Below are 411,806 nucleotides of genomic sequence, written 5' to 3' on the forward strand. Positions count from 1 at the left end.
ACTGGCCCATCTGCTTCACTGCCATCGCGATTCCCTCCGAGCTTCGTCTCAGAGAATCACAATCAGCGAATTACGCAACAGGCCCCTCAAGGGGAGGGTGGCCCGAAGGGCCGGGAGGGGTCCTGGGTGCAGTGCGCTGACGCCCATTCTGACGATGCGCCTCGGGAAGAGCACGGCAACGCTCCGCACGCGGATCGGTTTCGAAATACAGCAAGGCCGAGGGTCCCACCACTGACCCCACCCGGCCGCTTCGCGGCCACCCTCCCCTCAAGGGGGAGGGGAGCGTCCCTCACGCCGCTTGTGCCATCCGCTCCGAACTCATGCGGTAGGAAATCGCCTCGGCCAGATGGATGCGGCCGACCGTCTCGCTGGCCTCAAGATCGGCCAGTGTCCGCGCCACCTTCAAGACGCGGTGGTAGGCTCGTGCGGAAAAGCCGAGCTTTTCGCTGGCATCCCTCAGCAGCGACAGGCCGGCGGCATCCGGCATGGCGATCTCCTCGATGACCGACGGCGAGCAATGCGCGTTGGTGGTGGCGGAGGTCGCGCCGAGCCGTTCGAAACGCTCACGCTGGATCGTACGGGCGCGGGCGACGCGTAGTGCCACAGCTGCGCTCTTCTCCGCCCGGTCCGGCCGGATCAGATCGCTGGCCGAGACCGCCGGCACCTCGATCCTGAGATCGATGCGATCGAGCAGCGGGCCGGAAATGCGCGCCTGGTAGTCGGTGCGGCAGCGGTCGCCGCGCAGGCAGCGATAGCCCGGCTCGCCGGCCATGCCGCAGCGGCACGGGTTCATCGCCGCGACCAGCTGGATGCGCGCCGGATAGGTGACGCGATGATTGGCGCGCGCGATCATGCAGTCGCCGGTCTCCAGCGGCTGGCGCAGCGCATCGAGCGCCTGCGGCGAGAATTCGGGAAACTCGTCGAGGAACAGCACGCCGTGATGGGCGAGCGAGGCCTCGCCCGGCCGCACGCGCAACCCGCCACCGACCATCGCCGCCATCGAAGCCGAATGATGTGGCGCGCGGAACGGCCGCCGGTCGGTGAGCTTTCCTTCCCCGAGCTCGCCGGCCACCGAGGCGATCATCGAGACTTCGAGCAATTCCCTGGGCGCCAGCGGCGGCAGGATCGACGGCAGCCGCTGCGCCAGCATCGACTTTCCCGACCCCGGCGGCCCGACCATCAAAAGATTGTGGCCGCCGGCGGCCGCCACCTCCAGCGCCCGCTTGGCGGTCTCCTGGCCCTTGATGTCGGCAAGGTCGGGCAGGTCGCGCGCCGCGGCATGGATGCCGGCTTCCGGCCGTGACAGAACCTGCGTGCCGCGAAAATGATTGGCGATGGCAATCAGGCTGCGCGGCGCCAATATGTCGAAATCCTTGCCGGCCCAGGCCGCTTCCGGCCCGCAGGCGAACGGGCAGATCAGGCCCTTGCCTTCGGCATTGGCGCCTATCGCCGCCGGCAGCGCGCCGGCCACCGCGGCAATGGTGCCGTCGAGCGATAATTCACCAAGCACGACATAGCCGGCCAGCATGTCGCCCGGAATGGCGCCGAGCGCCGCCATCAGCCCGAGCGCGATCGGCAAATCGTAGTGGCTGCCTTCCTTCGGCAGGTCGGCGGGTGCCAGATTGACGGTGACCTTCTTCGACGGCATCGACAGGCCGGATGCATGAAGTGCTGCCTGCACCCGCTCGCGGCTTTCGGCTACAGCCTTGTCGGCCAGCCCGACGATGTGCATGTTGACCTTGCCCGGCGCGATCATCACCTGCACGTCGACCGGCACGGCCTCGATGCCTTGGAAAGCAACCGTGCGAACCCGCGCCACCATGTCTTCACCCCGGATGCAGGCTTTTGCCCCAAGCCTTTGCGATCATGCCGCGAACGGCGTCACCGGAGACAACCACAGATTTCCGGCGAAGGCAAGAACATTTGGGGAACGGCTGAACGCAACGGCTGCGATGGTTTGCAACGCGGCCGCTCGCGAAGCGAGGCTAGCTCCGCTTCTCCTCCACCGCATTCCAGAACAGGCTGGCGATGTCGGCGCCGCCGAAGCGCTGCACTTCGCGTATGCCGGTCGGTGAGGTCACGTTGATCTCGGTCATGTAGTCGCCGATGACGTCGATGCCGACGAGGATGAAGCCGCGCTCCTTCAGCGAGGGGCCGATGCGGGCGCAGATCTCGCGTTCGCGTTCCGTCAGCTCGGTCTTTTCGGCGCGGCCGCCGACATGCATGTTGGAGCGCGAATCGTGCTCGGCCGGCACGCGGTTGATGGCGCCGACAGGCTCGCCGTCGATCAGGATGATGCGCTTGTCGCCAGCCCGCACCTCCTTGAGGTAGCGCTGCACGATGTAGGGTTCGCGGAACATCTGGCCGAACATTTCGAGCAGCGAGGCGAGGTTGCGGTCGGCCTCATGCAGGTGGAAAATGCCGGCGCCGCCATTGCCGTAGAGCGGCTTGACGATGATATCGCCGAACTCCTTGCGGAAGGCGGCGACCTCGAACGGATCCTTGGTGATCAGCGTATCCGGCATCAGGTCGGGAAATTCGGTGACGAAGATTTTTTCCGGGCTGTTGCGCACCCAGGCCGGGTCGTTGACCACCAGCGTCTTCGGATGGATGCGCTCGAGGATATGCGTGGTGGTGATGTAGTTCATGTCGAAGGGTGGATCCTGCCGCAAAAGGATGACGTCCATCTCCGAAAGATCGGTGCGGACTTCTTCGCCCAGCGAATAATGGTTGCCCTTCTCGTCGCGGACCTGCATCGCCTCGATACGGGCAAACACCTTGCCGTCGCGCAGCGACAGCCGGTCGGGCGTGTAGTGGAACAACTGGTGCCCGCGCCGCTGCGCTTCCAGCGACAGCGCAAACGACGTATCGCCGGCAATCGACACGGTGGAGATGTGGTCCATCTGGACGGCGACTTTCAGGGGCATGGGTGCTCTCCGGCGCACTTGGAGCGACGTACGTCCACCTGGACGCACATACGCTCCAACATTCTTGAATCCATGCATCGTGCTTTCCGAAAATCGATTCCGATTTTTCGGGCCGATGCATCGACGACAGCGATATAGGGAAATCGGCGGCCTCTGCCAATCGGCCAAGGTCATGATGAGGCTGCGCTTCGCGTGGCGCAGACCCCAATGCGATGTGCGTTCAGCGGTCGAAGACCAGCTTGGAATAGCCGAGGAAGGACAGCGCCATGGCAACCAGTGAGGCGACCGCAAGGGCGACGAGCGGTGGCACCATCGGCAGCGCGAACAGCATGGCGCAATAGACGAGATAATTGACGAGGCTGGTGGCAATGCCGACGCCGCCATAGCGTGCGCCCTCTTGCGCGACGCCGCGGCTGGAAGGCGAGAAGGTCAGATGGCGGTTGATCAGCCAGGTGACGGACAGGGCAAAACCGATCGAGATGATGCGAGCCGCGAAGGGGCCAAGCGGCGCTATCGCCAACACCAGCCAAAGCGCCGCCGCGTCGGCGACCAAGCCGATGCCGCCGGCGACAATGAAGCGGGCGAGGCGTCCCATTTAGAGATCTAAGCCGCCCGCGGGGTCTTGCGCGGTCCGGCCTTCAAAGTCGCGAGCGCGCTTGCGCGTTCACGTTCGACGCGGCCGGAAGGCATCGACAGATAGAAGATGCGCTTCTGCTCGGCCCGGCCGCGCGACACCGAATCGAGGATTACCCCGGTCACCGCCGCCAGCATCGACAGCAGCAGCAGCCCGACCGACAGCACCCACGTCGGCATGCGCGGCACAAGCCCGGTTTCGGCGAACTCGATCAGCACCGGCGCCATCAGAAACAGGCTTGATGCCAGGAAGAACACTGAAAAAGCGCCGAAGAAACGCAGCGGCTGCGTCTCCTTCATCAGCATGGCGAACATCCACAGGATCTTCGCGCCGTCGCGAAAGGTCGATAGCTTCGACGAGGAGCCTTCCGGCCGTCGGCCATAGTCGAGCCCGATCTCGCTGACCGGCAGTTTGAGTTGTGAGGCGTGCACCGACATTTCCGTCTCGATCTCGAAGCCGCCGGAAACCGCAGGAAAGCTCTTGACGAAGCGCCGAGTGAAGGCGCGGTAGCCGGAGAAGATATCGGTGAAGTCGGAGCCGAACAGCCGCTTGTAGAGGCTGTTGAAGATGCGGTTGCCGAAGGCATGACCGGTCCTGCCGCCATCGTCGGTGACGCCGCGCCTTGTGCCCACCACCATGTCGGAGCGCTCGGTCAGCAGCGTGTTGATCAGTTGCGGCGCGTCCTCCGGCGCATAGGTGCCGTCGCCGTCGGCCATCAGGTAGATGTCGGCCTCGATGTCGGCGAACATGCGGCGCACGACATTGCCTTTGCCCTGGCGCGGCTCGCGCACCACGATGGCGCCGGCGGCGCGGGCTCGGAGCGCCGTCAGGTCGCGCGAATTGTTGTCGTAGACATAGATCGCGGCGGAAGGCAGCGTTTCGCGAAAGCGCCGCACCACTTCGCCGATCGTCAGCTCCTCATTGTAGCAGGGCAGCAGCACGGCGATGCTCGGCTCATGGCGCACGTCTTGTGGCATTTTCGTCTCCGGATGCCCCGTGAGGCCCTGACCGCTCAAACGCTGGCCTCGCTCGGGCGGCTTTACTATTTATTGAAGCTGTTAAGGCTAGGTTTAAGCCGCCCCGTATTCCTCCAAAGGTCCTGATATGAGCACAGCCGACGATGGCGCCTTCATTTGGAGGTCCGATATCGCGCTGGCGCTGCTTGCCACGGTGCTGGCAACTGCCGTCAATGCCTTTGCCGGCTTCCCGGCACTGACCAATGCCGGCGGCGACAACGACAATCTGCTGCGCCTCGTCGAAGTTCGCGACATGCTCGCCGGCCAAAGCTGGTTCGATCTCCACCAGTACAGGATGGGCCTGCAAGGCGGCTTCGTCATGCACTGGTCGCGCCTGGTCGATGCGCCGATCGCCGCCATCATCATCGCCGTATCGGCCCTGACCGGCAGCGCGGCGCTTGCCGAGAATGTCGCGCAAGTGCTGTGGCCGGCGCTGCTCTTCTGCCTGACCGTATTTTTCACGGCTCGCGCCGCGCGCAGCTTTGCCGGGTGCGGCGCTGTGCTGCCGGCTGTCATCGTCGGCGCTGCCGCACTGCATTTCCTCGGCATTTTTTCGCCTGGCGCGCTCGATCACCACAATATCCAGCTGATGCTGAGCATGGCCAGCCTGAGCTTGTTGCTTGAAGCGCCATTGCGCAAGGCGGCGGCATTGCTCTCCGGCCTATGCGCCGGGCTGATGCTGGCCATCGGTATGGAAACCGCGCCCTACGTTGCCACCATCGGCGCCTATGTCGCCATGCTGTTTGCCCTCGACGCCAATGGCGAGAGGCTGATCGCCAAGGATTTCGGCCTCGGCTTTGCCGGCGTTTCCGCTCTCGTCTTTGTCGCGACCATTGCGCCATCCGCCTGGGACCAGGCGCAATGCGACGCATTCTCAACCGTGCAGTTCGTCGTCGCAGCGATTGCCGGAACCGGCCTTGCGGCGACAGCGTCGATCGAGCCGGCCGGCCGCACGCGCCAACGGCGCATCGCCTCACTTGGCCTGCTCGCCATGCTATTGGGCGCTGTCGTCGTCTTGTTGTTCCCACAATGCCTGGCAGCGCCCTATGCCAATCTCGATCCGCGCCTCAAGGAGCTATGGCTTGATCACATCGACGAGGCGCAGTCGCTGTTCAAGCTGCTCGCTGAAGATCCGGCCGGGGTGGTGGCGCGCTATGCCACGCCGCTCATTGCGCTCGTGCTGATGGCGCTTCGCCTTGGCCGCGGTGGCTGGCGGCGGCAGGACAGCCTTGTCGGCGCGCTGCTTGTCGTGGCCTTCATCGTCAGCGCCTGGCAGGTACGCGGTTCGACATTCTCGATCGCCTTCGCCGTCATTCCGCTTGCCGCCTGGATTGCCAAATGGCGTCAACGGGCCGAGGCCAGCGCGTCGCGCGGTGTGGCGCTGCGCATGGCTGCCGTCTGGCTGGTTTCGGTGAATGCGGTCTGGACTGGGGCTGCCGCGGCGACCTCGGTAGCCTTCGACCACAGCAACACCACGGCGGATAATGGCGACGGCACCGACGTCGCTTGCCAGCGCAAGGCCTCCTTTGCGGCACTCGGCCGCCTGCCCGGCACCACCGTGCTGGCAATTTCCAATCTCGGATCGCCTATCCTGGCCTATTCCGGACATCGCGTCTTCGCCGGGCCTTATCATCGCAATGTCGCCGGCAACCTGCTGGCGCTCGATGCCTTCCTTGGGTCCGATGCCGATGCCAGGACGGTCGTCGCGGATCATAACGTCGGCCTCGTCGCGCTGTGCCCCGGCAGCGCCGAAAGCAAGCTCCTCGCAGCCAAGGCGCCGGCAGGCTTTCTTGCCGGGCTGATGCGCGGCAGCGTGCCGGAATGGCTTGCGCCGGTTGCCGGGACCAGCGGAGCCGCCGTCGAATTGTACCGCGTCCGGGTGGGCGGCTGATCGATCGGCGGCGCGTGCGGCCTTTTGTCGGACATAAGTCGCGCCAATCCACTCTTTCGCCCTTGCCCGCCCGACACGGCTGGATAGGATGCGCGCCGGCCGACCGAGATCATTGGACCGGGAGAGAATTTCATGATGCCATCGGCACGCTTTGCCGACCTCGAAGGCGCTTCGGTGCTGATCACCGGCGGCGGCTCCGGCATTGGTGCTGCCTTGACCGAAGGTTTTGTCCGCCAGGGGGCAAAGGTCGCCTTTATCGATATCGCCGACCGTCCGAGCCTGGCGCTGGCCGATCGGTTGGACAAGGAACTCGGCCGGCGGCCGTTCTATCTCAAGACCGACATACGCGACATCGAGGCATTGCGGGTATCAATCGCCAAAGCCGCCGAGGCGCATGGCGACGTGACCGTGCTGGTCAACAATGCCGCTCAGGATGACCGTCATGCCGTCGAAGACGTCACGGTCGAGTTCTGGGACAACAACCATGCCATCAACCTGCGCCCGCATTTCTTCAGCGCACAGGCGGTGGCGCCGGGCATGAAGCGGGCCGGTGGCGGCTCGATAATCAATTTCACCTCGACCTCGTTTCTCATCAACCATCCCGATATGCCGGCCTATACCGCCGCCAAGGCCGGCATCGTCGGCCTTACCAAGGGTCTCGCCGGCAAGCTCGGTGCCGACGGCATTCGCGTCAACGCGATCGCGCCCGGCTGGGTAATCACCGAGCGGCAGAGAAAGCTCTGGGTCACCGAACAGGCGCTCGCCGCTCACGTCGCCAAGCAGTGCATCAAGCGTGTGATGCAGCCGGAAGACATTGTCGGCACCGTGCTGTTCCTGGCGTCGGATGCTTCACGCATGCTGACCGCGCAGATGCTGATCGTCGACGGGGGGTTCCTGTGATCTCACCGAGCAAGGCAGCTTCCGTCGCAGCCGTCGACTGGGGCACCACCCGCATGAGGGTATGGCTGCTCGACGGCACCGGCGACGTTCTCGCCGAGCGGCGCGGCGATGACGGACTGATCACCGCTCAGGCTAAAGGGTTTTCGTCCATTCTCGAAGGCATCTGGCCGCCATGGGCGCACCCGAAAACCTGCCGGTCATCATTTGCGGCATGGCCGGCTCGCGCCAGGGCTGGCTGGAGGCGCCCTATGTCAGCGTTCCCACGCCAATCGGCGCTATCCTGGCCGAAGCTGCCCGCATTCCCGGCCAGCGCCGCGATATCCGCATTGTGCCCGGCCTTGCCCAGCGCCTCGCCGATGCACCTGACGTCATGCGCGGTGAGGAAACGCAGCTTGCCGGAGCCGGTTTGCCGGCAAAGGGACGTCACCTCGTCTGCATGCCCGGCACCCATTCGAAATGGGTGCTGGTCGAGGACGGCTCTGTTGCCGGGTTCGGCACCTGGCCGACCGGCGAGCTGTTTTCGGTGCTGGCCGCGCACTCGATCCTGCGCCATTCGCTGGGCGAGCCGCCGCAGCCGGTTGCCGCCGAAAGTCCGTTTTTTCGGGACTGGTGCCTGAAGGCGTTGGCCGAAGGCGGTGACGTCGTTTCAAGTTTGTTCTCGATCCGCGCTGCTAGCCTGTTGCAGGACCTGAAGCCCGAAGATGCCGCCGCCTGCCTGTCCGGCCTGCTGATCGGCGGCGAGATCGCTTCGGCAAATCGCCGTTATGAAGCAAGCGCTGTGCCCGTCGTGCTGATCGCGTCGGGCGCACTCGGCACGCTCTATGCCGAGGCGCTCGGCCTTGCCGGGCTCGCTTTCAGGGCCGTCGACGCCGACGAGGCGGTGCGTGCCGGCCTTGCCGAAGCCGCGCGCGAGAATGGCATGATCGCCAAAAATGGAGTTGCCGCATGACCGAAACCGCACCTTTTCCAAAGCTCGAGCGGGGTCTGGTCGCGATCCTGCGCGGCCTGAAGCCAAGCGAGGCGGTGGCGATCGGCCAGGCGATCTTCGGCGCCGGCATCGAAGCGATCGAGGTGCCGCTCAACTCGCCCGAGCCCTTTGCCTCCCTAGCCAGCATTGTCGAAGCGCTTCCTCCAACAGCTCTGGTCGGCGCCGGCACGGTGCTCACCGCCGCCGATGTCGACGGTCTGCACAAGGCCGGCGGGCGGCTGCTGGTCAGCCCCAATATCGATGCCGAGGTCATGGGCCGTGCCATGCAGTACGGTATGGTGACAATGCCCGGCGTGTTCACGCCGACCGAGGCATTCCAGGCCATCCGGCTCGGTGCTTCGGCACTGAAATTCTTCCCGGCGAGCGTGCTTGGCGCGGCAGGCATTTCGGCGATGCGCGCGGTGCTGCCGGCCAATGTGCTGGTCGGCGCCGTCGGCGGCGTTTCAGACAAGGATTTTGCCGGCTATAAGGCAGCCGGCGTCAGCGTCTTCGGTCTTGGCTCCAGCCTGTTCAAGCCGGGCATGAGCGTCGACGAAGTGGCAGCACGGGCGAAAGCCGCAGTTCAGGCCTGGGACGCGGCGTTTGGAGTGGCATGATGAGCGAGACAATCGTTTCGGTTTTTTCCGACCATGTCTGCCAATTGGGCGAGGGACCAAGCTATGACCCTGCGACCGACACGCTCTACTGGTTCGACATCGTCAACGGCCAGCTCCTGGAAAAGCGTTTGTCCGGCGGTGCGGTCAAGATCCACGAGCTCCGCCAGATGGCCAGTGCCATTGCCGTCATCGACGACCAGCGTCAGCTGATCGCCACCGAGACCGGCCTGCATGTCCGCGACGTCGCGACCGGCAAGCTGACGCTGCACACCCCGATCGAGGCCGATAATACGGTCACCCGCTCGAACGATTCGCGCGTTCATCCTTGCGGCGCCCTCTGGGTCGGCACAATGGGCAAGGGCGAGGAGAAGGCCGCCGGTTCGATCTACTGGTTCTTCAAGGGCGAGCTGCGCCGGCTCTATGCGGATATCACGGTGCCCAATTCTATCTGCTTTTCCGAGGATGGGTCGATCGCCTACTACACCGATACCAGCACCGGCCTGTTGATGCGCGTCGGCTGCGATCCGGCGACCGGCCTCCCGGTTGGCGAACCGAAGGTCTTCGTCGATCACCGTTCGGCCAAGGGCTATATCGATGGTTCGGTGCTCGACCGCGACGGGATATTGTGGAACGCTTGCTGGGGCGGCAGCGTCGTCGAAGCCTATGGACCCGACGGCAAGCTTGTCCGTTCGGTGGCGATGCCGACGACGCAGCCGTCCTGTCCGGCTTTCCTCGGCAGGAATGCCGACCGGATCGCGGTCACCTCCGCCTGGTCGGGCAAGAGCGAGAAGCAGCGCCTGCTCGACCCGCAAGCCGGCATGACGTTTATGCTCGACATTCCGGTCAATGGTCGCTTCGAGCCGCGCGTGCTGATCGCCTGAGGACAGTTGCTGTCGTGCAGGCGTCCGGCTGACGTCGGTTGCGCGCAAGCCGAATACGTTCGCCGTGCGATGGTAGGCAATCGTGCTGCCAGGAGCCGTTCCACCCATGTCAAGCCGCAAGCCGAAGCTGATCCTTGTCTACGAGCCGGAACAGGCCTGCTTCGATCGGCTGGTCGCCGATAACCACGTGCCGGAGCGTGCCGCCGAAATCGCCTCCTACCTAGCGCAATCGACCGACATCGCTGCTGAATTCGACGCACTTGCCGCCGCTTGCCAAACGCGCGGCTTGTCGTTTGCGCCGGTGGCGCTCGACGACGCCGCAAGCGTTCTCGCCGGCGAAGTTCCGAAGACCTCGCTTGTCTGGACGTTGACCGATGGCATTGCCTATTTCCGCGGCGGCGCGGCACCGGCTCTGGCACGGCTGAATGGCTTCGACGCGATCGGCGCCGACGATGCGTTGTTCGCGCTCTGCCAAGACAAGTTCCGGTCCGGCGCCGTGCTCGGCGCGCTTGGCCTGCCGGTGCCGCAGGCGGGCCTTGCCCGTGACGGGGCGTGGCTGGTCGCGCCGCCGGCCTCGCCCGCCGGCTGGTTCGTCAAGCCGAACCGGCTCGGCGCCAAGATCGGCATCTGGCCGGATTCGCGCTGCCACGATCTCGGCCATGCGCTGAAGCTTAGCCGGCGCGTATTCGCCGCCTATCGCGACGATGTCGTCGTCCAGCCCTATGTCGCCGGACGCAATGTGCGGGCGAGCTTTCTCGGCCTGAAGCCGGATACCGGCATTGAGGCGCTCGGCGTCGCCTTTGTCGATTCCGGCGGCGATTTCCAAACCATGCAGGACAGCCTGGCGCTTTACGGCAATACCGGCGAAGCGGCCAAAGCCACCGGAAATTACGCCGAGCCGTTGCTGCTTCCCGTTGACGCCAGCCAGCCTCGAGCCGATGCAAGAATCCGTCGCATCGCCGAAAGCCTGATGGTCGGGCTTGGCCTGCGGGACGTCTTTTCCATCGACTTCCGGGTCGAAGCCGACGATAGCGTGCATCTCATCGAGTTCGAGGTCTGCCCCGGCCTGCCTTGCTTCGATTTTCGCGATTACTGTCGCAAGCAATGGGGCCTGAGCCTCGCCGATGCGATGGCGGAGGCAGCGGCGAACCGGCTTCGCGCCTAAATCCCCTCGACCAGGACGATCTCGCCATCGGCCACCTTCTGGCGGATCGCGACGGCGCGCTGGTATTCAGGCGAGTGGTAGCAGTCATGCGCCACCGCAAGCGACGGAAACTCGATGATCACGTTGCGGTCGCGGCCCGGTCCCTCTGCCTTCTCATGCGCGCCGCCGCGCGCCAGGAACTTGGCGCCGAAGCGGTCGAAGGCCAGCTTGGCGGCTGCGACATAGTCCTTGTAGCCTTCCGCATCGCGCACATCGACGCGAGCGATCCAGTATCCCTTGGGCATGGTATTTCTCCGGGTTAATTCCTGGCATCAGGCCGAGCGCATTTCATCGAGAATGGCTTCCGCCGCCGCCCGCCTGTCGGTGGCGCCGACGATCGGCCGGCCAACGACGAGATGGCTGGAGCCGTTGCGGATCGCCTGCGCCGGCGTCACCACGCGTTTCTGGTCGCCATGGTCGCTGCCCTTCGGTCGGATTCCCGGCGTCACTACCGCCAGATCGGGGCCGACGATGCGGCGTACCGCCTCCGCTTCCTCGGCCGAACAGACGATGCCGCCCATGCCGGCATGCAGCGCCTGCTCGGAGCGCCTCAGCACCAGCCTATGCGGGTCATATTCATAGCCGGCGTCGATCACGTCTTGCTCGTCCATCGAGGTCAGCACGGTAACCCCGAGCAGGCAAAGGTCGCTGCCCCTGGCAGCCTCGACCGCCGCCTTCATCGTCTTCGGATAGGCGTGGATGGTCAGCATGCTCATGCCCATCCTGACGATGTTGTCGACCCCCTTGGCAACGGTGTTATCGATGTCGAGCAGCTTCATGTCGAGAAAGATCCTGGTGCCGCCGCTGGCCAGCTCGCGGGCGAAGTCGAGCCCGCCGGCAAAGGCGAGCTGGTAGCCGATCTTGTAGAAGGAGACGATCCCGTCGAGCTCGCGCACCGCCTTCTCGGCTTCCCTCAGCGTCGGCAGGTCGAGGCCGACGATCAGCCTTTCCTGAATTGTGTCGGCACGCGCGGCGTCCGGGATCATGCCTCGATCCGCGTCGACAGCATGCGCGAGGTTTCGATCAGCGTTCGGCATAGGTGCTCCATCGATTGGCGTAGTCTTTCGTCCCGGAAGTTGCCTTCGTCGTCGAAGGCGCTACCGCCCTCCGGCACCGAACACTCCGGTGTCACCACCTCCATCCGGCAGCGCACCAGCACGGCGCGCAGATGGTTGATGCAACGTATCCCTGCAAAGGGTCCGCTGGAAGACGAGCAGAGGCCGGCGACCTTGCCGGCAAGCGGCCTGAACGTCCGGCCCCCATCCTTGCGCAGTTGGCTCACCCAGTCGATGGTGTTCTTGAGCAGCGGCGGAATGGAGCCGTTATATTCGGGCGTCGCGATCAGCAGGCCGTCATGGGCGGCGATCATCCGGCCGAGCCTGACGGCGTTTTCGGGAATGCCTTCGTCCTTTTCCAGATCCTGGTCGAGGATTGGCAACGGATAGTCGGCGAGCGAGATGCGGGTCACCTCCGCGCCCTGCATGGCAAGTTCCTTCTGCGCCACGTCGGCAGTCCTGCCGCTATAGGCGCCGCTGCGCACCGAACCGGCGACGACGAGAATTTTCGGGATGATCGGCATCGCAATCCCTTGCTGTGGCGGCAGCTATAGGCGATGCGTGGGACGAATCAATAGCCGAGATTGCGGCACGCATTTAGAGCTGGCCGTTTTGGCGACCGGCGCCAGCGGATAGGGCGGACCTCGTGGGATTGAAATGGGTAGGCTATGGTCTTGTCGCTCTCGCGGTGGCTGCTGCCGCCGGCTACGCCGCTTTCGTCCTCAGCCCGTGGCCTTCGGTCCTTCTGATCCGTTACGCTTTTCACAAGGATGCAGTGGCAAAGAACCGCGCGCTTGAAAAGCACGTGCCCGCCAATGTCGGCGAACTGCGCGACGAGCGCTATGGCGAGGACCCCGACGAGACCCTTGACGTCTTCTTTCCCGTGGACGCTCAGGCAAAGGCGTTGCCTACGGTGGTCTGGGTGCATGGCGGCGGCTTCGTTGCCGGAAACAAGGCCGACATCTCGGCATATATGAAAATACTGGCCGGTCGGGGCTACGTCACTGTCTCGGTCGGCTATTCCGTCGCCCCCGGCGCCCGCTATCCGACGCCAGTCCTCCAGGCCAACAAGGCGCTTGCCTTTCTTTCCGGTAATGCCGGCCGCTACCACATCGATCGCAACAGGCTTTTTCTTGCCGGCGACTCCGCCGGCTCGCAGATCGTCGCTCAACTGGCTGCCACAATCAGCAATCCCACCTATGCCGCCATGATGGACGTTGGTCCGGGCATAGAGCGCGCGCAACTGAAAGGCGTTGCACTGTTCTGCGGCATTTACGATCCCGCGATGATCTCGCCCGAAGGGCCTTTCGCCGGCTTCAACAGGACCGTTATGTGGTCGTATCTCGGCGTGAAGCGGCTGGACGATGACCCGCGCATTGCCGAATTTTCAGTCGACAGACACCTGACGCCGCAATTTCCGCCGGCATTCGTCTCGGTCGGCAATGCCGATCCGCTGGCGCCGCAGTCGCGTCAGATCGCGCGCGCGATCACGGCGCAAGGCGTCGCGGTCGACACGCTGTTCTTTCCGGACGACTACAGTCCGGCCCTGCCGCATGAATATCAGTTCGATCTCGACGGCAAGGCGGGAGAACAGGCGTTCGAAAGGCTGACGGCATTCCTGGACCGATTGGCCAACCAGCCGCAATGACCGGCATCCGGAACTCCGACATGTGTTCAGCCGCGCCGATAGATCCAAAGCTGCGTCGGCGGAATGTTGCGGATGACGAAATGGAAATGCTCGACCGTATAGTCGCCGCGGCCGGGCGGGATCGGCGACAGCGGCCCGTAAGTCAGTTGCACGATCGGCCGGCCCGCCGGGATGCGGTCGAGCAGGCTCTCGACATAGGCGATGCGCTGGGCGACCGGGAAATTGAGCAGAGGCACGCCCGATATCACAGAATCGAAGATCAGGTCGCACCTGTCGCCAAGCGTCGCGTCGAGATTGAAGGCGTCGCCCTCGATGACGTTGACGCCTGGATAAAGCTGACGCAGATGGCGCACGAAATCAGTGGCATATTCGACTGCGTAGAGATTCTCAGGCTTTATGCCCTGCGCGAGAATGGCGCGTGTGATGACGCCTGTGCCGGGCCCGACCTCGAGCACCGGCAGGCCGGATTTCGGATCGACGATCGAGGCCATCTTGCGCGCGGTGACGGAACTGGTCGGGACGATCGAACCGACCGCCTTCGGCTTGTCGATCCAGCCCTTGAAGAACTTCAACTCGTCGTCGAACTTTTCCGCCAGCGTCTTTCGCAGTCCGGGACTACGCGTCATCGAAAGTCCTCCTCAACGCTCCCTCGCATGCTACTTAACAGCTACGAGGTGCAAGACAAGGCGAATCCCCGGATAAGGTGTTGATGACGCTCGGGAAGCGTTTTCCAGGGATCAGCTTCGGTGCTCGCCGAACGTTTCGAAAAAGTCCTTCATGCGGGCGAAAAATCCGCTCGACTGAGGCGAATTGTCCTTTGAGGAAAGCTGCTCGAATTCTTCCAGCAATTCGCGCTGGCGGCGCGAAAGGTTCTGCGGCGTCTCAACCACGGTCTGGATGTAGAGGTCGCCAATATTGGGCTGGCGCAGCACCGGCATGCCCTTGCCCTTGAGGCGGAACTGGCGACCGTTCTGGGTGCCTTCCGGCACCTTCACCTTCGTCTGGGTACCGTCCAGTGTCGTCACCTCGAACGAGCCGCCAAGCGCTGCCGTTGTCATCGAGATCGGCACCTTGCAATAAAGATCGGCGCCGTCGCGCTGGAAGAATTCGTGCGGCTTGACCGCGAGGAATATGTAGAGATCGCCGGACGGGCCGCCGCGTAGGCCGGCCTCGCCCTCATTGGCCAGCCGGATGCGGGTGCCGTCCTCGATGCCGGCAGGGATGTTTACCGACAGCGAGCGCTCCTCGGTGACACGGCCCTGGCCGGCGCATTTCGGGCACGGATCCTTGATGGTCTGGCCGCGCCCCTGGCATTGCGGGCAGGTGCGCTCGATCGAGAAGAAGCCTTGCGTGGCGCGCACCTTGCCGTGGCCGTTGCACATCGAGCAGGTGACGGGCTGGGTGCCGGGCTTGGCGCCGCTGCCGGAGCATTCCGAGCACGAGATCGAGGCCGGCACGCGAATCTGCGCGGTCTTGCCGGAAAATGCCTCCTCCAGCGTGATTTCCATATTGTAGCGCAGGTCGGCGCCGCGCTCGCGGCCGCCGGACGAGCGGCGCTGGCGCCCGCCCATCATGTCGCCGAAAATGTCTTCGAAAATGTCGGCGAAGCCGCCGGCGCCAAAGCCCTGCGCCCCGCCATTCATGCCGCCGTGCTCGAAGGCCGCGTGGCCGAAGCGATCATAGGCGGCACGCTTTTGCGGGTCCTTCAGCGTTTCGTAGGCTTCGTTGATTTCCTTGAACTTGTGCTCGCAGGCATGGTCGCCTGGGTTGCGGTCGGGATGGAACTGCATGGCCAACTTGCGGAAAGCGCTCTTGAGCTCCTTCTCGTCGGCGCCCTTTTGCACGCCCAGCGTTTCGTAAAAATCAGCTTTCATGTTTTCCCGCAGTCCGGATAGTCAACGTCTTGAAGCATCGTTGCGTCGTTTGCCGGCACGCTGTTCCGATTTAGGTGTGATGGAGCCGCGATGCCAGTGTCTACGAGGCTTTGTCCGCATTTTTTCGGGGAGCTCCGCGTTTTTCTGGCAAAGGGTTGCAAAAAAGCCCGGCTGCGCGCCGGGCTTTTTGCTTACCTTTACCGTCAGGCGGTTCAGGCCGACTTCTTCTTCTCGTCGTCCTCGTCGATTTCCTCGAAATCGGCATCGACGACGTCGCTGTCCTTGGCGGCGTCAGCCTTGGCGTCGGCCTCGGCGGCTTCCTTCTGCGAAGCCTCGTACATGGCCTGGCCGAGTTTCATCGAGACTTCGGCGAGCGTCTGCGTCTTGGCCTCGATCTCGGTCACATCGTCGCCTTCGGCAGCGGTCTTCAATGCCGCGATCGCATCGGCAATCGCCGTGCGGTCGGCCTCGGAAACCTTCTCGCCATATTCCTTCAGCGACTTCTCCGAGGAATGCACCAGCGCCTCGGCCTGGTTGCGGGCCTCGACCAGCGCGCGCCGCTTCTTGTCCGCTTCGGCATTAGCCTCGGCGTCCTTGACCATCTTCTCGATGTCGGCGTCCGAAAGGCCGCCAGACGCCTGGATGCGGATCTGGTGCTCCTTGCCGGTGCCCTTGTCCTTGGCCGAGACGTTGACGATGCCGTTGGCGTCGATGTCGAAGGTGACCTCGATCTGCGGCACACCGCGCGGCGCAGGCGGGATGCCGACCAGATCGAACTGGCCGAGCGCCTTGTTGTCGGCGGCCATTTCACGCTCGCCCTGGAAGACGCGGATGGTCACCGCCGACTGCGAATCCTCGGCCGTGGAAAACACCTGGCTCTTCTTCGTCGGGATCGTCGTGTTGCGTTCGATCAGCCGCGTAAACACGCCGCCCAGCGTCTCGATGCCGAGCGACAGCGGCGTCACGTCGAGCAACAGCACGTCCTTGACGTCGCCCTGCAGCACGCCGGCCTGGATGGCGGCGCCCAATGCAACAACTTCATCCGGGTTGACGCCCTTGTGCGGCTCCTTGCCGAAGAACTGCTTCACGATCTCCTGGATCTTGGGCATGCGGGTCATGCCGCCGACCAGGACGACTTCGTCGATTTCGCCGGCCTTCAGGCCGGCATCCTTGAGCGCCGCCTTGCAGGGATCGATCGTGCGCTGGACGAGATCCTCGACCAGGCTCTCGAACTTCGCCCGCGTCAGCTTCAGCGTCAGGTGCTTGGGGCCGGTGGCATCGGCGGTGATGAAGGGCAGGTTGATTTCGGTCTGCGTGGTGGAGGACAGCTCGATCTTGGCCTTTTCAGCCGCTTCCTTGAGGCGCTGCAGGGCGAGCTTGTCGTTCCGCAGGTCGATGCCCTGTTCCTTCTTGAACTCGGCCGCCAGATATTCGACCAGGCGCATGTCGAAATCCTCGCCGCCGAGGAAGGTGTCGCCATTGGTCGACTTCACCTCGAACACGCCGTCGCCGATTTCGAGCACCGAAATGTCGAACGTGCCGCCGCCAAGGTCATAGACGGCAATCGTCTTGCCTTCCTTCTTGTCCAGTCCATAGGCAAGTGCGGCCGCCGTCGGCTCGTTGATGATGCGCAGCACTTCGAGGCCGGCGATCTTGCCGGCATCCTTGGTCGCCTGGCGCTGGGCGTCGTTGAAATAGGCCGGAACGGTGATGACCGCCTTCTCGACCTTCTCGCCGAGATAGGCCTCCGCCGTTTCCTTCATCTTCTGCAGGATCATCGCCGAGATCTGGCTGGGCGACTGCTTCTTGCCGCCGGCCTCGACCCAGGCATCGCCATTGTCGCCCTTGACGATCTTGTAGGGGACAAGCTTCTTGTCCTTCTCCGTCACCGGATCGTCGTAGCGGCGGCCGATCAGGCGCTTGACCGCGAAAATGGTGTTTTCAGGATTGGTGACCGCCTGGCGCTTGGCCGGCTGGCCGACGAGGCGCTCGCCGTCGCTGTTGATGGCGACGATGGAAGGGGTCGTACGGGCGCCTTCCGCATTCTCGATGACCTTGGATTCCTTGCCATCCATGATGGCGACACAGGAGTTGGTTGTTCCCAGATCGATACCGATTACTTTTGCCATTGTTCTAATCTCTCCGCTAAGCAGGCTCTCAGGACCCGTACAGGCGTTCCGACGAAAGCCCCTGTTCACAAGAAATTCCGCTCCGGCAACCGGCATTCGGCGCTGGACGGCTTGGCGCGTATATAAGAACAGGCTGCGTGGCGCGCAAGCATTCTGCGCAAGGCTTTCACCATTCATCGCGGTTGATCGGATCCGGGACCGGCAGGCCCGTATTTTCCGGCGGTGATCCAGCCGGCCCGGCCCCGGCCCATGAACCTTTCTGCCTCGCCCCGCGACAGACGCTCAGGTGCCGCGCGGTGCGGCCCCGGAAAGTAAAGCCCCATGACCACAGATCCAGAGGCTCCATGGTCTCAGGGAACAGCAGGAGCTCAGCGCGACCTTCGCCTTCCCATGACCTGTGGGGGGAGATCCATGTCTTGCGGCCACGGGGCGTTCGTGCGCTCTCGTGGCGGCCGTTTGCGCCGCGCCATCCAGGCTGCCAGCGGATTGTCGATCTTGGCGCTCGCCGCTGGGCTGAAGAAGCCCGATCTGCAGAAGGTGAAACAAGGCAACCGCAAGCTCTTCCTGCCACGGACGGCCAGGCCGCGGCGCCATTCGAACTGAACTCCAAGGCCGTGCACTGGAAAGGCCTTGGAGGAAAGGTCTGCACCAGAAGAGAAGTGGCTCGCACCGCTTCTCGCCTTCTGCGCGGACGCCGGATTCCTGTCGACAAGCGGCGCCGAGATGATTACGCCGAAGGGGTCTCAACAACGGGAAGCGGACATGGCTCAAAAAACCCTGATCGCGCCATCGGTGCTGGCGTCCGATTTCTCGAAGCTCGGCGACGAGGTCGAGGCGGTGACGGCCGCCGGCGCCGACTGGATCCACCTCGACGTCATGGACGGGCATTTCGTCCCGAACATCACCTTCGGGCCACCGGTGATCAAGGCGATCCGCAACCGCACCAAGGCCTTCTTCGACTGCCATCTGATGATCGCCCCGGCCGATCCTTATCTGGCCGCCTTCGCCGACGCCGGCTGCGACGGCATCACGGTGCACGCCGAAGCCGGGCCACATCTCGACCGGTCGCTGCAAACGATCAAAAACCTTGGCAAGAAGGCCGGTGTGTCACTCAACCCCGCGACACCGGAGACGATGATCGAATACGTGCTTGACCGGCTTGATCTGATCCTGATCATGACGGTCAATCCGGGGTTCGGCGGCCAGGCCTTCATTCCGGCGATCGTCGACAAGGTGAAGCGGGTGAAGGCGCTGATCGGCGGCAGGCCGATCAGGATCGAGATCGACGGCGGCATCTCGCCCGAAACTGCGCCCCTGGTCACTGCCGCCGGCGCCAGCGTGCTGGTCGCCGGTGCGGCCATCTTCAAGGGCGGCAGCGTCGAGGCCTACCGGGCAAACATCGAGGCAATCAGGATAGCGGCGGACAAGGCGGCCGGCTGACCGCCGCCGTCCGGCCGGAGACGCCGCTCGGGCTAAACATGAGCAACCATCTGTTTGATGCTTTCCGTGCCCGGATGCCCGCGCGCGGACGCCTTTTGATGGAGGCAGAGGACGGGCGCTCGATCAGCTATGGCGATATGCTGGCGCGCTCCGCTCAACTGGCGCATGCGCTGTCGCGGCTGGGCGTCGAAGCCGGCGACCGCGTCGCCGTTCAGGTCGAGAAGAGCCCGCAGGCCATTTTCCTCTACCTCGCCTGCCTGCGTGCCGGCGCGATCTTCCTGCCGCTCAACACCGCCTATACGCTGACCGAGCTCGATTATTTTTTCAGGGATGCCGAGCCGCGACTGGTCGTCTGCGAGCCGGCGCGAGTGACCGAGATCGGCGCTTTGGCGCAGGCCTCGGGCGCTGCGGTCGCGACACTCGGCAGCCAGGGCGAGGGTTCGTTGACCGATCGCGCCTCTGAGGCGGCCGTGGACTTTCACGATGTGGCGCGCGGGCCGGACGACCTTGCTGCGATCCTCTACACGTCCGGCACCACCGGCCGTTCGAAAGGCGCCATGCTCAGCCACGAAAACCTCGCCTCGAATGCGCGGGTGCTGGTCGACCTCTGGCGCTTCACCGCCGCAGACGTGCTGGTTCACGCGCTGCCGGTTTTCCACACGCATGGCCTTTTCGTCGCCACCAATGTCGTCCTGATGGCCGGCGCCTCGATGCTGTTCGAAACCAAATTCGACCCGGCCCGCATCGTCTCGCTGCTGCCGCGCGCCACCGTCCTGATGGGCGTGCCGACCTTCTACGTCCGCCTGCTGCAGCAGGACGGTTTGAACCGGCAAGCGGCGAAAAACATCCGCTTGTTCATTTCCGGATCGGCGCCGCTTTTGGCCGAGACGCACAGAGCCTGGCGAGAGCGCACCGGCCACGCCATCCTCGAGCGCTACGGCATGACCGAGACCAACATGAACACGTCGAACCCTTACGAGGGCGAGCGGCGTGCCGGCACGGTTGGCTTCCCGTTGCCCGGCGTCTCCCTGCGCATCGCCGATCCCGACGGCGGCGAAACACTTGCCCGGGGCGAGGTCGGCATGATCGAGGTCAAGGGCCCGAACGTCTTTTGCGGCTACTGGCGCATGCCGGAAAAGACCAGGGCCGAATTCCGTGACGATGGTTTCTTCATCACCGGCGATCTGGGGCTGATCGATGCCGACGGCTATGTCCACATCGTCGGTCGCGGCAAGGACCTGATCATTTCGGGCGGCTACAATATCTATCCAAAGGAAGTCGAGAGCGAGATCGACGCGCTGCCTGGTGTTGCCGAAAGCGCTGTCATCGGCGTCGCCCATCCGGATTTCGGCGAAGGCGTCACCGCGGTCGTGGTGCGGGCGCCGGGCTCGACCATCAGCGCCGCGGGGCTCATCGAGGCCATCGCCGGGCGCCTCGCCAGGTACAAGCATCCGAAACGGGTGATCTTCGTCGACGAGCTGCCACGCAACACGATGGGCAAGGTGCAGAAGAACCTGCTGCGCGAAACCTACAAGGACCTCTATACGTCCAAAGCCGGCTAACCCTAACGAGCAGGGCTGGTTGCAAAAACCCTGGCGCCATCGATCCACACGCTTTTAATGTCCACATCGTCCGACAGCGAAACGATGTTGGCGGCGGTGCCTTTGGCGAAACGCCCGAGCCAGTGCGACTGGCCGATCGCTTGCGCCGGATAGAGCGAGGCCATGCGCAAGGCCTCGTCGAGGTCGAGACCGACGACGCGGTGCATGAAGCGCACCGCGGAAATCATGTCGAGATCGGCGCCCGCCAGCGTGCCGTCGGCAAGTGTCAGCCTGCCATCCTTGCGGTGGATGGTGCGGCCGTTCAGCGTGAACGAGGTCATGTCGGTGCCGATCGTCGCCATGGCGTCGGTGACGAGCAGGATCTTGCCCGGCCCCTGCTTGGCACGCAAGGCGATGGCCATGGTGGCCGGATCGACATGGATACCGTCGGCGATGATGCCGGCATAGAATGTGCCGGTATCGATTGCCGCGCCCGCCAGCCCTGGCTCGCGATTGCCGATCTGGCTCATCGCATTGAACAGATGGGTGACCACCGTTGCGCCGGCCTCGGCAAAGGCGCGAGCCGTGGCATAGCCGGTATCGGAATGGCCGATGCTGACGACAATGCCGGCTTTGCTAAGTGCCGACACCTGGCCGGGCTCGACGGATTCGGGCGCCACCGTCGTCAGCAGCACGGGCAGGTTTTTCCGTGCGGCGATCAGCATCGCCTGGTCGGGGCCTAGCATCGGCCGGATCAGGGCCGGGTCATGCGCGCCCTTGCGGGCGATCGAAAGATGCGGCCCTTCAAGATGCAGGCCCAGGAACCCTGGCATCTTCCTCCGTGCCGCCTCGGCTCCGGCCGCAACCGCGGCGGCGGTGATCTCGGACGTGTCGGTGATCAGCGTCGGCAACAGCGCCGCCGTGCCGAAGGGTGCGTGCGCCCGGCAGATGGTCTCGATCGTGGCGACGTCGGGATGGTCGTTGAGCATGACGCCGCCGCCACCATTGACCTGTAAATCGACGAAGCCAGGCGCCAGCATGCCGCCACCAGTCTCGATACGCGCAACACCGGGTGGAATAGCCCCGGCGGCAACGATGGCCTCGACGAGGCCGTCGCGCACGACAAGCGCCGCATTGTCGTGCCAGTCGTCGCCATCGAAAATCCGGGCGCCGGTCAGGGCAAAGCGATCGCTCATAGCGTTTCCGTCACCTTGCGCAGATTGGGCGGCGTGTCGGGGTCGAGGCCGCGATGGCGGGCAAAAGCCTCGACGAAACCATAGAACGACACGATCAGCGTCAGTGGATCGGTCAGCGGATGACCGGTTGCGACATGCGGCAGCGGCTGTGCGCTCCTTGCCTTGTTCGACGTCACAAAGACGGCGGCGCCCTTGCCGGCCAGGCTGTCGGCGGCATCAGCCACCGACGGTTCGGACGCATCGCGAGCAGCCAGAGCCAGCACCGGGAAGCCGGGACCGACCAGCGCCAGCGGGCCGTGCATGACCTCGGCGGCACTATAGGCTTCCGCGTGCATGGCGCAGGTTTCCTTGAATTTCAGCGCCGCCTCGTTGGCGATCGCCGCCGACGGGCCACGGCCAAGGATGAACAGCGATTTCGGCGTCTCGAGTGCCGCAGCCAGCGCCATCCAGTCGCACGCGATCGCCTTGCGAAAATGCTCCGGCAGGCGGGCAAGTGCTGCCAGAAGTTTGTCGTCGCCGGTGCAATGCGCCATCAAGGCGAGCCCTGCGACGGCCGAATTGACGAAGGTCTTCGTCGCCGCAACGCTGCGCTCCGGTCCGGCCAGGATGTCGATCGCGTAATCCGAGGCTCGCGCGAGCGGCGAATCGGCAGTGTTGGTGATGGCGACGGTCAGCGACCCGCCGGCCCGCGCCGCCTGCGCCATTGCGACGATGTCCGGGCTCTTGCCGGACTGCGAGATCGCCAGGCAGGCCGAGCCGCCCAGCTTCAGCTTGGCGCCATAGATCGAGGCGATCGACGGGCCGACCGATGCAACCGCCAGCCCGGCGGTCAGCTCCACGGCATATTTCATGAAGGTCGCGGCATGGTCGGACGAACCGCGCGCCACGGTGACGACGAAATTCGGGTCGCGCTCGCGAATGTCGCGCCCGGCCTCGGTCAGCACCGCGGCCGAGCCGTCGAGCAGGCGCGCGGTGGCCTCCGGGATCTCGTCGATCTCGCGCCGCATATGGGTAATTGTTGCGCTCATGACCGGCCCTCTTCGCCCGGCCCGCTTAGCCGGAGTTCGGCGACAAAATCATAGGCGTCGCCTCTGTAGATGGAGCGGGTGAACTCGATCACCTTGCCGCTCGCCAGATAGGAGATACGCTCGATATGCAGCCCGGCAATGCCTGGCGGCACTTCGAGCAGATGCGCATCGCCATCGCCGAGATTGGTGGCGGAAATGCGCTGCACCGCCCGCACCGGTCTGTTGCCGGTCTGTTCCAGCGCCGCGTAGAGCGACGAACCGATCGCCGCCGGATCGGGCAGCACGCTTGTTGATAGCGAGGCGCGCTCGATCGCCAGCGGCGTGTCGTTGGCAATGCGCAGGCGCGCCACGCGCGCCACCAATTCGTTCGATGCCAGGCCGAGCACCATCATCTCGTCGGGCGACGGCGGATAGAGGCCGCGGTCGAGCCAGGCTGAACGCACCGCCATGCCGCGCCGCGCCATGTCTTCGGTAAACGAGGTCAGCATCGACAGCGACTGCTCGACGCGCTCCATGCGCGGCGCAACGAAGGTGCCGGAACCATGGCGCTGGACGAGGATGCCGCCCTTGACCAGGTCCTGCACCGCCTTGCGCACGGTGACGCGCGAAATGTCGGCCTTGCTGGCGATGTCGCGCTCGGAAGGCAGCGCATCGCCCGGTCCGATCAGCCCGCGTTTGACCGCATCCTCGATGCTCTTCCTCAGCTGCAGATAGAGCGGCGCGCCGCTTTGCGACGATTGTTTCAGCGCCGTGAATATCTGGTCGGCGGCCTCGCTCATCGCGCTGTCTCCGCCGTGTTTGCGAAAATCCGAACCGCCATCTGCACCGCGCCGCCCAGCGCGTCGTCGAGCGGCGGTTTCAGCAGCGCCCGGTAGCGGGCCGACAGGCGCGGCGCGTAAAGCGGCGCCAGCCCGCCGAGCAGGCAGAGCGGATCGTCGCCGCCCAGGTCGAGTACGCCAAGCGCTGCCTCGACATCGGCGACCGCCTTGTCGAGGATCCAGATAGCGACGACGTCGCCTTTTTCGGCGTGTTCGAACACCTTGGGCGCGAAGCCGCCGAAATCGCCGGGCTTGGCGTTGGTGGTGAATTCGACCACATCCTCGGGATTGTTGCGGAAGATGGCGAGCATGGCCTGCGTCAGCGGCGAGCCTTCGCGGATGCCGTCATAGGCGAGCAGCGTCTGCTCGAGCAGGTCGCGGCCGATGCGGGCGCCGCTGCCCTGGTCGCCGACCTGGAACCCCCAGCCGCCGATGGCGCGCGACTTGCCTTGTCTGCGCGCCATATAGGCGGTGCCGGTGCCGAGGATGGCCATGGCGCCGTCGCCGGAGCCGACCGCACCTTCCAGCGCGATTTCGGCGTCGGTCTCGACACGGCTGATGCGGAACGGCAGGATCGCTTCGAGCTGCTGCCTATAGGTGCCGACATTGGCGCCGGCCAGGCCGAGAACGGCCGGCGTTTGCGGGATCAGTGCGGGATCCCTGCCCGCGGCGACAAAGGCCTGCTGCGCCGCATCGACGATGTTCGTCCTGGCGCCGGTGAGATCGGTGCGGATGTTGGCGGCGCCGCTTTTGGCGCGGCCGAGGACGCTGCCGTCGGCCGTTGCAAGGGCCGCCCTGCAGCTGGTGCCGCCGCCATCGATGCCGAGCACGAATTTCACGCGATTTCTCCTCGGGGCGGATAATACCAATAAAATACCAATAGCCAAGGGTTAATTTCCATTTCAAAAAAGTTAAGGCCTAGTTTGTTGAGAAATCAGCGGATTTCGTCTGCAGGCCTATCCCGACGCAGGGATTTCATTAATGCGTGTGGACAAGTGGTATTTTTTTGGTATTGTTTTCTGGATTGGAGGACAGCGGATGGCCGAAACGCGCACCGAAGCGCTTCACCGCAATGCCGAGGGACTGGACATCCAGGCCCCGGACGCCATCCTTTCCTCTTTGGCCAACGCACAGATCGAGGCCGCCAAGGCCGTACGCGGCGCCATTCCTGCCATTGCCGCGGCCGCCGAAATTATCGCAACCCGGCTGAAAAGCGGCGGCAAGCTCGCCTATGCGGCCGCCGGCAGCTCGGGCCTGATGGCATTGGCCGATGCGCTGGAACTGCCGGGCACTTTCGGTATCCAGCGCGACCGCATCGCCATCCTGATCGCCGGCGGCGACGAAGCTTTCAGGACACTGGCCGGCGGGCCTGAGGATGACCTTGACGAAGCTTCGGCAGCGGTCGCCGCCGCCGGCATCGGCAGTAGCGATTGCCTGATCGCCGTCTCGGCCAGCGGCTCGACACCTTACGCTGTCCGGGCGATCGAGGAAGCCAGGCGCCGCGGTGCGGCGACGATTGCCGTCGCCAACAACAGGGATGCGCCGCTGCTGCGGCTGGCCGACATCGCCATCCTGCTCGAAACGCCGCCGGAGCTGATTGCCGGCTCGACGCGCATGGGCGCCGGCACCGCCCAGAAGATCGCGCTCAACATGCTGTCGACGCTGGCCGCCATCCATCTCGGCCATGTCCATGACGGCTACATGGTCAACCTCATGGCCGACAACATCAAGCTGCGCGACCGCGCCGCACGCATCGTCGCCGCCGTCAGCGGGCGCGACAAGGACGAGGCGGCGCGCCTGCTCGAAAAGAGCGGCGGCGTCGTCAAGACCGCCATTCTGCTCGCCGCCGGCGCCACCAGCGCCGACGCGGCCGAGAAGATACTGGAAGGGACCGGCCACAAGCTGCGGCCAGCCCTTTCCGCGATCGAGGGGAGCAAGGGGCGCAATGCCTCTGTTCTCATCAAAACCGAACCTGAAAAAGGTCAACAGGGAGACTGAGCATGACAACGAAGCTACTGACGGCACTTCTTCTCGGCACCAGCATTCTCGGCTCCGCCGGGGTGGCTTACGCCGACGACGTAACGCTCAACATCGAGAGCTGGCGCGGCGACGACCTTGCCATCTGGAAGGACAAGCTGATCCCGGCCTTCGAAGCCAAGAACCCGGGCATCAAGGTGGTGTTCGCGCCGTCGGCGCCAACCGAATATGACGCCGCCCTCGGCGCCAAACTCGCCGCCGGCTCGGCCGGCGACCTGATCACCTGCCGCCCGTTCGACAAGTCGCTGGAGCTCTTCAAGAAGGGCAACCTCGCCGACATCTCGACCCTGCCCGGCATGGATAACTTTTCCGACGTCGCCAAGGCCGCCTGGCAGACCGACGACGGCAAGTCGAGTTTCTGCGTGCCGATGGCCTCCGTCATCCATGGCTTCATCTACAACAAGGACGCCTTCGACAAGCTCGGCATCAAGGTGCCGGAGACGCGCGACGAATTCTTCGCCGCGCTCGACAAGATCAAGGCCGACGGCACCTACATCCCGATGGCGATGGGCACCAAGGACCTCTGGGAAGCGGCGACCATGGGCTACCAGAACATCGGCCCGAACTACTGGAAGGGCGAGGAAGGCCGCCTGGCGCTGATCAAGGGCGAGCAGAAGCTGACTGATCCGCAGTGGGTCGAGCCCTTCAAGGAACTGGCCAGGTGGAAGGACTATCTCGGCGACGGCTTCGAGGCGCAGACCTATCCGGACAGCCAGAACCTGTTCACGCTCGGCCGCGCCGCCATCTACCCGGCCGGCTCGTGGGAGATCGGCCTGTTCAACACGCAGGCGCAGTTCAAGATGGGCGCCTTCCCGCCGCCGGTGCAGAAGGCCGGCGACACCTGCTACATCTCCGACCACACCGACATCGGCATGGGCCTCAATGCGGCCTCGAAGAATGCGGATGCGGCCAAGACCTTCCTGTCCTGGGTGGCCTCGCCGGATTTCGCCACCATCTACGCCAACGCGCTGCCGGGCTTCTTCAGCCTGAACAACACCCCGGTGAAGATGGAAGACCCGCTGGCCCAGGAATTCGTCTCCTGGCGCGGCAAGTGCAAGTCGACGATCCGCTCGACCTACCAGATCCTGTCGCGCGGCACGCCGAACCTCGAAAACGAGACGTGGGTTGAATCGGCCAACGTCATCAACGGCACCGACACGCCGGAAGCTGCCGCCAAGAAGCTGCAGGACGGCCTCGACAGCTGGTATAAGCCGGCGAAGTAAGAGCGCGGCGAAGCGTTGTCTCCCCCCTCGATGGGGAGATGTCGCCGAAGGCGACAGAGAGGGTCGGTCGAGGCAGGCTGCGGCTTGATCGCTGCTGGAAAGCACGGTCGAAACCACGATGGCGGGCCGCATCGGCCGACCCCACCCGCCTCGCTGTGCGAGGCACCCTCCCCTCGAGGGAGAGGAGGCGCCGCGCCCTTTGACGGCAATTGCAAGACCTGATCCGGGGACCGAATGCATGGCCGCAGCACCGAAAAGACCGTTCCGTTGGCATATCGGCGTTTTCCTGGCGCCGGCGTTGCTGGTCTATACGGCGATCATGATCCTGCCTCTGGCCGGCACGCTGCAGCTTTCCTTGTTCCGCAACATCAATCAGTCGCAGGTCTTCGTCGGACTGGAAAATTTCCGCATGCTGTTCGGTGATCCCAACTGGTCGGTCAATTTCTGGAACGCCCTCAGGAACAATGTCTGGTTCTTCGTCATCCATATGCTGGTGCAGAACCCGATCGGCGTCCTATTGGCCGCACTTCTGTCCAGCCCCAGGCTGCGGTTTTCCGCCTTCTACCGCACGGCGATCTTCGTGCCGACGATCCTGTCCTTCGTCATTGTCGGCTTCGCCTGGAAGCTGATCCTGTCGCCGCTATGGGGCGTGGCGCCGCATATGATGGACCTTGTCGGCCTGAAAAGCCTGTTCACGCCCTGGCTCGGCAAGGCACAATATGCGCTGACCGCGCTCAGCCTGATCTCGGTGTGGCAGTTCGTCGGCATCCCGATGATGCTGATCTATGCGGCACTGCTGTCCATTCCCGAAGAGGTGATCGAAGCGGCCGAATGCGACGGCATTACCGGGATGGCGCAGTTCTGGAAGATCAAGCTGCCGCTTATCCTGCCGTCGATCGGCATCATCTCGATCCTGACCTTCGTCGGCAATTTCAACGCTTTCGACCTGATCTACACCGCGCAAGGCGCGCTGGCCGGGCCGAACTATTCAACGGATATTCTCGGCACCTTCCTCTACCGCGCCTTCTTCGGTTTCCAGCTGCAGGTCGGCGATCCCAACATGGGCGCGGCGATCGCCACGATGATGTTCCTGATCATCCTCGGCGGCGTCTGCGTCTACCTGTTCCTCGTGCAGACGCGCTTGCGTCGCTACCAGTTCTGAGGCGCGACATGAGCACCGCAACCCGCTCGCTGCCCCGCATCATTGGCGCCCACGCGATCCTGTTGACCTACACCGCCATCGCGCTGTTTCCGGTCATCCTCGTCATCATGAATTCGTTCAAATCGCGCGCAGGGATTTTCGGCGCGCCGCTGACGCCGCCAACGCCAGGGACCTTCGACCTGATCGGCTACGCCACGGTGATCGGCCAGGGCGACTTCATCCACTATTTCCAGAACAGCCTAGTCGTCACCGTCGCCTCGCTGTTCTTCGTGCTTCTGTTCGGCGCCATGGCTGCGTTCGCACTGTCGGAATACCGCTTCCGCGGCAATTCGCTGATGGGGCTCTATCTGGCGCTCGGCATCATGATCCCGATCCGCCTCGGCACCGTCGCCATCCTGCAGCTGATGGTGGCGAGCGGGCTGGTTAACACGCTGACGGCGCTGATCCTGGTCTACACGGCGCAGGGCCTGCCGCTTGCCGTCTTCATCCTGTCGGAATTCATGAAGCAGGTCTCGGACGATCTGAAGAATGCGGGCAGGATCGACGGCCTGTCTGAATACACCATCTTTTTCCGGCTGGTGCTGCCGCTGGTGCGCCCATCGATGGCGACGGTCGCGGTCTTCACCATGATCCCGATCTGGAACGATCTGTGGTTCCCGCTGATCCTGGCGCCGTCGGAGGAGACCAAGACAGTGACGCTCGGCGCCCAGCTGTTCCTCGGCCAGTTCGTCACCAACTGGAACGCCATTCTGGCGGCACTGTCGCTGGCGATCATGCCGGTGCTGATCCTCTACGTCATCTTCTCGCGGCAGCTGATCCGCGGCATCACTTCGGGAGCGGTCAAGTGAGTTCGCAACAACCTCTGCGCGTCGTCGTCGCCGGTCTCGGCAATATGGGCCGCAGCCATGCGCTGGCCTACCATACCAATCCGGGCTTCGAGATCGCAGCACTGGTCAATCGCTCCGACGTGCCGTTGCCGGGCGGGCTCGCCAGTTATGGCATCAGGCGCTCCTTTGACCAGGCGTTGCGCGACGAGAGTCCTGACGTCGCCTGCATCGCCACCTATTCCGACAGCCATGCCGACTATGCGGTGAGGGCGTTCGAGGCCGGCTGCCATGTCTTCGTCGAAAAGCCGCTGGCAACCACCGTCGCCGATGCAAAGCGCGTGGTCGCGGCAGCCAAGGCCAACGGCAAAAAACTGGTGATCGGCTACATCCTGCGCCATCACCCGTCCTGGATCCGGCTGATCGCCGAGGCGCGCAAGCTCGGCGGCCCTTACGTGTTCCGAATGAACCTCAACCAGCAATCCTCCGGCCATAGCTGGGAGACGCACAAGCAGCTGATGCAGACGACGTCGCCGATCGTCGATTGCGGCGTGCATTATCTCGACGTGATGCTGCAGATCACCGACGCCAGGCCGGTCGAGGTGCGCGGCATGGGGCTGCGGCTGACCGACGAGATTGCGCCCACGATGTATAATTACGGCCACCTGCAGGTGCTGTTCGACGATGGTTCGGTCGGCTGGTACGAGGCCGGCTGGGGGCCGATGATCTCGGAGACGGCCTTCTTCGTGAAGGACGTGATCTCGCCCAATGGCTGCGTGTCGATCGTCATGAAGGAGGGCGTCAGGTCCGACGACATCGACACCCACACCAAGACCTCGACCATCCGCCTGCACAGTGCGGCGACCGGCGCGGACGGCAAGTTCGCCAAACCGGACGAGATGCTGTCGATGGAGGGCGAGCCTGGCCATCAGGATCTCTGCGATCTCGAACAGGCATTTGTGCTCAAGGCGATCCGCGAGGATCTCGACTTGACCCGCCATATGGACGACGCGGTGAAGTCGCTCGCCGTCTGCCTTGCCGCCGACGAGAGCGTACGCAGCGGCCTCGCCGTGAAACTCTAGAACAGGGACGAAGCCGTGGGCTCGCTGAACATCGAGAATGTCAAAAAGGCCTTCGGGCCGGTAGAGGTGCTGAAGGGCATCAACCTCGAGGTGACGGATGGCGAGTTCGTCGTCTTCGTCGGTCCATCCGGCTGCGGAAAGTCGACGCTGCTCAGGGTCATTGCCGGGCTGGAGGACTCGACCTCGGGCCGCGTGGTGATCGACGGGGCGGACGTCTCCGCCACCCCGCCGGCCAAACGCGGCATCGCCATGGTGTTCCAGACCTATGCGCTCTATCCGCATCTGACGGTGAAGAACAACATGGGCCTCGGCCTCAAGCAGGCGGGCACACCGGCGGCCGAGATCGACCGCCGCATCGGCATCGCCTCGTCGATGCTGTCGCTGGAGCCCTACCTCGAGAGGCGGCCGGCCGAGCTTTCCGGTGGTCAGCGCCAGCGCGTCGCCATCGGCCGCGCCGTGGTGCGCGAGCCCAAGCTTTTTCTGTTCGACGAGCCGCTGTCCAACCTCGATGCCGCGCTGCGCGTCAACACCAGGCTGGAGATCGCCCAGCTGCACCGTCGGCTGAAGGCCACGATGATCTATGTCACCCACGACCAGGTCGAGGCGATGACACTGGCCGACAAGATCGTCGTGCTGAACGCGGGAAAGATCGAGCAGATCGGCGGACCGATGGAGCTTTACAATTCGCCGGCAAATGAATTCGTCGCCGGCTTCATCGGCTCACCGAAGATGAACTTCGTCGACGGGGCCAGGCTTGGCGAGACGGCCAAGACCATCGGTGTCCGTCCCGAGCACCTGACCGTCGATGCGAAATCCGGTGCCTGGAAAGGCACGGTTGTCCATGCCGAACATCTTGGCGCCGACACCAATCTCTATCTCGACTGCGAGAAGGCTGGCTTGATCACCGTGCGCATTTTTGGCGTCTATAACGCCGAACCTGGCGCCACGCTGTACGCGACGCCGGATCCGGCGAAGACGTACCGGTTTGGGGCCGATGGGAGGGTGCTGAAGTAGCCCTCTTTTCCTTCTCCCACAAGGAGAGAAGGGAGGGTGCGCTACACGTCAGCCCTGAACGTCTGCTTCTGGATGCCCAGCCCTTCGATGCCGAGCTCGACGACGTCGCCGGGCTTCAGGAACACCGGCGGCTTCATGCCGAGGCCGACGCCGGGCGGCGTGCCGGTCGAGATGATGTCGCCGGGGTGCAGCGACATGAACTGGCTGAGATAGGACACGAGATAAGCGACGCCGAAGACCATGGTCTTGGTCGAGCCGTTTTGCATCGTCTTGCCGTTGACCGTCAGCCACATCGGAATGTTCTGCGGGTCATTGACCTCGTCCTTGGTCACCAGCCACGGACCGATCGGCCCGAACGTGTCGCAGCTCTTGCCCTTGGTCCACTGGCCCTGGCGCTCAGCCTGGAAGGCGCGCTCGGAGACGTCATGCGCGACGCAATAGCCGGCGACATAATCCAGCGCCTCGGCCTCGGTGACATACTTCGCTTTTCTGCCGATGACCACGCCGAGCTCGACCTCCCAGTCGGTCTTGACCGAGCCGCGCGGGATCAGCACGTCGTCATTCGGCCCGACAATAGCCGAGCTTGCCTTCATGAAGATGATCGGTTCCGGCGGCACGGTAGCGCCGGTTTCGGCGGCGTGGTCGGAATAGTTGAGACCGATGCAGATGAATTTGCCGGTGCCGGCGACGCAGGCGCCGATCCGCGGCTTGCCGGAAACTGCCGGCAGCGATTTCGGATCGAGCTTCGACAATGTCTCGAGCGATGCCGGGTCAAGCGTCTTGCCGGCAATGTCGGTGACATAGGCGGAGAGGTCGCGGATCGTTCCATCGGCATCGAGCAGGCCGGGGCGTTCGTTCCCCGCCTCGCCATAGCGCAGCAGTTTCATAGAATTCCTCTCCTTGATTTGAGATGAGCTTAGATCGACCAGCCACCGTCGATATTATAAGCCTGCCCCGACGTATAGGTGGCGCCGGCCAGATAGACGGCGAGATCGGCGATTTCCTCGGGCGTGCCGAGGCGGCCCATCGGCTGGCGGGCGATGAAGGCGGCGCGAGCTGCTTCGTAGTCGCCCTGCGCATGCATGCGATCCTGCAGCGACGGGCTTTCGACCGTGCCCGGACAGATCGCATTGCAGCGTATGCCCTTGCCGACATAGTCGGCGGCGACCGATTTGGTCAGACCGATGACGGCTGCCTTGGTCAGCCCGTAAACGAAGCGGTTCGGCACGCCCTTGGTCGAACTGGCCAGCGACGCCATGTTGATGATCGAGCCGTCGCCGCGTTCCAGCATGCCGGGCAGCACGGCGCGGATGGTGCGGATCATCGAGCGGACATTGAGATCATAGGCGAAGTCGAGATCGCCGTCCTTCATCTCGAGGATTGAGCCGGAATGGACGAAGCCGGCGCAATTGAACAGCACGTCGACGGTGCCGATCTCGGCAAAAGCGGCATTCACCGCCTCGTCGTTCAGCACGTCGAGCTTGCGGGTCTTGATACCGGGCGTCTTGCCGAGATCAGCGAGCACCACCTCGTTGATGTCGGTGGCATGGACGATGGCGCCGGCCTTGGCGAACGCCAGCGCACTTGCCCGGCCGATGCCTTGCGCCGCCGCCGTGACGACAACGATCTTGCCAGTCAGATCTGCCATGCTTTTCTCCTCGCCCGTCTTTAATCGTTCGGCTTTTTACCGGCACAAGGCCGGGCGCAATGTGCCAGGCGGACAGTACCATCCCGCCTGTTTCGGTATTCGCCTGCCGCCCAAATGTTTTTTCTCGGTAAAGAACATCTGTTGGCCCGTCAAGCCCGGACGTCCCCTCCGGGACACTCAGTCGCCGTAGGGCACCCAGACGTTCTTGACCTCGATCGCACGGCGCAGCAAGGCATCGCCGGCTGCTTCGCTCGATGCCCAGTCGAGGCTGTGGCCGTTGCCGGTCCAGACACGCTTGAGATTGCCGATGGACTCGGCCTCCGCCTTGGCACAGGTCTCGGCATCGGCGAACATCCAGAGCCCGTCGACATCGTCGTGCTTGGCCAGCACGCCGGCCAGCTCGGCGCTACGGCCGGTGACGATGTTGATGGCGCCCGCCGGAACGTCGGAATATTCGATGACCTGGTAGAGGTCGGTGGCAAGCAGCGGGTATTTTTCGGACGGCACGGCGACCACGGTGTTTCCCATGGCGAGCGCCGGTGCCATCAGCGAGATCAGGCCAAGCAGAGGCGCATTGTCCGGTGCGATGATGCCGACGACGCCGACTGGCTCGTGCAGCGCCAGCGTGACGGCGCGGGCCGGCGGCTGGTGGACGCGGGCCTCGAATTTGTCGGCCAGGCCGGCGTAGAGGAACAGGCGCTCGATCGACAGCTCGACCTCTTCGCGCGCCGCCTTGGCGGTCGCGCCGGTGAGCTGGGTCAAACGGGCGGCAAACTCGTCGGCGCGGCCGGAAAGATTTTCGGCCACGTAGTAGAGTACCTGGCTGCGGTTGTAGGCGGTCGCCTCCGGCCAGGCCTTGCAGGCGCGCGCGGCCGCGACGGCGTCGCGGATATCCTTGCGGTTGCCGAGACCGACCTCGCCGGCAAGCTTGCCCTTGGCGCTGGCGATGGCCAAGGAATAATTGCCGTCCGGCCGGACCTGCTTGCCGCCGATGAACAGTTTTGCCGTGCGGTCGATGGCGCCACCTTCCGCCTGCTCGACAGGTTGGGCAGAAGACGTTGCCGGTTTGATGATCGGGCCAAGCGGCAGTTTTGCCGAGAGATATTCGAACATGCCCTCGCGCCCGCCTTCGCGGCCAAAGCCGCTCTCGCGATAGCCGCCGAAACCGCAGGAGGCGTCGAACATATTGGTGCCGTTGATCCAGACGACGCCGGCCTCCAATTGCGGCGCGATGTGCAGGGCAAGATTGATGTTCTCGCTCCACACCGAAGCGGCCAGGCCATAGCGTGTGTTGTTGGCGAGCTCGATCGCTTCCTCGGTGTTGCGGAAGGTCATAGTGGCGAGCACCGGCCCGAACACCTCTTCCTGTGTCAAGATGTTAGCCGGCGAAACACCGGTCGCCAGCGTTGGCAGATGGTAATAGCCCGCGGCGGGCAGTGCCGAGTCCGGCTGCCAGCAGATCGCGCCCTGCTTGGCACCTTCGGCAATCAGGCCCTTGACGCGATCGAGCTGAGTCAAATCGACCAGCGGGCCGATATCGGTGTTCTTGTCGAGCGGGCTGCCGACGCGCAGCCGGCTCATCCGCGTCTTGACCTTGGCGATGAAGGCGTCGGCGATCCCTTCCTGCACCAGAAGGCGCGAGCCGGCACAGCACACCTGGCCCTGGTTGAACCAGATACCATCGACTAGACCCTCGACGGCGCTGTCGAGGTCGGCATCCTCGAAAACGACGAATGCCGACTTGCCGCCAAGCTCCAGCGACAGTTTCTTGCCCGAGCCGGCAGTGGCCTTGCGGATGATCTTGCCGACCTCGGACGAACCGGTGAAGGCTATCTTCTGGACGCCGGGATGGTTGACGATTGCCGCGCCCGCCTCCGGCCCGCCCTGGACGATGTTGACGACGCCCTTCGGCACGCCGGCGCGTGCGCAGATCTCGGCAAACAGGATCGCGGTGAGTGGCGTGAATTCCGCGGGTTTGAGCACCACGGTGCAGCCCGCGGCGAGCGCCGGCGCGATCTTCCAGGCGAGCATCAAGAGTGGGAAGTTCCACGGGATAATCTGGCCGACGACGCCGACACCCTTGTGGCCGGGAAAATCCCTGTCCAGCGCCTGCGCCCAGCCGGCATGATGGATAAAATGGCGGATCGCCAGCGGCACGTCGATGTCGCGGCTCTCGCGGATCGGCTTGCCATTGTCGATTGTCTCAAGCACCGCGAACAGCCGTTGGTGGCGCTGCATGGCGCGGCCGATGGCATAGAGCACTTTGGCTCGGCTGTAGCCGGTGCTGGCGCTCCATTTCGGCAGCGCTTTTGTGGCGGCCGACACCGCCGCGTCGATGTCGGCGGCACCAGCGTCCGACACCTTGGCCAGCAGCTTTCCCGAGGACGGATCGCTGGTGTCGAAGGTTTTGCCTTCGCTGGCTGCCTTCCAGTCGCCGCCGATGAACAGCGCCTTGCCGAAATCCCGCGCGGCCAGCCAGGCATCGGCCTCGTTGCGGGCTTCCGGCGCCAGCCCGTAATCCATGGCGTGATAGCGTTCGAGGATGTTCATGAAGCGCTCCGAATCACGCCATCGCGTGGCGATGATTGGCCGAGTAGTGGCCGGTCAGATGATGCTCGAGCTGGCGCTCGATATCGGTCAAAAGGCTCGATGCTCCGAAGCGGAACAGCTCCGGCTCCAGCCACGGACGGCCCAGTTCTTCCTTCATCAGCACCAGCCAATCGAGCGAGGCTTTTGCCGTGGAAATGCCACCGGCCGGCTTGAAGCCGATGAGATAGCCGGTTTCCTCGAAATAGGCGCGGATCGCGCGCACCATGGCAAGGCCGACCGGCAGCGTCGCGTTGACACTTTCCTTGCCGGTCGAGGTCTTGATGAAATCTGCACCCCCCATCATCGCCACCATCGAGGCGAGCATGACGTTGCGCAGCGTGGCGAGGTCGCCGGTACCGAGGATCACCTTCAGATGCGCCTCGCCGCAAGCGGCGCGCATCGAGACGATCTCGTTATAGAACTCCTGCCATTTCGCCCCGAATACCAAACCGCGCGGGATGACGACGTCGATCTCGTCGGCGCCGTCGCGGACCGATGCTTCGATCTCTTGCAGGCGCGTCGAAAGCGGTGCAAGTCCATGCGGGAAGGCGGTCGAAACGGCGGCGACATGGACGCCGCTGCCGCGCAGCGCTTCGACGGCGGTGGCGACGAAGGGATGATAGACGCAGACCGCCGCGGGGCGGATCTTTTCACCAGTAATGCCGAGCCCTTCGACGATGTCGCGACGGAACGGGTTGACCGCCTTGGCACAGAGCCGGCGCACGCGCTCTTCCGTGTCATTCGAGTTCAGCGTCGTCAGGTCCATGCAGGCGACGGCGCGCAGCAGCCAGGCCGCCTGGTTATCGGCCTTGATCGAGCGTCTTTTGGTCAGGCTGGCGACGCGGCGTTCCAGCGCCGAGCGGTTGACGCTGCGCATCGATTCCATGAAGCCGAGATCGAGCCTCATGCCGGGATTGCGGGCAATGCCATGGGCTTGCGGCATCGGCGCATTGGCGGCGGCGCGCGCCGGCAGCGGCGTGATCTTGGACGTGCCGAGATCGGTTTCGCGGATTGTGCTGCTCATCTCCTGCCCCTTGTTCAGCGAGTTATGCCGAAGATAGACCGTGAAGCAGCGCTTCACGAGTCCTTCAAGCGGTCATAGCGGAAAAAGACGGTCGAGGCAGCCGACTTTTGACCGTATGGTCAAAATCAGGGTCGCAAACCAGTAGACTCTGAACTGCCGCGTCTCAGCCGACGAAGGCGCGCTCGACGACGAAGCTTGCCGGATGATGCAGCGAGCCTTCCTGGAAGCCGTGGCTTTCAGCCAGCTCCTTGACGTCCTTGAGCATATGCATCGAGCCGCAGATCATGATGCGGTCGGTCTCGGGATTGAGCCTGTCGATGCCGAGATCGGTGTAGAATTTGCCCGAGCCGATCAGCGCGGTGATGCGGCCCATGCGCTCGGAGGTCTCGCGCGTCGTCGAATTATACAGCGTGACGCGGCCGCCGGTAAGCTCGCCGATCAGCGGATCGTTCTCCAGTGCGGCCACCAGTTCCTGGCCGTAGGTGAGCTCGGCATTGTAGCGGCAGGTATGGGTCAGGATAACCTGCTCGAACTTCTCATAAGTATCGGGATCGCGCAGCAGGCTGGCGAAGGGAGCAATGCCGGTGCCGGTCGAGATCATGAACAGGCGCTTGGCCGGCGTCAGCGCGTCGACCACCAGCGTGCCCGTCGACTTCTGCCGCATGATGACGGTATCGCCGATCTCGATTTTCTGCAGCTCCGAGGTAAGCGGGCCGTCCGGCACCTTGATCGAGAAGAACTCGAGTTCGTCGTCCCAGGACGGGCTGGCGATCGAATAGGCGCGGAACACTGGCTTCTCGGCATTGGGCAGGCCGATCATGACGAATTCGCCGGAGCGAAAGCGCAGCGACTGCGGCCGGGTGATGCGGAACGAAAACAGCCGGTCGGTATAATGCTTCACCGAGACCACGGTTTCGGCATAGACATTGGCCGGTATCGGGAACTGCAACGGCCGGGCGCCGGCTGCGTTGAACGCGGATGTGGTGTTCATCAAACCTAACCTTCTGGGCCGGCTCAGCGCCGGCGCCAAATCTCCACCTGCGCGCCCGAACCGGTCAGGTTCCAGCGTGCCGTTTGCACACTCCGAAGCGGTAAGCTCTTGTGTCCGGAATTTATTAGTATACAAACGATATTTGCGTCAAGACGCCGCCGTAAAACAGCTTTCCAAACTAAGGCATGTAGGCAGTTCGGGCATTTCGGGTTTCGACAATGGGACAGAATTTTTCGACGCAAGCGCTGGATTCGACTGGCAGCGTCGTCGCCGGCATCGATGTCGGCGGAACTTTTACCGACCTCCTTCTGATCGATGGCCGTGACGGTGGCCGGGTGCACATCGCCAAGACCCCGACGACAGTCGACAACCAGGCGTTCGGCGTCGTTTCGGCACTTGGCGCCACCGGATTTCCGGTCGACGGCATCGCCCTCATCGTGCACGGCACGACGACGACCACCAACGCGGTCCTGGAGCGCCGGCTGGCCAAGACCGGCATGATCACCACGCGCGGCTTTCGCGACGTCATCGAGCTTGGCCGGCGGACACGGCCGCAGGCCTATGGCATGACGGGCACCTTCGTCCCGATCATTCCGCGCAATCTGCGGCTCGAAGTGTCGGAGCGGGTCGAGGCCTCGGGCGCGGTGCGCATCCCGCTCGACGAGGCCGAAATGCGGACAGCGGTTTCACAACTGATCGCAGCCGGCTGCGAATCCCTGGTCATCCATTTCCTGCATTCCTATGCCAACCCGGCGCATGAGCGGCGCGCCGCCGAGATAGCGGCCGAGCTTTGGCCGAACGGCTACATCACGACAGGCCACGCCCTGCTTTCGGAAGCGCGCGAATTCGAACGCGGCGTGACCGCTTCGGTCAACGCTTCGGTGCAACCGATCCTCGAACGCTATGTCGAGCGGCTGCGCAAGGAGCTGGCGTCAAAAGGCTACGCCCGCGACTTCCTGATCATGAACGGCAATGGCGGCATGATCTCGGCCCGCTTTGTCACACGTGAGTCGGCCAAGACCGTCATGTCCGGCCCCGCTTCCGGCGTCATTGCTGCCGCCTATACCGGCAAACGCGCCGGCTTCGAAAACCTGGTCACCTACGACATGGGCGGCACCTCGACCGACGTGGCGCTGATCCGCAACGCCGAGCCGGCAGTGTCGAACGAGATCGAGATCGAATATGCGATGCCCATCTACGTGCCGATGGTGGCGGTGCATGCGGTCGGCGCCGGCGGCGGCTCGATCGCCCGCGTCGATGCGGCCGGCCTGATCCAGATCGGCCCGGAAAGCGCCGGCGCCAATCCCGGGCCAATCTGCTACGGACGCGGCGGCTTGGAGCCGACCATCACCGACGCCAATCTGGTGCTCGGCAGGCTGGCGCCGAAGAAGCTGCTCGCGGTGGAAAACCCGGTCACCGTCGAACGGGTCACCGGCATATTCGAGGACAGGATCGGCCGCGCCACAGGCTTGTCCGGCGTCGAAGCGGCGGGTGCGGTGCTGCGGCTCGGCAACGTGAAGATGGCCGGCGCCATCCGCATGGTCTCGGTGTCGCGCGGCCACGACCCGCGCGATTTCGCGCTGTTCGCCTTCGGCGGCGCCGGTCCGCTGCATGCGACGGCATTGGCGCGCGAACTAGGCCTGCCGAAAGTGCTGGTGCCGGCGCGGCCGGGCATCACCAATGCTCTCGGCTGCGTCGTCGCCGATCTGCGCCATGATTTCGTCAACACGGTCAACCAGCCGGTGGCCGGTCTCGATGAAACCCAACTCTACGAGATATTGGAACGGCACCGAAACGAAGGCGAGGAGCTGATCGGCAAGGAAGCGGTGAAGCCGGAAGCAATCCGTGTCACGCATTCCGCCGACATGCAGTTCATCGGCCAGACGCATATCATCAACGTGCCGCTGCCCTCGTCTGCGGTGACACGCCAGGTACTGCAGCAACTGTTCGAGAGTGCCTATTTCGCCCGCTTCAAGGTCGAGCTACCGGAAATCCGCGCCAATCTGGTCAACCTCAACACGTCGGTCACCGGCGTGCGGCCGACGATCGATCTGTCCCGGCTGATCGACCCGGCTGGGCGCGCCAAAACGCTCGAAGAGGCGCGGCGCGAGATCCGGCCGGTCTGGTATGGCGGGCGCTGGTACGATACGCCGGTCTACAGCAGGGAAAAGCTGCCGCTCGACGCAGTCATCATGGGGCCGGCGATCCTCGAACAGATGGACGCTACTACCGTGCTCGAGCCCGGCGACCGGGCGCGGTCGGATGCCGACGGCAACATCATCATCGATATCGGTGAGGCCTGAGATGGCGCAGCTCGACACTATTACGCTTTCGGTCCTCCAGGCGGCCCTGCAGCAGGTCTGCGACGAAATGGACCTGACGTTTTCGCGCGCCGCGTTCTCGCCTGTTATCGCCGAGGCCAATGACCGTTCGGATGGCATCTATTCGGCGCTCGATGGTTCGCTGATCGCGCAAGGCAGCCAGGGTCTGCCGGTGTTCGTCGGCGTCATGCAGTATTCGACCAAAACGGTGATCGAGATGATCGCCGACGGACGCTGCCTGCCGCCCGAGCCGGGCGATATCTACATCGTCAACGATCCCTATCTCGGCGGCACCCATCTGATGGATGTGCGCTTCGCCATGCCGGTCTACCGGGACGGGAAGATCTTCTGCTGGCTGTCGAACACCGGCCATTGGCCCGACATTGGCGGTTCGGTGCCGGGCGGCTTCTCCGCCTCGGCAACAGCGGTCGAGCAGGAAGGCTTGCGGTTGCCGCCGGTGAAACTGTTCAAGAAGGGCGTGCTCGACCCGGAGATCTACGCCATCATCTGCTCGAACATCCGTGTCGCCGACCAGCGCATTGGCGATATCCGCGCACAGGCGGCGGCACTACTGATCGGTCAGGACAGGCTCAACGGAATGCTGGATCGTTACGGAGATGAAACGGTTGTCGAAGCGATCGCCGAATTGCGGCGCCGCGCCGCTGAACAGATGCGCGTCAACATATCGGCCATTCCCGACGGGATCTATCGTTCGCAGGCCTTCGTCGATTCAGACGGCGTGGTAAACGAGCCGCTGATCATCGCGCTGGCAGTCGAGAAAAAAGGCGACACGCTCAGCTTCGACTTCTCGGGCTCATCAAAACCCTGCGCCGGGCCGATGAACAGCGTTTTGGCGACGACGTTGTCCTCGGTCTATCTCGCTATGCGCCATATTTTCCCAGATGTGCCGATCAGCGCCGGCGCCTTCGAACCGCTGATCGTCAAGCGGCCGGAAGGCACCTTCCTCGACGCCAAATATCCACGCCCTGTGTCGGGCTGCGCAGCCGAGGTTTCGCAGCGCATCGCCGAGGCGGTGTTCGCAGCGATGGTGCAGGCGCTGCCGGACCGGGTGACGGCGGCTCCGGCCGGCTCCAGCGGCAATTTCGCGCTCGGCGGCAACGATCCGGCGCGCGGCCGCGACTACGTCATGTACCAGATTTCCGGCGGCGGCTATGGCGGCAACGCCGATCACGACGGCCTGACCAATGGCTGCTCGACCATAGGCATCTCCAAGTCGCCGCCGGTCGAAATCATGGAGCAGGCCTTCCCGGTGCTCTACCGCCACTATGCGCTGCGGGAAGGCTCCGGTGGCGCCGGCAAGCATCGCGGCGGTTTCGGGCTCGCCTATGAGGTGGAAATCCTGCGCGGCGATGCACGTGCCTCTTTCGTCATGGACCACGGCCGCTTCGGCCCGCAAGGCGCGCTCGGCGGCAAGGACGGCGCGGTCAACACGGTCGCCGTGTTCCGCGACGGCAAGGAACATGTGCCGCCGCACCTGTCCAAGGAGCAGGACATCGCGTTGAAAGCCGGCGACCGCGTGCGCGTCGGCACGCCGGGCGGCGGCGGCTATGGCGATCCGTTGCAGCGGGACGCCGATCTGGTGGCGAGGGATGTCGCGCTGGGCTATTACACGCCCGCAGAAGCCGCCGAAAGGTTCGGGGTCGCTCTCTCGGCGGATGGATTGGGGATCGACCGGGCAGCCACGGAAAAGAGGCGCGCCGGATGACGGCGCGGCATCGGATTCCCTCATTTGCGGCCAACGATCAGTTGCGGTGATCCAGCCTCGCGACCAGCCGGTCGCCGGCCCACTGGATGCCGCAGACCAGGACGACCAGGACGATGACCACGGCGATCATGACTGACGTTTCGAAGCGCTGGTAACCGTAGCGGATGGCGAGGTCGCCGAGCCCGCCGGCGCCGATGGCGCCGGCCATCGCCGAGGCGCCGATCAGCGTCACCAGCGTCACCGTGAAGCCGGCGACGATGCCGGGCAGCGCTTCCGGCACCAGCACCTCGCGAATGATCGTCCAGCGGTTGCCGCCCATGGCGCGCGCCGCTTCGATCAGCCCGTGGTCGACCTCACGCAGCGACACTTCGGCGATCCGGGCATAGTAGGGCGTCGCCGCGATCGACAGCGGAACGATCGCTGCCCAGGTGCCGATCGAGGTGCCGACGATCAGCCGCGTCACCGGGATCAGCGCAACCAGCAGGATGATGAAAGGCACAGAGCGGAAGCCGTTGATGACAGCGCCAAGCGCGCGGTTCACCCACAGGTTTTCGGCGATGCCGCCGCGGTCGGTGGCGACCAGCGCCAGGCCGAGCGGCAGCCCGAAAACCAGCGAGATGAGGCCGGAGGCGGCCGTCATCAGGATCGTTTCCCAGATCGAACGGACGAGAAGCTCAAACAGAACCGGCGACATGGCCAAGCACCTCCACCCGCGCTTGGCGGGCTTTCAAGAACGCGATCACCTCTGCCAGGTGAGCTTCATTGCTGCCGGCGACCGCAACGAACAGTGTCCCGACCGGCTGCTGCTGGACGTGATCGATGCCGCCATGCACGAGGCGGAACGAGCCGGGAACTGCCGAGGCAAGATCGGACAAAAGCGGGCTTCGCGCGGCCTCACCGGCCACGTCGATCCTGAGGATCGCCTCCACGCCGGCGTTCCGCGTTAGCCGGCTTGCGATCTCTGCCGGCAATTGCGGCCGGATGCCGCCGAGCAGGCTCTGCGTGATCGCCGACTTGGGGTCCGCAAAAACCGACCAGACCGGGCCTTGCTCGACGATCCGCCCAGTGTCGATCACCGCGACACGATCGGCGATCGAACGGATCACCTCCATCTCGTGCGTGATGAGCAGGATGGTCAGGCCGAGCTGCCGGTTGATGTCTCTGAGCAAGGCAAGGATGGAGCGCGTCGTCTCCGGGTCCAACGCCGAGGTCGCTTCGTCCGACAGCAGCAGCGCCGGGCGCGCCGCAAGCGCCCGGGCAATGCCGACGCGCTGCTTCTGCCCGCCCGACAGCGACGCCGGATAGGCTTTCGCCTTCTCTGACAGGCCGACAAGCTCGAGCAGCTCGGCGGCGCGCGCCAGGCGTTCGGCCCTGGGCCGGCCTTCGATCTTGAGCGGCAGCGCTACATTGTCTTCGACCGTCTTGGCGGACAGCAGGTTGAAATGCTGGAAGATCATGCCGATGCGCCGGCGCAGCGGCTGCAATTCGCGCTCGCCGAGCCGGCTGATGTCGCGGCCTTCGATGAAGACCTGTCCTGAATCCGGCCGCTCCAGGCCGTTCAGGCAGCGTATCAGCGTCGACTTACCGGCGCCGCTACGGCCAATGATGCCGAGGATCTCGCCCTGGCGCACGCTGAGCGACACGCCGTCCAGCGCCGCTGTCGCGCCGAAACGGCGCTTCAGCTCGATGAGGCGCACGACATCGTTCGATCCCGCGGAGCGGCCGCCGACGGGATGCGTGACTTCGGTGACCGAGGCGAAATGCTGGTTCATAAAAGTTCCTGTATTGGTGTCCCGCAAACGCGATCGCGGTCCGCGTTGAAGCGCGGACCGCTTTATCATGCCGGGCTTCAGCGCCCAGTTGAGCTCGGCATCAATAGGCGCTGATGCCGGTTCCCTTGTAGACCCGGTCGAATTCGGCCTTCACCTTTTCGTTCTGATAGGAAGCGACCAATGTCTTTACCCAGGGCTGGTTTTCATTGCCGGCCTTGACCGCGATGAAATTGCGATAGGGATTGTCGGCCACCGCCTCCTGGGCGATGCGGTTCTCCGGTGTGAGGCCGCTTTTAAGCGCCCAATCCGTGTTGACTACGGCCCCGTCGAGGTCTTCCACCGAGCGCCCGACGATGCCTGCGTCCAGCTCCTTGATGACCAAGTGCTTCGGGTTTTCGGCGATGTCGGTGGTCGTCGCCAGAATGCCGGTGCCTTCCCTGAGCTTGATCAGATGTTCGCTCTGCAGGACGCGCAGTGCGCGGCCCTCATTGGACGGGTCGTTCGGCACGCCAATGACCGCGTCTTCGGGCAGGTCGGCAATATTCGCGTACTTCTTGGAATAAAGGCCGATCGGCCAGACCCCGGTATAGCCGACCGGGACGATGTGATAGCCCTGCGTCTTGATCTGGTTGTCGAGATAGGGCTTGTGCTGGAAGGCGTTGGCGTCGATTTCGCCACGCTCGAGCGCTTCATTCGGCTGGGTATAGTCGTTGAACACCACGGTCTCGATCGTCAGGCCCCTCTCCGCCGCCTGGGCGGTGACGACGCGCCAGACGTCCTCGTCCTCGCCGCTCATGATGCCGACCTTGACCGCCGTCTTGTCCTCGGCGAACGACGGCGCAGCAAGGCTGACAATCGCAACCGCTGATGCAAGAAGTACAGCGAAGCCGGCGCGCCGGCTTATAGTTGCCGAGAAGAATTGAAGCGAAGTGTTGGTGTTCCCAGGCATGGTCAATCTCATCGGTTTTGCAATCGTTGCGGCCAGGCGGAATGCGAAGCCTTGCGGGCATCATCGGAAATGCTGATCGCCAGATCAAAGAACAGTATTTCACACCAGATGAGGAGCCGGGAATATTCTCTCAAAGTTTCTGGCCTGGCGAGCACAGGACCCTGCCGCCTGGCGTGGTGACTCGCTATGTGGCCCGCCGTGCGTCGGAACGGCGGGCCTTTCTGCGTCGGAATGCCCAACAAGTGCAGCAGTCTGTCGACAATGCTGGACGCGCCGCATGTCCCTTCAAAGCGACGCGCTTGTTCACTCGATGACCTTCACGATCCTGCGCGTGCCAGGATCGACCAGGACGGTCCGATTGTCGACGACGACGTAGCGGTATTTGACGCTGGGAACTTCATGAAGCTCGACGGTATCGGGCAGTGTCGAGCCGACATTGAGCTCCACGCCGGGAAGCTGGACGGACGCCAGAGGCTGCTTTTTCACATACTCGCGTACGATCGTCTCCTGCTGCGGTTCGATGACCACGTCCTGGGCCGCAGCGGCGCCAACACCCGCAAGCAGCAAGAACCCAGCCGCAGCCGCGGAAAGATGCATTCTCATGATCGTCTCCTTTCGTCGTGAGCCACCTCTGCGCTGCGCCGCGTCATGCCGTTCGCAGCGGGGTCGCTAGGTCGGTAACGTCACCGGGCAAAGCTTGTTCCGCCGCTCGGATCGCTTGCCGTTTCGCTCGGTTAATTTGGAACAAAGTTTTTTAGCCGCAGTTTTACGCGGTGAAGGGACGCATTTTCCAAGGAGATCTCTCATGAAAGGCGTTCTGATTACCAGCATGCTAGCAATCAGCGTCAGCTGCGGAGCGGCACTTGCCCAGACGCAGCAGTCGACCGACGACCAGTCCGGCGCCAATTGCGCAGCCGGCACTGCCAACTGTCCAAATGGCGCAAAGATGGGCGAGCAGGCCCAGGGCAAGGCCGGCGCTACGACTGAACAACAGGCGCAGGGCAACAAAAAGCTGAAGACCGACGAGCAAGCCCAGGGCAAGGCTGGCGCTACGACTGACCAGCAGGCTCAGGGCAAGCCGAAAATGAAGACCGACGAGCAAGCTCAGGGCAACGCTGGCGCCACGACTGACCAGCAGGCCACGGGCAACACCAAAATGAAAACCGACGAGCAGGCCCAGGGCAAAACCGGAACCACCACTACCGAGCAGGCCCAAGGCAACACGAAAATGAAGACCGAGGAGCAGGCTCAGAGCAAGACTGGGACCACGACCAGCGAGCAGACTCAGGGCAACGCCTCTACGCAGACGCAGGACCAGAGTTCGACCGCTTCCATCAGCAATGTGACCGTTGAACAGAAGACAGAAATTACCCAGGTCATCAAGGAAACGAATGTCCAACCGGTTTCCAATGTCGATTTCGACATCTCTGTCGGCGTCGAGGTTCCGCGAAAGAAGGTCCGGCTGCATCGTCTGCCGGCGCGCATCGTCAAGATCGTTCCGGCTTACGAATCCTATGAATATTTCGTGCTGGCCGATGGCCGGATCGTCATCGTCGATCCGAATACCTACAAGATCGTGCTTATCCTGACCTAGTTGTAGCCGGACGGTTTGCAAGACCGTTTGATTGCACCGGTAAGCCCGCGGCGCGACTTGCGCGGCGGGCCTTACCGCATCCCGCTCCACAGCGTTGCAGCGTCTGCAAATCGCAGATCACGGTCCGTCCTCGGGGCGAGGAGCCAGCATGGTCTGATCGATGGTGTCGGGCAGGCATGGACTTGGAGCGCACCTTGTTCGGAATGACGCGGTGGCCATGGCATCAATATTCGGGACCAGCACCATTCTCGCGTAGTGCCGCGGCCACAGCGGTTCTCCAAACAAGATGAAGATGCCGCCAACCATCAGCGCCAGCAACAAGAGCGCCGTTGCGTTTGCAAATATCTCGCCGTAGCGCATGGTAACCTGTCCCGGCCGGAAATCGATTCAGCCTGTGACAGCGGCAATCGGAACGGCGCCGAAACCCAGCTCTACTGCCCTCGGCGCCTCGCGAATGCCGCCTCCCATTGGATCCTCCCGGGAATAGGCCAAGTGAATAACGGCACTCTCGGTACTTTGTTCCCGGGGCCGACGACAGCCGCTCCCTTCAAGCCCGGCGTCTCCGTTGGCGAAACCGCTGGCGGTCGTCGCCCTCATTGATGCGCGGCAGCGAGATCCTTCACGTGACGTTCGTGCATTTGCAGCACCGGCAGCGTCTTTTTGGCAAATTCCTTCATCGCCGGATCGTCGCCGGAATTTGCGTAAGCGGAAAACAGCGCCACCGCTTCCTTATGCGCCTGGGTCTGCATGTCGATGTATTTCGATTGGAAGCTGTCCCCGCTGGCCTCCTTGAGTTGGTCGAGCAGCGCCTGGTGCTTGGTGTCCAGCGGCGGGCCGGCTGGCGCGGTGGCCGAAGTCGTCTGACCCTTGCTGAGCGCCGCCTTGAACTCCTCGTCGGCCTTGGTGTGGTCCGTGACCATTTGCGCCGCGAAGGCTTTTACGTCGTCGGCCTTCGCCTGCGTCTGCGCAAGTCGGCTCGATTCGATTTCGAATGTATTGGCGATGGGCACCGTCTTGACGAACGTCGCAGTGTCAACCTTGCTCATGGTGTCGGTCGTTAGAGGCGTCAGCGTCGCCGATTGGGCAAAAGCAACCAAAGGCGCGCCGGCCATCATCGCTGCCGCAGTGATGGATAGAAGTGTTTTCATGGGAGCTCTCCGAGGCTGATGTCATCCCTCGATGGCTCAACGCGGAAGCTGCAGCGAGGTTGCCTGGTCGTGGCGCCAGAGCCGCCGCGACGCCAGACAATAGTTTGGAAACGCAAAACAAAGGACGCCGGCTGCGTCCCGCAAATTGCAACGCACGCGGCGAGATCGTACGCAATCGTACAAGCTCTTTCGCTTTGCCGCGGTCTTGCTATCGTTGGCCGGGAGAGATGGGTGGAGGCTTCCGTGGGGCAGATCAAGTCGCCGCTTGGTATGGATACCGACAAAGCCATTCATACCGTCATGGCCGACTACCATTCCGGCGATATTCTCTCGACCACCGTCGTCATAGCCGATTTGCGCAGACGCTTTCCCTGGTTCCGGCAAACCGACGAGGAGCTGGTTGGCTTCATCGTTCGCGCGTTGGACGGTCGGGAGATCGCGGTCAGTTTTGACCACCGCGGCCGTTAGGCGCTAATTTGCGGCAAAAACCAACAGGCCGCGGAGCCTATGCTCCGCGGCCTGGTGCTGTGATCACCGGGCGCTTACTTGCCGCAGTGGTTGTCGTTCAGCGTCGGGGCCATCGTGCCAGGAGCCTTGCCGGTCGCATCGGGCAGAGCCCCCTGCGGGCCTGGCGGGCAATTCCGGTCGGCATTCGAATTCGTCGTTGAGAAATCGCGAATGCTGTTGGTGATGGTCGAATCCGTGCCGCTGTCAGGGCCGCCATTATCCGGGACCACGATCGTCCGCCCGCTGCCGTCGGTAGCGTCTCCGGAGGGATCGCCGACGTTCTGGGCCATCGCTGACGTGGCCAGACCGATCGTAAGCGCGGAAGCTGCGAGAATTTTCGTGAACATGATGCTTCTCCTTTTTACGAGGGTCGTCGCGTTGCGACTAAGAAAACAACCGTTCGGGCGGGCGAAGGTTCCGACAAATTCCCCATGAATTTCAGCATGTTCTCAGGTGTTCAAGGCGGCCGCCATGCCATTCTCTGCAGGCATGCATCTGTGGACTTTTCTGACGGCACGGCCCGGCATTTTGCTTGCCGCATGAGTGTACGCCCTACCGTCCCGCCGGAACAGGAATGCTCCTTGCGAGTTCATACCTTTGTACAATGCGACGCGCTGATGCGAATGGCGGCAGCGCAAACAAGGAGAGCAGACATCATGGGCCTTGGAACCATTCTCATCATCATCTTGGTCCTTGCCTTGCTTGGCGGCTTCAGCGGCTTGGGCGGCGGACCGTTCTATGGCACCGGCTATTACGGTGGTGGCGGCCTCGGCCTGGTGCTGCTTATCGTCATTATCCTGGTCCTGCTTGGGCGCATTTGAGGCATGTCGCGCAAAAGCATGCCCCCGGGCTTGACCCGAGGGTGTGCAGCGGTTTTGTGATAACGACATGCATAAAACAGGAACCTAAAGTGCATCGCATGAGGCCGGTCAAGCGCGACACGCGTTAGTGTCACGCTCGCGACAAAAACGCCTGCCGCCTGGTAATAAGCGCCGGGCGTTTTGTCGTGAAAAGACAAGATTCCAAGTATCCTTGGCAAACCGGGGCCCTGGCCAGAAAGGGCGACTCGGTGCCGAACCTTTCGGCGCCGAGGACGCCACCATAGCAGCAGCTTAGTGTTGGCGATCGGCGGCCAGCGCTTCTTTCAGATCGGCGCTGAGCACACCCTCGTTGAACAGCGACATGATACGGGCTGCCAACCGCTCGCGGACAGGACTGTCGTCCGCAACACCCAACTCGCGGCAGCAGTCGTCGAGCGCTTTTCTCAGCACGCTCAGTTCGGCTGGAGTTGCTGCACCTTGCATCGACATGCCATCCTCCCTTGAAAAGGGCGAAAGCGCGAAGCGTCTTTCTAGCGTCCACTCGCCATGCCTGTGTGGACGACTCCAATTCAATTAGCGCCGCTCTCGTCCAAACTCAATGTACAGAAATTACCAAGCAGACAGTTTGGGAACGACTGTCTCGCACCTGCATTGTTGCTGCGATCCAACCCACCCTCATTTGGATCACTGGGCGTAGCCCACGACGCCCGAATGGAGCCCGTTGCATCCCTCGCGACGGGCTCTTTTGCGCCCGGCGATCTCAATTGTCGTTTTCGTACCAAACCGTCTTTGGTACGTTTCCGACTCTAACTTTCAGTCGGATGTTTTCGTAGGCAAGCGGCAGGAGAACTGCCGTGCATCGATTCATTTTTTTATTTAGTAGGCTCCATACCTTTCAGTGCTTATATAAGCGCTATCGTTCGCAGGTTATACCGGGCGCGGACGGCTGGGAGATAAAAAAGCTCTTGCCCTGTTTTGGGCCCAGCTATGTCTGATCCAGCAACTTCCAATAAGAATCCATATTCCAATAGAAATCCATACAAAAACAAGCTGTTGCGCCGAATGAGCGCCGGCGATTTCGCATCTCTCGAGCCGCACATCGAGCGCTGTTCGCTGGAGTTACGGCAATCGCTCGAAGTGTCCGGATCGCCGATCGAGGCCATCTATTTCCTCGAGGAGGGTATCGGTTCCGTGGTTGCGAAAATGCCGAACGGCAGCGATGCGGAAGTTGGCCTTGTCGGCTTGGAAGGTATGACCGGCTCGGCCCTGATAATGGGCGACGACCGTACGGTCCATGATTGCTATGTGCAGCTGGCGGGAGAAGCCGCCAAGATCGACGCCGAGCCGTTCAAAGCGGCGCTGACACAAAGCCCGACGCTGCGGCTGTTCTTGCTGCGCTACGTGCAATATCTGCATGTACAGACTGGCTTTACCGCGCTGGTCAACGCGCGATCGAAACTTGAAGACCGGCTGGCGCGCTGGCTGCTCATGTGTGACGATCGGGTGGACGGCGGCCGGCTGACGATCACTCACGAATTCCTGTCGATCATGCTTGGCGTAAGGCGCCCGGGTGTCACGGTCGCGCTGCAGCTGCTTGAGGGGCGAGGGCTCATCCGGTCCCGCCGCGGCGAAATTATCATCCGCGACCGCGATGGTCTCGTCGCACTGGCAGATGGCGGCTACGGCTTGGCCGAGGCCGAATACACCCGCCTGTTCGAGCATATCGGCGAGCGCTGACGGCGCTTTCCTGGCCGATTGCTGCCGCAGGTCGAGCCCTTGCGACACCACACGCGGGTCGGAAAAATTTTCAAAGCTCCCGTCGCTTCAGGGAACTTGTTTCCCGTCGGAGGGTTATCGGACGCCTCCACTTTGCGAGGCGGCACCAACCATTCGGGAGAGGATCATGGCGACCACGAAAAAGGCCGCGAAGGCGGCAAGCAAGGGCCTTGAGGATCTGTTCCTCGACGGGCTCAAAGACCTCTACTACGCCGAGAAGAAGATACTGAAAGCGCTGCCCAAAATGGCCAAGGGCGCGGAGTTGGAAGAAGTGACCGCCGCTTTCGAGAAACACCGCATGGAAACCGAAGGACATGTCGACCGCCTCGAGGAGGTGTTCGAGAAATTCGGCAAGCCGGCCCGCGGCAAAACCTGTCCGGCGATTGACGGCATCATCGAAGAGGGCTCGGAAATGCTCGAGGAGTATAATGGTGCTCCCGCGCTCGACGCCGGGCTTGTCGGTGCGGCGCAAGCTGTCGAACATTACGAGATCGCTCGCTACGGCACTTTGATCGCGTGGGCGGAAGAACTTGGCAAGAGCGACGTTGTCGAGCTGCTCAGGGCAACTCTCAAGGAAGAGGTCGCGACCGACGAAGCGCTTTCCAAGCTCGGCGAAAGCGGTGTCAACGAACGCGCAATGCAAGAAGCCGCTTGATTTCAAAACCGCAACCGAGCCTCGGAAATGTTGCCAAGGCTCGGTTGGCCGCGGCGAACCGGTGAATTTTGCATTGGTCCGTCATGAACGATAGAGCGGGCAGCTAGAGCCTTGAAGCGGTGCCTCGGAGCGGACTTACTCGATCTGCTCGAACGTGCATTGCCGGGGCTCCTTGTCCGGCCGCCAGCGCAACAGCTTTGTCCCGTGCCGGAACCGGTCCCCTGTCACATGGTCGAACCGAACCTCGACCACCAGTTCAGGCTTTATCGGTTCCCATTGTCCGCTCCGCTCCGTGCTCCAGCGGCTTGGTCCGCCCGGCGCCTTGCCGGTGAAACCCGGTTTGGCCCGCAGTTTTTCCAGCCGTCTGGTCAATGCTGCCCTGTCGTCCTTGCCGATGGTCGAGGTGAACCCGACATGGTCCAGCCTGCCTTCGTTATTGTAGAGGCCAAGCAGCAGGGATCCGACTTCGTTGCTGCCGGCGAGATAGCGAAAGCCGCCGACCACGCAATCCGCAGTGCGCAGTCGCTTGACCTTGACCATGGCGCGCTCGCCGGGCCGGTATGGCCCGGCTATCAGTTTTGTAACAACACCGTCGGTGGAGCCGTGGCCGGCGCCCTGCAGCCAGCGCTCGGCGGTGGCGGCGTCGTGCGTATATTTGGACAGGTGCAGTTCGGGCCGTGCCGCCGTCGCGACAAAGGCCTCAATCGCCTGCCTCCTGGTGGTGAGAGGCTCTTCGATGATGATCCTGCCGCCGGGTTCGGCCAGCATATCGAACAGGACCAGCCTGGCGGGCGTCTCAAGGCTCAACTTGCGGATCCTGCTTTCGGCGGGATGAAGGCGCATTTGCAGGGCCTCGAACGAGGACGATCCGTCGACCTCGATGACGATCTCGCCGTCGGCAACAAACCGTCGCGAGCGCACATCGCGCAGCACCCCGACGAGCTCGGGAAAATAGCGGCCGAGCGGCTTGCCCGATTTTGCACGCAGATCGACGGCATCGTCGCCCTTGAACACGAGGCAGCGAAACCCGTCCCATTTCGGCTCGTATTGCCAAAGCCCGTCGTCGCCAGGAATTGCATCGGCGGCTTTGGCTTCCATCGGACGAAGGTCGAGCGGCAACGGAAATGCGGTCATGGCTGGCCCGCGCCGCCGCTACGGCATTCGCTACCGCCGTCGGCCATTCCTCTGTGCCCCGCTTTGCTGCCTCGGCGCCTTGCGGCCGGCTTGGTCGGCTGAAGGCGACAGCGGATCGACCTCGCCAGACCCACCGATCTCCTTGGTGATGCGATAGGCCAGATAAGCGACGGCTCCAGCAAGCAGCAAGCGGACCATGACTGCAAATCCTTCGTTGGCGTGAACCCACCAACCCGCAGGCCGAAGGTTTTGTTCCGCCGCTGCCCATCGCCGGGTGAATCGTCGGCGGCGCAACCAAAATCCAGGCGCATCGTTTGTTGCTTATCGACAAAAAGAATTTGCGATGAAGACGCTCTTGCCCTTGTTCGCTTTGACCATGGCGCTATTCCTGGCCAGCAGCGCCTGGCCCGACGGGTGACCGCGATGCTCCTCGTTGTTCCGGTTTGGCAGGACATCGCGGCACGACTGCTTCTGACCGCACTCGCCGGCCTGTTGATAGGCCTCAACCGGGAGGCGCGCGGGCACGCGGCGGGGCTACGCACCACCGTGCTGGTAGGGTTGGCGGCTGCCATCGCAATGGTCCAGGCCAGCATTCTGCTGGGAACCGTTGGCAAGCACCCGGATTCGTTTGCATCGATGGACGTCTTGCGCTTTCCGCTGGGCGTGCTGACCGGGGTCGGCTTTATCGGCGGTGGCGCCATTCTTCGCCGTGGCAGTCTTGTCAGCGGCGTCACCACGGCGGCCACATTGTGGGTGATGACGGCGATCGGATTGGCTTTCGGTGGTGGCCAATACGGCTTGGGCGCGGCCGGCACGGCACTGACGCTGGCCACCTTGCTCGTCCTGAAATGGGTGGATCTTCGAATTTCGCGCGAACACCACGCCCAGTTGGCAGTGACCTGGAAGGCCGCAGCCCGACAGGAACTCGATACGATGATCGGGCCGCTTGGTTACCGGGCACGCCTCGTCGCGATAGAGAGGCGCCCGGATATCAAAGACCCTGTTTTCTCGTTCGAGATCAGTTGGAGGCGGCCGGACACTGGCGCACCGCCAATAGATCTGCTGGAATCGGTGGGCGAGCATTGCGAGATCCAGAAGTTTGATCTCCTCAGCGAACCTGCCCGGTAGCTGGCGGCTTGCAACGATCGCGGCCTGAATCAGGCCATAGCTTCTCCACACCCCTTTCGATACCTATCTGTCGAGGCAGGACTCAAGGAGCAAGCAAAAGACCGTGGCACAGCGATCGGGAAGTGCTGATCTCCCACTTCACGGCGGGCGCGTACCGAAATGGCTTGGCGACCGCATGACGCGGCTTGGCGCGGTCATGTGCGAGGCGATCATCCACCATTACGGCCGCGATGAATTGCTGCGCCGGCTGGCGCATCCGTTCTGGTTCCAGTCTTTTGGCGCCGTGATGGGGATGGACTGGCATTCCTCCGGCATCACCACCAGCGTCGTCGGAGCGTTGAAGCGCGGTCTGTCGCCGCTTTCCGGCGAACTCGGCATCCACGTTTGCGGCGGCCGCGGCGCGCATTCGCGCAAGACCCCGCATGAGCTCGCCCTGATCGGCGAGCGTGTCGGTCTCGACGGGCAAGGCCTCGCGACTGCCAGCCGGCTTGTCGCCAAGGTGGACAGCGCCGCGGTCCAGGACGGTTTCGATCTCTATCTGCACGGCTTTATCGTCACCGACGACGGCAAGTGGGTGGTGGTGCAGCAAGGCATGAACGGCGACAGCAAGGTGGCGCGCCGCTATCACTGGCTGTCCGAGGGCCTGAAGAGCTTTGTCGACCAGCCGCATGCTGCCATCGAGGGCGCCAATCAGGGCGAGATCGTCAACCTGACCGACCGCCGCGCCGAAGCGTCGCGCCAGGGACAACTGGACCTTCTGCACGACCTTGGACCGGATCGCATCGTGAGGGAACTTGCCGCTTTGGAGCGGGGTTCGGCGCCAGCGCCGGACCCGGCACAAAAGCTGCTGCCGCATCTGGTCATGCCGGCGCACCACGATGTGCGCGAAAGTGATGTCGTCATGCGCCGCCTGCACGGCAATATCGCCGCGGCGGCTGAGCGCGGTCCGACGGATTTCGCCGAGCTTCTCCTCGTGCCCAATGTCGGCGCGCGCACGGTGCGGGCGCTGGCGTTGGTCGCCGAAGTCGTGCATGGCGCGCCGTGCCGTTTTTCCGATCCAGGACGCTTCTCGCTGGCGCATGGCGGCAAGGACAGGCACCCGTTCCCTGTGCCGCTGAAAGTCTATGACGAGACGATCGGCGTGCTGAAGTCGGCTGTCCACAAGGCCAGGCTCGGCCGTGACGAAGAGATCGGCGCCTTGCGGCGGCTGGACGACCAGTCGCGGCAGGTCGAGCGCTATGTCACCGGCCCAAGCCTGAAGGAAATCGTCGCCGGGGAGTTCGAGCAATCGCATCTGCTCGGCGGCCGCAGCGCCTTCGGTTGGGAGGGTGTACCCGAAACGGCCGCAGTCAAATCAACGAAGTGATCGGCTCGGATCAAGGCTCCAGGTCGATCAGGGCGACGCCGAGTTCGGGATGATGCCTGCGGCGCAGATGGCCAGGCGTCTCCACCAATGTGACCTCGAGCGTCGGCCGCACGATTCCGTCCAGCAGATGACCACCCCTCGTGGTGCCGTCACTCAATCCAAGGACTGCGTGGACGTGCAGGCTGGGCCTGCCGTCGTCGCCGATGGCAACATCGCCGATCGCGCTCAGCACTTCACACTGTTCTCGAACGGGGATCTTCCGGTAGGTTCTTTCTCCAGGGTCGAACCAGCCGACGGTTGCCCTTTCGAAAGCGCCGAGCGCAGTCAGCGACGCGCCGCCGACGCCACGCTCGACCGCAAACGACGTCAGCTGCGCAAACGCCTCTTCGCCGGGATTAAGCACAACCACAAACGTTCTCTGCCCGGCGCTTTCGGCAACAAGTTGTGATTTCATGATTTCGCTCCAGCCGTCAGGAATTCAAACCCACCACACCAGCAATGCCAGAAAGACGAGACCCACCAGGCCGGCGATGAAAATGATCCGGCGCGCCCGCGTCCGCAGGATGATCTCGCCCTGCCGCGCCTGCTCCGCCGAAAAGACAGGACCATTCTTGTCCGGGTCGCTGCTCATCCATCGTCTCTTTCCGGGGCAATTATTCGGCATTGATTGGATCTGGCGCCCGATAGAACACAATTTCGTTTGGCGGATGAGGTTCCACGGCTGGGCGCCGTTTGCATCTATTCCTTTGGCGCGGTGGCGGGCGCGGTATAGCGGCGGCGCACTGCGTCCAGGATGTGGTTGCGGCTCTCCTGCGCCGAAAGTGTGCCGTCTTTCTCCGCCTCCGCGGTCTCGCGCGCCAGTTCCTTGTCCCTGATCTGGTGGCGAAACCATTCGGAATAGTCGCCGGCGCGCAGATGATGTTCCCAGGTCCTGTCGTCGATGCCCTCGGCGATCTGGGCGAAAATCATCAGATTATGGGCGCGGAGATTCATTGCATTGTCGGGACCGCGGAAATAGAAGCTGCCCTTCTCGTCGAGCTGGCCCTCGGCATATTTGCGGCTGTGGCGCTTGAGCGACTGCCGCGGCTCGATTGGCTCGACCATGGCGGGTTTCTTGTGCGCCTGCGGCCGCCAGAACAGCACGCGCTGGTCTTTTGGAGAGCTCAGATCCTTGTCCTTTGGCGGTTCGGTGCCGGTCTCGCGGCAGAACGTCTTGATGACCTTTTTCGCCTTGGGGCCGAGTGCGATGACGGCGGTGACCAGCCGCAATGCCTCGGTTGAGATCGCGTCCGGATGAACCGTGATCAGGATCGTGCCCGGCAATTCCATCGCCAGCACCATTGGAGTATCGTCGCGCCGCTTCGGCAGGAGGTGATGCGCCTCGTCGATGATCAGCCAGTGCGGTCGTGCCGTACGGAAACGAAGACTGCCGAGGCCCGGCAGCAGGTCGGCAAAGAAGTCCGGCCGCTCGTTGACGCGCAGCGCCAGGCCATTCACGACAAGATTGTTGTCAGGCTTCTCCAGGAGATCGAGCAATTGCGTTTTCGTCGGCGCGTTCGAGCCGTCGCCCAGCCGGACTGCGCCTTCGAGGCCATCGTAGTCGCCTTCCGGATCGAAGATGCAGAACTGGAACTTTCTCTCGACGAAGCGCTCCGTCAGTGCGGTCGCCAGGGTCGATTTGCCGATGCCGGAGCTCCCGGCGATCAGCACCGTATCGGTTGGCGACAGATACACCTCCTTGCCGTCCTCCGAGCCAAGCACAATGCCGTCGCGGCTCGGCACAAGCTCGCGATCGCGCTCCACCACCTTGGCGATCAGTTCCTCGACGCCCTTTCCGCGCGCGCCGCGTGTCACGAGATCCGCCGTTTCCTTGACTGCCGGCAGTGCGTTGTCGACGGCGACGCTGAAGCCGCAGGCGCGCAGGAAGGCGTGGTCGTTTTCGGCGTCGCCGACGCCGACGACGTTGTGCGGCGACAATCTGAGGTCCTGAAGCGCGGCTGTCAGGCCGGTCGCCTTGTTGATGCCGCTGGGCAGGATCATCACCGCGCCCTTGTTGAAGATGATTTCCAGCTCCAGCCCCAATTTCTTGATGACCTCGAGCGCGGTAGCCTGATGCGGTTCCCAGGTTGCGACGATCGAGCGTCCGACCGAAAGCGGTTTGACACCGCGTTTCCTGAGTTTGGCGATGAGCTCGGGGGCGGGCGGCGGAGATATCGTCCGCTCCTCCTCGCTGGCCGGCGTGTAGATCAACGCGCCGTTTTCGGCGACGACCTTGTCGAAGATCGCGACTTCGGGAAAGACGCGTTTGAGGTCGGGCAGCTCGCGCCCGGTGACGAGAATGAGTTTGCGGCCGCTCTTCTTGAAGCGTTCAAGCGCCGCAAGCGTCTTCTCGGCAACGATCCCCTCATGCGCCAGCGTGCCGTCATAGTCAGTGGCCAGGGCAATGAAATACATGCCGTCAGTAGCCGCCCACGATCGGCAATATCTCGCCGGTGATATAGCTCGAGCAGTGCGGCGAGGCGAGGAACACGTAGGCCGGCGCGATCTCCTCCGGCTGGGCGGGCCGTTTCATCGGCGTATCGGCGCCAAATTTCGAAACATCGCCGGCTTCCTTGTCCGAGGGGTTGAGCGGCGTCCAAACCGGCCCCGGCGCCACGGCGTTGACCCTTATGCCCTTGTCGACAAGGTTGCCCGAGAGCGCGCGGGTGAAGGCATGAATGCCGCCCTTGGTCATGGAGTAGTCGACCAGTTGCTTCGAGCCCTCGATGCCGGTCACTGAACCGGTATTGATGATTGCCGAACCGGGCTTCATGTGCGGTACCGCTTCCTGCGCCATGTGGAAATAGCCGTAGAGGTTGGTCTTCAGCGTCGTGTCGAAATGCTCCTCGGTCAGCTCGCTGAAATCGCTGGAGTGGATCTGGAAAGCGGCGTTGTTGACCAGCACGTCGATGCGCCCAAACTCCTGCACGATCTCAGCCACCGCGTTGTGGCAGTGGTCGCGTTCGCTGACATCGGCCTTGATCAGGATGCAGCGCCGGCCTTCGGCTTCGACGGCCCTTTTGGTCTCTTCGGCGTCCTTGTCCTCCGAGAGATAGACGATCGCCACATCGGCGCCTTCACGCGCATAGAGCACGGCCACCGCACGGCCGATGCCTGAATCGCCGCCGGTAATGACGGCCACTTTGCCGTCGAGCTTTTTCGATCCGATATAAAATGGCGCATCATAAAGCGGCGCCGGCTCGATCGCCCATTCATGCCCCGGCTTGGGCTGGTGCTGCTCGGGGAAGGGCGGCTCGGGATATTTGCGGGCGCCGGCCTGCATAGCGCCTTTTTGCTTGCCATTGGATTTGGACTTGTCCTTCTCGTCGATACGGCGCTGGATATGCCGCTGCTTGGCGGCCTCGCCGGCGATTTCCGATTTCATCTGCATGGTCATCTCCCTGGCTTGAAACCCAACAACGCATGTCCGGCGAAAAGGTTTATGCCATGGCGTCATTCCTTCAGTCCGGAGCGGATCGTGCGAAGTCTGAGCCACGGCAACCCGCTGCAGTACGAACCCGCTGAAAATGCCCAGGAGATTGCGGCGTCCTCAGCGGCGCATTTGTTCGGCCCGCCCTGAATCACAGATTGTTCTGCAGTGTCGCCCGACCGCTGGCTTCAGCCGTTCTATTCATGTCGCTGCCCTTGCCATTGAGTTGCCTGGCCTCGTCCTCGGCTGCGTCTTCGAGCTTGGCGACGAGCAGATCCTTGAGGTCGCCAACCTCTTCCTCGATGTCTTCGATGGGTACCCCGGCGTTGGCCGCCTCTTGCTTGCATTCCTTGGCGAGGATTTCCGCCTCCTTTTCAAGCCTGATCGGAGGCGGCGGCACATGAACGTTTTCGTGAATCCAGTCCTGCAAGAATTCTATCGCATTAGCACTCATGGTGCTCACCTGTAACGGCAAACTGTAGTGTCATTAACGTACGTGCTGCAAAATGGATGCTTGGCAACGCCGAATTTCAAACAGCGATACTTAACGATAGCGTGATCGCCAAAGAGCTAGAGCTTTGCAGTCAAGCGAAATCATTTGGCGTCGCAGAATGTCGCTAACCAGACATTTGGGGCGGGGTGTAATTTGCAGGCATCCCGCCCTAAGACGCGTTGCGCCGTCGCGCCGGTGTTGCGCGGTTCGGGTCGCCTGACGGCCGAACATCGTCACCTGCGGCAGATCGTGTCGGCCGCTCAGCGACACGGTCGGCGCGCATTTTGCGTTTATGCGCCATCCAGAACGGCAAGAGCTCAGCAAGAAAACTGTATAGCGTGGTCTTCATCGGCATGCTCCGGACCGGATTACAACTCGTGATCCCGCATTTCCGTTCCGACAAAGAGTCGCGTTCCGACAAATCCGTCGCTTCTACAATTGCGATTCGATCGGCAGGCACCCAACCAGCGCTGCAACGATGCGCCGATAGAGACTGGCCTCCGGTTCACGCGAATATTGCCGCATCTCGCCATCCGCCAAGCCGAGCCACCGCAAGGCGCCTTTGTCCAGGACCAGCTGGTAGCTCGTCTGCGGTGACTTTTCGTGCTCGAACAGCCGGCGCAACTCCATCACCAGATTGATATCGTGGAAAAGCACGCCCATTTCCGCATTCAACGACACCGAACGCGGATCGAAATTGAAGGAACCGACAAACCCCAGCGTGTCGTCGACCGTAAAGGCCTTGGTATGCAGGCTGGCTCCCTTTGAGCCGAAAACGGAGATGTTGGCCTGGCGGTCGAAGGGCTGCAATTCGAAAAGCTGGATACCTTTTTTAAGCAGCTTGCGGCGGTATTTGGCATAGGCGCCGTGCACGGCGGCGACGTCCGTCGCGGCGAGCGAGTTGGTCAGGATTGCAACCTCGGCGCCACGGTCCACCAACTTCGACAGGATGGCCAACCCGGTGCGGCTGGGGATGAAATAGGGCGAGACAATTTCGAGGCGCTGCCTGGTCGCCGCGATAGCGGGAAGCAGCTCCTTTGTCAGCCAATTCCTGCGCCTCTTGCCGCGCACCTTTTCCGGCGGATCGGAAATGACGCGAACGCCTTTCGTCCAGCAGACGTCGCTGTGCGCTACAATGAACTCCGTGATCGTGCGCCAGGCACGGAGGCTGTTCAAAAGCTGGCCGTCCGCGGTCGCATCGAGATTGTCGAGGAAATCGGCGCGCGAGCCCGCTGTAGCCGGGTTGAGCAGTTCGATAGGCTTTGCCGCCTCGCAACTCCAGAACGCCTCGAAGATCTGCATCGTCTGCCCTACGGCAGGACCGAGAAGCAACAGGTCGAGATCGCGAAAATTCGTCTCCGCAGCGTCGAAATAGGCATCGCCGATGTTCCTTCCGCCGACGATGGCCAGGCTCCCGTCGGCGATCCAGGCCTTGTTGTGCATGCGGCGGGTCATCGCAAACAGCCGGGCGACCATCTCCAGCGAGCGAAAGATGCTGCCGTTCCTCATGCCGCTGGGGTTGAACAGCCTCAGCTCGATGTTCTTGTAGCTGTTGAGCGCCAGGTAAGCGGCGTCGCTGTTGCGCGGATTGATGTCGTCCAGCAGCATGCGGACGCGAACACCGCGCTCCGCCGCCTTGACGACCTCCTGCATCAGCAGCCGGCCGCTATGGTCGTCGTGCCAGAGATAGTACATCAGGTCGAGGCTGCTGGTGGCACTGCGCGCCGCAAGGATTCGCGCGGCAAACGCGTCATAATTGTCGGCGATCAGCAGCAACCCGCTATTGCCGGCCGCGATCTTGTCCCGGGCAAACCGCGAAATGGCTGTATCCATGAAGTGCACCGACAAACATCAGCGAAGCAAACCGTCTGAAATCTGACTAACAACCCTTCAGGTTCATTCTGGTTGCAGTCGCGGCTGCCGTATCGCGTCCAGGTTCAGCCGGGCCTTGATCGGCAGATGATCGGAAGCGCGCTGCGCCAGCGGCGTCTTGTGCACCTCGATGCTGGAAATCAGGTGCGGCGGCCTGGCCAGGATGCGGTCGAGCGCAAACAGCGGAAAGCGCGACGGAAAGCTCGGCAGAACCGCATCGATCGGACCGAAATGCGGCAGCAGGGCCAGCAGCGAAGACCTGTTGCGGACGCGCCATTCGTTGAGGTCGCCAAGCAGGATTGTCGGCCGCAGAACCGGGTGCGTGGCTTCGACCAGCGCGTTGGCCTGCTGCGAGCGCGACCGCCGCAGCAGGCCAAAATGTGCGGCTATGATCCTGAGCGAGACGCCCTTCAGCTCCAGATCCGCGATGACCGCACCGCGCGGCTCAAGGCCGGGCAGCCGGATCTGGTTCACGCTTTCGACCACGCCGCGGCGCGCCAGGATCAGATTTCCGTGCCAGCCATGGCTGCGGCGGTTTTCCGGGACATGTGTGGGGACGAGGTCGCTGTCCCGCTCGAGCGCTGCGAGATCGAGCAAACCCTGCCTGCTTCCGGTCCTTTCGTCGGCCTCCTGCAAGGCAATGATATCGGCGTCGAGTTCCTTGACCACGGCTGCGACCCGCTCCGGATCGAACCTGCCGTCGGTGCCGACGCATTTATGCACATTGTAGGATGCAACCGTGGTGCACGAAATTTCATTGCCGGGCGCCGTAAACCGCGGCACTTCCCTTCGCAGCGCAGCGCCAAGCGACCTTGGAAGGGTAGGCGATCGATCCAGCATGTGATCCATTTGCTGTTGAGTCGGCGAGTGGCGGCCATTGCGATTATGGCGCGTGCGGAGGTCTGAAACAACGACGACCTTGCAAAACCGTTCCACCACCGGCCTCGGCGCGCGGTCTGGAACCCTGACGGGCAACAACACGTTTCGGGAGGGCAGCGCAGTCAACGGAGAAGTCGAATGCAGCCCTTAGCCGCAAATTCCGCCCCCCGCTCAGGCCCGCTCAGGATCGTCCCGTTCGATGGAACCGTAACCGTTCGGTTCTCCGACGCCATTATTGCGTCGAGCGCGCGGGCAAAGCTGCTCTACGAAGACGGTCATGATCCTGTCTTCTACATACCCTTCGAGGACATCTATTTCGACCTTCTGGAGAAGACGAACACAACGAGCCACAGCCCGCTGAAGGGCACGGCAAGTTATTGGCGTGTTCATGCGGTCGGCTCGTCGGCAGAAGACTTCATGTGGGCCTACGAGACGCCCGACACCCCGGCACTGGCGATCGCCCGCCACGGCGCGTTCGATCCCGGCCGGGCGCGGATTGAGGCCGATCCCGCGGAGGACAAGCGGCATACGCCGCACGTCACCGAATAGACTCACATTGGCAACGGCGCCAGCTTTCCGTCAGAACTCTTCAAGGATGCGCAGGCTGTCTTCGTATTTCTCTGTCGAGGCACCGATCTGCCGTGCCTGCCATAGATTGTCGACAAGATCGGCGCGCTTGACCGGCAACGCCAGCGGATTGGCCGCAGCCCTACGAACGAACACGGAATCGTCCTCGTTCGGCCGCCGCGTCAGTGCGTCGACGGCCGATACGATGGACGGCCCGAACCCGGCCGCCTCAAGCCGGTCGCGATTCCAACCGTCGCCTTTTTCGATGACGTCGTGAAGATAGGCGATGGCTTTCTGATCGAGCGTTTCGACGGCATCGACGACCCGGCGGCAATGTTCGATATAAGGCCGCCCTGTCTTGTCCGTCTGCCCGGCATGGGCCTGTTCGGCGATTTTCGCTGCGCGATAAAGCACGCTCATTGGGTCGATCCCGTAACGAACAGCACATGTCCTGGCGCACCAACGCGCCATTGTCAGTGCGAGTTCCTACGCGCCGCGGGACCCTGCTGCCTCGCTTGCGAGCTGAATGCCGCGGTGGCGGGCGGAATAGTCAGGAGACGCGTTCAAAACTGTCGAGGCTGGTTCCAAAGGCACGCCAGGCGGGGAGTTTCCTGGCTCGGGCCGGCGCCCCTTCCTTTTCCGCCGACAAAGCGGCATCCGCAACGGTGTGCCACAGCATCTCCAGCTTCCCGTTCCTGAGGATGCCGGTATAGCTCACCGCCGCGGCTCCGACCCGCCCTTCGGCCGCGCAGGTGAATCCGATGACATCTCCATGGCAGGCTCCGAACAGCGGCACCGTCGTGCCGAAGAAGGCGCTGTCCTCCAGCGCCGTCCTGAAGGTTCCGCTGATCCGTCCGCCCTCTTCGCTGGTCAGTTCGACGACCGACCCGTACTGGTTCCGCCAGGTGCCCAGCCAACTCATCGCTGCTCCTCCTGATTGCTGCCATAGGGATTGCGTTGGCACACGGCCTCCAAGCCGCGGCCGAGGTAGCGGCCTTCAATCAGCCGCAATGCCAGCCATCGACATCTGAACGAAGCGCAGCGGCGCTTCCAGCGTCCAGGTGATGCCGTGCCTCTCAAATTCCAGGCGGCCGGTGCCGCTGAGCGCCTGCGGGGTGACGCGTTTGAGCACGACCGTTCCGAAACCGCGTCGCGTGTTTTCATCGACCAATGGTCCGTCCAGTTCCCGCCAGACAAGGCGGAAGCCGTCGCTGCCATCGGCGGCTGGCGTCACGGTCCATTCGACCTCGACCCGCCCGTCAAGGCGCGACAGCGCTCCGTGCTTTACCGAATTGGTGGCCAGCTCGTGAAAGGCAATGCCGAGATATTGCACCGCATTCGGCTGCAGCATGATCATCGGCCCGCTCATCGATAGCCTGGCCTGTGTCGCGAAGGCCTTAGTCTGGGCATGGATTAGTTCGCCGATGGTCGCGCCACGCCATTCGGCATCGACCAGCAGATCGTGTGATTCCGAAAGTGCCATGATGCGTTCCCGGACTTGGGAAAGGAAAGCCTCTGGCGTACCCGCCAGCTTGCTGGTCTCGCGGATCATCGAGACGATCACCGAATACTGGTTTTTAACGCCATGGTTGACTTCGCGCATGAGTGTGCGGATACGCCGTTCGCTGTCCTTATGCGGGCTGATGTCGCGCGCGATCTTGGAAGCGCCGACGATACGCCCAATGCCGTCGCGTATCGGCGAGATGGTGAGCGAAACCGGAACCAGGGTGCCGTCCTTGCGCTGCCGGATAGTCTCATATGAAGGAATCCGTTCGCCGGCGCGAATGCGGCTGATGATCATGGCTTCCTCATCCAGGTGGTCGGGCGGGATGAGCATCGTCACCGGGCGACCGATCGCCTCCGCGGGCGTGTAGCCGAACAGGCGTTGTGCCGCGTCGTTCCAGCTGGTGATAATGCCGTTCAGGTCTTTCGACACGATCGCGTCCATCGAAGATTCGACGATGGCAGCGAGCCTTATGCTGGCGTCGTCAGCCAGCGCCTGGGTGCGCAGGTCGAGCAAGGTGTTGATGGCGCCGACGACCTCGCCGTTCGCATCGCGAAGCAGGACCGGATACGCGCTGAACGGGATGAACTGGCCGTCCGGCCGCTCGGCGATCGCCCGGCCCCCAGGAACGTCCCGCTCCTCCAGCAAGGCAACGGCCATCGGACATTCGTCGTGCGCCATCGGCCGTCCGTCGAGGTGGCGAAGCTTCCATGATCCGCACCAGCGGTCCTGGCCGATAACCGGACGATATCCCCAGAGATCGGCAGCGGCTTCATTGAAGAACGAGATGTAGCCTTGTCTGTCGGTGGTGTAGACAGCCACAGGCAACGCCTGCATCAGATCGGCGGAGGAAACTTGCGGGATTCCGCCAGTCTTTAGTTCAACGACGTCCACCAGTCCCCCGCTCCGCTTGGCTTGGCGACGGATTGCTACGTCATCTAAATGCGCGCGAGCGTTTTCGGTTCCGTTCGATCCGCTTTCGGACATTCAGGCTGATCTGCGTTTCGCGGCCGTTCCCCGACCTTTGTTAGGAGCCTTGCCGCCTTCCTGCGCCAGGCTTCTGCGCAGAATATCGGCGAGGTTGACGACATTCGTCCTCGGCGCAGGTGCCGGCTTGGGCGGTTTCTTGCCCTTGCGCTTGGCTTCGATCATCGCAACCAGCGCCTGTTCATAAGTGTCTTCGAACTTTGACGGGTCGAATTTGGCGGGCTTCTTGTCGATCAGCAATTGCGCGATTTCCAGCATCTCGGGATCGACCTTGCGAGCCTTCAGTCCTTCGAACACCGCGTCCGTTGCGACCACTTCATTGTGGTTGCGTAATTCCGTCATCACCATGCCCTTGCCCAGCGGCTGGATCAGCACCTCTCGGCCTCGCTGGTACAGCACGACGCAGGAGCGGGCTGCCACTTTCTTCCTGGCCATGGCGTCCCGGATCACCGCGAAGGCCTCAGTGGAGGGCGCGTCGGCCGGAACCAGATAATAGGGCTTTTCGAGGTAGCGTGCGTCGATTTCGGCGGTGGGCACAAACTCGCCGATCTCGAGCGTGTGCTGCGATACCATCTTTAGTTTCTTGATTTCGTCCGGCTCTATGCGGATGAATTCGCCCTTCTCGACTTCATAGCCCTTTACCTGGTCGGCAGCCTCCACCGTATCGCCGGTCTCCTCGTCGATATAAGCGCTCTTGACCGGGAGACCGTCCTTGCGGTTCAGGATCCTGAAATGCACTTTCTCGGCCTCGCTGACGGCGCCGATGATCTTGACGCCACAGGAAACCGATCCGACTTTCATAAAGCCCTTCCAGGCAGCTCGCGGCGTCGCCATGTCAATCACTCATTTGCCGAACGGACGGAACGGCTGCGAGCCGAAATCGTTCCGCCGTGGCAGGCTGGTCCATACGCCGGCCCGGACGAGAACATTCGGTTCATTTTCGTCAGGGGAATAGCGGAATGGCCAAACGCAGCGCAGGGTTGCTCATTTATCGCCAAAGCCGAGGTTCACTTCAGGTGCTGCTGGTGCATCCCGGCGGCCCATTCTGGGCGAAGAAGGACGACGGCGCATGGTCGATCCCGAAGGGCCTGGTCGACGAGAACGAAGACGAACTGACGGCGGCAAAACGCGAAGCCGAAGAGGAGCTCGGGGTCGCCATCGATGGAGTTTTCGAACACCTTGGCAGCTACCGGCAGCCGGGCGGCAAGCTCGTCGTCGCGTGGTGCGTCGAAGCGGACTTCGACAGCGACGCCATAAGCAGCAACACCTTCGTCATGGAATGGCCGCCAAGGTCCGGCTCGATGAAGGAATTTGCCGAAGTCGACAGAGCGGGCTGGTTCTCCCTGCCTGAAGCCAACGTCAAGATACTGAAAGGCCAGCGCGCCATGCTGGCGGATTTGGCCGGTCGGCATGGCGACCCATGAAATCGTATCGGCTCAGTACTTCAGGGCGGCGCCTGGCTTGCCTTACGGCGCTATCCCAAGCGAATTTTGCGCGCGCAGCGTGCGTAATGTGATCGAATAGCGGTGCTCGGCGACCGGCGGAACGCTGTGCTCCCATTCGTTGCGCGCAGCACCCGTCATCAAATAGGCTGATCTTGGCTCGACGGTGACCGTCTTGCGATCCCATCGCGTGCCGTTTTTCCGGCGCAGGCGGAAGCTGCAGGCGGCCAGCAGCGAAACGCCGGCGACCAATTCGAAATGAGGCTTGTCGCGGTGCCAGCCGATACCGGCGCCCGGCCGGTACTCGTTGATCAGCACCTGCACGAAGGTTTCGGCCGGCAGGCGGGCAAAGGCTGCAACTTTGTCCCTGAGCGGCAGCAGAAAGCCGGGTATCGGCGGTGCTTCGACGACTTCGCGCCGGTCGTAGTCGTAACGCAGCCCGAAGCCGACCACCCGCCGGTTTGCCAGATGGCCGTGAAAGTCGAAGGGCTGAAAAGGCAGGCCGTCGAGCTGGCTTGCCAACGCTGCTTCCTCGTCCGGCGTGATCAGTTCGGGCCGGTAGCGGAATCCTTCCGGCAGGTCGTCGGTGGCGGCAAAGAGATCGCCCTGACGGGCTGCAGCCGATGTCTTGAGCGGTGGCATCAACTGTACTTGGTGAAGCCGGCCCGTAGCGGCAAGGCTGCTTCGGCAGCAAGGAACCTCGCTCTCCGTGCAGGGTTATTCACACGATGGCGTGGATTGGAGCACTGCCGAGCATTGGAGCTGTCGAGATGCCTTCAACTGCGATCAGAAACATCGACTACCAGCCGGCGACGAGGGTACTCTCGGTGTGGTTCGTCCCGAGCGGAAACCGCTATGATTACGAGGACGTTCCGCCGCAGGTCCACGCCGCGTTCCGCAAGGCTTCGTCGAAGGGCCGGTTCTTCAACGAACATATTCGCGACCGGTATAAATACCATCTGGTCGAGCAGAGCCATTCGAGCTGAGTCTTCCGACGCTTCTCAACCATGATCTCGGCTCTCCGCCATTCGTAGCCGCGCGGCAATGAGCGGACTTCGCAGTTGGTGAGCGACCTGATATTGATCATGGTTTCACCGGAAACATCGAAAGCCTGGAATGCCCGCCGAAGTCGAAACAACCGAGCAGCTCCAGCAATTGCTCGATACCCCGCATCTGGCGGGCGTGCTGGATAGCGAACAATTCAAGAGATTTCTCGACCAGCTGCCGATCGCGATCGCAATTTCCGATCTCAGCGGCGATGAACGTGTCGTCTATGTCAATTCCGAGTTCCAGAAATTGTCAGGCGTATCCGTCGCCGAGCTCGAGCGCTGGAACTGGGCCGCACTGAGCGGAGAAGGCTTGAGCGAATACAAGGACCGGCCGCTGGCCCGGGCCATCGTCGAGGATATCGATCGCGCGGGAACATTCAGGATACAACGTGCCGCCGCAGCGCCAGCCATCGTCGATGTCTATTCGAACCTGATCGAGGACGAGCGCGGGCGACGGTCCTTTCGACTGGTCGCCCTTGTCGACGTTACCGCGCACAAGGCAAGCGACAGCGAGGCCATCGAACAACGCATTCGGGAAAAGGACATGCTGCTGCGCGAGTTGCAGCATCGGATGAAGAACAATCTCCAAATGATCACGGCTCTCATCAGATTGGAGGCCCGCAGTGCGGCATCGCCTGATCAGAAAGGTTTCGAGCGCCTCGCCGGCCGCGTCGATGCGCTCGCAATCCTCTACCAGACGCTGTCGGCCGACGAACAGAAGGCCGAAGTGGACCTTGGCGTCTATCTCAGCCAGATCGCTTCCGCCGTGATGACGTCGCACGCCATGCAGGGCATCCGGCTCGATATGAAGGTCGACACTTATCCGGTGTCCATCAACGTGGCGATGCCGACGGGACTGGTGGTCAATGAGCTTTTGACAAACGCGCTGAAACACGCCTTTCTGGGTCGCGAAGGCGGGACGATCACGCTGCGCAGCGTCGTCGACGGAGACGGTTTTCGCATCGTAGTCGCCGATGACGGCATCGGCCTGCCCGAAGGCGAGACCTGGCCGAAACCCGGCAAGCTCGGAGCGTTGATCGCTCAATCGCTGATTGAAAATGCCAAAGCCCGGTTCGAGGTGGATTCTGCCCCCGGCAAAGGAACGCGGGTGACCATCGTGTTCAACAGATCGGCCGCCGTCGCGACGTAGCCGGTCGAGCAAGCGCCATCAAGGCCATCCGCATCAGCCAGGCCCGTCGATCACCTTGCGCGTGTGGCGGGCGATGACACCTTCTTCGTCGGTCGCGATGACGCGGACTTCGACCTTGCCATCCGCCTGGCTTATGAGCGCTTCATGGGAGTTGTTGTCGGCTTCGTCGATCGCCACGCCGAGCCAGCCAAGCCTGCCGCAAATCGCTTTGCGGGCCGCGGCAGAGTGCTCGCCGATGCCGCCGGTGAACACCAGGCATTCCAGCCCGCCCAGCGTATTGGCGAGGGCGGCAACTTCCCTGGCGGCGCGGAAGGCGAAAAGCTCCACCGCTTCGCGCGCCCGGCGGTCATCGCTGGCCTCCAGCGTTCGCATGTCGCCGGAAATGCCGGACACGCCGAGCAGGCCGGATTCCTCGTAGAGCATGTCTTGCAGCGCCTCTCCCGAAACCCCTCTTTCCAGCAGGAGGTACAAAAGCACGCCCGGATCGATGGCGCCGCAGCGTGTGCCCATGACCAGGCCGTCAAGCGCCGAAAAGCCCATCGTCGTATCGACGCTTCTCCCGTCGCGCATGGCGCACAGGCTCGCCCCGTTACCGAGATGGGCGACGATGGTTCTTTTCGCCGCCAGATCGGGCGATCTCTGCTTGAGCCGGCCCGCGACATATTCGTAGGAAAGCCCGTGAAAGCCGTAGCGGTGGATGCCGTCTGCCTCATAGCGACGCGGCAGCGCAAAACGGCTGACCAGAGGCTCGATGGTCCTATGGAAGGCCGTGTCGAAACATCCGACCTGCGGCAGGTCGGGCCGCAACGCGGCAAGCGCCCGGATCGGCGCGAGGCTGCGCGGCTGGTGCAGTGGCGCAAGCGGCGTCAGCCTGTCGAGAGCCTCGATAATTGTCGGTGTCAGGCGGACAGGTTCGACGAACTCGCGTCCGCCATGAACGATGCGATGGCCGGCGGCGATCAGTTTCCTTCCGCCAAGTTCGTTCTCGATCCATTGCAGCATCTGGCCGAGGCCCATGTCGGGCGATGCGTCCGCGGCAAGTGGCCGATCGCACTGCAGCTCCCCATCGGCGGCTTTCGCGGTCAGCCTTGGCGCATCGCCCAGATCCAGCGAACCGCGCGAGGCAAGATCCAGCTCGGCGGATGCTGCAAGGTCGTAAAGTCCGAACTTGATGCTCGACGAGCCGGCATTCAACGCAAGGATCGATCGTCGCATCAATCGCCGGCCCTTGTCGCGCCGTCCTGCGGCCAGGACCATTTCTGGATCTCGGGCATGTCCTCGCCATGTTCGCGGACATAGGCTTTGTGCTCAGCCAATTTCCCATGCAGCGCCGCGGCAAGCTCCTTCGCCCGCTCGGCCAGCCCCGGCACACGCGCGATCGCGGCGAGCGCCAGATGATAGCGGTCGAGCTGGTTGAGCACGACCATATCGAACGGCGTCGTCGTCGTGCCTTCCTCGCGAAAGCCATGCACATGCATGTTGTCGTGGTTGGCGCGCCGGTAGGTCAGACGGTGAATGAGATAGGGGTAGCCGTGATAGGCGAAGATGACCGGCTTGGCCTTGGTGAACAGCGCGTCGAATCTGTCGTCGGCAAAGCCATGCGGATGTTCGGAATTCGACTGCAAAATCATCAGGTCGACGACATTGACGACGCGGATCTTCAGGTCCGGAATGCCCGAGCGCAGGATGTCGGCTGCGGCAAGCGTCTCCAGCGTCGGCACGTCGCCGGCGCAAGCCAGGACCACATCCGGATCTTCGCCCTTGGCAACCGTCCCGGCCCATTCCCAGATGCCCGCGCCGGCCTTGCAGTGCGCTTCCGCGTCCTCGGCGGACAGCCATTGCGGCGCCGGCTGCTTGCCGGCGACGATGACGTTGATGCGGTTGTAGGTTTTCAGGCAATGGTCGGTGATCCACAGCAGCGTGTTTGCATCCGGCGGGAAATAGAGCCTTACCGTGTCGGCCTTCTTGTTGGCGACGAAATCGGCAAAGCCCGGATCCTGATGGCTGAAGCCGTTGTGATCCTGCCGCCAGACATGCGAGGTCAGCAGGTAGTTTAGCGAGGCGATCGGCTTGCGCCAGGCAAGTTCGCCGGAGGTCTTCAGCCATTTGGCATGCTGGTTGACCATGGAATCGACGATGTGGACGAACGCCTCGTAGCACGAGAACAGGCCGTGGCGGCCGGTCAGCAGATAGCCCTCCAGCCAGCCTTGGCAAAGGTGCTCGCTGAGCACTTCCATGACGCGGCCGCCGCGGGAAAGATGAACGTCGTAAGGCTCGATCCGCTCCATCCAGACCCGGTCCGTAACCTCGAACACGTCGTCGAGGCGGTTGGAGGACGTCTCGTCGGGTCCCATCAGCCGGAAATTCCTGGCCTCGGCGTTCAAGCGGATCACGTCGCGAAGATAGCTCCCCACGGTCCGCGTTGCCTCCCCAACAGTGCCGCCCGGACGCGGTACCTCGAGCGCCAGGCCTTTCCAGTCGGGAAGCACGAGGTCTTGCTTCAGCAGGCCGCCATTGGCGTAGGGGATTGCGCCCATGCGTCTGGGCCCTGTGGGCGCCAGCGCCGCGAGCTCCGCCAGGAGATGCCCGCCTTCATCGAACAGCGTCTTCGGTTCGTAGCTGCGCATCCAGTCTTCGAGGATCTGGCGGTGCGCCGCGTCGCCGCGCGCGTTAGACACCGGCACCTGGTGCGAACGCCAGAAATCCTCGACTCGTCTGCCGTCGACCTCTTTCGGCCCGGTCCAGCCCTTTGGGCTGCGCAGCACGATCATCGGCCACAGCGGCCGCTCTCCCTTCCAGCCCGCGGCTCGTGCAGGCTCCTGGATGGAGTGGATCCGGTCGAGCACGGTATCGAGCGTGCGGGCCATCTCCCGATGCATCGGGGCAGGCTCGTGGCCTTCCACGAAAAAGGTTTCGTAGCCATAGCCGAGGAACAGGCTGCGCAACGCCTCGTCTTCCATACGGCCGAGGATCGTCGGGCTGGCGATCTTGTAGCCGTTGAGATGCAGGATCGGCAGGACGGCACCGTCGGATGCCGGGTTCAGGAACTTGTTGGAATGCCAGGCCGCGGCGAGCGGGCCGGTCTCGGCTTCGCCGTCGCCGACGACGCAGGCAACCACAAGGTTCGGATTGTCGAAGGCGGCGCCGAAGGCATGGACCAGCGCATAGCCGAGCTCTCCGCCTTCGTGGATCGAGCCGGGTGTCTCCGGGGCCGCGTGGCTCGGCACTCCGCCGGGGAACGAGAACTGCCGGAACAGCTTTCGCAGGCCGTCTTCGTCCCTGCCGATCTCGGGATAAATCTCGCTGTAGGTGCCCTCGAGCCAGGTGTTCGCGACCATTGCCGGGCCGCCGTGACCCGGCCCGCAGATGAACAGAACATCGAGACCACGTTCACGGATGATCCGGTTCAGATGCACATAGATGAAATTGAGGCCGGGCGTTGTGCCCCAATGGCCGAGCAGCCGTGGCTTGATGTGCTCGGGCCGCATGGGCTCGCGCAAGAGCGGATTGTCGAGCAGATAGATCTGGCCAACCGAAATGTAGTTCGCGGCGCGCCAGTAGCGGTCCATCAGATCCATCTGGTCAAGGCCGGTTGTTTGCGCAGTCGTGCGGGCCTCGTCGTTCATGGAAATGCCTCCGGAATACCCTCGTCCGTCGTTATCTGGAGTGGCGCCGCCTCGGAGAAAGGATTTGCCTCGAAATAAGTTTGGGCGGGCGCGGCCAGTTCCGCTTGCCGATCCTGCAATCCGCCTCGCCCGACAAAAGCGGGTCGGTCTTTTGAGGAACCTCGGGGCTTGCCAACGGTTAGGAAGATGTACCGCATTGCATGAATGCAAGGGGACTGCCGAGGCCCCGGGGACATCGACTGGCCAAAGTGCCGTTTGAGCAGCTTGGGCGATTGTGGCGGAGGCCCGTAGGAGGAGCAAAAAATGCTCGATCTCTCCCATGCCCGCAACCAAATGGTCGACATTCACCTAAGCCGCCGTGGCGTTCGCGACCGCAATGTCCTTCAGGCGATGCGCGAGGTCCCGCGCGAGGCTTTCGTCGAGCCTGGTTTTGAAGAATTTGCCTATGAGGACGGGCCGCTGCCGATCGCCGAAGGTCAGACGATATCGCAGCCCTATATCGTTGCGTTGATGATCGAAATGGCCGAGGTCGGAGCCGGTGACCATGTTCTCGAGGTCGGCACCGGCTCGGGCTATGCGGCTGCCGTAATGAGCCGGATCGTCGAACGTGTCTACACCATCGAGCGCCACGCCGCGTTGGCTGAAACGGCAAGGCAGCGGTTTAAAAAGCTTGGCTACGACAATATCGAAGTCCGCACTGGCGACGGCACCAGGGGCTGGCCAGAGGCTGCACCCTTCGATGCGATCCTGGTTGCCGCCGCTGGACCCGGCGCACCGCTCGCGCTGCAGGAACAGCTCGACGTCGCCGGCCGGCTTATCATCCCGGTCGGCGACGAATTCGACGCGCAGCGCCTGCTCAAGGTCACCCGGACCGGCGCAGCAACTTACACCGAGGAGGATTTCGGCGGCGTGCGGTTTGTTCCGCTGATCGGCGAGCAAGGCTGGGGCGAGCCAGGCAGCGACAGCCAGATAGCGGCCGATCTTCCGCACCGGCATCAGCGCAGGAGCAGCCTGCCGCAGATGATAGCGGCCGCCGCCGAACCGCTTCCGGATTTCGACGATCCGGCCTTCGGTGCGCTGTTCGACCGGTTTGCCGACCGCCGCGTCGTCTTGCTCGGCGAAGCCAGCCACGGCACGTCGGAGTTCTATCGTGCGCGCGCCGCGATCACGCGCAGGCTGATCGAGAAGCATGGCTTCACCATCGTCGCGGTCGAGGCCGACTGGCCCGATGCGGCGGCGATCGACCGTTACATCCGCCACCGGCCACCACGGCCGGGCGCCGATCCGCCGTTCCAGCGCTTTCCCACCTGGATGTGGCGCAACACCGACGTCGCTGCGTTCGTCGACTGGATGCGAGAGCATAACGAGCGGATCAGGATATCCTCCCGGCGGGCCGGGTTCTATGGCCTCGACATCTACAATATGGGCGGGTCGATCGCGGCGGTCCTGCAATATCTCGACCGGGTCGATCCGCAGGCGGCGAGGATCGCACGCGAACGCTACGGCTGCCTGACTCCGTGGCAGAACGACCCGGCCACTTATGGCCGTGTCGCACTCACCTCCGGCTACCAGAAATGCGAGAAGGCCGTGCTCGAGCAATGCCGGGAACTGCTCGCCAGAGAGCTCGACTATGCGCAGCAGGACGGGTTCGATTTCCTCGACGCCACCCAGAACGCCCGCCTGGTCGCCTCCGCCGAGCGCTATTACCGCACCATGTATTATGGCGGCGCGCAATCCTGGAACCTGCGCGACACCCACATGTTCGAAACGCTGGAGCACCTGCTGCAGGCCCGCGGCCCGAACGCCAAGGCGGTGGTGTGGGCGCATAATTCCCATATTGGCGATGCCCGCTATACCGAGATGGGGATCGTCAGGGACGAATTGAACATCGGCCAGCTCTGCCGCCAGCGTCTTGGCGACGAGGTTGCCTTGATTGGTCTCAGTACGCATTCCGGGACGGTGGCCGCTGCCACCGACTGGGACGGCGACATGGAAGTGAAACCGGTTCGGCCTTCCCACAACGACAGCTATGAGCGGCTTTGCCACGACAGCGGCGTCTCGCCTTTCCTGCTCGATTTCGAGCGCGACGACACGCTGCGCCAACGGCTTCTGGAGCGCCGGCTGGAACGCTTTATCGGTGTCATCTATCGGCCCGAGACCGAGCTGCACAGCCACTATGCGGACGCCTCGCTCGCCCGCCAGTTCGATGCTTTCGTCTGGTTCGATGAGACCAATGCCGTGACGCCGCTTGGGCCGGAGCATGCGGGGACAGGCCTTCCCGAGACTTATCCTTTCGGGCTGTAGCGAATCTGGACCTTGGGAAAGCGGAAAATCGAAAGGAAGGAGGTCACCAATGGCCGGAAAGAAGACTCATGAGCAGCAATTGCGCATCATCGAAGAGCGCGAGAACACGAAAAACGCCGGCAAGGATTTCGACGCGGAAGCGGATTTGAACAAGACCAGGCAAGAGCGCGAGGCGTTCCGGCGCGGTGCCGAGCTCAGATCGGACCCGAAGGATATTGCCGATCCCGACGATCGCAACATCATCCGCGGCGAGCACCAGGAAAGCGCCCACAACAAGCATCGCGCCGACCGCTGAACGGCCGGATCGCTTGACGTTAAGACAATACGGCGCCGGGTCCGTCCCCTGACCTTAATCCCTGGGGCTATTCGGCAAAAAATGTCGCGGCGACAGCAATTGAGACGAGGCTCAGCACTGCCAGGCCTGCCCTGGCGACATGCGAAGCCTCCCAGACGTTGCGCAAATCTCTCCAGTCGCCGGTCTGCTTTCGAGAGAACATTGAAAAAAACGTCGCGGCGGATTTCGGCAGGGCAGTGTCTTGCACCCAGAAATTATTGACGGGGTGCGTGACCGACCAATAGGTCGCGTGCTCCGCCAGCAGCGAGACAAGCGCCGCCAAGGTCCACCAGAATCGGGCGCTTGGATAGGGCGTCAGGTAAAGCAGGACGGCGAGCGCAATGATGCCGCCGATCTCGGCGAACCCGCCGATCGTGAAGCCGGGATAGTAGATCGCCTGCACTGATCTGTAGGTGGCCTCCTTGAGGCGCAACTTGCCGGGCAATTCCAAAGCGTGCGCGAGCGAGAGCGCCATCGAGACGGCGACCAACAGAAGCGTGGCGATCGTCAATGCGCGCATGTTTCCTGCTCCCGACCATGCCCTCGTGGTGCGCGCGTAGATAGGGTGGTTGGTGATCCTGAAAAGGCGCCCGACTTCGCCGGCAGGCTGTTCGGTCATTCCCCGATCTGGCTGGTCGAGCGTTCGTGGAGCCTGGCGCCGGTCTGCGCGTCGACCGCGACCATGCTGACCTCGTAGCCCCAGAGCTTGCGGATGTGGCGCAGCGTGGCGTCGCGGCTGCCGCCTTCCAGCACGATGCCGTCCTTGACCTTGTGCTGCAGGCGCAGATGCCGGTCGCCGAGCAGGTCCACATCCACCACCTGGATGTCCGGCCGGCTGGCGCCGATGTCGTAGCTGTGGGCGAGTGCGCTGCGGATACTCTCGTAGCCGCGCTCATTGTGTATCGAGGCGACTTCGTAATGGGGGTCGTTGGCAGCGTCGGCAAGCACAAAGAACCGCCATTTCCGTATCAGGGTAGGGCTCAGATATTGGCGGATGAAGGACTCGTCGCGATGGTTGGCCCAGGCGTCCAGCAAGGTCTGGCGCCAGTCGCCGTTACCGGCGATATCGGGGAACCAGTCGCGGTCCTCGGCCGTCGGCGCGGTCGAGATGCGCTGGATGTCCTGCATCATGTCAAGCCCCAGCGCGTAAGGGTTGATACCGGAAAAGCGCGGATCGTCGAAGCCCGGCTGGAAGATCACGTTCGAATGGTTGCGCAGGATCTCCAGCATGGCACCTTCGCCGATCAGCCCGCGGTCGAACAAAAGGTTCATCAGCGTGTAATGCACGAAGGTGGCGCAGCCCTCGTTCATCACCTGCGTTTGGCGCTGTGGATAGAAATACTGCGCGATAACGCGGACAATCCGGATAACCTCACGCTGCCACGGTTCCAGGATCAGGCTGTTCTTCTCCAGGAAATAAAGCAGGTTCTCCTCGGGCAGGTTGAGCGATTTCTTGCGCTCCGCCATGGTGTCCGTCTCGCGAACCTTGGTGCCGTCCTTGGACGGCGGCAGCGTGCGCCACAGATCGTTGTAGGAGCGCTCCTCGTATTCCAGGCGCTCGCGAAGGCCCTCGCGCTGCTTTTCCGACGACAGCTTCGGCGGCCGGTGATATCTGAACACGCCCTGTTCCATCAGCGCGTGTGCGGCATCGAGGATCTCTTCCACCGCATCGACGCCATGCCGCTCTTCGCAGCGGGCAATATAGCCCTTGGCGAAGTCGAGATAGCTGAGGATGGCGCCGGCGTCCGTCCACTGCCGGAAAAGATAATTGTTCTTGAAGAAATGGTTATGCCCGAGTGCTGCGTGCGCCGTCACCAGGGCCTGGAGGGCCATGGTGTTTTCCTCCATCAGATAGACGATGCAGGGATTCGAATTGATGACGAGTTCATAGGCGAGCCCTCGCCCGCCTTTGCGATAGAGCAGTTCCTGGTAGAGGTAGTGCTTGCCGAAGGACCAGTGCCGGTACATCAGCGGCATGCCGACCGAGGAATAGGCGTCGAGCATCTGTTCGGACGAGATGATCTCCATCTGTACCGGATAGGTGTCGAGGTGGAGCTCTTCGGTGGCGATCGCCTCGATGGTCTCGTAGGCGCGCGACAGCGTCCTGAAATCCCAGTCGGAACCGGAAAACAGCAGCCCGGATCTGCTCGCCATCAGCCCCCTCTTTCACCGCTCTTTTGATAGCCCGGCTGTCTGGCGAAGAGCTGGCGGAAAACCGGGTAGATGTCGGCCGCGGTGGCGATGCGGCTCATCTGGAAGTTCGACCATCTCAGCTTGACCGCACTGTAGGCACGCCATAGCGACGTGCCGTTGTCGGTAGCGCCGAAGATGTGGCTCTCGCGCTCGTCGAGGATCTCGACATAGGCGAAATACTGGCACAGCCGCATGATCTGTTCGTCGAGCAGGGCGATGCAGCGCTCGGAATCGGTGACGAAATTGTCACCGTCCGAGGCCTGGGCGACATAGATGTTCCATTCGCGGCTGGGATAGCGTTGCTCGACGATGCGGTGCATCTCCTCGAGCGCGGTGGAAACCACCGTACCGCCGCTCTGGGTGTTGTAGAAGAAGGTTTCCTCGTCGACCTCCTGCGCCTCGTGGGTGTGGCGGATGAAGACCACCTCGGTCCGGTCGTAGCGCCGCTTCAGGAACAGGTGCAGCAGCACGAAGAAGCGCTTGGCCAGATCCTTCTCGCGTTCGCCCATCGAACCGGACACGTCCATGAGGCAGAACATCACCGCGTTGGCGTTCGGCACCGGCTGCGCGTCGAAGCGGTTGAAGCGGATATCGACCGGGTCGACATAGGCGATCCGCTTGCGGCGACGCTCCAGTCGATCGAACTCTTCCTGCAGCGCCACGATGCGCTGGCGCATCTCGACGTTTTGCGGCTTCGCCTCCAGCGACGCAATCTCCTGCGCGATCGCATCGAGGTCCTCCTGCTTGGGACGCCTGAGCGCTATGCGGCGGCCATGGCTGTTGCGCATCGTGCGCCCGACATTGATGTTGGTCGGCGAGCCGGTCGCGGCGAAGCCGGCCCGGCGCGGCTTGAAGGCGAGGATCTCCTTGAGGTTGAGCTTGACCATGTCAGGCAGTTCGAGGTCTTCGAAAAAGAGGTCGAGCACCTCTTCGCGCGACAGCACGAAACGGAAATCGTCCTCCGATTCGGTTCTCCCCGGGGCGGACCCCATGCCGCCGCCCTGGCCGGGCTTGGGCAGCCGGTCGCCTGGGGAGAAATGCTTGTTGCCGGGCAGGACGTGCTGGCGGCTGCCGCTGTTCCTGGCATCGTTGAAGCTCGGCTCGCCGGTGCCCCGCGCCGGCATCGAAACGGCATGCTCGGCGTCCACGTCGGCGATCTTGCCGGTGCGGATCTGATCGCGGATCGTGCGCTTCAACTCTTCGCGCGCCCGCCGCAGAAAACGCTGCCGATTGCCGAGGCTTTTGTCCTTCGGGTTCAGTCGGCGATCGATGAAGATCGGCATATGTTACCCCGGGCTGGCTTCAACCCGCCTTGTTCACCCGCATGTACCAGTCCACCAGCCGGCGAACCTGGCGTTCGGTGTAACCGCGCTGGATCATCCGCTGCACGAATTCGGTATGCCGCTTCTCCGTCACGCTGTCCTGCTTGGAGCCGAAGCTGATCACCGGCAGCAGGTCCTCGACCTGCCCGAACATCCGCTTCTCGATGACTTCGCGCAGCTTTTCGTAGCTCGTCCATGACGGGTTGCGGCCATGGTTTCTGGCCCGCGCGCGCAGCGTGAACTTCACCACTTCATTGCGGAAGTCCTTGGGATTGGCGATGCCGGCCGGCTTTTCGACCTGCGACAGTTCGTTGTCCAAAACCTCGCGATTGAGGATCTGGCCGGTATCGGTATCCTTGTAGTCCTGATCCTCGATCCAGGCATCGGCATAGGCGATGTAGCGGTCGAACAGGTTCTGGCCGTATTCGCTGTAGGATTCCAGATAGGCCTTCTGGATCTCGTGGCCGATGAACTCGGCATAACGGGTGGCCAGCTCCGACTTTATGAAATCGAGATAGTCCGCCTCTGTTTCCTTCGGGAACTGCTCGCGCTTGATCGCCTCTTCCAGGATGTACATCAGATGCACCGGATCGGCGGCCACCTCTTCGGTGTCGTAGTTGAAGGTCTGCGACAGGATTTTGAAGGCGAAGCGGGTGCTGACGCCGGTCATGCCTTCATCGACACCGGCGGCGTTTCGGTACTCCTGGACCGACTTCGCCTTGGGATCGGTTTCCTTGAGGTTCTCGCCGTCATAGACGCGCATCTTGGTGTAGAGCGGCGAATTGTCGTGTTCGGCCAGGCGGGTCGAGACGGTGAACCGGCTGAGGATGTCGAGCACTTCCGGAGCGCAGGGGCTGTTAGCCAGTTCGCTTTCGCGCAACAGCTTCTCGTAGATCTGCCGCTCTTCGGTGACGCGCAGGCAATACGGCACCTTGACCACCAGGATGCGGTCGAGGAACGCCTCGTTGTTTTTGTTGTTCTTGAACTGCAGCCATTCCGATTCGTTGGAATGGGCAACGATGATGCCCTGATAGGGGAAAGCGCCGAAATTCTCGGTGCCGTTGTAGCTGCCTTCCTGGGTGGCGGTCAGCAGCGGATGCAGCACCTTGATCGGCGCCTTGAACATCTCGACGAATTCGAGCAGTCCTTGCGTCGTCCGGTTCAGCCCGCCGCTATAGGAATAGGCGTCCGGATCGGACTGGCTGAAGTTTTCCAGCTGCCTGATGTCGACCTTGCCGACCAGGGCCGAAACGTCCTGATTGTTCTCGTCGCCCGGCTCGGTCTTGGCGATGCCGATCTGGCGAAGCCTGGACGGCATCAGCTTGACGACGCTGAATTTGGAGATGTCGCCGGACAATTCGTCGAGACGCTTGGCCGCCCAGGGCGAGATCAGGCCGGTCAGCCGCCGCCGGGCGATGCCGTATTTGTCCTCCAAAAGGTCGCCCATGCGGTCGGGATCGAACAGCCCGAGCGGCGATTCGAAGACCGGGCTGACCTGGCCGCCGACCTTCAGCGTATAGATCGGACGCTGCTCCATCAGCCTTTTCAACTGCTCCGCAAGCGAGGACTTGCCGCCGCCGACCGGGCCGAGGAGATAGAGGATCTGCTTGCGTTCCTCGAGGCCTTGCGAGGCATAGCGGAAATAACCGGCGATACGCTCGATCGTATCCTCCATGCCGTAAAAGTCGGCGAAGGTCGGATAGATCTTGATCGTCCGGTTCGAAAAAATACGGCCGAGCCGCTCGTCCTTGCTGGTATCGACAAAAGTCGGCTCGCCGATCGCCTCGACCATCCGCTCGGGCGCTGAGGCGTACATCGACTTGTCCTCGCGGCAGGCAAGCAGATATTGCTGGAGGCTTATCTCCTCCTGCGCCGCATTCTTGTAAACCTCGGAAAACAGATCGAAGACGTCGGATTGATTCTCACGCATGGTATTCCTAGCCCCGGAGCCGATGTGGCTGCATGTTTATCTCTTGAACAACCAAATGTTGGAAAGCCCTTGTGGTTCCCTTCACTTCGCAGAGAGTGCATGTGACCGAACGATAAGAGTCTAGATAAGGGCATCCTGAGTGCAGACAAGGCGTGGAACGTCCTGCTCGCGGCACAAAATCCTGAATCGCACCACGTCCTGCGGGCGACATCCAACAAGACGGAGGAACGGTTCGGGTCCTTTCCGGTTGTGAGGGAAAGGAGACGGTCGATGTCTGGGAATAGTTTGTGGTTGCTCGTTGTTGCAGGAGGTCCACTGCTGCTGGCAGTCCTGATCGCCTACGCCCTGCTCACGCAGCGCCGTCGCGGCCCGGCGGAGCGCAGGGAAAGCGAGCGTGCGACCGAGCGCCTGTATCAGGAAAAGAAGGATTGACCGACGGGATCGCAGCTCAGCTGCCGGCAACCGCCAGCCCGGTCGCTTTTTCGGCGCGCAGCAGCATGCCAAACAGGTCGCGCGGCTCATCGGGATCGGCCAGAAGGTCTAGTTCCTCGTAAAGGCCGGTCCGCTGCAGCTGATCGCGGACGTAGCGCAGCGCGGAAAAATCCTCGATCGCAAAGCCGACGGAGTCAAACAATGTGATCTGTCGGGCATCCGTCCGGCCTGCTGCCTTTCCTGTCATCACCTGCCACAATTCGGTGAGCGGGTGATCCGCATCGAGCTGCTGGCTCTCGCCTTCGATGCGCGTCTGCGGCGGATATTCTACGAAGATGTCCGAGCGCAGCAGAATGTCGCGATGCAGCTCGGTCTTGCCCGGGCAGTCGCCGCCAACCGCGTTGATGTGCACGCCGGATCCAACCATGTTGTCGGTCAGGATTGTTGCCGACCGCTTGTCGGCGGTGACCGTGGTGATGATCTCTGCACCTTCAACGGCTTCCTGTGCCGACGCGCAGAGCTTGATGTCGAAACCCATGCCGGCAAGGTTCTTCCTGCATTTCGCCGAGGCCGCCGGGTCGATATCGTAGAGACGCAGCCTGTCGACGCCAAGCAGCGCCTTGAAGGCAATGGCCTGGAATTCCGATTGCGCGCCATTGCCGATGATCGCCATGCACCTGGCGGCCTCTGGAGCGAGGTATTTCGCCGCGACCGCCGAGCTTGCGGCGGTTCTGAGCGCCGTCAGGATGGTCATTTCCGAAAGCAGCATCGGATAGCCATTGCCGACATCGGCAAGCACGCCGAAAGCGGTCACGGTCTGGCGGCCGTCACGCGTATTCTTCGGATGGCCGTTGACGTATTTGAACCCATAGAGCTGCCCGTCGCTGGTCGGCATCAGCTCGATCACGCCGTCAACGCTGTGCGAGGCGATGCGCGGCGTCTTGTCGAACAGCTCCCAGCGCCTGAAATCCTCTTCGATATAGGCGGCAAGCTCAAGCAGGAAGCGCTCGATGCCGATGGCAAGCACCAGCTTCATCATGCGGTCGACGCTGACGAACGGGACGATGTTCAAATTGACGGTCATGGCTCAGAACCCCCTCGTCGGACGGTCCATGATCCGCCGGCCCATCAGGCTCGCGGTCAGGTCGACCAGAAGCGTGGCGGTGCGGCCGCGTTCGTCGAGAAAAGGGTTGAGCTCGACTAGGTCGAGACTGGTGACGAGGCCGCTGTCATGCAGCATTTCCATTGCCAGATGCGCCTCGCGGAAGGTGGCGCCACCTGGAACGGTGGTGCCGACCGCCGGGGCGATCGACGGGTCGAGAAAATCGACGTCGAGGCTGACGTGCAGCATGCCGTTGGCGGCGCTCACCCGCTCGAGAAAGGCGCGAAGCAGTTGCGCAATGCCGTGCTCGTCGATCGAACGCATGTCATGGACCGTCACGCCGGCTCTGCGCAACGCTTCCCTTTCCGCCAGGTCCACGCTGCGGATCCCCAGCGCGCATATGCGAGCCGGGTCCACCTGCGCTGCAAGGCGGGGGAAATAGCCCTCGAAGCCGGGCTGCCCGCTGGCATAGGCCAGCGGCACACCATGCAAATTGCCGCTGGTGGTCGTGTCGAGCGTATGAAAATCGGGGTGCGCATCGAGCCACAGCACGAAGAGCGGCCGGCCGGCATTCGCGGCCCGGCGGGCAATGCCGGCGAGCGTACCGGCCGAAATGCTGTGGTCGCCGCCGAGAAAGATCGGCATCGCATCGGCGCTCGCGGCATAGGCCGTTTCGCTGATTGCTGCCGTCCAGGCGGCAATTTCCGGCAGCGCCTTCACCGCCGCGTTGCCGTGTACGACAGGACGCATGTCGGCCGGGACGATCGTTCCGAGGTCGGTCAGCGTATGGCCGAGCTCGGTCAGTGCGGTGGCCAGGCCGGCCGTGCGCAGCGCACTCGGCCCCATCTCGCAGCCCATGCGGCCTGAGCCGGCCTGGATCGGTGCGCCCACGATCGTGCAATGCATTCTCATACCCCGCCAATTACGATGCCTTTATTGAAGCCCGCATCGCTGGCAGAATGAACATGTCAAATTGGCAAATTTGTCGAAATGCCTTACCATAGTGACATCATCTACTTCCGTTGTGAGCAATCATGGACCAGCTCGACGAGCAGATCATCACCTCTCTGCGGCACGACGCCCGGCGCAGCATTTCCGATCTTGCCGTCGGCCTGGGTGTCTCCCGGGCAACGGTAAGGTCCCGGATCGAGCGACTTGAGAGGGACGGCGTCATCGTCGGCTACACCGTCATTCTGCGCGCCGACGCGGTCGATCAGCGCGTGCGTGGCATCATGATGATCGAGATCGAAGGCCACGCCGCCGATCGCGTCATCCGGGCGCTGGGCGGCTTCTCCGAGGTCTCGACCATCCACACCACCAATGGCCGCTGGGATCTGGTGATAGAACTCGGAACCCAGACCCTGAGCGAGTTCGACGCCGTGCTGAGACGTATCCGCCTGATCCCCGGAATTACCGGCAGCGAAACAAGCCTGCTCCTGGCAACGCCACGCACCACCAAGGCTCGGCTGTGACTTCGAGGAACTGCGCTTGACCTGCAGCGGTAACGAAATCCGCCAAGGAACCTTCAATTGCCGCCGCGGTTAGAGCAGTTCCAGTAAAAGTGTGGAACGGTTTTCCGTTCGGAATTGCATCGGAACGAAAAGATAGAGCGGGTCAGCGTTTCCGGGAAACGACGAACCGTTCTGGGCCGGACAGGCCTCCTTCGAGGGAGAACAATCATGGCTCACGCCCAGCAGGAACTGGTCGAATTCGTTATCAGCAAAGCCTTCAACCCGGTCATGCGGGCCAAACCGGACGGAAAATCCGATGCCGAGCGCAAGACGCTCGAACACGTCCAGCAGGCCACGAAGACCGAGATTGAGCGCTATCGCCGTTACGGCTCGGCCGAGGAGGTCGCGACCAACTTCAGGCGCGACCTGAATTCCGACGCTGCCAAGAAGTTGCACGCCCAGCTGCGCCGACTGCATCTGCCGACGATTGAGGACATTCGTGACGACTTCGAGGACAAGGCCCGCAAGCTCGGGGTCAAGGCCTCGCCGTAGATCCGCGACCAATCGCCTGGTGACGTCCGTCAGGCCGTCATCACAATCCACCCTTGGTCGGAGGCCACCCTGACCGAGCTGTCTCGGGGATGTTGTCCGACGTCAGCTCGCCGCGATTGAGCTTTTCAATCGCTTCATCGGCTTCGCTTTCGTCGAGACCGGAAAGCGGCAAGCCATCGACCACGACGGCTTCGTCGCTCTCGCTGTCATAGACCTCCCAGAGGCCTTCCGGATCCTGTCGTTTGTCGTAAACGGTTGGCATGGCCATTTCTGTAACCACTCCTGCAGGCAACGCCGCTATTGCACGCCTGCCACCCATTTCAGGGCCTGGGCCTTTTCTGACTTGCTGCCTTGCTCGAAACAAACTCGGGCCATTGGTGGATGTTCCCTGCCGGAGGCGTGCTTAACTTCAACCTGACATGGCTAGAATCGGCCGGCTTCTCCGATCGGCCCTCGGATCGCCTGGGTGACGACGGTATAACGCGTGACTTGACCCTCCTCGGGATCCTCCCCGTGGAAATGGATTGCTGCGTTCGGCGGCAGCCGCGCAGTGCTGCCGAACTGCTTGACGGTGGAGACATGCACGATCTGCATGTCGGGGTCCCGCTTCATGGCGTCCATCGCTGCCAGCTCGGCGCTGCTGCTGCCACCGATCCGCCAGCTCGCTTCCAGCACGCCCGATCGCCAGATGCCCGAGGAATCGACACCTTGGCCGATGTCGTAGTTGCGTCGCGAGGCGAAGAATCCGGGATAACCATCCATCGCTGCGTCATAGGTTCTCGCCTGCGCCACGGCCAAACCCACCGCCGGAGATAATCGCAGCCCATCCAGCGCCTCCCATCCGCCGCGCACCACAACCAGATCGGATCCGCCGTAGACGGGCTGCCCGTCGTTGTCGGTCGTCGTCCGCTGGGTGCCGTAATAGCTGATCGACAATTCGTCGATCATGGTTCTGCCAACGCTCAGCGTAACGATGTCGCGAAGCTGCGTTTCGAGAACAAGGCCGTATTCGCTTAGCTCAGACGATGGATATTGGTCCAGCAGCCTTTCGACATCGCCGACTGTCGCGGCGGTGTGCTGGTCGCGGCCCCGCGAAGCGCGCGGTGGCTTGAATCGGACCAGCCCCAGCTCCAGCAGACGTTGCGCTGCGCGCAGCGCGTCGTGGCGTGAAAATGCAGTGTAGCCGGGCAGTACGGCCGCGGCGACGGCGCTGCCGAAGCCGACGGGCCATTCTTTTGGCCGTGCCGCCGATCCGTCCACCAGCTCGTGGGTTATGGCCTTGGTGGTTGCGAGGCGCCAGGGCACCACCCCGCCGAAGAGATCGTCGGGCCCGTTTATGCCCAGTTGAACCGCATCGGCAGCAAGCAGGCTGTCGTCCGGCACGAAATACAACCCGTCACTGTCACCGCCACCTTCACGCAGGCCCTGGCGGAAGGAAAATCCCTTCAACGCTGCGATCGTGCGCGCGACGGCAGCGACGGTTTCCCGTTCGTGGGCATAGATGGTCTCGCCACCCGGCGCGGAGAATGCGACCACAACACCTTTCGCCCCGCTTGGTTGCCTACCGCTTAGCCCGGTCATGTCGCGCCCTTCGTCCATTGCCGAGCCCATTGCCGTTTCCGCGGCAATGCGTCCGAACAAAAAAACCCGTTGACGCGGCGAATGTTCCGGCCAACGGCCGGCTGCGGGTTTGACCAGGTGGCTGCCCGGAGCTTCTTGCGGTCGACGTCGAGACGCTGCGTCCCGGCGAGAAGGCCGCCGTGGACGACGTGCTGAAGGAGGCCGCCCCACACGTCCTGGGAGACGCCGACCTCGTCGGCACATTCGAACGGGCTTGAGACCGGAGTTCGCTGTCGCATGAACTGCGGCCGATGGCCGGAATAATCGCTAAATCAGCGGTTCATGTTCATGATCGCGTTCATCGGCATCAAATTGTGGTCGAGATTGGCCATGATCCAGATCGAGCCGCCGATCACCAGAACTACGATCAGCACGCCGAAGGCAAGCGCCAGGGCGTTGTTGGTGTTGTCCGGTCCCGTCGTGATGTGCAGGAAGAAGACGAGATGCACGCCCATCTGGGCGATCGCCAGCACGACCAGCGCCACCGGAATGCCGGGTGCCCATACCAGGTCGGTTCCGGGCAACCAGAACGAGGCGATGGTCAGCAGCGTTGCCAGCCCGAGGCCGATCACATAGCCGCGTAGCCCGGATCCGACGTCGGTGTCGCCGAGGTATTCGTCACCCGGCGCCGTATCTATGTCGTAGCGCTCCAGGCCATGGGTGTCGCGCCGTTGCGCGTGGCGATCGTCCGCATTGCTCATCGACTTGCTCCCAGGAGATAGACCACGGTGAACAGCGCGACCCAGATGATGTCGAGGGCGTGCCAGAACAGGCTGAAGCACATGAAACGCCGAAGAATATCGTCGCGGAATCCCTTGGCGAAGATCTGCGCCATCATCGTGAGCAGCCACAGCAGCCCCGCCGTGACGTGAAGGCCATGGCATCCCACCAGCGTGAAGAACGCCGACAGGAAAGCGCTGCGCGTCGGTCCGGCACCACTGGCAACCATATGCACGAACTCGCGCAACTCGAGCAGGATGAAGCTGGCGCCGAGCACGAAGGTAACAGTCATCGCGACATAGAACCAGGAGCTTCGCCGCGCTGTCACGGCAAGGCCGGCGAGACCGCAGGTAAAGCTCGACAACAGCAAAGCGGCCGTCTCGATCGCGACGTTGCGCAAGTTGAACAGCTCGGCCCCGCTTGGTCCGCCCGCCGTCTTGCCCGCCAGCACGGCATAGGCCGCGAAGAAGGCGGAGAACATCACGATGTCGCTCAGAAGGAAGATCCAGAAGCCATAGCCGACGACGATCCGGATCGGGGCCGGGCCGCCGAGTGCATGGCCGTGCCCGCCATGGATACGGTAAGGGTCACGCTCTCGAACGTCCATCGCGGTCATGGCCTTGGCCCCGTGTAGGTAGCCAGTGCCTCGCGGCGCGCGCTTCGGTTGGCGCGGTCGATCCGGGCGACTTCGGCGGCAGAAATGACGTATTCGGGTTTGTCGCGCCATGCGAATACGACGAAGGTAGCGAAAGCACCGAGCGCGCCGAGTGCCACCATCCACCAGATGTGCCAGATGAGAGCGAAACCCATCACGGTCGCAAAGAAGGCGCAGATGAACCCGGTGGGACTGTTGCGCGGCATCTCGATCGGCTCGTATTCAGGCTCGTCGCGCAGGCGGTTTTGCTCGCGTGCCCGCTGCTTGATGCTCCAGTAGGGCTCTTCGCCCTCGACGTGCGGAAGCGCGGCGAAGTTGAAGACCGGCGGCGGCGAGGGCGTGGCCCATTCCAGCGAGCGCCCGTCCCAGGGATCCCCTGTGGAATCTCGAAGCGCCGCACGCTGCCGGATGCTGACGACGAGCTGTATGATCTGCGCGACCACGCCGGCGGTGGTGATGATCATGCCGGCGCCCGCAACCAGCACCCAGGGATACCAGGCCGGCACGTCGAAATGCTGCATGCGGCGGGTCATGCCGAGCAGGCCGACGGCGTAGAGCGGCACGAAGGTGGCGTAGAACCCGATCAGCGTCAGCCAGAAGGCCAGCTTGCCCCAGCCCTCGTGCAGCCGGAAACCGAATGCCTTGGGAAACCAGTAGGTATATCCCGCGAAGGCGCCGAACAGCACGCCGCCGATGATGACGTTGTGGAAATGCGCCACCAGGAACAGGCTGTTGTGGAGCAGGAAATCGGCCGGCGGCACCGCCAGCAACACGCCCGTCATGCCGCCGATGACGAACGTCACCATGAAGCCCAGCGACCACAGCATTGGGGTCGCGAAGCGGATGCGGCCACCATACATGGTGAACATCCAGTTGTAGATCTTCACGCCGGTACCGACAGCGATGATGCTGGTGGCGATGCCGAACGCAGCGTTGACGTCGGCGCCGGCGCCCATCGTGAAGAAGTGGTGCAGCCACACCATGAAGGAAACGATGCAGATGAAGAGTGTCGCGGCCACCATCGAGCGGTAGCCGAACAGCGGCTTGCTGGAGAAGGTGGAGATGACCTCCGAGAAGATGCCGAACGCCGGCAGGACGAGGATGTAAACCTCGGGATGGCCCCAGGCCCAGATCAGGTTCACGAACATCAGCATGTTGCCGCCGGCTTCGTTGGTGAAGAAATGAAAGCCGAAATAGCGGTCGAGCGTCAGCATCGCGAGCGTGGCTGTGAGGATCGGGAACGCGGCGACGATGAGCAGGCTGGCGGCGAGCGAAGTCCAGCAGAACATCGACATCCTGAGATAACTCATGCCGGGCGCCCGCATCTTCAGGATCGTGGTGACGAAATTGATGCCGGTGAGCAGCGTTCCGACACCCGCTATCTGCACCGCCCACAGATAGTAATCGACACCGACGCCCGGCGAGTAGGCGGTCTCGCTGAGCGGCGGATAGGGCAGCCATCCGGTGCGCGCAAACTCGCCGATCACCAGCGAGATGTTGACCAGCAGCGCGCCGGTGGCGGTGAGCCACAAACTCACCGAGTTGAGCGTTGGAAAGGCAACGTCGCGGACGCCGAGCTGCAGCGGCACGACCAGGTTCATCAGGCCGATGACGAACGGCATCGCCCCGAAAAAGATCATGATGGTACCGTGGGCCGAAAAGACCTGATTGAAGTGGTCGGGCGGCAGATAGCCGGGCGCCTGGAACGCGAGGGCCTGCTGGGACCGCATCATGACGGCGTCGCTGAAGCCGCGCAGCAACATCAGCAGCGCCAGCAGCACGTACATCACGCCAATCCGCTTGTGATCGACGCTGGTGATCCATTCGCGCCACAGATAGGGAAAATGGCCGGCCAGGAAGACCCAGGCCAGCACGCCGAGGATTGCCAGGGCGACGACCGCCGAGGCGATCATCGGCAGAGGCTGATCGAACGGAATGACGTCCCAGCTCAATTTTCCGAGCATTGTCAGCCTCCTGTCTTGGACGATACGCTCGGCTCGGCGCGACCGGCCTGGGGACCGGGCGCGGGCGGAACGCCCTGCGTCGCGATTTCATGGAAAAGGTCCGGCTCGACCGAGCGATAGGTCGAAGGCGGCACGTTGATGCTCTGTCTGGCTAGTTCCTGGTAGCTGACCTTGTCGAGTGCCTGTCCCTGGCTTCGCGCCGAATTGACGAACGCGTCGAAGGCATCCGCTGCGACGGCATGCAGCACGAATTGCATGCCTGGAAAACCGTCGCCGCTGAAATGGGCCGACCGCCCATAGAATTCGCCGGGCTGATCCGCCTGCAGGTGAAGCTGCGTCGTCATGCCGTTCATCGTATAGATCATGCCGCCGAGCTGAGGCACGAAGAACGCATTCATGACGCTTGCCGAGGTGAGCGAGAAATGCACCGGCCTGCCCGCCGGCACCACAAGCTGGTTGATGCTCGCGACATTCTGCTCGGGGTAGATGAACAGCCATTTCCAGTCGAGCGAGACGACCTGCACCTCGAGCGGCTTTTGCTGGGAATCCAGCGGCTTTATTGGATCGAGGTCATGCGACCCGATCCAGATGATGCCGCTCAAAAACAGGATGACGAGGATGGGGATCGACCAGACCACCAGTTCGATGCGCCCGGAATAGGCCCATCCCGGCAGGTACTGCGCCCTTGTGTTGGTTTCCCGGAACCACCAGGCAAAACCGAGTGTCGCCAGGATCGTCGGGATGACGATGGCCAGCATGATGGCGACCGAATTGAGCAGGATCGTCCGCTGCGCGGCGCCGACTGGTCCTTGCGGGTCGAGTACGCCGCCCTGGCAGCCGGCAAGCAGCGCGGCCAGCAGCATCGTCGCGCCGACGCGGCCAACACGGATGGCCGCACAATTTCGAACGATCGCCCTCAGCAACATGAGATCTCGCCGTGTCCTGAAAACCGATTGAACGTTGCAGGCAGCGTGGCTGCCAACCCCGAATGTGCGCGCCGGTGTGCTCCTGGCGACAGTTTCTTCACGCACGGGGCCCCGGCTCGCAGAACCACATGCGGCGGATGTCATCGTTAAGCGGTCGACCTGTCGAGAACCCCTCCAAATCCTAAAAACCAGCGGCAAATCCCAAGCAACCAGAGCCAAATCCTAAGAAAACCAGAACCAAATCCCTAAAAAACCAGAAACAGTATCCAGATCGAAGTTATCGCCAGAAACGTGGCGAATGCCAAGGCGGCAAACCGATTCATGGCCGCGCCCATGGTTGGTCCATTTAGTCCGCTCCCTGCGACGTGGCTGCTGAATCCAGTGATGCTGCTCTGGAGGGCTGCGCCAACCGAACGAATGTTCGTCGCGAAAGTTCCCAAAAACCTAGATCCACCGCAGCCTTTGGTTGCAGCGCAGAGCAGCAACGCGATGCGAACCAGGGGCGGCTGGGCGGCTTTCTGCCAAACCGGAAGGAGTTCGGCTTTGCGTATGTAAAAACTACTTGTGTAGGTGAAAATAGTTGCTACTAATCAGCTGGGCCGGCGCATGGGCGGCTCTGGGAGGAATTTCGGCATGACAAGACTGCGCGGCCTCGCGTGGGATCACCGACGCTGCTGGGGTCCGCTCGAGGCCAGCATCGGGCCGTATTGCGCCGCCAATCCCGGTCTTGAGATCGAATGGGACCGCCGCAGCCTCTATGAGTTCGGCGAGGGCGCGCTTGGTCCGGTGCTCGGCGCCTATGATCTTGTCGTGTTCGATCATCCGTTCATCGGCGATATTGCCGAAGGCGGGCTGATGGTGCCGTTCGATTTGTCGGCTGAGCAGCGCCGCGGCTTCGAACGGGATTCGGTCGGCGCATCCTGGCAATCCTACGCGAGGGACGGGCGCCAATGGGCGTTGCCAATCGATGCTGCCTGCCAGGTTGCCTCGTATCGCCCTGATCTACTGGAGCGCTACGGTTCGTTGCCGCACAGCCATGATGACGTGCTGGAGCTCGGCCGGCGCGCCTTGAAGGACGGCAAATGGCTTGGGCTGCCGTTGGTGCCGACTGACGCCATGTGCCTGCTTTTGACGCTGGGTGAGCCCCGCGAAGACGGCGACGAGTTCATTGCTGGGGAAAAAATCGAGCAGGCCGTCGGGCAGTTGCGCCAGCTTGCGGCGCTGTCGCACCCGAACTCGCCGAAATGGAACCCGATCCGCTGCTACGATCATATGATCGCGCATGACGACGTGGTCTACGTGCCGTTCGCCTTCGGCTATGTGAACTACGCCTCCAGGGCAGACAGGCCGTATCTGCGCTTCGCCGACGTGCCGACACCGCGATCCGCCGGCGCCTTGCTCGGCGGTGCCGGCATCGGCGTCAGCGCTCAATCGAAACACAAGCAGGCAGCCATCGATTACGCGCTGTTTCTGTGCTCGCCCGGCTATCAGCGCGGCGACTACGTGAAATCCGGCGGACAGCCGGGATCGCTGGCGGCGTGGCAGGATGCCGAGGTCAACGCTCTCTCAGGCGGCTTCTTCGCCTCGACGCTGGCGACGATCGAAGCTTCCTATCTGCGCCCGACCCATCCGGGCTTCATCAGCTTCTTCCGCCAATGCGCCCCTCACGCCGCGGCGGCCATCACCGGCGAATTGCCGGCGGCGGAGCTCGCGGACCGGCTGAACCGGCTCTATCGCGAGACCAGGCATGGCCAGCCGCAACGGAGCGTCGCGTAATGGCCACCGATATTGCCCAGATCGTCGACGAAGGCGAAAGCGGCCGCAACGGCTACCGCGTGCCCGCTGTGGAGAAGGCGCTCGACATACTGGAATTCATGGCTGCCAGCGGCGAGCCGCTGACCCAGACCGAGATCGCCACCGGAATGGGGCGCTCCATTCACGAGATCTACCGCATCCTGCTGCTGCTGGAGAAGCGCGGCTACATTTTCCGGACGCAATCGGACCGCTTCCGCCTGTCGCTGAAGCTGTTCGAACTGGCGCATATGCATCCCCCGGTGAACCGCCTGGTCGAATGCGCGCTGCCGGTGATGCGCGGCCTGGCCGCCAATGCCGACCAGAGCTGCCATCTGGTCGTCCGCGAAGGCGAGAGCGCACTGGTCGTGCTGCAGATCGATTCGCCTTTGCCGATGCGTTATTCGGTTGCCCTTGGCTCGCATTTCCCGATCCTCGAAACGAGTTCCGGCGCGGTGCTGCTGGCGCATTCTGGCCGCGCCGAGCGCGACCGCATCGTCGAGCGGATCGTCGCTGCAGGCGAAGGCCAAGGCAGCCGGGCGGAAATCGAAGCGCGGCTGAACGAAGTCGCAAGGCTCGGCTATGAAATGCGCGCCTCGCTGGCTGTCGAGGGCTGCATCAACATCTCGACGCCGGTGCGCGACCATACCGGCGCAGTCATTGCCGCGCTCACCGTCCCGTTCCTGCCGCAAAAGGCCGCGCGCTTCGATCGCAGCACCGTCTTTGAGCGGACTAAGGCGGCGGCCGAGACGATATCGGCGGCGATGGGCGCGGGCGAAGCTGCCGCCTCTTCACGTGCCGACCCGGAACGGCGGGACTATCCGTTCAGCAACTGACAAGAAATACAGGGAGAAGAAACATGAACTGGTCCAAATCGATGCTGTTTGCCTCGGCGGCCGTGCTGGCTCTGAGCGGCGCCGCGGCACAGGCCGAAAACATGCCGAAGCGCATCGGCTACGTCACCAACTACGCCACGCATGAGTGGTATCAGAACGTCATCAAGGGTATGCAGGCCCGCGCCAAGGAACTCGGTATCGAGCTCGAGGTGCAGGACGCCAATCTGGACGTCGCCAAGGAGGTCTCCGCCGCCGAAGATTTCATGGCCAAGGGCGTCGACGTCCTGATCATCACGCCCGTCAACGAGGAAGGCGTCGTGCCGCTGCTGCGCCAGGCGAAATCCAACAACGTTCCGGTCGTGCTCGAAGGCAATCCGGTTAAGGGCATGACCACAATGGTCGCGATCTGCGACTACGACACCGGCTACACCGCCGGCGTCGAAGCCGGCAAATACGCCAAGGAAAAGCTCGAAGGCAAAGCCAAGGTGATGAATGTCGGCCTGCCGCTGCTGTCCGCCACCGTCCTGCGGTCGCAGGGTTTCATGGACGGCCTGAAGACCATCATCCCCGACGCGGTCATGGTCCACGACCTCGACGGCGGCGGCAATCCCGATCGCGCACTCGAAGTCTCTTCGGCGGCTCTTGCCAAGAATGCCGACATCAACATCATCTACGGCATCAACGATTCCTCCTCGCTCGGCGGCCTTCAGGCCTGGAAAGCGGCCGGCAAGCCGCAGGACGGCCTGTTGACTGTCGGCACCGGTGGCGAAGGCCTCGCCTTCATCAATGCGATGCAGAACGAGCCGTCCTACCGGATCGAGGCCGCGATGTTCCCGGAAAAGGAAGGCTACACCGCCATCGATGCAGCGGTTAAGCTCTTCAACGGCGAAGAGGTGCCGGAACACATCGTCAGCCCGACCGCGCCGATGAACGGTGACGCCTGGAAGAAGTTCTACGACTACGATGGCACCACACGCAAAATCAAATGGGATGCCGTCAATTCGCTTCAGCCACCGGAAAAATGCATGAAAACTTCCGCCGATCTGAAGAAGTAAGGATTCCGGGTAGCCCTTCCCGCACGGCGGGAAGGGCAGCGGATCGGATATGCCGACGGAAAAACAGGGCAACCGTCCTGTTTTGGCCCGCAGGTTTCCAAACGGCGACGGCACCGATACGGGCCCGGAAATGAAATGGACATGAGCGAGCTTACGCAATCCTCTGCGCCAAGGCGTTTCATCGGCGGCCAGCTGCTGGGCAGCAGCCAGCTGGTGCTCGGCGTGATCCTGGCCGTGCTCTGCATCGCCATGTCGATTGCGGCGCCGCAATTCTATTCCGAGGCCAACATCATCGCCATCCTGCGCCAATGCGCGCTGGTGCTGATCGTTGCCTCCGGCATGACGATGCTGATCATCACCGCGGAAGTCGACCTGTCGGTCGGTGCATCGCTGGCTTTTGTCGGCTGTATCGGCATGGCCGTGCTCAATTCAACACACAGCCTGACGCTCGGCCTGCTGGCGGCACTCGCCTTTTCAGGCGCGGTCGGCCTGTTCAACGGGCTGGTCGTCACCATGCTCAAGGTGAACTCGCTGATCGCCACCATCGGCACCATGATGATGCTGCAGGGCGGCGTCTATCTGTTCACCCGCGAGGCGGTGCAGAACCACCACCGACTTGCCGGCTTCACCGATCTCGGCGCCGGCTATATCGGCGCGATCCCGCTGCCCGTGGTCGTTGCCGCGGTGATTTTCGCGCTGGCCGCGGCAACGCTGCGCTTCACCACGCTCGGCCGTTATCTCTACGCTGTCGGCGCCAACGAGCGCGCGGTTCGTCTCTCCGGCGTGCGCTCGCAACGCTTAAAACTCTTCGCCTTCGTCGTCACCGGCCTCTGCGTCGGCATTGCCGGCATGATCCTGTCGTCGCTGATGAATGCCGGCCAGCCGACCGCCGGCCGCGGCTTCGAGCTGACGGTGATTGCCGCCGTCATCCTCGGCGGCACCAGCCTGCTTGGCGGCCGCGGCTCGCTGCTTGGCACGTTGCTGGGCGTGCTGGTGCTGAAGGTCATCGACAACGGCATCATCATCCTCGGCTGGAACCAGGATCTGCAGATGGTGGTGCCCGGAATCGTCATCATCCTGGCGACCTATCTCGACATCGTGCGGAACAGAGCCAATGTCGGTTGATTTCCTTCACCCCGCCGAAACCGTGGCTGTCGATAAAAGCGTGCCGGCGCTGGAGATGCGCGGCATCGGCAAGCGCTTTCCCGGCGTGGTGGCGCTGGATAACGTCGATCTGACCCTGGAACCCGGCAAGATCCATGCATTGATGGGCGAGAACGGCGCCGGCAAGTCGACGCTGATCAAGATCATGGCCGGGGTCTACGGCAAGGATGCCGGCACCATTCGCCTGCGCGGCCGCGAGGCCGACATCAAGTCGCCGCGCGACAGCCTGAAAGAGGGCATCAAGGTGGTGTTCCAGGAGATCGCGCTGATCGCCGAATTCAGCGTCGCCGAGAACATCTTCCTCGAAGGCTATCCGACCGGCAAAGGCGGGTCGATCGACTGGAAGAAGATCCGTGCCGATGCGGCCGCCCTGTTCAAGCGTATCGGCTTCAACGTCGACCCGGCGGCGCGCACGGGATCGCTGCCGGTCAGCCAGCAGCAGATGGTCGAGATCGCCCGCGCACTCGCCCATGAAGCACGCGTCGTGGTGATGGACGAGCCGACCTCCTCGCTGACGCCGAACGAGGTCTCGCTGCTGTTCACCGTCATTCGCCGGCTCGCCGCGCTCGGCATCGCCGTGCTCTATGTCAGCCACAAGCTCGACGAGGTCTTCGAGATCGCCGACACCGTGACCGTATTGCGCGACGGCCGCCACGTCTCGACCAGGCCGATCGGCGAGCACACCAACGATACGCTGATCCAGGACATGATCGGCCGGCGCATCGAAAACCTGTTCCCGCGCAAGCGCGGTGCACCAGGCAGCAAGGTCGCCCTTTCCGTGCAAGGACTTAGCACGGCGAAGAAGCTGAAGGACGTGTCGTTCGAAGCGCATGCCGGCGAAGTCCTCGGCTTCTTCGGCTTGATGGGGGCGGGTCGGACCGAGCTCGCCAAGGCGATTGTCGGCTTCGATCCGATCACCTCCGGCACTATTTCGGTCGATGGCAGCCCGCTGCTGCCGCACGACACGCACACCGGCGTCCGGCTCGGCATCGGCCTGCTCACCGAAGACCGCAAGAGCGAAGGGCTGATGGGCGAGCTGCCGGTCTACCAGAACGCCAGCCTCGCCTCGCTCGGTGCCTTCGCCAGGATGGGCTTCGTCGATAAGGCAAGCGAACGCAAAGCGGTGCAGGACTATGTCGACCGTTTCCGCATCAGGACGCCCAGCTTGTTCCAGCAGGTCAAGAACCTGTCGGGCGGCAATCAGCAGAAAGTGCTGATCTCGCGCTGGCTGATGCGCGGTCTCAAGGTGATCGTCGTCGACGAACCGACCCGCGGCATCGACGTCGGCGCCAAGTCGGAGATTTTTGCGCTCATCGACCGGCTCGCCGGCGAAGGCCTGGCGGTCGTCATGATGACGTCCGAAATGCCCGAGCTGCTGGGGCTTGCCGACCGCATCGCGGTGATGTGCGAAGGCCGCCTCACCGCTATCATGTCCCGCGACGAGGCCACGCAGGAGAACATCCTCAATGCGGCGATCGGCTAAGACGATGACGCCTCGGAACGGGACCAAGTGATGAGCCTGGCAGGCACCGACACGATGAAAGCTGGGCCGTCCATGCTGGCGCGGCTCGTCGCACGGCAGGAAGTGGCATTGCTCCTCTGCCTCATCCTGGTGATCGCGTTCTTTTCCTTCACCGCCGAGAATTTCTTCTCTGTGCGCAACATCACCAATGTGCTCGGTCAGGCTTCGCTAGCACTGACAGCCGGCATAGGCTGCGCCATCGTCTTCATCTCCGGCGAGGTCGACATCTCGATCGGGTCGCTGCTGGCGACCATCGCGCTGCCGCTGATCATCATCATGAACGACACCAACTCGCTTGTGCTCGGCATCAGCGGTGCGCTGCTGTTCGGGCTGATCATCGGCGTCGTGAATGGTTATCTGACGGCCTATGCCGGCATCAACTCGCTGATCGTGACCCTGGGCACGATGTTCATCATGCGCGGCGGTGTCTACCTCTACACCGGCCAGCGCGCCATCCCCGACGATGCAGCGCTCGACAGCTTCATCGCGCTGTCGGACGGTCGCCTGTTCAACGTCGTTCCCTATTCGGCTGTCATTGCCCTCGTTCTGCTCGCCGTCTTCGCCTACGTGATGCAGCACCGGCCGTTCGGGCGGCAGATCTATGCCGTCGGCGGCAATCCGGAAGTAGCGCGGCTGGCAGGCTACGACGTGCGCCGCGTCAAGTTCATCTGCTTCATCATCAGCGCGCTGCTGGCAACGGTAGCCGGCATTATCCTGGCCGCCCGCGTCGGCTCGGCGCAGCATACGGCTGGGCTGAATTTCGAGTTCCAGGTCGTCGCCGCCACCGTGCTCGGCGGGGTGAGCCTTGCCGGCGGCATCGGCAGCCTGACCGGCATGGCGCTCGGCGTGTTGATCCTGCAGTTCCTGTCCAACGGGCTGCGCGGGCTCGGCCTGCCGACCGAATGGCAATTGGTCATCACCGGCATGATCATCATTGCCGCCGTCGCTTTCGACGAAGCGAAGCGCCGGCGCGCCATTGGAGTCTGACATGGATCGTCTCAAAGGGAAAACCGCAATCGTCACCGGCGCCGCCGACGGCATCGGCCATGCGATCAGCGAGGCAATGGCGCGTGAGGGCGCGCACGTCTTCCTCGGCGACATCGATGATGAGAAGGGCGAAAAATTCGCAGCCGAGCTGCGCGCCGCCGGCCACCGCGCTGACTACATCCATTGCGACGTGGCGGAGGAGGCCGACATCGCCGCCCTGGTAGACGGCGCCGTCGGCAAAACCGGCCATCTCGACATTCTGGTCAACAATGCCGCCATCGCCATCGGCGGCATGCCGGTCCATGAGATGACCGACGAGCAGTGGCACCGGCTGATCGCAGTCAACCTGACCAGCGTGTTCCGCGGCTGCAAATATGCGCTGCCGCATATGATCGCGCAGAAATCGGGCTCGATCATCAACATGGCCTCGGCGCAAGGTCATATCGGGCTCGACGGCTGGACCGCCTATGCCGGCGCCAAAGGTGCGGTGATGGCGATGACGCGTCAGATGGCGGTCGAGTTCGGCCCGCTCAACATCCGCGTCAACTCGATCTCGCCCGGAACCATCAACACGCCGATGAACGACAAACTGATCAAGGAGATCGGCGGCAATCTCGCCAAGGCCTGGGTGAAAATGCATCCGCTCGGTCGCATCGGCAAACCGTCCGAAGTGGCAGAAGCCGCCGTCTATCTCGCCTCCGACGCCGCCGGCTTCACCACCGGTACCGACCTGCGCGTCGACGGCGGCCTCACCGCGGCACCCCGCTACGTACCCGACCTGCTTTGACAACCAATGAGACAAAAATGAACAAGGCCCTCGAAGGCGTCCGCATCCTCGATTTCAGCCATCTGCTGCAGGGGCCGTTCGCCACGCAGCTGCTCGGCGACATGGGCGCCGACGTCATCAAGATCGAGCGTTCAGGCGCCGGCGACATGTTCCGCGGCATGACCTTCTTCGCCAAATGGGTCGGCGGCTCCGAAAGCCCGAATTTCCTCGCTTGGAACCGCAACAAGCGCTCCATCGCGCTCAACCTGAAAAGCCGCAAGGTGCATGCCATCATCATGGACATGGCTGAGAAGGCCGATGTGGTGGTGCAGAATTTCCGCCCCGGCGTGCTCGCCAGGCTCGGCTATGGCTACGAGGATTTCAGGGCGGTCAATCCCGCCATCATCTATTGCTCGGGTTCCGGCTATGGCGAGGAGGGCCCCTACGTTGAGCGCCCCGGCCAGGACATGCTGATCCAGGGATTGTCCGGGCTGATCTCCAACACCGGCCGCGGCGATCAGGCTCCTGTTCCGGCCGGTGCCGGCCTGGCCGACCAGATCGGCGCCATGAACATGGTCTACGGCATCCTGTCGGCGCTCTACTATCGCGAGAAGACCGGCAAGGGCCAGAAGATCGAGGTCAATCTGCTCGCCGGCATGCTGGCGCATCTCAATCAGGAATATGTCGCCGTGCTCAATCTCGGTGAGGATTTCGTGCGCCCGAATTCCGGCATCGGCCACCCCGGCATGCAGGCGCCGTTCGGTGTCTATGAAGCGAAGGACGGCGGCTATGTGTCGATCGCCATGAGCCCGTTCAAGACGCTGTACGAAGTGCTGGAGGCGCCGCAGCTTGCCGTCTACGACGATCTGAAGACCCTGTTCGACAGGCGCGACGAGGTGTTCGACAAGGTCAACGCCGAAACCAGGAAGTTTGCCACGCAGGACCTGCTGGCGCGGCTGCTCGCAGCCGACATCTGGTGCGCCGAGGTGAAGGACATAAGGCGCGCAGCCGAGGACCCGCAGGTTAAGCACCTGGGCATGATCACCAGCTACGATCATCCGCGCGGCGGCAAGGTCAGGGTGGTCGCGCCGGCTGTCAAGATGAGCGAGACGCCGGCTACCATAGAGCGGCCGGCGCCGCTGGTCGGCCAGCATGGCCGCGAGATACTGGCCGAGTTCGGCCTCTCCAGCGGCGAGATTGCAGCGCTTGAGGCGTCCGGCGATATGACCGTGGATGCTGCCTGACGATGAGCGTTTACCAGACACTCAGCTTGGAAATATCCGGGCGCGTCGCAGTCGTCACCTTCCGGCGCGCCGATCAGCTCAACGCCATGAACCGGCTGATGCAAAGCGAGATCACCGAGGTTTTCGAGGCGCTGTCGCAGGATGACGGCGTCGGCGCGATCGTAGTGACCGGCGAGGGGCGCGGCTTCATGGCCGGCGCCGACATCAAGGAATACGCTGCCCAGACAGCTATCGAGTTCGACGCCTTCCAGGCCGCCGGCACGCGCATGTATGCGGCAGTCGAGAACAACCGCAAGCCGGTCATCGCCGCGGTCAACGGCTTTGCGCTCGGCGGCGGCATGGAGCTGGTGCTGTGCTGCGACATCGTCATCGCCAACCAGTTCGCGAAGCTCGGCCTGCCCGAGATCAAGCTCGGGCTGGTCCCGGGCGGCGGCGGCACGCAGCGCAGCGTCCAGAAGCTCGGCCGCAACCGCTCCAACCTTTTGCTGATGACCGGCGCCATCGTGCCGGCTTCCGAGCTCGTCGCCGCCGGGCTGGTCAACGAGGTCGTCGACGCCGAAAAGCTGATGCCACGGGCGCTGGAACTCGCCGGCATGATAGCCGCCGAACCGGCTGCCGCGATCGAGGCATTGAAGGCGCTGACGGCGCACGCCGTGTCGGGCGACTTGGCGGAAGGCCTTGCCATGGAGCGCGACGTACTGGGCGGGCTTTATCGTAGCGAGACCGGCCAGCAGCGGGTGAAGGCGTTCGCCGAAAAAAGCGCCGCGCGGGCGAAGGCTGGGCAATGACGTCCCTGGTCAAGCAAAACCGGCCGCGCTTCACCGATGTCGAGGGCCTGGCCGCGATGGTCGGCGGCGGCGACGTCTTCGGTGTCGGTGGCCATCATTTTGCCCGGCTGCCGATCGCCCTGCTGCGGGCCATCGCCCGCTTGGGCGTCAAGGATCTTCGCTATGTCTGCTGGGCCGGCGGCCTGCCGCTCGAACTGCTTCTCGAAGCGAATGCCGTGGCGGCGGTCGATATCTGCTTTTCCAGCCTCGATATTTTTGGCTTGCCGCCGCGCTTCCGCGCGGCCGCCGAGACCAATGCCGTGCCGGTCCGCGACTGGACGGCGCTGGCTATGATCCAGGCGCTGCGGGCGGGGCAGCAGAACCTGCCGTCGATGCCGTTTCAGCTTCCGGAGGGTTCGGACATGCTGGCGCGCGTGCCGGGTGCGATCGCCGCGCCCGATCCGATCGCGGGAATTACGACCGGGATCATCCCGGCCTTGCGGCTCGATACGTTCGTCGTCCATGCCCAGCGTGCCGACGAGAGCGGCAATGTCCAGATCATCGGACCACGGGCGCTGGATTTCGCCATGGCCGGCGCGGCGCGCCAGGTGCTGGTGACGGTCGAGGAGATCGTCCCGGTCGGAGCGCTGCGGCATGATGGTCGGCAGAGCATTTTGACCCGCAACCGGGTGTCGGCGATCGCGCTGGCAGCAGGCGGCGCCTATCCCGCCTCCTGCCTGCCATTCTATGTGACGGATTATCAAGCGTTGGCGGGGGCGTTCGCGGCCAAGGAAATACCTTTGTCGGACAGCCTGGGCATGCCTTCGGAAGGCGTGCCGGAGCGGGTTCAAGATGCTGCAAAAGTCGGCGCTGAAACAGTCCTCGCAATGCCCAGGCTCGTGCACGGCAACAAGGAGGCGTCCATCGACGAGATCATCGCCGCCCGCATCGCCGCTGAGCTCGACAATGAGAGCTTTGCCAGTGCCGGCGCGGTGTCGCCGCTCGCCAATGTCGCCTACCGGCTGGCCAAAGCGACGCACGCGCCGGACATGATCATCGCTACCATGAGTTGCGGTCATCTCGACATAGCACCGAGCCCGATGATCCTGTCGCTGATCGAAAGCCTCGATTGCGAGACGGCGGTGGCGCATGCCGGCGGCGACGACACCTATTCGACCTACTATCAGGCCGGCGCGGTGACGCATGAGATCGTCGGTGCCGCGCAGGTCGACCGCCGTGGGCGCGTCAACACCATTGCGCTGCGCAAGCGTGACGGCAGCCTTATCCGGCTGCCCGGGCAAGGCGGCATGGCCGACGTCGCCAACATGCATCGCGATTATCTGCTCTACGTCCCCCGCCATTCCGTGCAGTCGCTGGTCGAGACGGTCGAGATTGCCAGCTCGGCGCGCGGCCTGTTGACTGAGGCCGAACGCGAGCCGATGGGCTATCGGACCGGCGCGGCATTGGTGTTCACCGACCTTTGCGTGTTTCGGCTCGACGGGGAGAGCCGGCAATTGGCCGTCATCGAAACCAGGCCGGGCGTGACGCGCCAGCAGCTCCAGGATGCCACCGGCTTTGCCCTGACATTCGATGCCGATTGCCGCGAACTTGCGCTACCCTCGAACGAGACGCTCGACATCCTGCGAAACCGCATCGACCCGCTCGGTCTGCGGCGCCTCGAATTCGTCAGCGCGAGGGAGCGCAGCGCCCTGATCGCCGAGATCCTCGCCACCGACCGGCGGATGGTCGAGCGCTGCATCGCCGCACAGCGGTCGCATACTGCACCGGATTGAAGGGGGTGCGCATGGCAAAGCCGTTGCTCGAAATGTCGGCCGCGAGGGTCTTCTTCGATGGCATCTTCACCAGCCCGCGCGTCGCGCATCCGGAAGGCGTGGCGATCCATCGCGACGGCTCGATCTGGTGCGGCACCGAAACCGGCGACCTGCTGCGCTTGGCCGCCGATGGCGGCTCGGTCGAACGCATGGGCGGCACGGAAGGCTTTCTGCTCGGCATCGCCTTCGATAGCGCGGGAAACTGTTTTGCATGCGATTTGAGACATTCGGCGACCTTTCGCTGGGATGCCGCGACGGCTGATATGACGCGCTTCGCCTCGGCGGGCATCCGCGTGCCGAACTATCCGATCGTCGACGAGGCGCGCGGCTGGCTCTACGTTTCCGACAGCCTCGGCGAAGACAACCGCTCCGGCATCTTCCGCTATGATCTGCAGACCGGCGAAGGCGGCCTGTGGTGCCGCGAGACCATGGCCTTCGCCAACGGCATGGCGATGGCGCCGGATGGCAATGGGCTTTACGTCGTGGAAAGCCATGCGGCCTGCGTCAGCTATGTGCCGATCCGTGCCGACGGCACGGCAAGACCTCGCCAGCTCGTCGTGGACGGCGTGAACAACGTCCCTGATGGCGTCGCCTTGGCCCCGGACGGTTCGCTGTTCATCTCGTGCTACGAGCCGAGCCGCATCTATCGCTGGCGACAGGATAGCGGGCTCGAGGTGCTGATCGAGGATCCGGCGGCAACCACGCTCGCCCATCCCACCAACATCGCCTTCAAGGGCGACAAGCTCTACACCGCAAATCTCGGCCGCTGGCACATTACCGAAATCGACTTGACGGCGATTCCATAGATCTGGGCAGCGGCGGCGCCCTATGCCAGGCGGCCGTGACTGGAGCGGATGCGCAGCACCTGCACCCTCGACGGCAGCTCGATCAGGAACTCATCGTCACGCTCCAGATGGTGGATCCTCGTCGGATCGCCGCCGGTGAACGCCGCCATCGCCTCGACGTTTTCCCAATAGGAGATCGTCACGAATTCCGAATGGCTCGGCGTGTCCTCGCGAAAGGTCTGCACGCCCAGTGCCTTCTCGATCAGCGGCTTGATGCCGGCTTCGTAATTGTAACTCTCGTAGGCATCCGCCTTTTCAGGCACGGTTCTGCCGCGCCAGATACGGGCGATGGTCGGAGTTTTCTCCGTAATTTTCTCTGTCATGGCCAACGAATCCCTGCTGGTCTGATTGGTCCGCCGGCGTTCGAATGCCAGCCAAGGAACGGATCTCCCCGGCTGGCAGCCTGGTATCCCGTTGCCAGCGACTTTTCATCTTCCCGGCCGACGTAGGTGGCGCTGCTCGGCTAGGCCTCTTGCCGACCGGTGGGAGACTTACTCCTGATCCTCGGTGCCGCCTCCGTGAAAGAAGGACCGGATTTCCTGCATGTCGACGCTGCCGTCACCGTCCTCATCGACGGCGTTGAATATCCGCCCGACGAAATCCTGGACTTCTGCCTGAGAAAGCGCGCCGTCGCCATCGGCATCGACTATGGCGAACATCATTCGCATCCTCGCGCCATGCATCCCCCGTCCCATGCCACCGCCGCCACCCGTCTCCCAGCCTCGGTCAGGCGGGCCCATCCTGTAGTCGCGATGCCAGCGGTCGCGACCGCGCCGTTCCGCCCGGGGCGCGCGATCCTCTTGCATTCTCTCCTCCAGCATCTCGGTCATCATCTGGCGCATCATATCGCGCATGGCATCCTGGCTCTGCCCGCTCATTCCGGGCGCCGGAGCTGCGGGCGCGGGCGGGCTCGTCTGGCCGAATGCCGGCGCGGCCAACATGGCCAGCACCGCGGCAACTACAGTGGTTTTGCTTGCGAGCGTCATCGTAATCTCCATCGGTATGAATTGGTGGCTGCTGCATCCAAGCCAAACCGGCTGCTCGCCTCATGGTTCCTGGTCAGTCGGCTCGGCGGCGCAAAAGTCCGCCTGGTCGCGGCAACGAAAGCCGCTTGCCCACGTTGCCGTTGATGCGAAGCTCCACCAGGAGGAAAAAATGGCCGACGATAAGAGCAAGCGAGATTTCCGCGACCGCGATCGCGTTTCGGCGGAAGACGACCGTGAAGTCGAGTATTTTGCCCAGCAGAACGGCATCACCGCCGACCAGGTCCGTCAGCTGATCAAGAGCTTCGGCAATGATCGCGGCCGCCTGGTCGAAGCCGCGAAGGCGTTGCGGGGGATTTCACCTGCCGGAGCCGACGAGGTGACCAGGGAAGCCCGCCAGCAGGCGACACCCATGCATCTCGGCAAACCCGACGAGTGATGCCAGGCAGCTGCTCTGCCGCTGCCGCAGGCGTCAGAATTTGCGGCTCAGATAATCCGAGCCGCGCAGGCCGAACCGCCACTCGGCATCGATAGCCTTGGAAATGCCGATCCGGCGGCCTGTAAGAATGGCGCTGGCGTCGCCCGGCTGCCTGAATTCGAATGGCGGCACGTCCAGTGGCAGCCCGTCATGGAATGTGTCGATTGCCAGCGCCTGGCAAAGACGACCGGGTCCCGAGCAAAGCAGCCGGGGGTCGTCAACGCCGCGATTGGCCCGCATAACCTCCAGCCCGGATTGCGGTTCGATTGCGCGGATGAGCACGGCACTGCCGGGCAGGCACACGGCATTGAGGCACCAGTGCAGGCCATAGGAGCGATAGACATAGGCGCTGCCTGGGGTGCCGAACATTGCGCCATTGCGCACCGTCCTGCCACCGAAAGCATGCGAAGCCGGGTCATCGGGGCGATAGGCCTCGGTCTCGACGATGATGCCGCCAACGCCGTGCAAAAGCAGCGTCGCCCCAATCATGTCGCGCGCCACGGTGGTGGCGTCTCGGGCAAAGAATTCCTGGTTCGTGGTCAACGTGCACCGGACTGATCGCGCCTCAACCTGGCGCGTCAGCAAGTTCTCGGACCGGAAGCAAAATGTCCAGCCACTGCTCTCGGATCTGCGATATTCAGCGCAGCATGGCTGCGCCGATGAAAACCGCCGCGGCGAGCACGACGATGGCGGCAATCACCAGCACCGGCCCATATCGGCGCGGCCGGACGTCTGGCTCATCCTTCAGCGGACGCATCGCATTGGCATAGCTCGCCTGGTTGGTGAACTCCGGCTTTTCATGAGGCGCAGACCGATCCTTTGCCGGAACGCTGCCGGCCGATTCCGCGTCCGTTTCCATGGGAGCCGCGGCCGGATCGATTCCCGGTGTCTTATCGCCTTCGCGCCCGGCGTCGATATCGCCCCGCGCTTGAGCCGGGCTTCGCCCAACAGGTGCTGCGTCGGTCATCGTCGAGGTCCTTTCAGAGCATCGGCCTCAAGCATTCTAACCTGCGTCTCATTTCAAAGTTCCCATGTTCAAAGTTCCCCTTTTTAAAGTTCCCCCCTTCTTAAAGTTCCAACAAGCGGAAGCCGCCTGGGCCTGTTTACAGGAACAACCGGCGATCGAGCGGGTTGAGCAAGCATCGGGAGAGCAACATGGACTTGGTGCGCCACGCGCCTACATGCGCGGCAGTTCGACAACGGGCCCCAGCGAGCGCGCATGATCTACTTCACCGCCGACACGCATTTCAGCGACCCGCGCATTTTGCGCATCGACCGCCGCCCGTTCGGCTCGCTGGCGGAGCATGATCGGGCACTCATTGCGTTCTGGAACGAGACTGTCGGCCCGGACGACGAGGTCTGGCACCTCGGCGATTTTGCCAGGGGCTCGGCGTCCTTCGTGTCGTCACTGCTGTCGTCTCTTCATGGCAGCAAGCACTTGATCATCGGCAACAACGATGCTGCGGCCACCATTGACGCGACGGGTTGGGCGAGCACGCAACACTACAAGGAGCTGACGCTCGATGGCAGCCTGCTGATCCTTTGCCACTATCCTTTTCGCACCTGGAACCAGATCGGCAGGAGGTCGATCGACCTGCATGGCCATTCGCACGGCCGGCTCACCCCGGTCACGCGCCAGTATGACGTTGGTGTCGACAGCTGGGATTTTCGTCCGGTCACGCTTCCCACCATCCTCGCCAGCCGCGGCCGCCGGCCGGCACGGGCAAAACCCGGCTGAAGGCGGCTGGCCGCAACCGGAACCTCTGCGGAGCTGAGGCGTTCGAAAAATTGCAAGGCGTAACGGCAACGCAATGGCTCAGAAGATCACGACAGGCATGAATGACCGGCCGCGCAATGAAACCATCGGCCAATCCGGCGAAGGCCTGCCGGACGACAGCAGCAAGCCGCTCGAGGTCGACGAAGGCTTGGTCGCCCGGTTGAGAAACAAGCTGCAGGGCAAGCCCCGGCAAGCCGCTCAATCCAACATGGACGAGGTTCCGGCAGGCGTCCCCGGCGCTGGCGAGAACATTTGCCGCCGCTGTGCAGGGTCAGGCATGATCGACGGCCGAACCTGCCCCGAATGCGGCGGAACCGGCAAGGTGACGACGCCGATAGGCTGAGGCTAGAGCAATTCCAGGAAAAGTGTGAAACGGTTTTCCGTCCGGAATTGCGTCAAAAAAGATAGACCGGTTCTGCGTTTCCGTAAAACGATGAATCGTCTAGCGTGGATCAGATCGCCGGCACCCACTTCCAGAACACGCCCTCCTTGCGGTCGGGGTAGTGCTTGAAGTCGCATTCGAAGCGCCAACCGTAATTCTTGGCGGCGGCAAGCGCCTCCTTGCTGACCGGGTTCATGCCGGTTCCCGGCGCAAACCAGTCCTCCAGCAAATCGTCGGGTATGTAGGCGCCGATCCTCAACGGCAGCTTTTCGAGGACGACATCCATTTCGGGCGGTGCGGGCACGGGGGGCGCTCCCTTCGGGGTCTATCCACGAACAACTCGTTCAACGCCAAGCGGGTTCATTCTTTTGTTCATAGTCCTGGAACGCTTTCTGGAGACCGCCGATCACCTCGGCGGACGTCTCGAACATCGCCTTCAGCTGCGGCTCATCGACCTTCTCAATGTCCTCGCGAAGGTGCTGTTTCACCTCCTCCAATTTCTTCTGCATCTTCTGCGTGTGGTGGCGCGGATCGCGGTCGGCAGCGCTTGTCATGATCAATCTCCAATTTGCGGATCTCGGAGAACTCGGCCCGGCCTCTGAGGATCGCCAGGTGGGTTTGCAGTGTAAACGGCTGGCCGATAGCTGTGGTTCCCGATTGCGGAGACGGTCTGCGCGGGCCTCGGCTCGCCATTCTCGTTCTCGGCCGACCGGTAGAGGCGGTGACAAGACAAGTCGGAGAGGTCGCTTCCAATGAATTCGAGACGCAGCAGTCGAAACGAGCATAGATGAAGCTGGGAACTGATGGCGCCTCTAGCCAAGGACGGTAATCCGCCACCAATATCCTACGCCTCGTTCGCGATCCATTCGAGCGAGGCGCCATGCGGGTCAGTCCAAGCTACAGGGGAGCCATTCGCAGATAAGAGGAAGCGGCCGGGCGGCCAGCTTGTTTCGGCGCGTGTGGCGATGGACGGGAAGACGCGAGGGAATTCGTTCGATACCCAATAAGGCGAGAGACGCATCGCCTGCTCGGCGAAAGCTTCTCTGTCACCAGGGTCGGAGACATAGTCGAGGACGGCTGTGTGAAAGATGACGAGTGTAGCGTCGTTCGGCGCTTCGTTGCAGAGTTGCACGAGGTCGCTCCCGCGCAGGTCGCCCTTCACCACCCGAGGCTTGACTGTGGCAGCGATCTTCAGGGCCGCCCGTAGATTGGCGAGCCGTGCTGTCTGTTCCGGCCAGACCAGTGTCTCAAGCCATGCGACTTGCGAGTCGTCCGAAGCATCTATCGGGCTCAGGTCCAATCCCGCCCGCCAGACGACTTGCGGCAAGGCCGTCGGCAATGGCGTTGTTTCGCTGGCGAAGCATCGGAAGACAGGCTGCTCCAAGGCCATCGCGGGTCCGCGGATCACCGTGCGTCCATAGTCATAGCCGTAGAGGTCCGGCATGAGGCAGAGCCCTGCGGATGTCCCGACCTCGATGAGCGCCAGCGGCTGCGACAACCGCGCCAGGACGGGGAGCAGGGTGGCGTATCTTCCCGGCTCATTGGTTTGCGTTGAGCGCTCGAGCATAAGCGAGCGGATAGCGTCTGGATTAGCCTGAAGCGCCTGGCGAAACTCGGTCCACCCTGTCGGCGTACCGAACAGGTGACGCACCGCGGCAAGTAGAAGGTTCGGTTGCCGCTTTAGGTCCGGAAGGGTCGACAGGAAACCGAGCGCCTCCCGATCCCCAGCGACTGCCCGAGCCAACTCCTCGTAGAGCGGCGAGCGACCGCGAGCTTCCGTATCGGCGAAGCGAATATATCGGGCTGAGATCTCGGCCAAGCCCTCCTCGTCCATATCCGCTGATCCTCGGTCCCGACGTCTCATCACAGTACATGATCCACGGATCTTATTGGAGCTATGCCCGGCGTTTTTGCACAAGCTTGACCCTCCGCGGACTTCCCGCGGTCGCCTACTTAACCGTTGCGCTAGGAGGTTGTACGCAATCCAAAAATCTGGGGAACTGTTCGTAATTGGTGGCTCATCCAAGGGGTGCAGTCCACCATGTCTCCGGTATAAACCATTACCCATGTCTCCGGGTCGTACCCTTGAGAAATGGCGCACCCGACAGGATTCGAACCTGTGACCTCTGCCTTCGGAGGGCAGCGCTCTATCCAGCTGAGCTACGGGTGCCTTCAGGATCGGCGATCCGGAAAACGAACCAGCCGGTAAACCGGCCAGCCCCGGCTTCTTAGCGGAAGCCGGGCCGGGCTTCAACGGGCAAGTGGAGTTTGCACGAAATCCGGTCAACGTTTTGAACCGCGCTCTTGATCGGATTGAGCTTACCCAATAGAGCCAAGGAGGGGGATATCAATTAATGGACAAACGAAGCCTCACCGAACGCGACATCTGCACGAAATTCATTCTGCCCGCCGTTAAGCTCGCCGGATGGGACGAGATGTTGCAGGTTCGGGAGGAGGTCTATTTCACCAAGGGCCGCATTATCGTACGTGGCAAGCTGGTGACGCGTGGCAAGGCAAAAAAAGCCGACCTCGTTCTCTACTATAAGCCGAATATCCCCATCGCCTTGATCGAAGCGAAGGACAACAACCACGGCGTTGGCGATGGTATCCAGCAGGGCCTCGACTATGCCGCGACGCTGGACATCCCTTTCGTCTTTTCCTCAAACGGCGACGGTTTCGTCTTTCACGACCGCACGGGCCAGAGCGACACCAAGGAGGCGAACCTCGGCATGGACGCCTTTCCGTCGCCCGCCAATCTTTGGGCACGCTATCGCGCCTGGAAGGGCCTCGACCCGGAAGCAGAACAGATCGTGCTTCAGGATTATTTCGACGACGGCAGCGGCAAAGCACCCCGCTATTATCAGGTAAACGCCGTCAATGCCGCGATCGAGGCCATCGCCAAGGGGCGCGATCGCGTGCTGCTCGTCATGGCGACGGGGACGGGCAAGACCTACACGGCATTTCAGATCATCTGGCGCCTGTGGAAGGCGGGTCGCAAGAAACGCATACTCTTCCTTGCCGACCGCAACGTGTTGATCGACCAGACGATGGTGAACGACTTCCGCCCGTTCGGCGCGGCGATGGCGAAGCTTTCGACGAACGCAAAGACCATTGAGCGGCAGGACGGCACCACGGTCGATCTGACACTGGCGCTCGACAGGAAGCGGCGCATCGACACCGCCTTCGAGGTCTATCTCGGTCTCTATCAAGCGATCACCGGACCGGAGGAGCGCCAGAAGCTCTACAAAGAGTTCTCCCCCGGCTTCTTCGACCTAATTGTCATCGACGAATGCCATCGCGGCAGCGCGGCCGAGGATTCCGCGTGGCGCGAAATCCTCACCCACTTTTCCGGTGCAACGCAGATCGGCCTGACTGCCACGCCGAAAGAAACGGAATACGTTTCAAACGCCGATTATTTCGGCGAGCCAATCTTCACCTATTCATTGCGCCAGGGCATCAGTGACGGCTTCCTTGCACCCTACAAAGTCATCAAGGTCCACATCGATCGCGACATTGAGGGCTATCGCCCGGAACTTGGGCAACTCGACCGAGATGGTAACGAAGTCGAGGATCGAATCTATAACGCTAAGGATTTCGACCGGACGCTGGTTCTTGACGACCGCACTTTGCTTACCGCCAAGAAGGTCACCGAATTTCTAAAGGAAACCGGCGACCGCTTCCAGAAAACCATCGTGTTCTGCGTTGACCGGGAGCACGCAGCGCGTATGCGACAGGCACTCATCAACGAGAACAAGGATCTTTGCGACGAGAACCACCGATATGTCATGCGGATCACCGGCGGTGACAGCGATGGCCAGGACCAGCTTGGCAATTTCCTTGACCCGGAATCGAAGTATCCCGTTCTAGTCACGACCTCGCGGCTTTTGTCCACCGGGGTTGACGCGCAGACCTGTCGGCTAATCGTGCTCGATCGCACGGTAGGGTCGATGACCGAGTTCAAGCAAATCGTCGGGCGCGGCACCCGCGTTCACGAGGATACCAAGAAATTCTACTTCACGTTGATCGACTTTCGTGGCGCGACCAATCATTTCGCTGACCCAGAATTCGATGGGGATCCGGTGCAGATTTACGAACCCAGCGAAGACGATCCGATCACACCGCCCGACGATACTGTCGTCGGTCTTGGTGAAGGTGATCAAGCGCCATACGAACCGGGCGATAGCGAAACCATAATCGATCAGCCGGGCGTTCCGCTACCGCCGGGCAACCACGTGCGCAAGATTTACGTGGACGGCGTCGGCGCCCGCATCGTCGCCGAGCGCGTCGAATATCTTGACGAGAACGGCAAGCTCGTCACCGAAAGCCTGCGCGATTTCACTAAGACGGCGTTGAAGAAGCGTTTCGCCAGTCTCGACGATTTCCTCAGACGCTGGAAATCTGCTGAACGCAAACACGCGATCGTTGAGGAACTGGAAGCCGAGGGCCTGGCGCTTGACGCCATCGCAGATGAACTGGGCAAGAACCTCGATCCCTTCGATCTGATCTGCCACGTGGCATTCGACAAGAAACTTTTGACACGCCGCGAGCGTGCCGAAAACGTCAAGAAGCGCGACGTGTTCACCAAATACGGGCCACAAGCCCGGGCCGTGCTCGATGCGCTGCTCGAAAAATATCGGGACGAAGGCGTAATCCATCTCGACGACGCCAACGTGCTGAAGGTGACGCCCTTCACTGCGATGGGCAGCGTCGTCCAACTAATCAAGGCGTTCGGCGGCAAGGAGGGCTTTGAAAAGGCCGTCCACGAAATGCAGGACGCCCTTTACCAGGAGATCGCATAGCCAATGATTGTCCGCACCACTGTCAAATCCATCCAGGACATCATGCGCCAGGATGTTGGCGTTGATGGCGACGCACAGCGCATCAGCCAGTTGTGTTGGATGTTCTTCCTCAAGATCATCGACGACCAGGATCAAGAACTTGAACTGACTAAGGACGGCTACCACTCGCCGATTCCGGAAAAACTCCAGTGGCGCAACTGGGCGGCCGACCCAGAAGGCATCACCGGGCAAGCCATGCTCGATTTCATCAATGATGAACTTTTCCCTGCATTGAAAGGCCTGCAGCTCACTGGAAAACCGGGCGACCGGCGCCGCGTAGTGCGCGACGTGTTCGAGGACGCGTACAATTACATGAAATCCGGACACCTCATCCGGCAGGTCTTAAACAAGATCAACGAGGTTGATTTCAATAATCTCGACGAGCGGCGGCACTTCGGCGAGTTCTATGAGCAGTTGCTGAATGATCTTCAATCGGCAGGCAATGCCGGCGAATATTATACACCGCGCGCCGTGACTGCCTTCATGGTTGATCGCATTGACCCGCGCCCAGGAGAAACGCTGTTCGATCCTGCCTGCGGCACGGGTGGCTTTCTCACCTGCGCTATTCGTCACATGGAAAAAGGCTACGTCCGCACGCCCGCGCAGCGTGAGACGATGCAGGGCGCACTTCGCGCGGTGGAAAAAAAGCAGCTTCCGCACATGCTCTGCGTCACCAACATGCTGCTGCACGGCATCGAGGACCCGAGCTTCGTGCGCCACGACAACACGTTGGCCCGCCCGCTGATTTCATGGAGCAAGGACGAGCGCGTCGATATCGTCGTCACCAATCCGCCCTTCGGCGGGCGCGAGGAAGACGGCATCGAGAACAATTTTCCGACCTTCCGTACCAAGGAAACGGCGGACCTGTTCCTGGCGCTGATCGTGCGCCTCTTGAAACCGAATGGTCGCGCCGCCGTGGTTCTGCCCGATGGCACGCTGTTCGGGGAGGGCGTGAAGACGCGGCTCAAGGAACATCTGATGGAGGAGTGCAACCTCCACACCATCGTCCGCCTGCCCAATTCCGTGTTCAAGCCCTATGCATCGATCGGCACTAACCTGTTGTTCTTCGAGAAGGGCGCGCCAACGAAAGACATTTGGTTCTACGAGCATCGCGTGCCGGAAGGCCAGAAAGCCTATTCGATGACAAAGCCGATCCGGCTGGAGCATTTCGAGGGCTGCATTGACTGGTGGGGCGGCAAGGATCGCGAGGGCCGCGAGGAGACGCCGCAGGCGTGGCGCGTCACGGCCGAGGAGGTCAAGGCGCGCGGCTACAATCTCGACATCAAGAACCCGCACGCGGTGGCGGACGATCATGGCGACCCGGAAACGCTGCTGGCCGACCTCGCCCGCGCCGAAGCCGAAACGGTGGGATTGCGGGATCAGTTGAAGGCGATCCTCGCCGAGGCGCTGGCCCGATGAATGCGCAACGGCTATTGGCGCATTACGAGAAGATCGCCGACGCGCCCGACGCAATCGCACGGCTGCGCCGCTTCATTCTCGATCTGGCGGTGCGCGGCAAACTCGTCCCGCAAGATACGAACGACGAACCGGCATCGGAATTGCTGAAGCGGATCGCAAAGGAGAAACTAGATCAATCCGATTTGCCGCAAGGATGGCGTCGAGCCAAGGTCGGTTCGATCCTAGATTTCCAATACGGCAAAGGCTTGAAGGCAAGCGAACGATTAGACGAAGGCCCAGTGCCCGTGTTCGGTTCAAATGGGATCGTCGGCTTCACCGATGAACCACTGACGGTGCGCCCTTCGATCATCGTAGGCCGTAAAGGATCAGCTGGTGCCTTGACTCTCTGCGATGGCCCGTCGTGGACGACCGACGTTGCCTACTTCGTCGAGTCTCCGCTATTCCTTAATCTTCGATTTCTGTTAAACGCGCTTGCGGCTCTCGATTTGGACAAGCTCGGAAAGGGCGTGAAACCCGGCTTAAGCCGTTCCGACGCATACGAGCAGATAATCGCCCTCCCACCCCTCGCTGAGCAGCACCGCATAGTCGCCAAGGTCGATGAGCTGATGGGTCTCTGCGATCGGCTGGCGGCAGGGCGGGGAAACCGCGAGGGGTTACGCGACAGGTTGACGGCGTCGAGCCTCGCCCGCCTCAACGCGCTTGATGCCGAAACCTTCCTGGCCGACGCCCGCTTCGTCCTCGACGCGCTGCCCGCCCTCACCACGCGCCCCGACCAGATCAATGCCCTGCGCCAGACCATCCTCAACCTCGCCGTGCGCGGCAAGCTGGTGCCGCAGGACGAGAAGGACGAACCAGCGTCGGAACTGCTGAAGCGGATCGCGAAGGCAAAGGCTGAACGGAAGAAGAAGACCGGCGACGCACGGATCAAGATGGAGCCCGATCCGACGCCCGACGAACTCGAAATGGCGCTTCCCTCGGGATGGGCCGTTCAATCATTCGAGAACCTCTTTCTGTTCATCGACTATCGCGGGAACACGCCTCCCAAGACGGATGAAGGAATCCCACTCATCACCGCGAAGAACATTCGCATGGGCTACCTGAACCGTGAGCCGCGCGAATACATATCGAAGGTGACTTTCAAGACGTGGATGAAGCGCGGCTTCCCCGAGATCGGCGACTTGTTCTTCACCACGGAGGCGCCGCTCGCAAACATCTGCCTGAACGATATCCAGGAACCATTTGCACTCGCGCAACGCGCCATCTGCTTTCAGCCATATGCGATGATTGATACAAAGTTCCTGATGTTCGCGGTGATGAGCGATCTGATGCAGTCGCTGATCGACAAGCACGCAACCGGCATGACGGCCAAGGGCATCAAGGCGGCCAACTTGAAGCCGCTTCCGATCCCGATCCCGCCCCTCGCCGAGCAGCACCGCATCGTCGCAAAGGTTGATGCGCTGATGGCGCTCTGCGACCGGCTAGAGGCGAGCCTCAATACTACCGCCGCCACCCGCCGGCGCCTCCTCGACGCGCTGCTGGCCGAAGCGCTAGCGCCGGTCGAGAATCGAGAACTGCAGGCAGCGGAATGACGACAAGGCTCGTCGACTCAGGTTGGTCGCGGGAAGTCGCCGAGGCCATTCGCGAGGATGCAAGCGAGTTGCGGATCATTTCCCCGTTTATAAAAGCGGGCGCATTGCGACGCTTGCTTTCAGGGGTCCGAAAACCGTTCAGGCTATCACCCGGTTCAATTTGTCAGATTTCGCGGAAGGCGTCAGCGACGTTGTGGCCCTGCGGCGGCTGCTGGAGGTCGGAGGGACGGTGCGCGGCGTCAGGAACCTGCACGCTAAGATGTACCTGTTCGGATCAAACAGAGCGATCGTGACATCTGCCAATCTGACGGAGGCCGCGCTCACCCGAAACCACGAGTTCGGCTTGGTTTCCCAAGATGCAGAAATCATCGCGGCGTGCCGCCGCTATTTCGATGATCTTTGGATGCGCAGCGGTGCCGACCTTACGGTCCAGCAGCTCGATAAATGGGACGAAACGGTGACGCACCATCGAGCGAAAGGCGGGCGCCCAAATCTCCCCATCGGCCTCGGCGACTTTGGCGCCGACGCAGGGATAGTCGACTCTCCGGCAACCTTGCCCATAAATGTTGCCGATGCTCCCCAGGCATTTGTGAAGTTTCTTGGTGAGGGCGACAATCGGGTTCCATTAGCATTCCCCACGATCGAGGAAATAGAGCGATCTGGTTGCCATTGGGCTGTCGCATACCCCGCCACAAAGCGGCCGCGAATGGTTAAGGACGATGCGGTGATCTTCATCGCACGACTGACATACGATCCGAATGACATCCGGGTTTTTGGGCTTGCGATAGGCATGCATCATGTGCCGGCACGAGACGATGCCACGCCCGAAGACATTACTCACCGCGATTGGAAAGCAACGTGGTCCCGCTATATTCGCGTCCACCATGCCGAATTTGTTGCAGGCACGATGGCCAACGGCATCTCTCTCAACGAACTCATGGGTGCTCTCGGCGCAAATTCGTTCGCGTCGACGAAGCGCAATGCATCACGTGGCGAAGGGAACACTGATCCGAGAAAGGCTTACCAACAACAAGCAGCGGTTGAGCTTTCTAACCAAGGCACATCGTGGCTTAGTGAGCGATTGCAGGCCGCGTTCGACCAGCATGGCAAAGTGCCTCAGGATGAACTCGACAAACTTGATTGGCCGGATAACGTCCGGCCATATCCGTAGACCAACCTCTCACTGCTGCTCGGCATACAGCAGCCGCGTCGTCGCGTTCGCCGTCGCCGTCGACAGGCTGCGCTGGATCAGCGCCTCGACATGGTCGTTGCGCTGGCGCGCACTGTCGGCGCCCATCACCACGATGATCAGCCTGTGCCCGTCTGCATTATAGGAGGTAACGATGTTGAAGCCCGAAGCTCTGATGTAGCCGGTCTTGATGCCGTCGACGCCGCGCACCCGGCCGAGCATGTCGTTGTGGCCGCGCACCAGCCTGCCGCGGAACATGAAGTCGCTGTCGGAGAAATAGTGGAAATGCTGCGGGAAGCGGGTGTGCAGCGCCATGCCGAGCACCGCCATGTCACGCGCCGTCGTGTGCTGGTCGCCATCCGGCAGGCCCGAGGCGTTGCGGAAGACGGTGCTGCTCATGCCGATCTGGCGCGCCTTGGCGGTCATCATGCCGGCGAACGCCTCTTCGCTGCCGCCGAGATATTCGGCAACGGCGACCGCCACGTCATTGGCCGATTTGACGACGATGGCGCGGATCGCCGAATCGACGTCGATCGTCTCGCCGCGCCTGAACCGCAGCTTGGTCGGCGGCTGCCGCGCGGCGTAGTCCGACACCGGAATTTGCGTCTCCTTGCTGATCCGCCCCGACTCCAGCGCCTCGAAAAGAAGGTAGAGCGTCATCATCTTGGTCAGTGACGCCGGATAGCGTGGCGCCGTGGAATTGACCTCGAACAGCGTCTTGCCGGTGCCGGCGTCGATGACCATCGCGGCATATTTCTGCGGCGGCGCCGGCACGGCCAGCACGCTGTCGGGCGGCGTCACCGTCGTGCAGCCGGCGGCAAACAGCAGCAGCGCCAGCACCGCGACGTAATTGTGGATGAGCGAAAAGAAGCGCAAGGCGGACAAGTCGGTTCCGAAGGCAGGCTGTTTCCGAGACGAGGCGAAGCTATCTTACCGCAAAGGCGCAGTCCATTTGGTTAATATCGGTCGGGGCCTGGATTGGTGCCCTGTCCACAGGCCCACGTGGCCGCTGTGCCGAGCCGGCTGAGGGGAATTGCCGGCCACCACGCTTGCGCAACCGGCGGCGAGTGGGCTTTGCTGGCGCCGGCAGAATCGGGCCGCCTGAATTCGGGCTGGCAGAATCGGTAGGTGCACATGGATACGGTCACGATCACGGCAAAAGGCATTTCGGTATCGGTCGATCTTGCCGTCGGCCATCTCGCCGACATGGCGGTCGATATCGATGGCCTTCGGCTGAACCCTTTGCATCGCGCACCCTGGGTCGGCGAGCCGCGCGAGACGCTGCCGAAAGATCTGCCTGAAGGTACGGTCCACCTGTCCGGCGATTTCCTCTGCGCGCCGTTCTCGATCAGCGACGTCGAAGAGGCACCTTTGCATGGCTGGCCGGCCAATAGTCGCTGGGACGTCGTCGACAGCGCGGCAACGGTCGATGGCTGGCGCGCCGTCTTGCGGCTGCAGCGCCCGGTCATGGGCGCGAGCGTCGACAAGATCCTGATCGTGCGCGACGATCATCCCTTTCTCTATCAGGAGCACGTCTTTTCCGGCGGGGCCGGCGCCATTCCGGTCGCCCACCATCCGATGACGGTGATGAAGGCCGGCGGCAGGCTGGCGTTCTCGCCGAAGCGCCTTGCCGCGACGCCGAACGAGCCGCCGGAGCCCGATCCGGCCCGCGGCCGCTCTTTGCTCGCCTACCCGGCGCGCAGCACCGACCTGACGCGCTTTCCCGCCGCCGACGGCGGCACGATCGACCTGACCGCCTATCGCATGGACCAGCTGCGTGAGGACTTCGTCACGCTGGTCGAGGCCGACCATGGCGGACCGGGCTGGACCGCGCTGGCGCGCCAGGCGGAAGCCGACCTCGTGCTGGTGCTGAAGAACCCGGCCGAACTGCCGGTCACCATGCTGTGGGTCAGCAATGGCGGGCGCGATTACGCGCCATGGAGCGGCCGCCACCGCGGCGTGCTCGGCATCGAGGACGGCCGCACGGCCGTCGGCCATGCCGCGTCGCTCGGCGACAACTGGCTGAAGCATGAAGGCGTGGCGACCGCCTTTGCCCTTGCTGAAGGGCGCCGCTTTTCGTTCCGCCATGTCATCGGCGCGCTGCCATGGCCATCCGGCGAGCCGCCGCGCGACGTCACGACCTCGCCGGGCCGCATGCGCATCCTGGCGGCTGACGGTGCCGAGCGCGACATCGGCTTCGACAACGATTTCCTGCGGATCAGCCAGTCCAGGCCCGATTGAAGGCCTGGCACAAGCCGCGTTTGAAATTTTCGAAAACTGCCGCCAAAATGCGCCAGAACCATCTTAACGGATGCCAATGTCTGAGATCGCCCATCTCGCCGCTACCATTTTCAAGCGCGCCGGCAAGGCGCCGCGCTTCATTGTTGCCATTGCGGGTCCGCCCGGCGCCGGCAAGTCGACATTGTCGGCAGGCTTGCATGACCTGCTGCCGGAAGGCACGGCGGAAGTCGTGCCGATGGACGGGTTCCACTACGATGACGTCGTGCTCGAGCGGCGCGGCCTTCGCCAGCGAAAAGGTGCCCCGGAAACCTTTGATTTTGCCGGCTTCGAAGCGCTGCTGAAGCGCATCCGCGCTGGCGAGCCGGATATCGCCATCCCGGTGTTCGACCGCAGCATGGAGCTGTCGCGCGCTGCCGCTGCGATCATCGCCGCCGAGACCAAATTCATCCTGGTCGAAGGCAATTACCTGCTGCTCGACGAAGAGCCATGGACGCGGCTGGCGCCGCTGTTCGACTACTCTATCTTCGTCGACGTGCCGCGCGCCGAGCTCGAGCGCCGACTGCTCGAGCGATGGCACGAGCACGGCCGGTCCGACCAGGACGCGCGCGCCTGGATTGCTTCCAACGACATGCCGAACATCGACCGCGTGCTTGCCCGTCGGCGGCCCGCCGACCTGGTGGTCGGTGGACAGGCCTGATCTGGTAAGGACTGTTCGGCCGGAACCTTAACACTTTCAGGCCGTTATCCCGGACACGGCAATTGCATGAGGGAACGGTTAGATGGAAACCATGGCAAGAAAGCCTGCGCCCGCCAAGGGCAAGGTAACACGATCAAAAATCACTCGAGCGAAAACCAGCGCCGGCCCGGCAGGAGCGGCCCACTCCAAGGATGCGGCAAAGCCCAGCTTTGGCAAGGCGGCGCCGAAAAAGGTGATGCCTGCCGCGGCCAAAGCCGCTGCACCCAAGGCCAAAAGGTCGGCAAGCAGCAGAGGATCGATCGCAGGCAGCGCAATGCGCACCGTTAAGGCAACGGCCAATGTCGCCGCCGGTGCCGTGCTTGCGACCGCCAAAGGTGCGGCGTCGCTTGCCGCTTCCGTAGTCGGCAAGGGCGGCTCGAAACCCCGGACCAAGGCAAAATAGCCGGGGCAGTCAGGGTTCTGATCAGGCTCTGGCCGGAATGGTGAGGCCCCTCTGCACCGCCGGCCGGGCAAGGCCACGCTCCAGCCATGCGCCCACGCCCGGGAAATCGTCGAAACCGACGAGGTCCCGCGCCTCGTAAAAGCCGATCAGATTGCGCACCCATCCAAGCATCGAAATGTCGGCGATGGTGTAATCGTCGCCCATGATCCAGTTGCGGCCCTTGAGCCTCGTTTCGAGGACGCCGATCAGCCGCCGCGACTCGTCGCGATAACGCTCGAGCGGGCGCTTGTCGGCGATTTGGCGCCCGGCGAATTTGTGGAAGAAACCGACTTGGCCGAACATGGGCCCGATGGAAGCCATCTGGAAGAACACCCACTGGATCGTCTCGTAACGCAGCGTTGCGTCTGCCGGGACCAGCTTGCCGGTCTTGTCGCTGAAATAAAGCAGAATGGCGCCGGATTCGAACAGGCCGATCGGCTTGCCGCCCGGGCCGTCCGGATCGATCATCGCCGGGATCTTGCCGTTCGGGTTCAAAGACAGGAATTCCGGCGTCCAGCTCTCGTTCTTGCCGATGTCGACGGCATGCGGCTCGTAGGGCAGGCCAAGTTCCTCCAGCGCGATCGATATTTTCACCCCGTTCGGCGTCGGAAACGAATAAAGCTGGATGCGGTCGGGGTGGCTCGCCGGCCAGCGCCTGGCGATCGGAAACGCGGACAGATCGGTCATCGAAACTCCTGGTCGGGGACCGCGCCGAGCGGCATGGTCATGGCGGGTCGCAGTGAGTTAGGCGCGACGCCTGGCGCGATCAATATGCGCATGGAAAGTTTCACCGGCCCCGGTGAAAGGCCCGCAAAGGGTGTGGTCACACGGCCTTGACCGCCAGCACCGCATTGGTGCCGCCGAAGGCGAAGCTGTTGCTCATCGCGGTGCGCACCGCGCGCTCGCGTGCCACGTTCGGCGTGATGTCGAGATCGCAGTCGGTGTCGGCTTCCCGATAATTGGCGGTCGGCGGCACGATGCCTTCGCGGATCGCCATCACGCAGGCGATCATTTCCAGCGCGCCGGATGCGCCGAGGCAGTGGGCATGCATCGATTTGGTCGAGGAGACAGAAAGCTTGTAGGCATGGTCGCCGAACACGCGTTTGATCGCCGCCGTCTCGATCTGGTCGTTGGCCTTGGTGCCGGTGCCATGCGCGTTGAGATAGTCGACGTCCTCCGGATTGAGCCCGGCGTCGACGAGGCAGAAGCGCATCGCCGCCTCAGGCCCTTCGATAGTTGGCGCGACGATGTCGGAGGCGTCGGCGGAAAGGCCGACGCCGGCGATTTCGGCAAGAATAGCGGCGCCGCGCGCCATGGCATGCTCATACGTTTCCAGCACTACCATGCCGGCGCCTTCGCCGAGCACGAGCCCCTGGCGGTCGGCCGAAAACGGCCGGCAGGTGTCCGGCGACAATACCCGCAGGGCTTCCCAGCCCTTGAGGATGCCCCAGACCAGTGGCGCATCGGTGCCGCCGGCGACCATGACGTCGGCCCGGCCGAGCCTGATCTGATCGACCGCGGAGGCAATGGCGTGGTTGGATGACGAGCAGGCAGAGGTGATGCCGAACACCGGTCCACGCAGACCAAGATTCATGCTGACATGGCCGGCGGCTGCGCCCGGCATTACTTTCGGTACGGTGAAGATGCCGGCGCGGTTCTTGCCTTCGAGCAGGATGGCGCGATAGTTCTCTTCGATTGCCTCCCAGCCGCAGACGCCGACGCCGACGATGGTGCCCATCCGGTAGGTGTTGGCCGCGTGCGGGTTCAATCCCGCCTGCTGTGCCGCCTCCCGCGCGGCGATCGTCGCCAGAAGGCTGAAGCGGTCCATCGACACGACCTGTTTGCGGTCGATGCCGTGCTCGGGAAGCGCCTTGATTTCGCAGCCGACCTTGACCTTCAGATCATGCAGCAGCGGATTGTCGATCGCGCCGATTGCCGAACGGCCGGCGCGCATCTCATTCCAGATTGCCGGTGCATTGGTGCCGAGGCCGCATAACCCGCCGATGCCCGTGATGACGATCCGCTTGTGCATTCAGTCAGGCTTTTTTCGCGATCAGCGCGCGAACCGCCTCGACCATGTCGCCGACATTCTTCAGATTGCTCCAGGCATCGACCGTGTTCATCTCGATTTCGATGCCATACTCTTCCTCGAGATCGAAGATGATCTCCGTCAGTTCCAGCGAATGGATGCCAAGCGCGGTCAGTTCGGTACCGGTGGTGATTTCCTCGCCGCCCGGCTCGGCATGAGCCTTGATCTTGGCGATGATATCGTTTGCCAGCTGGTCAGCCATTCGGTTTCTTCCCCAACTCTGTCGTTTCCCGACGCCAACTGATCAGCGCCCCTTTTGTGCTCGATTACGTCGTCATCGTCGCCTTTTACCCCCGCCAGGCGCCGGTGACCGTACCAAGGTGGCTCCCTCTATAGAAACCGAAACGCTGTCAAGCAACAAGCTATATATCGACAAAGCCGCCGCAGTGCTTAACGTTGGTGTCGTGGACACGATCGCATATAGCTTGACCTCAGTGCCGCCGGCCCAGCGCGTTGCCGGCGTTGCACGGCTTGGCTGCGACTGGAACGGAGGCCGCACGCGTCTTCGGCGCCTGTACCAGGACGGCTCGGCCAAGATCCGCATGCCGGCAGTCTCGGCCGGTCCGCTCGAAGCCGTCCTGATCAACACTGCCGGCGGGCTGACCGGTGGCGACCGTCTCGCCTGGGAGGTCGATGTCGGTGCCGGCGCGTCCGCAACGATAACGACGCAGGCCTGCGAGAAAATCTACCGCGCCGCATCCGACCGCGCCGAAGTGCGGGTGCAGCTGAGCGCCGGCGAAGGCGGCCGCATTGCCTGGCTGCCGCAGGAAACCATCGTCTTCGACCGCTCGGCCTTTGCCCGCACGCTTGACGTGGAGCTTGCCGCCGGAGCCGATGCGCTGATCCTGGAAGCTACCGTCTTCGGCCGCCTGGCCATGGGTGAACGGGCTTCGCAAGGCCAATTCCATGACCGCTGGCGCGTCCGCCAGGACGGGGCGCTGATTCACGCCGAGGAGTTTCGCATCGGCCCCGACATTGCCGCCACCTTGAATCGTCCGGCGGTTGCCGGCGGCGGCATCGCGGTGGCGACGCTGCTGATGGTGTCGCCGCGGGCAGAAGCTTTGCTCGAGCCGGCCCGGGCCATGGTCGGCGGCCAGGGCGGCGTCAGTTTCTGGAGCGTGCGGAAATCTGGCAAGCTTCTTGCTCGGCTGTTCGCCGAGGACGGCTACCAGCTCCGCAAGCGGCTGGTGCCGCTTGTCGAATTGCTCAACGGACGGGCGGGCCTGCCCAAATTATGGTCACTCTGATTTCGATTGTGCCACTGCAGGAAAACGCATGAATCTGACGCCGAGGGAGAAAGACAAGCTGCTGATCGCCATGGCGGCGATCGTGGCCCGCAAGCGGCTCGAACGCGGCGTCAAGCTCAACCATCCGGAAGCGATCGCGCTGATAACCGATTTCGTCGTCGAGGGTGCCCGCGACGGCCGCGCCGTCGCCGAGCTGATGGAGGCCGGCGCCCACGTCGTCACCCGGGCCCAGGTGATGGAAGGCATTGCCGAAATGATCCACGATGTGCAGGTCGAGGCGACGTTTCCAGACGGCACCAAGCTGGTGACCGTGCACGAGCCGATCAGATAAAACCGCCAAGGAGAGGAAAATGCTTCAGCTGCGTCCGAACTGCGAATGCTGCGACAAGGATCTGCCGCCCGATGCGACGGACGCGGTGATCTGCACCTTCGAATGCACCTTCTGCGCCGACTGCGCACAAAACGTGCTCGGCGGCGCCTGCCCGAATTGCGGCGGCAACTTCTCGGCCCGCCCGATCCGTCCGGCAGCGCTGCTGACGAAATATCCGGCCTCGACCAAGCGCGTCCTCAAGGCAGAAGGCTGCGGTCCGGCCCGCAAGGCGGCGTGAGAGGCATGATGATCTCGAAGATGGAAGCTACGCCGATGATCCCCGCTACGATGAAATGCACGACGCTGTCGGCGGCCCTGCTGCTGGCGGCAGCTATGCCGGCCTATGCCCATGTCGGCGTCGGCACGGTTTCGTCCTTCACCGCCGGCTTCTCCCACCCGCTCTCCGGCCTCGATCATATGACGGTGATGATTGTCGTCGGCCTATGGGCGGCGCTCAGGGGCGGCAAGGCGATCTGGGCATGGCCGCTGGCTTTCGTCGGCGTCATGCTGGCCGGCGGCGCGCTTGGCATGCTGCATGTGCCGATGCCTTTCGTCGAGCCGGCCATATTGGCGTCCGTCGTGGCACTCGGGCTGCTGGTTGCGCTCGCCGTCGATCTTCCCGTCTCGGCCGGCGTCGCCGTCATCGGCCTGTTTGCGCTGTTCCATGGCTACGCCCACGGCACCGAGGTGCCTGAAAATGCCGCTGGGCTTGGCTATACCGCAGGCTTTGCCGTTGCCACCGCGTTGCTCCATGCCGTCGGCATCACGGCTGGTCTCGGCCTCGGCTGGCGCTTCAGTGGGCTTGCCCGCGCCGCTGGCGCCGCCTGTGCCGCGATTGGCGCCGGCCTCGCCTTCGGCATCCTGTGAGGCAGTGATGATCCCCGGCGAAATCATCACGGCAAGCGGCGAGATCGAACTGAACAAGGGACTGCCGACGGTCACCATGAAGGTGGCCAACAGCGGCGACCGGCCGATCCAGGTCGGCAGCCACTATCATTTCTTCGAGACCAATGAAGGGCTGAGATTCGATCGCGACAAGGCGCGGGGCATGCGCCTCGACATCGCCGCCGGCACCGCGATGCGCTTCGAGCCCGGCCAGGAGCGCGATGTTACGCTAGTGCCGTTCGGCGGCAAGCGCGAGGTCTACGGATTTCAGCAGAAGATCATGGGCAAGCTGTGAGATCGAAGGCGTCGAGCAGTTTCGGCTCAGCCGGGCGGCTTGGCCGCCGCATAGATGACGACCTTTCCCGAATCGTCGAATTCAACCGCCAGAACGTCCTCGGTCTGCACTCGCCGCGAGTCGATAGCGTTGAACAGCAATGCGTTCGCCTCGATCTCCTTGCGCAGCTCGGCAATGTCGTCCCGATGTTGCCTGACCTTGCTTTCGATCGCCGGCGGCGGGCCGCCTTCGGTGCGCGCGGCGTCGGTAAGAAACACGATATCGACTTTGTCGAGCTTGGATGTCTTTCGCACGGCAGCGATGTTCTCACGCGTGCGGTCGATCGCCGAGCTGACCTTGCCGGCTTCCGCATTTGTCTTGGTCTCCTCCTGGCCGACCTCCGAGCCGACGATCCGGTTGACGGTCTCGGCGCTGTCGAGGCTCTGCGCGTTCAGCGCGGCGTGCGGAATGCTGGCGGCCAGAAACGCGGTCGCGGCAATGCCATGCAGCCATCTGGTGTCGGAGAAGGTGGTGATCGCCATCGCTCGTTCTCAGGGTCCTTTTCGAGGCTTGTGTCAGGGCGACAGGACCGAAACGAAACGTCCCCCGTGAAGGTTCCCTTTGCGAGGCGGCGGGCTGACCGGGCGCCGGCCCGCCGCCTTGTCTCGTCAGCTCGCTTTCTTGGTGATCAGCGTCAGCGCGCCATTGGTGCTCATGCTGGCGGCGATCACCTGCGCCGAGGTGAGCCCCTTGGCTTCGAGTGCGGACTTGACCTGCGGTGTCGCGTCGATCGAGCCGCGCAGTTTCTGCAGATCGGCGTCGCTGCGCTTGGCGATCACCTCGTTGACCTTGGCTTGAGTGTCCGCCGGCAGATCCTTGATGTCGACGACGTTGATCGCCTGGATGGTGGGCGCCTGTGGCTGCGCTCCGGGCGCGGCAGGAGCAGGCGCGGCCGGCGCCGGACTGGGCTGCTGCGCAGGCTGTTGCTGGGCGCTGGCGGCGGTTGCGAGCACCAGCGTGGCGGCGGCTGCCAGAAGGGTCGTTTTGCGCATGGATGTTCCTTTCCATCGATTGGCAAATGGTCGTTTTGGGGTGACCCGGCCACCTCAAACGCCAAATGGGATCGGAAAGTGTCGCTCAGCGGGTCATTGCGTGATCATAGGATGGCAGCAATGTGGGGCCCGCCTTCGACAAGCGGTATTTTCGGGCTGTATTTCGGGAGCAATTGCTGATGGCTAAAATCACCCGCGCCGCCTATGCGCAGATGTACGGCCCGACCGTTGGCGACAAAGTCCGGCTCGCCGACACCGAGCTGTTCATCGAGGTCGAAAAGGATCTCACCGTTCACGGCGAGGAGGTGAAATTCGGCGGCGGCAAGGTCATCCGCGACGGCATGGGCCAGAGCCAGGTTTCACGCGCGCAAGGCGCGGTCGACACCGTCATCACCAATGCGCTGGTCGTCGATGCCACCGCCGGTATCGTCAAGGCCGACATCGGCTTGAAGGACGGCCGCATCGTCGCGATCGGCAAGGCCGGCAATCCGGATACCCAAGGCGGCGTCACCATCATCATCGGTCCCGGCACCGAGATCATCGCCGGCGAAGGCAAGATCCTGACCGCCGGCGGCTTCGACGCGCATATCCACTTCATCTGCCCGCAGCAGATCGAGGAAGCGCTGATGTCGGGCATCACCACCATGCTCGGCGGCGGCACCGGCCCGGCGCACGGCACGCTGGCGACCACGTGCACGCCGGGGCCGTGGCATCTGGCGCGCATGATCCAGTCTTTCGACGCCTTCCCGATGAATATCGGGCTGTCGGGCAAGGGCAACGCGTCGCTACCTGCCGCGCTCGAGGAGATGGTGCTCGCCGGCGCCTGCTCGCTGAAGCTGCATGAGGACTGGGGCACGACACCGGCTGCAATCGACTGCTGCCTGTCGGTCGCCGACGATTACGACGTGCAGGTGATGATCCACACCGACACGCTGAACGAGTCCGGCTTCGTCGAAAACACGGTCGCGGCGATCAAGGGCCGCACCATCCATGCCTTCCACACCGAAGGCGCCGGCGGCGGCCACGCGCCTGACATCATCAAGGTCTGCGGTCTGCCCAACGTCATTCCGTCCTCGACCAATCCGACGCGTCCCTACACGGTCAACACGCTGGCCGAGCACCTCGACATGCTGATGGTCTGTCACCATCTGTCGCCGTCGATCCCCGAAGACATCGCCTTTGCCGAAAGCCGCATCCGCAAGGAAACCATCGCCGCCGAAGACATTCTTCACGACATCGGCGCCTTCTCGATCATCTCGTCGGACAGCCAGGCCATGGGCCGCGTCGGCGAAGTGGCGATCCGCACCTGGCAGACCGCCGACAAGATGAAGCGCCAGCGTGGTTCGCTGCCGCAGGAGACCGGCGACAACGACAATTTCCGCGTCCGCCGCTACATCGCCAAATACACCATCAATCCGGCCATCGCGCATGGCCTGTCGAAGGACATCGGCTCGGTGGCGGTCGGAAAACGCGCCGACCTTGTGCTGTGGAACCCGGCCTTCTTCGGCGTCAAGCCGGACATGGTGCTGATCGGCGGCATGATCGCCGCCGCCCCGATGGGCGATCCCAACGCCTCGATCCCGACGCCGCAGCCGATGCACTATCGGCCGATGTTCGGCGCCTACGGCAAGGCGATGACCAATTCGTCGGTGACCTTCGTTTCGAAGGCCGCGCTCGACGCCGGCCTGCGCGGCAGGCTCGGCGTCGACAAGCAGATGGTGGCCGTCGAGAACACCCGCGGCGGCATCGGCAAGCATTCGATGGTGCTCAACGACGCCACGCCGCATGTCGAGGTCGACCCGGAGACCTATGAGGTCCGCGCCGACGGCGAACTCTTGACCTGCGAGCCAGCAACCGTGCTGCCGATGGCGCAACGCTACTTCCTGTTCTGAACCATAGGCGTTAGAACGACCGATGTAGAACATGCCGCGCCAGGCCTATGGACCAGCAACTCCCCTACGCCCACGACATTTTCCCGCATATCCGCATCGTCCTGGGCATGGTGATCGGCCTTGGCGTCACCCGGCTTTTGTCGGGGCTTGCCCGTATCGTCCAGCATCCCAGCCAGTACCGGCTCTATCCCGTGCATCTCGCCTGGGTTGCGTCGGTGCTTTTGATGCTGGTGCATTTCTGGTGGTGGGAGTTCGGCCTCTTCCAGATCGAGAATTGGACCTTCGGCAAATACCTGTTCATCATCTTCTACGCCGTCACGCTGTTCCTGCTCTGCGCGCTGCTGTTTCCGGACTCGATGCTGGACTACACCAGCTATGAGGATTTCTTTTATTCGCGCCGGGCCTGGTTCTTCGGCCTGCTGGCGGCGACCTATCTGCTCGACGTGGTCGACACGCTGCTGAAAGGGCCGGCGCATTTCGCCCATTTCGGCGTCGAATATCTGATCCGCACGCCGGTTTTCGTCGCGCTTTGCGTCATTGCGGTCCTGCTGCGCGACCGCCGCTTTCACATCGCCTTTGTCGCCGGCGCGCTCGTCTATCAGGTATCGTTTATCATGCGGCTCTTCGACACGATTGTTTGAGCGCCATTGGGGCGGCGGACGCGATAGGCTAGGCTTTTGGGAGAGGCAGTTTTTACATGAAGCTCGATATTCGCACCGACTTCACCAAATTCCCGCGCGCAGTCGCCGTCCTGGCCGCAGGCGAAGCCGGAACCACCACGCCATACGACCGGGCGGTGCTTGCCCATGACGAGCGGCATCTGCGCCGTCGTGCCATCGAAACGGCCGGTAGCGACAAGGTGCTGGTCGACCTGCCCGAACCGGTGACGTTGAACCATGGTGACCGGCTGGTGCTGGAGGATGGCCGCCACATCGAGATCATCGCGGCCGAAGAGCCGCTCTACGATATCAGGGGCAGCGACCCGATCCATCTCGCCGAGCTCGCCTGGCACATCGGCAACCGCCATCTCGCCGCCGCCATCGAGGCTAACCGCATCCTCATCCTGCGCGACCATGTCATTAAGACGATGCTGGAGGGATTGGGCGCCATTGTGAGCGACGTCTCCGAACCGTTCAAGCCGGTGCGCGGCGCCTATTCCGCGCATGGCGGGCACGGCCATGCCCATGCCGAGGCACATGCGCACAGCCACGCCGAAGCGCATTCCCATAGCCATAGCGATTCTCATTCCCACAGCCATTCGCACGACCATGACCATGACTGACCGGCCTTCCAGCGTTGCCCAGCCTTCCAATATTGCTTTGTTGCGGCTGATGGCGTGGCTGTCGCCTTCCTTCCCGGTCGGCGGCTTTTCCTACAGCCATGGCCTGGAACAAGCCGTGCATGCCGGGCTGGTTGCCGACAGCAAAGATCTCGCCGCGTGGCTGGAAACGCTCGTCGAGATGGGTTCGGGCTGGAATGATGCGGTGCTGTTTGCACAAAGCTGGCGCAGGGCGCGCGAAACCGGCGATCTCGATGAAATCGTCGCCCTTGCCGAAGCTCTGGCAGGCTCGCGCGAGCGTCATACCGAGACGATGCTGCAGGGCGCCGCTTTCCTGAAAGCAGCCTCCGCCTGGCCGTGCCAGGTGCTGGATCGCCTGCCGACCGAATGTGCCTATTGCGTTGCCGTCGGCGCTGTTGCCGGCGATCACGGCATTTCGCTGCGGGACGCCCTGGCCGCCTTCCTGCAGGCCTTCTTCTCCAACCTTGTTCAGGCCGCGATCCGGCTCGGCGCCGTCGGCCAGACCGGCGCCACCGCGCTGCTAGCCGGCTTCGAGCCGCTTGCCCTGGCTACGTCCGACCGCGCTGCCGGCTCGACCCTCGATGATCTCGGCGGCTGCGCTTTTATCTCCGACATCACGGCGATGAAGCACGAGGCCCAGTATTCGCGGCTGTTCCGCTCATGATCGTCCTCGCTTTCGCCGTCTCGCTCGTCCTGCTGCTGATCACAGCACTGCATGTCTATTGGGGCATTGGCGGCATCTGGCCGGGCAGGGACGCCGCCTCCTGCGCTCGTGCGGTCATCGGCTTTCATGGCGTCGACGAGATGCCGGCACCCTTCGCCAGCTTCGCCGTTGCCGCCTGCCTTGGCCTGGCGACACTGTGGCCGATGGCGCTCGAGGGCATCTTTGCCACGCCGTTTCCCAAGGCCGGGCTTGCCGCCACGTCGCTGCTCATCGCGCTGGTTTTCCTGGCGCGCGGCATTGCCGGCTTCACGCCCTGGTGGCGCCGGCTGACGCCCGAACAGCCTTTCGCGCGGCTCGATCTGCGTTATTATTCGCCGCTGTGCCTGCTGATCGGGCTTGCCTTCGCCATTCTTGCCGTCACGGAGTTCCCCGCATGATATCGCCCAACGGTCCTCTTCGCATCGGCATTGGCGGCCCGGTCGGCTCGGGCAAGACGACGCTTACCGAAAAGCTCTGCAAGGCACTGCGTGACGAGTTTTCGATCGCCGTCGTCACCAACGACATCTACACCAAGGAAGACGCCATGATGCTGGCCAGGTTGCAGGCCCTGCCCGAGGATCGCATCGTCGGCGTCGAGACCGGCGGCTGTCCGCACACCGCCATCCGCGAGGACGCCTCGATCAATCTGCAGGCGATCGCCGAGATGACCAGAAAATTCCCCGATCTCGACATCGTCTTCATCGAATCGGGCGGCGACAATCTCGCCGCCACCTTCTCGCCGGATCTTGCCGACCTGACGCTCTATGTCATCTCGGTTTGCCAGGGCGAGGAGATCCCGAGGAAGGGCGGACCGGCGATCACCCGGTCCGATTTCCTGGTCATCAACAAGAGCGACCTTGCGCCCTATGTGAACGTCAATCTCGACATCATGGAACGCGACGCTGCCCGCATGCGCGGCAAGCGGCCGTTCGGCTTCACCGACCTGTCGCGCGGCAAGGGGCTGCAGGAGGTGATCGATTTCATCGTCGGGCATGGCGGGCTTCGGGTCGGCGCGGCCACCAGCACGGCGGCATAACGGCGCTCGCCTGTACCAAACGAAACCGGTTGCGCGTGTTCCAGCCGCGCGGCATCCTTGCTTCTTTCACGGAGGTTTACGATGAGCATCACGCGCCTGCAGAAGGAAGTGCTGACCAACCTGCCGTTCTATGAGGAGCGCGTCGATCTGGCTTGCGCCTTCCGCTGGACGGCGCGGCTCAACATGCACGAGGCGGTGGCCAACCATTTCTCACTGGCCGTCAGCGACGATGGTTCGCAATTCCTGATGAATCCCAACCAGGTGCATTTCTCGCGCATCAAGGCGAGCGATCTGCTTCTGATCGACGCCAACGATCCCGGCACGCTCTCCGGCCCGAATGCGCCCGATCCGACGGCGTGGGGCCTGCATGGTGCCATTCATCGCAACGTGCGTCATGCGCGCTGCGTCATGCATGTCCACTCGATCCACGCCACCGTGCTTGCCTCGCTCGCCGACTCGACGCTTCCGCCGGTCGACCAGAACTCGGCAATCTTCTTCAACCGCCATGTCGTCGACGCTCATTATGGCGGGCTGGCCTTCGAGGAAGAGGGCGAGCGCTGCTCGCAGCTTCTTGTCGACCCGAAGGTCAAGGTGATGGTGATGGGCAACCATGGCGTGCTGGTCATCGGCGACAGCGTCGCCGACACCTTCAACCGCATGTTCTATTTCGAGCGCGCCGCCGAAACCTATGTCAAGGCGCTGTGGACCGGCCGGCCGCTGCGGGTACTGTCGGACGAGATCGCCGAGAAAGCGGCAAGGGAACAGGAAGACTATCCCGGCCAGGCCGAACGCCACCTCTCCGAACTGAAGGCGATCCTCGACGAGCAGGAACCCGCCTACCGGACTTGAGCGCGGTCCCGCCGGGCCTGGCTTAAAGCCCTAGTTCGGCTCGCAATTCATCGGCGCTGTTGATGACAATCGCCCCCGGCGGCCCCTCCATAGGCACCTCTGGCCAGAAGATCGTCTTCATTCCCGCTGCCAGCCCCGCCGTGGCGCCGGTCACGCTGTCGTCGACCGCCACGGCCTCGGTGGGATCGACGTCGGCCAGCCAGGCGGCGCGCAGGAAAGGTTCGGCATGCGGCTTGCCTTCACGCACGTCGTTGCGGCTGACCGTCTTCATGCCGGGATAGACGAGGCCGACGGCGCGCAGATTGGCATCGACGATCAGCCTGTCCGAGTTGGAGACCACCGCTTGCGGTACGCTAAGCGCGCGCAACTCGTGGAAGATCTCGATCGCGCCTCTGCGCGGCGTCAGCGTTTGGGCCATCGGCAGATAGTAATCGTATTTGCGCACGATCCAGTCGTCGAAAGGCAGGTCGAGGCCGAACTCGTCGCGTAGCATTTCGTAGACTGGCCATGCGGCGATGCCGAGCACGCGCTCATGCAGGTCGGCCGGCGGTACGATGCCGACACTGTGCAGCGCCGCGATCAGCGCCGCTTCGTGCAGCGGCTCGCTGTCGACCAGCGTGCCGTCCATATCCCAGAAAACCGCTTTCGGCGTCATGCAAGGCTCCATTCTCAAAAATCCCTTAAAGCGTTTGGCGCGGGAGATAAACCGCGGCGTCCCCGTCTATGCATGTCGCGCAAAAGTGTGCAGCGGTTTTGCGATACGGACATGCATAGAAAGCAAGAATCTAAGGCGCATCGCATAAGGCCGATTGAACGCGACGCGCTTTGGACCGAGATTGTGCGACCTCGACAGCCTTGCTGTTGCAACGAGACTGGGTCGACCCGCCACTTCGCTCCAAACACCCAAGTCTCAGCCCTAAGCAATTGCTCTTGCAATAGGCAATTGCGCGCAAGTTCATTCCCTGCGAAACTACGGCGCTCCGCCTCTTTTGCCCGGCGGGGTTGGGAGGCAGGAACTTGAATTCGCGGCAGGATAGCGGCGGCAACAGGCTGGACGATGCGGCGCGCGCCGGCTGGCTCTATTACGTTGCCGGCAACACCCAGGACCAGATCGCCGCCACGCTTGGCATCTCCCGCCAGACGGCGCAGCGGCTGGTGTCGCTCGCAGTCTCCGAAGGATTGATCAAGGTGCGCGTCGACCATCCGATCGCCAATTGCCTCGACCTTGCGGCACGGCTGAAATCGCGCTTTGCGCTTGATCTGGTCGAGGTGGTGCCCAGCGACCCTTCTTCTTCCTCCACCGTCATCGGCGTCGCCGAGGCGGCGGCGGCCGAGATCGAACGGCGGCTGCGGTCGTCGACGCCGATCGTCATGGCGATCGGCACCGGCCGTACGCTGAAGGCCGCGATCGAGCAACTGCCGCCGATGGAATGCCCGCAGCACAAAGTGGTGTCGCTGACCGGCAACATCTCGCCGGACGGCTCGGCCGCCTTCTACAACGTCATCTTCACCATGGCCGACAGGGTCAAGGCGCGCTCGTTTCCGATGCCTTTGCCGGTCATCGCCTCCTCGCCGGAGGAGCGCGAGATGCTGCTGAGCCAGCCGATGATCCAGCCGACGCTGGCGCTTGCGGCTGAGGCCGACGTCACCTTTGTCGGCATAGGCGATCTCGGTCCGAAGGCGCCGCTTTACGAGGACGGCTTCATTTCGGAGGGTGAATTAAAGGCGTTGCAGAAGGCCGGCGGCGTCGCCGAGATCGTCGGCTGGGTGTTCGATCGTGACGGCCGCATGATCGAGGGTATTACCAATGATCGGGTGTCGTCGGCACCGCTGCCGTCGCGCGAAAAGTCGCTGGTGATCGCGCTTGCCATGGGCGACCGCAAGCTGCCGGGCATCTTCGCCGCCGTCAACCGGCGGCTGGTCAACGGCCTGATCACCGATGAGCGGACCGCCGCCGCCTTGCTAGCGGGCGCATGATCTCCGAGCCGCTGGCGGTCGGAAACGATCATGTGAAATCGAAACGTATCTGAATCCCCGATAAACGAGCGTCACTACTGGTGCCGGCCGCATGGATCGTTGCCGTCGAGAAAGCCCATGTCGCGCTGCAGATGCGGCGGCAGCTCCCGGACGTCGAGATAAGCCCGTTTCCGCGCCGCGTGCCTTGCCAATCCCCGCGCCAACCGTGAAAACCAGCCATGGGCTGGAGCAAGAAGCAGCTTTTCCTGTATTGTGGTCATGATCGTCTGCCTTCGCTATCTCTAGGCGTAATTGATCTTCAATACGGAATATCGGTAGGCCCGGCCGGTGCCGCCAATCAAACGTCGATCACTGCCCATAAGGAGGGCTTATGCCGGAGCTCAATTCACGACAGCTGGTTTCGCAGCTTCCTCCGCTTCAGGCGATCCGGGTATTCGAAGCGGTGGCGCGGCATCTCTCGTTCACCAAGGCCGCCCAGGAGCTTGGCATGACGCAGGCGGCGGCAAGCTATCAGATCAAGCTTCTGGAGGAGCGCATCGGTGCGCCCCTGTTCTTGCGCCAGCCAAAACACATCGTGCTGACCGAACCCGGCCAACGCCTGGCGCCCGCGGTCAGCGAAGCATTCGCGCTGTTGAGCGGCGCCTATGCCGCCGCGCGCACCGGCGCCGACGGCGTGCTTTGCGTTTCGACGCTGCTGACCTTTGCCTCCAATTGGCTGGCCCAGCATCTCGGTTCGTTCCAGGTCGCGCATCCGTCGCTGGCGGTGCGCGTCGATACTTCGAACAGGGTTGTCGACTTTGCCAGAGAGGATATCGACATCGCCATCCGCTCCGGCGCCGGCAACTGGCCGGGCGTCGAGACCCATATGCTTTTCAGGGCCGATTTCACGCCGGTCCTTAGTCCAAAGCTCGCGGCAAGCATCGGCGGCGTCAAGGAGCCGGCCGACCTGCTGCGGCTGCCGATCCTCGACCCGGGCGACATCTGGTGGCGGGACTGGTTTGCCGCCGCCGGCCTGCCGGTCGAGGAACTGGCCAAGCGCCCCGGCACCAGCATGGGCGCGCAGGCCTATGAGGCCAATGCCGCGATTGCCGGCCACGGCGTGGCGATCGTCACCAAGGCGCTGTTCAAGGCCGAACTTGCCGACGGCCGCCTGATCCAGCCCTTTGATCTGGTCGGTGACGACGGCCACGCCTATTGGCTGGTCTATCCGACGGCGCGGCGCAACGTGCCGAAGATCCGCGCCTTCCGCGATTGGATCCTGAGCGAGATCGCTTGCCAATAGGCTGAATCCCAGCAAGCCCGACAGCAAAGCTCCGGGCCAATCAGCCCGGCTGAAATCTTTCGTCAGACATGCCGCAAACGTCCCAGCTTGTCGCCGCACGAGACCCGGCGTGCTGCGCTGCAGCAACGAATCCGTCTTGACAGAATTCATCGCAGGTGAGTAATTGCCCACAGCCAAGGCAAATGCTCATCTTGGTTTATGGGAGGAATTTTGATGAAACTTCGCACGTTCACCCTAGGCCTGTTCTCGGCCAGCGCCCTCGCTTTCGCCGCGCATGCCGAATCCATCACCATCGCCACGGTCAACAATGGCGACATGGTCCGCATGCAGAAGCTGACCGACGACTTCACCGCCAAAAATCCCGACATTCAGCTACAGTGGGTCACGCTCGAGGAAAACGTCCTGCGCGAGCGCGTCACCACCGACATCGCCACCAAGGGTGGCCAGTACGACGTGATGACCATCGGCACCTATGAGGTGCCGATCTGGGCCAAGCAGAACTGGCTTTTGCCGCTCGACAAGCTCGGCGACGATTATGACGTCAAGGACATCATCCCGGCCATAGCCGGCGGCCTGTCGGTCGACGGCAAGCTCTACGCAGCGCCGTTTTATGGCGAAAGCTCCTTCGTCATGTACCGCAAGGACCTGATGGACAAGGCCGGGCTCAAGATGCCCGATGCACCGACCTGGGACTTCATCAAGCAGGCCGCCGACAAGATGACCGACCGCGCCAACGGCGTGAACGGCGTCTGCCTGCGCGGCAAGGCCGGCTGGGGCGAGAACATGGCCTTCCTGACCGCCATGTCGAACTCCTTCGGCGCGCGCTGGTTCGACGAGAACTGGAAGCCGCAATTCGACCAGCCCGAATGGAAGAACACGCTGCAGTTCTATGTCGACCTGATGAAGGCCGACGGCCCCGAGGGCGCGTCGTCCAACGGCTTCAACGAAAACCTGGCGCTGTTCCAGCAGGGCAAATGCGGCATGTGGATCGACGCTACCGTCGCTGCGTCCTTCGTCTCCGACCCGAAGAACTCGACCGTCGCCGACAAGGTCGGCTATGCGCTGGCGCCGGACAATGGCCTCGGCAAGCGCGGCAATTGGCTGTGGGCCTGGTCGCTGGCCATCCCCGCCGGCACCCAGAAGGCCGACGCCGCTCAAAAGTTCGTTTCCTGGGCGACTTCGAAGCACTATCTCGAACTGGTCGCTTCAAAGGAAGGCTGGGCCAACGTTCCGCCCGGAACGCGCACCTCGCTCTACAACAACCCGGAGTACCAGAAGGCGGCGCCTTTCGCGAAAATGACGCTGGATTCCATCAACGCCGCCGATCCGACGCACCCGACCGTCAAGCCGGTGCCTTATGTCGGCGTCCAGTTCGTCGCCATTCCTGAGTTCCAGGGCCTTGGCACCACTGTCGGCCAGCTCTTCTCGGCGGCCCTTGCCGGCCAGACGAGCGTCGACGACGCCTTGAAGCAGGCACAGGACGCCGCCACCGCGACGATGACCGAGGGCGGGTACATCAAATAAGGCGCCTCCCGGTGCCGGTTGCCCATGGCAGCCGGCACGGGCCGCCCGAATCCCAGTTCGGGCGGCCAACTTTACGCCGCTGAAAAACTTGGCCGACCTCGAAGGGTGACCGTCATGGCTACTCAGCAGACCCGTTCGCTTGCCCGCTTCATGATGGCGCCATCCGTGGTGCTGCTGCTGGTTTGGATGATTGTGCCGCTGGCATTCACGCTGTGGTTCTCCTTCCAGCAGTACAACCCACTCAATCCGATGCGCGACGGCTTCGTCGGGTTTTCGAACTACGCGCTGTTCTATTCCAACCCGGCATTCCTGCAGTCGATCCTCAACACGCTCACCATCGTCGTCAGCGTGCTTTTGATCACGGTGATCGGCGGCATCCTGCTGGCCCTTCTGCTCGACCAGCCGATGTGGGGACAAGGCATCGTCCGCATCCTCGTCATCTCGCCGTTCTTCGTCATGCCGCCGGTGGCGGCACTTGTCTGGAAGAACATGATCATGCATCCGCAATACGGCGTCTTCGCCGATATTGCGCGCTTCTTCGGCGGGCAGCCGATCGACTGGTTCGGGCAGCACCCGCTCCTGGCGATCATCATCATCGTCGCCTGGCAGTGGCTGCCGTTTGCGACGCTGATCCTGTTGACCGCGCTCCAATCGCTCGACGGCGAGCAGAAGGAAGCCGCCGAAATGGACGGCGCCGGCTTCATCAGCCGCTTCATCTATTTGACGCTGCCGCATATGTCGCGCGCCATAACCGTCGTCATCCTGATCCAGACGATCTTCCTGCTGTCGGTCTATGCCGAGATCCTGGTCACCACCAATGGCGGCCCGGGTTATGCCTCCACCAACCTGCCCTTCCTCGTCTACCAGAAGGCCTTGCTGGAGTTCAAAATCGGCCAGGCGTCCGCCGGCGGCATCATCGCAGTCATTCTCGCCAACATCGTCGCCTTCTTCGCCATGCGCGCCGTCGGCAAGAACCTGGACAAATAAGGGAGGATAAGATGGCACGTGCAGTCACCACCCGGCACAAGACGATTGCGACTGCGGCCGCCTGGATCGTCGCCCTGCTGATCTTCTTCCCGATCCTCTATACGATCATCACCTCGTTCAAGTCGGAGCAGGAGGCCATCCAGGGCTTCAACCTGTTCCCGTCGGGAACCATGGAGAGCTATTCCGAGGTCCAGGCGCAGAACGGCTATTTCAAATTCTTCCTCAACTCGGTGTTCCTCTCGGTCGGCTCGACCGTCCTGGCTCTGCTCGTCGCCATACCGGCGGCATGGTCGATGGCGTTTTCGCCGGGCAAACGCACCAAGGACATTCTGATGTGGATGCTTTCCACCAAGATGATGCCGGCCGTCGCGGTGCTGTTTCCGATCTATCTGATCTTCCGCGACACCGGATTGCTCGACAGCCGCATCGGCCTGATGGTCATGCTGATGCTGATCAACCTGCCGATCGTGGTCTGGATGCTCTACACCTATTTTCGCGAGATCCCTGGCGAGATCCTGGAAGCGGCGCGCATGGACGGCGCATCGCTGTGGAACGAGATAATCTACGTGCTGACACCGATGGCGGTGCCCGGCATCGCCTCGACCATGCTGCTTAACATCATTCTCGCCTGGAACGAGGCGTTCTGGACGATCCGGCTGACCACCACCGAGGCAGCGCCGCTTACCGCTTTCATCAGCTCCTTCTCCAGTCCGCAGGGGCTGTTCTGGGCCAAGCTTTCGGCCGCCTCGACGCTGGCGATCGCGCCGATCCTGATCATGGGCTGGTTCAGCCAGAAGCAGCTGGTCCGAGGCCTGACATTCGGTGCGGTAAAGTAGCGGGCATCGCCTGACGCAAAACGAAAAGGATAGCCCTTCGGGGGAGGAAACCATGGGAAACATCACGCTCAAGAACGTCTCCAAATCCTTCGGGGCGACGTCCATCATCCCCGGCCTTGATCTGGTCATCGAGGACGGAGAGTTCGTCGTCTTCGTCGGTCCGTCGGGCTGCGGCAAATCCACCCTGTTGCGTCTGATCGCCGGTCTGGAGGATACCAGCGGCGGCACCATCATCATCGATGGCCGCGACGTCACCGGGGAGGCGCCGGCCAAGCGTAAGCTGGCCATGGTGTTCCAGTCCTATGCGCTCTACCCGCACATGACGGTGGCCAAGAACATCGCCTTCCCGCTGAAGATGGCGGGCGAGGACCAGGCAACCATCGACAAGAAGGTGAAGGACGCCGCGCGGATCCTGAACCTCACCAACTACCTCGACCGCCGCCCCGGCCAGCTCTCCGGCGGCCAGCGGCAGCGTGTCGCCATCGGCCGCGCCATCGTCCGCCAGCCATCGGCCTTCCTGTTCGACGAACCGTTGTCCAATCTCGACGCGGCGCTGCGCGGCACCATGCGGCTGGAAATCAGTGAACTGCACCACCAGCTCCAGACCACCATGGTCTACGTCACCCACGACCAGATCGAGGCGATGACCATGGCCGACAAGATCGTCGTGCTCAATGCCGGCAATATCGAGCAGGTCGGCTCGCCGATGGAGCTCTACAAGACGCCGAAGAACCTGTTCGTTGCCGGCTTCATAGGTTCGCCGAAGATGAACCTGATCGAAGGCGCGCCGGCCGCCAAATATGGCGCCAAGACAGTCGGCATCCGCCCGGAGCATATGAACATTTCGAAGGCGTCAGGCGACTGGAAGGCGACGGTCGGCGTTGCCGAGCATCTCGGCTCCGACACGTTTTTGCACGTCCAGGCGGATGGCGTCGGGCAGCTGACGGTGCGTGCCGACGGCGAATTGGCCGCCCATCACGGCGACACGATCTATCTGACGCCGGACAAGGCCAAGCTGCATCGTTTCGGCACCGATGGGAAGGCGATGCTGCAATGAGGCTCCGGGGTAAATCGGCGCTGATCACCGGATCGGCGCGCGGCATCGGCAGGGCGTTCGCCGAAGCCTACATGCGGGAGGGAGCGACGGTCGCCATCGGCGACATCAATCTCGAGGCTGCCGAGAAGACGGCTTCCGAAATCGGCGGCAACGCCTACGCGGTGATGCTGGACGTCACCGATCTCGCGTCGATCGATGCGGCCGTCAAGGCGGTCGAAACCAGGGCCGGCAGCCTCGATATCTTGATCAACAACGCCGCCCTGTTCGACCTGGCGCCGATCGTCGAGATCACCAAGACAAGCTACGACAAATTGTTTTCGGTCAACGTCGCCGGCACGCTGTTTACGTTGCAGGCCGCCGCCCGTTCTATGATTGCCCGCGGCAAGGGCGGCAAGATCATCAACATGGCAAGCCAAGCCGGGCGCCGCGGCGAGGCGCTGGTCGCCGTCTACTGCGCCACCAAGGCGGCGGTCATCTCGCTCACCCAGTCGGCAGGGCTCGACCTGATCAAACACGGCATCAATGTCAACGCGATAGCACCGGGGGTCGTTGACGGCGAGCACTGGGATCATGTCGATGCCTTGTTCGCCAAGTTCGAGAACCGGCCGAGGGGCGAGAAGAAGAGACTGGTCGGCGAAGCCGTGCCTTATGGCCGCATGGGCACGGCGCAAGACCTCACCGGCATGGCGGTGTTCCTGGCCAGCGATGAGGCCGGATACATCGTCGCCCAGACCTACAATGTCGATGGCGGCCAGTGGATGAGTTGAGGGGGGCGAAGGCGCTCTTCTCCCCGTCTCCTCCACGGGGGGAAGAGCCGTCCCGCTAAAGGGTAAAGCAGATGACCGTGAAACTCTCTTCTTCCATCCTAGCCAAGCTGCCGCCCAAGGTCGCCGGCCCGAAATACGATCGCGCCGCGCTCAAGGCCGGCATCGTGCATTTCGGCGTCGGCAATTTCCATCGCTCGCACCAGGCCGTCTACCTCGACGACCTGTTCAACTCGGGCGTTGGCCACGACTGGGCTATCGTCGGCGCCGGCGTCTTCGAGGGCGAGAAGGTCGGCCGCGGCAAGCTGCAGGAGCAGGACTGGCTGACCACCGTGGTCGAGCAGGACAGCGGCCATATGAGCGCGCGCGTCACCGGCGTCATGATCGACTTCCTGGTGCCTGGCGACGCGATCGCAATTGTCGAGCGGCTTGCCGATCCGGCGATCAAGATCGTTTCCCTGACTATCACCGAGGGCGGCTATTTCATCGATCCGGCTTCTGGCGTCTTCAATCCGACACATCCCGACATCGTTGCCGACGCTGAGCCGGGGGCGACGCCGAAGACCGTCTTCGGCCTCATCCTCGCCGGGCTGCTACGCCGCCGCGCCGACGGTATCGTGCCCTTCACCGTCATGTCCTGCGACAACATCCCCCATAACGGCCATGTCACCTCAGATGGCGTCATCGGCCTTGCGCGGCTGATCGACGAAGGTTTGGCAAACTGGGTGAGCGAGAAGGTTGCCTTTCCCAATGGCATGGTCGATCGCATCACGCCGGCCACCACCGACCGCGAGCGCGGCATTCTCGCCAGCGAGTTCGGCCTCGACGACAATTGGCCGGTGTTTTGCGAACCGTTTAAGCAATGGGTGCTGGAGGACCGTTTCACCGACGGCCGGCCGCCGCTGGAAAAGGTCGGCGTGCAGTTCGTCAGCGACGTCGCGCCCTATGAGCTGATGAAGATCCGCATCCTCAATGGCGGCCATGCGACCATCGCCTATCCGGCCGGGCTGATGGACATCCATTTCGTCCATGAGGCGATGCATGAGCCGCTGGTACGCGGCTTCCTCGACAAGCTCGAGCATAATGAGATCATCCCGACCGTGCCGCCGGTTCCGGACACCGACCTCGAAGATTACTACCAGCTCATCGAGCACCGCTTCTCCAATCCGAAGATCGGCGACACCATACGCCGGCTTTGCCTCGACGGCTCCAACCGCCAGCCGAAATTCATCATTCCGACGATCGCCGACCGGCTGAAGGCTGGCAAAAGCGTCACCGGCCTGGCGCTGGAATCTGCGCTCTGGTGTCGCTACTGCTTCGGCACGACGGATTCCGGTGCCGTCACCGAGCCCAACGACCCTAACTGGGGCCGGTTGCAGGCGACGGCCAAGGCGGCCAGGGACATGCCTGGCGCCTGGCTTGCCATGGAGGACATCTATGGCGATGTCGGCCGCTCGCCGCCCTTCGCCGAAGCGTTCGCCCATGCGCTCAAATCGCTGTGGGCGGACGGCGCGCGCGCGACACTGACGCGCTATCTCGCCGGCGACCTCTGAAGCCGATCCAGCGCGATGACGCCTGAACTGGTCATTTTCGACTGTGACGGCGTGCTGGTGGACAGTGAGATGCTGTCCGTCTCGGCATTGCTGGAGATGATCGCGCTTGCCGGCGGCAACGTCAGCGAGGACATTGCCTACGAGCACTTCCTCGGCAAGAGCATGAAGAGCGTCCGCGAAATCCTCGCAAGCGACTTCGGGCTCGATCTCACCGACCAGCATCTGACCGAGATGCGCTCCGAACTGATGCGCAAGTTCCGCCAGGAGCTGAAACCGATGCCAGGCATCGCACAGGTCCTGCCGAAGCTCGGCGTGCCGTGCTGCGTCGCCTCCTCCGGCACGCTGGAGCGCATCCGCTATGCGCTCGAGGTTACGGGGCTGCTTGGGCTGCTCGAGCCGCATCTGTTCAGCGCTGCCATGGTGGCGCGGGGCAAACCGGCGCCCGATCTCTTTCTCCATGCAGCAGATAAAATGAGAGCGGCCCCGCGAAACTGCCTCGTCGTCGAGGACAGCCCGGCCGGCATCGAAGCGGCGCGGGCGGCCGGCATGCGCGTCCTTGCCTTCACCGGCGGCTCGCACACCGGCAACCCGGCCTTGAAAGCGCGGCTTGCGTCGAGTGAGCCGGACTTTATATTCGCTGACATGCTGCAATTGCCCGATCTGATTGCAGGCCTGGGAGCGAGAGCAAGAACACCTTGACCAATAGTTTCGTTTGCGCGGTCGATGTCGGCACCGGAAGCGCCCGTGCCGGCATTCTCGACACCGGTGGCGCCTTGCTCGGCCGCGCCGAGCACCCGATCGCCATGCAACAGCCGAAGGCCGATCACGCCGAGCACGATTCGCAGGATATCTGGTCGGCGGTGTGCAGTGCCGTGCGTGCTGCCCGCGAAAAGGCGCACGTGAAGGCTGAGGATATCGTCGGCATCTCTTTTGACGCCACCTGCTCGCTGGTGGTGCGGGACCGGCATGGCGGCCAGCTCAGCGTATCCGTTACTGGCGAAAGGCGCTGGGACACCATCGTCTGGCTCGACCATCGCGCAATTGCCGAGGCCGATGAATGCACCGAAAGCGGCCACGCCGTGCTCGACTATATCGGCGGCGTCATGTCGCCGGAAATGGAAACGCCGAAGCTGATGTGGCTGAAGCGCAACCTGCCCGGAACATGGAACGAAGCCGGCTACCTGTTCGACCTTACCGACTTCCTCACCTGGAAGGCGACCGGCTCGCTCGCCCGTTCGCAATGCACGCTGACCGCCAAATGGACCTATCTGGCCCATGAAGCGACCGGCTGGCGGCGCGACTTCTTCGAAGCGGTCGGGCTCGGCGACCTTTTCGAGCACGGCAATTTGCCAGAGAAGGCGAGCCCGGTCGGCGCAGATATCGGTCCGCTCAGCGCGCAAGCCGCGGCGGAGCTTGGCCTCACCGAAAAATGCCGGGTCGGCGCCGGCGTCATCGATGCCTATGCCGGCGCGCTCGGCGTGCTCGGCGGTTTCGCAGGTGACGCGACGAACATCGGCCGCCATCTGGCCCTGATTGCCGGTACGTCGAGTTGCGTCATGGCGATGTCGCCAGATCCGCAGCCTTTCGCCGGTGTCTGGGGGCCATATTATGGCGCAGCCCTTCCCGGTCTTTGGCTGTCGGAAGGCGGCCAGTCGGCCACAGGAGCGCTGCTCGATCACATCATCCGCTGGCATGGCGCCGGCGGCGAGCCGGATGCCGTAATGCATGCCAGGATCGCCCGCCGCGTCGCCGAGCTGCGCGCCGCCGAGGGTGGCAACCTCGCCGCAAGGCTGCATGTATTGCCGGATTTCCATGGCAACCGCTCGCCGCTTGCCGACCCGCATGCCGTCGGCGTCATTAGCGGACTGACACTGGATTCCTCCTTCGACAGCCTGTGCAAGCTTTACTGGCGCACCGCCGTCAGCATCGCGCTTGGCGTCCGCCATGTGCTGGAAGCACTGAACGAGAACGGCTATCTGATCGACACGCTGCACGTCACCGGCGGCCACACTAAGAACCCGCTGTTGATGGAACTCTATGCCGACGCCACCGGCTGCACGGTGGTCGAGCCGCTGGCGGACGAGGCGGTGCTGCTCGGCACCGGCATGATTGCCGCCACCGCGGCCAGGCTTTTTCCCGATTTGAATGCCGCCTGCGTTGCCATGCAGCAAGGCGGCAGGACGCGAGAGCCCAATCCGGCTGCCGCCGGCCGGTTCGACCGCGACTACCGCGTGTTCCTCGAAATGCACAGGCAAAGGCGGTCGCTGGACGCGATCATATAGGTCGAACGGCTTTCACGCGCTATCGCTGGTTCCAGCGCCGAACAACCGGCTCGTCGAGATCATGCTCATAACCGAGCACGCTTATGCTGGCGGTATCCAGCACGAACAGCGCGCCCTCTTGCGGCGGCAGGCCGAGCCAGCGCGCAGCCAGCACTCGCAGGAAATGCGAGCTTGAAAACACCAGGATGTTGCCGTTGGCCTGGCGCAGCTGGCTGACGATGCGGTCCGCCCTCGAGCCGACGTCCGCGGCTGATTCGCCCCTCGGGCAACCGTCGCGAAAGAGACGCCAGCCTGGACGTTCGGCAAGGATTTGCTTGGTGGTCAATCCCTCATAGGCACCATAATCCCACTCTGCCAGATCGTCCTTTTTTACGCCCGAAGAGCCGAAGCCGGCCAGCGCACAGGTGTTGAAGGCGCGCTGCGACGGGCTCGACCACACCGCCGAGAAGGACAGGCCCTTTAGCCGCTCAGTGACCCGCCTCGCAGCATCTTCGCCGGCCGGCGTCAGCGGTATGTCGGTCCGGCCGGTATGCTTTCCGGACGCACTCCACTCCGTCTCGCCATGCCGAACCAGATAGATTTCGGGAAACGCGCTCATCAGGGTGCCTTTCAAATGAATCCACCGTGACCATAGCGGCTTCCATAGCCGCTCCAACAGCCTGCACTGAACCGACTGGCTTAACCCTTCCGCAAGTCAGCCCCTTGCCACCGGTGCCTATTTCATAGACAAACCCGTCGTAATGCGGAATCCGGCCGATCGTGGCCGTTTCCGCGCTGAGACGCGGCTTCCGGCTCTTGCCGACGTGCCGCAATCGGATAGGCGGAAAACTGGAATGTCTGCGATCGAAGCCGACGCTCGCGCGCCGGAAAACCTTTGGCGTCGGGAAATCAGGGCGATGCTGGCGCTCGCCTGGCCGATGGTGCTGACCAATCTCGGCCAGACCGCGATGACCGCTACCGACGTCATGATGATGGGGCGGCTGGGGCCGGACACGCTGGCCAGCGGCGCGCTTGGCGCCAACCTCTACTTCATGCCGCTGATCTTTGGACTTGGCCTGATGCTGGCGACCTCGCCGATGATGGCGACCGAGCTCGGCCGTCGCCGCCACTCGGTGCGCGACCTGCGCCGCACCGTGCGCCAGGGTCTGTGGCTGGCGATCCTCATCTGCCTTCCGATATGGGTCCTTCTCTGGCACGGCGAGAGCGTGCTGCTGGCCATGGGTCAGGAGCCTGCGCTGGCGCATCAGGCGGGTATCTATCTGCGCTGGCTCGAATGGGCGGTGCTGCCCTTTTTCGGCTATATCGTCCTGCGCTCGTTCATTTCGGCGCTGGAGCGGCCGGGCTGGGCACTGATCATCGTTTTCGTTGCCGTCGCCTGCAATGCCTTCTTCAACTGGCTGTTCATGTTCGGCAATCTCGGCATCCCTTCGATGGGCATCGCCGGCTCCGGCCTTGCCACCACTCTGTCCAGCACGCTGATGTTCGCCGGCATGGCGACGGTGGTGATGCTTGAGAAGAAATTCCGGCGCTATCGCCTGTTCGGACGCTTCTGGCGCGCCGATTGGCCGCGCTTCAAGGGCCTGCTGCGGCTCGGCCTGCCGATCGCCGGCCTGCTGGCGTTCGAGGTGACGATCTTCAACGCGGCGGCCTTTCTCATGGGCCTGATCGACGCGGCTTCGCTTGCCGCGCATGCGATCGCCATCCAGATCGCCTCGGTCACGTTCATGGTTCCGCTCGGCCTCAACCAGGCGGTGACGGTGCGCGTCGGGCTTGCCCACGGCGCCGGCAATCCGGAAGGTGTCAGCCGGGCTGGCTGGACCGCCTATGTCGTCGGTGTCTCCTTCATGGCGCTGATGGGGCTGGTGATGATCTTGTGGCCGCATCTCTTGATCGGCGCCTTCATCGATGTGGGCAATCCGGCTAATGCCGAAGTGGTGGCGCTTGCCGTGTCGTTCCTCGCTTTTGCCGCGCTGTTCCAGGTTTTTGACGGCGCGCAGGCGGTAGCCAGCGGCATGCTGCGCGGGCTGCACGACACCAAGGTGCCGATGATTTACGCCGCGATCGGCTATTGGGGCATCGGCCTGCCGCTCGGCGTGCTGCTCGCCTTCCGTTTCGGCTTCCATGGCGTCGGCATCTGGATCGGCCTGTCGTCGGGACTGGCGGTGGTTGCTGCACTCCTGCTGGGGCGCTGGCTGCGGCGGGACAGAATCGCGCCGCCGCTGGTATTCGGGCGTTGAATTGCTGGTCGCCCGGCTCAGCGGGCGGCCGCCCGCTGCTCGAGCGAACGTGCGTATTGCGTCAGCGGGAAGCACATGACGAAGAAGATCAGCGCTACCAGCCCATAGACTTTGAACGGTTCGAAGGTCGCATTGTTGATCGCGTTGGATGTCCTCACCAACTCCTCGAAACCGATGATCGAGGTCAGCGCAGTCGACTTGATCAGCTGCACCAGGAAGCCGACGGTCGGCGCGCGGGTGATCGAAAACGCCTGCGGCAGGATGATCAGCCTGAGCTCCTGCAGGTAGTGCAGGCCGAGGCTGGCGCCGGCGTCCCACTGGCCGCGCGGCAGCGCATCGACGCCGCCGCGCCAGATCTCGGCGAGATAGGCGCTGGCGAAGAAGGTCAGGCCAAGCACCGCCGCGGTCCACGGCTCGATGCGCAAGCCAAGCATCGGCAAGCCGAAGAACATCAGGAAGAGCTGCATCAGCAGCGGTGTGCCCTGGAAAAGCGCGATGTAGCCGGAGGCAAGCCGCCGCGCCCATTTATTTTTGGCGATCCGGAAGAACAGCACGATCATGCCGACCACGGCGCCGCCCATAAACGCAGCCAACGACAAGAGCACCGTCCAGCGCGCCGCCAGCAGCAGATTGCGCAGAATGTCCCAGAAGGTGAATTCGATCATGACACGCCGGCTCCAAGAAGCCGGCGGCCGCCGCCGACCAGCAGCCGGCGCAGCCCAATCGACAAGGCGAGATAGACCATCGTCACCACGAAATAGGTCTCGAAAGCCCGGAACGTGCGCGCCTGCAGCATGTCGGCTTCATAGGTCAGCTCGCGCACCGCGATCTGCGACACCACGGCGGATTCCAGCATCATGATGACGATCTGGCTGGTCAGCGCCGGATAGATCACCTTGAGTGCCTGCGGCAGCACGATCTTGATGAAGACCTGGCGCGGCCTGAGCCCAAGCGCCAGTGCCGCTTCCGTCTGCCCGGGCGGCACCGCGTCGAGCCCGGCGCCAACGATCTCGATCGTGTAGGCGGCCATGTTGAGCGTCATCGCCAACATGGCTGCCAGCACCGGATCGAGCCTGACGCCGATGCTGGGCAGCCCGAAGAAGATGAAGAACAGCTGCACCAGGAACGGCGTGTTGCGGATCACCTCGACATACCAGCCGATCGCCCGCTTGAGCAGCAGCGGACCGTTCCGCCGCCCTGCCGCGCCGAGGATGCTGAGCAACGTTCCCGCCAGCGTGGTCACAGCGATCAGCAGGATCGTCGTGGCCGCGCCGCGCGCGATCGCCCCTGTCGCCCCGGCAAGCCAGCCGAAGTCGAGGCTATAGGTCACTGGCCGTCAATCCTTGAGATTTGCGGGATCGAGCGGTGTCTTCAGCCAGGCCTTCGAGCTTTCGTCCAGTTTGCCGTCGGCCAGCATCTTGGCGACCGCATCATTGACCGCTTGTTTGAGGCGGTCTTCCTTCTTGTTGAGGCCGATATGCGAGGGCGAGGTGAGAAGCTGGAATTTCTGCTCCGGCTTCAGTTCCTCCTGGCGAGCCAGCACCTGGGCGCCGACATCGTTGCCGACCACCATCAGTTGGGTCTGGCCCGAGATGAACGCCTGGATGACGGAATTATAGTTGTCGAAACGGCGGATGTCGGCCGAGGCGGGTGCCGCCTCGGTCAGCGAGGTGTCCTCCAGCGTGCCGCGATTGACGGCGATCGACTTGTCGGCAAGGTCTTCCTTGCCTTTGACCGAGAGTGCTGCCGGGCCGATGACGGCGATGTAGTAGGGTGCGTAGGCGGCGGCGAAATCGATCACCTGCTCACGCTCCTTGGAGTAGCCGACGCTCATCAGCAGGTCGACGCGCTTGTCGGTAAGATACGGAATGCGGTTCTGGCCGGTCACGCTGACCAGGTTGAGCTTGACCTTGAGCTGGTCGGCGATGGATTGCGCCACGTCGATGTCGTAGCCCTTGATGCTCATGTCGGCGCTGGCCGAGGAGAAGGGCGGGAAGTCGGAAAAGATGCCGACATTGATCGCACCGGCCTTGGCGATGTCGTCGATGGCGTCGGCATTGACGGCCTGGGTGGTGAAAGCAAGACCGGTCGCGCCGAGCATCAGCACGGCGGCGATGGATGATTTGAGTTTCATGTGAAGTGTCATTGTCATTCCCCTGCTGGAAGCTTGTTTGTTGAATGCAACCGCCGGCTCCAGCGCGGCGGTCGCCTTTGGATTCTCTAGTGGACCATGATCTTCTCCGAAAACCGGTTCCCACTTTTCGGGATCATGGTCGAGCTGCGTCAGCCTGCCCTGCCGGCAATCGCCGGGCTGAACACCATCAGGCTGAGGATCTCGAACAGCACCTGCGCGCCGGCATGCGCCGTGTTGGTGGTCGCGTCATATTGCGGCGCCACCTCGACGACGTCGCCGCCGACGATGTTGAGGCCCTTCAGGCCGCGCAGCAGCTCGAGCACTTCCCGCGTCGTCAGCCCACCGACCTCCGGCGTGCCGGTGCCCGGTGCGAAGGCCGGATCGATGCTGTCGATGTCGAAGGAGACATAAGTCGGGCCGTCGCCGACTATCCTGCGCGCCTTCTCGATAATGGCGGGAATGCCGAGGCCGGTCACCTCTTCGGCATGCACCACGGTCATGCCGGACTCATAGGTGAACTCCCACAGATATTCGGCCGAGCCGCGAATGCCGATCTGGATGGTGCGGCTCGGGTCGAGCACGCCGTCCAGCACCGCGTTGCGGAACGGCCCGCCATGGTGGAACTTGGTCATGTCGAACAGGCCGCTGGTATCGCAGTGGGCGTCGATATGGATCATGCCCACCGGCGCCTTCTTGCCGACAGCCTTCAGGATCGGGTGGCTGATCGAATGGTCGCCGCCGACTGAAAGCGGAAGAACCCCTGCGTCGACGATCTGGTTGGTGCGGCGTTCGATGTCGTCATGGCTGGTCTCCAGCCGGTAGCGGCTCTGGAACGGCACGTCGCCGATGTCGGCGACCTTCAGCTCATGCGTCGGCGCGCATTCCAGCACATGATTGTAGGGGCCGATGCGCTCGATGGCGCGCAACGCCCGTGGCCCGAAACGGGCGCCCGGCCGGTTGGTGACGCCAAGATCCATCGGCACGCCGATCATCGCCACCTGCAGATCGCCGAAATCCGGATTGTCGGCGGCGATTTCACGATAGGGCGCCGCGAGGAAGGTCGGGATGCCGGAATAGGGCGCCAGCCGCGTGCCGGTCTTGGAGAAGATCTTGTCGGCGACACGCTGGAATTTCGGGTCGAACATTTCGCCGCCATGGCTCTCGCCATATTTGCGGCGCAACGCTTCGAGCTTGCCGCGGTCGTAACCCATGTCGGTCCTCCATGGCTGGTGCGGTGCGCGGACGGCGGCCTCGATAGCCGCAGCGTTGGCTGCCTGCAGATTTCACGTCTTGATGCAATGCCTGGGCAAAGTGTCCTGTAGCTGCATTGAAAAATCAATTGATATTGTTAGGGTGTTCGCTGTGAGAAAATCTCACAGAGTTCAGGTTCCAAATGGCCAAGCGTTTGCCACCGCTCAACCCGCTGCGCGCCTTCGAGGCGACGGCGCGCCATGCCTCACTGAGCAAGGCGGCGGCCGAGCTGAACGTCACCCACGGCGCCATCAGTCATCAGATCAAGGCGCTCGAGCAATCATTGGGCGTCAAGCTGTTCGAGCGTGCCGGCCAGCGGGTGAAGCTGACGCCGCACGGCGCCGAGTTGCTGCCGGCGGTGTCGACCGCCTTCGACGGCATTGCGGCCGCCACGCAGCGCATGACACGGCCGGCCAGCACCGGCGCGCTGTCGGTATCGTGCGTGCCGGCTCTGCTGTTGCTATGGATGATCCCGCGGCTGGGCAGCTTCACCTCGCAATATCCGGATATCAGGCTGACGCTGATCCCATCCAATGACGCCAAGGACGTCCGCGCCCCGCATATCGATGTCTGCGTGCACTATGGCGACGGCAGCTGGACCGACTGCTGGATGCGCAAATGGTCGGGTCTCGAACTGTTCCCGGTGGTCAGTCCGACGCTGATCAACAACCGCCCGATCCGCACCGTCCGCGACCTCGCCGATCACGTCTTCCTGCATGGCGATGACGGCCGCGAATGGCACACCTGGCTGGCCGCCGCGGACGCACAGGACCTCGAGCGCGGCCGCCGCCATCATCTCGGCGATGCGCGCATGGCGACCGAGGCCGCGGTTCACGGCCATGGCGTGGCGCTCGGCGATACGGTGACGGCAAGCGGACTGCTCGCCAGGGGTCTGCTTGTCGCCCCGTTCAGCCTTTCCGTGCCGGCGGTCGACGATTTCTACGTCGTCTGCCGCAACGAGATGCGGTCGGCGCCGATCGTGCAATTGTTCATCGACTGGCTGTTTGCCGAGAAAGAGCAGGCCGACCGCCGCGCCGACGCGCCGGTGGCAGGTCGCATCGGCATTCGCCGCAAGCGTCCAGCGCTCAAGGTGGTCGGCTCCAAGACTGCATCCTGAGGCCGAAACTGCCGCAGGCGCCGCTTGCCGCAGGGGCTTCTTTTTGTCGGGCCAGCCCGCAAAGCGGGAGGCGCGTTCAAAAATTCGATGCTAAGAGGCATTTGGAGCAATTCCAGGAAAAGTGCGCAGCGGTTTTCCGTCCGGATTGCGATAGACAAAAGCTAGAGCGAGCAGCGAAGGCGCATTGAGCGATGGCAAAGACCGATATAGCGCGGCGCGTCTACAACCACACCTGGAAGCTCGACCCGATAATCCGTAGCTTGCTCGACACCGATTTCTACAAGCTTCTGATGCTGCAGATGATCTGGGGCATGTATCCCAAGGTCGACGCCACCTTCACGCTGATCAACCGAACCACCTCGGTCCGCCTTGCCGAGGAGATCGATGAGACGGAGCTGCGCGAGCAGCTCGACCATGCCCGCACCTTGCGCTTCTCGAAGAAAGAGATGATCTGGCTCGGCGGCAACACCTTCTATGGCCGCAAGCAGATCTTCGAACCGGAATTCCTCGCCTGGCTGGAAAATTTCCGGCTGCCCGAATACGAGCTTTCCAAGCGCGACGGCCAATACGAACTCGCCTTCAGCGGCCCGTGGATGTACACGACGCTGTGGGAGATCCCGGCGCTGGCAATTATCAATGAACTTCGATCGCGCGCGGCCATGCGGGCGTTCGGGCCGTTCGCGCTCGACGTGCTCTATGCCCGCGCCAAGGCCAAGATGTGGGCCAAGACCGAGCGGCTGAAGGCGCTGCCCGGCATCCGCATCTCGGATTTCGGCACCCGCCGCCGCCATTCTTTCCTGTGGCAGCGCTGGTGCGTCGAAGCGTTGAAGGAGGGCATCGGCGAGGCCTTCACCGGCACCTCCAATGTGCTGCTCGCCATGGACAACGATCTCGAGGCGCTCGGCACCAACGCGCATGAACTGCCGATGGTGTTCGCCGCGCTCACCAATTCGGAAAAGGAATTGAAACAGTCGCCCTACAACGTGCTGCAGGACTGGCAGCGCTACTACGGCGGTAACTTGCTTATCGTACTGCCGGACACCTTCGGCACCGCGGCGTTCCTGCGCGATGCACCGGACTGGGTCGCCGACTGGACCGGCTTCCGCCCCGACAGCGCACCGCCGATCGAAGGCGGCGAGAAGATCATTTCCTGGTGGCGCGAAAAGGGCAAGGACCCCAAGCAGAAGCTGCTCATCTTCTCGGATGGGCTAGAGGTCGAGACCATCGAGGAGACCTACCGCCACTTCCGCGGCAAGGTGCGCATGTCCTTCGGCTGGGGTACCAACCTGACCAATGATTTCGAGGGCTGCGCGCCGACCGAGACCAACCGGCTAGACGCCATCTCGCTGGTCTGCAAGGTCACCGAAGCCAACGGCAGGCCGGCGGTCAAGCTTTCCGACAATCCGGCCAAGTCGACCGGCGACGAGAAAGAGATCGAGCGCTATTTGCGGATATTCGGCCAGAAGGATCGCGTGGAGCAACTGGTGAAAGTGTGAGGTAGGGGAACTCTTGCGTAGTATGAGTTCCTTCGCGCCCCCCTCTGTCCTGTCCGGCAGGACAGAGGGGGGCGCCGTAGAGCGCCGTCGTTACAGTTTAGCTCTCGTCGTTGTTGCCTTTGCATTCTCGCCCACCCGTGCCTTCGCCCACGCCTCCGACCGTGGCCACGTCCTGCTCCTCCCCACCGGCTACTACGTCGTCGGTGGCGCGCTCGCGGTTGCCGCCAGCTTCCTGATCCTCGCCCTACTCCCGCCGGACTCCCTCGACCGCTTCTGGCGCAAACGCTTGCCGCTTTTCGCCTTCGGCGACGGCGCGCGAACTGCCGTCAGCCTGGTATCCTTTGCCGGCTTTGCAATTCTGATTGCCGCCGGCCTGTTCGGCAGCCGCGATCCGCTCTCCAATCCGCTGCCGCTGACTGTATGGACATTGCTCTGGGTTGGCCTGGCTCTGTTGCAGGGGTTCGCCGGCGATCTCTGGTCGTGGCTCAACCCCTGGTACGGGCCGTGCCGTATCCTCTCGCACCTGTTCGGCAGATTGCAGCCGCAGTTGCTCCCCCAGTGGCTCGGCTATTGGCCGGCTTTCGTGCTGTTCTTCGCCTTCGCCTGGTTCGAGCTGATCGACCCTGCGCCCGATGATCCGGCGCGGCTGGCTTGGGCGGCCGGCGCCTATTGGCTGCTGAGCTTTGCCGCCATGCAGGTCTTCGGATACCGCGACTGGAGCCAGCGCGGCGAGTTCCTGACGGTGTTCTTTGCCATGGTAGCGCACTTCGCCATCGTCGAGCACAACGAGGACGGCCGGCTCAAACTCTGCTGGCCGGGTGCCAAGCTGCTCGGTGCCGCGTCGCTACCGCTCAGCGGCGTCGCTTTCCTGCTGCTTGCGCTGTCGTCTGTCTCCTTCGACGGCCTGTCGAAAACCTTCTTCTGGCTAGGCTGGTTCGGGATCAATCCGCTGGAGTTTCCTGGACGCACCGCTTTGATCGGCATAGGCAGTTTCGGCCTTGCGCTGAGCTTTGCCGTGCTTGCGGCGGTGTTCGCGCTCGCCCTCTTTCTTGGCCAGCACCTTGCCGGCAGCAAGCATTCGCTCGGTCACGCCGCCGGGCTTTTGGTCTGGTCGATCGTACCGATCGCGCTCGCCTACCACTTCGCGCATTATCTGACGGCGCTGCTGGTCGACGGCCAATATGCGATTGCCGCTCTTTCCGACCCGCTTGCGCTGGGCTGGAACCTGTTCGGTACCGCCGACATGTCAATTGAAGCCGGCGTTGTCGCCGGCGCCGGCTCGGCGTGGTGGCTGTGGAACCTCCAGGCCGGCGTCATCATTGCCGGCCACATGCTTGCAGTGCTTGTCGCTCATGGCTTGGCCTGGCGGCTGCATCCCGGTCCGGCTCGCGCCGCGCTCAGCCAGTTCCCGCTCACCGTGCTGATGATTGCCTATACCGTCCTCGGCCTATGGCTGCTTGCGACGCCGAGCGCCGGATGAACGAGGTGCGCGATGGCCGTCAATCGAACCTTGGGGAAAGCTCGCTTGCCACGTCAGAGCTTTGGTGATTTAGTTTGTACACATGCAATTTTCGGCCCTCTTAACAAGAGTGGCCTGCCTGCGACAGCCATTGGTCAAAGCTCAAAACAAGGGGAACTGCCGTGACTGACAAGAATGGGTTTTTCGATCTCTCCAGATCCGCTCTCACCCGCCGCACGGCGCTGAAGGGCCTTGCCGCCGGCGCCGGTCTTGCCGTCGCGCCGGGTTTCGTGCGTTACAGCCAGGCGCAGAGCTCGGCGCCGATCAAGATCGGCTTTCAGTCGCACCGCACCGGCATCGGCGCCGCCTATGGCCGCTGGTACGAGAAGACCACGGCCGCTGCCGTCAAGGCTATCAACGATGCTGGCGGCATCAACGGCCGGCCGGTCGAGGTGACCATCGAAGATGACGGCACCGATCCCGGCCGGGGCGCCGAAGTCGTCGGCAAGTTCGCCTCCCAGCACAAGACCGACATCGTCTACGGCACGCTGTTTTCGCATGTCGTCATCGGCTCGGCGCCGGCCGCCGGCGAGGCCAAGATGCCCTATTTCGTCGTTAGCGAAGGCCACCACGTCGCGTCGACCAAGTTGAACCGCTACGTTTTCCAGCCCGGCATCACCGATGTGAAGAGCCAGATCCAGTCGATGGCGCCGTGGATTGCCGCCAATGCCGGCAAGAAGGTGACGCAGATATTTCCCGATTTCGCCTTCGGCTACGACCATCGCGACTACCTGCCGCCGGCCTTGAAGGCGCAAGGCGGCGAGGTTATCGCCCAGATCGCCATCCCCCCGACGGAATCCTCCTTCACCAAATATTTCCCGCAGATCCCCGCGGAGACCGAGGTGATCTACCACGTCATGGTCGGCCCGGCGGTGCTCACCTTCGTCAAGGAGCTCGGCGAATTCTACGGCTCCAACCGGCCGCAGCTGTTCGGCTTCATCGATTCGCTCGAAGCTACCGACATCAACAGCCCCGGCCTCGAATTCCTTGACGGCAGCCATTTCTGGGAAGGTTCGCCGCGCTACGCGCAGCCTGATGATTCCCCCGCGCAGAAGGCCTACCGCGCCGCCGTCGGCATCGACGACAATGGTGCCGCCGTCGGCGACCCCAAGGACGTCTCCACCGCCGCGCATATGTTCGGCTGCTGGGAAACGCTCTATGTCGTCAAGAAGGCGATGGAAGACGCCGGCTACAAGGGCCCGGAAGACCGCGCCAAGCTGGTCGAGGCGACCGAGGCATTGACCGAGTTCGCCGAAGGGCCCGAGCATCCGCAGGGGCCGAAAACCTTCAACGGCAAGATCCACCAGTGTTTTGGCATCCAGAACATCTCCAAGGTCGAAGGCGGCCGGCTGAATGTCGTCCACAAGACCAAGATCGAGGACGGCCTCTACGAGCCGGAAGGGGATTACACGACGCAGGCGCTGTGAGCTTGGCTGCCGCAGCAAGCGTGAGCGCCAAGACACCCCCCTCTGGCCTGCCGGCCAGGCAGGCAGGCCAGAGGGGGGTGCTTCGCGCATCCGCCGGTGCTTAGCCGATGCACTTCGGACCCCACCTTCTCCTCGCCGCTCTCGAAGGCCTCGTCACCTCCGCCGTGCTGGCGCTGACGGCGCTTGGGTTGTCGCTGGTGTTCGGCGTCATGCGCGTCGTCAATGTCGCGCATGGCGAGTTTTTCATGCTCGGCGCGGTGCTTGCCTGGGCAATCTCTACGGCGATATCCGGCCATCCGGCGCTCGGCTTCCTGGCCGCCCTGGTGCTGGCGCCGCTGATCGTCGGCCTGATCGCGCTGGTCGCCGAACGGCTGGTGCTGCGCCGGCTCAACTACAATCCGGAAGCCACCATCGTCGCCACCATCGGCATGCTCTACATCATCCAGCAATTGGCGCTGACCTTCTACGGCCCGGAGGCGCGGCCGGTGGAGCCGCCGTTCAGCTACCGCATCCTCCTGCCGTGGTTCGGCTATTCCGGCTACAAGCTGTCGATCATCGCCGCGTCGGCGCTGCTGCTGGTCGCGACCTGGCTGGTGCTGACGCGCACGAAAATCGGCCTCGTCATGCGCGCTACGCAATATGACAGCGAGACGGCGCAGGCCTTCGGCATCCCGGTGACCAGAGTCTATGCCGGCGTTTTCGCGCTCGGCGCCATGCTAGCGGCTGTGGCCGCGGTGCTGATCGTGCCCATCAGCCAGGCGCATTATCTGATGGGGCAGGACCCGCTGCTGCTCTCGTTCATCGTCGTCATCATCGGCGGCCTCGGCTCGTTGCGCGGCACGGTGCTCGCCGCGGTGCTTATCGGCCTGTCCGACGGCATTATCTCGGTGTTCTTCTCGCCGACGCTGGCCAAGATCATAGCCACCTTGCTTGTCGCCATGGTGCTGGTGTTCCGGCCGCAGGGCCTGTTCGGGACAGCATCGCGATGAAGGATGCTTCGCCGGCAAAGCCATATGCGCTGCATCTCGGCGTCATCGCCCTGCTTTTCGGGCTTAGTTTTGTCCTGCCGGAATATTATCACGGCCTGCTCGCCCGCATCATGGTGCTGGCGGTCTTCGCCATGGGCTACAATCTGCTGTTCGGCTATGTCGGGCTGCTAAGCCTCGGCCATGCCATGTTCTTTTCAGCCGGGCTCTATGGCGCCGGCCTTGCCGTCATCCATCTCGGCTGGAGCGTGCCGGCCGCCTTCGCAGCCGGGCTTGCCTGCGGCGCGCTGCTTGCGCTGGTGATCGGGCTGCTGGCGCTGCGCACCTCCGGCGTCGCCTTCATGATCGTCACCATGATGTTCGCTCAGGTATTTTATCTCCTCATTCTTTATTTCGCCGCCTGGACCGGCGGCGACCAGGGCTTGGTGGTGCCGCAGCCGATGCGGGTCCTTGTCCTGGGCAGCACGTCATTCGACCTCACCAACGCGACCGTGCGCTATATAAGTGCGCTGGCACTGTTCTCGATCGTGCTGCTCATAAGCCTGGCGATAGTCCGCTCCGGCTATGGCCGTGTGCTGGTCGCCATCCGCGAGAACGAGGAGCGGACCAAGATGCTTGGCTACGACACGTTCTCCAGCAAGCTTGCCGCCGTCGTCATCTCCGGCAGCATCTGTGCGGCTTCCGGCGCTGCCTATGCGCTGCTGTTCGGCTATGTCGGCTCGAGCTTCGCCTCGGTGCAGTATTCCATCCTGCCGCTGCTCTGGGTGCTGCTGGGCGGTGCCGCCACCACGCTCGGTCCGCTGATCGGCACACTGTTCATGTATTATGTCATCGACGTCGCCAGCGGCTACACCTCGGCCTATCTGCTGATCGTCGGCATAGCGCTCATCCTGCTGGTGCTGTTCTTCCCGAGAGGCATTCTCGGCAGCATCCGCCAGCGCTGGCTCGGGTGGTTGCCATGATGCCGCTGCTTACCACCAAAGGCCTGTCGCGCAGTTTCGGCGGCTTGCGCGCCGTCGACGGCGTCGACTTCGCGCTGATGCCGGGCGAGATCCGCGCCATCATCGGCCCCAACGGTGCCGGCAAGACCACCTTCGTCAGCCTGGTCAGCGGCCGCATCCAGCCCTCGTCGGGCATGATCGTCTTCGACGGCGCCGACATCACCAGCCTGCCTGCCTACGCCCGAGTTCGCCTTGGCATCGCCTACACGTTCCAGATCACCAGCGTCTTTGCCAATCTCAGCGCCTACGACAATGTTGCCCTGCCGGTGCAGCGCACGCTGACCGACGGCCGCTCGAAGGGCGCGGTTCACACCGGCGTCATGGCGGCTCTCGAGCGCACCGGCCTTGCCGACCGGGCGCAAATGCCGGCCGGGCAATTGTCCTACGGTCACCAGCGGCTGCTGGAAGTGGCAATGGGACTGGCACTGAAGCCGCGGCTGCTGATCCTCGACGAACCGACGCAAGGGCTGGCCGATAGCGAGATCGACAATTTCATCGAGCTGGTGCGCGAGATCGCCGACAGTGCCACCGTGCTTTTGATCGAGCACAACATGCCGGTGGTCATGCAACTCGCCGACCGCATCACCGTCTTCAATGCCGGCAGGATCTTGGCTGAAGGCACGCCCGAGCAGATCCGCGCCAATGCCGCGGTGCAGGACGCCTATCTGGGGACCACCCATGGCTGAGGCCCAGTCCAAGGCGTTGACCATATCCGGGCTCGATTGCTTCTATAGCGAAGTCCAGGTGCTCTATGGCTTGGATCTTGTGTTGAACGAGGGCGAGGTGCTCTGCCTGTTCGGCCGCAACGGCGCCGGCAAGACGACGACGCTGAAGGCGATCATGGGCCTGGTGCCGGCAAGCGCCGGCTCGATCCGGCTCGAAGGCCGGGAATTGACCGGTCTGCCGGCACATGAGGTGCCCAAGGCTGGCGTCGCCTACGTGCCGCAGGGCCGGCGGCTGTTCGCCGAGATGACCGTGGCGGAAAACATCGAGATCGGCCTGATGGCCCGCAACAAGGGCAAGGCGACGCGCGAGAACGTGCTCGATCTTTTCCCGTTGCTGCGCCAGCGCCTCAGGCAGCGTTCCGGCACGCTGTCCGGCGGCGAGCAGCAGATGCTGGCCATGGCCCGCGCCCTGTGTCTGGAACCGCAGGTGCTCCTGCTCGATGAACCGACCGAAGGGCTGATGCCGTCGATGATCGCCAGGATCCGTGAAACCGTGTCGAAACTGCGAGCGCTCGGCGTGTCGACAATTCTTGTCGAACAGCGCGTCGACGCCGTGCTCTCGGTCGCAGACCGCGTTTGCTTCATCGAGAACGGCCGCAACCGCGAGACGGTCGATGTCGAGGAACTGCGTGCCGATCCCTCGGCGGTCCGTCGCTATGTCGGCGTCGGCTGATCAGGCAAAAAACAGCAAGCCGGCGAGCAGGAAAGTCGGGATCAGCACGGCGCCCGACCACGCCATATAGCCAAAGAAGCTCGGCATCTTGATGCCGCGATGCCTGGCAATGGCGTAGACCATGAAATTCGGCGCGTTGCCGACATAGGTGTTTGCGCCCATGAACACCGCGCCTGCCGAGATCGCCGCCAGCGTCGAGGCGAGCTCGGTCATCAGATGCTGCGCATCGCCGCCGGCCAGTTCGAAGAACACCAGATAGGTCGGCGCATTGTCGAGGAAGGACGACAGCGCTCCGGTCAGCCAGAAATACGCGAGATTGTCGGGCGCGCCGGTCGGCGAACTGACCAGCAGCACCAACGGCGCCAGCGCGCCGTCGAGGCCGGCCCGCAATATGGCGACGACCGGAACGATGCAGATGAAGATGCTGGCGAACAGCTTCGCCACCTCGGCGATCGGCCCCCAGCTGAAGGCGTTTGCGCCGCGAAACTCCTTCGGCGAGACGACAAGCGACGTGAAGGCCAGTATCAGGATGACGGCGTCGCGCACCAGGTTCTGCAGCTCGAGGCTGACGCCCTGAAACGAGAAACTCACTCCCGGCTTCCAGGCAGCGGAAATCAGGATCGCGGCGATTACGCCGGCCAGCAGCGGGATGTTGGCCAGGCCGCGAATGCGCACCTTGCTGTCGGGCGTCGGATCCTTGATCTTCGGCGCGCCTTCCTCCCGATGATGCATGATGATGTCGCTCGCCAGGAAAACCACCAGCACCACGCCGGCGACGAACAGCGTCTCGGGCAACAGGTGAACTGTCGTCCAGAAGAAATCGACGCCGCGCAGAAAGCCGACGAACAGCGGCGGATCGCCGAGCGGCGTCAGCGAGCCGCCGATGTTGGACACCAGGAAGATGAAGAAGATGACGACATGGGCGTTGAAGCGCCGGTTATCGTTGGCGCGGATGAGCGGCCGGATCAGAATCATCGAGGCGCCGGTTGTGCCGATGATCGAGGCAAGCACCGCCCCGCCCAGCAACAGCCCGGCATTGACCAGCGGCGTGCCGTGTATGTTGCCGGCAACGAAGATGCCGCCCGAAATGGTGAACAGCGCAAACAGCAGGATGATGAACGACATGTATTCGGTGAGCAGCGCATGCAGCACCGCCTGCGTGGCCGACGGGATGCCGAAGGCGATTGCCAGCGGCCCGATCACCAATGCTGCCCAGAAGGCAGCGATCTTGCCGTAATGGTGCTCCCAGGCATGATGGAACAGCAGCGGGCCGGTCGCAATGCAAAGCAACAGCCCGGCAAACGGCAACACCCACCACAGCGACATGGCGGCGCCCGGCAATTCGTGCGCTTCGGCCGCGAGAACCGCTCCCGGAGAAAGGATCGCGGCAATAAATGCAGCACTTGCCGTCAACGCCGCAAACCGCATGAAGCCCCTCAAAAGTCTGTCAGGTTCGGCTGGATGACGTTCAAATCAGTGCCACGCCGGCATCGCGCATCCGGCCCAGCATCGTCTCCATGGAGCCGTTGAGATCGATGCCGCGGCAGGCGTCGAGCCGAACCGACGTCGCAAAGCCGAGCTTGACCGCGTCGAGCGCCGAAAAGGCGACGCAGAAATCCGTCGCCAGGCCGACCAGGGTCAGCGTATCGATATTCCGCTCCCGGAGATAGCCGGCAAGGCCGGTCGGCGTCGTCCGGTCGTTCTCGAAGAATGCCGAATAGCTGTCGATCGCAGGACGGAACCCCTTGCGGATGACCAGCTCGGCCTTGCTCCAGGCCAAGCCGGAATGGAAGTCCGAACCCAAGCTGCCCTGGATGCAGTGATCAGGCCACAGCGTCTGCTCGCCATAAGGCATGTCGATCGTTTCGAACGGTCTCTTGCCGGGGTGGCTGGAGGCAAAGCTCGAATGGCCGGCAGGGTGCCAGTCCTGCGTCAGCAGGACGTGCTCGGTCCGCCGGATAAGATCATTGACCAACGGCACGATTTCGTCGCCACCGGCCACTTCCAGGGCGCCACCCGGGCAGAAATCGTTCTGCAGGTCGATAATGACAAGCGCTTCGTCGGCCATGGAGCCTCCTTATTTTCTTTGTCCTGAGCTTAGGCTCCAATAAAAACGCGACCGGACGCAGAAACTTGACCAGATGGCCGGCTGCGTCAACCTCTCGTGGCATAACAAATGCGTTCCGGGCGCACGGTGCCAACAGCCGTGCAAACTCTGGCTTTGACAATTCCTGCCGGCTTGATATCATTTGCATACGAATGAATTTCCTGCCTTGAATGCTCGGGAAGGTCTTTCGGCAGGATCCCTCTCGGGAAGCCCATTCTGGGAAGGCAAAGCGTGATCCGTTACGCAAAACCCACCACGGTCGACGACGCCCTCGCGTTGCTGGGCGAAGGGCAATGGCGCATCCTTGCCGGTGGCACGGATTTTTATCCGGCACAGGGCAGCAAGCCTTTCCGCGACAATATCCTCGACATCAATGGCCTGGCGGCATTGCGCGGCATTGCTGAAGCCGAAAACCATTGGCTCATTGGCGCCCGCACCGCCTGGACCGATCTCGTCCGCCATCCGCTGCCGGCGGCCTTCGACGTGCTGAAGCAGGCGGCGCGGGAAGTTGGCTCGGTGCAGATCCAAAACGTTGCCTCGATAGCCGGCAATCTCTGCAATGCCTCGCCGGCCGCCGACGGTGTGCCGGCGCTGCTGGTGCTCGATGCCGAAGTCGAACTGCGTTCCTCGGTTGCGACCCGGCATTTGCCCCTTGCAAAGTTCATTCTTGGCAACCGTCGCACCGCTCTGCAGTCCGGCGAAATGGTGACGGCAATCCGTATTGCCAAACCTGCGACCGCCGGCGGCTCCGCCTTCGTGAAACTCGGCGCGCGGCGTTATCTCGTCATCTCCATCGCCATGGCTGCCGCACGCCTGGCCGTCGAAGATGGTATTGTCAGGAAAGCGGCCGTCGCCGTCGGGTCCTGCTCGGTCGTCGCCAGGCGCCTGGCGAGTGTCGAGGCGGCGCTGCACGGCCTGCCCGTCGGCCCCGCGCTGGCCGCTGCGATCCAATCCGCGCCAATGGACGAGCTGTCGCCGATCGGCGACGTGCGCGGCAGCGCCGAATATCGGCTGGATGCGGCGCGCGAGATAGTCGTCCGTGCTGTGCTTGGTGCTGTGGGCGCAATCCCCGGCGAAAGGGCGGCGGCCTGATGGGCATGGAGCGCGCCGACATCGCCTTCGAGGTCAACGGCGCCGCCGTCAGCGTTTGCGTGCCGCCGGTGCGGCGGCTGTCCGCGGTGTTGCGCGACGAGCTGCGGCTGACCGGCACCAAGGTCGGCTGTGATGCCGGCGATTGCGGCGCCTGCACGGTGCTGGTCGACGGCGAGCCGGTCTGCGCCTGCCTGATGCCCGCGGCTTCCGCCTCCGGCACCGTCGTGACGACCGTCGAAGGTCTCGGCAACGGCAGGCTGTCGGCACTGCAGGCCTCGTTTCTCAGCCATGGCGCAGCACAGTGCGGCGCCTGCACGCCCGGCCTGCTGGTCGCCGCAACGGCACTCCTGGACAGGACGCCTTACCCGAGCGAGGCTGAAACGCAGGATGCGCTCGGCGGTGTACTCTGCCGCTGCACCGGCTATCGCAAGATCGTCGCGGCGGTGATGGATGCTTGGCGCCACGCCGGCGGTCTCGATCAGCGCATGCCATCCTCTGGCCACGCCGTCGGCTCCTGCCCGATCCGCCTCGATGGCGTGCCGAAAGTCACTGGCGGCGAAAAATTCGGCGGCGATTCCTTCCCCGCCGACGCGCTGTGGGTGCTGGTGGTCCGCTCACCGCACTATCATGCCGCCTTCAGCTTCGGCGATCTCGGCAGCTGGGTGAAATCCCGTCCCGGCATTGCCGGCGTCTTCACCGCCGCCGACATTCCGGGAAAGAATTGTTTCGGCGTCATCGCGCCCTTCGCCGACCAGCCGGCGCTGGCCGAAGGGGTTTCGCGCTTTCGCGGCGAGGCGGTGGCGCTGGTTGCCGGCGAACGCGAGGCTATCCTCGATCTCGACCTAGCCGATTTCCCTGTCAGTTGGACCGAGTTGCGGCATTTTCTGGAAACTGGCGAAGCGCAGGCCGGCGGCACGCCACTGGTCCATGAAAACCGGCCCTCGAACCTGCTCACCTCCGGCTTTGTCGAGCGTGGCGACCCCGAAGCCGCGCTTGCCGGTGCGGCTTTCGTCGTTTCTGGCGCCATCGACACCTCCTATGTCGAGCACGCCTATATCGAACCGGAAGCCGGCTATGCCTTCATGGACGGCGACACGCTGGTCGTCGTCGCCTGCACGCAGGCGCCCTATATGGACCGTGACGACACGGCAAAAGTGCTCGGCCTTACCCCGGAAAAGGTGCGCATCGTGCCGACCGCGACCGGCGGCGGCTTCGGCTCGAAGCTCGACGTCTCGCTGCAACCGCTCATCGGCCTCATCGCCATGAAAACCGGCCGGCCGGCGGCGCTCGCCTACAGCCGCACCGAATCGATGATCTCGACCACCAAGCGCCATCCGGCCCTGATGAGAGCGAGCATCGGCGCCGATGCCGACGGCCGTGTCACCGGCATGGTCTTCGCCGGCGATTTCAACACCGGCGCATATGCCAGCTGGGGGCCGACGGTCGCCAACCGCGTGCCGGTGCACGCCTCCGGCCCCTATGCTACGCCGAACTATCGCGCCGAAGGCCGCGCCATCCACACCAATGGCCCGATTGCCGGCGCCTTTCGCGGTTTCGGCGTGCCGCAGGCCACGATCATGCAGGAGACCCTCTATGACGAGCTGGCCGACAAGCTCGGCATGGATCGGCTCGACTTTCGCCTGAAGAACTGCCTTCGGAACGGATCCGAAACAGTTACCGGGCAGCGGCTCGAGTCGGGCGTCGGCATCGCCGACTGCCTGGAGGCCCTCCGTTCACATTGGCAGCGTGCCGTTCGCGATGCCGAAGCGTTCAATGCCGGTAGCAGCATCAAAAAACGCGGCGTCGGCATCGCTTCTTGCTGGTACGGCTGCGGCAACACCTCGCTGCCCAATCCGTCGACCATCAAGGTCGGCATCTCGATATCGGGCGAAGTCGTCCTGCATCAGGGGGCGGTCGATATCGGGCAAGGCTCCAACACCGTCATCGCGCAGATCTGCGCCGACGCGTTGGGTCTGCCATTGGAGAAGTTGCGGCTGAAAGGCGCCGATACGGCGATCACCCCCGACGCCGGCAAGACCTCGGCCTCGCGCCAGACTTTCGTCACCGGCAAGGCCGCCGAAAAGGCCGGCCGCGCCTTGCGCGAGGAGATCTTGCGTTTCGCCAATGTCTCGCAAAAGGCGGCGATTGCGCTGGACGGCACAAGCCTGAGCATTAGGGAAGGCGAAGCAACGCGCCGCATCGATCTTTCCTCGCTAAAGGCAGACGCCGAAGGATTTGTCTTCCGGGCCGAGGAAAGCTACGACCCGCCGACCCAGCCGCTCGATGCAAAAGGTCAGGGCAAGCCTTACGCCGTCTATGGTTATGGCGCCCAGATCGCCGAACTGGAGGTCGACCTCAAGCTCGGCACTGTGAAGCTGATAAAAATCACTGCCGCCCACGATGTCGGCAAGGCCATCAATCCCTTGCTTGCCGAGGGCCAGATTGAGGGTGGCATCGCCCAGGGCATCGGCATGGCGCTGATGGAAGAGTATATCCCCGGCCGCACCGAAAACCTGCACGACTATCTGATCCCGACGATCGGCGACGTGCCGCCGATCGAGACCATCCTGATAGAAGTTCCGGATCCGGAAGGACCCTTCGGGGCCAAGGGTTTGGGCGAGCATGTGCTGATTCCGACGGCGCCGGCGATCCTCAACGCCATCCGCCATGCAACAGGTGTGCTGGTCACCAAAATTCCGGCGACGCCAACCCGCATCCGCGCCGCCATCCGCGACAAGGAGGCGCGCCGATGAGCGAGCTTGCCGAACGCTTCGAGACGCATGATCCCGGCGAGAAGCTGGTGGCCGAGAAGATCCGCTGCGATGCCTGTCCGGTCATGTGCTACATCGCCGATGGCCGCACCGGCGCCTGCGATCGCTACGGCAATGTTGGCGGCAGGATCGTGCGGATGGATCCGCTGACCATCCTCGACCACGCGGCCGAGACCGGCGCCGCAATCGTACCCTTTGCCGAGGAAGGCGAGGCATGGGACGGCGAACTGGTCAACACCGGCCGCCGCTTCGTCACCGCCATCGGCGCCGGCACCACCTATCCCGATTACAAGCCGGCGCCTTTCATCGTCAGCCAGGAGGTCGAGGGCGTCGATCTGGTCACCGTCGTCACCGAGGGCATCTTCTCCTATTGCGGCGTCAAGGTGAAGATCGACACCGATCGTCATATCGGCCCCGAAACGGCGACGGTCCGTGCCCAAGGCGAGGCGATCGGCCATGTCACCACCGGCGAATACGGCTCGCAGATGCTGTCGCTGGGCGGCGTACATCATTTGACCGGCGGCTCGAAGGCTGAAGGGCGCGCCACCTGTGACGCCATGCTCGCCCTGTGCAACCGCAAACCGGTCGAACTCGTCATCGACGGCGGCGCCACCGTCATCGTCGAAGCCGGCAAGCCGCCGGTCATCGACGGCAAGCTCGAACAGCGCATGCGCGTCGGCTGCGGTTCGGCCACCATAGGCATGTTCGCGACCCAATGGCGCGGCCTTGTTGACGAGGCGGTGGTGGTCGATGACCACATCACCGGCGTCGTCTCCGAGCATCAGGCCGGCAAGGTGCTTGGCTGGCAGGATACCGGCATCAAGATCATCGGCCGCCGTTCGACGCCGGGCCGTTATTTCAAGGTGTCGGAACCCGGCCTCGGCTGGGGCGGCACCAGTATCTCCGACCCGCTGTCGATCCTTGGTGAATGGAACGCCAAAAAGGGTGCGCGCCCCGGCATGTCGCTGCTGATGGTCTCGACCACCGGCGAGCAATTCGCCTATTACGAGCTCGACGACGAATTGAAGCCTGTGCAGAAACCGTTCCCGGAGCGGCTGCGGAAGTCGGTTGAACTGATCGAGGACAATTGTGAGCCGGCGCTCTGCACCGTGCTTTTCGTCGGCGGCGCCGGCGGCTCGCTGCGCGCCGGCGTCACCGAGAACCCGGTCAATCTGACCCGCTCGGTGCAGGGCCTCAAGACCTATGTGACGGTCGGCGGCGCGCCGGTCTATGTCTGGCCGGGCGGCGGCATCACGCTGATGGTCGACGTCACCCGCGTGCCGGAAGGCGCCTTCGGCTATGTGCCGACGCCGGCGCTGGTGGCCCCGATCGAGTTCACCATGCGCCGCGACGATTATGTCAGGCTTGGCGGCTACGAAGCCGAAATCCGCAGCGTCGACGATATCCTGGCCAAGGGCGGCGAATATCTCAATCCGCGCCGCGGCACGGCCGCACCCCGGGACAATCCCTGGCCGCCGCTGGCTCAGTTGCGTCGCGCGGCCGCAAACGGGGCCGGGCGATGAACGGCCCGCAGGCGCATTGGCTCGAGGACGGCCGGAGGCTTCACCTCAATCATGGGCCGATCGACCTGATCGTCGAGGCCTTCGGCGAGGCAAGCGAATGCCGGACTGCCTATAGCCAGGCAGTGGCGCGCTTCCAGCCAATCCTGGTTGAACTGGTCGAAGAGTTGCCCGAACTACGGCGCCCGGCCGCCTCGCGGCCACGTCCTTTCGCTGGCCCGACGGCGCGCCGCATGGAAGCGGCGGTCGTTCCGCTAGCGAAACAATTTATCACACCGATGGCGGCCGTCGCCGGCTCGGTAGCCGACGAAGTGCTTGGGGCCCTGCTTGCCGACCGCCGGCTCGAGCGCGCCTATGTCAACAATGGCGGCGACAGCGCGATCCATCTCGGCAACGGGCAGTCGATGACGCTTGCCATTGCCGGGACAGGTCATGGGTTGGCAGATCGTCTCACGATCCGCGCCGAAGATGGGATCCGCGGCGTCGCGACCAGCGGCTGGCGCGGCCGCTCCTTTTCGCTCGGCATCGCCGACGCGGTCACGGTGCTGGCGCGAACGGGTGCTGACGCCGATGCCGCCGCGACCTTGATCGCCAACGCCGTCGACCTGCCCGGTCATCCGGCCGTTAGGCGCGTACGGGCGCGCGATCTCGCACCTGACAGCGATCTCGGCGACCGTTTGGTGACGCAGGGCGTGGGGCCGCTTTCCGCCGCTGAAATCGCTATTGCGCTGGAAGGCGGATTTGCCGTTGCCGAGGAGTTTCGGCGGCGCGGTCTGATTGCCGCCGCGGCGCTTTTCCTCGGCGGTCAGGCGCGCATCGCAGGTCCGATGGGGCTCGCCGATAAAGCTTTAGAGAGGGAAATTGCTCATGCCTGAGTTTCCGATCCGCAAGATCGCCGTGCTGACCGAAGAGATTTTTCACGAGGGCGGGCCGGTGGCGAAGGTGCCGCGGCGCCGCGCCGCGGCCATGGCTGTGGTCAAGAACCCGTTCGCCGGCCGTTACGTCGAGGAACTACAGAGCGCCATGGAGGATTTGAAGCCGCTCGGGCTGCTGCTCTCCGACAGGCTTATTGCCGCATTGGGCGGCGACGTGAAACAGATCGACGGTTACGGCAAGGGCGCCATCGTCGGCATGGCGGGCGAGCTGGAGCATGGCGCGCTGTGGCATGTGCCGGGCGGCTATGCGATGCGCGAGCGGCTCGGCGACGCCAAGGCGATCGTGCCGTCGGCAAAGAAGGTCGGCGCTTTCGGCGCGCGGCTCGATGTGCCGCTCGGCCACATCAACGCCGCCTATGTGCGCAGCCATTTCGATGCCATGGAAATCGGCATCAGCGATGGCCCGCGTCCCGACGAGATCCTGTTCTGCCTCGCAATGACCTGCGGCCCGCGCGTGCACGACCGCATGGGAGGGCTGGCGGCCAAGGACATCAAGGCATGGGACGGGCTGCGGTGAGCGCCGAAGACAATCTGCTCAAGCTGGTCGAGACCGAGGAGCCTGACGAAAACGACTATCGCTTGCAGGAGCAGGTCGGCTTCATCCTGCGCAAGGCGCATCAGCGCCATGTCTCGATCTTCGCCGCACACATCGCCGATCTGACGCCGCCGCAATTTGCCGCTTTGGCCAAATTGCGCGACGTCGGCGAGACCTCGCAGAACCAGCTTGGCAGCCTGATCGCCATGGATGCGGCGACCGTGAAGGGTGTCATCGACCGGCTGAAAGCGCGTGGCTTTGTCGAACTTAGCAAACACGAAGTCGACAAACGGCGCCTGCTGGTCAATCTGACGGCCGAGGGGCGCGACGCGATCGAGCGGCTGATTCCGCTTGCCCGCGAGATCACGCAGGAAACGCTGGCGCCGCTTTCCGCCAAGGAGGCTGCCATTTTCATGAAGCTGCTGGGCAAGCTGGCTTAATCTGCTGCCTGCCGGCGTTTGATTGTTGTTCCTGCCGGGCGCTGAAACGCCCGGCAGGAAAGCCTCGTCTCAGAGGCCGTTGTCCTTCAGGATCTGGGCGGCATTTTCCTTGGTGATCTTCTGCGTCGGCAGGGTGATGGTCTTTTCAACCTTCTCCCCGTTCAGGAACTTGATCGCCTGCCGCAGCCCTTCGGCGCCCGGCGTCACATAAGTGAACGTCGCCGTCAGCTCGCCATTGGCGACCAGCTGCACGCCTTCATTGGGCAGGCCGTCGATGCCGATGAACTTGATGTCCTTCTCACGTCCGACGTCCTTGGCGGCAAGATAGGCACCATAGGCCATCGGATCATTATGGCCGTAGACAAGATCGATCTTCTCGTTGTTGCGCAACGCGGTCGCCATGATGTTGTAGGCCTGGTCCTGCTTCCAGTCGCCCGACTGCTGGTCGAGCAGGTATTTTATGCCCGGCTCCTTGTCGGTGAATTCATGGAAGCCGTCATGGCGATCGTGTGCCGGCTGGGTGCCCATGCCGCCCCAGATCTCGACGACGTTGCCGGCGGCCTTGCCCTTGCCGCCAAGCAGCTCGACGGCATATTCACCGGCAGCCCGGCCGATCAGCTTGTTGTCGCCGCCGACGAACTGCGTGTAGTCATTGGTTTCGACGTTGCGGTCGAGCACGAAGACCGGGATCTTCGCATCGATCGCCTGCTGCACGACACCGGTCAGACCGGCGGATTCTTTCGGCGATACCAAGAGCGCATCGACCTCCTGACGGATCAGGTTCTCGACGTCGGCCACCTGCTTCTCGGTCTTGTCCTCGCCGTCGGTGATGATCAGTTCGACTTCCGGATGCTTGGCCGCTTCGGCCAGGATGTCCTTGTTGAACTGAGCCCGCCAGGGTTCGATGGTCGTCACCTGCGAAAAGCCGATCTTCCACTTCTTGTCCTGCGCATGGGCGCCGCCGGCAAGCATGGCGGTCGTGGTCAGGAGTGCCGCTGTCAGCCCGGCGAGCTTCAACAATTCACGTCGTTTCATTTCTTGTTTCCTCCAATATTCAGAGACGCGGTCTCTTGCGACGGCCGCTTTGCCGCGGCCGTTTCCTTGTGCGCTTGCCCACCGGGCAGCCGCAGATAGAAGAGAAGATCACCGGCATTGCGCTCCTGTACGAGCACGGTACCGATGATGATCATCCCCTTCAGCACCAGCTGAAGGTTCGAATTGATGTTGTGCAGCTGCAGGATGTTAGAGAGCAGCCCGAAGATCAGCACGCCGCAGAACGTCCCGGTGAGGCTACCGCGTCCGCCCATCAGGCTGGTGCCGCCGATGACCACGGCGGCAATCGCGTCGAGCTCCAGCCCGGCGCCGGCGTCCGGCTTGCCTTGCCGGTACTGCGCGACATAGAGCACCGCCGCGATGCCGGCCAGCAGCCCTGACACGGCATAGGTGGCGATCTTCACGCGGCCTGCGGCGATGCCCGACAGCCGCGCCGCCTCCTCATTGCCGCCGATTGCATAGACATAGCGGCCGAACGGGGTGAAGCGCAGCACGGCGCCGTAGATCAGGATGGCGCCGAGGAAGAACAGGCCCGGCATCGGGATCACGCCGAATACCAGCGAGCGCAGCATTTCGAAATCGGCCGTGGCGTTCGAGCCGGTATAGACCGGCAGCACCGCATTGTTCTGGCCGGCTGTCAGCCGGGCGATGCCGAGCGCAGTAACCATCATCGCCAGCGTCACGATGAAGGGCTGCAGCCGCCCCGCGACGATGATGAAGCCGTTGAGCGCGCCGAACAGCAGGCCGACGCAAGGCGCCACCAGCAGCACACCGAGCACGCCGAATTTTGAGCCTACCTGCGGCAGCAGGAACCACAGCACCAGACTGCACAGGATCACCCCGACAATGCCGGGCGTCACCAGCCCGCGAACGCTGTCCAGCCTGATGTCGTGCGTCGCCTGCGCGCCGGCACGGGATTTTTCGACGTTCAGCAGGATGAAACGAGTGACGAGAATGCCGAGGCAAAGGGCTGCCACGGCAACTGTCGGCACCCCAAGCACCACCGCCGGCGTCACGCCGGGGACCGTCAGCAGCATGGCACAGACCACCGTACAGATCGCCATCAGCGAGCCGACGGAAAGGTCGATACCGCCGGTAATGATCACGGCCGTCATGCCGGTGGCAATCAGGCCGGTGGTCGACACCTGGCGCAGCACGTCGAGGAGGTTGCCGTAGGACAGGAAAATGTTGTTGCCCTTGGAGCTGATCGGCGAGCCGAGCACGCCGATCAGGAAGATGGCGATCAGGCCCCAATAGAGCTTCGTCCGGGACAGGATATGCAAAATGCTCATGCGGCAGGCCTCGTAATCGTCCGTCGCGGCGCCGCAAGCCGCATGATGGCCTCCTCGCTGGCTTGCGCGCGGGACAGGATTCCCGTCTGGCGGCCGTCGGCCATGACCAGGATACGGTCGGAAAGATGCAGCAGCTCCGGCAATTCCGAGCTGATGACCGCGATCGCCAGCCCGTCTCGCGCCAGCTTGACGATGAGATCGTAGATTTCCCGCTTGGCGCCGACATCGATGCCGCGCGTCGGCTCGTCGAGCAGCAACACCCGCGGCCTCGTCGCCAGCCATTTGCCGATGACGACCTTCTGCTGGTTGCCGCCGGACAGCGTGCCGGCCGGCTGCTCGACGGTCTCGCAGCGAATGCCGAGCGCCTTGACGGCGTCCCGTGCCAGCCCTTGCTCACCGGCCAGCGAGCGCAGGCCGAACCGCGCCAGCGCACCGACCAACGGCAGCGCGACATTGTCGGTGATCGAGGCCTCGAGATGCAGGCCTTGCGTCTTGCGGTCTTCCGTGACCAGGGCGATGCCGAGCCGGCGCGCATCGCGCGGCGAACGGATTTCTACCACCTCGCCATCGAGCCTGATCTCACCGCCGGCACGTCCGCCGCTGGACCCGAAGATGGTTTCCAGGATTTCGGTCCGGCCCGAGCCCAGCAGCCCGCCGATACCCAGGATTTCACCTGCGGCAAGATCGAAACTGACGCCGTCGAGCACGGTGCGCCAGCCATGGCGATTCGGCTTCGACAGCGACAGCTCGCTTACGGAAAGGACGGTGTTGACACCGGGGATGCGGTGCTCCTGGGAGGAAGCCAGCAGGTTTCGCCCGACCATCGCCGAAATTATGGCGTCTTCGTCGAGCTTGTCCATCGCCCGCGTCAGGACGTGGCGTCCATCGCGGAACACGGTGACCCGGCTGGCCAGATGCATGACTTCGTCGATGCGGTGCGAAATGTAGACGATCGCCACGCCGCTGTCGGCGAGCTGGCGGATGATGCGGAACAGCCGCTGGCATTCGGCTGGCGAAAGCGCCGAGGTCGGCTCGTCCATGATCAGAATGCGCGCCGACATCGACAGCGCCTTGGCGATCTCGACCAGTTGTTGTTCGCCGACGCGCAAGGCACCGACGCGCGCATCCGGATCGAGCTCGATGCCGAGCCTTTGCAGCAGCGCGCCGGCAGCGCGGCTGCTCGCCTTGCGGTCGACGATCAGCCCGGCGATCAGCTTCTCGCGGCCGAGAAAGATATTGTCGGCGACGCTGAGTTCGGGAACGAGATTCAGCTCCTGGTGGATGATGGCGATGCCGGCGCGCTCGGCTTCGCGGACGCCGGCAAAGCGCACCGCATCGCCATCGATACTGACCGTTCCGTTATAGTCCGTATAGACGCTGGACAGGATCTTCATCAGCGTCGACTTGCCGGCGCCGTTCTCGCCCATCAGCGCATGGACCTCGCCGCGCCGCAGTTCGAAATCGACATCGACAAGCGCGGCGATGCCACCGAAGGACTTGGAGATGTGCTCGGCGCTCAACACGATAGCCGAGCCGTCCGCCACAACGCCTTGCGCAGGGATGGAATTGCCGTGCTGCATGACAAGGACGGCCTCCCTCCGTCTCCACCGAACACCTCAAACGCTAATCTAAACGTTTCGATCATGTCAAGGCAATATCTGGAGTCTGAGATTGTTCCATTTCAATTCTTGCGCAAAATCGTAAGATTCCGTACGTATTGCTGCCGTGGAGTGGTGAAACGTTTCGAAAATGACAGCGTCAGGACGAAAAAAGCAGCGCAAATTCACTGCTCCGACCATGCTTCACGTGGCCGAGGCCGCGCGTGTTTCCGTGGCCACGGTATCGGCGCTGATCAACGGCACCGCGACCGTCAGCCCCGAGCTCAGCCAGCGCATCGAACAGGCCATCCGCGACATCGGCTACAAGCGCAACGCCATCGCCCGCAGCCTGAAGATGGGCACCACACGCACCATCGGGCTCACCGTCCCCCACATCACAAACCCGTTCTTCACCGACGTGGTTTCGGTCATCCAGCAGGCTTTCGACAGGGCCGGTTACGCCGTCATGCTGTGCTGCACCGACGAGCACCTGAACACGCAGGACGACCAGATCAGACTGCTGCTCGACCGCATGGTCGACGGACTGATCGTCGCGCGTGTCGGCGACGGCGCGATCCTCAAACCGATTGTCGACGACGCCAATGTGCCGGTCGTGCTGCTCGACCGTGTTTGCCAGGGTGTCGACACCGATGCCGTCGTTCTCGACAACCAGCGCGCGGTGTTCGACGCCATCACCTACCTGATCGATCTCGGCCATCGTCGCATCGGCTACATCTCCGGCTCGTTCGATATCTCGCCGATGCATGACCGCATGGCGGGATACCGCGAGGCCCTCCAGGCCGCCGGCCTGCCGGCCGAGCCCGAGCTCGTCCGCTTCGGCAACTTCCATGAAGTCGACGGCTACAACGCCACCATGCAGCTGCTTTCGCTGCACGACCGGCCGAGCGCCATCTTTTCGGCCAACAACCCGATGGTGATCGGCACGATGAAGGCCATTCGCGATATCGGCCTGTCCTGTCCGGAGGATATTTCGGTCGCCTGCTTCGACGACTTTCCGTGGTCGGATGTGTTCCGGCCGCAATTGACCACGGTCGCACAGCCGGTGCAGGCGATTGGCGAGCAGGCGGCCAATCTGCTGCTCGACCGGCTCGCCGGAAACAGGGATGCGCCGCCGCGCAAGCTGACGCTCAAGGGTCGCCTGATGATCCGCAATTCATGCCGTCCGCTAGGTGCGACTGCGCAGAGCGTCAGCGCGTAGCGCTTGGGCTCCGTTCAGAAACTTTGCAATGCCGGACGGACCAGCGGTCCCCCTGTCCTGCCGACCCGGGCCTTCGCAGCCACTACGGGCGTTCGTCGTTCGAAAACCGAGCAATGGAAGGACGCGGCGCCGATCGAGCCAAGTGGCCAACGGTCAGCCAGCCGACAGTCAGGAAAATCTTGGCAATCGAAGCATGTCTGGAATATGACGAGATGCGGCTGATCGTTCACACGGGCGCCGGCTTGAGTCATGCGCGTGAAATCGATCCTAATCGGGCTGGTTCTTGCTGGGATGGCCGTATTCTTCGGCTGCACTACCAGCGGCGCATTAAAGACTTTCCCCTCGGCCTATGGCGGCCTCACCGACGCCGGTTTTCGCGTTCCGCCGGTTCCGATCTACAAGGTTGACCCAAAGTTCCATCGGCAGACAGTACCTTATGCGACTGAAGAGGCGCCGGGCACCATCATTGTCGATACAGGAGCGAAGTTCCTCTACTACGTGTTGGGAGACGGTCAGGCGCTGCGCTACGGAATCGGCGTTGGCAAGGCGGGCTTCGAGTGGCATGGCACTGCTCACGTTGCGAGGAAGCGCGAATGGCCGGATTGGAGCGCGCCGTCTGCGATGATCGTGCGCGAGCAGAAGCGAGGCCGCATCATACCGGCCCATATGGAGGGCGGACTCATGAACCCGCTCGGGGCGCGGGCGCTCTATCTTTTCAACGAGAAAGGTGACACTGGATATCGCCTGCACGGTAGCCCTGAATGGTGGTCCATCGGCAAAGCTGTGTCGGCTGGCTGCATTCGCCTCATGAACCAGGACATCATCGATCTCTATGACCGCGCCACAATCGGCACCAAGGTGATCGTCATTTAGTGGACGCCGCGTTTCCCGCAAACGGACGAGCATGAGGATCGAAAACCTCCGCGTAAAGCGCGCGAAATGTTCGCTGTGTCTTCGCACACCTGTTCGCGAGGTTCCCTGCCCAAGGCCGGCCTTGCCCGCAACAGTGGCAAGTGGCGAACCAACTCTCAGGCAGCTTCCGACAGCGATTTGTGAGCGTCGGCCAGGATCTCGAACGAGCGCACCCGCGCCGCATGGTCGAAAATCTGCGCTGTGACCATCAGCTCGTCGGCGCCGGTGCGGCGCACGAAGGCCTCGATGCCTTGCCTGACCGTTTCGGGAGAGCCGACGACGGCGCAGGAAAGCGCTTGGCCGAGCATGGTCTTGGCCATTGGATCGAGGTCGCGCTCATATCCTTCGACCGGCGGCGGCAATCGGCCGGGCCGGCCGGTGCGCAGATTGACGAAGGCCTGCTGCAGCGAGGTGAACAGCAGCCGCGCCTCGGCATCGGAAGGAGCGGCGAAGACGTTGAGGCCGAGCATCACGTAAGGCTTGTCGAGCTGCTCCGAAGGCTGGAAACGCGAGCGGTAGATCTCCAGCGCATGGTCGAGCTCGGCCGGCGCAAAATGCGAAGCGAAGGCGTAGGGCAGGCCGAGCATGGCGGCAAGCTGCGCGCCGTAGAGGCTGGAGCCGAGAATCCAGATCGGCACCTTTTCGCCTTCGCCGGGCACCGCGCGGATGCGTTGGCCGTCTTCGGCCGGTTGGAAGTAACCCATCAGCTCGACGACGTCCTGCGGGAAATTGTCGGCGCCAGCATCGAGGTTGCGGCGCAGCGCCCGTGCCGTGGCCACGTCGGTGCCGGGCGCCCGCCCGAGGCCGAGATCGATGCGACCAGGATGCAGAGCGTTGAGCGTGCCGAATTGCTCGGCGATGACCAGCGGCGAATGATTGGGCAGCATGACGCCGCCGGCGCCGACGCGTATGGTCTTGGTGCCGCCGGCCACATGGGCAATGACCACCGAGGTGGCGGCGCTGGCGATGCCCGGCATGTTGTGGTGCTCTGCCAGCCAATAGCGCCGGTAACCCAGCCGCTCGGCATGCCGGGCGAGATCGAGCGAATTGGCGAGTGACTGCGAAGCGTTGCTGCCTTCGACGATCGGCGACAGGTCGAGAACGGAAAGAGCGGTCATCGGCGCGGGTTTCCTGTGGGCCGAACGGATGTAGGAAGCCGTTGCCGAGGCGGCAAATTCAAAATGTTGATTGAGCACTGCAGGCACAACGGACGTGCCACCGATGCAAGGTCGTGATCCAATCGGGGGACGTTTTTGACCCTTAAGCCGCTACTTTTTCGCCTCGTGAATTTCTTCGTCCTCGATCACCGCCGTATGCTGCGCCGCGAGGAAATTGCCGACATGACTGAGGCCGTCGAAATGATCGCAGAACACCTTGATCACGACCAGCAGCGGCACCGCCAGCAAGGCGCCGACGAAACCCCACAGCCAGGACCAGAAGGCGATGGCGATGAGGATCGCCACTGCGTTGATCTCAAGACGGCGGCCGACGACCGTCGGCGTCACGAACTGGCCTTCGACGACATCGCACATAAGGACGAAGGCCGGCGCCAGCAGCGCATAGGAAATCGTGTCGAAGCTGATCAGCGCGATGATCGTGACCAGCGTGATGGTGGTCAGCGCCCCGATATAAGGCAGGAAATTGAGCAGAGCCGCTGCCGCGCCCCAGACCTGCGCGTTGGGCACGCCGAGCGCCCAAAGGCCGAGCCCGATGACAATGCCGAGACATGTATTGATCACCGTGACGGTAAGCAGATAATGCGAGATTTCACGTTCGACGTCGTAGACGACGCGCAGCGCCCGCTTCTTTTCGCTGAGACTGGGGAAGGACTGGACGATCTTTTCATAGAACATCGTGCCCGAGGCGAGCAGGAACAGCGACAGGACGAAGACGATGGTAACGCTGACGCCAGCCGACAGCACATTGCCGGCCGCCTGCGAGAGAATACCGGATGGCGCCATCGCCACCCTCTGAACGCCCGGCTCCTGGGAAGTCTGTGTCAGGCCCTCGATCTGGCGCGAAATCTCCACGATCCGTTCGAACGGACGGCGCAATTGTGCCAGACGTTCGGTAAGCTGCTGGCCGATCGTGGAGGTGTTGTTGATGAGGTCGATGACCGGGCCGCTGAGCAGATATCCCGCGACGGCGACGAGGCAGAACGAAAGCAGCACCAGCAGTGTCGCCGAAATGACATCGGGCATGCCATGCTTGCGCAGGAAGCGAACGATCGGCGTCAGCGTCAGCGCCAGCAGGAAAGCCAGAATGACCGGCATGAAGAAGGCGCGGGCGAAGTAAAGCGCGTAGATCGCCATAAGGATGAAGATGCCGACGAGCAGCGAACGCATCAGATGCGCATCCGCCCGTGCCTCGACGCGCGGATCCGGGCTTTCGGCAGCGCTTGCGCCCGAAGCGGCGGGTTCGGCTTTCATTCTGACCCTCGGCGGCACACCGCGATTGGTGCAGACCGTTGGCGAAAACGCCTCTGTCGCTTCAAGGTTCCGTTAGCCGGCGTCACCGGCAAGGCCGCCGCGCGGCCTTGCCAATGAATCAGGTGACTGGGAATCAGGCAACCGGTGCCGCCACGGCGGGAACGGCCCTCGCAGTTTCCCGGCGCACGATCGGCGCCACCTTGGTGCCGTAGAGTTCGATGGCCTTCATCACCTTGGCGTGCGGCATGGTGCCGATCGCCATTTGCAGCAGGAAGCGGTCGTTGCCGAATATCCTGTGCTGGGCAATGATCTTCTCGGCCACCTGTTCTGGATTGCCGACGAACAGCGCGCCGTTTGGGCCGCGCGATTGGTCGAAATGCGCCCGCGATGTCGGCCCCCAGCCGCGCTCGCGGCCGATACGGTTCATCACCTCGGCCTGCGGCCCGTAAAAATCGTCGGCTGCCTGGTCCGTGCTGTCGGCGATGAAGCCGTGCACGTTGAGACTGGTGGCAAGGCTTGCCGGATCGTTGCCGGCGCGTCTGGCTGCATCCCTGTAGATGTCGAACAGCGGTGCGAACCGCGCCGGCTCGCCACCGATGATCGCCAGTGCCAGCGGCAACCCGAGCACGCCCGCGCGGGCGACGGATTGCGGCGTTCCACCGACGGCGATCCAGATCGGCAATTTGTCCTGCAAGGGCCGGGGATAGACGCCGCGATCATTGATCGGAGCGCGCAGACTGCCCGACCAGGTCACCTTGACATTATCGCGGATGGCGAGCAGCAGGTCGAGCTTCTCGGCGAAGAGCTCGTCATAATCTTCGAGATTGTAGCCGAACAGCGGAAAGGACTCGATGAACGAGCCGCGCCCGGCCATGATCTCCGCCCGGCCGCCGGACAGAAGGTCGAGGGTGGCAAACTGCTGGAAGACGCGCACCGGATCGTCGGACGACAGCACGGTGACAGCGCTGGTCAGCCTTATGCGCCTGGTTCGTTCGGCGGCCGCCGCCAGTGCCACAACCGGAGCGGAGGCAGCGTAGTCGGGACGGTGGTGCTCGCCGAGACCAAAGACGTCCAGCCCGACCTGGTCGGCGAGCTCGATCTCCTCGATCAAGTTGCGCAGCCGCTCGTGCGCACCGATCGCACCGGGACCCGGTTCCGGGCTGACGTCGGCGAAAGTGTAGAGACCGAGTTCCATAGTGTGTCATCCCAGGGTTTGTCCTGGCGCTACAGGTAGCGATCAGTCCGCCGCCCCGCCAGATGCCTGGATGGTGAACAGTGCGGGTGCCTCTCAGCCGAATTCAATCGAAATGGCGTCTCCCGGCTGCAACAGATCAGAATTTCATGGCTGGCATACCGTTTTGGCGCTTGAACTCTCGGTTTTCACGCGTATGTAAGCCTCGCAAATTGACTTCAGGGAAGTGGAATTGGCTATCTATAGGGAAAAAGACGTTTTCGAGCGGCGCAATGCCGCGAACGAGGCAAAGAAGGCGCTTCTGGAGCGCTTCAAGGCAAAGCCGGCGGCAGATGATCCAGCGGTGCTGGCACGACAGGCCGAGCGCAAGGCGATCCTCGAGGCCCGCGCGATACGTGAGGCCGAAAAGGCCAGGCTGAAGCAGGAAAAGCTGGCGCGCGAAGCGGCCGAAAAGGCCGAGCGCGAGGCAGCCGCCGAAGCGGCACGCATCGCCGCCGAAGAGGCCGCACAGGCCGAAGCGAAGATCCGGGAAGCTGAAGAGAACGAGCGCATCGCCCGTTTTCTTGCCGACGAGGCCGAACGCAAGGCCAAGCGTGACGCCCGCTATGCCGCGCGCAAGCAGCGCACCGGCAGGACGCCGCCCGGCTTCTCCGCGCGATAACGCCTTCCGGCACTGATTCAAGCCATCGGAACGCTCCGTTTCGATGGCTTTCGGCCGATTTCTTAAATGCGCGAAATCTATCTTCGCCGCATCCATAGGGGATGCGCGTGAGCTTAGTGAACAATCATACCGGCCGCGTTTGCGGCCGGTCGAAATAAGCCGAAACGGTAGCTGCGGCCCTACTTGTCCTTCAGCTTCATCGCCTTCACCGGCGGTGCCTTCAGGGCCGGCGCCGGAGCTGGTTTCTTCGCGTCCTTCTTCGGCTTGCGGGCTTCCTTGCCTGCCTTCATCGCACCCTTAGCCATGATTCGTTCCTCCAGTTGACGTCTGGCGAAGTGAAACAAGAGAAAACGCTCGACTGCAAGAGGCCGCTGCCGGGCAGTCGCCCTGACCGATGGCTGTTAACCGGTTTCTAATTCCCTCGTAAACCGCAGCGGTCCGTGCCATGGTCTTCTTCGCACTGCAGCATCAGCCCTCGCGTTTCGCCGGCTGATGATCAGGCAGGCCGGTCAGGACGACAATGCGGATCCACATCGGTTGCCAGATGAGCTTCGACTTCCCGCAGGAAACACCGCTGATCGCGATGCTAAATGTCCATTATTCGCGCGCATCCGATCTTGAGCGGCCGGACTTCCTGACGTCGAACCCGCCGGTGCCGATCGAGAGCTACCGCGACAGTTTCGGCAATTGGTGCAACCGTCTCGTTGCGCCGGCCGGGCGCTTTGCCTTCGGCACCGACGCGGTCATCCGCGACCCCGGCTCCTTCGAGACGCGCGAGCTGACGGCGTGGCAGCACGAGGTGCGCGATCTGCCGTCGGAGACGCTGCTGTTCCTGCTGCCCAGCCGTTATTGCGAGAGCGACGTGCTGTCGAATGAAGCGTGGCGGCTGTTCGGCAGCACCCCGCTCGGCATTCCGCGCGTCCAGGCGGTCTGCGACTTCGTCCATAACCACATCGTCTTCAACTACTTCAATGCACGGCCGACACGCACCGCCGCCGAAGCCTATCGCGAGCAGAGTGGTGTGTGCCGCGACTTTGCTCACCTCGCTGTTGCCTTCTGCCGCGCCCTGAACATTCCAACCCGCTACTGCACCGGCTATATCAGTGACATCGGCCTGCCAAAGCCGTGGTCGGACATGGATTTCGCCGCCTGGATGGAGGTCTATCTCGGCGGCCGCTGGCACGCGTTCGACCCGCGCAACAACGCGCCGCGCATCGGCCGTATCCTGATCGCCTCCGGACGCGATGCCGCTGATGTGCCGCTGACCCACATTTTCGGGCCGGGCGCGCTGGCTGGCTTCAAGGTCTGGACGGACGAGGTCGTCGAATAGCCCCGCCCCGCCCTTTTGGATAACTGACTTTGTGAACAACTCGGCGCTTCAGGCGTTGTGAGAGCTGTGGAGCGTGGGCGGACGCTCCGCCAATCTCGGTGCATCAACCAAGGCAGCACACCATGGCGGCGCATGGCGGGTCGAAAAAAGTGATCTATGCGGCGCTCGCCGGAAATCTTGCGATCGCACTGACCAAATTCGCCGCTGCCTTGTTCACGGGCAGCTCGGCAATGCTCTCGGAAGGCGTCCACTCGCTCGTCGATACCGGCAATGGCAGCCTGCTGCTTTACGGCATGCACCGTGCCGCGCGCCCGGCCGACCGCACGCATCCGCTCGGCCATGGCCGCGAGCTGTACTTCTGGAGCTTCATCGTTGCGCTCCTCGTCTTTGCACTGGGCGCCGGCATATCGTTCTACGAAGGCGTGACGCACATCATGACGCCGGAGCCGATTGCCAACGCCAAGGTGAACTACGCTGTCCTTGGCCTTTCCTTCCTCTTCGAAGGCACCTCTTGGCTGGTGGCGCTGAAGGAGTTCCGCCACCAAAAAGGCAGCCACGGCTGGCTCGAGGCGGTGCAGCTCAGCAAGGATCCTAGTGTCTACACCGTACTCTTCGAGGACAGCGCGGCACTTCTCGGCCTCGTTGTCGCCTTCGCCGGGATATCGGCGGCGGAACTGCTGGACATGCCGAAGCTCGACGGCGCCGCGTCGATCGGCATCGCGCTGATCCTGGGCGCAACCGCGATCTTCCTGGCGCGCGAAAGCAAAAGCCTGCTGCTCGGCGAGCCGGCTTCGCCCGAGGTGCAAATGAAAGTATTGGACATCGTCCAGCAGGACCCGGCGGTGCAGCGGGCGAATGGCGCGCTGACGCTGCATATGGGTCCGCAGGAGATCGTCGCCGCTCTGAGCATCGAGTTCGAGGACCACTTGTCGGCGCCCGAGATAGAGACCTGCGTCGAACGCCTCGAGACGCGGCTGAAAGCGGAGATGCCGGAGGTGACGCGGCTGTTCGTCAAGCCTCAGACCACCGGCACCTGGGAACGCCGGAGCAAGGCCTTGGCGGGGGCATCCGGACAAGAACCGGCCTAAGGAAAATGGCTTGAGGAAATCGATGCGCCATCGGACAGTCCCGGTTATGATCGCAGGCAAAAGCTCGGGAGGAACGAAGATGAAAATCGACGGCGGGTGTCATTGCGGCGCCATCACTTACGAGGCCGAGGTCGATCCGGAAAAGACCACCATTTGTCACTGCATCGATTGTCAGAAGCTAACCGGAACGGCCTTTCGCGTCACCGTGCCGGCGTCCCAGGACAATTACAGGATCACCAAGGGCAAGCCGAAAATCTACATCAAGACCGGTTCGAGCGGCGCCAAGCGCGCCCAGGCGTTTTGCGGTGAGTGTGGCTCGCATCTCTACGCCACGTCGGCGGGCGAGGGACCGAAGGTTTACGGCATCAGGGTCGGCACGGCACGGCAACGCGAGCAACTGGTGCCGAAAAAGCAGATCTGGCACCGCTCGGCGCTGCATTGGCTGCCGGAATTCGAAGGCACGACCATCATCGAGGAGCAGTAGCGCCAGATCCGGGTGAAGCCTCCGGTTCCGGCGTAGCTCTCAATCGTCGCCTTCGACGACCCTTAGCCTCAACTGCCCGGTTTTCGAATCAGCGACGCGCGGGCTGCTTTCCGCTTTTGCTCCGCTGCCATTCGAACCAGCGGTATCCTCCGCCGGCTGCACGCCAAACTCCAGCGCCTCGATCTTTTGTCCGCGCCGGGTCACCTTCGATGTCGAGACCAGGATGTCGTCGATATCCTTGGCCGATTGACCGAAATGCGTCTGCAATTTGCGCACCCGCTCGTCGAGCCGGGAGACGTCTTCCATTAGCCGGATGACCTCGCCCTGGATCAGGTGCGCCTGCTCGCGCATGCGGGCATCCTTGAGGATTGCCTGGATGACCTGAATCGACAGCATCAAAAGCGATGGCGAGACGATGACGATCCGCGATCGATGCGCCTTTTGGACAACGGCCTCGAAATTCTCATGGATTTCGGCGAACACCGATTCCGAGGGCACGAACATGAAGGCGGTGTCCTGCGTCTCGCCCTGGATCAGGTATTTTTCGGAAATATCGCGGACATGCACCTCGATGTCGCGGCGGAAAGCCTGTGCTGCCGACTTCTGCAGGTCGGCGCCTTCGGCGGCACGGATGGCATTCCACGCCTCGAGCGGAAACTTTGCGTCGATGGCAAGTGACGGCGCGCCGTTCGGCATCTTCACCAGGCAGTCGGGCCGGCTGCCATTCGACAAGGTCGCCTGGAATTCATAGGCGCCGTGCGGCAATCCGTCGGCGACGATGGCCTCCATGCGCGACTGGCCGAAGGCGCCGCGCGTCTGCTTGTTGGAAAGGATCGCCTGCAATTGCACGACCTGGCCGGCCAGCGACTGGATATTGCCTTGCGCGATATCGATAACCGCCAGCCGTTCCTGCAGCTTGGCGAGGCTCTCATGCGTCGATCTCGTCTGCTCGGTCATGGTCTGGCCCAGGCGGCCGGTCATGGCATCGAGGCGCTGGCCGATCGACTGGGTCAGTTCCGCCTGGCGCGCCCCGAACACTTCGGCGATGGCGCCCATGCGGCCTTGCATTTCCGCCTGGCTTGCCAAGATGCCGGCCATCCGCACCTCGGCGTCACGGGCGTGGTCGGCGGCTTCGGCGGCCGCCACTGCACGCGCCTTGGCCGATCGCCAGAGCGCAACGACGAGCGCCACGAACAGTCCAAGGAACAGCATTGCGCCGAAACCCAGGGCTTGGCCGAGCGTGAGCGTGGTGGCGCCGAGGCGGGCGACAGGTTCGGACAGGATGGTGGCCAGATCGTTCATGCCGACAGCATAGATGATTCGGTCTGCCGGCACAGATCAAAACGTGAACGACCCGAAGCCGTCCCGGTTGACGCTTTTCCTGCGAGGTCTTAGGTGAGACGCCATGTCGATCAAGCCGCTTATCATCCTCCCCGATCCCGTCCTGCGCCAGGTTTCAAAACCGGTCGAGCGTGTCGATGGCGATTTGCGCAAACTGGCCGGCGACATGCTGGACACTATGTATGACGCGCCCGGCATCGGCCTCGCAGCGATCCAGGTCGGCGAACCCTTGCGCATGCTGGTGATCGACCTCGCCAAGGAGGACGAGACGCCGGCGCCGCACGTCTTCATCAATCCCGAAATCCTTGAAAGCTCCGACCAGCGTTCGGTCTATGAGGAAGGCTGCCTGTCGATCCCCGATTACTATGCCGAAGTCGAGCGCCCCGCCGCGGTGCGGGTGAAGTATCTCGATCGCGACGGCAAGCTGCAGGAGATCGAGGCCGAGGGGCTGATGGCGACCTGCCTGCAGCACGAGATCGACCATCTCAACGGCGTGCTGTTCATCGACCACATCTCAAAACTGAAGCGCGACATGGTGGTCAAGAAGTTCAAAAAGCTCGCCAGGGACAAGGCGCCGGGCAAGATGGTGGGATAGGGGTCGACGAATGCCCCTGCGTGTCATCTTCATGGGTACGCCCGAATTCTCCGTGCCGACGCTGCGGGCGATTGCCGGGGCCGGGCACGGGTTGACCGCCGTCTATACGCAGCCGCCGCGCGCCGGGGCCCGGCGCTGGCTCGAACTGACGCGGTCGCCGGCGCAGCGCGAGGCGGAGCGGCTGGGCGTCGAGGTGCGGACGCCGGTGTCGCTGAAGAGCGAGGCGGAGCAGGAGGCGTTCCGCGCCTTGCGCGCCGACGTCGCCGTGGTCGTCGCCTACGGGCTGCTTCTGCCCAAACCCATTCTCGAGGCGCCGCGGCTCGGTTGTCTCAATGGCCACGCATCGTTGTTGCCGCGCTGGCGCGGCGCTGCCCCTATCCAGCGCGCCATCATGGCCGGCGATACCGAAACGGGCATGATGGTGATGCGGATGGACGAAGGCCTCGACACCGGGCCGGTGGCAATGGTTGAAAAATGTCCCATTGGACCCGACATGACGGCCGGCGATCTGCACGACCGGCTGATGGTCCTCAGTGCTGCGCTGATGGTGCAAGCGCTCGAGCGGCTGGAGCGGAATACGCTGACATTTACCACACAGGCGGAGGTGGGGGTGACCTACGCCAAGAAAATCGATAAATCGGAGACTCGCATAGCCTGGCTGCGACCTGCTGGCGACGTGCACAACCAGATTCGCGGCCTGTCGCCCTTTCCCGGTGCATGGTGCGAGGCCGAAATCGGCGGCCGTGTAGAACGGCTGAAACTGCTTCGCTCGACGCTCTCGCAAGGCGCCGGCGAACCGGGAGGAATTCTCGATGACCGGCTGACGGTCGCCTGCGGGTCAGGCGCGATCAGGCTGGTCGAAGTTCAACGTGCGGGCGCAAGGCCCATAGCCGCGCAGGAGTTTCTGCGCGGGGCCAAGCTCGAAAAAGGAATGAAATTGTCATGAGCATGATGTCCATACGCGCGGCGACGCCGCGGGACCGCGAGGCGATCCGCCTAGTCGAAGAACACGCATTCGGCCAGCAGACGGAGGCCGGACTGGTCGACGCGCTGGTCACCGGCGGTGATGCCGTCGTCGAACTGGTGGCGGACGAAGACGGGCAAGTGGTCGGGCATATCCTGTTTTCACGGCTTTTCGTGCAGAATGGCGGCAAGAGCTTCCCGGCGGTGGCTTTGGCTCCTTTGGCGGTCGAGCCGTCGTTCCACGGCACCGGCATCGGCGGTGCGCTGGTCCGCGAGGCGCATATCCGCCTGAAGGCTGCTGGCGAGACGCTCGCCGTGGTGCTCGGCGATCCCGCTTACTATGGACGTTTCGGTTACAGCCGCGCCCGTGCAGCGAAGTTCGAGAGCGAGTACCAAAGCGAGGCTTTGCAGGCGCTTGCCTGGGGCGAGGCGCCGGAGACCGGCAGGCTGGTCTACGCCTCGGCCTTCGGCTCAGCCCTCGCCGCCTGATTTCGCTTCGATCCGGGAATGCCGCGTTTTCGCCTCGACATCGAATATGACGGCAGTCTCTTCGCCGGCTGGCAGCGCCAGGCCAACCAGCCTTCGGTGCAGCAGGCGATCGAGCAGGCGATCGAGAAGTTCTGTGGCGAGCAGGTTTCGCTGCGCGCCGCCGGCCGCACCGATGCCGGCGTCCATGCGACCGCTCAGGTGGCGCATGTCGATCTGATCAAGGCATGGCCCGGCGACAAGGTGCGCGACGCCGTCAACGCGCATCTGCAGGCGGCCAAGGTGCGCATCGCCATCCTGAAGGCCGCCTCCGTGCCGGATGGTTTCGATGCGCGTTTCTCGGCGATCGGCCGCCATTACCTCTACCGCATCGTCAATCGCCGCGCGCCGGCGGCGCTCGACAAGGGCAAGATCTGGTGGGTACCGAAGCAGCTCGATGCCGGGGCCATGCACGAAGCGGCAAAGGTGCTGCTTGGCCGGCATGATTTCACCACCTTCCGCTCGACCCAGTGCCAAGCCTCCAGCCCGGTCCGCACACTCGACCGGCTGGATGTCAGCCGGGCGGGCGATTTCATTGAGGTCCGCGCTTCGGCGCGCTCATTCCTGCACAACCAGGTGCGCTCTATGGTCGGCTCGCTCAAACGCGTCGGCGAAGGCGGCTGGACTGTTGCCGACCTCAAGGCGGCGCTTGAGGCGCGCGACCGTGCGGCCTGCGGTCAGGTGGCGCCGCCCGACGGGCTGTTTCTCGTCGGCGTCGACTATCCGACGCCTGGCTGATCCGGAACGCTGATCCCGAGCAGCGCCTGCAGTCCGAACAGGACGATCAGCGAGGCCACGAACATGCCGGCAAAAACGGCGCTGCCGACGGCCGCACCCCTGCCGATCGCAACGTTGGTCATCCGCCAGGTCAAGACCATCGACAGCGCGAACAACAGCAGCGACACGAGTCCGGAGACTTCGTTGGCCGACGTCAGGAAAAGCCGGATCAACGCCGATGGCAGCATCATCCAGGCGATGATCGCCGAGGCCCAGTTGCTGGCCACGACATAATGGACGAAACGGCCGCCGACGCCGACCCGCGGCGCCACCAGCGCGAGGCCTATGAGCGGCAGCACCCAGGCGCCGATATCGACGGTGGCCAGGCGGATCAACATGCTGAAACGGCCGACGAATGCGTTGGGGTCGCCGATCTCGTTGGCAATACCGACCCAGCCGACGATCAGTGCCGGCGCCGCGACGACGATGGCAAAAAAGGAGTTCCAGAATCCGTCCGCCGAAAGGTCGAGCAGGCGAAATCCGTCGGCCTTGCCGAGCATCAGCCGCCAGGCACCGGCAAGCGAAGCGTAGGTTTCATCCGCTGAAAGCATCACTAGGATATGTCCTGCGCAAACCAGTCTTCAACGAAGCGCAGATAAATCTGCGTCAGCGTCTCGAGGTCGGCAATCGCCACGCGTTCGTCGACCATGTGCATGGTCTTGCCGACAAGGCCGAATTCGACCACCGGACAATAATCCTTGATGAAGCGGGCATCGGAGGTGCCGCCGGAGGTGGAGAGCGCAGGCTTCCTGCCGGTCACCGCCTTGATCGAGCCGCCAAGCGTCTCGATCAACCTGTCGTCGCGTGTCAGAAAAACGTGGCTCGGTCCGTCGCGCCAAGCGATCTCGTAGTCGACGGGCGTCGCCTTGCCGGCGCGGTATTTCTTGCGTTTCGCCGCCCGGTCGAGGCGGTTGTGGATCTCGGCCTGGATCGTCTCGGCGGTCCATGTGTCGTTGAAGCGAATATTGAAGGTAGCCGCCGCCTTCGCCGGGATGACGTTGGTGGCAGGATTGCCGACATCGATGGAGGTCACCTCAAGATTGGTCGGCTGGAAATCCCTTGTTCCGTTATCGAAGGCGGGGTGAAGCAAGGCGTCGACCAGCGTGACCAGGCCGCGCACCGGGTTGTCGGCCAGCTGCGGATAGGCGGCGTGTCCCTGGCGGCCGTTGACGACGACCGTGCCCGATAGCGAGCCGCGCCGGCCGATCTTGATCATATCGCCGAGCGCGTCGGGATTGGTCGGCTCGCCGACGATCGCAGCATGCCATTTCTCGCCTTTGGCGGCCGCCCATTCGAGCAGTTTCGTCGTGCCGTTGATCGCCGGACCTTCCTCATCGCCGGTTATCAGCAGCGAGACCGACCCCTTCGGGCCGCCCTTCTGCGCGATGTGTCGCGCTACCGCCGCGACGAAACAAGCAATGCCGCCCTTCATGTCGACGGCGCCGCGGCCGAACATCTCGCCATTGGCGATGTCGGCTGCAAAGGGCGGGTGCGTCCAGGCTGTTTCATCGCCCACCGGCACGACATCGGTATGGCCGGCAAACATCAGATGCGGGCCGTTGCCGGAACGCCGCGCGTAAAGATTCTCTATGTCAGGTGTGCCGGATTCGGAAAACACCGGGCGCTCGACGGCAAAGCCGAGCGGCTTCAACATTTCTTCCAGCGCGCTCAGCGCACCGCCTTCGGCGGGCGTCACGGAAGCGCAGCGGATGAGAGCAGCCAGATTTCTGGTCGGATCGGTAGGCAGCGTCATGGGCAAAGCGATAGTCGAAAGCGCAGGGACTGTCACGGCCAGACATAAGGGCCAGACATGCCGCCGACATTATGGTTTTCATGTCGTATAATTGCGGCAAGGCCTCTCGACCAGGGCAGGGCCATCGCATGATCACGCATGGCAAGACAATCGTAATCGCCGGTGCCGGCAGTATCGGCTGCTACGCCGGCGGCTGCCCGATACTTGCCGGGCGACAAATGGTTCTGCCGGCGCGGCCGCGCATCGAGAAGGCGGGCAAGTAACGGTCAAGAGCGGCGCGACGCAAGGCATGGCCGGCCGGGCAGGAGAGAAGCGGATCGCCCTGCCTGTCGCCGGAAGCCGTCGCCGTCAGATGGTAGCCCGCACAGGTGCCCAGTAACGGCCCTTGCCGGTGCGCTTGGCTTCGTAGAGCGCATGGTCGGAACAGGTGAGCAGGATTTCCGGATCGCCGCCGTCGGCGGGTGCGAAGGCGCTGCCGACGCTCAGGCCGACATGGATAGCGGAACCGACCCCGAGGTCGAAAGGCACCGAGACCTTTTCGATGGCCCGCTTTGCCAGGTAGGTGGCCTCGATCTCCGAGGTTGCGGGCAAAAGGATGACAAATTCATCGCCGCCAATGCGGAAGACAACGTCCCCCGGACGGAAGCCGCGCTTCAATCGTTCGGCCACCTTGCGCAGCAGCACGTCGCCGACGGCGTGGCCAAAACGGTCGTTGACCCGTTTGAAACCGTCGAGATCCATGCTGAGCACTGCAAACGGCTTGCCGCCATTGGCGGCCGGCGCCGCAAGCTCGCGGCACATGTCGCGCAATTTCTCCTGCAGGAAGATGCGGTTTGGCAGGCCGGTCAGCGCGTCCTTGATGGCCAGGTCGCGATTGTCCAGTTCGGCGCGGATCATGCGGGCATTGATTGCGTGGTTCTGAAGCAGCACGATGATGACGCCGGCCACATAGAACGGCGTTTGAATTCCGACGATCGGCATTCCGGGCGCCGCAGAAAACAATGCACCGGCCACGTAAGGCAGGCTTACGGCCAACATGACGAATATGGCGAAGCGCGGGGTCGCCGCATTGCGTGACGACACCACGCCGACGACGCCTGCGACATTCAAGGCGGCAAGTACGGAAAGCGCCATATTCCCGCTGGCAACACAGCCATAGCAGCCGAGGCCGAAGACGACCGACCAGACGCCGCTGGCTGTCATCAGGCCCGCCAGCGGCCCTTTCGAGCCGCGCCTGCGGGCCTGTTCGCATTCCCGCATCAGCAGAACGCGGACGGTGAAAAGCATCAGGTCGGCGGCAATCCAGGCGTAGGGCCACCAATCCCCGGTGGCGAGAGCGGCGCTGACCGCAACCAACAGAACGCTGATGGTGCCGAACAGGACTGCGAATTTGCGATCGAAGGTGGTGTCGAGAAGCCGGGCGCGGACAGCTTCCGGTTCCAATTTCATTGGCGAAGAGAACCAGGCAAACAGGCGAGCGGCGGCGCTCCACGTTTTGCGCGGCTCCTTGGTGATCAGGGATAGGTCGCTTGCCAGTCGAGCGCTCCGTGCCGGTCGACACAGTCTTCGCCGGCATGCTGGGCCAGGGTGATTAACATTCGCTTAGAGCATCCGGCACAAAACCGGGCTTTCGGAACTCCCCGCTCTGCCGCTCTAGCGGATCTGACCGCCGGGTCGCCGGTTTTAGCTTGCCGGCCCCGGTCGTCTGCGGACTGCAGGCCGACGCGGTGGACCCGGCTCGGGATCGGTCTTCGCCGCACGTGCCGGCTGCCCATGAGGGGTTTCGATCAGCGTGATCTTCTGCCAGATCTTTCGCGAGAGGTTCGAAGCCAGGTTCTCGATGTCGTTGACGCCGTCGATCACCACGGCGTCATTCACCGATTGCGCGAACAGCGCGGCGATCTTGCCGGTGATCGACAGCATTTCGGAGCAGTAGTCGAGATAGCGGGCAAGGTCGGCAGCGTTGGTGATGCGGGCTGGCGAATGGGCAGTCGGCCTGAAACTGGGTGAAAGTGCGGCCGGATCCTTGGTCAGCTGGTGCATGTCGATGACATGGATCAGCGAACGCAACCCGTGGAGCTGGCGAAACACCCGCTTGCGCTTGATCCGCTCCTCGGAGCGAATCAGGGCCAGGAAGCCCAGCACCGCGAGGATGATCATGTTGAGGGAGGCTTCGATGCCTTGCACCGACTGGAAGGCATCGTGGTTTCCCGAGATGCGGCCGAGCGGCAGGATTGTGCCAACGAACAGGAACATCAGCGCTCCGACGACGAAGGCGGCGATGATGAGGCCGCGCAGCCACCAAATCGGCGCCTCCAGCGCCTTGGCGGCTTTTGCCAGATCGCGCGACAGCGACACGAGTTCGGCGGCGACGCCGCGCAAGCCTGCATCGGGAAAGCGCTCGGCGACGCGCCCTTCCAGCCGTTCGGCGGTTTCGAGGATCAGTTTCGGATCAAGCGAGCGGTAGCGCATGACGAAATGTCCGATCGGCGCTCAGGGTTCAGCCGGGGCATTGGTGCGCTTGCCGTAGCGGTTGGGGCCGGGGTCACTTTTGAAAAAAGCCAGGATAAAAAGCAGGACGAAGCCGATAATGAGAGAGACCAATGCGTAATAGGTAGGCTTGCCGAAATCATGGAACCGCTTAGCCGTTAGCGCAAAGGTCGACCATGTCGAGACGAACACTGCGATCCATAAGGCGAGCGCCCAGTACTGGCTCGCGGCAGTGCCTAACGGCGTTCGCGCGAACTGATAGAGCAAGAAGAGTTGAACGATGACCGGCAAGAGGCCAGCCAAAACATAGGCGCTTGGATTCACTCGCCCGGAAAGGCTGAAGAAAAGCCACAGGAATTGAGGTTTGTCAGTCAACCCGTTGCATCCGTTCTTGGGAAGATCAATCGCGCAGCAATTCGTTGATCGAGGTCTTGGAACGGGTCCTGGCGTCGACCCGCTTGACGATGACGGCGCAGTAGAGGCTGGGGCCGGGCTCGTTGTTTGGAAAAGGCTTGCCGGGCAGCGAGCCGGCGACGACGACGGAATTAGGCGGCACCTCGCCGTAGAAGATCTCGCCGGTGGCGCGGTCGACGATCTTGGTCGACTGGCCGATGAAGACGCCCATGCCGAGCACCGAGCCTTCGCGCACGATGCAGCCTTCGACCACTTCGGAACGGGCGCCGATGAAACAGTTGTCCTCGATGATGGTGGGACCCGCCTGCATCGGCTCCAGCACACCGCCGATGCCGACACCGCCCGACAGATGCACATTCTTGCCGATCTGGGCGCAGGAGCCGACCGAAGCCCAGGTGTCGACCATGGTGCCGCTGTCGACATAGGCGCCGACATTGACGAAGGACGGCATCAGCACGGCGCCGGGCGCGACATAGGCGGAGCGGCGCACGATCGACGACGGCACGGCGCGGAAGCCGGCCTTCTCAAAATCGACGGCGCCCCAGCCGTCGAATTTTGAGGGCACCTTGTCCCACCATACCGCCTGACCGGGACCGCCCTTTATGATCTCCATCGGGGTGAGCCGGAAGGACAGCAGCACCGCTTTCTTCAGCCACTGGTTGACGTGCCATTTGCCGTCGGCCTGCCGCTCGGCGACGCGGGCGACGCCCCGGTCGAGCAGGTCGAGCGCCGATTGGATGGCCTCGCGCGTCTCGCCGCGGGTTGCGGTCGAAATCGTGTCGCGTTCCTCGAAGGCGTTCTCGATGATCTCCTCGAGGCTCGCGAGATCGTGCTTCGACATGAATTCGCTCCATTACCAAGCTGTTAAGGGCCGGCGCCTTAACCTGTTTGAAAGTCGCGCGGACCCTATGTGAAGGCTTGGGGAGGGTCAATCGCGGCAGCGTCACGGGACGGCGCAAGTGAATGAATTGGACGGGTAAAGCAAATATGACTCCCATGGAAAAGGCGGGATGGACGCCGCTGCCGCATTCGGACGAGGATCTGGAGCGGTCGAGAAGCGTGCCGGACACGCCGCAAACGCGCGCGGAGACATATCGGCTGGCCTGGAACGACCCCGATTTCATGACGCGGCGCGAGTTGCGCGCGGTCAGGCTGCAGCTCGAACTGCTGAAACCGGAGATGATCCTGGCCGAGCGCGGCATCCAATCGACCGTCATCCTGTTCGGCGGCGCCCGCATCCCCGAGCCCGGCGGCGAAGCCTGGGCGGCCAAGAACGAGACGCAGAAGAAGAACCTCGAGCAAAACAGCAAATATTACGAGGAGGCGCGCAAATTCGCCCGCCTCTGCTCACAGCAGTCGGCCAGCTCGTACTACCGCGAATTCGTCGTGGTGACCGGCGGCGGGCCGGGCGTCATGGAGGCCGGCAATCGTGGCGCCGACGATGTTGGCGCGCCGTCGATCGGTCTCAACATCGTGCTGCCGCACGAGCAGGCGCCAAACGCCTACGTGACGCCGGAGCTCTGCTTCAACTTCCACTATTTCGCGGTCCGCAAGATGCATTTCGTCATGCGCGCAAAGGCCGTTGCGGTATTTCCCGGCGGCTTCGGCACGATGGACGAGTTCTTCGAAACGCTGACCCTGATCCAGACCGGCCGCATGGAACGCGTGCCGGTCATTCTGTTCGGCAAGGCTTTCTGGGCAAGGGCAATCGACCTCGATTTCCTCGCCGAGCAAGGCACGATCACTCCCGGCGACCAGGATATCATCGATTTCGTCGAGACCGCCGACGAGGCCTGGGGGATCGTCAGCCGTTTCTATAAACTTTGACAAGCAAGCAGGACTTGAAGCGCGCCGGCTGCCTCAAGCAGGGACTTCGACGATCGCCGTGAGAAAGCCGGCGAGATCGTCGGTGACGAAGTCCACATCATCCTCGTTGGCCGGGTCGCGTTCCCAAATTTCCGAGAAGGTCGGCTCGAAATTGCGCGGCACCACCAGCACCGTGGTCATGCCCAGCGATTTCGGTACCGACAGGTTGCGGGCGAGATCTTCGAACATCACCGCATTTTGCCCGGTAACAGCGTGGAGTTCGGCAAATCTCTCATAGGATTGCCGCGCCGGCTTGGGGTTCAGTCCGGCTGCGACGATATCGAAAATGTCGTCGAAATGCTCGAGAATGCCCAGTTGCCGCGCGGTGCGTTCGGCATGCCGGCGATCGCCATTGGTGAAGATGAATTTACGGCCGGGAAGCTGGCGAATGGCGGTGCCGAGGACGGGATCGGGTACCAGCCAGGAATAATCGATGTCGTGCACTTTCTCGAGAAAATCGTCGGGGTCGATGCCGTGGCGCGTCATCAATCCGTTCAGTGTCGTGCCGTATTCGCGGTAGAGCTCCTTTTGCAGCTTGCGTGCTTCCTCGCGCGGCAGCGTCAGCAATTCTCCAACGTAGGCGGTCATCTTCACATCGATCTGCGAGAACAGATTCGAATGGTGCGGATAAAGCGTGTTGTCGAGATCGAACACCCAGTCGGTGACATGGGCAAAGCGGGCGGGGTCGGGAAGTGTGGTCATACCGTCCTTATGGCACGAAACGATCTTTCTAACAGGAGGTTTATCCACAACCTATACGCGCTCTGGACGGTGAAAATGGCGCGATGATTAAAATCTTAAGCATCGCCGAAAGGTGACATTCAGCGCTTGCTGGGACCAAGACGGGCCAGTGGGAGCAAGCGATGAATCGCATAATTCTAAAGTCTGCCGCCATCGCTTTCGCCTCCGTCGCCGCCTCACTTCTGCCGACGCTGATCGTTGTGCCGGCGATGGGATTTTCGATCAATCGCACCATCTGGCTGACATCTACCCTGTGCCCACTCGTTCTGGCCTGGGGCACCGGCGCCTATGCATTCTGGCAAAGCGAAAGGGTGAAGAACGCGCACCGCCACCTTGCTCGCAATCATGCCCAGCTTGCAGCCGCGCACCGGCGCCTGGCGGAAAAGGCGAGCCGCGACGACATGACCGGCATGCTCAACCGCGAAAGTTTCTTTGCCGCCCTCGACGGCTCTCGGCGTAAATCCGATCGCGGGGCATTGCTGATCGTCGATGCCGACCATTTCAAGACCATCAACGACAGCTACGGCCATCTGATCGGCGACGATGCGCTGCTCCTGATCGCAAAGGCGATAGAGCGTGGCGTGCGCAGCGGCGACGTGCTTGGGCGCATCGGCGGCGAGGAATTCTGCGCCCTTCTGATTGGTGCCACCGAACACGAGGCCAGGCGCGTCGCTGAGCGCATCCGCCGTGAGGTCGAGCGTATCCGTTTCCGGCCCGTCGACGAACGAACGGTTCCGCTGACAGTCAGTATTGGCGGCATCACCTGCGGCAGGGACGCCGCAGTGTCGGAGCTGATGCGCGCCGCCGACCAGCGGCTTTATGAGGCCAAGCATCGCGGCCGTAATCTGTCGATCATCGACCGCGATGTTTCCGAAGCCGCCTGAGCTCGGCCCTGAGCCTTCCGCTGGGAGAGTTCCACCCTGTCTGCATTCAACCGCGCCGTGGCCAGACTGTCAAAATCCGAGTATGGCGATGCGGAACAGCAGGGCGGCGGCCGCCAGTGCGACCAGAGCGATGCCAAGGCCAATGGGAGAGCCCCAGCCATACCACTCCATCGCCAGCTTGGCGTATTTGAACTCCTCAGCCGGTGTGAGTGGGCCGCGCGTCGGGGTCTGATTCATTTTCACTCCTTGCAGGCTGCGATAGGCCTTGCCTTGTGCCCGATGCAGCACATTATTATAACAGCCATAATGTTAGGCAGATTGATAGTTAGATGATCGAAATAAATTCGTCAAGCATGAATCGGGCAGACATGAAGACCGCTATCAGCCTTGCCATTATGGGCTGGCAGGACGCGACGCAGGCTTATGACGAGGCAGTGGGCGATAGGCTTGGGCTGAGTATGGCGGAACGCCATTGCTTGGCGCTGCTCTATGGCGGCCCGCGATCGGCTGGCGAGGTCGCGGCCGCAACAGGGTTGACGCCGGCTGCGGTCACCGCGCTGATCGACCGGCTGGAAGCGCGCGGCCTGCTGACACGAACGCGCAGCCTCGAGGACAGGCGCAAGGTGGTCATAGAGGCGACGGAACTCACGCGAGAACTATCGACGCGCTATTATGGCGCGATCGCGCAGGAGGGGGAAAAGGTGATCGCCACATTCAGCGACATTGAACTCGCCACGATCCTGCGCTTCGTCACGGCATCCCTCGACCTTCAGCGCGACCAGCTGGCCCGGCTGAAGGCCGAGGCCTTGGAGACAACCGACAGCCTATAGGCTCGCCGGGTCGAGCGCTGGCTCGCCTTTGCGGCGCGCCACGATCGCCGCAAGATCGGCGGTCTCGAAAGCATCACGCAGGGCGTCGAACGACGGCAGCACGAAATAGGCACGCTGGAACTTGTCGATTTCGTAGCCGGTGCGCATTACGGTTTCCAAGTCGAAGGGGACATGGTGTCCCTCGCCGCCTTCGACCGCGAACTGAAGCTCTGTGAAGGATGACATCAGCCCGGCGCCGAAAGCCTTCAGCGATTGGCCCGGCTCGCGTATCAGGCCGTATTCGACGGTGTACCAGTAAAGCCTGGTGATCATCTCGTCGCCGCCGAGCGCAATCACGCTATCCGCCTTCTTGCCATACATCTGCATGAAGTCGGCAAAGACCGGCTGCGTCAGGATCGGCACGTGACCGAAGAAATCGTGGAACATGTCGGGCTCGACAATGTAGTCGAGCTCCTTCTGGGTTCGCAGCCAGTTGGTGACCGGGAAGCGGCGGTTGGCGAGATGGTCGAAGAACGGCTGGGCGGGGATGAGCCCCGGCACGGCGACGATCTCCCAGCCGGTGAACTTGCGCAGCTTCTCGCTGACCGCACCGAAATCCGGGATCTTGTCGAGAAGGCCGAGTGCCGCGACGCCGTCGAGGTAGGAGTGGTGGGCCAGCTTCCTGGTCAGCTTCGTCTGGCGGTCGCACAGCGTGCGCCACACCGCCTGTTCTTCGTCGCTATAATTGTAGCCCTGCGCCACGGTGAAATCGGCACGGCAGACGGAATAATCGCCGCGAAGGCCTCGCGCCGCGCATTCGCGGGCATAGTCGGCAACGTTCATTGTCATGGCTTGCTCTCCCTGGAAATCATGACCAGCGAATTGCCGGAAGTTCTAGCCGGATCGCGCGAGGCAAATCAACTTTGATGGTGGCTCAAATGCAGGGTTGGAGGTAAAAGACTCCACGATCTAGCTTTGGGAGAGTGAAAATGCCTCAATTTGACGAATTCGAGATCAAGATGCTCGACATCCTGCAGCGCGACGGGCGCAAGCCGGTATCGGAATTGGCGCAGCAGATCGGCCTGTCGACGACACCTTGCGCGCGGCGCTTCGAGGCTCTTCAGCAGGCGGGCATCATAAAAGGCTTCGCCGCGGTACTCAGCCGCCGCGCCGTCGGTCTGATGGTCGAAGTGTTCATCCAGGTGCGCCTCGTGACCCACAGCGACGGCTCGCCCGAAACCTTTATCGCCGCCGTGCAGCGCATGGACGAGGTGTCGTCGTGCTGGACGATGACTGGAGACTACGATTTCCTGCTGCATGTCATGGTGCCGTCGGTGGACGAGCTCAATGCCTTCGTCATGCACCGGTTGATGCGGCTCGAAGGCGTGCGCGACGTCCACACGCAGCTTGTGCTGCAGAACATCAAGGGACCCGGCCATGTGCCGCTGGCACATCTCAGACGATAGCATTTCTGCGGAAAAGCTGCACACGAACTGCTGAAGCGAGCCAATCTCCGGAACTAGATCGCCGACTACGACATGCGGACCGCCATCGCATAAGGCCCGCCATGAAAATCGTCCTGATCAACCCGCCGCATACCGCCATCGGCAGCCGTGTGCCGGACGACCATCTGCCGCCGCTCGGTTTGCTGGCACTGGGCGGTCCGCTGATCGACGCGGGACATCAAGTGCGGCTTGTGGACGCCGAATTCGGGCCGATGGCGCTTGCCACGCTGGTCCGGGACGCCTTGAGCGACCATCCCGACTGCATTCTGATCGGCCATTCCGGCTCGACCTCTGCGCATCCGACAGCCCTGCTGATCGCCGGCATGGTCAAGGACATCCAGCCAGCGACAATCCTGATCTATGGCGGCGTGTTTCCGACCTATCATTGGCGCGACATACTGGCTGAAACGAATGTTTTCGACTTCATCGTGCGCGGCGAGGGCGAGGCGATCATCGTCGCGCTGGTCGAAGCGCTTGAGAAACGCAAGCCGCTGTCGGATGTGGCGGGCATCGCCTTTCCTGACGATTTGCGCCAGCCCTTTGCAACCCGGCCGGCAAGAACGATCATCAACCTAGACGACTACCGCATCGGCTGGGAACTGATCGACTTCAGTCGCTACAGCTATTGGGGAGGCAAGCGCGCGGTGGTCATGCAGTTCTCGCGAGGCTGTCCGCATCTGTGCAACTATTGCGGCCAGCGCGGCTTCTGGACGCGCTGGCGGCACCGCGACCCCATGAAGTTCGCGCGGGAGATTGCCTGGCTCTACCGCGAGCACGGCGTCGAACTGATCAACCTTGCCGACGAGAACCCGACGTCGTCCAAAAAGGCCTGGCTCGCCTTTCTCGACGCGATGATCGCCGAGAATGTGCCGGTGCTGATCGTCGGCTCCACCCGCGCCGACGACATCGTCCGCGACGCCGACAGCGTGCATCTTTATCGCCAGGCCGGCGTCATTCGCTGGCTGCTTGGCATGGAAAATACCGACGAGCAGACGCTTGCATTGATCCGCAAGGGCGGCAGCACCTCATCCGACCGCGAGGCGATACGGCTGCTGCGCCTCAACGGCATCTTGTCGATGGCGACCTGGGTGGCCGGTTTCGAGGACGAAAGCTTGCGCGACCTCTGGCGCGGCTTCCGCCAACTGATCGCTTATGACCCTGACCAGATCCAAGCGCTCTATGTGACGCCGCATCGCTGGACGCCGTTCTTCAGGATTGCCAGGGACCGCAAGGTGATCCAGCTGGACGCCCGCCTGTGGGACTACAAGCATCAGGTGCTGCAGATGACCCGCCTCAAGCCGTGGATGTTGTTCTTCGCCGTCAAGCTGATCGAACTGGCGGTGCAGTCGCGGCCCAAGGCGTTGGCGCGTATCCTGTTCCACAAGGATCCGGAGCAACGGCATTCGATGCGCTGGTACACCAAAATGGGCCGCCGCGTCTGGTTCCGCGAAGTCTGGGGCTTTCTGGTCCGCGACCGCCGCCTGAAACATGGCCCGTCGCTCGCCGAATTCTGGGGCTCGCCGCAAGACGAGGAAGAGGAATCGATGGTTGTCGAACGCCTGCCGCGTCAGTCCGTGACCGCTATTTCGCCAAACGCTTGAGCCCCTCAGACACCCGGCCTCACGGCACGATTAGCGTGCCGGCGCCGTGTTCGGTGAACAGCTCGAGCAGCACCGCATGCGGCGTCTTGCCGTTAAGGATGACGACGCCTGCGACGCCGCGCTCGATTGCCTCGATGCAGGTCTCGACTTTGGGGATCATGCCGCCCGAGACCGTGCCGTCCTTGATCAGAGCCTTGGCCTCGGCCACCGTCAGCTCGTCGATCAGCTTCTTGTCCTTGTCGAGCACGCCGGGCACGTCGGTAAGGAACAGCAGGCGCGTCGCCTGGCAGGCGCCGGCGATGGCGCCGGCAAAAGTGTCGGCGTTGATGTTGTAGGTGTGGCCGTCGCGGCCGGGCGCTACCGGCGCCAGCACCGGGATCATTTCGGACCGCGCCAGGAGGTCGAGCAATGTGCGGTCGACTTCGACAGGCTCACCAACGAAGCCCAGGTCGAGCACCCGCTCGATGTTGGAATCCGGATCGATCATGGTCTTGCGCGCTTTTTCGGCAAACACCATGTTGCCGTCCTTGCCGCACAGGCCGATCGCCCACTCGCCCTCGGCATTGATCAGCGCGACGATCTCCTTGTTGATCGACCCGGCCAGCACCATCTCGACAATCTCGACGGTCTTCTGGTCCGTGACGCGCAAGCCGCCCTCGAATTTGGATTCGATGCCCATCTTGCTGAGCATGACGCCGATCTGCGGCCCACCACCATGCACGACGATTGGGTTGACGCCGGATTGTTTCAAAAGTGCGATGTCGCGGGCGAAAGCCTTGCCGAGCGCGATGTCGCCCATCGCGTGGCCGCCATATTTCACCACGACCGTCTTGTTCTCGTAGCGTTGCATATAGGGCAGCGCCCTTGAAAGCAGCGCGGCCTGCATTTCGGCGGTGGCGGCGACATCCGTCATCGGCGTGGTTCCCAGCTTGGCATGAACGGCGGCGTCTTAGCGGGAATTGGACGAGGGGGCAAACGGCTTTGCTGTCGCGATCGATCAAATCGGTACTACTATTTGTTTGACCATGATCTTGTCCGAAAACCGGTTCCCACCTTTCGGGATTATGGTCTATGCCGGCACCTGCAGCGGCGCCCGCCGTCCCAGCCAGCCCGAGATCTTTTCCATCTGCGCGGCGAACGACAAAAGCGTTTCCTCGTCGCCGGGGCGGCCGGCGGCCTGGACGCCGAGCGGCAGGCCGGCATCGGTGACGTAGACCGGAAGCGTGATCGACGGTTGCCCGCTGACGTTCTGGATCGCCGGCCAGTGGGTGAACCAGAGGCTCTTGTCCATCAGCTGGCCGAATAGCGGCTTGAACTTCAGCAGGCCGGCGAGGCGCAGTCTGTCCAGGACATTCTCGATGAATTCGTCGGCGCCTTTCGGGTCCATGGTGCCGCAGGCGAGCGGCGGGTGCGCGATGACAGGCATCAGCACTGCATCATAGTGCGCGGTTTCGGTGATAAGCCGGCGCGACGCGGCGTGCAGCCGCTGCAGGCCAGCATAGATTTCGCCGGCCGAGAGGATTTCACCGAACCGGCTCATGACGCGCGTGGCGCGTTCGATGTCGCCTGAGATGGAGCGGCCGACGCGCAAGGCCTCGCCCCGCATCGTGCCGGCCACCGCCGCGGCGACGGTTCTGGCGAAATCGGCGATGAAATCGCGATCGATATAGGGCAGGTCGATCTCCTCGACGCTGTGCCCGCCTTCGCGCGCCAGCGCGATCGCCGCATCCAGAGCTTTCAACGTCTCTTCCGATATCGGCAGGCCGAGCGGCGATTTTCGATAGAAGGCGAGGTTGAGCTTGCCCGGATCGCGCCCGGCCGCCGCAGCAAAACTGCCGGTCGGCGACGGTGCCGCGTAGGGCGACAGCGGGTCAGCCCCGTGGGTCAGGTCGAGCAGCACCGCCGTATCGCGCACTGAGCGGGCCAACGCATGGTCGACGACGAAGCCGTACCAGCTTTCGGTGACGAGCGGTGTCAAGGGCACGCGGCCGCGCGAGGTTTTCAGCCCGATCAGCCCGGTACAAGCGGCAGGCACCCTGATCGAGCCGCCGCCGTCCGAGGCATGCGCCACCGGCACGATGCCGGCCGCGACCAGCGCAGCCGCACCGCCCGAGGAACCGCCGGTCGTGTGCGCGGTGTCCCATGGATTGCGGGTGACGCCGTAAGCCACCGACTCGGTCACCAGCCTCAGTCCGTGTTCGGGTGCGGTGCTGGTGGCGATCGGGATCAGGCCGGCGGCCAGATAGCGTTCCGTCATGACCGAGTTGAAATCGGGGGTGAAAGCTGGGATGCGGCTGCCGCCATGCGTCGGCACGCCCTTCATGGCGATGCCGAGGTCCTTCAGCGCAAAGGGCACTCCGGCTAGCGGCAGCTTGTGGTCGACGGTTTTCGCTCGCGCCCGCGCCGCCTCAAAAAGCGGTTCGGCAATGGCATTGATCTCCGGCCGGGTGGCCTCGGCCCGGGCGATCGCCGCATCGACGAGATCTTGCGGTGTGATCTCTCCCTTGTGCACGAGCGCGGCCTGGCCGGTTGCGTCATGCTCCCACAGAACCCGCTCGATCGACATGGTCGCCCTCCCGCTCATGGCAAGCTAGCGGGCGGCGATTCCATTGGCAATCGAGGCTGGCGCTGCCGGTGCGCAAGACCATTTCAGTCGTTGCAAATACATTGCAATCGCCTAATTTGGCGGCCGATGACGCCGCAGGACATCAGCAACCTGATTGTCCGGACTTCGATGAAGGACCGGGCTGCGTTCGATCTGCTCTACCGGCAGACCAGCGCGAAACTTTTCGGCGTCTGCCTTCGTGTATTGAAGGATCGGGGAGATGCAGAAGAGGCGCTTCAAGAGATCTTCGTCAAGATATGGACGAAGGCGGACCGTTTTGCCGTTTCGGATCTGAGCCCGATCTCCTGGCTGGTGGCCATTGCGCGCAATCATGCGATCGATCGGATCAGAGCGCGGCGAGAACCTGCCGCCTATATCGATGCCGCGCTCGACGTGGCCGATCCGGCGCCCGGGCCGGAGGCCATGGCCGTGGTGGGCGGTGAGTCCGGACGCATCCACCATTGTCTCGAGGAGTTGGAGAGTAACCGGGCGGCGGCCGTCCGGGGCGCCTATCTGGATGGCAAAAGCTATGCCGAGCTGGCGGAGCGCTATGGCGTACCGCTGAACACGATGCGGACCTGGCTGCGTCGCAGCCTGTTGAAACTGAGAGAATGCCTGGAAAGATGACGCTGGCTGACGACAATGGACCGGAACGTAGGGGCGACGACCTGTTCGCCGCCGAATACGTTCTTGGCGTTCTAGCCGCCGATGAACGCGAGATCGCGTCGCGCCGCATCGATGCGGACGCCGCTTTCGCGCGCCTTGTCGATAGCTGGGCGGCGCATCTTTCGCCGATGGCCGCCGCCTATCCGGAGACAGAGCCTCCGATCAGGGTCAAGGAAGCATTGGACCGCCGGCTGTTCGCTGCAGAGCCGCGGGCCGGCCTCTGGTCGAGCCTTGGCTTCTGGCGCGGTCTTGCCGCCGCCGCCATTGCAGCGCTGGCGATCTACATCGCCGTGCCTTACTTCCGCCCGCCCACCGAACCGCCGCAGACGCGGCTTGTCGCCTCGCTGGCGGCCGAAGGCAGCGACGTCAAATATCTCGTTGTCTACGATGCCGCCCGTCACGAGGTCGGTCTTTCCCACGTTTCCGGCGAGCGGGCCGCCGGCAAGGACTTCGAATTGTGGATGATCGAAGGCAAGAAGGCGCCGGTGTCGATAGGCATCATCCCGGCCGGCGCGACCGCGCATTTGGCCATCCCGCCCCCCGTCCAGGAGAAATTGGCGCAAGGCGCCGTGCTTGCGGTCAGCGTTGAACCTGCCGGCGGTTCACCGACCGGCCAGCCGACTGGACCGGTGGTCGCAGCGGGCGATCTGAAGAGCATCTGACCGCTTCTCATCTCCGGAAGCAGACCTTAAAATCTATCTTCCGCGATTTAAGCGCCTGCAAAGCTTGTTGGTGGTTGTCGATCCGCGCCGGGAAAATTTCGGCGACACAATTTTTCTGCGGAGAGGACGAAACTCCGGAATTTTCTATCGCGTATCTCCTTGCGTTCCCGAATAAGGGGAACGATAACCCGAGGAGATTGAAATCATGCGTAAATTCGCCACCCTTTTGCTCGCCGGCACGGTCGCCATTTTTGCGCTCGCCACCATTGCCTATGCCCAAAACCCGATGGTCGGCGGCGCCGCCATGTATGCCCAGAAAAACATCGTCGAAAATGCGGTCAACTCGAAGGACCACACGACGCTGGTCGCTGCCGTCAAGGCGGGCGGCCTGGTCGATACGCTGCAAAGCGCCGGCCCCTTCACCGTGTTCGCGCCGACCAACGAGGCCTTTGCGGCACTTCCAGCCGGCACGGTAGAGACGCTGCTCAAGCCTGAAAACAAGGACAAGCTGGTCAAGATCCTGACCTGCCATGTCATCGACGCCAAAGCGATGGCCGCCGACGTCGCCAAGATGGTCAAGCACGACGGCGGCACGCACAAGGTCAAGACGGTCGGTGGTTGCGAACTGTCGCTCAAGACCGACGGCGGCAAGGTCACCGTGACCGACGAGAACGGCAACGTCGCCAATGTGACGATCGCCGATGTCGAACAGTCCAACGGCGTCATCCACGTCGTCGACAAGGTTCTCCTGCCGAAGATGTAACAAACGCACGCTGCCGGCGAAGATATCGCTAGGGCCTCCCTGCGCACACTCCGCGCCGTTCACGCAAGATGGATAGGCGCTGAGTCCCGCTTTGAGGACAGCGATCGTCACCGGCTTTTGATTTCCGTGTGGCGGTCGAATTTGGCACAAGCAGTAACAGGAGGAATGGCCATGAACCGTCGCGAGCTTCTTTTGAGTGGTGCGGCAGCCATTGGCGTTGTCGCAGGCGCCACCGCGCTGCGCATGGGCGGAGCCCAGGATGCACGCGCGGCCGAGACATTCGAGGTTACCAAGACCGAGGCCGAGTGGCGCGCCATCCTGTCCGACGCGGCCTTCAATGTGCTGCGCAAGGAGGGCACCGAATATCCGGGCACCAGTCCGCTGCTCAACGAGCACCGCAAAGGCATCTTCGCTTGCGCCGGCTGCGGCCTGCCGGTCTATTCGTCTGAGACCAAGTTCGATTCCGGCACAGGCTGGCCGAGCTTCTGGCAGGAAATCCCGAATTCCATCGGCAAGACCGTGGACAGATCGTTGGGCATGACCCGCACCGAGGTCCATTGTCGCCGCTGCGGCGGCCATCTCGGCCACGTCTTCGACGACGGTCCGCCGCCGACCGGGTTGCGACACTGCATCAATGGCGTCGCCTTGACCTTTAAGCCGGCGACGGCGTGAGGACGGCTGCGACCCTTACTTTGTCGGAGCGCGCTAGAGCATCGGACCCAAAAGTGCGAAGCGGTTTTGGGAAAATCCGATGCTCAAACAAAAAGTTGGAGCGGTGGAGTGTCCGCCGCTCCAAGACCTCGTAATGGTTGATTTTGCGCATGACCCCGAAAATCGCTTTTCGGGGTCATGCGCGAGGGCGCCAGGCGGGGGATCCAGCGCGCCTCAATGGCCTCCGCCACCGCCGCCCTGAGCGGCTGGCTTGCGGATCACCAGGGTGAAGAGCCCAAGCGTCGCGAACAAAACCGTCAGCATGAAGAATACGTCCATGAACGACAGCAGCGACGCCTGCTGCTGGACCATGCCTGACAGTTTGGAGATGGCCGCCTTGGAGGCGTCGAGCCCGGCGGTCTGCTCGAAGTTGAGCGTCATGTTCTGCAGCTTCTGTTGCGCAGCGGCACTTCCCCATTGCACGTGCTCGGAGAGCCTGGCGTAGTGGAAGGCATTGCGGTCGATCAGCACGGTGTTGATGACGGCCAGGCCGACGGCGCCGCCGAGATTGCGGGTCAGGTTGAACAGGCCAGACGCATTCTTCAGCCGCTCCGGCGGCAAGGTTCCGAGCGCAATGTTGTTGATCGGCACCATGCACAGCATCATCGAGCAGCCGCGCAGGATCTGCGGGATCAGCAGTTCGTAGAAATCCCAGTCGGCGGTGAGATGCGTCATCCACCAGGTTCCCGTGGCGAAGCCGAAGAAGCCGATCATCATCATGATGCGCGGGTCCATCTTGTTCGACAGGATGCCGGAGATCGGCGCGGTGAAGAACATGGCCAGGCCGCTGACGAACAGCGCCTCGCCGATCATCATCGAATCGTAGCCGCGGATGCGCCCCAGGAACACGGGATAAAGATAGGTCAGACCGTAGAGGCCGATGCCGACCACGAAGGAGAACAGCGAGCCGAACGCAAAATTGATATTGCTGAAAGCCTTCAGATCGACAATCGGCTCCTCGGCGGTGAACACGCGCCAGAAGAACAGCACCGCGCCGAAGGTCATGATGACGGCGCAGACGAACACCGCCTGATCCTGCAGCCAGTCGTTGTTGGGGCCTTCCTCCAGCACATATTCCATGCAGCCCAGGAAAGCGGCCATGCCGGCAAGCCCCCACCAGTCGAACTTGCTGAACAGCTTGAGATTGGGTTTGTCGAAGTCGATCAGCGACCAGGCGGCCGTGGTCACCAGAATGCCGGGCACGACGTTGACCAGGAACAGCCAATGCCAGGACATGGCATGGCTGATATAGCCGCCGACGGTCGGGCCGATGGTCGGCGCCAGCGTCGCCACCAGGCCGATCATCGGCGAGACGACGGCGCGGCGGGACGGCGGGAAGATGGTGAAGGCGGCTGCAAAGACGCTCGGGATCATGCCGCCGCCGATGAAGCCCTGCACGGCGCGGTAAACAATCATCTGGTCGATATTGGTTGCGGTTGCCGCCAGCGCGCTGGCCGCGGTGAAGCCCGCCGCCGAGATTGTGAACAGCACGCGCGTCGACAGCATCCGGCTGAGAAAGCCGGACAGCGGGATCATCACGACCTCGGCAATCAGATAGGCCGTCTGCACCCACGGGATCTCGTCCGAGCTGGCGCTCAAGCCCGCCTGGATCTCGGCCAGCGAGGCTGAGACGATCTGGATGTCCAGGATCGCCATGAACATGCCGAACACCATCGCCAGGAAGGCGATGACGCGGCGGATCGGCATGTGATCTGTCTGGGCCGGGATGGCCGACACCGATCCGGCGGTAATGGTTGCGGTCGCCATGACCCTTGCTCCCGGTTCCGCTTTACTTCGATGCCGAAGGCGCCGTGCGGCTGTCGACGGCGACGACGACGCTCAGGCCGGCGCGCAGTTTGCCCGTCTTCAGCACATCCGCGGGCACGTCGATGCGAACCGGAACGCGCTGCACCACCTTGGTGAAATTGCCTGTGGCGTTCTCCGGCGGCAGCAGCGAGAACACTGCTCCCGAAGCCGGCGCCAGCGACGACACGGTACCCTCGAAGTCCTGGCCGTCGATCGCGTCGACCGACACCCTGACCTTTTCACCAGGCACCAGCCGGGCAAGTTGCGTCTCCTTGAAATTGGCGACGATGTAGAGCTTGTCCATTGGCACGATGACGGCGAGCTTCTGTCCGGGGCTGATCAGGTCGCCCTGCTCGACCGAGCGGTTGCCGACCACGCCGTCATAGGGTGCGCGCAGTACGGTGAAGGACAGATCCCGCACCGCCTTGTCGTGGGCAAGCTGCAGCGAGGCCAGCGTACTGGCCGATTCCGCCCGCTGCGCCTGGAGCACGCCGATATTGGCCTGAGCCGCCGCGATCTGCGCGTCGGCGCCGGCTAGTGCGGCATTGGCTTGCTCGACCGCCGTCTGGGCGTCGTCCAACTGGGCCTGGGTACCGACCCGGGTCTTGAGCAACTGGGCGGCGCGGACCTGAACCCGCTTCGCATTGTCTGCTGCGGCCTGGTCGGCGGTCTTCTGCGCCTGCGCCTGCTTGAGCGAGGCGCGGGCCGCTTCGGTCTGGGCATCGATGCGGTCGAGCGTCTTGCTCAACGTGGCGATCTGCGCCTCGGCCTGGGCAACGGCTATCTTGTAGTCACCGTCATCGACGATCAGCAGCGGGTCGCCGGCCTTCACCTGCTGGTTCTCGGTCACTTTGACCTGATCGACATAGCCCGAGATTTTTGGCGAGATGAACGCCGTGTCGGCCTGGACATAGGCGTCGTCGGTCGAGATCATGAAGCGCCCGTCGGTCCAGTAGTCATAGCCATACCATGCGCCGGCGCCCAGCAGGGCCAGGCCGATGATGGGCAACAACATCGAGCGCATCGAGCGCTTCTTTTTGGCGGGAGCCAGCGGGGTGATGTCGGCGGGCTTGAGAGGGGCTTCCGGCGCTTCGATCGCAGGTTGGACCTTGGCGCTGGGGAAAGGGCGGACTTCGGCACTGGTAGGCGCGTTCGAGGACATGATATCTCTCTAAATTAACTGGCGCTGAATGTTGTCAGACTGAACCGTTCGGTTCGATCTCGACATTGACTTAGCGCTTAAACAGGCCCATATCAAGAGCAATCGAACCGGATGGTTCGAATTATTTTACGAGGTGTGACATTATGGCCGAAGCCCCCAAGGCCGCTCCTTTGTCTGATTCAGGCCCATTGTCCAGCGCTGGCAAGGAGCAGTGCGATCTGCTGGACAGTCTGCCGCGCGGCCGCCCGGCCGCGGGGCAAGACCCGGTCAAGCGAAGCCAGATCATCGAGGGTGCGCGCCGTGTCTTCATCGACAAGGGCTTCGAAGCCGCGTCGATGAACGACATTACGCGCGAGGCCGGCGTGTCCAAGGGCACGATCTATGTCTACTTCGCCAACAAGGAAGAGCTGTTCGAAGCGCTGATCGAGGAAGAACGCGGCACGATCTTCAAGAATATGTATGAGGTGCTCGACCAGATCGGCGACCTTCGCCAGACGCTGGTGAAGTTCGGCATCGTGCTATCCATGAAGATCACTTCGGCCAGGGTCATCCTGGCGCAGCGGACGGTGATCGGTGCGTCGGAACGGATTCCGGAGCTTGGCGCGCGATTTTACGAACGCGGGCCGAAGCGCGGCCATGACAGGGTTGTCGTTTTCCTCAACATGGCTATCGAACGTGGCCTGCTGAAGATCGACGACGTCGAGCTTGCCGCCTATCAGTTCACCGAACTGTGCCTGGCCGGTCTTTTCCGCCAGTGCATATTCGCCTATCGCACCAAGGCGCCAAGTGTGGCCGAGATTGAACATATCGTCAGGTCGGGCGTCGACGTGTTCCTGAAGGCCTACGGCACAGAACAGCTTGCAGAGCAGGAACGGGCCTCCAGTCCCGCCTGACCAGCCGTCGGAGGCCGTTGCCTATCCGCCATTGGCGGCGAGCACGATCGCCGCACGCAGTTCCTCGAGGCCCTCGCTCTTTTCCGACGACGTGGCGAGCACGAAGGGGAAGGCCGCCGGGCGTTTCTTGATCTTCTGAAGCGTTTCCTCGACCAGTCGCGGTACCCCCGCCGCCTTGATCTTGTCGGTCTTGGTCAGCACGATCTGATACGACACCGCCGCCTTGTCGAGCAGCGACAGCACCTCGTCGTCCTTGGCCTTGATGCCATGGCGGGCATCGATCAGCACGTAGACGCGCTTCAGCGTCACCCGGCCCTTCAGATAGTCGAACACGAGCTTCGTCCACTCGTCGACCTTTTCCTTCGGCGCCGTGGCGTAGCCATAGCCCGGCATGTCGACCAGGGCCATCGGCGGCAGGTCGGCGCCTTCTCCCGAAAATCCGCCCGGCACGAAATAGTTGAGTTCTTGCGTGCGGCCCGGTGTGTTGGAGGTGCGCGCCAGCCCCTTCTGGTTGACCAGCGCGTTGATCAGCGACGATTTGCCGACATTGGAGCGGCCGGCAAAGGCGATCTCGGGCGGACCCTCCGGCGGCAGGAATTTCATCGCCGGCACGCCGCGGATGAATATCCAGGCTCGCGTGAACAATTCGATGCCGATCGTGGTCTTGTTCAACGCGTTCAAACCGCTGCCTCCAGAAGAAAAATGTTGCTGCCACGAATGGCATCGAGATTGCGGCTGATCTTTTCCACCGGCCAGTGCCACCACGCCAGCGCCAGCAGCCGCCGGATGGTCCTGTCGTCGAAGCGCATCTTTACCACCTTGGCCGGATTGCCGGCGACGATCGCATAGGCCGGCACATCGTGCGTCACCACCGACTTTGCCGCGACAATGGCGCCGTCGCCGATCTTCACGCCCGGCAGCATCACCGCTTCCATGCCGATCCAGACGTCGTGGCCGACGATTGTGTCGCCACGCACCTCCTTCGACCATGTCGCCGGGTCGAAGCCTTCCTCCCAGCCGTGACCAAAGATGTTGAACGGATAAGTCGAAAAGCCGGACATGGCGTGATTGGCGCCGTTCATGATGAAGCGCGCGCCTTCGGCAATGGCGCAGAACTTGCCGATGATCAGCCTGTCGCCGATGAACGGGTAATGATGCAGCACGCATTTTTCGGCGAATTTGTCGGGCCCGTCCGGATCGTCATAATAGGTGAAATCGCCGATCTCGATGTTCGGCGCCGTCACCAGCGGTTTCAGAAAGCCGACGCGCGTGTGCAACGGAATCGGATGCTTGATCGATGGATTGGGTCCGGTCATATCGAGCTCCGTCGGGCAACTGCCAGCCAGGTCAAAATAGCGCGATCCGCCCGGCAGTACCAATCGCTTAATCCAGACCGCCAGCCTGTACAAAAAGCCCCGGACGAACCGGGGCTTTCTGGTTTCGCATCATCGGAGCGCCGGCTATTCCGCCGGCGACGGTTTCTTGCGGAACAGCGCGACCAGATTGTCCCACAATTCGATCTTGGCGCCCTGCCGCTTCATGATCACGCCCTGCTGCAGGATCGACAGCGTGTTGTTCCAGGCCCAGTAGATAACGAGACCGGCCGGAAAACCCGCCATCATGAAGGTGAAGATCACGGGCATCCAGGTGAAGATCGCCGCCTGCGTCGGGTCCGGCGGCGTCGGGTTCATGCGCATCTGCAGGAACATCGTCACGCCCATGATCAGCGGCCAGACGCCGATCATCAGCATGTGCGGCAAGGTGATCGGGATCAGCCCGAACAGGTTGAAGATCGATGTCGGGTCCGGCGCCGCCAGATCCTGGATCCAGCCGAAAAACGGCGCGTGCCGCATCTCGATGGTGATGTAGAGCACCTTGTAGAGCGAGAAGAAGACCGGGATCTGCAACGCCACCGGCCAGCAGCCGGCGAGCGGATTGATCTTCTCGGTCTTGTACAGCTCCATCATCGCCTGCTGCTGCTTCATCTTGTCGTCCGCGTATTTCTCGCGGATCTCGAGCATCTTGGGCTGCACCTTCTTCATGTTCGCCATCGACGCATAGGACTTGTTGGCGAGCGGGAAGAACAGCGCCTTGACGATGACGGTGGTGGCGAGGATCGCCAGGCCGAAATTGCCGAAGAATTTGTAGAGCGTGTCGATCAGCCAGAACATCGGCTTGGTGATGAAATAGAACCAGCCCCAGTCGATCAGCAGGTCGAACTGGCGAATATGACGGTCCTTTTCATAGGCGTTGATCGTCGAAACTTCCTTGGCGCCGGCGAATATCTCCGACTCCACGGTCGTCGATTGCCCGGGAGCGATTGTGACCGGATCGGACAGGAAATCGGATTGGTAGCTATGCGGGTGGGGTCCGCTTTTGAACTCGAAATAAGAGAATGTGGGCTGAAATTCGCGGCCGCTCGGCGGCACCAGGGTCACCGCCCAGTATTTATCGGTGATGCCGAGCCAGCCGTCGCTCGACTTGCCTGGTTTGTACTCCTTGTCCGATTCGACGCTGGAGTATTTGTATTCCTGCAGGCCCTCGCTTCCGGTAACGCCGATCAGGCCCTCGTGCAGCACATAGGTGCTGGCGATAGCCGGCTTGTCGAAGCGGGTGACGCGGCCATAGTTCGACAACGTCGCGGGTGCCGAGCCGCCGTTCTGGACCGTGTCGGATACGGTGAACATATATTGGCTGTCGACCGAGAAGGTGCGCTTGAAAACCAGGCCTTTGTCGTTGGTGAAGGTCAGCGTGACCGGCGTCGCTGGTGTCAGCGTCGCATTGCCGTCGGTCTGCCAGACCGTGTCGGGGCCGGGCAGCCTGCCCACATCCGGCGTGCCGGAAAAGCCGATCTCGGCGAAATAGCCGTTTGGCAGGGACGCCGGGTTGAGCAACGCGATCTCGGGCGAGGTCTTGTCGACCGTCTCCCTGTAATGCTTGAGCCGGAGATCGTCGAGGCGCGCGCCGGTGAGGTTGATCGAGCCTTCGAGGCTCGGCGTGTCGATCTTGACGCGCTTGGTCGAAGCAATCGCCTGCTCGCGGCCGGCCGGCGTCACCGCGTCGCCGCCGGGCGCGCTCGGAATGGCGCCCGGCTGCACCGGTGTTTCGCTCGCGCCGGGAGCGGTGCCTTGGGCAGCCTTCTTCTGCTCCGCCACGCGCTGTTCTTCGATGCGGGCGGCTTCGCGCTGCATCTCGCTGCGCGGCATCACGTAGAAATATTGCCAAAGCGCCAGGATCAGCACCGACAGTGCGATGGTGATGAAGAAGTTGCGGTTGTTTTCCATCGAAGCCCTTGGCCTATCGTGTTCCACGCAATCTGCGGGAGAGTTCGGCCTTCAACTGGCCGAACGGAGTCGTAAGCACGTCTTCGCGCCCGACGATGACATAATCATTGCCCGGCGCCATGTCATCCGCGGCATGCGTGCGCACGGCCTCTCTCAGCCGCCGCCGGATGCGGTTGCGAACGACGGCGTTGCCGACCTTCCTGGTGACGGTATAGCCGACACGCGGCGCCTCGCCGTCGCCGCGGCCCAGGACCTCGACGAGGAAAAGCCGCCCGCGGCGCTTTTCACCACGGCGGACGGCCAGGAATTCCGCGCGCTTCAGAAGCCGCTTGGGATGGGCACCCGTTGGCTTGCCGGTTGCGGGCAACGATTTTGTCTCTCGCTCGGTGCTCAGGCGCTGAGACGCTTGCGGCCGCGGTTGCGGCGGGCTGCGACGACGCCGCGGCCACCCTTGGTGGCCATGCGGGCACGGAAACCGTGCCTGCGTTTGCGAACGAGTTTGGACGGCTGGTAAGTACGCTTCATTTGTTTAAATACCGCGGGGTGCGGCCCTTCTTGATTCTGTCACTTTGTAACAGGAGCTTTGCCGGGCCGGTTTTGGCGCGATCGAAACCGCGCCGGGACGAATGGCCCGAGCGTGAGCGGGCTTATAGAAAGAAGGGTTTTGGAAGTCAATCCAGCCTGTCGGGCCGGCGTTGTCGGACTGGCAGGGTAGTCCTTGCGGCCTCTTTCCGGCTTCGACCAAGGATGAATTTGGCAAAAAAGCCGCAATCGCCTAATCTTGCCCGATCAAGCGATCGTGAAGACGAGCAGTCCTTAAGACAAGCAGCCGTGATGACAGGCAGCCGTGACGACGAGCATGAGTGAAGTCCCAGCAACCGACGAAAGCATCGCCCAGGCGAAGGACGCCACCCGCAGGGTGCCGCTGGCGCGCGGCCTGTCGACGAAGCTGCTGCTGCTCACCATCGTCTTCGTGCTCTTGGCCGAAATCCTCATCTTCGTGCCCTGGATCGCCAGCTACAGGCTGAGCTGGCTGAAGGAAAGGCTGAGCACCGCCGCCGCGGTTTCCATCGTCCTGGTGCAGGGCGAACCTGCCTCGCTGTCGCGTGCCGCCCAGAACGACGTACTGATGGCGATCGGCGCCAAGGCGATCGCCGTGCGCGACGGCGGCGTCTCGCGGCTTCTGGTCGTGGCCGAAATGCCGCCGCAGGTCGACGAGCATATCGATATCGCCAATGTCGGCATGATCAAGGGCATGACCGGCGCGCTGGACACGCTGTTTTTCGGCGGCAAGCGGATGCTGCGCGTTTTCGGGCCGGTTGGCGACAGCGACAAGGAATTCGAGCTGATCATGCCCGACCACCGCCTGCGCAATGCCATGCTGATCTATTCGCGCAACGTCGCCTTCGTCTCGCTGCTGATCTCGCTGTTCACCGCCATGCTGGTCTATGCCGCGATAGACCTGATCATGATCGGCCCGATCAGGACGATGACACGCTCGATGCTGTCCTTTTCCGAGGCGCCCGACGATCCCGGCCGCATCATTCACCCCGCCGCCCGGGCCGACGAGATCGGCGTCGCCGAACGCGAACTGTCGCAGATGCAGGAGCGGCTGCAGAAGATGCTGACCGAGCAGAAGCACCTGGCCGATCTCGGCCTGGCCGTGTCGAAGATCAACCACGACATGCGCAACATCCTCGCCTCGGCGCAGCTGATGTCGGACCGCCTGCGCCAGGTCAAGGACCCGACCGTGCAGGCCTTCGCGCCAAAACTGCTGCGCGCGCTCGACCGTGCGGTGTCCTATTCGGAGGGCGTGCTGGCCTATGGCCGCACCCAGGAGCCGCCGCCGTCGCGCCGCAGGCTGCGGCTGCGTCAGCTGGTCGAAGACGTCCAGGGCCTGCTCGATATCGAATGCGGCATCGAATTCGTCAACGCCGTCGACCCGGTGCTCGAGGTCGATGCCGATTCCGACCAGCTGTTCCGCGTGCTCACCAATCTTAGCCGCAACGCCGTGCAGGCGATGGCGGCGGATACCGAGAGCGCCGTGGTGCGCCGCCTGACCATATCGGCCGAGCGCATCGGCAGCGTCAGCCGCATCGTCGTCACCGACACCGGCCCCGGCCTGCCGCCAAAGGCGCGAGAAAACCTGTTCGCGGCATTTCGCGGCTCGGCCCGTAGCGGCGGCACCGGCCTTGGCCTGGCGATCGCCCATGAATTGATCCGCGCCCATGGCGGCACGGTGGAGCTGGTCGAATCGATCGGCGGCCGCACCACATTCGCGGTCACCATTCCCGACCAGCCGGTCCGGCTCGACCAGGCCCGCAACGGGCTGCGCCGCCCCGCGTAACGAACCGTTTCGTTACGGATCGTTTCAATTCGCAAAGGGTTGGTCCGAGACTACGAGCCATCGGCTCGGCCGCCGTGCAACGGCTCGTTTCGTTACGGACCGTTCCGACTGGCAAATGACCGATCCAAGACTACGACTTGTCGGCTCGGCCGCCGCGTGACGCGGTATTGCCTTCGCCGGCCGGCGCATGACGGCAAAGCATGACTGCAAAACTTTTGGCCAGGATCGGCTTGCTTTTCGCAAATTCAGTCGCTAGGGAACACGTCACATCGCGGCCGGTCGCCAGGATCGGATCGCGGGGCTATGCCAAGCATGGCCTGTTGCGCGCCCGTAGCTCAGCTGGATAGAGCACCAGACTACGAATCTGGGGGTCAGGAGTTCGAATCTCTTCGGGCGCGCCAAATACCGCCGATAGCGCGCAATCGTACGATATAGCCCGATTCCCATCAGACTACGCCCGCGCAAAGAGCGGGAGATAGTCCGCGAGCGAAAGGCGTAGAAACGGCGGCGTTAGGCGGTGGAAAAGGTCGAATCTCTCGGGTTGAATGGCTGATTTCTGATCAGCAGGCACGTGCCATATATCACTTGGGTGGCATCAGCCATTTCACTCTAAATCTACTTCGGTTGCGAACGTAGAAGGCCGCTGATTGCCGCGAAGTTTACCAATAAGACCTCTTTGCAGGCGCCCGTCGGCCTCGGTGCGTGCTGTAGGCTAAATACAAGGCAATGGCCGTCGTACAAAAGGTGACACCGGCGCTGATAAAGAACACAACGCTCAAACCTGCTCGATCGGCAGCCCATCCCAACGCCGGGCTTCCTAGCGCCATCGCGACATCGAGAAAGACCGTGTAGATGCCCATTGCCAGCCCGCGGCTTTCAGGCGAGGTGTCACGGACAGCCTCGACACCCAGACCGGGATAGACGAGCGAGTAGCCGAGTCCCGCGAGAGCGGCTCCGGCGGATGCCATCATCGTGCTTCGGGCCAATCCCATGAGGATCAATCCGGCCGCTTGCACCAGAACGAACACCAAGGCGATTCTCGCGCCGCCGAACTTATCCGGTAGATGGCCAAACATCATTCGCGCCACGATCAACGCCGCGCCAAAGGCAGTGAAGGCAAGCCAGACGGGCTGCCAGCCGTGATTGGCATAAAGGAGCGAGCTGAATGCGAGAATGGCGCAATAGCCGATGCTGCTAAGCGCCGCGCCAAGTCCGGGTAGCCAGACCGCTCCAATCACGCCGCCAAAAGTGGATCTCGTCCGTGCCGATAGGACAGGCGGACTCGGCGCTCGCAATAGGAACAGCAGAACGAGCAGTGGCGCCAAGGTCGTGATAAGGCCGATCGCCGCAAGGCCGTACGGTACAAAGAGCATCGTGCCGAGCGGACCGCCGAAGGCGAGCGCCGCGAACATGGCCGTGCCGACCCAGGCGATGACCTTCCCCGCATGGCCGGAATCGACCATTGCCAATCCCCAGCTCACGCCCCCGGTGATGATGAAGCTTTCGGCTCCACCGAGCACCGCACGTCCCACCAGAAGAATCGCAACAGAGAGGGTTGGCGAACTCACGAAGGTCAAGGACAGGAGATACAGCAATCCAGCACCGGCGGCGGCGATCAGGCCGAGGACGACGCTGCGTTTGCCACCATTCGCATCCGAATAGGTGCCGGACCATATGCGCGTGACCAGAGACGCGGCAAATTGCGAGCCCGCAACCAGGCCGACGACGAAAGTTCCGAAGCCGAGATCCTGATTCACATGCAGCGGCAGCACCGGCAGGGCCGCGCCGATGACGAGGAAGCCGGCCAACACGGCCGCCATGATCGGCAGCAACGTCACGGCGGCCGAGGGCGGCGGTCTGGACGATGAGGGCAAAGGAGTCATCGCGACCAGCAGCGTTCAGTTGGCGGAGCGCTTCTCGAACACGGAGCGCGCAACAGCGGCTGCCGAGAAAGCGTTCGGCCATCCGGCGTAGTACGCGAGATGGCTGATGGCTTCGGAGGCTTCCATGCGCATCAGTCCATTATCCATCGCCCGGTTGAGGTGGTAGGGAATCTGCTCGACCTGGCCGGCCGAGATCAGGGCGCTGACCGTCACCAGACTGCGATCGCGCGGGGCGAGATCGGGCCGCAGCCACAGGTCGCGAAACAATACGTCGGTCGTATCCCTCACCTATCCCGGCGATGCCGGTCCTGTGCCTTGCGCGACGCGGGCGGCGCGATCGGCCTCGGCTTTTTCGTCCAGCGGCAGGAAATCAACCATGGCCTTGGGGAGCTGGTCGGGTCCGACACCGCGCGCCGCGAACACCTCCTTCGTGATGCCCGTCGCGGCAACCGCATTGCCCCAGCCGGCATAGAAGGCGAGATGCGTGATAATCTCTGAGATTTCGGCCGGCTTCACCCCATTGTCGAGTGCGAGATGCACCTGCTCCGGCAGGAGAATGTCCTGGTTGCGCGTGATCACGGCAGCGACAGTGACGATGCTGCGATCCCGCAGCGACAGGCCCGGCCTCTTCCAGAGGCCATTTGCAAGCTTCTCATCGGCGTAGCGCTCAAGCGCGGGCGAAACGGTTCGCACGTCTTCGCGGGACAGGCTGCCGGTCTGCGATCCGGTTTGCGCGGCGGTATCGACGGCTCCCATGGAAAGAGCGAGAGCCAGAACGGTCGAGGTTTTCATGATGAAGCCTTTCGTTCCGTTATCCCGTCAGCGGTATTGCTCGTCGGAAACAGGTTCGAGCCAGTCGACGTTCTTGCCGTCCTGCATGTAGCTCAAGGCGATATGCGTCATGGGGCTGATCGCGGTCGCTCCATGCCAGTGCTTCACGCCGGCCGGAATCCAGACCACATCGCCAGGATTGATGCCGCGCCGCTCCTTGCCCTCTTCCTGCACCCAGCCTTGACCGCCCGTGATGATAAGCATCTGGCCTGCCGGATGGCTGTGCCAGACCGTCCGCGCGCCGGGCGCGAAGTTCACAAGTCCGGTGCTCGCCCGCGTCATGTCGGTAGGCGGATAGAGCGGACTGATGACCGCCTGCCCGGTGAAGTTGTCCGCCGTTCCGATCACGGCCGGCGTGCTGCCGTTCGTGCGGATTTCGATGGTCTCGGCCTCGGCCGGCATTAGGCCGGCGGTGCTGATTGCAGCGGCAGCGAGAATCTTCTTCATGTTCGTCTCCTTCTGCGTTTGCAGCTTCTTGCTGTTCCCGGTGAATGATGCGGGTTTTTCCGACACCCGCGGCATTGTCCTGATGCGCAGCGGCCTTCCAGGTTCAGGAAAGCATTTCGACGCGCAGCGGATGTTCTCCGCGTATCAGAAGCGGCGCCGGTCCCTGGTCTAGTCGCCCGAGCCGGATCAGGCCGCGCGACCAACGATAGGGACCATGAAACATCGCGAGATTGCCCCAGGGGGCGTAGTAGCAAAGATCGCCAGCCGCCTCGTTCCCGAAGCGACCGCTGCCTTCCTCGGTGAGCTTGCGCGGCAGATAGGCGATCTTCTCGTTGGACGAATAGTCGTCGATCGTCAGGTCCAGCGGCAGCATTGAGACCAGGTCGTGCGCGGAAGGATTGTTCTCCAGCGTCGCCGTGAAATCCTGATCTGCAAAAACAAATCTCAGGCGCATCGGGGCTCCTTTCGTACCCGGGGTTGTGGAGGTCTGAGAGTGCACCGAAGAGGGAAGCGCGAAGCTGACAGCGCCTGCCAGCAAGGTGCGGCGTGAAAGCCATGTGGCGTCGCGTGTCATTTAAGGTCTCCCAATCGGTGCGGCCATATCCATTATTCCGGCACACGGCCGCACCCTTCGACGAATACGGCCTTGTTAAGCGGCCAGATGCTGACCGAAGAAGCTGGTAAGCCTGTCGAACGGAATCAGGTCCACACGGTCGTAGAGATCGACGTGACCGGCGCCCTGGACCCAGACCAGTTCCTTCGGCTCGGCTGCCAGTCTGTAGGCTTCCTCGCTGAACTCCTTCGAATGCGCCTGATCGCCGCTGATGAACAGCATTGGGCGCGGCGAGATCGTCTCGATGTCGTTGAACGGGTAGAAGTTCATGAATTTGACATTGCTGGTCAGCGTCGGCTTGGTCGTTATCTGGTCGGAGACACCCGCCGGGGTAAACTCTCCGCGGGATGTCCGATAGAAATCGTAGAACTCACGCTGGATGGGGTGCGTCGACGCGGTCAGTTCGAGATCAGTTCCGCCCGTATGCTGGATCTGGCCGCCTTCGAATTCGGAGTAGCGCTGCTCGGCGGCCGCCGCGATGATCTGCTTGCGTTGCTCGACGCTTAGCGAGTGATTGAGTGCGTTTCGGTTCGCCGCGCCCATGTCATACATGCTGACCGTGGCGATGGCGCGCATGCGCGGGTCGATCTTGGCGGCGCTGATGACGAAGCTGCCGCTGCCGCAGACACCAATCGCGCCGATGCGATTGCGGTCGACGAACGCGCGTGTTCCAAGGAAATCCACCGCTGCGCTGAACGCTTCTGCATAGACATCCGGCGAAACGATCTGACGGGCTTCGCCTTCGCTCTCGCCCCAGAAGGGCAGGTCGATTGCCATGGCGATGAAACCCTGCTCGGCCATCTTGGTGGCATAGAGGGTCGCGCTTTGCTCTTTCACCGCGCCCATTGGATGGCCGACGACGATGGCCGGATGACGTGCATTGCGGTCAAGGTCCTTGGGAACGAGCAGATTCCCCGCGACATTCATCTGGTATTGGCTTTTGAAGGCGACCTTTTCGAGCGTCACCTGATCGCTCGTGTAGAAATTGTTTGCACCGTTCGACATGTCTTGAGCCTTTGCGAAGTGAATGTTGAAGAGTGACGCCGCACTGAAGGCGGCTGCGCCGGCACCGGTCAGCTTCAAAAGCTCGCGCCGGTGGATTGCACGCTCTGATGTTTTCGTATCAGGGGTATTCATAGGCATTTCCGATCTCCTGTAGGTTTGGGTTGAATTGAGCCACTCGCCGCCTTGGCCAGTCCCTCTCGGTCATTCGGGCTCGAGCAGACGCCGGCCGGTGCCGATCAGCGCGATTGCAAAGCCGGCCAGAACCACGCTGCCGATAAAGGTCGCGGAGATCGTCAGGCCATCCAGCAGCACCCCTCCGACTATCGCGCCCAGAAGGATCGAAGCCTGGATCGCCGCGACCATCAGGCTGCCGGCGGCCTCGGGCGCATCGTCCGCATTTTGCGACATCCATGTCATCCAAATCACCGACATCGCGGTAATGCGTTGTTGCAGTGCAAACCTAGTGGTTTTGCCATAAAACGATTACCCGTCGAAATTGGCATGAACTAATCGACTACATCGAATAATCTGTTGCGAGATGGCAAACGAAGGAAGCTCATGGCCAGAACCGATCTCAACCAATTGACGTGGTTTCAGGCCGTCGCAGAAGAGCGCAGCTTCACCAAGGCAGCGGCAAAGCTCGGCGTCGCGCAATCGACGCTCAGTCACACGATCAAGCAGCTCGAAACACGCATGGGCATACGCCTTCTGACCCGCACGACGCGTAATGTCGCGACGACCGTTGCGGGCGAAAGGCTGCTACAGACGATCGCCCCGCGCATTGGTGAAATCGAAGACGAGATCGCAGCGCTGATGGCGTTCCGCGAAAAGCCGTCAGGCTCGATCAGGTTGACCCTGTCCGACCACGCGCTCGAAAGCGTGGTCTGGCCGAAGCTTAAGCCGGTCCTCAGCGCCTATCCCGACATCGGCGTCGAACTGATCCTGGACAGCACCTTCCGCAACATCGTCGAGGAAGGCTTTGACGCCGGTGTCCGGCTTGGAGAGAGCGTCGAGAAAGACATGATCGCGGTCCGCATCGGCCCGGACTGGCGCCTGGTCGCCGTGGCTTCGCCGCGATACTTCGCGGCGCACGGTGTGCCTGTCCATCCGCAGGACCTGATCCGCCATGTCTGCATCAACATGCGCCACGAGACCGCCGGCGGTCTTTATGCCTGGGAATTCGAGAAGGATGGACAGGCGCTGCGTGTCCGTGTGGACGGTCAACTTACCTTCAACAACACCTACGCCATGATCGACGCCGCGGTGAGTGGCTATGGTATCGCCTATGTTCCCGAGAACATCGTGGAGCGGCACGTCGCCTCAGGGTTGCTGGTGCAGGTCCTCGACGACTGGTCGCCCTTCTTCGATGGCTATTTCCTCTATTATCCTAGCCGCCGCCAAAACCTTCCTGCGTTCAAGATTATTGTGGACGCATTGCGGCATCGGGAATGAAGCGACAGGATCTAAACCCGCGCGATTGGCTCACGCCCCATTTGGGAGTGTTCTAGAGGCAATAGGCAGAGTTCTCATCATCGCCCCGATGCGGCGCCATTAAACTCATGCCCACCCCGGGAACATAGGTAACAGAATCTATCGCCTGCGGCCGGAAGATTGCGAGGAGTGAGCGCCATCCCTGCCAAAAGAGCGGTGTCGGCTGAAGCTGCTCAGTCGGCCTGCTTGACCTCCGGACCTGGTTCAGTTGGCGGAACTGGCGTGCAATCTTGGCCGGTGCATTCCTGCACAGGATCGTTCGCCGGCGGGAGACAGTTTTGGCCTTCACAATGAACGGGCGGCTGCACTGTGGCGGCTTCGTTGTTCGGCGGCACAGGCCGATCCTCAGCACGAACGGCCGGCATTCCAAGGTCGATCATGGCCGTGCACAAGAGCGCAATCCGAAGCACGTTCATTTTCGCCTCCGCAACTGACAGCGAGACGCAGATTATACCTTCGAACTGCGGCCAACATCCTGTCACCCGCGAACGGCGTTAACAGCGCGTTTCATTGCCGGTCGGAAGGGCGTACCGATTGAGATCGAGCGTCGTCCTCTACCTGGCAAAATAGCGCCAGAAACGGGGCATTCGGCCGGAGGTGACTGAAGCCAACCTTCCGATTTTCCTGTACACGTGTGCGAAGGGTTTGAGTGCCTTAGGGCTTTCGCATATTCGAGCTTCTTCAGGTCTTTCACGGGGGAACGTACATGACGGCGTTCAACAGCGTCCGCTTCCGGGTCAAGCCGGGTAGTGAAGACGAATTCGTCGAACTGTTCAGCAGCGCTCCGCGCAACTTCGAGGGATTGCGAAAAATGGCTCTCATCAAATCGGGAGATGGCGCCTTCTTCTCGATTGGAGAGTGGGACACTTTCCAGCACATGGTCGATGCCAGGCCCACAATGCTCGGCAATCTTGATCGGTTCCGGCATACGTTGCAGCAGCTTGAAGGCGGATATACGGATGCTGTTTCCGGCGAGACTGTCTTCGAAACGGACGGCAGGAGCGGCGGCAGGTCGGTATAGTATCGCACTTCGAAAAGCTTATGCCGTGCGCCACTTCCCGGCTCCCTCACCTAAACCGCACATTCCCCTTGGAAAGCTCTGTCACCGACCTGCATCCCATCAGCCGCATGTCGCGTTCGATCTCGGTTCGCATCAGGCCGAGCGCCCGTTCGACGCCTGCCTGTCCTGCGGCGGCCAGCGGGAAGAGGTAGTAGCGCCCGACGCCGACGGCCTTGGCGCCCAACGACAGGGCTTTCAGCACATGTGTGCCGCGCTGGACGCCGCTGTCGATGATCACGTCTATCTTGTCGCCCACCGCGTCGACGATCTCGGACAGCTGGTCGAAGGGGCTGCGCGAGCCGTCCAGCTGCCTGCCGCCATGATTTGACAGAACGATGCCGGTGCAGCCGATGTCGACGGCCTTTCTGGCATCGGCGACGCTAATGATCCCCTTCAGGCAGAACTGGCCGTTCCAGAAGCGGACCATGTCTTCGACATCCTTCCAATCCAGCGACGGGTCGAGGATCTCCGTGAAATAGCGGCTGATGGAAAGCGCTCCGCCACCGAGATAGATATGGCCGTCCAACTGCGGCAGGCTGAACTTTTCGTGGGTCAAATAGTCTATAGCCCATCTCGGCTTGATCGCGAACTGCATCACGCCGCCGAGCGTAAGCCGAAAGGGGATGGAAAAGCCGGTTCGCAGGTCACGCTCGCGGTTTCCGCCGGTGACGCTGTCGACCGTCAGCATCATCACCTCGACGCCGGACGCCTTGGCGCGCTCCATCATGGCGCGGTTCAGGCCGCGATCCCTGTGGAAATAGAACTGATAGACCTGCGGCGTCCTGTGCTTGCGCACTTCCTCCAGGCTGACCGTGCCGAGCGACGAGACGCCGAACATCGTGCCGAACTTCTCCGCCGCCGCGGCGACGGCGCGCTCGCCGCTGTAGTGAAACAGCCGCTGGAGAGCCGTCGGCGAACAATAGACCGGCATCGCCAGCTTCTGGCCCATGACGGTGACCGACATGTCGACCTGTCCAACGCCGGCAAGGACGTTAGGGACGAGATCGCAGTCCTCGAAAGCCGCCGTGTTGCGCCGCAGCGTCGTCTCGTCGTCCGCGCCGCCATCGATATAGTTGAAGATTGGGCCTGGCAGGCGCTGTTTTGCGAGCCGGCGGAAGTCCTGAAAATTATAGCAGCTTTGCAATCTCATGAAATCAATCGGGTATATGGCGGGCCTGATGTCAAGCCTGTGCAACTGTCGATCGCCGGCGCGCTCGCCTCAGCCCGCCACGGCGCCAACCGACTCCCGCTCGACCAGCGGGCATTCGAGCTTGGTTACGGGATAGCGGCTCCGGCCGCGACCGGGAGCAGCGGGGACTTCCAACTGCTCGATCGCCCATTGTCCCATCGCCATATGCGGCAGGATCGACGTCGTCAGCGGCGGGAACAGATGCCGCGCGATCTCCTCGTCGTCATAGCCGACCACCGAAATATCTCCGGGGATGTGCAGGCCGGCCTCCTTCAGCGCCTCGTAGCAGCCGATCGCGGTACGGTCGTTCTGGCAGAAGATGGCGGTCGGCCGGTCCTTCAGCGCCAAGAGCCTGACGGTCGCGGCATAGCCGGCGCTCGCTGACCAATCGCCTTCGACGACCAGCTCCGGGTCGAACGGGATGTCGGCCGTCGCCAGCGCCCGGCGGTAACCTTTCAGCCGGTCCTGAGCCGCCTGCATCCAGGGCTCGCCGGTGATGGTGGCGATACGGCGATGGCCATAGCTGATCAGGTGCCGGGTCGAGCTCTGGCCGCCGGCGATCTCGCTCGGCACCACGGCGGGAAAGGCATAGTCGGCGGTGTAGCAGTTGAGCAGGATGACCGGAATGTCGAGGCCGTAGAGATAGTCCGGCGCGACGATCTCGCGGGTGAAGATGGTCATGTAGATCAGCGCCGAAATGCCCCGCTTGGTCAGTGCCGCGATGGCCCGGGCCTCCATCACCTCGTCGCCCATGGTCTGCGCCACCAACACTACATTGCCGGCGTTCCACGAGGCTTGCCGCGCCCCTTCAATGGCGACGACCGCCTCCGGGCTGGTCGCCAACTGGTCGACGGCGAAGCCGATCACGCCATCCAGCCCGTCGAATGCGGCAACCGGGGCTCGCAAGGCAGAAAACACCGGCGGCGAATAGCCCAGTGCTCGCGCCGTCTCGATCACCCGCTCTCGGGTTTGCTGCGACAGCCTGATGCCCGGCGTGTTGTTGAGCACGAACGAAACCGTCGCCTGCGAACAGCCGGCGACCCTGGCGATGTCGGTCATGGTAACGCGGCCCTTGGGGTTTTTCCCGGACGGCTTGCGCCGCCTGGTACCCTCAAGGACGGGATCACGCAGTGGTTCGTTCATGTCATTGGTCCCTCGAATCTCGCATTTATAGGGCGAAGCGCTACTAATAGATATAATCGACCTCTTAGGCGATGTAGTCCCCGGTTCAAACGGTTGCGACTGGGGAGGCCTCTCTCCTTTGTGCGAGAATCTCGACCAAACTAATACTCTTTACTAATATCCGGCATCACTATAACGTCAATCCATCATGCCCGGACGACCTCGGACCGCGCATGTTCGGAACGCAAGCCAGCCTGGTATCGGACGGTTCCCGTCAGCCGAAGCTTGCCTGCCGCTCCGGGAAATGTCAGACAAATCGGACTATTTACGAACGGCGAATGAGTCTCTAAAGTCGACGATCGCGGCTGGAATGGCGTCGTTCTTCGCTGCCGGAAACCCTTGAGGAGGAGGGCGTCCAAGCCGCGCCGGCACGTTCATCATCAGCGAAAATTACTGAGTCAAAATGGGAGGTTGAATATGAAATCTGTGATACGAAATGCGTCCGTCGCCGCTGCGGCCCTGCTGCTCGGCCTGTCCGCCAGCGCAATTGCGCGGGCCGACGACAAGCCGACACTGGCCTTCGTCGTCAACGGCGCTTCCGATTTCTGGAAGGCGGCGGAAGCCGGCGTCAAGAAGGCTCAAGCCGAACTGCCCAACTACAATCTTGAACTCAAATATCCGGAGCAGTCCTCGGTCGCCATCCAGCAGCGCCTGATGGACGATCTGGTGACGGCCGGCGTGAAGGCGATCATGGTCTCGGCCGTCGATCCCAAGACGTCGACCGACGGGCTGAACAAGATCGCCTCGGAAACGGCGTTGTTCACCACCGACAGCGACGCGCCGCAGACCAAGCGTGTCGCGTATATCGGCTCGTCCAATGTCGATGCCGGCAAGCAGGCGGCAGAGATCGCCAAGAAGGCAATGCCTGACGGCGGCAAGTGCCTCGGCTTCGTCGGCCTGCTCGGCGCCGACAACGCCAAGGAGCGCATCCAGGGCATGAAGGAAGGTCTCGCCGGCACCAAGATCGAATTGGTCGACGTGCGTGGCGACGACATCGATCAGGCTCGCGCCAAGAAGAACGTCGAGGACGCGCTGGTCGCCAGCCCCGACGTCACCTGCATGGTCGGCTTCTATTCCTACAACACGCCGCGCATCTATGAAGCGCTGCGCGATGCCGGCAAGCTCGGCCAGATCACCGTCGTCGGCTTCGACGACGATCCGATCACGCTGGGCGGCGTCAAGGAAGGCACCGTCGCCGCCACCGTCGTGCAGCAGCCCTTCGAATGGGCCTATCAGGGCATGAAGCTGATGGCTGCCTATCTCGAGGGCGACAAGTCGGGCATTCCCGCCGATGGCCTGATCATCATCCCGACCAAGATCATCGGCAAGGACGATATCGACGCCTACGCCGCCAGCCTCAAGGCGATGTCTGGAAACTGAGCGAATTAGGTTGCGCCGGCTCAAGGTTCGCCTTGAGCCGGCGTTCTATTGACGGGCCTCGCGAGGCTCGTCAGTCTGAGACCAAACGGCTCACCGGCTGCTGTCAGGCGTGATGAATTATTCCGACCCATCCATCGTTGCATCTGCGGACGCTCCGTTCCTGAGCCTCGACGGTGTGCGCAAGACCTATCCCGGCGTCGTTGCGCTGGACGGATTCTCGATGGAGGTCAGGCCCGGCGAGGTCATCGGCCTGGTCGGCGAAAACGGCGCCGGCAAATCGACGCTGATGAAGATCCTCGGTGGCGTGACCAGGCCGGACACAGGCACCATCACCGTCGATGGCGTCGCCCATGACGGGCTGACTGTCGAGGCCAGCATCGGCTCGGGCATCGCTTTCGTCCACCAGGAACTCAACCTGTTCGAAAACCTCGACGTGGCCGCCAATATCTTCTTCGGCCGCGAACCGCTGCGCGCCGGGCCGCTCAAGCTCGTCGACCGCGCCAGGCTGCGAGCGCAGGCGGCGCCGCTGCTCAAACGCGTGGGCGCCAATTTCTCGGCCGATACGCCGGTGTCGGCGCTGTCGCTGGCGCAGCAGCAAATGGTCGAGATCGCCAAGGCGCTGTCGATCAAGGCACGGCTGGTTATCCTCGACGAACCGACCTCGAGCCTGCCGATCGCCGAAACCGACAAGCTGCTCGGTGTCATCAAGGCGCTGAAGGCAGACGGCATCAGTGTCATTTTCATCTCGCACCGCCTTCACGAGGTCGAGCGCGTCGCCGACCGCGTCGTCGTGCTCAGGGACGGAATGCTCGCCGGAACCTTGCCGAAGAGCGCCATCAATCACGACCAGATGGTCAAGCTGATGATCGGCCGCATGCTCAAGGAGCGCGAGAAGGCCGCAGAATCGGCGCGCCCGCCTGGCTCTGTCGCGCTGTCGGTCAAGGCCATTCGCACCGCCGCCTATCCTGACCGCCCCGTCGACCTCGACGTCAGGCATGGCGAGATCCTCGGCCTGGCCGGTCTCGTCGGCTCCGGCCGGACGGAACTGGCGCGCGTGCTGTTCGGCATCGACAGGAGCTTTGGCGGCTCGTTCCAGCTTGACGCAAAAGATCTGGTTCTTGGTTCGGCCGCCGACGCAGTGGCCAACGGTATTTTCCTCGTCCCGGAAGACCGCAAGCTGACTGGCATCCTGCTCGACCTGTCGATTGCCCAGAACATCTCGCTGCCCAATCTGCCGGCGCATTCGCGGCGCTCGCTGGTCTCGGCCAGCGCCGAGGCCGCCACCGCCGAAAAACAGAAGACCGATCTCGGCATCAGGGCGCCCTCCGTGCAGACGCGCACCGGCACGCTGTCGGGCGGCAACCAGCAAAAGGTCGTGCTGGCCAAATGGCTGGCGATGAAGCCGAAGGTGATGATCCTCGATGAGCCGACACGCGGTATCGATATCGGCGCCAAGGCCGAGATCTACGGGCTGATGCGGGCGCTGGCCGATGCCGGGGTCGCCGTGCTGATGATCTCCAGCGACATGGAGGAGGTGATCGGCGTTTCCGACCGCATTGCCGTCATGCATGAGGGCCAGATCTCCGGCATTCTCGACAAGGACCGGTTCAGCCAGGAAAACGTGCTGCTGCTGGCGGTCGGCAAGCAGCCGAAGTAATTCGCAGGCGTTGGGAGAAGACGATGAGCAAGAAAGATCTCGGCCTGCTGATCCTGATCCTGGTGGTCGGCGCGGTGGTGGCGATCATCAACCCGCGCTTCCTGCTGCCGATCAATCTCGCCAACACCTCGAACCTGATCGGGCTGTTCGGCATCCTGTCGATTGGCCAAGCCTTCGTCATCATCACCGGCGGCATCGAATTGTCGGTCGGCTCGGTGGTTGCGCTACTCGGTACGCTTTTCATCGATTTCATCGCCGTGCGGGAGATGGAGTGGCCGCTGGCCTTCGTGCTGATCATCGCGCTCGGCGCCATCATCGGCCTGATGCATGGCTGGCTGATCACCCGGCTGAAGTTGCAGCCGTTTGTCGTCACTCTCTGCGGCCTGCTGATCTATCGCGGCGTGGCGCGCTTCTACACTGCCGACGGCACCGCCGGCTTTGCCTTTGGGCAGAACTTCCCGGAACTCGAATTCCTGACGGCGGGGCGGTCCTGGGGCGTGCCGAACAGTTTCATCGCGCTGATCGTCATCGCCGTCGTCATGTGGGTGGTGCTGCACCGTTCGGTATTCGGGCGCTATCTCTACGCCATCGGCAAGAACGAGGAAGCGGCAAAATATTCCGGCATCCGCACCGGCCGCATCGTCATAGCCGCCTATGTCATCTGCGGCGTGCTGACGGCGCTGTCGGCTATCTATTTCGCCATGTACACACGCTCGATCTCGCCGGCGAGCCACGGCCAGTTCTACGAACTCTACGCCATCGCGGCAGCGGTGCTCGGCGGCTTCTCGCTGCGCGGCGGCGAAGGCTCGCTGATCGGCGTCCTGCTCGGCACGGTGCTGCTGCAGGAGCTGCAGAACCTCGTCAACCTGCTCGGCATCCCGTCCTCGCTCAACTTCGCCGTCATGGGCGGGGTGATCCTCATCGGCGTGCTGGTCGACCAGCAATGGGGCGTGTTCAGGGCGCGGCGGCGGATGCTGGAAGCTACCCGTAAGGGCGTGGCGGGTGCTGCCGCGGAATGACGCAAAAATAGCTGGATGAAATGCGCCGACTGCCATTGGCAGGCATCTCTCCATTTGGAACGAAACCCGTATCGAAGCGTTTATTTAAGCTTTGCTATGCGGAGGCGTCCCATGCCCACGAATCCAGTAAGTACCGCAAAGGTCGGAACTCACCCTCTCCACCCGATGCTGATACCTTTTCCTGTCGCGTTTCTTGTCGGTGCCTTTGTCACCGACCTGGTTTTCTGGGGAACTGCCGATGCTTTCTGGGCACGGGCATCGATGTGGCTGATCGGGGCAGCCATCGTAATGGCCCTTCTCGCCGCGACAGCCGGTTTTATCGACTTCCTCAACGAGCCGCGCATTCGCGCCTTGTCGGACGCCTGGTATCACATGCTGGGCAACCTGACCGCGGTCGTTGTGGCACTGATCAATTTTTATCTTCGCTATGCCCAAGGCGCCGAAGCCGCGGTCCGCCCATGGGGTGTGCTCTTGTCGTTCATAGTGGTCTGCATACTGCTGTTCACCGGCTGGAAGGGCTGGGAAATGGTGTATCGCCATCACGTTGCAGTTCTGGATACACCGGCGGATGCGCCAGTGAAGCCTTCGATAACCACTGCCGCGGATACTCGTCACGCTGGTCGGGACCGGCACGCCGCATGAGGCCATAATCCCGAAAAGGGGGTACCGGCTTCCAAAGATATTGGTTAGACAAGTAGCGCCCATACCGAATGCATCGGATGGGCGCTACTTTAGATAAGGCCCGACATGTCGGAGAAGGCCATGGCCTTGCGCAGCACCTCGGCGAAGCGCTCGCCGGCGGCTTCACGAGGGCCGCTATTGTCGATCGAGGTGACACCCGGTCCGGACAGCGCCACATTGGCACTGCGCGCCAGCCGTGCCAGCACTTCGCCGCGCGACTCGCGACCGCGCAATGCCAGCCGCTCGGCCAGGATATCCGGTGTAGCCGTGATCTCGACGACAGCCAGATTGGCGTAGCGCTCCCGCAGCGCAGGGATGATCGCGCGCGAGACGTTGGCGATCGCGACACGGCCGTTGGAGACCGACCAGTCGACTTCGGCCGGGATGCCGTAGTGCAGGCCATGCGCCTCCCAGGAAATGGCGAAGGCGCCATCCGCTTCGGCCTCGACAAAGGCAGCATCGGCGAGCGTATCGTGATCCTCGGTGGCCGCATCGCTCGGCCGGGTGATCACCCGGCGCACGAACTCCAGCCGGCTCTCGCCGGCAAACACCGCGCGCGCATAGCCGATCACCGTGTCCTTGCCGGCACCGCTCGGCCCGACGACGGCGACGAAGACACCGTCGCGGATCGGAAATCCCGCGGCGGACAATTCACGCTCGACCGATGCCGACACCATCATGCGACCCGGCGTCCCTGCCGCCAGACCGTGCGGACGACCGGGACATGGTCGTCGACGCGCACGCGAACCAGATCGGCGCGCCGGCCGGGCTCGATGACACCGCGATCGGTGAGGCCGACCGCCTCGGCCGGGTTCTTCGAAACCATGGCCACAGCCTGCGGCAGCGAGATACCTTCGACCACGTCGCCGAGGAAGAAGGCCGACTGGATCAGGCTGAACGGAATGTAGTCCGATGACAGTATATCGAGCAGGCCGTCGCCGGCCAGCGTGCGGGCCGAGACATTGCCCGAATGCGAAGCGCCGCGCATGACGTTCGGCGCGCCCATCAATACGCCGAGCCCTGCCTTTTTCGAAGCCCTCGCTGCCTCCTCGGTGGTCGGGAACTCGGCGACGCGCACACCTTGCTCGATCGCTTCGTCGACATGGCCGACGGTCGCGTCGTCATGGCTGGCGAGCACGATGCCGCGCTCATGACAAGCCGCGGCGATGAAGCTGCGGTTCGGGCTCGAGTTCCTCGCCGATTCAGCCATCCGCTTTTCGCAGAATTTCTGGAAATCGCGGTCCGTAAGCTTCAGCTTGCGCTGATAGTAGTAGGCGTAGGTCTCGAGATCGACGAATTGCCGCTGTCCCGGCGCATGGTCCATCAGCGACGCCAGCCTGACCCGCTCGTCACCGTCGAAATTGGCGAAGGCTGGAAGGCAGTCCGGCGCCGAAACCTCGCAGCGCAGATGGATGAAATGGTCGGCCCTGAGCCGGTCCTGCTGGACACTGTCCTCGATCGCGTCGGCCAGTTTGCGTATGTCGGCAGCCGTCAGGTCCGCATCCTCGTCCATGCCGACGCGCAAGGCGTCGAGCACGGTGGTGATGCCGGCGGTCGCCACCTGCGCGTCATGGGCGAGCACCGCGGCGATCGGGTTCCAGCGCACTTTCGGCCGTGGCGCGTAATGGCCTTCGAGATGATCGGTGTGGAGCTCGACCAGGCCAGGGATGATGAAGTCGCCGCCCATGTCCTCGCCGCTGCGGCCGGGTCCGGCATCAATGGCGGCGATCATGCCGTCGCGCAGCACGATCGACCCTTGGACGATCTGATCGGCGAGCACGATGCGGGCGTTGTCAAGAACAGTCTCGGCGGTCATTTCAAGCAGTCCTTGCAGGATTTTGCAGCCAACTGGAACCAATTGGCGTCGCACAAACGCGGTTAGAGCAAATAGTCATTAGGCAGTTCTTCTGGCCGGGCGGCGCCCGAGCGCGTGATGGGACAGCACCATGAACGGCGCGCCAGGTTCAGTTTCCACAAACAGCGTCAGCGCGTCCACCGGCACCGGCCTTTGCAGCACGCCCGCAAACAGGCTGTCGATTGCTAAGCGAAGACGAGGGCTTTCCTGTGACGAGACCCGGCCGGACAGCGTCATGTGGAAGCGAAACGTCTCGAACACATAGGGATAACCCCATTGGCAGAGATTGCGGAACTCGTCGGGCTTCAGCGAATCGGGGCTGCGCCGTTCGATCTCGGCTTCCGTCAACGGCGCGCGAAAGCGGTCGAAGTCGCGCACCACATCATCGGCGAAGCGGTTGAGCGACGGCAGCGGTGCTTCCGGCACCAGCGCGAAGAAGCCGTCGATCTGGCTGACGACGAGGCGCGGGATCGTAACCACCGGCGTCGCCTCGGCAAAATCGTCGAGTGCCGCGCGAAGCGAGGTTTCCGTCTCATTGGAGGCCAGTCGAAAGGGCGCCTTCAGCGTCGCATGAAAGCCATAGCGGCGCGCCGAAGCGGTATGGAAGGCAACTTCTGCCGCCGACAACTCGCCTACTGCCTCGACCGGCTTTGTGGCGGCACCGAATGGGTCGCGGCCGAGCCAGTTGGCGGCGATCCGTGCCAGCGGTTCGTCCTGTCGGGGGGTGAAATAGATCGCGTAGCGCATCGAAAGTCCTTGTCAGCCCCGCTGCCATAGGTGATTTCCATGACGAATTGACGAAGCTTTGCGGCGTTTTCGGTAACAAAACCACGCAGCCGGGTAGTTAGCCGACGATTTTTCGCTTGGACCAGCCGTTGGGGCGAAGGGGAAGTGGTCAGGCCTTCATCAGCCATTCGTGCTCGGGCGCGTTGTGGAATTTCCACGTCCGCTTCGGTCCGGCCATGACGTTGAGATAATAGAGATCATAGCCGTGGCAGGCTGCGCAGGGGTGATAACCCCTGGGTACCAGCACGACGTCGCCGTCCTCGATAGCCATCGCCTCGTCGAGCGAACGAGCACCGCTCTGGTCGGCGTCGGTGTAGACGCGCTGGAAAGCAAAGCCCTGCGGCGGGTTGAGGCGGTGGTAGTAGGTTTCCTCCAGATAGGATTCAGCCGGCAAATTGTCCTGGTCGTGCTTGTGCGGCGGATAGCTCGATGTGTGGCCGCCGGGTGTGATGACCTCGACCACCAGCAAGGAATCGGCCGGCTTGTCCTCCGGCAGGATGTTGGTGACGTAGCGCGTGTTGGTGCCTTTGCCGCGAACCTCCTGGCCGAGATCGTCGGGCCCGATGACACGGACCAGCAGACCGCCGCCCAGTCCTGGCGCCGAGCAGACGGCAAGTTCGAGATCGGTATCGGCGCTCACCGACCACTCCGACCCCTGCGGCACATAGACCGACCAAGGCTTGCCTTCGAACGGCGACATGCGTTCGCCCAGCAGGCCGAGATCCTTGCCGCCGGCTTTGGCCTTGCCCTTGCCGGTGACGAACACCAGGCAGACCTCACGATCCGCGGTTTGCCCGGAAGCGCTCTCGCCGGGTCTGAGCCGATGCAGATCGAAGCCGACATAGGTCCAGCCGGCGTTTTGCGGCGTCACATGAGCGACGCGGCCGTGGCCCTTATTGGCTTTGATGAGCAGCTTAGACATGGTCATTCCTTCGGTTTGGCGTCCGCCGATGGCTTGTCCTCGTCAGCCGGCTTGTAGAGATAGAAGAATTGCCAGACGGCATAGCCGGCGAAGCCGAGCGCGATCACGCCCCAGAACGGCGTGCCGGTGGCGAATTCGATCACCGACCAGACCAGGCAGACCGCGACAACGGCAACGCGCCGCCACAGCGGCCGGAAAAACGGGTGCTCGGAGTCTTTCATCGGATCACCCCCGGCATCGGATCAGCCCTTCCTCGCGAGCCTCAAGCATTGGGAAAGCCTTGTGTCTCCACCGTATAGCCGGCCGCTGTCATCACCCGCATCAATTCCTTGTAGCCGACCTGCGCCATCTTGAGCGGCGGGTTCTTCTTCGGATCCTGCTCGGCCTCGACCACGAACCAGCCTTCATAGCCATGGTCGGCGAGCCTCTGGACGATGGCGCCAAAGTCCAGCGAGCCATCTCCCGGCACGGTGAAGGCACCAAGCGCCACCGCATCGAGAAAGGATTGCCTGCTACGATCCAGCTTGTTGATCACCTCCATGCGCACGTCTTTCACATGCACGTGGTTGATGCGCCGGTGGTGGTTATCAATAGCGCGCAGCACATCGCCCCCGGCAAAAGCCAGGTGACCCGCGTCGAGCAGCAGTGGAATGCCTTCTCCCGAATAGCGCATGAAGGCGTCGAGCTCTGGCTCGGTCTCGACCACCGCCGCCATGTGATGGTGATAGGAGAGCGGCATGCCTTGCTCGGCACACCATTCCCCGAACTGCGTGAGCTGCTTCGCGTAGGCTTTCATCTCATCGTCCGAAAGCCTGGGCTTGCTGGCGAGGGGTTTCGAACGGTCGCCCTGGATGGAGCGGCCGACTTCGCCATAGACGATGCAGGGCGCATTCACCGCCTTGAACAGATCGATCATCGGCTGGATACGATCCTTGTTTTTCGCCATGTCTTCATTGACCAGCGTCCCCGAGAACCAGCCGCCGCAAAGTGTCACGTCGGCCTCTTTCAGGATCGGCAGCATGATTTGCGGATCGTTGGGAAAGCGGCGGCCCATTTCCATGCCGGTAAAGCCAGCCGAGCGCGACTGGCGCAGGCACTCCTCCAGCGACACATCATCGCTGAGTTCGGCAAGATCGTCGTTCCACCATGCAATGGGGGACATGCCCAGTTTGGCTTTCAAGTCGTCACTCCAGTTTCGGACATTTCGAGGCGCGTTCGCGGATGGTTCAAAGAACCCGCCCGCTCAGCGCTTCCTCGTATTTCTTGCGCGCCGCATTCACTTGCGGCCGTGCCGAGACTTCCGGCACTGCGACATCCCACCAGCTTCCACCGGCCTCGGTCGAAACCAGCGGGTCGGTGTCGATGACCAGCACGGTCGTTCGCGTGTTCTTCTTCGCTTGCGCCAGCGCCGTTTCCAGCCCGGCGATCGATGGCACTTTTTCGGCAATCGCACCCATGCTCGCAGCATGCGCGGCGAAGTCGATCTCGGGCAAGGTTTCGTGACGGGCGTCCTTCAGCAGATTGTTGAAGTTGGCGCCGCCGGTCGCCATCTGCAGCCGGTTGATGCAGCCATAGCCGCGGTTGTCGAGCAGCACGATGGTCAGCTTGAGGCCGAGCATCACCGAGGTCGCGATCTCGGAATTGAGCATCAGGTAGGAGCCGTCGCCGATCATCACGACTACCTCTTCGTCCGGCTTGGCCATCTTGACGCCGAGTCCGCCGGCGATTTCATAGCCCATTGTCGAGAACCCGTATTCTGCGTGGTAGGAGCCGGGCGCGCCCGCCTGCCAGAGCTTGTGCAACTCGCCGGGCAAGCCGCCGGCGGCATGGAGCAGTACCACGCCGGAGCCCATGGCGCGCTGTACGGCGCCGATCACCTGCGCGTCGGACGGATAGGCGGCATTGGTCGACGCAGTCACCTTGCCCGCCTCCGCCTGCCACTCCTTTTTGCCCTTGATCGCATTGTCGGTCCAGGCGGCAGGCACCTTCCAGCCCTTCAGCGCCTCGCCGAGTTCGGCGAGCCCTTCCGCCGCATCGGCGACCAGCGTCAGCGCCTGGTGCTTTCCGGCGTCGAAGGGCTGGACGTTAAGTCCGATAATGGTCTTGCCGGAATTCTTGAACAGTGCCCAGGAGCCGGTGGTGAAGTCCTGCAGCCGGGTGCCGACGGCAAGCACGACGTCGGCCTCTTCGGCCAGCCTGTTGGCAGCCGAAGTGCCGGTGACGCCGACCGCCGCCATGTTCAGCGGATGATCGTCGGGCAGCGAGGATTTGCCGCCTTGCGTCTCGCAGACCGGAACGCCGGCGTCCTGCACCAGTCTGGCCAGTTCACCCGAGGCCTGCGAATAGAGTACGCCGCCGCCGGCAATCACCAATGGCTTCTTCGCCGCTTTAAGAGCCGCCACCGCGGCGGCCAGCTCCTGGCGATCCGGACGCGGTCGCCGCTGATGCCAGATTCGTTCGGCAAAGAAGCTCTCGGGGTAGTCATACGCTTCTGCCTGCACGTCCTGGCACAGCGCCAGCGTCACCGGGCCGCATTCGGCGGGATCGGTCAGCACCTGCATGGCGCGGTTGAGCGCCGGCATGATCTGCTCCGGCCGGGTGATGCGGTCGAAATAGCGCGACACCGGCCGGAGGCAGTCATTGACGGTCGCCGTGCCGTCGGAGAAATCCTCGGCCTGCTGCAGGACCGGATCGGGAATGCGATTGGCGAAGACGTCGCCGGGCAGAAACAGGACAGGCAACCTGTTTACATGCGCAAGCGCCGCAGCGGTCACCATGTTGAGCGCGCCGGGGCCGATCGAACTGGTCGCAGCCAGGAAGCGGCGGCGGAAATTGGCTTTGGCATAGGCGATCGCCGCATGCGCCATTGCCTGCTCGTTATGGGCACGGAAGGTCGGCAGCTCGTCGCGAACCTGGTACAGCGCCTCGCCGACGCCGGCGACATTGCCGTGGCCGAAGATCGCCCAGACGCCGCCGAAGATCGGCACCTTCTTCCCGTCCATCTCGGTCATCTGTCGAGCAAGAAAGCGGGTCAGAGCCTGCGCCATCGTCAGGCGGATTGTCTTGGTCATGTCGGTTCCTCCGCAGTCCTTGTGCCGCGCCTTCTTATGCTGCTTTGCGGCCGCGCGCGGCAAGCCACGCCTCGGTCAGTCTCTCGAAGCGAGATGCCATGTCGGCAACCGCTTCATCGTCCGACATCTTGCCGGCAAGCCATTGTTCGGCCGCGTTGATGAAGATGGTGCGACCGACGGCAAAGCCCTTGACGATGGGCGCCTTGGCGGTGGCGGCAAAGGCCGCTTCCAGCTCGTCCTGCGGCGCTTCCAAACCGAGCAGCACAATCCCGCGGCACCACGGATCGTTTTTAAGGATCACCGCCTCGATCTTTGCCCATGCGCCGTGCGATGCCCGCGGTTCGAGCTTCCACCAATCGGGCTTGATGCCGAGTGCGTAGAGTTCCTCGAGCGCGCGCGGGATGGTCATGTCGTCGAGCTTGCCGTGCTTGCCGGCGATGATCTCCACCAGAAGTTCTCTGCCCACTTTCCGCGCGGCCTCGAACAAAGCGCGCAGTTTCTGCTGCTGTTCGGTCTTCAGCTCCGCCGGATCATCGGGATGATAGAAGCACAGGCACTTGATGCAGTGGTCGACCGGCCATTCGGTCAGTAGCGAACCAATGTCTTGCGAGAACTCGAAGCGAAGCGGCCGCGAACCCGGCAACTCGACCGGCCGGCCGAGCCAGGTGAAGGAATGGTGGGCGAATTCGAACATCGCCTCGCGTCCGTATTTTTCGTCGAGCAGCATGCCATAGCCGGCGCGGCCGGCCGCGACTTTGGCCGCAGCCTTGACGGTCAGCACCTTGAAAGCCGGGATCCGCGACGGATCGGCGCCGGCTTTTGCCGCGACGTCCTCCAGCTGGACGCGGTGGTCGCAGGCGAACGCCATCAGCGAGGGGATGTCGCGCCGGCGCGTGGTCGCCCAATGGATGTGGTTGATCGCCTCGTCCTTGCGCAGCGCCAGGTGCTTGCTGCCGTTTTTCAGGAAGAACTGCAATTCCTCGAAAGTCGGGTATTCAGGTGCGCAGAGGAGCCGCGACACGGCAAATGCCCCGCAGGCATTGGCCCAGGTCGCCGCCGTCGCCAGGCTTTCATCGCCGAGCCAGCCGCGCAGGAAGCCCGACATGAAGGCGTCGCCGGCGCCAAGCACATTGTAGACCTCGATAGGAAACCCCTTGCCGACGATACCGTCCTCGAGATCATCGCTGATCGGCCCGTCATAGACGATGCAGCCCATGGCGCCGCGCTTCAGCACGATGATTGCCGCCGACAGCGATCGGATGGTTTTCAGCGCGCTCAGGCAATCGTCTGCGCCCGACGCGATCATGATTTCCTCTTCGGTCCCGACGATGAGATCGCAGTCGGGCAGCACCGTCTTCAGCCGCGCCGAGACGCGGTCGGATTTCACATAGCGCTCGAAGCCTTCGGCGTGGCCGGCGAGACCCCAGAGGTTGGGGCGGTAGTCGATGTCGAACACCACCTTGCCGCCTTTGGCTTTCATGACACGGATCGCCTTGCGCTGGGCGGCGTCGCTGTTGGGTCGTGAAAAATGCGTGCCGGTGACGACGATCGCGCGTGCCGAAGCGATGAACGCCTCATCGATGTCGTCTTCCGAAAGTGCCATGTCGGCGCAATCGCTGCGATAGAAGATCATCGGCGAGACGCCTTCAGCCTCGACCGACAGCAGCACCAGGGCGGTCAGCCGCTCCGGATCGGCCTTGAGGCCTTGGACCGAAACGCCCTCGCGGGTCAGCTGCTCGCGGATGAAGCGGCCCATCTGCTCATTGCCGACGCGGGTGAGCAGCGCCGAGCGCAGGCCTAATCTGGCAGTGCCGACTGCGATATTGGCTGGACAGCCGCCGACCGACTTGGCAAAGGAAGTAATGTCCTCGAGGCGCGAGCCGATCTGCTGGCCGTAGAGATCGACGGAAGCGCGGCCGATCGTGATGATGTCGAGCGGCGAATATTTCGCTTCCACGGCTTCGCCCATTCGAACCTCCCATCGGCTTTGTTGTCTTGGGTAACACGCGCGAGCGGCAGCGTGGCGCCAGCAATATGAAATAATAATTCCAATCCATAGTCAATATGGAACGAGCATTCCCAAGCTGAAAAGTGTGCAAGGCTCGCGCGTTCAGAAATTTTGAAGTCAGACGAACGTCAAGTGTCTACCCCTGAGACCAGCTGATTTACCAAGGAAGTGGGCCATCATCGTTGAAGTACCCCGCGGTCGGGCCATCGGCGTCCAAGGTCGCCAGGTGAATGACGATCTCGGCCGCCTGCTGCACCGTGCGGTGACCTTTATAGCCGTTGAGATCGGTGGCAGTGTAACCAGGCGCGGCGGCGTTGACCTTGATGCCTTGCGGTGCGAGCTCCTTGGCGAAGGCCACCGTGATGGCGTTTAACGCTGTCTTGGAGCTGCCGTAGCTCATCATATTGATGGCGTGGTTCGCGGTGGCGGGATCCAGCGCCCTGCCGATGGAGCCGGTGGAGCTGCTCACCATCACGATCCGGGCAGCAGGTGCTGCCAGCAGCAGCGGCAGGAATGCCTGGGTCACGCGGATCGGGCCGAAGACATTGACGTCGTAGGTGGCCTGGATATCGGCGATCCGCTGCTGGCCCGGCGGCAGGTCGTAGTTGATGGCGACGCCGGCGTTGTTCACCAGCACGTCAAGGCGGCGGCTGGCCTGCCCGAACGCCTCGGCTGCCGCCTTCACACTGTCATCCCTCGTGACGTCCAGCTCAAGCCACTCTACGTCGTGGCCTTCGGCACGCAATGCCTGCGCCGCCGCCATGCCGCGTTCGGCGCTCCTGGCTCCGAGCCAGACCTTGAAGCCCATGGTCGCCATTCGCCGGGCGATTTCACGGCCTATACCCTTGTTGGCGCCGGTCACCAGCGCAGTTTTCGATGTCGTCATGTCGTGTCTCCATGTTTGCTGTCGAAGACCCACAAATGGCGCGAGGCAGCGGGCGCCGCGCGCCGGAAACTCTCCAGCTCTTGCCTAATCCCCTCACGCTGTTGCGCGGCCGGTGCGAATGCGCGATGCTGGCGCAATGAGCGAGGCGCTGCAGGAGTTGATCGAAATCGCCGGCCGCCATGCGCGCGGGCGAAGAATAAGAACGGCAATTCCCCGCGTTTCGATCGGCCGCAGCGAAGTCGCGACGGCGCCATTGCCGGGTGTGTGGGGGTCGGGGGTCTTATTCGTATTGCAGGGCGCGAAGACGGTTCTGATCGGCGACCGGGCTCTTCGTTACGACCCGGCCAGCTATTTCATCTACACTGTCGAGACGCCCAGCATCAGCCAGATAGTCGAAGCGAGCGCCGCACGTCCTTATCTGGCCATTGGCTTGACCCTTGACCTGCAGGCTGTCGCCGCGCTCCTCGTTGAGCACGGGCCGGTCCTCGGCGGCGACAGGTTCTCCACCTCTCCCGTTGATGACGACCTGCTCGACGCGTTGCGTCGAATGCTGCGGCTGCTTGACCGGCCAGCGGAGATTCCCGTGCTTGCGGCCATGCTCGAGCGGGAGATGCTGTTTCGGCTCCTGCAAGGCCCGCAAGGCGGAAAGCTTCGTGAACTTGCGCGCGCCGACGGCCATCTGTCCCGGATTGGCCAGGCGATCGCCTGGATCCGCTCGCATCCCCATCAGCCGGTCCGGGTCGGGGATCTGGCCGAAATCGCCCATATGAGTAGTGCTGCGTTCTATCGTCACTTCAAGGCGGCGACGGCCATGAGCCCAATCCAGTATCAAAAGCAAATCCGCTTGCTGGAAGCCCGCCATCTGCTGATTGCCCAGCCGGGCAACGTGGCGCGTGTCGCCTTCGCTGTCGGCTATGAGAGTGCTTCCCAGTTCAGCCGGGAGTATGCCCGCCAGTTCGGATCGCCGCCTGCCCGCGACGCAGCGCGGCTTTTGGCAGGAGGCGAAACGGCAATAGAGGTGCTCTAAGGCTTGCGCTTCCTGCCGCTGTCGCGCCGCTTCTCGCCGACGGCGACAGTCAGCGCCATGGCCAAGGCCATCGTCGCCGACAGCGAGCGGAAGCCGGCGAAATCGGCCTCGGCGACCTCGAACCAGACCCTGGCGAACTGGGCGAGCGGCGAAAAGGAGGAGTCGGTAATCGCCACGATCGGCACGCCTTGTTCCGAAATGACGCGCGCCTCCTCGATGGTGGCCGGGGCATAGGGTGAAAAGCTTATGGCGATGACGGCGTCCCTTGGAGAGGCAAAGCCGATCATCTCCGCATTGAGGCCGGCGGCCGATTCGATCAGCTGGTTGCGGATCTTGAGCTTGCCCAATGCGTAGGCGATGTAGGAGGCGACCGGGTAGGAGCGCCGCTTGGCCAGCACGTAAATGGTTTCGGCCTTGGCCAGCACGGCGATAGCATCTTCGAAATGGTCTTCATTCAGCGTGCGCGAAATGTCGTTGAGCGAGGTGCTGGCTGCGGCAACAAAACCATCGAAAATCGCGCGGTGGCCGGCGCCTTCCTCGGCCTTGGCGCGCAATGCCGCCAGCCTTTCATCATAGGACGAGTTGCGCTCGCGCAGACGCTCGCGAAACACCAACTGCAGGCTGGTGAAACCATCAAAACCAAGCTGCTGGGCAAAGCGGATCAGGGTCGAAGGCTGGACACCGGCGGAAGCGGCGATGCTGGCGGCGGTGCCGAAGGCGATATCGTCTGGGTTGTCGAGCGCATAGGCGGCGATCTGGGCGATACGTTTCGGCAGGCTCTGGCGCCGCTCCAGGATCGTCGCCCGCAGCGTCTCGAAATCGCGCGGCACCCGTTCGTCCATCGTCGCTCCGCCCAGGCTCATCGTCTGGTTCCCTCTGTGCCCCATCATAGCGGGCCTGTGCAAGAACACCATAAAAAATGAGACAAGCGTTCCATCTGCAGACAAAATGGACTAATTCATCCACACAAACTTTGCACACAGGGAGGCAAGCGGATGGTCGGGGTAGGTCTTATCGGCACGGGCTTCATGGGCAAGTGCCACGCCATTGCCTGGAACGCGGTCGGCACCGTCTTTCCCGATGTGGCCAAGCCAAGGCTGGTTCATCTGGGCGAGGTCAACGAGGACCTTGCCAAACGCCGTGCCAGCGAATTCGGCTTCGCCAAGGCGTCCGGTGACTGGCGCGCGGTGGTCGACGATCCCGACGTCGATGTCATCTCGCTGACCACGCCGAACCAGTTCCACCCGGAAATGGCCATCGCCATCCTCGAAGCCGGGAAGCATCTGTGGTGTGAAAAACCGATGGCGCCGAGTTTTGCGGAGGCGCAAGCAATGGCTGCGGCAGCCCAAAAGTCCGGCAAAGTCGCCGCGCTCGGCTATAACTACATCCAGAACCCCGCAATCCGCCATATCGGCGCGCTGCTCGACGACAAGATCATCGGCGAGGTCAACCATCTGCGCATCGAGATGGACGAGGACTTCATGGCCGATCCGGAAGCGCTGTTCTTCTGGAAGCACGAGGCGGCGTCCGGTTACGGCGCGCTCGACGATTTCGCCGTGCATCCGCTTTCGCTCATCGCCGTGCTGTTCGGCCGCGTTGCCCGCGTCATGTGCGACATGGCCAAACCCTATGCCGAACGCCGCGTCGCCTCTGGCGGGCGCCGCGCGGTCGAAACCTACGACATCGCCAGCATCCTGATGCATCTCGAAAACGGCATCGCCGGCACGCTGCTGGTCAACCGTTCGGCCTGGGGCCGCAAAGGCCGGATCGCCATTCAGATTTTTGGCTCGAAGGGCTCGATCCTGTACGATCAGGAGCGGATGAATGAGTTCCAGCTCTATCTGACAGCCGACCGGCCGACCGAGCAAGGCTATCGCACCATCCTGGTAGCGCCGCACCACAAGCCCTACGACGCCTTCCTGCCGGCACCCGGCCACGGGCTTGGCTTCAACGACCTCAAGATCATCGAATGCAGGGAACTTTTGACGCGGCTGGCCGGCAAGCCGGCGCGCATCATCGACTTCGACGAAGGCCTGGAGATCGAGCGCACCGTGCACGCGATGGCCAGGTCGTTCAGTGAGAGCCGCTGGGAGGACGTGAGGTAGCCCCTCCCCCGGCATCCGATTCACAGTGGCCGCTTCAGCCGCCTGCGGCTGAGGTGTCCGTTTCCCACCCGTTCACCCAGACCTGCCGCAAACCGTCGCCTTCACCCTTGAACCATAGTCCCGTCGCCTGGCAATCCTCGATCCGGTCGCTGCGGAAATTGCGGATTGCCTGGCGCAGCTCGCACCAGGCAACGATGTTGGCGGTTTCGGAGTAGTAGATGAGGGCGATCGGACAGATGATGCGGTCGGTGGCTCGGCCCAGTTCGTCGCGGTAGGAAAGGTCCAGCTTGGCCTCGTCGCGGATGGCACGGCGCACCAACGCCAGATCGACCGCGGAGGCCGATGGCGCGGCAAAACCCCATGCATGCAACTGATTGGCGTCGAGCGTTTGGCGCAAAGGCGGCGGCACCGCGCCGGCGATCTTGGCGCTGACGCGCTTGGCCGCCTGCTTGAGCTCGCTGTCGCCCGTGCGTTCGAGCAGCGCGAGAGACAGTACGATCGCCTCCATCTCCTCGATCGAAAACATCAACGGGGGCAAGTCGAAGCCAGGACGCAGTATGTAGCCGATGCCGCGCCCGCCCTCGATCGGCACGCGCATCGCCTGCAGCGCGGCAATGTCACGATAGACCGAGCGCACCGTCACCTCCAGCCGCTCGGCGATCATTGCCGCCGTCACCGGTCTCCTCGCCAGCCGCAGGATCTGGATGATCTCGAACAGACGCGACGCCTTGCGCATTCCCTCACTCGGCCCGAAGGCAACTGACAACACCTCGTCAGTTGGACTGACCTATAGGATCGCCTATCGGATTGAAAATCAACAAGTTCCTCTGCAGCTCGCCTGCATGAGGCGACAGGCAACTGACATGGACTACGCGGCAAACCTCTGGCTCTTTTTTCTCCTCCTTGTCGGCATCATCATCGTGCCCGGCATGGACATGCTTTTCGTGCTTGCCAATGCGCTGACCGGCGGCAGCAGCAGAGGGCTTGCGGCGACCGGCGGCATCATGCTGGGCGGCGTGGTGCATACGCTGAACGGCGCGCTCGGCGTCGGCCTGCTCATGCATTTCTTGCCGATCCTCTTCAATCCGCTGCTGATTGCCGGCGCCGCCTACATGGCCTTTATCGGCATCACGTTGATGCGCAGCTCCATCACCGTCAGCCATGACGGCCCTGCCGCCAGCCGCTCCGCATGGAAGGCCTTTCGCCAGGGGATCATGACCTGCCTGATCAATCCAAAGGCCTATCTCTTTGTTCTTGCCGTCTATCCGCAGTTTCTGAGGCCGGATTACGGCCCGATCTGGATGCAGGCGATCATCATGGGGCTCATGACGATCGCCACGCAGTTCGCTGTCTATGGCGGACTCGCAATTACCGCCGGTCGCAGCCGCGATCTGCTGGCCGCCAATCCAAGGGCAACCGCTCTTGCCGGCCGGGCGGCCGGACTGCTTCTCGTTGCGGTTTCGGCGCTCACCGTCTGGGAAGGCTTGAAGGCGGCGTGAATTCCGCGCCCGAAGGGCGCAACGTCCATGGCAGCGGCGCCGGCCGGGTCAGGCGGCTCCCGGACGGCTTGATATCATGGCGCGGCGCACCGACCGGCGCCGCTCGACCGCGTCGGCAAGGCCGTAAAGCACCGTCTCGGTGGTTGCCCAGTCGATGCAGCCATCGGTGATGCTCTGGCCATAGACGAGCGGCCTGCCGGGCACGACATCCTGCCGGCCGGCGACAAGGTTGCTCTCGATCATAACGCCGATGATGCGCTCGTCGCCCGCCGCGACCTGGCCCGCCACCTCGGCTGCCACCCCTGGCTGGTTTTCCGGCTTCTTGCTGCTGTTGGCGTGGCTGACATCGATCATCAGCCGCGGCGCCACGCCGATCCGGCCGAGTTCCGCGCAGGCAGCAGCAATGCTGGCCGCGTCATAATTAGGCACAATACCGCCGCGCAGGATGACGTGGCAGTCCTCGTTGCCGGTGGTCGTAGCGATGGCGCTGCGCCCACCTTTCGTCACCGCCATGAAATGATGCGGCTGGGCGGCGGATTTCACGGCTTCGGCGGCGATCCGCAAATTGCCGTCGGTGCCGTTCTTGAAGCCGACCGGGCAGGACAGGCCTGACGCCAGTTCGCGATGGATCTGGCTCTCGGTCGTGCGCGCGCCGATCGCTCCCCAGGCGACGAGGTCGGCAATATACTGCGGGGTGGCCATGTCGAGGAATTCGGTGGCCGCCGGAAGGCCGAGATTGTTGACCGCGGAGAGCACGTTGCGGGCCATCCGCAACCCCTTGTCGATGTTGAAGCTGCCGTCGAGATCGGGATCGTTGATCAGGCCTTTCCAACCGACCGTCGTGCGCGGCTTCTCGAAATACACCCGCATGACGATCTCCAGCCGGTCCGACAGGCTTTCGCGCAGCGTCGCCAGACGACTGGCATAGTCTACGGCAGCGGCCGGGTCGTGGATCGAACAGGGGCCGACGACAACCACCAGCCGGTCGTCGGCGCCGGTCAGCACGGCGTGGATCGCGTTGCGTGATGCGGCAACGGTGCGCGTCGCCGTCAGCGTGCGCGGTATCTCCCGCATCACCTCGTCCGGCGCGCTCAATTCCCTTATCTCTTTGACCCGAAGATCGTCTGTGGTCGTCAACACGGCTTTCTGCTCCTGTCTGTTGGAGCATGATCTTTTCCGAAAACCGGATGCCACTTTTCGGGATCATGCTTTAGGAGACCTGCCGGCAAACAAAAAAGCCGCCAGGTCTGGCGGCTGTTCGGATTTTTGATGCTGCAATCTTCAGATCGAGCGCAATCCTCCCGCCGCCAGCGAGCTGCTAAAGTACCAATAGGTGGCGGTCAGGTTGATCATGCGGTTCATATAATCGATGCCGGGGCGCTTGTCACGTGGGTGATGAGGCGAAGCAGTGTCTCAGTTTGAAATGTGCTCCTGGCCTTGGGGAAACCAGATGCCACGCCGAAACCAGTTGGCCACGCCCAGATTGGGTATGACGTGATTCTGGTCAAGATCATTCATGTCCTTGATGATCTCGATGCCGACAACATTCTCGGCAGACCCAAAGGCAAGCGAAAAGAGTTGTAGCGCGTCGGCTTTCGATTGCGCGGTGACGCCAACCCCGAGGTGGCCGCTTACCTTGATCCAATAGGGATGCATCAGACGTGCTCTTGCCGCCCCAGCGGTTCGTCACGCTGACGCCCAAGGTTGAGATCGGCGCCGCGCAGCGGGGAGTCCAACAGGAACTCCGCAAGCGTACCCTTGCGTGCGGTCTTGCGCTGCCATTCCTCGGCCGAGACGACAACCACGATCGGTTTGCCGTTTCTGGTGATCGTCTGCGGCGCCGACTGCGCGCGCTCGATGACCTCTGAGAGCCGGGCTTTTGCCCCGGCGACCGTCCAATTGGTATTCTTAGGTGCAGGCGGCATCTTAATCCCGTGACTAGTCCGACTACGTTGACTATGCGGGAATGGCGATGCCGACGCAACAGACGCAGGGCCACTCAGCTGGCCTTACTCCGGCGACGCCCCCGCGATGCTCTGGTCGTAGTCGACCAGCGATCCGGTCATGACGCCGGACTGCGGGCTGATCATATAGCTGATCAACCTGGCAAGCTGTGCCGGTTTCACCAATTGACCCATCGGCTGCGCGGCCTCGGCCCGTTCCAGCCAGTCGTCCGGCGCGTCGTGCCATTTTTTCTGCACGATCGCTTCGCCCTCGGTGTCCATCCAGCCGGGCAGCACCGCATTGCAGCGGATGCGATTGCCGCGATAGGCATTGGCGACATTCTTGGTCAGTGTCGCCAGCGCACCCTTGCTCGACGAATAGGGTGCCAGGAACGACTGGCCGCAATGCGCCGACATCGACAGCACGTTGACGATCGAGCCCGGTGCCTTGCGCGCCAGCAAATGCGCCACCACGCCCTGCATCAGGAAAAACGGGCCGCGGACATTGGTCTGGAATATCTGGTCGAAGAGATCCTCGGAGGTCTCGACCAGCGAGCCGCGAGCCGAGGTGGCAGCGGCGTTGACCAGTGCGTTGACGGTACCGAAATGGCCAATCGCCATCTCGACGGCACGCTTGCAGTCGGCCACTTTTGAGACGTCGGCGCTGATGAAGATGGCATCGACGCCTGCCCGCTTGAGAACGGCGACAGCCTTGTCGCCCTTCTCCTGCGAGCGGCCGATCAGCGCCAACGCCCGGCAACCCTCGTCGGCCAGCGCTTCGGCCACGGCGAAGCCGATGCCTTGCGCGCCGCCGGTGACGATGGCGCGTGTTTCGGAATTGCGACCGGCTGAACCGTTCATCGCCTTGCTCCTGTGCTTGATAGTCAGATTGTTTTGTCGAGGCGGACGGTCTTGCCTTCCTTGGCCGATTTCAGCGCCGCATCTGCCAGCCTGAGCGCCACCAGGCCATCCCTGCCGCTCGGCACCGCCTTCTTGCCCGACGTCGCTGCCGCGATGAAGGCGGCGATCTCGTTGGCATAGGCGTCGAGATAACGGGTCATGAAGAAATCGTGCAGCGGCGGCCGCGTATAACCTTTCTCGTTGGCCAGTTCGATCGACACCGGCCGCTGGTTTTCGGCCGCGATCATGCCTTTCGAGCCATGCACCTCGATGCGCTGGTCGTAGCCATAGGTGGCGCGGCGCGAGTTGGAGATGACGCATTGCTTGCCGGAGGCGGTTTCGAGAATGACGCTGACGCTGTCGAAGTCGCCGGCTTCGCCGATCTTTTTGTCGACCAGCACCGAAGCGTGCGCGCTGACCGCCACCGGCTCCTCGCCGAGCAGGAAGCGCGCCATGTCGAAATCATGAATGGTCATGTCGCGGAAGATGCCGCCCGAGCGGCCGATATAGTCGAGCGGCGGCGGGCCGGGATCGCGCGAGGTGATCGTCACCATTTCGACGGTGCCGATGGCGCCGTCGTCGATCGCCTTGCGCACGGCGGCAAAATGCGGATCGAAGCGGCGGTTGAAGCCGACCATCAGGGTGGCGCCGGCCTTGTCGACGACGGCCAGGCAACGTTCCACCCTGGCGGCGTCGAGGTCGATCGGCTTTTCGCAGAAAATCGCTTTACCCGCTTTGGCGAAGCGTTCGATCAGATCGGCATGGGTGTCGGTCGGCGTGCAGATGACGACCGCATCGATATCGCCGGCCTTCTCGATGGCATCGATGCTGCGCACTTCGGCGCCATAGGCAGAGGCCAGATCGGTCGCCGCCTTCTCGAAGGCGTCGGCAACTGCAACCAGCCTGGCCTGCGGATTGGAACCAACGGCGCGAGCATGGACCTTGCCGATACGGCCCGCACCGAGAAGAGCAAAGCGAAGAGGCATGAAGAATTTTCCTTTGAGGATGGTTGGGAAGGGAAGGCGTGTCAGCGCCGGTGGCCTCGTTGCCGTTACGCCGCAAGCTCCGCCTGCCCGGTCTTGGCACCGGTGATGTAGGAGACGATATCGTTGCCGTCGGTGTCTTGCTTGCGCAAATTGGCGACGATGCGGCCGCGCCGGAAAACGACGATGCGGTCGACCAGGTCGAACACCTGGCGCATGTTGTGAGAGATCAGGATCAGCGGTTCGCCATTTTCCTTCAGCGTGCGGATGATGTTTTCGACCTGCATCGTCTCTTGCACGCCGAGTGCCGCCGTCGGCTCATCCATGATGATGAGTTTGGAAGCAAAGGTCGCGGTTCTGGCAATTGCCACGCACTGGCGCTGGCCGCCCGACATATGGCGGATGGTGTTGGAAAGATTGGGGATCTTGACCGCCGTGCGGACCAAGGCTGCCTCGGTCGCCTTGCGCATGAACTTGCGATCGAGGATCGAGAAGGGTCCTAGATTGAACAGCACCCGCTCGCGGCCGAGGAACAGGTTCGAGGGCACGTCGAGATCGTCGGCGAGCGCCAGGTTCTGGAACACCGTCTCGATGCCCGCCTCGCGGGCTTCGATCGGGCCGGCAAAATTCACTTCCTTGCCGTCGAACCACATCCTGCCGCTGGTGCGCTGCTCGACGCCGGTGATCTGGCGCACGAAGGTCGATTTGCCAGCGCCGTTGTCGCCCATGATAGCGACATGCTCGCCCTTGCGCAGCTCGAAGTTGGCACCCTCCAGCGCATGGACGCCGCCATAATACTTGGTCAGGTTTTCCGTCTTCAGGACGATGTCCGACATGGTCAAGCCCTCATTGCCCGCAGGCGCTGGCGCCACTGGTCGAGAACGACTGCGCCGACGATGATCACGCCTTTGACCATCTCCTGATAATAGGCGTCGAGGCGCAGAAAGGTGAAGCCGGAGATGATGACGCCGAAGATCAGCGAGCCGATCACCGTCCCAATAATCGAGCCGCGGCCGCCCGACAGCGAGACGCCGCCGATAACCGCCATGGCGATCGCGTCGAGCTCGTACATCACACCCATGCCGGCCTGGGCGGTGAGATTCTTCGAGCTCAGCACCACGGCGGCGAGCGCGGCGAGGACGCCGGCAATGACATAGACGAGGATCTTGTGGTTGGCGATGTTGATGCCGGACATGCGCGCGGCGTCCTCATTGGAGCCGATTGCATAGCAGTGCTTGCCATATTTGGTGTAGCTTAGGATCAGCTGAAACAGCACCGCGAGCGATATGAAGATGATGACCGGCATCAGCCCCTTGCCGATGGCGGCGAAACTCTCGGTCGGAAACGAGATCGGCTGTCCCTTCGACCACCATTTGGCGATGCCGCGCGCGGTCACCATCATGCCGAGCGTGGCGATGAACGGCGGAATGCGGGTGTAGGCGATCAATGCACCGTTGACCAGGCCGGCCAGCAGTCCGCAGCCGATCGCGACCAGCACCGGCACGATCACCGGCAGGTCGGTCCAGCCCTGGGCGATGAACATTGCCTTGGGGTTCGGGTTGCCGTTGACGGTCGCCACCTGGGCGAAGCTCATGGCGATCATTGCGGTGGCGCCGACGATCGAACCTGAGGACAGGTCGATGCCGCCGGTAATGATCACCTGCGTCACGCCGATGGCAATGATGCCGACGATCGACACCTGCAGGATGATGATCTGCAGGCGCGCTTCGTTGAAGATCGCATCGATATTGTCGCGGGTATTGAACAGGAAGCTGTCGCCCAGGAAGACCCGGCCGATCAGCTCGAAAGCGCCGACCAGGATGACGAGTGCCAGGAAGACGTTGAATTCGGCCGGCCATGCGCGCCGCTTCGCATCATAGCTGAGCCCGCCGACGCCGTGAGATGTCTGTGCCAATCGTGCTTCCTCCGTCAGCCACGGTCTCTTTCGGCCGCTCTTCAGGCCGAGAGAGAAGGAGGAGCGGCGCTGGTGCGCCGCTCCGGTCCGCTGCCTCAGTTCTTCTTCAGGAACTTGTCGATATTCGCCGGCGTGACCAATTGGAACGGGATGTAGACCTTGTGCTCGACCTTTTCGCCCTTCGCCAGCTTGAGCGCCGCGTCAAGCGCGCCGGCGCCCTGGCCGGCCGCATCCTGGAACACCGTCACATCGAGATCGCCCGCCTGCATCGCCGCAAGCGCGTCCTGGGTAGCGTCGACGCCGCCGACGACAACCGACTTCATGTCGATGTTGGCGGCCTTCATCGCCTGGATGGCGCCGATGGCGCTTTCGTCATTGTTGGCGATGACGCCGTCGAACGGCTTGCCGGTCGACAGCCAGTTGGTCATCAGGTTCTGCGCTTCTTCGCGCTTCCAGTTCGACGTCTGCTTATCGATGATCTTGATGAAGCTGCACTCCGGCGTGGCGATCACATCGTCAATGTCCTTGGTGCGCTGCACTGCTGCCTGGTTCGACAGTTCGCCCATGATCACATAGACGTTGGCTTCGGTCTTGCCGGCCTCCTTGAACAGGCGGCAGACCTCCTTGGTCTCGAGCGTGCCGGAATCGGCTTCGTTCGAGGCGACGAAGGCCTGGTTTTCGGGCAGCGTGTCGACGTTGACCGGCTCGCGATTGACATAGACCAGTGGAATCTTGGCAGCGGCGGCTGCGTCCGACATCGCCTGGGTAGCCGAGGTGTCGACCGGGTTGACGATGATGGCGTCGACGCCCGAGGCGGCGAAGTTCTTGATCTGGTCGAGTTGCTTGGCGACGTCGTTCTGCGCATCCTCCACCTGCAGTTCGACGCCGTCCATGCCCTTGGCCTGCTCGATCATGCCGTTGCGCAGCACGGTGAGAAAATTGTCGTCGAACAACGCCATCGACACGCCGATCTTGGCAGCGAAGGCGGACGAACTCATCAGCGCCGCGAACGCGACGCCCAAAAGCAGTTTTTTCATTTTATTTCTCCTCCACATTGGTGTCCGGCTGCACCGATCTACCCGGAATCCCCGATCTCGCAGGGAATTCTCTCCCGATTGCCATGTAGTTCCGGAGGCATTTGCCTGAAACAGATCTTCCGGAACGAAAGAACCAAAATGCTCAGTTGGTGAAATATTTATTCCATTTCGCGTGGGCGTCAAGCGAGATTTCGCCATGAAGGATGGATTTTCGGCATTTCAAGCGCTTTTGGACGGACGCTCAGGCAAGCCAAGCCTGAAAGCATTCTGATAGATTACATCATGTCTGTCGCCAATGACCCGCGACGTCAGATGTTTTCCGGCAGATAGATGTCGAAGGGCAGAAAGGTCTGGCCCGGCGCATTCGCAGCGCCGGTCTCGATGGCATGCGCCATCAGCCGGACAAGCTCGCGGCAAAGCGCCGCCAGTGGCGTCGAGATCACCATCGTCAGGAAATTATCCGCCAGCGCCGAGCGGGAGTCGGGCGTGATCTCGTTGCAGACGACCGCCGGCGCCTCTGCCGGCTTTGCCTCCCTGAGCGCCGAGATCGCGCCTTCCATGCCGCCACCGGCGACATAGCAGCCGACGAGATCAGGGTGGCGGGCTAGAAGCTCGATCATTGCATCATGCGTGATCTGGTTCGCTTCCAGATTGACCAACGTCTCGAGCAGAGTGAATTCCGGCGCCTGCTCGCGAAAGAAGGAGCGAAAACCGATCTCGCGAAGCTCATGGCCATGGAAGCGATGGCTGCCGACGAAGAGGGCAACCTTGCCAGGCCTCTTCGCAGCTTTCGAGATCATCCAGGCAGCGGTGCGGCCGACCTTGCGATTGTCCAGGCCGACATAGCCCTCGCGAATACCGGACGCAAAGTCGGAAAGCAGGGAGAACACCGGTACGCCATTGGCTTTGAGAGCCTCGACGGCGACCGTCAGCGTCGGGTGATCAGGCCCGACCAGGGCGACGGCCCTGGATTTGGCGGCCAGCTTGCGCATTCGCTCGACGATCTCGTCCGGCGCCAGCGAGCCGGCGAAGTCGATGGTCGCCACGCCGCGAAAGCGCGGCGACTGCGATACCGCCAGTTCAAGCTCGCGGGCAAATTCGCTGTAGAAGACGTCCTCCCGCCGCAACAGCAGGAACCCGAGCCGATACTCCGGCAATTCATGGCGCATTCGCTGCTTGATCAGCCCGGCTGCGTGATAGCCAATGCTGGTCGCCGCTTCATAGACGCGGCGCGCGGTTTCCTCGCGCACCGGCAACCGGTTGTTCAGCACCCGGTCGACGGTGGCAACGCTGACCCCCGAAATGCGTGCCAGGTCGGTAATCGTCGGCCGTTTCGCCATCGCTGCCTCGCTCTATTGTTCGGCTTTTACACCATTATGATGTAAAATGATAGAAACTATCTTTGTGATATTGAGCCTATCAGGCTTCGGCGTTATTTGAATGGGACCGACTATGATCGAGGCCTCCGCCATGGTGGATATTGGACTCCGAACCGGGAACACGATCGCCACAGCAGCGTCCCGGCGTGACTACAGCCTGATCGGCCGCGACGCGAAGCTCGCCATCGAGAGCGGGCTAGCGGCGGCCGAGTGGTATCACACGGACGTGCCACGCAAGCAGATGAAGGAGCTGATGCAGCGCTCCGACGGCCCGGCGATCCGCGATACGGTCATCTGGCTCGGCGCCTTAATCCTGAGCGGAGCCGGCGCCGCCTGGTTCTGGGGCAGCTGGTGGTGCGTGCCGTTCTTCTTCGCCTATGGCGTCCTCTACGGTTCCTCCACCGATTCACGCTGGCACGAATGCGGCCACGGCACCGCCTTCAGGACGCAGTGGATGAACGACGTGGTCTATCAGATCGCCTGCTTCATGATCATGCGCAATCCGGTGACCTGGCGCTGGAGCCATACGCGCCACCATACCGATACCATCATCGTCGGCCGCGATCCTGAGATATCGGTGATGCGTCCGCCCGATCTGCTGCGCGTCGTGCTCAACTTCGTCGGCATTCTCGACGCCTGGCATGCGATGAGCGACATGCTGCGCAATGCAGCCGGTATCGTCAGCCCGGCCGAAAGAACCTTCATTCCCGAGCAGGAGCAGCCGAAGGCAATTGGCATTGCCCGCATCTGGACGACAGTCTATGCCGCGACCATTGTGCTGGCGCTCTACACGGGCTCGTTCCTGCCGCTGATGCTGGTCGGGCTGCCCAGGCTTTACGGCGCGTGGCACCATGTCATGGTCGGCCTGCTGCAGCATGGCGGCCTGGCTGAAAACGTCACCGATCACCGGCTCAACAGCCGCACCGTCTACATGAACCCGATAAGCCGCTTCATTTACTGGAACATGAACTACCACGTCGAGCATCACATGTTTCCAATGGTGCCCTATCATGCGCTGCCCAGGCTGCATGAGCTGATCAAGCACGATCTGCCGGCGCCGACAGCGTCCATCCTGGCCGGCTACCGCGAGATGATACCGGCCTTCCTGCGCCAGCTGCGCAATGAGGATTATTTCATCAAGCGCGAACTGCCGCCGACGGCGAGGCCCTATCGCGAGCACTTCCACAACGACAACGCTACCGCTGCGGTGGCTGCCGAATGACAAGCCTATGCCGAGGCACCCAAAATCGAGGGACCGTAAATGAGCGACTGGGTCGAGGCCTGTGACGCCGAGGACATCGACGGAGAGGACGTGATGCGCTTCGACCATGGCGGCCGCACCTTTGCTATCTATCGCAGCCCCGACGACGAGTATTTCGCCACCGACGGGCTTTGCACGCATGAGAAGGTGCATCTGGCCGACGGGCTGGTCATGGACGACATCATCGAGTGCCCGAAGCACAATGGCCGCTTCAACTACAAGACAGGGGCTGCCAGGGGCGCGCCGGTCTGCGTCGACCTAAGGACCTATCCGGTCAAAGTCGGCGCCGGCAAAGTCCTTGTCCGGATCGGTTGATGATGACGAAGGGAATGGTCGTCATCGGCGCCGGCGAATGCGGCGGGCGCGCCGCCCTTGCGCTGCGCGAGCTCGGCTATGATGGCCCCATAACCTTGGTCGGCGACGAGCCGCATCTTCCCTATGAGCGCCCACCACTGTCGAAAGACGCGATGGTCGCCGACGCGCCCCTGATCAAGGCGATCGCCAGCGACGCGATCCTGGCCGAGCGCTCTATCCGGCATATCCATTCGGTTCTGGCTGTGGCGATCGACCGCACGGCGCATGTCGTGCGCCTGTCAGACGGTTCCGCCCTGGCCTACGACAAGCTCCTGCTGGCGACCGGGTCTGTGCCGCGCAAATTGCCTATGCCGGGCCTTGGCGGGCGCTGCGTCTACCTGCGAACCTTCAACGACGCGCTGGCCATTCGTGCCCATCTCAACGCCGGCAATCGCATCGCCATAGTCGGCGGCGGCTTCATCGGGCTCGAGCTCGCCGCGGCGGCGCGCAGGCTGGGTGCCGCGGTCACCGTCATCGAGGCGCAGCCGCGCATTCTGATGCGCGGCGTGCCGGCCGAGATCGCGCAGGTCATCCATCAGGCGCATGAAGCCGAAGGCGTAAAAATCCTGTGCGGCCAGGGCATCGCGGCCATTGCCGATGACGGCGCCGAAGTGCGCATCGCGCTTGCCGGTGGACACGACATTGTCGCCGATCTTGCCGTGATCGGCATCGGCGCCGTGCCGGTGACCGGACTTGCCGGGCAGGCGGGGCTGACCATCGACAATGGTGTCGCCGTCGACGCCGAGCTTCGCACCAGCGACCGGGATATCTTTGCAGCCGGCGATTGCTGTTCGTTTCCGCTCGCTATCTATGGCGGCCGGCGCGTGCGGCTGGAAGCCTGGCGCAATGCGCAGGAGCAGGGCGCACTCGCCGCAAGGAACATGCTTGGCGCCGGCGAGGCGCATTCGGCGGTGCCTTGGTTCTGGTCGGATCAGTACGGATTGACCCTGCAGATCGCCGGCCTGTCGGACGAAGGCCGCAGCATCGTTCGCCGCGACGTTGGCGACGGCGCCTTCATCCTGTTTCATCTGGCCGAGGACGGCAGGCTGGTTGCGGCAAGCGGCATCGGCCCCGGCAACGCGGTCGCCCGCGACATAAGGCTGGCCGAGATGCTGATTGCAAAGCAGGCAAAGCCGGCGCCGGAAGCGCTAGGCTCGCAAACGGTCAAGCTGAAGTCACTGCTGGCGGCGTGAGCTGAGGGCGTGGATAGTTGGCCGAACGCGTTCGGCTAAAACAGCGCTTTCAGCTCCGGCAGCTTGTCGTTGATCAGCCAGCCATAGTAATTTTCCTCAGGCAATTTTTCCGGCTCGCCCGCAGCGCGGCGCTTGTCGTTTTCGGCCTTCAGCGCATAGGCGCGCTGTTCGGGGTTGCCGACATTGTAGAGCGTCGACGTGAGGCCGGGATTGCCTGAGATGTCGTAGCCGGCGATGCTTCTATAGGCGTCGATCGATTTCCGGATCGTTGCTGCGACATAAGGCAGTGTCAGGTCAGGATCCATGATGGTCTTGTAGACCGCGTTGGGGTCGCCGACGTCGAGTTCCGGCAGGCCGGAAACCTTGTGCACGAGGTCGCTCATTTCCAGCGCCGTCAACGGATTGAGCTGGCCAAGGCCAAAAGTCTGGCCGGCATAATAAGGTTGGAAGAAAGTGGCACCGAAGCGGTCGTTGGGGAAGCTCTCGCCGTTGACGGTCTTGCCGCGGAACGACCGGTTCCACACCTGCTCGCGGCACTCCCATAGGTCGTAGCTATCGGACTTCCCGGCGCATTTGGCGAATTGCGGCCGCTGCACGAAATCGGTGATGTCCTCGCCGTCATAGGCGAAGGAGAGCTTGCTCGACAAATACGAGATCGCCTTGACGTAGTAGGTCTGCAGCCGGTCGTAGGCATCGACATTGTAGGTGTGCTCGCCGACGATGGCGCCGACGATATGCATTGGGTCGATGCCATAGGCCGCGGCTGCCTGCTTGATCTTGCCGCGCAACTCGGCATCGTTCTGGAGCAGCGCAAAGACTTTGCGGTATTTCGCCTGGAAGGTGGTGTTGGTCGCCTGGGTGCGCCGGCTCGATGCGCCCGGTATGTCAGGCTGCTCGGTGTTGCGGTTGCCCGGCGGCACCATCGTTTCCGCTTGCGCGGCGAACATGGCTGTCGCCAGCGTCAGCCCCAAAATGACGAGGATCAGTTTTTTCATGCGCCGCCGCCCAAATAATCGGCGGCAAACTAGGTAATGCTCCACCGGGAGTCGAGAGACGCCTGCACCGGACGGGACGAAAGCTTGCCGGATGCTTCCATTTGGCCACACCTCCGGAATGCCGGGCCGAATTTGACGGAGGCCGGGGGTAATTCCCCGGCCTCTTAGAGAATCAAGAGTCTCCTACAAGATGAAACGCGACAAGTCCGTGTTTCTGGAGAGGTCGCCGACATGCTTCTCGACATAGGCGGCATCGATTGTCACCGAGGTGCCGTTACGGTCCGGCGCGTCATAGGAGATGTCGTCCAGTACCCGTTCCATCACCGTCTGCAGCCGCCTGGCGCCGATATTCTCGACGCTGGCGTTAAGGTCGACGGCGATGCCGGCCAACGAATCGATCGCGTCATCGGTGAAGACCAGGTCGACGCCTTCGGTCTTCATCAGCGCGATATATTGCTTGATCAGGCTGGCTTCGGTCTCGGTAAGGATGCGGACGAAATCGTCCTTCTCCAGCGCCCGCAGCTCGACGCGGATCGGCAGGCGGCCCTGCAATTCCGGCAGCAGGTCGGAGGGCTTGGCGACGTGGAACGCGCCCGAGGCGATGAACAGGATATGGTCGGTCTTCACCGGTCCATATTTGGTCGCAACCGTGGTGCCTTCGACCAGCGGCAGCAGGTCGCGCTGTACACCTTCACGCGAAACACCGGCACCGATGCCGCCTTCGCGCGAGGCGATCTTGTCGATCTCGTCAAGGAAGACGATGCCGTCATTCTCGGTCGATTCGAGGGCCCGGCGCACCACTTCGTCCTGATCGAGCAGCTTGTCGGACTCGTCGCTGATCAACAGCCCGTAGGACTCCTTGACGGTCGTCTTGCGCAACTTGGTCTTCTTGCCGCCCATCGCCTTCGACAGCATGTCGTTGATGTTGAGCACGCCGATATTGGCGCCCGGCATGCCGGGGATCTCGAAGCCAGGCATGCCGCCATTGCCGGTATCGGCCACTTCGATCTCGATCTCCTTGTCGTCGAGCTCGCCGTCGCGCAGCTTCTTGCGGAAACTGTCGCGGGTGGCCGGGCTCGCCGTCTTGCCGACGAGCGCTTCGAGCACCCGTTCCTCGGCGTTGATGTGGGCACGCGCCTTGACGTCCTCGCGCATCTTCTCGCGCACCAGCCCGATGGCGATCTCGACCAGATCGCGGATGATCTGCTCGACGTCGCGGCCGACATAACCGACCTCGGTGAACTTGGTGGCTTCGACCTTGACGAAAGGCGCACCGGCAAGGCGTGCCAGGCGGCGTGAAATCTCGGTCTTGCCGACACCGGTCGGGCCGATCATCAGGATGTTTTTCGGCATCACCTCTTCGCGCATCTGGCCCTCGAGCTGCTGGCGGCGCCAACGGTTGCGCAAGGCAATCGCCACCGCACGCTTGGCGTCTTTCTGGCCGATGATGAAGCGGTCGAGTTCCGAAACGATTTCGCGGGGAGAGAAGGTGCTCATATCACTAAATTCCACTTTGCCACTGCCGAATGGACTCGAACGGATGCAGCAGCATGATCACGTTGAGTGTCAGATTGTCCCGGATGAGATAGCCGACACCGAATTCGAAGATGAGGGCGAGGGTGACGATCACCCATATAGGAAGCCTTCGCGCCATGACAAACCCCAGCACCATGGCCAGCGTGTCGGACACCGAATTGATGATGCTGTCGCCATAATAGTCGAGCGAGATCGTGCCGGCGCGGTAGCGGTCGATGATGAAAGGGCTGTTCTCGAGCAGCTCCCAGCCGCCCTCTATGACGACCGCAAACGCCAGCCTGAGCCCGATCGGCGAGCGCGGGAAAAGGAACCACGCCAGCGCATAGAACAGGAAGCCGTGAATGACGTGCGAGAAGCTGTACCAGTCGGAAATATGCTGGGAATTCTCCGAGCTTTGCACGATGCCGTGCCACAGCTTGACATAGCCGCAGGTACAGATCGGCGTCCGCCCCATGCCATAGAGGACCCCGGCCTGGAAGATAACCAGGCCGAGAACCAGCAGGAGCCCCATTCGCCAACTGTCTTCGTAGGCCGAGACGGTTTTGTCGCTGGATACGCTCATGCTGCTATTGCCCCTCTTCTGCGTCACCCTGTCCGGCATCACCCTCTGGGGCATCAATCGCCATCAGCACGGCATCGCCATATTCCGACTTCCTGCGATCGATAGCCGTGAAACCGGCCTTTTCATAGGCACGGATAGCCCGTGCATTGGCGGGGTCCGGGTCGATGATGACGCGCGGCGTACCTTCCTCGAAAAGCTGCTCGACGAACTGCCGGACGATCGCGGAGCCGTGGCCGACCCCGACAAGCTCCGGCACGCCGATCGACAGATCGATGCCGAGCGTGCCGAACGGCTGGTCGCTATAGGGATGGCCGTCCTCCAGATGCGGATCGTAGCTCTGCAAATAGCCGATGGGCTTTCCGTCCAGCTCGATAATTAGCGGCTCGACCGAAATGCTGTCGATATGCTCGCGGATCTCCGCAATCTCGGTCTCTGGGTCGTCCCACCACTCGGCGACATGCGGCTCGGCAAGCCAGCCGGCGATCATCGGCAGGTCCCTCTGGGTCACCGGCCGAAAACCATAGCGGAGGCTCCGCTCAGGCGGCATCGAGGGTTTCGACGACGAAGTTGTTGTTTGTGTAGACGCAAATGTCTGACGCGATCTGCATCGCCTTGCGGGCGATCTCCTCTGCGCCCTTGTCGCTGTCCATCAGCGCGCGTGCCGCTGCCAGCGCGTAATTGCCGCCGGAACCGATGGCCATGACGCCAAATTCGGGCTCCAGCACGTCGCCGGTGCCGGTCAGCGCCAGCGACACCGACTTGTCGGCCACCAGCATCATCGCTTCCAGCCGCCGCAAATAGCGGTCGGTGCGCCAGTCCTTGGCAAGCTCGACGCAGGCGCGTGTCAGCTGGTCGGGATATTGTTCGAGTTTGGCTTCCAGCCGCTCCAGCAGAGTGAAGGCATCGGCGGTGGCGCCGGCGAAACCGGCGATGACGTTGCCGCCCTTGCCGATGCGGCGCACCTTCTTGGCGTTGCCTTTCATGATCGTCTGGCCGAGGCTGACCTGGCCGTCACCGGCGATCACCACCTTGCCGCCCTTGCGCACGGTCAGGATGGTCGTGGCATGCATGGTCAGTTCATTCGACATTTCCTGCTCCGACAAGCACCGATCCCATCGAGGCGATCGGTGCGTTACGAGTGACTTGATCGGCCATATGTATGCATAGGCCGGACGATTGCAAACCGGCCATCCGCCGGGCCGGATAGTGCTCCGCAGCGGTAACTGGCAATCGCCGGATCATGCTGCTAGAAGGCTTTCGTTTTCAGGCCTGTGAACGCCTGACGTGCAAATCTGAGACAAGGATGAGGTCATGGCGCCCCGTTCCGCCGAGATAAGCCGCAAGACCAGGGAAACCGACATCTCCGTGTCGGTTCAGGTCGACGGCTCGGGCAAATCCGACATTTCGACGGGCGTCGGCTTCTTCGACCATATGCTGGACCAGTTGTCGCGCCATTCGCTGATCGACATGACCGTGAAGGCCAAGGGCGACCTGCATATAGACGACCACCATACCGTCGAGGATACGGGCATCGCCCTCGGCCAGGCGCTGGCCAAGGCATTGGGCGAGCGGCGCGGCATCATGCGCTACGCCTCGATCGACCTCGCCATGGACGAGACACTGACGCGGGCGGCAATCGATGTCTCCGGCCGGCCTTTTCTGGTCTGGAACGTTTCGTTCTCGTCGCCGAAGATCGGTACGTTCGACACCGAGCTGGTGCGCGAATTCTTCCACGCTCTGGCGCAGAATGCCGGCATCACGCTGCACATCACCAATCATTACGGCGCCAACAACCACCACATCGCCGAGACCTGCTTCAAGGCCGTGGCGCGTGTGTTGCGTTCGGCACTTGAGCGCGACCTGCGCCAGCTGGACGCGGTTCCCTCCACCAAGGGATCCCTGAAAGGGTAACGCCATGGCCATCTATGTCGTGATGGAGCCGCCAGGCCGCGGTGAAAGCGTGGACACCATCTTTATCCGTGACGGCTTTGCCTGGCTCGGCTTCCTGGTGCCGCCGCTGTGGCTGGCCTGGCACCGGCTGTGGGTTGAGGCGGCATTGGCGTTTGTCGCCATGGGCCTGCTCTCGATGCTGGGCGAAAGGCTGGACCTGGAAACAGCCGGCTCGCTTTTATCCTTCCTTGTCATGCTCTTTGTCGGGCTGGAGGGACAAGGCTTGCGAATTGCAGCCCTTCGTCGCCGCGGCTGGCATGAATGGGGTGTCGTCGAGGCCGACAGGCTCGACGACGCCGACATCCGCTATGTGTTGGAAGCCGCTGCGGATTCGGATTCACAAACTCATGCGCAGCGTATCGTCCCAGACGCAGCACATGCCCGGCCGGCGCAGATGGGCCTGGCACTGGGGCTGAACCATATTCCGGGAAAGCCCTGAGATGAGGGTCGCGATCATCGACTACGGGTCGGGCAATCTGCGCTCGGCCACCAAGGCCTTCGAGCGTGCTGCGCATGAAGCCGGCATTGCCGCCGCGATCGAACTCACCGCCGATGCCGAGCGGGTCAGGACCGCCGACCGCATCGTCCTGCCCGGCGTCGGTGCCTATGCCGATTGCGCCGCTGGACTGCGTGCGGTCGCCGGCATGTGGGAAGCGGTGGAGGAGGTGGCGATCGCCAAGGCTCGGCCGTTCCTCGGCATCTGCGTCGGCATGCAGCTGATGTCGGAGCGGGGCCTGGAAAAGACCGTCACAAAGGGCTTTGGCTGGATCGCCGGCGACGTCAAGGAGATCACGCCGGCCGATCCGACACTGAAGATCCCGCAGATCGGCTGGAACACGATTGACCTGAAGCGCAAGCATCCGCTGTTTTCCGGCATTGCGACGGGCGGCAAGGGACTGCACGCCTATTTCGTCCACTCCTACCATCTCGATGCACGGAAAGAGGATGAGGTGCTGGCGGTTGCCGACTACGGCGGCCCGGTAACGGCCGCTGTCGCCCGCGACAACCTGGCCGGAACGCAATTCCACCCCGAGAAGAGCCAGGCGCTGGGCCTGGCGCTGATCACCAATTTCCTAGGCTGGAGGCCCTGAACCATGAGCAAGAAGGGCTATTGGATGGCAATGGTCGATGTCCACGATCCCGAGATCTACAAGCAGTACATCGAGGCCAATGCCGCGGCTTTCGCGAAATACGGGGCGAAGTTCCCGGTGCGCGCCGGGCGGTATATCAGCCCGGAAGGACCGACAGGCAATCGCCACGTGCTGGTGGAATTCGAATCCTATGAAATGGCGCTGGAATGCTACGGCTCGCCTGAATACCAGGAGGCCTTGAAGTACAGGCTCGCCGGCTCGACCGGCCACTTTGTCATCGTCGAAGGCGCCTGAAGGTGATCCTGTTTCCGGCCATAGACCTTAAGGATGGCAAATGTGTGCGCCTCAGGCATGGCGACATGGCAACTGCGACGATCTATAACGACGATCCCGCCGCTCAGGCGCGCGCCTTCGAAGAGCAGGGCTTCGAATGGCTGCACGTCGTCGACCTCAACGGCGCCTTCAAGGGCCAGAGCGTCAACAGCGCCGCGGTCGGCGCCATCCTCAAGGCGACGAGCAGTCCGGTGCAGCTCGGCGGCGGCATCCGCACCCTGGCGCAGATCGAGGACTGGCTCGACCGTGGGCTGGCCCGCGTCATTCTTGGCACCGTGGCGGTGCGCGATCCGGATCTGGTCAGGCAGGCCTGCAAGGCATTCCCGGGCAAGATCGCCGTCGGCATCGATGCCAAGGGCGGTAAGGTCGCGGTCGAAGGCTGGGCCGAGGCCTCGAGTCTCGGCGTCATCGAACTGGCGAGGAAATTCGAAGGCGCCGGCGTCGCCGCCATCATCTACACCGACATCGATCGCGACGGGGTGCTGAGCGGCATCAACTGGGACGCCACCATCGATCTTGCGGAGGCGGTTTCGATCCCGGTCATCGCCTCGGGCGGGCTCGCCTCGATCGCCGACATCATGCGCATGACCATGCCCGATGCGCAGAAGCTCGAAGGCGCGATCTCCGGTCGCGCGCTCTACGACGGCCGCATCGATCCGGCCGAGGCACTGGCGATCCTGCGTGGCAAACCGATGGCAGGGGTGTGAAACGTGAAGGTCTCGATTATCCTCGCTCCCTATGACAGCGGGCACTATCACGAAGGGTGCGGCCAGGGTCCGGACGCCATTGTCGGCGGTGGGCTCGTCGAAGCCCTGACCGTGGCTGGCCATGAAGTCGCCGTCGAAGATATCGGCAAGGTGGGAGACGAGCAGGGGCGCGAAATCGCAACCGGCTTCGCCGTCTGCAACGCTGTCGCGACCAAGGTTGGCCTCGCCCGCGATGGAGGACGCTTCCCCATTATCCTTGCTGGAAATTGCCTGACCGCCGCCGGTGCGGTTGCCGGTGAAGCTGCGGATTCGATCATCTGGATCGACCAGCATGGCGATCTCAACACGCCGGAGACGTCGGCCTACGGCTTTCTCGACGGCATGGCGCTGGCGGCGACTCTCGGGCTCTGCTGGCGTCCGATGGCGGCAGCGATTCCGGGGTTCCGGCCGATAAACCCGGCGCGCTGCATGCTGGTCGATGCCCGCGACGTCGATCCCGACGAAAAGCGCCTGCTGGAAACCTTGCCGATCGTGCGCACCGAATGTGCCGGTGCACTCGATATGATCGGAAAGCTCACGGCGACAGTGACTGTGCGGGCGCATCTGCATCTCGACCTGGACGTCGTCGATCCGAATGTGCTGCAGGTGAACCGCTACACGCATCCGGGCGGTCCGAGCCCGGAACAGTTACGGCAGCTTGCCTGCGGACTGGCCAGGTCTATCCCGATCGCGGGCGTTACGCTCTCGGCATACGACCCGGCCTTTGATTCCCAGTCCGAGGTTCCGCCCGTCGTCGGCCAGCTGCTCGTCGACTTTCTTGCGGCGATCGAGAGGATCTGATGCTGAAAGCCCGCGTCATCCCCTGTCTGGATGTCAAGAACGGCCGTGTCGTCAAGGGCGTCAATTTCGTCGACCTGGTCGATGCCGGCGATCCCGTCGAAGCGGCAAAAGCCTATGACGCGGCCGGCGCCGACGAGCTCTGCTTTCTCGACATCACCGCCTCGTCGGAAAACCGCCAGACCATTTTCGATGTAGTAGCCCGCACCGCCGAACAATGTTTCATGCCGCTGACCGTTGGCGGTGGCGTCCGTCAGGTCGCCGACATCAGGAAGCTGCTATTGGCCGGCGCCGACAAGGTGTCGATCAACACGGCGGCGGTGAAGACCCCAAATTTTGTCGCCGAAGCAGCGGACAAATTCGGCAACCAGTGCATCGTCGTCGCCATCGATGCCAAGAAAGTGTCCGCTGCGAGCGAGGCCGACCGCTGGGAAATATTTACCCATGGCGGCCGCGAGAAGACCGGCATCGACGCTGTCGAGTTCGTTCGGCGAGTGGTCGATCTCGGCGCCGGCGAGATCCTGCTGACATCGATGGACCGCGACGGCACCAAGGCCGGCTACGACATAGCCCTTACCCGCGCGGTCGCCGACGCCGTACGCGTGCCGGTCATCGCTTCCGGCGGCGTCGGCACGCTCGACCACCTTGTCGAAGGCATTCGCGACGGCCATGCCGGCGCGGTGCTGGCGGCGTCGATCTTCCATTTCGGCACCTACAGCATCGCCGAGGCCAAGCTGCACATGGCTCAGGCCGGACTGCCGATGCGGCTGGACTCGCCGGGTAATCGGTCCTAGAGCCTTTTCCGGCTAAGAAGAGGCTGTAAACGCCGTCATGACCGAGTTCTCGCTCTCCGATCTGGAGAAGATTATTGGCGAACGCGCGCGTTCCGGCGATCCGGATTCGTGGACGGCCAAGCTCTTTCAGCGCGGCATGAGCAAGGCAGCGCAGAAACTCGGCGAAGAGGCGGTCGAAACGGTGATCGCAGCCGTCAGCGCCGACCGGGACGCGCTTGTTTCGGAAAGCGCCGATCTCATCTATCATTGGCTTGTCGTTCTCGGCATAGCGGACATTCCGCTGAGCGATGTGCTCAACGAGCTTGAACGCCGCACCGGTCGTTCGGGCATCGCCGAAAAGGCGTCTCGGCTGGACCGGGGCTGATCGCTGCGGAGGAACTCGATGGACCAGCTCGCTCCTACCGAGAAGTATTCACCCTATCGTTTCTTCTCGGCCGAGCAATGGTCGCGGTTCCGCGCCGATACGCCGATGACGCTCACCGAGGACGAAATCCGTCGTCTGCGGTCGCTGAACGATCCGGTCGATCTCCACGAAGTCGAGCGCATCTATCTTTCGATGTCGCGGCTGTTGTCGGCTCACGTCGAAGCCAGTCAACTCCTGTTCAGGCAGCGCCAGGCCTTCTTCAACGCGCTGGACGCGGCCAAGACACCGTTCATCATCGGCATTGCCGGTTCCGTCGCGGTCGGCAAATCGACCACGGCGCGCGTGCTAAAGGAGCTGCTGGCGCGCTGGCCGTCGAGTCCCAAGGTTGACCTGGTCACCACCGACGGCTTCCTGCTGCCGAACGAAGTCCTGCGCCGCAACAATCTGATGGAGCGCAAGGGCTTTCCCGACAGCTACGACGTCGGCGCGCTGCTGCGTTTCCTGTCCGGCATCAAATCGGCGCAGCGCAACGTCCGCGCGCCGGTCTATTCGCACCTGACCTATGACGTCATTCCGGGCGCGTTCCAGACCATCGACCGGCCCGACATCCTGATCTTCGAAGGCATTAACGTCCTGCAGCCGGGCAAGCTGCCGAAGGACGGCAAGATCGTGCCTTTCCTGTCGGATTTCTTCGACTTTGCCATCTACATCGATGCCGAGGAGGCGCTGATCCATCACTGGTATATCGCCCGCTTCATGCGGTTGCGCGAAACCGCCTTCCGCGACCCGGCCTCCTTCTTTCACCGCTATTCGCAACTTTCCGAGGATGCGGCCCGCGCCATCGCCGAGGGCCTGTGGACCAACATCAACCTGAAGAATCTGCGCGAGAATATATTGCCCACCCGCGCCCGAGCCGATCTCATCCTGCGCAAGGGCGCCAACCATCTGGTCGAGGAAGTGGCGCTCAGGAAACTGTAACGGCGCGGTTAACGGCGCCTTAGGCTATCCCGGCTAGTGTTCGATGGGCAATTCCAGCGGATCTGTCGGGAGCAGTCTGTGATCAACGCGAGCAGTACCGGAGTTCGTGCGAGGCAGCCCCGCTATTCCCTGGTCATTCCGATCTTCAACGAGGAGGCGGTTCTTCCACTCCTTATCCGGCGAATAGTCGCCCTGCTCGACGCGCTGGACGCACCGGCAGAGGCTATTTTCGTCGACGACGGCAGTACCGACACGAGTGTGATCTACCTGCGTGGGATGGTTGCCGAGGAGCCACGCTTCCGGCTGATCGAACTGTCGCGCAATTTCGGGCACCAGATTGCAATTACGGCCGGCATGGATGCGGCTGCCGGGGAAGCCGTGGTGGTCATGGATGCCGACCTCCAGGATCCCCCTGAAGTCGTTCTCCAACTGGTGGAAAAGTGGAAGGAGGGCTATGAAATCGTCTACGCGAGGCGTATGCGGCGCGAAGGCGAAACCTGGTTCAAACGGCTGACAGCCAGCATCTTCTACCGGCTGATGGAGAAGATGACTTCGGTCGACATTCCCCGCGACGTTGGCGATTTCCGACTAATCGGCCGCAAGGCTCTCGATACGTTCAAGCAGATGCCGGAGCGCAACCGTTTCGTGCGCGGCATGTTCGGTTGGATGGGATTCAAGCAGACGGCGGTTTCATTCGAGCGACCGGCGCGCGCCGCAGGTGAAACAAAGTATCCTTTCTGGAAGATGCTCCGCCTGGCTGTCCACGGGGTCATCGGCTTTTCGGAAAAACCATTGCGTATGGCGCTCTGGGCCGGGCTCGCTATCTCGGGGGTAGCCGCGTTGCTCGGGCTCTTTGCCGTGGCTTCCTGGGCATTCAGTTTCGGTGTTGTCCAAGGCTGGACGTCGACAGTTGTGATTGTTTCCTTCTTGTCCGGGATCAACCTGTTCATGACCGGTATCGTCGGCCTCTATGTCGGCGGGATCCACTCCGAGATCAAGCGCCGGCCGCTCTATGTCGTTGATCGCCTTACTGGCTTCGAGGACGCGCTCCGGGCGGAAGTCGACAATCGAAACACCGAGGCGACGTTGTCGGCGTCACGCGACAGAAGGTTTGGTTGATGGCCGAACTCTTCGATCAATATCGCACCACCTATAACAGGACTGTCGACGACTCGATCAGCTTCTCCGGGCTGAAGCATGACTTCTTCCTGCACGCCAAGTTGGCCCCTCTCGCCGACCTGATCGCGACACGCGGTATCGCGAGGCGCGACGGCAGCGTTCGGGCGCTTGATGTCGGCTGCGGGATCGGCGCGCTGCATCCTTACGTGAAGCCGCTTTTTCCAGACCTTCACGGCTGCGACATTTCGAAGGAATCCATCGCCCGGGCGCGTGAGGAAAACCCCTGGGTCACCTATGCCGACTACACGGCTCCCGTGCTGCCTTACGCGGATGGCACATTCGACCTCGCATTCGCCGTTTGCGTCGTCCATCATGTGCCGCCCGAACATTGGCCGAGCTTCGTTTCCGAGATGCGACGCGTCGTCCGACCCGGCGGCGTTGTCTCGGTGATCGAGCACAACCCGTTCAATCCATTGACACGCCTGGCCGTCTTCCGCTGCCCCTTCGATGAAGATGCTGTCCTGATCAGTCGCCGCCAAGCCGGGCATCTCATGGAGACAGCCGGCCTCACACAGGTCGAAGGCAGACATTTTCTGATGTTTCCTTTCGCAAATTCGGTCGCGCGCAGGGTCGAGGGCTGGCTCTCAAATCTGCCGCTCGGTGCGCAATATGTGTGCAGCGGCCGTGTTTAGCGCCGGTTCGGGCTTCAGACTTGCAAAGCGGCCGGCGCGTTTCCTGATTATCGGCCTTGGCGCCACTCTGCTCTACGCACTGCTTGCCGCGGTATTTTCGATGGGGGACGCGGTGTCGATGCGGCCGGCTTCGGCCTCGGTGCTCGCTTATGCCATCGCCGCCGTCTTCTCCTATGCCGGACACAAGTATTTTACCTTCGTGTCCAGCGGGGCGCATCGTTTCGAGGCGCCTCGCTTTTTCGTGCTGACATTGCTTGGTCTGGCGGTGTCATTTCTTCTGCCCGCCGTGTTGTCCGGGATTCTGGGCCTGCAGGCGCAGATTCCGATTGTGCTGACATGCCTCGTAATCCCGCTCGTCAACTATGTGATGCTTCGCCACTGGGTATTCGCCAGTGCTGGGCTCGGTTTGCGGAACGGCTCGAGATGATGCGATTCCCGGACCGCCCGAGATCGGCTGTTGGCGCTCCAGGCCTGGCGTGCGCGCAACGATGCAACGCACCGCCAGGCTCCGGGCTTGCAACCCTGGCCGGGCAGTGCCCTGCTGCTGGCCAAAGGCTACAACGGCGGTCGTGGTACTGGCACCCCCGGGGCACCCGAACAGCCTATTTCGGCATAGTCACCCGCCGCAGCGTCAGATTGATGCGGCCGCCATTCTTGAGCAGTGCCGAGGTCGAAGGGTAGATGCGGTCGACGCCGTGAAAGCAGAGCCGGCCTTCGCCGCCGAGCACCACGACATCGCCGCTCTTCAGCCTGAACGATTTGGTGGCGCCGTCGCGCGTGGTCTGGCCGACCCGGAACAGGCAATCATCGCCGAGCGAGACCGAGACGACAGGCGCGGAGAAATCGCTCTCGTCGCGGTCCTGGTGAAGACCCATCTTGGCATCCTGCGAATAGAAATTGACCAGGCAGGCCTCCGGCGGGTGCGCATAGGCAGATACGTCCCGCCACAGATCGAGCAGCATCTCCGGGATCGGCGGCCAGGGCATTCCGGTCACCGGGTGGGTCGGCTGGTAGCGATAGCCGTGCTCCTTGTCGGTGACCCAGCCCAGCGGGCCGCAATTGGTCATGCGCACGCTCATCTCCTTGCCAGTGCGCGGCATTGCCGGCACGAACAGCGGGGCTTCCTCCACGACTTTCCTGATATCTTCCACCAGTACTTCCTGCATGGCGCGCGACAGGTAGCCGGGCATATGGCGGACGCCTTTGGGCAGTATGAGCATCGCGTCGCTTGATCCGTTGGTCTGGAAATCAGAATGCCACCGTCAAACGAAAACGGCGACCCGAAAGCCGCCTCCGACGGTGGCTGCGCGCTTTAACCGGCGATCTGAGATCCGAAGCCGCTTCGGCTGTCAGTCATCCCCGACCCGGCCGCGCAGTTTCTTGATCGAACCGCGCCCGGCCTTGCTCTTGAGCCGTCTTTCCACCGCGCCTTTGGATGGCCTAGTCTTCTTGCGCGGCGGCGACGGTGGTTCGGCGGCCTTGGCGACCAGTGCCGTCAGCCGCGCCCGGGCGTCCGCCCGGTTCTGCTCCTGGGTGCGGAAGCGTCCGGCTTCGATGACGATGACGCCGTCCTTGGTGGCGCGCTGGCCGGCAAGCTTGATGGTTCGTTCGCGCACCCGCTCCGACAGGCCAGACGCGTTGGCGGCATTGAAGCGCAATTGCACCGCCGTCGCCACCTTGTTGACGTTCTGGCCGCCCGGGCCGGACGAACGGATGAAGTCCTCGTGCAGGTCGCCCGGATTAATCACCGCATCGTCGGTGATGATGATCTTGTCGTCGGCGTTCATGCCGCAGTGATGGCGCGGCAGGCGGAAAAAGAAAAGGCCCGATCGAAGCCGGGCCTTGAAGCATCACCAGGGGCGACGGCTATTCAGCCGCTACCTGCATGCGTGGTGCGGCGCCGAGCACGGTGGCGTCGACATGGGCTTCGAACTTTTCGAAATTGTCGACGAACATGCCGACCAGCCTTGCCGCCTGCCGGTCGTAGGCGGGCTTGTCGACCCAGGTCGATCTCGGGTCGAGAATGGCGCGGTCGACGCCGGCAACCGTCACCGGTACGTCAAAACCGAAATTGGCGTCGGTGCGGAAGTCGGCCGCTTTCAGCGAGCCGTCGAGCGCCGCGGCAAGCAGCGCCCGCGTTGCCTTAATCGGCATCCGCTTGCCGGTGCCGTAGGCGCCGCCGGTCCAGCCGGTGTTGACCAGCCAGCAATCGACACCGTGGCGGGCGATGAGCTCGCGCAGCAGATTGCCGTATTCCGACGGATGCCGCGGCATGAACGGTGCGCCGAAGCATGTCGAAAATGTCGCTTCGGGTTCGGTAATGCCCTTCTCGGTCCCCGCCACCTTGGCGGTATAGCCGGAGAGGAAATGATACATCGCCTGCGCCGGGGTCAGCCGCGCGATCGGCGGCATAACGCCGAATGCGTCGGCGGTCAGCATAATGATGTTCTTCGGGTGGCTGGCGCGCCCCGTCTTGCTGGCGTTGGGGATGAAATGGAGCGGGTAGGCGCAGCGCGTGTTTTCGGTCAGCCCGCCGTCGTCGAAATCCGGCACGCGACCGGCGTCGAGCGCCACATTCTCCAGCACCGTGCCGAAGCGCTGGGTGGTGGCGAAGATCTCCGGCTCGGCTTCGGCCGAAAGCTTGATCGTCTTGGCATAGCAGCCGCCTTCGAAATTGAAGATGCCGTGCGGTCCCCAGCCATGCTCGTCGTCGCCGACCAGCGTTCGCGACGGGTCGGCCGACAGCGTCGTCTTGCCGGTCCCGGAAAGGCCGAAGAAAACGGCCGCGTCGCCGGCGGGCCCTTCATTGGCCGAGCAATGCATCGGCATCACGCCTTTTGCCGGCAGCAGATAGTTGAGCACGGTGAACACCGACTTCTTCATCTCGCCGGCATAGGAGGTACCGCCAATCAACACGATCATGCGCGAAAGATCGACCGCGATCACCGTTTCGCCGCGCGTGCCGTGGCGGGCGGGATCGGCGCGGAACGACGGCAGGTCGATTATCGTCAAATCGGGCACGAAATGCTCGAGTTCGGCGGCGGCAGGCCGGATGAGCAGATTGCGGATGAACAAGGAGTGCCAGGCAAGCTCCGTGATCACCCTGGTCGGCAGCTTCAGTTCCTCGTCGGCACCGCCGACCAGGTCCTGCACATAAAGGTCCTTTCCAGCCGCATGGGCGCGAAAATCGGCAAGCAGCGTATCGAACTGGATCGGCGAAATCGCCTTGTTGTTGTCCCACCATACATGCGGCGCGGTGCTTTCGTCGCGCACCACGAATTTGTCCCTGGGCGAGCGGCCGGTGTGCTGCCCGGTCTCGGCGGCAAGCGCGCCATGCGCGGTGAGTCGGGCCTCGCCACGGCGGATGGCCTCCTCGTAGAGCGCGGCCGCGCCGAAATTATAGCGCACCACGCCAGTGGTTCTCAGGCCGATCCGATCGATTGCACATGCAGGATTGCGTTTGCCGGCTTCCGACATGGGTGTCCCTTCTTCGATTTACCGCGTCTTTACCGGCGAATTCCGGAAACCCCATTGCAGGAGCTAATAACGTCAAAACCAGAAAAGGCGAATGATATCAAATCATTAATCGATTTAAATATTTTGAAAGTTGTTTAAATCGTTTATATGTGCAAAAACACTGATGGTTGCCCAAGGATTGGCGATGTTCATTCGTCCAATCCCTATCGAGGTACAATTGTGGCCGCCGGCGTGCCGCGCGTGACAGCGGATAAAGCCTATGCCACATTTTGTACCTAATTTGTCCTGCAAAAGCCCCTTCTCGACGAAAGAAGGGACAGCTCATGAGGGAGCCGCTTGAAATGGCAACAATCGCGCTTGTCGACGACGATCGCAACATTCTGACTTCGGTTTCGATCGCCCTCGAATCCGAGGGTTATCGGGTCGAAACCTACACGGATGGGGCATCGGCGCTGGAGGGACTGGCGGCGCGCCCGCCGAACCTCGCCATCCTCGACATCAAGATGCCGCGCATGGATGGCATGGAGTTGCTGCGCCGGATGCGTCAGAAATCCGACCTGCCGGTGATCTTCCTGACCTCCAAGGACGATGAGATCGATGAACTGTTCGGCCTCAAGATGGGTGCCGACGACTTCATCCGCAAACCCTTCTCGCAGCGTCTTCTGGTCGAACGCGTCCGCGCCGTGCTGCGCCGCGCCAGCACCCGCGAGGCGGCGGCCAAGGCGCCCAACCAGCAGGCCCGGTCGCTTGAGCGCGGCCAGCTTGTCATGGACCAGGAGCGCCACACCTGCACCTGGAAGGGCGAGCCGGTGACGCTGACCGTCACCGAGTTCCTCATCCTGCATTCCCTGGCACAGCGCCCGGGCGTCGTAAAAAGCCGTGATGCGCTGATGGATTCCGCTTATGATGAGCAGGTCTATGTCGATGACCGCACCATTGACAGTCACATCAAGCGGCTGCGCAAGAAGTTCAAGGCCGTCGATGATGACTTCGAAATGATCGAAACCCTTTACGGAGTCGGGTATCGGTTCCGCGAAGCATGAATAGGCAGTAGGCAGTAGGGAATAGTCGGTAGTCAGTTTTGAATGATGCGAGCGGCCACTCATGCATCGCCGCGATCTCAGCAACCATTTCTCTATTCCTGCTGCCTACTCACTACTCACTAATTACCGAGCGGGAGCTGCTATTCGATGGCAGTGGAAGTAGAGCGAGTGAGACGGTCGGGCGCCGCCAGGCGCCCGCCGCGGATTCTGCCCGCCTTCGTGTCGAAAATTACGGTGCCGATGCGCCGGTTTCTCGGCCATCACATCTTTTCCAGCCTGACGCGGCGTATCCTCTTTCTCAATCTTGCCGGCCTTGCCGTCCTGGTCACCGGCATTCTCTATCTCAATACCTTTCGCGACGGGCTGATCGACGCCCGTGTCGAGAGCCTGATGACTCAAGGCGAGATCATCGCCGGCGCGATCGCCGCGTCGGCGACGGTCGAAACCGATTCGATCAGCATCGATCCGGAAAAGCTGCTTGAGTTGCAGGCCGGCGAAAGCCTCGGCCCCGGCTCCGACCAGCTCGACAATCTCGATTTCCCGATCAATCCGGAGCGCGTGGCGCCGGTGCTCAGGCGGCTGATCTCGCCGACGCGCACGCGCGCCCGCATTTATGACCGCGACGCCAACCTGCTGCTCGATTCCCGCCATCTCTATTCGCGCGGCCAGATCCTTCGCTACGACCTGCCGCCGGTCGAAGAGGAGCAGCCGGACCTTCTGGAGCGCATCCAGAAATTCGTCTTCGATTTCTTCCGCAACAAGCAGCTGCCCGTCTATCGCGAGCAGCCGGGCGGCAACGGCGCTGCGTTTCCGGAAGTGGTCAAGGCGCTTACCGGCAGTCCGTCGACGATCGTGCGGATCTCGGAGCAGGGCGAGCAGATCGTTTCAGTGGCGGTGCCGATCCAGCGCTTCCGTGCCGTTCTCGGCGTGCTGATGCTGTCGACCGAAGGCGGCGACATCGACAAGATCGTCGCGGCCGAGCGCAAGGCGATCCTGCGCGTGTTCGGCATCGCCGCCCTGGTTACCGCCATCCTGTCGATGCTGCTGGCCTCCACCATCGCCAACCCGCTTCGCCGGCTTTCCGCGGCGGCGGTCAGGGTTCGCCGCGGCGTCAAGAACCGCGAGGAAATCCCCGACTTCTCCGACCGCCAGGACGAGATCGGCAATCTCTCGATCGCCGTGCGCGACATGACCAATGCGCTCTACGCCCGTATCGAGGCGATCGAAAGTTTTGCCGCGGATGTCTCGCACGAGCTGAAGAACCCGCTTACCTCGCTGCGCAGCGCTGTGGAGACATTGCCGCTGGCCAAGAACGACAATTCGCGGAGCCGGCTGATGGATATCATCCAGCACGATGTGAGGCGGCTGGACCGCCTGATCACCGATATTTCCGATGCCTCCCGTCTTGATGCCGAGCTGGCGCGGGAAGACGCGGGAACCGTCGACCTGAAGAAGTTCATCACCGATCTGGTCGCCGTCTCGCGCGAGGCCACGCGCAACAAGAAGGCGGTCGAGATCGAGTTCAAGGTCGCCAAACTGCCGCAGGGCGTGAAAGGCTACTTCGTCGTCGGCCATGATCTGAGGATCGGCCAGGTGATCACCAACCTGATCGAGAATGCCCGCTCGTTCGTTCCCGAAGATCGTGGCCACATCACCATATCGCTGGCACGCGCCGGCAAGTTCAACATCGTCACCGTCGACGACAATGGCCCCGGCATCCGGGCCGATAACATCGATCGCATTTTCGAACGGTTCTATACCGATCGGCCGGCCGGCGAGGCGTTCGGCCAGAACTCGGGCCTTGGCCTGTCGATATCCAGGCAGATCGTTGAAGCCCATGGCGGCACGCTGAGCGCCGAGAACATCCCGGGCACCAAGCCTGGCGAGATCAAGGGCGCGCGCTTCGTGGTGACACTGCCGGCGGAAGGCTGAGGGATGAATTCCAATCACGCCTGGTCCTATTGTGCAGCCTGAACACATTCACGGCACCGCGATCCTGATAGGTGATCGCGGCATTCTCATCACCGGACCGTCCGGCTTGGGCAAGACGACGCTGGCGCTCGCCTTGATCGATCATTGCAGCCAGCGCGGGCTGTTTTCCCGGCTGATCGGCGATGACCAGCTCTTTGCCGCCGATTGCGAGGGGCGGCTGGTCTGCCGCGCACCAGCCAGCATAGCCGGCCTCGTCGAGGTGCCGGGATTCGGCCCCAAACCGATACAGTTCGAGCCAAGCTGCGTGATCGACCTCATTATCCGGCTGGTGCCAGCCGGCAAAATGGTCCGCTTCCAGGAAGACTGCAGCGAACTCGTTGTCGGCGTGACAGTGCCGCGCATCGATCTTGCCGGGCGCAATGTCCCGGCCGCCTTGCCGGCAGTGATGTCGCGTCTGTCGATTGCGCCTTTCCTGTGATCCGATTTCGATTTTTTGCTGCAATGCGTCAAATTGGCTTGGGCCGGCGCAATTTTGGGCTTGTCAACGGGCCTTGCGTCGACAAGATAGCGCTCCCGCCGCCTGGAACGGTCGGCGAGCATAAAATGCGCCTGTGAAGCGGCGATGACGGGAGCCACCAAAGAATGATCGGACTCGTGCTTGTAACGCACGGTCAACTGGCCGCCGAGTTCCGCAATGCCGTGGAACACGTCGTTGGGCCACAAGACAATTTCGAGACCGTGGCGATCGGTGCCGACGATGATATGGAACAGCGCCGCCGCGACATTATCGACGCAGTCGGCCGCGTCGATACGGGATCAGGCGTCATCGTTTTGACCGACATGTTCGGCGGCACGCCCTCCAACCTCGCCATTTCCGTGATGGAATCCGGCCGCATCGAGGTCATTGCCGGCATGAACCTGCCGATGCTGATCAAGCTGTCCAGCGTTCGCAAGGGCGACAACATGACGGCAGCGCTGGATGAAGCGCAGGCTGCCGGCCGCAAATACATCAATGTCGCCAGTCAACTCCTGAGCAGCAAATGAGCGCGCTGTTGCCGGAAAAGGACAAGATCGTTCGCGACTTTCCGATCGTCAACCAGCGCGGCCTGCATGCGCGCGCCTCGGCCAAGTTCGTTCAAATTGCCAGCGGCTTCAATGCCACGGTCCAGGTCGAGAAGGACGGCGTCAAGGTCGGCGGCACCTCGATCATGGGCCTGATGATGCTGGCGGCAAGCCCCGGTTATTCGATCCGCGTCACCGCCACCGGCCCGGAGGCCGAAGAGGTCATCGATGCGCTGGAGCAACTGGTTGCTTCCCGTTTTGGCGAGGAATGCTGACGTGCTGATCGCTTCCGAAGACATGCACGGATAAAGATTTCTTTATATCCCATTGTCGTCCAACTCTCGATCTGCTAGTCAGGCCGGCAACTCGCGCCCTCCGACACGCCTTCGGGGCGGGGCGCGTCCCGCAATCAATTCGCATCGGAGCACTGCCATGACGGGTAGCAAGGACTATGTGGTCGCAGACATCGCGCTTGCCGGCTGGGGCCGCAAGGAGATCGAGATCGCCGAAACCGAAATGCCGGGCCTGATGGCCTGCCGCGAGGAATTCGGCGACAAGAAGCCGCTCAAGGGCGCGCGCATCACCGGCTCGCTGCACATGACCATCCAGACGGCGGTGCTGATCGAAACGCTGAAAGCGCTCGGCGCCGATATCCGCTGGGCTTCCTGCAACATCTTCTCGACCCAGGACCACGCCGCCGCGGCCATTGCCGAGGCCGGAATTCCGGTGTTTGCCGTCAAGGGTGAGACGCTGGAGGATTATTGGGTCTACACCGACAAGATCTTCCAGTGGGCCGATGGCGGCACCTCCAACATGATCCTCGATGACGGTGGCGATGCCACCATGTACATCCTGATCGGCGCCCGCGCCGAGGCCGGCGAGGATGTGCTGTCCAATCCGGGCAGCGAAGAGGAAGAGATCCTGTTTGCCCAGATCAAGAAGCGCATGCAGGCATCACCCGGCTTCTTCACCAGGCAGAAGGAAGCGATCCGCGGCGTCACCGAAGAGACGACGACCGGCGTCAACCGGCTCTATCAACTGCAGAAGAAGGGCCTGCTGCCGTTCCCGGCGATCAACGTCAATGATTCCGTCACCAAGTCGAAATTCGACAACAAATATGGCTGCAAGGAATCGCTTGTGGACGGCATTCGGCGCGGCACCGACACGATGATGGCCGGCAAGGTCGCAGTCGTCTGCGGCTATGGCGACGTCGGCAAGGGCTCGTCGGCTTCGCTCAAGGGCGCCGGCGCCCGCGTCAAGGTCACCGAGGTCGATCCGATCTGCGCGCTGCAGGCGGCGATGGACGGTTTTGAGGTGGTCACGCTCGAAGACGCGGCGCCGACGGCCGACATCGTCATCACCACCACCGGCAACAAGGACGTCGTTACCCTCGATCACATGCGCCTGATGAAGGACATGGTGATCGTCGGCAACATCGGTCACTTCGACAACGAGATCCAGGTGGCCTCGCTGCGCAACCTGAAATGGACCAACATCAAGCCTCAGGTGGATATGATCACCTTCCCGGACGGCAAGCGGATGATCCTTTTGTCGGAAGGCCGCCTGCTCAACCTCGGCAACGCCACCGGCCACCCGAGCTTCGTCATGTCGGCGTCCTTCACCAACCAGGTGTTGGCCCAGATCGAGTTGTACACCAAGCCCGGCCAGTACGAGAACCGGGTCTATGTCCTGCCGAAGCATCTCGACGAAAAGGTCGCGCGCCTGCATCTCGACAAGCTCGGTGCCCGCCTGACCGAACTGTCCGGCGAACAGGCCGCTTATATCGGCGTCACTCCGCAGGGACCGTTCAAGCCGGAACACTACCGCTATTAACCACGGCGAAACTTGCCACTAGATATTGAAGCCGGGCGATTGACTTTTCGCCCGGCTTTATTTTTGCGCTGATTGATTCTTCACGCCGATTCGCGCAAGCGCTATGGTGCTGATTCGCGGTCCGGGGACGAGGCCCGGCGCACGCATCAGGGCGGTCTTGCATTCAGGCGGCGAAGAGGACCAAGACATGCCGGGGGATAACCCGCCTTGCGCGGGACAGGCCGTTTCCGGCGGCCATAACGATTCGGTCACGGGCTCCGCTGCCAGAGGCGGCAGCCTTCTATGGCGCGCCGGCAGCCGTGTCGGGGTGCTGCTTGCTTCTTCCGCGCTGGTCGGTCCGCTGCTTGGCTTTACTGCACATGCCCAAACCCGCGCGGCGCAAAAGGCCGGGCTGTCGGTCAGCACGGTCGAGGTCATGCAACTCGCCATGTTCGTCGGCGTCATGGGGGCGGCATTGCTGTCGGCCATCTTTCTGATCCGCGAACGGGCGCGCACCGCGGCGGAAAATGCCGAGCTCAGGACCCGCATCGCCGATGTCAATGCCGCGCTGCAGCGCTCCGAGGCGCTGCTCCATTCCCGCGATCAGCGCGTGGTCGTATGGGCGGCCGAGAACAAGAAGCCCGAGCTTGTCGGGACATTGCCGATCGAGAGCGGCGCGCCGGAGGACCGGGCGGCCTTCCTGGCTTTCGGCCGCTGGCTGATGCCGCGTTCGGCGGCCGCACTCGAACATGCCGTCGCATCACTGCGGGACAAGGCAAAGCCGTTCGATCTGGTCATCGAATCGCAGGCCGGCCAGCCGCTCGAGGTTCACGGCCGCAAGAGTGCGGCGCATGTGCTGGTTCGCTTCGTCTCGCTTTCGGAGACACAGCGAAGCCAGGCCAGGCTGAAGATCGAGAACCAGCGCTTGGCCGCCGACCATGAGACGCTGATCGGTCTTCTGGATGCGCTCAAGATGCCGTCATGGCTGCGTACTGTCGACGGGCGGCTGAAATGGGTCAACCGGGCCTATGCCGAAGCGGTCGAGGCCGAGAATGCCGAAGCGGCGGTTCGTGACGGCAAGGAATTCCTCGGAGGCCAGGCGCGCGACACCATCGCTGCGCAGCACAAGTCGCACCCCGTCTTCGAACAGACGCTCTCCACGGTGATCGAAGGCGACCGCCGTATGTTTGCCGTGACCGATTTTGCCGGGGCGGATGGTTCGGCTGGTCTTGCCTGCGACATCAGCGCCATCGAGGCCATTCGCGCCGAATATGAGCGGACCGTGCAGAGCCACGCCGACACGCTCGATCAGCTCAACACCGCCGTAGCGATTTTCGATACCGACGAGAAATTGCGGTTTTTCAATCAGGCGTTCCAGAAACTATGGGGCCTCGACAGCGGTTTCCTGCACAGCGCGCCGGATAACGCCTTGCTGCTCGACCGCCTGCGCAGCGAAGGCAAGATCGCCGAGCAGCCCGAATGGCGGCGCTGGAAAGAGAGCCTGCTCGGCGCCTACCGCGCGGTTGAATCGCAGGAGCATTGGTGGCATCTGCCGGACGGCAAAACCATTCGCGTCGTCGCCAATCCGCAGCCCAAGGGCGGCGTCACCTGGGTGTTTGAGAACCTGACCGAGAAGATGGACCTTGAAAGCCGCTATCAGACCGCTGTGCGGGTTCAGGGTGAGACGCTCGACAACCTTGCCGAAGGCGTCGCTGTGTTCGGCCCCGACGGCAGGCTGAGATTGTCCAACCCGGCCTTCGCGGCCCTGTGGGGGCTGGATGCCGATGCCTCAAAACCCAACGTCCATGTCTCGACGATCCGCGAACTTTGCGACCGCCGTGCCGTCGACAGTCCGTGGGGCGGGTTCGTTGCCGCCATCACCGGCTTCGACGACGAGCGCCGCGACCGCCACGGCCAGACCGAATTGAACAACGGCACCGTTTTGCGCTACGCCGTCATCCCTTTGCCCAACGGCCAGGTGATGATGACCTTCGTCGACGTTACCGACAGCGTCAATGTCGAGCGGGCGCTGAAGGACAAGAATGAGGCGCTGCAAAAGTCCGACCAGATCAAGAACGAATTCGTGCAGCACGTCTCCTATGAGCTGCGCTCGCCACTCACCAACATCATCGGCTTTACCGAGCTTCTTTCACTGCCGTCGACTGGTCCGTTGAACCAGAAGCAACGCGAATATATCGGGCATGTCGGCTCGTCCTCCTCGGTCCTGCTCACCATCGTCAACGACATCCTCGATCTGGCGACGGTGGATGCCGGCATCATGGAACTCGACATTTCCGAAGTTCACATCAATCGAACCATTACGGCCGCCGCCGAACTGGTCGCCGATCGGCTGGAGGAACATGCGATCAAGCTTAGGATCGACGCGGCTGCCGCGCCGAAGACCTTCCACGGCGACGAGATCCGCGTCCGCCAGATACTCTACAATCTGCTCAGCAATGCCGCCAATTACGCGCCGGAGGCGAGCACCATAACGCTCGCCTGCCGCCAGCTTGCCGACGGCGTGGAATTTTCCGTTCACGATGACGGCCCCGGCATGCCGCCGGACCTGCTTGAGTCAGTGTTCCGGCGCTTCGAGCCGCGCACCAATGGCGGCCGCCGCCGTGGCGCCGGGCTCGGCCTGTCGATCGTCAAGAGCTTTGTCGAACTCCATGGCGGCAGCGTCCGCATCGAGACCGGCAGGGATAAGGGCACCACGGTTGTTTGCGCTTTTCCCGACACGCCGTCGGGCATCCGTGCGGCGGCCGAGTAGCGCGGTCGATGGCGGTATTGGTGCTGGAGCGTTTTCTCGCCGACGAGGCTGCGACGGCAAGGCTCGGCGAAGATCTTGCCATGTCGCTGCGCATTGGCGACGTGCTCGCTCTCAAGGGCGATCTCGGCGCCGGCAAATCGACCTTGGCACGGGCGCTGATCAGGGCGCTGGCCGACGATGCCGGCCTCGACGTGCCGAGCCCGACCTTCACGCTGGTCCAGAGCTACGACACGCGTGTGCCGGTCCATCATTTCGATCTCTACCGCTTGGGCACGGCATCCGAGCTGGACGAGCTGGGCTTCGACGAGGCGCTGACGCAAGGGGCTGCGCTGGTCGAATGGCCGGAGCGGGCAGAGGCATATTTGCCGAATACGTCGGTGCTGGTCGAACTTCTCCAGCAGGGCGACGGCCGACTGGCGAGACTGTCGGGAGAGGGCGCCGCCTTCGAGCGCGCGGCGCGATCGCTGGCAATGCGTGATTTTCTCGAACAGGCCGGTTGGGGCGAAGCGCAGCGACGACATTTTATCGGTGATGCCTCGGCTCGCTCCTACGAGATCGTCACGCTCGCCGGATTTCCGCCGCGCGTGCTGATGAACTCGCCAAGGCTGGTGCTCGGACCGCCAGTCCGCGACGGCAAACCCTATGCCGAGATCGCCCACACGGCGCAATCCGTTTCGGCATTCGTCGCCATCGACCGGGCCTTGCGGGCCGGCGGTGTCAGCGTCCCGGAAATCCATGCCCAGGATCTCGAGCAGGGTTTTCTTCTGCTGGAGCATCTCGGTTCCCAAGGCTTTCTCGACAAGCGCGGCCAGCCGGTGGCCGCGCGTTATGCGGCGGCGGCCGAACTGCTTGCCATGATGCACGGCAAAACATGGCCGGCCCGCATGCAGGCCGGCCCCGGCGTCTTCCACGAGGTGCCGCCTTTCGACCGCGACGCCATGATGATCGAGGCCGAATTGCTGGTCGACTGGTATGTCCCGGCGATTTCACGCGCTCCGCCAAGCGAGGCGCTGCGCGCCGGTTATCGCAGCGAATGGAATGCGGTGCTCGATCGGCTCGAGGGGCGCGAATACACGCTTATGTTGCGCGACTTCCATTCGCCCAACCTGATCTGGCGCGCTGACCGTTCCGGTCATGAACGCCTCGGCGTCGTCGATGTCCAGGATGCACTGATCGGACCGTCCGCCTACGACGTCGCATCGCTCGCCATGGACGCACGCGTCACCATTTCACCTGAAATCGAAAAGCACACGCTCGCCGCCTATATCGCCGCGCGGCGCGCGGCCGGCGTCTTCGACGAGGACGAATTCCTCGAAACCTATGCAATCATGGCCGCACAGCGCAATTCCAAGGTACTCGGCATCTTCGTGCGGCTCGAAAAACGCGACGGCAAGCCTTATTATCTGAAGCATCTGCCGCGCATCCGCGACTATCTTCGCCGGGCGCTGACGCATCCGGCGCTGGCCGGGCTGCAGGATTTCTACATCGCCCACGGCTTGCTGGAGGAACGCTCGATTTGACGGCTAAGGATTCAGGCCTGGCGGTGTCGGACGAGGGACCGATGCCAACGACCGCCATGGTGCTCGCCGCCGGGCTCGGCAAGCGCATGCGGCCGATCACCGATACCATGCCGAAGCCGCTGGTCAAGATCGCCGGCAAGACATTGCTCGACTGGGGGCTGGATTGCCTAGCCGAAGCCGGCGTCGCCAAGGCCGTCGTCAACGTCCATTACCTGCCGAAACAGATCGTGGACCATGTAGCCCGCCGCAATGCGCCGAGAATCGTCATTTCGGATGAGAGCAGCGGCCTGCTCGACTCTGCCGGCGGTATCGTCAAGGGATTGCCCTGGTTAGGGGCGCCCTTCTATGTGCTTAACGCGGACACCTTCTGGATCGACAGCGGCGTTTCCAATCTCAGGCGACTTGCTCTTGCATGGGAGGACGCGACAAGGGACATTCTGCTGATGCTTGCGGATCTTCAGTCGGCAACCGGACATAGCGGCGGCACCGATTTCCTGATGGCGCCGGACGGCGCCTTACGGCGTGCGAACAACGATCCGGCCGGCCTGATCTATGCCGGCGCCGCAATCATCCATCCGCGCATCTTCAAGGATGCGCCGGCCGGCCCGCTGTCGCTCAACGCCTATTTCGATGCGGCAATCGCCGCCGGCCGCCTGTTCGGCATGAAGATGCAGGGTCACTGGATCACAGTCGGCACACCTGACGCGATCCCGCGGGCGGAAGCAGCGGTCGCCGCCGCGCTTGCCGGCACGCCCAATGCTGTTGCTGAGGCACCCGGCGCTCTTACCGAGTCGAAATGAGCGGCTCCCGCCGCGTTTTCTCGATTCCGCCCGGAGCGCCGTTCCTGCCGACGCTGGCCGAGGAGCTGCTTGCAGGGCGCCTGGTTCCCGGCTTTGCCTACGATGGCGATCCGCTGATGCTGGCCGATCTCACCATCTATGTGCCGACGCGCCGTGCGGCGCGGGCGCTGCGCGGCGTCTTCGTCGATGCTCTCTCGCGCTCCGGAGGCCGCTCGGCGATCCTGCCGGTCATCCGCCCGCTTGGCGAGTTCGACGAAGATGAAGCGGCCTTCGAGGCAGGAGCTTCGGCCGCCATCGACCTTGCGCCGCCGATCGCCGCGGTAGAGCGCCTGCTGCTGCTTGCGCCGCTGGTGCGAGCGTGGAAACGCCGCCTGCCGGCACATGTCGCGGCACTGTTCGACGAGGAGATCGTCATCCCGGCCTCCGCCGCCGACGCCCTCTGGCTGGCGCGCGACCTGGCGCGGCTGATGGACGAGATCGAGACCGAGGGCACGGATTGGGCGAGGCTCGCCGACCTTGTGACCGGCAATCTCGCCGGCTGGTGGCAGGTGACGCTCGATTTCCTGAGCATCGTGACCGAGAACTGGCCGAAGCTGCTCGAGGAACGCCATCGCTCCAATCCCGCCGCGCATCGCAATGCCCTGATAAGGCTGGAGGCAGCGCGGCTGAGGCGCAATCCGCCGGCCGGGCCGGTGATCGCCGCCGGCTCCACGGGATCGATCCCAGCCACGGCCGAGCTGCTTGCCGTGATCGCCGGTCTGCCCAATGGCGCCGTTGTGCTGCCCGGGCTCGACCGGACACTGGACGAGCCGTCCTTTGCCGCCATCAGTGCACTCGGTGCGCGCCCGGCCCTGCTTGGCCACCCGCAATACGGCCTGGCAAAGTTGATCGGCAAGATCGGCGTGCCGCGCGCCGATGTCGAGGACCTTGCTGTTGCGCCGCGGCCGCTTGCATTGCGCGCCGCACTCGTCGGCGAAGCGCTGCGCCCGGCGGAGACTACCGAGCTCTGGGCCGAGACGCGCGCCCGCTTTACGGCCGGTGATATTGCCGAGGCTTTCGCTGACGTGACGCTTCTCGAAGCCGCCAGCGAACGCGATGAAGCCGTGGCGATCGCCGTCGCGCTCAAACAGGCCGTCGAACGGCCCGGCCAGCGCGCCGCGCTGGTCACCGGCGATCGCGCGCTGGCGCGGCGCGTCTCGGTCGAGCTGTTGCGCTTCGGCGTCGCCGCCGACGATTCCGGGGGCACGCCGCTCATCAACACGCCAGCCGCCAGCCTGCTCAGGCTGGCGCTTCAGGCAGCCTTCCGCCCGGGCGACCCGGTCGCCTTGCTGTCGCTGCTCAAGCATCCCCTGCTAGGCCTCGGCCGAGAGCGGGCAAGCGTGCGCCATGCGGCCGAAATCGTCGAACTCGTGGCGCTGCGCGGTGGCACCGGGCGTCCGGACGTCGCGTCGCTGCCGCAGCTCTTCGACACGCGGCTCCTCGAATTCGACGGCGGCGGCAATCGCCGCCCGCCTTTCTGGCGATCGCGCCTCTCGGTCAGGCGCATCGAACAGGCGCGCGAGCTGCTGATCCGGCTAGCGGCTGCGCTGGCGCCGCTGGTTGCTTTTCGCGGCGAGGAGAATGCCGATCTTGTCACGCTTGTGCGTGCCAGCGTCGTTGCGCTCGAAAGCCTCGGACGCGCCGCCGACGGCAGCCTGAGCGAACTCTATGCCGGCGATGCCGGCGAAAAGCTTGCCGAGCTCTTGCGCGGGCTGGTCGCGGCCTCGGTGTCGTTCTCCTTCGCGGCTGACGAATGGCCTGACGTGATGGAGGCGCTGATCGCGCCCGAGATGGTCAAGCCGGCGCAGGGCACTGACAGGAACATCGCCATCTGGGGTGTGCTGGAAGCGCGGCTTCAGGATGTCGACACGCTGGTCGTCGGCGGGCTCAACGAAGGCGTGTGGCCGCGCAAGCCGGAGAGCGACCGCTTCATGTCGCGGCTGATGAAGACCGGCATCGATCTTGAACCGCCGGAGCGGCGCATCGGCCTTGCCGCCCATGATTTCCAGATGGCCATGGGCGCCAAGAAATTGGTGCTGGCCCGCTCCGCCCGTTCCGGCGACGCACCGTCGGTGCCCTCGCGCTGGCTGCAGCGTATCCTTACCTTCGTCGGCGAGGACCATGCTACGGCACTTCGCCGGCGCGGCGATGAACTGCTTGCCTGGGCGCGTGCGCTCGATGCCGGCGAAAAGCAGGACTTTGCGCCGCGGCCGCAGCCGAAACCGCCGCTCATCGTACGGCCGCACCACTTCTCGGTCACCGAGATCGAAACGCTGCGTCGCGATCCCTATGCGGTCTATGCCAGAAGGATACTCGGCCTGATGCCGCTCGATCCGGTCATTCGCGATCCGGGCGCCGCCGAGCGTGGCACGCTGTTTCACGCAATTCTGCACCTCTTCTCGGCGAGGGTGGCCGACCCGCGCGCGCCGGAGGCGCTGGACGGGCTCATCGCCGCAGGCCGCTCCTGCTCTGCCGAGGCTGCGCTGCCCGCCGATGTCGAGGCGGTGTGGTGGCCACGCTTCGAAAAGCTTGCCGCCGGCATCATCGAATGGGAGCGCGGCCGGGCCGCAGCCGTGGCACGGCGGCACGCCGAGGAACGCGCCGAAAAGACCGGGGTCGGCCGATCCGGCGTAACCCTGTCCGGCTATGCCGATCGCATCGATCTGCTGGCTGGCGGAATGGCCGACATCCTCGACTACAAGACCGGCTCGTCGCCATCCAAGGCACAGGCGCACACGCTGCTCGCGCCGCAACTGGCGCTGGAGGGCGCGCTGCTCAGGCGCGGCGCTTTCAAGGAGCTTGGCGCATGCGAGCCGTCGCAACTGGCCTTCGTGCGGCTGAGGCCGAATGGCGAAGTGTTCGAGGAATCCATCCTCGAATACAACCGCAGGCCGCGAACCGCTGCCGATCTCGCCGAAGAAGCGTGGGCGCGGCTGGAAAAACTGCTGATCCACTACGCCGACCCGGCGACCGGCTATCTGTCGCGGGCGCTGCCGTTCCGCGAGGGCGAGACCGACGGCGACTATGACCATCTCGCCCGCGTGCTCGAATGGTCGGCCGGCGGCGACGCCGACGACGAGGGAGGGGAGGCATGAAAAAGGCCTACCCCATTCCAAGCGACACTGCCGCGAGCCAGGCAAGCGCGTCCGACCCGCGCAATTCCGCCTGGGTGTCGGCCAACGCCGGATCCGGCAAGACCCATGTACTCGCCCAGCGTGTTATCCGGCTTCTGCTGCGTGGCACCGATCCGTCCAAGATCCTGTGCCTGACCTATACGCGTGCCGCCGCCGCCAACATGTCGAACCGGGTGTTTTCGACCCTGTCGCAATGGACGACCTTGGGCGATGCCGAGCTCTCGAAACGGATAGAGGCGCTGGACGGCCGCCAGCCCGACCGCGAAACCATGCGCCGGGCGCGGCGGTTGTTTGCGGAGGCGCTGGAGACACCGGGCGGGCTGAAGATCCAGACCATCCACGCCTTCTGCGAATCGGTGCTGCATCAGTTCCCGCTGGAAGCCAATATCCCGGCGCATTTCGAAATGCTCGATCCGCAAATGGAGGCTTCGCTGTTCGCCGCCGCCCGCCGCGACATGATTTCGGGCGGCGTTGCAGGCGATGCGGCGTTGGCCGAGGCCTTCGCCACCGTGCTTGAGCGCGGCGGCGAACATGGGCTCGACGCACTGCTGGCCGAGATCGTGCGCAAGCGCGATGGTTTGCGTGCGTTCATCGCCGCGGCCGGCGGCGATGGTTTTCAGGCGCTGTTCGACGAGTTTCAGTTCCGCGCCGGCCAGACGGCCGAAGGCATAGCCGCCTCCGTCTGGCCGCTGCCCGGCTTCCTGCCGGATTATCTCGTCACCTTTTCACGGGCGGCCGAGGCCGCCGATGCGCGCGTGGTGCTGAACAATATGCTGCCATACGCCCGTCTCGCCTTCGCCGAGGAGCATCCGGTGCGTCGCCTGAATTTGCTCTCCAAGGCTTTCCTGAGGGCCGACGGCGAGCCTTACGATCCGGCAAAGACGTTCAAAAGGGCATTGCTTGACCGGTTGCCCGATCTTGCCGAACGATATCTGGCGGCGGTCGACGCCATTCTCGAAATCTCCGACCGGCTGGCCTTGTTCAGGATGCTGGAAGGCACCCGTGCGGCGCTGACCATCGCCGACTGGCTGATCGCCCGCTACGAGCAATTGAAGCGCGCCCGCGGCTTCCTCGACTTCAACGACCTGATCACCCGCACGGTCCATCTACTGGCGCGGCCCGACGCCGGCCCATGGGTGCAATACAAGCTCGACCAGGGCATCGACCACATCCTCCTCGACGAGGCGCAAGACACCAGTCCCGACCAGTGGGAGGTGGTCAAGCGGCTGGCGGAGGAGTTCTTTGCCGGACTCGGCGCACGCGACGCCGTCCACCGCACCATCTTTGCGGTCGGCGACGAAAAGCAGTCGATCTATTCCTTCCAGGGAGCCGCCCCGGACTCCTTTGCCGACAGCCGGATTTTGTTTGCCGGCAAAGTCAGATCCGCCGCCGCCGCCTTCGCCGATCTCAAGCTGACCTGGTCGTTTCGCTCGACCGACGACGTGCTTGCGGCGGTGGATCGTGTCTTTGCCGACCCGGACGTGCGGCGCGGCATCAGCCACGATCCCGATCCGCTCGACCACAAGGCGATCCGCAACGATGCGCCGGGCTATGTCGAGGTCTGGCCCTCGCTCGGCGCCGACATCGTCGACGAACCGGACGACTGGACGCAAGCGGTGGATCACGCCCACGCACCGGCGGTGCGCGTTGCCGAAAACGTTGCAGCGACCATTGCCAGCTGGATCGGCGGCGGCGAGGTCATCGAAGGGCGCGGCAAGAAACTCCGGCCCGGCGACGTGCTGGTGCTGGTGCGCAAGCGCGACCGCTTCGTCCATGCCCTGACACGGGCGTTGAAGCGCCGCGACATCCCCGTGGCCGGCGCCGACCGGCTCAGCCTGCCTGGCCATATCGCGGTGAAGGACCTGATCGCACTCGGTCATTTCCTCATCCAGCCCGAGGACGATCTGTCGCTGGCCGCCGTGCTGCGCAGCCCGGTCTTCGATGTCTCGGAAGAGCAGCTTTTCGCGCTTGCTGCGGGGAGGCCGTCGGGCGTCTCGCTGATCGCCTCGCTGCGCCGGCATGCCGGCGAAAGCGAGGCGTTGGCCGCCGTCGTCAGCCGGCTCGACACATGGTCGAACGAGGCCGCATTCAAGCCGGTGTTCGAATTCTATGCTGCAGCTCTCGCCCGCGACGGCCTGCGCAAGAAGATGATCGCGCGGCTCGGGCCGGAGGCCGGCGACATCCTCGACGAATTCCTGAATTTCTGCCTGGCCGAGGAGCGGACCGGCCTGCCGGGACTGGAATCCTTCCTGTCGACGCTGGAAAACGCCGGCCCCGAGATCAAGCGCGAAATGGACCAGACCCGCGACGAGGTTCGCGTCATGACCGTGCATGCCGCCAAAGGCCTGGAGGCGCCGGTGGTATTCCTTGTCGATGGCGGCTCCGCGCCGTTCAGCGACCAGCATCTGCCGAGATTGATGCCGTTCGAAGGCTCGGGCGACTGCTGGGAGGGCAAGGGTTATCTCTGGCGTTCGGCCAGCGATGTCGCCAATGGATTTTCACGCGCCGCATCGGCCCGCGCCCGAGAGCTCGCCGACGATGAATATCGCCGGCTGCTCTATGTCGGCATGACCCGCGCCGAGGATCGGCTGATCGTCTGCGGCTACCATGGCAAGCGGGCGCCGAATACCGGCACCTGGCATTCGATCGTCAGCCGCGCACTGGTCGGTGCCACGGAGAGCGAAGAACGCCGGCATCCCGCCACCGGCGAGACCGTGCATCGTTTCCAGGTGACGAAACTGCCGCCCATGCCACTGGCGTCCGTGGATGAGGCACGACAGGCTGAACGCTTTGCGCCATTGCCGGAAACCCTGTTCCAGCCTCTGCCGCCCTTCGAGGAATTGCCGCGGCCGCTCTCGCCGTCCGGCGCCTCGGTGCTGATCGACGAGGCGCGGCAAGCGGTAGCCGACACGCGTTCGCCGGTGCTGGATGCCGACGCCGAGCCCGGCTTTGCCGTCGTGCGCGGGCTGGCGCTGCACAAATTGCTGCAGATGCTGCCCGGCATCGCCGAGGGAAAACGCCGGGATGCCGCCGAACGCTATCTGGCAAGAGCCGGCGCGGCATGGCCCGACGGCGAGCGCGACAAGGCCCTGGCTGGCGTTTTCAGAATTCTTGCCGACAGCCGTTTCGCACCGCTGTTTGCGCCAAACTCGCGCGCCGAAGTCGCCATCATGGGCAGCCTGGGAGTGAGGGGCAAACTGCGCTCGATTTCCGGCAAGATCGACCGGCTTGCAGTAACGCCGGACAAGGTTTCGATCGTCGACTACAAGACCAATCGGCCAGCGCCAGCTACGCTCGCCGAAGTCCCGCAAGCCTATGTTCTGCAGCTCGCACTCTATCGCGCCCTGCTTCAGCCGCTCTATCCGGGACGCGAGGTCTCGGCGGCGCTGCTGTTCACCGAGGCGCCGCGGCTGATCGATCTGCCGGCAGCGGCCATGGACGACGCGCTTGCTAGACTCACGGGAGCGTGACACAACACTTGCTTGAAGACGGACGCGATCACCACCACATTTGGTGCGACGAACAAATCGAAAGGATCTCAGCATGGCCACCGTCAAGGTCGACAAGAGCAATTTCCAGGCCGACGTGCTCAACGCCAAGGAGCCGGTCGTGGTCGATTTCTGGGCGGAATGGTGCGGCCCGTGCAAGATGATCGCCCCGGCGCTCGAGGACATCGCCATCGAACTCGGCAGCAAGATAAAGATCGCCAAGCTCAACATAGACGAGAATCCTGAGCTGGCCGCGCAGTTCGGCGTGCGCTCGATCCCGACGCTGATGATCTTCAAGGGCGGCGAAGTCGCCGACATGAAGGTTGGTGCTGCGCCGAAAACGGCATTGTCGCATTGGATCAACGGCAGCCTCGCCTGATCCGATCAAAATTTTGCAGAAAGCCCGGCCTTGTGCCGGGCTTTCTTTTGCTGGCGTCATTGGTGGGGCGCTCTGGCACTCGCGGCTTGCCGCCCGGTATTCTTCTGTTCGGAATACAAAGGGGAAGCGATATGACCGGATCCGCCAAGGCCACCGTCTTCATCGACAATGAGCGAGTCATTGTCACCGAATACCGTTTCGCCCCGGGCGACAACACCGGCTGGCACCGCCATGGCCACGACTATGTGATCGTGCCGTTGACCGACGGTAAGGTGAAGCTCCTGACCAAGGATGGGGAATCCTTTGCCGAAATGAAGAAGGGCTCGCCGTATTTCCGCAATGAGGGCGTCGAACATGACGTGATCAGCGCAAACGATAGCGAATTCGCCTTCATCGAGGTCGAACTGAAGTAGTCCACCAACCACCGGCTGCGCCGCTACAATTGTCCGGCGCGGCGCTATTCACCAATCCGCGATACGATCGCCGCCGACGAATTGTGCGCTTTTCTCAGTGTATTCGAACAGTTCGACCTTCACACCGTTGGGGTCGCGGATCCAGGCCTGGTAGGTGTCATCGCACGCGCGTTTCTTGGAAGTGACATCGACCCCCTTTGACCTCAGATGGGCGATCGCGGCGTCGATGTTTTCCACTTCGAGGCAGAAGTGGTTGATCTGGTTCAAGTCGCTATAGCTTGCGCCGTCTTTCTGGAACACCTCGACATGGCTACGGCTGCCGCAATTGAGGTAGAAGCCGAAAGTCTTCCCGTCGCGCAGGAAATTGAACTGGGTGTCCATGCCGAGGACGTCCCGATAGAAGCGTCGCGTCATCTCCAGGTCATTCGCGAAAATGCAAACGTGTGCGAGCTGCTTTACCTTGATCATGACTGGCTCCTCGCGGTGATCTGACAGGTGTGGCGCCATCGCGGCCCGGGCGAACGCACGCCTCAGGTTGGCGGCGTGCCGTTTTCGGCCAGTACCCCGCCGGCCAGGTAAAGCGATCCGCCGATCAGGATGCGTGGCGGCGGTCCGTCCCATGTGTCGCGCAGCAGCATCAGTGCGCTTGCAACGGAACTAACCGGTTCGGCCGACAAGCCTGCCTCAATGGCGCGGGTCGCCAGTTCGTCGTTTGGCACGCCGGCGTCGCTCAGACTCACCGGCACGGTGTAGACGTGCCGCACCAGCCCTTTGAAGGCCCGGAAATAGCCGCTCTGGTCCTTGGTGTTGATCATGCCCGAGATCAGGAACAGCGGCCGCGGGTTCTTTTCCTCCTGCTCCGCCAGCGCCTCAGCGACGACCACGCCTGCGCCGGGATTATGGCCGCCGTCGAGCCAGATGTCGGCGCCCTTCGGCGCCAGTTCGCTCAGCCGGCCTTGCGGCAGCTTTTGCATGCGGCCCGGCCAGGCGACATTCGCCATCGCCTTCTCGGCGGCGCGGTGGCTGATCTCGAAGCCGGCCGCCTTGACCGCCGCGATCGCTGCCGCTGCATTGGCGAATTGATGGCGCCCCGGCAGGCGCGGCGGCGGCAGGTCCATCAATCCATCTTCGTCCTGATAGACCATGCGGCCGTTTTCCTCATAGGCAAGGAAATCCTGGCCATAGACGAAGGCGGGGCAGTCGAGCCGTTCGGCGGTTTCGATGAGCACCTGCTGGGCCGTCTCGCTTTCCTGCGCGCCGATGACGACCGGGCACCCGCGCTTGATGATGCCGGCCTTTTCGGCGGCGATCAGCTCGACGCGGTCGCCGAGATAGGCTTCGTGGTCGAGCGAGACCGGCATGATCACCGACACGGCCGGCTCGGCGATGACATTGGTGGCGTCGAAGCGGCCGCCAAGGCCGACCTCGAGGATGACGGCATCGGCCGGATGCTCGGAAAACAGCAGGAAGGTAACGGCGGTGAGGATTTCGAACACGGTGATCTTCTGGCCTTGATTGGCCTCGGCGACCCGGGCGATGGCTTCGGCGAAGACCTTGTCGTCAACCAGCCTGCCGCCGCCATCGGCGGCCAGCCGGTAGCGCTCGTGCCAGTTCACTAAGTGTGGCGAAGTGTGGACGTGGACGCGGTAGTCGGCTGCTTCGAGCAGCGCCCGTGAAAAGGCGGCACAGGAGCCCTTGCCATTGGTGCCGGCGATGTGGATGACCGGCGGCAGCTGGTCCTGCGGATTGCCGAGGCGTTCGAGCAGCCGCGAAATGCGGTCGAGCGAAAGGTCGAAGCCCTTCGGGTGAAGCGCCATCAGGCTTTCGATTTCGCGGTCGGCGGCAAGCGTGGTCATGGGAGAATCCTAGGCGCGTGCGCAACGGCACACAACAGCCGCTCGCGCCGCGGGCTGTCGCGTCAGGCGTGCGGCCGGGCTTCGGCCGGAATCACAGACGGCGGCAGGATCTCCGGCTCCTGCGGTTTTTGCTCCTCCGGCAGCTTGAGCAGCATTCTCAACAGCCGCGCAATCGTCTGGCGCATCTCCAGCCGTGACACCACCATGTCGACCATGCCGTGTTCCATCAGATATTCGGCGCGCTGGAAGCCTTCGGGCAGTTTTTCCCTGATCGTCTGCTCGATGACGCGCGGTCCGGCAAAGCCGATCAGCGCGCCTGGTTCGGCAATGTGCACGTCGCCCAGCATGGCGTAGGAGGCGGTGACGCCACCGGTCGTCGGGTTGGTCAGGACGACGATGTAGGGCAGGCCGGCCTCCTTCAGCCTGTCGACGCCGACCGTGGTCCGCGGCAACTGCATCAGCGACAGGATGCCTTCCTGCATACGCGCGCCGCCGGAGGCCGCAAACAGGATCAGCGGCCGCTTGCGCTGCAAGGCGACCTCGAAACCATGCACGATGGCGTCACCGGCCGCCATGCCGAGCGAGCCGCCCATGAAGGCAAAATCCTGCACCGTCACCACCACCGGCACGCCTTCGACCGTGCCCAGCGCATTGATGATGGCGTCTTCCATGCCGGTCTTGGCCTTGGCATCCTTCAGCCGGTCCACGTAGCGCTTCTCGTCGCGGAACTTGAGCGGATCCTGAACGACCTTGGGGTTTTCCAGCGTCTCGTATTTGCCGTCGTCGAGGAAGAATTTCAGCCGTTCCTTAGCCGATATCTTCATATGGTGGCCGGAGGACGGGATGACGAACTGGTTCTGCTCCAGATCCTTATGGAACACCATTTCGCCGGTCTCGGGATCCTTGATCCACAGGTTTTCCGGCATGTCGGTGCGGCGGCCGAGCATCGAATTGATCTTCGGACGGACGTAATTGGTGATCCAGTTCATCGCTTCGGCTCCTGTCCCTTAAGAAGACGTAGGAAGATTATTCGGCGGCAGCAAGGCGAGCCGCGCGAACCCCTTGCGAAAGCCCGCTGACCAGCGTGGCGACGGCCTCGGCCGGATCGGCGGTCTTTTCGCCCTTCGGCCCGAGCACGTTGGCGACGGCATTGACAATCGCGGTGCCGACAACGACGCCGTCGGCCGACGCGCCGATGATGCGCGCCTGCTCTGCGGTCTTGACGCCGAAGCCGACGCAGACCGGCAGGTCGGTATGGCTCTTGATGCGCTTGACAGCTGCCGCCACCTTGCCGGTGTCGGCCAGCGCCGAACCGGTGATACCGGTCATCGACACATAATAGACGAAACCGGAGGTGTTCTGCAGCACCTTGGGCAGGCGCTTGTCGTCGGTGGTCGGCGTCGCCAGCCGGATGAAATTGATGCCGGCCTTGAGTGCCGGGATACAAAGTTCCTCATCCATCTCCGGCGGCAGGTCGACGACGATCAGCCCGTCTATGCCGCTGGCCAGCGCGTCGCTCAGGAAGCGCTCGACGCCGTAGATGTAGATCGGATTGTAATAGCCCATCAAGACGATCGGCGTTTCACTGTCGCCGGCGCGGAATTCCGAGGCCATCTTCAGTGTCTTGACCAGTGTCTGGCCGCCCTTCAGCGCCCGCAGGCCGGCCGCCTGGATCGCCGGGCCGTCGGCCATCGGATCGGAAAACGGCATGCCGAGCTCGATGATGTCGCTGCCGGCGCCGGGCAGCGCCTTCATGATCGAGAGCGACGTGTCGTAGTCAGGGTCGCCGCCCATGAAATAGGTTACGAGTGCCGGTCGGCCCTCGGCCTTCAGCTTTGCCATGCGGCGGTCGATACGGGTGGCCATGATCAGATCTCCATGCCCAGCATATTGGCCACCGTATGCACGTCCTTGTCGCCGCGGCCGGACAGGTTGACGATGACGATCTGGTCCTTGTCCATGTCAGGCACGATCTTCACCGCCTGTGCGATGGCATGGGCCGATTCAAGCGCAGGAATGATGCCCTCGACGCGTGTCGTCAACTGGAACGCCTCCAGCGCCTCGCTGTCGAGGATCGGCACGTAGTCGACGCGGCCGGAATCGCGCAGCCATGAGTGCTCCGGCCCGACGCCGGGATAGTCGAGGCCGGCCGAGATCGAGTGGCCGTCCATGATCTGGCCGTCGGCGTTCTGCAGGAGGTAGGTACGGTTGCCATGCAGCACGCCGGGCGCGCCGGCACTCATCGAGGCGCAATGCTCGATGCCGTCGAGGCCGCGGCCTCCGGCTTCTACGCCGATGATGCGCACCTCACTGTCGTCGAGGAAGGGATGGAACAGGCCGATAGCGTTGGAACCGCCGCCGACGCAAGCGATGATGGTGTCAGGCAGCCGGCCTTCCTGCTCGAGGATCTGGGCGCGCGCCTCGGTGCCGATCACCGACTGGAAGTCGCGCACCAGCTCCGGATAGGGGTGCGGGCCGGCGGCGGTGCCGATCAGGTAATAGGTATCCTCGACGTTGGTCACCCAGTCGCGCAGCGCCTCGTTCATGGCGTCCTTCAGCGTGCCGTGGCCGGCCGTCACCGGCCGCACCTCGGCGCCCAGAAGCTTCATGCGAAAGACGTTGGGGCTTTGCCGGGCGACATCGGTCGCGCCCATATAGACGATACAGGGAAGCCCGAAGCGCGCCGCGACCGTGGCGGAAGCGACACCATGCTGGCCGGCACCGGTCTCTGCGATGATCCTTGTCTTGCCCATGCGCTTGGCGAGCAGGATCTGGCCGAGGCAGTTGTTGATCTTGTGCGAGCCGGTGTGGTTCAGGTCCTCGCGCTTGAAATAGACCTTTGCGCCGCCCCCGAGGCCCTTTGCCGAGGACACCTCACGAAGATGCCTGGTCAGGCCTTCAGCGAAATAGAGCTTCGACGGCCGCCCGGCGTAATGCGTCGAGAGATCGGTCAGTTCGGCCTTGAAATCCGGGTCGTTCTTGACCTCGTTCCAGTGCCGCTCCAGCTCGAGGATCAGCGGCATCAGCGTTTCGGCAACGAAACGACCGCCAAAAATGCCGAACATGCCCTGCTCGTCGGGGCCGGTGCGGAAGGAATTCGGTATCGCCGGCTTGTCCATCGCCGATCTCCTGGTCTGAGGTTTGAAGCGTGGTCAGGCGGCGCGGTTGTCGCGTGCTGCCCCGACGGCGCGGAAAAATTGTTCGATCAGCGCCGGTTCCTTGACGCCCGGCGCGCTCTCCACGCCCGAGGAAACATCTATTCCGGGCGGGTTCGCCAGCCGAAAGGCGTCGCCGATATTGCCGGCATTGAGCCCACCGGAAAGCATGTAATCGACGCCGGCGTCAAGGCCAGCCAGAATGCGCCAGTCGAAGGCAAGACCGTTGCCGCCCGGCAATTCCGAACCCTTAGGCGGCTTGGCATCGAACAGGAAGCGGTCGGCAATGCCGATGAAGGGTTTGACCCGCGCGAGATCGGCAGCCTCACTGACCGGCAGCGCCTTCATCACCGGCAAACCGTAGCGGGCCTTCACCTCTGCCACCCGCTCGGGGGGCTCGGCGCCGTGAAGCTGCAGCATGTCGGGCTGCATCTTTTCGACGATCTCGTCCAGGAACGCATCGCTGGCGTCGACCGTCACGGCAACCGCCTTAGCCTTGCCGCGCGCCGCTTCGCGCAGGCGGCCGGCTTCCGCCGGCTCGACATAGCGCGGGCTTTTGGCAAAGAAAATGAAGCCGACATGGCTGGCGCCGCCGGCCAATGCCGCAGCCAGTGCCTTGTCGGTCTTCAACCCGCATATCTTGATGTCGAGCGCCATGGCGCGGGATTGGCACGAAACGGCCAAAGAGTCGAGAAAAAGCATCCTGTTTGCCGCCAGCGTGGAACGCGCTACCTTGCTAATGTAAGAGCGGAACGCGCTACCTCGCTAATCTAAGAGCGCAACGCTACTTGCTCAGGCACAAAGGCGGGAGAACAAAGATCATGCCGGAAAAGACCGTCGCGGAACTCAGGCAAAAGCTGGCGCAGGCCCATGAGGTCATCGCTCATTTGATGGACAAGGCGGCTTTCAACGGCGCCGAGGCGCACCGGGCGCTGGCTTATTTCAGCAACGAGACCTTCGAGAAGGATTTTCTGCCCTGGCCCCGCCATGTCGATGAGGGGTTGCGGCCGGAGGAGTTGAACGCGGCGAATGACGATTGATCGGACAACTACTCGAACGCGATCGCCTGCAGCGCGCCGCCATTGCGCTTGAGCCAATCCTTGCAGCGCTCGGTATCCGGGCAGAGCTGCTCGCATAACTTCCAGAATTTGGGCCCGTGGTTCATCTCCTTGAGATGCGCCACCTCATGCGCGACGAGGTAGTTTATCACCGGCCGCGGCGCCATCATGATGCGCCAGGAAAACGACAGATTGCCGTCCGACGTGCAGGACCCCCAGCGGCTCGACGTATCCTTGAAGCGGATCGCCTTGGCCCGTTTGCCGATCGCCGCGCTGTGCTTGGTCACCAGCGCTTCGATCTCGCGCTTGGCTTCGCGCTTGAGGAAATCAGCGATGCGGCGCGGCAGATGCAGGCGCTCGCCATGCACGATCATCAGCGGCCCGCGCTCGTCGCGCGACAGCGTGACGGTGCCGCGTTTCGACGGTTCATGGACGATGCGATGCGGCACGCCGCGCACCGGTATCTTGATGCCGGGCCGCACCTGCGGCCGGTTGGGCACTTTGGCTAGCCTTTGCTCCAGCCAGTCCTGATGGCGGTCGAGGAATTTTTCCACCTCGCCGCGCCGCAGCCCCGGCGGCACGGTGATGCGCAAGCCGCGGCCGCCGGAATCGATGCGCAGTGTAAGGCGGCGGGCACGGTCGTTCTCGACGATCTTGAGCGGCAGCGTGCGGCCGGCAACGCAATGCTCGCGCTCCACGACGGGCGTGGGCTTGGGTTTCGTCGGGGTGCGAAAGAAGCCGAAGGACATTCCGGGACGATACGTGATTCGAGGGAAACGAATAGAACAAAAAAGAAACGGCGCCGCTGACGCGACGCCGTTGGATTATCTATCTGGGCACGGGACCTTACTCGTCAAGCAGGCCCGGCGTGGATTTGCCGCTGGGTTTGTTGTTCGTCGCCGACCCGGTCGTGGGCGACGTCGACTTGTTGCGGTTGGCCATGAAGCGGTCGAACTCTTCCTGGTCCTTGGCGCGGCGCAATTCGCGGGCATATTCGTCGAACTCGCTCAGCATCTCGTCGAGCTTGCGGCGTTCCTCGGCAAGCCGCTCGAGTTCCTTTTCGCGCCAGTCGTCGAACGCGACGTTGCCGGTGCGGGCGGAGCCATGACCCCAGCGCGCGGCCTTGTCGGAACCGCGGCGGCAGCCGGCGAAGATGCCGTCGGTGGCGCGGTTGACGTCACGCTTGAAGCCGTCGAGCCGGTCGCCCCAGATGATGTAGGCGAGCATGGCCAAGCCGAGCGGCCAGAACACCATGAACCCGATCACCATCAACGCGATGGTCGCCGGCGTCCAGGCCGGACGGATCAATGCAGATGTGTTCATTTCTCCCAATCCTTCAGTTGGAGACAGCCAAATCCGGCTGCGTTGAATCGAAATGGGATGGAGAAAACGGCGATTCAAGACAGCGATCGCCAAAACCGGACAAGCGGCTGAAATGATTATCGCTTTTTGAGATTTTCGAGGAAAAGCACGACTAATCCGGCAATCAGCCCCCAGAACGCCGCGCCGACGCCGAACAGCGTCAGCCCCGATGCGGTGACGGCGAAGGTGACCGTGGCGGCCATCCGCTCGTCCTCGTCTTTCAAGGCGATCGACAGTGCATTGGCGAGCGGCGCCATCAGCGCCAGGCCGGCGACCAGCGCGATCAGGCTCTGCGGCAACACGGCGAAGATCGCCACCAGCGAGGCGCCGAACAGGGCAAAGACGAGATAGGCCAACGCATAGAACGGCCCGGTCTTCCAGCGCTCGGCCGGATCGGGATGCACGTCGGGCCCGGTGCAGATCGCCGCCGAGATTGCCGCCAGATTGGTAGTCGAGGCGCCGAACGGCGCCGTCAGCAGCGAAAACAGGCCGGTGACGCCGATCAGCGGCCCGGGTTCGGGATGATAGCCGGCTGCCCTCAGCACGGCGAGGCCGGACAGGTTCTGCGAGGCCATGGTGACGAGGTAGAGCGGCAAGGCGAGGCCGATGATTGCAGTGGCGGTGAACCGCGGCATCACCAGTATCAAGCTCGAGAGTTCCGGTGCCGGCAGACCGCCGACCCGGCCGGTGAGGAAGGCGGCGAGACCGCCGCCGATCAGCACCAGCAGCACCGACAGCGCCGGGTTGAACAGGCGGATGACGAAGAACGCCGCAACCAGCGGCAGGATCAGCCAGGGGTCGACGGGAACGGTCTTCACCGCATTGATGGCGAAGGTGACGACGATGCCGGCCAGCATTCCGGATGCGACGGACGCCGGTATTCTGGCGATCAGCTTGGTCAAGGGCCTGAACAGGCCTGTGGCGATCAGCAGGACCGCGGTGACGACGAAGGCGCCAACCGCCTCATCCATCGAAAAGCCGGTCGACGCGGCGATCAGCGCCACGCCTGGCGTCGACCATGCGGTGATGACCGGCATTTTTGTGCGCCAGGACAGCCACAGGCTCTCGATCGCCATCGCCAGGCAAAGCGCCGTCACCCAGCTTGCGGTCTCGACCTGCGTTGCGCCGACCGCCTTGGCGGCGGCAATGACGATGGCCAGCGTACCGCCGAAGCCGACGATCGCCGCGACGAAGGCGGACACCGGAATGGAAATGCGCATGCCTCTATCCCGCCTGCCGCACCATAGCGTCCACCGCCCGCACCAGCATGTCGAGATCCTGCGGCCGCGACAGGCGGTGGTCGCCGTCGGGGATGAGCGACAGCGTGACGTCGTCGGCCGGCAGCAGGCTGACCAGCTTCAACGCATGGCTCGACGGCACGTCGGGATCGGCCAGGCCTTGCAGGATGTGGACCGGACAGTGCGTGTCGATCGGCCCGGTCATCACCCGGTTGTTGCGGCCGTCCTCGATCAGTCCGCGCGTGTAGATGTACGGTTCGGCGGAATAGTCCGACGGCTCTTCGAAAAAGCCCTTTTTCCTGAGGTCGCGCTTCTGCGCCCCGGTCAGCACCGGCTCCACCAGTTCGAACGTGAAATCGGGCGCCGGCGCCAGCAGCACAAGGCCGGCGACGCTGTTCTCGCCCGCCTTGTGCAACTCCTGCACCATGCGCAGCGCGATCCAGGCGCCCATCGACGAACCGACCAGGATTTGCCTGCCCCGGGTGAAGCGGCGGAAAACCGCCAGGCTCTCGCCCAGCCATTTCGAGATGGTGCCGTCGGCAAAGGCGCCACTCGATTCGCCGTGGCCGGAATAATCGTGGCGCAGGAAGGCGCGGCCTTCTTTGCGCGTCCATTCCGACAAGGTTTCGGCCTTGGTGCCCAGCATGTCGGATTTGTAGCCGCCAAGCCAGACGATGCCGGGCTCGGCACCTGCCGCATGCCTGACGGCAATGCTCGTCCCGTCGACGTCCAGGAAGATCGGGGTGGTGCTCATGGTGTATTCCCTCACGCCGGTCTTTTGGCACAAGCGGGGGTTCAACGAAAAGTGCTCTGCTACTTTCTTCGCTTGGTGCAGAGGAGCATTCATCGGGCAGGTGATTTCCTGAGAATGCTGTGCTATTGACTCCGACCGCGCGCTCACCACATTGCGCGTTCGCAATTCTGAACTGAAGAACCCCTTAACGAAACGGCTCAAGGAGACCACGACCATTCGCAGACCTTTCAAAGCAGCGGCGCCCACCAAGGAAGGCCCGCGCTCCAACCGTGACATCCGGGTTCCCCGGGTCCAGCTAATCGACGCCGAAGGCCAGAACCGCGGCGATGTCTCCATCAACGACGCATTGCTGCTCGCCGAAGAGGCTGGGCTCGACCTGGTCGAGATATCGCCCAATGCAGTGCCGCCCGTCGTAAAGATCCTCGATCTCGGCAAGCTGAAATACGCCAACCAGAAGAAGGCGGCCGAGGCGCGCAAGAACCAGAAGGTCATCGAGATCAAGGAGATCAAGATGCGCCCGAACATCGACAGCCACGACTACGAGACCAAGATGAAGGCTGTCCGGCGCTTTTTCGAGGAAGGCGACAAGGTCAAGCTGACATTGCGCTTCCGCGGTCGCGAGATGGCGCATATGGAACTCGGCATGCAGCTTCTGAACAAGGTTCGCGAGGAAGTGGCGCCCATCGCCAAGGTCGAAGCCGAACCGAAGCTCGAAGGCCGCCAGATGATGATGGTGCTGGCGCCCCGCTAACGCGCGTTGCGCTTTAGTTCTGTTTTGTGCATGTCCTTGTCGCAAAACCGCTGCGCACTTTTGGGCGACGTGCATAAAATCCGCCTGAATCATGTTGCAAGGCGTCCCGGCGATCGGCGGGGCGCCTGTTTTCTTGGCCAGACGCTGCGATCGCCGGCGAGAGCAAAGACGCTCTGGTTCCCTCGACGATCGGATTCCCGACATGGTCAATGACGTCAAGCATTCGGAAGCCAAATATGGGCTGGGCAGCTACCAGCACACGCGCAGGATGGTGCTTGCCGTCGTCGTCGTCGTCCTGTTCGCGATGCTTTTGTTCGGGCAGTCGGTTTTTCCGCCCGATACGCCTGTGCATGAAACGATCGAAATGGTTGGCGTCGTGCTGATCTTTCTCGGCATCGTCGGACGCTTGTGGTCGACGCTCTATATCGGCGGTCGCAAATCCTCCGAAGTGGTGACCGGCGGCCCCTATTCGATCACCCGCAACCCGCTCTATGTCTTCTCTACTTTAGCTGCCGCCGGTGTCGGCGCACAGATCGGCTCGATCACCGCCACGATCGGCTTTGCAGCGCTTTGCGCGGGTGCCTTTTACATCGTTATCCTGCGCGAGGAGAAATTCCTCAAGGAGGTTCTCGGCGCGCCATACCAGGCCTACCTGGCGAAAGTGCCGCGCTTTTTTCCGAAGCTGTCGCTGTATCAGGAAGGCGACACCGGCGGCTTCAAGCCGCGCCTGCTGCGAACCACGCTGCTGGACGGTCTGGTCTTCCTGATTGCCTTGCCGGCTTTCGAACTGATCGACGGCGCCCAGCAGTCCGGCATATTGCCGGTGCTGTTCCGTTTCCCCTGAGTGCAGTATTGCTGAGTACAGTGTTGCTCGGTACGGGGTGTTGCGCGCCGGCCCGCTTTGACGTATAGGACCGCCGTTCCCAAAAAACCGCCCGGCAGGGCATGCCGTGGCGGTTTCATTTGCTTTTCGGGCTTTGGTCGGCCTGAAGCGAACAAAAAGCGCATTGGTGCGCATATAAACGGAGTAGCAAAATGCCCAAGATGAAGACCAAGTCGGCCGCCAAGAAGCGGTTCAAGATCACAGGTACGGGTAAAGTTCTGTCGGCTGCGGCCGGCAAGCGTCACGGCATGATCAAGCGTTCCAACAAGTTCATTCGAAATGCCCGCGGCACGATGGTTCTGGCTGAACCGGACGGCAAGAAGGTCATCAAGAATTTTCTGCCGAACGGCCTCTAGGGCATGATGCCAAAAAGTTGCAGACTTTTTGGAAACATCATGCGCCAAAATAAGAGCATTCGGTCTGGACACGCATTTGTTTTACGCAATTCCGAACGGAAAACCGCTAGGCACTTTTCCTGGAATTGCTTTTAAGGAGATCATGACATGGCACGCGTAAAGAGAGGCGTCACCTCGCACGCCAAGCACAAGAAGGTCCTGAAAGCCGCCAAGGGTTTTTACGGCCGTCGCAAGAACACCATCCGGATCGCCAAGCAGGCGGTGGAAAAGTCGCTACAGTACGCCTATCGCGACCGCAAGAATCGCAAGCGTTCGTTCCGCGCGCTGTGGATCCAGCGCATCAATGCGGCGACGCATGAGCATGGCCTGACCTACGGCCGCTTCATCGACGGTCTCAACAAGGCTGGCATCGAGATCGACCGCAAGATCCTGTCGGATATGGCCATCCACGAGCCGCAGGCCTTCGCCGCACTCGTGGCCAAGGCCAAGGTCGCGCTCGAATATCTCAAGAACACCACGCCGAATGCTTTTGAAAGCGCTGTCGCTTAAGACCAGCGCTTCCCAAGCTATTCGACACTTGATTTGGGAAACCCGCGCTGGCAGGGCTGGCGCGGGTTTTTCTTTGCTTCCAATCGGATCTGGAACATGAGTGACATGGAAACTCTGGAACATTCCCTGATGGCCGACATTGCCTCGGCCGCCGACGAGCAGGCGATCGAGGCGGTGCGTGTCTCGGCCCTCGGCAAGAAGGGCTCGGTTTCCGAGATGCTGAAGACGCTTGGCTCGATGAGCGCCGAGGAGCGCCAGGTCAAGGGCCCGGCGATCAACGGCCTCAAGAACCGCGTCACCGAGGCGCTTTCTGTTCGCCGCGCCGAGCTGAAGGACGCGGCGATTATGGCGCGTCTCGCCGCCGAGAAGGTTGATGTGACGCTGCCGGTCAGGCAATCGCCGGCCGAGCGCGGCCGCATCCATCCGATCAGCCAGGTTATCGACGAGATCGCGGCGATCTTCGGCGATCTCGGCTTTGCCATCGCCGAAGGTCCCGACATCGAGACCGACTATTACAACTTCACCTCGCTGAACTTCCCGGAAGGCCACCCGGCGCGCGAGATGCACGACACCTTCTTCTTCCAGCCGGACGCGCAGGGCGAACGCAAGCTTTTGCGCACTCACACCTCGCCGGTGCAGATCCGCACCATGGAGATGCAGAAGCCGCCGATCCGCATCGTCATACCCGGCAAGACTTATCGGCAGGATTCCGATGCCACCCACTCGCCGATGTTCCATCAGGTCGAGGGGCTGGTGATCGACAAATCGGCCAATGTCGCCAACATGAAGTGGGTGCTGGAGGAGTTCTGCAAGGCCTTCTTCGAGGTGCCGAGCGTGAAGATGCGCTTCCGGCCGTCCTTCTTCCCGTTCACCGAGCCCAGCCTCGAGGTCGATATCCAGTGCGACCGTTCGCGGCCGGGCGAGGTGCGCTTCGGCGAAGGCTCCGACTGGATGGAGATCCTCGGCTGCGGCATGGTGCACCCCAATGTGCTCCGTTACGGTGGCCTCGATCCTGACGAATACCAGGGCTTCGCCTGGGGCATGGGAATCGACCGCATCGCCATGCTGAAATACGGCATGCCGGATCTGCGCGCCTTCTTCGACGCCGATGTCCGCTGGCTTTCGCATTACGGTTTTAGGCCGCTCGACATGCCGACGCTGTTCGGGGGCTTGAGCGCGTGACGAGCCGGCCGCAGCAAATCCGCGGGCAGCTCGCCTTCCTGCACATGTCGGACGCGCGGCCGCACAGCTTCAAGTGCAACGTGCCCAGACCAGTCAGCCTGGAAAGACCAGTCAGCCTGCAAAGACTAGACGGAACACAGTCATGAAACTCACCCTCTCCTGGCTCAAGGATCATCTCGAGACCGACGCCTCGCTGGCGGAGATCGTCGAGCGTCTCACCTCGATCGGCCTCGAGGTCGAGCATGTCGACGACCGGGCGAGCCTGGCCCCCTTCGTCATCGCCAAGGTGGTGACGGCGGTGCAGCACCCAGATGCCGACCGGCTTCGCGTGCTGACCGTCGACACAGGCGACGGCAAGCCACCTGTGCAGGTCGTGTGTGGAGCGCCGAACGCCCGCGCCGGCCTGATCGGCGCCTTTGCGGCACCGGGCACCTATATCCCCGGCATCGACGTGACGCTGACCGTCGGCAAGATCCGTGGCGTTGAAAGCCACGGCATGATGTGCTCCGAACGTGAGCTCGAATCATCCGAAGAGCATGACGGCATCATCGACCTGCCGGCCGATGCGCCGGTCGGCACCAGTTTCGCCGCCTATGCCCATCTCGACGATCCGCTGATCGAGATCAATCTGACGCCGAACCGGCCGGACGCCACCAGTGTCCATGGCATCGCCCGGGATTTGGCGGCGAGCGGGCTCGGTACGCTGAAGAGCGCGCCGATAGAGCCGATCCCCGGCAAAGGCGCGACGCCGATCAAGGTGACGATCGAAGCGCCGGAGCTCTGCCCCGGCTTTGCCCTGCGCCTGGTGCGCGGCGTCAAGAACGGACCGTCGCCGAAATGGCTGCAGCAAAGGCTTCTCGCCATCGGCTTGAGGCCGATCAGCGCGCTCGTCGATATCACCAATTACGTCACCTTCGACCGCGGTCGGCCGCTGCATGTTTTTGACGCTGGGAAGGTCACCGGCAATCTCACCGTGCGCCGGGCGCGTGACGGCGAAAAGGTGCTGGCGCTCGACGGCCGCGAATACACGCTGACGCCTGAGATGTGCGTGATCGCAGACCAGGACGGCATCGAATCGATCGCCGGCATCATGGGCGGCGAGCATTCCGGGTGTGACGAGAACACCACCGATGTGCTGATCGAGTCGGCGCTTTGGGACCCGATCGCCACCGCCCGCACCGGCCGCACGCTCGGCATCATCAGCGATGCACGCTACCGCTTCGAGCGTGGCGTCGACCCGGAAATGATGGTTCCCGGCCTGGAGCTGGCAACGAAGCTGGTGCTCGATTTCTGCGGCGGCACGCCGGCGCAAACCGAGGTCGTCGGCTATGCCGGCCATCGGCCGAAGATCGTCTCGTTCCCTTTGTCGGAAGTGAAGCGGCTGACCGGCATCGAAGTGCCGCGCTCGACGAGCCTCGACATTCTTGCCCGCCTCGGCTTCAGGCCGGAGGGCACGGGCGATGTCGTCAATGTAGCGGTCCCGTCCTGGCGGCCGGATGTCGACGGCAAGGCCGACCTGGTCGAGGAGGTCATGCGCATCCATGGCGTCGACAATATCGCGCCGCAGCCGCTTGGTTCGCACGATGCGGTCAACGCCAAGATCCTGACTGTGCTGCAGATACGCACCCGCGCCGCCAAGCGGGCGCTTGCCGTGCGCGGCATGATGGAGGCCGTCACCTGGTCGTTCATTCCGGCAAAACACGCCGAATTGTTCGGCGGCGGCCAGCAGGCGCTAAAGCTTGCCAACCCGATCGCCGCCGATATGTCGGATATGCGGCCGTCGCTGCTCCCGGGGCTGATCGCGGCAGCGCAACGCAATGCCGACAAGGGCATCGGCGATGTCGCGCTGTTCGAAGTGTCGGGCACTTACGAGGGCGACGGCGCCGACCAGCAGCGGCGCGTTGCCGCCGGCGTGCGGCGCGGCACCGCCAAGCTCGAGGGCTCCGGCCGCCATTGGGCCGGCAACGCCGGCGCCGTCGGCGTCTTCGATGCCAAGGCCGATGCGATCGCTGCACTCGAAGCCTGCGGCGCGCCGGTCGAGCGGCTGCAGATCGAGGCCGGCGGCCCGGCCTGGTATCATCCCGGCCGCTCCGGCACGATCAAGCTTGGGCCGAAGGTAATCCTTGGTACGTTTGGCGAGTTCCATCCGAAGACGCTGGAAGGGCTTGACGTCTCCGGCCCGCTCTGCGGCTTCGAAGTATTCATTGATGCGGTGCCTGAGCCTAAGGCCAAGCCGACGCGGACAAAGCCAAGGCTCGATCTGTCCGCCTTCCAGGCGGTCAAGCGCGACTTCGCCTTCGTCGTCGACAAGGCGGTCGAAGCCGGCACACTCGTTCGCGCCGCTCTTGCCGCAGACAGGAAGCTGATTTCCGGCGTCTCGGTGTTCGATGTTTTCGAGGGTGCCGCCCTCGGCGCGGCGAAGAAATCGATCGCCATCGAGGTGTCGATCCAGCCCGTCGAAAAGACGCTGACCGATGAGGATTTCGAGGCGCTGGCCAAGCGCATCGTCGAGAACGTGCACAAGCAGACCGGCGGCGTGCTGCGCGGCTGAGGGGTTGCGAGAGCCTGGCGAATCGCCGTCCAAAGGGCGATGGACCATTTGCGCTATTCGGGGCTGCCCTTCGAGGAACAGCGTCCAGTCTTTCTCGATATCGTCTCGGCCGATCCGCTGATCGGCGAGACGCTGTCGCGGGTACGGGGGCTAGGCCTGCCGGACTGGCTGGTCGTCTCCGGTGCGCTCTACAACAGCGTTTGGAACCATCTGACCGGAAAGCCTTCGGGGTACGGCATCAAAGATGTCGACCTGTTCTATTTCGATGAGAACGATCTGTCCTACGAGGCCGAGGATTTGGTCATTCGTTGTGCAGCAGCGCATTTCGAAGGGCTGACGGTGCCGGTCGAGGTTCGCAATCAGGCGCGGGTGCATCTGTGGTATCCGAGCAAGTTCGGGCAGGAATGCCCGCGTTATATGAGCGCTAGCGAATCGGTCAGCTATTTTGCGTCGAAGACGCATGCAGTCGGCGTGCGCTACGATGCCGAGGGGCGCCTCGATCTGGTGGCGCCGTTCGGGCTCGACGACATTTTTTCGTTCCGCATCACGCCGAACAGGGTGCTGGATAATCAGCGGACCCATGAAATGAAGGGCAGGCGGGCACAGGAGTGCTGGCCGGAGATTACTGTCGTGCCTTGGTAGAATGTTGGCGCGAGGCACCCCCCTCTGCCGGGCATTTCCCCGCAAGGGGAAGATTGGCAGTTCCATCGCCCTGCCCGCCCTTCCGGCGCCGGTGATTGGCGAAAGCCGAGGTGACGTCCAATTTCCCTCCTTGAGGGGGAGATGTCCGGCAGGACGGAGGTCGCGCCAATTTCTCCCAATTATTTGCACCGCTGCGGCACTCGAAACGGGGTGCCGAAACGCCCCGTTTCGATTGCACTGTCGATTGCCGTTCACCCGTCGACCACGGCCAGCAGCTCCTCGGTATAGCGCTTGCCCATCACCTTTTCCGGCGACAGGGCGTCGCCGATGGCTGCCACTTCGGCCGGGGTCAGCACGATATCGGCTGCCGCCGTATTCTGTTCGAGATGTCGGATCTTGCGGGCACCGGGGATCGGCACAATGAAGTCGCCCTGATGCAGCACCCAGGCGAGCGCCAGCTGCGCCGGCGCCACGTCCTTCTCGGCGGCCATCTTTTCCAGCACGGCGACGACCGCCGCATTGGCCGCCATGGCGTCGGCCTGGAAGCGCGGCAACCCCCGGCGCCAGTCGTCGGCGCCGAGAACATCGGGCTTGGCGATCGTGGCGGTGAGCAGGCCGCGGCCGAGCGGGCTATAGGGGACAAAGCCGATGCCGAGCTCGCGGCAGACGGCAAACACCTCCTCCTCCGGATCGCGGCTCCACAACGAATATTCGCTCTGCACCGCGGCGATCGGATGCACGGCATGCGCCCGGCGGATGGTCGCCGCACTCGCCTCCGACAGGCCGAGCGTCCGCACCTTGCCCTCGCGCACCAGCTCGGCCATGGCGCCGACCGTATCCTCGATCGGCACGCTGGGGTCGACGCGGTGCTGGTAGTAGAGATCGATGATCTCGGTATCCAGCCGCTTCAACGACGCTTCGGCCACCGCCTTGACATGCTCCGGGCGGCTGTCGACGCCGGCCATGCGCTCGGTGCCGCTGCCTTCTTCGAGGATCTTGAAGCCGAATTTGGTCGCGATCGTCACACGATCACGCACCGGCTTCAGCGCCTTGCCGACCAGGATCTCGTTCTCGTAGGGGCCATAGACCTCGGCGGTGTCGAAGAAATTGACCCCGATCTCGACGGCGTGGCGCAGCGTGGCAATCGCCTCCGCCTCCGGCTGGCCACCATAGGCAAAGCTCATCCCCATGCAGCCGAGGCCGACTGGGTAGACGTCGAGTTCATTGCCGAGCTTGCGGGTTTGCATCACGTGTCTCCTTGTTGTGATGGTTGTGATGCCACGGAGATACCGTCTTGCGCAGCGTTCGATAATCGCCTCTTATGTGCACGAGCTGTTCCCAAAAATAGATCAATGAAGCGAACACATCTTTCACAGCTTGCCGTGCTGGCAACGGTCGCCCAATGCGGCAGTTTTCGCGGCGCCGCCAAGGAGCTGGCAATCGCGCCGTCGGCGGTCAGCCACGCGGTGTCCAGCCTGGAAGCGCGTCTCGGCGTGCGCCTTCTGGCGCGCAGCACGCGCAGCGTCGCTCCGACCGAGGAGGGCGCGCAACTGCTCGAGCGCCTCAGGCCGGCGCTGTCGGAAATCGACCTGGCGCTGGAATCGGCGATCGAGGCGCGCGACCGGCCGGCGGGCAATCTCAGGCTGACCGTGCCGCGCACCGCCGCCCACCTGGCGCTGACGCCAAGGCTCGGCGCCTTTGCGGCTGCCTATCCCGACATCGTGCTGGAGATCGTCATCGACGACCGCTTCACCGATGTGGTCGAGGGCGGCTTCGATGCCGGTGTGCGGCTGGGCGAGAGCCTGCAGCGCGACATGATCGCAGTGCGCATCGGGCCGAACCTTCGCGGCGCGGTGGTCGGCACGCCATCCTACTTCGAGACCAGGCCCAAGCCGCAGCATCCGCGCGATCTCGCCGCTCACCGCTGCATCCGCCTCCGCTTCTCCAGCGGCATCATCTATCGCTGGGAATTCGGGAAAAACGGCGAGGAGATCGAAATCCCGGTGCAAGGGCCATTGATCCTCGACGAGGACCATCTGATTGCCAATGCTGCGGTTGACGGCGCCGGGCTCGCCTTCGTGTTCGAGGACTATGTCCACGACCCGCTCGCCGCCGGCAAGCTCGTTCGCGTGCTGGAGGACTGGTGCCCGCCCTTCGATGGTTTTTTCGTCTATTATCCGAGCCGACGCCAGATGCGGCCGGCGCTCAGGGCCTTTGTCGATTTCTTCAAAGTGAGTACATAGGGGCACCGTCGGAACTGCGGAGGGCAATCTATTCAGGCGTGAATGCTCGTCTTACGGCCGTTGGCACCGGCAATTGGTCGTCTCCAAACATAAGTGGAAACCGCCTTTCCGGGATGGAAGAAAGCCGACCTGGCATTCGTTCACAGACCATGTCAGCACTGCCCAAACAGCCGACCGGCTACGGCTGGACAGCGATCATCCTTCACTGGCTGATCGCGGCGCTCTTTATCGGCCAGTTCGTGCTCGGCTTCGTCATGGTGCGGCTGTCCAGCCAGCGCACCGCCTTCGAGCTGATTCAGCTGCATAAATCTTTCGGTTTCCTATTGCTTGGGCTGGTCATCCTGCGCATCGCCTGGCGCCTTGGCAGACCGGCCCCGCCGCTGCCGCGCTCAGTCGGCCCTTTCGAGCGCCGCATGGCGCCGCTTGTCCATCTTGCGCTTTATGCTTTTCAGCTCGCTCTGCCGCTGTCCGGCTGGGCGCTGGTCTCGGTCTCGGTGCTGGAGATCCCGAGCGTGCCGTTCAATCTGTTCGTCATGCCCAATCTGCCGCTTGGTGAATCGGACATGGCAGAAAGCTTCTGGGCAGCGACGCACTGGTATCTCGCTTATGCCGGCATCGGTCTTGTCGCTTTGCATCTCGCCGCTGCGCTGCGTCATCATTTCTGGCTGAGGGATACCGTGCTGACGCGCATGATCACGGCTTCGTCACATCGCGAGACGGAATAGAGCGGGCGGCTCATTCGTTCATGGGGCGAGGACGCAAGAAAGCGTTGCCTGCCAAGAGGACCATTTCCATGTACGCGCGCATCTTCGGATTTGCGGCAGCCGCCGCTTGTTTTGCCATGCCTGTTTTTGCCGCCGTTGCCCTTGGCGAGGCGGCCGGCAGCTACACGATCAGCCCAGGGAGTTCCAGCATCCACTTCTCCATTGCCAAGCTCGGCGGCGGCGGGCTCGACGGTGCTTTCTCCCGCTTCAAGGGCAATATCCTTATCGACAACAGCGATGTCGGCCGGTCCCAGGTCAATTTCACCATCTTCCCCGAAAGCGTCGGTACCGGCCAAAGTCGCATCGATGCCTTTCTCCGCTCGGACGCGGTTTTCGACGCGACCAACAATCCGGAGATCCAGTTCCGTTCGACCAGCGTCAAACGCACCGGCGACACGTCGGCCCTTGTCACCGGCCGGCTGACGGCGCGCGGCAAGACCTTTCAGGAAAAGTTCACGGCCGAGCTCGGCAGCCTCAAGGCGGGCACGATAAAGTTCCACGTCACAGGCAAGGTGTTGCGGTCGCGCTATGGCATGGATGTCGGCACGCCGATTTATTCCAACGTCGTCGAATTCGACATGACGCTGACGGGTAGAAGGGGTTGAGCGGTTCTCCCTGCGATTTCACCGTCGCTGCAGGACCTGGGTTCCTCTCCCCACTTGGTGGGGCGAGGAACCATGCTCCCGCATTGGCTTTTCCGCCGATTTCAGGCAAACCTCCAGGCCTGCAATCGAGAGGAGAAATCTGATGTTCCGATGGGGTGTTTTGTCGACGGCCAAAATCGGCCGCGAGCAGCTTTTACCGGCAATCGTCGAGGCGGAGAACGGCGTGCTGTCGGCGATCGCCAGCCGCGATCTGTCGAAAGCTCGGGCGCTGGGCGAACGCTTCGGGGCGCGCCATGCTTTCGGCTCCTATGAGGAACTGCTCGCCTCCAGCGACATCGACGGCGTCTACATTCCGCTGCCGACCTCGCAGCATGTCGAATGGGCAGCCAAGGCGATCGAGGCCGGCAAGCATGTTCTGGTCGAAAAGCCACTGGCTCTCGACGCCAAGGACATTCCGCCACTGATCAAGCTGCGCGATGCCAGGAAGGTGCTGGTCTGCGAAGCCTTCATGGTCGTCTACCACCCGCAATGGATCAAGGTGCGCGAGCTGATCGGCAACGGCGCCATCGGCCGGCTGCGCCATGTCCAGGGCGCGTTCTCCTACTACAATGTCGACCCCAACAACATGCGCAACAAGCTCGATCTCGGCGGCGGCGCGCTGCCCGACATCGGCGTCTATCCGACGGTATCGACGCGCTTTTCGACCGGCAAGGAGCCGCTGCGCGTCCAGGCGAGGATCGAGCGCGACAAGACATTCGGCACCGACATCTATTCCTCGATCCGCGCCGATTTCGGCGACTTCGAGTTGTCGTTTTACCTGTCGACACAGATGGCGGCACGCCAGGTGATGGTCTTTCACGGTGAGAAGGGCTTCATCGAGGTGTTCTCACCGTTTAATGCCGGACTCTACGACCATCACCGCGTCGAACTGCACAACCAGAACCACAGCGAGGCGCAGGTCTTCCGCTTTCCCGGCACGCAACAGTACCGGCTGGAAGTCGAGGCCTTCGCGCGGGCGGCACAGGGTGGCAAGGATCGTGTCTTCACCCTGGAAGAATCGGTGCTCAACCAGAAGGTCATCGATGCCATCTTCCGCGCCGGCGAGAAGGAAGGCTGGGAGGCAGTCTAGGCCGGCCGTGATCCTGCAACGGGCCGGTTTTTTGGACGAGATCTTGGCCAAATAGATGCCCGACGATGCGGATGTGATCATCGTCGGCGCCGGCCTTGCCGGCTTTGTCGCGGCCGCCGAACTGACTGCGGCCGGCAAAGGCCGTCGAGCAGGAGCCGGAGCAGTCGCTTGGCGGCCAGGCATTCTGGTCGCTCGGCGGCATCTTCCTCGGTGGGGTGAACAAGCCCCGCCGGCGCCGTTGCGCCAAGGTGGCGGTCGCACCGAACGGCCAACTTTCCCTCTGAGCATTTTGCAGCCAAATGGAATCATTCGGCGCCCGCATAAATGCGGCAAAACAGATAGTTAGAGCCGGTTACCGGTTCCAGGAGAACCGCTCTAGGCGAAGGGCTGCAAATTGACGTCCCGAAGCTTGGAACCGGCAAGCAAAGCCTCGAGCACCTGCTTCTTGAGAAACAGGCACTGCGAACGGGCAAGTTTGACGATGCCGGAAACGTCGCCTGCCTCGCAGGCAAGAACCAGTTCCTTTTGCTGGGCGATGATCAACTGGGTGAAGTCGCGGGATTTGAACCCAAGGTGGAGAACCCGCGCCGACTGGTCGAGTATCTGGTCCAGTAGATGCGCCAGTCGTAAATTTCCCGAGAGCCCCGCAAGGGCCAGACGAAACGCACGATCCGCCGCCAGGAATGCAACATGACTACGCAACGTCTCCGGCTTCAGCACTTTTCTCGCTGCCAGCCCGATGTCCTCCAGCCCGCGCTCGGTAATGTTCGATGCCGCCACCCTGAACACTTCCGGTTCGATCAAGCTGCGGACATCGAAGATCTCGTTGACGTCCCGCAGGCTGAGCGTTGCAACGACGTAGCCGCGGCGCGGCTCGCTCCTGACCAGACCTTCCTGCATCAGACGGGCCAACGCCGCGCGGATGGTTGCCTTTTTGATCTGGTATCGATCGCCGATCTGTTTTTCGGTCAGCGCTTCGCCGGGGCGCAGCACGCAGGCAATGATGTCGTTCCTCAGCTGCTCATATGCCTGTTCCCTGCGAAGGACGTCGGCGGCTGACAGTGCTGTCGCCTCGACCGTGGCCGGCCTTGCCGGTTCGGCGGTCAACTTCGTCGTTTTCATATTTTGTCCGTTTGGCTGTCCGGTTGACGCTGGCATCGACATTCGCTAGCGTGAGCACCTCAGGTTGAAAATCTGAGCATCTCAGGGAGGATAACTGATATGCCTTTACCCGCCAACTCGCCTCTCTACGCTGTTGCCGATGATATCGTCAATGCCGCGAAGGGGCCAGATCCCCTCGAAGCGGTAAGGACGGTCCTGGGCGATTACATCAACCGTTTTCACGCATCGGGAACACTCGCTCACGAAGAAGACGACGACGAGGTTCTTTTGCATGCCAGCCCGAACCTGACGATCTATCACATCACGTTGTCGCCCGGCCTGCAGTACCCGCCCCACAACCACCTGATGGATGCCTTGATCGGCATCTACAAGGGCAGCGAGACGAACTTCATCTATCCCGTTGCCGGCAGCGAACTCGATGTTCCCGAAAGGCAGGACATCGCAGCGCCTGCCGTCGTGCACATGGCGTCAAATACCGTGCATGCGGTTGCGAATACGGGCAGCGCGCGATCCGGTGCGCTGCATGTCTATCTCGGCGATCTCACACGAACCCACCGGCAGCTGTGGAGCCCGGACAGCAACCAGGCCGAACCGTTTGACAATGATCGCTACCTGGCTGGCGCACGGCCCATTCAGCAGTCCGGGCACGAATGAGCAGAGGCGTCACGGGGCGGCGAAATTGGCCGTGATCAGCGAACCCGTCGGAATCGCGTCACACTTGTCACTCTCGCCAATCCGCTATCGCCCCTATCCTGGCTCATGACCGATCAGCAACACGTCGCGCCGGGAATGGTGCGACAACAGACCAGCAAGGGAGATGCACAATGACGGCACATCAGAATGGCACAGGCGAGCAGACGACGCGGCTCGCGATGAAGACACCACCGGTCGTTTCGCCTGATGCGTGGGAGGCCGCGCGCCAGCAGTTGCTCGTGAAGGAGAAAACCGTGACCCGGGCTCGCGACGCCTTGGCCGCCGAGCGTCGGCGGATGCCGTGGATGGCGGTGGAGAAGGCCTATACGTTCGAGGGCCCCAACGGAAAGGTGAGCCTGCTCGACCTGTTCGAGGGCCGCCGTCAGCTGATCGTCTACCGCGCTTTCTTCGAGCCCGGCGTATTCGGCTGGCCCGATCACGCTTGCCGCGGCTGCTCGCTGGGGGCAGACCAGGTCGGCAATCTTGCCCATCTGAACGCCCGCGACACCACGCTTGCCTACGCCTCGCGCGCACCGCAGGCCGACATTGCGCGGCTGAAGGCGCGGATGGACTGGAAGATGCCCTGGTACACCATCACCGACAGCTTCGATGCCGATTTCGGCGTTGACGAGTGGCACGGCCATAACGTGTTCATCCGCGATGGCGATCGCGTGTTCCGTACCTACTTCATCAACAACCGCGGCGACGAGGCGATGGGGACCGTATGGAGCTATCTCGACCTGTCGCCGCTCGGCCGCCAGGAGGTTTGGGAGGATTCGCCCGAAGGCTATCCGCAGACGCCGACGTACAAGTGGTGGAACTGGCACGACAATTATGGCGCCGAAACCGTTCCCGACAAAAAGTGGGTCGAGGTGTCGGACGCCGGAGAGGCCGCGTTCCGGAACCGCACCGAATAGAACGTTTGGCGTCGCGGAAATGCGGCTAGGACAATTGGAGGAGCGGGATGCACGTTCATTCGACGCATCCCGCTCGTTATGCAGGACTATGGCCATGAGCGAGATTCATGCAGGCGGATCCACCGCCGATGCGAGCCCGGCCGGCCTTGGCGCAGCCGATTGGCTGTCCTTTGCGGCCGCGCCGGCCTTCGCAACCATGGCGCTGCTGACGTTTCTTGGCGGAGCGCCGGATATGATGTGCTCGACCGGGCAAGATGCGTCGCCGCTGGGCGGCATGGTCCCGATGTACCTGCTGATGAGCGCCTTTCATTTGGGACCTTGGTTGAGGCGGGTCTCCGGCCGACGCCGCCGCAAGTAGAGCTATAGCGGCCGATAAAGGCCCTTCGCGGTGAGGAGGACAGCCGTCACCAGATCCATTCGCCCTTCCCAAGTACCGTCACGGCATCGACAATCCGGGTAAAGCTCGAGCGGGCGCGGCCGGCCGTGTGCCTGGCTCTGAGATAGCCGTGCACCAGCCCCGGCTCCTCGAGCCACCAGGCACGTCCGCCTGCGGCAACGACGCGGTCGCGATAGGCTTCGCCGTCCGACGACAACGGGTCGCATTCGGCGGTGATCACGACGGTAGGCGGCAGATAGGCGAAATCGGCGTCGGCGAGCGGAGACAAAGTGATGTCGCCTGTAGCGTCCACTCCGCCAGTCCGGATGTTTTTATAGAACTCCAGGTCGCGCATCGTCAGCATTGGCGCTTCGGCATGCGTGACATAGGAACCGAGTGAACGATCGCCACCAAGGCCAGGATAGATCAGCACCTGGCCGACCGGCTTTGTCACGTGGCCACGCGTCGCATGACTGACGGCACAGGCGAGATTGCCGCCGGCGCTGTCGCCGCAGAGCAGGACGGGGCATTCGTAAGTGGCGGTGGCCCATTCGAAGGCGCCCATCGCATCGTCGAAGGCGGCCGGGTGCAGATGTTCCGGCGCCAGCCGGTAGTCGACCGAGACCACCTCATAGCCGGTGCGGGCGCAAAGCTCGGCGCAGACATCGTCGTGGCTGTCGAGCCCGCCGAGGATGTAGCCGCCGCCATGGACATAGAGCACCATCGCAGAGGCGTTCGGCGCCGCGCTGCGATAAATGCGGATCGGGACGTCGTGCGCTGGCGCGGCAATGGCGGTGGTTTCAGCCGTCACGCCATCCGGATAGCCGGCAGAGAATTCGCGGCACATCCGGTCGTAGATCGCGCGCTGCTCGGCGATCGTGTAGTCGATCGTATCCGGCGGATAATACGAATTGGTCCGCTCGATGAACGCCCAGGTCTCGGCGTCGATGAGTTTCTTGTAGTTAGTCATGGGAACGGAACGGATAGTGACGAATCCGCCTGAACACCCTCCTCTGGGACGGAACGCCGTCGTTCCAGGGACACTCACTATCTGCCCTTCCACACCGGATCGCGCTTTTCGGCAAAGGCGCGAAAACCCTCGAGATTGTCCTCCGAGCCGTAGAGCGCGTCAACCGTCGGCAGTTGCCGGCGCGTCACCCGGTTCATGGCATCCTGGAAGGTCAGCGATTCTGCGACCCGGGCCGTTTCCTTGATCGCGGCGAAGACCAGCGGCGGGCCGCTGGCGAGCAGCCGGGCGATCTCCCAGACGCGGTCCTCCAGTCTTTCCTTGGGCAGCACCTCGTTGACCAGGCCCCAGCGATGCGCCTCGGCGACATCCATCCAGCGGCCCGTGAACAAAAGGTCCATGGCGACGTGATAAGGGATGCGCTTCGGCAGCTTGATCGTTGCCGCATCGGCCAGCGTGCCGGCGCGGATTTCGGGCAGCGCGAAGGAGGAGTGGTCCGACGCGTAGATGAGGTCGCAGGACAGCGCCAGCTCGAAGCCGCCGCCGACCGCCATGCCGTTGACGCAGGCGATCACCGGCTTGTTGAGGTCGCGCAATTCCTGCAGCCCGCCGAAGCCACCGACGCCATAGTCGCCGTCGACGGCATCGCCGCCAGCCGCTGCCTTAAGGTCCCAGCCGGCGCTGAAAAACTTGTCGCCGGCGGTCTTGACGATGGCGACGCGCAGGTCGGGATCGTCGCGAAACCCCTTGAACGTCTCGCCCATCAGCCGCGACGTCTTCAGGTCGATGGCATTGGCCTTGGGCCGGTCGAGCATGACTTCGAGGATCGTGCCCTCGCGGCGGGTGGTGATGACGTCAGACATTTTTGTTCTCTCCCAGCACCAGCAGCGCGTCGGCGATCCAGGCGCCCTTGCTCTCGGTGCAGACGATCAGAGGATTGATGTCGAGCTCCTCGATCTCGCCGGCATTTTGCTGCACGAAAGCAGCAATGCCCGATATCGCATCGATTGCAGCTGCGACATCGGCCTTCGGCCGACCGCGATAACCGTCGAGCAGCGGGAACAGCTTCAACCCGCGCAAAGCGGCCTCGATGTCATCACGGGTCGCCGGCAGCATCAGTGTGACGCTGTCGCGCAACAGCTCGACCAGCACGCCGCCGGTGCCGAGCGTCATCACCGCGCCGAACATCGGGTCGCGAGTGAAGCCGACCAGCAGCTCGGCGACGCCGTCGCGCACCATGCGCTCGACATAAAGGCCGGTGCCGAGCGGGCCGAGATCATGGGCGGCGGTGCTGACCGATTCGGCATCCCTGAGGTTGAGCCGGACCGCGTCGAGCTCGGACTTGTGGATGACGCCAAGAGCCTTCAGCGCCACCGGGAAGCCGAGCGCCATCGAGGAGATCACAGCTTCGACCGCATTGCCGGCGCGCTCGCCCTTCGGCACGGGGAGCCCGGCCTCGATGAGCCGCGCCTTCGCCTCGGCCTCGTCCGGCGTGACATGGTCGCCGGCCGGCGCGCCGGACGCGGAAGTGTCGATCGGCTGCGCCTGCGGCTCGCGCCACGCCCAGCCGATGAAGGCTGCCGCCTGGGCGGCGTCCATGGCCTCGGAAATGCCGAACAGCGGCACCATGCCCCGCGCCATCAGGCCGGCAGTGTATTCCTCGGGCAGGTTTTCCGGCAACGAGGAGACGATCGCGCCCTGCGCGCTGTTGGTCTTCAGCGCCGATTCGAAGGCGCGCAGCGTCGCCCACCAGTCCGTGTCCGAGCAGCGGTCGGGACGCGGAAAGTCGAGCACCAGCATATTGAGGTCGAAGCCGCCAGACACCATGGCGGTGAAGGCGGCGGTCATCGCCGGTTCGTTGTTCCAGATGAAGGTGTGATAGTCGAGCGGGTTGGCCACCGCGACCAGCGGCCCGAGCGTCGATTTGACCCGCGCGCGGTGCTCGGGGGTGAGTGGCGGAAACGTCACCCAGCGGCCTTCGGCGCTGTCGGCCATGACCGACGCCTCGCCGCCCGAGCAGCTCATCGATGACAGCCGGTAGCCGGGCAGGGGGCCAGTGACGTGCAATAGCTTGAGCGCCTCGATGAAGGCGGGAATTGAATCGATCCGGGCGATGCCGAGCCGCCTCAGGAAAGCGCCGGACGCCGCGTCCGAGCCGGCCAGCGACGCGGTATGCGAGACGGTCGCCTGCCGCGCCTGCTCGGAGCGGCCGACCTTCATGGCGATAACAGGCTTCTTCAGCTCGCGTGCCCGTGCCGCCAGCCTTTCGAAGCCGGCTACCGAATCGAAGGCCTCGATATGCAGGCCGAGCGCGGTGACGCGGTCGTCCTCGATCAGGCCGAGCGCCATTTCGGAAAGCCCGGTCTGCGCCTGGTTGCCGGCGGTCATCAGGAAGGCGATCGGCAGGCCGCGTTTCTGCATCGTCATGTTGATGGCGATGTTCGACGACTGGGTGATGATGGCAACGCCGCGACCGCCTTCCGGCAGCCTGATGCCGCCATGCTGGTCGGGCCACAAAAGCGCGCCGTCGGCGTAATTGATCAGCCCATAGCAGTTCGGCCCGATGATCGGCATTTGGCCGGCCGCCTCGACCAGTTCGGCCTGCAGCCGCTCGCCGTCTTCGTCATAGGCCTCGGTTTCGAGAAAGCCGGCGGCGAAGCAGACCGCACCGCCGGCGCCGCGCTCCGCCAGCGCCTTGACCACTTCGATGGTCAAGTGCCGGTTGACGCCGACGAAAGCGGCATCCGGCGCACTGGGCAATTCGGCCACCGAGCGATAGGCCTTGCGGCCGGCGACCTCGTCCTTGGTCGGATGCACCGGCCAGATCTCGCCGGCAAAGCCCATTTTGATCGATTGCGCGACGACGGCCGCCGCCTGCGCACCACCGAAGACAGCGATCGATTTCGGCCGCAAAAGACGTTCAAGCCTGTGCATTGTCATCTTTTCGTCTGAGCATGATCTTTTCCAAAGACCGGATTTCACTTTTTGGGGTCACGCTCTAGCCCCCGAACGGGCGCAGCAGCGCGCGCGAGATGATGTGTCGCTGGATTTCCGAAGTGCCTTCCCAGATGCGCTCGACGCGGGCGTCGCGCCAGATGCGTTCCAGTGGCAGGTCGTCCATCAGCCCCATGCCGCCATGGATCTGGATCGCCTCGTCGGCGACGAAGGCAAGCATCTCGGTGGCCTTCAGCTTGGCCATGGCCATGTCCTGGTCGGTGACGGTACCCTGATCGTACTTCCAGCCGGCTTCGAACACCATCAGGTCGGCGGCCTTCAGCTCGGTCGCCATGTCGGCGAGCTTGAACGACACGCCCTGGAATTTGCCGATCGGCTGGCCGAACTGCTGGCGCTGCGCGGCGTATTCGACGGCGTGGCCAAGCGCCCGCTCGGCGCGGCCGAGGCAGGTGGCGCCGACCTGCAGGCGCGTCGCGCCAAGCCATGAATTGGCGACGTCGAAGCCTTTGTGGACCTCGCCCAGAACCTGACTGGCCGGCAACCGGCAATCGTCGAATTCGAGGATGGCATTGGTGTAGCCGCGATGTGAGACGTTGCGGTAGCCGTCGCGCACGGTGAAACCCTTGGTGCCCTTGTCGACGAAAAAGGCGGTGATCTTCTTGCGTTTTCCACGCGAAGACTCTTCCTCACCCGAGGCCATGAAGACGATGGCGAAATCGGCGAGGTCCGCATGGCTGATGAAATGCTTGGTGCCGTTCAGCACCCAGTCGTCGCCGTCTTGCACGGCGGTTGCCTTCATGCCGCGCAGATCGGAGCCGGCGCCCGGCTCGGTCATTGCCAGGCAATCCCATTTCTCGCCGCGAATGCAGGGAAACAGATATTTTTCGCGCTGCTCCGGCGTGCCGGCGAGAAGGATGTTCGAAGGCCGCGCCACGCAGGTCCAGTGCAGCGCGTAATTGGCGCGGCCGAGTTCCTTTTCATAGAGCAGCCAGGTCACTGTATCGAGCCCGGCGCCGCCGACTTCCGTTGGCATGTTGGCGGCATAGAGGCCGGCTTCGATCGCCTTGGCCTTGATCTCCTCGATCAGCTCGCGGCGCAGCACGCCGGTGCGTTCAACCTCGCGCTCATGCGGGTAAAGCTCGTTCTCGACGAAGGCCCGCGTCGTCTCGACGATGAGCTTCTGCTCCTCCGAAAGACCAAAATCCATGGTCTCAGCCTCTCTTCTTTTTCTTCGGCTTTTCAGCCTTGGCCTTTTCGGCCGCCCTGGAGGCGCTGGGCTTCTTTGCCGCAAGCTTGGCCAACTGCCTGGTGTAGTCCCTATGCAAGGCGCCGGCACCCCAGCCTTTGCCTTTGTTCTGCTTCGACAGTGCCTCCATGATGGCGACCAGATTGTCGTCCCGGATCTTTTCGAGATCGCGGATCGACAGACCGTGCGCCTGGTCGTCCGACTGGGTCGCGATCAGCTCGACCAGCTCGTCGTTGAACTCCGGCACGTCCATCAGCTTGGTCCAGGGCCATTTCAGGCACGGGCCGAACTGCGCCATGAAGTGCCGCATGCCGGCCTCGCCGCCGGCGACGCGATAGACCTGGAACATGCCCATCTGCGCCCAGCGCAGGCCGAAGCCATAGCGCATGATGTCGTCGAGCTCCTCGACCGTGCAGATGCCGTCCTTGACCAGCCACAGCGCCTCGCGCCATGCCGCTTCGAGCAGGCGGTCGCCGACGAAGGCTTCGATCTCCTTGCGGATCACCACCGGCTTCATGCCGATCGAGGCATACATCTCCTTGGCGACGTCGATCGCCTCGGGAAAGGTCTGTTCGCCGCCGACGATCTCGACCAGCGGCAGCAGATAGACGGGGTTGAACGGATGGCCGACGACCAGCCGCTCCGGATGCTTCTTCATCGCCACCTGCATGTCGGTCGGCTTGATGCCGGAAGTGGAGGAGCCGACAATTGCGTTGGCCGGCGCATAAAGGTCGATTTCGGCCAGCACGCGGTGCTTCAGGTCGAGCCGCTCCGGCACGCTTTCCTGGATTAAATCGGCATCGGCCACCGCCTCGGCGATCGTCTTGGCGAAGGTGAGCTTGCCCTCTTTCGGCAAGCCGCCGGGCAGCATCTGCTTGTAGGCGCGTCGCGCTCCCTTCATCACCTCGCCGACCTTGCGTGATGCCTCGGGGTCGGGATCGAAGATCGATACGTCGATGCCGTTGAGCAGCAGCCGCGCGACCCAACCGGCGCCGATCACGCCGCCGCCGATGGCTGCCGCCTTGTTGATGATGCTCATGCGGAAGCTCCGGTTCTTGTGCTGGCTGTTGCGGGGTCGGTGAGGGCGACGCGTTCGCCGGCACGGATCACGGACGCGTCATAGGCCTTGCGCGCGAACACTTCGAGCACGAAGGGCCGGAAGAAATCGATCGGCAATGTCTCGTAGTCGGGATCGAAGCTCGACTGATCCCATCGTTCGCAAAACTCATCGCAATCGTCGAAGTAGATGTGCCCGGCGAAACGGTCGCGGGCGTGCGGATTGCCGCCGAGGTGATGGGCGTAATAGAGGCGCTGGAAGTCGCCGTGCTTTTCCACCACCCAGGTGCATTGCTCGCGAACGAAGGGTTTCAGGATCGACGCCGCATATTCGTCATGATTATAGGGCGCGTAGATGTCGCCGATGTCGTGCAGCAAGGCGCAGGCAATCCAGTCGGTGTCGGCGCCGTCGCGCCAGGCCCGCGTTGCCGCTTGCAGCGAATGGCCGAGCCGGGTGATCTTGTAGCCCGAGAGACCCGCATCAAGCTGGACGAGCGCGTCGAGCAGCCGTTCGCCGGTCTTTGCCGCGTAGTCGATCTCGTGCTCGGTGAGGAAGGCGTAATCCTCGCGGTCGCCGTCCTTCATGGCGGTGAATTTCACGGTCTTCATCGGCGGCTCCTCCCAACCGATTCCCTGTTCAAAGCGGTGCGCGCTTCGTCAGGTTGAGCTTCTTGCGGACTTCGTCCGGGCCGATGACCCTGGCACCCATATTCGACACGATGCTGACCGCCCGCTCGACCAATTGCGCATTGGTCGCCAGCACGCCCTTGTCGAGCCAGAGATTGTCCTCCAGCCCGACGCGGACATTGCCGCCGGCGAGCACCGCGGCAGCGACGTAGGCCATCTGGTTGCGGCCGATGGCAAAAGCCGACCAGTTCCAGGTCGACGGCACATTGTTGACCATCGCCATGAAGGTGTTGAGGTCGTCCGGCGCCCCCCACGGCACACCCATGCATAATTGCACCAAGGCGTCCGGCTTCAGCACTTCTTCCTCGACCAATTGCTTGGCGAACCACAGATGCCCGGTGTCAAAAGCCTCGATCTCCGGCTTGACGCCGAGCGCCGTCATCATGCCGCCCATGGCACGCAGCATGCCGGGCGTATTGGTCATGACATAGTCGGCCTCGGCGAAATTCATCGTGCCGCAGTCGAGCGTGCAGATTTCCGGCAAGCACTGGCGGACGTGCTCCATGCGGTTGCTGGCACCGCCCATGTCGGTGGCTTTTTCGTTCAGCGGCAGCGGGTTTTCCGGCGGGCCGAACACCATGTCGCCGCCCATGCCGGCGGTCAGGTTCAAAACCACATCGACATCCGCCGCGCGGATGCGCTCCGTTACTTCACGATAAAGGTGTACGTCGCGCCTGGGCTTGCCGGTTTCGGGATCGCGCACATGACAGTGGACGATCGCCGCACCTGCCTTTGCCGCCTCGATGGCCGAATCGGCGATCTGCTTGGGCGAACGCGGCACATGCGGGCTGCGATCCTGCGAACTGCCGGACCCGGTCACGGCACAGGTAATGAAGACCTCACGGTTCATCGCTAACGGCATCGGACTCTCTCCCAATAGGACGTAGGGCAAGAATGCCTGACTTGCCGGAAACTGTTTTGCGTTTTACGAAGATCGTGTGACCAAAAACGAAAAACCGACGATCTTTCAGGCCGAGCGTTTGCCGCTCGAGGTAACGCTGCTGGTATTCTCCGGCTCATCGATCATGTGCGTCGCCTCAGCCGTCGATCCATTGCGCGCCGCAAACCGCATTGCCGGTGAGACGCTGTTCGATTTCAGGCTGGTCTCGGTGACGGGCGAGGCGCCGGTTACCACATGCGGCCTGCCGGTGGCGGTCAGCGGCCGCTTCGATGCGGCTGACACAACCGACATGCTGGTCGTCGTCGCCGGATTCGGCACGCAGAACTATGCCACATCGGCCCTGCTGTCCGGACTGCGCCGGGCGGCGCGCGCGGCACGCGCCTGCGGCGGCGTCGAGGCGGGTACGTGGCTGGTGGCGCGCGCGGGCTTGCTGGAAGGGCGCAGCGCCACCACCCACTGGGAGGACATGGAGGATTTCTCGTCGGCCTTTCCCGGCGTCGACGTGCGCCCCGATCGCTACGTCATCGACGGCCCGGTGTTCACCTCCGGCGGCGCCTCGCCGACCTTCGACCTGATGCTGCATCTGATTCGCACGCGGCTCGGCATGGCCGTGGCGCTCGATGTCGCGAGCGTCTTCATCTACGACCAGGCGCGCGCCGCGACCGACGCGCAGCCGCTGGTCTCGCTCGGCCGTCTCGACGGCTACGATCCCAGGTTGGCGCAAGCCATCCGGCTGATGGAAGCGCATATCGACCAGCCGCTGACCATAGCCGCGGTGGCCAAGCGCGCCGGGGTGACGGCACGAACGCTGGAAAGTATCTTTCGCAAGTCGATCGGCGAAACGCCCGGCGCCTATTATCTCAGGCTGCGCCTCGGCGCCGCGCGCCGGCTGGTGGTCGACACGCGCGTGGCTATGGCCGATATTGCCGGGCGAACGGGCTTTTCGTCCGCCGCGGCATTTTCCAGAGCGTTTTCAAGAGCGTTCGGCGAAGCGCCGGTCAGGTTGCGTCAGGGATAATGCATGTCGCCCAAAAGTCCGTAGCGGTTTTGGGACAACGGCATGCATAGACAAAGGTAGATCAGGCAGCGTCCAGGCGGTCGCTGTTGCCGTCGATCTGCGAGCGCATTTGTCTCGCAAGATGGGTCTCGAAGCGGCTGGCGACCGCGCGATCCCATTCGTTCGCACTCAGCGCACCTTGCTTCGGGTGCGGCAGCGCCATCAGCCGGTCGATGATCGATCCGGCCTCGCCAGATGAGAGCAGGGCGTCGATTTCGCGTTCGTGCTGCATATCGTTTCGCCTCCTTCTTTCCGTTCCCGCCACGAACCACACTATAGGAGGTTCGTGACGGCTGTTTGAAGGCAAGAGCGAGGCGATTGATGGGCGGCGCCGGGCAAAGTTTTGTCCGCCGCCGCCCATCTTGGGCACGATCGTACCAGTAGGTCAGGCAGTGCTTCAGCCAAGCCGCATCGACAGCTCGACATCCTCGCTGAACGACGTGGACATGTAGCCGCCTCCGGTCGAGCGCACCCGCTCGAGGTATTCGGGGCAAAGATCGGCGTTGTCGGCAACGACGAAGGCGCCCGGCCTGAGGCGGCTTTCGACCAGACTCAAGATCTCTGGATAGAGCGCTTTGGCGCCGTCGAGCAGAAGCAGGTCGACGGTTTCGGGAAGATCGACGCTTAATGTTTGCACCGCATCTCCTTCTCGGATTTCCACCAGGTCGATGAGACCGCCTGCCGTCAGATTGTTCCTGGCGCGCGCCACCTTGGATGGCTCGAACTCGCTGGTGATGAGGCGGCCACCGCCATTGTCCCGCAAGGCTGCGGCAAGGTGCAGGGTCGAGATGCCGAACGAGGTTCCAAATTCAACGATCGTCCTTGCGCTGCTGCCCCGTGCCAGCATGTAGAGCAGCGTGCCGGTCTCTCGCGAAACGGGAAGCCAGAGGTCCTTTAGCCGCCCATAGAAATCGAGGTATTCGGTCTTGCTTCGAACCAGGCGCATCCGATCTTCGGCGGAGAGCTCCGCCACCGCAGGGCTCGTTGCGGCAGCGGCTTCCTCGAACAGGCGATCCAGCAGGGGCGCGAGCGGCGTTGTCGACAGTGTAGTCATGTTGGTCTCCAGTCAGAATTGAATGCGTTCTTGCGCGGCACTCAAAATACGACTAATCATTCGCATTTACTAATCGCATTGGCGCGCCTCTCAATGAGCGATCACCGCAGTCCGCGGATTTCCTCGCGAAAACAGCCCAAGCAGGCCCGCTCGGCAGAGCTCGTTGCTGCGATTTTGCAGGCTGCTGTTCAGGTTTTGGCGAGGGAAGGCGCGCAGCGCTTCACCACGGCGCGGGTGGCCGAGAAGGCCGGTGTCAGTGTCGGATCGCTGTATCAGTATTTTCCGAACAAGGCGGCGATCCTGTTCCGGCTCCAGAGCGACGAATGGCGGCAGACGACCGATTTGCTGCGCGACATCCTCGAGGATGTCGGGAAACCGCCATTTGAACGGCTGCGCGCCTTGGTCCACGCCTTCCTCCGCTCGGAGTGTGACGAGGCCGCGGTGCGTGTGGCGCTCGACGACGCCGCACCGCTTTACCGCGACGCGCCTGAGGCGCAGGCGGCAAGGGCGTCCGGAGACCGCACCATCCAGCTCTTCATGCAGAAGGCGTTGCCCAACGCCGCGCAAGCGACTCGCGAATTGGCCGGCGACCTGGTCATGACGACGCTCAGCACGGTGGGGAAGCAGTTCTCGGAGTTGCCCCGAACCCCCGCGGAGATCGAAGCCTACGCCGACGCCATGGCCGACATGTTCTGCGCCTACCTGAGAGGCCTCGATCACGGCTAAGGCAAATGCCAGGCCCGGTCAGCAAGCAGACCGAAAGTTTCGCACGGGCAAACCTTGTCGGTGTCAGCCCCGCGGAAAGTCGTCTTTATCCCGCGGCCGCTGAACAATGCGGCCGCGGGATGGTATGCCTCAGACGTACCGGTTGACGACGTTTTCGAGTAGTTCCTGACGACCGGATCTGGGCTGCGGCTTGATCTTCTCCTTGACGACGCGCTCGGCAATTTCCTCCAGCGTGCGCTTGCCGGCAAGCATCGCCTTGGCTTCGGCCGAATCCCAGCCGGCATAGCGCTCGGCGAGCGGGCCGGACAGCGCCTTGTCCTCGACCATGCGCGCTGCCGCCTTGAGGCCGCGAGCGCAGCAATCCATGCCGCCGATATGGCCGATCAGCAGATCCTGCGGATCGAGCGACTGGCGCCTGAGCTTGGCGTCGAAATTGGTGCCGCCGGTCTTGAAGCCGCCGGCCTGCAGCACCTGATAGTAGGCGAGAGCCATCTCCGGCACATTGTTGGGGAACTGGTCGGTGTCCCAGCCCGACTGGTAGTCGTTGCGGTTCATGTCGATCGAGCCGAAGATTCCCAGCGCATTGGCCAGCGCCAGTTCATGCTCGAACGAATGGCCGGCCAGGATGGCGTGGCCCTGCTCGATGTTGAGCTTGACCTCATTCTCCAGTCCGAAACGCTTGAGGAAGCCATAGACGGTGGCGACGTCGTAATCATACTGGTGCTTGGTTGGCTCCTGAGGCTTCGGCTCAATCAGGATGGTGCCTTCGAAGCCGATCCTGTGCTTGTAATCGACGACCAGATTGAGGAAACGGCCGGCCTGTTCCTGCTCGCGGGCAAGGTCGGTGTTGAGCAGCGTCTCATAGCCCTCGCGGCCGCCCCACAGCACGTAGTTCTCGCCGTTCAGACGCTTGGTGACGTCGATACAGTGTTTCACCGTCGCCGCCGAATAGGCAAAGACGTCCGGATCGGGATTGGTGGCGGCGCCCGACATGAAGCGGCGGTTGGAGAACAGGTTGGCCGTGCCCCACAACAGCTTGACGCCGGTCTGCTTCATCTTTTCCGAGAAATAATCGGCGATCTCGTCGAGCCGCGCCGCACTTTCGGAAAAGTCCCGGCCCTCCGGCCGCACGTCGGCATCGTGGAAGCAGAAATAAGGCGCGCCCAGCAACGAAAACATCTCGAAGGCGACGTCGGCCTTGAGCTTGGCCAACTCCATCGTGTCGGTGCTGCCGGCCTTCGGAAACCACGGCCGGTCAAATGTCTGGCCGCCGAACGGATCGCCGCCCGGCCAGGCAAAGGAATGCCAATAGGCGACGGCAAAGCGCAGATGGTCTTCGAGCCGCTTGCCGGCGACAATCTCGTCGGGATTGTAGAACCGGTAGGCCAGCGGATTGGTCGAATCCGGTCCCTCGTATTTGATCTGTTGGATGTCGCCGAAAAAACCGCTGCTCATGTTCTTTTCCTCTCGCATGGTTCGGCCTGATTACCTCAGGCGTAATTGGTTTCGCGCTGGCGCTGGTCGAAAAGGCTCATGTCAAAGCCACCCAACGAAGGAGACAGACCATGACCGACCTCAACACCATTGCCGAAAACTACATCGCCGCCTGGAACGAGAGCGACGCCGCACGCAGGAAAGCCTTGCTCGAGGCGACCTTCACCGAGGACGTCGGCTACCGCGATCCGATCATGCAGGGCGACGGCCATGACGGCATCGCTGCGCTGATCGAAGGCGTGCAGCAGCGCTTTGCCGGCTTCAGGTTCTCGCTGAAAGGCAAGCCGGACGGCTTCGCCGATACCATCCGTTTCTCCTGGAATCTCGGGCCGGAAGGCGTCGAGTCCGTCATCGAAGGCACCGATATCGGCGTCATCGAAAATGGCCGGCTGAAAAGCGTCACCGGCTTTCTCGACAAGGTGCCGGCACAGTGAGGCCTTCTCGGCAGGCCACGGCGAGGGTGGGAAACCGCTCACGCCGTGGCGCTCCTGATCGCCGGGTAAAGCTGGCGGTAGCGCTGATAGGCATCTGCATAGGCACCGCCGAGGGCGGCGACCGGCTCGACCGTGGCGTCCGTCGCCGGCGCCGTGCACACGGCGCGCGGATCGGCGCCGGTCGCCGCGATCAGGCCAAGCCGGGCGGCGCCAAAGGCGGCGCCGAAATCGCCGTCGGCTGGAATATCGACTGGCAGGCCAAGCGCTGTGGCGACGGCCTTCAGCCAGTAGCGCGAACGCGAGCCGCCGCCGATCGCCGTCACCCGGGTCAGCGTCGTGCCGGCTTTGGCCAGGGCTTCGAGGCTGTCGCGGAAGGCGAAGGCGACGCCTTCGAGCACGGCCTGGGTCAGCGCCGCGCGGCCGGACTCGTGGGCAAGCCCGGTAAAGGCGCCCCGAATGACGGAATCATTGTGAGGCGTCCGCTCGCCTGACAGGTACGGCAGGAAGGAGACACCGGTCGGCGCCTGCAGCGCATCGCCGAGTTCGGCGGTCAACTCGACGGCGCCTTTTCCCGCAATTGCCGACAGCCAGTTGAGTGAATCGGTTGCCGACAGGATGACGCCCATCTGGTGCCAGGTGCCGGGCAGTGCGTGGCAGAATGTGTGCACCGCACTTTCCGGATTGGGCAGATAGGACGCGTTGGCGGCAAAAAGCACGCCCGACGTGCCGAGCGAGACGAAAGCCTGGCCGGCGCCGACCGTGCCCATGCCGCAGGCCGAGGCCGCGTTGTCGCCGGCGCCGCCGGCGATCGGGATGCCCGTCTGCATGCCCCATTTCGCAGCCAGTTCGCCGCGCAAGGCACCGGCCTTGGCCGTGCCTTCGACCAATGACGGCATCTGCCTTTCATCGAGCGACGTCGCTGCGAGCAGTTCGGAGGACCAGTCGCGTTTGCCGACGTCGAGCCACGACGTGCCAGCCGAATCCGACATTTCCGAGATATGGTCGCCGGCGAGCCAGAGCCGCAAAAAGTCCTTCGGCAGCAGGACCTTTGCCACCTTGGCAAAAACAGCCGGTTCGTTGTTTTTCACCCAGGCGAGCTTTGGCGCGGTGAAGCCGGGAAAGACGATGTTGCCGGTCAGCTTGCGAAAGCGCGGGTCGGCATCGAGTGCAGCCGCCTCGGCGTGGCTGCGTGTGTCGTTCCACAGGATGCAGGGGCGCAGCACCTGGTCGGCGGCATCGAGCAGGGTGGCGCCATGCATATGGCCGGAAAGGCCGATGCCTTTCACCGCCGCGAGCTCCTTCGCATGCGTGGACCGCAGCTCGGCGATCGCCGCTTCGCAGGCGCGAATCCAGTCGGCCGGGTTCTGCTCGGACCAGCCGGGATGCGGGCGCGACACATCGAGCGGCGCATGGCCGGAACCGACGATGCCCTGACTTGCATCGATCAGCAGCGCCTTGACGCCCGACGTGCCGAGATCGAGGCCGAGATACATGCTTCCTCCCATGTCCGTCAGGCCTGGCGGCGACGGTCTTTGTTGCTCCCCAGCCCAGTCCTGCGACACGGACGGCGAAGATATCCCGGCAATCGTGCTGCCGGAAAAACGCTCCAGTCAACACGCGAAGATTTTTTCGACACTCGAAAAAATCTGGCCGGGGCAGTTTTTAAGGCAAGATTTGATCTTGGTCAATTCGCGGCGAGAGCGATTGCGCGCCGTGAAAACAGTGCCGACAACGGGCTGTCCGGCCGTGCCAGCGCGCGTTCCGCCGCCAGCGCCCTTGCCAGCGCGCCATCACCGGAACGCAATGCCGCCTCGATCAGCGTCAGGTCGATGACGTCGCGTTGGGCGTGGCTGCCGCCGAAGCGATGGGCGATCGCCCGGATCGGCCGGATCAGGCGTATCGTCCCGGCATAATTGCCCTCGCCGAATGCCTTGATGGCGAGCGTCAGGGGATGGCCGACATCCCGGGTGAAAGCGGCGTTGTCGTCTTTGCCGCGCATCGCCTCGCGCTGCGCCTCGAGCAAGCCGCTGGCCGGCGCGTCGAGGCCGGCACCGACAAACGCCATCATTGCGTGGGCATCGTTGAAGGCATAATGGCCGGCGCTGGCCTTGGGCAACCAGTTGGCGGCGAGCGCCGCCCAGCGGCTGCCGACATCGACGCCGCCGAGATGCAGCCGCCACAGGATCGCCGAGGCATCGACCATGTTGAGCGTCAGCGTCGAGCGCTCGCCATAGATCGGCCCGTCATAGAGCGCCAGCACCTCGTCGATTTCGCCGAGATCGTAGTGGAACAGCGCCAGGTGCCACCAATTGTGCACCTGCAGGAAACTTTCCCGCGTCCACGCTTCGGGATTGGCGCGCATCCACAGAATGCCGTCCTTTTGCCGGCTCTGCATCTCCATGACATGGGCCACCGCATGCTGGGCCCAGCCGTCGCGCGGCTGGAGATCGACCGCCGTACGGCCAAGTTTTTCGGCGCGCGCGTAATCGCCCATTTCCTCCAGGCCAAAGGCCTGCATACCGAGTATGGCGTGATAGCCCGGCATGCCGCTCTGCCAGGACGGCAGCGCGCGGCCGATGCGGTCGCGCAGCATGCGCGCGTTGCCGGTGAAGAAGTCGATCTGGTGCCCGGTCTGCAGCGCCAGCGCATCGAGCGGAAACTCGATGGCGATATCCTCCAGCACGCGGGCGGCCTCGTGCCAGCGTCCCTCCGCAAGGTGGCCAAGGGCGGCGACATGCGCCTGCTCACGTGTCGTCGCGGCAAGCGGCAGCGCCGCCTCGTGACATGCCTTGGCCACCGCCGTCGCCTCACGCTCGGTGGCGAGGCCAAAGAGATAACCCTTGAACACCTGCGCCATGACGAAGCCGGGATCGTCGGCGATTGCCCGGTCAATGGAGCCGACCGGATCGCCGATGAAGCACTGCAATTCGCGCACGGCCTGGCTGTAGGACGAAAACCCGGCCTCCGTCGCGCCAGACAGTGTCAGGCCGAATGCATCCCTGACCGCCATGGCGTGTCCTCAGTTGCCCGATCGCATCGCCACCGTGGCGATGCCTGCGCCGACCAGCAGCGTGCCGCCGGTGCGGTTGAAGATGCGGATCGCCTTTGGATTGCGCACGACGTTGCGCGCCCTTGCGGCGATCAGCGCATAACCGACGGCGTTGGCGAAGGCGAGCGTCAGGAAGGTCGTCTCGAAGATCAGCATCTGTGTCCAGAAATCCGCGTGCCGGTCGAGGAACTGCGGCAGGAAGGCGACGAAGAAGGTGATGCTTTTCGGATTGAGCGCAGTAACCAGCCAGGCATGCGCCGCCATTTTCGCCGATGACACCGCATCGGTGCGCGGTTCGGCCCGGAGCGCGCCGCCGGCGCGAAACAGCTTGATACCGAGATAGATCAGATAGCCGGCGCCGATCACCTTCAGCACCGCAAATACGGTGGCCGACGCCGCCAGCAGCGCGCCGATGCCCAGCATCGACAGTGTCATCGCGGTGAAGTCGCCGAGCGCCACGCCGACTGCCATCGGCAGCGCGGTGCGCCAGCCTTGGCCAAGTGCATAGGAAACCACCAGCAGGATGGTCGGGCCAGGAATGACCAGAAGGACCGCCGAGGCAGCGGCAAACGCGGCCCAGTTTTCGAAGGACATTTTCTTCTCCTTGAGCTCAAAGAAGAGGATAAATCCTTGACCTCGCGCAGATGTAAAGAGGCAAGAATCGAAAAAGCCCCTCGTTAACGCCAGGCGGCTGGCCTTCACGCTTTTTCAACCATGATTGGTGAAAATGCCTGCTATCCGGCCGGACCGTGTTTCCCGCCGACAGCGTAGGGTTTGGGTAAATGCGTGAGTTGCCGCACGGTCTGTCGCTGCCGCATAATGGCGACGCAATCGAAACCGAACTACAGCTTTCCCGCCGCACGGTGCTGTCCGGCGCCGGCGCGCTAGCGCTGCTCGGCGTCACAGGCTGCAGCCAGACGCTGGATCTGCCGTCGCTCCAGCTCGACGACGTCACCACCGGCTCGATCCGGCCCGTCCGTCCGAGCATCAGCGTCGACAAGAACATCACCAGCCCCGACGTGATGTACGCTTCGCTTACCGACGGTGGCTTCAACGTGCCGGAGGTGCCCTATCTCAAGATCAAGCCGGAGTTTCGCCGCCAGATCGTCGTCGATCCGACCGGCGAGCAGCCCGGCACCATCGTCGTTCACTCGCAGGAACGGCTGCTCTATCTGGTGCAGCCCGGCGGCGAGGCGATCCGTTACGGCGTCGGTATAGGCAAGGACGGATTCCGCTGGTCCGGCCGCGCCAACATCCAGTACGGCAAGGAATGGCCGGTCTGGACCCCGCCGCCCGAGATGATCGCCCGCAGGCCGGAACTAGTGAAGTGGCAAGGCGGACAGCCGGGCGGCCTCGACAATCCGCTCGGCGCGCGTGCCCTCTACATCTATCAGAACGGCAGCGACACCGGTTATCGCATCCACGGCTCGCCCGAATGGTGGAGCATCGGCCAGGCGATGTCGTCGGGCTGCGTGCGCCTGATCAACCAGGACATCATCGATCTCTACAGCCGCGTCTCCAAGAAAAACCCGGTCGTCGTCGTCTGAACGGCGGCTTCGCCTTCAGCGATCACTCTGCCGTTGCGCGATGCCGCAAGACAGGCGAAAGTGCCTGCGATTTCATCGCCCGGGAGACGTGAACAATGGCCGGAACTTTTGTCATCGCGCAAGGCGGCGGCCCGACCGCCGTCATCAACCAGACCGTGGTGGGTGCTGCGCTCGAAATCCGCAAGCGGCATCCCGGCGCCAAGGTGCTTGGTTCCATCCACGGCGTGCGCGGAATTCGTGACGGCAATTACGTCGATCTTTCCGCCATCCCCGAGGACCGCCTGCGGCTGATCGCGGCGACACCGAGCGCCGCGCTCGGTTCGACGCGCGACAAGCCGGATGCCGCCTATTGCGACCTCATCCTCAGCGGCTTGAAGAAAGCCGGCGCCGATGCCTTCATCTATATCGGCGGCAACGACACCTCGGGCACGCAGCAGATCCTCACCGACGCCGCCGGCGGCAAGATCGCCTTCGTTCACGCGCCGAAAACCATCGACAACGATCTCGAGGAGAACGACCATACGCCCGGCTTCATGTCGGCGGCCGAGTTCGTCGCCGGCGCGTTTCTTTCGGTCGATCTCGATTTCCGCGCTTTGCCGGGCATTTATGTCGGCATCGTCATGGGGCGGCATGCCGGTTTCCTGACGGCCGCATCCGCGGCCTGGCAGCTCGACCAGGACAGCGGCCCGCATCTCGTCTACGTGCCGGAGCGGCCGTTCTCGGCGGCCGGTTTCATCGACGACGTGCGCGCCACGCTCGACCGCCACAAGCGCTGCATCGTTGCCGTCTCCGAAGGCGTCAGCACCGCCGACGGCAAGGCGCTGGTCGAAAGCCTGGTGCCGCCGGAAAGGCTGGAGCGCGACCAGCACGGCAACGTCAAGCTGTCGGGCAGCGACCTGCCGGCAGCCTTGGAGCGCGCGCTCGCCGAAGGATTGCCGGGCAAGCGGGCGCGCGTCGATGCGCTCGGCTATATGCCGCGCGGCTATGTCGGCGCCATCAGCGCGGTGGACGCGCAGGAGGCCTTCGATGCCGGTGCCTTCGCCGTCACCGTGGCCGACGAGGGCGGCGGTTCGGTGGCGCTGCAATATGACGGCAAAAAAACCGTACTGAAGAAGGTGCCGCTGAAGAACGTCGCCGGCAAGACGCGCCATATGCCGGATGATTTCATGCTGCCCGACGTCAACCGGCTGTCCGATGCGGGCATGGCCTATCTGAAGCGGCTGGTTCCGCGAAAGTACAAGGTCGGCAAGCCGTTCGTCTGATGCCGGCCTTGATCTGATGGACAGCTGGTTCAGCAAAACCATCGTCGACGCCAAGACGATGATGCTGACCGAGCCCTTCGTGCATGATTTCATGCGCGCCAACATCTGGCATGTGCGCGGCCGCGATGTCGACCTGCTGGTCGACACCGGCATGGGGATCTGCCCGCTGGCGCCGCAGATCGACACGCCGGCCGGCAAGCCGCTGCTCGTCGTCGCCACGCATATCCATCTCGATCATGTCGGCTCGCTGCACGAGTTTCCGTTGCGGGCAGGTCCGCGCCACAGCGCCACGCAGTTCGACAGCATGGACGAAGCGGTGACCTACGCCTACATGTTCCATGATCTGGAAGGCGCCGTCTCCAGACTGCCGGCAAAGGGCTGGAAAGCGGCCGATTACAGGATTCCACCGGCGCCGCTGGACCGGACCCTGGACGAGGGCGATAGGATCGACCTCGGCGACCGGCAATTCCGCGTCCTGCACCTGCCCGGCCACTCTCCGGATTCGATCGCGCTGTTCGATGAGGCAGACGGCCTGTTCTTCGCCGGCGACGCCATCTATGACGCCACACTGATCGACGACCTGCCGGATTCCGATCGTGCCGCCTACCGCCGCACCATGCAGCGACTGCTCGACCTGCCGATCCGGATCGGTCATGGCGGCCATGGACCGAGCTTCGACGGCAGGCGGATGCGCGAGATCGCCTCGGCGTATCTCAGGCGAACGGACGGGACAGCGGCATAGAAGCCTTGGCGGGGCAGTGAGGGGGGCCTGAAGCTATTTGGCTTGGGTAACTATTTTGTTCTTGCTTTGTGCCGGCAGCTATGCTAGTAATTTGGGTATGGTGCTGATTTGCCCCAACGACCCGCCGCAAGGCGGGTTTTTGTTTTCGGGTTTCGGCGCCAGCCCGGCACGGCGGTTGCCAGCCGAAAATTAAATCTTCGTAACATTATCTGGAAACCATGATCGGCGCCCTAGATGCGGGGCTGTCGATCCGGTCGGCTGCCTGACAGGCGAGACAGGCAAGGCCGACGACCGACGCGCCGATGAATTGTTCCGGTGACGGAACGTTAGGGCGCTTCACCAATCTCTCGCCCGGACAACGGCCATGTCACCAATTCAGACCCTTCGCAGACATCGCGTCGCCGCTCTGCTGGGCGCAGCGTTGATCGTCAGCCCTTTCGCCCTGCCTCTCGCTCCCAGGCTGAATGATGTCCTGGCGGCAACGGTCACCCCTCCCGTCACCGGCATGACGGCGCCGAGCGGCTCGTTCGCGCCGGTCGTGGCGGCCGATAAGCCGGCGGTGGTGACAATCACGACGGTCATGAAAGTACAACAGCCCGACACCATGAGCGACGCCTCTCCCTTTGGCGGAACCTCCCCTTTCGACGACTATTTCCGCCATTTCTTCGGTGACCAGGGATTGCCCGCTCCCAAAACACCGCCGGAACAGGCGCCGCGCACCGAGGCGCTCGGTTCAGGCTTCATCGTCGCCAGCGACGGCACCATCGTCACCAACAATCACGTTGTCGATGGCGCCCAATCGATCAAGGTGACGCTCGACGACGGCACCGAGCTTCCCGCCAAATTGATCGGCCATGACGCCAAGAACGATCTTGCCGTGCTCAAGGTCAAAGCCGGCAAGCCCTTGCCGACCGTCAGATGGGGTGATTCCGACAAGCTCATGCCGGGTGACCAGGTGCTCGCCTTCGGCAATCCGTTCGGCCTTGGCACCACGGTCACGGCCGGCATCGTCTCGGCGCGCGGCCGCGACCTGCACAGCGGGCCGTTTGACGACTTCATCCAGATCGACGCACCGATCAACCGGGGCAATTCCGGCGGCCCGCTGACGGATGTGAACGGCAATGTCGTCGGCATCAACACGGCGATCTTTTCGCCGAATGGCGGCAGCGTCGGCGTCGGCTTCGCCATCCCCTCGGACCAGGCGCAAAAGGTCGTCGCCAAGCTGATGAAGGGCGGCTCCATCCAGTACGGCTACCTCGGCGTCCAGATCCAGCCGGTGACGCCTGATATGGCGACCGCCATCGGCCTCGATCACCCCGCCGGCGTGCTCGTCGCGCAGGTCAGCGACGGATCGCCGGCCGCCAAGGCCGGCATCGAGACCGGCGACGTCATCACCAGCTTCGCCGATCGCGACATAAAGGACCCAAGGGACCTGTCGCGCGCCGTCGCCGACGTTGCGCCCGGCACAAGGGAAACCCTCAATGTCTGGCGCAAGGGCCAAAGCCTGCAGATCTCGGTCGAGATCGGGCGCAACGAAGACGACATGGCAACGGGATCGGTGACCGGCGATCAAGGTCAGCCGTCGACGGAGCAGGGCCTCCGTGCACCGGCGCTCGGTCTCCGCCTGATGGATGTCACCCCGGATGTACGCCAGGCAATGAACCTGGCAGGCAACCAGCACGGCGCACTGGTCGAGCGCGTCGACCCGAACAAGGCGGCATCGGCTTCCGGCATCCAGCCCGGCGATATCATCGTCGCCGTCGACCAGCATCCGGTGAGAAGCGCCAGGCAGGCTAACCAGGCGATCGTGCAGGCTGCCAAATCCGGCAAGAAATCGGTGCTGCTGCTTGTCCAGCGCGGCGACGCCCAGATGTTTGTCGCCGTCCCCTTCGCCAGTGGCTGAGGCAGGCGCCGCGCTGCCAAGATCGATGGAGGGGCATTGCCGGCCGAGCCAAGATTTCGGTTGCCCGCGCGCGCGTCTTCGAGAAAACTGACAAAGGTCGATTGGACCTTGCGCAAACGGATATTCTTGATGGCTACCCGAGGCTTCTCTTCCGGACGAAAGCCGCCGACGGATACGGGTGCACGTATCCCGCCGGGGCAATATCTCGAGCACGGTTTCCCGGTCCTGTCGGCCGGCCCGACGCCGCATGTGCGCACCGAGGATTGGTCGTTCACGCTTAAGCACGGGCCGCGGCCGATCAAGAAGTGGAACTGGGCCGAGTTCAACGCGCTGCCCCTGACCAAGATGACGCGCGACATCCATTGCGTCACCGCATGGACCAAGTTCGACACGGCGTGGCAGGGCGTGCTGGTCGACGACATCCTTGCCGACGCCGGCATCGAGCCGCCCACCGCCTTCACGCTGGCGTTGGGTTTCGACGGCTATTCCACCAACGTGCCGACGAAGGATCTCACCGGCGGCAAGGCGATGGTGGCGCTGCTTTACGAGGGCAAGCCGATCACCCCCGACCATGGCGGCCCGGCGCGGCTGCTCGTTCCGCATCTCTATTTCTGGAAATCGGCCAAATGGCTGAACGGGCTGCAGTTCACCGAGCGTGACGAGCCGGGTTTCTGGGAGTTGCGAGGCTATCATATCTATGGCGACCCGTGGCGCGAGCAGCGCTACACGAACGATCCATGAGCGACGCACCGGCGGCGCAGTCGCCCTGGCAGATAGTGACCATCACCCGCATCCAAAAGCGCACGCCGCGCGTCACCAGCTTTTTCCTGCAGCCGTCGCGGCCCTTCGCCTACCGTGCCGGACAGCATGTAGATGTCAGGCTGACGGCGCCTGACGGTTATCAGGCGCGGCGCTCCTACTCCATCGCCTCGGCACCGGAGACCGGCGAGACCATCGAGCTGGCGATTGAAAAACTCGAGGACGGGGAGGTCTCGCCGTTCTTTCACGAGATCGCGGCGGTGGGCGACGAGTTCGAATTGCGCGGGCCGCTCGGCGGCCATTTCGTCTGGTCCGACGGCGATGGCGGACCGCTCCTGCTCGTCGGCGGTGGGTCGGGCGTGGTGCCGTTGATGTCGATGGTCCGTCACCGGGCGATGCGGGGGTCGCTGGTTGCCGCCGCCCTGGTGGTTTCGGCGCGGGTCTGGGACGAGGTGATCTTTCGCGATGAGCTGATCGACCTCGCCGAGCGCCGGGATGGCTTCGACCTGGTGCTGACGCTGACGCGCGAGCCGGCCCGCCGTCCGGCGGATTATGCGCGGGCGGGTCGACGCCGCGATGATGGTGCAAGCCATGACCAGGTTGCCCGCGCCGCCGAAGCTGGCCTTTGTCTGCGGCTCGAACGCATTCGTGACGGCCGCCGCCGAGGCACTGATCGATGCCGGGGTGCCTGCGGCTCTCATCCGCACCGAACGCTACGGGGTCTGACCCGGTTCTGCTTGCCCGGTTGCTGCCTTTGCCGGCCGGCCTAAACGGGCCGAAAACCGGCAGAACGGCGAGGCCGCGCTTGGCTGAAATGGTTAACGATTCGACAAACAACCCCGGCTGCGACTTTTATCGGTTTAAAAAATCGAACCGAACGGTTCGTTTCTGTTGACAATGCGTGCAGGACGCTGTGAACGCTGCCTTCCAACTCCCCTTGCAGTCAGACCGAGGCGATGGGCTATCTTGTTGACATTAAACGGTAAAAATGTGGCGGAGGGAGTCCGTGGCACAATTTCAAGGTGTAGATTCTTGGTCCACACCAAACAACTTCGTGATTGGAAACTGGCCATTGGCTTTCCCACATCGGGGCGGTCCGAACGACGCGAACTCCTCCCAAGACACGCCGCTAGACGGACTGAGACTAAGATACTGGAGTACTAAAAATGAAAAAGATCGCTCTTGCCGCCGTCGCCGTTTTGGCCATCACCGGCAGCGCCTTCGCCGGCAGCGACAATTATGGTTCCAATGGTGCGAACCAGCCTGCCGCCTCGGGCGACAGCTCGTACACGGCTTCCATTCAGAAGCCGGCTGATGCTGACAAGCAGCCTGTCCAGGGCGCCGACCGGAACCTCTTCGGCAACAACTAACAGCCGATCCCAGCATCAGGGCGGCGGGCATATCCGCCGCCCGGGATCTGAAAAAATTCAGGAGTATTGAAATGAAAAAGATCTTTCTTGCCGCCGTCGCCGTTTTGGCCATCACCGGCAGCGCTTTCGCCGGCAGCGACAATTATGGTTCCAACGGAGCCAACCAGCCGGCTGTCGCGGTCGACAGCTCGTACACGGCCTCCCTCAAGAAGTCGGATCAGGCTGAAAAGCAGCCGGTCGGCCAGGGCGCCGATCGCAACCTCTTCGGCAACAACTAACAGCCGATCCCACCATCAAGGCGGGCGGGCATGCCCGCCGCTTTGATCCGAAATCCAGGAGTATCCAAATGAAAAAGATTGTTCTTACTGCCGCCGCTCTCTTGATTGCCGCCGGCGGCGCCTATGCCCAAAACGACAATGTTGGCGGGAGCGACATCAATAAGCAGTCGACCGTCAATGTCGACAAGACGCAGACGTATTCGGTGCGTGACAGCAACTCGCCGATCTACAAGTTGCTGAATTCGTCTGGCGATGTGCCCAAGTCCGCGCCTCAGGGCGCCGACCGCAACCTCTTCGGCAACAACTAACAGCCGAACCGGAATTCCAGATAAGAGCGGCGGGCCCAGCCCGCCGCTGTTGTCTTTTGCGTGGCGGAAAAACGCCTGCCTCAAGCCGCCTTTGCTTCTGCTTCATGGAGCGCGAAGGAGTGTCCGTCCGCGTCGAAAATATGCAGGTCGCCGGCATCCGCCGTCAGCCGCATCGACGCCCCGCGCTTGACCTCGACATTGCCCGGCAGCTTGGTCACCAGCGGCAGGTCGGCGCGGCCGATGTCGACATAGACGAGTTGGACCTCGCCGAGTTGCTCGACATAGTCGACCGTCCCTTCGAACAAATAGTCGGCGCCGGCTGCGATCATCAGATCCTCCGGCCGCACCCCGAAGCTCACCGCAGCGCCTTTCGCCGAGGCAGGCGTTGCGATCGGCACCGTTGCCTTGCGGCCGCCGACATGGCTGACGACCGTCGGGTTGCCGGTCCTGTCGATCGTCGCCGGCAGGATGTTCATCGCCGGCGAGCCGATGAACTGGGCGACGAACAGGTTGCCGGGCCGCTTGTAGAGCTCCATCGGCGTGCCGACCTGTTCGATATGGCCTTCCTTCAGCACCACGATGCGGTCGGCCAGCGTCATGGCCTCGACCTGGTCGTGGGTGACATAGATCATCGTTGTGGCCGGCATCGATTCCTTGAGCTTGGCGATCTCGATGCGAGTGGCGACGCGCAGCGCCGCATCGAGGTTGGATAGCGGCTCGTCGAACAAGAAGACCTTGGGATTGCGCACGATGGCGCGGCCGATGGCGACACGCTGGCGCTGGCCGCCCGACATCGCCTTGGGCAGGCGGTCGAGATATTTGGTCAGCTGCAGGATCTCGGCCGCCTGGCGCACCCGCTTGTCGATCTCGGCCTTGCTTTCCTTGCCGATCTTCATCGAGAACGCCATGTTGTCGTAGACGGTCATGTGCGGATAGAGCGCATAGGACTGGAACACCATCGCGATGCCGCGCTTTGACGGCGGCACGTCGTTGACAATCTCGCCGTCGATCTTGAGCTCGCCCGAGGTGATCTCCTCCAGCCCGGCGATGCAGCGCAGCAAGGTGGACTTGCCGCAACCAGACGGACCGACGAAGACGATGAATTCGCCCGACTTTATGTCGAGGTCGACGCCGTGCAGAATGTTGAGATTGCCATATGATTTCCTCACTTGCCTTAGCGTGACATCGGCCATGGTACTCTCCAGTTCTTCCTTGAATTCAGTCGATACGCCCGAACCAGGCGCCGTAGCCGCCGAGGCGGATAGTGCCGGCGCCAGTCTGTCCCGAAAACCCGTGTCCCGGCAAGGGCTGCAGTGAGCGGCCGTCAAGATCGACCTCGGCCGGCTTTGCGCCGAGATTGAAGGCGCAGACGATCTGCTCGTTGCCTTCGCGGCGTGTGAAGGCGACGGTGTCGCCCTCGCTTTCGATGAACTCGATATCGCCCTTGGCCAGTGCCGGATGAGCACGGCGGAAAGCCAGGAAGCGCCGGTAGTGCTCGAGCAGCGAGCCGTCGTCGCCCTGCTGCACATTGACCGCTTGCGTAAGATGCTTGGCCGGCACCGGCAGCCAGGGCTTTGCCGTCGAGAAGCCGCCATTGCGGGCAGCGCCGTCCCAAACCATTGGCGTGCGGCAGCCGTCGCGGCCCTTGAATTCCGGCCAGAAGCGGATGCCGTATGGGTCCTGCAGATCCTCGAAGCTGAGTTCGGCCTCGCTGAGCCCGAGCTCCTCGCCCTGATAGATGCAGACCGAGCCGCGCAACGACATCAGCAGCGCCGAGATGACCTTGAGGTACGCGGTCGGGTCCGGCTCGCCGGCTGCCCAGCGCGAGGCAGGGCGCATCACGTCATGGTTGGAGAAGGCCCAGCACGACCAGCCGTCGCTGGCCACCTTGCCGAAGGTTTCCAGCACCGAGCGCACCTTTGCCGCGCTCATCTTCTCCGGCGCCAGGAAGTCGAAGGAGTAACACATATGGACGCGCCTGCCGCCGGCCGTATAGGCCGCCACGACTTCCAGTCCACGCTGCGAATCGCCGACTTCGCCAACCGCGGCCGTCGCCGGATATTCGTCGAGCAAGGCGCGGAAGCGTTCGAGGAAGCCCAGGTTTTCAGGCCGGCTCTTGTCGTAGAGATGGTCCTGGTAGTTGTAGGGGTTGACGGCCGGCGCCGTCTGGTCGTTGCGCTGCTCGGGCGGCAGCGGCGGATTGTCTTCCAGGCCTTGGCTGTGGAAGTAGAAATTGATGGTATCGAGGCGGAAACCATCGACGCCGCGCTCCAGCCAGAAGCGGGTGACATCGAGCAGCGCGTCCTGGACCGCGCGGCTGTGGAAATTGAGGTCGGGCTGCTCGGCCAGGAAATTATGCAGGTAATATTGCTGGCGGCTGGTGTCCCACTGCCAGGCCGAGCCGCCGAAGATCGACAGCCAGTTGTTGGGCGGCGTGCCGTCCGGCTTGGCGTCCGCCCAGACATACCAGTCGGCTTTTGGATTGCTGCGGCTCGAGCGGCTCTCCTTGAACCAGGGATGGACGTCGGCAGTATGCGAGAGCACCTCGTCGATCATCACCTTGAGGCCAAGCCGGTGCGCCTCGGCGGTCAGCGCGTCGAAGTCCGCCAGCGTGCCGAACATCGGATCGACATCGCAATAATCCGACACGTCGTAGCCAAAGTCCTTCATCGGCGATTTGAAGAACGGCGAGATCCAGATGGCGTCGACGCCGAGCGAGGCGATATAGGGCAGCCGGCCGATAATGCCCCTGAGGTCGCCGATGCCGTCGCCGTTCGAATCCTGGTAGCTGCGCGGGTAAATCTGGTAGATCACGGCGCCTCGCCACCAGTCGCGATCGATAGCGAGATCGGGCTTCGGGGTGGCCTTCAAAGCGGATTGCATGATCTCAACCTCCTTTCACCGAGCCGGCAAGCAGCCCGCGGACGAAATAGCGCTGCAGCGAGAAGAACACGATCAGCGGCACGATGATGGTAACGAAGGCCGATGTCGTCAGGATCTCCCAGTCGCCGCCGCGTGAGCCGAGCAACGCATTGAGCTTGGCGGTCAGCACGATCTGGTCGCCCTCGGTACCAAGGAAAACCATCGCCACCAGCAGATCGTTCCACACCCAGAGAAACTGGAAGATGGCGAACGAGGCCAGCACCGGGAACGACAAGGGCAGCACGATCTTGACGAAGATCTCGAAATCGCTAGCGCCGTCGATGCGCGCCGACTCCATGATCTCGCGTGGCAGGCCGGCGATATAGCTCCTCAACAGATAGATGGCGAAAGGCAGACCGAAGCCGGTATGCGCCAGCCAGATGCCGAGATAGGTCTTCGACGGCACGCCGAAGAAGCTGCCGACGCCATTATAGAGCTTCAACAGCGGGATCAGCGACATCTGCAGCGGCACGACCAGGAGGCCGATGATGACGGCGATGAGCAGAGCCCGGCCAGGAAAGCGCATCCAGGCCAAAGCGTAAGCGGCGAACGCGGCGATCAGGATTGGAATGACAGTCGCCGGAATGGTGACGGTCAGCGAGTTCATGAAGGAGCGGCCGATGCCTTCCGAAAACAGTACCGTGTCGTAATTGTCGGTGGTGAATTTCGGCGGCGCCGAGGAGGCGTAATAGACGCGCTGGCCGCGTTCGCTTTCAAAAGCCTTCGGCGAGGTCATGACGAAACTGCCGTCGGCATTGAGCTGCAGGGTCACGCCGTCGCCGAGATCGGCTGTCGTGCCGGCGGGATATTGCGTCGGCGCTGCCGACTTGACGCCGAAGGCGCTGATGTTGCGGGCACGGCCGTCGCCGAAGATGTTGCCTTGCAGGACGAACTTGCCGTCCTTCTCGACCTGCGCCGACGCGGGCGGCAGCCGTCCGGCTTCCGTCTGGCTGGAACTGGTGAACGAGTTCCACCAGCCCGAAGCGATGATCTGGTCCTTGTCGCGCAGCGACGAGACCAGAATGCCGAGCGTCGGGATCGTCCAGATCGCAACGAAGATGAAAACGGCGATATGCACGCCGAAACGGCTGACAAAGGACTTTCCGGTCGAGACAGTCATCTCAATGTCCTTCCGTCTCTTTGTTCGCCTGGCGGATGTTCCAGACCATGATCGGAATGACCGCTATCATGATGATGATGGCGATGGTGGCGCCGCGGCCGAAATCGCCGCCGCCGCGGAACATCCAGTCGAACATCAGATTGGCCAGCACCTGGCTGTTCCACTGGCCGTTGGTCATGGTCAGCACGATGTCGAAAACCTTCAGCACCAGGATGGTGATGGTGGTCCAGACGACGGCGATGGTACCCCAGATCTGCGGCACCATGATCTTCCAGAAGATCTGGAAAGGGTTGGCGCCGTCGATGACGGCGGCTTCCAGCGTCTCTTCCGGAATGCCGCGCAAGGCCGACGACAGGATGACCATGGCAAAGCCGGTCTGGATCCAGATCAGGATGACCATCAGGAAGAAGTTGTTCCAGAACGGCAGCGATATCCAGACCTGCGGCTGGCCGCCGAAATACTGGATGATGGCGTTGAGCAGGCCGATCTGTGTCTGGCCCTCGCCGCGATATTCGTAGATGAATTTCCAGATGACGCTGGCGCCGACGAAGGAGATGGCGAGCGGCAGGAAGATCAGGCTCTTGGCGATGGTGCCCCACCAGATCTTGTCGGTGAGCACGGCGATGATCAGCCCGAGGAAGGTGCAGGCGGCTGGCACCACCGCCAGCCACATGATGTTGTTGAGGATCGAATTGCGGAACTCGCGGTCGCCGAACGCCCATTGATAGTTGGCCAAGCCGACGAAATGGGCGCCGCCGCGATCGAGGAACGACAGCCTCAGCGTCTCCACCACCGGGTAGATCAGGTAGATGGTGAGGATGATCATCGCCGGGCCGACGAACAGCCAGGGCCGGATCACCCCCTGCCGGCGCAGATTGTTGATCGCCGCCTTGCCGGAAACGCCGCGTGCCGGAAAGATCGTGTCGAGTGCCTTGTTGGCACCCCAGAAATAGGCGACGCAGCCGCCCACGCCGATGATGATGACGAATATCGCCGAAAAAATCTGAGCCGCCATGGGTCCCTCCCCCTGCGCACGGATCCGCCAGTCGAGAATGGCTTTGGCGACGGGATCATGCGCCGATTCAGTTGTCTGGAGCGCGACCAGCCGAAAAGCAGGTCACTGGGCGCGCGTCATGCCGGAATGCGTCGTGCTCACGACAATCGACGCGACGCCAGGCACCGAAGAAGGTCCGGGCCGTTTGAGGCCCGGACCGCATCACATGGGACTCGAGCCGGCCGCTTACTTGATCGCGTCCCAGCTTTTCTGGATGTCGGTGGCGACGTCCTGGGCGGACTTGCCACCGACCAGGTCGATCATGCCGGTCCAGAACGCGCCGGCGCCGATCTTGCCCGGCATCAGGTCGGACCCATCGAAGCGGAAGGTCGAGGCGTTGGCCAGGATCTCGCCCTGCTTCTTCAGCGCGTCGCTGGCATAGGCGTCCTTGTTGACCGACTTGAACGGCGTCACGAAGCCGCCCTGTGCCATCCAGATCTCATGAGCGAGCGGCAGCTTCAGGAATTCGATGAACGCGCGGGCACTCTTGCTATCTTTGGTGATCATGGCCAGCGTGCCGGCGCCGAGCACCGGAGTGCCGAGCTCGGGCTTGGAGGCGTAGGGCGGGTAATAGAAGAAGTCGGCATCCTCGCCGATCTTGGTGCCTTGCGGGAAGAAGGTCGGGATGAACGATGCCTGGTGGTGCAGATAGCATTTCGGCGGCACCGAGAAGAGGCCCTTCGGGCTGTCGCGGAAATCGGTCGCCGCAACCGCCTTGGCGCCGCCCTCGACCATCTTGTCGTCGGTCGCGATCTTGCCGAAAATGTCGATGGCGTTGACCACGGCCGGATCGTTGAACGGAATTTCGTTCTTTACCCATTTGTCGTAGATCTCGGGCGTCTGGGTGCGCAGCATGATGTCTTCGACCCAGTCGGTCGCCGGCCAGCCGGTGGCGCCGCCCGAACCAAGCCCGATGCACCATGGCGTGCCGCCGTCGGCGATGATCTTCTTTTCGAGCTCGGCAAGCTCTTCCTGCGTCTTCGGCACCTTGTAGCCGGCTTCCTCGAAATTGTCCGGCGAGTACCAGACCAGCGATTTCACGTCGGCCTTATAAGGAAAGGCGAAGAAGCCGGGCTTGCCGTCCTTGTCCTTGAAGGTGCCGAGGTCGACCCAGGATTGGCCCGCGCCGTAATTGTCCTTGACCCAGTTGGCCGTGTCGTCGCCGAGCGGCGTCAATAGGCCTTTCGATGCCAGATCCTGGATCAGGCCCGGCTGCGGCAGCACGGCGATGTTGGGCGGGCTGCCAGCCTGCGTGTCGATGACGATCTGCTGCTCGTAATTCTCCGACGAGGAATACTTGATCTCGGCGCCGGTGGCTTCGGAGAAGTAATCGAGAACGGTGCGGATAAGCCCTTCGTCCTCGCCGCGCCACGGCCCGAAGATCGTCAGTGTCTCGCCCTTGAGGTCGACCTTCTTGAGCTCTTCGTAGTTGGCCCAGTTGAAACGGGGATCTTCGCCCGGCTTGAACTTCAGTTCGGCTTGCGCGGGCATGGCCAGGGCGAGCGTGGCAAACGCAGCGCCCAGCAGAAGCATTTTTTTCATCGGTATTCCCTCCCAGTGGTGACAAACACCGAACGAAACCTCCATTCCGTCCGCCGGCGCCGCAGGACTGTGACTCAGTCGGAAAGGAACTGCAACCTTTCGTGGAGTCTTCCAAAGCGCTTTGGTCATTTTTGATCTCGCCACTGAATTGATCGCGAGTCAAGAGGAAGCCAGGCTAATCGATTTAATTTCTCCGGCCGGGTGCCGGCAAAAGTGCGCTGCAGCACAGTTTTCTGGCGGTGCAGCAGCAAATTCGGCTTCAAACCGGTCCGAACCGTGCGTATGGTCACTGCGCTCGGCAACACGGCCAGATCGTTTCAGATTAAAAGCGCTTTGAGGTTTGGAGGCCTCCGGTGAACCTCAAGCAGCTCTCCCACATGCTAGCGCTTTCGCAGACCACGGTGAGCCGCGCATTGAACGGCTACCCGGAAGTCAACGAGGAAACGCGCCGGCGGGTGGTCGATGCCGCCAAGCGTCATGGCTATCGCCCCAATCCGAGCGCCCGCCGGCTGGCGACCGGCAAGACCGGCATGATCGGCTATGTGCTGCCGACGGGAACGACCGTTGATATCGACCCGCATTTCGTCGAGTTCCTGTCCGGCCTCGGCGACTATGCGCGTTCGCACGAGCTCGACCTGGTGCTGTCACCGGCCGATGCCGACGACCAGGAGACGACCTACCGCCGCATTGTTGCCAACCGGCAGGTCGACGCGGTCTATATCTCCTCGCCGAGGCCGGCCGACCGCCGGGTGGCGCTGGTCAATACGCTCGGCATTCCCTTCATCGTCCACGGCCGCAGCGAAGGCTTCGATTTCGACTATCCCTTCACCGACATCGACAATGAAGGCGCCTTCCACGAGGCGGCGCGGCTTCTCGTCCAGCTCGGTCACAGGCGTCTGGCGCTTATCAATGGCGACGATCGCGAGACCTTCGCCATACATCGCGAGCGCGGCGTGCGGCGCGCGCTTGCGGCAAGCGGCCTGGTGCTTCGTGATCAGCATGTCTGTTCCCTGACAATGACCGAGGAGAACGGTTATCGCGCCGCCAGGCGTCTGCTGGAACAAAGCGACGCGCCGACGGCGATCGCCTGCTCCAGCCTGATCATGGCGCTCGGCGTGGTGCGCGCGGTGCGCGATCTCGGCCTGACCATTCCGGGCGACCTGTCGCTGATCGCCCATGACGACGTCTTTCCCTGGCTGAAGCCGGAAAATTTTTCGGTGCCGCTGTCGACGACGCGTTCATCGATCCGCCTGGCCGGCGCACGCATCGCCGAACGGCTGGCGGCGCGGATTTCCGGCTTGGAGGAGGGCGCTCGCGGCGAGGTCTGGCCGGTCGACCTGGTGGTCAGGGGATCGGTCGCCGGCGCACCGGCCTAGGGATCAAAACTCAATTACCCTGAGCGACCGAGTTCGAGCCCATATCGGTCATTTGAGGTAACCGGCCGATTGAGTTTTGCCCCCAATATCTGATGCCCAACATTATGCAGCGGCTTCGGGAGAACGGCATGACGCCGACCGGGCGGCCATCCGGAATGCCGAAGCGCACCAGCGTGTTGCCGAGCAGCCGCCTTGGCGCAGTCGGCGTCGGCAGCACGTCCCCGGTTCAGGCAGTCGATCTCCGCCTGGGTGAGGTTAGGATCGTTGGTTTGTGCGACGGCAGACGTGGCGAAGATTGTAATCGTCGCCGTCAATCGAACGACCGCCTTAGCCGCCATCAGCCGGTTTCCTTCCCTCCAGGGCAGCTTCGGTGAAAGGCTGGGCGGCAATAAGGCCAAGCAGTTTCTGATAGTCGGCGGCGGTTTTGGCCGGAACGCCGAGCCGGAAAACGCCGTCGGCGGTGGGCCCGCCGGCGATCGTCAACTGGTTCTTGTCGAGAAAAGCGACGATGTCGGACAGCTTCGCATCCGGTTTGAACTTCACAAGGGCAAACGGCATTTTGGCCAGATCGTCGTCCGATCCGGCAATCTCGAAATCGCCATCTCTGTTGCCGGTCTGCACAAAGGATTGCGTGACGACCAGGGCCAGCAGCACCGCGGCCGCGGCCCAGGCAATGCCGGCGGGCGCCGCCATGAAGCGGCTCCAGGCCTGCGCCAGCCAGGACGATGCCGCCGGCCCGCGGGCGGGGCCGGCCTCGGCATCGAGCGCCTTGGCAAAGCGGCTGAGCGCATCGGCAGGCGGGCGGATTGCCTCGTTTGCGGCAGCGGTGCCGGAGAATTCGGCCTCGGCCTCGCCTAGTGCGGCCATCGCCGCCGGATCGCTTGCCAGCCATTCCTCGATGGCTTCGAGCTCGGTGCCCTCCAGCGAGCCGTTCAGATAAAACGGCAGCAGCATTTCCATTTCGTCGCGGCGCGACATCTTTTCAGCGGCGCTCATGGCCACCCCCTGTCGTAACCGGCGGCCTTGAGGGCTTCGCCGAGTTTCTTGCGGGCGAAGAACATCCTGGTCTTGACCTGGCGACCGGGATGCCGAGTACCTCGCCGATCTCGCTCACCGATTGCCCGTGATAATAGGCAAGGTCGATCACCGTACGGTGCTCTTCCGGTATGGCATCGATGAAGCGTCGCAAGGCAGCGGCCTTGTCTTCTTTCATCGTCACGATTTCCGGCGTGTCGGCACCGTCGGCGATATCGTCGGCCATCAGTTCCGATCCCGTCTGGCGTGCGGCGAAGCGGTAGACGCGCGCGTGGTGGCGCATGAACAGGAGCCGCACGGCGGCACGGTCGCCCTTCGCGACGCGCTCGACGAGCGCGCGATCGGTCTCCGCGGCAGTCATCGCCGGTCGAGCCGCCTGGCTCCTGCCTGCTCTGTCGCTGATCGGCCCAAAAAGGTTCACCGCATCCGCCGGTATATTTGCGGAGGCTAACTGAAGAGCGGGAGCGTCGCCAGAGGGAGAAGAGGGCGCGCGCTCAACTCAGGAACGGCTTTGCCTTCATGGTGACCGGCACCGGCACGCCGAGGCGCGCAAGCACTGTCGGCGCGAGCTGCAGCTGATCGAGCAGCGTATTGGCCTCCGGGCCCTCGCCCGATCCGAAGTAATAAAGTGCGAAATCCTGCATCTCTTCGTCGTGGCCACCGTGATGGCCGCGATCGGTCTGGCCATGATCGGCTGTGACGATCACCTCGTAGCCGGCCTCCCGCCAGCGCGGCAGGAAGCCGGCGAGCATGGCGTCTATTGCATAGACGGCATGATCCATCTCGCGGCAGTCATGGCCGAACCGGTGGCCCATCGAGTCCAGCGTGCAGCTGTGCAGGATGCCGTAGTCGATGCCGTAGCGCCTGGTCAGCAGGGTCAACGTCGCGAACAGGTCGACGTCGCTCGGCGTCATCTGGTTGCTGGCGTTGTAGCCGGTCATGGTGTGGAACCGGCCATGGCTGATCGGCCTGCCCGGCTGGTCGAACTCTATGTCCTCAACCAGGTCGAACGGATAGGCTCGGAAGAATTCGGACCAGTAGGAATGGGTGACCGCACCCGTCTTGCCGCCGGCCCTACTGACTTCGGAAAAAATGTCCGGCTGTTCGACGCGAAACCGGTTCTCGTTGGACAGGATGCCGTGCACTTGAGGCGGCACGCCGGTGTGGATCGAGGCATAGCAGGATGCCGAGGTCGACGGCAGCACGGAGCGCATCTTCCACACGCGCGCGTCGCCGGATTGCACCCAGCCTTCGAGATTGCCCATCAGCCGTCGCCAGTTCCGGTAAGGCACGCCGTCTAGGATGATGAGCAGAAGTTTTGTGTTGAGCGCCAAGGGCGCCTCCATGCGGCTTGATCGGAAAAGTCAGGGCGGGCCTGCCGTTCAATCCACGCCCGGACAGGATCGTCGGGCACAAGGGGCAGCCGGCTAGTTCCCCGCGCTGGCCATGCGCCGTCCCTTGATCGCTTTCTCTAACCAGCCAATCTCCATTTCGGGCACCGACGACAGCAAAAGGTCTGTGTAGGCGTCGAACGGCGGCGTCAGAACCTTGCTCTTGGGGCCGTAGCGCACCACCTCGCCGCGATACATCACCGCGATCGAATCGGCGATCGACTTCACTGTTGCGAGATCATGAGTGATGAACAGATAAGCGACGTTTTCCTCTTTCTGCAGCTCGAGCAACAGCTCCAGTATGCCGTGGGCCACCAACGGGTCGAGCGCCGATGTCCCCTCGTCGCAGATGATGAGCTTCGGCTTGGCGGCGAGCGAACGAGCGATGCAGACGCGCTGCTTCTGGCCGCCCGAAAGCTCGGCCGGATAGCGGTCGACATAGCCTTTACCCATTTCGATCTTGTCGAGCAGTTCGGCGACCCGTTTGTCGCGCTCGCGCCCGCGCATCCCAAAATAGAATTCCAGCGGCCGGCCGATGATGGTGCCGACCGTCTGGCGCGGATTCATCGCGACATCGGCCATCTGATAGATCATCTGCAACTGGCGCAGATCCTCCTTCGGCCGGTCGGCAAGCCGGTTGGCGAGCGGCCGTCCGTCGAAGGTGACGGTGCCTTGTTCGGGCGGCAGGAGGCCGGTGATGGCGCGCGCCAGCGTCGATTTGCCGGAGCCGGACTCGCCGACCACCGCCAGCGTCTGGCCCGGGAAAATATCGACCGAGACGTTCTTCAGCACCTTGATGTGGCTGCGGCCATAGGCGGCGGTGATGTTCTTGACCGACAGGAACGGGCTCGGGCCGGGCTTCTGCTCCTGATGTTCGATCTCATGCACCGAAACCAGCGCGTTGGTGTATTCCTGGCGCGGCTCCTTGATGATCTGGCGCGTGCCGCCCCATTCGACCAGCCGGCCGTGGCGCAGCACCATGATCTCGTCCGAGACCTGGGCGACGACGGCAAGGTCATGGGTGATGTAGAGTGCCGCCACATGCGTGTCGCGGATGGCATCCTTGATCGCCGCTAACACGTCGATCTGCGTCGTCACGTCGAGCGCCGTGGTCGGCTCGTCGAAGACGATCAGGTCGGGTTCCGAGCACAGCGCCATTGCCGTCATCACGCGCTGCAGCTGACCGCCCGACACCTGGTGGGGGAAGCGCTCGCCGATGCTTTCGGGGTTCGGCAGGCTGAGCTTCTTGAACAGCGCCACGGCGCGCTTTTCGGCTTCGGCCCGCGTCGCCGTACCGTGCAGGAGTGCTGCCTCGACCACCTGGTCCATCAGCCTGTGCGCCGGATTGAAGGCCGCTGCCGCCGATTGCGCGACATAGCAGACCTCGCGGCCGCGCAATTTGCGGAACCCTTCGTTGCCGCCCTTCAGGATGTCGCGGCCATTGAGGATGACCTCGCCGCCGGTGATGCGCACGCCGCCGCGGCCGTAACCCATCGACGACAGGCCGATGGTCGATTTGCCGGCGCCGGACTCGCCGATCAATCCGAGCACCTTGCCCTTTTCGAGCGTCAGCGAGACATCGTGCACCAGCACGATGTTCTTCGGCGCCTCGCCCGGCGGATATACCGTGGCCTCGATGCGCAGATTGCGGATGTCGAGCAGCACGCCGGACTTCGGTTGCCCGGGCTTCGGTTGCCCGGGCTTCGGTTGCTTGTCGGCCATTACCCGCGTCCTCCCTTCAGGCTTGTCGTGCGGTTGAGCACCCAGTCGGCGACGAGATTGACGGAAATTGCCAGCGCTGCGATCGCCGCCGCCGGAATGAGGGCGGCGCCTATGCCGAAGACGATGCCATCCTTGTTTTCCTTGACCATGCCGCCCCAATCGGCGTCCGGCGGCTGCACGCCAAGACCGAGGAAGGACAGCGTCGACAGGAACAGCACGGCATAGATGAAGCGCAGGCCGAGTTCCGAAACCAGCGGCGACAGCGCGTTGGGCAGGATTTCGCGAAAGATGATCCAGCCGCTGCCTTCGCCGCGCAATTTGGCCGCCTCGACGTAATCCATGACGTTGATGTCAACGGCGACCGCCCTCGACAGGCGGTAGACGCGGGTCGAGTCGAGAACGCCCATGACCAGGATCAGCGTCACCAGATTGGATGGCAGCACCGACAGCACGACAAGGGCCATGATCAGCGTCGGGATCGACATTAGGAGATCGACGAGACGCGACAGCAGCGTGTCGAACCAGCCACCGAAAACCGCTGCCGAGAAGCCGAGGATGGCGCCGAGCGAGAACGACAGCGCCGTCGCCAGCACCGCGATGAACAGAGTGATGCGGGCGCCATAGATCATGCGCGACAACAGATCGCGGCCGAGATTGTCGGTGCCCAGCCAATGCGCCGCCGACATTGGCTCCCAAGGGACGTCGCTGACGATCTCGGCATTGCCGTGCGGCGCGATCCACGGCGCAAAGATCGCCGCCAACACAAACAGCGCCGTCAACACCAGTCCGACCAGCGCCGGGATGGGAATGCGTTTGATGACGAGCATACCCGACCCCCTCATTTCGGATGTCTGAGGCGCGGATTGGCGACGATTGCCGCAATGTCCGCGATGATGTTCAGGCTGATGTAGACGGCGGCGAAGATCAGCCCGACCGCCTGCACCACAGGCACGTCACGCTTGGTGACGTGGTCGACCAAGTATTGCCCCATACCCGGATAGACGAAGATCACTTCGACGACGACGACGCCGACGATCAGATAGGCAAGGTTGAGCATGACGACGTTGATGATCGGCGCAATCGCATTGGGGAAGGCATGCCTGCGGATAACCGCGAAGGCCGAAAGCCCCTTGAGCTCCGCCGTCTCGACATAGGCCGACTGCATGACGTTGAGGATCGCAGCGCGCGTCATGCGCATCATATGGGCGAGCACCACCAGGGTCAGCGCCGCCGCCGGCAGTGCTATGGCCTGGATGCGTTCGCCGAACGGCATCCCCTCATAGACGGTGGAAATGGCGGGAAACCATTGATGTTGCACTGCGAAGAAAAAGACGAGCACATAGCCGACGAAGAATTCCGGGAAGGACGTCGAGGCCAGCGCCAGTCCCGAGATCAGCTTGTCGACCCAGCCATTGCGGTAACGCACCGCGATCAGCCCGAGGATGATCGCCAGCGGCACCGCGACGATCGCCGCCCAGAAGGCGAGGAACAGCGTGTTCCACAGCCTTCCCTTGATCGAGGTTGCGATATCCTGACCGCTCGACATAGCCGTGCCGAGATCACCGGTCAGGATGCCGCCGAGCCAGCGAAAATAACGGATGTAGGCGGGATCATTGAGGCCGAGCTGCTCGCGCAGATTGGCGAGCGACTCCGGTGTTGCCGACTGCCCGAGAATGGCTTGCGCGACGTCGCCGGGCAGGATCTGGGTGCCGGCGAAGATCAGGACCGAAACGGCCAATAGAAGGATGATGCCCAGCGCAATGCGCTGGGCCACCAGTTTCACGATGGGTGAGGACATATCCGCAAGGCCGGGCTCAGGCTTCGAGCCAGCACTTCGCCAGAGCATATCCGTTCATCAACTCCTGATGCGGATCATCCACCCAGCCGGCAACCTTGGCGCCCGTCGCGTCGATGAACTGATTGAACATCGGCAGAATCAGGCCGCCCTCGTCGCGCACCATCACAGCCATGTCGTGGTACATTGCCTTGCGCTTGGCCTCGTCAAGCTCGGCGCGAGCCGCCAGCACCATCTTGTCGAAATCCGGACGCTTGAACCGTGTGTCGTTCCAGTCGGCCGTCGACAGATAGGCGGTAGAGTACATCTGGTCCTGCGTCGACCGGCCACCCCAGTAGGAGGCGCAGAACGGCTGCTTGTTCCAGACTTCCGACCAGTAGCCGTCGCCCGGTTCGCGCTTGATCTCCAGCTTGATGCCGGCCTTGGCCGCGCTTTGCTGGAACAGCTGTGCGGCATCGACGGCACCGGGGAAGGCGACATCCGACGTCCGGAGCAGGACGGCACCGTCATGGCCCGACTTCTTGTAGTGGAACTTGGCCTTGTCGGGATCGTATTTGCGCTGCTCGATCTCGGTGAATAGCGGGTACGATGCATTGATCGGGAAGTCGTTGCCGAGCGAGCCATAGCCACGCAGCACCTTGTTCAGCATTTCCTCGCGGTCGATCGCCAGCTTCAACGCCATGCGCAAGTCGTTGTTGTCGAACGGCGCGGTGTCGCAGTGCATGATGAAAACGTAGTGGCCCGGTCCCGAATGGTTGCGGATGGTGACGCCGGGCACACGCTTGATCAGATCGACGATCTTCGGCTCGACGCGGTTGATCATGTGGACCTGGCCGCCCTGCAGCGCCGCCGTACGCGCCGTGGCGTCGTTGATGACGATGATCTCGATCTGGTCGGCATGGCCCATCTTGTCGCCCTGCCAGTAATTGGCGAAGCGCTCGCCGCCATGGCGCACGCCGGGCTCGTTGGTGGTGACCTTGTAAGGACCCGCCGAGATACCGGCATCGGCCTTATCCTTGCCGCCGTTCGGCTGGATGATCAGGTGATAGTCGCTAAGCAGATAGGGAAGATCGGCATTCGGCTCCTTCAGCGTCAGCACCACTTCCTTGCCGCTGGCCTTTATGCTCTCGATGCCTTTCATATAACCGAGCGCGCCGGACTTCGACTTCTCGTCCGAATGGCGTTCGAGGGTGGCGGCCACGTCCTCTGCGGTCACCTTCTTGCCGTTGTGGAACTCGACGCCATCGCGGATCTTCAGCGTCCAGGTCTTGGCGTCGTCCGACGAGCCGATCTCCTCGGCAATGCGGTTCTCGAGCTTGCCTTCAGGAGACAGTTCGACGATCAGTTCGCCCCACATCTTGCCGAAGGCGAACGGCACCTGCGTCATGAACAGCGCCGGATCGAGACTGTTGGTGGACTCGCCACCGACCAGGCCGGCCTTCAGCGTGCCGCCCTTGACCGGACCCGCCGCGCGGGAAGCGCTGGATAGCAGCGAATTGGCGAAGGTTGCGGTGACGCCAAGCGCAGCTGCCCGGCCGAGAAAATCGCGACGGCTCAGCTTGCCGGACGCAACGCGCCGGCTCAGATATTCCAGTTCGTTCGACATGTTAAGTTCCTCACTCTGTTGGTCCGACCTTATGGTCGTTTTTTCTCATTTCGATCGGGAGAATAATGACCGTAAGGGAAAGCGGTAAGCAAGACCGAATGCGACATGCCGTGGCGTAAATCGTGCGTCGCAATTGGACCAATCGCTATAAGCGCTCAAAGCAGTACGCGCGGGATTTTCTCCTTGAAGTTGCGCTCGAAGACCAGTTTCTCGCCTTCATAGGCTTCAATTCTGGCGCTAACCATGAAGCTTTGCGCGTCGGAGCGCATTTCGGCGAACGTTTCGGTGCGCATCGACCATTCATTTCGCGACAGCGTCTGGGTCCAATGCGTCTTGCCCGACGCTGACAGCGGATTGTCGGGATGGATCGCCCATGTCTCTCTGGCGATGCTCCCGTGGGTGAGGCCATGCTCCAGGTCGCGCACTTCGCCGAAATCGTCGACGATGGAAAGCGTGATCAGTCCGGTCTTTTCGTCGCGATCGACATGACGTTCGGAATTGGCGGGCCGAAGTGTCTCCGTTGCCCAGGGCGTCGCGCCTTCGGGGGCGGGGAAGGTGACCTCATCGCCCGTCGCCGGCGGGCGCAGCGGCAGCATCAATGTCGCGGCCGACAATTCGAGCCGGACCGGCTCCGGCGACGGCCAGATCATCGGCCAATAGCTGTTGGAGATGGCAACGCGCAAGCGGTGGCCGGCCGGCGCCCGATAGGCGCATTGGTCGAGCACCACCCGGGCGCTGACGGTTTCGCCGGGCACCAGCGCTTCGGGAAATTCGTGCGAGTTGCGATGCGTAAGGTTAAGCACGCCGTACGAGATCAGCTCCGACGCTCCGTCCGGGTGGACGTCGCACAGCCGAACCGCGATGTTCGCCTGGCGCCGGTCCGACGAGACTCTGACCAAAACTTCGGGAGCACCGACAATGTCGATCGCTTCGGTCAGCACCGGCTGGTCGAAACACACCGACAGCGCGTCGTCGGGGCGCTGGTCACCCGGCAGTTCCGGGCCGAAGGTGAAGGGGAAATATTCGCCGCCGGCAAGGCCGCAGTTTTGCGGCGACGCGACGATAGCGTGATTGCCTTCAGCGATAAGCTCAACCTCTTGCGTCCGGATGTTGGGTGACGGCCATTCCGATTCAGCGACCCAGCGGCCCGGCCGCGCGGGATGCCAGCGCGCCGGACGCACGCTGTCCATGAGATAGGCGCGGTAGGCGGGGTCGGCCTCGACGCCGGTGTCGATGTCCTTGAGCCAGCGGTCCCACCAGCGCAAGGCCTCCTGCAGGAAGCCGATGCGCGGTTCGGGCGCGGCGTAATGCGGGTATTTGTGGATCCACGGGCCGACGATGCCCTTGACCGGTGCCTCGATATTGGCGGCGAGATGGGAAATCGTATTGCGATAGCCGTCATGCCAGCCGCCGATCGACAGCACCGCGGCATGGATGGCGGAATAGTCCTCGCAGATCGAGCCGCGCTTCCAATAGGCATCGCGATATTGGTGCTTCAGCCACAGCGGTGCCAGAAAGGGCTGGTTCTCCAGCCTGGTCAGCCACAGGTCGCGCCATCTGTTGTCGCCGGCCAGCAACGGATCCGGCGGCCTTGACGAATAGGACAGCATGGTCGAGGCCCAGCCGAAATTCTCGATCAGCAGGCAGCCGCCCTTGTAGTGGATGTCGTCGGCATAGCGGTCGACCGTCGAACAGAGACTGATGACCGCCTTCAGCGCTGGCGGCTGCTTAGACGCCACCTGCAGGCAGTTGAAGCCGCCCCACGAAATGCCCATCATGCCGACATTGCCGTTGCACCAGGGCTGGTCCGCCGCCCAGGCGATGACGTCGCAAGCGTCCTGCAATTCCTGCTCGGAATATTCGTCGTCCATCAGCCCTTCGGAATCGCCATTGCCGCGCATGTCGACGCGGATCGAGGCGTAGCCATGGCCGGCAAAATAGGGATGCGTCAGCTGATCACGATAGATCGTGCCGTCGCGCTTGCGATAGGGCAGGTGTTCGAGGATTGCCGGCACCGGATCGTCGGCGGCATCGGCCGGCATCCACACCCGCGCCGACAGCCGGCAGCCGTCCGGCATGATGATCCCCATGTCGGGAAATTCAACGACCTTGCGCGGGAATTCAGTGACGGTTTTCATGCGGCCACATGATGGAGCCGCTGCCGATGCGTCGTGGGCCAGCCAACGAATTCGGCTGGTCAATCCGCGTCAACTCAGCGGAATGTCGTTGTCGGCCTTGCTAGCCTGGTAGGCGCCGGACAGTTCGTCGTAGCGTGCGGAGATTTTGCCGATCCGCGTCTCCAGTCGCAGGCGTTCGGTCTCAGGCAGCGATCGCACCAATTTGCGGATCGAAAAGCTCCTCCAGTAGGCATTCTCGGCATTGTAGCCGCCGGGATCGAGGGTGAAGACCTCCTTCAGGATCTTCAGATCGTGCGGGATGTCGAAGCTGTCGCGCGAATCCTCATGGCTGAAAAGATAGTAGAAATTGTCGAAGCCGGTCCAGGTGATCGCCGACAGGCAGAGCGAGCAGGGTTCGTGCGTGGCAAGAAAGATCGCGTTCTTGGTATCGACGCGTTCGGCCTTAGGCATTTCGTAGAAGCGCTTCAGGCAGTGCATCTCGCCGTGCCAGAGCGGATTTTCGATCTCGTTGTTGGTTTCGGCAAGCACCAGCGAACGGTCGTCCTTGCGCAGGATCGCCGCGCCGAACAGTTTGTTGCCGTGCGCGACGCCTTCGACGGTCTTCGGCACGATGTCGTGCTCGATGACATCGAGCAGGCGATCGATCAGCGAACTGTCGGTCATCACCGGCTCCCGTCGGGAAGATGGATTTTGTAAGGATGCGAGAAATGACACTCTTCGAGATTGGAGCCGTCGCCGCCGCGGTCGACGACCACAAAATCCTGGACGTCGCCGATCGGCGTCAGCACGCCGTGCCACAGATTGCGCGGGTAGTTGACGCCTTGCCCGGGCGCGGTGATGAAGGCGTGCGGCTCGCCAGGTCCTTCCTCGCCATCATGGCAGACGACGACCAGGAACGGCCGTGGTGACAGCGGGATGAAGGCCTGGCTGCCGAACGGATGGCGCTCCACCATTGTCAGCTTCAACGGCAGTTCATAGGGCGTGCCACGCACCATGGAGATCAGCACGCGCGCATTCGGCCCTCGTGCTTCCGCGGTGGCGAGGTCGTGGTAGCGCTCGGCCTTGCCGCCATTGATCGGATAATGGTTGTCGCTGCCCATATCGATGACGTCGCCGAATTCGGCGAAGGTCTCGCGGGTCAGCGGCCGGGCGACGATTCGGGTCATGGCGCGCGCCTCGCGACGCCGGCGCCGCCAAGCTTGGCATGCCGGTTGACGTCCTTGTAAAGCAGGTAGCGGAATTTTCCGGGGCCGCCGGCATAGCAGGCCTGCGGGCAGAAGGCGCGCAGCCACATATAGTCGCCGGCCTCGACCTCGACCCAGTCCTGGTTGAGGCGGTAGACCGCCTTGCCTTCCAGCACGTAGAGCCCGTGCTCCATCACATGAGTCTCGGCGAAGGGAATGACCGCACCAGGCTCGAGCGTGACGATGGTGACATGCATGTCGTGGCGCATGTCGGCCGGATCGACGAAGCGCGTCGTCGCCCATCGGCCTTCGGTACCCGGCATCGGCGTCGGCGCGATGTCCTGTTCGTTGGCGAAGAACGCTTGCGGCTGGTCGATGCCGTCGACTGCGTCATAAGTCTTGCGGATCCAGTGGAAGCGGACGGCGGCACCGCTTTCATTGCGCACCGTCCATCCGCTCGCCGGCGGCAGGAAGGCAAAGCCGCCCGGCCTTAAGCTATGTTTCTTGCCGGCAAGCGAAACGCATAGCTCGCCTTCGACCACGAACAGCGCACCTTCGGCGGCGGCGTCAAGCTCAGGGCGGTCGCTGCCGCCGCCGGGCGCGAGCTCGACGATGTATTGCGAAAACGTCTCGGCAAAACCCGACAGCGGCCGAGACAGCACCCAGATCCGTGTCCCATCCCAGAACGGCAAAGCGCTGGTGACGATGTCCTGCATCACGCCTTTGGGGATCACGGCATAGGCCTGTGTGAACACAGCGCGGCCGGTCAGCAATTCACTCTGGCCGGGATGTCCGCCTTGCGGCGCATAATAGGTTCGCTCGGCCATTTTCATCATATCCATAAATTCAAGCCTGTTGCGGAAGCCAGGGCCTATCGCGGCAGCCAAGGCCTATTGCGGAAGCATGTCCTTGAGACGAAGCAGCGCGATGCGCTCGACCTGTCTGCAGGCGGTTTCGAATTCGACGTCGTGGCTGTTGCCGATACGCGCTTCGAACTCGGCCAGGATCTCCGCCTTGGTCCTGCCTTTCACCGCGATGATGAAGGGGAAACCGAAACTGGTGACGTAGGCGGCATTGAGTTTTGCGAACAGCTCGCGCTCCTTCTCGGTCAGCGCGTCGAGCCCTGCCGAAGCTTGCTCCTTGGCCGATTCGTCCGTCAACCTTCTGGCCTGCGCCAGTTTTCCGGCAAGATCGGGGTGGGCATTGAGCACGGAAAGCCGCTCGGCCTCGCTTGCTGCGCGAAACACGCGGCAGAGCGCATTGTGCAGGCCGCCGGCACTGTCATGGGCCGGGCCGAGCTCCAGCCCATAAGCGCGCTCGGCAACCCACGGCGAATGCTCGAACACGCCGCCGAATGTGTGGACGAAGGCCTCGAATTCCATTTTCGACGGGCGCAGCGCCGGCAACCGGAACGGATGCGTCTCCTGCCAATGTTTTGCAATGTCGATGCGCCGTGCCAGCCAGACCTTGTCGTGCGATTTGACGTAGTCGATGAAGCGCTTCAGTGCCGCGACCCGGCCCGGCCGCCCAACCAGGCGGCAGTGCAGGCCGATATTCATCATGCGCCGCCGCCCTGCCTTGCCCTCGGCATAGAGCGTATCGAAACTATCCCTGAGATAGGCAAAGAACTGGTCGCCCGAATTGAAGCCCTGCGGCGTGGCAAAGCGCATGTCGTTGGCGTCGAGCGTGTAGGGGATGATCAGCTGCGGCTTCGCCGACCCGTCCGGTGTCACATGCTCGAACCAGTAGGGCAGTTCGTCGTCATATGTGTCCGACACATAGTCGAAGCCGCCCTCTTCCGCCGCCAGCCGCACCGTGTTGATCGAGGTGCGGCCGGTGTACCAGCCGGTCGGCCGCGCCCCTGTGACCTCATAATGCAGCCGGATCGCCGCCTCCATGTCGCGACGCTCGTCTTCCGGGGTATGGTCGCGGTAGTCGATCCATTTCAGCCCGTGCGAAGCGATCTCCCACCCGGCCTCCTGCATCGCCGCAACCTGGTCGGGCGAACGCGCCAGGGCCGTGGCCACGCCATAGCAGGTGATCGGCACCTGTGCCTCGCTGAACAGGCGCAGCAATCGCCAGAAGCCGGCTCGGGCGCCGTATTCGTAGATCGATTCCATATTCCAGTGGCGCTGGCCGGGCCAGGGCGCGGCGCCGACGATCTCCGACAGGAAAGCCTCCGAAGCCTTGTCGCCGTGCAGGACGCAATTCTCGCCGCCCTCTTCGTAATTGACGACGAACTGCACCGCGACATGCGCCCCGCCGGGCCATTTCGGATCCGGCGGATTGGCTCCGTAGCCGCGCATGTCTCGTTCGTAACGCATTCTCGCTCCTGCCGGAAATTGTGATCAGGATAGTCGAAAGGAGTGCCTGCGCATTCCCCCGAAATTTTTGAAAGTGTTTTTGTCGCGCTCCGCTCGACCGGGACTTATGCATCGCCTTTAATTGGCGCACAATTCATGAATAGTGTTCGACCGTTCAGGGAATGGAGCAGCCAGTGGCGGAAACGTCGAAAGCCGAAGGCGGGCGCTTGACGACCCATGTCCTCGACACAGCGGCCGGCAAACCGGCGGCCGGTCTGTCGATCGAGCTCTATCATCTTGACGGGCAGGCCCGGACGCATCTGAAAACGGTTGTCACCAATGATGACGGCCGCTGCGATGCTCCACTGCTTGCCGGCGCGGAATTCCGCACCGGCCAATACGAGCTGGTCTTTGCGGCCGGCGATTATCTGCGCGGGCAAGGGACAAAACTGGCGGAACCGGCCTTCCTCGACCATGTGCCGATCCGCTTCGGTATGGCCGAGCCGATGCACTATCATGTGCCGCTGCTTCTGTCGCCGTACGGCTATTCGACCTACCGGGGAAGCTGAGATGGCCGGGATCAAGACACGCAACGAAATCCGCTTCATCCTCAATGGCGAGGACGTCGCGCTCGGCACGGTTGCACCCGACCAGACCCTGCTCGACTGGCTGCGGCTCGACCGCTCGCTGCGCGGCACCAAGGAAGGCTGCGCCGAGGGCGACTGCGGCGCCTGCACGGTGCTGGTCGGCAGGCTCTCGGCCGGCAGACTGGTCTATGAAAGCGTCAATGCCTGCATCCGCTTCCTTGGCTCGCTGGACGGCACGCATGTCGTGACCGTCGAGCATCTGCGCGGCGGCGCAGGAAAGCTGCACCCCGTGCAGCAGGCGATGGTCGATTTTCACGGCTCGCAATGCGGCTTCTGCACGCCGGGTTTCATCATGTCGCTTTATGCGCTGTGGATGCGGTCGCCGGAGCCGTCGGACGCGCCAATAGAAAAGGCGCTGCAAGGCAATCTCTGCCGCTGCACCGGCTACGAGGCGATCATGCGCGCCGCACGTGCCATCTCCAGCTACGGCACGGCGGCAAAGGATCCGTTGGCGGTGGAGCGCAAGGCAGTCACGGCCAAGCTCGAAGCGATGAAGGACGGTTCGCGCATCGAGATCGGCTCCGGCAACAAGCGGCTGATCGTGCCGGCCGATGCCGACGATCTGGCCAGCGTGCTGATCAAGGAGCCGGGCGCCACCATCGTCGCGGGTTCGACCGATGTCGGCCTTTGGGTGACCAAGCACATGCGCGATATTGCGCCGGCGATTTTCATCGGCAATCTCGATGGTCTGTGCGGGATTTCCGAGGACAAGGGCGTCATCTCGATCGGCGCCGGTGTCACCTATAGCGAGGCCTTCTCGACGCTGGCGAAACGCATCCCGGCGCTGGGCCCGCTGTTCGATCGCATCGGCGGCGATCAGGTGCGCAACATGGGCACCATCGGCGGCAATATCGCCAACGGTTCGCCGATCGGCGACACGCCGCCGCCGCTGATCGCACTCGGTGCCCGCCTGACGCTGCGCCGCGGCGACAAGCGGCGGACGATCCCGCTGGAGGATTTCTTCATCGCTTATGGCCGACAGGACCGGCAGCCCGGCGAATTCGTCGAGGCCGTGCATGTCCCGGTGCCGGCCGGCGAGACGAAATTTGCAGTCTACAAGATCACCAAGCGCCGCGACGAAGACATCACAGCAGCGCTGGGCGCGTTTTTCCTGAAGCTCGCCGAGGATGGCACGGTGGCGGATGTGCGCATCGCCTATGGCGGCATGGCGGCAACGCCGAAGCGCGCCTTTGGCGTCGAAAAGGCATTGCTGGGCAGGCCCTGGACGGAAGCGACGGTCGAGGCGGCGATGGCCGCGTACGCCGGCGATTTCACCCCGCTGACCGACATGCGGGCAAGCGCCGAATACCGGGCGCTGGCGGCACGCAACCTGCTGCTGCGCTTCTTTGCCGAAACCACCGGCACCCGGGCGCCGATCCAGGTATCACGGCACGAGGCGGCATGATGAACAAGCACGCCACGCCAAACCTGAAGGCGCAAAAAATCGCCGGCGGCGTCGCCACTGACCAGCGCCATGATTCCGCGCACAAGCATGTCAGTGGCACGGCCGTTTACATCGACGACATGCCGGAACCGGCCGGCACGCTGCACGGCTGCCTTGGGCTTTCGACGGCGACGCATGCCACCATCACCAGCATGGATCTTTCGGCGGTACGCGCCGCACCCGGCGTCGTCGATGTGCTGACCGCGAGCGACGTGCCAGGCGAGAACGACATTTCGCCGACCGGCCGTCACGACGAGCCGGTGCTGGCCGACGGCAAGGTGCAATTTTTCGGTCAGCCGATCTTCTGTGTCATCGCTGAAACCCGCGAGCAGGCGCGCCGCGCGACAAGGCTGGCCAAGGTCGAATACGAGGAATTGCCGTTCGTCGCCGATATCGGCGAGCTCAATCCCGGGAAAGACAAGCTGGTCACGCCGCCGCTGACGCTGAAGCGCGGTGACGCAGCGGCTGCGATCAATGCGGCGCCGCGCCGGCTGAAGGGAAAAATGCGCATTGGCGGCCAGGAGCATTTCTATCTCGAAGGCCATATCGCCTTGGCCATCCCTGGCGAGGACCACGACGTCACCATCTATTCCTCGACCCAGCACCCGAGCGAAATCCAGCACATGGTCAGCCATGCGCTCGGTGTTCCGAGCCACGCGGTGACGGTGGAAATCCGCCGGATGGGCGGCGCTTTCGGCGGTAAGGAAACGCAAGGCAATCAGTTTGCGGCATTGGCCGCTATCGCCGCGAAGAAACATCATCGGGCCGTAAAAATCCGGCCCGACCGCGACGACGACATGATCGCCACCGGCAAACGCCACGATTTCCTCGTCGACTACGAGGTCGGCTTCGACGATGAGGGCAATATTCTGGGCGTAGATTTCGTGTTCGCGGCGCGCTGCGGCTTCTCGGCCGACCTCTCCGGCCCGGTCACCGACCGCGCGCTGTTCCATTGCGACAACACGTATTTCTGGCCGGCGGTGCACGCGCAGTCGGCGCCGCTCTACACCAATACGGTATCCAACACCGCCTTTCGCGGCTTCGGCGGCCCGCAAGGCATGGTCGGCGCCGAGCGCGTCATCGACGAAGTCGCGTTTGCCGTCGGCAAGGACCCGCTCGAAATCCGCAAGAAGAATTTCTACGGCACCTCAGACCGCAACATCACGCCCTACCACCAGACGGTCGAGGACAACATCATCCACCGCATAGTCGCCGAGCTGGAGGCGAGTTCCAACTATGCGAGGCGCCGCCGCACTATCGATGCTTTCAATGCCAACAGCCGCTTCATCAAGCGCGGACTGGCGCTGACGCCGGTCAAGTTCGGCATCTCGTTCACCGCCACCCATTACAACCAGGCCGGCGCGCTGGTGCATGTCTATACCGATGGTTCGGTGCATCTGAACCACGGCGGCACCGAGATGGGGCAGGGCCTCTATGTCAAGGTGGCGCAGGTTGTGGCGGAAGAGTTCCAGATCGACCTCGATCAGGTCAAGATCACCGCGACGACGACCGGCAAGGTGCCGAATACCTCGGCCACCGCCGCGTCTTCCGGCTCCGATCTCAACGGCATGGCGGCGCAGAATGCCGCCCGCCAGATCAAGGACCGGTTGACCAATTTTGCCGTCGAGAGATACCAGGTGCCGCGCGACCAGGTGCTGTTCCTGCCCAACCGCGTGCGCATCGGCAACCAGGAGATCGCCTTCGCCGATCTCGTCAGGCAGGCCTATATGGCGCGCATCCAGCTTTCGGCGGCGGGTTTCTACAAGACGCCGAAAATCCATTGGGACCGCGACAAGGGCGAGGGCCGTCCCTTCTACTATTTCGCCTATGGCGCCGCGTGCTCGGAAGTCTCTGTCGACACGCTGACCGGCGAATATATCGTCGAGCGCACCGACATTCTGCACGAAACCGGCCGCTCGCTGAACCGCGCCATCGACCTCGGCCAGATCGAGGGCGGCTTCGTCCAGGGCATGGGCTGGCTTACAACGGAGGAACTGTGGTGGGACGACAAGGGGCGGCTGCGCACCCATGCGCCATCGACCTACAAGATCCCGCTCGCGTCGGACCGGCCGAAGATCTTTAATGTGACTTTGGCCGACTGGGCGCAAGCAGGCGAGCCGACGGTGTACCGCTCCAAGGCGGTCGGCGAGCCGCCCTTTCCGCTCGCAATGTCGGTGCTGCATGCGCTGTCGGACGCAGTGGCGAGCGTTGCCGGCCACAAGATCTGCCCACGCCTCGACCCGCCGGCCACGCCGGAGCGTGTGCTGATGGCGATCGAACGGCTGAAGCGGGAAGCCAGGACCGGCACTTGAATCCCGGAAACGTGCAATTCAGGCCGAAAAACTCTATATTTCCCGATAGGGAACACGAAATTATGAACGCGAAAGTGCAGAGCCTGAAAGCCTTTCTTGCCGGCGCCCGCCGGGTCGCCTTAGTTGAGGTGGCCGGGACAAAAGGTTCGACGCCGCGCGAGACGGGTGCCTTCATGCTCGTCTCAGGATCGGCCACTTTCGGCACGATCGGCGGCGGCCAGCTCGAATACATGGCGATCGACAAAGCGCGGCAGATGCTTTTCTCCCCCCTTGAGGGGGAGATGGCCGCGGAGCGGCCAGAGGGGGTCGTCTCAGAAGGCACCGCCGGTGCGTCGAGCACTGCCGCAGCGACCCCACCCGGCGGCTTCGCCGCCACCCTCCCCTCAAGGGGGAGGGATACCCTCGACATCGCGCTCGGCCCGGAGATCGGGCAGTGCTGCGGCGGCAGGGTCGAGCTGCTGATCCAGCTGGTCGACCCCGCGCTTGAAGCCAAGCTGGTTGCGGCGGCGGAAGCCGAGGAAGCGCAGCTACCGCATGTCTACATCCTCGGCGGCGGCCATGTCGGCCAAGCGCTGGCCTCGGCGATGGCCTTGCTGCCGGTGCATATCGTCGTTGTCGAGACACGAGCCGAGGCGCTCAAAGGCATGCCGGAAGCAGTCGAAACCAAGCTGACGCCGATGCCTGAGGCGATGGTGCGCGAAGCCCCGGCTGGATCGGCCTTCGTCGTCCTCACCCATGACCACGCGCTGGACTTCCTGATCGTCGCCGAGGCTCTGAAACGCCGGGATGCCGCCTATGTCGGCATGATCGGCTCCAGAACCAAGAAGGCGACGCTCCGGAACTGGTTCCTGAAATCGGCGGAAGGAAGCGAGGCGGAATTTGCCCGCCTCGTCTCGCCGATCGGCGGCGATGCCGTTAAGGACAAGCGCCCGCAGGTGATCGCCGCACTCGCCGTAGCCGAGATTATGACGGCGTTGGCCGGCCATGCGGCGGCACCGTCCGCTCAATCCAAAGCCCCTCACCGCAAGGCGATGGCCGGCTGACGTTTTGGCTATTCCTTCTCCTGCGTGTGCGCCTCAAGGAACCACAGCAATTTGTCGAGCGAGCGTGAATAGGCGGTGAAGATGTCGGCGGTGTCGGCATCGCCCGCGCCAGCCGCCTCGTCGATCGCCGCGCGTGCCCGCTTGGCGGTTGCGGCATAGCGGTCGATCAGCGCCGCCAGATGATCCCGGGTCTTGTGGATGTCGGTCGGATAGGCCTCGAGCATAGTCGCCTTCGACACCTCTTGCGATGTGCCGAGCGCCGTCCCGCCGAGTTGTACGGCGCGCTCGGCAATGGTGTCGACATGGCCGTCGATCTCCTCGCGGAACGTGTCGAGCATCTCGTGGATGGCGATGAATTGCGGTCCCTTGACGTTCCAGTGCGCCTGCTTGGTGATCAAGGCCAGATCGATGGCGTCGGCAAGGCGGGCATTGAGAAGATCGATACACTCTTTCTTGGCATTGGATTGCAGGTCGTTGCGGGTGGCGATGGCATCCATGATCGGCTCCTGTGGCGGTTGCGTCCGCTTGGTTTGAAAAAGGGCGAAGTTTGTGGAAGGTCAATCGAACATGCGCGCAGACGCCCTCATCGCCGCGCGGCACAGCATGCCAAAACGGCGATCTCCGACTTTCGTTCCGCTCGTCGTTTACGCCGGCCTTTTCAAGCCCAGATGGTCGCGCAGCGTGCTGCCTTCATAATCCGTACGGAACAGCCCGCGCCGCTGCAGCTCCGGCACGACTAGTGTGGCAAAGGCATCGAGTTGGCCGGGAAAATAGGATGGCATGACGTTGAAACCGTCTGCCGCGCCGCCCTCGAAGCGTGCCTCGAGCTCGTCGGCGATCTGGGCGGGCGTTCCGACGACGCGCCAATGGCCGCGCGCGCCGGCGAAATGACGGGCAAGCTGGCGAATGGACAGCTTGTCGCGGCGTGATTGCTCGATGACGAGCGCCTGCCGGCTCTGCATGCCTTCGCTGGCCGGCAGTTCGGGCAGCGGTCCGTCGATGGGATAGCGCGCGAGATCGGATATGCTGAGATAGCTGGAAAGCAGCGCGACACCGACATCGTCCGGTATCAGCTCCTGCAGCTCATCATGTTTTGCCCGGGCTTCCGCTTCGCTTGCCGCGACGACCGGCGCGACGCCGGGCATGATCTTGACGTCCTCCGGCTCGCGCCCATGGGCAGCCAGCCGTCCCTTGAGGTCGTCGTAGAAGGCCTTTGCCTCCTCGAATGTTTGCGCCGCAGTGAACACCACATCGGCGGTCCGGGCGGCGAGATCGCGGCCCTCATCCGACGCTCCCGCCTGGACCATAACCGGTGCACCTTGTGGCGAGCGCGGCAGATCGAGCGGGTCACGCGCCGAAAAACTTCTGCCTTCGTGTCCACCCTGGCCTTGCCAAAGGCCAGCAACCACGGCAGCGAATTCGCGCGCGCGTTCGTAGCGGTCCGCATGTGGGCGCAGTCCGGTCGAGCCGAAATTGGCGGCCTCGATCTGGCTGGCCGAAGTGACAAGGTTCCAGCCGGCTCGGCCGCCGCTCAGATGGTCGAGCGACAGGAAGGTTCGCGCAAGCCCGTAAGGCTCGTTATAGCTCGTCGACGCCGTTGAGACGAGGCCGATGCGCTCCGTCTGCACCGCGAGCGCCGCAAGCAGGCTGATCGGCTCGAAGCCGATCGAGCGCGACGTTTGGCTGGCGATGTTGACATTGGCTTCGCGCACGCCGGCGGCGTCCTCGCAGAAGATCATGTCGAACTTTGCCGCTTCCGCCGTCCGCGCCAGCTGGATGTAATGATGGATGTCGATACCGGCCGTGACATGCGCTTGCGGATGGCGCCAGGCGGCGATGTGGTGGCCTGTCGCCCACAGGAAGGCGCCGAGCTTCATCTGGCCCCGAGGGGCGCTCATTGCCGATCCTCCCCTGCAAGCCCGAGATGGGCGCGCAGTGTCGTCGTGCTGTAGCCGGACCGGACAAGGCCGCGGCGGCGAAGCTCCGGCAGCACGAGACCGACGAAATCGTCGAGCGCCGATGTGAACGGCATGGCGACGTTGAAACCGTCGCAGGCTTTCGAGCGAAAGCACTCTTCGAGCCTGTCCGCAAACCGGTCCGGCGCGGCGGTTATTTCGGCGCTGCCGGTAACGTTCATCAGCACTTTCAGCGCCTCCGGCCTGCGCCCGAAAGTAAGCGCACGGCGCTTCAGATCGCCCGACTTGGCCGGCTCGATCGATGGCTCATCCAGCAGGACGACATCGGCGGTGCGGGCGGCGATATCCATGGCGGGTTCGGACAGGCCGGACATGACCAGCACCGGCGTGTCCTGCGGCGACCGCGCCACGTTGAGCGGCCCGCGCACGGAAAAATATTCGCCCTTGTGGTCGAGAAGGTGCATCTTCTCGGGATCGAAGAAGCGGCCGCCAACTTTGTCGAACAGCAGCGCGTCTGCGTCCCAGCCTTTCCATAAACCTTGCACGATGCCGATGAATTCCTCTGCGCGCAGGCGGAGATCGTCGCCGAAAAACCCTTCCGGCCGGCTGAAATTGGCCGCCTCGCGCGGGTCGGGCGTCATGCTCGCGTTCCAGCCGGCGCGACCATGGCTGATAATATCGAGCGAGGCGAAACGACGCGCGAGATTGTAGGGCTGGTGGGCGACCGTCGACGCTGCCGCGACGAGGCCGATCCTGCTTGTCACCGTAGCCAGCGCTGCCAGCAAGGTCGTCGCTTCGAAGCGCATTTGCCGGTTCGGCCCACTTGCAACCGGCGCGGAATCGCCGCGCAACACCATGTCCAGGCCGGCCGCTTCGGCTTCTTGCACGAACCGCGCCAGCAGACTGAAGTCCGGGCCGGCGCCGGGCGGATGGGAAGGGGCGGCTTCCGGAGACAGTGAAACGGCGAGACACATTGTGGCGCCGTCGGCCATCGCTTTTCCCTGTTGAGCGAGATTCCTTGGGAATTATCTCGTCGGCCGGACGGAAAGCAACCGGCCAGCCGGCGATCATTTGCCGGCCAGAATATCCCGGATCAGCCGCTGGCAGCGCTCGGCCATGAAATCGAGCAGCAGCCGCACCTTCGGATCCTGCAGCTTTTTGTGTGGATAGACGGCGGCAAACTGCACCGGCGTCGGCGGCGTGTTGCTCAGGATCACCTTCAGCCGCTGGTCGCGGATAAACGGCTCGACCTCGAAGCGCGGTTTGTTGATGATGCCGCGGCCGGACAGCGCCCAGCCGGTCAGCACGTCGCCATCATCGGTATCGTAGGGGCCGTGCACCTCGAACTTTTGCGGCCCGTTCGGCGTCTGCAGCGTCCAGACATATTCGCGCGCGCCGGAATAGCGCAGCATCAGGCAATCGTGCTTCTTGCCGATCAGTTCCTGCGGCTCTCTCGGTTCGCCGCGCGCCTCCAGATATTGTGGGGCCGCCACCAGCACGCGCTCGCATTCCATAATGCCGCGCATTCTCAGGCTGGAATCCTCGATGATGCCCAGCCGGAACGCAACGTCGATGCCTTCTTTCATGATGTCGACATTGTGGTCGGAAAGCCGGAGCCGCACCTCGATATCGGGGTACCTGTCGTGGAAATCCGGAATGCCCGATGCCACCAGCCGCCGCCCGAGGCCGAGCGGAGCTGTCACCTTTATCGTGCCGCGCGGCTGGCCGGATAACGCGCTGACTGCCGCTTCCGCCTCGGTGACCGCATCCAGTACCTGCTTGGCGCCGGAGTAGAACACCGTGCCGTGCTCGGTCGGCATCAATTGCCGCGTTGTGCGGTTGAACAGCCTGACCCCAAGATGCTTCTCGAGCTCCTTGATCCGGTTGGAAGCGACCGCCGGCGAAATGCGCATGTCGCGCCCAGCCGCCGACAAATTGCCGAGCTCGACGACACGGACGAAAACGGCGATGTTATCGAGATAGGCCATGCGGCTTTCGTGGCTCTCATGTAGCTGCGTATGATCAGCCTAGTATTTTCCAATTTTTTTTGAAAGTCATCGTGCGTCTCGGCCCTTTCCGTTTGCGCTCCAACCCGTAAAGTCAGCCGATCGGCAGGGACGATTTTTCATGATGGATTTCGCGATATTCTGGGATTGGCTGAGTTTCGCCGTGCGCTGGCTGCACGTCGTCACCGGTATCGCCTGGATTGGATCGTCCTTTTATTTCGTCGCGCTCGACCTCGGGCTGCGCCAGCGTCCGGGCATGCCTGCCGGAGCCTTCGGCGAGGAATGGCAGGTGCATGGCGGCGGCTTCTACCACGTGCAGAAATACCTGGTGGCGCCGGCCGAAATGCCCGAGCACCTGACCTGGTTCAAATGGGAATCCTACGCCACCTGGCTGTCGGGCTTCGCCATGCTGTGCATCGTCTACTATGCCGGGGCGGACCTGTTCCTGATCGATCCGAATGTGCTTGCCATGTCGGTGCCTGCAGGCATCTTGCTGTCGCTGGCGACGATCGGCGTCGGCTGGGTGGTTTACGATCTCTTGTGCCGTTCGCCGCTTGGCAACAGCGACACCGGCCTGATGCTGGTGCTCTACGGCGTGCTGGTGTTCATCGCCTGGGGCCTGACCCACCTGTTCACCGGCCGCGCCGCTTTCCTGCATCTCGGCGCCATCACCGCGACGATCATGTCGGCCAACGTTTTCATGGTCATCATCCCCAACCAGAAGATCGTCGTCGCCGACCTGATCGCCGGCCGTAAGCCCGATCCGAAATACGGCAAGATCGCCAAACAGCGCTCGCTGCACAACAACTACCTGACGCTGCCGGTTTTGTTCCTGATGCTGTCGAACCATTATCCGCTGGCGTTCGGCACAGAGTTCAACTGGGTCATTGCCTCGCTGGTGTTCATCATCGGCGTGCTGATCCGGCACTATTTCAACACCAGGCATGCGCGCAAAGGCAATCCGACCTGGACCTGGCTGGCCGCCGCCGTCCTGTTCGTCGTCATCATCTGGCTGTCGACGGCACCGAAGCTGCTGACCGGCGAGGTCAAAACGTCCTCGGCGGCACAGGTCTACGTCGCCTCGGCGCATTTTCCCGCCGTGCGTGATACGGTGCTTGGCCGCTGTTCGATGTGCCATGCGGCGGAGCCGTCCTACGAGGGCATTTACCACGCGCCTAAGGGCGTGATGCTCGATACCGATGCCGGCATCGCCGAGCACGCCGGCGAGATCTACCTGCAGGCCGGACGCAGCCACGCCATGCCGCCCGCCAACGTCACCCAGATCACCGACAAGGAACGGGCACTGCTGGTAGCCTGGTTCGAAGGCGCGGGGAAATAGCATGACCAGCACGCTCCTGCGCGGCCGCACGCTGTCGTTTTTGCGCTGGCCAGAAACTATCGACGACCATTCCGCCTGGCGCTACGAGCAAGATGGCGGCCTGCTGATGCGCGACGGAAGGATCGTTGCCGCTGGCGCCTATGCCGAAGTCGAGAAAAAGGCGGGCGAGGGAACAAAAAAGATCGACCATAGGCCACATCTGCTGCTGCCCGGGTTCATCGATGCGCATGCACATTTTCCGCAGATGCAGGTCATCGCTTCCTTCGGCGCCGAGCTGCTCGACTGGCTGAACACCTACACCTTTCCGGAAGAGGCCAAATTCCAGAACGCCCAGCATGGCCGCCGTATCGCCAGGCTGTTCCTGGATGAAGTGTTGCGCCACGGCACGACGACTGTCGCAGCCTATTGCTCGGTGCACAAGGTATCTGCCGAAGCGTTCTTTGCCGAGTCGCATGACCGCAACATGCTCAACATCGCCGGCAAGGTGATGATGGACCGCAACGCGCCGGAAGGCGTGCTCGACACGCCGCAATCGGGTTATGACGACAGCAAGGCGTTGATCGAGGAATGGCACGGCAAGGGGCGCCAGCACTATGCCATCACCCCGCGCTTCGCCATCACCTCGTCGCCCGAGCAATTGGAGATGGCGGGCGCGCTCTGCCGCGAATATCCTGATCTGCACATGCAGACGCATTTGTCGGAAAACCATGCCGAGATCGCCTTCACGCAGCAGCTTCATCCGCAGGCGCGCGACTATACCGATGTCTATGAGCATTACGGGCTGCTCGGCCGCAGAAGCATGTTCGGCCATTGCATCCATCTCTCGGAACGCGAGGCGGACGCGCTTTCCGATAGCGGCTCGGTGGCGGTGTTCTGCCCGACCTCCAACCTGTTTCTCGGCTCGGGCCTTTTCGATTATCAGCGCTTTCGCCGCCGCGAGAAGCCGCTTCGCATCGCCGCCGCCACCGATGTCGGCGGTGGCACCAACTATTCGATGCTGCGCACCATGGACGAGGGCTACAAGGTGATCGCGCTGAACGGCGAGAAGCTCAATCCGTTCCAGTCGTTCTGGCAATTGACCCGCGGCAATGCCGAGGCGCTGTCGCTTGCGGAAAAGATCGGCACCCTGGAGGAAGGCAGCGACGCAGATATCGTCGTGCTCGACGCCCGCGCCACGCCGGCGATGCGGCTGCGGGTGGAGACGGCGGACACGCTCGCCGAGGAATTGTTTCTGCTGCAGACGCTCGGCGACGACCGCGCCGTGCGCGAGGTCTATGTCGCCGGCCGCGCGGCCAAGACGGACATGGCGGTTTAGCTGTCGCATGCGACCGGCTTGACCGTGCGGCAGCCATCCTGCAAAGCGTGCGGCGAAGTTGACAGGGGAACGACATGGCCGTTGCGGACGACATCGCTCTGATCACGAAACAGGAAGCCACGCTTGTCTTTTCGGCCTTCGATGAAGCCGTAGCTTTCGAGATCGGCTCGGCGATCCGCGACCGGGCTCTCAAGGAAAACCTGCCGATCATCGTCGATATCAGAACCTTCGACCGGCCGCTGTTCTATGCGGCAATGCCCGGCTCGAACGCTTCCAATCCGGATTGGGCGCGGCGCAAGATCAACGTGGTGCGGCGGTTCCTGAAAAGCACCTACCGCATGGTGCTGGAGCAGCAGCGCCCCGACCGCAGCTTCAAGCCAGGCGAGGGATTGGATACTGCCGACTACGTGCTGGCCGGCGGCGGCTTTCCCATCTCTGTCAAGGGCGCCGGCGTCATTGGCGTGATCGCCGTCTCCGGCCTGCCGGAGCGTGAGGACCATGGCGTGGTCGTCGATGCGCTGTGTGAGCATCTCCGCATCGACGCGCGCGAGCTGGCATTGCCGGCGGAAGCAAAATGACAGAGGTAGACCCCAAATCCTTTCTCATTTCGATCTTCAACGCCGCCGTTGCCGCCGCCGATCCCCAGAGGACGATCAAGGATCATCTGCCGGCAAGGCCCAAGGGCCGCACGATCGTCATCGGTGCAGGAAAAGGCTCGGCGCAGATGGCGGCGGCTTTCGAGAAGGTGTGGGACGGGCCGATCGAAGGGCTGGTCGTCACCCGCTACGGCTATGGCGCGGCCTGCCGGCGCATCGAGATCATCGAGGCGGCGCATCCGGTGCCGGATGCCGCGGGGCTCGCAGCTTCCCGGCGGCTGCTCGAAAAAGTCCAGGGACTGACTGCGGACGACCTCGTCGTGGCGCTCATTTCGGGCGGCGGCTCGGCGCTGCTGCCGTCACCTGCCGAAGGCCTGACGCTGGCCGACGAGATCGCCGTCAGCGAGGCGCTGCTCGCCTCCGGCGCGCCGATCGCCGCGATGAACACCATCCGCAAACATCTTTCCACGATCAAGGGCGGCAGGCTGGCGGCCGCCGCATATCCGGCCAAGGTGGTCTCGCTGGTTGTTTCTGACATTCCGGGCGACGATCCGGCTCTGGTCGCTTCTGGTCCGACCGTACCGGATATAGGCAGTCGTAAGGACGCATTGGCGTCGATCGCTGCCTATGGCATGAACCTGCCGGCTTCGGTCATGGCGCATATCAATTCGCCGGCGGCCGATGCGCCACGACCGGACGACCCGCGTTTTATCCGCAACGAGGTGCATCTGATCGCTTCCGCCGGCGTCTCGCTGGAAGCCGCAGCGGCCGAAGCGAAGCGCCAAGGCATTCAGGCGATCATTCTCTCCGATTCCATCGAGGGCGAAGCGCGTGAGGTCGGCGGCGTCCACGCCGCGATCGCGCGCGAAGTGGCGACGCGCAACCGGCCGTTTGCAAAGCCGGTTCTGATCCTGTCCGGCGGCGAGACAACGGTGACCTTGCGCGCGAAAGGCAAAGGCGGCCGCAACTCGGAATTCCTGCTCGCCTTCGCCATTGGCATCAGCGGCATGGTCGGCGTGCACGCACTGGCCGCCGACACCGACGGCATAGACGGTTCGGAAGACAATGCCGGCGCCTTCGCCGACGGCTCGACGGTGTCGCGGATGCGTAAGGCGGGCGTCGATGCCAAGGCCATGCTTGCCGGCAACAACGCCTGGACGGCATTCAATGCCGTAGACGACCTTTTCGTATCCGGTCCGACCGGCACAAACGTCAACGATTTCCGGGCGATATTGATCAAATAGCTCAGGCGGCCATCAGCTTTTTCACCGCTCTCATATCCTGCAGGAACCGGTCGCGTTCTGCCTGCTTATCCGCCGGCTCGCGAATGCGCAGGATGAAGGACGGGTGGATGGTGACGAAGACACGCAAGCCATCGTCGCGCTCCACCACCGCCCCGCGCATCTTCATGATCGGCACCACCTTGCCGAGCAGCGCCTGCGCCGCCGTCGCGCCGAGCGCTACCGCCAGATTGGGCTTGATCAGATCGATCTCCTTGTCGAGCCACCAGCGGCAAGCCTGCACCTCGCCGGCATTGGGCTTCGAGTGGATGCGCCGCTTGCCGCGCGGCTCGAACTTGAAATGCTTGACCGCGTTGGTGACGTAGACTTTCAGCCGATCGACGCCCGCATCGTCCAGGATCGCGTCGAACACCTTGCCGGCCGGACCGACGAAAGGCTTGCCCGCCAGATCCTCCTGGTCGCCCGGCTGTTCGCCGACGAAGATCACCTTGGCTATATCAGGGCCTTCACCGAACACCGTCTGCGTGGCGTCGTGCCATAGCGGACAGCGGCGGCAGATCTTGGCCGTTTCGCGCAGTTCAGGAATCGTTCTGGCGTCGATTTCTGTCGTTTCCGGAGACTTGCTTGGAGGCAAGCTTCTTGCCTGCACCTTGGCATCGTGCGGCGTCGGGGTTGGCTGCATCCTGGCGATCATGACTAAGGCGGCCTTGTTCGCTCCTGCAATCAGACACGCAATGAGCAAAGCCCGCCGAAGGTTCCGCTGAAATTATTCCGCATGGGCCTTCGACGGCGGATGGCCGACGATGTGATGCCCTACACCTCGTGCAGATAGAGGTGATAATCCAGTTCGCTGACCGTGCGCGCCACGCGCAGATATTCCGATTGCTTGATCGCCACGAACGTCCGGTGCAGGTCTTCGCCCAATGCGCCCTTGAGGAAACTCGACGCCCTTGCCGCCTCGATCGCGGCACGCCAGTCGACCGGCATCGTCGTGCGCGTGACGGCCGATTCGTAGCCATTGCCGGTGGTTTCGGGACCGGGATCGAGGCCTTCGTCAAGGCCTTTGACGATGCCTGCCAGCACCGTTGCTGCCACAAGGTAAGGATTCGCGTCGACGCCCGACGGCCGGTGCTCGATGCGCCGATTTTTTGCGTCGCCGGCCGGCACACGCAGTGCCACCGAACGGTTGTTGACGCCCCAGGTCGGCGCCACCGGCGCATAGGATTGCGAGACGAAGCGCCGCCACGAGTTGGCGTGCGGCGCAAAGACCAGCATCGATTCCGCCATCGTCTGGATCAGTCCGCCGAGGCCGCGCAGCAGCGGCAGCGACCAGCTTTCACCGCCGGTTTCGGCAAAGACATTCTTGCCGGCATCGTCCAGCAGCGAGACATGAAAATGCATGCCCGAGCCGGCATATTTCTCGATCGGCTTGGCCATGAAGCAAGCGGTGACACCATGACGGCGCGCCTGCGCCCGCACCAGACGCTTGAGCATGACGAGATCGTCAGCCGCCCGCATCACATCCTTGCGGTAGTTGAGCGTCAATTCGTACTGGCCCGGCGCATATTCGGAAATGACCGTCTCGGCCGGGATGCCTTGCACCTTGGCTGCAGCATAGATGTCGGAAAACAGTGGCTCCATGCCGTGCAGATGGTCGACGGAATAGACCTCCGTCTTGGCCGAGCGGCGTCCGTCGAGCACCGCGTGCGCCGGCTGCACCTTGCCTTCGGCATCGCGCTCGTTGGCGAGCAGGAAGAATTCGAGCTCGAAGGCGCCGGCCGGATGCAGGCCCTTGGCCGCAAGGATATCCACCTGGCGGGCGAGCGCCAGCCGCGGGTCGGACGACATCGGCTGACCGTCGAGATGGTACATCGCCATCAGCACCTGGCCGCGCGGCGGCTGCGTGCCGAACAGCGGCACCAGCGTGCCAGGGATCGGCCATGCCCGGAGATCGCCGTCGCCAGTCCTCCAGATCAGCCCGGTCTCGTGCACGTCCTCGCCGGTGATATCGAGGCCGAGGATCGAGATTGGCATGTGCCGGCCGTTCTCGAAGATGCTCGTCAGTTCGTGCCGGCGCACGATCTTGCCGCGCCCGACACCGTTGGCGTCGGTCAGCACGATATCGAAGGCTTCGATCTCGGGATGGGCCTCGAGAAAGGCTCGCGCCTCTGCCGGCGTGGAACCCGAAGGTGACGTCACTATGGAACTCAAATCTGGCTTGCGTGCTTCTCTCATGTCGCAAGCTTGTCTCACGCCGTGAGCCTGGCCGCAACCGCCGCGAAGGCGGTCATCAGCCGGTTCACCTGGGCCGCACTCGTGGCCGGGGAGATCAGCATCATGTTGTGGAAGGGCGCGATCAACACGCCGCGATTGGCCAGCGCGACATGCATCGCCGCTTCGAGTTCGGGCGCATGGGCTGCTTCCGCTTGGCCGCCATTCCTCAGCGGGCCGGGCGCGCAGATGAACTCGACGCGGGCGCCGACACGTGAGACATGCCAGGGCAGCCGGTAGCGGTCGATGACGGCGGTCAGTCCGGCGTCGAGCCGCCGCGCCAGATGATCCATATGGCCGTAGGCCTCGTCGGTCATCACCTCTTCCAATGCGGCGCGCATCGCCGCGAATTGCAGCGGATTGCCCGACAGTGTCGTCCCCATGCCTGAATAGCCCGGTTCCTTCACCCTGTTATAGGCGGCATAGCGGGTCGCGACGTCCTCGCTCATCCCCCACACACTGGCCGGCACGCCGCCGGCGATCGGCTTGCCGAGCACGAACAGATCAGGCTCCAGCCCGAATTTTCTCGTATAGCCGCCGGGACCGGTCGAGATGGTATGCGTCTCGTCGATTAGCAGCAGCGTGCCGGTCGCACGAGTAAGACGCCGCAAGCCATCATGAAAGCCGGCTTCGGGCAGCACCATGCAGGAGTTGGTCAGCACCGGCTCGGTGATGACGCAGGCGACATCGTTGCCCCGGAGTGCCGCGTCGAGCGCCGGCAGATCGTTGAACTCGACGACATCAGTTGCCCGTGTCAGGTCGCGGAACTCGCCGGCCAATCCCGGCCGGTTGACCGGTCTGCCGTCGATCAGCCGCACCATAGTCTCGTCGACCGAGCCGTGATAGCAGCCGTTGAAGACCAGAATCTTCTCGCGGCTGGTGACGGCGCGGGCAACGCGTAACGCAAAGCGGTTGGCGTCGGTCGCCGTCGTTGCGATCTGCCAGAAAGGCAGGCCGAACCGCTGTTTCAGCAGCGGCCCGATGGCCAGTGCGTCTTCGCTGGGCAGCATATAGGTCAGGCCGCGTCCGGCCTGCCGGCGGATGGCGCGGGCGACCGGCGGCGGCGAATGGCCGAACATCGAGCCGGTGTCGCCAAGACAGAAATCGTCCAGTCGGTTGCCGTCGATGTCGGTGATCGTGGCGCCCCTGGCGCTGTCGACCAGAATCGGGAAAGGCGTCGGCCAGTCGTTCATCCAGTGCATCGGCACGCCGCCGAAGAAGCCGGGCAAGCCATTGCCGATTATGGCCATCGATTTCGGCCGCGCCCGGCGGAAGACTTCTGCCTCGGTCTCGTACAACTCGGCGATCCGGGCCAGGCCGATGCCGCCGATGGAAGTCTTTGCATGGTCGATGACGTTCATGGCGGCCCCTCTCAGTCGCAGTTTAGACAATCGGCATCCGCCACCGCAATTGGCCGGGCGGCTGCCCTGTGTTGGGTCAGCGGTATTTAAATGGAAACAGGCGCTTGACCGCGAGTCGCCTTCGGGCGCCAATGCTGCTTCGGCCGGAGGGGACAAGATGGTGCGGGCGATCGTCTGCGCAGCAACGCTGCTGTCGTCGGTTGGTGCGGCTCTGGCGTCGGGCGGCATCTGGTGTTCCGCCGAGGATGCAGCCGTCAAATTTCAGGTCGGTGCCGGGGTCACCAGAGGCATGGGCGGGCCGACCTTCAATTTTAGCGGCGAGCTCGAAATTCTGGGCAGGCCGGCTGCCGACAGTCTGCGCAAGACGGTGTTCGGGGATCAGAACCTCACGCAATATTGGCTCGACAACAAGGAATTGCGGCTGCTCGTCTACCACGAACGGCAGGTCGAAAATGCCTACGGCTATGTCGAACTGGCGATCCTGACCAAGGCCAGCGACGAAGGCGTCTATGACGGCCGCTATTTGCTCTCAATCTATGATGTTACGGCTGATGCCGAAAAGGACGGCAAACCGGATGAATTGACCGGCAAAGTATCTTGCGGAGCCGAGTAAGTAACAGGCTACGCCGCAATATCGATGACGCCGCAGTCGCCGGCAGCACTGCCGAAGACGACGCGGCGCTCTTGCCTGTCCCACATCATCGAGGTGACGGCGCCCTTGCCCGGCCGGCGCAAAAGCACTTCCCTGGCGTCGGCGAAACGCACCGCCATCACCATGCCGTCATCATAGCCGACAGCAACGACGTCCTGGCTCGGGTGACAGGCGACGGAGGTGACCATCGCATTGCCGCGCGTGCCGAGTTCCAGCGGCGCCTTGCCCATCGGCCCGTCCTTGCCCGAAAACGGCCAGACGATCGCCGCCGGCGCGCCGGAACTCGCCAGCCATTTGCCCTTGGCGCTCCACGACAGGCTTTTGACCTTGCCGGGGTAGCCGGACATCCGCATGTGCTTGCCGTCGGCGAGCTTCCAGCCATGCAGCGCGTTTTCCTGCATGGTGGTGACGACGAAGCCGCCGTCCGGCGAGAAGGTGATGCCGGTGTGTGCACCGGCCCATTCGAGTTCGACCGGCTTGCCGTCGGCGGCCGGGAAATGCAGCGTCGCGCCATTGTAGCGGGCAACGCCGAAGCGCATGCCCTTGGGCGAGAAGGCCAGCCCCTCGACCGAGCGCGGATGCGAGAATTCCCTGGTTTTGCCGTCGGCAAAGCGCACATAGGCAATCTTGCCCGAAGCATAGGCAACAGCGCCTTGCGGCCCGGCGGCGACGCTGGTGATCCATTTTTTGCCTGCGGTCGCCAATTCCGCGGTATTGCCGCCAGCGGTCACGCCAAAGATCCTGCCGTCCTCACCACCGGTGATCAGCCGGTCGTTCGCCGCATCATGGAAGGCGGCGAGCATCCCGTCATTGGCCTGCACCGTCTTGTGGCCGTGGTCAAGCCGATGGATTGTGCCGTCAGCCAGCGCAAAGTGCGGCACGTCGCCGAGGAACACGGCGGCGAGGCAGTGGCCTTCGAGATCGAGCGGGGCGACTGTGGGCATGAGAGATAATTCCGTCCGAGGTTTCTGCTGCCTCACCCTTAAGGGGTTGAGCTGCCCGTCTCAACCCGTGCTTCGGATCGTCGTGAGTAGAGAGCGCCAGCGTTGCGGCTGCCCCTCCTCCCACAAGGGGGAAAAGGAAGAAGGTAGCTAAATCAAGCGGCCTGGCAGGCCTCGAAGCTTGTCTTCAGCCGCTCGGCATCGAGTTCGCGTCCGATGAACACCAGCCGGCTCTCGTGTTTCTCGCCGTCCTTCCAGGCGCGCTGGTGGTCGCCCTCGATGATCATGTGCACGCCCTGGATGACATAGCGCTCGTCATCGCCTTTCAGCGCGATGATCCCTTTCAGCCGCAGGATGTTCGGGCCTTCCATCTGGGTGACCTTCTCGATCCACGGGAAGAACTTTTTCGGGTCCATCTCGCCACCGCGCAGCGACACCGACTGCACGGTCACGTCATGGATGTCGGAAGGGTGCGCATGATGATGGCCGTCATGATCGTGGTGATCATGGCCGTCGTGATCATGGTGGTGGTGGTCATGATCATGATCATGATGGTCGTGATCGTCATGCGCCTCGAGGAAGTGCGGATCGTTCTCCAGCGCTCGGGACAGGTCGAACGCACCGCGATCCAGCACCTCGGACAGCGCCACGCTGGCGCGCGTGGTGCGATGGATGCGTGCCGCCGGGTTGATGGCGCGGATCGTTGCCTCAACCTTGCTCAGCTCTTCGGGGGTGACGAGATCGGTCTTGTTGAGCACGACGACGTCGGCAAAGGCGATCTGGTCCTCGGCCTCGCGGGAATCCTTGAGGCGCAGCGGCAAGTGCTTGGCGTCGACCAGCGCCACCACCGCATCGAGCCTGGTCTTGGAACGCACGTCGTCGTCCATGAAGAAGGTTTGTGCTACCGGCACGGGATCGGCGAGGCCTGTGGTCTCGACGACGATGGCGTCGAAGCGGCCGGGCCGGCGCATCAGGCCTTCGACGACGCGGATCAGGTCGCCGCGCACGGTGCAGCAGACGCAGCCATTGTTCATCTCGTAGATTTCCTCGTCGGATTCCACGATCAGCTCGTTGTCGATGCCGATCTCGCCGAATTCATTGACGATGACCGCGTAGCGCTTGCCATGGTTTTCCGAAAGGATGCGGTTGAGCAGTGTCGTCTTGCCGGCGCCAAGATAGCCGGTGAGGACGGTTACGGGGATCTGCGTCTGTGCGTCGCTCATATTGTGCCTCGAATAGGGATTGTCGGCTCCATATAGGATGTGTGCTCGGCTTTTGCACGAGCCAAACCGGTGGACCAAAGAGAGGCTGGTATTGCCGAACTTTCCTCACATTGCCGAACTTTCATTGGCGCGGGTTGGCGGTGGGCTTAGACAGGCAAAGGGTCATTCACGAGGGCTGTTCGCATTGAAGAGACGCCAGATGTCCGACAAGTCCTTGCCACTAAGCCGTCGGCAGGCGCTCCGTCTCGTTGCGGTTACCGCTGGCGGCATATTCCTGCCCGCCGGTGCAAGGGCCGGGAAGGTTTCGCCCTATGCCGGGCTTGCTTTGTTCGAAGCCGGTGCCGGCGTCTGCGCCATCACGCCCGAGGTCGCCGAAGGGCCGTTCTATTTCGACCCGAAGCTCGAACGCGCCGATATCACCGAGGGCAAGAAGGGCATCGCCCTCAATGTGCGGCTGCAAATCGTCGACGCCGCCTGCCGGCCGCTTCCCGGCGCACGCGTCGACATCTGGCATTGCGACGCCCAGGGCGCCTATTCCGGTTATCCCGGACAGGGCGACGGGCAGGATATCGACACGTCCGGCCAGAGTTTTCTGCGGGGCTGGCAGAGAACCGATGAAAGCGGCATCGCTTCTTTCGCCACCATCTATCCCGGCTGGTATCGCGGCCGCACCACCCACATCCATTTCAAGATTTTCCCTGACGACCGCTCGGTAATGACCGGCCAGATGTTCTTCCCCGACAGCCTCAGCGAGCAGATATTCGCCACCGTCGCGCCCTATAAAGATCGCCCGGGCAAACGCGATACATCGAACGCGCGGGACGGCATTGCGCGGCAGGCCGGGCTGCTGTCGCAGGCAGCGCTGCGGGAAATGGCGGACGCCTTTCAGGCCTTGATGGTGGTCGCGGTGAAGGCCGGTTGAGAACGCCTCGTCATGTCCCATCCAGCCCTTCCAGAAAGTCGTTTGTCATCTAACTGAAATAAACATCTGGCATTAGCCACGGCGAACACCGCGATGCTTGCCGGCAAAGCTATTTTCCGAGCCGGAATGTTTTCGATGGTCATTGCCAACCGGCGGCCTGCTTCTATGCTGTCCGCTCCGGTTCGGCCGAGGAGGGATGAGCATGGCCAAGGCGGACAAGACTGCAACAATGAGCCGGCTGCATTCGGCGGCGCGGCTGGCGCGCACGGCGCTCGCCGCCCGGCTTCTGGCGCATGGTTTCTATGCCGGCCAGGACCAGATCATGCTGGCGCTCGACCGCGAGGACGGGCAGACGCCCGGCAACCTTGCCGGCCGCCTCGGCGTGCGTCCGCCGACCATCACCAAGACCATCAACCGGCTGCAGGCACAGGGTTTTCTGGAAAAGCGCGCCTCCTCCGCCGATGCCCGCCAGGCGCATATTTTCCTCACCGACACCGGCCGCGAAATCATCCACGCCATCGAGAAATCGGTGAAGAAGACCGAAAAGCAGGCATTGAAGGGTCTCGACAAGAAGGATCAGAAAGCGCTGTTCAAGCTGCTTGCCCGCGTCGAGGCGAACCTGTCGAACGGCGAAATGGTGCTCCCGGATGACGACCTGGATATAGAAGAAAAGATGCTTGAATAGCTCACGCGTTCGCCGCTGACGGCCGCCGCGTCAGTGCCGACCAACGTCCCGGTGTGACGCCGAACGCCTTCTTGAAATGCCGATTGAAATGGCTTTGATCACTGAAGCCGGCGGCGATGGCGATTTGCGCCAGCGGCTCGTCGGCTTCGATCATCCGACGGGCTCGCTGAAGCCGGCGCATCAACAGGAACCGGTGCGGGCTGGTCGAGAAGGTCGCGCGAAAATGCCGCGACAGGGCATAACGATCCAATCCGGTTATCGCCTCCAATTCGTCTGAACGTACAATCCGCGCGAGATTTTCCTCCAGATAGTCGCGCGCCAGGCTGGCGGCGCGCCACGCCGTTTTCGCTACCGGTTTCGCCGGCTGACCGGCGTGCCGGGCCAGGCTTTGCATAAGCTGCGTCATGAAATCGACGACAAACAGCTCGTCCAGTTGCTGATCCAGCGGCCCGAGCGCCGAAAGCAGCGTCGCGCGGAGATCGCGGTCTGTCACAACGGCATTCCTGACGAACGGCAGTGATCCGCCGCCGAGACAATCGAGCATCAGAGACGGCTCCAAATAGAGCATTCTGTATCGCAAGCCGTCTTCGGTACCGGCACCGCCATCGTGCAGTTCGTCGGGATGAAGGATAATGATCTGGCCAGGCAAGCTCTGATGCATTTGGCCGCGATAGCGGAAGCGCTGCACGCCATAAAGCGTCACCCCGATCGCATAGGTGTCGTGGCGATGGAGATCGAAGGCGTTGCCGTGGAACCGGGCCTCGATGCGTTCCATGCCGGCAGCACGGGGTGCCGGTACGATGCAGTTTTCGGCTGCATCCACGCACAAACGTCCAAGACCCTGAAAGGCTTCCCCGTCTAGACCGTGCGGCATCGCTTTTCTCGCAGCCTCGGATTGGCCCCTTTCGGATTGGAAACTGTCGCATGTTCGATACGAAATTTGCAATCGTGCTCAAGGATGATCTTCCCGTCTGGCAAAAGCTCAATGTCACCGCCTTTCTGACCAGCGGCATCGTCGCGCAATTTCCCGACATTATCGGCGACCCCTACCGTGATCGCGCCGGCAACATCTACAACCCGCTGTCGATCCAGCCGGTCATCGTGCTTTCGGCGGACGGCCAGACGCTCGGCGCGATCCAGCGGCGGGCGCTGGAGCGTGGTGTGACGGTATCGCTCTATGTCGAGGAAATGTTTTCGACTGGTTATGATCTGGCCAACCGTGCCGTCTTTGCCGAGTTTGCGCCGGAGGACGCCAAGGTGGTCGGCATCGCGCTTCGCGCCGAAAAGAAACTCGTCGACAGGATCACCAAGGGTGCCCGCATGCACGCTTGACTCGTCGGCCACCAGCAACAAAACCTTAGCCTGTCGTTGTGCCAGCCTCTTTTGGCTTGCCCGCAGGCGACAATTCCCGCATGGGTGAAGGACTGCCTTGCTTCCCGTCCGGCCTGAAATTGAATGCTTCCCCAAGACATGACGAAAGCGCGACATCGCCGGCGGCGATCCTGTGCATGCTTTCCGTCTATGTGTTTTTCACCTTCCTCGACACCAGCAGCAAGTACCTTGTCCTGGCCGGCGTCTCGGCGCTGATCGTCGCGTGGACCCGCTTCGCGGTCCATGTGCTGATCGTCGGCGTTTTTCTGCGCGGATGGCGTGAGCCGCTGCGCTTTCGTCCCGCCAACCTGCCGGCGCACATCACGCGCGGTCTGCTCCTGTTCGGATCGACGATGTTCAACATTCTAGCGCTGCGGACGCTGCAACTGGCGGAAACCACCTCGATCTACTTCTTCGGCCCGATGGTGATCACCGCGCTTGCCGGTCCGTTGCTCGGCGAATGGGCCGGCTGGCGGCGCTGGCTGGCGATCATGAGCGGCTTTATCGGCGTCCTCGTCATCACCCGGCCGGGCGTCGGCCTTTTTGGCGTCGGCCATCTCTTTGCGCTCGGCTCGATGCTGTCGAACAGTTTCTACGTCATCATGACGCGCCGCATGTCGGCTACGGAAACCTCCGAAAGCCTCATCCTGTTTTCGGCGCTGGCGCCGGCCGTGCTGCTTTTGCCGACACTGCCGTTTTCGCCTTCGCTGCCGCAGGATGGCTGGCACTGGTTCATATTGCTGATGCTTGGCGTCTTCGGCGCCATCGGTCATTGGCTTCTTGTGCAGGCCTATCGCCTTGCCACCACCACGGCCCTGGCTCCCTATCCCTATTCGCAGATGATCTGGATGATCATCTCCGGCCTGATCGTCTTCAACCAGTTTCCCGATGGCTGGACGCTGGTCGGTGCCACAGTCATCGTCGCCAGCGGCCTCTACATCGTTCACCGTGAGCACCGGCTTCGTTTGCGTAACCGCGCGACGCTGGACGCGGAGGCGGAAGCGCTGGCAAAAAAACTTTGATTTGCTCGGAATCGATGGCATAAGAGCCGGCCTTTAAACAGTTTAAATTGCTTCGGGAGCGCAGGGCGCTGGCACAGAAGATCAAGCTTTCGACCATCGCGGATGCGCTCGGCGTGTCCACGGCCACGGTCTCGCTGGCCTTGCGCGACAGCCCGCTGGTCGCCGGCGGCACCCGCGACCGCATCAAGGAACATGCCCGCGCCATCGGCTATATCTACAACCGCCGCGCCGCCAGCCTGCGCACCTCGCGCTCGGGCATAGTCGGCGTTGTCGTCCACGACATCATGAACCCGTTCTTTGCCGAGATATTGCGTTCGATAGAGAGCGAGCTCGACCGCAGCCGGCAAACCTTCATCCTGTCGAACCACTACGACCAGCTCGAGAAACAACGCACTTTCATCGACACGCTTCTGCAGCTCGGCGCTGACGGGGTCATCATGTCGCCGGCCATCGGCACGCCGCCCGAAGACATAATCATGGCCGAGGAGAACGGTCTCCCGGCAGTGCTGATTGCACGCACCGTCGAAGGTGCCGACGTGCCGGTGTTTCGCGGCGACGATGCCTATGGCACCGGGCTTGCCACCAACCATCTGATCTCGCTTGGCCACAAGCGCATCGCAATGATCGGCGGTACCGATCAGACGTCGACCGGCCGCGACCGCTATCAGGGATATGTCAACGCCATGGAGGCGGCGGGGCTTGAGGTCAGGCCGTCCTGGCGCATCGCCGGCCCGCGCACCAAGCAGGCCGGCTTCGAGGCTGCCGGGCAGTTCCTGGCGCTAAAGGACAGGCCGACCGCGGCCTGCTGCTGGAACGACCTCGTCGCCATCGGCCTGATGAACGGCATTGCCCGCGCTGGTCTGGTGCCGGGCATCGACATTTCGGTCACTGGCTATGACGACCTCGAGGAGGCGGCGATCGCGACGCCGGCGCTAACCACGGTCTGGAACGGCCAGCGTGAGGTTGGCCGCCGCGCTGCCAGCGCGCTGCTCGACAAACTCAACGGACAGACGGTGCGGCCGTCGCAGGAACTGATCAAGCCGGAACTGCATGTGCGCCAGTCGACCGGCAAACCGGTGGAACGTGCATGACAAAAACCGACCAGCAAGCTGTTACCATTCTGGTGCCGGGCCAGTTCAACGACCATGCGGTCGGCCGCATCGACGGGGCGTTCAGCCGCGTCCGGATCGAACGCGCCGATCCGTCGCTGGTCACCGACGAGATGCGCCTTACGGTGCGCGGCATAGCCGCCTTTGGCGGCATAAGCGCCGCGTTGATGGACGCGCTGCCAAAGCTCGAGATTATCGCCAATTTCGGCGTCGGCTATGATTCGGTCGATGTCCACCACGCCGCACGGCGCGGCATCATGGTCACCAACACACCGGATGTGCTGACCGAAGAGGTCGCCGATACGGCGCTCGGCCTGTTGATCAATACCATCCGCGAACTGCCGCGCGCCGAGGCGTGGCTGCGCGACGGAAGTTGGCTGCGCAACGGCAACTATCCACTGAGCCGGCTGACTTTGCGCGGTCGCCGTGTCGGCATCTTCGGCATGGGCCGCATCGGACTCGCCATTGCCCGCCGGCTCGATGCTTTCGGACTGCCCATCGCCTATCACAACCGGCGCCGCGTCGAAGGCCTGCCCTATGACTATCACCCGACGCTGAAAGGTCTCGCCGAGGCGGTCGACACGCTGATCTCGGTGGCGCCCGGCGGGGCCTCGACGGACAAGGCCGTCAATGCCGAAATCCTCTCGGCTCTGGGGCCGAACGGCGTCTTCGTCAATATCGGCAGGGGCAGCACGGTCGACGAACCAACTCTTGCCGCCGCACTTGCCAGCGGCAGCATCGCCGCTGCCGGGCTAGACGTTTTTGCCGACGAGCCGAACGTGCCTGCGGCGTTGCTTGCCGCGCCCAACACCTCGCTTTTGCCTCATGTCGGCTCGGCCTCGCAGCACACCCGCCGCGCCATGGCGGACCTGTGCGTCGACAATCTGGTCTCGTGGTTTTCGCAGCGCAAGGCGCTGACGCCGGTGCCGGAGACGGCAAACGTCAAGGCGAGGCCGTGACCGCCCTATTGTTAACTTCAGCTTAACCCTTCGGAATCATTCTGCCTCCTTGGCTAGTGTATGTCCCCTTGACAGCACATGGCAGCAAGATGAAGCGCGCCTCCTCCTGATGACATCGAACACGGCGCGCTTGAAATGCGCGGAGAAACAGGATGAAAACGCTTCCCGCATTGATGGCGATTGCTGCGCTGTTAGGCAGCGTCCAGCTGTTTTACGCCGGTAGCGGTCAAAGCCGCGCAGCCAGTGAGCCAGCACCTTCGTCCAGCACCTACAGGCTGGTAGCCCATGGTGACGAGGCGTCTTGTGCGGTCACCCGTGGCGCCGAGATTTCGCAAGGCCTGTCGCTGTTGACGGTCGCCGCGAATTGCCGCCGGGTGTTGCCCGGTGTCGAGCAGGCGAAGTTCTGGCGAGAGCAGGATGACGGCACGGTCACATTCAGCGCCAACGGCAACGATCCGATCGTCATGTTCTCGGTCGCCGATGGCGACGGTTACGAATCCTACGCGCCGGTGCTGCCGCTGCTGACCCTGGCGTCGGCCGGCAACTGACGAGCCCTATTCCGCCGCGGCGCGCGCACCCGATTTCGCCGCCTGATGCAGCCGCACGGCGTCACCGAAAGCGCGAAATATCTTTACCGAGATGCTGTCCGATTTGACCCAGTATTCGGGATGCCACTGGACGCCGACGGCGAAAGCGCGTGCATCGCGCACCGAGACCGCCTCGACAGTGCCGTCGGCGGCGACCGCTTCGACCTGCAGCTTTGGGCCAAGCCGGTCGACAGCCTGGCGATGCACCGAATTGACCATGATGTCGCCGGCGCCGAAGACCCCGGCCAGGCAGCTGCCGGGTTTTATCGACACGCTCTGGCGGATGGCGAAGCGTTCGTCCTGATTGTCGCTTGCAGGCGCACGATGATCGAGCGAACCGGCGCGTTCCTGGATTTCAGTGGCCAGCGTGCCACCCAGCGCCACATTCATCTCCTGGATGCCGCGGCAGATCGCGAGCAGCGGTACTCCGCGCTCCACCGCCCTGCGGATCAGCGGCAGCGTGGTGGCGTCGCGGGCGGGGTCGTAGGGACCATTGGCTTCACTGGCGTCACCGCCGTAGAGCGAGGGATGAACGTTGGACTTCGAACCGGTGACCATGACGCCGTCGACGGCGGAAAGCAGTTCATCGAAGTCGAGCCGGTCGCCGAAGGACGGTACCAGCAGCGGGAACACGCCTGCCCCTGAAAGCGCCGCTTCAAGATATTGCTGCGGCGCGGCATGCCAGGTGTAATTGTCGAACTGGCGGACGTCGGTCGATATGGCGACGAGCGGCTGGTGCATTTGGTCCGGATCCCATCGGGTGCAACGAATTATCTGCCTGCAAAATAGGCGATCCGAAGGCGCATTTCCATGGCAAGTTTCGGCGTGTCGCGTAGGCCAGTTAATCGACGTTAGACTATAGTTGCAAGATCTGGCCCAACGCCGTGAATTTCTCCGAAATGCGCCACTCAAACCGGGCTGCCGCGCTGGACTCGACTCCTTGCCTGTGTATTGTCGGCTCGAAGCCGATGCGGGCGCCGAAGCGTCCCGAACGTCGGTCAGTTGATCCAAACGGGAGGAACTTCATGGATCGTCGTTCGTTCATCCGCAAGGCCGGCACCACCGGTTTCGGCGCTGCGGCCGCTGCCGCGACACTTGCTGCGCCGGCCATCGCCCAGTCCAATCCGAAAGTAACCTGGCGGCTGGCGTCGTCCTTCCCGAAGTCGCTCGATACGATCTACGGCGGTGCCGAAGTGTTTTCCAAGATGCTTTCGGAGGCGACCGACGGCAACTTCCAGGTCCAGGTCTTCGCCTCCGGCGAACTCGTTCCCGGCCTGCAGGCCGCCGATGCCACCACAGCCGGCACGGTCGAGGCCTGCCATACTGTGGCATACTATTACTGGGGCAAGGACCCGACCTGGGCGCTGGGAGCGGCGGTTCCGTTTTCGCTCAACGCGCGCGGCATCAACGCCTGGCACTATCATGGCGGGGGCATCGATCTGTTCAACGAGTTCCTGGCGACGCAGGGTCTGTTCGGGCTGCCGGGCGGCAATACCGGCGTGCAGATGGGCGGCTGGTTTCGCAAGGAGATCAAAACGGTTGCCGACCTTTCCGGCCTCAAGATGCGCATCGGCGGTTTTGCCGGCAAAGTGGTGCAAAGGCTCGGCGTGGTTCCGCAGCAGATCGCCGGTGGCGACATTTATCCGGCGCTGGAAAAGGGCACGATCGATGCCGCCGAATGGGTTGGCCCTTATGATGACGAGAAGCTCGGCTTCTACAAGGTTGCGCCCTATTACTACTATCCCGGCTGGTGGGAAGGTGGACCGACCGTCCATCTGATGTTCAACAAGGCGAAATACGACGAACTTTCGCCGGCTTACAAGTCGCTGGTGCACACTGCCGCCCAAGCGGCCGATGCCAACATGCTGCAGAAATACGACTACCTCAACCCGGCGGCGGTGAAGCGGCTGGTTGCCGGCGGCGCCAAGTTGAGTCCGTTCAGCCAGGAGATCATGGCCGCCTGCTTCGAAAAGGCCAACGAGGTCTATGCCGAGATGGAAGCCTCGAACGCGCCGTTCAAGAAGATCTGGGACTCGATCAAGGCGTTCCGCAAGGAGCATTATCTCTGGGCGCAGGTGGCCGAGTACAACTACGACACCTTCATGATGGTCCAGCAGCGCAACAGCAGGCTCTGAACCTTGCTGCTCTGCGGCGCCGGCGTTCCTTCGGGACGCTGGCGCCGCAGCGCAATCCGTTTGCGATCAGCCGGGCACCACCAGAACCTTGACCTCGCCTGGCGCAGGCGGATTGGCGATCACTGCAGCTGACTCTTCAAGCGTGACCTGCCGCGATATCAGCCGGTCTACCTCGATAGCCCCCGAAGCGATAAGATCGGCGGCCCGGCGATGGGTAAAGGGATTGAGGAAGGAGCCCAGGACCTTCAACTCGCGGAACAGCAGGTCGAACGGTTCGAACGCCGCTTTCATGCCTTGCGGCATAACGCCGACGACGACAATTGTGCCGCCCGCTTTGGCCAGCCGCATCGCCTGCTCAACAGTGTCTTTCGCGCCTGCGCATTCGAACACCACGTCGACGCCGCCCGGCATCAAACCCGACCGGCCTACGATCGCATCGGTGACATCGAAGGCGCCGGGATCGAGCGTCGCCGTTGCGCCAAGTTGCTCGGCAAGAGCCCGCCGCGAGGCCTGACGCGTCGACAGGATGATGGTCGTCGCACCGGCGAGCTTTGCCAGCTGAACGGTGAGCAGGCCGATCACGCCGCCGCCGAGCACCGCGACCGACGAGCCTGGTTTGATCGCGGCAAGGTCCACGCCATGCAGGCAGCAACCGAGCGGCTCGCAGAAAGCACCATGCGTAGGCTTCAGATCGCCTGGCAAGACGAAGGCCTGTTTCTGCGGCAAGGCAAGATATTCAGCAAAGCCGCCGTCGCGATGGATGCCGATGGCACGCAGATTGCTGCAGAGATTGACTCGGCCCGCCTGACAATGCGCGCAGCGCCCGCAGGCAATATTGGGATCGCCGCTGACGCGGTCGCCGACCGAAAAGCCGGATACGGCAGGTCCGATCGCCTCGACGATGCCGGAGAATTCATGCCCGAGCGTCACCGGCGGCGTGCACGGGAATTCACCATGGAAAAGATGTCTGTCGGTGCCGCAGACGCCGCACGCCTCGATCCGTACCAGCAGCTCGTCTGGCCCGGCAGTCGGTTTCTCGACCTCGCACACGGCGAGGCCGCCCACTCGCTCCAACCGAACCGCCTTCATGGCTGCCGGGCCTTCCTCAGTTGAAACTCGCCTCAGTTGAAACTCGGGGGTTGCGACAGATCGATTGCCGGTGCCGCCGGCTTCGCGGGCGGCTTTTCGTCGAAGCTCGGCGGCTGCGACAAATCCGGTGTGGAAGGTGAGGCCGGGGCAGTGCCGCCGTTGGCCGGCGGCGTGCCAAGCGGCGACAAGCCGATGCCAGGCGTTTCCGGCACCTGGTAGTTGATGGTGCCCGGATCGACGACGGTGCCTTTGTAGTGCATCACCATCTGCGGGAAGGCGATGGTCAGGCCGATCATGATCACCTGGATACAGACGAAGGGCACTGCGCCCCAATAGATCTGCCCTGTGGTGACCGGCGCGATCTGCTTGCCGGTGAGCCGGTCGAGATAGGGCACGCGCGCGGCGACCGAGCGCAGATAAAACAGCGCGAAGCCGAAGGGCGGATGCATGAAGGAGGTCTGCATGTTGACGCCTAAAAGCACGCCGAACCAGATCAGGTCGATGCCGAGCTTGTCGGCCGCCGGTGCCAAAAGCGGAACGATGATGAAGGCAAGCTCGAAAAAGTCGAGGAAGAAGGCGAGCACGAAGACGAGGATGTTGACGCCAATCAGGAAACCGACTTCACCGCCCGGCAGCGAGGTCAACAGGTGCTCGACCCAGATGTGGCCATTGACCCCGTAAAAGGTCAGCGAGAACACCCGCGCGCCGATCAGGATGAACAGAACGAAGGACGACAGCCTGGTCGTCGAGGCCAGCGCCTGCTTGACCACGTCGAGCGACAGCCGCCCCTTCATCGCGGCCATTGCCAGCGCGCCGACGGCGCCCATGGCGCCGCCTTCCGTCGGCGTGGCGATGCCGAGGAAGATGGTGCCCAGCACCAGGAAGATCAGCGCCAGCGGCGGGATCAGGACGATGATCACCTGCTGCGCCAGCCTCGACATCAGGTTGATCTTCAGGCGCTGGTCGACGATCGCCACGACATAGATGAAGATGACGCCAATAGTGGCGCCGAGGATATCGGCGTCGCCGCCATGGTTCGGCGCAAGGTAGCGATACGCCGCATAGGAAACCACCACCGCCGCCAGCACCGCCGCCAGCAGCGACAGCACGCCGTGGCCGAGCGTGCGGGCCTCCAGCGGCAGGGCCGGCATCGACTTCGGCCGGAAGATCGACATGAGCAGGATGTAGAGCATGTAGATGCCGGTCAAAATGAGCCCGGGGATCAGCGCTCCCTTATACATATCGCCGACCGAGCGGCCGAGCTGGTCGGCCAGGACGATCAGCACCAGCGACGGCGGGATGATCTGGGCGAGCGTCCCGGACGCGGCAATGACGCCGGATGCCAGCCGCCGGTCGTAGCCGTAGCGCAGCATGATCGGCAGCGAAATCAGACCCATGGCAATGACAGAGGCCGCCACCACGCCGGTCGTCGCGGCAAGCAGCGCGCCGACGAAAATCACCGCATAGGCAAGGCCACCACGGACCGGTCCGAACAGCTGGCCGATGGTGTCGAGCAGGTCTTCGGCCATGCCGGATCGTTCGAGCACGATGCCCATGAAGGTGAAGAACGGGATCGCCAGCAGCGTATCGTTCGACATCACCCGGCTGCCATAGAAATTATCCGGCAACGCGTGCAGCAACGGCCAGGCGAGATTGATGGAGCCGCCCGAATAGGGCGACAGCAGCACGCCGATGAAGAAGAACATCAGGCCGTTGGCGGCAAGCGAGAAGGCGACGGGGTAGCCGATCAGCAGGAAGACGACCAGCGAGGCGAACATGATCGGCGCCATGTTCTGGGCGATGAACTCGATCACGAGCGCACCTCTTCCACGAGCGCCTTGGCTTCTAGCTCGGCCTGCTCATGCACCGATATGAACGGAGTGGGATCGTCCATCTGACCGCGCATGATGGCGATCTTCTTGATGATCTCGGAAATGCCCTGCAGCGCGAGCAGAAAAAAGCCGGCCAGCAGAATCGCCTTCGCCGGCCAGATGATCAGCCCGCCGGAATTGTTCGACATCTCGCCGCTGCGATACGACAGCGACACATAGGGAACGAAATAGACGACCATCGACGTCACGAACGGCATCAGGAAGAAGACGTGACCGAAAAGGTCGATCCAGTGCTGCACGCGGCGCGAGAACATGCCGTAGACGATATCGATGCGAATATGGTCGTTCTGCTTCAGAGTGTAGGCGGCGGCCAGCATGAAGGCGGCGCCGAACAGATACCACTGCAATTCCAGCCAGGCGTTCGAGGACATGTCGAACACCTTGCGGATCACGGCGTTGGCGGCGCTTACCAGGATCGCCAGCAGGATCAGCCACGAAACCCATTTGCCGATGAATTCGTTCAAACGGTCAATGGCTCTGGAAAGAGCGAGAAGCCCTGCCATGCATTCCTCCCTTGTGTCGGAGCGCGCCGGTTCCCTGTCCGTCGCGTCGCTGTGGACCAACGGTATGCAGTGCGTGGTTCGGCGGGTCAACATCGGACAGCCCGCATAAACACAGTTGTGAGGTGGCCGCCGGCAAAATGCTGCCGCGTCCTTTGCATGTCCAGGGGACATGTCATCCAACCAAAGTCGGATGCGGCTCAGGCGATCTTCTGTTGGTCGCGGCCGGAGCCGATCAGCACAAGCATGGCGACGAGGAACAGGTACATCCAGCCGTCCCGCCATTCGAGCGGGAAATAGCCGGCCCATAGCGATTCGGCCATGCCGAAAGCGGCGGCGCCCAGTGCCGCCCGCAAAGGCGAGAGATAGCCGCCCACTGCGGTCACGAACAGGATTTTCAACCCGTAGACCAACCCTGTGCCGAAGCTGATGTTGCCGTAGTAGAAGGCGGCGAGCACGCCAGCCATTGCCGCGCAAAGGCCGCCGAAAAGCACCGCACGCCGAAACACCGCGCGGACATCGACGCCGCACATCGCAGCGGCCTTTGGATCGTCGGATACGGCACGCCAGCTTCGGCCGAAGCTGGAATGTGTGAACCCCCACGCAGCCAGCGAAATAGCCGCCAGCACGGCGGCGCAATCGAGCAACTGAATCAGTGTCAACGTCGCCTTGAAGCTGGCATTCTGCGCGAAGACGATGGTCTGGGCCAGCATTGGCGGCAACCATAGGTCATGGGTGTCGGCGGCGATGCGGCTGGCTTCCGACAAGACCAGCAATATGCCGAGCGTCGTCACCACGATGGCGTTGGGCGAGCGGGCGGCCAGCGGTTCGAAGATGCTTCGCGACAGGACATGGCTGAGCAGCGCCGCATAGAGGAATGCCGCCGCTACGCCGAGCGAGACCGATGCAAACAGCGTCAGCCACAGCGCCTGATAGCCGAACGCCGCGCTGAGGATCATCGTATGGCCGCAAAAGGCGAACAGCGCGCCATAGGCAAGATTGGTGCGGTGCAGGATGCCGTTGGTCAGCACGTAGCCGAAGGCAAGCAATGCGTAGAGCGCGCCCGAATGCAGCCCGTTCAGAACCTGCTGGAAGAAATAGAGCATGCAAGACCCTCGATGCATGCCCCACATCGGGGCGGGGCTTGGGACGAACGACATTCTCGATACGGCGATCGCCTCACTGACGAGCGTTGCACCCGGAATCTAACTTGTCAAACGCGATTTATCGGTTAGATTCGCGATATGACAGTATCCTGGACTCCGCACCGCTTCACCGGTGGCATGCTGGCGCTCGACACGGCGAATACCGTCGTTTTGCGGAACGATCCGGAGGAAACTTTCGACCGTTTCGACGATCCGGCCGAGATCGCCCGCTTTGCCGAAGCCGCGAGTGGCTTTCGCGCCGCCGAGCTCGGCGGCAGGCGGCTCGTAGCGCCGGCGCCTGAAAAGATCGCACCGGTGGTGCTGTCGATTCGCGAGACGACCGATCGGCTGTTTCGTGGCGCGGTATCGAACGGTGCGATCGACACCGCCGACATGCCTGAATTCCTGGAAGCCTGCGCCGATGGCCTCGCCGATGGCCGCACCGAAATCGGCACGCCCGGAAAACCGTTCGGCGATCCGGCAACGCCGATCGCCTTCGAGGCGGCGCTTGCGGTCTCGGCGCTGTCGCTGCTGCGCAGCGACACCATCGCCAGGCTGAGGATATGTCCGAACTGCAGCTGGCTGTTTGTCGACAAAAGCCGCAATTCCAGCCGCCTCTGGTGCGACATGGCGGTGTGCGGCAACCGCCAGAAGGCAAACCGATACTATCGCCGCCGGACCGCGGCCAGGGAGGTCACCAATGCCTAAGAAATATTCGCGCGCGATGATTGTCGTCGCGGCGTTGTTCGCGGCGGCCGCGCTCGGCGCCTGCCGGGATTCCGGCAAGGACCAGCTGTTCGCCATTTCCGGGAAGCTGTTCGAGTTCAACTACCGGCTGGGTATCGCCACCTACGTCATCACCCTCAATCCGCTGCGGCCGGTGGGTGAGGGGCAGGTCGCCGTGGTGTCCTTCCAGAACCCGGCCGGTGGTGATCCGATCATCGTCACCCAGAAAATATGGCCGAAGCTGCCGCATGTGACGCTCACCAGCCCGCCGCTCACCTGCGTTGTCAAGGACAAGCCCTATGCGGTGTCGATCCGCATCGAGGATTCCAGCGGCAAATTGCTGCAGAGTTTCGAGACCACTCTGACGTCCTCGCTCGACCAGTCGGTCCTGCCCGACCGGCCCCTGGTGGTCGGGCCAGTCTACGAGCTCAACAAGGACTTGGCCGGCCACGTCGACGGCAAGCTGCCCGGTGAACCGAAGCCCAGTTGCCCAAAGGCTGCATGATGCGTCACCAGCGGCACCGACCGCCGCCGGAGTTTTCGTGCTCGGCCATCCTCCCCGACAGGCGTTTCGTGGCGCCACACGGCCGCGCACCGATCGTTTGTTGCGGACCGCCTGGCACCTTCGATTTTGTTTGACCTCCCCGGCAAGGGAAGAAAGACTGTAGGCACTCGACTCCGACGTTGGCCGTGCATCTCCTGGCACGGTCTCCGCACAGGAAACGCCTGATGACGCTGCACAACGTCGCGCTCGACGACAAGTTCGACCTGGCAAGGGAGCGCATCTTCCTGTCGGGCGCCCAGGCAGTCATCCGCATGCTTCTGATGCAGCGCGAGCGCGACCGCCGGGCTGGCCTGAACACCGCCGGTTTCGTCTCCGGCTATCGTGGCTCGCCGCTCGGCGGCCTCGACATGCAGCTGTGGAAGGCCAGAAACCAGCTCGCGCAGTCGGACATCGTCTTCCAGCCCGGTCTCAACGAGGAGCTCGCCGCCACCGCGTGCTGGGGCTCGCAGCAGGCGGAATTGCTGGGCGAGGGTACCCATGACGGCGTTTTTTCGGTCTGGTACGGCAAGGGTCCGGGCGTCGACCGCTCCGGCGACGTGTTCCGCCACGCCAATCTCGCCGGGTCGTCGAAACATGGCGGCGTGTTAGCCCTGATGGGTGACGACCACATGGCCGAATCCTCGACCAACGCGCATGCCACCGAGTTCCTGTTCGTCGACACCATGGTGCCGATCCTCAATCCTGCCGGCGTCCAGGAGATCATCGACTACGGCCTCTACGGCTTTGCCATGTCGCGTTTTGCCGGCACCTGGGCGGCGATCAAATGCGTCAAGGACAACATCGAATCGACGGCCTCGGTCGATGCCGCGCTCGACCGGCTAGATATCGTCGTCCCGGACTTCGACATGCCGCCCGGCGGCCTCAACATCCGTAACGAGATCGACATGCTCGGCCAGGAGGAGCGGTTGCATGAATACAAGCGCGCCGCAGCTTCCGCCTTCATCCACGCCAATGGGCTGAACCGGATCGTCTATTCGGGCGGCAGCAGCGCCAGGCTTGGCATCGTCACCATCGGCAAGAGTTATCTCGACGTTCGCCAGGCGCTGGAGGATATCGGCATCGACGAAGCGGCCGCCAATCGTATCGGCATCAGGCTGTTCAAGGTCGGCTGCCCGTGGCCGCTCGACCTGCAGCACGTCGCCGACTTTGCTCGCGGCCTCGATACCATCGTCGTCGTCGAGGAGAAACGCTCGCTGATCGAGGTGCAACTGCGCGAGAACCTTTACGGCACCGCGACGCAGCCGGTCATCATCGGCAAGAAGGACGAGCGCGGCGACTGGCTGTTCCCGGCCAAGGGCGCGCTCGACCCCAACGATATTGCCATCGCGCTCGGCGAGAGGATTTTGCGAACGATCGGCCCGTCGGAGGAAATCGCCGCGCGGGTGGCGAAGTTGCGACAGTTCCAGGCGATGCTGGCCGACACGTCAGACATCGCCTCGCGCACGCCGTTCTTCTGCTCCGGCTGCCCACACAATTCCTCGACCAAGGTGCCGGACGGCTCGCTCGCCGCCGCCGGAATCGGCTGTCATTTCATGGCGTTATGGATGGACCGCAATACCGTAGGCTTCACCGCCATGGGCGGCGAGGGCGCGCAGTGGGTCGGCCAGGCGCCGTTCTCGAAGCGCGAGCACATCTTCCAGAACCTGGGCGATGGCACCTACAACCATTCGGGCGTGCTGGCGATCCGCTTCGCGCTGTCGACCGACGCCAACATCACCTACAAGATCCTCTACAATGACGCCGTCGCGATGACCGGCGGGCAGCCGCACGAAGGCGGCCTGACGGTGGACATGATCGCCAGGCAGGTGCGCGCCGAGGGCGTCCAGCGCATCGCCATCGTCACCGACGAGCCGGACAAATATACCGGCAAGGTGGAATTTCCCGCCGGCGCCACTATCCATCACCGCGACGACCTCGATCTCATCCAGCGCGAGTTGCGCTCGGTCAAAGGCGTCTCGGTGCTGCTCTACGACCAGACTTGCGCTGCCGAGAAGCGTCGTCGGCGCAAGCGCGGCACCTTCCCCGATCCCGACAAGCGTATCTTCATCAACGAGCTGGTCTGCGAAGGCTGCGGCGATTGCGGCGTGCAGTCGAATTGCGTCTCGATCCAGCCGGTCGAGACCGAATTCGGCCGCAAGCGCAAGATCGACCAGTCGAGCTGCAACAAGGACTTCTCTTGCGTCAACGGTTTCTGCCCGTCCTTCGTCACCGTCCACGGCGCCAAAATCAGGAAAGCCGAAGGCATAGCCGGCGCGGCCGACCCGCTCGCGGGGGTGCCGGCGCCGGCGCAATTTACGCTCGGTGAACAAGGCTGGGCGGCGATCATCGACGGTGTCGGCGGCACCGGCGTCGTCACCATAGGCGCGGTGCTAGGCATGGCCGCGCACCTGGAAGGCAAGGGCTGCGGCATGATCGACATGGCCGGCCTCGCCCAGAAGGGCGGCTCCGTGTTCACCCATGTCCGCATCGCCCGCACGCCGGACGACATCCACGCCATTCGGGTATCGGCCGGCAAGGCCGACCTCGTGCTTGGCTGCGATCTCGTCGTTTCGGGTGCCAAGAAGGTGCTGGCCGCGGTGCGCGAAGGCCATACCATCTTCCTCGCCAACACCGCCGAGATCATGCCGGGCGAGTTCGCCCGTTCGGCCGATTTCTCGCTGCCCGTCGAGCGGCTGAAGAAAGCGATAAGAACGGCCGCAGGCGACGACAAGGCGCATTTCTTCGACGCCACCCGCACCGCCACCGCGCTGTTCGGCAGCTCGCTTGGCGCCAACATGTTCATGCTCGGCTTCGCCTTCCAGCATGGCGGCCTGCCGCTGTCGGCGGAGGCGGTCGAGAAGGCGATCGAACTCAACGGCGAGGCGGTGGCGATGAATGTCGCGGCATTTCGCTGGGGCCGCCGCGCCGCCCACCAGCCGGATTTCGTGCGTGGCCTTCTCGCCCAGCCGGGCAAGGCCACGCAGCCTGCCGCCATTGCCGAGACGCTGGACGACATCATTGCCCGCCGCGTCACCTTCCTGACCGCCTATCAGAACGCCGCCTATGGCAAACGCTATGCCGACAGACTGGCGGCGCTGCGCAAGGCCGAAACCGATGCTGTGCCCGGGTCGACCGTGGTGACCGAGGCTGCCGCAAAGAACCTGTTCAAGCTGATGGCGATCAAGGACGAATACGAGGTGGCGCGGCTTTATACGGACGGCTCCTTTGCCGCGGAGCTCGCAAAGCAGTTCCAGAGCTACGGCAAGCTCGAATTCCATCTCGCACCGCCGATCATGGGCAGGCGCGGCAGTGACGGGAAGCCGAAGAAATCGAGCTTTGGCCCGTGGATGATGAACGGGTTCCGCCTGCTGGCGGCGATGAAGGGCCTGCGCGGCACCGCTTTCGACCTGTTCGGCTACAGCGCCGAGAGGCGTATGGAGCGGCAGCTTCTTGCCCTCTATGAAGCCGACCTGGAGCTTGTCGCCGGCGCGCTGACGCCGGGCAAGATCGAGGCCGCTGCCGCGCTTGTTTCGGTACCGGCGCTCATCCGCGGCTTTGGCCGCGTCAAGCAGGCCAGTGCCGAAAAAGCCGCCGGCGAACGCCAGCGTCTACTCGACCGCCTCTCGAGGGCGCCGCTGCGGCCGCAACTTCAAGCCGCCGAATGATTCCGCGCTCTGATACCCCTTGTTTACCTGAACTGTAGTTTCCCTGCTTCCGCAGCGTCACCAATGGATGACGGCAGGGCTCGAAACGCCGCTCTAAACCTTTCTTAAGGCCAATGTGACACTGCTGGGTTCCCCAGGGTTGGGATCCAGGCGTGCATCTGAGACGAAAAAACGAGATTCCGGTCGACGTTTACATTCCGTTCGTGGAAACACTGTTTCGCGACGGGTTCACGCTGTCGATCGGCCTTGTTGCGCAGACACTTCTCGTCATTCTGGTCTATTGGAAGACCATGGACCTGGCGTATCTTTTGGTTGCTGCTGGGCTCATCATCGTCGGTACTCTGCGCCTTCGCAACATCCGGAAATACGGGCGACTTCCTTCCCCGACGACGTGGGAAGAAGCCCATGATCGCGAAAATGATTACATAATTTTCGGTTCGATGCATGGTTTTATGCTTGGCGCGTTCTGTTTCGTTAGTATCTATCTGGCAAATGACAGCCACGACAACTATGCCGAAATAGCCTCTGTCTGCGTCACTCTTGCATCGGTCACGTCGATTGCCGGCCGCAATTATGGGTCGCCGCGCATGGTCATGATTTTTATCATTACCACCACATGGCCCATATCGCTTGGCTTTATCCTGCGCGGCGATATCTACCACATTATCCTCGGTCTGATGTCGGCCCCTTTTCTGTTTGCAATCAAGCGATTCGCCGACATCGTCCGCGAAGTCCTGTTTACCGCCCTGTCGGAGGAAAAGAAGGCGAACCGCATCGCGCAGCGTTTCAACCGCGCGCTCAATACCATGTCGCATGGCCTTGTCATGCTTGGTCCCGACGGCCGGGTTGCGGTGGCCAATGCCGAAGCCGCGCACCTGATGTCGCTCAAATCGGCCGATGCGCTGCTCGGCCGCTCGATCCACGGTCTGCTGATGCGCGGCGCTGCAGGCGGCATGCTGGCGCCGAAAGATTGCCGTTACATCGAAGCCCAACTGACGCGTGCGTTGCGCGAGGGCCGCGACCGCAAGGTCCTGGTCTCGCTCACCAACGGCCAGCACTATGAATTTTCGGCGCGCGAAGGCAGCCAGGAACTGGGCGTCGTCACTTTCGAGGATGTGACCGCCCGGGTCGAGGCGGAAGACAAGATCCGCTTCATGGCGCGCTACGACAGTCTCACCGGCCTGCCCAACCGCGGCTACTTCCACGAGTTGGTGGTGGAAGCCATGGCCTCAGGGGATCCCGCGCGTCTCTGCGGGCTGGTGGTGCTCGACCTCGACGATTTTAAGAGCGTCAATGACACGCTCGGCCATCCGGTCGGCGACGGATTGATCTACGCCGTTGCTGAGCGGCTGGCCGCGGTCGCTGGGCCAGGCATCACCGTCAGCCGCTTCGGCGGCGACGAGTTCATGATCTTCTTCGAGCGCATCGAGGATGAAAGCCACCTGATCGGCCAGGTTGATGAGATCTTTGTCAATCTACAGGGCGAGGTCGATGTCGCCGGCCACGGATTACGCATCCAGGCCAGCGGCGGCGCGGTGCTGTCGCGGGTCAAGGATACCGACGTCGACGCCATGATCGTCAAAGCCGACCTTGCACTCTACAAGGCCAAGGAGCTTGGCAAGAACGGTTGGCGGCTGTTCGAGGCCTCCATGGATGCTGCCTTCCGCAGCCGTCAGCTGATGAAGGCGGACCTGCGCAGCGCCGTGGAAAACAACGAATTGCGGGTGGTCTATCAGCCGATCGTGGCGATGAGCACGATGCGTATCGCCAGTTGCGAAGCGCTGTGCCGCTGGGATCATCCCGATCTCGGGCCGATTTCCCCCGGTATCTTTATTCCGCTGGCGGAGGAAATGGGGATTATTTCCGACATCAGCACCTTCGTCCTGCATGCGGCCTGCACGGAATGCGCGAAATGGCCGGCCCAGACCAGCGTGTCGGTCAATCTCTCGGCCAAGGATTTCCGCAACCGTGATGTCATCCAGAAGGTTCGCGACGCGCTAGCTGAATCCGGTCTTTCCGCCGGACGTCTGGAGATCGAGGTCACCGAGACGGCGCTGCTCGACGACAAGTCGCTGACACGCCAATATATCGAGGAGTTGAAGCGGCTCGGCGTGCGCATTGCGCTCGACGATTTCGGTACCGGCTATTCGAGCCTGAGCTATCTCCACAAGCTGCCGCTCGACAAGATCAAGATCGATCGCTCGTTCCTGATCGACGTCACCCAGAACAGCCGGTCGCTCGAATTGCTGAAGGGCATCGTCAACCTGTCGCGACCGCTGGGACTTTCAGTCACTGTCGAAGGTGTCGAGACCTTCGAACAGCTCAAGATCCTGGCATTGCAGGTCAAGCCGGACCTGGTCCAGGGCTTTCTGTTCGGATCTGCGCTCAGCGCGTCCGGCATCGAGACCATGTCGAGCACCGTCTGGCCTTTCGCCAAGGACATCCAGACGGCAAGGAAGGCGCCGCGGCGCTGACTTCGCGCTGAAAACCGCGTATTTTAGTATAATTTTATTAATTATTAACCTTAACGGGCGGTAAACGACCTCCTACTTATTTTCATCTTTACATCTCATGACCCGTCCGTAGTGTCGGCTGGTGGCGGCAATCGCGGGGAATAGAGTTCATGTGTGCCCAGTTGAGTTCGCTCGGCCATGCGGCGGGCGCTGGTGGGAAAGATGCGTCCGAGACCATGTCCAGCTTCGCGCAACATGTCTATGCGCTGCTTGACCGGACGGAGTACCGACGCTGTGAAAGCGGCGAGGACTTCGAAAGCATTTACAGGCTGCGCTACAATTCCTATCGGATGAACGATCTGGTGCCCGAGAATGCGTCCCGTCAGGTCCATGACGAGTTTGACGAACTGCCCAATTGCCATACGTTTGGAATCTACATCGAGGGGCGGCTGGTCAGCACGATGCGCCTGCATGACGTGTCTGCTGATAACGCCACATCACCAGCGCTCAGCGTATACAAGGACTTGTTGATGCCGCGTCTGGCGGCCGGCGAAGTCTTTATCGACCCGAGCCGTTTTGCCGTGGACGCCGAATGGTCACGGCTTTACCCTCAGATCCCGTATGTGACGCTGCGCCTTGCCGGCATGGCGTGCTTCCATTTCGGCGCGCCTTATTGCATATCCATGATCCGTGAGGACCATGCGGCTTTCTACAAGCGCATCTATCGGGCGCGACCGATCGGTGATGCGCGGCCCTATGCCGGCGTGATCAACTGTTTTGCGCTGCTTTATCAGGCCGATGTCCTGGCGATCAAGAATGAAACCTACGCTCGCTTTCCGTTCTTCCGTTCGACGCCGATGGAGCAGCGCATGTTGTTCGATAAGCCCGGCGCCGGCGAACTCGCGCCGCTGACCATCCTGCCCACCGCCAAGTATTTTCGCGAAGCCGCCTGAACGAGCCCATGGAGCCTTCCGATCGCTTCGGCGTTCTGGGCAAGGGTGTTGGTAGGTCGGCATGGCCGACATCCATCACGCACCGCTTCGATAGCGATCCGATCAAAGGAACCGATATGACCATTTCCACGCTCGCCCTTACCCCGCTTATCTCGCTGATTGCAGGCGTGCTGATCCTGGTGATCCCGCGGCTACTCAATTATATCGTCGCCCTTTATCTGATCGTTGTCGGCCTGCTCGGTCTGTTCCCGCATCTCGCCGGCTAACGACATCGGCAATAGCGGACCTGCCATCCATTAGGATTGGTATCGCCGCGCTCCGCGCAGCGATTTCAAGTTTTGCTTGAGATTGTTGGCTGCGGCGATGCGGCAATAGCGCCATTGCCCTTAACGCGGCTTTTCGCTATGTGCCTGAAAGATGTCTTCGAAGGGGTATTCCAATGGCTGAACATACGCCGACCGGTCCTGTCGAACTGGGCGCGAAGATGGACTATGCCGAGCACGACCGCACCTATGCCGGCTTTGTGATGCTGGCCAAATATGGGTCGCTATTTTGCGCCGCCGTGCTTCTTGCCATGGCGTTCGGCTTCTTTGTGGGCGGCTTCTTCTCGGCGACTATCCTGTTCGTGCTGATCCTGGCCATCGGCGCCTTTATTCTCCGATAACTCCTCCAACCTTTGTCGAAGGCGCCGCCGCGGACGGTCGGTGTCTTGCGGTAACAGGGTTCCGGCCGAAAGGATCGTGCGGTGGGACAGACGGTTTTCATCCCTCGTGAGCTCGACGCAAACGAGCCTCGCGTCGCGGCCTCGCCCGATACGGTGAAGCGGCTGGCAGCGCTGGGTTTCGACGTAACCGTGGAAACCGGCGCCGGCACGGCGTCGCGCATTCCCGACGAGGAGTTTGCCAAGGCGGGCGCCGCGATCGGCAAAGCCGGCGATGCTGCCAAGGCCGACGTGGTGCTAAAGGTGCGCCGCCCCATGGACGTCGAGCTGAAGGGCTACAAGTCCGGCGCCGCCGTCATCGCCATCATGGATCCCTATGGCAACGATGCTGCCGTCGCAGCCCTTGCCAGGGCCGGTGTTACTGCCTTCTCCATGGAGTTCATGCCGCGCATCACCCGGGCGCAATCGATGGACGTTCTATCCAGCCAGGCCAACCTCGCCGGCTACCAGGCGGTGATCGATGCGGCTGCCGAATATGACCGGGCGTTGCCGATGATGATGACGGCGGCTGGCACGGTGCCGGCTGCGAAGGCGTTCGTCATGGGCGTCGGCGTCGCCGGTCTGCAGGCCATCGCCACCGCGCGCCGCCTCGGCGCCGTGGTCACCGCCACCGACGTGCGCCCGGCCGCCAAGGAGCAGGTCGCCTCGCTCGGCGCAAAATTCCTGGCCGTCGAGGACGAGGAGTTCAAGGCGGCCGAGACGGCTGGCGGCTACGCCAAGGAAATGTCGAAGGAGTACCAGGCCAAGCAGGCGGCGCTGACCGCCGAGCACATCGCCAAGCAGGACATCGTCATCACCACGGCGCTGATCCCCGGCCGGCCAGCGCCGAAGCTGGTTTCGGCGGCGATGGTCGCGTCGATGAAACCCGGCTCCGTGATCGTCGACCTCGCGGTCGAGCGCGGCGGCAATGTCGAGGGCGCCGTGCCCGGGAAGGTGGTGACCACCGCCAACGGGGTAAAGATCGTCGGCCATCTCAACGTTCCCGGTCGCGTCGCCGCCTCGGCCTCGCTTCTCTATGCCAGGAACCTCTATGCCTTCCTTGAGACGCTGGTCGATAAGGCGACGAAGACGCTTGCCATCAACCGCGACGACGAGCTGGTCAAGGCAACCATGCTGACCGATGCCGGCAAGGTCGTGCATCCCGCGTTCGTCAGGGCTGAACAGGAGCCACCAAAGGGCCAACATGTCGAACCACCGGCCATTCCGGCGAGGACGATGGTTGCCGAGGCTTCGGCGAAGCCGGCTGCGAAGAGACCAGCCGCTTCGAGGAAGCCCAAGACCACCGGAGGGATCGCGTGATGGATCAGACTCTGCAGAAAGCCCTCGACCAGCTCGACCAGGCGACAGCTGCCGTGCGGCTCGCGGTTCAGAACCTAGCCGCCGCGCCCGGCACCGAAGCGGCGGGTGACGCCGCTCACGCGCTGTCCGGCGGTGCCATCGATCCCTTCGTCTTCCGCTTCGCCATCTTCGTGCTGGCGATCTTCGTCGGCTACTACGTCGTCTGGTCGGTGACGCCGGCGCTGCACACGCCATTGATGGCCGTCACCAACGCCATTTCCTCCGTCATCGTAGTCGGCGCGTTGCTGGCCGTCGGCATCTCGGCCTCGGGCATCGCCACCGGCTTCGGCTTCGTTGCGCTGATGCTGGTATCGGTCAACATCTTCGGCGGCTTCCTCGTCACCCAGCGCATGCTGGCTATGTACAAGAAGAAGGAAAAGTAGGCCGCTATGAACGCCAACTTCGCTTCCTTCCTCTATCTGGTCTCCGGCATCCTGTTCATCCTGGCATTGCGCGGCCTGTCGCATCCGACCACCAGCCGCCAGGGCAACATGTACGGCATGATCGGTATGGGCATTGCCATCGCCACGACGCTGGCTCTGGCCACCCCTTCCGCCGGCCGCTTCGCGCTGATCGTGCTCGGGCTGCTGATCGGCGGCTCGGTCGGTGCGATCACGGCACGGCGCATCGCCATGACCTCGATGCCGCAGCTGGTCGCCGCCTTTCACTCGCTGGTCGGTCTTGCTGCGGTCATGGTGGCGGCCGCCGCCATCTATGCACCGGAAAGCTTCGGCATCGGCACCGTCGCCGATATTCATGCCCAGGCGCTGATCGAGATGAGCCTCGGCGTTGCCATCGGCGCCATCACTTTCACCGGCTCGGTCATCGCTTTCTTGAAGCTCGACGGCCGCATGTCGGGCAAGCCGATCATGATCGGTGGCCGCCACTTCATCAACGCGGCCCTGGGCATTGCGCTGATCGTGCTGATCGTGCTGCTCGTCACCACCGAGTCCAAGCTGGTGTTCTGGCTGATCGTTGCCGGCTCGCTGGTGCTGGGCGTCCTTCTCATCATCCCGATCGGCGGCGCCGATATGCCGGTGGTGGTGTCGATGCTGAATTCCTATTCCGGCTGGGCCGCCGCCGCACTCGGTTTCACGCTCGGCAATCTGGCGCTGATCATCACCGGCGCTCTGGTCGGTTCATCGGGCGCCATCCTGTCCTACATCATGTGCAAAGGCATGAACCGGAGCTTCATCTCGGTCATCCTCGGTGGCTTCGGCGGCGAGACATCAGCCATTGCCAACGACGGCATCGAGCGCACGGTCAAGCAGGGCTCGGCCGAGGATGCCGCCTATCTGATGATGAATGCGCAAAAGGTCATCATCGTGCCGGGCTACGGCATGGCCGTCGCCCAGGCGCAGCACGCGCTGCGCGAGATGGCCGACAAGCTCAAGGCCAACGGCGTCGACGTCAAATACGCCATCCACCCCGTCGCCGGCCGCATGCCCGGCCACATGAACGTGCTCTTGGCCGAAGCCAACGTGCCTTATGACGAAGTGTTCGAGTTGGAGGACATCAACTCTGAGTTCGCGCAGGCCGACGTCGCCTATGTCATCGGCGCCAACGACGTCACCAATCCCTCGGCTCGTGACGACAAGTCCTCACCGATCTACGGCATGCCGATCCTCGACGTCGACAAGGCGCGCACTTGCCTGTTCGTCAAGCGCTCGCTTGGCTCCGGCTATGCCGGCATCGACAACACGCTGTTCTACAAGGACGGCACCATGATGCTGCTCGGCGACGCCAAGAAGATGACCGAGGAGATCGTCAAGGCCATGGATCACTGAAAAGGCCTCGTTGCCAATTCACTGCCGATCGTCGAATACAGCTCGGCTCCGCGCCGGGCTTTTTCTTGGCTGTTACCGGTTCTGAAGCTACGATGCCGACCCGTCGTCTTGCAAACGGCGTCATCGTGGAGGTGCTGGTGCCCGACCCTGGTTCTGCTGCATCGCCGGCCGCCGATCTGACCGCAGCAGAGAAGGCGCCACGCAAGCGCAGCCAGGCGGTAGTGGTCGTGCACGGCATGGGCGAGCAGCGGCCCATGGACACGTTGAGGGAGTTTGTCCAGGCCGTATGGAGCCACGATCCGGCCCGTGCACCGTTCTATGCCCATGTCGCCGATCCGGCCGACCCGATGGGTGCGAAGATCAACCAGAGCTGGATCACGCCCGACAGCCGGACCAATTCGCACGAACTCCGCCGGATCACCACGCCCTATGATGTCGATGGCCGCCGCACCGATTTCTACGAGCTTTACTGGGCCGACATCACCCAGGGCACGACCCGAAGCCGCCTTGCTGCCTGGGTGACGACCCTGCTCTGGCGCAAGCCCGTCGATATTCCGCGCGATGTGCGCAAACTCTACGTCGTCACGCTTTTGGCCACCATCGTCGTCCTCGGCGCGGCGCTGGCGCTCGCAACGTCGACCTGGCAAGGCTACATCTCCTGGACGACCGGTGTGCTTGTCACGGTTCTGGCGTCGTTCGTCATCTGGTCGGTGGACCAGTTTGGCTTGCCTTATTTCGGCGACGTCGCCGCCTATGTGCGGGCCGAAGCGGCAACGGTCGAGAAACGGGCGCTGGTCCGCGAGCGTGGCCTCAAGCTGCTGAAGCGTCTCATGATGGACGATGCCTATGATCGCATCGTGCTGGTCTCGCACAGCCTCGGGTCGATCATCGCCTATGATCTGTTGCAGATCTTGTGGGCTGATTTCAGGCCTAGAAAGCTGGAAGCCATTCGCGACAAAGCGCGGCTGAAGGCGATCCACGCCGTCGACAAGGCGACGCTGGCCGCCGATGCCTCCGCCTGGCCCGACAGCCTCAATGATCTCCCCGCATTCCGGCGCCACCAATGGGAGCTCTACCGGCAGCTTCGCGTCGGCGACGCCGATCATCCGCTGCCGTGGAAGATCAGCGATTTCGTCACGCTCGGCAGTCCGCTGACCCACAGCGAGTTCCTGGTGACCTACAACCTCGCCGAATTCAGGCGCGGCATCGCCGAGCGCCTGTTTTCGGCATGCCCGCCGATCGCCGACAGGGCGGCGGGCGGGACCATGCTCTACCAGGAAGGGCGCAGCCATTCCGGCAAGCCGCAGCGGGCGGTGCATCATGGCGCGGTGTTTGCCGCAACGCGCTGGACCAATATTTTCGACAGGGGCAATGGCTGGCTGACCGGCGACCCGATCTCAGGGCGGATGACGGAAAACTTCGGTCCCGGCGTGGAAAACATCCAGGTCGAGCTGCGCGGCTCGCTTGGCCGCGTCTTCACGCACAGGCTCTATTGGTCGCTGACGGCGAGCGGCGTCGAAGTCAATGCGCCGGTCGGCGCACGGCCGCGCTCGCACCTTGCCGTGCTGCGCGATGCGGTCGATCTCGGCCGCAAACTGGAAGCTGAGCTGTAGGCGGTGAGCACGACAATGCCGCGGCGGCACTTCAAGGCAAGGGTCCGCTTCGGGCGTAATCTTCCCGAAGCGGACCGAGTTCGCCTAGTCACCGATCAACGATTGGTCAGGAAAATTGCTTCCTCGTCGTCGCGCTGCCTGCCGCCAAGTGCTGCGGCCGCACTGGCAATGAAGGCGCCGATGACCAGCGACAGCGCGCCAATCAGCGAGAAGGTGGCGCCTGCCTTTCTGGCGGTGTCGGCCGCCTGCTGCGCCTTGACCTTGGCCTCCTGCGCTCTGGCGATTACTGCATCGACGCGAGCGGTGGCATCCGCTTCGGACAGGCCTGTGCGGGCGGCCACCAGCCGCGACAGATAGGTCTTGTCGTCGGCCGATATTTCGCCTGCTGCGGCACTCGCGATCAGAATGCGCGATGCCTGCGCCGATGCCGCGGCGTCGCTCTCCGGATTGGCGGCAGCGAGCCTTGCCGGATCGGCCGGGCGAAACAGCGTATCGACGAAATACGACGTGGCGTCGTTAGTCGAGGCGCCACCAGCGTTTGCGGCAGCACCTGCCGAAGCGCCCATTGCCGCGCCCGATGCCACAGTCGAAGCAGCCTGGACACCGCTGCCTATTGCGGCCGAAAGCGCCGTGCCGAGCACGCCGGCGACGAGCAACGTCGCCAGCGCCCAGGCCAGGAAACCGTGAGCGGTATCGCGGAAGAAGACTTCATCGGTGTGGATGCCGACCCATTTGGTGCGCAGGCGTCCGGCGAGGTAGCCGCCCAGCGCCGACGACAACCACTGCACGACGATCAGCCAGACGGCAGTGGAAACTGCGAAAGTGGTGACTGACGCACCCGAGCCGGACCATGGCGACACCATGCTCAGCCCAAGCCCGGAGCCGAGCAGCATCAAGATGAAGGTAAGCGTCGACGCAGCAAAGGCGCCGGCGACGATTGGCCCCCAGCTGACAGCGGGGGAAGCGGATTCCGTCGGTGCGGAAACGTCGGCAGTCGTTAGGGTGGACGGCATCGAAGCCCCCTACCTTGCAAACAGCATGATCAGAATAATGATCGGAATCGGGACTCCGAGAAGCCAGAGCAAAATGCCACGTCCCATGGATGCCTCCTGCGGCGATTGTGATCAACTACAATGCCTTGAAAGCCTTTCCGTTCCGGCGGTCCTGCTGATCTCTGTTGCTTGCAACAGTCGGCATCGGTGCGCCAAGGCGCACCAATGCACTTCATGCCTGCTGGCTGGGTATCTGAGATCGTGGCTCAGATGTCCAGATTGGCGACCGACAGCGCGTTTTCCTGGATGAATTCGCGCCTGGGCTCGACCTCGTCGCCCATCAGCCGCGAAAACAAGCTGTCCGCATCCGTTGCGTCATTGACCTTGACCTGCAAGAGCGAGCGCACATTCGGGTCAAGCGTCGTTTCCCAGAGCTGCTCGGCGTTCATTTCGCCAAGGCCCTTGTAGCGCTGCATGGTGAGGCCCTTGCGGCCGGTGGCAAACACGGCATTGAGCAGTGCCAGCGGCCCCGAAATGGTTTCCGAGACATCCTTGCGGCGCAGCACCGGCGGCTCGCCATAGATTTCCGCCAGACGCGGCGCATAGCGGTCGAGCTGGCGTGCGTCGGCGGAATTGATCAGCGCCAGGTCGAGATGTGCGAACTCCTTGACGCTGCGCACCGTTCGCTCGAAGACATAGCCGCCAATGCCCTCGTTCGAGGTCGACATGCGGCCGATCCAGCCGCGCTCGGTGTCCTCGGCGATAATGTCGAGACGGCGGGCAACACGCTCGGCCGTCTCATTGGCGCGGCCGAGGTCGGTGAAGATCTCCGGGTTGAGCGCGCCGGCAATCGCTGCCTGCTCGACCACGCCTCTGTTATAGCGGGTGTGCAATCCGTTGATGAGCTGGCGGACAGCCAAGGCGTCGTCGATGGCACTGCGCAGGTCCTGCCCGGCCCGCACCTCGCCCGTGCTGAGCGCAAGCGACGCTTCTTCCAGCCCGGAGCCGATCAGGAATTCCTCGAAGGCGGCTTCGTCCTTGATGTATTGCGAGCTCTTCCCGCGCGTCACCTTATAGAGCGGCGGCTGCGCGATGTAGAGATGACCGCGTTCGATCAGTTCCGGCATCTGGCGAAAGAAGAAGGTCAGCAGCAAGGTGCGGATGTGGGCGCCGTCGACATCGGCGTCGGTCATCAGGATGATCTTGTGGTATCGCAGCTTGTCGGCATTGAACTCGTCCTTGCCGATCGAGGTGCCGAGCGCAGTGATCAGCGTGCCGATCATGTCGGAGCCGAGCATACGGTCGAAGCGGGCGCGCTCGACATTGAGGATCTTGCCGCGCAGCGGAAGAATGGCCTGGTTCTGGCGCGAACGGCCGCCCTTGGCCGAGCCGCCGGCGCTGTCGCCCTCGACGATGAAGATCTCCGATTTTGCCGGATCGCGCTCCTGGCAATCGGCCAGCTTGCCGGGCAGCGAGGTGACGCCGAGCGAACTCTTGCGGGTAATGTCGCGTGCCTTGCGCGCGGCTTCACGCGCGGCCGCGGCCTGGATGACCTTCTCGATGACCGCCTTGCCCTCGGTCGGGTGCTCCTCCAGCCAGGTGCCGAGCGCTTCGTTGACCAGCCCTTCGACCACCGGACGGACCTCGGACGACACCAGCTTGTCCTTGGTCTGCGAGGAGAATTTCGGGTCGGGAACCTTGACTGACAGCACCGCCGTCAGCCCTTCACGGCAATCGTCGCCGATCAGCGCCACCTTTTCCTTCTTGGTCAGGCCCGAAGAGTCGCCATAGCCGGTTATCTGGCGTGTCAGCGCACCGCGAAAGCCTGCCAGATGCGTGCCGCCGTCGCGTTGCGGGATGTTATTGGTGAAGGCCAGCACGTTCTCGTGGTAGCTGTCGTTCCACCACATGGCGACTTCGACCGTGATGCCGTCGCGCTCGGCGCGGATCGATATCGGCTTGTCGAGCAACGGCTTTTTCGTCCGGTCGAGATATCGGACGAACTCTTCGAGGCCGCCATCGTAGTGCAATTCATGGCGCACGATGTCGGCATGGCGGGCATCGGTCAAAACGATGCGCACGCCGGAGTTCAGGAAGGCGAGTTCGCGCAGCCGATGCTCCAGCGTACCGTAGTCGAATTCGACCATGGTGAAGGTTTCGGACGACGGCAAAAACGTGATTTCGCTGCCGCTGCGGCCTTCATAGGTGCCGGGGAGCTTGTCTTGTTCATAACTGCCGGTAACGCGCAGCGGCGCGTCGGCATTGCCATGCGTGAAGCTCATCTCGTAGATCTGGCCGTTGCGGCGGATCTTCAGTTTCAGCCAGGCCGACAGTGCGTTGACGACCGACACGCCGACGCCGTGCAGGCCGCCCGACACCTTGTAGGAGTTCTGGTCGAACTTGCCGCCGGCATGCAGCTGCGTCATGATCACTTCGGCCGCCGAAATGCCTTCGCCGGTGTGGATATCGGTCGGAATGCCGCGGCCATTGTCGGTGACCGTCACCGATCCGTCCGGATTGAGCGTCACCGTGACCAGGTCGGCATGGCCGGCCAGGGCTTCGTCGATGGCGTTGTCGACGACTTCATAGACCATGTGGTGCAGGCCCGAGCCGTCGTCGGTATCGCCGATATACATGCCCGGCCGCTTGCGAACGGCATCCAAGCCCTTCAAAACCTTGATGGAATCGGCGCCGTATTCGGCTTCAACGCCGTTGGCGATGTCGGTCTGTTCGCTCATGAAAACCTGTCTGATTGATGCCGTGTGCAGAGCGCGAAAAATCGGCTTCGAATCGCGCATTTCTAATGTCGTAGATATAGGCGCAAAAGGCGGTTTTTCCAAGGTTTGCAGGCATTTCCGGACGGAATGACGGTCGCGTCGGCCGGCTACTGGCGCTTGGCTTCGATCCTGGCCAGCCGCTGACGCAGGAACTTGATCATGAATTTGTATCGCGGCGCCAACCGCCCGCTTCGGTCGAGCTCGAGCGTCATGTCGAGCGCCTTGGAAAGCACGGCTTTCGGATCCTTAGCGACTTGCGCGTAGTCGATATAGGCGACCACCAGGTCGCGCTGCCAGGTGGCGTTGTCCGGATCGGCCCGGGCAAGTTTCTCGCGAATGGCCAGGCTGTCCTGATAGGCTTGCCGGGCTCCGCTGAGGTCGCGCTGCTTTAGGCGCAGGGTGGCGACTTCGGACAGCGTTATCGACAAGTCACGCTGCCAGTCGGAATTGGCCGGATCGAGCTTGGCCAGCCGCTGCGCAATCGCGTAGCTGTCCAGATAGGCTTTCAGCGCGCCTTTGTGGTCGCCCTGTATCGCCAGGACGCCGGCGACTTTCTCGAGGCAGACGGACGGGTCGCGCTGCCATTCGGTGTTGTTCGGGTCGCCGACGGCGAGCGCGCTGGCCTGCGAAAGTGCCTCACGATAAGCCGAAAGTGCCGCCGGCCAATTCTGCTGGTCGCTCAGCGCATTGCCGATCTTGGCGTTGCCGACCGACAGGTCGCGTTTCAGCTCGGTGTCGTCCGGATCGCGTTTCGCCAGTTGCTTGACGATCGCGAGGCCTTCCCTGTAAGCCGCCAGCGCCCCGGCGGCGTCGCCGCGTTCGCGCAGCAGGTCGCCTATCGTATCGTGGCTGACCGAGACGTCACGCTGCCGGTCGGCGTCTCCCGGTTTGTCCGCCGCCAGCGCCAGCCGCACCTTCAGGCTCTCTTCATAGGCCGCCTGTGCGTTATCCAGTTGGCCTGCGACATGGGCAAGGTGACCGATCTCATCGTAGGTGATGGTCAGGTCGCGCTGCAGTTCGGCACGGTCGGGCTCTCCGGCGGCGAGCTGTTTCTTGATCGACAGACTTTCCTGGTAGACCTCTGCGGCGCCGGCCAGATCGCCTTGCGTCGCCAGTACGTTACCGATCTTGTCGTCGGCCATGGCGAGGTCGCCGAACCACTCCAGATTGTCCGGTTCTGCCTCGGTCAGGCCCTGCAGAATGGTCTTGGCCGCCTCATAGTTTTGCAGCGCTGTCGGCAGATTGCCTTGTGCCATCCGCACATTGCCGAGCTTGACGTGACTGACGGCGAAGTCGCGTTTCACGTTGGGATCGGTTTCATGATGCGACCGCCGTTCGAGATCGGCTTGCAGCGTCTCGAAGGCGCGGCCGGCCGCATCGATATTGCCAACCGTGGTATAGAGTTTGCCCAGCTCGTCCAGCGTGCGGATCAAGCGGTCGGCATCGTCGAGCGACAGCACCACCCGTCCGGCTTCGCCATAAAGCGCGAGCACGGATTCATAGTCCTTGATGGCTGTGGCGTAGTCGAGGTCGGCCCGCGCCGCCCCGCCGGACAGATAGCGCGTTGCGGCCTCGGAGAGCGTGCGGCTGACGAAATTGGCCTTCAGAGCGTTGCGAGAGACATTATCGATCTCGGCTGCCTCGGCGAGCTTTTTGCGCGCCGCATCGAACGCTCCCAGCGAAAGCTGCTCTTCGGCCTGCCGGCGCAACGCTGCCACCCGCAGATCGTCGGATCCAAGCGTCTGCATTTCGCTCCGCACCTTGACGAAGGCGTCGGCTGCCTCACGCAGCCTGGCGTTCAGACTGTCAGCGGAGAGGTGGCCGGTATCGGAACTGATCAACGCGCCATAGAGCGGTGCCAGCGGCATGTCGGCGTCACTGGCGATCTTCTCCACCTCGCCGCGCATCTGAGGCGTCACCTCGGCCATGGCAAGCAACAGGCGTTCGCGCTCGGGCAGTTTCTCCTTGGCTGTCGTGGCAAAGAACAGCTGCGGCAGGCCGCTCTCGACATAGGGCAATTGCTTGCCGCGCGAGAGGTCGTAGACCTCCTGCTGCACGAGCGTCAGCACGGAGCGGATCTCGAGTCCATCGGTGCCGAGATATTTCGTCAACGCCGCGGTGAACGGCGAATTCTGGCCGGTCCCATCCGCGGCGGTCTCGCCGGGCGCTGCCGAGAAGGCAAACAGAATGTTTTCTGCCCGCCCGACGCGGCCAAGACCCGGCCGGACCTTGACGCCGACCTCTTTTGCAAGCGCCGTTGCGCCGCGGCCTTCGCCGCCCGTAGCCGCAAACGGATCGCTGCGGCAGGCATCGAGCACGATCAGCCCGACCTTGCTGGTGGCGGCGACGGTCGTGCGGATCTGCTCCAGCGGCAGGCTGGTCCTTTCCAGCGCATCGAGCGACGACGCGTCTGCATCGACCGGCAGGAGCCGATTCTCGCCGGCGATCTCGACCCCGTGGCCGGAAAAGAACACCAGTACCACGTCGGCGCCTTTGGCATCCTCGCGGAAATCGTCGAGCGCCCGGCGCATGCGCCGCAGGTCGCGGTTGGTTTCGAGGAAGACCTCAAAGCCGAGCTTCCTCAGCACCGTTTCCATCACCTCGCCGTCGTTGACGGGATTGGCGAGCGGCCGGATCAGCCGGTAGTCGTTCTCGGCGATGACCAGCGCAACGCGCCGCTCCGCCACGGCAGCGGAGGCCGTCGAGAGGATCAGCAGCAAGGCAAACAGAAGACGCAAATCGAACCGCCCCGGCCCGGTCGTTTGCCGGAGCATTCCATCTCTTTATGGCATGAGCAAGTTATGGCATCGGCAAGCGCGGCCGTTCGCGTTGTCAGCCGACCCGCATCGGCTTCAGCGCTTCGCTCCAGCGGAACAACTCGTCCAGCATGGTCCTGGCCCCGCCGAGCACCTGCTCGCTGGGCAGGAAGGCGCCGGTCTCGTCGAGCAGCTTCTGGTACATCGGCAGCGCCACGCCTTCCGGGATCGGCATGACGCCGACGGAGGTCAGCAACGGTTTGACTGCCTGCGCCGCTCGCAAGCCGCCGGAGACACCGCCATAGCTGAGGATGGCGGCCGGCTTGTATCGCCATTCCCTGAGCAGGTAGTCGACCGCGTTGACGATCGCCGGAGCGGCGAAATAATTGTATTCCGGCGCTACGAAGACGAATGCGTCGGCGGCGTCGATTGCTTTCGACCAGGCTTTCGTGTGGCTGTTTTCGTATTTGCCGAGTCTCGGATGATGCGGCTCGTCCAGCACCGGCAGGTTGAAGGCGGCGATATCGGTGAGCAATGGCTCGAATTTGCCGTGTTCGCGCGCAAAGCTTTCCAGCCACTTTGCGAAAACCGGTCCGGCGCGGCCCGGCCGCGTGCTGCCGATGATGACGTTCAACTGGTGCTTCAAAGCGGGGCTCCTGCCGGTTTCTGACATCTGTGGTGCTGCCACCTAAGACACGCAGCCGGACACAGCAAGCAGGCAATTTCCGGTGCCCTGGTCACATTCCAGAGAGCGGATGCTTCGCCTTGTCGTCCAGTCACATGGACGCCTGCCTTGCCCGCCACTACATTGAGGTGTCAGCGGAGCAAGCCATGGACAGTCAGCCCGTCCCCTTCGTCCCGCCGGCGCCGAAGCCGCGCACAGCGCCGCCCTCGACGCTGGAGATGATCCGCATCGTCTACCGCAATCCGCTCGAGCTGTGGGGCGAGCCGACCTATAACGAGCCCTGGATTTCGGTGACCGGTATCGGTGGGCCGCTGGTCATCGCCAACGATCCCGGTCTCATTCGCCATGTGCTCGTCGATAACGCCAAGAACTACAAGATGGCGACGGTTCGCCAGCTGATCCTGCGGCCGATCCTGCGCGACGGCCTGCTGACCGCCGAGGGCGAGGTGTGGAGGCGTTCACGCAAGGCGATGGCGCCAGTGTTCACGCCGCGCCATATCTTCGGTTTCGCCGAGCCGATGCTGAAACGCACGCGGGAGTTCGTCATGCGCTACGAGGGCGGCGGTACGTTCGACGTCGCTCACGACATGACGCTGCTTACCTTTGACATCCTGGCCGAGACGCTGTTTTCCGGTGAGATTTCAGGCGAGCCGGGCAGCTTTGCCAAGGAGATCGACCGCCTGTTCGAGACGATGGGTCGGGTCGATCCACTCGACCTGTTGCGGGCACCCGACTGGCTGCCGCGCCTGACCCGCATCCGCGGCCGCAAGACCATGGCCTACTTCCGCAAGATCGTCACCGACACGGTGCAGATGCGCGAGGCGCGGTTGAGGCGTGCTCCGGACACGGTGCCGCAGGATTTTCTTACGCTGCTGTTGAGGGCGGAGGGACCGGGCGGGCTAACCCGGTCCGAAGTCGAGGACAACATCATCACCTTCATCGGCGCTGGCCACGAGACTACGGCCAGGGCGCTCGGCTGGACGCTCTACTGCCTTGCCGAAGCGCCGTGGGAGCGCGAAAAGATCGAGCACGAGATCGATGCGGTGCTGGCGCGTGAGCCCGACCCGACGAAATGGCTCGACGCCATGCCGCTCACCCGTGCCGCCTTCGAAGAGGCGCTCAGGCTCTATCCGCCGGCGCCATCGATCAACCGCGAACCGATCGAGCCCGAAACCTGGAACGGCCTCTACATACCGCGGCGTGCCGCGGTGCTGGTGATGCCGTGGGTCGTCCACCGCCATCGGAAATTGTGGGACCGGCCGGACGCTTTCATGCCGGAACGCTTCCATCCGGGGAATCGTGAAAAGATCGACCGTTTCCAGTATTTGCCGTTCGGCGCCGGGCCTCGCGTCTGCATCGGCGCCAGCTTTGCCATGCAGGAGGCAATCATCGCGTTGGCGATCATGCTTTCGCGTTATCGTTTCGATACCACCGCGCAAACCCGACCCTGGCCGGTGCAGAAGCTGACGACGCAGCCGCAAGGCGGGCTGCCGATGCAGGTTACCAGGCGCGCGCCGTAGGCAACCGGACGTCCGTTCGTGTTATGCGGCGGACTTGCGTTGGAACTGGCCGGCGGCGCGGTAGCGCCAGAGATAGCTTGGCAGGATGGTTCCGATCGAACGCGGCTGGATACCGAGGCCGGCAAGCGTCCTGTTGTCCTTGACGGCGTCATCCGACACGACATTGTGCTGGCGCAACAGCAGGACCTGGTCCTTGGTCAACAATGGATTGGGCAGCAGCCCGAGAATTGATGCCTGGAGGTTCGCCAGCCACCATGGCACGGGCAGCAAAAACCGCCTGCGTTCGATGATGACGAGCAGCTCTTGCATGCATTCCTTGAAGGTAAGCACCTGCGGCCCGCCGAGTTCATAGATCCGGCCGCCCTGGACCTTGCCGTCGACCGAGTGCGCCACCGCCTCGGCGACGTCGCCGACATAGACCGGCTGGAATTTCGTCTGCCCGCCGCCGATCAGCGGCAGCACTGGGGAAAAGCGGGCCATGTTGGCAAAGCGGTTGAAGAAACCGTCCTCCGGCCCGAAATTGATCGATGGCCGCAAGATCACGGCGTCTTGGACCGTCTCAAGAACGGCCTTTTCGCCGAGCGCCTTGGTCCGCGCGTAGTCCGATTGCGCGTGGAGCTCCGCTCCCAGAGCCGAGATGTGGGTGAGGCCGGCGCCGACGGCGCGCGCCGCTTCGGCAATAGCGCGCGCGCCGAACTCGTGGACGGCAGTAAATTTCTGCCGGCCGGCCTCATGCGCGATCGCCACCAGATTGACGACATGGTCGGCGCCTTGCACGGCGCGGTCGACCGACCAGCGCACCCGGACATTGGCCTGCACCGGCTGGATCTGCCCGACATTGCCAAGCGGTTGCAAATGACCGGCGAGATCGGGCCGGCGGCAGGCGACCCGGATGCGGTAGCCGCGCTTGGCCAGCGCCCGCACGACATGACGACCGACAAAGCCGGAGCCGCCGAAAACGACGACGAGCTTTGGGGTCTGAAGGATTTCGGTCATGGCTGGCTCCGGCGGGCTATCCAGATGGCTTGATTGAAGCCGTTTCATAGTCGGTTTCGCGCCAAAGGCAAAGGGCGACCATAGGTCGCCCGGCACTGTTGAAGCATGATTTTCCGGATCCGTTCGAAATGGCAGAAAACGCCGTCGAGGCCCGGCTTTACGGCAACTCCATTAGGAACAGGAACCTTTGTTCGCTAGGCGATTTTAGATGTATGGTTTGATTCCGAATGGAGGATATTGCCGATGACGACAAAACGCGTTGCGATCTTCGCTCTGGCTTTCGTAACAGGCTGCAGCATTGGTGCCCCGGCATTCGCGGCAAACCGGCATCACCAAGCGCAACCCGAACGCTACGTTCCCGCCAACGGCGACATCATCGACATTCTGTTCGGTGGCCCGCGCTACTATGACAACCCCCTGTTCACGACGGCCGCCGAACCCTGCTCCTACAACAGGGTAGGACCGGACGCGAATGCGGTGAACGTCATCAACGATCATCATTGCGGGAAGTAGGCTCGCGCTCCCGGATCGGCCGGCCTCTGCCGCTCATCGTACAAACGAATTTCTTTAGGACGAATAGCGCGCGGCGAATTCGGAAATGCGTTGCACCACGGCTTTCGGCGCGCTTATGCCGCGCGCCGCCGCCTTCTCTGCCGCTTCTGCCCGGGCACGCCCCGGCACATGCACGCCATAGCGCCGCCGCAACCTGTCGAGTTGGTCCTTCATCCGTTTCTCGAAGTTCGGATCGAGCAGCTTGGGCTCGACGGCGAGCACGAACAGGCCGGTCCCCGGACTGTCCGGCCCGCCGCTGAACCATGGCGCATCGAGCGACCAGTTGGCGCCCGACAGGCCCGCAGCCAGCACCTCGACCATCAGCGCGATGTTGGCGCCGCGCTGGCCGCCGAAGGCAAGCATGGCGCCTTTCATGGCGGCTGCCGGGTCCGTGGTTGGATTGCCGCTGGCGTCCAGTGCCCAGCCTTCGGGGATCTTCTTGCCGTCCTCGGCCGCCTTGCGGATGTTGACGAAGGCAGTGGCGCTCGACGACTGGTCGATGACCAGCGGCGCCCCGTCCGTGGTGGGTGCGGCAAAGGACATCGGGTTGGTGCAGTAGACCGGCTTGACCGAGCCCGAGCCGGCAAGCACGGCCGGGCCGTTGGTGGCGGCGAACGACACCAATCCCTGCGCGGCCAGCCGTCCGGTGAAATAGCCGAGCGCGCCGCAGGTATAAGCATTCTTCTGCGAAAAGATGGCGACGCCGAACAGCCGCGCCGCCTTGGCGAGGTCATCGATCGTGCGGTCGAAACCGGTATGCGCTAAGCCGCCGCGCGCATCGGAAAGATAGACCGCGAGCGCCGGCCTGGTGATCACCGGATCGGCGTTGCCGTCAATACGGCCGGCTTCCAGTGCTTCGAGATAATCGATGAAGTGCGACAGTCCGACTGTCGACAGTCCTTCAGCCTCGGCCGCGACGATCGAGGCAGCCAGCGACTGCGCCGCCTCTTCGTTGGCGCCGGCGCCAAGTGCGGCCATCCGGCACAGCCCTGTCGCCTGGTCGAGACTGAGTTGCATGGCAGCTGCCCTGAATTCGCGACTTTAACAGCTTTAGCCTAGCTTGCTCGGGATCCGCGCCTCGAGCCTGCGGAAACCGAACACCAGGATACCGGTGATGGACATATAGACCAACGCCAGAAGCAGCAAGGGTTCGTAGGTGATGAATAGATCCTGGCGCACCCGCGAAGCTACGGCATAGATGTCGACCATAGTTATCGTTGCCACCAGCGGTGTCGCTTTCAGCTGGAGAACAGTTTCACCCGCCAGCGTCGGCAGTGCCCGGCTGATCGCCTGCGGGAGCCATATGCGCCTGAAGATTTTCCAACGGCTCATGCCGAAAGCGCGGGCCGCTTCGAGTTGGCCAAGCGGTACCCCGGCGAAGGCGCCACGCATTACTTCGCCTTCATAGCCGGCATACG

At 63.1% G+C, this 411,806-nt stretch carries 409 protein-coding genes, 2 tRNA genes and 5 pseudogenes; 211 read left to right on the forward strand and 205 right to left on the reverse strand.

The window, feature by feature from the left end:
- Positions 1-289 precede the first annotated feature (289 nt).
- The 4 genes from NKJ17_RS00005 to NKJ17_RS00020 form a co-directional block, all read right to left on the reverse strand.
- Positions 290-1,822, reverse strand: coding sequence for a YifB family Mg chelatase-like AAA ATPase (locus tag NKJ17_RS00005; RefSeq protein WP_352686193.1), 1,533 nt, complete (start codon positions 1,820-1,822; stop codon positions 290-292).
- A 163-nt stretch (positions 1,823-1,985) separates the two neighbouring features.
- Positions 1,986-2,927 carry a glutathione synthase gene (gshB, locus tag NKJ17_RS00010; protein ID WP_352507087.1) on the reverse strand — a complete coding sequence of 314 codons (942 nt, stop codon included), beginning with the start codon at positions 2,925-2,927 and terminating at the stop codon, positions 1,986-1,988.
- 220 nt (positions 2,928-3,147) lie between these two features.
- Entirely contained in the window at positions 3,148-3,522 is a 375-nt protein-coding gene (locus NKJ17_RS00015) for a GtrA family protein (protein WP_352507086.1), read from the reverse strand.
- Between the two features lie 8 nt (positions 3,523-3,530).
- Positions 3,531-4,538: a glycosyltransferase gene (locus NKJ17_RS00020; RefSeq protein ID WP_352507085.1), complete on the reverse strand. Its 1,008-nt coding sequence runs from the start codon at positions 4,536-4,538 to the stop codon at positions 3,531-3,533.
- A 127-nt stretch (positions 4,539-4,665) separates the two neighbouring features.
- Between NKJ17_RS00020 and NKJ17_RS00025 the strand changes: the two genes are divergently transcribed.
- The 6 genes and pseudogenes from NKJ17_RS00025 (at position 4,666) to NKJ17_RS00050 (ending at position 10,998) form a co-directional block, all read left to right on the forward strand.
- The gene (locus tag NKJ17_RS00025) at positions 4,666-6,468 is read left to right on the forward strand and encodes a GtrA family protein (protein WP_352507084.1); all 1,803 of its coding nucleotides are present in this window, start codon (positions 4,666-4,668) and stop codon (positions 6,466-6,468) included.
- 132 nt (positions 6,469-6,600) lie between these two features.
- Positions 6,601-7,368, forward strand: a complete 768-nt coding sequence (locus tag NKJ17_RS00030) for an SDR family NAD(P)-dependent oxidoreductase (protein WP_254815718.1) — start codon at positions 6,601-6,603, stop codon at positions 7,366-7,368.
- A 53-nt stretch (positions 7,369-7,421) separates the two neighbouring features.
- Positions 7,422-8,317, forward strand: a pseudogene (locus tag NKJ17_RS00035) (2-dehydro-3-deoxygalactonokinase).
- On the forward strand, positions 8,314-8,952 hold the full coding sequence (locus NKJ17_RS00040) for a 2-dehydro-3-deoxy-6-phosphogalactonate aldolase (RefSeq protein ID WP_352507083.1): 639 nt from the start codon (positions 8,314-8,316) through the stop codon (positions 8,950-8,952). The pseudogene NKJ17_RS00035 and the gene NKJ17_RS00040 overlap by 4 nt, the downstream one beginning before the upstream one ends.
- Positions 8,952-9,833: an SMP-30/gluconolactonase/LRE family protein gene (locus tag NKJ17_RS00045; protein ID WP_352686199.1), complete on the forward strand. Its 882-nt coding sequence runs from the start codon at positions 8,952-8,954 to the stop codon at positions 9,831-9,833. Before NKJ17_RS00040 ends, NKJ17_RS00045 begins: the two co-directional genes overlap by 1 nt.
- 106 nt (positions 9,834-9,939) lie before the next feature.
- On the forward strand, positions 9,940-10,998 hold the full coding sequence (locus NKJ17_RS00050; RefSeq protein WP_352507081.1) for a D-alanine--D-alanine ligase family protein: 1,059 nt from the start codon (positions 9,940-9,942) through the stop codon (positions 10,996-10,998).
- Here the strand turns inward: NKJ17_RS00050 and NKJ17_RS00055 are convergent.
- Genes NKJ17_RS00055 through NKJ17_RS00065 form a run of 3 tightly spaced genes read right to left on the reverse strand, consistent with a single transcriptional unit; the run spans position 10,995 to position 12,616 of the window.
- Positions 10,995-11,282, reverse strand: coding sequence for a DUF1330 domain-containing protein (locus NKJ17_RS00055; protein WP_254815722.1), 288 nt, complete (start codon positions 11,280-11,282; stop codon positions 10,995-10,997). The genes NKJ17_RS00050 and NKJ17_RS00055 overlap by 4 nt on opposite strands.
- Positions 11,283-11,309: 27 nt before the next feature.
- On the reverse strand, positions 11,310-12,023 hold the full coding sequence (gene pyrF, locus NKJ17_RS00060) for an orotidine-5'-phosphate decarboxylase (RefSeq protein WP_352686202.1): 714 nt from the start codon (positions 12,021-12,023) through the stop codon (positions 11,310-11,312).
- Positions 12,020-12,616: an NADPH-dependent FMN reductase gene (locus NKJ17_RS00065; protein WP_352507080.1), complete on the reverse strand. Its 597-nt coding sequence runs from the start codon at positions 12,614-12,616 to the stop codon at positions 12,020-12,022. The genes pyrF and NKJ17_RS00065 overlap by 4 nt, the downstream gene beginning before the upstream one ends.
- Positions 12,617-12,744: 128 nt before the next feature.
- Between NKJ17_RS00065 and NKJ17_RS00070 the strand changes: the two genes are divergently transcribed.
- The gene (locus tag NKJ17_RS00070; protein WP_352686206.1) at positions 12,745-13,740 is read left to right on the forward strand and encodes an alpha/beta hydrolase; all 996 of its coding nucleotides are present in this window, start codon (positions 12,745-12,747) and stop codon (positions 13,738-13,740) included.
- Positions 13,741-13,766: 26 nt separating this feature from the next.
- Here the strand turns inward: NKJ17_RS00070 and pmtA are convergent, their stop codons facing one another.
- From pmtA to dnaK, 3 genes are all read right to left on the reverse strand, one after another.
- The gene (pmtA, locus tag NKJ17_RS00075; RefSeq protein ID WP_352686209.1) at positions 13,767-14,366 is read right to left on the reverse strand and encodes a phospholipid N-methyltransferase PmtA; all 600 of its coding nucleotides are present in this window, start codon (positions 14,364-14,366) and stop codon (positions 13,767-13,769) included.
- 111 nt (positions 14,367-14,477) lie between these two features.
- On the reverse strand, positions 14,478-15,614 hold the full coding sequence (gene dnaJ / locus NKJ17_RS00080) for a molecular chaperone DnaJ (RefSeq protein WP_254815727.1): 1,137 nt from the start codon (positions 15,612-15,614) through the stop codon (positions 14,478-14,480).
- Between the two features lie 212 nt (positions 15,615-15,826).
- Positions 15,827-17,743, reverse strand: a complete 1,917-nt coding sequence (gene dnaK / locus NKJ17_RS00085; RefSeq protein WP_023679851.1) for a molecular chaperone DnaK — start codon at positions 17,741-17,743, stop codon at positions 15,827-15,829.
- 411 nt (positions 17,744-18,154) lie between these two features.
- Here dnaK and NKJ17_RS00090 point away from each other — a divergent pair, with 411 nt between their 5' ends.
- The 3 genes from NKJ17_RS00090 to NKJ17_RS00100 all read left to right on the forward strand — a co-directional run bounded on the left by NKJ17_RS00090 (position 18,155) and on the right by NKJ17_RS00100 (position 20,745).
- Positions 18,155-18,346, forward strand: coding sequence for a hypothetical protein (locus NKJ17_RS00090; RefSeq protein WP_352507078.1), 192 nt, complete (start codon positions 18,155-18,157; stop codon positions 18,344-18,346).
- A gap of 159 nt (positions 18,347-18,505) precedes the next feature.
- A complete protein-coding gene (gene rpe, locus NKJ17_RS00095) occupies positions 18,506-19,183 on the forward strand; it encodes a ribulose-phosphate 3-epimerase (RefSeq protein ID WP_352686213.1) in 678 nt (225 codons plus the stop codon).
- A 38-nt stretch (positions 19,184-19,221) separates the two neighbouring features.
- Positions 19,222-20,745, forward strand: coding sequence for a malonate--CoA ligase (locus NKJ17_RS00100; protein ID WP_352507076.1), 1,524 nt, complete (start codon positions 19,222-19,224; stop codon positions 20,743-20,745).
- Between the two features lie 2 nt (positions 20,746-20,747).
- On the opposite strand, the gene nagA is transcribed toward NKJ17_RS00100, so the two are convergent.
- Genes nagA through NKJ17_RS00120 form a run of 4 tightly spaced genes read right to left on the reverse strand, consistent with a single transcriptional unit; the run spans position 20,748 to position 24,605 of the window.
- The gene (gene nagA / locus NKJ17_RS00105; protein ID WP_352686216.1) at positions 20,748-21,920 is read right to left on the reverse strand and encodes an N-acetylglucosamine-6-phosphate deacetylase; all 1,173 of its coding nucleotides are present in this window, start codon (positions 21,918-21,920) and stop codon (positions 20,748-20,750) included.
- Positions 21,917-22,948, reverse strand: coding sequence for an SIS domain-containing protein (locus NKJ17_RS00110; RefSeq protein WP_352686219.1), 1,032 nt, complete (start codon positions 22,946-22,948; stop codon positions 21,917-21,919). The genes nagA and NKJ17_RS00110 overlap by 4 nt, the downstream gene beginning before the upstream one ends.
- Complete coding sequence (locus NKJ17_RS00115; RefSeq protein WP_352507073.1) at positions 22,945-23,727, reverse strand: GntR family transcriptional regulator; 783 nt, start codon at positions 23,725-23,727, stop codon at positions 22,945-22,947. The genes NKJ17_RS00110 and NKJ17_RS00115 overlap by 4 nt, the downstream gene beginning before the upstream one ends.
- A complete protein-coding gene (locus NKJ17_RS00120) occupies positions 23,724-24,605 on the reverse strand; it encodes a glucosamine kinase nucleotide-binding domain-containing protein (RefSeq protein WP_352476905.1) in 882 nt (293 codons plus the stop codon). The genes NKJ17_RS00115 and NKJ17_RS00120 overlap by 4 nt, the downstream gene beginning before the upstream one ends.
- Before the next feature lie 199 nt (positions 24,606-24,804).
- Here NKJ17_RS00120 and NKJ17_RS00125 point away from each other — a divergent pair, with 199 nt between their 5' ends.
- From NKJ17_RS00125 to NKJ17_RS00150, 6 genes are all read left to right on the forward strand, one after another.
- Positions 24,805-25,764, forward strand: coding sequence for an N-acetylmuramic acid 6-phosphate etherase (locus tag NKJ17_RS00125; RefSeq protein WP_352686222.1), 960 nt, complete (start codon positions 24,805-24,807; stop codon positions 25,762-25,764).
- 2 nt (positions 25,765-25,766) lie between these two features.
- Positions 25,767-27,026: an ABC transporter substrate-binding protein gene (locus NKJ17_RS00130; protein ID WP_352686225.1), complete on the forward strand. Its 1,260-nt coding sequence runs from the start codon at positions 25,767-25,769 to the stop codon at positions 27,024-27,026.
- A gap of 238 nt (positions 27,027-27,264) precedes the next feature.
- Positions 27,265-28,188, forward strand: a complete 924-nt coding sequence (locus NKJ17_RS00135) for a carbohydrate ABC transporter permease (protein WP_352507070.1) — start codon at positions 27,265-27,267, stop codon at positions 28,186-28,188.
- An 8-nt stretch (positions 28,189-28,196) separates the two neighbouring features.
- Positions 28,197-29,036 carry a carbohydrate ABC transporter permease gene (locus tag NKJ17_RS00140; protein WP_352507069.1) on the forward strand — a complete coding sequence of 280 codons (840 nt, stop codon included), beginning with the start codon at positions 28,197-28,199 and terminating at the stop codon, positions 29,034-29,036.
- Positions 29,033-30,094: a Gfo/Idh/MocA family protein gene (locus NKJ17_RS00145; protein WP_352507068.1), complete on the forward strand. Its 1,062-nt coding sequence runs from the start codon at positions 29,033-29,035 to the stop codon at positions 30,092-30,094. The genes NKJ17_RS00140 and NKJ17_RS00145 overlap by 4 nt, the downstream gene beginning before the upstream one ends.
- Positions 30,095-30,109: 15 nt before the next feature.
- On the forward strand, positions 30,110-31,108 hold the full coding sequence (locus NKJ17_RS00150; RefSeq protein WP_352476910.1) for an ABC transporter ATP-binding protein: 999 nt from the start codon (positions 30,110-30,112) through the stop codon (positions 31,106-31,108).
- 41 nt (positions 31,109-31,149) lie between these two features.
- Here NKJ17_RS00150 and NKJ17_RS00155 read toward each other — a convergent pair whose 3' ends face one another.
- The 5 genes from NKJ17_RS00155 to NKJ17_RS00175 form a co-directional block, all read right to left on the reverse strand.
- Positions 31,150-31,995 carry a fumarylacetoacetate hydrolase family protein gene (locus tag NKJ17_RS00155; protein ID WP_352507067.1) on the reverse strand — a complete coding sequence of 282 codons (846 nt, stop codon included), beginning with the start codon at positions 31,993-31,995 and terminating at the stop codon, positions 31,150-31,152.
- Positions 31,996-32,024: 29 nt separating this feature from the next.
- Positions 32,025-32,756 (reverse strand): SDR family oxidoreductase, encoded by a 732-nt coding sequence (locus NKJ17_RS00160; RefSeq protein ID WP_352507066.1) that lies wholly within the window; start codon positions 32,754-32,756, stop codon positions 32,025-32,027.
- Positions 32,757-32,933: 177 nt separating this feature from the next.
- Complete coding sequence (locus NKJ17_RS00165) at positions 32,934-35,306, reverse strand: aldehyde dehydrogenase family protein (RefSeq protein ID WP_352686231.1); 2,373 nt, start codon at positions 35,304-35,306, stop codon at positions 32,934-32,936.
- A gap of 13 nt (positions 35,307-35,319) precedes the next feature.
- The gene (deoC, locus tag NKJ17_RS00170) at positions 35,320-36,369 is read right to left on the reverse strand and encodes a deoxyribose-phosphate aldolase (protein WP_352507064.1); all 1,050 of its coding nucleotides are present in this window, start codon (positions 36,367-36,369) and stop codon (positions 35,320-35,322) included.
- Between the two features lie 163 nt (positions 36,370-36,532).
- Entirely contained in the window at positions 36,533-37,360 is an 828-nt protein-coding gene (locus NKJ17_RS00175) for a ferredoxin--NADP reductase (protein ID WP_352686234.1), read from the reverse strand.
- Positions 37,361-37,578: 218 nt separating this feature from the next.
- On the opposite strand from NKJ17_RS00175, the gene NKJ17_RS00180 reads away from it, so the two are divergent.
- Together NKJ17_RS00180 and NKJ17_RS00185 are read left to right on the forward strand one after the other, a co-directional pair.
- A complete protein-coding gene (locus tag NKJ17_RS00180) occupies positions 37,579-39,663 on the forward strand; it encodes a hydantoinase/oxoprolinase family protein (RefSeq protein ID WP_352686237.1) in 2,085 nt (694 codons plus the stop codon).
- A gap of 1 nt (position 39,664) precedes the next feature.
- A complete protein-coding gene (locus tag NKJ17_RS00185) occupies positions 39,665-41,407 on the forward strand; it encodes a hydantoinase B/oxoprolinase family protein (RefSeq protein ID WP_352686240.1) in 1,743 nt (580 codons plus the stop codon).
- Between the two features lie 37 nt (positions 41,408-41,444).
- On the opposite strand, the gene NKJ17_RS00190 is transcribed toward NKJ17_RS00185, so the two are convergent.
- From NKJ17_RS00190 to NKJ17_RS00205, 4 genes are all read right to left on the reverse strand, one after another.
- A complete protein-coding gene (locus NKJ17_RS00190; RefSeq protein WP_352507060.1) occupies positions 41,445-42,101 on the reverse strand; it encodes a methionine ABC transporter permease in 657 nt (218 codons plus the stop codon).
- The gene (locus NKJ17_RS00195) at positions 42,082-43,179 is read right to left on the reverse strand and encodes a methionine ABC transporter ATP-binding protein (RefSeq protein ID WP_352507059.1); all 1,098 of its coding nucleotides are present in this window, start codon (positions 43,177-43,179) and stop codon (positions 42,082-42,084) included. The genes NKJ17_RS00190 and NKJ17_RS00195 overlap by 20 nt, the downstream gene beginning before the upstream one ends.
- A 100-nt stretch (positions 43,180-43,279) precedes the next feature.
- Positions 43,280-44,128 carry a MetQ/NlpA family lipoprotein gene (locus tag NKJ17_RS00200; RefSeq protein ID WP_352686244.1) on the reverse strand — a complete coding sequence of 283 codons (849 nt, stop codon included), beginning with the start codon at positions 44,126-44,128 and terminating at the stop codon, positions 43,280-43,282.
- A 303-nt stretch (positions 44,129-44,431) separates the two neighbouring features.
- A complete protein-coding gene (locus NKJ17_RS00205) occupies positions 44,432-44,731 on the reverse strand; it encodes a DUF1236 domain-containing protein (protein ID WP_254815751.1) in 300 nt (99 codons plus the stop codon).
- 202 nt (positions 44,732-44,933) lie between these two features.
- On the opposite strand from NKJ17_RS00205, the gene NKJ17_RS00210 reads away from it, so the two are divergent.
- Positions 44,934-45,722 carry a DUF1236 domain-containing protein gene (locus tag NKJ17_RS00210; protein ID WP_352686247.1) on the forward strand — a complete coding sequence of 263 codons (789 nt, stop codon included), beginning with the start codon at positions 44,934-44,936 and terminating at the stop codon, positions 45,720-45,722.
- Between the two features lie 117 nt (positions 45,723-45,839).
- On the opposite strand, the gene NKJ17_RS00215 is transcribed toward NKJ17_RS00210, so the two are convergent.
- Together NKJ17_RS00215 and NKJ17_RS00220 are read right to left on the reverse strand one after the other, a co-directional pair.
- Positions 45,840-46,082 carry a polymerase gene (locus NKJ17_RS00215; protein WP_254815753.1) on the reverse strand — a complete coding sequence of 81 codons (243 nt, stop codon included), beginning with the start codon at positions 46,080-46,082 and terminating at the stop codon, positions 45,840-45,842.
- Positions 46,083-46,315: 233 nt separating this feature from the next.
- A complete protein-coding gene (locus tag NKJ17_RS00220; protein WP_352507057.1) occupies positions 46,316-46,870 on the reverse strand; it encodes a DUF4142 domain-containing protein in 555 nt (184 codons plus the stop codon).
- Positions 46,871-47,101: 231 nt separating this feature from the next.
- Here NKJ17_RS00220 and NKJ17_RS00225 point away from each other — a divergent pair, with 231 nt between their 5' ends.
- Complete coding sequence (locus NKJ17_RS00225) at positions 47,102-47,338, forward strand: hypothetical protein (protein ID WP_352686251.1); 237 nt, start codon at positions 47,102-47,104, stop codon at positions 47,336-47,338.
- A gap of 74 nt (positions 47,339-47,412) precedes the next feature.
- Here NKJ17_RS00225 and NKJ17_RS00230 read toward each other — a convergent pair whose 3' ends face one another.
- Positions 47,413-47,724, reverse strand: coding sequence for a hypothetical protein (locus NKJ17_RS00230; RefSeq protein WP_352507056.1), 312 nt, complete (start codon positions 47,722-47,724; stop codon positions 47,413-47,415).
- 309 nt (positions 47,725-48,033) lie between these two features.
- On the opposite strand from NKJ17_RS00230, the gene NKJ17_RS00235 reads away from it, so the two are divergent.
- The gene (locus NKJ17_RS00235; protein WP_023677107.1) at positions 48,034-48,198 is read left to right on the forward strand and encodes a DUF3309 family protein; all 165 of its coding nucleotides are present in this window, start codon (positions 48,034-48,036) and stop codon (positions 48,196-48,198) included.
- A gap of 291 nt (positions 48,199-48,489) precedes the next feature.
- On the opposite strand, the gene NKJ17_RS00240 is transcribed toward NKJ17_RS00235, so the two are convergent.
- Positions 48,490-48,687, reverse strand: a complete 198-nt coding sequence (locus tag NKJ17_RS00240) for a hypothetical protein (RefSeq protein WP_254815757.1) — start codon at positions 48,685-48,687, stop codon at positions 48,490-48,492.
- Between the two features lie 498 nt (positions 48,688-49,185).
- Here NKJ17_RS00240 and NKJ17_RS00245 point away from each other — a divergent pair, with 498 nt between their 5' ends.
- Together NKJ17_RS00245 and NKJ17_RS00250 are read left to right on the forward strand one after the other, a co-directional pair.
- Positions 49,186-49,935 carry a Crp/Fnr family transcriptional regulator gene (locus tag NKJ17_RS00245; protein ID WP_502896173.1) on the forward strand — a complete coding sequence of 250 codons (750 nt, stop codon included), beginning with the start codon at positions 49,186-49,188 and terminating at the stop codon, positions 49,933-49,935.
- A 166-nt stretch (positions 49,936-50,101) separates the two neighbouring features.
- Positions 50,102-50,629, forward strand: coding sequence for a YciE/YciF ferroxidase family protein (locus NKJ17_RS00250; RefSeq protein WP_352686254.1), 528 nt, complete (start codon positions 50,102-50,104; stop codon positions 50,627-50,629).
- A 135-nt stretch (positions 50,630-50,764) separates the two neighbouring features.
- Here the strand turns inward: NKJ17_RS00250 and NKJ17_RS00255 are convergent, their stop codons facing one another.
- Together NKJ17_RS00255 and NKJ17_RS00260 are read right to left on the reverse strand one after the other, a co-directional pair.
- Positions 50,765-51,763: an ATP-dependent DNA ligase gene (locus NKJ17_RS00255; protein ID WP_352507054.1), complete on the reverse strand. Its 999-nt coding sequence runs from the start codon at positions 51,761-51,763 to the stop codon at positions 50,765-50,767.
- A gap of 30 nt (positions 51,764-51,793) precedes the next feature.
- On the reverse strand, positions 51,794-51,961 hold the full coding sequence (locus tag NKJ17_RS00260) for a hypothetical protein (RefSeq protein WP_352507053.1): 168 nt from the start codon (positions 51,959-51,961) through the stop codon (positions 51,794-51,796).
- 225 nt (positions 51,962-52,186) lie between these two features.
- Between NKJ17_RS00260 and NKJ17_RS00265 the strand changes: the two genes are divergently transcribed.
- Positions 52,187-52,891 (forward strand): MgtC/SapB family protein, encoded by a 705-nt coding sequence (locus NKJ17_RS00265; RefSeq protein ID WP_352476927.1) that lies wholly within the window; start codon positions 52,187-52,189, stop codon positions 52,889-52,891.
- Positions 52,892-52,994: 103 nt separating this feature from the next.
- Positions 52,995-54,257, forward strand: coding sequence for a DUF763 domain-containing protein (locus tag NKJ17_RS00270; RefSeq protein WP_352507052.1), 1,263 nt, complete (start codon positions 52,995-52,997; stop codon positions 54,255-54,257).
- 10 nt (positions 54,258-54,267) lie between these two features.
- On the opposite strand, the gene NKJ17_RS00275 is transcribed toward NKJ17_RS00270, so the two are convergent.
- From NKJ17_RS00275 to NKJ17_RS00305, 7 genes are all read right to left on the reverse strand, one after another.
- Positions 54,268-54,711: a PPC domain-containing DNA-binding protein gene (locus NKJ17_RS00275; protein WP_352686259.1), complete on the reverse strand. Its 444-nt coding sequence runs from the start codon at positions 54,709-54,711 to the stop codon at positions 54,268-54,270.
- 24 nt (positions 54,712-54,735) lie between these two features.
- Positions 54,736-54,888: a peptide ABC transporter permease gene (locus tag NKJ17_RS00280; RefSeq protein ID WP_254815765.1), complete on the reverse strand. Its 153-nt coding sequence runs from the start codon at positions 54,886-54,888 to the stop codon at positions 54,736-54,738.
- Between the two features lie 107 nt (positions 54,889-54,995).
- Positions 54,996-56,711 (reverse strand): HAD family hydrolase, encoded by a 1,716-nt coding sequence (locus NKJ17_RS00285; RefSeq protein WP_352686262.1) that lies wholly within the window; start codon positions 56,709-56,711, stop codon positions 54,996-54,998.
- 4 nt (positions 56,712-56,715) lie between these two features.
- Entirely contained in the window at positions 56,716-57,687 is a 972-nt protein-coding gene (locus NKJ17_RS00290) for an SDR family oxidoreductase (protein WP_254815767.1), read from the reverse strand.
- Between the two features lie 190 nt (positions 57,688-57,877).
- Positions 57,878-58,180: a hypothetical protein gene (locus tag NKJ17_RS00295; protein ID WP_352507049.1), complete on the reverse strand. Its 303-nt coding sequence runs from the start codon at positions 58,178-58,180 to the stop codon at positions 57,878-57,880.
- A 471-nt stretch (positions 58,181-58,651) separates the two neighbouring features.
- On the reverse strand, positions 58,652-60,052 hold the full coding sequence (locus NKJ17_RS00300; protein WP_352507048.1) for a phospholipase D family protein: 1,401 nt from the start codon (positions 60,050-60,052) through the stop codon (positions 58,652-58,654).
- Positions 60,053-60,115: 63 nt separating this feature from the next.
- The gene (locus NKJ17_RS00305; RefSeq protein ID WP_302893445.1) at positions 60,116-60,931 is read right to left on the reverse strand and encodes an endonuclease/exonuclease/phosphatase family protein; all 816 of its coding nucleotides are present in this window, start codon (positions 60,929-60,931) and stop codon (positions 60,116-60,118) included.
- A 177-nt stretch (positions 60,932-61,108) separates the two neighbouring features.
- Between NKJ17_RS00305 and NKJ17_RS00310 the strand changes: the two genes are divergently transcribed.
- Positions 61,109-61,519 (forward strand): DUF427 domain-containing protein, encoded by a 411-nt coding sequence (locus NKJ17_RS00310; RefSeq protein WP_352507047.1) that lies wholly within the window; start codon positions 61,109-61,111, stop codon positions 61,517-61,519.
- Between the two features lie 30 nt (positions 61,520-61,549).
- Here the strand turns inward: NKJ17_RS00310 and NKJ17_RS00315 are convergent, their stop codons facing one another.
- From NKJ17_RS00315 to ku, 4 genes are all read right to left on the reverse strand, one after another.
- Positions 61,550-61,957 carry an HD domain-containing protein gene (locus tag NKJ17_RS00315; protein ID WP_352507046.1) on the reverse strand — a complete coding sequence of 136 codons (408 nt, stop codon included), beginning with the start codon at positions 61,955-61,957 and terminating at the stop codon, positions 61,550-61,552.
- Between the two features lie 130 nt (positions 61,958-62,087).
- Positions 62,088-62,459, reverse strand: a complete 372-nt coding sequence (locus NKJ17_RS00320) for an avidin/streptavidin family protein (RefSeq protein ID WP_254815773.1) — start codon at positions 62,457-62,459, stop codon at positions 62,088-62,090.
- Positions 62,460-62,534: 75 nt separating this feature from the next.
- Entirely contained in the window at positions 62,535-63,935 is a 1,401-nt protein-coding gene (locus NKJ17_RS00325; protein ID WP_352686267.1) for a PAS domain-containing HWE histidine kinase family protein, read from the reverse strand.
- Positions 63,936-64,028: 93 nt separating this feature from the next.
- Entirely contained in the window at positions 64,029-64,862 is an 834-nt protein-coding gene (gene ku, locus NKJ17_RS00330) for a non-homologous end joining protein Ku (protein ID WP_352507044.1), read from the reverse strand.
- Positions 64,863-64,987: 125 nt separating this feature from the next.
- On the opposite strand from ku, the gene NKJ17_RS00335 reads away from it, so the two are divergent.
- Complete coding sequence (locus NKJ17_RS00335; protein WP_352507043.1) at positions 64,988-65,452, forward strand: NUDIX hydrolase; 465 nt, start codon at positions 64,988-64,990, stop codon at positions 65,450-65,452.
- A 42-nt stretch (positions 65,453-65,494) separates the two neighbouring features.
- Here NKJ17_RS00335 and NKJ17_RS00340 read toward each other — a convergent pair whose 3' ends face one another.
- A complete protein-coding gene (locus NKJ17_RS00340) occupies positions 65,495-66,112 on the reverse strand; it encodes an alpha-ketoglutarate-dependent dioxygenase AlkB (RefSeq protein ID WP_352507042.1) in 618 nt (205 codons plus the stop codon).
- A gap of 128 nt (positions 66,113-66,240) precedes the next feature.
- Between NKJ17_RS00340 and NKJ17_RS00345 the strand changes: the two genes are divergently transcribed.
- Together NKJ17_RS00345 and NKJ17_RS00350 are read left to right on the forward strand one after the other, a co-directional pair.
- Positions 66,241-66,456 carry a KTSC domain-containing protein gene (locus NKJ17_RS00345; RefSeq protein WP_352476940.1) on the forward strand — a complete coding sequence of 72 codons (216 nt, stop codon included), beginning with the start codon at positions 66,241-66,243 and terminating at the stop codon, positions 66,454-66,456.
- A 130-nt stretch (positions 66,457-66,586) separates the two neighbouring features.
- The gene (locus NKJ17_RS00350; RefSeq protein ID WP_352507041.1) at positions 66,587-67,669 is read left to right on the forward strand and encodes a sensor histidine kinase; all 1,083 of its coding nucleotides are present in this window, start codon (positions 66,587-66,589) and stop codon (positions 67,667-67,669) included.
- A 33-nt stretch (positions 67,670-67,702) separates the two neighbouring features.
- Here the strand turns inward: NKJ17_RS00350 and NKJ17_RS00355 are convergent, their stop codons facing one another.
- Both NKJ17_RS00355 and NKJ17_RS00360 read right to left on the reverse strand, forming a co-directional pair.
- Positions 67,703-68,884: an acetate/propionate family kinase gene (locus tag NKJ17_RS00355; protein ID WP_352507040.1), complete on the reverse strand. Its 1,182-nt coding sequence runs from the start codon at positions 68,882-68,884 to the stop codon at positions 67,703-67,705.
- Positions 68,884-71,295 (reverse strand): phosphoketolase family protein, encoded by a 2,412-nt coding sequence (locus NKJ17_RS00360; RefSeq protein ID WP_352507039.1) that lies wholly within the window; start codon positions 71,293-71,295, stop codon positions 68,884-68,886. The genes NKJ17_RS00355 and NKJ17_RS00360 overlap by 1 nt, the downstream gene beginning before the upstream one ends.
- Before the next feature lie 303 nt (positions 71,296-71,598).
- Here NKJ17_RS00360 and NKJ17_RS00365 point away from each other — a divergent pair, with 303 nt between their 5' ends.
- Entirely contained in the window at positions 71,599-73,599 is a 2,001-nt protein-coding gene (locus NKJ17_RS00365; RefSeq protein ID WP_352507038.1) for a protein-L-isoaspartate(D-aspartate) O-methyltransferase, read from the forward strand.
- Between the two features lie 49 nt (positions 73,600-73,648).
- A complete protein-coding gene (locus tag NKJ17_RS00370) occupies positions 73,649-73,894 on the forward strand; it encodes a hypothetical protein (protein ID WP_352507037.1) in 246 nt (81 codons plus the stop codon).
- A gap of 67 nt (positions 73,895-73,961) precedes the next feature.
- Here NKJ17_RS00370 and NKJ17_RS00375 read toward each other — a convergent pair whose 3' ends face one another.
- From NKJ17_RS00375 to NKJ17_RS00390, 4 genes are read right to left on the reverse strand one after another with little or no spacing between them, the layout of a single operon-like run.
- Positions 73,962-74,552 (reverse strand): DUF1772 domain-containing protein, encoded by a 591-nt coding sequence (locus tag NKJ17_RS00375; protein WP_352686274.1) that lies wholly within the window; start codon positions 74,550-74,552, stop codon positions 73,962-73,964.
- Positions 74,549-76,087 carry a SpoVR family protein gene (locus tag NKJ17_RS00380; RefSeq protein WP_352686276.1) on the reverse strand — a complete coding sequence of 513 codons (1,539 nt, stop codon included), beginning with the start codon at positions 76,085-76,087 and terminating at the stop codon, positions 74,549-74,551. The genes NKJ17_RS00375 and NKJ17_RS00380 overlap by 4 nt, the downstream gene beginning before the upstream one ends.
- Complete coding sequence (locus NKJ17_RS00385) at positions 76,087-77,409, reverse strand: YeaH/YhbH family protein (protein WP_352476946.1); 1,323 nt, start codon at positions 77,407-77,409, stop codon at positions 76,087-76,089. The genes NKJ17_RS00380 and NKJ17_RS00385 overlap by 1 nt, the downstream gene beginning before the upstream one ends.
- Before the next feature lie 19 nt (positions 77,410-77,428).
- Positions 77,429-79,378 carry a PrkA family serine protein kinase gene (locus tag NKJ17_RS00390; RefSeq protein WP_254815786.1) on the reverse strand — a complete coding sequence of 650 codons (1,950 nt, stop codon included), beginning with the start codon at positions 79,376-79,378 and terminating at the stop codon, positions 77,429-77,431.
- Between the two features lie 270 nt (positions 79,379-79,648).
- Between NKJ17_RS00390 and NKJ17_RS00395 the strand changes: the two genes are divergently transcribed.
- Positions 79,649-79,810 carry a hypothetical protein gene (locus NKJ17_RS00395; protein ID WP_254815787.1) on the forward strand — a complete coding sequence of 54 codons (162 nt, stop codon included), beginning with the start codon at positions 79,649-79,651 and terminating at the stop codon, positions 79,808-79,810.
- Between the two features lie 16 nt (positions 79,811-79,826).
- On the opposite strand, the gene ocd is transcribed toward NKJ17_RS00395, so the two are convergent.
- A complete protein-coding gene (gene ocd / locus NKJ17_RS00400; protein WP_352507034.1) occupies positions 79,827-80,894 on the reverse strand; it encodes an ornithine cyclodeaminase in 1,068 nt (355 codons plus the stop codon).
- Between the two features lie 3 nt (positions 80,895-80,897).
- The gene (gene rocF, locus NKJ17_RS00405) at positions 80,898-81,818 is read right to left on the reverse strand and encodes an arginase (protein WP_352476948.1); all 921 of its coding nucleotides are present in this window, start codon (positions 81,816-81,818) and stop codon (positions 80,898-80,900) included.
- A 128-nt stretch (positions 81,819-81,946) separates the two neighbouring features.
- Between rocF and NKJ17_RS00410 the strand changes: the two genes are divergently transcribed.
- Together NKJ17_RS00410 and NKJ17_RS00415 are read left to right on the forward strand one after the other, a co-directional pair.
- Positions 81,947-82,384 (forward strand): Lrp/AsnC family transcriptional regulator, encoded by a 438-nt coding sequence (locus NKJ17_RS00410; protein ID WP_352476949.1) that lies wholly within the window; start codon positions 81,947-81,949, stop codon positions 82,382-82,384.
- Between the two features lie 207 nt (positions 82,385-82,591).
- Positions 82,592-82,915, forward strand: a complete 324-nt coding sequence (locus NKJ17_RS00415; RefSeq protein ID WP_352507033.1) for a hypothetical protein — start codon at positions 82,592-82,594, stop codon at positions 82,913-82,915.
- A gap of 40 nt (positions 82,916-82,955) precedes the next feature.
- Here NKJ17_RS00415 and NKJ17_RS00420 read toward each other — a convergent pair whose 3' ends face one another.
- From NKJ17_RS00420 to cyoA, 6 genes are all read right to left on the reverse strand, one after another.
- Positions 82,956-83,183: a hypothetical protein gene (locus NKJ17_RS00420; RefSeq protein ID WP_352507032.1), complete on the reverse strand. Its 228-nt coding sequence runs from the start codon at positions 83,181-83,183 to the stop codon at positions 82,956-82,958.
- A 155-nt stretch (positions 83,184-83,338) separates the two neighbouring features.
- The gene (locus NKJ17_RS00425) at positions 83,339-84,526 is read right to left on the reverse strand and encodes a DUF3182 family protein (protein WP_352686280.1); all 1,188 of its coding nucleotides are present in this window, start codon (positions 84,524-84,526) and stop codon (positions 83,339-83,341) included.
- A gap of 281 nt (positions 84,527-84,807) precedes the next feature.
- The gene (cyoD, locus tag NKJ17_RS00430; protein WP_352507030.1) at positions 84,808-85,236 is read right to left on the reverse strand and encodes a cytochrome o ubiquinol oxidase subunit IV; all 429 of its coding nucleotides are present in this window, start codon (positions 85,234-85,236) and stop codon (positions 84,808-84,810) included.
- Entirely contained in the window at positions 85,233-85,862 is a 630-nt protein-coding gene (gene cyoC / locus NKJ17_RS00435) for a cytochrome o ubiquinol oxidase subunit III (RefSeq protein WP_254816355.1), read from the reverse strand. The genes cyoD and cyoC overlap by 4 nt, the downstream gene beginning before the upstream one ends.
- A gap of 5 nt (positions 85,863-85,867) precedes the next feature.
- Positions 85,868-87,874: a cytochrome o ubiquinol oxidase subunit I gene (gene cyoB, locus NKJ17_RS00440; protein WP_352507029.1), complete on the reverse strand. Its 2,007-nt coding sequence runs from the start codon at positions 87,872-87,874 to the stop codon at positions 85,868-85,870.
- Positions 87,875-87,876: 2 nt separating this feature from the next.
- On the reverse strand, positions 87,877-88,800 hold the full coding sequence (cyoA, locus tag NKJ17_RS00445) for a ubiquinol oxidase subunit II (RefSeq protein WP_352507028.1): 924 nt from the start codon (positions 88,798-88,800) through the stop codon (positions 87,877-87,879).
- 633 nt (positions 88,801-89,433) lie between these two features.
- Between cyoA and NKJ17_RS00450 the strand changes: the two genes are divergently transcribed.
- The 11 genes from NKJ17_RS00450 to NKJ17_RS00500 all read left to right on the forward strand — a co-directional run bounded on the left by NKJ17_RS00450 (position 89,434) and on the right by NKJ17_RS00500 (position 101,570).
- A complete protein-coding gene (locus NKJ17_RS00450; protein ID WP_352686285.1) occupies positions 89,434-90,576 on the forward strand; it encodes an extracellular solute-binding protein in 1,143 nt (380 codons plus the stop codon).
- Positions 90,576-91,427 (forward strand): IclR family transcriptional regulator, encoded by an 852-nt coding sequence (locus NKJ17_RS00455; protein ID WP_352507026.1) that lies wholly within the window; start codon positions 90,576-90,578, stop codon positions 91,425-91,427. Before NKJ17_RS00450 ends, NKJ17_RS00455 begins: the two co-directional genes overlap by 1 nt.
- A gap of 23 nt (positions 91,428-91,450) precedes the next feature.
- The gene (locus NKJ17_RS00460; protein ID WP_352507025.1) at positions 91,451-92,482 is read left to right on the forward strand and encodes a sugar ABC transporter substrate-binding protein; all 1,032 of its coding nucleotides are present in this window, start codon (positions 91,451-91,453) and stop codon (positions 92,480-92,482) included.
- Positions 92,483-92,623: 141 nt separating this feature from the next.
- On the forward strand, positions 92,624-93,607 hold the full coding sequence (locus NKJ17_RS00465; protein ID WP_352507024.1) for an ABC transporter permease: 984 nt from the start codon (positions 92,624-92,626) through the stop codon (positions 93,605-93,607).
- Positions 93,597-95,129, forward strand: a complete 1,533-nt coding sequence (locus NKJ17_RS00470; protein ID WP_352507023.1) for a sugar ABC transporter ATP-binding protein — start codon at positions 93,597-93,599, stop codon at positions 95,127-95,129. Before NKJ17_RS00465 ends, NKJ17_RS00470 begins: the two co-directional genes overlap by 11 nt.
- A 30-nt stretch (positions 95,130-95,159) precedes the next feature.
- Positions 95,160-96,155 carry an ABC transporter permease gene (locus tag NKJ17_RS00475; protein ID WP_352686289.1) on the forward strand — a complete coding sequence of 332 codons (996 nt, stop codon included), beginning with the start codon at positions 95,160-95,162 and terminating at the stop codon, positions 96,153-96,155.
- Between the two features lies 1 nt (position 96,156).
- A complete protein-coding gene (locus tag NKJ17_RS00480) occupies positions 96,157-96,942 on the forward strand; it encodes an SDR family NAD(P)-dependent oxidoreductase (RefSeq protein ID WP_352507021.1) in 786 nt (261 codons plus the stop codon).
- A 17-nt stretch (positions 96,943-96,959) separates the two neighbouring features.
- Positions 96,960-98,165 (forward strand): CaiB/BaiF CoA transferase family protein, encoded by a 1,206-nt coding sequence (locus NKJ17_RS00485; protein ID WP_352507020.1) that lies wholly within the window; start codon positions 96,960-96,962, stop codon positions 98,163-98,165.
- Between the two features lie 2 nt (positions 98,166-98,167).
- Positions 98,168-98,953, forward strand: a complete 786-nt coding sequence (locus tag NKJ17_RS00490; protein WP_352686292.1) for an enoyl-CoA hydratase/isomerase family protein — start codon at positions 98,168-98,170, stop codon at positions 98,951-98,953.
- Entirely contained in the window at positions 98,950-100,725 is a 1,776-nt protein-coding gene (locus tag NKJ17_RS00495) for a CoA-transferase (RefSeq protein WP_352686295.1), read from the forward strand. Before NKJ17_RS00490 ends, NKJ17_RS00495 begins: the two co-directional genes overlap by 4 nt.
- A gap of 11 nt (positions 100,726-100,736) precedes the next feature.
- Positions 100,737-101,570, forward strand: coding sequence for an SMP-30/gluconolactonase/LRE family protein (locus tag NKJ17_RS00500; RefSeq protein WP_352686298.1), 834 nt, complete (start codon positions 100,737-100,739; stop codon positions 101,568-101,570).
- Positions 101,571-101,590: 20 nt separating this feature from the next.
- Here the strand turns inward: NKJ17_RS00500 and NKJ17_RS00505 are convergent, their stop codons facing one another.
- A complete protein-coding gene (locus tag NKJ17_RS00505; RefSeq protein ID WP_352686301.1) occupies positions 101,591-101,932 on the reverse strand; it encodes an antibiotic biosynthesis monooxygenase family protein in 342 nt (113 codons plus the stop codon).
- Between the two features lie 168 nt (positions 101,933-102,100).
- A complete protein-coding gene (locus tag NKJ17_RS00510) occupies positions 102,101-102,595 on the reverse strand; it encodes an EF-hand domain-containing protein (protein WP_352686303.1) in 495 nt (164 codons plus the stop codon).
- A 169-nt stretch (positions 102,596-102,764) separates the two neighbouring features.
- On the opposite strand from NKJ17_RS00510, the gene NKJ17_RS00515 reads away from it, so the two are divergent.
- A complete protein-coding gene (locus tag NKJ17_RS00515) occupies positions 102,765-103,031 on the forward strand; it encodes a DUF3606 domain-containing protein (RefSeq protein WP_352476970.1) in 267 nt (88 codons plus the stop codon).
- 33 nt (positions 103,032-103,064) lie between these two features.
- Here the strand turns inward: NKJ17_RS00515 and NKJ17_RS00520 are convergent, their stop codons facing one another.
- Both NKJ17_RS00520 and NKJ17_RS00525 read right to left on the reverse strand, forming a co-directional pair.
- Positions 103,065-103,613, reverse strand: a complete 549-nt coding sequence (locus NKJ17_RS00520; protein WP_352686306.1) for a DNA-3-methyladenine glycosylase — start codon at positions 103,611-103,613, stop codon at positions 103,065-103,067.
- Between the two features lie 94 nt (positions 103,614-103,707).
- Entirely contained in the window at positions 103,708-104,037 is a 330-nt protein-coding gene (locus NKJ17_RS00525; protein ID WP_352686309.1) for a hypothetical protein, read from the reverse strand.
- Between the two features lie 252 nt (positions 104,038-104,289).
- On the opposite strand from NKJ17_RS00525, the gene NKJ17_RS00530 reads away from it, so the two are divergent.
- On the forward strand, positions 104,290-104,808 hold the full coding sequence (locus tag NKJ17_RS00530; protein ID WP_352686312.1) for a metallophosphoesterase: 519 nt from the start codon (positions 104,290-104,292) through the stop codon (positions 104,806-104,808).
- Between the two features lie 73 nt (positions 104,809-104,881).
- Positions 104,882-105,190: a hypothetical protein gene (locus NKJ17_RS00535; RefSeq protein WP_352686679.1), complete on the forward strand. Its 309-nt coding sequence runs from the start codon at positions 104,882-104,884 to the stop codon at positions 105,188-105,190.
- 109 nt (positions 105,191-105,299) lie between these two features.
- Here the strand turns inward: NKJ17_RS00535 and NKJ17_RS00540 are convergent, their stop codons facing one another.
- The 4 genes from NKJ17_RS00540 to NKJ17_RS00555 form a co-directional block, all read right to left on the reverse strand.
- Positions 105,300-105,533: a hypothetical protein gene (locus tag NKJ17_RS00540; protein WP_254815811.1), complete on the reverse strand. Its 234-nt coding sequence runs from the start codon at positions 105,531-105,533 to the stop codon at positions 105,300-105,302.
- A 40-nt stretch (positions 105,534-105,573) separates the two neighbouring features.
- Entirely contained in the window at positions 105,574-105,783 is a 210-nt protein-coding gene (locus NKJ17_RS00545; protein WP_352474763.1) for a hypothetical protein, read from the reverse strand.
- Between the two features lie 290 nt (positions 105,784-106,073).
- The gene (locus NKJ17_RS00550; RefSeq protein WP_352686315.1) at positions 106,074-107,063 is read right to left on the reverse strand and encodes a DUF2332 domain-containing protein; all 990 of its coding nucleotides are present in this window, start codon (positions 107,061-107,063) and stop codon (positions 106,074-106,076) included.
- A 259-nt stretch (positions 107,064-107,322) separates the two neighbouring features.
- Positions 107,323-107,399, reverse strand: a tRNA-Arg gene (locus NKJ17_RS00555).
- 184 nt (positions 107,400-107,583) lie between these two features.
- On the opposite strand from NKJ17_RS00555, the gene hsdR reads away from it, so the two are divergent.
- From hsdR to NKJ17_RS00575, 4 genes are all read left to right on the forward strand, one after another.
- Positions 107,584-110,028 (forward strand): EcoAI/FtnUII family type I restriction enzme subunit R, encoded by a 2,445-nt coding sequence (gene hsdR / locus NKJ17_RS00560; RefSeq protein ID WP_352686317.1) that lies wholly within the window; start codon positions 107,584-107,586, stop codon positions 110,026-110,028.
- Positions 110,029-110,031: 3 nt separating this feature from the next.
- Entirely contained in the window at positions 110,032-111,486 is a 1,455-nt protein-coding gene (locus NKJ17_RS00565; RefSeq protein ID WP_352686319.1) for a type I restriction-modification system subunit M, read from the forward strand.
- Positions 111,483-113,075, forward strand: a complete 1,593-nt coding sequence (locus NKJ17_RS00570; RefSeq protein WP_352686321.1) for a restriction endonuclease subunit S — start codon at positions 111,483-111,485, stop codon at positions 113,073-113,075. The genes NKJ17_RS00565 and NKJ17_RS00570 overlap by 4 nt, the downstream gene beginning before the upstream one ends.
- Positions 113,076-113,235: 160 nt before the next feature.
- Positions 113,236-114,246: a phospholipase D-like domain-containing protein gene (locus NKJ17_RS00575; protein WP_352686322.1), complete on the forward strand. Its 1,011-nt coding sequence runs from the start codon at positions 113,236-113,238 to the stop codon at positions 114,244-114,246.
- 9 nt (positions 114,247-114,255) lie between these two features.
- Here the strand turns inward: NKJ17_RS00575 and NKJ17_RS00580 are convergent, their stop codons facing one another.
- Positions 114,256-115,149: a D-alanyl-D-alanine carboxypeptidase family protein gene (locus NKJ17_RS00580; protein ID WP_352686324.1), complete on the reverse strand. Its 894-nt coding sequence runs from the start codon at positions 115,147-115,149 to the stop codon at positions 114,256-114,258.
- Positions 115,150-115,398: 249 nt separating this feature from the next.
- On the opposite strand from NKJ17_RS00580, the gene NKJ17_RS00585 reads away from it, so the two are divergent.
- Together NKJ17_RS00585 and NKJ17_RS00590 are read left to right on the forward strand one after the other, a co-directional pair.
- Positions 115,399-116,505, forward strand: a complete 1,107-nt coding sequence (locus NKJ17_RS00585; RefSeq protein ID WP_352686326.1) for a hypothetical protein — start codon at positions 115,399-115,401, stop codon at positions 116,503-116,505.
- Positions 116,506-116,581: 76 nt separating this feature from the next.
- Positions 116,582-117,202, forward strand: coding sequence for a nucleoside triphosphate hydrolase (locus tag NKJ17_RS00590; RefSeq protein ID WP_254815818.1), 621 nt, complete (start codon positions 116,582-116,584; stop codon positions 117,200-117,202).
- A 78-nt stretch (positions 117,203-117,280) separates the two neighbouring features.
- Here the strand turns inward: NKJ17_RS00590 and NKJ17_RS00595 are convergent, their stop codons facing one another.
- The gene (locus NKJ17_RS00595; RefSeq protein ID WP_352686329.1) at positions 117,281-117,523 is read right to left on the reverse strand and encodes a hypothetical protein; all 243 of its coding nucleotides are present in this window, start codon (positions 117,521-117,523) and stop codon (positions 117,281-117,283) included.
- Here NKJ17_RS00595 and NKJ17_RS00600 point away from each other — a divergent pair.
- A complete protein-coding gene (locus NKJ17_RS00600; RefSeq protein ID WP_302893450.1) occupies positions 117,516-117,644 on the forward strand; it encodes a hypothetical protein in 129 nt (42 codons plus the stop codon). The two genes, NKJ17_RS00595 and NKJ17_RS00600, sit on opposite strands and share 8 nt — an antisense overlap.
- Positions 117,645-117,665: 21 nt before the next feature.
- On the opposite strand, the gene NKJ17_RS00605 is transcribed toward NKJ17_RS00600, so the two are convergent.
- The 3 genes from NKJ17_RS00605 to NKJ17_RS00615 form a co-directional block, all read right to left on the reverse strand.
- The gene (locus tag NKJ17_RS00605; RefSeq protein WP_352686332.1) at positions 117,666-118,370 is read right to left on the reverse strand and encodes a glutathione S-transferase family protein; all 705 of its coding nucleotides are present in this window, start codon (positions 118,368-118,370) and stop codon (positions 117,666-117,668) included.
- A 136-nt stretch (positions 118,371-118,506) separates the two neighbouring features.
- Positions 118,507-119,715, reverse strand: coding sequence for a beta-ketoacyl-[acyl-carrier-protein] synthase family protein (locus tag NKJ17_RS00610; RefSeq protein ID WP_254815821.1), 1,209 nt, complete (start codon positions 119,713-119,715; stop codon positions 118,507-118,509).
- 4 nt (positions 119,716-119,719) lie between these two features.
- A complete protein-coding gene (locus tag NKJ17_RS00615) occupies positions 119,720-119,974 on the reverse strand; it encodes an acyl carrier protein (protein ID WP_352509366.1) in 255 nt (84 codons plus the stop codon).
- A 202-nt stretch (positions 119,975-120,176) separates the two neighbouring features.
- Here NKJ17_RS00615 and NKJ17_RS00620 point away from each other — a divergent pair, with 202 nt between their 5' ends.
- The 5 genes from NKJ17_RS00620 to NKJ17_RS00640 are packed head-to-tail and all read left to right on the forward strand — an operon-like array spanning position 120,177 to position 122,569.
- Positions 120,177-121,019, forward strand: a complete 843-nt coding sequence (locus NKJ17_RS00620) for an urease accessory protein UreD (RefSeq protein WP_502896244.1) — start codon at positions 120,177-120,179, stop codon at positions 121,017-121,019.
- 28 nt (positions 121,020-121,047) lie between these two features.
- Positions 121,048-121,350, forward strand: a complete 303-nt coding sequence (locus NKJ17_RS00625; protein ID WP_023677011.1) for an urease subunit gamma — start codon at positions 121,048-121,050, stop codon at positions 121,348-121,350.
- A 19-nt stretch (positions 121,351-121,369) separates the two neighbouring features.
- Complete coding sequence (locus tag NKJ17_RS00630; RefSeq protein ID WP_254815822.1) at positions 121,370-121,627, forward strand: DUF1272 domain-containing protein; 258 nt, start codon at positions 121,370-121,372, stop codon at positions 121,625-121,627.
- Between the two features lie 35 nt (positions 121,628-121,662).
- Positions 121,663-122,256 carry a HupE/UreJ family protein gene (locus tag NKJ17_RS00635; RefSeq protein ID WP_352477099.1) on the forward strand — a complete coding sequence of 198 codons (594 nt, stop codon included), beginning with the start codon at positions 121,663-121,665 and terminating at the stop codon, positions 122,254-122,256.
- A 7-nt stretch (positions 122,257-122,263) separates the two neighbouring features.
- Positions 122,264-122,569 carry an urease subunit beta gene (locus NKJ17_RS00640; RefSeq protein WP_352476983.1) on the forward strand — a complete coding sequence of 102 codons (306 nt, stop codon included), beginning with the start codon at positions 122,264-122,266 and terminating at the stop codon, positions 122,567-122,569.
- 26 nt (positions 122,570-122,595) lie between these two features.
- On the opposite strand, the gene NKJ17_RS00645 is transcribed toward NKJ17_RS00640, so the two are convergent.
- Positions 122,596-123,090, reverse strand: coding sequence for a hypothetical protein (locus NKJ17_RS00645; RefSeq protein WP_352476984.1), 495 nt, complete (start codon positions 123,088-123,090; stop codon positions 122,596-122,598).
- Between the two features lie 126 nt (positions 123,091-123,216).
- Entirely contained in the window at positions 123,217-123,600 is a 384-nt protein-coding gene (locus tag NKJ17_RS00650; RefSeq protein WP_023677006.1) for a hypothetical protein, read from the reverse strand.
- 179 nt (positions 123,601-123,779) lie between these two features.
- Between NKJ17_RS00650 and ureC the strand changes: the two genes are divergently transcribed.
- The 7 genes from ureC (at position 123,780) to NKJ17_RS00685 (ending at position 129,380) form a co-directional block, all read left to right on the forward strand.
- Positions 123,780-125,492, forward strand: coding sequence for an urease subunit alpha (ureC, locus tag NKJ17_RS00655; protein WP_502906520.1), 1,713 nt, complete (start codon positions 123,780-123,782; stop codon positions 125,490-125,492).
- 47 nt (positions 125,493-125,539) lie between these two features.
- The gene (locus tag NKJ17_RS00660; RefSeq protein ID WP_352686335.1) at positions 125,540-126,133 is read left to right on the forward strand and encodes a hypothetical protein; all 594 of its coding nucleotides are present in this window, start codon (positions 125,540-125,542) and stop codon (positions 126,131-126,133) included.
- Positions 126,134-126,189: 56 nt separating this feature from the next.
- Entirely contained in the window at positions 126,190-126,774 is a 585-nt protein-coding gene (locus NKJ17_RS00665) for an urease accessory protein UreE (protein WP_352686338.1), read from the forward strand.
- Positions 126,767-127,456, forward strand: a complete 690-nt coding sequence (locus NKJ17_RS00670) for an urease accessory protein UreF (RefSeq protein WP_352686341.1) — start codon at positions 126,767-126,769, stop codon at positions 127,454-127,456. The genes NKJ17_RS00665 and NKJ17_RS00670 overlap by 8 nt, the downstream gene beginning before the upstream one ends.
- Positions 127,453-127,893, forward strand: a complete 441-nt coding sequence (locus NKJ17_RS00675; protein ID WP_352476988.1) for a DUF3995 domain-containing protein — start codon at positions 127,453-127,455, stop codon at positions 127,891-127,893. Before NKJ17_RS00670 ends, NKJ17_RS00675 begins: the two co-directional genes overlap by 4 nt.
- Complete coding sequence (gene ureG, locus NKJ17_RS00680) at positions 127,890-128,531, forward strand: urease accessory protein UreG (RefSeq protein WP_352686343.1); 642 nt, start codon at positions 127,890-127,892, stop codon at positions 128,529-128,531. Before NKJ17_RS00675 ends, ureG begins: the two co-directional genes overlap by 4 nt.
- 81 nt (positions 128,532-128,612) lie before the next feature.
- The gene (locus NKJ17_RS00685; RefSeq protein ID WP_352686345.1) at positions 128,613-129,380 is read left to right on the forward strand and encodes a class II aldolase and adducin N-terminal domain-containing protein; all 768 of its coding nucleotides are present in this window, start codon (positions 128,613-128,615) and stop codon (positions 129,378-129,380) included.
- Positions 129,381-129,402: 22 nt separating this feature from the next.
- On the opposite strand, the gene NKJ17_RS00690 is transcribed toward NKJ17_RS00685, so the two are convergent.
- The gene (locus NKJ17_RS00690; protein WP_352686347.1) at positions 129,403-130,035 is read right to left on the reverse strand and encodes an HAD family hydrolase; all 633 of its coding nucleotides are present in this window, start codon (positions 130,033-130,035) and stop codon (positions 129,403-129,405) included.
- A 362-nt stretch (positions 130,036-130,397) separates the two neighbouring features.
- Here NKJ17_RS00690 and NKJ17_RS00695 point away from each other — a divergent pair, with 362 nt between their 5' ends.
- Entirely contained in the window at positions 130,398-131,357 is a 960-nt protein-coding gene (locus NKJ17_RS00695) for a sugar-binding transcriptional regulator (protein WP_352686350.1), read from the forward strand.
- Positions 131,358-131,431: 74 nt separating this feature from the next.
- On the opposite strand, the gene NKJ17_RS00700 is transcribed toward NKJ17_RS00695, so the two are convergent.
- Entirely contained in the window at positions 131,432-131,617 is a 186-nt protein-coding gene (locus NKJ17_RS00700; RefSeq protein WP_254815832.1) for a hypothetical protein, read from the reverse strand.
- Positions 131,618-131,727: 110 nt separating this feature from the next.
- On the opposite strand from NKJ17_RS00700, the gene gcvA (NKJ17_RS00705) reads away from it, so the two are divergent.
- The 9 genes from gcvA (NKJ17_RS00705) to NKJ17_RS00745 all read left to right on the forward strand — a co-directional run bounded on the left by gcvA (NKJ17_RS00705) (position 131,728) and on the right by NKJ17_RS00745 (position 141,642).
- Positions 131,728-132,639: a transcriptional regulator GcvA gene (gcvA, locus tag NKJ17_RS00705; protein ID WP_352686354.1), complete on the forward strand. Its 912-nt coding sequence runs from the start codon at positions 131,728-131,730 to the stop codon at positions 132,637-132,639.
- Between the two features lie 213 nt (positions 132,640-132,852).
- A complete protein-coding gene (locus tag NKJ17_RS00710; RefSeq protein ID WP_254815834.1) occupies positions 132,853-134,163 on the forward strand; it encodes an ABC transporter substrate-binding protein in 1,311 nt (436 codons plus the stop codon).
- Positions 134,164-134,277: 114 nt separating this feature from the next.
- Positions 134,278-135,150, forward strand: a complete 873-nt coding sequence (locus NKJ17_RS00715) for a carbohydrate ABC transporter permease (protein ID WP_031195183.1) — start codon at positions 134,278-134,280, stop codon at positions 135,148-135,150.
- An 11-nt stretch (positions 135,151-135,161) separates the two neighbouring features.
- On the forward strand, positions 135,162-135,986 hold the full coding sequence (locus tag NKJ17_RS00720; protein ID WP_352476993.1) for a carbohydrate ABC transporter permease: 825 nt from the start codon (positions 135,162-135,164) through the stop codon (positions 135,984-135,986).
- A gap of 52 nt (positions 135,987-136,038) precedes the next feature.
- Positions 136,039-137,043, forward strand: coding sequence for an ABC transporter ATP-binding protein (locus tag NKJ17_RS00725; protein WP_352686356.1), 1,005 nt, complete (start codon positions 136,039-136,041; stop codon positions 137,041-137,043).
- On the forward strand, positions 137,040-137,810 hold the full coding sequence (locus tag NKJ17_RS00730; protein WP_352686359.1) for an L-iditol 2-dehydrogenase: 771 nt from the start codon (positions 137,040-137,042) through the stop codon (positions 137,808-137,810). The genes NKJ17_RS00725 and NKJ17_RS00730 overlap by 4 nt, the downstream gene beginning before the upstream one ends.
- 71 nt (positions 137,811-137,881) lie before the next feature.
- On the forward strand, positions 137,882-139,360 hold the full coding sequence (locus tag NKJ17_RS00735; protein ID WP_352686362.1) for a mannitol dehydrogenase family protein: 1,479 nt from the start codon (positions 137,882-137,884) through the stop codon (positions 139,358-139,360).
- 15 nt (positions 139,361-139,375) lie between these two features.
- Positions 139,376-140,059: an HAD family hydrolase gene (locus NKJ17_RS00740; protein ID WP_254815839.1), complete on the forward strand. Its 684-nt coding sequence runs from the start codon at positions 139,376-139,378 to the stop codon at positions 140,057-140,059.
- The gene (locus NKJ17_RS00745; protein WP_352686365.1) at positions 140,056-141,642 is read left to right on the forward strand and encodes an FGGY-family carbohydrate kinase; all 1,587 of its coding nucleotides are present in this window, start codon (positions 140,056-140,058) and stop codon (positions 141,640-141,642) included. The genes NKJ17_RS00740 and NKJ17_RS00745 overlap by 4 nt, the downstream gene beginning before the upstream one ends.
- Positions 141,643-141,661: 19 nt before the next feature.
- On the opposite strand, the gene NKJ17_RS00750 is transcribed toward NKJ17_RS00745, so the two are convergent.
- Positions 141,662-142,243 (reverse strand): histidine phosphatase family protein, encoded by a 582-nt coding sequence (locus NKJ17_RS00750; RefSeq protein WP_352686648.1) that lies wholly within the window; start codon positions 142,241-142,243, stop codon positions 141,662-141,664.
- A gap of 232 nt (positions 142,244-142,475) precedes the next feature.
- Here NKJ17_RS00750 and NKJ17_RS00755 point away from each other — a divergent pair, with 232 nt between their 5' ends.
- Positions 142,476-143,879 carry an MATE family efflux transporter gene (locus NKJ17_RS00755; RefSeq protein ID WP_352686368.1) on the forward strand — a complete coding sequence of 468 codons (1,404 nt, stop codon included), beginning with the start codon at positions 142,476-142,478 and terminating at the stop codon, positions 143,877-143,879.
- A gap of 17 nt (positions 143,880-143,896) precedes the next feature.
- On the opposite strand, the gene NKJ17_RS00760 is transcribed toward NKJ17_RS00755, so the two are convergent.
- The 4 genes from NKJ17_RS00760 to speB form a co-directional block, all read right to left on the reverse strand.
- Positions 143,897-144,544, reverse strand: a complete 648-nt coding sequence (locus tag NKJ17_RS00760; RefSeq protein ID WP_352686371.1) for an amino acid ABC transporter permease — start codon at positions 144,542-144,544, stop codon at positions 143,897-143,899.
- The gene (locus NKJ17_RS00765; protein ID WP_254815843.1) at positions 144,541-145,209 is read right to left on the reverse strand and encodes an amino acid ABC transporter permease; all 669 of its coding nucleotides are present in this window, start codon (positions 145,207-145,209) and stop codon (positions 144,541-144,543) included. The genes NKJ17_RS00760 and NKJ17_RS00765 overlap by 4 nt, the downstream gene beginning before the upstream one ends.
- 6 nt (positions 145,210-145,215) lie before the next feature.
- A complete protein-coding gene (locus tag NKJ17_RS00770; RefSeq protein WP_352686374.1) occupies positions 145,216-146,025 on the reverse strand; it encodes a transporter substrate-binding domain-containing protein in 810 nt (269 codons plus the stop codon).
- Between the two features lie 137 nt (positions 146,026-146,162).
- Complete coding sequence (speB, locus tag NKJ17_RS00775) at positions 146,163-147,224, reverse strand: agmatinase (RefSeq protein ID WP_352477003.1); 1,062 nt, start codon at positions 147,222-147,224, stop codon at positions 146,163-146,165.
- 182 nt (positions 147,225-147,406) lie between these two features.
- Here speB and gcvA (NKJ17_RS00780) point away from each other — a divergent pair, with 182 nt between their 5' ends.
- The 8 genes from gcvA (NKJ17_RS00780) (at position 147,407) to NKJ17_RS00815 (ending at position 156,208) form a co-directional block, all read left to right on the forward strand.
- Positions 147,407-148,381: a transcriptional regulator GcvA gene (gene gcvA, locus NKJ17_RS00780; RefSeq protein ID WP_352686377.1), complete on the forward strand. Its 975-nt coding sequence runs from the start codon at positions 147,407-147,409 to the stop codon at positions 148,379-148,381.
- A 191-nt stretch (positions 148,382-148,572) separates the two neighbouring features.
- On the forward strand, positions 148,573-149,877 hold the full coding sequence (gene pncB / locus NKJ17_RS00785) for a nicotinate phosphoribosyltransferase (RefSeq protein WP_352686380.1): 1,305 nt from the start codon (positions 148,573-148,575) through the stop codon (positions 149,875-149,877).
- Between the two features lie 22 nt (positions 149,878-149,899).
- Positions 149,900-151,357, forward strand: coding sequence for a hypothetical protein (locus NKJ17_RS00790; protein WP_352686383.1), 1,458 nt, complete (start codon positions 149,900-149,902; stop codon positions 151,355-151,357).
- A gap of 161 nt (positions 151,358-151,518) precedes the next feature.
- Positions 151,519-152,823 carry an ABC transporter substrate-binding protein gene (locus NKJ17_RS00795; RefSeq protein WP_352686386.1) on the forward strand — a complete coding sequence of 435 codons (1,305 nt, stop codon included), beginning with the start codon at positions 151,519-151,521 and terminating at the stop codon, positions 152,821-152,823.
- Positions 152,824-152,930: 107 nt separating this feature from the next.
- Positions 152,931-153,812 (forward strand): branched-chain amino acid ABC transporter permease, encoded by an 882-nt coding sequence (locus NKJ17_RS00800; RefSeq protein ID WP_352686389.1) that lies wholly within the window; start codon positions 152,931-152,933, stop codon positions 153,810-153,812.
- Entirely contained in the window at positions 153,809-154,771 is a 963-nt protein-coding gene (locus tag NKJ17_RS00805) for a branched-chain amino acid ABC transporter permease (RefSeq protein ID WP_352686391.1), read from the forward strand. The genes NKJ17_RS00800 and NKJ17_RS00805 overlap by 4 nt, the downstream gene beginning before the upstream one ends.
- A complete protein-coding gene (locus NKJ17_RS00810) occupies positions 154,768-155,496 on the forward strand; it encodes an ABC transporter ATP-binding protein (RefSeq protein ID WP_352506045.1) in 729 nt (242 codons plus the stop codon). The genes NKJ17_RS00805 and NKJ17_RS00810 overlap by 4 nt, the downstream gene beginning before the upstream one ends.
- Positions 155,489-156,208 (forward strand): ABC transporter ATP-binding protein, encoded by a 720-nt coding sequence (locus NKJ17_RS00815; protein WP_352686394.1) that lies wholly within the window; start codon positions 155,489-155,491, stop codon positions 156,206-156,208. The genes NKJ17_RS00810 and NKJ17_RS00815 overlap by 8 nt, the downstream gene beginning before the upstream one ends.
- On the opposite strand, the gene NKJ17_RS00820 is transcribed toward NKJ17_RS00815, so the two are convergent.
- Both NKJ17_RS00820 and pncA read right to left on the reverse strand, forming a co-directional pair.
- Entirely contained in the window at positions 156,209-157,636 is a 1,428-nt protein-coding gene (locus tag NKJ17_RS00820; protein ID WP_352686397.1) for a sodium:proton antiporter, read from the reverse strand.
- Positions 157,637-157,676: 40 nt separating this feature from the next.
- Positions 157,677-158,276 carry a bifunctional nicotinamidase/pyrazinamidase gene (pncA, locus tag NKJ17_RS00825; protein WP_352506043.1) on the reverse strand — a complete coding sequence of 200 codons (600 nt, stop codon included), beginning with the start codon at positions 158,274-158,276 and terminating at the stop codon, positions 157,677-157,679.
- A 270-nt stretch (positions 158,277-158,546) separates the two neighbouring features.
- On the opposite strand from pncA, the gene NKJ17_RS00830 reads away from it, so the two are divergent.
- From NKJ17_RS00830 to NKJ17_RS00855, 6 genes are read left to right on the forward strand one after another with little or no spacing between them, the layout of a single operon-like run.
- Positions 158,547-159,407, forward strand: a complete 861-nt coding sequence (locus NKJ17_RS00830; RefSeq protein WP_352686400.1) for an FAD binding domain-containing protein — start codon at positions 158,547-158,549, stop codon at positions 159,405-159,407.
- Positions 159,407-162,160: a molybdopterin-dependent oxidoreductase gene (locus tag NKJ17_RS00835; RefSeq protein ID WP_352686403.1), complete on the forward strand. Its 2,754-nt coding sequence runs from the start codon at positions 159,407-159,409 to the stop codon at positions 162,158-162,160. The genes NKJ17_RS00830 and NKJ17_RS00835 overlap by 1 nt, the downstream gene beginning before the upstream one ends.
- Positions 162,157-163,701, forward strand: coding sequence for a 6-hydroxynicotinate reductase (locus NKJ17_RS00840; RefSeq protein ID WP_352686407.1), 1,545 nt, complete (start codon positions 162,157-162,159; stop codon positions 163,699-163,701). Before NKJ17_RS00835 ends, NKJ17_RS00840 begins: the two co-directional genes overlap by 4 nt.
- Positions 163,698-164,573 carry a UPF0280 family protein gene (locus NKJ17_RS00845; protein WP_352686410.1) on the forward strand — a complete coding sequence of 292 codons (876 nt, stop codon included), beginning with the start codon at positions 163,698-163,700 and terminating at the stop codon, positions 164,571-164,573. Before NKJ17_RS00840 ends, NKJ17_RS00845 begins: the two co-directional genes overlap by 4 nt.
- The gene (locus NKJ17_RS00850; RefSeq protein WP_352467809.1) at positions 164,566-165,150 is read left to right on the forward strand and encodes an amino acid synthesis family protein; all 585 of its coding nucleotides are present in this window, start codon (positions 164,566-164,568) and stop codon (positions 165,148-165,150) included. Before NKJ17_RS00845 ends, NKJ17_RS00850 begins: the two co-directional genes overlap by 8 nt.
- Entirely contained in the window at positions 165,147-165,608 is a 462-nt protein-coding gene (locus NKJ17_RS00855; protein ID WP_352686651.1) for a MarR family winged helix-turn-helix transcriptional regulator, read from the forward strand. The genes NKJ17_RS00850 and NKJ17_RS00855 overlap by 4 nt, the downstream gene beginning before the upstream one ends.
- Positions 165,609-165,677: 69 nt before the next feature.
- Here NKJ17_RS00855 and NKJ17_RS00860 read toward each other — a convergent pair whose 3' ends face one another.
- Genes NKJ17_RS00860 through NKJ17_RS00870 form a run of 3 tightly spaced genes read right to left on the reverse strand, consistent with a single transcriptional unit; the run spans position 165,678 to position 169,533 of the window.
- Positions 165,678-166,643 (reverse strand): substrate-binding domain-containing protein, encoded by a 966-nt coding sequence (locus tag NKJ17_RS00860; RefSeq protein WP_254815861.1) that lies wholly within the window; start codon positions 166,641-166,643, stop codon positions 165,678-165,680.
- Entirely contained in the window at positions 166,640-167,953 is a 1,314-nt protein-coding gene (locus NKJ17_RS00865; protein ID WP_352477019.1) for an ABC transporter permease, read from the reverse strand. The genes NKJ17_RS00860 and NKJ17_RS00865 overlap by 4 nt, the downstream gene beginning before the upstream one ends.
- Positions 167,950-169,533 carry a sugar ABC transporter ATP-binding protein gene (locus tag NKJ17_RS00870; protein WP_352686413.1) on the reverse strand — a complete coding sequence of 528 codons (1,584 nt, stop codon included), beginning with the start codon at positions 169,531-169,533 and terminating at the stop codon, positions 167,950-167,952. Before NKJ17_RS00870 ends, NKJ17_RS00865 begins: the two co-directional genes overlap by 4 nt.
- 217 nt (positions 169,534-169,750) lie before the next feature.
- Here NKJ17_RS00870 and NKJ17_RS00875 point away from each other — a divergent pair, with 217 nt between their 5' ends.
- Positions 169,751-170,770, forward strand: coding sequence for a LacI family DNA-binding transcriptional regulator (locus tag NKJ17_RS00875; protein ID WP_352686416.1), 1,020 nt, complete (start codon positions 169,751-169,753; stop codon positions 170,768-170,770).
- A gap of 249 nt (positions 170,771-171,019) precedes the next feature.
- Positions 171,020-171,643, forward strand: coding sequence for a L,D-transpeptidase (locus NKJ17_RS00880; protein WP_352506035.1), 624 nt, complete (start codon positions 171,020-171,022; stop codon positions 171,641-171,643).
- A gap of 155 nt (positions 171,644-171,798) precedes the next feature.
- On the opposite strand, the gene NKJ17_RS00885 is transcribed toward NKJ17_RS00880, so the two are convergent.
- The 3 genes from NKJ17_RS00885 to NKJ17_RS00895 all read right to left on the reverse strand — a co-directional run bounded on the left by NKJ17_RS00885 (position 171,799) and on the right by NKJ17_RS00895 (position 175,306).
- Positions 171,799-172,800 carry an LLM class flavin-dependent oxidoreductase gene (locus NKJ17_RS00885; protein ID WP_352506034.1) on the reverse strand — a complete coding sequence of 334 codons (1,002 nt, stop codon included), beginning with the start codon at positions 172,798-172,800 and terminating at the stop codon, positions 171,799-171,801.
- A 150-nt stretch (positions 172,801-172,950) separates the two neighbouring features.
- Positions 172,951-174,111 carry an AI-2E family transporter gene (locus NKJ17_RS00890; RefSeq protein ID WP_352477022.1) on the reverse strand — a complete coding sequence of 387 codons (1,161 nt, stop codon included), beginning with the start codon at positions 174,109-174,111 and terminating at the stop codon, positions 172,951-172,953.
- Positions 174,112-174,244: 133 nt separating this feature from the next.
- On the reverse strand, positions 174,245-175,306 hold the full coding sequence (locus tag NKJ17_RS00895; protein WP_352506033.1) for an LLM class flavin-dependent oxidoreductase: 1,062 nt from the start codon (positions 175,304-175,306) through the stop codon (positions 174,245-174,247).
- Positions 175,307-175,535: 229 nt separating this feature from the next.
- Between NKJ17_RS00895 and NKJ17_RS00900 the strand changes: the two genes are divergently transcribed.
- On the forward strand, positions 175,536-175,964 hold the full coding sequence (locus NKJ17_RS00900; RefSeq protein ID WP_023718183.1) for a DUF6481 family protein: 429 nt from the start codon (positions 175,536-175,538) through the stop codon (positions 175,962-175,964).
- Between the two features lie 179 nt (positions 175,965-176,143).
- On the opposite strand, the gene NKJ17_RS00905 is transcribed toward NKJ17_RS00900, so the two are convergent.
- Positions 176,144-176,269, reverse strand: coding sequence for a hypothetical protein (locus NKJ17_RS00905; protein ID WP_013528464.1), 126 nt, complete (start codon positions 176,267-176,269; stop codon positions 176,144-176,146).
- A gap of 215 nt (positions 176,270-176,484) precedes the next feature.
- Here NKJ17_RS00905 and NKJ17_RS00910 point away from each other — a divergent pair, with 215 nt between their 5' ends.
- The 3 genes from NKJ17_RS00910 to NKJ17_RS00920 all read left to right on the forward strand — a co-directional run bounded on the left by NKJ17_RS00910 (position 176,485) and on the right by NKJ17_RS00920 (position 178,866).
- A complete protein-coding gene (locus NKJ17_RS00910) occupies positions 176,485-177,294 on the forward strand; it encodes a transglutaminase-like domain-containing protein (RefSeq protein ID WP_254815869.1) in 810 nt (269 codons plus the stop codon).
- A 122-nt stretch (positions 177,295-177,416) separates the two neighbouring features.
- Positions 177,417-178,382: a cation diffusion facilitator family transporter gene (locus NKJ17_RS00915; RefSeq protein WP_352477025.1), complete on the forward strand. Its 966-nt coding sequence runs from the start codon at positions 177,417-177,419 to the stop codon at positions 178,380-178,382.
- 79 nt (positions 178,383-178,461) lie between these two features.
- Positions 178,462-178,866 carry a GFA family protein gene (locus NKJ17_RS00920; RefSeq protein WP_352506031.1) on the forward strand — a complete coding sequence of 135 codons (405 nt, stop codon included), beginning with the start codon at positions 178,462-178,464 and terminating at the stop codon, positions 178,864-178,866.
- A 39-nt stretch (positions 178,867-178,905) separates the two neighbouring features.
- On the opposite strand, the gene NKJ17_RS00925 is transcribed toward NKJ17_RS00920, so the two are convergent.
- Complete coding sequence (locus NKJ17_RS00925; RefSeq protein WP_352506030.1) at positions 178,906-180,168, reverse strand: DNA recombination protein RmuC; 1,263 nt, start codon at positions 180,166-180,168, stop codon at positions 178,906-178,908.
- 103 nt (positions 180,169-180,271) lie between these two features.
- Here NKJ17_RS00925 and def point away from each other — a divergent pair, with 103 nt between their 5' ends.
- From def to truA, 4 genes are read left to right on the forward strand one after another with little or no spacing between them, the layout of a single operon-like run.
- Positions 180,272-180,802, forward strand: a complete 531-nt coding sequence (gene def, locus NKJ17_RS00930; RefSeq protein WP_352477028.1) for a peptide deformylase — start codon at positions 180,272-180,274, stop codon at positions 180,800-180,802.
- A 16-nt stretch (positions 180,803-180,818) separates the two neighbouring features.
- Positions 180,819-181,748 carry a methionyl-tRNA formyltransferase gene (gene fmt, locus NKJ17_RS00935; RefSeq protein ID WP_352686654.1) on the forward strand — a complete coding sequence of 310 codons (930 nt, stop codon included), beginning with the start codon at positions 180,819-180,821 and terminating at the stop codon, positions 181,746-181,748.
- Positions 181,745-182,254 carry a GNAT family N-acetyltransferase gene (locus tag NKJ17_RS00940; RefSeq protein ID WP_254815873.1) on the forward strand — a complete coding sequence of 170 codons (510 nt, stop codon included), beginning with the start codon at positions 181,745-181,747 and terminating at the stop codon, positions 182,252-182,254. Before fmt ends, NKJ17_RS00940 begins: the two co-directional genes overlap by 4 nt.
- An 18-nt stretch (positions 182,255-182,272) precedes the next feature.
- Positions 182,273-183,028 carry a tRNA pseudouridine(38-40) synthase TruA gene (gene truA, locus NKJ17_RS00945; RefSeq protein WP_352477029.1) on the forward strand — a complete coding sequence of 252 codons (756 nt, stop codon included), beginning with the start codon at positions 182,273-182,275 and terminating at the stop codon, positions 183,026-183,028.
- On the opposite strand, the gene NKJ17_RS00950 is transcribed toward truA, so the two are convergent.
- Positions 183,010-183,618 (reverse strand): transporter, encoded by a 609-nt coding sequence (locus tag NKJ17_RS00950; protein ID WP_254815875.1) that lies wholly within the window; start codon positions 183,616-183,618, stop codon positions 183,010-183,012. The two genes, truA and NKJ17_RS00950, sit on opposite strands and share 19 nt — an antisense overlap.
- 2 nt (positions 183,619-183,620) lie before the next feature.
- Positions 183,621-184,820 carry a succinyl-diaminopimelate desuccinylase gene (gene dapE, locus NKJ17_RS00955; RefSeq protein ID WP_352686422.1) on the reverse strand — a complete coding sequence of 400 codons (1,200 nt, stop codon included), beginning with the start codon at positions 184,818-184,820 and terminating at the stop codon, positions 183,621-183,623.
- Positions 184,821-184,948: 128 nt separating this feature from the next.
- Here dapE and NKJ17_RS00960 point away from each other — a divergent pair, with 128 nt between their 5' ends.
- The gene (locus NKJ17_RS00960) at positions 184,949-185,083 is read left to right on the forward strand and encodes a hypothetical protein (protein WP_352506029.1); all 135 of its coding nucleotides are present in this window, start codon (positions 184,949-184,951) and stop codon (positions 185,081-185,083) included.
- Positions 185,084-185,168: 85 nt separating this feature from the next.
- Here the strand turns inward: NKJ17_RS00960 and NKJ17_RS00965 are convergent, their stop codons facing one another.
- From NKJ17_RS00965 to dapD, 4 genes are all read right to left on the reverse strand, one after another.
- Positions 185,169-186,269, reverse strand: coding sequence for a GGDEF domain-containing protein (locus NKJ17_RS00965; protein ID WP_352686425.1), 1,101 nt, complete (start codon positions 186,267-186,269; stop codon positions 185,169-185,171).
- Between the two features lie 234 nt (positions 186,270-186,503).
- Positions 186,504-187,292, reverse strand: coding sequence for a hypothetical protein (locus tag NKJ17_RS00970; RefSeq protein ID WP_352686428.1), 789 nt, complete (start codon positions 187,290-187,292; stop codon positions 186,504-186,506).
- 21 nt (positions 187,293-187,313) lie between these two features.
- Complete coding sequence (locus NKJ17_RS00975) at positions 187,314-187,685, reverse strand: DUF805 domain-containing protein (protein WP_352686430.1); 372 nt, start codon at positions 187,683-187,685, stop codon at positions 187,314-187,316.
- A gap of 25 nt (positions 187,686-187,710) precedes the next feature.
- Positions 187,711-188,565: a 2,3,4,5-tetrahydropyridine-2,6-dicarboxylate N-succinyltransferase gene (gene dapD / locus NKJ17_RS00980; RefSeq protein ID WP_352686433.1), complete on the reverse strand. Its 855-nt coding sequence runs from the start codon at positions 188,563-188,565 to the stop codon at positions 187,711-187,713.
- Between the two features lie 146 nt (positions 188,566-188,711).
- Here dapD and NKJ17_RS00985 point away from each other — a divergent pair, with 146 nt between their 5' ends.
- Complete coding sequence (locus NKJ17_RS00985) at positions 188,712-189,551, forward strand: LOG family protein (RefSeq protein WP_254815881.1); 840 nt, start codon at positions 188,712-188,714, stop codon at positions 189,549-189,551.
- 33 nt (positions 189,552-189,584) lie between these two features.
- Here the strand turns inward: NKJ17_RS00985 and NKJ17_RS00990 are convergent, their stop codons facing one another.
- A complete protein-coding gene (locus NKJ17_RS00990; RefSeq protein ID WP_352477037.1) occupies positions 189,585-190,292 on the reverse strand; it encodes a pyrimidine 5'-nucleotidase in 708 nt (235 codons plus the stop codon).
- Between the two features lie 161 nt (positions 190,293-190,453).
- Between NKJ17_RS00990 and NKJ17_RS00995 the strand changes: the two genes are divergently transcribed.
- The gene (locus tag NKJ17_RS00995) at positions 190,454-191,215 is read left to right on the forward strand and encodes a GGDEF domain-containing protein (protein WP_352686436.1); all 762 of its coding nucleotides are present in this window, start codon (positions 190,454-190,456) and stop codon (positions 191,213-191,215) included.
- A gap of 69 nt (positions 191,216-191,284) precedes the next feature.
- On the opposite strand, the gene NKJ17_RS01000 is transcribed toward NKJ17_RS00995, so the two are convergent.
- Positions 191,285-191,452 (reverse strand): hypothetical protein, encoded by a 168-nt coding sequence (locus NKJ17_RS01000; protein ID WP_352686439.1) that lies wholly within the window; start codon positions 191,450-191,452, stop codon positions 191,285-191,287.
- Positions 191,453-191,544: 92 nt separating this feature from the next.
- Between NKJ17_RS01000 and NKJ17_RS01005 the strand changes: the two genes are divergently transcribed.
- Positions 191,545-192,045, forward strand: a complete 501-nt coding sequence (locus tag NKJ17_RS01005) for a MarR family winged helix-turn-helix transcriptional regulator (RefSeq protein WP_352686442.1) — start codon at positions 191,545-191,547, stop codon at positions 192,043-192,045.
- Here NKJ17_RS01005 and phhA read toward each other — a convergent pair.
- Entirely contained in the window at positions 192,040-192,873 is an 834-nt protein-coding gene (phhA, locus tag NKJ17_RS01010) for a phenylalanine 4-monooxygenase (protein WP_352686445.1), read from the reverse strand. The genes NKJ17_RS01005 and phhA overlap by 6 nt on opposite strands.
- Before the next feature lie 140 nt (positions 192,874-193,013).
- On the opposite strand from phhA, the gene NKJ17_RS01015 reads away from it, so the two are divergent.
- Both NKJ17_RS01015 and bchE read left to right on the forward strand, forming a co-directional pair.
- Positions 193,014-193,490 (forward strand): Lrp/AsnC family transcriptional regulator, encoded by a 477-nt coding sequence (locus tag NKJ17_RS01015; protein WP_352506020.1) that lies wholly within the window; start codon positions 193,014-193,016, stop codon positions 193,488-193,490.
- A gap of 101 nt (positions 193,491-193,591) precedes the next feature.
- Positions 193,592-195,130: a magnesium-protoporphyrin IX monomethyl ester anaerobic oxidative cyclase gene (gene bchE / locus NKJ17_RS01020; RefSeq protein WP_352686448.1), complete on the forward strand. Its 1,539-nt coding sequence runs from the start codon at positions 193,592-193,594 to the stop codon at positions 195,128-195,130.
- Between the two features lie 19 nt (positions 195,131-195,149).
- On the opposite strand, the gene argB is transcribed toward bchE, so the two are convergent.
- Positions 195,150-196,043 carry an acetylglutamate kinase gene (argB, locus tag NKJ17_RS01025; protein WP_352506018.1) on the reverse strand — a complete coding sequence of 298 codons (894 nt, stop codon included), beginning with the start codon at positions 196,041-196,043 and terminating at the stop codon, positions 195,150-195,152.
- Positions 196,044-196,199: 156 nt separating this feature from the next.
- Positions 196,200-197,696 carry an amidase gene (locus NKJ17_RS01030; protein ID WP_352506017.1) on the reverse strand — a complete coding sequence of 499 codons (1,497 nt, stop codon included), beginning with the start codon at positions 197,694-197,696 and terminating at the stop codon, positions 196,200-196,202.
- 126 nt (positions 197,697-197,822) lie between these two features.
- Here NKJ17_RS01030 and NKJ17_RS01035 point away from each other — a divergent pair, with 126 nt between their 5' ends.
- The 4 genes from NKJ17_RS01035 to msrB all read left to right on the forward strand — a co-directional run bounded on the left by NKJ17_RS01035 (position 197,823) and on the right by msrB (position 200,498).
- A complete protein-coding gene (locus tag NKJ17_RS01035; RefSeq protein WP_352506016.1) occupies positions 197,823-198,362 on the forward strand; it encodes a sigma-70 family RNA polymerase sigma factor in 540 nt (179 codons plus the stop codon).
- Positions 198,359-199,063, forward strand: a complete 705-nt coding sequence (locus tag NKJ17_RS01040; protein WP_352686657.1) for an anti-sigma factor — start codon at positions 198,359-198,361, stop codon at positions 199,061-199,063. Before NKJ17_RS01035 ends, NKJ17_RS01040 begins: the two co-directional genes overlap by 4 nt.
- A gap of 205 nt (positions 199,064-199,268) precedes the next feature.
- Entirely contained in the window at positions 199,269-199,826 is a 558-nt protein-coding gene (locus NKJ17_RS01045) for a fasciclin domain-containing protein (protein WP_352686451.1), read from the forward strand.
- Positions 199,827-199,997: 171 nt separating this feature from the next.
- Complete coding sequence (gene msrB / locus NKJ17_RS01050; protein ID WP_352477048.1) at positions 199,998-200,498, forward strand: peptide-methionine (R)-S-oxide reductase MsrB; 501 nt, start codon at positions 199,998-200,000, stop codon at positions 200,496-200,498.
- 213 nt (positions 200,499-200,711) lie between these two features.
- On the opposite strand, the gene NKJ17_RS01055 is transcribed toward msrB, so the two are convergent.
- On the reverse strand, positions 200,712-202,304 hold the full coding sequence (locus tag NKJ17_RS01055) for a DHA2 family efflux MFS transporter permease subunit (protein ID WP_502896113.1): 1,593 nt from the start codon (positions 202,302-202,304) through the stop codon (positions 200,712-200,714).
- A gap of 22 nt (positions 202,305-202,326) precedes the next feature.
- Positions 202,327-203,505, reverse strand: a complete 1,179-nt coding sequence (locus NKJ17_RS01060; protein ID WP_352686454.1) for an HlyD family secretion protein — start codon at positions 203,503-203,505, stop codon at positions 202,327-202,329.
- Positions 203,506-203,648: 143 nt separating this feature from the next.
- Here NKJ17_RS01060 and NKJ17_RS01065 point away from each other — a divergent pair, with 143 nt between their 5' ends.
- The gene (locus NKJ17_RS01065; RefSeq protein WP_352506014.1) at positions 203,649-204,398 is read left to right on the forward strand and encodes a TetR/AcrR family transcriptional regulator; all 750 of its coding nucleotides are present in this window, start codon (positions 203,649-203,651) and stop codon (positions 204,396-204,398) included.
- A 21-nt stretch (positions 204,399-204,419) separates the two neighbouring features.
- Here the strand turns inward: NKJ17_RS01065 and yihA are convergent, their stop codons facing one another.
- The 5 genes from yihA to rpmH form a co-directional block, all read right to left on the reverse strand.
- Positions 204,420-205,079 (reverse strand): ribosome biogenesis GTP-binding protein YihA/YsxC, encoded by a 660-nt coding sequence (gene yihA / locus NKJ17_RS01070; RefSeq protein WP_352472343.1) that lies wholly within the window; start codon positions 205,077-205,079, stop codon positions 204,420-204,422.
- Positions 205,076-205,714 (reverse strand): CatB-related O-acetyltransferase, encoded by a 639-nt coding sequence (locus tag NKJ17_RS01075; protein WP_254815894.1) that lies wholly within the window; start codon positions 205,712-205,714, stop codon positions 205,076-205,078. Before NKJ17_RS01075 ends, yihA begins: the two co-directional genes overlap by 4 nt.
- A gap of 144 nt (positions 205,715-205,858) precedes the next feature.
- Complete coding sequence (gene yidC, locus NKJ17_RS01080) at positions 205,859-207,682, reverse strand: membrane protein insertase YidC (protein WP_352506012.1); 1,824 nt, start codon at positions 207,680-207,682, stop codon at positions 205,859-205,861.
- A 13-nt stretch (positions 207,683-207,695) separates the two neighbouring features.
- Complete coding sequence (gene rnpA / locus NKJ17_RS01085) at positions 207,696-208,049, reverse strand: ribonuclease P protein component (RefSeq protein ID WP_352452998.1); 354 nt, start codon at positions 208,047-208,049, stop codon at positions 207,696-207,698.
- Positions 208,050-208,072: 23 nt separating this feature from the next.
- Entirely contained in the window at positions 208,073-208,207 is a 135-nt protein-coding gene (rpmH, locus tag NKJ17_RS01090) for a 50S ribosomal protein L34 (RefSeq protein WP_008833937.1), read from the reverse strand.
- 334 nt (positions 208,208-208,541) lie between these two features.
- Between rpmH and NKJ17_RS01095 the strand changes: the two genes are divergently transcribed.
- Positions 208,542-210,029 (forward strand): ATP-binding protein, encoded by a 1,488-nt coding sequence (locus NKJ17_RS01095; RefSeq protein WP_352506011.1) that lies wholly within the window; start codon positions 208,542-208,544, stop codon positions 210,027-210,029.
- Positions 210,030-210,353: 324 nt separating this feature from the next.
- A tRNA-Arg gene (locus NKJ17_RS01100) sits at positions 210,354-210,430 on the forward strand.
- A 258-nt stretch (positions 210,431-210,688) separates the two neighbouring features.
- Here the strand turns inward: NKJ17_RS01100 and NKJ17_RS01105 are convergent.
- From NKJ17_RS01105 to NKJ17_RS01130, 6 genes and pseudogenes are all read right to left on the reverse strand, one after another.
- Positions 210,689-211,912: an arabinose transporter gene (locus tag NKJ17_RS01105; protein ID WP_352506010.1), complete on the reverse strand. Its 1,224-nt coding sequence runs from the start codon at positions 211,910-211,912 to the stop codon at positions 210,689-210,691.
- Between the two features lie 15 nt (positions 211,913-211,927).
- Positions 211,928-212,704, reverse strand: a pseudogene (locus tag NKJ17_RS01110) (carboxymuconolactone decarboxylase family protein).
- Positions 212,705-212,731: 27 nt separating this feature from the next.
- Positions 212,732-213,190 (reverse strand): (R)-mandelonitrile lyase, encoded by a 459-nt coding sequence (locus NKJ17_RS01115; RefSeq protein WP_352686459.1) that lies wholly within the window; start codon positions 213,188-213,190, stop codon positions 212,732-212,734.
- Positions 213,191-213,293: 103 nt separating this feature from the next.
- Positions 213,294-213,764 (reverse strand): cyclophilin-like fold protein, encoded by a 471-nt coding sequence (locus NKJ17_RS01120; RefSeq protein WP_352506008.1) that lies wholly within the window; start codon positions 213,762-213,764, stop codon positions 213,294-213,296.
- 75 nt (positions 213,765-213,839) lie between these two features.
- Positions 213,840-214,946, reverse strand: coding sequence for an alpha/beta hydrolase (locus NKJ17_RS01125; RefSeq protein ID WP_352686462.1), 1,107 nt, complete (start codon positions 214,944-214,946; stop codon positions 213,840-213,842).
- Between the two features lie 63 nt (positions 214,947-215,009).
- Entirely contained in the window at positions 215,010-215,216 is a 207-nt protein-coding gene (locus NKJ17_RS01130) for a hypothetical protein (RefSeq protein ID WP_352506006.1), read from the reverse strand.
- A 150-nt stretch (positions 215,217-215,366) separates the two neighbouring features.
- Between NKJ17_RS01130 and NKJ17_RS01135 the strand changes: the two genes are divergently transcribed.
- Positions 215,367-216,260, forward strand: coding sequence for a LysR family transcriptional regulator (locus NKJ17_RS01135; protein WP_352506005.1), 894 nt, complete (start codon positions 215,367-215,369; stop codon positions 216,258-216,260).
- Between the two features lie 745 nt (positions 216,261-217,005).
- The gene (locus NKJ17_RS01140; protein ID WP_352506004.1) at positions 217,006-217,320 is read left to right on the forward strand and encodes an antibiotic biosynthesis monooxygenase family protein; all 315 of its coding nucleotides are present in this window, start codon (positions 217,006-217,008) and stop codon (positions 217,318-217,320) included.
- 46 nt (positions 217,321-217,366) lie between these two features.
- Here the strand turns inward: NKJ17_RS01140 and NKJ17_RS01145 are convergent, their stop codons facing one another.
- Both NKJ17_RS01145 and NKJ17_RS01150 read right to left on the reverse strand, forming a co-directional pair.
- Positions 217,367-218,509: an alpha-hydroxy acid oxidase gene (locus tag NKJ17_RS01145; protein WP_352506003.1), complete on the reverse strand. Its 1,143-nt coding sequence runs from the start codon at positions 218,507-218,509 to the stop codon at positions 217,367-217,369.
- A gap of 69 nt (positions 218,510-218,578) precedes the next feature.
- A complete protein-coding gene (locus tag NKJ17_RS01150) occupies positions 218,579-219,607 on the reverse strand; it encodes a LacI family DNA-binding transcriptional regulator (protein WP_502896116.1) in 1,029 nt (342 codons plus the stop codon).
- 540 nt (positions 219,608-220,147) lie between these two features.
- Here NKJ17_RS01150 and NKJ17_RS01155 point away from each other — a divergent pair.
- From NKJ17_RS01155 to NKJ17_RS01170, 4 genes are all read left to right on the forward strand, one after another.
- On the forward strand, positions 220,148-221,110 hold the full coding sequence (locus tag NKJ17_RS01155) for a sugar-binding protein (RefSeq protein ID WP_352506001.1): 963 nt from the start codon (positions 220,148-220,150) through the stop codon (positions 221,108-221,110).
- 112 nt (positions 221,111-221,222) lie between these two features.
- Positions 221,223-222,767, forward strand: a complete 1,545-nt coding sequence (locus NKJ17_RS01160; protein ID WP_352506000.1) for a sugar ABC transporter ATP-binding protein — start codon at positions 221,223-221,225, stop codon at positions 222,765-222,767.
- Positions 222,768-222,790: 23 nt separating this feature from the next.
- Positions 222,791-223,786: an ABC transporter permease gene (locus NKJ17_RS01165; RefSeq protein WP_254815901.1), complete on the forward strand. Its 996-nt coding sequence runs from the start codon at positions 222,791-222,793 to the stop codon at positions 223,784-223,786.
- Positions 223,787-223,897: 111 nt separating this feature from the next.
- Positions 223,898-224,428, forward strand: a complete 531-nt coding sequence (locus tag NKJ17_RS01170; RefSeq protein WP_352505999.1) for a DUF2231 domain-containing protein — start codon at positions 223,898-223,900, stop codon at positions 224,426-224,428.
- Between the two features lie 89 nt (positions 224,429-224,517).
- On the opposite strand, the gene phnN is transcribed toward NKJ17_RS01170, so the two are convergent.
- From phnN to NKJ17_RS01215, 9 genes are all read right to left on the reverse strand, one after another.
- The gene (phnN, locus tag NKJ17_RS01175) at positions 224,518-225,147 is read right to left on the reverse strand and encodes a phosphonate metabolism protein/1,5-bisphosphokinase (PRPP-forming) PhnN (protein ID WP_352477063.1); all 630 of its coding nucleotides are present in this window, start codon (positions 225,145-225,147) and stop codon (positions 224,518-224,520) included.
- Positions 225,144-226,283, reverse strand: a complete 1,140-nt coding sequence (locus NKJ17_RS01180) for an alpha-D-ribose 1-methylphosphonate 5-triphosphate diphosphatase (protein WP_352505998.1) — start codon at positions 226,281-226,283, stop codon at positions 225,144-225,146. The genes phnN and NKJ17_RS01180 overlap by 4 nt, the downstream gene beginning before the upstream one ends.
- Positions 226,284-226,361: 78 nt before the next feature.
- Positions 226,362-227,069: a DUF1045 domain-containing protein gene (locus NKJ17_RS01185; protein ID WP_352477065.1), complete on the reverse strand. Its 708-nt coding sequence runs from the start codon at positions 227,067-227,069 to the stop codon at positions 226,362-226,364.
- Positions 227,070-227,217: 148 nt separating this feature from the next.
- A complete protein-coding gene (iolB, locus tag NKJ17_RS01190) occupies positions 227,218-228,030 on the reverse strand; it encodes a 5-deoxy-glucuronate isomerase (RefSeq protein ID WP_352686469.1) in 813 nt (270 codons plus the stop codon).
- Between the two features lie 2 nt (positions 228,031-228,032).
- A complete protein-coding gene (locus NKJ17_RS01195; protein WP_254815905.1) occupies positions 228,033-228,251 on the reverse strand; it encodes a DUF3329 domain-containing protein in 219 nt (72 codons plus the stop codon).
- Positions 228,252-228,292: 41 nt separating this feature from the next.
- Entirely contained in the window at positions 228,293-229,210 is a 918-nt protein-coding gene (gene iolE, locus NKJ17_RS01200) for a myo-inosose-2 dehydratase (protein WP_352686472.1), read from the reverse strand.
- Positions 229,211-229,256: 46 nt separating this feature from the next.
- Positions 229,257-231,101 carry a 3D-(3,5/4)-trihydroxycyclohexane-1,2-dione acylhydrolase (decyclizing) gene (iolD, locus tag NKJ17_RS01205; RefSeq protein WP_352686475.1) on the reverse strand — a complete coding sequence of 615 codons (1,845 nt, stop codon included), beginning with the start codon at positions 231,099-231,101 and terminating at the stop codon, positions 229,257-229,259.
- A 34-nt stretch (positions 231,102-231,135) separates the two neighbouring features.
- A complete protein-coding gene (locus NKJ17_RS01210; protein WP_352686478.1) occupies positions 231,136-233,070 on the reverse strand; it encodes a bifunctional 5-dehydro-2-deoxygluconokinase/5-dehydro-2-deoxyphosphogluconate aldolase in 1,935 nt (644 codons plus the stop codon).
- A 196-nt stretch (positions 233,071-233,266) separates the two neighbouring features.
- Positions 233,267-233,995, reverse strand: coding sequence for an SDR family oxidoreductase (locus NKJ17_RS01215; RefSeq protein ID WP_352686481.1), 729 nt, complete (start codon positions 233,993-233,995; stop codon positions 233,267-233,269).
- A 136-nt stretch (positions 233,996-234,131) separates the two neighbouring features.
- On the opposite strand from NKJ17_RS01215, the gene NKJ17_RS01220 reads away from it, so the two are divergent.
- Positions 234,132-235,022 (forward strand): AraC family transcriptional regulator, encoded by an 891-nt coding sequence (locus NKJ17_RS01220; protein WP_352686663.1) that lies wholly within the window; start codon positions 234,132-234,134, stop codon positions 235,020-235,022.
- Here the strand turns inward: NKJ17_RS01220 and NKJ17_RS01225 are convergent.
- Positions 235,019-235,864 carry a MurR/RpiR family transcriptional regulator gene (locus NKJ17_RS01225; RefSeq protein ID WP_352464792.1) on the reverse strand — a complete coding sequence of 282 codons (846 nt, stop codon included), beginning with the start codon at positions 235,862-235,864 and terminating at the stop codon, positions 235,019-235,021. The genes NKJ17_RS01220 and NKJ17_RS01225 overlap by 4 nt on opposite strands.
- A gap of 153 nt (positions 235,865-236,017) precedes the next feature.
- Here NKJ17_RS01225 and NKJ17_RS01230 point away from each other — a divergent pair, with 153 nt between their 5' ends.
- Positions 236,018-237,127, forward strand: a complete 1,110-nt coding sequence (locus NKJ17_RS01230) for a Gfo/Idh/MocA family protein (RefSeq protein WP_352686484.1) — start codon at positions 236,018-236,020, stop codon at positions 237,125-237,127.
- Positions 237,128-237,161: 34 nt separating this feature from the next.
- On the opposite strand, the gene NKJ17_RS01235 is transcribed toward NKJ17_RS01230, so the two are convergent.
- Positions 237,162-237,863: a helix-turn-helix transcriptional regulator gene (locus tag NKJ17_RS01235; protein WP_352686487.1), complete on the reverse strand. Its 702-nt coding sequence runs from the start codon at positions 237,861-237,863 to the stop codon at positions 237,162-237,164.
- A 127-nt stretch (positions 237,864-237,990) separates the two neighbouring features.
- On the opposite strand from NKJ17_RS01235, the gene NKJ17_RS01240 reads away from it, so the two are divergent.
- Positions 237,991-238,626, forward strand: a complete 636-nt coding sequence (locus tag NKJ17_RS01240) for a LysE family translocator (protein WP_352686490.1) — start codon at positions 237,991-237,993, stop codon at positions 238,624-238,626.
- A gap of 48 nt (positions 238,627-238,674) precedes the next feature.
- Here NKJ17_RS01240 and NKJ17_RS01245 read toward each other — a convergent pair whose 3' ends face one another.
- The 9 genes from NKJ17_RS01245 to NKJ17_RS01285 all read right to left on the reverse strand — a co-directional run bounded on the left by NKJ17_RS01245 (position 238,675) and on the right by NKJ17_RS01285 (position 246,744).
- Positions 238,675-239,766 carry a 3-deoxy-7-phosphoheptulonate synthase gene (locus NKJ17_RS01245; RefSeq protein ID WP_352686493.1) on the reverse strand — a complete coding sequence of 364 codons (1,092 nt, stop codon included), beginning with the start codon at positions 239,764-239,766 and terminating at the stop codon, positions 238,675-238,677.
- Positions 239,767-240,039: 273 nt separating this feature from the next.
- Complete coding sequence (locus NKJ17_RS01250; protein ID WP_352686496.1) at positions 240,040-240,282, reverse strand: hypothetical protein; 243 nt, start codon at positions 240,280-240,282, stop codon at positions 240,040-240,042.
- Positions 240,282-240,551 (reverse strand): type II toxin-antitoxin system Phd/YefM family antitoxin, encoded by a 270-nt coding sequence (locus tag NKJ17_RS01255; protein WP_352686499.1) that lies wholly within the window; start codon positions 240,549-240,551, stop codon positions 240,282-240,284. The genes NKJ17_RS01250 and NKJ17_RS01255 overlap by 1 nt, the downstream gene beginning before the upstream one ends.
- A gap of 84 nt (positions 240,552-240,635) precedes the next feature.
- Positions 240,636-241,430, reverse strand: coding sequence for an SDR family oxidoreductase (locus NKJ17_RS01260; RefSeq protein ID WP_352686502.1), 795 nt, complete (start codon positions 241,428-241,430; stop codon positions 240,636-240,638).
- 23 nt (positions 241,431-241,453) lie between these two features.
- Positions 241,454-242,455 carry an inositol 2-dehydrogenase gene (iolG, locus tag NKJ17_RS01265; protein WP_352647757.1) on the reverse strand — a complete coding sequence of 334 codons (1,002 nt, stop codon included), beginning with the start codon at positions 242,453-242,455 and terminating at the stop codon, positions 241,454-241,456.
- Between the two features lie 65 nt (positions 242,456-242,520).
- Complete coding sequence (locus NKJ17_RS01270) at positions 242,521-243,288, reverse strand: ATP-binding cassette domain-containing protein (protein ID WP_254815918.1); 768 nt, start codon at positions 243,286-243,288, stop codon at positions 242,521-242,523.
- 2 nt (positions 243,289-243,290) lie between these two features.
- Positions 243,291-244,367, reverse strand: coding sequence for an ABC transporter permease (locus tag NKJ17_RS01275; protein ID WP_292655972.1), 1,077 nt, complete (start codon positions 244,365-244,367; stop codon positions 243,291-243,293).
- A 95-nt stretch (positions 244,368-244,462) separates the two neighbouring features.
- Positions 244,463-245,404, reverse strand: coding sequence for a sugar ABC transporter substrate-binding protein (locus tag NKJ17_RS01280; protein WP_254815920.1), 942 nt, complete (start codon positions 245,402-245,404; stop codon positions 244,463-244,465).
- A 308-nt stretch (positions 245,405-245,712) separates the two neighbouring features.
- On the reverse strand, positions 245,713-246,744 hold the full coding sequence (locus NKJ17_RS01285; RefSeq protein ID WP_352686505.1) for a LacI family DNA-binding transcriptional regulator: 1,032 nt from the start codon (positions 246,742-246,744) through the stop codon (positions 245,713-245,715).
- A gap of 130 nt (positions 246,745-246,874) precedes the next feature.
- Between NKJ17_RS01285 and NKJ17_RS01290 the strand changes: the two genes are divergently transcribed.
- The 3 genes from NKJ17_RS01290 to NKJ17_RS01300 are packed head-to-tail and all read left to right on the forward strand — an operon-like array spanning position 246,875 to position 249,591.
- Entirely contained in the window at positions 246,875-248,005 is a 1,131-nt protein-coding gene (locus tag NKJ17_RS01290; protein ID WP_502900438.1) for a fatty acid desaturase family protein, read from the forward strand.
- Between the two features lie 39 nt (positions 248,006-248,044).
- Positions 248,045-248,359, forward strand: coding sequence for a MocE family 2Fe-2S type ferredoxin (locus NKJ17_RS01295; RefSeq protein WP_352505981.1), 315 nt, complete (start codon positions 248,045-248,047; stop codon positions 248,357-248,359).
- A 2-nt stretch (positions 248,360-248,361) separates the two neighbouring features.
- Complete coding sequence (locus NKJ17_RS01300) at positions 248,362-249,591, forward strand: NAD(P)/FAD-dependent oxidoreductase (RefSeq protein ID WP_352686669.1); 1,230 nt, start codon at positions 248,362-248,364, stop codon at positions 249,589-249,591.
- Between the two features lie 35 nt (positions 249,592-249,626).
- On the opposite strand, the gene NKJ17_RS01305 is transcribed toward NKJ17_RS01300, so the two are convergent.
- The 5 genes from NKJ17_RS01305 to hslV all read right to left on the reverse strand — a co-directional run bounded on the left by NKJ17_RS01305 (position 249,627) and on the right by hslV (position 253,772).
- Positions 249,627-250,586, reverse strand: coding sequence for a DUF1402 family protein (locus tag NKJ17_RS01305; RefSeq protein ID WP_352505980.1), 960 nt, complete (start codon positions 250,584-250,586; stop codon positions 249,627-249,629).
- Between the two features lie 183 nt (positions 250,587-250,769).
- On the reverse strand, positions 250,770-252,083 hold the full coding sequence (gene hslU, locus NKJ17_RS01310; RefSeq protein ID WP_254815924.1) for an ATP-dependent protease ATPase subunit HslU: 1,314 nt from the start codon (positions 252,081-252,083) through the stop codon (positions 250,770-250,772).
- A 4-nt stretch (positions 252,084-252,087) separates the two neighbouring features.
- Complete coding sequence (locus NKJ17_RS01315; protein ID WP_352505979.1) at positions 252,088-252,684, reverse strand: DUF2585 domain-containing protein; 597 nt, start codon at positions 252,682-252,684, stop codon at positions 252,088-252,090.
- Positions 252,685-252,688: 4 nt separating this feature from the next.
- Positions 252,689-253,231: a GNAT family N-acetyltransferase gene (locus NKJ17_RS01320; RefSeq protein WP_352477085.1), complete on the reverse strand. Its 543-nt coding sequence runs from the start codon at positions 253,229-253,231 to the stop codon at positions 252,689-252,691.
- Positions 253,221-253,772, reverse strand: coding sequence for an ATP-dependent protease subunit HslV (gene hslV / locus NKJ17_RS01325; protein ID WP_254815927.1), 552 nt, complete (start codon positions 253,770-253,772; stop codon positions 253,221-253,223). Before hslV ends, NKJ17_RS01320 begins: the two co-directional genes overlap by 11 nt.
- Before the next feature lie 223 nt (positions 253,773-253,995).
- Here hslV and hisB point away from each other — a divergent pair, with 223 nt between their 5' ends.
- From hisB to NKJ17_RS01385, 12 genes are all read left to right on the forward strand, one after another.
- Complete coding sequence (gene hisB, locus NKJ17_RS01330) at positions 253,996-254,595, forward strand: imidazoleglycerol-phosphate dehydratase HisB (RefSeq protein WP_352505978.1); 600 nt, start codon at positions 253,996-253,998, stop codon at positions 254,593-254,595.
- Between the two features lie 4 nt (positions 254,596-254,599).
- On the forward strand, positions 254,600-255,073 hold the full coding sequence (locus NKJ17_RS01335) for a DUF2628 domain-containing protein (RefSeq protein WP_352505977.1): 474 nt from the start codon (positions 254,600-254,602) through the stop codon (positions 255,071-255,073).
- A 1-nt stretch (position 255,074) separates the two neighbouring features.
- Positions 255,075-255,725: an imidazole glycerol phosphate synthase subunit HisH gene (gene hisH / locus NKJ17_RS01340; RefSeq protein ID WP_352505976.1), complete on the forward strand. Its 651-nt coding sequence runs from the start codon at positions 255,075-255,077 to the stop codon at positions 255,723-255,725.
- 3 nt (positions 255,726-255,728) lie between these two features.
- Positions 255,729-256,019, forward strand: a complete 291-nt coding sequence (locus tag NKJ17_RS01345; RefSeq protein WP_254815931.1) for a DUF1330 domain-containing protein — start codon at positions 255,729-255,731, stop codon at positions 256,017-256,019.
- Between the two features lie 2 nt (positions 256,020-256,021).
- Entirely contained in the window at positions 256,022-256,765 is a 744-nt protein-coding gene (hisA, locus tag NKJ17_RS01350; protein ID WP_352686512.1) for a 1-(5-phosphoribosyl)-5-[(5-phosphoribosylamino)methylideneamino]imidazole-4-carboxamide isomerase, read from the forward strand.
- Between the two features lie 3 nt (positions 256,766-256,768).
- Complete coding sequence (locus NKJ17_RS01355) at positions 256,769-257,605, forward strand: arginase family protein (RefSeq protein ID WP_352505974.1); 837 nt, start codon at positions 256,769-256,771, stop codon at positions 257,603-257,605.
- The gene (gene hisF, locus NKJ17_RS01360) at positions 257,602-258,396 is read left to right on the forward strand and encodes an imidazole glycerol phosphate synthase subunit HisF (RefSeq protein WP_352506058.1); all 795 of its coding nucleotides are present in this window, start codon (positions 257,602-257,604) and stop codon (positions 258,394-258,396) included. Before NKJ17_RS01355 ends, hisF begins: the two co-directional genes overlap by 4 nt.
- A 37-nt stretch (positions 258,397-258,433) precedes the next feature.
- Positions 258,434-258,760 carry a phosphoribosyl-ATP diphosphatase gene (locus NKJ17_RS01365; RefSeq protein ID WP_254815934.1) on the forward strand — a complete coding sequence of 109 codons (327 nt, stop codon included), beginning with the start codon at positions 258,434-258,436 and terminating at the stop codon, positions 258,758-258,760.
- Positions 258,761-258,778: 18 nt separating this feature from the next.
- Positions 258,779-259,738, forward strand: a complete 960-nt coding sequence (coaA, locus tag NKJ17_RS01370) for a type I pantothenate kinase (protein ID WP_352480184.1) — start codon at positions 258,779-258,781, stop codon at positions 259,736-259,738.
- Positions 259,739-259,816: 78 nt separating this feature from the next.
- Positions 259,817-260,857, forward strand: a complete 1,041-nt coding sequence (locus NKJ17_RS01375) for a glycosyltransferase family 2 protein (protein WP_502896114.1) — start codon at positions 259,817-259,819, stop codon at positions 260,855-260,857.
- Complete coding sequence (locus NKJ17_RS01380; protein ID WP_352686516.1) at positions 260,857-261,549, forward strand: class I SAM-dependent methyltransferase; 693 nt, start codon at positions 260,857-260,859, stop codon at positions 261,547-261,549. Before NKJ17_RS01375 ends, NKJ17_RS01380 begins: the two co-directional genes overlap by 1 nt.
- Positions 261,527-261,976, forward strand: coding sequence for a GtrA family protein (locus NKJ17_RS01385; RefSeq protein ID WP_352686519.1), 450 nt, complete (start codon positions 261,527-261,529; stop codon positions 261,974-261,976). Before NKJ17_RS01380 ends, NKJ17_RS01385 begins: the two co-directional genes overlap by 23 nt.
- Before the next feature lie 175 nt (positions 261,977-262,151).
- On the opposite strand, the gene NKJ17_RS01390 is transcribed toward NKJ17_RS01385, so the two are convergent.
- From NKJ17_RS01390 to NKJ17_RS01400, 3 genes are all read right to left on the reverse strand, one after another.
- The gene (locus tag NKJ17_RS01390) at positions 262,152-262,769 is read right to left on the reverse strand and encodes an alpha-ketoglutarate-dependent dioxygenase AlkB family protein (protein ID WP_352505971.1); all 618 of its coding nucleotides are present in this window, start codon (positions 262,767-262,769) and stop codon (positions 262,152-262,154) included.
- A 129-nt stretch (positions 262,770-262,898) separates the two neighbouring features.
- A complete protein-coding gene (arfB, locus tag NKJ17_RS01395; RefSeq protein WP_352505970.1) occupies positions 262,899-263,336 on the reverse strand; it encodes an alternative ribosome rescue aminoacyl-tRNA hydrolase ArfB in 438 nt (145 codons plus the stop codon).
- A 79-nt stretch (positions 263,337-263,415) separates the two neighbouring features.
- Positions 263,416-265,026, reverse strand: coding sequence for a phosphoenolpyruvate carboxykinase (locus tag NKJ17_RS01400; protein WP_352505969.1), 1,611 nt, complete (start codon positions 265,024-265,026; stop codon positions 263,416-263,418).
- A 341-nt stretch (positions 265,027-265,367) separates the two neighbouring features.
- Between NKJ17_RS01400 and NKJ17_RS01405 the strand changes: the two genes are divergently transcribed.
- From NKJ17_RS01405 to NKJ17_RS01465, 13 genes are all read left to right on the forward strand, one after another.
- On the forward strand, positions 265,368-266,069 hold the full coding sequence (locus NKJ17_RS01405; protein WP_023677547.1) for a response regulator transcription factor: 702 nt from the start codon (positions 265,368-265,370) through the stop codon (positions 266,067-266,069).
- Positions 266,070-266,216: 147 nt separating this feature from the next.
- Positions 266,217-268,001 carry a sensor histidine kinase gene (locus NKJ17_RS01410; RefSeq protein ID WP_302893519.1) on the forward strand — a complete coding sequence of 595 codons (1,785 nt, stop codon included), beginning with the start codon at positions 266,217-266,219 and terminating at the stop codon, positions 267,999-268,001.
- A 31-nt stretch (positions 268,002-268,032) separates the two neighbouring features.
- Positions 268,033-268,479 carry an HPr kinase/phosphorylase gene (locus tag NKJ17_RS01415; protein ID WP_352505967.1) on the forward strand — a complete coding sequence of 149 codons (447 nt, stop codon included), beginning with the start codon at positions 268,033-268,035 and terminating at the stop codon, positions 268,477-268,479.
- 164 nt (positions 268,480-268,643) lie between these two features.
- Complete coding sequence (locus NKJ17_RS01420; protein WP_254815942.1) at positions 268,644-269,045, forward strand: PTS sugar transporter subunit IIA; 402 nt, start codon at positions 268,644-268,646, stop codon at positions 269,043-269,045.
- A complete protein-coding gene (locus NKJ17_RS01425; protein ID WP_023677551.1) occupies positions 269,042-269,338 on the forward strand; it encodes an HPr family phosphocarrier protein in 297 nt (98 codons plus the stop codon). Before NKJ17_RS01420 ends, NKJ17_RS01425 begins: the two co-directional genes overlap by 4 nt.
- 157 nt (positions 269,339-269,495) lie before the next feature.
- The gene (gene ahcY, locus NKJ17_RS01430; protein WP_352480192.1) at positions 269,496-270,896 is read left to right on the forward strand and encodes an adenosylhomocysteinase; all 1,401 of its coding nucleotides are present in this window, start codon (positions 269,496-269,498) and stop codon (positions 270,894-270,896) included.
- A gap of 187 nt (positions 270,897-271,083) precedes the next feature.
- The gene (locus NKJ17_RS01435; RefSeq protein WP_352505966.1) at positions 271,084-273,645 is read left to right on the forward strand and encodes a sensor histidine kinase; all 2,562 of its coding nucleotides are present in this window, start codon (positions 271,084-271,086) and stop codon (positions 273,643-273,645) included.
- Between the two features lie 8 nt (positions 273,646-273,653).
- Complete coding sequence (gene tsaE / locus NKJ17_RS01440; protein WP_352505965.1) at positions 273,654-275,165, forward strand: tRNA (adenosine(37)-N6)-threonylcarbamoyltransferase complex ATPase subunit type 1 TsaE; 1,512 nt, start codon at positions 273,654-273,656, stop codon at positions 275,163-275,165.
- Between the two features lie 41 nt (positions 275,166-275,206).
- Positions 275,207-275,965, forward strand: a complete 759-nt coding sequence (locus tag NKJ17_RS01445) for a nucleotidyltransferase family protein (protein WP_352505964.1) — start codon at positions 275,207-275,209, stop codon at positions 275,963-275,965.
- Positions 275,962-279,099: a double-strand break repair protein AddB gene (addB, locus tag NKJ17_RS01450; RefSeq protein ID WP_352686526.1), complete on the forward strand. Its 3,138-nt coding sequence runs from the start codon at positions 275,962-275,964 to the stop codon at positions 279,097-279,099. The genes NKJ17_RS01445 and addB overlap by 4 nt, the downstream gene beginning before the upstream one ends.
- The gene (gene addA, locus NKJ17_RS01455) at positions 279,096-282,608 is read left to right on the forward strand and encodes a double-strand break repair helicase AddA (RefSeq protein WP_352505962.1); all 3,513 of its coding nucleotides are present in this window, start codon (positions 279,096-279,098) and stop codon (positions 282,606-282,608) included. The genes addB and addA overlap by 4 nt, the downstream gene beginning before the upstream one ends.
- Positions 282,609-282,681: 73 nt before the next feature.
- Positions 282,682-283,005 carry a thioredoxin gene (gene trxA, locus NKJ17_RS01460; protein WP_023677558.1) on the forward strand — a complete coding sequence of 108 codons (324 nt, stop codon included), beginning with the start codon at positions 282,682-282,684 and terminating at the stop codon, positions 283,003-283,005.
- A gap of 131 nt (positions 283,006-283,136) precedes the next feature.
- A complete protein-coding gene (locus NKJ17_RS01465) occupies positions 283,137-283,418 on the forward strand; it encodes a cupin domain-containing protein (protein WP_352505961.1) in 282 nt (93 codons plus the stop codon).
- Positions 283,419-283,466: 48 nt separating this feature from the next.
- On the opposite strand, the gene NKJ17_RS01470 is transcribed toward NKJ17_RS01465, so the two are convergent.
- The 6 genes from NKJ17_RS01470 to NKJ17_RS01495 form a co-directional block, all read right to left on the reverse strand.
- Positions 283,467-283,886: a VOC family protein gene (locus NKJ17_RS01470; protein WP_352505960.1), complete on the reverse strand. Its 420-nt coding sequence runs from the start codon at positions 283,884-283,886 to the stop codon at positions 283,467-283,469.
- A 62-nt stretch (positions 283,887-283,948) separates the two neighbouring features.
- Positions 283,949-285,274 carry a bifunctional folylpolyglutamate synthase/dihydrofolate synthase gene (locus tag NKJ17_RS01475; protein ID WP_352686530.1) on the reverse strand — a complete coding sequence of 442 codons (1,326 nt, stop codon included), beginning with the start codon at positions 285,272-285,274 and terminating at the stop codon, positions 283,949-283,951.
- A 62-nt stretch (positions 285,275-285,336) separates the two neighbouring features.
- Complete coding sequence (gene accD, locus NKJ17_RS01480) at positions 285,337-286,263, reverse strand: acetyl-CoA carboxylase, carboxyltransferase subunit beta (protein WP_254815952.1); 927 nt, start codon at positions 286,261-286,263, stop codon at positions 285,337-285,339.
- A 37-nt stretch (positions 286,264-286,300) separates the two neighbouring features.
- A complete protein-coding gene (gene trpA, locus NKJ17_RS01485; RefSeq protein ID WP_352480201.1) occupies positions 286,301-287,140 on the reverse strand; it encodes a tryptophan synthase subunit alpha in 840 nt (279 codons plus the stop codon).
- A gap of 2 nt (positions 287,141-287,142) precedes the next feature.
- Positions 287,143-288,393, reverse strand: coding sequence for a tryptophan synthase subunit beta (trpB, locus tag NKJ17_RS01490; RefSeq protein WP_352505958.1), 1,251 nt, complete (start codon positions 288,391-288,393; stop codon positions 287,143-287,145).
- A gap of 33 nt (positions 288,394-288,426) precedes the next feature.
- The gene (locus NKJ17_RS01495; protein ID WP_352650220.1) at positions 288,427-289,086 is read right to left on the reverse strand and encodes a phosphoribosylanthranilate isomerase; all 660 of its coding nucleotides are present in this window, start codon (positions 289,084-289,086) and stop codon (positions 288,427-288,429) included.
- A gap of 164 nt (positions 289,087-289,250) precedes the next feature.
- Between NKJ17_RS01495 and NKJ17_RS01500 the strand changes: the two genes are divergently transcribed.
- Positions 289,251-289,469: a hypothetical protein gene (locus tag NKJ17_RS01500; protein ID WP_254815955.1), complete on the forward strand. Its 219-nt coding sequence runs from the start codon at positions 289,251-289,253 to the stop codon at positions 289,467-289,469.
- An 8-nt stretch (positions 289,470-289,477) separates the two neighbouring features.
- Here the strand turns inward: NKJ17_RS01500 and NKJ17_RS01505 are convergent, their stop codons facing one another.
- From NKJ17_RS01505 to NKJ17_RS01520, 4 genes are all read right to left on the reverse strand, one after another.
- Positions 289,478-290,236 (reverse strand): M48 family metallopeptidase, encoded by a 759-nt coding sequence (locus tag NKJ17_RS01505; RefSeq protein ID WP_352650183.1) that lies wholly within the window; start codon positions 290,234-290,236, stop codon positions 289,478-289,480.
- A gap of 97 nt (positions 290,237-290,333) precedes the next feature.
- A complete protein-coding gene (locus tag NKJ17_RS01510) occupies positions 290,334-290,810 on the reverse strand; it encodes a DUF2852 domain-containing protein (protein ID WP_352650182.1) in 477 nt (158 codons plus the stop codon).
- Between the two features lie 116 nt (positions 290,811-290,926).
- On the reverse strand, positions 290,927-292,069 hold the full coding sequence (locus NKJ17_RS01515; protein ID WP_352686535.1) for a benzoate/H(+) symporter BenE family transporter: 1,143 nt from the start codon (positions 292,067-292,069) through the stop codon (positions 290,927-290,929).
- A 4-nt stretch (positions 292,070-292,073) separates the two neighbouring features.
- On the reverse strand, positions 292,074-292,841 hold the full coding sequence (locus NKJ17_RS01520) for an alpha/beta hydrolase (RefSeq protein ID WP_352686537.1): 768 nt from the start codon (positions 292,839-292,841) through the stop codon (positions 292,074-292,076).
- A gap of 214 nt (positions 292,842-293,055) precedes the next feature.
- On the opposite strand from NKJ17_RS01520, the gene infC reads away from it, so the two are divergent.
- From infC to NKJ17_RS01555, 7 genes are all read left to right on the forward strand, one after another.
- Positions 293,056-293,592, forward strand: a complete 537-nt coding sequence (infC, locus tag NKJ17_RS01525) for a translation initiation factor IF-3 (RefSeq protein ID WP_023677573.1) — start codon at positions 293,056-293,058, stop codon at positions 293,590-293,592.
- Positions 293,593-293,794: 202 nt separating this feature from the next.
- On the forward strand, positions 293,795-294,436 hold the full coding sequence (locus NKJ17_RS01530) for a methyltransferase family protein (protein ID WP_352686540.1): 642 nt from the start codon (positions 293,795-293,797) through the stop codon (positions 294,434-294,436).
- Positions 294,437-294,627: 191 nt separating this feature from the next.
- Positions 294,628-294,831, forward strand: a complete 204-nt coding sequence (rpmI, locus tag NKJ17_RS01535) for a 50S ribosomal protein L35 (protein ID WP_006201248.1) — start codon at positions 294,628-294,630, stop codon at positions 294,829-294,831.
- A gap of 147 nt (positions 294,832-294,978) precedes the next feature.
- The gene (gene rplT / locus NKJ17_RS01540) at positions 294,979-295,380 is read left to right on the forward strand and encodes a 50S ribosomal protein L20 (protein ID WP_006201247.1); all 402 of its coding nucleotides are present in this window, start codon (positions 294,979-294,981) and stop codon (positions 295,378-295,380) included.
- A gap of 96 nt (positions 295,381-295,476) precedes the next feature.
- Positions 295,477-296,562 carry a phenylalanine--tRNA ligase subunit alpha gene (pheS, locus tag NKJ17_RS01545; protein WP_352686542.1) on the forward strand — a complete coding sequence of 362 codons (1,086 nt, stop codon included), beginning with the start codon at positions 295,477-295,479 and terminating at the stop codon, positions 296,560-296,562.
- Positions 296,563-296,704: 142 nt separating this feature from the next.
- Positions 296,705-299,113, forward strand: a complete 2,409-nt coding sequence (gene pheT / locus NKJ17_RS01550) for a phenylalanine--tRNA ligase subunit beta (RefSeq protein WP_352686546.1) — start codon at positions 296,705-296,707, stop codon at positions 299,111-299,113.
- 39 nt (positions 299,114-299,152) lie between these two features.
- On the forward strand, positions 299,153-299,755 hold the full coding sequence (locus NKJ17_RS01555; RefSeq protein WP_352505951.1) for a nucleotidyltransferase family protein: 603 nt from the start codon (positions 299,153-299,155) through the stop codon (positions 299,753-299,755).
- 251 nt (positions 299,756-300,006) lie between these two features.
- On the opposite strand, the gene NKJ17_RS01560 is transcribed toward NKJ17_RS01555, so the two are convergent.
- Positions 300,007-301,002, reverse strand: a complete 996-nt coding sequence (locus NKJ17_RS01560) for an aldo/keto reductase (RefSeq protein ID WP_352505950.1) — start codon at positions 301,000-301,002, stop codon at positions 300,007-300,009.
- Between the two features lie 105 nt (positions 301,003-301,107).
- Here NKJ17_RS01560 and NKJ17_RS01565 point away from each other — a divergent pair, with 105 nt between their 5' ends.
- The 5 genes and pseudogenes from NKJ17_RS01565 to NKJ17_RS01585 all read left to right on the forward strand — a co-directional run.
- Positions 301,108-301,998 (forward strand): LysR family transcriptional regulator, encoded by an 891-nt coding sequence (locus NKJ17_RS01565; protein WP_352505949.1) that lies wholly within the window; start codon positions 301,108-301,110, stop codon positions 301,996-301,998.
- Between the two features lie 149 nt (positions 301,999-302,147).
- A complete protein-coding gene (locus NKJ17_RS01570) occupies positions 302,148-302,723 on the forward strand; it encodes a cytochrome b (RefSeq protein WP_352686550.1) in 576 nt (191 codons plus the stop codon).
- Positions 302,724-302,791: 68 nt separating this feature from the next.
- On the forward strand, positions 302,792-303,367 hold the full coding sequence (locus tag NKJ17_RS01575; protein WP_352686553.1) for a YceI family protein: 576 nt from the start codon (positions 302,792-302,794) through the stop codon (positions 303,365-303,367).
- A 142-nt stretch (positions 303,368-303,509) separates the two neighbouring features.
- Positions 303,510-304,496, forward strand: a complete 987-nt coding sequence (locus NKJ17_RS01580; RefSeq protein WP_352686556.1) for a Gfo/Idh/MocA family protein — start codon at positions 303,510-303,512, stop codon at positions 304,494-304,496.
- A gap of 55 nt (positions 304,497-304,551) precedes the next feature.
- Positions 304,552-304,735: pseudogene (locus tag NKJ17_RS01585) on the forward strand (FAD-binding protein); the annotation flags it as partial.
- Between the two features lie 136 nt (positions 304,736-304,871).
- Here the strand turns inward: NKJ17_RS01585 and NKJ17_RS01590 are convergent.
- Entirely contained in the window at positions 304,872-305,618 is a 747-nt protein-coding gene (locus NKJ17_RS01590) for a GntR family transcriptional regulator (RefSeq protein WP_352686559.1), read from the reverse strand.
- 99 nt (positions 305,619-305,717) lie between these two features.
- Here NKJ17_RS01590 and NKJ17_RS01595 point away from each other — a divergent pair, with 99 nt between their 5' ends.
- The 3 genes from NKJ17_RS01595 to NKJ17_RS01605 all read left to right on the forward strand — a co-directional run bounded on the left by NKJ17_RS01595 (position 305,718) and on the right by NKJ17_RS01605 (position 307,586).
- On the forward strand, positions 305,718-306,272 hold the full coding sequence (locus NKJ17_RS01595; RefSeq protein ID WP_352505944.1) for an autotransporter: 555 nt from the start codon (positions 305,718-305,720) through the stop codon (positions 306,270-306,272).
- Positions 306,273-306,442: 170 nt separating this feature from the next.
- Positions 306,443-307,228, forward strand: a complete 786-nt coding sequence (locus NKJ17_RS01600) for a DUF899 domain-containing protein (protein WP_352480219.1) — start codon at positions 306,443-306,445, stop codon at positions 307,226-307,228.
- Between the two features lie 94 nt (positions 307,229-307,322).
- Positions 307,323-307,586 carry a hypothetical protein gene (locus tag NKJ17_RS01605; RefSeq protein WP_352505942.1) on the forward strand — a complete coding sequence of 88 codons (264 nt, stop codon included), beginning with the start codon at positions 307,323-307,325 and terminating at the stop codon, positions 307,584-307,586.
- Between the two features lie 46 nt (positions 307,587-307,632).
- Here the strand turns inward: NKJ17_RS01605 and NKJ17_RS01610 are convergent, their stop codons facing one another.
- The 7 genes from NKJ17_RS01610 to bcoG form a co-directional block, all read right to left on the reverse strand.
- Positions 307,633-308,574 (reverse strand): alpha/beta hydrolase, encoded by a 942-nt coding sequence (locus NKJ17_RS01610; RefSeq protein ID WP_352505941.1) that lies wholly within the window; start codon positions 308,572-308,574, stop codon positions 307,633-307,635.
- Between the two features lie 77 nt (positions 308,575-308,651).
- A complete protein-coding gene (locus NKJ17_RS01615) occupies positions 308,652-309,434 on the reverse strand; it encodes a carnitinyl-CoA dehydratase (RefSeq protein WP_352505940.1) in 783 nt (260 codons plus the stop codon).
- The gene (locus tag NKJ17_RS01620; protein ID WP_352505939.1) at positions 309,427-311,505 is read right to left on the reverse strand and encodes an acetate--CoA ligase family protein; all 2,079 of its coding nucleotides are present in this window, start codon (positions 311,503-311,505) and stop codon (positions 309,427-309,429) included. Before NKJ17_RS01620 ends, NKJ17_RS01615 begins: the two co-directional genes overlap by 8 nt.
- A gap of 64 nt (positions 311,506-311,569) precedes the next feature.
- Positions 311,570-312,733 carry an acyl-CoA dehydrogenase family protein gene (locus NKJ17_RS01625; protein WP_352505938.1) on the reverse strand — a complete coding sequence of 388 codons (1,164 nt, stop codon included), beginning with the start codon at positions 312,731-312,733 and terminating at the stop codon, positions 311,570-311,572.
- Positions 312,734-312,737: 4 nt separating this feature from the next.
- Positions 312,738-313,811: a 3-hydroxyacyl-CoA dehydrogenase NAD-binding domain-containing protein gene (locus NKJ17_RS01630; protein WP_352505937.1), complete on the reverse strand. Its 1,074-nt coding sequence runs from the start codon at positions 313,809-313,811 to the stop codon at positions 312,738-312,740.
- Positions 313,808-314,437, reverse strand: coding sequence for an HD domain-containing protein (locus NKJ17_RS01635; RefSeq protein WP_352505936.1), 630 nt, complete (start codon positions 314,435-314,437; stop codon positions 313,808-313,810). Before NKJ17_RS01635 ends, NKJ17_RS01630 begins: the two co-directional genes overlap by 4 nt.
- Positions 314,438-314,465: 28 nt before the next feature.
- Positions 314,466-315,377: a 3-dehydrocarnitine:acetyl-CoA trimethylamine transferase BcoG gene (bcoG, locus tag NKJ17_RS01640; RefSeq protein WP_352505935.1), complete on the reverse strand. Its 912-nt coding sequence runs from the start codon at positions 315,375-315,377 to the stop codon at positions 314,466-314,468.
- Positions 315,378-315,453: 76 nt separating this feature from the next.
- Here bcoG and NKJ17_RS01645 point away from each other — a divergent pair, with 76 nt between their 5' ends.
- Positions 315,454-316,434, forward strand: a complete 981-nt coding sequence (locus tag NKJ17_RS01645; RefSeq protein ID WP_352505934.1) for a GlxA family transcriptional regulator — start codon at positions 315,454-315,456, stop codon at positions 316,432-316,434.
- A gap of 61 nt (positions 316,435-316,495) precedes the next feature.
- Here NKJ17_RS01645 and NKJ17_RS01650 read toward each other — a convergent pair whose 3' ends face one another.
- Together NKJ17_RS01650 and NKJ17_RS01655 are read right to left on the reverse strand one after the other, a co-directional pair.
- The gene (locus NKJ17_RS01650; RefSeq protein WP_352505933.1) at positions 316,496-316,705 is read right to left on the reverse strand and encodes a hypothetical protein; all 210 of its coding nucleotides are present in this window, start codon (positions 316,703-316,705) and stop codon (positions 316,496-316,498) included.
- A 165-nt stretch (positions 316,706-316,870) separates the two neighbouring features.
- The gene (locus tag NKJ17_RS01655) at positions 316,871-317,527 is read right to left on the reverse strand and encodes an O-methyltransferase (protein ID WP_352505932.1); all 657 of its coding nucleotides are present in this window, start codon (positions 317,525-317,527) and stop codon (positions 316,871-316,873) included.
- A 93-nt stretch (positions 317,528-317,620) separates the two neighbouring features.
- Here NKJ17_RS01655 and NKJ17_RS01660 point away from each other — a divergent pair, with 93 nt between their 5' ends.
- Positions 317,621-318,253, forward strand: coding sequence for a TetR/AcrR family transcriptional regulator (locus tag NKJ17_RS01660; RefSeq protein ID WP_352505930.1), 633 nt, complete (start codon positions 317,621-317,623; stop codon positions 318,251-318,253).
- A 129-nt stretch (positions 318,254-318,382) separates the two neighbouring features.
- Here NKJ17_RS01660 and xylA read toward each other — a convergent pair whose 3' ends face one another.
- Positions 318,383-319,708 carry a xylose isomerase gene (gene xylA, locus NKJ17_RS01665; RefSeq protein WP_352505929.1) on the reverse strand — a complete coding sequence of 442 codons (1,326 nt, stop codon included), beginning with the start codon at positions 319,706-319,708 and terminating at the stop codon, positions 318,383-318,385.
- Positions 319,709-319,818: 110 nt separating this feature from the next.
- On the opposite strand from xylA, the gene NKJ17_RS01670 reads away from it, so the two are divergent.
- Entirely contained in the window at positions 319,819-320,181 is a 363-nt protein-coding gene (locus NKJ17_RS01670; RefSeq protein WP_352505928.1) for a nuclear transport factor 2 family protein, read from the forward strand.
- A 38-nt stretch (positions 320,182-320,219) separates the two neighbouring features.
- Here NKJ17_RS01670 and xylB read toward each other — a convergent pair whose 3' ends face one another.
- The 3 genes from xylB to NKJ17_RS01685 all read right to left on the reverse strand — a co-directional run bounded on the left by xylB (position 320,220) and on the right by NKJ17_RS01685 (position 323,824).
- The gene (gene xylB / locus NKJ17_RS01675) at positions 320,220-321,674 is read right to left on the reverse strand and encodes a xylulokinase (protein WP_352505927.1); all 1,455 of its coding nucleotides are present in this window, start codon (positions 321,672-321,674) and stop codon (positions 320,220-320,222) included.
- Between the two features lie 191 nt (positions 321,675-321,865).
- On the reverse strand, positions 321,866-323,191 hold the full coding sequence (locus NKJ17_RS01680; protein ID WP_352505926.1) for a tetratricopeptide repeat protein: 1,326 nt from the start codon (positions 323,189-323,191) through the stop codon (positions 321,866-321,868).
- Positions 323,192-323,200: 9 nt separating this feature from the next.
- Positions 323,201-323,824 carry a LysE family translocator gene (locus tag NKJ17_RS01685; protein ID WP_352505925.1) on the reverse strand — a complete coding sequence of 208 codons (624 nt, stop codon included), beginning with the start codon at positions 323,822-323,824 and terminating at the stop codon, positions 323,201-323,203.
- 188 nt (positions 323,825-324,012) lie between these two features.
- Between NKJ17_RS01685 and NKJ17_RS01690 the strand changes: the two genes are divergently transcribed.
- From NKJ17_RS01690 to NKJ17_RS01730, 9 genes and pseudogenes are all read left to right on the forward strand, one after another.
- Entirely contained in the window at positions 324,013-324,777 is a 765-nt protein-coding gene (locus NKJ17_RS01690) for a L,D-transpeptidase (protein ID WP_352505924.1), read from the forward strand.
- Positions 324,778-324,872: 95 nt separating this feature from the next.
- Complete coding sequence (locus NKJ17_RS01695; protein ID WP_352505923.1) at positions 324,873-326,039, forward strand: diphosphate--fructose-6-phosphate 1-phosphotransferase; 1,167 nt, start codon at positions 324,873-324,875, stop codon at positions 326,037-326,039.
- Between the two features lie 16 nt (positions 326,040-326,055).
- Positions 326,056-326,781, forward strand: coding sequence for an MBL fold metallo-hydrolase (locus tag NKJ17_RS01700; protein WP_352505922.1), 726 nt, complete (start codon positions 326,056-326,058; stop codon positions 326,779-326,781).
- 364 nt (positions 326,782-327,145) lie between these two features.
- Positions 327,146-328,684: a DegQ family serine endoprotease gene (locus tag NKJ17_RS01705; protein WP_352505921.1), complete on the forward strand. Its 1,539-nt coding sequence runs from the start codon at positions 327,146-327,148 to the stop codon at positions 328,682-328,684.
- Between the two features lie 129 nt (positions 328,685-328,813).
- Positions 328,814-329,425, forward strand: coding sequence for a molybdopterin-dependent oxidoreductase (locus NKJ17_RS01710; RefSeq protein WP_352505920.1), 612 nt, complete (start codon positions 328,814-328,816; stop codon positions 329,423-329,425).
- Positions 329,422-330,169: pseudogene (locus NKJ17_RS01715) on the forward strand (FAD-binding oxidoreductase). Before NKJ17_RS01710 ends, NKJ17_RS01715 begins: the two are co-directional and overlap by 4 nt.
- A gap of 440 nt (positions 330,170-330,609) precedes the next feature.
- Positions 330,610-330,813, forward strand: a complete 204-nt coding sequence (locus NKJ17_RS01720; RefSeq protein WP_352480241.1) for a DUF680 domain-containing protein — start codon at positions 330,610-330,612, stop codon at positions 330,811-330,813.
- Between the two features lie 71 nt (positions 330,814-330,884).
- Entirely contained in the window at positions 330,885-331,091 is a 207-nt protein-coding gene (locus NKJ17_RS01725) for a DUF680 domain-containing protein (RefSeq protein ID WP_254815995.1), read from the forward strand.
- Between the two features lie 68 nt (positions 331,092-331,159).
- Entirely contained in the window at positions 331,160-331,399 is a 240-nt protein-coding gene (locus NKJ17_RS01730) for a DUF680 domain-containing protein (RefSeq protein ID WP_254815996.1), read from the forward strand.
- 80 nt (positions 331,400-331,479) lie between these two features.
- Here the strand turns inward: NKJ17_RS01730 and NKJ17_RS01735 are convergent, their stop codons facing one another.
- From NKJ17_RS01735 to NKJ17_RS01755, 5 genes are all read right to left on the reverse strand, one after another.
- A complete protein-coding gene (locus NKJ17_RS01735; protein ID WP_352480043.1) occupies positions 331,480-332,592 on the reverse strand; it encodes an ABC transporter ATP-binding protein in 1,113 nt (370 codons plus the stop codon).
- Positions 332,593-332,617: 25 nt separating this feature from the next.
- Positions 332,618-334,282: a beta-galactosidase BglA gene (gene bglA, locus NKJ17_RS01740; protein WP_352686572.1), complete on the reverse strand. Its 1,665-nt coding sequence runs from the start codon at positions 334,280-334,282 to the stop codon at positions 332,618-332,620.
- A 4-nt stretch (positions 334,283-334,286) separates the two neighbouring features.
- Entirely contained in the window at positions 334,287-335,441 is a 1,155-nt protein-coding gene (locus NKJ17_RS01745) for a carbohydrate ABC transporter permease (protein WP_352686575.1), read from the reverse strand.
- 1 nt (position 335,442) lies between these two features.
- Positions 335,443-336,456, reverse strand: a complete 1,014-nt coding sequence (locus NKJ17_RS01750) for a carbohydrate ABC transporter permease (protein ID WP_352480046.1) — start codon at positions 336,454-336,456, stop codon at positions 335,443-335,445.
- Positions 336,457-336,681: 225 nt separating this feature from the next.
- On the reverse strand, positions 336,682-338,037 hold the full coding sequence (locus NKJ17_RS01755) for an ABC transporter substrate-binding protein (protein WP_352686578.1): 1,356 nt from the start codon (positions 338,035-338,037) through the stop codon (positions 336,682-336,684).
- A 353-nt stretch (positions 338,038-338,390) separates the two neighbouring features.
- Between NKJ17_RS01755 and NKJ17_RS01760 the strand changes: the two genes are divergently transcribed.
- Positions 338,391-339,413, forward strand: coding sequence for a substrate-binding domain-containing protein (locus NKJ17_RS01760; RefSeq protein ID WP_031213013.1), 1,023 nt, complete (start codon positions 338,391-338,393; stop codon positions 339,411-339,413).
- A 327-nt stretch (positions 339,414-339,740) separates the two neighbouring features.
- On the opposite strand, the gene NKJ17_RS01765 is transcribed toward NKJ17_RS01760, so the two are convergent.
- From NKJ17_RS01765 to puuE, 12 genes and pseudogenes are all read right to left on the reverse strand, one after another.
- On the reverse strand, positions 339,741-340,409 hold the full coding sequence (locus NKJ17_RS01765; protein WP_352686581.1) for an anti-sigma factor: 669 nt from the start codon (positions 340,407-340,409) through the stop codon (positions 339,741-339,743).
- Positions 340,406-340,809, reverse strand: a pseudogene (locus NKJ17_RS01770) (sigma-70 family RNA polymerase sigma factor). The gene NKJ17_RS01765 and the pseudogene NKJ17_RS01770 overlap by 4 nt, the downstream one beginning before the upstream one ends.
- A gap of 133 nt (positions 340,810-340,942) precedes the next feature.
- Positions 340,943-341,782, reverse strand: a complete 840-nt coding sequence (locus tag NKJ17_RS01775; protein ID WP_352686584.1) for an alkaline phosphatase family protein — start codon at positions 341,780-341,782, stop codon at positions 340,943-340,945.
- Positions 341,783-341,875: 93 nt separating this feature from the next.
- Positions 341,876-343,561, reverse strand: coding sequence for an ABC transporter ATP-binding protein (locus tag NKJ17_RS01780; protein WP_352686587.1), 1,686 nt, complete (start codon positions 343,559-343,561; stop codon positions 341,876-341,878).
- On the reverse strand, positions 343,561-344,388 hold the full coding sequence (locus tag NKJ17_RS01785; RefSeq protein ID WP_254816006.1) for an ABC transporter permease: 828 nt from the start codon (positions 344,386-344,388) through the stop codon (positions 343,561-343,563). Before NKJ17_RS01785 ends, NKJ17_RS01780 begins: the two co-directional genes overlap by 1 nt.
- 11 nt (positions 344,389-344,399) lie before the next feature.
- The gene (locus NKJ17_RS01790) at positions 344,400-345,359 is read right to left on the reverse strand and encodes an ABC transporter permease (RefSeq protein ID WP_352505913.1); all 960 of its coding nucleotides are present in this window, start codon (positions 345,357-345,359) and stop codon (positions 344,400-344,402) included.
- Positions 345,360-345,375: 16 nt separating this feature from the next.
- The gene (locus NKJ17_RS01795) at positions 345,376-346,962 is read right to left on the reverse strand and encodes an ABC transporter substrate-binding protein (protein ID WP_254816007.1); all 1,587 of its coding nucleotides are present in this window, start codon (positions 346,960-346,962) and stop codon (positions 345,376-345,378) included.
- Between the two features lie 155 nt (positions 346,963-347,117).
- The gene (locus tag NKJ17_RS01800; protein ID WP_352686590.1) at positions 347,118-349,100 is read right to left on the reverse strand and encodes a CocE/NonD family hydrolase; all 1,983 of its coding nucleotides are present in this window, start codon (positions 349,098-349,100) and stop codon (positions 347,118-347,120) included.
- 69 nt (positions 349,101-349,169) lie between these two features.
- Positions 349,170-349,763 carry a nucleoside deaminase gene (locus NKJ17_RS01805; RefSeq protein WP_352505911.1) on the reverse strand — a complete coding sequence of 198 codons (594 nt, stop codon included), beginning with the start codon at positions 349,761-349,763 and terminating at the stop codon, positions 349,170-349,172.
- The gene (locus NKJ17_RS01810; RefSeq protein WP_352686593.1) at positions 349,763-350,266 is read right to left on the reverse strand and encodes an ureidoglycolate lyase; all 504 of its coding nucleotides are present in this window, start codon (positions 350,264-350,266) and stop codon (positions 349,763-349,765) included. Before NKJ17_RS01810 ends, NKJ17_RS01805 begins: the two co-directional genes overlap by 1 nt.
- Positions 350,263-351,111 carry a bifunctional allantoicase/(S)-ureidoglycine aminohydrolase gene (locus tag NKJ17_RS01815; protein ID WP_502896203.1) on the reverse strand — a complete coding sequence of 283 codons (849 nt, stop codon included), beginning with the start codon at positions 351,109-351,111 and terminating at the stop codon, positions 350,263-350,265. The genes NKJ17_RS01810 and NKJ17_RS01815 overlap by 4 nt, the downstream gene beginning before the upstream one ends.
- 63 nt (positions 351,112-351,174) lie before the next feature.
- Positions 351,175-352,608, reverse strand: coding sequence for an allantoinase PuuE (gene puuE / locus NKJ17_RS01820; RefSeq protein ID WP_352505908.1), 1,434 nt, complete (start codon positions 352,606-352,608; stop codon positions 351,175-351,177).
- Positions 352,609-352,781: 173 nt separating this feature from the next.
- Between puuE and uraH the strand changes: the two genes are divergently transcribed.
- The 4 genes from uraH to xdhC all read left to right on the forward strand — a co-directional run bounded on the left by uraH (position 352,782) and on the right by xdhC (position 358,033).
- Complete coding sequence (gene uraH, locus NKJ17_RS01825) at positions 352,782-353,156, forward strand: hydroxyisourate hydrolase (RefSeq protein WP_352505907.1); 375 nt, start codon at positions 352,782-352,784, stop codon at positions 353,154-353,156.
- Position 353,157: 1 nt separating this feature from the next.
- Positions 353,158-354,639 (forward strand): xanthine dehydrogenase small subunit, encoded by a 1,482-nt coding sequence (gene xdhA / locus NKJ17_RS01830; RefSeq protein ID WP_352505905.1) that lies wholly within the window; start codon positions 353,158-353,160, stop codon positions 354,637-354,639.
- On the forward strand, positions 354,639-356,990 hold the full coding sequence (gene xdhB, locus NKJ17_RS01835) for a xanthine dehydrogenase molybdopterin binding subunit (RefSeq protein WP_352505904.1): 2,352 nt from the start codon (positions 354,639-354,641) through the stop codon (positions 356,988-356,990). The genes xdhA and xdhB overlap by 1 nt, the downstream gene beginning before the upstream one ends.
- A gap of 62 nt (positions 356,991-357,052) precedes the next feature.
- The gene (gene xdhC / locus NKJ17_RS01840) at positions 357,053-358,033 is read left to right on the forward strand and encodes a xanthine dehydrogenase accessory protein XdhC (protein ID WP_352505903.1); all 981 of its coding nucleotides are present in this window, start codon (positions 357,053-357,055) and stop codon (positions 358,031-358,033) included.
- Between the two features lie 8 nt (positions 358,034-358,041).
- Here the strand turns inward: xdhC and dps are convergent, their stop codons facing one another.
- The 4 genes from dps to NKJ17_RS01860 form a co-directional block, all read right to left on the reverse strand.
- The gene (gene dps / locus NKJ17_RS01845) at positions 358,042-358,530 is read right to left on the reverse strand and encodes a DNA starvation/stationary phase protection protein Dps (RefSeq protein WP_023676226.1); all 489 of its coding nucleotides are present in this window, start codon (positions 358,528-358,530) and stop codon (positions 358,042-358,044) included.
- A 147-nt stretch (positions 358,531-358,677) separates the two neighbouring features.
- Positions 358,678-359,931, reverse strand: a complete 1,254-nt coding sequence (locus NKJ17_RS01850; RefSeq protein ID WP_352505902.1) for an LLM class flavin-dependent oxidoreductase — start codon at positions 359,929-359,931, stop codon at positions 358,678-358,680.
- Positions 359,928-360,941 carry an LLM class flavin-dependent oxidoreductase gene (locus tag NKJ17_RS01855; RefSeq protein WP_352505901.1) on the reverse strand — a complete coding sequence of 338 codons (1,014 nt, stop codon included), beginning with the start codon at positions 360,939-360,941 and terminating at the stop codon, positions 359,928-359,930. The genes NKJ17_RS01850 and NKJ17_RS01855 overlap by 4 nt, the downstream gene beginning before the upstream one ends.
- Positions 360,942-361,016: 75 nt before the next feature.
- Entirely contained in the window at positions 361,017-361,937 is a 921-nt protein-coding gene (locus tag NKJ17_RS01860; protein ID WP_254816018.1) for a LysR family transcriptional regulator, read from the reverse strand.
- A gap of 139 nt (positions 361,938-362,076) precedes the next feature.
- Here NKJ17_RS01860 and NKJ17_RS01865 point away from each other — a divergent pair, with 139 nt between their 5' ends.
- From NKJ17_RS01865 to NKJ17_RS01880, 4 genes are all read left to right on the forward strand, one after another.
- Complete coding sequence (locus NKJ17_RS01865) at positions 362,077-363,294, forward strand: urate hydroxylase PuuD (protein WP_352505900.1); 1,218 nt, start codon at positions 362,077-362,079, stop codon at positions 363,292-363,294.
- Between the two features lies 1 nt (position 363,295).
- Complete coding sequence (gene guaD, locus NKJ17_RS01870; RefSeq protein ID WP_352686601.1) at positions 363,296-364,609, forward strand: guanine deaminase; 1,314 nt, start codon at positions 363,296-363,298, stop codon at positions 364,607-364,609.
- A 74-nt stretch (positions 364,610-364,683) separates the two neighbouring features.
- A complete protein-coding gene (locus NKJ17_RS01875; RefSeq protein WP_352505898.1) occupies positions 364,684-365,187 on the forward strand; it encodes a heme-degrading domain-containing protein in 504 nt (167 codons plus the stop codon).
- Positions 365,184-366,449 (forward strand): glycerate kinase type-2 family protein, encoded by a 1,266-nt coding sequence (locus tag NKJ17_RS01880; RefSeq protein ID WP_352686604.1) that lies wholly within the window; start codon positions 365,184-365,186, stop codon positions 366,447-366,449. Before NKJ17_RS01875 ends, NKJ17_RS01880 begins: the two co-directional genes overlap by 4 nt.
- A gap of 1 nt (position 366,450) precedes the next feature.
- On the opposite strand, the gene NKJ17_RS01885 is transcribed toward NKJ17_RS01880, so the two are convergent.
- The 3 genes from NKJ17_RS01885 to NKJ17_RS01895 all read right to left on the reverse strand — a co-directional run bounded on the left by NKJ17_RS01885 (position 366,451) and on the right by NKJ17_RS01895 (position 370,078).
- The gene (locus tag NKJ17_RS01885) at positions 366,451-367,173 is read right to left on the reverse strand and encodes a UdgX family uracil-DNA binding protein (RefSeq protein WP_352686676.1); all 723 of its coding nucleotides are present in this window, start codon (positions 367,171-367,173) and stop codon (positions 366,451-366,453) included.
- A gap of 86 nt (positions 367,174-367,259) precedes the next feature.
- Positions 367,260-368,681 (reverse strand): glutamine synthetase family protein, encoded by a 1,422-nt coding sequence (locus NKJ17_RS01890; protein ID WP_352686607.1) that lies wholly within the window; start codon positions 368,679-368,681, stop codon positions 367,260-367,262.
- 14 nt (positions 368,682-368,695) lie between these two features.
- The gene (locus NKJ17_RS01895; protein ID WP_352686609.1) at positions 368,696-370,078 is read right to left on the reverse strand and encodes an aspartate aminotransferase family protein; all 1,383 of its coding nucleotides are present in this window, start codon (positions 370,076-370,078) and stop codon (positions 368,696-368,698) included.
- 157 nt (positions 370,079-370,235) lie between these two features.
- Between NKJ17_RS01895 and NKJ17_RS01900 the strand changes: the two genes are divergently transcribed.
- Complete coding sequence (locus NKJ17_RS01900) at positions 370,236-370,691, forward strand: hypothetical protein (RefSeq protein WP_302893581.1); 456 nt, start codon at positions 370,236-370,238, stop codon at positions 370,689-370,691.
- Between the two features lie 8 nt (positions 370,692-370,699).
- On the opposite strand, the gene NKJ17_RS01905 is transcribed toward NKJ17_RS01900, so the two are convergent.
- Both NKJ17_RS01905 and NKJ17_RS01910 read right to left on the reverse strand, forming a co-directional pair.
- Positions 370,700-371,674, reverse strand: a complete 975-nt coding sequence (locus NKJ17_RS01905; protein WP_352686612.1) for a WD40 repeat domain-containing protein — start codon at positions 371,672-371,674, stop codon at positions 370,700-370,702.
- 152 nt (positions 371,675-371,826) lie between these two features.
- Positions 371,827-372,894, reverse strand: coding sequence for a CobW family GTP-binding protein (locus tag NKJ17_RS01910; protein WP_352650084.1), 1,068 nt, complete (start codon positions 372,892-372,894; stop codon positions 371,827-371,829).
- A 199-nt stretch (positions 372,895-373,093) separates the two neighbouring features.
- Here NKJ17_RS01910 and NKJ17_RS01915 point away from each other — a divergent pair, with 199 nt between their 5' ends.
- Both NKJ17_RS01915 and NKJ17_RS01920 read left to right on the forward strand, forming a co-directional pair.
- Positions 373,094-373,816 carry an intradiol ring-cleavage dioxygenase gene (locus NKJ17_RS01915; RefSeq protein WP_352686615.1) on the forward strand — a complete coding sequence of 241 codons (723 nt, stop codon included), beginning with the start codon at positions 373,094-373,096 and terminating at the stop codon, positions 373,814-373,816.
- A gap of 202 nt (positions 373,817-374,018) precedes the next feature.
- Positions 374,019-374,501: a MarR family winged helix-turn-helix transcriptional regulator gene (locus NKJ17_RS01920; RefSeq protein ID WP_352686618.1), complete on the forward strand. Its 483-nt coding sequence runs from the start codon at positions 374,019-374,021 to the stop codon at positions 374,499-374,501.
- Between the two features lies 1 nt (position 374,502).
- Here the strand turns inward: NKJ17_RS01920 and NKJ17_RS01925 are convergent, their stop codons facing one another.
- Entirely contained in the window at positions 374,503-375,375 is an 873-nt protein-coding gene (locus NKJ17_RS01925) for an AraC family transcriptional regulator (protein ID WP_352686621.1), read from the reverse strand.
- A gap of 50 nt (positions 375,376-375,425) precedes the next feature.
- On the opposite strand from NKJ17_RS01925, the gene NKJ17_RS01930 reads away from it, so the two are divergent.
- The 5 genes from NKJ17_RS01930 to NKJ17_RS01950 all read left to right on the forward strand — a co-directional run bounded on the left by NKJ17_RS01930 (position 375,426) and on the right by NKJ17_RS01950 (position 379,510).
- A complete protein-coding gene (locus NKJ17_RS01930; RefSeq protein ID WP_352505890.1) occupies positions 375,426-375,833 on the forward strand; it encodes a DUF2000 family protein in 408 nt (135 codons plus the stop codon).
- A gap of 176 nt (positions 375,834-376,009) precedes the next feature.
- Positions 376,010-376,894 carry a DMT family transporter gene (locus NKJ17_RS01935; protein WP_352505889.1) on the forward strand — a complete coding sequence of 295 codons (885 nt, stop codon included), beginning with the start codon at positions 376,010-376,012 and terminating at the stop codon, positions 376,892-376,894.
- A 68-nt stretch (positions 376,895-376,962) separates the two neighbouring features.
- Positions 376,963-377,985: a LacI family DNA-binding transcriptional regulator gene (locus NKJ17_RS01940; RefSeq protein ID WP_023676245.1), complete on the forward strand. Its 1,023-nt coding sequence runs from the start codon at positions 376,963-376,965 to the stop codon at positions 377,983-377,985.
- Positions 377,982-378,962 carry a 2-hydroxyacid dehydrogenase gene (locus NKJ17_RS01945; protein WP_352505888.1) on the forward strand — a complete coding sequence of 327 codons (981 nt, stop codon included), beginning with the start codon at positions 377,982-377,984 and terminating at the stop codon, positions 378,960-378,962. The genes NKJ17_RS01940 and NKJ17_RS01945 overlap by 4 nt, the downstream gene beginning before the upstream one ends.
- A gap of 152 nt (positions 378,963-379,114) precedes the next feature.
- Positions 379,115-379,510, forward strand: coding sequence for a hypothetical protein (locus NKJ17_RS01950; RefSeq protein WP_352480082.1), 396 nt, complete (start codon positions 379,115-379,117; stop codon positions 379,508-379,510).
- A 6-nt stretch (positions 379,511-379,516) separates the two neighbouring features.
- Here NKJ17_RS01950 and NKJ17_RS01955 read toward each other — a convergent pair whose 3' ends face one another.
- Positions 379,517-380,290 (reverse strand): gamma-glutamyl-gamma-aminobutyrate hydrolase family protein, encoded by a 774-nt coding sequence (locus NKJ17_RS01955; RefSeq protein ID WP_352480083.1) that lies wholly within the window; start codon positions 380,288-380,290, stop codon positions 379,517-379,519.
- 284 nt (positions 380,291-380,574) lie between these two features.
- Here NKJ17_RS01955 and NKJ17_RS01960 point away from each other — a divergent pair, with 284 nt between their 5' ends.
- Positions 380,575-381,684: a TRAP transporter substrate-binding protein gene (locus NKJ17_RS01960; RefSeq protein WP_254816035.1), complete on the forward strand. Its 1,110-nt coding sequence runs from the start codon at positions 380,575-380,577 to the stop codon at positions 381,682-381,684.
- Between the two features lie 66 nt (positions 381,685-381,750).
- On the opposite strand, the gene NKJ17_RS01965 is transcribed toward NKJ17_RS01960, so the two are convergent.
- The 4 genes from NKJ17_RS01965 to NKJ17_RS01980 form a co-directional block, all read right to left on the reverse strand.
- Positions 381,751-382,773: a zinc-dependent alcohol dehydrogenase family protein gene (locus NKJ17_RS01965; RefSeq protein WP_352505887.1), complete on the reverse strand. Its 1,023-nt coding sequence runs from the start codon at positions 382,771-382,773 to the stop codon at positions 381,751-381,753.
- A 32-nt stretch (positions 382,774-382,805) separates the two neighbouring features.
- Positions 382,806-384,584, reverse strand: coding sequence for a TRAP transporter large permease (locus NKJ17_RS01970; protein WP_352506052.1), 1,779 nt, complete (start codon positions 384,582-384,584; stop codon positions 382,806-382,808).
- Positions 384,584-385,168 carry a TRAP transporter small permease subunit gene (locus tag NKJ17_RS01975; protein ID WP_352505886.1) on the reverse strand — a complete coding sequence of 195 codons (585 nt, stop codon included), beginning with the start codon at positions 385,166-385,168 and terminating at the stop codon, positions 384,584-384,586. Before NKJ17_RS01975 ends, NKJ17_RS01970 begins: the two co-directional genes overlap by 1 nt.
- Positions 385,169-385,365: 197 nt before the next feature.
- On the reverse strand, positions 385,366-386,271 hold the full coding sequence (locus NKJ17_RS01980; RefSeq protein WP_352505885.1) for a branched-chain amino acid ABC transporter permease: 906 nt from the start codon (positions 386,269-386,271) through the stop codon (positions 385,366-385,368).
- Between the two features lie 138 nt (positions 386,272-386,409).
- On the opposite strand from NKJ17_RS01980, the gene NKJ17_RS01985 reads away from it, so the two are divergent.
- The 11 genes from NKJ17_RS01985 (at position 386,410) to NKJ17_RS02035 (ending at position 400,110) form a co-directional block, all read left to right on the forward strand.
- A complete protein-coding gene (locus NKJ17_RS01985) occupies positions 386,410-387,018 on the forward strand; it encodes a CGNR zinc finger domain-containing protein (RefSeq protein WP_352505884.1) in 609 nt (202 codons plus the stop codon).
- Positions 387,011-387,541, forward strand: coding sequence for a hypothetical protein (locus NKJ17_RS01990; protein WP_352505883.1), 531 nt, complete (start codon positions 387,011-387,013; stop codon positions 387,539-387,541). Before NKJ17_RS01985 ends, NKJ17_RS01990 begins: the two co-directional genes overlap by 8 nt.
- A gap of 224 nt (positions 387,542-387,765) precedes the next feature.
- Positions 387,766-391,245, forward strand: coding sequence for an indolepyruvate ferredoxin oxidoreductase family protein (locus NKJ17_RS01995; RefSeq protein WP_352505882.1), 3,480 nt, complete (start codon positions 387,766-387,768; stop codon positions 391,243-391,245).
- A gap of 152 nt (positions 391,246-391,397) precedes the next feature.
- Entirely contained in the window at positions 391,398-393,719 is a 2,322-nt protein-coding gene (locus NKJ17_RS02000) for a putative bifunctional diguanylate cyclase/phosphodiesterase (protein WP_352505881.1), read from the forward strand.
- Between the two features lie 149 nt (positions 393,720-393,868).
- Complete coding sequence (locus NKJ17_RS02005) at positions 393,869-394,651, forward strand: N-acyl amino acid synthase FeeM domain-containing protein (RefSeq protein ID WP_352480090.1); 783 nt, start codon at positions 393,869-393,871, stop codon at positions 394,649-394,651.
- A 116-nt stretch (positions 394,652-394,767) separates the two neighbouring features.
- Positions 394,768-394,917, forward strand: a complete 150-nt coding sequence (locus tag NKJ17_RS02010; protein ID WP_352480107.1) for a DUF3096 domain-containing protein — start codon at positions 394,768-394,770, stop codon at positions 394,915-394,917.
- 173 nt (positions 394,918-395,090) lie between these two features.
- Complete coding sequence (locus NKJ17_RS02015) at positions 395,091-395,315, forward strand: aa3-type cytochrome c oxidase subunit IV (protein ID WP_254816044.1); 225 nt, start codon at positions 395,091-395,093, stop codon at positions 395,313-395,315.
- An 81-nt stretch (positions 395,316-395,396) separates the two neighbouring features.
- Complete coding sequence (locus NKJ17_RS02020; protein WP_352686627.1) at positions 395,397-396,671, forward strand: Re/Si-specific NAD(P)(+) transhydrogenase subunit alpha; 1,275 nt, start codon at positions 395,397-395,399, stop codon at positions 396,669-396,671.
- Entirely contained in the window at positions 396,671-397,093 is a 423-nt protein-coding gene (locus NKJ17_RS02025) for an NAD(P) transhydrogenase subunit alpha part 2 (RefSeq protein ID WP_302893582.1), read from the forward strand. The genes NKJ17_RS02020 and NKJ17_RS02025 overlap by 1 nt, the downstream gene beginning before the upstream one ends.
- Before the next feature lie 6 nt (positions 397,094-397,099).
- Entirely contained in the window at positions 397,100-398,497 is a 1,398-nt protein-coding gene (locus NKJ17_RS02030; protein WP_352686629.1) for an NAD(P)(+) transhydrogenase (Re/Si-specific) subunit beta, read from the forward strand.
- A gap of 92 nt (positions 398,498-398,589) precedes the next feature.
- The gene (locus NKJ17_RS02035) at positions 398,590-400,110 is read left to right on the forward strand and encodes a hypothetical protein (RefSeq protein ID WP_352505879.1); all 1,521 of its coding nucleotides are present in this window, start codon (positions 398,590-398,592) and stop codon (positions 400,108-400,110) included.
- 95 nt (positions 400,111-400,205) lie between these two features.
- On the opposite strand, the gene NKJ17_RS02040 is transcribed toward NKJ17_RS02035, so the two are convergent.
- The 4 genes from NKJ17_RS02040 to NKJ17_RS02055 form a co-directional block, all read right to left on the reverse strand.
- Positions 400,206-401,123, reverse strand: coding sequence for a hypothetical protein (locus NKJ17_RS02040; protein ID WP_352480094.1), 918 nt, complete (start codon positions 401,121-401,123; stop codon positions 400,206-400,208).
- Positions 401,124-401,368: 245 nt separating this feature from the next.
- Entirely contained in the window at positions 401,369-403,840 is a 2,472-nt protein-coding gene (gene gyrB, locus NKJ17_RS02045; RefSeq protein ID WP_352505878.1) for a DNA topoisomerase (ATP-hydrolyzing) subunit B, read from the reverse strand.
- Positions 403,841-403,986: 146 nt separating this feature from the next.
- Positions 403,987-406,653 (reverse strand): caspase family protein, encoded by a 2,667-nt coding sequence (locus tag NKJ17_RS02050; protein WP_352686632.1) that lies wholly within the window; start codon positions 406,651-406,653, stop codon positions 403,987-403,989.
- Positions 406,654-406,711: 58 nt separating this feature from the next.
- Complete coding sequence (locus NKJ17_RS02055) at positions 406,712-407,281, reverse strand: NADPH-dependent FMN reductase (RefSeq protein ID WP_352505876.1); 570 nt, start codon at positions 407,279-407,281, stop codon at positions 406,712-406,714.
- A 185-nt stretch (positions 407,282-407,466) separates the two neighbouring features.
- Between NKJ17_RS02055 and NKJ17_RS02060 the strand changes: the two genes are divergently transcribed.
- Positions 407,467-408,840 carry a cytochrome P450 gene (locus NKJ17_RS02060; RefSeq protein WP_352505875.1) on the forward strand — a complete coding sequence of 458 codons (1,374 nt, stop codon included), beginning with the start codon at positions 407,467-407,469 and terminating at the stop codon, positions 408,838-408,840.
- Positions 408,841-408,861: 21 nt separating this feature from the next.
- On the opposite strand, the gene NKJ17_RS02065 is transcribed toward NKJ17_RS02060, so the two are convergent.
- Entirely contained in the window at positions 408,862-409,836 is a 975-nt protein-coding gene (locus NKJ17_RS02065; RefSeq protein ID WP_352505874.1) for a complex I NDUFA9 subunit family protein, read from the reverse strand.
- A gap of 243 nt (positions 409,837-410,079) precedes the next feature.
- Between NKJ17_RS02065 and NKJ17_RS02070 the strand changes: the two genes are divergently transcribed.
- A complete protein-coding gene (locus NKJ17_RS02070; RefSeq protein ID WP_352505873.1) occupies positions 410,080-410,349 on the forward strand; it encodes a hypothetical protein in 270 nt (89 codons plus the stop codon).
- Positions 410,350-410,403: 54 nt separating this feature from the next.
- Here NKJ17_RS02070 and NKJ17_RS02075 read toward each other — a convergent pair whose 3' ends face one another.
- Positions 410,404-411,405 carry an Ldh family oxidoreductase gene (locus tag NKJ17_RS02075; RefSeq protein WP_352686637.1) on the reverse strand — a complete coding sequence of 334 codons (1,002 nt, stop codon included), beginning with the start codon at positions 411,403-411,405 and terminating at the stop codon, positions 410,404-410,406.
- Between the two features lie 33 nt (positions 411,406-411,438).
- Positions 411,439-411,806: ABC transporter permease subunit (locus tag NKJ17_RS02080; RefSeq protein ID WP_352686640.1), on the reverse strand; the 368-nt coding region annotated here is incomplete at its 5' end.

Origin of the sequence: Mesorhizobium sp. M0208, from assembly GCF_040322015.1 — a bacterium.
Taxonomy (GTDB): Bacteria; Pseudomonadota; Alphaproteobacteria; order Rhizobiales; family Rhizobiaceae; genus Mesorhizobium.

Bases quoted from the DNA above. Each gene is read 5' to 3' on its own strand.
- NKJ17_RS00005 (WP_352686193.1), bottom strand. From the start codon at position 1,822: ATGGTGGCGCGGGTTCGCACGGTTGCTTTCCAAGGCATCGAGGCCGTG.
- gshB (WP_352507087.1), bottom strand. From the start codon at position 2,927: ATGCCCCTGAAAGTCGCCGTCCAGATGGACCACATCTCCACCGTGTCG.
- NKJ17_RS00015 (WP_352507086.1), bottom strand. From the start codon at position 3,522: ATGGGACGCCTCGCCCGCTTCATTGTCGCCGGCGGCATCGGCTTGGTC.
- NKJ17_RS00020 (WP_352507085.1), bottom strand. From the start codon at position 4,538: ATGCCACAAGACGTGCGCCATGAGCCGAGCATCGCCGTGCTGCTGCCC.
- NKJ17_RS00025 (WP_352507084.1), top strand. From the start codon at position 4,666: ATGAGCACAGCCGACGATGGCGCCTTCATTTGGAGGTCCGATATCGCG.
- NKJ17_RS00030 (WP_254815718.1), top strand. From the start codon at position 6,601: ATGATGCCATCGGCACGCTTTGCCGACCTCGAAGGCGCTTCGGTGCTG.
- NKJ17_RS00040 (WP_352507083.1), top strand. From the start codon at position 8,314: ATGACCGAAACCGCACCTTTTCCAAAGCTCGAGCGGGGTCTGGTCGCG.
- NKJ17_RS00045 (WP_352686199.1), top strand. From the start codon at position 8,952: ATGAGCGAGACAATCGTTTCGGTTTTTTCCGACCATGTCTGCCAATTG.
- NKJ17_RS00050 (WP_352507081.1), top strand. From the start codon at position 9,940: ATGTCAAGCCGCAAGCCGAAGCTGATCCTTGTCTACGAGCCGGAACAG.
- NKJ17_RS00055 (WP_254815722.1), bottom strand. From the start codon at position 11,282: ATGCCCAAGGGATACTGGATCGCTCGCGTCGATGTGCGCGATGCGGAA.
- pyrF (WP_352686202.1), bottom strand. From the start codon at position 12,023: ATGATCCCGGACGCCGCGCGTGCCGACACAATTCAGGAAAGGCTGATC.
- NKJ17_RS00065 (WP_352507080.1), bottom strand. From the start codon at position 12,616: ATGCCGATCATCCCGAAAATTCTCGTCGTCGCCGGTTCGGTGCGCAGC.
- pmtA (WP_352686209.1), bottom strand. From the start codon at position 14,366: ATGACGCGTAGTCCCGGACTGCGAAAGACGCTGGCGGAAAAGTTCGAC.
- dnaJ (WP_254815727.1), bottom strand. From the start codon at position 15,614: ATGAAAGCTGATTTTTACGAAACGCTGGGCGTGCAAAAGGGCGCCGAC.
- dnaK (WP_023679851.1), bottom strand. From the start codon at position 17,743: ATGGCAAAAGTAATCGGTATCGATCTGGGAACAACCAACTCCTGTGTC.
- NKJ17_RS00090 (WP_352507078.1), top strand. From the start codon at position 18,155: ATGTCTTGCGGCCACGGGGCGTTCGTGCGCTCTCGTGGCGGCCGTTTG.
- rpe (WP_352686213.1), top strand. From the start codon at position 18,506: ATGGCTCAAAAAACCCTGATCGCGCCATCGGTGCTGGCGTCCGATTTC.
- NKJ17_RS00100 (WP_352507076.1), top strand. From the start codon at position 19,222: ATGAGCAACCATCTGTTTGATGCTTTCCGTGCCCGGATGCCCGCGCGC.
- nagA (WP_352686216.1), bottom strand. From the start codon at position 21,920: ATGAGCGATCGCTTTGCCCTGACCGGCGCCCGGATTTTCGATGGCGAC.
- NKJ17_RS00110 (WP_352686219.1), bottom strand. From the start codon at position 22,948: ATGAGCGCAACAATTACCCATATGCGGCGCGAGATCGACGAGATCCCG.
- NKJ17_RS00115 (WP_352507073.1), bottom strand. From the start codon at position 23,727: ATGAGCGAGGCCGCCGACCAGATATTCACGGCGCTGAAACAATCGTCG.
- NKJ17_RS00125 (WP_352686222.1), top strand. From the start codon at position 24,805: ATGGCCGAAACGCGCACCGAAGCGCTTCACCGCAATGCCGAGGGACTG.
- NKJ17_RS00130 (WP_352686225.1), top strand. From the start codon at position 25,767: ATGACAACGAAGCTACTGACGGCACTTCTTCTCGGCACCAGCATTCTC.
- NKJ17_RS00135 (WP_352507070.1), top strand. From the start codon at position 27,265: ATGGCCGCAGCACCGAAAAGACCGTTCCGTTGGCATATCGGCGTTTTC.
- NKJ17_RS00140 (WP_352507069.1), top strand. From the start codon at position 28,197: ATGAGCACCGCAACCCGCTCGCTGCCCCGCATCATTGGCGCCCACGCG.
- NKJ17_RS00155 (WP_352507067.1), bottom strand. From the start codon at position 31,995: ATGAAACTGCTGCGCTATGGCGAGGCGGGGAACGAACGCCCCGGCCTG.
- NKJ17_RS00160 (WP_352507066.1), bottom strand. From the start codon at position 32,756: ATGGCAGATCTGACTGGCAAGATCGTTGTCGTCACGGCGGCGGCGCAA.
- NKJ17_RS00165 (WP_352686231.1), bottom strand. From the start codon at position 35,306: ATGAACATCCTCGAACGCTATCACGCCATGGATTACGGGCTGGCGCCG.
- deoC (WP_352507064.1), bottom strand. From the start codon at position 36,369: ATGAGCAGCACAATCCGCGAAACCGATCTCGGCACGTCCAAGATCACG.
- NKJ17_RS00175 (WP_352686234.1), bottom strand. From the start codon at position 37,360: ATGAACACCACATCCGCGTTCAACGCAGCCGGCGCCCGGCCGTTGCAG.
- NKJ17_RS00180 (WP_352686237.1), top strand. From the start codon at position 37,579: ATGGGACAGAATTTTTCGACGCAAGCGCTGGATTCGACTGGCAGCGTC.
- NKJ17_RS00185 (WP_352686240.1), top strand. From the start codon at position 39,665: ATGGCGCAGCTCGACACTATTACGCTTTCGGTCCTCCAGGCGGCCCTG.
- NKJ17_RS00190 (WP_352507060.1), bottom strand. From the start codon at position 42,101: ATGTCGCCGGTTCTGTTTGAGCTTCTCGTCCGTTCGATCTGGGAAACG.
- NKJ17_RS00195 (WP_352507059.1), bottom strand. From the start codon at position 43,179: ATGAACCAGCATTTCGCCTCGGTCACCGAAGTCACGCATCCCGTCGGC.
- NKJ17_RS00200 (WP_352686244.1), bottom strand. From the start codon at position 44,128: ATGCCTGGGAACACCAACACTTCGCTTCAATTCTTCTCGGCAACTATA.
- NKJ17_RS00205 (WP_254815751.1), bottom strand. From the start codon at position 44,731: ATGAGAATGCATCTTTCCGCGGCTGCGGCTGGGTTCTTGCTGCTTGCG.
- NKJ17_RS00210 (WP_352686247.1), top strand. From the start codon at position 44,934: ATGAAAGGCGTTCTGATTACCAGCATGCTAGCAATCAGCGTCAGCTGC.
- NKJ17_RS00215 (WP_254815753.1), bottom strand. From the start codon at position 46,082: ATGCGCTACGGCGAGATATTTGCAAACGCAACGGCGCTCTTGTTGCTG.
- NKJ17_RS00220 (WP_352507057.1), bottom strand. From the start codon at position 46,870: ATGAAAACACTTCTATCCATCACTGCGGCAGCGATGATGGCCGGCGCG.
- NKJ17_RS00230 (WP_352507056.1), bottom strand. From the start codon at position 47,724: ATGTTCACGAAAATTCTCGCAGCTTCCGCGCTTACGATCGGTCTGGCC.
- NKJ17_RS00235 (WP_023677107.1), top strand. From the start codon at position 48,034: ATGGGCCTTGGAACCATTCTCATCATCATCTTGGTCCTTGCCTTGCTT.
- NKJ17_RS00240 (WP_254815757.1), bottom strand. From the start codon at position 48,687: ATGTCGATGCAAGGTGCAGCAACTCCAGCCGAACTGAGCGTGCTGAGA.
- NKJ17_RS00245 (WP_502896173.1), top strand. From the start codon at position 49,186: ATGTCTGATCCAGCAACTTCCAATAAGAATCCATATTCCAATAGAAAT.
- NKJ17_RS00250 (WP_352686254.1), top strand. From the start codon at position 50,102: ATGGCGACCACGAAAAAGGCCGCGAAGGCGGCAAGCAAGGGCCTTGAG.
- NKJ17_RS00255 (WP_352507054.1), bottom strand. From the start codon at position 51,763: ATGACCGCATTTCCGTTGCCGCTCGACCTTCGTCCGATGGAAGCCAAA.
- NKJ17_RS00260 (WP_352507053.1), bottom strand. From the start codon at position 51,961: ATGGTCCGCTTGCTGCTTGCTGGAGCCGTCGCTTATCTGGCCTATCGC.
- NKJ17_RS00265 (WP_352476927.1), top strand. From the start codon at position 52,187: ATGCTCCTCGTTGTTCCGGTTTGGCAGGACATCGCGGCACGACTGCTT.
- NKJ17_RS00275 (WP_352686259.1), bottom strand. From the start codon at position 54,711: ATGAAATCACAACTTGTTGCCGAAAGCGCCGGGCAGAGAACGTTTGTG.
- NKJ17_RS00280 (WP_254815765.1), bottom strand. From the start codon at position 54,888: ATGAGCAGCGACCCGGACAAGAATGGTCCTGTCTTTTCGGCGGAGCAG.
- NKJ17_RS00285 (WP_352686262.1), bottom strand. From the start codon at position 56,711: ATGTATTTCATTGCCCTGGCCACTGACTATGACGGCACGCTGGCGCAT.
- NKJ17_RS00290 (WP_254815767.1), bottom strand. From the start codon at position 57,687: ATGCAGATGAAATCGGAAATCGCCGGCGAGGCCGCCAAGCAGCGGCAT.
- NKJ17_RS00295 (WP_352507049.1), bottom strand. From the start codon at position 58,180: ATGAGTGCTAATGCGATAGAATTCTTGCAGGACTGGATTCACGAAAAC.
- NKJ17_RS00300 (WP_352507048.1), bottom strand. From the start codon at position 60,052: ATGGATACAGCCATTTCGCGGTTTGCCCGGGACAAGATCGCGGCCGGC.
- NKJ17_RS00305 (WP_302893445.1), bottom strand. From the start codon at position 60,931: ATGCTGGATCGATCGCCTACCCTTCCAAGGTCGCTTGGCGCTGCGCTG.
- NKJ17_RS00310 (WP_352507047.1), top strand. From the start codon at position 61,109: ATGCAGCCCTTAGCCGCAAATTCCGCCCCCCGCTCAGGCCCGCTCAGG.
- NKJ17_RS00315 (WP_352507046.1), bottom strand. From the start codon at position 61,957: ATGAGCGTGCTTTATCGCGCAGCGAAAATCGCCGAACAGGCCCATGCC.
- NKJ17_RS00320 (WP_254815773.1), bottom strand. From the start codon at position 62,459: ATGAGTTGGCTGGGCACCTGGCGGAACCAGTACGGGTCGGTCGTCGAA.
- ku (WP_352507044.1), bottom strand. From the start codon at position 64,862: ATGGCGACGCCGCGAGCTGCCTGGAAGGGCTTTATGAAAGTCGGATCG.
- NKJ17_RS00335 (WP_352507043.1), top strand. From the start codon at position 64,988: ATGGCCAAACGCAGCGCAGGGTTGCTCATTTATCGCCAAAGCCGAGGT.
- NKJ17_RS00340 (WP_352507042.1), bottom strand. From the start codon at position 66,112: ATGCCACCGCTCAAGACATCGGCTGCAGCCCGTCAGGGCGATCTCTTT.
- NKJ17_RS00345 (WP_352476940.1), top strand. From the start codon at position 66,241: ATGCCTTCAACTGCGATCAGAAACATCGACTACCAGCCGGCGACGAGG.
- NKJ17_RS00350 (WP_352507041.1), top strand. From the start codon at position 66,587: ATGCCCGCCGAAGTCGAAACAACCGAGCAGCTCCAGCAATTGCTCGAT.
- NKJ17_RS00355 (WP_352507040.1), bottom strand. From the start codon at position 68,884: ATGCGACGATCGATCCTTGCGTTGAATGCCGGCTCGTCGAGCATCAAG.
- NKJ17_RS00360 (WP_352507039.1), bottom strand. From the start codon at position 71,295: ATGAACGACGAGGCCCGCACGACTGCGCAAACAACCGGCCTTGACCAG.
- NKJ17_RS00365 (WP_352507038.1), top strand. From the start codon at position 71,599: ATGCTCGATCTCTCCCATGCCCGCAACCAAATGGTCGACATTCACCTA.
- NKJ17_RS00370 (WP_352507037.1), top strand. From the start codon at position 73,649: ATGGCCGGAAAGAAGACTCATGAGCAGCAATTGCGCATCATCGAAGAG.
- NKJ17_RS00375 (WP_352686274.1), bottom strand. From the start codon at position 74,552: ATGACCGAACAGCCTGCCGGCGAAGTCGGGCGCCTTTTCAGGATCACC.
- NKJ17_RS00380 (WP_352686276.1), bottom strand. From the start codon at position 76,087: ATGGCGAGCAGATCCGGGCTGCTGTTTTCCGGTTCCGACTGGGATTTC.
- NKJ17_RS00385 (WP_352476946.1), bottom strand. From the start codon at position 77,409: ATGCCGATCTTCATCGATCGCCGACTGAACCCGAAGGACAAAAGCCTC.
- NKJ17_RS00390 (WP_254815786.1), bottom strand. From the start codon at position 79,378: ATGCGTGAGAATCAATCCGACGTCTTCGATCTGTTTTCCGAGGTTTAC.
- NKJ17_RS00395 (WP_254815787.1), top strand. From the start codon at position 79,649: ATGTCTGGGAATAGTTTGTGGTTGCTCGTTGTTGCAGGAGGTCCACTG.
- ocd (WP_352507034.1), bottom strand. From the start codon at position 80,894: ATGACCGTCAATTTGAACATCGTCCCGTTCGTCAGCGTCGACCGCATG.
- rocF (WP_352476948.1), bottom strand. From the start codon at position 81,818: ATGCATTGCACGATCGTGGGCGCACCGATCCAGGCCGGCTCAGGCCGC.
- NKJ17_RS00410 (WP_352476949.1), top strand. From the start codon at position 81,947: ATGGACCAGCTCGACGAGCAGATCATCACCTCTCTGCGGCACGACGCC.
- NKJ17_RS00415 (WP_352507033.1), top strand. From the start codon at position 82,592: ATGGCTCACGCCCAGCAGGAACTGGTCGAATTCGTTATCAGCAAAGCC.
- NKJ17_RS00420 (WP_352507032.1), bottom strand. From the start codon at position 83,183: ATGGCCATGCCAACCGTTTACGACAAACGACAGGATCCGGAAGGCCTC.
- NKJ17_RS00425 (WP_352686280.1), bottom strand. From the start codon at position 84,526: ATGGGCTCGGCAATGGACGAAGGGCGCGACATGACCGGGCTAAGCGGT.
- cyoD (WP_352507030.1), bottom strand. From the start codon at position 85,236: ATGAGCAATGCGGACGATCGCCACGCGCAACGGCGCGACACCCATGGC.
- cyoC (WP_254816355.1), bottom strand. From the start codon at position 85,862: ATGGACGTTCGAGAGCGTGACCCTTACCGTATCCATGGCGGGCACGGC.
- cyoB (WP_352507029.1), bottom strand. From the start codon at position 87,874: ATGCTCGGAAAATTGAGCTGGGACGTCATTCCGTTCGATCAGCCTCTG.
- cyoA (WP_352507028.1), bottom strand. From the start codon at position 88,800: ATGTTGCTGAGGGCGATCGTTCGAAATTGTGCGGCCATCCGTGTTGGC.
- NKJ17_RS00450 (WP_352686285.1), top strand. From the start codon at position 89,434: ATGACAAGACTGCGCGGCCTCGCGTGGGATCACCGACGCTGCTGGGGT.
- NKJ17_RS00455 (WP_352507026.1), top strand. From the start codon at position 90,576: ATGGCCACCGATATTGCCCAGATCGTCGACGAAGGCGAAAGCGGCCGC.
- NKJ17_RS00460 (WP_352507025.1), top strand. From the start codon at position 91,451: ATGAACTGGTCCAAATCGATGCTGTTTGCCTCGGCGGCCGTGCTGGCT.
- NKJ17_RS00465 (WP_352507024.1), top strand. From the start codon at position 92,624: ATGAGCGAGCTTACGCAATCCTCTGCGCCAAGGCGTTTCATCGGCGGC.
- NKJ17_RS00470 (WP_352507023.1), top strand. From the start codon at position 93,597: ATGTCGGTTGATTTCCTTCACCCCGCCGAAACCGTGGCTGTCGATAAA.
- NKJ17_RS00475 (WP_352686289.1), top strand. From the start codon at position 95,160: ATGAGCCTGGCAGGCACCGACACGATGAAAGCTGGGCCGTCCATGCTG.
- NKJ17_RS00480 (WP_352507021.1), top strand. From the start codon at position 96,157: ATGGATCGTCTCAAAGGGAAAACCGCAATCGTCACCGGCGCCGCCGAC.
- NKJ17_RS00485 (WP_352507020.1), top strand. From the start codon at position 96,960: ATGAACAAGGCCCTCGAAGGCGTCCGCATCCTCGATTTCAGCCATCTG.
- NKJ17_RS00490 (WP_352686292.1), top strand. From the start codon at position 98,168: ATGAGCGTTTACCAGACACTCAGCTTGGAAATATCCGGGCGCGTCGCA.
- NKJ17_RS00495 (WP_352686295.1), top strand. From the start codon at position 98,950: ATGACGTCCCTGGTCAAGCAAAACCGGCCGCGCTTCACCGATGTCGAG.
- NKJ17_RS00500 (WP_352686298.1), top strand. From the start codon at position 100,737: ATGGCAAAGCCGTTGCTCGAAATGTCGGCCGCGAGGGTCTTCTTCGAT.
- NKJ17_RS00505 (WP_352686301.1), bottom strand. From the start codon at position 101,932: ATGACAGAGAAAATTACGGAGAAAACTCCGACCATCGCCCGTATCTGG.
- NKJ17_RS00510 (WP_352686303.1), bottom strand. From the start codon at position 102,595: ATGACGCTCGCAAGCAAAACCACTGTAGTTGCCGCGGTGCTGGCCATG.
- NKJ17_RS00515 (WP_352476970.1), top strand. From the start codon at position 102,765: ATGGCCGACGATAAGAGCAAGCGAGATTTCCGCGACCGCGATCGCGTT.
- NKJ17_RS00525 (WP_352686309.1), bottom strand. From the start codon at position 104,037: ATGACCGACGCAGCACCTGTTGGGCGAAGCCCGGCTCAAGCGCGGGGC.
- NKJ17_RS00530 (WP_352686312.1), top strand. From the start codon at position 104,290: ATGATCTACTTCACCGCCGACACGCATTTCAGCGACCCGCGCATTTTG.
- NKJ17_RS00535 (WP_352686679.1), top strand. From the start codon at position 104,882: ATGGCTCAGAAGATCACGACAGGCATGAATGACCGGCCGCGCAATGAA.
- NKJ17_RS00545 (WP_352474763.1), bottom strand. From the start codon at position 105,783: ATGACAAGCGCTGCCGACCGCGATCCGCGCCACCACACGCAGAAGATG.
- NKJ17_RS00550 (WP_352686315.1), bottom strand. From the start codon at position 107,063: ATGGACGAGGAGGGCTTGGCCGAGATCTCAGCCCGATATATTCGCTTC.
- hsdR (WP_352686317.1), top strand. From the start codon at position 107,584: ATGGACAAACGAAGCCTCACCGAACGCGACATCTGCACGAAATTCATT.
- NKJ17_RS00565 (WP_352686319.1), top strand. From the start codon at position 110,032: ATGATTGTCCGCACCACTGTCAAATCCATCCAGGACATCATGCGCCAG.
- NKJ17_RS00570 (WP_352686321.1), top strand. From the start codon at position 111,483: ATGAATGCGCAACGGCTATTGGCGCATTACGAGAAGATCGCCGACGCG.
- NKJ17_RS00585 (WP_352686326.1), top strand. From the start codon at position 115,399: ATGGATACGGTCACGATCACGGCAAAAGGCATTTCGGTATCGGTCGAT.
- NKJ17_RS00590 (WP_254815818.1), top strand. From the start codon at position 116,582: ATGTCTGAGATCGCCCATCTCGCCGCTACCATTTTCAAGCGCGCCGGC.
- NKJ17_RS00600 (WP_302893450.1), top strand. From the start codon at position 117,516: ATGCGCACCGTTAAGGCAACGGCCAATGTCGCCGCCGGTGCCGTGCTT.
- NKJ17_RS00605 (WP_352686332.1), bottom strand. From the start codon at position 118,370: ATGACCGATCTGTCCGCGTTTCCGATCGCCAGGCGCTGGCCGGCGAGC.
- NKJ17_RS00610 (WP_254815821.1), bottom strand. From the start codon at position 119,715: ATGCACAAGCGGATCGTCATCACGGGCATCGGCGGGTTATGCGGCCTC.
- NKJ17_RS00615 (WP_352509366.1), bottom strand. From the start codon at position 119,974: ATGGCTGACCAGCTGGCAAACGATATCATCGCCAAGATCAAGGCTCAT.
- NKJ17_RS00625 (WP_023677011.1), top strand. From the start codon at position 121,048: ATGAATCTGACGCCGAGGGAGAAAGACAAGCTGCTGATCGCCATGGCG.
- NKJ17_RS00630 (WP_254815822.1), top strand. From the start codon at position 121,370: ATGCTTCAGCTGCGTCCGAACTGCGAATGCTGCGACAAGGATCTGCCG.
- NKJ17_RS00635 (WP_352477099.1), top strand. From the start codon at position 121,663: ATGATCCCCGCTACGATGAAATGCACGACGCTGTCGGCGGCCCTGCTG.
- NKJ17_RS00640 (WP_352476983.1), top strand. From the start codon at position 122,264: ATGATCCCCGGCGAAATCATCACGGCAAGCGGCGAGATCGAACTGAAC.
- NKJ17_RS00645 (WP_352476984.1), bottom strand. From the start codon at position 123,090: ATGGCGATCACCACCTTCTCCGACACCAGATGGCTGCATGGCATTGCC.
- NKJ17_RS00650 (WP_023677006.1), bottom strand. From the start codon at position 123,600: ATGCGCAAAACGACCCTTCTGGCAGCCGCCGCCACGCTGGTGCTCGCA.
- ureC (WP_502906520.1), top strand. From the start codon at position 123,780: ATGGCTAAAATCACCCGCGCCGCCTATGCGCAGATGTACGGCCCGACC.
- NKJ17_RS00660 (WP_352686335.1), top strand. From the start codon at position 125,540: ATGGACCAGCAACTCCCCTACGCCCACGACATTTTCCCGCATATCCGC.
- NKJ17_RS00665 (WP_352686338.1), top strand. From the start codon at position 126,190: ATGAAGCTCGATATTCGCACCGACTTCACCAAATTCCCGCGCGCAGTC.
- NKJ17_RS00670 (WP_352686341.1), top strand. From the start codon at position 126,767: ATGACTGACCGGCCTTCCAGCGTTGCCCAGCCTTCCAATATTGCTTTG.
- NKJ17_RS00675 (WP_352476988.1), top strand. From the start codon at position 127,453: ATGATCGTCCTCGCTTTCGCCGTCTCGCTCGTCCTGCTGCTGATCACA.
- ureG (WP_352686343.1), top strand. From the start codon at position 127,890: ATGATATCGCCCAACGGTCCTCTTCGCATCGGCATTGGCGGCCCGGTC.
- NKJ17_RS00685 (WP_352686345.1), top strand. From the start codon at position 128,613: ATGAGCATCACGCGCCTGCAGAAGGAAGTGCTGACCAACCTGCCGTTC.
- NKJ17_RS00690 (WP_352686347.1), bottom strand. From the start codon at position 130,035: ATGACGCCGAAAGCGGTTTTCTGGGATATGGACGGCACGCTGGTCGAC.
- NKJ17_RS00700 (WP_254815832.1), bottom strand. From the start codon at position 131,617: ATGACCACAATACAGGAAAAGCTGCTTCTTGCTCCAGCCCATGGCTGG.
- gcvA (WP_352686354.1), top strand. From the start codon at position 131,728: ATGCCGGAGCTCAATTCACGACAGCTGGTTTCGCAGCTTCCTCCGCTT.
- NKJ17_RS00710 (WP_254815834.1), top strand. From the start codon at position 132,853: ATGAAACTTCGCACGTTCACCCTAGGCCTGTTCTCGGCCAGCGCCCTC.
- NKJ17_RS00715 (WP_031195183.1), top strand. From the start codon at position 134,278: ATGGCTACTCAGCAGACCCGTTCGCTTGCCCGCTTCATGATGGCGCCA.
- NKJ17_RS00720 (WP_352476993.1), top strand. From the start codon at position 135,162: ATGGCACGTGCAGTCACCACCCGGCACAAGACGATTGCGACTGCGGCC.
- NKJ17_RS00725 (WP_352686356.1), top strand. From the start codon at position 136,039: ATGGGAAACATCACGCTCAAGAACGTCTCCAAATCCTTCGGGGCGACG.
- NKJ17_RS00730 (WP_352686359.1), top strand. From the start codon at position 137,040: ATGAGGCTCCGGGGTAAATCGGCGCTGATCACCGGATCGGCGCGCGGC.
- NKJ17_RS00735 (WP_352686362.1), top strand. From the start codon at position 137,882: ATGACCGTGAAACTCTCTTCTTCCATCCTAGCCAAGCTGCCGCCCAAG.
- NKJ17_RS00740 (WP_254815839.1), top strand. From the start codon at position 139,376: ATGACGCCTGAACTGGTCATTTTCGACTGTGACGGCGTGCTGGTGGAC.
- NKJ17_RS00755 (WP_352686368.1), top strand. From the start codon at position 142,476: ATGTCTGCGATCGAAGCCGACGCTCGCGCGCCGGAAAACCTTTGGCGT.
- NKJ17_RS00760 (WP_352686371.1), bottom strand. From the start codon at position 144,544: ATGATCGAATTCACCTTCTGGGACATTCTGCGCAATCTGCTGCTGGCG.
- NKJ17_RS00770 (WP_352686374.1), bottom strand. From the start codon at position 146,025: ATGACACTTCACATGAAACTCAAATCATCCATCGCCGCCGTGCTGATG.
- speB (WP_352477003.1), bottom strand. From the start codon at position 147,224: ATGGGTTACGACCGCGGCAAGCTCGAAGCGTTGCGCCGCAAATATGGC.
- gcvA (WP_352686377.1), top strand. From the start codon at position 147,407: ATGGCCAAGCGTTTGCCACCGCTCAACCCGCTGCGCGCCTTCGAGGCG.
- pncB (WP_352686380.1), top strand. From the start codon at position 148,573: ATGGCAAAGACCGATATAGCGCGGCGCGTCTACAACCACACCTGGAAG.
- NKJ17_RS00790 (WP_352686383.1), top strand. From the start codon at position 149,900: ATGAGTTCCTTCGCGCCCCCCTCTGTCCTGTCCGGCAGGACAGAGGGG.
- NKJ17_RS00800 (WP_352686389.1), top strand. From the start codon at position 152,931: ATGCACTTCGGACCCCACCTTCTCCTCGCCGCTCTCGAAGGCCTCGTC.
- NKJ17_RS00805 (WP_352686391.1), top strand. From the start codon at position 153,809: ATGAAGGATGCTTCGCCGGCAAAGCCATATGCGCTGCATCTCGGCGTC.
- NKJ17_RS00810 (WP_352506045.1), top strand. From the start codon at position 154,768: ATGATGCCGCTGCTTACCACCAAAGGCCTGTCGCGCAGTTTCGGCGGC.
- NKJ17_RS00815 (WP_352686394.1), top strand. From the start codon at position 155,489: ATGGCTGAGGCCCAGTCCAAGGCGTTGACCATATCCGGGCTCGATTGC.
- NKJ17_RS00820 (WP_352686397.1), bottom strand. From the start codon at position 157,636: ATGCGGTTTGCGGCGTTGACGGCAAGTGCTGCATTTATTGCCGCGATC.
- pncA (WP_352506043.1), bottom strand. From the start codon at position 158,276: ATGGCCGACGAAGCGCTTGTCATTATCGACCTGCAGAACGATTTCTGC.
- NKJ17_RS00835 (WP_352686403.1), top strand. From the start codon at position 159,407: ATGGGCATGGAGCGCGCCGACATCGCCTTCGAGGTCAACGGCGCCGCC.
- NKJ17_RS00840 (WP_352686407.1), top strand. From the start codon at position 162,157: ATGAGCGAGCTTGCCGAACGCTTCGAGACGCATGATCCCGGCGAGAAG.
- NKJ17_RS00845 (WP_352686410.1), top strand. From the start codon at position 163,698: ATGAACGGCCCGCAGGCGCATTGGCTCGAGGACGGCCGGAGGCTTCAC.
- NKJ17_RS00850 (WP_352467809.1), top strand. From the start codon at position 164,566: ATGCCTGAGTTTCCGATCCGCAAGATCGCCGTGCTGACCGAAGAGATT.
- NKJ17_RS00860 (WP_254815861.1), bottom strand. From the start codon at position 166,643: ATGAAACGACGTGAATTGTTGAAGCTCGCCGGGCTGACAGCGGCACTC.
- NKJ17_RS00865 (WP_352477019.1), bottom strand. From the start codon at position 167,953: ATGAGCATTTTGCATATCCTGTCCCGGACGAAGCTCTATTGGGGCCTG.
- NKJ17_RS00870 (WP_352686413.1), bottom strand. From the start codon at position 169,533: ATGCAGCACGGCAATTCCATCCCTGCGCAAGGCGTTGTGGCGGACGGC.
- NKJ17_RS00875 (WP_352686416.1), top strand. From the start codon at position 169,751: ATGCTTCACGTGGCCGAGGCCGCGCGTGTTTCCGTGGCCACGGTATCG.
- NKJ17_RS00880 (WP_352506035.1), top strand. From the start codon at position 171,020: ATGCGCGTGAAATCGATCCTAATCGGGCTGGTTCTTGCTGGGATGGCC.
- NKJ17_RS00885 (WP_352506034.1), bottom strand. From the start codon at position 172,800: ATGACCGCTCTTTCCGTTCTCGACCTGTCGCCGATCGTCGAAGGCAGC.
- NKJ17_RS00890 (WP_352477022.1), bottom strand. From the start codon at position 174,111: ATGAAAGCCGAACCCGCCGCTTCGGGCGCAAGCGCTGCCGAAAGCCCG.
- NKJ17_RS00895 (WP_352506033.1), bottom strand. From the start codon at position 175,306: ATGGAACTCGGTCTCTACACTTTCGCCGACGTCAGCCCGGAACCGGGT.
- NKJ17_RS00905 (WP_013528464.1), bottom strand. From the start codon at position 176,269: ATGGCTAAGGGTGCGATGAAGGCAGGCAAGGAAGCCCGCAAGCCGAAG.
- NKJ17_RS00910 (WP_254815869.1), top strand. From the start codon at position 176,485: ATGCGGATCCACATCGGTTGCCAGATGAGCTTCGACTTCCCGCAGGAA.
- NKJ17_RS00915 (WP_352477025.1), top strand. From the start codon at position 177,417: ATGGCGGCGCATGGCGGGTCGAAAAAAGTGATCTATGCGGCGCTCGCC.
- NKJ17_RS00920 (WP_352506031.1), top strand. From the start codon at position 178,462: ATGAAAATCGACGGCGGGTGTCATTGCGGCGCCATCACTTACGAGGCC.
- NKJ17_RS00925 (WP_352506030.1), bottom strand. From the start codon at position 180,168: ATGAACGATCTGGCCACCATCCTGTCCGAACCTGTCGCCCGCCTCGGC.
- def (WP_352477028.1), top strand. From the start codon at position 180,272: ATGTCGATCAAGCCGCTTATCATCCTCCCCGATCCCGTCCTGCGCCAG.
- NKJ17_RS00940 (WP_254815873.1), top strand. From the start codon at position 181,745: ATGAGCATGATGTCCATACGCGCGGCGACGCCGCGGGACCGCGAGGCG.
- truA (WP_352477029.1), top strand. From the start codon at position 182,273: ATGCCGCGTTTTCGCCTCGACATCGAATATGACGGCAGTCTCTTCGCC.
- NKJ17_RS00950 (WP_254815875.1), bottom strand. From the start codon at position 183,618: ATGCTTTCAGCGGATGAAACCTACGCTTCGCTTGCCGGTGCCTGGCGG.
- dapE (WP_352686422.1), bottom strand. From the start codon at position 184,820: ATGACGCTGCCTACCGATCCGACCAGAAATCTGGCTGCTCTCATCCGC.
- NKJ17_RS00960 (WP_352506029.1), top strand. From the start codon at position 184,949: ATGATCACGCATGGCAAGACAATCGTAATCGCCGGTGCCGGCAGTATC.
- NKJ17_RS00965 (WP_352686425.1), bottom strand. From the start codon at position 186,269: ATGAAATTGGAACCGGAAGCTGTCCGCGCCCGGCTTCTCGACACCACC.
- NKJ17_RS00970 (WP_352686428.1), bottom strand. From the start codon at position 187,292: ATGCGCTACCGCTCGCTTGATCCGAAACTGATCCTCGAAACCGCCGAA.
- dapD (WP_352686433.1), bottom strand. From the start codon at position 188,565: ATGTCGAAGCACGATCTCGCGAGCCTCGAGGAGATCATCGAGAACGCC.
- NKJ17_RS00985 (WP_254815881.1), top strand. From the start codon at position 188,712: ATGACTCCCATGGAAAAGGCGGGATGGACGCCGCTGCCGCATTCGGAC.
- NKJ17_RS00990 (WP_352477037.1), bottom strand. From the start codon at position 190,292: ATGACCACACTTCCCGACCCCGCCCGCTTTGCCCATGTCACCGACTGG.
- NKJ17_RS00995 (WP_352686436.1), top strand. From the start codon at position 190,454: ATGAATCGCATAATTCTAAAGTCTGCCGCCATCGCTTTCGCCTCCGTC.
- NKJ17_RS01000 (WP_352686439.1), bottom strand. From the start codon at position 191,452: ATGAATCAGACCCCGACGCGCGGCCCACTCACACCGGCTGAGGAGTTC.
- NKJ17_RS01005 (WP_352686442.1), top strand. From the start codon at position 191,545: ATGATCGAAATAAATTCGTCAAGCATGAATCGGGCAGACATGAAGACC.
- phhA (WP_352686445.1), bottom strand. From the start codon at position 192,873: ATGACAATGAACGTTGCCGACTATGCCCGCGAATGCGCGGCGCGAGGC.
- NKJ17_RS01015 (WP_352506020.1), top strand. From the start codon at position 193,014: ATGCCTCAATTTGACGAATTCGAGATCAAGATGCTCGACATCCTGCAG.
- bchE (WP_352686448.1), top strand. From the start codon at position 193,592: ATGAAAATCGTCCTGATCAACCCGCCGCATACCGCCATCGGCAGCCGT.
- argB (WP_352506018.1), bottom strand. From the start codon at position 196,043: ATGACGGATGTCGCCGCCACCGCCGAAATGCAGGCCGCGCTGCTTTCA.
- NKJ17_RS01030 (WP_352506017.1), bottom strand. From the start codon at position 197,696: ATGTCGATCGAGCGGGTTCTGTGGGAGCATGACGCAACCGGCCAGGCC.
- NKJ17_RS01035 (WP_352506016.1), top strand. From the start codon at position 197,823: ATGACGCCGCAGGACATCAGCAACCTGATTGTCCGGACTTCGATGAAG.
- NKJ17_RS01040 (WP_352686657.1), top strand. From the start codon at position 198,359: ATGACGCTGGCTGACGACAATGGACCGGAACGTAGGGGCGACGACCTG.
- NKJ17_RS01045 (WP_352686451.1), top strand. From the start codon at position 199,269: ATGCGTAAATTCGCCACCCTTTTGCTCGCCGGCACGGTCGCCATTTTT.
- msrB (WP_352477048.1), top strand. From the start codon at position 199,998: ATGAACCGTCGCGAGCTTCTTTTGAGTGGTGCGGCAGCCATTGGCGTT.
- NKJ17_RS01055 (WP_502896113.1), bottom strand. From the start codon at position 202,304: ATGGCGACCGCAACCATTACCGCCGGATCGGTGTCGGCCATCCCGGCC.
- NKJ17_RS01060 (WP_352686454.1), bottom strand. From the start codon at position 203,505: ATGTCCTCGAACGCGCCTACCAGTGCCGAAGTCCGCCCTTTCCCCAGC.
- NKJ17_RS01065 (WP_352506014.1), top strand. From the start codon at position 203,649: ATGGCCGAAGCCCCCAAGGCCGCTCCTTTGTCTGATTCAGGCCCATTG.
- NKJ17_RS01075 (WP_254815894.1), bottom strand. From the start codon at position 205,714: ATGACCGGACCCAATCCATCGATCAAGCATCCGATTCCGTTGCACACG.
- yidC (WP_352506012.1), bottom strand. From the start codon at position 207,682: ATGGAAAACAACCGCAACTTCTTCATCACCATCGCACTGTCGGTGCTG.
- rpmH (WP_008833937.1), bottom strand. From the start codon at position 208,207: ATGAAGCGTACTTACCAGCCGTCCAAACTCGTTCGCAAACGCAGGCAC.
- NKJ17_RS01095 (WP_352506011.1), top strand. From the start codon at position 208,542: ATGAGTGAAGTCCCAGCAACCGACGAAAGCATCGCCCAGGCGAAGGAC.
- NKJ17_RS01105 (WP_352506010.1), bottom strand. From the start codon at position 211,912: ATGACTCCTTTGCCCTCATCGTCCAGACCGCCGCCCTCGGCCGCCGTG.
- NKJ17_RS01115 (WP_352686459.1), bottom strand. From the start codon at position 213,190: ATGAAGAAGATTCTCGCTGCCGCTGCAATCAGCACCGCCGGCCTAATG.
- NKJ17_RS01120 (WP_352506008.1), bottom strand. From the start codon at position 213,764: ATGACACGCGACGCCACATGGCTTTCACGCCGCACCTTGCTGGCAGGC.
- NKJ17_RS01125 (WP_352686462.1), bottom strand. From the start codon at position 214,946: ATGCCTATGAATACCCCTGATACGAAAACATCAGAGCGTGCAATCCAC.
- NKJ17_RS01130 (WP_352506006.1), bottom strand. From the start codon at position 215,216: ATGTCGCAAAATGCGGACGATGCGCCCGAGGCCGCCGGCAGCCTGATG.
- NKJ17_RS01135 (WP_352506005.1), top strand. From the start codon at position 215,367: ATGGCCAGAACCGATCTCAACCAATTGACGTGGTTTCAGGCCGTCGCA.
- NKJ17_RS01140 (WP_352506004.1), top strand. From the start codon at position 217,006: ATGACGGCGTTCAACAGCGTCCGCTTCCGGGTCAAGCCGGGTAGTGAA.
- NKJ17_RS01145 (WP_352506003.1), bottom strand. From the start codon at position 218,509: ATGAGATTGCAAAGCTGCTATAATTTTCAGGACTTCCGCCGGCTCGCA.
- NKJ17_RS01150 (WP_502896116.1), bottom strand. From the start codon at position 219,607: ATGACCGACATCGCCAGGGTCGCCGGCTGTTCGCAGGCGACGGTTTCG.
- NKJ17_RS01155 (WP_352506001.1), top strand. From the start codon at position 220,148: ATGAAATCTGTGATACGAAATGCGTCCGTCGCCGCTGCGGCCCTGCTG.
- NKJ17_RS01160 (WP_352506000.1), top strand. From the start codon at position 221,223: ATGAATTATTCCGACCCATCCATCGTTGCATCTGCGGACGCTCCGTTC.
- NKJ17_RS01165 (WP_254815901.1), top strand. From the start codon at position 222,791: ATGAGCAAGAAAGATCTCGGCCTGCTGATCCTGATCCTGGTGGTCGGC.
- NKJ17_RS01170 (WP_352505999.1), top strand. From the start codon at position 223,898: ATGCCCACGAATCCAGTAAGTACCGCAAAGGTCGGAACTCACCCTCTC.
- phnN (WP_352477063.1), bottom strand. From the start codon at position 225,147: ATGATGGTGTCGGCATCGGTCGAGCGTGAATTGTCCGCCGCGGGATTT.
- NKJ17_RS01180 (WP_352505998.1), bottom strand. From the start codon at position 226,283: ATGACCGCCGAGACTGTTCTTGACAACGCCCGCATCGTGCTCGCCGAT.
- NKJ17_RS01185 (WP_352477065.1), bottom strand. From the start codon at position 227,069: ATGCGCTACGCGATCTATTTCACCCCCCGACAGGACGAACCGCTGGCA.
- iolB (WP_352686469.1), bottom strand. From the start codon at position 228,030: ATGTCTAAGCTGCTCATCAAAGCCAATAAGGGCCACGGCCGCGTCGCT.
- NKJ17_RS01195 (WP_254815905.1), bottom strand. From the start codon at position 228,251: ATGAAAGACTCCGAGCACCCGTTTTTCCGGCCGCTGTGGCGGCGCGTT.
- iolD (WP_352686475.1), bottom strand. From the start codon at position 231,101: ATGACCAAGACAATCCGCCTGACGATGGCGCAGGCTCTGACCCGCTTT.
- NKJ17_RS01210 (WP_352686478.1), bottom strand. From the start codon at position 233,070: ATGGGCGAAGCCGTGGAAGCGAAATATTCGCCGCTCGACATCATCACG.
- NKJ17_RS01215 (WP_352686481.1), bottom strand. From the start codon at position 233,995: ATGACGACATCGAAAACTGCGCTGGTGACCGGCGCCAACAAGGGTATA.
- NKJ17_RS01220 (WP_352686663.1), top strand. From the start codon at position 234,132: ATGAGCGAGGCGCTGCAGGAGTTGATCGAAATCGCCGGCCGCCATGCG.
- NKJ17_RS01225 (WP_352464792.1), bottom strand. From the start codon at position 235,864: ATGGACGAACGGGTGCCGCGCGATTTCGAGACGCTGCGGGCGACGATC.
- NKJ17_RS01230 (WP_352686484.1), top strand. From the start codon at position 236,018: ATGGTCGGGGTAGGTCTTATCGGCACGGGCTTCATGGGCAAGTGCCAC.
- NKJ17_RS01235 (WP_352686487.1), bottom strand. From the start codon at position 237,863: ATGCGCAAGGCGTCGCGTCTGTTCGAGATCATCCAGATCCTGCGGCTG.
- NKJ17_RS01240 (WP_352686490.1), top strand. From the start codon at position 237,991: ATGGACTACGCGGCAAACCTCTGGCTCTTTTTTCTCCTCCTTGTCGGC.
- NKJ17_RS01250 (WP_352686496.1), bottom strand. From the start codon at position 240,282: ATGCATCCCTATTGGATCAAGGTAAGCGGCCACCTCGGGGTTGGCGTC.
- NKJ17_RS01255 (WP_352686499.1), bottom strand. From the start codon at position 240,551: ATGCCGCCTGCACCTAAGAATACCAATTGGACGGTCGCCGGGGCAAAA.
- NKJ17_RS01260 (WP_352686502.1), bottom strand. From the start codon at position 241,430: ATGAACGGTTCAGCCGGTCGCAATTCCGAAACACGCGCCATCGTCACC.
- iolG (WP_352647757.1), bottom strand. From the start codon at position 242,455: ATGCCTCTTCGCTTTGCTCTTCTCGGTGCGGGCCGTATCGGCAAGGTC.
- NKJ17_RS01270 (WP_254815918.1), bottom strand. From the start codon at position 243,288: ATGTCGGACATCGTCCTGAAGACGGAAAACCTGACCAAGTATTATGGC.
- NKJ17_RS01280 (WP_254815920.1), bottom strand. From the start codon at position 245,404: ATGAAAAAACTGCTTTTGGGCGTCGCGTTCGCGGCGCTGATGAGTTCG.
- NKJ17_RS01285 (WP_352686505.1), bottom strand. From the start codon at position 246,744: ATGGCGAAACGGCCGACGATTACCGACCTGGCACGCATTTCGGGGGTC.
- NKJ17_RS01290 (WP_502900438.1), top strand. From the start codon at position 246,875: ATGGTGGATATTGGACTCCGAACCGGGAACACGATCGCCACAGCAGCG.
- NKJ17_RS01295 (WP_352505981.1), top strand. From the start codon at position 248,045: ATGAGCGACTGGGTCGAGGCCTGTGACGCCGAGGACATCGACGGAGAG.
- NKJ17_RS01300 (WP_352686669.1), top strand. From the start codon at position 248,362: ATGACGAAGGGAATGGTCGTCATCGGCGCCGGCGAATGCGGCGGGCGC.
- NKJ17_RS01305 (WP_352505980.1), bottom strand. From the start codon at position 250,586: ATGAAAAAACTGATCCTCGTCATTTTGGGGCTGACGCTGGCGACAGCC.
- hslU (WP_254815924.1), bottom strand. From the start codon at position 252,083: ATGAGCACCTTCTCTCCCCGCGAAATCGTTTCGGAACTCGACCGCTTC.
- NKJ17_RS01315 (WP_352505979.1), bottom strand. From the start codon at position 252,684: ATGAGCGTATCCAGCGACAAAACCGTCTCGGCCTACGAAGACAGTTGG.
- NKJ17_RS01320 (WP_352477085.1), bottom strand. From the start codon at position 253,231: ATGCCGCCTGAGCGGAGCCTCCGCTATGGTTTTCGGCCGGTGACCCAG.
- hslV (WP_254815927.1), bottom strand. From the start codon at position 253,772: ATGTCGAATGAACTGACCATGCATGCCACGACCATCCTGACCGTGCGC.
- hisB (WP_352505978.1), top strand. From the start codon at position 253,996: ATGGCGCCCCGTTCCGCCGAGATAAGCCGCAAGACCAGGGAAACCGAC.
- NKJ17_RS01335 (WP_352505977.1), top strand. From the start codon at position 254,600: ATGGCCATCTATGTCGTGATGGAGCCGCCAGGCCGCGGTGAAAGCGTG.
- hisH (WP_352505976.1), top strand. From the start codon at position 255,075: ATGAGGGTCGCGATCATCGACTACGGGTCGGGCAATCTGCGCTCGGCC.
- NKJ17_RS01345 (WP_254815931.1), top strand. From the start codon at position 255,729: ATGAGCAAGAAGGGCTATTGGATGGCAATGGTCGATGTCCACGATCCC.
- NKJ17_RS01365 (WP_254815934.1), top strand. From the start codon at position 258,434: ATGACCGAGTTCTCGCTCTCCGATCTGGAGAAGATTATTGGCGAACGC.
- coaA (WP_352480184.1), top strand. From the start codon at position 258,779: ATGGACCAGCTCGCTCCTACCGAGAAGTATTCACCCTATCGTTTCTTC.
- NKJ17_RS01380 (WP_352686516.1), top strand. From the start codon at position 260,857: ATGGCCGAACTCTTCGATCAATATCGCACCACCTATAACAGGACTGTC.
- NKJ17_RS01385 (WP_352686519.1), top strand. From the start codon at position 261,527: ATGTGTGCAGCGGCCGTGTTTAGCGCCGGTTCGGGCTTCAGACTTGCA.
- NKJ17_RS01390 (WP_352505971.1), bottom strand. From the start codon at position 262,769: ATGCTCATACTGCCCAAAGGCGTCCGCCATATGCCCGGCTACCTGTCG.
- arfB (WP_352505970.1), bottom strand. From the start codon at position 263,336: ATGAACGCCGACGACAAGATCATCATCACCGACGATGCGGTGATTAAT.
- NKJ17_RS01400 (WP_352505969.1), bottom strand. From the start codon at position 265,026: ATGTCGGAAGCCGGCAAACGCAATCCTGCATGTGCAATCGATCGGATC.
- NKJ17_RS01405 (WP_023677547.1), top strand. From the start codon at position 265,368: ATGGCAACAATCGCGCTTGTCGACGACGATCGCAACATTCTGACTTCG.
- NKJ17_RS01410 (WP_302893519.1), top strand. From the start codon at position 266,217: ATGGCAGTGGAAGTAGAGCGAGTGAGACGGTCGGGCGCCGCCAGGCGC.
- NKJ17_RS01420 (WP_254815942.1), top strand. From the start codon at position 268,644: ATGATCGGACTCGTGCTTGTAACGCACGGTCAACTGGCCGCCGAGTTC.
- NKJ17_RS01425 (WP_023677551.1), top strand. From the start codon at position 269,042: ATGAGCGCGCTGTTGCCGGAAAAGGACAAGATCGTTCGCGACTTTCCG.
- ahcY (WP_352480192.1), top strand. From the start codon at position 269,496: ATGACGGGTAGCAAGGACTATGTGGTCGCAGACATCGCGCTTGCCGGC.
- NKJ17_RS01435 (WP_352505966.1), top strand. From the start codon at position 271,084: ATGCCGGGGGATAACCCGCCTTGCGCGGGACAGGCCGTTTCCGGCGGC.
- tsaE (WP_352505965.1), top strand. From the start codon at position 273,654: ATGGCGGTATTGGTGCTGGAGCGTTTTCTCGCCGACGAGGCTGCGACG.
- NKJ17_RS01445 (WP_352505964.1), top strand. From the start codon at position 275,207: ATGCCAACGACCGCCATGGTGCTCGCCGCCGGGCTCGGCAAGCGCATG.
- addB (WP_352686526.1), top strand. From the start codon at position 275,962: ATGAGCGGCTCCCGCCGCGTTTTCTCGATTCCGCCCGGAGCGCCGTTC.
- addA (WP_352505962.1), top strand. From the start codon at position 279,096: ATGAAAAAGGCCTACCCCATTCCAAGCGACACTGCCGCGAGCCAGGCA.
- trxA (WP_023677558.1), top strand. From the start codon at position 282,682: ATGGCCACCGTCAAGGTCGACAAGAGCAATTTCCAGGCCGACGTGCTC.
- NKJ17_RS01465 (WP_352505961.1), top strand. From the start codon at position 283,137: ATGACCGGATCCGCCAAGGCCACCGTCTTCATCGACAATGAGCGAGTC.
- NKJ17_RS01470 (WP_352505960.1), bottom strand. From the start codon at position 283,886: ATGATCAAGGTAAAGCAGCTCGCACACGTTTGCATTTTCGCGAATGAC.
- NKJ17_RS01475 (WP_352686530.1), bottom strand. From the start codon at position 285,274: ATGACCACGCTTGCCGCCGACCGCGAAATCGAAAGCCTGATGGCGCTT.
- accD (WP_254815952.1), bottom strand. From the start codon at position 286,263: ATGAACTGGATCACCAATTACGTCCGTCCGAAGATCAATTCGATGCTC.
- trpA (WP_352480201.1), bottom strand. From the start codon at position 287,140: ATGGCCACCCGTATCGACCGCCGCATGGCAAAGCTGAAGGCCGAGGGC.
- trpB (WP_352505958.1), bottom strand. From the start codon at position 288,393: ATGGACAAGCCGGCGATACCGAATTCCTTCCGCACCGGCCCCGACGAG.
- NKJ17_RS01495 (WP_352650220.1), bottom strand. From the start codon at position 289,086: ATGGCGCTCGACATCAAGATATGCGGGTTGAAGACCGACAAGGCACTG.
- NKJ17_RS01500 (WP_254815955.1), top strand. From the start codon at position 289,251: ATGCCGGAAAAGACCGTCGCGGAACTCAGGCAAAAGCTGGCGCAGGCC.
- NKJ17_RS01505 (WP_352650183.1), bottom strand. From the start codon at position 290,236: ATGTCCTTCGGCTTCTTTCGCACCCCGACGAAACCCAAGCCCACGCCC.
- NKJ17_RS01510 (WP_352650182.1), bottom strand. From the start codon at position 290,810: ATGAACACATCTGCATTGATCCGTCCGGCCTGGACGCCGGCGACCATC.
- NKJ17_RS01515 (WP_352686535.1), bottom strand. From the start codon at position 292,069: ATGCGCATTTCCATTCCGGTGTCCGCCTTCGTCGCGGCGATCGTCGGC.
- NKJ17_RS01520 (WP_352686537.1), bottom strand. From the start codon at position 292,841: ATGAGCACCACCCCGATCTTCCTGGACGTCGACGGGACGAGCATTGCC.
- NKJ17_RS01530 (WP_352686540.1), top strand. From the start codon at position 293,795: ATGGTCAATGACGTCAAGCATTCGGAAGCCAAATATGGGCTGGGCAGC.
- rpmI (WP_006201248.1), top strand. From the start codon at position 294,628: ATGCCCAAGATGAAGACCAAGTCGGCCGCCAAGAAGCGGTTCAAGATC.
- rplT (WP_006201247.1), top strand. From the start codon at position 294,979: ATGGCACGCGTAAAGAGAGGCGTCACCTCGCACGCCAAGCACAAGAAG.
- pheS (WP_352686542.1), top strand. From the start codon at position 295,477: ATGAGTGACATGGAAACTCTGGAACATTCCCTGATGGCCGACATTGCC.
- pheT (WP_352686546.1), top strand. From the start codon at position 296,705: ATGAAACTCACCCTCTCCTGGCTCAAGGATCATCTCGAGACCGACGCC.
- NKJ17_RS01555 (WP_352505951.1), top strand. From the start codon at position 299,153: ATGGACCATTTGCGCTATTCGGGGCTGCCCTTCGAGGAACAGCGTCCA.
- NKJ17_RS01560 (WP_352505950.1), bottom strand. From the start codon at position 301,002: ATGCAAACCCGCAAGCTCGGCAATGAACTCGACGTCTACCCAGTCGGC.
- NKJ17_RS01565 (WP_352505949.1), top strand. From the start codon at position 301,108: ATGAAGCGAACACATCTTTCACAGCTTGCCGTGCTGGCAACGGTCGCC.
- NKJ17_RS01570 (WP_352686550.1), top strand. From the start codon at position 302,148: ATGTCAGCACTGCCCAAACAGCCGACCGGCTACGGCTGGACAGCGATC.
- NKJ17_RS01575 (WP_352686553.1), top strand. From the start codon at position 302,792: ATGTACGCGCGCATCTTCGGATTTGCGGCAGCCGCCGCTTGTTTTGCC.
- NKJ17_RS01580 (WP_352686556.1), top strand. From the start codon at position 303,510: ATGTTCCGATGGGGTGTTTTGTCGACGGCCAAAATCGGCCGCGAGCAG.
- NKJ17_RS01590 (WP_352686559.1), bottom strand. From the start codon at position 305,618: ATGAAAACGACGAAGTTGACCGCCGAACCGGCAAGGCCGGCCACGGTC.
- NKJ17_RS01595 (WP_352505944.1), top strand. From the start codon at position 305,718: ATGCCTTTACCCGCCAACTCGCCTCTCTACGCTGTTGCCGATGATATC.
- NKJ17_RS01600 (WP_352480219.1), top strand. From the start codon at position 306,443: ATGACGGCACATCAGAATGGCACAGGCGAGCAGACGACGCGGCTCGCG.
- NKJ17_RS01605 (WP_352505942.1), top strand. From the start codon at position 307,323: ATGAGCGAGATTCATGCAGGCGGATCCACCGCCGATGCGAGCCCGGCC.
- NKJ17_RS01610 (WP_352505941.1), bottom strand. From the start codon at position 308,574: ATGACTAACTACAAGAAACTCATCGACGCCGAGACCTGGGCGTTCATC.
- NKJ17_RS01615 (WP_352505940.1), bottom strand. From the start codon at position 309,434: ATGTCTGACGTCATCACCACCCGCCGCGAGGGCACGATCCTCGAAGTC.
- NKJ17_RS01620 (WP_352505939.1), bottom strand. From the start codon at position 311,505: ATGCACAGGCTTGAACGTCTTTTGCGGCCGAAATCGATCGCTGTCTTC.
- NKJ17_RS01625 (WP_352505938.1), bottom strand. From the start codon at position 312,733: ATGGATTTTGGTCTTTCGGAGGAGCAGAAGCTCATCGTCGAGACGACG.
- NKJ17_RS01630 (WP_352505937.1), bottom strand. From the start codon at position 313,811: ATGAGCATCATCAACAAGGCGGCAGCCATCGGCGGCGGCGTGATCGGC.
- NKJ17_RS01635 (WP_352505936.1), bottom strand. From the start codon at position 314,437: ATGAAGACCGTGAAATTCACCGCCATGAAGGACGGCGACCGCGAGGAT.
- bcoG (WP_352505935.1), bottom strand. From the start codon at position 315,377: ATGCCGTTAGCGATGAACCGTGAGGTCTTCATTACCTGTGCCGTGACC.
- NKJ17_RS01650 (WP_352505933.1), bottom strand. From the start codon at position 316,705: ATGCAGCACGAACGCGAAATCGACGCCCTGCTCTCATCTGGCGAGGCC.
- NKJ17_RS01655 (WP_352505932.1), bottom strand. From the start codon at position 317,527: ATGACTACACTGTCGACAACGCCGCTCGCGCCCCTGCTGGATCGCCTG.
- NKJ17_RS01660 (WP_352505930.1), top strand. From the start codon at position 317,621: ATGAGCGATCACCGCAGTCCGCGGATTTCCTCGCGAAAACAGCCCAAG.
- xylA (WP_352505929.1), bottom strand. From the start codon at position 319,708: ATGAGCAGCGGTTTTTTCGGCGACATCCAACAGATCAAATACGAGGGA.
- NKJ17_RS01670 (WP_352505928.1), top strand. From the start codon at position 319,819: ATGACCGACCTCAACACCATTGCCGAAAACTACATCGCCGCCTGGAAC.
- xylB (WP_352505927.1), bottom strand. From the start codon at position 321,674: ATGTATCTCGGCCTCGATCTCGGCACGTCGGGCGTCAAGGCGCTGCTG.
- NKJ17_RS01680 (WP_352505926.1), bottom strand. From the start codon at position 323,191: ATGGCGGTCAGGGATGCATTCGGCCTGACACTGTCTGGCGCGACGGAG.
- NKJ17_RS01685 (WP_352505925.1), bottom strand. From the start codon at position 323,824: ATGTCCTTCGAAAACTGGGCCGCGTTTGCCGCTGCCTCGGCGGTCCTT.
- NKJ17_RS01690 (WP_352505924.1), top strand. From the start codon at position 324,013: ATGCGTGAGTTGCCGCACGGTCTGTCGCTGCCGCATAATGGCGACGCA.
- NKJ17_RS01695 (WP_352505923.1), top strand. From the start codon at position 324,873: ATGGCCGGAACTTTTGTCATCGCGCAAGGCGGCGGCCCGACCGCCGTC.
- NKJ17_RS01700 (WP_352505922.1), top strand. From the start codon at position 326,056: ATGGACAGCTGGTTCAGCAAAACCATCGTCGACGCCAAGACGATGATG.
- NKJ17_RS01705 (WP_352505921.1), top strand. From the start codon at position 327,146: ATGTCACCAATTCAGACCCTTCGCAGACATCGCGTCGCCGCTCTGCTG.
- NKJ17_RS01710 (WP_352505920.1), top strand. From the start codon at position 328,814: ATGGCTACCCGAGGCTTCTCTTCCGGACGAAAGCCGCCGACGGATACG.
- NKJ17_RS01720 (WP_352480241.1), top strand. From the start codon at position 330,610: ATGAAAAAGATCGCTCTTGCCGCCGTCGCCGTTTTGGCCATCACCGGC.
- NKJ17_RS01725 (WP_254815995.1), top strand. From the start codon at position 330,885: ATGAAAAAGATCTTTCTTGCCGCCGTCGCCGTTTTGGCCATCACCGGC.
- NKJ17_RS01730 (WP_254815996.1), top strand. From the start codon at position 331,160: ATGAAAAAGATTGTTCTTACTGCCGCCGCTCTCTTGATTGCCGCCGGC.
- NKJ17_RS01735 (WP_352480043.1), bottom strand. From the start codon at position 332,592: ATGGCCGATGTCACGCTAAGGCAAGTGAGGAAATCATATGGCAATCTC.
- bglA (WP_352686572.1), bottom strand. From the start codon at position 334,282: ATGCAATCCGCTTTGAAGGCCACCCCGAAGCCCGATCTCGCTATCGAT.
- NKJ17_RS01745 (WP_352686575.1), bottom strand. From the start codon at position 335,441: ATGACTGTCTCGACCGGAAAGTCCTTTGTCAGCCGTTTCGGCGTGCAT.
- NKJ17_RS01750 (WP_352480046.1), bottom strand. From the start codon at position 336,456: ATGGCGGCTCAGATTTTTTCGGCGATATTCGTCATCATCATCGGCGTG.
- NKJ17_RS01755 (WP_352686578.1), bottom strand. From the start codon at position 338,037: ATGAAAAAAATGCTTCTGCTGGGCGCTGCGTTTGCCACGCTCGCCCTG.
- NKJ17_RS01765 (WP_352686581.1), bottom strand. From the start codon at position 340,409: ATGAGCGCCGCTGAAAAGATGTCGCGCCGCGACGAAATGGAAATGCTG.
- NKJ17_RS01780 (WP_352686587.1), bottom strand. From the start codon at position 343,561: ATGGCCGACAAGCAACCGAAGCCCGGGCAACCGAAGCCCGGGCAACCG.
- NKJ17_RS01785 (WP_254816006.1), bottom strand. From the start codon at position 344,388: ATGCTCGTCATCAAACGCATTCCCATCCCGGCGCTGGTCGGACTGGTG.
- NKJ17_RS01790 (WP_352505913.1), bottom strand. From the start codon at position 345,359: ATGTCCTCACCCATCGTGAAACTGGTGGCCCAGCGCATTGCGCTGGGC.
- NKJ17_RS01795 (WP_254816007.1), bottom strand. From the start codon at position 346,962: ATGTCGAACGAACTGGAATATCTGAGCCGGCGCGTTGCGTCCGGCAAG.
- NKJ17_RS01800 (WP_352686590.1), bottom strand. From the start codon at position 349,100: ATGAAAACCGTCACTGAATTCCCGCGCAAGGTCGTTGAATTTCCCGAC.
- NKJ17_RS01805 (WP_352505911.1), bottom strand. From the start codon at position 349,763: ATGACCGACAGTTCGCTGATCGATCGCCTGCTCGATGTCATCGAGCAC.
- NKJ17_RS01810 (WP_352686593.1), bottom strand. From the start codon at position 350,266: ATGACCCGAATCGTCGCCCGGCCGCTGACCCGCGAGACCTTCGCCGAA.
- NKJ17_RS01815 (WP_502896203.1), bottom strand. From the start codon at position 351,111: ATGGCCGAGCGAACCTATTATGCGCCGCAAGGCGGACATCCCGGCCAG.
- puuE (WP_352505908.1), bottom strand. From the start codon at position 352,608: ATGCGTTACGAACGAGACATGCGCGGCTACGGAGCCAATCCGCCGGAT.
- xdhA (WP_352505905.1), top strand. From the start codon at position 353,158: ATGGCCGGGATCAAGACACGCAACGAAATCCGCTTCATCCTCAATGGC.
- xdhB (WP_352505904.1), top strand. From the start codon at position 354,639: ATGAACAAGCACGCCACGCCAAACCTGAAGGCGCAAAAAATCGCCGGC.
- xdhC (WP_352505903.1), top strand. From the start codon at position 357,053: ATGAACGCGAAAGTGCAGAGCCTGAAAGCCTTTCTTGCCGGCGCCCGC.
- dps (WP_023676226.1), bottom strand. From the start codon at position 358,530: ATGGATGCCATCGCCACCCGCAACGACCTGCAATCCAATGCCAAGAAA.
- NKJ17_RS01850 (WP_352505902.1), bottom strand. From the start codon at position 359,931: ATGAGCGCCCCTCGGGGCCAGATGAAGCTCGGCGCCTTCCTGTGGGCG.
- NKJ17_RS01855 (WP_352505901.1), bottom strand. From the start codon at position 360,941: ATGGCCGACGGCGCCACAATGTGTCTCGCCGTTTCACTGTCTCCGGAA.
- NKJ17_RS01860 (WP_254816018.1), bottom strand. From the start codon at position 361,937: ATGGCCTATCTCGATAACATCGCCGTTTTCGTCCGTGTCGTCGAGCTC.
- NKJ17_RS01865 (WP_352505900.1), top strand. From the start codon at position 362,077: ATGATGGATTTCGCGATATTCTGGGATTGGCTGAGTTTCGCCGTGCGC.
- guaD (WP_352686601.1), top strand. From the start codon at position 363,296: ATGACCAGCACGCTCCTGCGCGGCCGCACGCTGTCGTTTTTGCGCTGG.
- NKJ17_RS01875 (WP_352505898.1), top strand. From the start codon at position 364,684: ATGGCCGTTGCGGACGACATCGCTCTGATCACGAAACAGGAAGCCACG.
- NKJ17_RS01880 (WP_352686604.1), top strand. From the start codon at position 365,184: ATGACAGAGGTAGACCCCAAATCCTTTCTCATTTCGATCTTCAACGCC.
- NKJ17_RS01890 (WP_352686607.1), bottom strand. From the start codon at position 368,681: ATGAGAGAAGCACGCAAGCCAGATTTGAGTTCCATAGTGACGTCACCT.
- NKJ17_RS01895 (WP_352686609.1), bottom strand. From the start codon at position 370,078: ATGAACGTCATCGACCATGCAAAGACTTCCATCGGCGGCATCGGCCTG.
- NKJ17_RS01900 (WP_302893581.1), top strand. From the start codon at position 370,236: ATGGTGCGGGCGATCGTCTGCGCAGCAACGCTGCTGTCGTCGGTTGGT.
- NKJ17_RS01905 (WP_352686612.1), bottom strand. From the start codon at position 371,674: ATGCCCACAGTCGCCCCGCTCGATCTCGAAGGCCACTGCCTCGCCGCC.
- NKJ17_RS01910 (WP_352650084.1), bottom strand. From the start codon at position 372,894: ATGAGCGACGCACAGACGCAGATCCCCGTAACCGTCCTCACCGGCTAT.
- NKJ17_RS01915 (WP_352686615.1), top strand. From the start codon at position 373,094: ATGTCCGACAAGTCCTTGCCACTAAGCCGTCGGCAGGCGCTCCGTCTC.
- NKJ17_RS01920 (WP_352686618.1), top strand. From the start codon at position 374,019: ATGGCCAAGGCGGACAAGACTGCAACAATGAGCCGGCTGCATTCGGCG.
- NKJ17_RS01925 (WP_352686621.1), bottom strand. From the start codon at position 375,375: ATGCCGCACGGTCTAGACGGGGAAGCCTTTCAGGGTCTTGGACGTTTG.
- NKJ17_RS01930 (WP_352505890.1), top strand. From the start codon at position 375,426: ATGTTCGATACGAAATTTGCAATCGTGCTCAAGGATGATCTTCCCGTC.
- NKJ17_RS01935 (WP_352505889.1), top strand. From the start codon at position 376,010: ATGCTTTCCGTCTATGTGTTTTTCACCTTCCTCGACACCAGCAGCAAG.
- NKJ17_RS01945 (WP_352505888.1), top strand. From the start codon at position 377,982: ATGACAAAAACCGACCAGCAAGCTGTTACCATTCTGGTGCCGGGCCAG.
- NKJ17_RS01950 (WP_352480082.1), top strand. From the start codon at position 379,115: ATGAAAACGCTTCCCGCATTGATGGCGATTGCTGCGCTGTTAGGCAGC.
- NKJ17_RS01955 (WP_352480083.1), bottom strand. From the start codon at position 380,290: ATGCACCAGCCGCTCGTCGCCATATCGACCGACGTCCGCCAGTTCGAC.
- NKJ17_RS01960 (WP_254816035.1), top strand. From the start codon at position 380,575: ATGGATCGTCGTTCGTTCATCCGCAAGGCCGGCACCACCGGTTTCGGC.
- NKJ17_RS01965 (WP_352505887.1), bottom strand. From the start codon at position 382,773: ATGAAGGCGGTTCGGTTGGAGCGAGTGGGCGGCCTCGCCGTGTGCGAG.
- NKJ17_RS01975 (WP_352505886.1), bottom strand. From the start codon at position 385,168: ATGGCAGGGCTTCTCGCTCTTTCCAGAGCCATTGACCGTTTGAACGAA.
- NKJ17_RS01980 (WP_352505885.1), bottom strand. From the start codon at position 386,271: ATGCTCTATTTCTTCCAGCAGGTTCTGAACGGGCTGCATTCGGGCGCG.
- NKJ17_RS01985 (WP_352505884.1), top strand. From the start codon at position 386,410: ATGACAGTATCCTGGACTCCGCACCGCTTCACCGGTGGCATGCTGGCG.
- NKJ17_RS01990 (WP_352505883.1), top strand. From the start codon at position 387,011: ATGCCTAAGAAATATTCGCGCGCGATGATTGTCGTCGCGGCGTTGTTC.
- NKJ17_RS01995 (WP_352505882.1), top strand. From the start codon at position 387,766: ATGACGCTGCACAACGTCGCGCTCGACGACAAGTTCGACCTGGCAAGG.
- NKJ17_RS02005 (WP_352480090.1), top strand. From the start codon at position 393,869: ATGTGTGCCCAGTTGAGTTCGCTCGGCCATGCGGCGGGCGCTGGTGGG.
- NKJ17_RS02010 (WP_352480107.1), top strand. From the start codon at position 394,768: ATGACCATTTCCACGCTCGCCCTTACCCCGCTTATCTCGCTGATTGCA.
- NKJ17_RS02015 (WP_254816044.1), top strand. From the start codon at position 395,091: ATGGCTGAACATACGCCGACCGGTCCTGTCGAACTGGGCGCGAAGATG.
- NKJ17_RS02025 (WP_302893582.1), top strand. From the start codon at position 396,671: ATGGATCAGACTCTGCAGAAAGCCCTCGACCAGCTCGACCAGGCGACA.
- NKJ17_RS02030 (WP_352686629.1), top strand. From the start codon at position 397,100: ATGAACGCCAACTTCGCTTCCTTCCTCTATCTGGTCTCCGGCATCCTG.
- NKJ17_RS02035 (WP_352505879.1), top strand. From the start codon at position 398,590: ATGCCGACCCGTCGTCTTGCAAACGGCGTCATCGTGGAGGTGCTGGTG.
- NKJ17_RS02040 (WP_352480094.1), bottom strand. From the start codon at position 401,123: ATGCCGTCCACCCTAACGACTGCCGACGTTTCCGCACCGACGGAATCC.
- gyrB (WP_352505878.1), bottom strand. From the start codon at position 403,840: ATGAGCGAACAGACCGACATCGCCAACGGCGTTGAAGCCGAATACGGC.
- NKJ17_RS02050 (WP_352686632.1), bottom strand. From the start codon at position 406,653: ATGCTCCGGCAAACGACCGGGCCGGGGCGGTTCGATTTGCGTCTTCTG.
- NKJ17_RS02060 (WP_352505875.1), top strand. From the start codon at position 407,467: ATGGACAGTCAGCCCGTCCCCTTCGTCCCGCCGGCGCCGAAGCCGCGC.
- NKJ17_RS02065 (WP_352505874.1), bottom strand. From the start codon at position 409,836: ATGACCGAAATCCTTCAGACCCCAAAGCTCGTCGTCGTTTTCGGCGGC.
- NKJ17_RS02070 (WP_352505873.1), top strand. From the start codon at position 410,080: ATGACGACAAAACGCGTTGCGATCTTCGCTCTGGCTTTCGTAACAGGC.
- NKJ17_RS02075 (WP_352686637.1), bottom strand. From the start codon at position 411,405: ATGCAACTCAGTCTCGACCAGGCGACAGGGCTGTGCCGGATGGCCGCA.